At 63.9% G+C, this 461,373-nt stretch carries 398 protein-coding genes, 16 tRNA genes, 1 other RNA gene, 19 pseudogenes and 1 riboswitch (1 of these 435 running past the window's edge); of the genes and pseudogenes, 180 read left to right on the forward strand and 254 right to left on the reverse strand.

All coding sequences use genetic code 11. The features are described 5' to 3' along the window. The 3 genes and pseudogenes from betA to OKW27_RS22925 all read left to right on the forward strand — a co-directional run. A protein-coding gene (gene betA, locus OKW27_RS22915) for a choline dehydrogenase (protein ID WP_429334970.1) crosses the window boundary here: on the forward strand, positions 1-719 show its final stretch. The gene continues 973 nt to the left of window position 1, outside the view; only the last 719 of its 1,692 coding nucleotides appear in the window; the start codon falls outside the window, past its left edge; its stop codon occupies positions 717-719. Between the two features lie 831 nt (positions 720-1,550). Then, positions 1,551-2,384: a DUF932 domain-containing protein gene (locus tag OKW27_RS22920; protein WP_429334971.1), complete on the forward strand. Its 834-nt coding sequence runs from the start codon at positions 1,551-1,553 to the stop codon at positions 2,382-2,384. 134 nt (positions 2,385-2,518) lie between these two features. Then, positions 2,519-4,761, forward strand: a pseudogene (locus OKW27_RS22925) (ParB/RepB/Spo0J family partition protein). A 302-nt stretch (positions 4,762-5,063) separates the two neighbouring features. Here the strand turns inward: OKW27_RS22925 and OKW27_RS22930 are convergent. The 7 genes and pseudogenes from OKW27_RS22930 to OKW27_RS22960 all read right to left on the reverse strand — a co-directional run. Next, the gene (locus OKW27_RS22930; protein ID WP_429334972.1) at positions 5,064-5,771 is read right to left on the reverse strand and encodes a hypothetical protein; all 708 of its coding nucleotides are present in this window, start codon (positions 5,769-5,771) and stop codon (positions 5,064-5,066) included. Beyond that, positions 5,764-6,456, reverse strand: coding sequence for a protein mobD (locus OKW27_RS22935; RefSeq protein ID WP_429334973.1), 693 nt, complete (start codon positions 6,454-6,456; stop codon positions 5,764-5,766). The genes OKW27_RS22930 and OKW27_RS22935 overlap by 8 nt, the downstream gene beginning before the upstream one ends. A gap of 9 nt (positions 6,457-6,465) precedes the next feature. Next, the gene (locus OKW27_RS22940) at positions 6,466-6,930 is read right to left on the reverse strand and encodes a hypothetical protein (protein ID WP_429334974.1); all 465 of its coding nucleotides are present in this window, start codon (positions 6,928-6,930) and stop codon (positions 6,466-6,468) included. A 1,455-nt stretch (positions 6,931-8,385) separates the two neighbouring features. Then, positions 8,386-9,813, reverse strand: a pseudogene (locus OKW27_RS22945) (IS3 family transposase); the annotation flags it as partial. Then, positions 9,810-10,079: pseudogene (locus OKW27_RS22950) on the reverse strand (hypothetical protein); the annotation flags it as partial. The pseudogenes OKW27_RS22950 and OKW27_RS22945, both read right to left, overlap by 4 nt. Before the next feature lie 419 nt (positions 10,080-10,498). Further along, on the reverse strand, positions 10,499-11,653 hold the full coding sequence (locus tag OKW27_RS22955; protein WP_429334975.1) for an IS110 family transposase: 1,155 nt from the start codon (positions 11,651-11,653) through the stop codon (positions 10,499-10,501). 256 nt (positions 11,654-11,909) lie between these two features. Further along, a pseudogene (locus OKW27_RS22960) lies at positions 11,910-12,501 on the reverse strand (transposase); the annotation flags it as partial. A gap of 35 nt (positions 12,502-12,536) precedes the next feature. Between OKW27_RS22960 and OKW27_RS22965 the strand changes: the two are divergent. Then, positions 12,537-13,269: pseudogene (locus OKW27_RS22965) on the forward strand (IS6 family transposase). Between the two features lie 139 nt (positions 13,270-13,408). Here OKW27_RS22965 and OKW27_RS22970 read toward each other — a convergent pair. The 8 genes and pseudogenes from OKW27_RS22970 to OKW27_RS23005 all read right to left on the reverse strand — a co-directional run. Next, on the reverse strand, positions 13,409-14,572 hold the full coding sequence (locus OKW27_RS22970; protein ID WP_429336584.1) for a multidrug effflux MFS transporter: 1,164 nt from the start codon (positions 14,570-14,572) through the stop codon (positions 13,409-13,411). A gap of 157 nt (positions 14,573-14,729) precedes the next feature. Next, positions 14,730-15,032 (reverse strand): aldehyde dehydrogenase family protein, encoded by a 303-nt coding sequence (locus OKW27_RS22975; RefSeq protein ID WP_429334976.1) that lies wholly within the window; start codon positions 15,030-15,032, stop codon positions 14,730-14,732. Next, a pseudogene (locus OKW27_RS22980) lies at positions 14,995-15,129 on the reverse strand (aldehyde dehydrogenase family protein); the annotation flags it as partial. The gene OKW27_RS22975 and the pseudogene OKW27_RS22980, both read right to left, overlap by 38 nt. 292 nt (positions 15,130-15,421) lie before the next feature. Continuing rightward, entirely contained in the window at positions 15,422-16,669 is a 1,248-nt protein-coding gene (locus OKW27_RS22985; protein ID WP_429334977.1) for an SDR family oxidoreductase, read from the reverse strand. Positions 16,670-17,014: 345 nt separating this feature from the next. After that, on the reverse strand, positions 17,015-17,815 hold the full coding sequence (locus OKW27_RS22990) for a hydroxypyruvate isomerase family protein (RefSeq protein ID WP_429334978.1): 801 nt from the start codon (positions 17,813-17,815) through the stop codon (positions 17,015-17,017). Positions 17,816-18,074: 259 nt separating this feature from the next. Beyond that, positions 18,075-19,706, reverse strand: a complete 1,632-nt coding sequence (locus OKW27_RS22995) for a GMC family oxidoreductase (protein WP_429334979.1) — start codon at positions 19,704-19,706, stop codon at positions 18,075-18,077. A gap of 178 nt (positions 19,707-19,884) precedes the next feature. Further along, positions 19,885-21,210: an MFS transporter gene (locus OKW27_RS23000; RefSeq protein ID WP_429334980.1), complete on the reverse strand. Its 1,326-nt coding sequence runs from the start codon at positions 21,208-21,210 to the stop codon at positions 19,885-19,887. Positions 21,211-21,816: 606 nt separating this feature from the next. Continuing rightward, positions 21,817-22,665, reverse strand: a pseudogene (locus OKW27_RS23005) (IS4 family transposase); the annotation flags it as partial. 89 nt (positions 22,666-22,754) lie between these two features. On the opposite strand from OKW27_RS23005, the gene OKW27_RS23010 reads away from it, so the two are divergent. Next, a protein-coding gene (locus OKW27_RS23010; RefSeq protein WP_429334981.1) for an IS3 family transposase occupies positions 22,755-23,890 on the forward strand; the annotation gives its coding sequence in 2 pieces (ribosomal slippage) (positions 22,755-23,019 and positions 23,019-23,890; 1,137 coding nt in all). Positions 23,891-23,951: 61 nt separating this feature from the next. Here OKW27_RS23010 and OKW27_RS23015 read toward each other — a convergent pair. Next, a pseudogene (locus OKW27_RS23015) lies at positions 23,952-24,455 on the reverse strand (IS4 family transposase); the annotation flags it as partial. A gap of 364 nt (positions 24,456-24,819) precedes the next feature. Here OKW27_RS23015 and OKW27_RS23020 point away from each other — a divergent pair. Beyond that, positions 24,820-25,689, forward strand: a complete 870-nt coding sequence (locus OKW27_RS23020) for an IclR family transcriptional regulator (protein ID WP_429334982.1) — start codon at positions 24,820-24,822, stop codon at positions 25,687-25,689. A 134-nt stretch (positions 25,690-25,823) separates the two neighbouring features. On the opposite strand, the gene OKW27_RS23025 is transcribed toward OKW27_RS23020, so the two are convergent. The 6 genes from OKW27_RS23025 to OKW27_RS23050 form a co-directional block, all read right to left on the reverse strand. Next, positions 25,824-26,795, reverse strand: coding sequence for a quinone oxidoreductase family protein (locus OKW27_RS23025; protein WP_429334983.1), 972 nt, complete (start codon positions 26,793-26,795; stop codon positions 25,824-25,826). A gap of 150 nt (positions 26,796-26,945) precedes the next feature. After that, positions 26,946-27,734: an SDR family NAD(P)-dependent oxidoreductase gene (locus OKW27_RS23030; RefSeq protein WP_429334984.1), complete on the reverse strand. Its 789-nt coding sequence runs from the start codon at positions 27,732-27,734 to the stop codon at positions 26,946-26,948. Positions 27,735-28,111: 377 nt separating this feature from the next. Next, the gene (locus tag OKW27_RS23035; RefSeq protein ID WP_429334985.1) at positions 28,112-28,984 is read right to left on the reverse strand and encodes an SMP-30/gluconolactonase/LRE family protein; all 873 of its coding nucleotides are present in this window, start codon (positions 28,982-28,984) and stop codon (positions 28,112-28,114) included. A gap of 29 nt (positions 28,985-29,013) precedes the next feature. Then, positions 29,014-30,264, reverse strand: a complete 1,251-nt coding sequence (locus OKW27_RS23040) for an ABC transporter permease subunit (protein ID WP_429334986.1) — start codon at positions 30,262-30,264, stop codon at positions 29,014-29,016. Further along, positions 30,265-31,818: a sugar ABC transporter ATP-binding protein gene (locus tag OKW27_RS23045; RefSeq protein WP_429334987.1), complete on the reverse strand. Its 1,554-nt coding sequence runs from the start codon at positions 31,816-31,818 to the stop codon at positions 30,265-30,267. Positions 31,819-31,856: 38 nt separating this feature from the next. After that, positions 31,857-32,828 carry a sugar ABC transporter substrate-binding protein gene (locus OKW27_RS23050; RefSeq protein ID WP_429334988.1) on the reverse strand — a complete coding sequence of 324 codons (972 nt, stop codon included), beginning with the start codon at positions 32,826-32,828 and terminating at the stop codon, positions 31,857-31,859. A 576-nt stretch (positions 32,829-33,404) separates the two neighbouring features. On the opposite strand from OKW27_RS23050, the gene OKW27_RS23055 reads away from it, so the two are divergent. The 7 genes from OKW27_RS23055 to OKW27_RS23085 all read left to right on the forward strand — a co-directional run bounded on the left by OKW27_RS23055 (position 33,405) and on the right by OKW27_RS23085 (position 41,310). After that, positions 33,405-34,067: a hypothetical protein gene (locus tag OKW27_RS23055; protein WP_429334989.1), complete on the forward strand. Its 663-nt coding sequence runs from the start codon at positions 33,405-33,407 to the stop codon at positions 34,065-34,067. A gap of 23 nt (positions 34,068-34,090) precedes the next feature. Then, positions 34,091-35,128 (forward strand): WD40/YVTN/BNR-like repeat-containing protein, encoded by a 1,038-nt coding sequence (locus OKW27_RS23060; protein ID WP_429334990.1) that lies wholly within the window; start codon positions 34,091-34,093, stop codon positions 35,126-35,128. Next, complete coding sequence (locus OKW27_RS23065) at positions 35,121-35,966, forward strand: maleate cis-trans isomerase family protein (RefSeq protein ID WP_429334991.1); 846 nt, start codon at positions 35,121-35,123, stop codon at positions 35,964-35,966. The genes OKW27_RS23060 and OKW27_RS23065 overlap by 8 nt, the downstream gene beginning before the upstream one ends. 57 nt (positions 35,967-36,023) lie before the next feature. Further along, positions 36,024-36,824 (forward strand): SDR family NAD(P)-dependent oxidoreductase, encoded by an 801-nt coding sequence (locus OKW27_RS23070; RefSeq protein WP_429334992.1) that lies wholly within the window; start codon positions 36,024-36,026, stop codon positions 36,822-36,824. 271 nt (positions 36,825-37,095) lie between these two features. After that, positions 37,096-37,845: an alpha/beta fold hydrolase gene (locus OKW27_RS23075; protein ID WP_429334993.1), complete on the forward strand. Its 750-nt coding sequence runs from the start codon at positions 37,096-37,098 to the stop codon at positions 37,843-37,845. A gap of 164 nt (positions 37,846-38,009) precedes the next feature. Then, entirely contained in the window at positions 38,010-39,500 is a 1,491-nt protein-coding gene (locus tag OKW27_RS23080) for an aldehyde dehydrogenase family protein (protein WP_429334994.1), read from the forward strand. Positions 39,501-39,921: 421 nt separating this feature from the next. Next, on the forward strand, positions 39,922-41,310 hold the full coding sequence (locus OKW27_RS23085) for an MmgE/PrpD family protein (RefSeq protein ID WP_429334995.1): 1,389 nt from the start codon (positions 39,922-39,924) through the stop codon (positions 41,308-41,310). A 244-nt stretch (positions 41,311-41,554) separates the two neighbouring features. Here OKW27_RS23085 and OKW27_RS23090 read toward each other — a convergent pair. The 12 genes and pseudogenes from OKW27_RS23090 to OKW27_RS23145 form a co-directional block, all read right to left on the reverse strand. Beyond that, a pseudogene (locus OKW27_RS23090) lies at positions 41,555-42,493 on the reverse strand (NAD-dependent epimerase/dehydratase family protein); the annotation flags it as partial. A gap of 39 nt (positions 42,494-42,532) precedes the next feature. Beyond that, positions 42,533-43,124, reverse strand: a pseudogene (locus tag OKW27_RS23095) (plasmid pRiA4b ORF-3 family protein). Then, positions 43,121-44,662 (reverse strand): IS66 family transposase, encoded by a 1,542-nt coding sequence (gene tnpC / locus OKW27_RS23100; RefSeq protein ID WP_429334996.1) that lies wholly within the window; start codon positions 44,660-44,662, stop codon positions 43,121-43,123. The pseudogene OKW27_RS23095 and the gene tnpC overlap by 4 nt, the downstream one beginning before the upstream one ends. 41 nt (positions 44,663-44,703) lie before the next feature. Beyond that, positions 44,704-45,051 carry an IS66 family insertion sequence element accessory protein TnpB gene (gene tnpB / locus OKW27_RS23105; RefSeq protein ID WP_090801994.1) on the reverse strand — a complete coding sequence of 116 codons (348 nt, stop codon included), beginning with the start codon at positions 45,049-45,051 and terminating at the stop codon, positions 44,704-44,706. Next, a complete protein-coding gene (gene tnpA / locus OKW27_RS23110) occupies positions 45,048-45,461 on the reverse strand; it encodes an IS66-like element accessory protein TnpA (RefSeq protein WP_090801995.1) in 414 nt (137 codons plus the stop codon). The genes tnpB and tnpA overlap by 4 nt, the downstream gene beginning before the upstream one ends. A gap of 259 nt (positions 45,462-45,720) precedes the next feature. Further along, positions 45,721-46,314, reverse strand: coding sequence for a carboxymuconolactone decarboxylase family protein (locus OKW27_RS23115; RefSeq protein WP_429334997.1), 594 nt, complete (start codon positions 46,312-46,314; stop codon positions 45,721-45,723). 110 nt (positions 46,315-46,424) lie between these two features. Continuing rightward, positions 46,425-47,312 (reverse strand): carbon-nitrogen hydrolase family protein, encoded by an 888-nt coding sequence (locus OKW27_RS23120; RefSeq protein WP_429334998.1) that lies wholly within the window; start codon positions 47,310-47,312, stop codon positions 46,425-46,427. Then, the gene (locus OKW27_RS23125) at positions 47,309-48,217 is read right to left on the reverse strand and encodes a 3-keto-5-aminohexanoate cleavage protein (protein WP_429334999.1); all 909 of its coding nucleotides are present in this window, start codon (positions 48,215-48,217) and stop codon (positions 47,309-47,311) included. Before OKW27_RS23125 ends, OKW27_RS23120 begins: the two co-directional genes overlap by 4 nt. Before the next feature lie 853 nt (positions 48,218-49,070). Beyond that, on the reverse strand, positions 49,071-49,577 hold the full coding sequence (locus OKW27_RS23130) for a tyrosine-type recombinase/integrase (protein WP_090808695.1): 507 nt from the start codon (positions 49,575-49,577) through the stop codon (positions 49,071-49,073). Next, a complete protein-coding gene (locus OKW27_RS23135; protein WP_429334476.1) occupies positions 49,578-49,916 on the reverse strand; it encodes a hypothetical protein in 339 nt (112 codons plus the stop codon). Positions 49,917-49,950: 34 nt separating this feature from the next. Further along, a complete protein-coding gene (locus OKW27_RS23140; protein WP_429335000.1) occupies positions 49,951-50,352 on the reverse strand; it encodes a hypothetical protein in 402 nt (133 codons plus the stop codon). A gap of 680 nt (positions 50,353-51,032) precedes the next feature. Then, a complete protein-coding gene (locus OKW27_RS23145; protein ID WP_429335001.1) occupies positions 51,033-52,409 on the reverse strand; it encodes an IS4 family transposase in 1,377 nt (458 codons plus the stop codon). 440 nt (positions 52,410-52,849) lie between these two features. Between OKW27_RS23145 and OKW27_RS23150 the strand changes: the two genes are divergently transcribed. Then, the gene (locus OKW27_RS23150; protein ID WP_429335002.1) at positions 52,850-54,283 is read left to right on the forward strand and encodes an RICIN domain-containing protein; all 1,434 of its coding nucleotides are present in this window, start codon (positions 52,850-52,852) and stop codon (positions 54,281-54,283) included. Between the two features lie 373 nt (positions 54,284-54,656). On the opposite strand, the gene OKW27_RS23155 is transcribed toward OKW27_RS23150, so the two are convergent. Next, positions 54,657-54,785, reverse strand: coding sequence for a hypothetical protein (locus OKW27_RS23155; protein ID WP_429335003.1), 129 nt, complete (start codon positions 54,783-54,785; stop codon positions 54,657-54,659). Between the two features lie 32 nt (positions 54,786-54,817). On the opposite strand from OKW27_RS23155, the gene OKW27_RS23160 reads away from it, so the two are divergent. The 3 genes from OKW27_RS23160 to OKW27_RS23170 all read left to right on the forward strand — a co-directional run bounded on the left by OKW27_RS23160 (position 54,818) and on the right by OKW27_RS23170 (position 57,082). After that, positions 54,818-55,567, forward strand: coding sequence for an IS6 family transposase (locus OKW27_RS23160; protein WP_429335004.1), 750 nt, complete (start codon positions 54,818-54,820; stop codon positions 55,565-55,567). Between the two features lie 485 nt (positions 55,568-56,052). Then, positions 56,053-56,286, forward strand: a complete 234-nt coding sequence (locus OKW27_RS23165; protein ID WP_429335005.1) for a hypothetical protein — start codon at positions 56,053-56,055, stop codon at positions 56,284-56,286. A gap of 178 nt (positions 56,287-56,464) precedes the next feature. After that, the gene (locus OKW27_RS23170) at positions 56,465-57,082 is read left to right on the forward strand and encodes a hypothetical protein (protein WP_429335006.1); all 618 of its coding nucleotides are present in this window, start codon (positions 56,465-56,467) and stop codon (positions 57,080-57,082) included. Positions 57,083-57,859: 777 nt separating this feature from the next. Here the strand turns inward: OKW27_RS23170 and OKW27_RS23175 are convergent. The 15 genes from OKW27_RS23175 to OKW27_RS23245 all read right to left on the reverse strand — a co-directional run bounded on the left by OKW27_RS23175 (position 57,860) and on the right by OKW27_RS23245 (position 71,721). Next, positions 57,860-57,936: transfer RNA gene (locus tag OKW27_RS23175), tRNA-Pro, on the reverse strand. A 75-nt stretch (positions 57,937-58,011) separates the two neighbouring features. Then, on the reverse strand, positions 58,012-58,428 hold the full coding sequence (locus OKW27_RS23180; protein ID WP_429335007.1) for a MerR family transcriptional regulator: 417 nt from the start codon (positions 58,426-58,428) through the stop codon (positions 58,012-58,014). Positions 58,429-58,467: 39 nt separating this feature from the next. Then, positions 58,468-58,884: an integration host factor subunit alpha gene (locus OKW27_RS23185; RefSeq protein ID WP_090800976.1), complete on the reverse strand. Its 417-nt coding sequence runs from the start codon at positions 58,882-58,884 to the stop codon at positions 58,468-58,470. A 69-nt stretch (positions 58,885-58,953) separates the two neighbouring features. Beyond that, positions 58,954-61,389 (reverse strand): phenylalanine--tRNA ligase subunit beta, encoded by a 2,436-nt coding sequence (pheT, locus tag OKW27_RS23190; protein WP_429335008.1) that lies wholly within the window; start codon positions 61,387-61,389, stop codon positions 58,954-58,956. 160 nt (positions 61,390-61,549) lie between these two features. Beyond that, the gene (gene pheS, locus OKW27_RS23195) at positions 61,550-62,563 is read right to left on the reverse strand and encodes a phenylalanine--tRNA ligase subunit alpha (protein ID WP_008918800.1); all 1,014 of its coding nucleotides are present in this window, start codon (positions 62,561-62,563) and stop codon (positions 61,550-61,552) included. A 158-nt stretch (positions 62,564-62,721) separates the two neighbouring features. Beyond that, a complete protein-coding gene (gene rplT, locus OKW27_RS23200; protein WP_006052502.1) occupies positions 62,722-63,081 on the reverse strand; it encodes a 50S ribosomal protein L20 in 360 nt (119 codons plus the stop codon). A 29-nt stretch (positions 63,082-63,110) separates the two neighbouring features. Further along, a complete protein-coding gene (gene rpmI / locus OKW27_RS23205) occupies positions 63,111-63,308 on the reverse strand; it encodes a 50S ribosomal protein L35 (RefSeq protein WP_006052501.1) in 198 nt (65 codons plus the stop codon). A gap of 258 nt (positions 63,309-63,566) precedes the next feature. After that, on the reverse strand, positions 63,567-64,091 hold the full coding sequence (infC, locus tag OKW27_RS23210) for a translation initiation factor IF-3 (protein ID WP_075643713.1): 525 nt from the start codon (positions 64,089-64,091) through the stop codon (positions 63,567-63,569). 49 nt (positions 64,092-64,140) lie between these two features. Beyond that, the gene (gene thrS / locus OKW27_RS23215) at positions 64,141-66,048 is read right to left on the reverse strand and encodes a threonine--tRNA ligase (RefSeq protein WP_429335009.1); all 1,908 of its coding nucleotides are present in this window, start codon (positions 66,046-66,048) and stop codon (positions 64,141-64,143) included. Between the two features lie 254 nt (positions 66,049-66,302). After that, a tRNA-Val gene (locus OKW27_RS23220) sits at positions 66,303-66,379 on the reverse strand. A 105-nt stretch (positions 66,380-66,484) separates the two neighbouring features. After that, positions 66,485-68,728: a RelA/SpoT family protein gene (locus OKW27_RS23225; RefSeq protein WP_429335010.1), complete on the reverse strand. Its 2,244-nt coding sequence runs from the start codon at positions 68,726-68,728 to the stop codon at positions 66,485-66,487. Between the two features lie 69 nt (positions 68,729-68,797). Next, positions 68,798-69,151: a RidA family protein gene (locus tag OKW27_RS23230; protein ID WP_429335011.1), complete on the reverse strand. Its 354-nt coding sequence runs from the start codon at positions 69,149-69,151 to the stop codon at positions 68,798-68,800. A gap of 79 nt (positions 69,152-69,230) precedes the next feature. Further along, positions 69,231-70,145 (reverse strand): alpha/beta fold hydrolase, encoded by a 915-nt coding sequence (locus tag OKW27_RS23235; protein ID WP_429335012.1) that lies wholly within the window; start codon positions 70,143-70,145, stop codon positions 69,231-69,233. 227 nt (positions 70,146-70,372) lie between these two features. Continuing rightward, on the reverse strand, positions 70,373-71,014 hold the full coding sequence (locus tag OKW27_RS23240) for a CoA transferase subunit B (RefSeq protein WP_184021841.1): 642 nt from the start codon (positions 71,012-71,014) through the stop codon (positions 70,373-70,375). A gap of 2 nt (positions 71,015-71,016) precedes the next feature. Next, complete coding sequence (locus tag OKW27_RS23245) at positions 71,017-71,721, reverse strand: CoA transferase subunit A (protein WP_090800989.1); 705 nt, start codon at positions 71,719-71,721, stop codon at positions 71,017-71,019. Between the two features lie 219 nt (positions 71,722-71,940). Between OKW27_RS23245 and OKW27_RS23250 the strand changes: the two genes are divergently transcribed. Further along, positions 71,941-72,486, forward strand: a complete 546-nt coding sequence (locus OKW27_RS23250) for a LuxR C-terminal-related transcriptional regulator (RefSeq protein ID WP_018421157.1) — start codon at positions 71,941-71,943, stop codon at positions 72,484-72,486. 44 nt (positions 72,487-72,530) lie between these two features. On the opposite strand, the gene OKW27_RS23255 is transcribed toward OKW27_RS23250, so the two are convergent. Both OKW27_RS23255 and OKW27_RS23260 read right to left on the reverse strand, forming a co-directional pair. Then, positions 72,531-72,962 carry an acyl-CoA thioesterase gene (locus tag OKW27_RS23255; RefSeq protein WP_090800991.1) on the reverse strand — a complete coding sequence of 144 codons (432 nt, stop codon included), beginning with the start codon at positions 72,960-72,962 and terminating at the stop codon, positions 72,531-72,533. Positions 72,963-73,018: 56 nt separating this feature from the next. After that, positions 73,019-73,795 carry an SDR family oxidoreductase gene (locus OKW27_RS23260; protein ID WP_018421159.1) on the reverse strand — a complete coding sequence of 259 codons (777 nt, stop codon included), beginning with the start codon at positions 73,793-73,795 and terminating at the stop codon, positions 73,019-73,021. 186 nt (positions 73,796-73,981) lie between these two features. On the opposite strand from OKW27_RS23260, the gene OKW27_RS23265 reads away from it, so the two are divergent. After that, positions 73,982-75,655, forward strand: a complete 1,674-nt coding sequence (locus OKW27_RS23265) for an electron transfer flavoprotein-ubiquinone oxidoreductase (protein WP_090800993.1) — start codon at positions 73,982-73,984, stop codon at positions 75,653-75,655. 175 nt (positions 75,656-75,830) lie between these two features. On the opposite strand, the gene aroC is transcribed toward OKW27_RS23265, so the two are convergent. The 3 genes from aroC to OKW27_RS23280 form a co-directional block, all read right to left on the reverse strand. Continuing rightward, positions 75,831-76,931: a chorismate synthase gene (aroC, locus tag OKW27_RS23270; RefSeq protein ID WP_429335013.1), complete on the reverse strand. Its 1,101-nt coding sequence runs from the start codon at positions 76,929-76,931 to the stop codon at positions 75,831-75,833. 163 nt (positions 76,932-77,094) lie between these two features. After that, entirely contained in the window at positions 77,095-79,032 is a 1,938-nt protein-coding gene (locus OKW27_RS23275) for an MFS transporter (protein ID WP_429335014.1), read from the reverse strand. An 878-nt stretch (positions 79,033-79,910) separates the two neighbouring features. Further along, a complete protein-coding gene (locus OKW27_RS23280; RefSeq protein ID WP_018421164.1) occupies positions 79,911-80,378 on the reverse strand; it encodes a CBS domain-containing protein in 468 nt (155 codons plus the stop codon). Between the two features lie 272 nt (positions 80,379-80,650). Here OKW27_RS23280 and OKW27_RS23285 point away from each other — a divergent pair, with 272 nt between their 5' ends. The 3 genes from OKW27_RS23285 (at position 80,651) to OKW27_RS23295 (ending at position 83,438) form a co-directional block, all read left to right on the forward strand. Beyond that, complete coding sequence (locus OKW27_RS23285; RefSeq protein WP_429335015.1) at positions 80,651-82,045, forward strand: O-acetylhomoserine aminocarboxypropyltransferase; 1,395 nt, start codon at positions 80,651-80,653, stop codon at positions 82,043-82,045. Continuing rightward, positions 82,042-82,875 carry an alpha/beta fold hydrolase gene (locus OKW27_RS23290; protein ID WP_429335016.1) on the forward strand — a complete coding sequence of 278 codons (834 nt, stop codon included), beginning with the start codon at positions 82,042-82,044 and terminating at the stop codon, positions 82,873-82,875. The genes OKW27_RS23285 and OKW27_RS23290 overlap by 4 nt, the downstream gene beginning before the upstream one ends. 242 nt (positions 82,876-83,117) lie before the next feature. Further along, positions 83,118-83,438: a DUF962 domain-containing protein gene (locus OKW27_RS23295; RefSeq protein ID WP_090801002.1), complete on the forward strand. Its 321-nt coding sequence runs from the start codon at positions 83,118-83,120 to the stop codon at positions 83,436-83,438. Positions 83,439-83,472: 34 nt separating this feature from the next. On the opposite strand, the gene OKW27_RS23300 is transcribed toward OKW27_RS23295, so the two are convergent. After that, the gene (locus OKW27_RS23300) at positions 83,473-84,786 is read right to left on the reverse strand and encodes a YihY family inner membrane protein (protein ID WP_429335017.1); all 1,314 of its coding nucleotides are present in this window, start codon (positions 84,784-84,786) and stop codon (positions 83,473-83,475) included. 142 nt (positions 84,787-84,928) lie between these two features. On the opposite strand from OKW27_RS23300, the gene wrbA reads away from it, so the two are divergent. The 4 genes from wrbA to OKW27_RS23320 are packed head-to-tail and all read left to right on the forward strand — an operon-like array spanning position 84,929 to position 88,421. Continuing rightward, positions 84,929-85,531: an NAD(P)H:quinone oxidoreductase gene (gene wrbA, locus OKW27_RS23305; RefSeq protein ID WP_429335018.1), complete on the forward strand. Its 603-nt coding sequence runs from the start codon at positions 84,929-84,931 to the stop codon at positions 85,529-85,531. Between the two features lie 10 nt (positions 85,532-85,541). Further along, positions 85,542-86,111: a DUF2069 domain-containing protein gene (locus tag OKW27_RS23310; RefSeq protein WP_429335019.1), complete on the forward strand. Its 570-nt coding sequence runs from the start codon at positions 85,542-85,544 to the stop codon at positions 86,109-86,111. A gap of 32 nt (positions 86,112-86,143) precedes the next feature. Beyond that, complete coding sequence (locus OKW27_RS23315; RefSeq protein ID WP_187631430.1) at positions 86,144-87,562, forward strand: FAD-binding oxidoreductase; 1,419 nt, start codon at positions 86,144-86,146, stop codon at positions 87,560-87,562. Between the two features lie 52 nt (positions 87,563-87,614). Then, a complete protein-coding gene (locus OKW27_RS23320; protein ID WP_429335020.1) occupies positions 87,615-88,421 on the forward strand; it encodes a metallophosphoesterase in 807 nt (268 codons plus the stop codon). A 43-nt stretch (positions 88,422-88,464) separates the two neighbouring features. Here OKW27_RS23320 and OKW27_RS23325 read toward each other — a convergent pair whose 3' ends face one another. Further along, positions 88,465-88,617 (reverse strand): hypothetical protein, encoded by a 153-nt coding sequence (locus OKW27_RS23325; protein ID WP_167544144.1) that lies wholly within the window; start codon positions 88,615-88,617, stop codon positions 88,465-88,467. A gap of 237 nt (positions 88,618-88,854) precedes the next feature. Continuing rightward, complete coding sequence (locus OKW27_RS23330; protein WP_429335021.1) at positions 88,855-89,793, reverse strand: LysR family transcriptional regulator; 939 nt, start codon at positions 89,791-89,793, stop codon at positions 88,855-88,857. Between the two features lie 155 nt (positions 89,794-89,948). On the opposite strand from OKW27_RS23330, the gene OKW27_RS23335 reads away from it, so the two are divergent. Genes OKW27_RS23335 through OKW27_RS23350 form a run of 4 tightly spaced genes read left to right on the forward strand, consistent with a single transcriptional unit; the run spans position 89,949 to position 94,887 of the window. Then, positions 89,949-91,562 carry an efflux transporter outer membrane subunit gene (locus OKW27_RS23335; RefSeq protein WP_429335022.1) on the forward strand — a complete coding sequence of 538 codons (1,614 nt, stop codon included), beginning with the start codon at positions 89,949-89,951 and terminating at the stop codon, positions 91,560-91,562. An 8-nt stretch (positions 91,563-91,570) separates the two neighbouring features. Beyond that, positions 91,571-93,790 carry an FUSC family protein gene (locus OKW27_RS23340; RefSeq protein WP_429335023.1) on the forward strand — a complete coding sequence of 740 codons (2,220 nt, stop codon included), beginning with the start codon at positions 91,571-91,573 and terminating at the stop codon, positions 93,788-93,790. Continuing rightward, positions 93,780-93,980 carry a DUF1656 domain-containing protein gene (locus OKW27_RS23345; protein ID WP_018421177.1) on the forward strand — a complete coding sequence of 67 codons (201 nt, stop codon included), beginning with the start codon at positions 93,780-93,782 and terminating at the stop codon, positions 93,978-93,980. Before OKW27_RS23340 ends, OKW27_RS23345 begins: the two co-directional genes overlap by 11 nt. 13 nt (positions 93,981-93,993) lie before the next feature. Continuing rightward, complete coding sequence (locus OKW27_RS23350; RefSeq protein WP_184021775.1) at positions 93,994-94,887, forward strand: efflux RND transporter periplasmic adaptor subunit; 894 nt, start codon at positions 93,994-93,996, stop codon at positions 94,885-94,887. A gap of 15 nt (positions 94,888-94,902) precedes the next feature. On the opposite strand, the gene OKW27_RS23355 is transcribed toward OKW27_RS23350, so the two are convergent. Next, positions 94,903-96,504, reverse strand: coding sequence for a methyl-accepting chemotaxis protein (locus tag OKW27_RS23355; protein WP_429336585.1), 1,602 nt, complete (start codon positions 96,502-96,504; stop codon positions 94,903-94,905). Between the two features lie 481 nt (positions 96,505-96,985). Here OKW27_RS23355 and OKW27_RS23360 point away from each other — a divergent pair, with 481 nt between their 5' ends. Next, positions 96,986-98,251 carry an MFS transporter gene (locus OKW27_RS23360; RefSeq protein WP_429335024.1) on the forward strand — a complete coding sequence of 422 codons (1,266 nt, stop codon included), beginning with the start codon at positions 96,986-96,988 and terminating at the stop codon, positions 98,249-98,251. Positions 98,252-98,883: 632 nt separating this feature from the next. Here the strand turns inward: OKW27_RS23360 and OKW27_RS23365 are convergent. Continuing rightward, entirely contained in the window at positions 98,884-99,126 is a 243-nt protein-coding gene (locus OKW27_RS23365; RefSeq protein WP_429335025.1) for a hypothetical protein, read from the reverse strand. A 383-nt stretch (positions 99,127-99,509) separates the two neighbouring features. Between OKW27_RS23365 and OKW27_RS23370 the strand changes: the two genes are divergently transcribed. Then, positions 99,510-101,414, forward strand: coding sequence for a propionate--CoA ligase (locus tag OKW27_RS23370; protein WP_429335026.1), 1,905 nt, complete (start codon positions 99,510-99,512; stop codon positions 101,412-101,414). A 44-nt stretch (positions 101,415-101,458) separates the two neighbouring features. On the opposite strand, the gene OKW27_RS23375 is transcribed toward OKW27_RS23370, so the two are convergent. Beyond that, positions 101,459-102,253, reverse strand: coding sequence for a 5'-methylthioadenosine/adenosylhomocysteine nucleosidase (locus OKW27_RS23375; RefSeq protein WP_429335027.1), 795 nt, complete (start codon positions 102,251-102,253; stop codon positions 101,459-101,461). Next, entirely contained in the window at positions 102,250-104,613 is a 2,364-nt protein-coding gene (locus OKW27_RS23380; RefSeq protein ID WP_090801027.1) for a UvrD-helicase domain-containing protein, read from the reverse strand. Before OKW27_RS23380 ends, OKW27_RS23375 begins: the two co-directional genes overlap by 4 nt. An 800-nt stretch (positions 104,614-105,413) precedes the next feature. Between OKW27_RS23380 and OKW27_RS23385 the strand changes: the two genes are divergently transcribed. Together OKW27_RS23385 and galU are read left to right on the forward strand one after the other, a co-directional pair. Beyond that, positions 105,414-108,293 carry a valine--tRNA ligase gene (locus OKW27_RS23385; protein WP_429335028.1) on the forward strand — a complete coding sequence of 960 codons (2,880 nt, stop codon included), beginning with the start codon at positions 105,414-105,416 and terminating at the stop codon, positions 108,291-108,293. Between the two features lie 62 nt (positions 108,294-108,355). Continuing rightward, positions 108,356-109,237 carry a UTP--glucose-1-phosphate uridylyltransferase GalU gene (galU, locus tag OKW27_RS23390; RefSeq protein WP_090801031.1) on the forward strand — a complete coding sequence of 294 codons (882 nt, stop codon included), beginning with the start codon at positions 108,356-108,358 and terminating at the stop codon, positions 109,235-109,237. 100 nt (positions 109,238-109,337) lie between these two features. Here the strand turns inward: galU and OKW27_RS23395 are convergent, their stop codons facing one another. The 4 genes from OKW27_RS23395 to OKW27_RS23410 form a co-directional block, all read right to left on the reverse strand. Beyond that, entirely contained in the window at positions 109,338-109,565 is a 228-nt protein-coding gene (locus tag OKW27_RS23395; protein WP_026225937.1) for a sulfurtransferase TusA family protein, read from the reverse strand. Between the two features lie 134 nt (positions 109,566-109,699). Next, on the reverse strand, positions 109,700-110,746 hold the full coding sequence (locus OKW27_RS23400) for a Gfo/Idh/MocA family oxidoreductase (RefSeq protein WP_429335029.1): 1,047 nt from the start codon (positions 110,744-110,746) through the stop codon (positions 109,700-109,702). Further along, entirely contained in the window at positions 110,743-111,762 is a 1,020-nt protein-coding gene (gene iolG, locus OKW27_RS23405; RefSeq protein ID WP_429335030.1) for an inositol 2-dehydrogenase, read from the reverse strand. The genes OKW27_RS23400 and iolG overlap by 4 nt, the downstream gene beginning before the upstream one ends. Beyond that, entirely contained in the window at positions 111,755-112,639 is an 885-nt protein-coding gene (locus OKW27_RS23410; RefSeq protein WP_429335031.1) for a MurR/RpiR family transcriptional regulator, read from the reverse strand. The genes iolG and OKW27_RS23410 overlap by 8 nt, the downstream gene beginning before the upstream one ends. 276 nt (positions 112,640-112,915) lie before the next feature. On the opposite strand from OKW27_RS23410, the gene OKW27_RS23415 reads away from it, so the two are divergent. From OKW27_RS23415 to iolB, 7 genes are all read left to right on the forward strand, one after another. Next, on the forward strand, positions 112,916-113,962 hold the full coding sequence (locus tag OKW27_RS23415; RefSeq protein WP_429335032.1) for a sugar ABC transporter substrate-binding protein: 1,047 nt from the start codon (positions 112,916-112,918) through the stop codon (positions 113,960-113,962). 175 nt (positions 113,963-114,137) lie between these two features. Then, positions 114,138-115,328, forward strand: coding sequence for an ABC transporter permease (locus tag OKW27_RS23420; RefSeq protein ID WP_090801041.1), 1,191 nt, complete (start codon positions 114,138-114,140; stop codon positions 115,326-115,328). Positions 115,329-115,341: 13 nt separating this feature from the next. After that, complete coding sequence (locus OKW27_RS23425) at positions 115,342-116,148, forward strand: ATP-binding cassette domain-containing protein (protein WP_090801043.1); 807 nt, start codon at positions 115,342-115,344, stop codon at positions 116,146-116,148. Positions 116,149-116,234: 86 nt separating this feature from the next. Further along, a complete protein-coding gene (locus OKW27_RS23430) occupies positions 116,235-118,259 on the forward strand; it encodes a bifunctional 5-dehydro-2-deoxygluconokinase/5-dehydro-2-deoxyphosphogluconate aldolase (protein WP_429335033.1) in 2,025 nt (674 codons plus the stop codon). After that, positions 118,256-120,235, forward strand: a complete 1,980-nt coding sequence (iolD, locus tag OKW27_RS23435) for a 3D-(3,5/4)-trihydroxycyclohexane-1,2-dione acylhydrolase (decyclizing) (protein ID WP_429335034.1) — start codon at positions 118,256-118,258, stop codon at positions 120,233-120,235. The genes OKW27_RS23430 and iolD overlap by 4 nt, the downstream gene beginning before the upstream one ends. A gap of 19 nt (positions 120,236-120,254) precedes the next feature. Then, a complete protein-coding gene (iolE, locus tag OKW27_RS23440) occupies positions 120,255-121,163 on the forward strand; it encodes a myo-inosose-2 dehydratase (protein WP_429335035.1) in 909 nt (302 codons plus the stop codon). After that, entirely contained in the window at positions 121,160-121,960 is an 801-nt protein-coding gene (gene iolB / locus OKW27_RS23445; protein ID WP_429335036.1) for a 5-deoxy-glucuronate isomerase, read from the forward strand. The genes iolE and iolB overlap by 4 nt, the downstream gene beginning before the upstream one ends. Positions 121,961-121,982: 22 nt before the next feature. On the opposite strand, the gene OKW27_RS23450 is transcribed toward iolB, so the two are convergent. From OKW27_RS23450 to OKW27_RS23490, 9 genes are all read right to left on the reverse strand, one after another. Next, positions 121,983-122,708: an ABC transporter ATP-binding protein gene (locus tag OKW27_RS23450; RefSeq protein ID WP_429335037.1), complete on the reverse strand. Its 726-nt coding sequence runs from the start codon at positions 122,706-122,708 to the stop codon at positions 121,983-121,985. Further along, entirely contained in the window at positions 122,705-123,505 is an 801-nt protein-coding gene (locus OKW27_RS23455) for an ABC transporter ATP-binding protein (RefSeq protein ID WP_187610867.1), read from the reverse strand. The genes OKW27_RS23450 and OKW27_RS23455 overlap by 4 nt, the downstream gene beginning before the upstream one ends. Beyond that, the gene (locus OKW27_RS23460) at positions 123,502-124,863 is read right to left on the reverse strand and encodes a branched-chain amino acid ABC transporter permease (RefSeq protein WP_429335038.1); all 1,362 of its coding nucleotides are present in this window, start codon (positions 124,861-124,863) and stop codon (positions 123,502-123,504) included. The genes OKW27_RS23455 and OKW27_RS23460 overlap by 4 nt, the downstream gene beginning before the upstream one ends. Next, entirely contained in the window at positions 124,856-125,800 is a 945-nt protein-coding gene (locus tag OKW27_RS23465) for a branched-chain amino acid ABC transporter permease (protein ID WP_429335039.1), read from the reverse strand. Before OKW27_RS23465 ends, OKW27_RS23460 begins: the two co-directional genes overlap by 8 nt. 4 nt (positions 125,801-125,804) lie before the next feature. Further along, positions 125,805-126,254: an acyl-CoA thioesterase gene (locus OKW27_RS23470; RefSeq protein ID WP_187610865.1), complete on the reverse strand. Its 450-nt coding sequence runs from the start codon at positions 126,252-126,254 to the stop codon at positions 125,805-125,807. Between the two features lie 28 nt (positions 126,255-126,282). After that, positions 126,283-127,431 carry an iron-containing alcohol dehydrogenase gene (locus tag OKW27_RS23475; RefSeq protein WP_184061468.1) on the reverse strand — a complete coding sequence of 383 codons (1,149 nt, stop codon included), beginning with the start codon at positions 127,429-127,431 and terminating at the stop codon, positions 126,283-126,285. 184 nt (positions 127,432-127,615) lie between these two features. Further along, entirely contained in the window at positions 127,616-128,146 is a 531-nt protein-coding gene (locus OKW27_RS23480) for an NUDIX domain-containing protein (protein WP_090801064.1), read from the reverse strand. Between the two features lie 126 nt (positions 128,147-128,272). Beyond that, entirely contained in the window at positions 128,273-129,304 is a 1,032-nt protein-coding gene (locus OKW27_RS23485; RefSeq protein ID WP_429335040.1) for a threonine aldolase family protein, read from the reverse strand. A gap of 87 nt (positions 129,305-129,391) precedes the next feature. Continuing rightward, the gene (locus tag OKW27_RS23490; protein ID WP_429335041.1) at positions 129,392-130,705 is read right to left on the reverse strand and encodes a YbfB/YjiJ family MFS transporter; all 1,314 of its coding nucleotides are present in this window, start codon (positions 130,703-130,705) and stop codon (positions 129,392-129,394) included. Between the two features lie 101 nt (positions 130,706-130,806). Between OKW27_RS23490 and OKW27_RS23495 the strand changes: the two genes are divergently transcribed. Beyond that, positions 130,807-131,727 carry a LysR family transcriptional regulator gene (locus tag OKW27_RS23495; RefSeq protein ID WP_187610861.1) on the forward strand — a complete coding sequence of 307 codons (921 nt, stop codon included), beginning with the start codon at positions 130,807-130,809 and terminating at the stop codon, positions 131,725-131,727. A gap of 69 nt (positions 131,728-131,796) precedes the next feature. Here OKW27_RS23495 and alaS read toward each other — a convergent pair whose 3' ends face one another. Then, on the reverse strand, positions 131,797-134,433 hold the full coding sequence (gene alaS / locus OKW27_RS23500; RefSeq protein ID WP_429335042.1) for an alanine--tRNA ligase: 2,637 nt from the start codon (positions 134,431-134,433) through the stop codon (positions 131,797-131,799). A gap of 289 nt (positions 134,434-134,722) precedes the next feature. Here alaS and OKW27_RS23505 point away from each other — a divergent pair, with 289 nt between their 5' ends. After that, complete coding sequence (locus OKW27_RS23505; protein ID WP_429335043.1) at positions 134,723-135,943, forward strand: CaiB/BaiF CoA transferase family protein; 1,221 nt, start codon at positions 134,723-134,725, stop codon at positions 135,941-135,943. Positions 135,944-135,961: 18 nt separating this feature from the next. Here OKW27_RS23505 and OKW27_RS23510 read toward each other — a convergent pair whose 3' ends face one another. Both OKW27_RS23510 and ggt read right to left on the reverse strand, forming a co-directional pair. Next, positions 135,962-136,171 (reverse strand): RBBP9/YdeN family alpha/beta hydrolase, encoded by a 210-nt coding sequence (locus OKW27_RS23510; RefSeq protein ID WP_429335044.1) that lies wholly within the window; start codon positions 136,169-136,171, stop codon positions 135,962-135,964. Between the two features lie 55 nt (positions 136,172-136,226). Beyond that, positions 136,227-138,023 carry a gamma-glutamyltransferase gene (ggt, locus tag OKW27_RS23515; protein WP_429335045.1) on the reverse strand — a complete coding sequence of 599 codons (1,797 nt, stop codon included), beginning with the start codon at positions 138,021-138,023 and terminating at the stop codon, positions 136,227-136,229. Between the two features lie 350 nt (positions 138,024-138,373). Between ggt and OKW27_RS23520 the strand changes: the two genes are divergently transcribed. After that, positions 138,374-140,083: a glutamine--tRNA ligase/YqeY domain fusion protein gene (locus OKW27_RS23520; protein ID WP_429335046.1), complete on the forward strand. Its 1,710-nt coding sequence runs from the start codon at positions 138,374-138,376 to the stop codon at positions 140,081-140,083. 105 nt (positions 140,084-140,188) lie between these two features. Next, complete coding sequence (locus OKW27_RS23525; protein ID WP_429335047.1) at positions 140,189-141,178, forward strand: transporter substrate-binding domain-containing protein; 990 nt, start codon at positions 140,189-140,191, stop codon at positions 141,176-141,178. A gap of 16 nt (positions 141,179-141,194) precedes the next feature. Here OKW27_RS23525 and OKW27_RS23530 read toward each other — a convergent pair whose 3' ends face one another. The 5 genes from OKW27_RS23530 to OKW27_RS23550 all read right to left on the reverse strand — a co-directional run bounded on the left by OKW27_RS23530 (position 141,195) and on the right by OKW27_RS23550 (position 144,971). Then, positions 141,195-141,644 (reverse strand): NUDIX hydrolase, encoded by a 450-nt coding sequence (locus OKW27_RS23530; RefSeq protein ID WP_090801079.1) that lies wholly within the window; start codon positions 141,642-141,644, stop codon positions 141,195-141,197. A gap of 46 nt (positions 141,645-141,690) precedes the next feature. Then, positions 141,691-142,074 carry an RT0821/Lpp0805 family surface protein gene (locus OKW27_RS23535; RefSeq protein WP_090801080.1) on the reverse strand — a complete coding sequence of 128 codons (384 nt, stop codon included), beginning with the start codon at positions 142,072-142,074 and terminating at the stop codon, positions 141,691-141,693. A 114-nt stretch (positions 142,075-142,188) separates the two neighbouring features. Continuing rightward, entirely contained in the window at positions 142,189-143,754 is a 1,566-nt protein-coding gene (locus OKW27_RS23540; RefSeq protein WP_429335048.1) for a methyl-accepting chemotaxis protein, read from the reverse strand. Positions 143,755-143,944: 190 nt separating this feature from the next. Beyond that, positions 143,945-144,021: transfer RNA gene (locus tag OKW27_RS23545), tRNA-Arg, on the reverse strand. Positions 144,022-144,140: 119 nt separating this feature from the next. Next, positions 144,141-144,971, reverse strand: a complete 831-nt coding sequence (locus tag OKW27_RS23550; RefSeq protein ID WP_090801083.1) for an undecaprenyl-diphosphate phosphatase — start codon at positions 144,969-144,971, stop codon at positions 144,141-144,143. A gap of 586 nt (positions 144,972-145,557) precedes the next feature. Here OKW27_RS23550 and OKW27_RS23555 point away from each other — a divergent pair. From OKW27_RS23555 to OKW27_RS23575, 5 genes are all read left to right on the forward strand, one after another. Further along, positions 145,558-146,466 (forward strand): aldose epimerase, encoded by a 909-nt coding sequence (locus tag OKW27_RS23555; protein ID WP_429335049.1) that lies wholly within the window; start codon positions 145,558-145,560, stop codon positions 146,464-146,466. A gap of 153 nt (positions 146,467-146,619) precedes the next feature. Further along, positions 146,620-147,336 (forward strand): peptidoglycan DD-metalloendopeptidase family protein, encoded by a 717-nt coding sequence (locus tag OKW27_RS23560; RefSeq protein ID WP_429335050.1) that lies wholly within the window; start codon positions 146,620-146,622, stop codon positions 147,334-147,336. A gap of 94 nt (positions 147,337-147,430) precedes the next feature. Beyond that, positions 147,431-147,757, forward strand: coding sequence for a hypothetical protein (locus OKW27_RS23565; protein ID WP_090801089.1), 327 nt, complete (start codon positions 147,431-147,433; stop codon positions 147,755-147,757). Positions 147,758-148,753: 996 nt separating this feature from the next. After that, a complete protein-coding gene (locus OKW27_RS23570; RefSeq protein WP_429335051.1) occupies positions 148,754-149,062 on the forward strand; it encodes a DUF2288 domain-containing protein in 309 nt (102 codons plus the stop codon). A gap of 26 nt (positions 149,063-149,088) precedes the next feature. Then, entirely contained in the window at positions 149,089-150,471 is a 1,383-nt protein-coding gene (locus tag OKW27_RS23575; protein WP_429336586.1) for an MATE family efflux transporter, read from the forward strand. Positions 150,472-150,514: 43 nt separating this feature from the next. On the opposite strand, the gene OKW27_RS23580 is transcribed toward OKW27_RS23575, so the two are convergent. Next, complete coding sequence (locus tag OKW27_RS23580; RefSeq protein ID WP_167368601.1) at positions 150,515-150,682, reverse strand: hypothetical protein; 168 nt, start codon at positions 150,680-150,682, stop codon at positions 150,515-150,517. A gap of 178 nt (positions 150,683-150,860) precedes the next feature. Here OKW27_RS23580 and OKW27_RS23585 point away from each other — a divergent pair, with 178 nt between their 5' ends. The 5 genes from OKW27_RS23585 to OKW27_RS23605 all read left to right on the forward strand — a co-directional run bounded on the left by OKW27_RS23585 (position 150,861) and on the right by OKW27_RS23605 (position 153,411). After that, the gene (locus tag OKW27_RS23585; RefSeq protein ID WP_368595306.1) at positions 150,861-151,037 is read left to right on the forward strand and encodes a hypothetical protein; all 177 of its coding nucleotides are present in this window, start codon (positions 150,861-150,863) and stop codon (positions 151,035-151,037) included. Between the two features lie 398 nt (positions 151,038-151,435). Further along, positions 151,436-151,594: a DUF3309 family protein gene (locus tag OKW27_RS23590; protein ID WP_429335052.1), complete on the forward strand. Its 159-nt coding sequence runs from the start codon at positions 151,436-151,438 to the stop codon at positions 151,592-151,594. Between the two features lie 101 nt (positions 151,595-151,695). Next, positions 151,696-151,772: transfer RNA gene (locus OKW27_RS23595), tRNA-Pro, on the forward strand. 212 nt (positions 151,773-151,984) lie between these two features. Next, positions 151,985-152,443 (forward strand): SixA phosphatase family protein, encoded by a 459-nt coding sequence (locus tag OKW27_RS23600; RefSeq protein ID WP_018421227.1) that lies wholly within the window; start codon positions 151,985-151,987, stop codon positions 152,441-152,443. A gap of 155 nt (positions 152,444-152,598) precedes the next feature. Next, positions 152,599-153,411 (forward strand): GNAT family N-acetyltransferase, encoded by an 813-nt coding sequence (locus OKW27_RS23605; RefSeq protein WP_090801095.1) that lies wholly within the window; start codon positions 152,599-152,601, stop codon positions 153,409-153,411. A gap of 92 nt (positions 153,412-153,503) precedes the next feature. Here the strand turns inward: OKW27_RS23605 and ppx are convergent, their stop codons facing one another. After that, positions 153,504-155,156 (reverse strand): exopolyphosphatase, encoded by a 1,653-nt coding sequence (gene ppx / locus OKW27_RS23610; RefSeq protein WP_429335053.1) that lies wholly within the window; start codon positions 155,154-155,156, stop codon positions 153,504-153,506. Between the two features lie 204 nt (positions 155,157-155,360). Between ppx and ppk1 the strand changes: the two genes are divergently transcribed. Beyond that, on the forward strand, positions 155,361-157,424 hold the full coding sequence (ppk1, locus tag OKW27_RS23615) for a polyphosphate kinase 1 (protein WP_429293600.1): 2,064 nt from the start codon (positions 155,361-155,363) through the stop codon (positions 157,422-157,424). Between the two features lie 114 nt (positions 157,425-157,538). On the opposite strand, the gene phoR is transcribed toward ppk1, so the two are convergent. From phoR to OKW27_RS23670, 11 genes are all read right to left on the reverse strand, one after another. Beyond that, entirely contained in the window at positions 157,539-158,852 is a 1,314-nt protein-coding gene (gene phoR / locus OKW27_RS23620) for a phosphate regulon sensor histidine kinase PhoR (protein WP_187610851.1), read from the reverse strand. A gap of 85 nt (positions 158,853-158,937) precedes the next feature. Continuing rightward, positions 158,938-159,639 carry a phosphate regulon transcriptional regulator PhoB gene (phoB, locus tag OKW27_RS23625; protein ID WP_008922879.1) on the reverse strand — a complete coding sequence of 234 codons (702 nt, stop codon included), beginning with the start codon at positions 159,637-159,639 and terminating at the stop codon, positions 158,938-158,940. Between the two features lie 26 nt (positions 159,640-159,665). After that, the gene (gene phoU, locus OKW27_RS23630) at positions 159,666-160,370 is read right to left on the reverse strand and encodes a phosphate signaling complex protein PhoU (protein WP_429335054.1); all 705 of its coding nucleotides are present in this window, start codon (positions 160,368-160,370) and stop codon (positions 159,666-159,668) included. A gap of 28 nt (positions 160,371-160,398) precedes the next feature. Next, on the reverse strand, positions 160,399-161,247 hold the full coding sequence (gene pstB, locus OKW27_RS23635; protein ID WP_090801100.1) for a phosphate ABC transporter ATP-binding protein PstB: 849 nt from the start codon (positions 161,245-161,247) through the stop codon (positions 160,399-160,401). Between the two features lie 16 nt (positions 161,248-161,263). Next, positions 161,264-162,160, reverse strand: coding sequence for a phosphate ABC transporter permease PstA (gene pstA / locus OKW27_RS23640; RefSeq protein ID WP_187610850.1), 897 nt, complete (start codon positions 162,158-162,160; stop codon positions 161,264-161,266). After that, positions 162,157-163,158, reverse strand: coding sequence for a phosphate ABC transporter permease PstC (gene pstC / locus OKW27_RS23645; RefSeq protein WP_429335055.1), 1,002 nt, complete (start codon positions 163,156-163,158; stop codon positions 162,157-162,159). The genes pstA and pstC overlap by 4 nt, the downstream gene beginning before the upstream one ends. A 160-nt stretch (positions 163,159-163,318) precedes the next feature. After that, positions 163,319-164,350: a phosphate ABC transporter substrate-binding protein PstS gene (pstS, locus tag OKW27_RS23650; protein ID WP_090801106.1), complete on the reverse strand. Its 1,032-nt coding sequence runs from the start codon at positions 164,348-164,350 to the stop codon at positions 163,319-163,321. Positions 164,351-164,771: 421 nt separating this feature from the next. Next, positions 164,772-166,130: a phosphoglucosamine mutase gene (gene glmM, locus OKW27_RS23655; protein ID WP_187610849.1), complete on the reverse strand. Its 1,359-nt coding sequence runs from the start codon at positions 166,128-166,130 to the stop codon at positions 164,772-164,774. A gap of 29 nt (positions 166,131-166,159) precedes the next feature. Continuing rightward, entirely contained in the window at positions 166,160-166,972 is an 813-nt protein-coding gene (gene folP, locus OKW27_RS23660; protein ID WP_187610943.1) for a dihydropteroate synthase, read from the reverse strand. Between the two features lie 170 nt (positions 166,973-167,142). Further along, positions 167,143-169,032, reverse strand: a complete 1,890-nt coding sequence (gene ftsH / locus OKW27_RS23665) for an ATP-dependent zinc metalloprotease FtsH (protein WP_018421239.1) — start codon at positions 169,030-169,032, stop codon at positions 167,143-167,145. Positions 169,033-169,222: 190 nt separating this feature from the next. After that, positions 169,223-169,885, reverse strand: a complete 663-nt coding sequence (locus OKW27_RS23670; protein WP_184028328.1) for an RlmE family RNA methyltransferase — start codon at positions 169,883-169,885, stop codon at positions 169,223-169,225. 197 nt (positions 169,886-170,082) lie between these two features. Here OKW27_RS23670 and OKW27_RS23675 point away from each other — a divergent pair, with 197 nt between their 5' ends. Then, complete coding sequence (locus OKW27_RS23675; protein WP_090801113.1) at positions 170,083-170,610, forward strand: YhbY family RNA-binding protein; 528 nt, start codon at positions 170,083-170,085, stop codon at positions 170,608-170,610. A 201-nt stretch (positions 170,611-170,811) separates the two neighbouring features. Here OKW27_RS23675 and OKW27_RS23680 read toward each other — a convergent pair whose 3' ends face one another. The 7 genes from OKW27_RS23680 to gloB all read right to left on the reverse strand — a co-directional run bounded on the left by OKW27_RS23680 (position 170,812) and on the right by gloB (position 181,831). Next, complete coding sequence (locus tag OKW27_RS23680) at positions 170,812-171,321, reverse strand: DUF4149 domain-containing protein (RefSeq protein ID WP_026225946.1); 510 nt, start codon at positions 171,319-171,321, stop codon at positions 170,812-170,814. A 20-nt stretch (positions 171,322-171,341) separates the two neighbouring features. Then, positions 171,342-171,818, reverse strand: a complete 477-nt coding sequence (greA, locus tag OKW27_RS23685) for a transcription elongation factor GreA (protein WP_026225947.1) — start codon at positions 171,816-171,818, stop codon at positions 171,342-171,344. Positions 171,819-171,971: 153 nt separating this feature from the next. Further along, positions 171,972-175,226, reverse strand: coding sequence for a carbamoyl-phosphate synthase large subunit (carB, locus tag OKW27_RS23690; protein WP_429335056.1), 3,255 nt, complete (start codon positions 175,224-175,226; stop codon positions 171,972-171,974). 160 nt (positions 175,227-175,386) lie between these two features. Next, positions 175,387-176,541, reverse strand: a complete 1,155-nt coding sequence (gene carA, locus OKW27_RS23695; RefSeq protein ID WP_429335057.1) for a glutamine-hydrolyzing carbamoyl-phosphate synthase small subunit — start codon at positions 176,539-176,541, stop codon at positions 175,387-175,389. A gap of 462 nt (positions 176,542-177,003) precedes the next feature. Then, positions 177,004-178,245: an MFS transporter gene (locus OKW27_RS23700; protein WP_429335058.1), complete on the reverse strand. Its 1,242-nt coding sequence runs from the start codon at positions 178,243-178,245 to the stop codon at positions 177,004-177,006. Between the two features lie 948 nt (positions 178,246-179,193). Next, positions 179,194-180,882, reverse strand: coding sequence for a transglycosylase SLT domain-containing protein (locus OKW27_RS23705; protein WP_090805403.1), 1,689 nt, complete (start codon positions 180,880-180,882; stop codon positions 179,194-179,196). Between the two features lie 157 nt (positions 180,883-181,039). Next, positions 181,040-181,831, reverse strand: a complete 792-nt coding sequence (gloB, locus tag OKW27_RS23710; protein ID WP_090801121.1) for a hydroxyacylglutathione hydrolase — start codon at positions 181,829-181,831, stop codon at positions 181,040-181,042. Positions 181,832-181,849: 18 nt separating this feature from the next. On the opposite strand from gloB, the pseudogene OKW27_RS23715 reads away from it, so the two are divergent. The 5 genes and pseudogenes from OKW27_RS23715 (at position 181,850) to OKW27_RS23735 (ending at position 186,507) form a co-directional block, all read left to right on the forward strand. Next, positions 181,850-182,732, forward strand: a pseudogene (locus OKW27_RS23715) (class I SAM-dependent methyltransferase). Then, a complete protein-coding gene (gene rnhA, locus OKW27_RS23720) occupies positions 182,729-183,175 on the forward strand; it encodes a ribonuclease HI (protein WP_184028269.1) in 447 nt (148 codons plus the stop codon). Before OKW27_RS23715 ends, rnhA begins: the two are co-directional and overlap by 4 nt. Before the next feature lie 81 nt (positions 183,176-183,256). Continuing rightward, positions 183,257-183,991 carry a DNA polymerase III subunit epsilon gene (gene dnaQ / locus OKW27_RS23725; RefSeq protein WP_090801125.1) on the forward strand — a complete coding sequence of 245 codons (735 nt, stop codon included), beginning with the start codon at positions 183,257-183,259 and terminating at the stop codon, positions 183,989-183,991. 48 nt (positions 183,992-184,039) lie between these two features. Next, positions 184,040-184,114 (forward strand) — tRNA-Val (locus tag OKW27_RS23730). Positions 184,115-184,632: 518 nt separating this feature from the next. Beyond that, complete coding sequence (locus tag OKW27_RS23735) at positions 184,633-186,507, forward strand: ABC transporter ATP-binding protein (protein WP_429335059.1); 1,875 nt, start codon at positions 184,633-184,635, stop codon at positions 186,505-186,507. A gap of 84 nt (positions 186,508-186,591) precedes the next feature. Here the strand turns inward: OKW27_RS23735 and OKW27_RS23740 are convergent, their stop codons facing one another. The 3 genes from OKW27_RS23740 to OKW27_RS23750 all read right to left on the reverse strand — a co-directional run bounded on the left by OKW27_RS23740 (position 186,592) and on the right by OKW27_RS23750 (position 189,365). Further along, positions 186,592-187,056: a DUF2214 family protein gene (locus tag OKW27_RS23740; protein WP_090801129.1), complete on the reverse strand. Its 465-nt coding sequence runs from the start codon at positions 187,054-187,056 to the stop codon at positions 186,592-186,594. A gap of 150 nt (positions 187,057-187,206) precedes the next feature. Next, positions 187,207-188,055 carry a hypothetical protein gene (locus tag OKW27_RS23745; RefSeq protein ID WP_090801130.1) on the reverse strand — a complete coding sequence of 283 codons (849 nt, stop codon included), beginning with the start codon at positions 188,053-188,055 and terminating at the stop codon, positions 187,207-187,209. A 245-nt stretch (positions 188,056-188,300) separates the two neighbouring features. Then, positions 188,301-189,365, reverse strand: coding sequence for a glycosyltransferase family 4 protein (locus tag OKW27_RS23750; RefSeq protein ID WP_090801132.1), 1,065 nt, complete (start codon positions 189,363-189,365; stop codon positions 188,301-188,303). A gap of 695 nt (positions 189,366-190,060) precedes the next feature. Here OKW27_RS23750 and OKW27_RS23755 point away from each other — a divergent pair. Then, the gene (locus tag OKW27_RS23755) at positions 190,061-191,896 is read left to right on the forward strand and encodes an ABC transporter ATP-binding protein (protein WP_429335060.1); all 1,836 of its coding nucleotides are present in this window, start codon (positions 190,061-190,063) and stop codon (positions 191,894-191,896) included. Positions 191,897-191,986: 90 nt separating this feature from the next. On the opposite strand, the gene otsA is transcribed toward OKW27_RS23755, so the two are convergent. Together otsA and otsB are read right to left on the reverse strand one after the other, a co-directional pair. Further along, positions 191,987-193,465 carry an alpha,alpha-trehalose-phosphate synthase (UDP-forming) gene (gene otsA / locus OKW27_RS23760; protein ID WP_429335061.1) on the reverse strand — a complete coding sequence of 493 codons (1,479 nt, stop codon included), beginning with the start codon at positions 193,463-193,465 and terminating at the stop codon, positions 191,987-191,989. A 53-nt stretch (positions 193,466-193,518) separates the two neighbouring features. After that, positions 193,519-194,268, reverse strand: a complete 750-nt coding sequence (gene otsB / locus OKW27_RS23765; protein WP_090801136.1) for a trehalose-phosphatase — start codon at positions 194,266-194,268, stop codon at positions 193,519-193,521. A 486-nt stretch (positions 194,269-194,754) separates the two neighbouring features. Here otsB and OKW27_RS23770 point away from each other — a divergent pair, with 486 nt between their 5' ends. From OKW27_RS23770 to OKW27_RS23780, 3 genes are read left to right on the forward strand one after another with little or no spacing between them, the layout of a single operon-like run. Further along, positions 194,755-195,369, forward strand: coding sequence for an SCO family protein (locus tag OKW27_RS23770; protein ID WP_429335062.1), 615 nt, complete (start codon positions 194,755-194,757; stop codon positions 195,367-195,369). Positions 195,370-195,397: 28 nt separating this feature from the next. Next, positions 195,398-195,859, forward strand: coding sequence for a copper chaperone PCu(A)C (locus tag OKW27_RS23775; protein ID WP_429335063.1), 462 nt, complete (start codon positions 195,398-195,400; stop codon positions 195,857-195,859). 39 nt (positions 195,860-195,898) lie between these two features. After that, positions 195,899-196,783 (forward strand): cytochrome c oxidase assembly protein, encoded by an 885-nt coding sequence (locus OKW27_RS23780; RefSeq protein ID WP_090801140.1) that lies wholly within the window; start codon positions 195,899-195,901, stop codon positions 196,781-196,783. 11 nt (positions 196,784-196,794) lie between these two features. On the opposite strand, the gene OKW27_RS23785 is transcribed toward OKW27_RS23780, so the two are convergent. The 3 genes from OKW27_RS23785 to OKW27_RS23795 form a co-directional block, all read right to left on the reverse strand. Further along, on the reverse strand, positions 196,795-197,295 hold the full coding sequence (locus OKW27_RS23785) for a GNAT family N-acetyltransferase (RefSeq protein WP_429335064.1): 501 nt from the start codon (positions 197,293-197,295) through the stop codon (positions 196,795-196,797). A 139-nt stretch (positions 197,296-197,434) separates the two neighbouring features. Then, positions 197,435-198,184, reverse strand: a complete 750-nt coding sequence (locus OKW27_RS23790) for a TraB/GumN family protein (RefSeq protein ID WP_429335065.1) — start codon at positions 198,182-198,184, stop codon at positions 197,435-197,437. A 164-nt stretch (positions 198,185-198,348) separates the two neighbouring features. Further along, positions 198,349-199,053 (reverse strand): hypothetical protein, encoded by a 705-nt coding sequence (locus tag OKW27_RS23795; protein ID WP_429335066.1) that lies wholly within the window; start codon positions 199,051-199,053, stop codon positions 198,349-198,351. Positions 199,054-199,450: 397 nt separating this feature from the next. Here OKW27_RS23795 and OKW27_RS23800 point away from each other — a divergent pair, with 397 nt between their 5' ends. Then, the gene (locus OKW27_RS23800) at positions 199,451-199,726 is read left to right on the forward strand and encodes a hypothetical protein (RefSeq protein ID WP_429335067.1); all 276 of its coding nucleotides are present in this window, start codon (positions 199,451-199,453) and stop codon (positions 199,724-199,726) included. A 403-nt stretch (positions 199,727-200,129) separates the two neighbouring features. Here OKW27_RS23800 and OKW27_RS23805 read toward each other — a convergent pair. From OKW27_RS23805 to uvrC, 5 genes are all read right to left on the reverse strand, one after another. Continuing rightward, positions 200,130-200,203, reverse strand: a tRNA-Cys gene (locus OKW27_RS23805). 128 nt (positions 200,204-200,331) lie between these two features. Next, positions 200,332-200,407 (reverse strand) — tRNA-Gly (locus OKW27_RS23810). A gap of 61 nt (positions 200,408-200,468) precedes the next feature. Then, positions 200,469-200,544, reverse strand: a tRNA-Gly gene (locus OKW27_RS23815). Between the two features lie 196 nt (positions 200,545-200,740). Continuing rightward, on the reverse strand, positions 200,741-201,334 hold the full coding sequence (pgsA, locus tag OKW27_RS23820; RefSeq protein WP_062127799.1) for a CDP-diacylglycerol--glycerol-3-phosphate 3-phosphatidyltransferase: 594 nt from the start codon (positions 201,332-201,334) through the stop codon (positions 200,741-200,743). Between the two features lie 203 nt (positions 201,335-201,537). Then, positions 201,538-203,769, reverse strand: a complete 2,232-nt coding sequence (gene uvrC / locus OKW27_RS23825) for an excinuclease ABC subunit UvrC (RefSeq protein WP_429335068.1) — start codon at positions 203,767-203,769, stop codon at positions 201,538-201,540. Positions 203,770-204,067: 298 nt separating this feature from the next. Here uvrC and earP point away from each other — a divergent pair, with 298 nt between their 5' ends. The 4 genes from earP to OKW27_RS23845 all read left to right on the forward strand — a co-directional run bounded on the left by earP (position 204,068) and on the right by OKW27_RS23845 (position 208,264). Next, positions 204,068-205,261, forward strand: coding sequence for an elongation factor P maturation arginine rhamnosyltransferase EarP (earP, locus tag OKW27_RS23830; RefSeq protein ID WP_429335069.1), 1,194 nt, complete (start codon positions 204,068-204,070; stop codon positions 205,259-205,261). A 395-nt stretch (positions 205,262-205,656) separates the two neighbouring features. Next, the gene (efp, locus tag OKW27_RS23835; RefSeq protein ID WP_008919334.1) at positions 205,657-206,214 is read left to right on the forward strand and encodes an elongation factor P; all 558 of its coding nucleotides are present in this window, start codon (positions 205,657-205,659) and stop codon (positions 206,212-206,214) included. Between the two features lie 273 nt (positions 206,215-206,487). Beyond that, positions 206,488-206,694 (forward strand): CsbD family protein, encoded by a 207-nt coding sequence (locus OKW27_RS23840; RefSeq protein ID WP_090801149.1) that lies wholly within the window; start codon positions 206,488-206,490, stop codon positions 206,692-206,694. Between the two features lie 187 nt (positions 206,695-206,881). Continuing rightward, positions 206,882-208,264 (forward strand): sigma-54-dependent transcriptional regulator, encoded by a 1,383-nt coding sequence (locus OKW27_RS23845; protein ID WP_429335070.1) that lies wholly within the window; start codon positions 206,882-206,884, stop codon positions 208,262-208,264. A gap of 109 nt (positions 208,265-208,373) precedes the next feature. On the opposite strand, the gene nagZ is transcribed toward OKW27_RS23845, so the two are convergent. The 22 genes from nagZ to OKW27_RS23955 all read right to left on the reverse strand — a co-directional run bounded on the left by nagZ (position 208,374) and on the right by OKW27_RS23955 (position 228,757). Beyond that, a complete protein-coding gene (gene nagZ, locus OKW27_RS23850; protein WP_429335071.1) occupies positions 208,374-209,402 on the reverse strand; it encodes a beta-N-acetylhexosaminidase in 1,029 nt (342 codons plus the stop codon). Positions 209,403-209,466: 64 nt separating this feature from the next. After that, a complete protein-coding gene (gene acpS / locus OKW27_RS23855) occupies positions 209,467-209,934 on the reverse strand; it encodes a holo-ACP synthase (RefSeq protein WP_090801155.1) in 468 nt (155 codons plus the stop codon). Positions 209,935-209,958: 24 nt separating this feature from the next. Further along, positions 209,959-210,723 carry a pyridoxine 5'-phosphate synthase gene (gene pdxJ, locus OKW27_RS23860; RefSeq protein ID WP_429335072.1) on the reverse strand — a complete coding sequence of 255 codons (765 nt, stop codon included), beginning with the start codon at positions 210,721-210,723 and terminating at the stop codon, positions 209,959-209,961. Continuing rightward, positions 210,720-211,634, reverse strand: a complete 915-nt coding sequence (recO, locus tag OKW27_RS23865; protein ID WP_090805406.1) for a DNA repair protein RecO — start codon at positions 211,632-211,634, stop codon at positions 210,720-210,722. The genes pdxJ and recO overlap by 4 nt, the downstream gene beginning before the upstream one ends. After that, positions 211,621-212,520, reverse strand: a complete 900-nt coding sequence (gene era, locus OKW27_RS23870) for a GTPase Era (protein WP_026225953.1) — start codon at positions 212,518-212,520, stop codon at positions 211,621-211,623. The genes recO and era overlap by 14 nt, the downstream gene beginning before the upstream one ends. A gap of 54 nt (positions 212,521-212,574) precedes the next feature. Continuing rightward, positions 212,575-213,855 carry a ribonuclease III gene (rnc, locus tag OKW27_RS23875; RefSeq protein ID WP_429335073.1) on the reverse strand — a complete coding sequence of 427 codons (1,281 nt, stop codon included), beginning with the start codon at positions 213,853-213,855 and terminating at the stop codon, positions 212,575-212,577. Positions 213,856-214,040: 185 nt separating this feature from the next. Beyond that, on the reverse strand, positions 214,041-214,934 hold the full coding sequence (lepB, locus tag OKW27_RS23880) for a signal peptidase I (RefSeq protein ID WP_090801160.1): 894 nt from the start codon (positions 214,932-214,934) through the stop codon (positions 214,041-214,043). An 18-nt stretch (positions 214,935-214,952) separates the two neighbouring features. Then, positions 214,953-216,746, reverse strand: coding sequence for a translation elongation factor 4 (lepA, locus tag OKW27_RS23885; protein ID WP_090801163.1), 1,794 nt, complete (start codon positions 216,744-216,746; stop codon positions 214,953-214,955). 230 nt (positions 216,747-216,976) lie between these two features. After that, complete coding sequence (locus tag OKW27_RS23890; protein WP_187612373.1) at positions 216,977-217,249, reverse strand: glutaredoxin family protein; 273 nt, start codon at positions 217,247-217,249, stop codon at positions 216,977-216,979. Further along, positions 217,246-218,766, reverse strand: coding sequence for a DegQ family serine endoprotease (locus OKW27_RS23895; RefSeq protein WP_429335074.1), 1,521 nt, complete (start codon positions 218,764-218,766; stop codon positions 217,246-217,248). The genes OKW27_RS23890 and OKW27_RS23895 overlap by 4 nt, the downstream gene beginning before the upstream one ends. A 37-nt stretch (positions 218,767-218,803) precedes the next feature. Next, a complete protein-coding gene (locus OKW27_RS23900; protein ID WP_090805408.1) occupies positions 218,804-219,844 on the reverse strand; it encodes a MucB/RseB C-terminal domain-containing protein in 1,041 nt (346 codons plus the stop codon). A 4-nt stretch (positions 219,845-219,848) separates the two neighbouring features. Continuing rightward, positions 219,849-220,463 (reverse strand): sigma-E factor negative regulatory protein, encoded by a 615-nt coding sequence (locus OKW27_RS23905; protein WP_429335075.1) that lies wholly within the window; start codon positions 220,461-220,463, stop codon positions 219,849-219,851. Positions 220,464-220,556: 93 nt separating this feature from the next. Then, the gene (rpoE, locus tag OKW27_RS23910; RefSeq protein ID WP_006051939.1) at positions 220,557-221,156 is read right to left on the reverse strand and encodes an RNA polymerase sigma factor RpoE; all 600 of its coding nucleotides are present in this window, start codon (positions 221,154-221,156) and stop codon (positions 220,557-220,559) included. Between the two features lie 106 nt (positions 221,157-221,262). Further along, the gene (locus OKW27_RS23915; RefSeq protein WP_429335076.1) at positions 221,263-221,655 is read right to left on the reverse strand and encodes a hypothetical protein; all 393 of its coding nucleotides are present in this window, start codon (positions 221,653-221,655) and stop codon (positions 221,263-221,265) included. Positions 221,656-221,777: 122 nt separating this feature from the next. Continuing rightward, positions 221,778-223,034, reverse strand: coding sequence for a beta-ketoacyl-ACP synthase II (gene fabF / locus OKW27_RS23920; protein WP_090801172.1), 1,257 nt, complete (start codon positions 223,032-223,034; stop codon positions 221,778-221,780). Positions 223,035-223,290: 256 nt separating this feature from the next. Further along, the gene (gene acpP / locus OKW27_RS23925; protein WP_004197638.1) at positions 223,291-223,530 is read right to left on the reverse strand and encodes an acyl carrier protein; all 240 of its coding nucleotides are present in this window, start codon (positions 223,528-223,530) and stop codon (positions 223,291-223,293) included. 152 nt (positions 223,531-223,682) lie between these two features. Next, positions 223,683-224,432 (reverse strand): 3-oxoacyl-ACP reductase FabG, encoded by a 750-nt coding sequence (fabG, locus tag OKW27_RS23930; RefSeq protein WP_090801174.1) that lies wholly within the window; start codon positions 224,430-224,432, stop codon positions 223,683-223,685. A gap of 114 nt (positions 224,433-224,546) precedes the next feature. Next, positions 224,547-225,482, reverse strand: a complete 936-nt coding sequence (gene fabD / locus OKW27_RS23935; protein WP_429335077.1) for an ACP S-malonyltransferase — start codon at positions 225,480-225,482, stop codon at positions 224,547-224,549. Between the two features lie 117 nt (positions 225,483-225,599). After that, the gene (locus tag OKW27_RS23940) at positions 225,600-226,589 is read right to left on the reverse strand and encodes a beta-ketoacyl-ACP synthase III (RefSeq protein ID WP_184028002.1); all 990 of its coding nucleotides are present in this window, start codon (positions 226,587-226,589) and stop codon (positions 225,600-225,602) included. Continuing rightward, entirely contained in the window at positions 226,589-227,695 is a 1,107-nt protein-coding gene (plsX, locus tag OKW27_RS23945; protein WP_090801179.1) for a phosphate acyltransferase PlsX, read from the reverse strand. Before plsX ends, OKW27_RS23940 begins: the two co-directional genes overlap by 1 nt. Positions 227,696-227,818: 123 nt before the next feature. Further along, positions 227,819-227,998, reverse strand: a complete 180-nt coding sequence (gene rpmF / locus OKW27_RS23950) for a 50S ribosomal protein L32 (protein WP_027198353.1) — start codon at positions 227,996-227,998, stop codon at positions 227,819-227,821. A gap of 102 nt (positions 227,999-228,100) precedes the next feature. Further along, positions 228,101-228,757 (reverse strand): DUF177 domain-containing protein, encoded by a 657-nt coding sequence (locus OKW27_RS23955; RefSeq protein WP_429335078.1) that lies wholly within the window; start codon positions 228,755-228,757, stop codon positions 228,101-228,103. A gap of 317 nt (positions 228,758-229,074) precedes the next feature. Between OKW27_RS23955 and OKW27_RS23960 the strand changes: the two genes are divergently transcribed. Together OKW27_RS23960 and OKW27_RS23965 are read left to right on the forward strand one after the other, a co-directional pair. Continuing rightward, entirely contained in the window at positions 229,075-229,692 is a 618-nt protein-coding gene (locus OKW27_RS23960) for a Maf-like protein (protein ID WP_429335079.1), read from the forward strand. After that, complete coding sequence (locus OKW27_RS23965; protein WP_429335080.1) at positions 229,689-230,408, forward strand: SAM-dependent methyltransferase; 720 nt, start codon at positions 229,689-229,691, stop codon at positions 230,406-230,408. Before OKW27_RS23960 ends, OKW27_RS23965 begins: the two co-directional genes overlap by 4 nt. Before the next feature lie 110 nt (positions 230,409-230,518). Here the strand turns inward: OKW27_RS23965 and OKW27_RS23970 are convergent, their stop codons facing one another. From OKW27_RS23970 to OKW27_RS23985, 4 genes are read right to left on the reverse strand one after another with little or no spacing between them, the layout of a single operon-like run. Next, positions 230,519-231,520, reverse strand: coding sequence for a S49 family peptidase (locus tag OKW27_RS23970; protein WP_429335081.1), 1,002 nt, complete (start codon positions 231,518-231,520; stop codon positions 230,519-230,521). A gap of 28 nt (positions 231,521-231,548) precedes the next feature. Then, complete coding sequence (locus tag OKW27_RS23975; RefSeq protein ID WP_429335082.1) at positions 231,549-231,965, reverse strand: Rieske (2Fe-2S) protein; 417 nt, start codon at positions 231,963-231,965, stop codon at positions 231,549-231,551. Next, positions 231,962-232,621, reverse strand: a complete 660-nt coding sequence (locus OKW27_RS23980; protein WP_184027976.1) for an HAD-IA family hydrolase — start codon at positions 232,619-232,621, stop codon at positions 231,962-231,964. The genes OKW27_RS23975 and OKW27_RS23980 overlap by 4 nt, the downstream gene beginning before the upstream one ends. Further along, positions 232,614-233,663, reverse strand: a complete 1,050-nt coding sequence (locus tag OKW27_RS23985; protein WP_090801189.1) for an RluA family pseudouridine synthase — start codon at positions 233,661-233,663, stop codon at positions 232,614-232,616. Before OKW27_RS23985 ends, OKW27_RS23980 begins: the two co-directional genes overlap by 8 nt. A 727-nt stretch (positions 233,664-234,390) precedes the next feature. Here OKW27_RS23985 and OKW27_RS23990 point away from each other — a divergent pair. From OKW27_RS23990 to OKW27_RS24015, 6 genes and pseudogenes are all read left to right on the forward strand, one after another. Further along, a complete protein-coding gene (locus tag OKW27_RS23990; protein WP_429335083.1) occupies positions 234,391-237,618 on the forward strand; it encodes an Rne/Rng family ribonuclease in 3,228 nt (1,075 codons plus the stop codon). Between the two features lie 198 nt (positions 237,619-237,816). After that, positions 237,817-238,926: a GTP 3',8-cyclase MoaA gene (moaA, locus tag OKW27_RS23995; protein WP_429335084.1), complete on the forward strand. Its 1,110-nt coding sequence runs from the start codon at positions 237,817-237,819 to the stop codon at positions 238,924-238,926. Positions 238,927-238,937: 11 nt separating this feature from the next. Continuing rightward, positions 238,938-239,564: a molybdenum cofactor guanylyltransferase MobA gene (mobA, locus tag OKW27_RS24000; protein WP_429335085.1), complete on the forward strand. Its 627-nt coding sequence runs from the start codon at positions 238,938-238,940 to the stop codon at positions 239,562-239,564. 61 nt (positions 239,565-239,625) lie between these two features. Beyond that, positions 239,626-240,942 carry a molybdopterin molybdotransferase MoeA gene (gene moeA / locus OKW27_RS24005; protein ID WP_429335086.1) on the forward strand — a complete coding sequence of 439 codons (1,317 nt, stop codon included), beginning with the start codon at positions 239,626-239,628 and terminating at the stop codon, positions 240,940-240,942. A 100-nt stretch (positions 240,943-241,042) separates the two neighbouring features. Then, positions 241,043-241,318 carry a hypothetical protein gene (locus OKW27_RS24010; protein WP_008923126.1) on the forward strand — a complete coding sequence of 92 codons (276 nt, stop codon included), beginning with the start codon at positions 241,043-241,045 and terminating at the stop codon, positions 241,316-241,318. Positions 241,319-241,362: 44 nt separating this feature from the next. Beyond that, positions 241,363-241,473 (forward strand): annotated as a pseudogene (locus OKW27_RS24015) (GNAT family N-acetyltransferase); the annotation flags it as partial. Between the two features lie 18 nt (positions 241,474-241,491). Here the strand turns inward: OKW27_RS24015 and OKW27_RS24020 are convergent. The 5 genes and pseudogenes from OKW27_RS24020 to pncB all read right to left on the reverse strand — a co-directional run bounded on the left by OKW27_RS24020 (position 241,492) and on the right by pncB (position 247,553). Then, positions 241,492-242,940: a DNA recombination protein RmuC gene (locus tag OKW27_RS24020; protein WP_429335087.1), complete on the reverse strand. Its 1,449-nt coding sequence runs from the start codon at positions 242,938-242,940 to the stop codon at positions 241,492-241,494. Beyond that, positions 242,937-243,958 (reverse strand): annotated as a pseudogene (locus tag OKW27_RS24025) (2-hydroxyacid dehydrogenase). Before OKW27_RS24025 ends, OKW27_RS24020 begins: the two are co-directional and overlap by 4 nt. An 18-nt stretch (positions 243,959-243,976) precedes the next feature. Continuing rightward, positions 243,977-245,368, reverse strand: coding sequence for a sodium:proton antiporter (locus tag OKW27_RS24030; RefSeq protein ID WP_429336587.1), 1,392 nt, complete (start codon positions 245,366-245,368; stop codon positions 243,977-243,979). 139 nt (positions 245,369-245,507) lie between these two features. Next, entirely contained in the window at positions 245,508-246,170 is a 663-nt protein-coding gene (locus OKW27_RS24035) for a LutC/YkgG family protein (RefSeq protein WP_090801206.1), read from the reverse strand. A 186-nt stretch (positions 246,171-246,356) separates the two neighbouring features. Then, on the reverse strand, positions 246,357-247,553 hold the full coding sequence (gene pncB / locus OKW27_RS24040; RefSeq protein ID WP_090801208.1) for a nicotinate phosphoribosyltransferase: 1,197 nt from the start codon (positions 247,551-247,553) through the stop codon (positions 246,357-246,359). A 291-nt stretch (positions 247,554-247,844) separates the two neighbouring features. On the opposite strand from pncB, the gene fdxA reads away from it, so the two are divergent. The 8 genes from fdxA to OKW27_RS24080 all read left to right on the forward strand — a co-directional run bounded on the left by fdxA (position 247,845) and on the right by OKW27_RS24080 (position 252,464). After that, on the forward strand, positions 247,845-248,168 hold the full coding sequence (gene fdxA, locus OKW27_RS24045; protein ID WP_090801209.1) for a ferredoxin FdxA: 324 nt from the start codon (positions 247,845-247,847) through the stop codon (positions 248,166-248,168). A 119-nt stretch (positions 248,169-248,287) separates the two neighbouring features. Further along, positions 248,288-248,363: transfer RNA gene (locus OKW27_RS24050), tRNA-Asn, on the forward strand. 62 nt (positions 248,364-248,425) lie between these two features. Beyond that, positions 248,426-248,501, forward strand: a tRNA-Asn gene (locus tag OKW27_RS24055). Positions 248,502-248,660: 159 nt separating this feature from the next. Next, positions 248,661-249,137 (forward strand): CreA family protein, encoded by a 477-nt coding sequence (locus OKW27_RS24060; RefSeq protein WP_090805411.1) that lies wholly within the window; start codon positions 248,661-248,663, stop codon positions 249,135-249,137. 121 nt (positions 249,138-249,258) lie between these two features. Further along, complete coding sequence (locus OKW27_RS24065) at positions 249,259-250,101, forward strand: AraC family transcriptional regulator (protein ID WP_429335088.1); 843 nt, start codon at positions 249,259-249,261, stop codon at positions 250,099-250,101. 178 nt (positions 250,102-250,279) lie between these two features. Further along, the gene (locus OKW27_RS24070; RefSeq protein WP_429335089.1) at positions 250,280-251,041 is read left to right on the forward strand and encodes an AzlC family ABC transporter permease; all 762 of its coding nucleotides are present in this window, start codon (positions 250,280-250,282) and stop codon (positions 251,039-251,041) included. Further along, on the forward strand, positions 251,038-251,361 hold the full coding sequence (locus OKW27_RS24075; protein WP_090801215.1) for an AzlD domain-containing protein: 324 nt from the start codon (positions 251,038-251,040) through the stop codon (positions 251,359-251,361). The genes OKW27_RS24070 and OKW27_RS24075 overlap by 4 nt, the downstream gene beginning before the upstream one ends. 335 nt (positions 251,362-251,696) lie before the next feature. Then, a complete protein-coding gene (locus tag OKW27_RS24080) occupies positions 251,697-252,464 on the forward strand; it encodes a DUF4088 family protein (protein ID WP_429335090.1) in 768 nt (255 codons plus the stop codon). Positions 252,465-252,553: 89 nt separating this feature from the next. Here the strand turns inward: OKW27_RS24080 and OKW27_RS24085 are convergent, their stop codons facing one another. Next, a complete protein-coding gene (locus OKW27_RS24085; RefSeq protein ID WP_429335091.1) occupies positions 252,554-254,749 on the reverse strand; it encodes an ATP-dependent helicase in 2,196 nt (731 codons plus the stop codon). Positions 254,750-254,990: 241 nt separating this feature from the next. Beyond that, entirely contained in the window at positions 254,991-255,410 is a 420-nt protein-coding gene (locus OKW27_RS24090) for a hypothetical protein (protein ID WP_429335092.1), read from the reverse strand. A gap of 336 nt (positions 255,411-255,746) precedes the next feature. Between OKW27_RS24090 and OKW27_RS24095 the strand changes: the two genes are divergently transcribed. The 5 genes from OKW27_RS24095 (at position 255,747) to fumC (ending at position 262,241) form a co-directional block, all read left to right on the forward strand. Next, on the forward strand, positions 255,747-255,965 hold the full coding sequence (locus OKW27_RS24095; protein WP_013090085.1) for an RNA-binding S4 domain-containing protein: 219 nt from the start codon (positions 255,747-255,749) through the stop codon (positions 255,963-255,965). Positions 255,966-256,259: 294 nt separating this feature from the next. Beyond that, the gene (locus tag OKW27_RS24100; RefSeq protein ID WP_429335093.1) at positions 256,260-257,675 is read left to right on the forward strand and encodes an MATE family efflux transporter; all 1,416 of its coding nucleotides are present in this window, start codon (positions 256,260-256,262) and stop codon (positions 257,673-257,675) included. Positions 257,676-258,017: 342 nt separating this feature from the next. Beyond that, positions 258,018-258,977 carry a ketopantoate/pantoate/pantothenate transporter PanS gene (gene panS / locus OKW27_RS24105; RefSeq protein ID WP_429335094.1) on the forward strand — a complete coding sequence of 320 codons (960 nt, stop codon included), beginning with the start codon at positions 258,018-258,020 and terminating at the stop codon, positions 258,975-258,977. A 249-nt stretch (positions 258,978-259,226) separates the two neighbouring features. After that, entirely contained in the window at positions 259,227-260,828 is a 1,602-nt protein-coding gene (locus OKW27_RS24110) for a phospholipase D family protein (protein ID WP_429336588.1), read from the forward strand. 15 nt (positions 260,829-260,843) lie between these two features. Next, entirely contained in the window at positions 260,844-262,241 is a 1,398-nt protein-coding gene (gene fumC / locus OKW27_RS24115; RefSeq protein ID WP_429335095.1) for a class II fumarate hydratase, read from the forward strand. 10 nt (positions 262,242-262,251) lie between these two features. Here the strand turns inward: fumC and OKW27_RS24120 are convergent, their stop codons facing one another. After that, positions 262,252-262,758 (reverse strand): acyl-CoA thioesterase, encoded by a 507-nt coding sequence (locus OKW27_RS24120; RefSeq protein ID WP_090801232.1) that lies wholly within the window; start codon positions 262,756-262,758, stop codon positions 262,252-262,254. A 118-nt stretch (positions 262,759-262,876) separates the two neighbouring features. Continuing rightward, positions 262,877-263,017 (reverse strand): hypothetical protein, encoded by a 141-nt coding sequence (locus tag OKW27_RS24125; RefSeq protein ID WP_167368602.1) that lies wholly within the window; start codon positions 263,015-263,017, stop codon positions 262,877-262,879. A 210-nt stretch (positions 263,018-263,227) separates the two neighbouring features. On the opposite strand from OKW27_RS24125, the gene OKW27_RS24130 reads away from it, so the two are divergent. Then, complete coding sequence (locus tag OKW27_RS24130; RefSeq protein WP_184061380.1) at positions 263,228-263,941, forward strand: ArsR/SmtB family transcription factor; 714 nt, start codon at positions 263,228-263,230, stop codon at positions 263,939-263,941. 149 nt (positions 263,942-264,090) lie between these two features. Beyond that, a complete protein-coding gene (locus OKW27_RS24135) occupies positions 264,091-266,625 on the forward strand; it encodes a DUF6600 domain-containing protein (RefSeq protein ID WP_429335096.1) in 2,535 nt (844 codons plus the stop codon). Between the two features lie 112 nt (positions 266,626-266,737). On the opposite strand, the gene OKW27_RS24140 is transcribed toward OKW27_RS24135, so the two are convergent. Both OKW27_RS24140 and OKW27_RS24145 read right to left on the reverse strand, forming a co-directional pair. Continuing rightward, the gene (locus OKW27_RS24140; protein WP_429335097.1) at positions 266,738-267,709 is read right to left on the reverse strand and encodes a thymidylate synthase; all 972 of its coding nucleotides are present in this window, start codon (positions 267,707-267,709) and stop codon (positions 266,738-266,740) included. Positions 267,710-268,043: 334 nt separating this feature from the next. Further along, positions 268,044-269,438 carry a sigma-54 dependent transcriptional regulator gene (locus OKW27_RS24145; RefSeq protein WP_090801240.1) on the reverse strand — a complete coding sequence of 465 codons (1,395 nt, stop codon included), beginning with the start codon at positions 269,436-269,438 and terminating at the stop codon, positions 268,044-268,046. A 538-nt stretch (positions 269,439-269,976) separates the two neighbouring features. Between OKW27_RS24145 and OKW27_RS24150 the strand changes: the two genes are divergently transcribed. The 9 genes from OKW27_RS24150 (at position 269,977) to OKW27_RS24190 (ending at position 278,453) form a co-directional block, all read left to right on the forward strand. Beyond that, positions 269,977-270,453, forward strand: coding sequence for a hypothetical protein (locus tag OKW27_RS24150; RefSeq protein ID WP_429335098.1), 477 nt, complete (start codon positions 269,977-269,979; stop codon positions 270,451-270,453). Between the two features lie 119 nt (positions 270,454-270,572). Continuing rightward, positions 270,573-271,124: a hypothetical protein gene (locus OKW27_RS24155; RefSeq protein WP_429335099.1), complete on the forward strand. Its 552-nt coding sequence runs from the start codon at positions 270,573-270,575 to the stop codon at positions 271,122-271,124. After that, positions 271,121-271,789 carry a hypothetical protein gene (locus OKW27_RS24160; RefSeq protein WP_429335100.1) on the forward strand — a complete coding sequence of 223 codons (669 nt, stop codon included), beginning with the start codon at positions 271,121-271,123 and terminating at the stop codon, positions 271,787-271,789. The genes OKW27_RS24155 and OKW27_RS24160 overlap by 4 nt, the downstream gene beginning before the upstream one ends. A gap of 25 nt (positions 271,790-271,814) precedes the next feature. Continuing rightward, positions 271,815-273,206, forward strand: coding sequence for a hypothetical protein (locus tag OKW27_RS24165; RefSeq protein WP_429335101.1), 1,392 nt, complete (start codon positions 271,815-271,817; stop codon positions 273,204-273,206). Positions 273,207-273,311: 105 nt separating this feature from the next. Then, a complete protein-coding gene (locus tag OKW27_RS24170) occupies positions 273,312-274,025 on the forward strand; it encodes a C39 family peptidase (protein WP_090801251.1) in 714 nt (237 codons plus the stop codon). Between the two features lie 7 nt (positions 274,026-274,032). Next, the gene (locus tag OKW27_RS24175) at positions 274,033-274,842 is read left to right on the forward strand and encodes a peptidase C39 (protein ID WP_429335102.1); all 810 of its coding nucleotides are present in this window, start codon (positions 274,033-274,035) and stop codon (positions 274,840-274,842) included. A gap of 93 nt (positions 274,843-274,935) precedes the next feature. Then, positions 274,936-276,387 (forward strand): hypothetical protein, encoded by a 1,452-nt coding sequence (locus tag OKW27_RS24180; RefSeq protein ID WP_429335103.1) that lies wholly within the window; start codon positions 274,936-274,938, stop codon positions 276,385-276,387. Positions 276,388-276,411: 24 nt separating this feature from the next. Then, entirely contained in the window at positions 276,412-277,881 is a 1,470-nt protein-coding gene (locus tag OKW27_RS24185; protein WP_429335104.1) for a sigma 54-interacting transcriptional regulator, read from the forward strand. Positions 277,882-277,952: 71 nt separating this feature from the next. Beyond that, positions 277,953-278,453 carry a dihydrofolate reductase gene (locus OKW27_RS24190; RefSeq protein ID WP_429335105.1) on the forward strand — a complete coding sequence of 167 codons (501 nt, stop codon included), beginning with the start codon at positions 277,953-277,955 and terminating at the stop codon, positions 278,451-278,453. Between the two features lie 97 nt (positions 278,454-278,550). Here the strand turns inward: OKW27_RS24190 and pmbA are convergent, their stop codons facing one another. Beyond that, entirely contained in the window at positions 278,551-279,921 is a 1,371-nt protein-coding gene (gene pmbA / locus OKW27_RS24195; protein ID WP_090801260.1) for a metalloprotease PmbA, read from the reverse strand. A gap of 150 nt (positions 279,922-280,071) precedes the next feature. On the opposite strand from pmbA, the gene yjgA reads away from it, so the two are divergent. Together yjgA and mog are read left to right on the forward strand one after the other, a co-directional pair. After that, positions 280,072-280,689, forward strand: a complete 618-nt coding sequence (yjgA, locus tag OKW27_RS24200) for a ribosome biogenesis factor YjgA (RefSeq protein WP_429335106.1) — start codon at positions 280,072-280,074, stop codon at positions 280,687-280,689. Then, a complete protein-coding gene (gene mog, locus OKW27_RS24205; RefSeq protein WP_090801264.1) occupies positions 280,670-281,311 on the forward strand; it encodes a molybdopterin adenylyltransferase in 642 nt (213 codons plus the stop codon). The genes yjgA and mog overlap by 20 nt, the downstream gene beginning before the upstream one ends. Positions 281,312-281,349: 38 nt before the next feature. Here mog and orn read toward each other — a convergent pair whose 3' ends face one another. Then, a complete protein-coding gene (gene orn / locus OKW27_RS24210) occupies positions 281,350-281,961 on the reverse strand; it encodes an oligoribonuclease (RefSeq protein ID WP_090801266.1) in 612 nt (203 codons plus the stop codon). Between the two features lie 227 nt (positions 281,962-282,188). Here orn and OKW27_RS24215 point away from each other — a divergent pair, with 227 nt between their 5' ends. Genes OKW27_RS24215 through OKW27_RS24225 form a run of 3 tightly spaced genes read left to right on the forward strand, consistent with a single transcriptional unit; the run spans position 282,189 to position 284,765 of the window. Continuing rightward, positions 282,189-283,448, forward strand: coding sequence for a M48 family metallopeptidase (locus OKW27_RS24215; protein WP_429335107.1), 1,260 nt, complete (start codon positions 282,189-282,191; stop codon positions 283,446-283,448). Continuing rightward, on the forward strand, positions 283,445-284,443 hold the full coding sequence (rsgA, locus tag OKW27_RS24220; protein ID WP_429335108.1) for a ribosome small subunit-dependent GTPase A: 999 nt from the start codon (positions 283,445-283,447) through the stop codon (positions 284,441-284,443). Before OKW27_RS24215 ends, rsgA begins: the two co-directional genes overlap by 4 nt. Before the next feature lies 1 nt (position 284,444). Continuing rightward, complete coding sequence (locus OKW27_RS24225) at positions 284,445-284,765, forward strand: DUF2007 domain-containing protein (RefSeq protein WP_090801271.1); 321 nt, start codon at positions 284,445-284,447, stop codon at positions 284,763-284,765. Positions 284,766-284,837: 72 nt separating this feature from the next. Here the strand turns inward: OKW27_RS24225 and OKW27_RS24230 are convergent, their stop codons facing one another. From OKW27_RS24230 to rpsP, 6 genes are all read right to left on the reverse strand, one after another. Further along, a complete protein-coding gene (locus tag OKW27_RS24230; protein ID WP_429335109.1) occupies positions 284,838-285,776 on the reverse strand; it encodes a CobD/CbiB family protein in 939 nt (312 codons plus the stop codon). 151 nt (positions 285,777-285,927) lie between these two features. Continuing rightward, on the reverse strand, positions 285,928-286,686 hold the full coding sequence (locus OKW27_RS24235; RefSeq protein ID WP_090801275.1) for an NUDIX hydrolase: 759 nt from the start codon (positions 286,684-286,686) through the stop codon (positions 285,928-285,930). Positions 286,687-286,773: 87 nt separating this feature from the next. Further along, the gene (gene rplS, locus OKW27_RS24240; RefSeq protein WP_013090115.1) at positions 286,774-287,160 is read right to left on the reverse strand and encodes a 50S ribosomal protein L19; all 387 of its coding nucleotides are present in this window, start codon (positions 287,158-287,160) and stop codon (positions 286,774-286,776) included. A gap of 149 nt (positions 287,161-287,309) precedes the next feature. Further along, on the reverse strand, positions 287,310-288,077 hold the full coding sequence (gene trmD / locus OKW27_RS24245; RefSeq protein WP_184027806.1) for a tRNA (guanosine(37)-N1)-methyltransferase TrmD: 768 nt from the start codon (positions 288,075-288,077) through the stop codon (positions 287,310-287,312). A gap of 25 nt (positions 288,078-288,102) precedes the next feature. Next, positions 288,103-288,837 (reverse strand): ribosome maturation factor RimM, encoded by a 735-nt coding sequence (rimM, locus tag OKW27_RS24250; protein ID WP_429335110.1) that lies wholly within the window; start codon positions 288,835-288,837, stop codon positions 288,103-288,105. 134 nt (positions 288,838-288,971) lie between these two features. Next, a complete protein-coding gene (gene rpsP / locus OKW27_RS24255; protein ID WP_013090118.1) occupies positions 288,972-289,226 on the reverse strand; it encodes a 30S ribosomal protein S16 in 255 nt (84 codons plus the stop codon). A 261-nt stretch (positions 289,227-289,487) separates the two neighbouring features. Here rpsP and OKW27_RS24260 point away from each other — a divergent pair, with 261 nt between their 5' ends. Beyond that, positions 289,488-290,582 (forward strand): PQQ-dependent sugar dehydrogenase, encoded by a 1,095-nt coding sequence (locus OKW27_RS24260; protein ID WP_429336589.1) that lies wholly within the window; start codon positions 289,488-289,490, stop codon positions 290,580-290,582. Between the two features lie 198 nt (positions 290,583-290,780). Next, on the forward strand, positions 290,781-291,248 hold the full coding sequence (locus tag OKW27_RS24265; protein WP_090801282.1) for an NINE protein: 468 nt from the start codon (positions 290,781-290,783) through the stop codon (positions 291,246-291,248). 36 nt (positions 291,249-291,284) lie between these two features. Here OKW27_RS24265 and OKW27_RS24270 read toward each other — a convergent pair whose 3' ends face one another. Both OKW27_RS24270 and OKW27_RS24275 read right to left on the reverse strand, forming a co-directional pair. Next, the gene (locus tag OKW27_RS24270) at positions 291,285-292,436 is read right to left on the reverse strand and encodes a PA0069 family radical SAM protein (RefSeq protein ID WP_429335111.1); all 1,152 of its coding nucleotides are present in this window, start codon (positions 292,434-292,436) and stop codon (positions 291,285-291,287) included. Positions 292,437-292,581: 145 nt separating this feature from the next. Beyond that, positions 292,582-293,070, reverse strand: coding sequence for an Lrp/AsnC ligand binding domain-containing protein (locus tag OKW27_RS24275; protein ID WP_090801287.1), 489 nt, complete (start codon positions 293,068-293,070; stop codon positions 292,582-292,584). A gap of 47 nt (positions 293,071-293,117) precedes the next feature. Here OKW27_RS24275 and OKW27_RS24280 point away from each other — a divergent pair. After that, positions 293,118-294,536 (forward strand): annotated as a pseudogene (locus tag OKW27_RS24280) (D-amino acid dehydrogenase); the annotation flags it as partial. Between the two features lie 139 nt (positions 294,537-294,675). Here OKW27_RS24280 and OKW27_RS24285 read toward each other — a convergent pair. The 6 genes from OKW27_RS24285 to OKW27_RS24310 form a co-directional block, all read right to left on the reverse strand. Beyond that, positions 294,676-296,466, reverse strand: coding sequence for an acyl-CoA dehydrogenase (locus OKW27_RS24285; protein WP_429335112.1), 1,791 nt, complete (start codon positions 296,464-296,466; stop codon positions 294,676-294,678). Positions 296,467-296,564: 98 nt separating this feature from the next. Further along, positions 296,565-297,512, reverse strand: coding sequence for an electron transfer flavoprotein subunit alpha/FixB family protein (locus tag OKW27_RS24290; protein WP_429335113.1), 948 nt, complete (start codon positions 297,510-297,512; stop codon positions 296,565-296,567). Between the two features lie 22 nt (positions 297,513-297,534). After that, positions 297,535-298,284: an electron transfer flavoprotein subunit beta/FixA family protein gene (locus OKW27_RS24295; protein ID WP_429335114.1), complete on the reverse strand. Its 750-nt coding sequence runs from the start codon at positions 298,282-298,284 to the stop codon at positions 297,535-297,537. Between the two features lie 235 nt (positions 298,285-298,519). Next, positions 298,520-299,317: a MetQ/NlpA family ABC transporter substrate-binding protein gene (locus OKW27_RS24300; RefSeq protein WP_429335115.1), complete on the reverse strand. Its 798-nt coding sequence runs from the start codon at positions 299,315-299,317 to the stop codon at positions 298,520-298,522. A 48-nt stretch (positions 299,318-299,365) separates the two neighbouring features. Beyond that, on the reverse strand, positions 299,366-300,019 hold the full coding sequence (locus tag OKW27_RS24305; RefSeq protein ID WP_184061353.1) for a methionine ABC transporter permease: 654 nt from the start codon (positions 300,017-300,019) through the stop codon (positions 299,366-299,368). Next, positions 300,009-301,043: a methionine ABC transporter ATP-binding protein gene (locus OKW27_RS24310; protein WP_090801299.1), complete on the reverse strand. Its 1,035-nt coding sequence runs from the start codon at positions 301,041-301,043 to the stop codon at positions 300,009-300,011. Before OKW27_RS24310 ends, OKW27_RS24305 begins: the two co-directional genes overlap by 11 nt. Before the next feature lie 239 nt (positions 301,044-301,282). Between OKW27_RS24310 and OKW27_RS24315 the strand changes: the two genes are divergently transcribed. Then, complete coding sequence (locus tag OKW27_RS24315) at positions 301,283-302,188, forward strand: alpha/beta hydrolase (RefSeq protein ID WP_090801301.1); 906 nt, start codon at positions 301,283-301,285, stop codon at positions 302,186-302,188. 27 nt (positions 302,189-302,215) lie between these two features. On the opposite strand, the gene OKW27_RS24320 is transcribed toward OKW27_RS24315, so the two are convergent. Both OKW27_RS24320 and OKW27_RS24325 read right to left on the reverse strand, forming a co-directional pair. After that, positions 302,216-303,025 (reverse strand): enoyl-CoA hydratase, encoded by an 810-nt coding sequence (locus tag OKW27_RS24320; protein ID WP_429335116.1) that lies wholly within the window; start codon positions 303,023-303,025, stop codon positions 302,216-302,218. A gap of 79 nt (positions 303,026-303,104) precedes the next feature. Next, complete coding sequence (locus OKW27_RS24325) at positions 303,105-304,028, reverse strand: histone deacetylase family protein (RefSeq protein ID WP_429335117.1); 924 nt, start codon at positions 304,026-304,028, stop codon at positions 303,105-303,107. Between the two features lie 334 nt (positions 304,029-304,362). On the opposite strand from OKW27_RS24325, the gene mltB reads away from it, so the two are divergent. Next, positions 304,363-305,541 carry a lytic murein transglycosylase B gene (gene mltB / locus OKW27_RS24330; protein ID WP_184061350.1) on the forward strand — a complete coding sequence of 393 codons (1,179 nt, stop codon included), beginning with the start codon at positions 304,363-304,365 and terminating at the stop codon, positions 305,539-305,541. 112 nt (positions 305,542-305,653) lie between these two features. On the opposite strand, the gene cysM is transcribed toward mltB, so the two are convergent. From cysM to gyrA, 17 genes are all read right to left on the reverse strand, one after another. Next, on the reverse strand, positions 305,654-306,556 hold the full coding sequence (cysM, locus tag OKW27_RS24335; RefSeq protein WP_090801307.1) for a cysteine synthase CysM: 903 nt from the start codon (positions 306,554-306,556) through the stop codon (positions 305,654-305,656). Between the two features lie 236 nt (positions 306,557-306,792). Further along, the gene (locus tag OKW27_RS24340; protein WP_429336590.1) at positions 306,793-307,167 is read right to left on the reverse strand and encodes a ComEA family DNA-binding protein; all 375 of its coding nucleotides are present in this window, start codon (positions 307,165-307,167) and stop codon (positions 306,793-306,795) included. A gap of 78 nt (positions 307,168-307,245) precedes the next feature. After that, positions 307,246-308,238 carry an ADP-glyceromanno-heptose 6-epimerase gene (rfaD, locus tag OKW27_RS24345; protein ID WP_184011054.1) on the reverse strand — a complete coding sequence of 331 codons (993 nt, stop codon included), beginning with the start codon at positions 308,236-308,238 and terminating at the stop codon, positions 307,246-307,248. Between the two features lie 85 nt (positions 308,239-308,323). Continuing rightward, positions 308,324-309,331, reverse strand: a complete 1,008-nt coding sequence (rfaE1, locus tag OKW27_RS24350) for a D-glycero-beta-D-manno-heptose-7-phosphate kinase (RefSeq protein ID WP_429335118.1) — start codon at positions 309,329-309,331, stop codon at positions 308,324-308,326. Continuing rightward, entirely contained in the window at positions 309,297-310,700 is a 1,404-nt protein-coding gene (locus OKW27_RS24355; protein ID WP_429335119.1) for a UDP-glucose dehydrogenase family protein, read from the reverse strand. The genes rfaE1 and OKW27_RS24355 overlap by 35 nt, the downstream gene beginning before the upstream one ends. Before the next feature lie 126 nt (positions 310,701-310,826). Beyond that, entirely contained in the window at positions 310,827-312,002 is a 1,176-nt protein-coding gene (gene lapB / locus OKW27_RS24360; protein WP_429335120.1) for a lipopolysaccharide assembly protein LapB, read from the reverse strand. Between the two features lie 69 nt (positions 312,003-312,071). Continuing rightward, complete coding sequence (locus OKW27_RS24365) at positions 312,072-312,365, reverse strand: LapA family protein (RefSeq protein ID WP_090801318.1); 294 nt, start codon at positions 312,363-312,365, stop codon at positions 312,072-312,074. A gap of 299 nt (positions 312,366-312,664) precedes the next feature. After that, positions 312,665-312,988 (reverse strand): integration host factor subunit beta, encoded by a 324-nt coding sequence (locus OKW27_RS24370; RefSeq protein WP_006050255.1) that lies wholly within the window; start codon positions 312,986-312,988, stop codon positions 312,665-312,667. 21 nt (positions 312,989-313,009) lie between these two features. Beyond that, complete coding sequence (rpsA, locus tag OKW27_RS24375; RefSeq protein WP_008921410.1) at positions 313,010-314,743, reverse strand: 30S ribosomal protein S1; 1,734 nt, start codon at positions 314,741-314,743, stop codon at positions 313,010-313,012. Positions 314,744-314,907: 164 nt separating this feature from the next. Continuing rightward, positions 314,908-315,594 carry a (d)CMP kinase gene (gene cmk, locus OKW27_RS24380; RefSeq protein WP_090801320.1) on the reverse strand — a complete coding sequence of 229 codons (687 nt, stop codon included), beginning with the start codon at positions 315,592-315,594 and terminating at the stop codon, positions 314,908-314,910. Between the two features lie 47 nt (positions 315,595-315,641). Then, on the reverse strand, positions 315,642-316,946 hold the full coding sequence (gene aroA / locus OKW27_RS24385; protein ID WP_429335121.1) for a 3-phosphoshikimate 1-carboxyvinyltransferase: 1,305 nt from the start codon (positions 316,944-316,946) through the stop codon (positions 315,642-315,644). A gap of 18 nt (positions 316,947-316,964) precedes the next feature. Next, entirely contained in the window at positions 316,965-317,906 is a 942-nt protein-coding gene (locus OKW27_RS24390; RefSeq protein ID WP_429336591.1) for a prephenate dehydrogenase, read from the reverse strand. A gap of 61 nt (positions 317,907-317,967) precedes the next feature. Next, entirely contained in the window at positions 317,968-319,089 is a 1,122-nt protein-coding gene (gene hisC, locus OKW27_RS24395) for a histidinol-phosphate transaminase (RefSeq protein ID WP_429335122.1), read from the reverse strand. 81 nt (positions 319,090-319,170) lie between these two features. Continuing rightward, positions 319,171-320,250: a prephenate dehydratase gene (pheA, locus tag OKW27_RS24400; RefSeq protein WP_090801324.1), complete on the reverse strand. Its 1,080-nt coding sequence runs from the start codon at positions 320,248-320,250 to the stop codon at positions 319,171-319,173. A 63-nt stretch (positions 320,251-320,313) separates the two neighbouring features. Beyond that, positions 320,314-321,396 carry a 3-phosphoserine/phosphohydroxythreonine transaminase gene (serC, locus tag OKW27_RS24405; protein WP_184070725.1) on the reverse strand — a complete coding sequence of 361 codons (1,083 nt, stop codon included), beginning with the start codon at positions 321,394-321,396 and terminating at the stop codon, positions 320,314-320,316. 206 nt (positions 321,397-321,602) lie between these two features. Then, positions 321,603-322,208, reverse strand: coding sequence for a DUF2059 domain-containing protein (locus tag OKW27_RS24410; RefSeq protein ID WP_090801328.1), 606 nt, complete (start codon positions 322,206-322,208; stop codon positions 321,603-321,605). A 124-nt stretch (positions 322,209-322,332) separates the two neighbouring features. Then, positions 322,333-324,963: a DNA gyrase subunit A gene (gene gyrA, locus OKW27_RS24415; RefSeq protein ID WP_429335123.1), complete on the reverse strand. Its 2,631-nt coding sequence runs from the start codon at positions 324,961-324,963 to the stop codon at positions 322,333-322,335. 475 nt (positions 324,964-325,438) lie between these two features. On the opposite strand from gyrA, the gene ompA reads away from it, so the two are divergent. The 5 genes from ompA (at position 325,439) to OKW27_RS24440 (ending at position 328,790) form a co-directional block, all read left to right on the forward strand. Beyond that, on the forward strand, positions 325,439-326,086 hold the full coding sequence (ompA, locus tag OKW27_RS24420) for an outer membrane protein OmpA (protein WP_090801331.1): 648 nt from the start codon (positions 325,439-325,441) through the stop codon (positions 326,084-326,086). Positions 326,087-326,321: 235 nt separating this feature from the next. Then, the gene (ubiG, locus tag OKW27_RS24425; protein ID WP_090801333.1) at positions 326,322-327,020 is read left to right on the forward strand and encodes a bifunctional 2-polyprenyl-6-hydroxyphenol methylase/3-demethylubiquinol 3-O-methyltransferase UbiG; all 699 of its coding nucleotides are present in this window, start codon (positions 326,322-326,324) and stop codon (positions 327,018-327,020) included. Positions 327,021-327,061: 41 nt separating this feature from the next. Continuing rightward, entirely contained in the window at positions 327,062-327,775 is a 714-nt protein-coding gene (gene gph, locus OKW27_RS24430) for a phosphoglycolate phosphatase (RefSeq protein WP_429335124.1), read from the forward strand. A gap of 144 nt (positions 327,776-327,919) precedes the next feature. Then, positions 327,920-328,289: a transfer-messenger RNA gene (ssrA, locus tag OKW27_RS24435) on the forward strand. A 303-nt stretch (positions 328,290-328,592) separates the two neighbouring features. Continuing rightward, positions 328,593-328,790: a hypothetical protein gene (locus OKW27_RS24440; protein ID WP_429336592.1), complete on the forward strand. Its 198-nt coding sequence runs from the start codon at positions 328,593-328,595 to the stop codon at positions 328,788-328,790. 115 nt (positions 328,791-328,905) lie between these two features. Here OKW27_RS24440 and OKW27_RS24445 read toward each other — a convergent pair whose 3' ends face one another. Then, positions 328,906-329,172, reverse strand: a complete 267-nt coding sequence (locus OKW27_RS24445) for a hypothetical protein (protein WP_018421395.1) — start codon at positions 329,170-329,172, stop codon at positions 328,906-328,908. Positions 329,173-329,302: 130 nt separating this feature from the next. Beyond that, positions 329,303-330,382 carry a substrate-binding domain-containing protein gene (locus OKW27_RS24450; protein ID WP_429335125.1) on the reverse strand — a complete coding sequence of 360 codons (1,080 nt, stop codon included), beginning with the start codon at positions 330,380-330,382 and terminating at the stop codon, positions 329,303-329,305. A gap of 134 nt (positions 330,383-330,516) precedes the next feature. On the opposite strand from OKW27_RS24450, the gene OKW27_RS24455 reads away from it, so the two are divergent. Genes OKW27_RS24455 through OKW27_RS24470 form a run of 4 tightly spaced genes read left to right on the forward strand, consistent with a single transcriptional unit; the run spans position 330,517 to position 335,842 of the window. Then, positions 330,517-331,002 carry an NAD(P)H-dependent oxidoreductase subunit E gene (locus OKW27_RS24455; protein ID WP_090801339.1) on the forward strand — a complete coding sequence of 162 codons (486 nt, stop codon included), beginning with the start codon at positions 330,517-330,519 and terminating at the stop codon, positions 331,000-331,002. Beyond that, entirely contained in the window at positions 330,999-332,573 is a 1,575-nt protein-coding gene (locus tag OKW27_RS24460) for a formate dehydrogenase beta subunit (protein ID WP_429335126.1), read from the forward strand. Before OKW27_RS24455 ends, OKW27_RS24460 begins: the two co-directional genes overlap by 4 nt. 15 nt (positions 332,574-332,588) lie before the next feature. Further along, a complete protein-coding gene (fdhF, locus tag OKW27_RS24465) occupies positions 332,589-335,573 on the forward strand; it encodes a formate dehydrogenase subunit alpha (protein WP_429335127.1) in 2,985 nt (994 codons plus the stop codon). A gap of 8 nt (positions 335,574-335,581) precedes the next feature. Further along, complete coding sequence (locus tag OKW27_RS24470) at positions 335,582-335,842, forward strand: formate dehydrogenase subunit delta (protein ID WP_184027626.1); 261 nt, start codon at positions 335,582-335,584, stop codon at positions 335,840-335,842. Positions 335,843-335,928: 86 nt separating this feature from the next. Here OKW27_RS24470 and OKW27_RS24475 read toward each other — a convergent pair whose 3' ends face one another. After that, positions 335,929-337,653: an FAD-dependent monooxygenase gene (locus tag OKW27_RS24475; protein ID WP_429335128.1), complete on the reverse strand. Its 1,725-nt coding sequence runs from the start codon at positions 337,651-337,653 to the stop codon at positions 335,929-335,931. 231 nt (positions 337,654-337,884) lie between these two features. On the opposite strand from OKW27_RS24475, the gene OKW27_RS24480 reads away from it, so the two are divergent. Continuing rightward, a complete protein-coding gene (locus OKW27_RS24480; RefSeq protein WP_429335129.1) occupies positions 337,885-339,732 on the forward strand; it encodes a tetratricopeptide repeat protein in 1,848 nt (615 codons plus the stop codon). Between the two features lie 74 nt (positions 339,733-339,806). Here the strand turns inward: OKW27_RS24480 and OKW27_RS24485 are convergent, their stop codons facing one another. Further along, positions 339,807-341,108, reverse strand: coding sequence for an MFS transporter (locus tag OKW27_RS24485; RefSeq protein ID WP_429335130.1), 1,302 nt, complete (start codon positions 341,106-341,108; stop codon positions 339,807-339,809). A gap of 320 nt (positions 341,109-341,428) precedes the next feature. Between OKW27_RS24485 and OKW27_RS24490 the strand changes: the two genes are divergently transcribed. Both OKW27_RS24490 and OKW27_RS24495 read left to right on the forward strand, forming a co-directional pair. Further along, positions 341,429-341,953, forward strand: coding sequence for a GNAT family N-acetyltransferase (locus OKW27_RS24490; RefSeq protein ID WP_018421404.1), 525 nt, complete (start codon positions 341,429-341,431; stop codon positions 341,951-341,953). 200 nt (positions 341,954-342,153) lie between these two features. Further along, a complete protein-coding gene (locus OKW27_RS24495) occupies positions 342,154-343,179 on the forward strand; it encodes a hypothetical protein (RefSeq protein WP_429335131.1) in 1,026 nt (341 codons plus the stop codon). Between the two features lie 9 nt (positions 343,180-343,188). Here OKW27_RS24495 and OKW27_RS24500 read toward each other — a convergent pair whose 3' ends face one another. From OKW27_RS24500 to OKW27_RS24510, 3 genes are all read right to left on the reverse strand, one after another. Then, positions 343,189-343,902 carry a DUF2968 domain-containing protein gene (locus tag OKW27_RS24500; RefSeq protein ID WP_429335132.1) on the reverse strand — a complete coding sequence of 238 codons (714 nt, stop codon included), beginning with the start codon at positions 343,900-343,902 and terminating at the stop codon, positions 343,189-343,191. A gap of 346 nt (positions 343,903-344,248) precedes the next feature. Beyond that, positions 344,249-345,700, reverse strand: a complete 1,452-nt coding sequence (locus OKW27_RS24505) for a gamma-glutamyl-gamma-aminobutyrate hydrolase family protein (RefSeq protein WP_090801352.1) — start codon at positions 345,698-345,700, stop codon at positions 344,249-344,251. 127 nt (positions 345,701-345,827) lie between these two features. Beyond that, positions 345,828-347,585 (reverse strand): cation:proton antiporter, encoded by a 1,758-nt coding sequence (locus OKW27_RS24510; protein ID WP_429335133.1) that lies wholly within the window; start codon positions 347,583-347,585, stop codon positions 345,828-345,830. Between the two features lie 214 nt (positions 347,586-347,799). On the opposite strand from OKW27_RS24510, the gene OKW27_RS24515 reads away from it, so the two are divergent. The 7 genes from OKW27_RS24515 to guaD all read left to right on the forward strand — a co-directional run bounded on the left by OKW27_RS24515 (position 347,800) and on the right by guaD (position 357,858). Then, a complete protein-coding gene (locus OKW27_RS24515; protein WP_429335134.1) occupies positions 347,800-349,179 on the forward strand; it encodes an amidase in 1,380 nt (459 codons plus the stop codon). A 128-nt stretch (positions 349,180-349,307) separates the two neighbouring features. Continuing rightward, positions 349,308-349,817, forward strand: coding sequence for a disulfide bond formation protein B (locus OKW27_RS24520; RefSeq protein ID WP_090801357.1), 510 nt, complete (start codon positions 349,308-349,310; stop codon positions 349,815-349,817). A 386-nt stretch (positions 349,818-350,203) separates the two neighbouring features. After that, positions 350,204-351,742, forward strand: a complete 1,539-nt coding sequence (gene xdhA / locus OKW27_RS24525) for a xanthine dehydrogenase small subunit (RefSeq protein ID WP_429335135.1) — start codon at positions 350,204-350,206, stop codon at positions 351,740-351,742. Beyond that, the gene (gene xdhB, locus OKW27_RS24530) at positions 351,742-354,231 is read left to right on the forward strand and encodes a xanthine dehydrogenase molybdopterin binding subunit (protein ID WP_429335136.1); all 2,490 of its coding nucleotides are present in this window, start codon (positions 351,742-351,744) and stop codon (positions 354,229-354,231) included. Before xdhA ends, xdhB begins: the two co-directional genes overlap by 1 nt. Then, complete coding sequence (xdhC, locus tag OKW27_RS24535) at positions 354,212-355,228, forward strand: xanthine dehydrogenase accessory protein XdhC (RefSeq protein WP_090801362.1); 1,017 nt, start codon at positions 354,212-354,214, stop codon at positions 355,226-355,228. The genes xdhB and xdhC overlap by 20 nt, the downstream gene beginning before the upstream one ends. Positions 355,229-355,275: 47 nt before the next feature. After that, on the forward strand, positions 355,276-356,325 hold the full coding sequence (locus OKW27_RS24540; RefSeq protein WP_429335137.1) for an adenosine deaminase: 1,050 nt from the start codon (positions 355,276-355,278) through the stop codon (positions 356,323-356,325). Positions 356,326-356,490: 165 nt separating this feature from the next. After that, positions 356,491-357,858 (forward strand): guanine deaminase, encoded by a 1,368-nt coding sequence (gene guaD, locus OKW27_RS24545; protein WP_429335138.1) that lies wholly within the window; start codon positions 356,491-356,493, stop codon positions 357,856-357,858. 78 nt (positions 357,859-357,936) lie between these two features. Here the strand turns inward: guaD and OKW27_RS24550 are convergent, their stop codons facing one another. Then, positions 357,937-358,311: a hypothetical protein gene (locus OKW27_RS24550; RefSeq protein WP_429335139.1), complete on the reverse strand. Its 375-nt coding sequence runs from the start codon at positions 358,309-358,311 to the stop codon at positions 357,937-357,939. 857 nt (positions 358,312-359,168) lie between these two features. Between OKW27_RS24550 and OKW27_RS24555 the strand changes: the two genes are divergently transcribed. The 4 genes from OKW27_RS24555 to OKW27_RS24570 all read left to right on the forward strand — a co-directional run bounded on the left by OKW27_RS24555 (position 359,169) and on the right by OKW27_RS24570 (position 366,432). Continuing rightward, positions 359,169-359,483, forward strand: a complete 315-nt coding sequence (locus tag OKW27_RS24555) for a helix-turn-helix domain-containing protein (protein WP_429335140.1) — start codon at positions 359,169-359,171, stop codon at positions 359,481-359,483. A gap of 121 nt (positions 359,484-359,604) precedes the next feature. Next, positions 359,605-360,612 (forward strand): AAA family ATPase, encoded by a 1,008-nt coding sequence (locus OKW27_RS24560; RefSeq protein ID WP_429335141.1) that lies wholly within the window; start codon positions 359,605-359,607, stop codon positions 360,610-360,612. Between the two features lie 22 nt (positions 360,613-360,634). Continuing rightward, a complete protein-coding gene (locus tag OKW27_RS24565) occupies positions 360,635-363,316 on the forward strand; it encodes a S8 family peptidase (RefSeq protein WP_429335142.1) in 2,682 nt (893 codons plus the stop codon). A gap of 851 nt (positions 363,317-364,167) precedes the next feature. Next, the gene (locus tag OKW27_RS24570) at positions 364,168-366,432 is read left to right on the forward strand and encodes a hypothetical protein (RefSeq protein ID WP_429335143.1); all 2,265 of its coding nucleotides are present in this window, start codon (positions 364,168-364,170) and stop codon (positions 366,430-366,432) included. Positions 366,433-366,586: 154 nt separating this feature from the next. On the opposite strand, the gene OKW27_RS24575 is transcribed toward OKW27_RS24570, so the two are convergent. Next, positions 366,587-367,870: a hypothetical protein gene (locus OKW27_RS24575; protein WP_429335144.1), complete on the reverse strand. Its 1,284-nt coding sequence runs from the start codon at positions 367,868-367,870 to the stop codon at positions 366,587-366,589. A 959-nt stretch (positions 367,871-368,829) separates the two neighbouring features. Here OKW27_RS24575 and OKW27_RS24580 point away from each other — a divergent pair. Then, on the forward strand, positions 368,830-369,705 hold the full coding sequence (locus OKW27_RS24580; protein ID WP_429335145.1) for a lipid A biosynthesis lauroyl acyltransferase: 876 nt from the start codon (positions 368,830-368,832) through the stop codon (positions 369,703-369,705). A gap of 515 nt (positions 369,706-370,220) precedes the next feature. On the opposite strand, the gene OKW27_RS24585 is transcribed toward OKW27_RS24580, so the two are convergent. The 16 genes and pseudogenes from OKW27_RS24585 to OKW27_RS24660 all read right to left on the reverse strand — a co-directional run bounded on the left by OKW27_RS24585 (position 370,221) and on the right by OKW27_RS24660 (position 386,232). After that, positions 370,221-371,465, reverse strand: a complete 1,245-nt coding sequence (locus OKW27_RS24585; RefSeq protein ID WP_429335146.1) for an NAD(P)/FAD-dependent oxidoreductase — start codon at positions 371,463-371,465, stop codon at positions 370,221-370,223. Then, the gene (locus OKW27_RS24590) at positions 371,462-372,742 is read right to left on the reverse strand and encodes a beta-ketoacyl-[acyl-carrier-protein] synthase family protein (RefSeq protein ID WP_429335147.1); all 1,281 of its coding nucleotides are present in this window, start codon (positions 372,740-372,742) and stop codon (positions 371,462-371,464) included. The genes OKW27_RS24585 and OKW27_RS24590 overlap by 4 nt, the downstream gene beginning before the upstream one ends. Beyond that, on the reverse strand, positions 372,739-373,965 hold the full coding sequence (locus OKW27_RS24595; protein ID WP_429335148.1) for a beta-ketoacyl-ACP synthase: 1,227 nt from the start codon (positions 373,963-373,965) through the stop codon (positions 372,739-372,741). The genes OKW27_RS24590 and OKW27_RS24595 overlap by 4 nt, the downstream gene beginning before the upstream one ends. Next, positions 373,965-374,690 carry a 3-ketoacyl-ACP reductase FabG2 gene (locus OKW27_RS24600; RefSeq protein ID WP_090801376.1) on the reverse strand — a complete coding sequence of 242 codons (726 nt, stop codon included), beginning with the start codon at positions 374,688-374,690 and terminating at the stop codon, positions 373,965-373,967. The genes OKW27_RS24595 and OKW27_RS24600 overlap by 1 nt, the downstream gene beginning before the upstream one ends. After that, positions 374,687-375,175, reverse strand: a complete 489-nt coding sequence (locus tag OKW27_RS24605) for a hotdog family protein (protein WP_429335149.1) — start codon at positions 375,173-375,175, stop codon at positions 374,687-374,689. Before OKW27_RS24605 ends, OKW27_RS24600 begins: the two co-directional genes overlap by 4 nt. A gap of 5 nt (positions 375,176-375,180) precedes the next feature. Beyond that, a pseudogene (locus OKW27_RS24610) lies at positions 375,181-376,366 on the reverse strand (beta-ketoacyl-[acyl-carrier-protein] synthase family protein). Beyond that, positions 376,363-378,823 (reverse strand): annotated as a pseudogene (locus tag OKW27_RS24615) (MMPL family transporter). The pseudogenes OKW27_RS24610 and OKW27_RS24615 overlap by 4 nt, the downstream one beginning before the upstream one ends. After that, positions 378,823-379,551 (reverse strand): LolA family protein, encoded by a 729-nt coding sequence (locus tag OKW27_RS24620; protein WP_429335150.1) that lies wholly within the window; start codon positions 379,549-379,551, stop codon positions 378,823-378,825. Before OKW27_RS24620 ends, OKW27_RS24615 begins: the two are co-directional and overlap by 1 nt. After that, positions 379,539-379,979: an acyl-CoA thioesterase gene (locus OKW27_RS24625; RefSeq protein WP_184053046.1), complete on the reverse strand. Its 441-nt coding sequence runs from the start codon at positions 379,977-379,979 to the stop codon at positions 379,539-379,541. Before OKW27_RS24625 ends, OKW27_RS24620 begins: the two co-directional genes overlap by 13 nt. Before the next feature lie 90 nt (positions 379,980-380,069). Further along, on the reverse strand, positions 380,070-381,794 hold the full coding sequence (locus tag OKW27_RS24630; protein WP_429335151.1) for a glycosyltransferase family 2 protein: 1,725 nt from the start codon (positions 381,792-381,794) through the stop codon (positions 380,070-380,072). Next, positions 381,794-383,533: an AMP-binding protein gene (locus OKW27_RS24635; protein WP_429335152.1), complete on the reverse strand. Its 1,740-nt coding sequence runs from the start codon at positions 383,531-383,533 to the stop codon at positions 381,794-381,796. The genes OKW27_RS24630 and OKW27_RS24635 overlap by 1 nt, the downstream gene beginning before the upstream one ends. Then, complete coding sequence (locus OKW27_RS24640) at positions 383,533-384,201, reverse strand: hypothetical protein (RefSeq protein ID WP_429335153.1); 669 nt, start codon at positions 384,199-384,201, stop codon at positions 383,533-383,535. The genes OKW27_RS24635 and OKW27_RS24640 overlap by 1 nt, the downstream gene beginning before the upstream one ends. Beyond that, positions 384,201-384,452 (reverse strand): acyl carrier protein, encoded by a 252-nt coding sequence (locus tag OKW27_RS24645; protein ID WP_184053061.1) that lies wholly within the window; start codon positions 384,450-384,452, stop codon positions 384,201-384,203. Before OKW27_RS24645 ends, OKW27_RS24640 begins: the two co-directional genes overlap by 1 nt. 2 nt (positions 384,453-384,454) lie before the next feature. After that, a complete protein-coding gene (locus tag OKW27_RS24650) occupies positions 384,455-384,754 on the reverse strand; it encodes a phosphopantetheine-binding protein (protein WP_090801395.1) in 300 nt (99 codons plus the stop codon). Next, complete coding sequence (locus OKW27_RS24655; protein ID WP_429335154.1) at positions 384,729-385,523, reverse strand: lysophospholipid acyltransferase family protein; 795 nt, start codon at positions 385,521-385,523, stop codon at positions 384,729-384,731. The genes OKW27_RS24650 and OKW27_RS24655 overlap by 26 nt, the downstream gene beginning before the upstream one ends. After that, entirely contained in the window at positions 385,507-386,232 is a 726-nt protein-coding gene (locus OKW27_RS24660) for a beta-ketoacyl synthase chain length factor (RefSeq protein ID WP_184070800.1), read from the reverse strand. Before OKW27_RS24660 ends, OKW27_RS24655 begins: the two co-directional genes overlap by 17 nt. A 493-nt stretch (positions 386,233-386,725) precedes the next feature. After that, a riboswitch (yybP-ykoY riboswitch) is annotated at positions 386,726-386,939 on the forward strand. A 10-nt stretch (positions 386,940-386,949) separates the two neighbouring features. On the opposite strand from OKW27_RS24660, the gene OKW27_RS24665 reads away from it, so the two are divergent. After that, complete coding sequence (locus OKW27_RS24665) at positions 386,950-387,522, forward strand: TMEM165/GDT1 family protein (protein WP_429335155.1); 573 nt, start codon at positions 386,950-386,952, stop codon at positions 387,520-387,522. A 1-nt stretch (position 387,523) separates the two neighbouring features. Here the strand turns inward: OKW27_RS24665 and OKW27_RS24670 are convergent, their stop codons facing one another. After that, positions 387,524-388,219, reverse strand: a complete 696-nt coding sequence (locus OKW27_RS24670; RefSeq protein ID WP_187613225.1) for a DUF4136 domain-containing protein — start codon at positions 388,217-388,219, stop codon at positions 387,524-387,526. Between the two features lie 322 nt (positions 388,220-388,541). On the opposite strand from OKW27_RS24670, the gene pepN reads away from it, so the two are divergent. The 5 genes from pepN to OKW27_RS24695 all read left to right on the forward strand — a co-directional run bounded on the left by pepN (position 388,542) and on the right by OKW27_RS24695 (position 393,438). Beyond that, the gene (gene pepN / locus OKW27_RS24675; RefSeq protein WP_429335156.1) at positions 388,542-391,238 is read left to right on the forward strand and encodes an aminopeptidase N; all 2,697 of its coding nucleotides are present in this window, start codon (positions 388,542-388,544) and stop codon (positions 391,236-391,238) included. Positions 391,239-391,436: 198 nt separating this feature from the next. Then, the gene (locus tag OKW27_RS24680) at positions 391,437-391,718 is read left to right on the forward strand and encodes a type II toxin-antitoxin system RelE/ParE family toxin (RefSeq protein WP_090801404.1); all 282 of its coding nucleotides are present in this window, start codon (positions 391,437-391,439) and stop codon (positions 391,716-391,718) included. A gap of 16 nt (positions 391,719-391,734) precedes the next feature. Further along, complete coding sequence (locus OKW27_RS24685) at positions 391,735-392,187, forward strand: HigA family addiction module antitoxin (RefSeq protein WP_090801406.1); 453 nt, start codon at positions 391,735-391,737, stop codon at positions 392,185-392,187. 85 nt (positions 392,188-392,272) lie between these two features. After that, positions 392,273-393,289, forward strand: a complete 1,017-nt coding sequence (locus tag OKW27_RS24690) for a class 1 fructose-bisphosphatase (RefSeq protein WP_184053084.1) — start codon at positions 392,273-392,275, stop codon at positions 393,287-393,289. A 73-nt stretch (positions 393,290-393,362) separates the two neighbouring features. Beyond that, positions 393,363-393,438: transfer RNA gene (locus OKW27_RS24695), tRNA-Thr, on the forward strand. Between the two features lie 297 nt (positions 393,439-393,735). Here OKW27_RS24695 and OKW27_RS24700 read toward each other — a convergent pair. Next, complete coding sequence (locus tag OKW27_RS24700; protein ID WP_429335157.1) at positions 393,736-394,071, reverse strand: hypothetical protein; 336 nt, start codon at positions 394,069-394,071, stop codon at positions 393,736-393,738. A gap of 198 nt (positions 394,072-394,269) precedes the next feature. On the opposite strand from OKW27_RS24700, the pseudogene OKW27_RS24705 reads away from it, so the two are divergent. Together OKW27_RS24705 and OKW27_RS24710 are read left to right on the forward strand one after the other, a co-directional pair. After that, a pseudogene (locus OKW27_RS24705) lies at positions 394,270-394,614 on the forward strand (IS3 family transposase); the annotation flags it as partial. Beyond that, positions 394,611-396,725 carry an acyltransferase family protein gene (locus OKW27_RS24710; protein ID WP_429335158.1) on the forward strand — a complete coding sequence of 705 codons (2,115 nt, stop codon included), beginning with the start codon at positions 394,611-394,613 and terminating at the stop codon, positions 396,723-396,725. The pseudogene OKW27_RS24705 and the gene OKW27_RS24710, both read left to right, overlap by 4 nt. A 1,085-nt stretch (positions 396,726-397,810) precedes the next feature. Here OKW27_RS24710 and OKW27_RS24715 read toward each other — a convergent pair. From OKW27_RS24715 to OKW27_RS24745, 7 genes are all read right to left on the reverse strand, one after another. Continuing rightward, positions 397,811-398,074, reverse strand: coding sequence for a hypothetical protein (locus OKW27_RS24715; protein WP_429335159.1), 264 nt, complete (start codon positions 398,072-398,074; stop codon positions 397,811-397,813). 120 nt (positions 398,075-398,194) lie between these two features. Further along, entirely contained in the window at positions 398,195-399,166 is a 972-nt protein-coding gene (locus OKW27_RS24720; protein ID WP_429335160.1) for a Tim44 domain-containing protein, read from the reverse strand. A gap of 126 nt (positions 399,167-399,292) precedes the next feature. Beyond that, entirely contained in the window at positions 399,293-399,649 is a 357-nt protein-coding gene (locus OKW27_RS24725) for a hypothetical protein (protein ID WP_090801418.1), read from the reverse strand. A gap of 384 nt (positions 399,650-400,033) precedes the next feature. Beyond that, complete coding sequence (locus OKW27_RS24730) at positions 400,034-400,339, reverse strand: DUF4148 domain-containing protein (RefSeq protein WP_429335161.1); 306 nt, start codon at positions 400,337-400,339, stop codon at positions 400,034-400,036. Between the two features lie 491 nt (positions 400,340-400,830). Continuing rightward, positions 400,831-402,090 carry a putative Na+/H+ antiporter gene (locus tag OKW27_RS24735; RefSeq protein WP_429336593.1) on the reverse strand — a complete coding sequence of 420 codons (1,260 nt, stop codon included), beginning with the start codon at positions 402,088-402,090 and terminating at the stop codon, positions 400,831-400,833. A gap of 82 nt (positions 402,091-402,172) precedes the next feature. Next, positions 402,173-402,298, reverse strand: a complete 126-nt coding sequence (locus tag OKW27_RS24740) for a PliI family lysozyme inhibitor of I-type lysozyme (protein WP_143037115.1) — start codon at positions 402,296-402,298, stop codon at positions 402,173-402,175. 271 nt (positions 402,299-402,569) lie between these two features. After that, a complete protein-coding gene (locus OKW27_RS24745; protein WP_429335162.1) occupies positions 402,570-403,055 on the reverse strand; it encodes an SgcJ/EcaC family oxidoreductase in 486 nt (161 codons plus the stop codon). 675 nt (positions 403,056-403,730) lie between these two features. Between OKW27_RS24745 and OKW27_RS24750 the strand changes: the two genes are divergently transcribed. After that, a complete protein-coding gene (locus OKW27_RS24750; RefSeq protein WP_429335163.1) occupies positions 403,731-404,414 on the forward strand; it encodes an ureidoglycolate lyase in 684 nt (227 codons plus the stop codon). 195 nt (positions 404,415-404,609) lie between these two features. Here OKW27_RS24750 and OKW27_RS24755 read toward each other — a convergent pair whose 3' ends face one another. Further along, positions 404,610-404,999, reverse strand: coding sequence for an AI-2E family transporter (locus tag OKW27_RS24755; protein ID WP_429335164.1), 390 nt, complete (start codon positions 404,997-404,999; stop codon positions 404,610-404,612). On the opposite strand from OKW27_RS24755, the gene OKW27_RS24760 reads away from it, so the two are divergent. Continuing rightward, positions 404,998-405,258: a hypothetical protein gene (locus OKW27_RS24760; RefSeq protein WP_429335165.1), complete on the forward strand. Its 261-nt coding sequence runs from the start codon at positions 404,998-405,000 to the stop codon at positions 405,256-405,258. The genes OKW27_RS24755 and OKW27_RS24760 overlap by 2 nt on opposite strands. Positions 405,259-405,686: 428 nt before the next feature. Here the strand turns inward: OKW27_RS24760 and OKW27_RS24765 are convergent, their stop codons facing one another. Beyond that, on the reverse strand, positions 405,687-406,358 hold the full coding sequence (locus OKW27_RS24765) for a DedA family protein (RefSeq protein ID WP_429335166.1): 672 nt from the start codon (positions 406,356-406,358) through the stop codon (positions 405,687-405,689). A 212-nt stretch (positions 406,359-406,570) separates the two neighbouring features. On the opposite strand from OKW27_RS24765, the gene OKW27_RS24770 reads away from it, so the two are divergent. Together OKW27_RS24770 and OKW27_RS24775 are read left to right on the forward strand one after the other, a co-directional pair. Next, the gene (locus tag OKW27_RS24770; RefSeq protein WP_429335167.1) at positions 406,571-406,897 is read left to right on the forward strand and encodes a hypothetical protein; all 327 of its coding nucleotides are present in this window, start codon (positions 406,571-406,573) and stop codon (positions 406,895-406,897) included. A gap of 144 nt (positions 406,898-407,041) precedes the next feature. Further along, on the forward strand, positions 407,042-407,500 hold the full coding sequence (locus tag OKW27_RS24775) for a hypothetical protein (protein ID WP_167368584.1): 459 nt from the start codon (positions 407,042-407,044) through the stop codon (positions 407,498-407,500). Positions 407,501-408,274: 774 nt separating this feature from the next. Here the strand turns inward: OKW27_RS24775 and OKW27_RS24780 are convergent. Then, positions 408,275-408,607: a hypothetical protein gene (locus tag OKW27_RS24780; protein ID WP_429335168.1), complete on the reverse strand. Its 333-nt coding sequence runs from the start codon at positions 408,605-408,607 to the stop codon at positions 408,275-408,277. Positions 408,608-409,240: 633 nt separating this feature from the next. Further along, complete coding sequence (locus tag OKW27_RS24785) at positions 409,241-409,492, reverse strand: hypothetical protein (RefSeq protein ID WP_090801440.1); 252 nt, start codon at positions 409,490-409,492, stop codon at positions 409,241-409,243. Positions 409,493-410,156: 664 nt separating this feature from the next. Between OKW27_RS24785 and OKW27_RS24790 the strand changes: the two genes are divergently transcribed. Then, complete coding sequence (locus OKW27_RS24790) at positions 410,157-410,306, forward strand: hypothetical protein (RefSeq protein ID WP_018421453.1); 150 nt, start codon at positions 410,157-410,159, stop codon at positions 410,304-410,306. Positions 410,307-410,584: 278 nt separating this feature from the next. After that, a complete protein-coding gene (locus OKW27_RS24795) occupies positions 410,585-411,181 on the forward strand; it encodes a chorismate mutase (protein WP_184023301.1) in 597 nt (198 codons plus the stop codon). Between the two features lie 38 nt (positions 411,182-411,219). On the opposite strand, the gene OKW27_RS24800 is transcribed toward OKW27_RS24795, so the two are convergent. Both OKW27_RS24800 and OKW27_RS24805 read right to left on the reverse strand, forming a co-directional pair. Further along, the gene (locus OKW27_RS24800; RefSeq protein ID WP_429335169.1) at positions 411,220-412,368 is read right to left on the reverse strand and encodes an exonuclease domain-containing protein; all 1,149 of its coding nucleotides are present in this window, start codon (positions 412,366-412,368) and stop codon (positions 411,220-411,222) included. A 330-nt stretch (positions 412,369-412,698) separates the two neighbouring features. After that, positions 412,699-412,902 (reverse strand): cold-shock protein, encoded by a 204-nt coding sequence (locus OKW27_RS24805; RefSeq protein ID WP_090801445.1) that lies wholly within the window; start codon positions 412,900-412,902, stop codon positions 412,699-412,701. Positions 412,903-413,294: 392 nt separating this feature from the next. On the opposite strand from OKW27_RS24805, the gene OKW27_RS24810 reads away from it, so the two are divergent. Continuing rightward, positions 413,295-413,543, forward strand: a complete 249-nt coding sequence (locus OKW27_RS24810) for a hypothetical protein (RefSeq protein WP_090805424.1) — start codon at positions 413,295-413,297, stop codon at positions 413,541-413,543. Between the two features lie 525 nt (positions 413,544-414,068). Continuing rightward, positions 414,069-415,238 carry a porin gene (locus OKW27_RS24815; protein ID WP_090801447.1) on the forward strand — a complete coding sequence of 390 codons (1,170 nt, stop codon included), beginning with the start codon at positions 414,069-414,071 and terminating at the stop codon, positions 415,236-415,238. A gap of 134 nt (positions 415,239-415,372) precedes the next feature. Here the strand turns inward: OKW27_RS24815 and greB are convergent, their stop codons facing one another. Then, complete coding sequence (gene greB, locus OKW27_RS24820; protein ID WP_429335170.1) at positions 415,373-415,942, reverse strand: transcription elongation factor GreB; 570 nt, start codon at positions 415,940-415,942, stop codon at positions 415,373-415,375. Positions 415,943-416,065: 123 nt separating this feature from the next. Between greB and OKW27_RS24825 the strand changes: the two genes are divergently transcribed. Both OKW27_RS24825 and OKW27_RS24830 read left to right on the forward strand, forming a co-directional pair. After that, positions 416,066-416,142: transfer RNA gene (locus OKW27_RS24825), tRNA-Arg, on the forward strand. Between the two features lie 74 nt (positions 416,143-416,216). After that, a tRNA-Arg gene (locus OKW27_RS24830) sits at positions 416,217-416,293 on the forward strand. Between the two features lie 74 nt (positions 416,294-416,367). On the opposite strand, the gene OKW27_RS24835 is transcribed toward OKW27_RS24830, so the two are convergent. The 5 genes from OKW27_RS24835 to OKW27_RS24855 form a co-directional block, all read right to left on the reverse strand. Further along, a complete protein-coding gene (locus tag OKW27_RS24835) occupies positions 416,368-416,853 on the reverse strand; it encodes a phage protein NinX family protein (protein ID WP_090801449.1) in 486 nt (161 codons plus the stop codon). A gap of 123 nt (positions 416,854-416,976) precedes the next feature. Then, positions 416,977-419,337, reverse strand: a complete 2,361-nt coding sequence (locus OKW27_RS24840; protein WP_090801451.1) for a RelA/SpoT family protein — start codon at positions 419,335-419,337, stop codon at positions 416,977-416,979. A 98-nt stretch (positions 419,338-419,435) separates the two neighbouring features. Next, positions 419,436-419,639 (reverse strand): DNA-directed RNA polymerase subunit omega, encoded by a 204-nt coding sequence (gene rpoZ, locus OKW27_RS24845; protein ID WP_008921215.1) that lies wholly within the window; start codon positions 419,637-419,639, stop codon positions 419,436-419,438. Positions 419,640-419,699: 60 nt separating this feature from the next. Beyond that, positions 419,700-420,383, reverse strand: coding sequence for a guanylate kinase (gene gmk / locus OKW27_RS24850; protein WP_090801453.1), 684 nt, complete (start codon positions 420,381-420,383; stop codon positions 419,700-419,702). Between the two features lie 19 nt (positions 420,384-420,402). Continuing rightward, positions 420,403-421,326 (reverse strand): YicC/YloC family endoribonuclease, encoded by a 924-nt coding sequence (locus OKW27_RS24855; protein WP_090801455.1) that lies wholly within the window; start codon positions 421,324-421,326, stop codon positions 420,403-420,405. Between the two features lie 200 nt (positions 421,327-421,526). Here OKW27_RS24855 and rph point away from each other — a divergent pair, with 200 nt between their 5' ends. The 6 genes from rph (at position 421,527) to OKW27_RS24885 (ending at position 425,789) form a co-directional block, all read left to right on the forward strand. Next, positions 421,527-422,264 carry a ribonuclease PH gene (gene rph / locus OKW27_RS24860; RefSeq protein ID WP_090801456.1) on the forward strand — a complete coding sequence of 246 codons (738 nt, stop codon included), beginning with the start codon at positions 421,527-421,529 and terminating at the stop codon, positions 422,262-422,264. Beyond that, complete coding sequence (gene rdgB, locus OKW27_RS24865; RefSeq protein WP_409258975.1) at positions 422,261-422,923, forward strand: RdgB/HAM1 family non-canonical purine NTP pyrophosphatase; 663 nt, start codon at positions 422,261-422,263, stop codon at positions 422,921-422,923. The genes rph and rdgB overlap by 4 nt, the downstream gene beginning before the upstream one ends. Further along, complete coding sequence (hemW, locus tag OKW27_RS24870; protein ID WP_429335171.1) at positions 422,920-424,149, forward strand: radical SAM family heme chaperone HemW; 1,230 nt, start codon at positions 422,920-422,922, stop codon at positions 424,147-424,149. The genes rdgB and hemW overlap by 4 nt, the downstream gene beginning before the upstream one ends. A 55-nt stretch (positions 424,150-424,204) precedes the next feature. Beyond that, a tRNA-Ser gene (locus tag OKW27_RS24875) sits at positions 424,205-424,294 on the forward strand. A 287-nt stretch (positions 424,295-424,581) separates the two neighbouring features. Further along, a complete protein-coding gene (locus tag OKW27_RS24880; protein WP_090801461.1) occupies positions 424,582-425,358 on the forward strand; it encodes a hypothetical protein in 777 nt (258 codons plus the stop codon). Between the two features lie 11 nt (positions 425,359-425,369). Further along, entirely contained in the window at positions 425,370-425,789 is a 420-nt protein-coding gene (locus OKW27_RS24885) for a DUF4279 domain-containing protein (protein ID WP_090801462.1), read from the forward strand. Between the two features lie 181 nt (positions 425,790-425,970). On the opposite strand, the gene OKW27_RS24890 is transcribed toward OKW27_RS24885, so the two are convergent. Further along, positions 425,971-426,210, reverse strand: a complete 240-nt coding sequence (locus tag OKW27_RS24890) for a hypothetical protein (protein ID WP_222944933.1) — start codon at positions 426,208-426,210, stop codon at positions 425,971-425,973. Between the two features lie 50 nt (positions 426,211-426,260). On the opposite strand from OKW27_RS24890, the gene OKW27_RS24895 reads away from it, so the two are divergent. Beyond that, positions 426,261-426,698 (forward strand): DUF4279 domain-containing protein, encoded by a 438-nt coding sequence (locus tag OKW27_RS24895; protein ID WP_244144925.1) that lies wholly within the window; start codon positions 426,261-426,263, stop codon positions 426,696-426,698. A gap of 146 nt (positions 426,699-426,844) precedes the next feature. Here OKW27_RS24895 and OKW27_RS24900 read toward each other — a convergent pair whose 3' ends face one another. From OKW27_RS24900 to OKW27_RS24910, 3 genes are all read right to left on the reverse strand, one after another. Then, a complete protein-coding gene (locus OKW27_RS24900; protein WP_090801464.1) occupies positions 426,845-427,249 on the reverse strand; it encodes a RidA family protein in 405 nt (134 codons plus the stop codon). A gap of 82 nt (positions 427,250-427,331) precedes the next feature. Continuing rightward, positions 427,332-427,562: a hypothetical protein gene (locus OKW27_RS24905; protein ID WP_090805429.1), complete on the reverse strand. Its 231-nt coding sequence runs from the start codon at positions 427,560-427,562 to the stop codon at positions 427,332-427,334. Positions 427,563-427,776: 214 nt separating this feature from the next. Then, complete coding sequence (locus tag OKW27_RS24910) at positions 427,777-428,997, reverse strand: Bcr/CflA family multidrug efflux MFS transporter (protein ID WP_090801465.1); 1,221 nt, start codon at positions 428,995-428,997, stop codon at positions 427,777-427,779. 297 nt (positions 428,998-429,294) lie between these two features. Between OKW27_RS24910 and OKW27_RS24915 the strand changes: the two genes are divergently transcribed. From OKW27_RS24915 to OKW27_RS24930, 4 genes are all read left to right on the forward strand, one after another. Beyond that, a complete protein-coding gene (locus OKW27_RS24915; RefSeq protein ID WP_429335172.1) occupies positions 429,295-429,765 on the forward strand; it encodes a hypothetical protein in 471 nt (156 codons plus the stop codon). Positions 429,766-429,926: 161 nt separating this feature from the next. Then, positions 429,927-431,210 carry a glutamate-1-semialdehyde 2,1-aminomutase gene (gene hemL, locus OKW27_RS24920; protein ID WP_429335173.1) on the forward strand — a complete coding sequence of 428 codons (1,284 nt, stop codon included), beginning with the start codon at positions 429,927-429,929 and terminating at the stop codon, positions 431,208-431,210. Positions 431,211-431,273: 63 nt separating this feature from the next. Continuing rightward, a complete protein-coding gene (ribD, locus tag OKW27_RS24925; protein WP_090801471.1) occupies positions 431,274-432,425 on the forward strand; it encodes a bifunctional diaminohydroxyphosphoribosylaminopyrimidine deaminase/5-amino-6-(5-phosphoribosylamino)uracil reductase RibD in 1,152 nt (383 codons plus the stop codon). Between the two features lie 15 nt (positions 432,426-432,440). Next, on the forward strand, positions 432,441-433,076 hold the full coding sequence (locus OKW27_RS24930) for a riboflavin synthase (protein ID WP_429335174.1): 636 nt from the start codon (positions 432,441-432,443) through the stop codon (positions 433,074-433,076). 166 nt (positions 433,077-433,242) lie between these two features. On the opposite strand, the pseudogene OKW27_RS24935 reads toward OKW27_RS24930, so the two are convergent. The 8 genes and pseudogenes from OKW27_RS24935 to OKW27_RS24970 all read right to left on the reverse strand — a co-directional run. Beyond that, positions 433,243-433,490, reverse strand: a pseudogene (locus OKW27_RS24935) (hypothetical protein); the annotation flags it as partial. 94 nt (positions 433,491-433,584) lie between these two features. Beyond that, complete coding sequence (catA, locus tag OKW27_RS24940) at positions 433,585-434,520, reverse strand: catechol 1,2-dioxygenase (RefSeq protein WP_429335175.1); 936 nt, start codon at positions 434,518-434,520, stop codon at positions 433,585-433,587. 78 nt (positions 434,521-434,598) lie between these two features. Beyond that, complete coding sequence (gene catC, locus OKW27_RS24945; protein ID WP_429335176.1) at positions 434,599-434,889, reverse strand: muconolactone Delta-isomerase; 291 nt, start codon at positions 434,887-434,889, stop codon at positions 434,599-434,601. Between the two features lie 27 nt (positions 434,890-434,916). Further along, positions 434,917-436,053 (reverse strand): muconate/chloromuconate family cycloisomerase, encoded by a 1,137-nt coding sequence (locus tag OKW27_RS24950; protein ID WP_429335177.1) that lies wholly within the window; start codon positions 436,051-436,053, stop codon positions 434,917-434,919. A gap of 305 nt (positions 436,054-436,358) precedes the next feature. Further along, on the reverse strand, positions 436,359-438,002 hold the full coding sequence (locus OKW27_RS24955; RefSeq protein ID WP_187614101.1) for a GMC family oxidoreductase: 1,644 nt from the start codon (positions 438,000-438,002) through the stop codon (positions 436,359-436,361). Further along, the gene (locus OKW27_RS24960) at positions 437,992-438,657 is read right to left on the reverse strand and encodes a gluconate 2-dehydrogenase subunit 3 family protein (protein WP_187614102.1); all 666 of its coding nucleotides are present in this window, start codon (positions 438,655-438,657) and stop codon (positions 437,992-437,994) included. Before OKW27_RS24960 ends, OKW27_RS24955 begins: the two co-directional genes overlap by 11 nt. Further along, positions 438,654-439,691, reverse strand: a complete 1,038-nt coding sequence (locus tag OKW27_RS24965; RefSeq protein ID WP_090801483.1) for a hypothetical protein — start codon at positions 439,689-439,691, stop codon at positions 438,654-438,656. The genes OKW27_RS24960 and OKW27_RS24965 overlap by 4 nt, the downstream gene beginning before the upstream one ends. Before the next feature lie 29 nt (positions 439,692-439,720). After that, complete coding sequence (locus tag OKW27_RS24970) at positions 439,721-440,842, reverse strand: enolase C-terminal domain-like protein (protein WP_429335178.1); 1,122 nt, start codon at positions 440,840-440,842, stop codon at positions 439,721-439,723. A 328-nt stretch (positions 440,843-441,170) separates the two neighbouring features. On the opposite strand from OKW27_RS24970, the gene ribBA reads away from it, so the two are divergent. From ribBA to OKW27_RS24990, 4 genes are all read left to right on the forward strand, one after another. Next, positions 441,171-442,304 carry a bifunctional 3,4-dihydroxy-2-butanone-4-phosphate synthase/GTP cyclohydrolase II gene (ribBA, locus tag OKW27_RS24975; RefSeq protein ID WP_429335179.1) on the forward strand — a complete coding sequence of 378 codons (1,134 nt, stop codon included), beginning with the start codon at positions 441,171-441,173 and terminating at the stop codon, positions 442,302-442,304. A 48-nt stretch (positions 442,305-442,352) separates the two neighbouring features. After that, positions 442,353-442,862 (forward strand): 6,7-dimethyl-8-ribityllumazine synthase, encoded by a 510-nt coding sequence (gene ribH / locus OKW27_RS24980; protein WP_429335180.1) that lies wholly within the window; start codon positions 442,353-442,355, stop codon positions 442,860-442,862. Continuing rightward, positions 442,859-443,293 carry a transcription antitermination factor NusB gene (gene nusB / locus OKW27_RS24985; RefSeq protein ID WP_090801489.1) on the forward strand — a complete coding sequence of 145 codons (435 nt, stop codon included), beginning with the start codon at positions 442,859-442,861 and terminating at the stop codon, positions 443,291-443,293. Before ribH ends, nusB begins: the two co-directional genes overlap by 4 nt. 159 nt (positions 443,294-443,452) lie before the next feature. Further along, positions 443,453-444,649 (forward strand): pyridoxal phosphate-dependent aminotransferase, encoded by a 1,197-nt coding sequence (locus tag OKW27_RS24990; protein WP_429335181.1) that lies wholly within the window; start codon positions 443,453-443,455, stop codon positions 444,647-444,649. Between the two features lie 95 nt (positions 444,650-444,744). On the opposite strand, the gene OKW27_RS24995 is transcribed toward OKW27_RS24990, so the two are convergent. Further along, on the reverse strand, positions 444,745-445,959 hold the full coding sequence (locus tag OKW27_RS24995) for a transglycosylase SLT domain-containing protein (RefSeq protein ID WP_187614107.1): 1,215 nt from the start codon (positions 445,957-445,959) through the stop codon (positions 444,745-444,747). 615 nt (positions 445,960-446,574) lie between these two features. Here OKW27_RS24995 and OKW27_RS25000 point away from each other — a divergent pair. Both OKW27_RS25000 and OKW27_RS25005 read left to right on the forward strand, forming a co-directional pair. Then, positions 446,575-448,149: a UbiD family decarboxylase gene (locus OKW27_RS25000; RefSeq protein WP_429335182.1), complete on the forward strand. Its 1,575-nt coding sequence runs from the start codon at positions 446,575-446,577 to the stop codon at positions 448,147-448,149. Between the two features lie 46 nt (positions 448,150-448,195). Continuing rightward, positions 448,196-448,876: a LysE family translocator gene (locus tag OKW27_RS25005; protein WP_429335183.1), complete on the forward strand. Its 681-nt coding sequence runs from the start codon at positions 448,196-448,198 to the stop codon at positions 448,874-448,876. Positions 448,877-449,624: 748 nt separating this feature from the next. On the opposite strand, the gene OKW27_RS25010 is transcribed toward OKW27_RS25005, so the two are convergent. The 3 genes from OKW27_RS25010 to OKW27_RS25020 form a co-directional block, all read right to left on the reverse strand. Next, positions 449,625-450,590 carry a threo-3-hydroxy-L-aspartate ammonia-lyase gene (locus OKW27_RS25010; RefSeq protein WP_090801497.1) on the reverse strand — a complete coding sequence of 322 codons (966 nt, stop codon included), beginning with the start codon at positions 450,588-450,590 and terminating at the stop codon, positions 449,625-449,627. A gap of 206 nt (positions 450,591-450,796) precedes the next feature. Continuing rightward, positions 450,797-451,099 (reverse strand): hypothetical protein, encoded by a 303-nt coding sequence (locus OKW27_RS25015; protein ID WP_429335184.1) that lies wholly within the window; start codon positions 451,097-451,099, stop codon positions 450,797-450,799. A gap of 387 nt (positions 451,100-451,486) precedes the next feature. Continuing rightward, positions 451,487-451,648: a hypothetical protein gene (locus OKW27_RS25020; RefSeq protein WP_167368604.1), complete on the reverse strand. Its 162-nt coding sequence runs from the start codon at positions 451,646-451,648 to the stop codon at positions 451,487-451,489. A 273-nt stretch (positions 451,649-451,921) separates the two neighbouring features. Here OKW27_RS25020 and OKW27_RS25025 point away from each other — a divergent pair, with 273 nt between their 5' ends. The 3 genes from OKW27_RS25025 (at position 451,922) to OKW27_RS25035 (ending at position 453,984) form a co-directional block, all read left to right on the forward strand. Next, complete coding sequence (locus OKW27_RS25025; protein WP_429335185.1) at positions 451,922-452,857, forward strand: Rossmann-like and DUF2520 domain-containing protein; 936 nt, start codon at positions 451,922-451,924, stop codon at positions 452,855-452,857. A gap of 85 nt (positions 452,858-452,942) precedes the next feature. Next, positions 452,943-453,263, forward strand: coding sequence for an EthD family reductase (locus tag OKW27_RS25030; RefSeq protein ID WP_090801500.1), 321 nt, complete (start codon positions 452,943-452,945; stop codon positions 453,261-453,263). Between the two features lie 157 nt (positions 453,264-453,420). After that, positions 453,421-453,984: a YggT family protein gene (locus OKW27_RS25035; RefSeq protein ID WP_429335186.1), complete on the forward strand. Its 564-nt coding sequence runs from the start codon at positions 453,421-453,423 to the stop codon at positions 453,982-453,984. A gap of 58 nt (positions 453,985-454,042) precedes the next feature. Here the strand turns inward: OKW27_RS25035 and OKW27_RS25040 are convergent, their stop codons facing one another. Beyond that, positions 454,043-455,626 (reverse strand): methyl-accepting chemotaxis protein, encoded by a 1,584-nt coding sequence (locus OKW27_RS25040; RefSeq protein WP_429335187.1) that lies wholly within the window; start codon positions 455,624-455,626, stop codon positions 454,043-454,045. Positions 455,627-455,850: 224 nt separating this feature from the next. On the opposite strand from OKW27_RS25040, the gene OKW27_RS25045 reads away from it, so the two are divergent. Together OKW27_RS25045 and trmB are read left to right on the forward strand one after the other, a co-directional pair. After that, positions 455,851-455,924: transfer RNA gene (locus OKW27_RS25045), tRNA-Gly, on the forward strand. Between the two features lie 126 nt (positions 455,925-456,050). Further along, positions 456,051-456,857 (forward strand): tRNA (guanosine(46)-N7)-methyltransferase TrmB, encoded by an 807-nt coding sequence (gene trmB, locus OKW27_RS25050; protein ID WP_429335188.1) that lies wholly within the window; start codon positions 456,051-456,053, stop codon positions 456,855-456,857. Positions 456,858-456,928: 71 nt separating this feature from the next. Here trmB and OKW27_RS25055 read toward each other — a convergent pair whose 3' ends face one another. The 3 genes from OKW27_RS25055 to OKW27_RS25065 all read right to left on the reverse strand — a co-directional run bounded on the left by OKW27_RS25055 (position 456,929) and on the right by OKW27_RS25065 (position 458,836). After that, the gene (locus OKW27_RS25055; protein WP_090801505.1) at positions 456,929-457,765 is read right to left on the reverse strand and encodes an undecaprenyl-diphosphate phosphatase; all 837 of its coding nucleotides are present in this window, start codon (positions 457,763-457,765) and stop codon (positions 456,929-456,931) included. Positions 457,766-457,855: 90 nt separating this feature from the next. After that, a complete protein-coding gene (locus OKW27_RS25060; protein WP_090801507.1) occupies positions 457,856-458,449 on the reverse strand; it encodes a DUF1439 domain-containing protein in 594 nt (197 codons plus the stop codon). An 84-nt stretch (positions 458,450-458,533) separates the two neighbouring features. Beyond that, positions 458,534-458,836: a YkgJ family cysteine cluster protein gene (locus tag OKW27_RS25065; RefSeq protein WP_429335189.1), complete on the reverse strand. Its 303-nt coding sequence runs from the start codon at positions 458,834-458,836 to the stop codon at positions 458,534-458,536. A gap of 178 nt (positions 458,837-459,014) precedes the next feature. On the opposite strand from OKW27_RS25065, the gene hemN reads away from it, so the two are divergent. The 3 genes and pseudogenes from hemN to OKW27_RS25080 all read left to right on the forward strand — a co-directional run. Then, complete coding sequence (gene hemN / locus OKW27_RS25070; protein WP_429335190.1) at positions 459,015-460,400, forward strand: oxygen-independent coproporphyrinogen III oxidase; 1,386 nt, start codon at positions 459,015-459,017, stop codon at positions 460,398-460,400. Positions 460,401-460,524: 124 nt separating this feature from the next. Further along, positions 460,525-460,609, forward strand: a tRNA-Leu gene (locus OKW27_RS25075). Positions 460,610-460,791: 182 nt separating this feature from the next. Further along, positions 460,792-461,125: pseudogene (locus OKW27_RS25080) on the forward strand (Arm DNA-binding domain-containing protein); the annotation flags it as partial. Between the last annotated feature and the right edge of the window lie 248 nt (positions 461,126-461,373).

Here is a 461,373-nt window from a genome sequence, read left to right on the forward strand (position 1 = left end):
TGCGGTGGCTCTTGTTCAAGGATGGACTGGGGGCAAGCAACCATTTTGAGGCCGGTGGATTCATCCGCTCGGAAGCGGGTTTGCGCTGGCCTGACATTCAGTTTCATTTCTTGCCCGCCGCCATGCGCTACGACGGCGACAAGCCGTTCAAGGGACACGGGTTCATGATATTGACCGGACCGAACAAGCCGAAGAGCCGGGGCTACGTCAGGACGATGTCGGCAGATCCCTATACGCATCCGGAACTCCGCTTCAACTATCTGGATCGCGAAGAGGACCGCGAGGGCTTTCGACGCTGCGTCCGGTTGACGAGAGAAATCATCGGGCAGCCGGCGATGGACCGGTTCCGCGATGTCGAACTGGCTCCCGGCCCGCACGTGCAAACGGATGAGCAAATCGACGCCTTTGTCAGGGCGAACCTGGAAAGCACGATGCATCCGTGTGGTTCGTGCCGCATGGGGGAGGATGACATGGCTGTGGTCGATTCCGAGTTGCGGGTTCGTGGCATGGAGGGCTTACGAGTCATCGATTCATCCGTATTCCCGACCGAGCCCAATGGCAATCTGAACGCGCCGACGATCATGCTCGCCGAGCGCGCGTCCGATCTGCTTCGCGCGGTCCCGATGCTGCCCGCGTCCGATGCGGAAGTGGGCTTGGCCGAGGGGTGGGAGACACGGCAACGTACGCATGCGCCGACGCGAAATCTGTTTGTCGAGTAGGTTGAGATTGCCGGCGCGGAGAACGGGGGGCGTTTTCTGACTATCGAGTAGAGATGATGCAACCCCCATGACCGAAGCGTGTTAGCCAGGGCGCGGCGGGCGACCGTCGCATGCTATACGGACTTCGGTCATTCGTTTTGCCGGGCTGAAGGACGGCTGTGGGTCGCAAGTACTCGTTCACTTTCCGCGGGACGAGCCATTCGCGACCACCGACCTGTGAATGACAGGAAAGCGCCCCATACCCGCCTGACCGGCACCGATGCTCGAATGACGGCTCAGGCCGAGAAGCTGTATTCAGCCTCGCGTCGGTGAATGGCCGCTAGTCGTGGTTGAACAGCCGCAGATCCCGCGGCGCCCCTAACGACGGCAGATGGACTGCAGGGATGATTGAAGACAGCGAGCTGTCGCAGTATGAACCGGGCCGCGTGCCTCGTTCAATTTCGTCTCGGTCACCAAGCCGCGGCACAGCCATACCCCACTGTCTATTTCGGTGTCGCGATCAATCACATCGCCGCGGGTCCTGCGCCAAACCCAGCCCGGTCAACCCGAGGCACGGCATGCACCCGGTTCCCCGCTCCCCGCCCTTGACCCGCGACCGTAGCCGATAGCGGCCACGCATCAAGGGGCGAGGGACCGTGTTGCCCGCACCCCTCCCTCGCCTTTTTCCTTGACGCCTGCCCGCGATCGGCTCCTCGAGTCGCACGGGCGGGAGCCAGGGAGCCAGGCGGCAGCAAAGCCAACCCCAAGTTCCACCGGAAAGTGTCCAGCCGCAACGGCAAACCACATTCCATCGCCCGGTTCAGGTCCTCAACCTTGACTGTGGAGACTGCCATGCAACTCGCTTCCTCTTTCCATTACGGCTCCCCGATGCTGCGCGCTGACTCGCCGCTTTCAGACGATCAGATCCGGCGCGTCGCCCCGTCCATCTTCGCTGATGGCAAGCACGAAAGCCGTTCGGAACGTTATACCTATATTCCGACCATCGACGTCCTGCGCGGTCTTCGGACCGAAGGCTTCCAACCGTTCATGATCTGCCAGACCCGCGTGCGCGATCAGGGCAAGCGCGAATTCACGAAGCACATGCTGCGGCTTCGCCATGCTGATCAGATCACTGGCGAGGAAGCCGATGAGATCGTGCTGCTGAATTCTCATGACGGCACCAGCAGCTACCAGATGCTCGCAGGCACGTTCCGCTTTGTCTGTCGGAACGGCATGGTCGCGGGCGACAACATCGCCGATATTCGCGTACCACATAAAGGCAACGTCGTACAGAACGTGATTAACGGCGCGTTTGACGTTCTCGACGGCTTCGACCTGATCCGCGAGCAGAAGGAAGGTATGCGAGCCGTCGAACTGAACCTCGACGAACAGCATGCGTTCGCCCGCTCCGCCCTCGCCCTGCGCTACGACCCGACCGACGCCGAGGCAGCCGCCCCGGTCACCGAAAGTCAGCTACTGGTGCCGCGCCGTTTCGAAGATCGCCACGACGATCTCTGGACGGTCTTTAACCGGGTGCAGGAAAACCTCACCAAAGGCGGCCTGCACGGGCGCTCTCGCAGCGGGCGCGCCATGTCCACGCGCCCCATCACCGGCATCGACCAGAACGTGAAGCTCAACCGTGCGCTGTGGATGCTCGCTGACGCCATGCGCCAGATGAAGGAGTAAGCGCCGCAGGGGCGGGAGCGTTTTGCCTTCCTCGCTCCGTCACATTCCATCAGGACTCCTATCCGGGTCACGTCCTGGTGGAATCGGACAGCACCCGACCCGGAACCTTCCTTTTTATTTTTCTGGAGTCAGTCATGCAAGCTCAAGTCGAAACCGTCAAGGCGAACACCGACGAAGGCGTCTCGCCGCTCGAAACCAACTTCGGCGACGAACAGCCGCTCGTCACCGTGCCGTATTCCAGCCTGCGGTCCTCACCGCTCAACGCCCCGCACGAAACCGCTGTCGGGGATCCCGGCGCTCGCCGCCAACATCCGGGCGAGGGGCCTGCTGCAAAACCTCGTCGTCCACGACATGAAGCGATCGCGCGGCAAGCAGCGCCGGTATGGCGTCTGCGCGGGCCAGCGCCGAAAAGCCGCGCTCGACCTGCTGTTCGAACAGAAGCATATCTGTGGCCGACTATCCGGTGCCGGTGCGAATCGTCAGCGAAGGCAAAGCCCTCGCCATTTCGCTGATCGAGAACAGCGAACGCGAAGCACTCGACCCGTTCGACGTGCTGCGCGCATACCGGATGCTGGCCGAGGAAGGGCGTAGCGTCGATTACATCGCGGCGCTTTTCTCCGCCTCGCCGCTCACGGTCAAGCGGCGCATGAAGCTCGCCAACGTATCGCCCAAGCTGCTCGCCAAGCTGCGCGAGGACGCGATCACGCTCGAACAGCTTGCCGCACTCGCCCTCGCAGACGACCACGAAACGCAGGAACACATCTGGTCCGACGCGAACGGGTGGCAGCGCCAGCCGAACTACCTGCGACAGGCGATCACGCGCGCCGAAATCGATGCGAGCCGCAGCCGCCTCGTCCGATTCGTCGGCCTCGCCGCCTATGAAGCAGCGGGCGGCTACATTCGCCGCGATCTGTTCAGCGACGACGAAAACTCGGGCTACATCGCCGACGCCGAACTGCTGCAGAAGCTCGTCGCGCAGAAGCTCGACGCTGCTGCCGCCGAAGTGCGGGCCGAGGGATGGGGCTGGACGGAAACGCGCATCGAACGCGATTTTGTCGAACTGAACCGCCACGGCAGGTTGCGCCCGGTGCAGCGCCCATACACCGAGGACGAGCAGCGCGAAATGGACGCCCTCACCGCGCAGCAGGATGAACTCGCCGAAAAAATCGAAGCACTGGCGGAGGACGACGAAAGCGCCTATGAGGAAGCCGACCGGCTCAACGACGAAATTGAGCGGGTCAATGCGATGCTCATCGCACTCGAAAACCGAGCGCTCGCATGGGACACGCATCAGATGGCCGAGACGGGCGCATTCGTGATTGTCGGGCCGCAGGGTGAGTTCGTCATCGAGCGCGGCCTCGTGCGGCGCGAGAACAGCGCGGCACTGGACGCGGCAGGGGCAACCGTCACCGGCATCGCCGCAGCCGAAGGCCCGGACGCGCCGTCCACCAAGGCTCCGAAGATCAAACCCGTCCACAGCGCGAAGCTCTGCCAGCGGCTCACGGCGCACCGTACCGCTGCCGTCCACGCGGAACTGGTCGCCCAGCCCGCCATGGCGCTCGTCGCCCTGCTGCACTACCTGACCCCGAAGGCACTGCCCGAGCACTTCGGGCACACGTCTGCGCGCAGCTATCTCACACTGTCCGGCGAGAACAACCACGACAGTCTGCTGCGCGCGGCCGACGACCTGCCCGCCAGCCCCGCCTGGAACGCCATCGAGACGCAGCAAACGCGCTGGATCGATGAACTGCCTGCCAGACGAGCGGACCTGCTGCCGTGGCTGATCGAACAGGACCCCGTCACGACGCTGCTCGACCTGCTTGCATTCTGCACCGGCACCCTGCTCGACGGCATCGCGGGCGAGGAAAAACCGCATGCGATCAACACGCTTGCGGGTGCGCTGAACCTCGACATGACCCGGTACTGGACGCCGACGCGTGCGACGTATTTCGATCACGTGAGCAAGGCACGCATCGCGGACGTTGTCTCCGCTGCCGTGTCACCGAAAGCCGCCACCGACCTCAACAAGATGAAGAAGACCGACGCGGCAGCCGCCGCCGAGCTTCGGCTTGCAAAGGTGGCATGGCTCCCGGAAATACTCACCGATCGCGAAGCCCCGGCCACGCCGTCACGGGAAAACCGTGACGACGAGGATAAAGACGGCGCCGATGCGGGCGATACCGGCAACGGCGCGGACGACACGCCGGAAGACGAAGACGTCGATGCTGAGCCGGATGCCGGTAACGGCACGGAGCACGTCAACGATACGCCCGCCGACGCAGAAGCCGCCCCTGTCGCCAGTAGCCCGCTGACGTCGTGGCCGTACCCGACTTCGGACAGCATGGACAGCGCGCAATCCGGCTCCCTCGTAGCGTGATCCCACCTTTCGCCCCGCCAACGGGACGAGGCAGGCGGCAAGCCCGAATGCGCCGCCTGCCAGACCTGAACCGGTGGAACACATCATGACCAACCGCATCCGCATGGCCGTGCTCACCATCAATGCCGAAGGCTCGCCCGACCTCTCCCTGACTTTCGTTGAAGCCACCGATCTGCAATCCAACGAAGGCAAGCACTACGACATGGCCCTTGCCCGCGCCGAAGATGAAGGCTACCAGGCACCGATGATCGCCTTCGACCAGAACGACGCGGCTGCAGACGTGCTCCGCCACGCTGCTGAATTCATGGAGGGTGACACCGCACCGCCGAGGTATAACCCGTGCGGGCAGACGGCGACCCGTCTGCCCGCCCCCAATGGACGCCAGCCCACCATCCGGCCAGCCCGCCCGCGCCCGCGGCCAGCAGCATCACAATCAGTCCGCCGACGACCAGCCCATAGCACGCCCGCACGAGCCGCCGCAGGGCGACGCGCTCGAATGACGTGAGCGTCGTGTCGATCCGTTTCTGTTGGTCACGTACGGCGACAGCCGTCGCCCCCACGAGCCGGTTACCGGCAACGCGGGCAATGTGATTCGCCGCCCGCTGCGTGAGTGTAGCCAGCGCCTCATCGTTCAGCGCCGCAAGCGCGGCCCGGTTGCGCGCCTCATGTTCATCGATCATCTGCCCGGCCAGTTCAATCGTGGCCTTGCAGCGCGCGAGCGCGTCACGATGCTGCGTCATCAACGCATCCGTCGCTGCCCGCGCCTCCGTCCGCACGACATCCAGACTGCCCGCGCCTGCCTGCCGGATGCGCTCCGGCATGGCCTCGTAGAGTCGCCCGTAGTGCTCGAGCATGACCAGCACAGACCACAGCGCATCGTTGTCGCGGAGGTTGAGCGCACTCGATACCCGACGCATTCGCAGCACACTGGCATCGTCAGGCAATTCGCCCGTGACGTCGAGAAACAGACAGGCGAGCTCGTCCACCGGCCTGCCCTGCCTGCTATCCATCGACCGTTACCTTGGCGAACATGGCATCGCACAACGAACGCCAACGCAATAGCTCGACCCGTTCACCGATATGCATCGTCTCCGCTGCCTTGCGAATCGACATGCGCCGACTGCGAAGCTCGTCCGCGACCCGATCCGCAAGATCAGGAAAATCCAGTGAGTGACCGCGCGATTCGATGAAACGGCGAAGCTGCGACCCCTGATACAGCGTGAACTTGTCCGCCGGACCGAAGTAGCCATTGCGTACGACGTTTATCACCGCGTCCGGGAACGTCTCGTTGAAAGCGCTCAGCAATTCAAGGCTGTCGCGTTGCCGGTTGATCACCCACAGGACAACAAGCCGGCGCCGAAGCTCGCCAAGCGCGCCGGCCAGTGTCGCCCCGAACTGCTCAACACCCGTCTGGCTCCGCGCCGCCGTGTTGACAACGATCGCTGCGTCTCGTTGCTCGTCGCAGAAATTGACAAGGCCGATCCAGCCGTCTGCATCGTCCAGGCTATAGGCAATGCAGCGCATATCATCCTGGACTGCTTTCATCACGTCTGGGTTGGAGGTATCCGTTTCCACAAGCGCCGCATGAATATCCCGCCGTAGCAGATAATCGGCCAGCGCGAGCGCAACAAAACTCTTGCCTACGCCGCCCTTGCTGCCACCAACGAGATAGATGGGGTAAGTCGTCATGTCCATTTGAATCCTCTAAAGGTTCTCGGTGTCAGGCCTGATCTCGAATGAGAACGCGTCACGCATCACCATGCTTCCCGGCCTACTGACAATCTCTCCCGCATCCTGCTTTTGATTTTCTCTGACAGCCTCCGCGCGCGGTACATCGTCCTTGCTTACCTTCTTCGTACGAGGCGATGGCGCGGCATTGTCTCGTGCCGGTTCCTTTGCAGACTGTCGAGCTGGTTTGTCTTTCTTCGATGGGTATAACGCGTACTTGACAGAGCCAACGCTAAAATCAACGCCCTTCTTCCGTGCATGTTCAACGATTTCTTCCAGCGTATATCCCTTCTTCCTCACCGCACCGATTACCAGACGCATCTCTTTCATCGCATCGGTAATAGAGACACGCTGCTCGGCCTCTGGCTTGACCGGCAGTGATTCCAGAGTGCGGACAAGCTCATCCCATTGCGCCCGGGTATAGCTTTTCGCAACTGGCATGGTTCGCTCCGTCGTGCTCTCTTTATCCCATCTTGTTCACTCGGGAAGACCTCGTCAACACCTGTTTTTGGCCGGATTTTCGCTATCGGAACGTCATGGAATCAGACGGATCGCGTTGGAATTAAAGAAATATTTTGGACACGTCTGGCACGAGCAACGGACCGGGCCGATGTCCGGAAAGACGTAGCGAAGGGATTCCGGGCAAACTCCACGACGGCGCAGGCGCAGAACGATCACAGGCAACGGGCTGAATCGTGCTGGCCATCAGGATTCACACAACGGAACTGCGAGCCGATAGAGACACGATAGTCTCGCAGACTATATCCCTTACTCTACGAACTCCCGATAGCCCTGCCTGCATATCTTTGGGAAAGACCGGCGAGATTTTAGGAGATCAACAGCCGCCCGAAGCTGAATCGACGTTGCCGATTCAGCGCGTGCGATTACCGACTCCAGCCGCGGCCCTCGCAGACATCTGACATTCAGGTAGCGGCAGTGGACCGGATCACTACGCAGAAATCCGCCTGCCCAGTATGCAGACTCGTTCAATCGACATCCCGCACCATGAGATTCGGTGTGCGGTCGAGCAAAGGAAGAACAGCGGATTCATGGGGTGCATCCCGCGGACGCATCTGGCCACCTTACGGAAATTCCCGGCCAACCTCGCTGAAAGCGCTTAGCCGGAAGATAAAAACGGACATTGAAACGAGGTATGGCAGGATAGGCTTGCGCCGGTTTTGGGCACCCAGGGGGCCAACGCTTGAATTCCAAAGGGTCGTCCGCGCTGCCTCCGCATCGTCATCGTGGTCGTACGCGCCGTATTCATCGCCGACGCACTGAACTGGATGCCCAACACTGAGCCTATGCAGAACACGACAATAGGATATGGAATTAAGCTCTGACGATCAAAATTTTGCTCATTTCTTTTATGTCTACATGAACCCCCCGTTTGCGCCAGATGTTCGAGGTCTTGACGAATAGGATGGGCTGCAGCTCTACATCCGTACATGGACTCCCGCCTATGAGCAAGATCGGTTTGCATTTTGAGGGTCACGACTGCGTCCGTACATTCGGCTTCTGATGTGCTTGCTGCTGCACGAGCCATCATGGAAATTTGCGCGCTTGCTCCTCATCGGCCTTCTGGCTTCGTACTGCAGCCGCCGGATATATCAGGATCTGCAAGCGCCGGTCCGACCGGTTCGCCATGCTTGCTGCTTCTTGCGCAATCGCGAAAGAAATAAAGCCATACTCAATATCTGTTGCCTGTTACGCAACTCGGAAGCAGCCGTTACCTGTCAATATTGCCCATGCAATGCGCGCCGTCTTGTTCGCCAGGGCGATCGCAGCAATGCTCACGTGGCGGCGTTGCATCACAGCCTTGATCCAGCGACTGTGCCGATCGTCGCGACGGTTCACGAAGTGCATGACCGCGCGGGCGCCCTGTACAAGCAGGGTTCTCAGATACAGTGCGTGACGTGCCACGAGAAGCGCACGATCGTCACCGGCATGCCGCTGCGCAGGTGTCACGTAGCGGATGCCGCTATGACGATGCTCGAAGTTGTACCACTGCACGAAGCCGGCAGCCCAGTTGCGAGCAGCGTTCAGGTCCTCGAAGCCTGTGACCGGAAACTCCGGCCGGTACTTCGCGGTTCGGAACAGCGCCTCGGCGTAGGCGTTGTCGTCGCTGACCCGGGGGGCGCGAGTACGACGGCTTGACACCCAGCCAGTGCAGCATCGCCAGCACGGTGGTGGCCTTGAGCGTCGCACCGTTATCGCCGTGCAGCACCGGCCGGGTCTCAAGGACGGCAATGCCTTCGGAGAGCGCCGTACGACGCACGAGATGAGCAGCGTGTTCGGCCGCGTCGCTGTCGTGCACCTCCCAGCCGACAATCTTGCGGCTGTACAGGTCCAGGATCATGTACAGGTGGAACCATCGCCCTGTTACCGTTGCCGGCAGATAGGTCATGTCCCAGCACCACACCTGGCGCGGCGCCGTGGCGACGTGCGTGGTCGGCGGCCGGGCGCTCGAAGGCGTTCTGGCACGACCACGGCGCGTCATCTGCCCATGCTCGCGCAGCACGCGCGCAAAGGTCGATTCGCTGGCGATGTACACGCCTTCGTCGGCCAGCATCGGCACGATGCGCGCCGGTGGCATGTCGGCAAAGCGCGGCTCGCTGGCTACGCGCAGCACGTTCGCCCGCTCCTGCGGGCTCAGGGCGTGCGCGGGCAGCGGGCGCGTCGCGCCGGGCCTGGCGTCACCCTTGACGAGCCCCTCATGGGCCTTCCAGCGCTGCAGGGTACGCACGTCGATCCCGGCCACCTCGCAGGCCAGGCGCAACCGTGCGCCAGCCAGTCTTGCCGAATCGATTTCCCGGGCCAGGAACTGGCGATCTTCGAGGCCGATCATTCGTCCTCGCCCTTGTCCGTGTTGAAGATCGCCCCGAGTTTTTTTGAAAGAACCAGCAATGCGGCTGCCTCGGCCAGTGCTTTCTCCTTGCGCCGCAGTTCGCGTTCCAGTTCCTTGATGCGACGCTGGTCCTGCTTCGTTTGCTGTGGACTCGCACGGGCCTCTTCGGGCTCGGCCAGCGCCTGCGTGGCCGCTTGCCGCCACTGCGCCAGTTCCTGCGGATACACGCCATGCTCGCGGCACCACGCATTGCGGGCCGTCTCGTCCATCGCTGCCGTGCTCAACACCGCTTCGAAACGCGCGGCCGCTGTCCAGGCCCGCTCGCGAGCGGGCCTGGACAGCGCATCACTGCGCCAGCGCTCCAGCGTCTGCGCGCCCACACCGATCTCTCGCGCAACCTCTTCCACTGATGCGCTCTCCGGCGGCAACAACCGCGCCACCGCTCTGTCCTTGAATGTCTTTCCGTAACGCGTCAACTTGTTCTCTCTTTATCGCCCCCAGATTCCAATTTTATCCAGGCGACAACCATTGTGACGCGGGGGGGGGGGGGGGGGGGGGGGGGGGGGGGTGCCAGCACCGCCCAGATTATTCGGGCAAGCTTGTTAGCCATTGCGACGATGACGACATTCAATGGGCGTCGCTGTTTCATCTGTTCGACCCAGACACCTGGCTCTTTCGCGCGATAGATGATGCTCCGCGCGCCGTGAACCAGCAGAGTTCGGAGATACGTGTCACCTCGCTGATATGACTCCCGGTGTCAATCTGGATCGGTTTTGAAAATCCACACCATGGTTAAAGCAAATTTCCTGAGGCCGGCGTAGCTGTAAATCTCGACGGTGGATCACGCTTCTATGAGCAGACTTCTGTCAAGATCCCTTTTCCCGAAATTTCCATAACCTGTCTGACCTGTGTTTGGTCTGAAGCCGCCCTTGCGCTCGTGAGAAGAACCAGCATTCTCACCGCCTTCTATCCGCTGGCGTATCACCAGCCTTATCCCGCATGCGCGTTACGCCGGAATCATTCGCCCCGGGAACATGCCCCATCTGAAAGTATTCGGTTGCTTCAGCAACCCAGTGTGACCACGGGATGTTCACTTCAACCATGTTTGCCACGTCACTGCCTGGCCAAACCTTTATCTCCTTCCTGCCAAACTGTAGGGGCTTATGTGGACTTCAGCTGTGCGCCGTCAGGGATGACGCCGTCTTTCAGATAGCGCCACAGCGCAATGGCAAGACGTCGCGCGACCGCGACGATGGCGATGCGTCGCGCGCGTCGGTTCGGTCCCGTACCTTGTGTGCGGTGGTTAAACCATTTCGCCAATGCGCTGCCGGGCTGGTAGCGAAGCCAGGTCCAGGCCATCTCGATCAGCAGCGCGCGCACCCGCCGGTTTCCCTGTTTGCTGATCCCCTGGTCGACCTGGCTTTCGCCACTGTCGTAGGGCTGTGGCACGAGCCCGATGCACGCACCGACTTCGCGGCGGTTGTCGAACTCTCGCCAGAATAGCTCGAGGGCAAGGCGCGAGGCGCCTACTTCGCCAATCCCCTGCAGGCGCGCCAGCGCATCGCAACGCTGGCGCGCGGGTGCCGGTACGTTTGCCTGTCGCGTCTTCTCCAGCGCCGCAAGTTGTTGTTCGACGAGTGCGAGGCGTTCGCACTCGCGCATTAAACGCTCACGCAGCTCGTGCGGTAACGGCGCTCCGTCATGGCAGCGCACCTCCTCGCGTTCGAGCCGCTTGGCGAAGGTACGGTGATCGACCGCATCCCAGCAACCGAGCGTGACCAGGAGCTTGCGCATCCGGTCGCGGTGCTGCAGCACTTCCTTCTGCAGTTGGCCGCGCTCGCGCATCAGCTGGCGCGATGCCTCATCCTGCGGTGACGGCACGTGCACAACGTGCATGCGGTCGCGCTCGCCGCGCAGCCATGCGCGCAGATTGATCACCAGCTTGATTACATCGAGCCGGTCGGTCTTCGCGCGCCGTCTGTGACGTTCAACCGGGGTGCTGGCCGGATCGATGACGTAGCACTCGATGCCGTGCACCTGCAGCACGCGACAGATCCAGAACGCGTCCTGCCCGGCCTCGTAGTTCACGACCGTGCGTACGCCGGCCGGCAGCGACCACTTCTCCTTGTGTGCCTCGATCAGGTCCAGGACCGCCTGCAGACGCGCTGCGGCCTGTGGTTGTGCGAGGGTGTGCACGGCCGGCTTCTCGCGCCGGCCGTCGTGAAGCGCGACTTTCCATTTGGCCGCCGCCAGTTCCAGCGACACTGCCAGCACGAGTACGTCACCATGACCCGTGTATGCCTGATCGGTACGCATGATGTTCTCCTGTAAGCAAACCTCGGCAAGCTGATTTTAGACGTCAGCACGTCGAGGCCCTCGCTTCATAGGATCTGATATTCGCAGGTTGGTTGCCGCCTTACAGAGGTCCGTCTCATAAGCCTGTCGCTTCCTTACTACGCAAGTCGACTGATGCCGTTGCCAAACGCGGTCGCGGATTACTCGAATACCGGGCTGCGCCGCCTTCAGGAAACTTCAAATTTTTACTGCTCGTCGGTTTTTTCAGAAGCTCCGTTTATGCAGGTTGTACGCTGGGAGGCAGAGCGAGTGACATCCCCAGTCGGCCGACGTCCCGGATGAAGCCAGCCAACTCGCGTGCGACAGCGATGAGGGCGACGTGTGCGGTCTTGCCTCGGCTTACGAGTTTGCGGAATCGCCTGCACAGCCTCAGCTGCGCGTCCCAGGCACGATCGATTATCGGTTTGAGTAGACCTTCATGCCGGTGCTGAATGTCGATGCTTACGCGGGCGGGATGCCGGTAGCTCCAGGTGGATTCCACCAGCAGCTTACGTGCATAGCTGTTGCCGGTCTTGGTAATGCTACCTTGCCGTCGTTCCCGCCCGATGAATGTTCTGAAGGCGTCACACCAATCCATGCCATCAACTGCCGCGGATCTTCGAAGCGCGACAGGTCGCCCAGCTCAGAGACCAGTCCGATTGCCGACGTAAAGTTGATTCCACGCATGGCCTGCAGGGCAAGTACGACCGGATAAAACCGCCAGTTATAACGGCTTCGCGCAAAGCCAGTTCCAGCCGCTCGCATTGGGCGAGCCGGTCTTCAATCGTGCGCCGATGTTCGTTGAACGCCAATTGCTGCCAAGGGCACTGTCAGGTTAATGGGGAGGCGACGGTAGGATGAAGTGATGAAGAAGACAAAATCGCTTTATCACGGCCACCGTTTCCCTGCCGTGGTCATCAGCTGCGCGGTTCGCTGGTATTTCCGGTTCAGCCTGAGCCTGCGCGACATCGAGGAGCTGTTGCTCGAGCGTGGTGTCGTGGTCACGTACGAAACGATCCGTTGCTGATGCGACAAGTTCGGCGCTCGATTCGCACAGTGCGCAAAAGCGGCGCGACGCAAGCCGGCGAGCATATGGCATCTGGACGAGATGTTCGTGACGCTGCGCGGCGAGCCGTATCTATTGTGGCGAGCGGTCGACGAGCATGGTGCCGAACTCGACGTGCAGGTGCAAAAGCGGCGCGACAAGGCTGCGGCAAAGCGCTTCTTCAGGCGGGTGCTGCGTTCAAACCGGTGCCGCGCAAGATCGTTACCGACCAGCTGCGCAGCTATCCGGCGGCGAAGGCTGATATTCCTGAGCTCGCTCATGGAAGCACGTTTTCGTCAAGGCGGCTGCACGCGTGAACAACCGTGCCGAGAACAGCCATCAGCCGACCCGCAGGCGCGAACGCCAGATGTGCGGCTTTCGCGATGCGCGTCGCACGCAGGCATTCCTCTCATGCTTCGGACCGATACGGCAACACTTCGCGTTGCCCAGACATCAAATGGACGCGGCATGGTATCGTGCCGTACTCAAAGAACGCTTCGCCACATGGCATGGTTCGACTGTTATTGCCGCAGTCGAGGAAGTTATCCGATAAGGATAACTACGCTTTGGCTACGTAGGTACCTTACGCCCGCCAAGTTGACAGAGCCATGTCAACTGATTAAAGCCATCTGTGGAACGAGCGACGTCACCGTTACAGACGCCTAAGCGCTCAAAGCAGAGCAAAGTACTCGTCACGGTGATGGTCTCTTCCTTACGAGAGCCACTCCCGAAATAGCACTGCCGACGGCCATCAAGGCAATCACTACCCCCAAAGGCTTTGGCGTGCCATTCGCGAAAATCCCGACGAGGGCTGAACCGAAAATGCCTGTGCCGTATTGGACAGATCCAACAAGCGCCGAGACGGCTCCGGCGCGCGACACATAGGTATTAAGCGCTCCTGCGATCGAATTTGCCACAATGAAGCCGGCCATCGAAGCAAACACAAAAAGTGGGACGACCAGTCCCGCGAGACCGCCAATCTTGGTCCAAGCCGTCACGGCGAGTGAGACGCCCGATAGAGCAGCGACAACGGTTCCTAGTTGCATTAGCCTATCGCTCCCCACGAGCGGAATCAGGCGTGAATTCAACTGATTCGTGAGAACGATGCCTATAACACTCACCCCAAATAGCAGCCCAAAGGCTTGCGGAGACACGTGATAGTAGGTCATGTAGGCAAACGGCGCCCCAGCGATAAACGCGTAAAGTCCGCCATAAAAAAAGCCGCCTGCACCTGCGTATCCAAGCAGTCTTGAGTGCCGTAGAAGTTCACCGTACGCGGCAAACGCATACACGACCGGATCACGGTTTCGCCGTTCCTTAGGTAGCGTCTCTGGGAGCAACCGGAGAGACGCGAGAGTCATCACCCCGACGCCAGCTAGTATCCAGAATATCGCGCGCCATGATGAAAGGTGCAAAATAAAAATACCCAGGCTTGGCCCAAGGAGTGGTACAGCGGCCATCACGCTCATCAGCATCGACATCGCCTGCGCTGCGCGCGGTCCAGCGTAAAGATCCCGTACGATTGCACGCGCGAGCACGACGCCGGCACAAGCGCCAGCCCCTTGGACCAGGCGAAAGCCGATAATCATTCCAACATTCGTCGAGAGGGCACAACCGACCGAACCAATAACGAAGAGTACGAGGCCGACGGCTATCGGAGATCTGCGACCGTAGCGATCACCCGCCGGCCCCCACGCCAGTTGACCAACACTAAAGCCACCCAAAAATCCAGAAATCGTTAATTCGAGCGAGCCGGCGTTCGCATGCAAAGCTTGAGCCATCGTCGGCAAGGCAGGCAGGTACAAATTGGTCGAGATCGACGCGAAGGCCATGAGCACCGTGAGAATCGCGAGAATGCGAACGCTGTGCCCACCCTGAAAATGCTCGCTCTGCGCTTCGGTCTCGACGGCTTTTACGTTCTCCAAAGCCTCATTGGAAACGACCCTCACCGGAGCGTCGGCCGAATCCTTGATGTCCACGTGCAGAATTTGGGAACCGCTTGGTCTCATCGGCTTACCTGTTGATGTAGACACACTTGTTGTAGGGGTAAGTTTCCAGGTGCGCTCGCCCTCCCTCTGCGCCATATCCGCTGTGCTTTGTGCCTCCCAAACCAACCGGTGGATCAATCAATCCGTAGCAGTTGACCCACATCATTTCCGTGTAAATCCATTTCACGACGCGCAATGCCGTCGAAATAGTTTTGGTCCATACGGCGCCGCCTAACCCGTATTGGTCCGGTTGCCAAGCGCCATTGCCTCTTCTGCGGTATCGAAAGGAATCACTGAAAGAACGGACAAAAGATCTCCTCCCGCGCAATCCTTATCTCGTCGTGGACGTCGGCGAAAACTGTGGGGGTGACGAAGTAATCGGTCTTGAACGGAGCCTTAAGGCGTTCTCCACCGCAAACCAAACGGGCGCCTTCCTGCTACCCAAGCTCAATATAGGACATCACCCACTCCAGTTCACGCGCTGAAATCAATGGTCCCGTTGCACAACGACGTCAAAGCGGCGACCAACCCGAATTGACCGCGCAAACTCAGCGACTCGTGCGCAGAATTCCTTCGATTGGCCGCTGCACGAAAACCCGCGTACCGGCAAAACATATCTGCCCCGAGTTGGCGAAGACCCCATGGCCACCAAGAGAGGAATGAGATCACCGACGAGCCGACTGTCAGCGCGCGAGATCTGACAGTATCGTCGCTAACTTAAGGGATTATCCGCTGCGCCCGCAATTCGTCGAAAAAACGGATGAATTCTGCTTCTGTATCGACCACCCGGTGAAAGCCATGCAGTCGTATCTTTGTCATGTCTGCCATGACGTCCCAGCCGCGCGACCAGATATAGTCGGCATAAGTCCATAATGCAACGCGGTCATATGGCATGGGCGTCAGGCCAGCGCGTTGGACGATGGCGTCCCAGACCCGGCCCTTGTCGGCCATAACATCGGCCAGCGTGGTCGTGCGCACAGGGCCAAGTGGCATATCGAAGTAGCGCGCGAATACCGGCCACAGATTGGCCCAACGGATGTAGTCGCCATTGATCAGATTGAAAGCCTGATTGGCCGCAGTTGGTGCTTCGCACATCCACAGCAGTCCCTCCGACAGGTGGTCGGCGGAAGTACATTCATAAATCGCATGGTAGGCCTCCGTAGTGCCCGGAAACGACAACGGCTGTCCGAGTTCACGGCAGATCAGAGCATAGACCGCGATGACGCTGACAAGACTGCGCGGAATGCCCGGTACCGCGTGCAAAAGTGCGTCAGGACGGCTAACTGACCAGGTCCAGCGAGCACCGATCTGCTTCTCCGAGACGTAATCCTGTTGCAGATAATAGAAGTTGGGCACGGCACCGCGCGGATGGCTCTCCTTGGCTGGCGTCATAAATGGTCCAGTATGCGAACCGTAATACTTCATCCCCTGCACCATGTGAATATGGCGAAGCCCCGGCGCGGCGTCATCAAGGGTGTCCACCACATTGCGCACAATCGCCAAGTTCTCTTCCAATGGTTCGCGGCCTCCCTCCGCGAAGTTGTAGCGGGCCGCGCAAAACAGGTGCGTCGCCTCATTCAGCGAAGCGAGCTTTGCCTGGCAGTCTTGTGGATCAGTAAGGTCCACGCCTAACCAGCGCACGCCGGGTATGTCGACGCGGCTCCGAGCGAGCCCGACGACCTCCCAGCCCTTGCGCACTAGCGTGCGTGCGAGACTCGCGCCTACGACGCCACCTGCTCCCGCGATGACTGCCATTCGTCTAGCAGTGGACGGCGCGGTCACCTCAGGGTCACCTTGCGTCTCGTGAGTTCTCTGGGAGACGGCGCCCGACGTGGAGCGTTCCGGTAGATGCCCGGACTGGCCGGCCTCCAGTTCCTCCGCTGTCATTGTGAACACTTCTTGCATCGAGTCCGCTTTTAATCCAGCGCCGTAACTATGGCGCGACGAGTCGGAGGAAGCCGACATAGATGCTCCTTTGCAAATATCAATCTTACGGTTGACGACCATCGGAAAGTGTCCTCGCAAACCGCTGGCAAACCAAGCTCGCCAACACATTTTATCTCACAGCACAGGATTTGTTATAATCCTTTTGCGCGCTGCAGTTGGCTGACGACGAAAAACACAGAGGTGCAAGGAGCCTTCGCAAGCGAAACAGGTTCGGCCCAAGTCCATTGGCCCTGCCAAACAGAGCGGATATCCTGACGCTCAGCGCATAACACCGCCAGTTCGCCATAGCGAACGAGATCACATCCACGCTTGATGGCGATGTCGACTTTGCTTTGTAGCGCGCCCCAACGTACGCAGTGCGCCTCACGATGCACCAGATGCCACGGATAAGCCAAGCTCCGCCGCTAACGGCACGCCGTCGAAGATTGACCGTGTGGGGACATACTCTAAACCCACGGAGCCACCGTACTTCACGTCACGAAGTGTCTGAAAGACAAGATCGAAATCAACTTTGCCCGTGCCGGGCTCGTGGCGCCCGGGATAGTCGGCTAGCTGAATATGTGCGACGCTCTTTCCATGGTCCCGTAGAAAAGTAACCGGATCTTCACCATTGACGTGTGCATGGTAGACGTCAAGGATAATTTTGATCCCCGGCCGCTCTGCGCGGGCGATCGCTCTGAGGGCAAGATCCAGCCGATCCAGAAAGTAGCCCGAGAAATCGCTCGAATTCACTGGTTCAACGACCAGACCCAACCCTTCCGCTTCAAGGCGGTCGTGCGCCTCGGCGAGGTTCTGGCAATACGTCTCGAAGGCAAGCTCTTCCGAGACGTCCGGCGCCCGTGATCCTGCGAACACGTGAACGCGCGAACATCCGATGACCTTTGCATAGTCGATGACCGTACTGATCGACTGGTCGAACTGCGGCTTTAGCGTTGGAGTTAACGAATAGGCCGGCATGCCAGCTTTATAGTCCGCCGCAGGAGCGCCGATTGAGATCTGCGAAAGTCCGTGGTCAGCGAGCAACTGCGCGTAGTCTCTCGCGGGAACCGAATACGGGAATGGAAATTCAACGGCCTGAAAGCCCAGTTTTCTGGCGGCAGCGAACCTTTGTTCGAAAGGCAACGTTCCGAGGACGTAGGTCAGGTGAACCGAAGCGAGCATCATTCCTCCAAGGTGTTCAAGGGAACCGGTCTCACTATTTTTTCGAACTGTGAGAAACATTCTGCAACATGGCCTATGTCAAAACCGGTGAACGACGCCGACGCCAGCGGCGATTAAGCTGGGCGATGACGGCGGGGTCGGATTGAAGCCATCGCCGACGGTAGCTACATTCGATCGCGAGAAAGATTCCGTCGCCCTGGAAATCACAGCGTGCTGCTGCACCATGCAATGAAATTTGCCGCTTACCTGTAGCCACTTGCATTTATGCGGCTTTTGCTCGCAGCACACGACGCGGCACCGCGTCCTCGCAGATCATATCCGCCGCCTTTGTTCCAATCATGATCGTCGGGGCATTCGTATTACCTGATGTGAGGTGAGGCATGATGGAAGCGTCAACAACGCGCAGTCGCTCGACGCCTCTGACACGCAGACGCTCGTCAACGACCGCGAGACTGTCCCTGCCCATCTTGCAGGTTCCCGCCTGATGGTGCGCCGAGTTTCCAGTTTCTTCCATCCAGTTAAGAATCTGGTCATCGGTCTTAACGCCGGGTCCGGGGACTCGCTCCTGAATGACCCGAGATGCAACAGGTTGCGTTGCCATGATTTCGCGGATCTTTTTGACACCCGAGATCATCGCGCGGTTGTTATCTTCATTGCTCAGGAAGTTTGGCTGGAAAACGGCCGAGTCAACGGGATTCGCCGAACGCAAGGAAACCACGCCGGTAGCACGCGGTCGTAAGAGATAAACCGATACGCGCATGCCCGGCTTTTTATCGACAGTAATTTCGCCACTCGGATGCCACGTGAACGTCATGGGGTTGAAGCTGATTTGCAAGTCAGCATAGTCTTCGTCCGGTCGACTCTTTATAAAGGCCCCAACCTGCGAAGATCCAAGCGCCAGGTAGCCTTTATGAGTAAGCAGGTAACGCGCACCTTCCAAGTACTTCCTCAACCCGCCCAGTTCGTGGTTATACGAACTGTCAGGGGTCGTGTCGTAACTGCCGTGCACATAAAAATGATCTTGGAGATTGAGGCCAACCCCCTGAGATTCGACAAGCGTCGGTATCCCATGCCGTTGCAGCTCTTCCCCACGTCCGATGCCGGAGAGCATGAGTATCTGTGGCGAATTTAACGATCCCGCCGACAGAATCACTTCTTTTGCAGCCGCGAAATTTGTTCGCTCGCCGTCACAGATCACCTCGACGCCCGTGGCGACATGTTTCTCGAGCAGGATCCGTTGAACGAGGCAACCAGTCTTTATGGTCAGGTTTTTCCGGTGGCGAATTGGATCGACGAACGCTGTATAGGCCGAGTAACGCCGTCCCGACCGGATAGTGTGCTGCATGAAACCCACGCCGTCATGTACCGCACCATTCAAATCTTCCGTGCCAGGAATGCCCAGGCGCCGAGCCGATTCGATAAAGTCGAACGAGCTCTGCACTTTCGTCACCGGATCACTGACCCATAGCGGCCCCCCCGCCCCACGGTACTCGTCTCCGCCGCGTTCGTTGTGCTCCATCTTCTTGAAATATGGCAGCACATCGTCATATCCCCACCCGGGATTACCCAGCGCCTTCCAGCTATCGAAATCTTTCCGATGCCCGCGAATAAAAACCATCCCGTTGATGGAACTGGAACCGCCCAAGGTCTTGCCCCGCGGCCAGTACATCTTTCGATTGCGTAACGCAGGCATTGGCTCTGTGAAGTAATTCCAATTCAAGTCATTGTGGAAGTACAGCTTCGCCATACCGGCGGGGGTGTTAATCCAAAACTTGTCAGCTGGCGGCCCCGCCTCCAACAATAGAACCTTGTTGTCCGGGTTGTCGGTCAGCCCACGCGCCAGAGTGCAGCCGGCCGATCCAGCGCCTATGATGATGTAGTCGTACGTTTCCATCTGGATAGCTCTCATGCGAAACTTGTCTCGGCTCGGGTTGCAAACAGAAAAACAACGGCAGGTGCCGACGTGCTGTGATTCCGGGCGCGGTCGTGATATCGGAAATCAGTCGATCCTCCGAATTCGTCCTTGGAGACCTCAAAAGGCCCGCACTTCGTCATTACCGAGTCCAGTGCGGTTAGCGTGCTTTCTGTAGTGCAATCTGATCCGACTCATTTATCGACGGGTCAACCGACGTACGCAATCGGACGCCCCTGGTCTCGGGCACAAATTGCGTGGCGATTAGGCATGCTGCGGCAATGAAAGCGAGGTAGAGCCCCGGGGCGAAGGGCGTGCCCAAGAGACGGGAAAGTAACGCGGCCATGAAGGGGCTTGTTCCGCCGAGGACCGCCACGGTAACCTGGTAGGAGATTGCGTGCCCAGTCGCTCGGAACGAGGTAGGAAAGAATTCCACTGCGGCAACGTAGCTGGCGCCACCGTTTATTCCCAAGCCAATCCCTATCAGCACTTGCCCAAGCAGGGCTCCGGTGAAGGTCCCCGACGCCGCAAAATGAATGGCGGGGTACGCCGTAAGCATCAGCCACGCAGCGCCTAAGGACATGACACGCTTTCGACCGATGCGATCACTCAGCATGCCGGCAAACGGCATCACCGAGCAAAGGACGACGACCGAAATAGCATTGGAAATGAGCGCGGTGGTTGGATCGAGCTTCGCAATCCGTACCAGAAACGTATACATAAAGCCAAAGAGAATGTATGCACCTGCAAAGTAAACCGGCATGATCATCAGCAGACGTAGCATGGCTTTTATACCGCCAGCATGAATCGCTTCGCGCAGCGGGCTACGATCCTCTCTTGTTCTGGTCGCCTGCTTGAACTCCTCCGGCTCGTCAATGTTTCGCCTGATCCAGAAACCGACAATTCCGATTACTCCGCCAGCCAGAAATGGAATCCGCCATAAACCACTCTCGTAGGCCGCAGATCCTGCAACAGCCTGGACGGCAATCAGGAGGACAGCGACAATGGCGTTCGGCAGTTGGCCGAATAGCTGTGTGAAGCTCACCCACTGGCCGCGGCGGTCGTCCGGCGCTGATTCGACAATGTAGCTCTGACTGCCGGTAGTCTCCCCGCCCAAGGCCAGCCCCTGGAGTAGACGGCACCCGACTAGCATCATCGGCGCCGCAATTCCGATATCAGCATACGTTGGAAGCAGTCCAATAATTGCTGTGCCCAAGGCCATCAGACAAACGGTTATGGCCATCACCTTGACTCGTCCAATTCGGTCGGCCATTGAGCCAAAGATCAAACCACCGAGTGGACGGGCGACGAACGCAACCGCAAAAACAGCAAACGTGCTCAGAAGAGCAGTGGTTCGATTGTTTCCGGGAAAGAAGTGCGTCGAAAGGACAGGTACAGAAAATCCGAAGACGGCGAAGTCATATAGCTCAACGAAGTTTCCCACGGAGCCGGCCATCAGCTTTCGCCAAGGGGGCGTATTCATCATATGTTTCCTCTCGCTATGGCGATCGCTATTGACATATCTGTTACGGCGCCGGGAACGACAAAACGTGCAACAAATCATTTGAACCTTCAACGCCGCACGGCTCACGACTTCGACTCGGGCGCAACAGGCAACCGGCGTTTGTATAAATATGCCGCTATATGAGATTTATTTCAACACAGTGTTTGCCCTAGGAAGAACCGCGCGAGCGCATGGCGTGGAGGAGCGGCAACGCAGGCGGGGTATTTGCTGTCCACAGCAGTTGGCAGAACACGCAGGCTTCCCGCAAGACGCGCGGGACTGGTCTCGGGAAGCTTGCGCGCTCTCGAGTCACGGAGCGCCGGCCTGCCTCCGCGCGATTTCCCAACCCCAGGCGCAACCCGCATCTAATCTTATTAGATGGGATTGCCCCGATATAGTTTTGGAAGGGTAGACGACCTACCTCCCGCAGAGCAGATGAAAGCGACGATTTCCTCAATGTTCGTCGTCTAAACGCACCCCGTGGCCTCCTTTGGCCGGCCAGACCCTCGGGACGCGGGACGTGCAAGGTGTTTCCGCGGTCATGGGTCGCCCAGGTATCCGTCATGTACTAGAGCGAATGGCACTTACTTAAGCCCGTGGAGCGTGCCCATATTTTTGGACGCGCTCACGTGCGATGTGACGAGGCTCTTTCAGCCATGGGTAGGACTTCGGTCTTCGTTTGCGCATTCGTGGTTCGATGCGACCGGGGCGACTCCCAACGCAAGAGTGCGTGATCAGGTTGAACAGGAGACTCTGGTTGTGAGTTGCCGTCAGACCTCTGGCCAGCCATTCAGTCCATAACTGCACCGTGTGTTTGAAACTCAGTGTTCTCGGGTCAGTGGCATGGTGACTGGCGGCCTGAGCCATCAGCAGCCGAATCACGTTGTAGGCCAGCAGATGGACCCAGATCTCCTTTTCGTTCATGTGGGCAGTCTGGCAATGCAGCACATCCATGCCCATCGTCGTCTTGATGTTACGTAGATCCAGTTCCACGTTCCAGCGCCTGGCGTACAACTGCGAGAGGTCCTGTTTGCTGGTCTTGCGTGCATCAAGCATCGTGGTGACCAGCACCCGGTGATGCAGCCAGGACTCGCGCACCATCAGCTCATCGGGGAAGGCCTGGTACTGCTCATGCGTCATCCAGTCAGGACGCTGCCGGGGTTTGGGCCACGTCACAATGTGATCGCGCGTGCCCAGGGACCGGCCTCGCCGAAAGTCGGTGCGGCGTGCCCCATGCTGTTCCATCACGACGTCCACCCCGGCGGCGATCATTGAGGCCATCAGAAAGTAGTGGCAGTACAAGGCATCGGCGACGATCACGTCACCTTTGCGAAACGTGCCTTGCAGCATGCGAAACGCCGTCAGCTCCCCGCTGCCTTTGCCCGCGTAAGTTCCGACCGCCGACTCCAGTACTGCGCCGCTTGCCAGACAGATCACAGAGGTGGCGCCGAGAATTCGGACAGTTCGTTGAGTGGAAAAGCTGGGGCGTGAGTCGGTCATAATGGCCGGCGACAAGGAACCAGAAGATGACGAAACGAAACCGACGGACACACTCACCGGCGTTCAAGGCAAAGGTGGCACTCGCGGCGCTTAAGGGCGACAAGACGCTGGCAGAACTGGCCCAGCAGTTTGATGTCCATCCAAACCAGATCACGGACTGGAAGAAGCAACTGCAGGAGCGGGTTGCCGATGTGTTCGAAGCGGGCAACGCGGCGTCGGCGGCACCGCCCGTTGACGTGAAGGTGCTGCACGCGAAGATTGGGCAGTTGACGCTGGAGAACGATTTTTTAGAAAGCGCGCTCAGCAAGGCGGGACTGCTGGGCGTAAGGCGATGATCGATCGTGATCACGCCCTGCCGATGACACAGCAGGCCCGGCTGGTAGGCATCAGCCGGTCGAGCGTCTATTACCGATCGCGTGGCGTCAGCGAAGCGGATCTGAAATTGATGCGCCGGATTGACGAGCTTCACCTTGAGCATCCATTTGCAGGGGCGCGAATGCTGGCACGGCTGCTGCGTCGCGAAGGCATCAAGGTCGGACGCAGGCACGTCGGCACCCTGATGAAGCGCATGGGCATCGAGGCGTTGTATCGCAAGCCCAACACGAGCCGCAAGCATGCGGCCCACAGGATCTGGCCGTACCTGCTGCGCAACAGGAAGATCGATCGGGCCAATCAGGTCTGGGCACTCGATACGAGCTACATCCCGATGGCGCGCGGCTTCGTTTATCTGACAGCCGTAGTGGACCGGGCGAGCCGTCGGGTGCTGGCACACCGGGTGGCGATCACACTGGAGAGTTGCCATGCTGTCGAGGCGCTGGAGGAAGCGTTTGCGAAATACGGGCTGCCTGAGATCGTCAACACGGATCAAGGCAGCCAGTTCACCGCAACCGAATTCACCGACGCGGTACTCAGCCGGAACGTTCTTCTGTCCATGGATGGAAAGGGTGCCTGGCGTGACAATGTGTTCGTCGAACGGGTGTGGCGCAGCGTCAAATATGAAGAGGTTTATCTGAAAGCATATGACTCGGTCAGCCACGCCCGCCGCTCAATCGGCAATTACCTGAACTGGTATAACCAGAACCGGCCTCATTCGAAGCTCGCCGACCAGACACCGGATGAAGCATACTTCGCGACGCTGCCAGCGATAAAATCGGCAGCTTGACTGCCTCAGCGATTCCACTTAAAAACTCGCAGATCCTGTCTGAACGAACGAGGCCACCTCTCACCGCAACCAGATAGGCCAATGGAAAGCCCACTCCTTCGGCCTGAGCACTGGACTGCGGGAAACGGGCCTGGTTCGACGGCGTATCGGGCATCGAGATCCCGCCAGCTTGACCGGGCGCCCGCGCCACCTCCAGGCAGCCTCGGCCTGCTCATGCAGTTGGCGCCCCGTCTCGCGCGCCAACTCCCGCACCATCGCGAGCGCGGCAGTAGCCTCCCGTACGCACACTCATGGGCCGCAGCCCGTCGGCAGCTCGCTGCGCCGCCCACCCGTTGACTGCCTTCTGACAGGAGGCGTCCTCTTCCAGCGCCTGGCGCATGAACATCGACAGTGTCACCGTCGGCGGATACAGCCGTTCCCGATGTTCTGGCAAATACGCTTCCGTTATGCCCAACAGCCCCGGGCTCGTCAGTATGTTGAAGTAGTCTACCGCCTGGGCCCTGCACGCCCGGCTTTGAACCCTGCTTCGTGTTTGCCTGTGATGACTTCGTGCATTACGATCCATGGGGGCTGATCTTTGGAATGAGACGGTGTTTGCCTGGTAACAACCATCGTATCAATCCCTGGATCAGCCCCCTCCCTTTCTTACCCGCGTCTTCTCCTCCATGTAGGCTTAAGTAAGTGCCATTCGTACTAGAGCCTACTAGTACACTTGATGAACTGGCAGGCCGATTGCGTTTACGCAAAAGGGGCGCCCGCTCGTGGCGCCCGAAGCAACCGCTGTGGTGCAACGATCGGGTGACGCCACAGCCGTGCCGGCAAGCGCTGTGCTAAAATCCTAGCAGGTGAGAATTGCGAGAAAAGCGATTCCTTGTTCTGTCTAATGTCTGCGTTCCTTCGGCATTAAGCAACTGAGCGATCGGAATATCATGGCTACAGTCAAGCGGCTGAATAAAAAAGAAGATCCCGTACTTTCTGAAGAGGAAGATACGGCGGCAGATGGCGCCGATGCAGGGGCGTCGAACAGCCTGGCTCGGACGGTGGGATTGCTCAACCTGTTCACTCCCACCTCACCGATCTGGTCGACGGAAGCGCTGATCCAGTCACACGGTATGTCGCGATCATCTGGTTATCGCTACATTAAAGCGCTTGCGGATGTTGGCTTGATCGCAGCGGTTTCGAATGGCTACTACATACTCGGGCCGCGGATCGTTGAATTGGACCGACAGATCCGGCAATGCGATCCGCTTTATATCGCCGGCGGACCGGTCATGAAGGAACTGGTAGCAGAAACCGGCCATTCCGCTCTTTTATGCGCTTTGTTCAGTGGCTCGGTCCTCTGCGTGCGCGAAGAATTGACGGCCAACAGCCCTGCTAACATGTTCACCCGCGGGCAAACACGCCCATTGTTTCAGGGCGCCGCATCAAAAATTATTCTGCCGTATCTCCGTCCACATCAACTGCGAAGTCTGTTCAAGAAACACGGGCCCACGATAGCGGCATCGGGACTCGGATCGGACTGGTCCGCCTTTCGCACCAATCTGGCGAAGATGAAATCCGATGGTTACGTGATGACATTTGGCGAGTTCAATCCGGGAGTCATCGGCATTTCCGCGCCGGTCTTTAACCGGGATGGACACATTCTCGGAAGCATCGGTATCGCGGGCGCAGAGGACCGCTTCAACCGTGCTGAGAAGGCGCGTTGCGTAGCGGCGGTTGTCCGCGCTGGAGAACAGGTGAGCGAGCGCATCGAAGTCATCAGCTTCGGCGCCGATCGTCCCGCGCGAGCTGTCGGGTAGTCCACCGAGGCATACCGCGCTACGGGAAGACAACCCGCCGAGCAGCCGGCCACCTTCGTTGAGGTTGAGGTCGACGCCCTTCCGCTCCCGGGCGAACAGGGTTGATCGGTCGCTGTTGCGACCGCCTTGCTTTCTTACGGTAGCAGCACCGTCGCTCCGGTCGTCTGCCGCGCCTCGAGCCTGCGATGCGCCTCTGCCGCCTCGCCCAACGCCAATCGTGTGGGCGGGTGGATTTTCACAGCACCACTGGCAATAACATCGAAGAGCTCCTGGCTCATCGAAAGCACATCGGTGCGCCTGGAGAGATGCATCGTCAACCCAGGCCATGTGGCGAAGAGCGAACCTTTTTCCAGTAGAAGTCTCATGTCAAATGGCGGGATCGCTCCCGATGCAAAGCCGAAGCCCACGAAATAACCGAAGGGCCGGAGGCAATCAAGCGAACCGGGGAATGTCGCCTTGCCGACACCGTCGTAGACGACATGGCAGCCCTCACCTGCGGTTATCTCCCTGGCGCGCACGGCACAGTCTTCCTCGTGATAGTCGATCACGTGGTCACAGCCGTTTCGGCGGGCAATTTCCGCCTTTGCTGGCGAGCCGACCGTTCCGATGACATTCGCGCCCAGATGTTTGGCCCATTGCGTAAGGATGACGCCGACACCGCCGGCCGCAGCGTGCACGAGGATCGTCTGCCCTTCTTCGACCCGGAAGGTCCGGCGCAACAGATATTGCGCCGTCAGCCCCTTGAGCATCGAAGCCGCCGCGGTCTCGAAGCTGATGGCGTCAGGGAGGCGAACAAGGAAATGTGCGGGAACAATCGACTGCTCGGCGTAGGCGCCAAGCGTTTCAACAAAGGCCACGCGATCACCAGGAGCGAAGTCTGCTACGTCCTGACCGATTACGATGACTTCCCCCGCTGCTTCCTTGCCTGGTATAAAAGGCAGATTCGGTGCTGGAAACGCACCGCTTCTCAAATAGGTATCGACGAAATTCACACCGATTGCGCGGTTGCGTACGAGGACTTCTCCTGGGCCGGGCCGTCCAATCCCAATGTCTTCCAGAGTAAGCACATCCGGGGCGCCTTGACTGTGAACACGTATTGCTTTCATTGGCCAAACTCTTTTCCATTTTCTCTGCTGTTGTTTCCAAAGCAAGTCGCCCCGGATCTCCGGGCACAGCACGCGCTTTAGGTGCGGATCGCCGCGCAGTTCTGATTGCGTCGCTGCAACCAGAACCGCACAACTAACGAATCTTTTCGCCTACCAGGCGGTCCAGCCTCCGTCGACAGGGACTGCTGCGCCTGTCATGAAAGATGCGTCCGCGCTGAGCACAAACACAATCGCTTTCGCCAGTTCAACCGGGTCCGCATAGCGCTTTTGCAACTGTGCGCCCGCGAGTACCTCGAGCGCGGCCTCCCGGCTAGGAAAATGTTTAAAGTGCTCCGCTGCCATTGGCGTATCGACACCGCCAGGGCAGACAGCGTTTACGCGAATGTTCGGCGCAAACTCGACGGCCATTACGCGCGTAAGACCCAGCACCGCGGCTTTGGATGCGCAATAGACTCCGAGCTCAGGGAGTGCTACCAATGCACCAACCGAAGCAACATTAACAATCGAACCGCGATTGGCCTTGCGCATTTCCGGCACCACTCGCTTCGCGGTTACCAGATACGACCAGGTGTTTACATGCAGAATTCTGTCAAAATCCTCGATGGTATGGTCCAGGATCGGCTTGGGCATCACGATGCCCGCATTATTCACAAGACCATCGATGGATCCGAATGTGGATAGTACCTTTGTCGCGAGGTTGTCGATCGTCTGTGGGTCGACGATGTCACCGGGAGTAGCAATCACTTGTCCCCCCGCGGCTTTTATCATCTGCGCAGTCTCCTCCAGAAGGTCGACGTTCACATCTGTGATGCCAACCCGTGAACCCTCGGCAACCAACGTTAGTGCGGTTGCTCTACCGATGCCACCGCCCGCTCCGGTGACAATAGTTACTGCATCCTTTACCGATGTAAATCGATTGAGTGCCGAACTCGTATTCATATTAATTCCTTTCACATTGGGCAATTTGTCAGAAGTAGTCTGACGGACTGTTGTTGCTGATGAAAATGCGGACCTTGCCTCGTTTAAGTAGCCCGTGGCCACCGCGACGTTGAACTGGCACTGCGTGCTGGTCCCCGCAATACCCAGCGTACTGTCCTTGTTGGCAACCGCTGTCGTCAGGGGCGGCAACGCTACCGCAACGCCCGCAGTGCCAATTATTTGGACGCAACCTTCGGATGCGACACGGGCAACCGATGAACCATTGAGCGTTCCCGTAACTCGTGTCGCACAAAGCGTTTCATGAGCGCAAGGGCGTGCGCAGGGGTGAAGGCTCGGTTGGTCAGTGGTCAGTAGAGTGGCAGCGCCGGTGAGACCCCTCACGGACGAGCGAAGGCGACACCCGGTGCGTCAACGCTAATAGTAAAGATCGCCCCCAGTCGCTTGCCTGCCTCCAGGTCCTCATCGGTTCCGACATAGGCACAGCAAAACAGGGTCGTTCCGTCTGAACCGCCGAGTTGGCAGGCGCTCACGTGTCGGCCGCACGATGCGCGGTCAGTCACCTCACCGCCTTCCAGTACTCGCACGACTTCGCCGGTGTTGTAGCAAGCTACCCAGATGCCATCTGACGTGTCCGCACAGATCCCGTCTGGTTCCCGATTGCCGAGATTGGCGAAGAGGCGCGGATTCGACAGGCTGCCGTCAGGTGCGCGATCGAACGCGGTCAGCTTGCACGCCCAGGTCTCAGCGACCACTAGCGTGCGACCATCGTTGATAATTGCCATCCCATTTGGGAATTCGAGCCCACTTGCAGCAACGTGTATTGCGCCGTCGGGCTCGACCATATGCACGTTCGTTGACGCCTTGGGTGCGCCACCGTGGAAGTCATAGCCAAAGTTGCCCACATAGATCCGGCCTTCCTCGTCGACCAGCATATCGTTGAGGTCGCCGGTGGCAAGCTCACTGAGGTCGGCGTGCACCGATAGGTCCGCGCCGACCAATCTCATGATATTGCGATCCTGCATTGAGGCCACCACTACCGTCCCGTTGCGAAGAAAGCCGATGCCCGAAGGTCGATGCGGCACTTCGCACACAAGCGTTCGGCTCCCGTCCTGCTCAAGCGTGAATAGCTTTTTGTCGAACACGTCAGAAACCCAGAGGCGGTCGCCGTGCCAACGTGGCCCCTCCAGGAAAATGAAGTCCTCTGCCCAGAGCGTTGGCCGATGTTCTCTGGGCGTATTGATGGTCAGCATCTTTCTCTCCCGTTGATAGCGCTAGCCGCTTAGGCCTTGCGGCGCCGTGACCCGCCGACGGTATATATCGCGGCGGCAGCAACAACGACCGTTCCCTCGAGCACGCCCTGGTAATTGACGCCAAGGTTCAGGATGTTGAAGCCGTTGGTCAGCGTGAACAATAGCAACGCACCCGCCACGGTCTTGCACACGCTTCCCGCACCGCCGAACAGGGAAGTCCCACCAAGGATCGCCGAAGCAATGACGGTCAGCTCTGCGCCACTCAGCGCCGCCGCATTGACCGACCGAAGACGGCTCGCGAACAGGATGCCGGCAAAACCTGCCGCTGCACTGCAAAGGACAAACGCAGCCATCTTGTAGCGCAACACGTTGATACCCGACAGCCGCGCAGCTTCGGTATTACCGCCAACCGCGTACAGACGCCTTCCGGTAATCGTGAAGGTAAGGACAAACCAGACCACACCGGTAAACGCGAGCATGTAGATGGCGACCTTCGGAAGCGCCAGTTCGGGTCCGCCGAACCAGGCTAACGCCAACAGGCAGACAGCGCCCAGCGCCATACCCACGGACGCGGGCGGAAGACCTCGACCAGCGCGACGAGCCCGCATCGTCATATACACGCTTGCGATTGCCAGCAGCACGCCGATGACAACGAGTGCCGAGCCGATGGGCCAGCGCCCCGACTCAAGAGCGCGCATTGCATCGAGCGTCTGCGGGCTCTCCACGGAAAGCGATCTGCCATCGGTCACGAGAAGCACGACTCCTCGCAAAGCAGTCATCGTTCCCAGGGTGACGATGAACGCGTTGATTCCGAGCAGCTGGACAATGGCTCCATTCAGGAGACCAGCTGCGATTGCTACCAGCATCGCGACCAGACACGCCGGGACAAAACCCATTGAGTCGGCATGTCCAACCATGACCGCCGCCGAAAGCGCGGCCACGGAGGCCACCGAGAGATCGAAATTCCCGGAGATGAGGATGACGGTCATCGCGACCGCGATGATCGCTGTCAGCGAAGATTGCTGAAGGACATTCGCGAGGTTCTGGAAACTGAGGTAGTTGACGCTGCCGGTATATGCCGCGGCAACTGATATCAGCACAACAACCAGTGCAAGCGCGTAGTACACGCCCATTTCACGAAGTCCGACCACTCGGCGCCAGTCCGTCATATGCTTTCGAGGGCCGGACTGCAAACCGTCAGATAAAACGACCTTGGACATTTGACCTACCTCGGCTGGCGATTGAACTGAAGGATTACGGTATATCTTGGTCACGATCATTCACTCTCCATTCGGCTGCGGGCTGGTTGCCGCGGCGCTCGGGTTAATTGCGCTCTGGCCACCGGCAAGGAGAACCAGTTCGTGCTCAGTTGTTTCGTGAGCCGCGCGTTCCGCGATGCATTGCCCGTCGCGCATCACGATGATCCGATCGGCGACGGCCAGAAGTTCTTCGAACTCGGAAGAGACGACTACAATGACCATTCCCGTGGCTGCAAGATCGCGCACGAGTCGCAAGATGTCGGCCTTCGCACCAATGTCGATACCGGCAGTAGGCTCGTCGAGTAGGAAAACCTTGGCGTCGCTGAACAGCCATTTGCCGATCGTCACCTTTTGAGCGTTTCCGCCACTGAGCTCTGTGACCAGGATGTCCGGCGATTGGGCCTTGATCTTCAACCGCTGAATTGCTTCGGTTGCGCGTTCGATTTCGCGCTCGCGCAGCGGCAGGCAATTTCCCGCTGAGACACCGTTCAAAGCGGGCAGGGTTGTGTTGCGCCAGATTTCAAATGCGGGAATCAGGCCCTGGTCCACCCGGTCTTCCGGAACTAATGCGATTCCCGCCTTTACCGCCGCCGCAGTCGAGCGCGGAATTGCGCGACCGGTAACGAGCACCTCTCCGGTGGCATCCCGGTCCGCGCGGAAGATGGCATGCATCAATTCGCTTCGCCCCGAACCCAGCAGCCCAGCCACACCGAGCACCTCCCCAGCCTTCAGCTTGAACGAGAACGGTGCAAGCTTGCCCGGGGAAGCAAGGTTCCGAAGCTCCAGCACGACTGGCGCCGCATCTGGCAATCTTTTATGCTCGGCGCGCACCATCGCGACGATCTGCCGGCCGACGATGGCCTCGGCAATCCGTGCTTCATCAAGGTCCGCGGTTTCTGCGCGCATCACAGCCTGACCGTCTCGCAGAATGGTCACGCAATCGGTGAGTGCCATGACCTCGTCCAGAAAGTGCGAGACGAAAAGGATCGCTTTGTTCTCGACCTTCGCGAGTCGGCGTACCGTGCGATAGACCACCTCCCGTTCGTCCGTCGCGAGAGAGGCCGTTGGTTCGTCCATCACGATCAGCTCCGCGCCGCTTCCCACTGCCTGGAAGATGGCGACCATCTGCCGCTGCCCGATGGACAAATCATTGACCAGCGCATCTGGATCGAGCCAGTAGCCGACCCGGGTAAAAAGTTCGTCAAGTCTTCGTCGCGACGAGCCTGAGCGACGCCAGCCCCGATCCTCGTCGAGGAATACATTCTCCAGCACGGATAGTGTGGGAACGACAGGGATGTGCTGATGAATCGTCGCCACACCCATTGCCTTCACTTCTTTCGGAGTCGTCCATTGGACTGCTGCGTTCTTCCAGAAGATCTGACCGCCCGTGGCGGAGAAGGCGCCCGACAGAATCTTGATCAACGTAGACTTGCCTGCGCCGTTCGCCCCGAGCAAACCGTGAACCTTGCCCTGCTCGATGGCGAGATCTACACCGCGCAGCGCCACGGTGCCATTTGGAAAAACCTTGGCCACCTGCTCAAGCCGCATGAGCGTGGCGTCGTTTGTCATCGTCATCGCGTCTCCCAGGAGAACCTGTCGTGCCCGTTAGCGCTTCAGAACTGAGGCTGACATTCGGAGAGATTCGCCTTGGTCACGGCGATCTGCTTGTACATAATGAGTTGAGCCTTCGGCGTGTTCTTGTTCGTGATCGCGTCGTAGAGCGCCTTGGCGGAGAGGCGGCCGATCGTCTCAGGCTCTGAGCACACCGAGCCGGCCATGTCGCCGACCTTGATGGCCTCGATGCCGCGGCGGGAGCCGCCGTCGGCGGTGACAATCTGTGCATGAGAGCCAACCGAGCGAACTGCACGGCTGCACCCAAGGCCAATGTCGTCGTATTGTCCAAAGAAGAGGTCTACGTCTGGATGGGCGGTCAGGATATTCTGGCAGACCGCCTCGCCCTGCTCCGCCGTCCAGTCCGTTGGTTGCGACGCGACAATCTCGTACTTCGCACCCATCTTGGCAAGACCTTCCTTGAAGCCTTGGGTGCGCTGCTTGACCGCCGCCACCCCCGCTGTGCCCTCGACAATACCGATCTTCGCCGTGCGGCCCTTGGGCAGAAGCTTCGCTGCCAGCTCGCCAGCAAGCTCGCCGCTTTCGACATCGTCTCGCGTGACGAGTGCGGTGAGTTTCGGGTACACCTGTCTGAGCGGAACCTTGTCGGGGTCGCCCACCTGCACGCCAACAGAAACAAACGGAATATTGTTTTCGGCAGCGCGGTCGACCCAGGTCTTTGCCACTACAGAATCAAGCAGGATGGAGCCGATGCCGTCGACTTTCTGCGAAATCAGGTCATCGATTGCATTGCCCTGCGCTTCCACGCTGCCCTTCCCGTCGAGCACAACCGTTTTGGCGCCGAGCTTCTTTGCCTCCGCCTGAAAGCCCCTCACTGCAGCGGCGTTGAACGGGTATTGCATGTTGGCAGCCACGATGCCCAAGGTGATCTCCTTGGCCGCGGCTGTGGTGGCGACAAGGGCCATCGCTACCGCAATGCCCGCCACTCCAGTCTTTAAAAATGCGATTTTCACTGTTGTCTCCTGTTGATGTAATAAAGGCCAAGACTCTCTAGGAAGGTACGAACTGTTTGCCCTCGGCGGGTGCGACCCCAAGACTCCCAGCCTGGCTGGCGTAGCAACACCCTTTTGCCGATTTACATCGCTAAGCCGGTGCTCCCCACCTGTCAACGTGTAACTAATCTCGTATAGCGGGAGTTTATATAGCAATCGGCGCATTGCAAGTAGGGGTTGTTACGGGGGTCGCTGCACCGGAGCGTCCAGGCCCCGATCCGTCTCCTGGTCAGGATGGCTGGATCCGGCTGGCTCCCATCTCTGTCAGGCCGGCCGAGAACGGTATCTACTGGCGAGCCGTGAGCCGGCTGCTGCGGACCTTTAAAGCCAGAATCCAGAGCTTGGCGGCTGTTTCGAGAGGACACGCCGAGCTCCTGCCAAAAATCGCGAAGCGTTCCTTTCGTCATAGCTGGCCGGGGGCCGAGCGTCCTGAATCGCGCAGCCAGTAGCGCTTCATACCACGAAAATTCCGATTGCACCGGCTTTCATTCTGTGTAGAATGTCATTATTCGAGATTACTTTACGGCATAGACTACAATGTCACCTTCCAGCCAGGCACTGCTGCTGACGATGATGGACGCCCCCCGAGGCTGCGACGCCGAGTTCAATGACTGGGCGAACCTGGAGCACATTCCGGAGCGAAAGGGAATCGCCGGATTCGCGACTGCGCTGCGATTTGAAAACGAGCTGTCGTCGCCGCGCTATCTGGCGATCTACGACCTTGACGATATTTCGGTCCTTAAAAGCCCGGCGTACCTCGCAATCTCAGGAAGCAACCTCTCCGCGTGGTCGAAGCGGATTCTTGCGGGTGCGAGTGCGCATTGGCGGTTTGCCGGGTCGCGGATTGCGGCATTGCCCGACGATGGCCCGACCGGCGCGAAGGGGCCGCCCAGTGAGCTGCTGCTGATAGTCTGGCGCGGCGCATCTGAGCGATGCGACGACGCGATCGCTGCGATTTTGCAGACTCTGGTCGCGAGGTTGGCCGGAGTGGTTCAGGTGCGGGGATTCGTGGGCGAAAGCAACGGTGGCTTTGATTACGTTGCAATCGCCGAGTCAACGCAGGCGTTTTCTACCGACATCATCAGGCCCGAGCGCTATGCCGTGGCATCGTTGGCGTGCGACCTTGTGCGGGTCTTTTCTCCGGTGCCTGCGCACCGGGACATGAATGCGCTGCCTGATACAACAGTCAACGCTCAATAAACGCACCCTTCTCTCTGACGACCATGAACAATCCACTTCAAATCTATGCAGGCACCGCCGGACACTCCGTGTGGTTTAGCGACGACCTCGGGTTGAACTGGATTCATCCCAACAGTCAATCAGGGATGTATCTGGAAACCCGCGTATGGGCAATGAGCAGCCATTCCGCGCTTCCGGAATATTTGTTCGCGGGGACCGATGACGGCATCTATCGTTGGAACGAAGAGCCCGCGCGCTGGACAAAGCTGCAATCCCCGATGACTGACGTCTGGGCGATCACGCAGGATCCCGACGATCCTCAAGTGTTGTTAGCGGGCACTCGCCCGGCAGCGCTCTATCGCAGTCAGAACGGCGGCACGACATGGGAAGAACTCAGCGTTCCCGGCATCTCGAAGTTTTCTGAGGTGAACATGGGTCCCACCCGTGTCACGCAGATCCTCTTCGACCCGATTGACAGGAACACGGTATGGGCAACCATTGAAATCGGGGGCATCTATCGCAGCGACGACCGTGGGGCTTCCTGGACCATGGTAAGTGAGGGTCTTGTTTCAAACGATGTGCACGGAATCGCCGTGACCCGCGACAGGAATGGACGCAAGCGCCTGCTGGCATCGACGAACCGCGGACTACACACCAGCAACGATAATGGTCAAAGCTGGCATTTCCAGTCTCTCGACTCGCCGTGGCAGTACACGCGAGCGGTCGTTGTCCGACCGGATAATCTTTCCATTGTTTTCCTGGCTAACGGCAACGGACCTCCGGGCGACCAAGGCCGTCTATTGCGCAGCCCGGACGGCGGCGATACCTGGGCTGACGTTCAATTGCCCGGTTCTCTGAACAGCACGACCTGGTGTGTCGCAATGCATGAGTCCCACCCTTTGCTCGCGTTTGCTTGCACGAACCTCGGTCAGCTTTTCCGGAGCGAGGATGGCGGAGAAACCTGGGTTCGGATGCCGCATGAATTCGGAGAGATCCGCTCGCTGCATTGGCGCCCCCTTCCCGCCGGCACCCGTCGCGCCGAGCATTCCATCACTCGGCCCCCAACAAGGATTCATGTTTGACGCGGACGTATCTTTGGTTAATTCGGTCCCGCGCAGCGAGTTGCCGCGGAGCCAGGAGGAGATTGCAGTGAACATTGCACGGAAAGGCCTGCGCGTAGGCGTAATGATTCCGGAAAACAACACCACGGTTGAACGCGAATTGCCACGCTGGCTGCCGGCAGGAACAACGCTCAACCTGGTACGGATACCGCGCGGGAAGGGGCTGCTCACGACGGAAACGCTACCGGCCTACAAAGCAAACGCACTCGCATTGGCGCAGCAATTCGCCACGAATGATATTGATGTTGTCGCGTATGGATGTACGGCTGCGGGCTTTATCCTGGGACCGGCTGGTGACCGCGAGCTAACCGAAGATCTGAGAAGGATCACAGGTAAACCGGTTGCAACCATTGCGCAGTCAATGATTTCAGCGCTACTCGACCTCGGAGTCCAGCGGATCGCGCTCGTGACCCCCTATTCGAAGGCGGTCAACGAACAGCTCCAGGCATTCATCGTCAGTGCCGGCATCCAGGTTGGCGCATTCGATAGCTTTTATGCGCCCAACACCGAAGAGCTGGGTCGGATCGACGCCGAGGCTGTCGCGTCGCTCGCGCGCAAGACGATGAACGACAGTTGCGAAGCCATGTATATCGCCTGCGCGCAGCTACCAACCTTCTCAATACTTGAACAGCTGCGCCGGGAGTTGGGTCGGCCGGTGCTGTCGTCAATCCAGTCGTTAGCTGATGAGATCGCCTCTCTCGCCTCGGGCGGCTATCCAGACCCCGCGAAAGGGACTGATTCTGACGGAGATCGGGTCGGCGCCACAACTCGTACAGCCAGACAGGGCACCCCGCCTTGAGCGTGCCTGGAGAACTCCGGCCGGTGCAGGGTAATAGTTTGTCAAAGGAGACATCACATGCGTTTCAAAGATCAGATTGTCGTTGTCACAGGCGCTGCTAGCGGCATTGGCCTGGCCACAGCAAAGGCCTTTGCCCGGGAAGGTGCGCAGGTCGTCATTACCGACATCACGCCGGATGCCGTGTCGGCAACCGTGAAAGCCATCGAGTCGGAAGGCGGCCGCGTGATGGGATTGACGGGTGACGTGAGCGACCCGGCGACGGTCAACGAGCACGTTGACGCAGTTCTGCAGGCCTTTGGTCGTATCGACGTCCTCGTGAACAACGCCGGCATCGTCCGGCGAGGACCGACCGCTCAAGTGTCGGTCGAGGCGTGGCGACAGGTCATGTCGATCAACCTGGACGGCACTTTCTACTGGGCGCAGGCGGTGGCTTCGCGATCGATGATTCCCCGCCGCGCGGGCGCAATCATCAATATCGCATCGATTGGAGGGCTTGTCGGTTTCCCGAATGCGGCGTCGTATGTGGCGTCGAAACATGCTGTAGTGGGGCTGACCAAAGCACTCGCCGTAGACTGGGGCCAGTACAACATTCGGGTGAATGCCGTCTGTCCCGGCATGACATGGAGCAACCTTTCCAAGGCTGATTTTGCGAAGAATCCGCAGCACTATGCCGTGCGCGAACCGCGCATTCCGTTGGGCCATGCCGCACAGCCCGAAGAGCAAGCCAGTGCGGTCCTGTTTCTGGCATCCACGGACGCCAGCCATGTTCACGGGTTGATCATGAACATCGACGGTGGTCAGGTCGCGCTTTCCTCAGGTCACAGTGCTCCGCGCGATGATGCTGAAGTAGCGCGTTGACCGGTTGTGAAGCGCCGGGCCGCATCGGCTGAAGTGGCGAGAAACGACCTTCGGCGGCCGCCCGCGCCAGTAATGAGCTTAACGAGGTGCGCGGCGCACTGGCCATCAAGCGGCGCGAACCCACCGCGATGATTCGCTTCCGGGCATCGCACACGTGAATTACGATTACCAGGGCCGTCGCATTCCGTGCGCGGTACATAAAATGACGCCTACTGACTCACTCGGAACCCTTTCCACAAATCCTCGGTGGGTACGCCTCCCAAGCGCGTCCATGCGCTACACCTCAACCGGTGACCGCGGCCGCCCCTTGTTGCTGCTGCACGAGATGGGCGGTTCACTCGAAAGCTGGGACCCCGTGCTTGAACACATGCCGACGGACCAGCGGATCATCCGATGCGACGCGCGCGGTTCCGGGGGCTCCGAGAAGATCCGTGAACCGATTACGCTCGATACACTCGCCGACGACATTGTTCTCTTGCTGGATCATCTTGCGGTGACCGAGGCAGTGGATGTCGCTGGCGTTGCGATTGGCGGATGCCTTGCACTCACGCTTGCCGCACGCTTTCCGCAGCGCGTCCATCGCCTGGCTGCGATCAATCCGCCGACAGACGCCACCGGCCGCAGTGGAGAAGTGTTACGCGAGCGCGCCATGCTGGCCGACGCGAAGGGCATGCGTGGTGTCGTCGAGTCCGCCCTCGGGCGCTCATATCCGGACTTTCTTCGCACGGACAAGCAGGCCTATGAAGCCTACGTGGCGCGGTTTCTCTGTAACGACCCAACCAGCTACGCATACATTCTTCGCGCTCTGACGAACGTCAATTTCGAAGGCGTGCTGGAAACGATCAGCTGCCCCACCGTGTTCATTTCCGGCCGCGACGACCTGGTTCGACGGTCCGCAGACATCGAAGTGATTGCCCGGCGTGTGAACGGCGCGCACTTCCTGGAAATAGACGGCGGCCACATTCCTTCTGTGCAGGCGCCCAAGTCTCTCGCCAGTGCCCTCAGGACGTTTTTCGCTTGACGAACAAGCATTACTCTCGCCGCGAGACGATCATCGCCGCAATAGCGGCGCTGCGTTGATAGCAATGTATTTCCGCAGCGGCACGCGGATCCGCTCCGGCGATTGCAAATGCTGGTTCCGCTGGACAGGATTCACAACCTAATTAACGATATTCGAGGCAACTCATGGATGCGACGCAGAAGATTGATATTCCCCGCTCTGATTTTATCGGTGGATCCAAGCGCCTGTTGATCGGCGGCAAATGGCGGCCGTCGGCATCGGGCAAGGAATTCGATACTGTGAACCCGGCGACGGGGGAAGTCATTGCCCGCCTGGCCGAGGGCGACAAGACCGACATCGATGAAGCAGTCGCCGCGGCACGGCGCGCCTTCGAAGGCGAATGGAGCCGCTGGACCCCCTATGACCGACAGCGCCTGCTGCTCCGTGTGCACGATGTGATTGAAAAGAACTTCGACGAACTCGCACTGCTCGAGACCCTCGACATGGGCGCACCGCTGTCGCGCACGAAGGCGCTTAAGGCCTTCGTCTCGCAAGCGATACTGTTCTATGCGTCGCAGACCCGGGCGGCAACCACCGAATCTGCGCCCACCTCCTTTGCGGGCCAATTCACCGCGCTCAAGATTAAGGCTCCTGTCGGTGTTGTTGGCGGCATCATCCCCTGGAATGCGCCGCTCGTCAGCCAGTGGTGGATCCTGGGGCCAACGCTTGCCACAGGCTGCACCGCAGTCCTCAAGCCGGCTGAAGACGCGTCATTGACCGCCCTGCGCGTCGCGGAATTGCTGCTCGAAGCCGGCGTGCCGGACGGAGTCGTCAACGTCGTCACTGGCTTTGGAACGGGGGCTGGTGCGGCGCTGGCGGCCCACCCGGAGGTAGATCGCGTAGCGTTCACCGGTTCGACGGAAACAGGTCGAAAAATTGTCGAAGCGTCCGCTGGCAACATGAAACGCGTGCAACTCGAACTCGGAGGAAAATCGCCAGACATCGTGTTTGCCGATGCCGATCTCGATAGCGCCGTGCCCGGAGCGGCCATGGCGGTTTACGGCAACAGCGGACAGATCTGCACGGCGGGAACGCGTCTGCTCGTTCAACGCAGTATTCAGGACGAGTTCGTGTCGAAACTCCAGGAATTCAGTCAAACACTGCGGGTCGGCAACGGCCTCGACCCGCTTGTCAACCTCGGTCCCCTTGTGTCGCGCAAGCAACTCGACCGCGTGCTCGAATACATCGACATCGGCGCCAACGAAGGGGCATCACTCACCAGCGGCGGGAAGCGGCTTGCTGGAGACCTGGAAGCAGGCTATTTCGTTGAGCCCACCATCTTCGCAGGCGTGAACAACGATATGAGGATCGCCCGGGAAGAAATCTTCGGCCCGGTTGTCTCGGTGATTCCGTTCGACGATGCTGACGACGCAATCAGGATCGCGAACGACACGACTTACGGTCTGGCAGGCGGAATATGGACGCAAAGCCTGTCCACCGCCCACCAGATGTCGCAACGGATCAAGGCGGGAACGATCTGGGTGAACTGCTATGGCGCGCTGGACCCCGGCGTTGGATTCGGAGGTTACAAGATGAGTGGTTACGGCTGGAAAGGCGGTCCGGAGCATGTCGACGGATTCCTGTATGAAAAGGTCGTGTACATGAATATCGGATAGGTCGACGTCTGCATCAGGCCTTGATCCGGAAAAAGCAAATGGAGGGGGCAACGTGTCGCAAGCTCACGAAGTTATCCAGGGAGGCGCCCTCTCGGACGCCGACCGGCAGGTGCTTGAGGATGCGCTGGCAGCGCTCCTGCGTGAGAGGTCAAGCGCCCTGCGCATAGCGGCTAAAGTAGCTAGCGCGACCGGCGAACGTCTTCCGAACGTAGGCGATTTCGGGCTGCCTGACATTCTGCGACTAAGTCGCGCCCTGTCGCGCCGCGAGCTCTGATGTACGCTGCCATGCACCCAAGGGAAGCCGGACGCGTCCATCGCGCGCCCGATTTGCCCTGTCACGCTGCTGCTCCGGCTTATCGGCAAGAGCGCACGAACCACGGTTTCTTTCCGACGAAGCCGCTCAACGTTTTTGTACAACACAATGACCACACCCACTTTCCAAGACCTTGGTTTCGACCTCGCCAACTTCAGCGTCGACGCGCGATATGAAAGCATTCCCGCGGATGCGGTCGATGCCGCAAAGAAGAGTCTTCTCGACCTGATCGGTGTCACTTTGGCGGCGAGTGGCGTCGAGCCCGTCGCTCGCACCGTTATCGATGTTGTTCGGGAAAACGGCGGCCGGCCCGAGAGTTCGGTGCTGGGTTTTGCGGACCGCGTTCCCGCCGCGTGGGCCGCATTCGCAAACGGCGCAATGGCACACTGCCTGGATTTCGACGACCTCACCCCATGGGGCGCCCACGCAACGAGTTCGATTCTCCCCGCGGCTTTCGCCATTGCGGAGCGTCAAGGTGGTGTGTCGGGCCGAGAAATGATCACGGCGATCGCCGTGGGGCAGGACATCTTTGCACGCATGCGCCGCAATATCGACTGGCGTAAAGACTGGAACATCTCGACAGTGCTGGGCGTGTTCGCCGCTACCGCTGCCGCGGGACGGCTTCTCGGACTGTCCCGTACCCAGATGGCGAACGCGCTGAGCGTGGCGTCCATGCAATCGGCCGGGACCATGGACGTCGTTTATGGAATCGGCGGAGACCTGCGCTGCATCTACGCGGGATTTTCGGCGAAGGCTGCGGTGGTTGCCGCCCTGCTGGCTGAAAAGGGAGTCGTAGGTACCCAGACCGCGTTTGAAGGAGAGTATGGATTCTTCAAAACTTACTTTGGCGGCCGATACGATCGCGAGAATCTGTTGAAAGGGTTGGGCAGTGACTATACGGGCAACACCACGCTTTACAAACCGTGGCCGGCGGTCGGTCCTTCACATAGTCATATTTACGCGACGATCCAGCTGGTCACCGCCAACAACCTGCGGCCGGAAGACATTGAGGAAATTCGCGTCCACGTGGGCGATTATCACGAGATCATGTGCAGCCCGCTCGATTCCCGGCGAGCTCCTGCGACGCTAGTGGACGCCAAGTTCAGCCTGCCATTTCTCGTAGCGGTAGCGGCGGTGCGTCGCGACGTGACGATCGCGGATTTCACCGGTAACGCGTTGCAGAGCCCGGAGGTTCTTGCCGTCTCGAAGAAGGTCATCCCGATCGCCGACCCCGCCTTTGACTGGAAGATGGAACTTCCTCTTGGACAGGTCGAGATCATCGCACGTGACGGCCGGCGACTCAGTCAGATTGGCACCAAGGTGCCGGGAAGCCCTGAGGCGCCCATGTCCTGGGAGAACATCGTGCGGAAGTTCGCTAACTGTGCGGCTCTCGCCGCTACGCCGCCGTCGGCTGGCCAGATCGAGAAGGTGCAGCAGATGGTCCGTCAACTCGAATCGCTCGATGACGTCACCGAACTGCTTCGGTGCCTGGCGTAAGTGGATCCCGGCGCGGGAGGTCCTGATATGTGGCGGGATAGGGTCCGCGCCAATGCCAGCGAGGCAAACCGTATTTTTTGACCAGCTAGAGGGAGCGCCTCCCGCCCGGCCGTCGGCGCTCCAGTTGTTTCTACGCCAGTCTCGCGCCCGTGCCGCCAGCGAGGCTCCGGATTACGCCCAGCGCCTCATCGCAGAATGGACAACGAAGCCGGCAGCGACCGGCTTCACGAATGCCTCGTTAACGCTAGACCGCCCTGGATGAAGTTCGCTCCTTATCCAGCCACTCGACCAGCCGGTAGATCCCTTCCTCGATCGAAACGCCCGGCTCCCAGCCAAGCAGACGTGCCGCTGCTTCACGACTGAAAACCGGCCTTGTGGCGGGCGACCCCTTCTTCGTCGCGTCATCGCGGTATTCGGCCTTCAGGTCGGTCCGGCAGGACTTGATCATGAGATCAACGATTTCCCTCTGCGAAGTGTTCACACCCGTCGCAATGTTGATGCCTTCACCGCTTACATCGCTTTCCATGGCGAGCAAATTTGCCCGTGCCACGTCGCCGACGTACACGTAATCCTGCAACTGGTTTCCATCGCCCTGGATAACGGGAGGCTGGCCCGATCGAATTCGCTCATACGCCTCAACCATCCGAGTCGCATCAATGGCTCGCTTGTGTTGTCGCTCGCCGTAGATCGCCGAATAGCGCAGTGCCACGAAGTCAAGCCCATAACGCTGTTGATACAGGCGCGCGAGCCCTTCTCCCATTACCTTCGAAGTACAGTAAAGGACAAGAGCGGGAGGTAGGTCGCCCCAGCGAAGAGGCGAGCTTTCGTCGTTGGGTTCGTCACCCAGACCGCCGTAGACACCGGTCGACGAACTGAAAATCATCTTCTTGACGCCCTGCAAGCGGCACGCTTCAAGTACGTTCTGTGCGCCGCGAACGTTTACGTCAACGCCCATCCACGGATTCGCGGCGATCGGTGCCGTCAGGAATCCGGCCACATTGAAGGCGCCATCCGCAGAGGTGAAGGGGTCAAAGAGTTCGTTAAGACGCAAGATGTCGCCACGCACAAACGTGCAGCGCTCATCCGCCAGAAGCGACTGAATATTGTCGGGAGACCCGAGGGCCAGGTTATCCAGCAAGACGACTTCGCGAGCATCTGCCTCCAGCAGTAACTCACCGATGTGAGATCCGAGGTAAGCGACATTTGAAGGCCGCCTTGACGATCAGAATTTGATTTCGAAGAGGCGTTCGTTGACGCTCTGGAGGTCAAAGGCAACAGGATCGAAACTACCGCCGCACCAGTCGAGCAACCGCTGGTGTTCGTCATGAGCCGGATCGATGATCGCGTCGAGGAACTCGATGTAGCCGGGTACGCCGCCAACATCTTCCGGTGGACAGGCATTGCGGCCGTCCAGGCAGAGGGGCGAGCGCAGCTGAGGGTCAGACCTTCTCGACCTTCACACGATGCTGCCAGTTGTCACCGTAATCGTAGATGTAGGTGAATGACTTCAGTGCACCGAGCGCCTTGCCCAGGCTCACCCGCGCTTCGTTGAGCATCGGTGGGTCACTCGGGAAGTCCGGATCGGGCACCCCGTAGTTGATGTCGCCGAACACGAATTCGTGCAGGTGGCCGCCATCCCAGCCCATCGCCCACAGCAGCACGACGTGCAGCTTCGGCAGCCTGATCGAGGCAGGGACCAGTACCCGTCTCCAGACCGCCGGCTTCAGATACTTCAGCTCGATGCGCAGCTGGTAGACCGGTACCTGTGAATTGACCGCGCGTAACGCGGGTTTGCGAGTCGATGCCATCGTCATGCAGCCTGACGGACCGGCTGCTCCACCGGCATCAAATGCCACGGCAGCAACGCGTCGATCCGGTTGATGGGATGATCGGCGATGCGCTCGAACACCATACGCAGATACGCATACGGTTCGATGCCATTCAGGCGTGCCGTTCCGATCAGGCTGTAGATGACCGCCGCACTCTGTCCACCGCCATCAGAACCTGCGAACAGATAGTTGCGCCTGCCGAGAACCAGCGGCCTGATCGATCGCTCCGCGGTGTTGTTATCTATCTCGATGCGCCCGTCTTCACAGTAGCGCACCAGCGCGTGCCAGTTCCCCAGCGCATACCGGATGGCCTTGCCAAGGCCCGACTTCGCCGAGACCTGCGCGAACGTATGTTCCAGCCAGTCCTTCAGTGTGCCTGCGAGCGGCAATGCCCGCGCCATGCGCACGGACTGCCGGACCTCCGGCTTGCGGCCGCGCACCTCGCGCTCGATGGCATACAGGGCTGCGATGCGGCTGAGTGCCTCCTGCGCCACTGGCGAACGCTCCAGTTCGTACAGGTCGTAGAACTTGCGCCGCACATGCGCCCAGCATGCTGCCTCGATGATCGTGCCATCGCGGTACAGCGCATCGTAGCCACTAAAGGCATCTGCCTGCAGGATGCCCGACCAGCCCTGCAGATGCGTACGAGGTCGCTCTCCCTTGCGGTCGGGCGAGTACTGGTACCAGACTGCCGGGGGTGCCCGGCTGCCCGCCGGCCGGTCATCGCGTACATACGTCCACAAGCGTGCCGTACGTGTCTTGCCGCGTCCGGGTTCCAGCACCGGGACGGGCGTGTCATCCGTATGGATTTTCTGCGCCTCACGTACATACCGGCCAACGGCATCCGCCAGCGGCTGCAGCAGTGCGGCGCACTCGCGAACCCACGAGGCCAGCGTGGCACGATCGAGTTCAATGCCGGCACGGCGATAGATTCCTACCTGCCGGTATAACGGCATATGGTCAGCGTACTTGGCGACCATCACCTGTGCCAGCAGACCCGCACCGGCCATGCCACGTGCGATCGGGCGCGACGGCGCCGCTTCCTGGACGACCTTCGCACAACGGCTGCAGCTCAGCCGGGGGCGCACGTGGCGGATCACCCGGAAGTACCCCGGCACGTAGTCCAGCATCTCGGAGGCGTCTTCACCCAGCTTGCGCAGCCGGCCACCGCATTCGGGGCAGTCGCAGCCCTGTGGCCGGTGCTCCACCACCTCGCGTGGCAGGTGCGCAGGGAATTCGCGCGAGCGGCGGCGCAGTGGAACCACCGGCGCTGCCGTGTCTACGGGTTCATCCGACGCCGCTTCTGGCGCCGATGCGGGCACGGCACCTTGTTGCGGCAGTGTCCCGTCACCCAGTGCGAGCTGCAATTGTCCCGTCAGTTCTGCCATGCGTTCCGACGAGCGCCCGTACTGCCAGCGCTTCAGACGCGAGATCTCGGCGAGCAGGCGCGCGATGGTTTCTTCGCGCGAAACAAGCATGCGCTTGAGTGTGTCGATGTCGTCGGGGAGTCGGTTGACTGGCATGTCTGGGAGTTTACCAGGCACGTTCAGAAGTGGGGGCAAATTTACGCGGCGCATGTGGGCTTCCACGTCCGTTCGGGGCGTCGCCAGTCGATGCCTTCGAGCAGCATCGACAGTTGTGCCGCCGACAGATGGATGCATCCCGCGTCGGCCTGCGGCCAGATAAAACGGCCTCGCTCCAGGCGCTTGACGTACAGGTTCATTCCATCGCCACTCCACCACAGCAGTTTCACCAGATCGCCCCGGCGACCACGGAAGGCAAACACGTGGCCCGAGAACGGGTCTTGCTCAAGGGCCACCTGCGCCAGTGCAGCCAGACCATCCATGCCACGGCGCATGTCGGTGACGCCTGCGGCGAGCCAGATGCGGGTGCCGGTCGGCAGCGCGATCATGCCGGCCTCAGGCAATGCAGCACCAGTCGCAGCTGGGCTGGGTCTACCTTCCCGCTCACTCGCACGCGTGCGCCATTGAGCTCGATCTCGATACCTGAAGTCGCGGCTTCCTGTGCGCGCAATGGCAATTGCGCTGTCGGCACCGGTAGCGACGAAACCGCCATCGAATCATCCGGCGACATCGCCACCGGAACGAACACTGCCGTCTCGCTCACCGTCCTGTTGTCCAGCAGACCAGCACGGTACTGCCTGCGCCACTTGAACACCATGTTCGGATTCAGACCGTGCGACTGCGCGAGCTTTGCCACCGAGATGCCCGGCTCGCACGCTGCCATCGCAACTTCACGCCTGAATTGAGGCGCGTAATTCGGCCGCCCCTTGCGGCTCCCGGCACAGTCGATCTCTGTCATCAAAGTGGTCCCCACTACTCGAAGTGATGGGCATCACTTTGGACACTCTCAACGTCGACGTCGATACGGCCTTCAAATGACGCTTACGATCCGAGAAGGCTCGCTCCGCCTACTACTACAAACTTTCCTCCAGAAACCGCCGGCATCGTCGTCTCCTATGCTATTCGAGATGAATTCAAGGTTCGTATCGCCAAGCGCTCTTTCAATGGTTTTATCAAACGCTTCGCAGCAATCTCACACGTGGACTTTCCAGGCTCGGTCAACCGACCTGCGTCATCGGGCGTATCGATGCAGCTTTCTGCAGTTCGATGGGGTGCTCGGGCACCGGAACCTGTGCGGCATTGAGGACCATGGCAAGCATCGTGTAATACCCGACTATCGCGATGAGGTCCAGAACCGTGGGACGCCCGAAACGCTCCTCTGCTCTATCGAGAGCGGCTTCACCCGGTCGACCGTCCCATGCTGTTTCCACGCTAAACCGATGAACCAGCGCTTCGTCTGGACTCATTGAGCTCGGCATTTTTCCGACGGCAAGTTCGGAGATCATTTCTTCCTTGACCCCGGCTTCCCGCGCTATCCTGGCGTGAGCAAACCACTCATACTGACAGTTCCAACGGTGGGCAACGACGAGGATGGCCAGTTCAATCAACGTTTTTGGAATCGCCGTGCCGAACCGGAGATGTTCCCCCACCGTCTGCACACAACTCGCCAGTTCGGGATTGTGGATCAGGACAAGGAACGGTCCCTTAAGTGACCCTCGCGGTCCTGCAGCAATCTCGTCGGCCACCGCTTTCTGCCGCTCCGTCATGGCGCTGCGCTCCAAGGGTGGAAAACGCATTACGGATTCAGTCATATCAAAGTCTCGCTCTGTTAGACGTTCTCGGCGGCGTCAACGACTCGCCGCGAAGCATATTCGCCGCGGGTTCGCCGCCTGTCATCCAAACTGGCTTCCGCAAAGGCCATTCACGTACGACGGCTATCATTGAAGCCACTCACCACCACACCTTTGCCCAGGTTTCTGGATACGACATCGACCTGAAATGGCCGATCATGCGTGAGTGAAGGGATCAGCGCCCGCGCAACGTCAACTTGCGACAGGTCAATCTCTGCCTGGAAAACACCGGGCTCATCGCCTGCCTCCAGGACAATCGTCCCGAAGGGGTCAACAACCAACGAGTGACCGAATGTCGAATGATATTCCGGGTGAGTTCCGCACGTCGCCGGAGCGATGATGTAGCACGCGTTTTCGATGGCCCGCGCTCTGAGCAATGCGTGCCAATGCATCTGTCCGGTGGCGCGTGTGAAAGCTGACGGAACGGCGATTATTTTCGCCCCTGCTTGAGCCAGCGCCCGGTAGAGATGCGGAAATCGCAAGTCGTAGCAGATGGTCAGACCGAGAAGGCCCCATGGCGTCTCCGCTGCTACTGCACGCGACCCCGCCTCATACAACGCCCCTTCGTTTATCACGCGTCCAGTCGGCAACGTCGCATTGAACATGTGTAGCTTTTCATAACTGGCAGCGACCGACCCGTCATCGGCGAACAGGTACGACCGGTTGTAGATCTTGTCATTGCTAGCGCGCATCGTCAGCGATCCCACCAACACCCAGCACTGGCATTCGCGTGCCACTGCACTGAATGCGGCCAGTGCCTCGTCGTTCTCGTCTGAGCCGGCACCATCGCGCATGACTCGGCCTCTCGAGTGCAACTGTGCAGCATATTCTGGCAACGTAATCAGTGTTGCGCCGTTGGCTGCTGCACGACGCACTCCAGCAACAGCCTCTTCGATGTTTGAATGACGGTCACCGTTCGGAGATACCTGCACGCACGCGATCGAAAGACTGGAGGTCATTTCACAGGCTCCGGGGCGTCTGTTTTGGCCTGGCCGATTCCCAGAATCTGCCGGGCTTCGTCTGGAGTTGCCAAAGTTGCGCCAAGCATCTCGAGGATGGTCCGAGCCTTCTTTACCAGTGAGGCATTGTCAGGAGCGAGCACGCCTTTTTCTATGTAAAGGTTGTCCTCGAGGCCGACCCGAACATGGCCGCCCAGCAGGTAAGCCTGAGCAACCATCGGGAACTCGGAGCGACCAATCCCGAACGCTGCCCATGTGCTGTCATGTGGCAGAAGACTCTTCATGGCACTCAACGCTTCAGTGACGGCCGGGGCACCCCAAGGCACGCCCATAACAAGCTGGAAGATGGCGTTGCGGTCAATCACGCCACGTTTGATCATATCCAGAGAGAGCGCAAGGTGCCCGGTATCGAAAATTTCCAACTCGGGGAGCACGCCTGCGCGCCGGATCTCTGCCGCGATCGCCTCGATGTGGGCCGGCACATTGATGAGAGCACCCTTTCCGAAGTTCAGGCTACCCATGTCGAGACTGCAGATCTCGGGCTTGAGCGCAAGGATGTGGCGAACACGTTCTTCCGGGGTTCGAAGATTGGAGCCCGGAGCAGCTGTGTTGGCCTCGCTACTGCTCGGTATGAAGCGCGCTCCCGGGCCCGTGGTGAGGTTGATGATGATTGGGCTTCCACTCTCGCGAATGCGCTCGACCACCTCGCGATACAACTCCAGTCCCATGCTGGGCTTACCGGTCTCGGGGTCGCGCACATGAATATGCGCGATTGCCGCGCCCGCCTCGCAGGCCTGGATCGCCTCATCTGCAATCTGGTTTGGCTTGAACGGGACCGCCGAAAATTTCGGCACCGTGTCGTCTCCACCTGTTACCGCACAAGTCAAAATCACTTTCTGTTGCATAGCCGCCTCGACAATTAATTGTGAAATGTCATTATACGGGATATATTTACGCACGCACACTTGGAATTGTCAACCTGCAATCGGAAACGCCCGGTCGGCGTCGCGACTCGAGGCGCGTCGCCCCAACCAGCACGGGCGTTTACGACCGTGCGGCGCGGCCTATATCGTTAACCACGAGGTTGATTGGAGTGGCTACATTTGCCGGGAGCGGCGGACTGATGGGCATCAAGTCCAAGCTGGGAAAAGGCGCACACCCAGGCGAAGATCCAGATAAACTGCCAAATCGTTATAACTATGTCATGATTCGGGATATGTTTACCATTAGACTGACCGAATTCCTGGCAGCCGTTGTTGGCGCACGCCTAGGCACGTCTTTTCACTCGCGATTGGCCGCCATCCTTGCGTGCAAGAAAAAGGAGCGTTGTATGAATACAGGCGCGACGTCTTTGCGATCGTTGGTCGGAAAGTGGTTTGGAGTCTATTCCCCCTGCGGATTCAGGTTGTAGGGTTCGGCCGCACTATTCCAGGTCGGTGCCGCCCAGTGATGGCACGACGGTCAGCGGCGTGACCTTCGGCCCAGTCTAGCTGCAACGGCGGCTTTGAAGGGCAGCCATTCGCAACGGGCGCAACGTGTGCCAATCTCACCCTTCTGCGAATCCAACAAATTCGCGTCGCAAATCCGGCAAGTCCAATTTATTCGGTTCCGCGTCATCAAAGGTTTGACCGAATTCGTTCGCAAGTCTCTGAGCACTAGGCAGGCCGTTATGGGGCTGAGCGGCGAATCGCCTGAGCGCGAGACGAAGACTGCAAGCGTCCGCGCGTACGGCGCGCAGAACACCTTTCGCCGTAGGTTTTATGCGGCCACGGAGAGCGCGGCGTCCTGCCGGAGTGGCACGACGTTCGACGGGATATCCATCAGGAGTTCCAGGCGTGCGCCGAGCAGGCGCCATGCGTCCGCCTGTTCCTGCTGCCGGACCGCCCGTTGATAGGTGCGTTTGATCTTGTTCTGTTCGAGGTGGTTCAGGCACTTCTCGATCACGTGGCCATGAACGCCGAGCTCGCCCATCAGCGTCGTGCCCGTTCGGCGCAGATCGTGAGGGGTCCACCGTCCGCCTGGCAAGATGAGCGCGTCGATGTGCTGGCTGCGGTGCTGCAACGGCGTGCCGCTTGCCGCGCCTTGGCGGTCATAGATCTGCTTCGTAATGGACTTGGAACACACTGGCCCGTCGTGCCGGGCGGCCGGGAAGAGCCAGACTTCATCGCCGCCGAGTTCGAGCAGCGCCCGCATGTGGGTCTTGGCAAACTCGCTTAGGTAGATCGTGTGCTCCTTCGCGTTTTTCGAGTGGTCCGCCGGAATGATTCAGGTGCCCGCTGCCAGATCGATGTCGGCACGGCGCGCGCGGGTCAGTTCGCCGATCCGCGTGAGCGTCGCGAGCATGACCCATACAGCGTGCTGCGTCGACTTGAGCAGATTGGCGTCGGCGAGTCTGGCTGACAACGCGCGGATTTCGGCCTCCGACAGCACACGTTCGCGTTCCTCCTCCTGACCACCAACGTGTTTCTTTTCGATGCCGGTCGTCGGATCGGCCGCCACAATCTCGCGCACCAGTGCAAAGCCGAACATCTGCCTCAGTTCGGCGAGCAGCCGGTTGGCCAGACGCGCGGCACCGCGCGCCTTGACGGTATCCAGCACGGACATGATGTCGGCCCGTCGGATGCTGTCAGCGTGACAGTCACCCACCTTTCCCGGCCTTTGCGGCGTCTGTTGCACCGAGCGCCCGCAGCTCTTTGAACTGGATGCTGTCAGTGACGTTGGCGCGATCCTTTGCGCGGCGCCACATCGAATGAAGCCCGGTCTTCGAATACGCCCCGCCTTTCTGCGTGGGGAACAGGTATGGGCTGGTGATCAAGTACTTCTTCTTGATCGCCTTCGCGCGATCGATCACCGTGCGGATCTGCAGCGTGATCTCAACGTCCAGCACCTTGCCACTCGTGCCGGCCGTCTTTGACGGCTTGAATCGGATCGTGTTGTCGGTGATCTGCGTCTCGAGCAACATGCGAATGTCGATTGCCCGCTGGCGGAAAATGCCACACTGGACAACAGATCTGACAGGCCCAAACATCAAGATCGGCAACCACGTCGCCTTCAGACTTCGTGAGTGGCATGCTGTCTCCCGGCAACGTCGACACGGTCACCTGCGTATGACTGGCTCCCGGTACATCGCCGACTCGAACACTCACTTCCTGGATGCCATCGAGGTATCCAAACGTATGAATGCGCTATGCCAACGGAGGATTGCAGCGACCGTTCGTAGAATGGTTTTCTTTGGGTCGTCCATCTATCTTGATTCCATGGACCTGTATCCAGTGAGAGCCACGATGAGCATGAACGCAAGAGATTTACTCGAGCTGCACCGAGATGATCCAACGTCGTCAGAACTGCGGAAGATGGCCGCGAACATCATCGCCGTCGGCGTCGCAGATCAACACGAGGGCTGCTGACATGAACGCGCTCGAACAGTGGCGCTCCCGACCGCTGCAGGTCAGTGTCCTGGATCGCTGCGATGAATGCGGCGAGTTGAAGGAAGACGTTCAGAAGCGCGTGAACTATTGGCCGAATATTACTGCCGTCTGCTGTGGGAAGTGCTTCACTGCAATGACCGGCCAATACAGCGGATCTTCAGCCCTATCAGGGGTCAGCGAGGAATGGCGCGCAACGCAATGCTGTCGCGACCGAGCCAGATAAATCAGTGTTTCCTTAGTTCCTTTGGAATTGACGGTGAGGCCGGCTGGGCCTGGGGGGAATGGCACTTACTTAAGCCCGTGGAGCGTGCCCATATTTTTGGACGCGCTCACGTGCGATGTGACGAGGCTCTTTCAGCCATGGGTAGGACTTCGGTCTTCGTTTGCGCATTCGTGGTTCGATGCGACCGGGGCGACTCCCAACGCAAGAGTGCGTGATCAGGTTGAACAGGAGACTCTGGTTGTGAGTTGCCGTCAGACCTCTGGCCAGCCATTCAGTCCATAACTGCACCGTGTGTTTGAAACTCAGTGTTCTCGGGTCAGTGGCATGGTGACTGGCGGCCTGAGCCATCAGCAGCCGAATCACGTTGTAGGCCAGCAGATGGACCCCGATCTCCTTTTCGTTCATGTGGGCAGTCTGGCAATGCAGCACATCCATGCCCATCGTCGTCTTGATGTTACGTAGATCCAGTTCCACGTTCCAGCGCCTGGCATACAACTGCGAGAGGTCCTGTTTGCTGGTCTTGCGTGCATCAAGCATCGTGGTGACCAGCACCCGGTGATGCAGCCTGGACTCGCGCACCATCAGTTCATCGGGGAAGGCCTGGTACTGCTCATGCGTCATCCAGTCAGGACGCTGCCGGGGTTTGGGCCACGTCACAATGTGATCGCGCGTGCCCAGGGACCGGCCTCGCCGAAAGTCGGTGCGGCGTGCCCCATGCTGTTCCATCACGACGTCCACCCCGGCGGCGATCATTGAGGCCATCAGAAAGTAGTGGCAGTACAAGGCATCGGCGACGATCACGTCACCTTTGCGAAACGTGCCTTGCAGCATGCGAAACGCCGTCAGCTCCCCGCTGCCTTTGCCCGCGTAAGTTCCGACCGCCGACTCCAGTACTGCGCCGCTTGCCAGACAGATCACCGCAACCAGATAGGCCAATGGAAAGCCCACTCCTTCGGCCTGAGCACTGGACTGCGGGAAACGGGCCTGGTTCGACGGCGTATCGGGCATCGAGATCCCGGTGCCGTCAACCAGCTTGACCGGGCGCCCGCGCCACTTCCAGGCAGCCTCGGCCTGCTCATGCAGTTGGCGCCCCGTCTCGCGCGCCAACTCCCGCACCATCGTCAGCGGCAGTCTCTGGCGAGCGCGGCAGTAGCCTCCCGTACGCACACTCATGGGCCGCAGCCCGTCGGCAGCTCGCTGCGCCGCCCACCCGTTGACTGCCTTCTGACAGGAGGCGTCCTCTTCCAGCGCCTGGCGCATGAACATCGACAGTGTCACCGTCGGCGGATACAGCCGTTCCCGATGTTCTGGCAAATACGCTTCCGTTATGCCCAACAGCCCCGGGCTCGTCAGTATGTTGAAGTAGTCTACCGCCTGGGCCCTGCACGCCCGGCTTTGAACCCTGCTTCGTGTTTGCCTGTGATGACTTCGTGCATTACGATCCATGGGGGCTGATCTTTGGAATGAGACGGTGTTTGCCTGGTAACAACCATCGTATCAATCCCTGGATCAGCCCCCTCCCTTTCTCTTCAAGCACTTACCCGCGTCTTCTCCTCCATGTAGGCTTAAGTAAGTGCCATTCGGCCTAGGGGCCGTTTTGGGTTTGCGTGGCATACATGCTCCTTGAGCTACATGTTATGCCTTGAACACAAAATTTATGAAAGGCCCCTCAAGTCCGGCCCGCGGATGACGATAAACCGCTTGATCGCGACGACGCATCGAGCACGAAGCATGGCTCTTGACGGTCCCAATCGTGCTCCTTCTCCTGGCCTCTTCTGCCGCCACCCCACGGCGCCTCCATCTCAGTACGTCGATTTTTTTCAGAACTCTCCATGAAAAGTGAACGATGGTCAATTAGTCTAGTAACGTCTCTGGCTCTCTCTGCTTTGTTGCCGACGCAGGGCGCGCACGCGCTGGACGCCACCGTTCAGCCCGGGCAGAGCATTCAGAGCGCACTTCAATCGGTAGCGGCAGCGGGTGGCGGCACCGTTACGCTCGGCGCGGGCGTCTGGACCTTGAGCAGTTCGATCCAGATCCCGGGCAGCAACATCACGTTGACGGGCCAAGGTGCCGCAACGGTGATTCAAGGACCGTCGACGCCCTATGTATGGAACCTGATCCTTGTGAATGGCCAGAGGAGCCTGCACGACATTACCATCTCGAACCTTGTGCTTGACGGACAGGTTCCGAAGTCGGCGGCTTTTGATCCTAACAACGCCTACTCGGTGGCGGGCGGTGGCCTCAACGAAGCCGCGAAGGGTTTGGAGCTTGTCGACGCGAGCAACCTGAAGATTCTGAACGTCGAGGTGAGGAACACGGCGGAAGGAATGGCAACCGGGTCCATCAATGGACTGACCATCGATCGCTCCTACTTTCACGATAGCGGCATTATGGTGCACGGTAACGACGGCCTTGCCTGGCACAATGCGTATTTATGGGGCTCGACGAATGTGACGATTACCAACTCGCGCTTCTTGAACTCGTGGGCGGGCGATGGCTTGCATATCAACGGACCGGGGAGCAACGCGATCACTGTCGATAACTCGACATTCGTCGGCAACTATCGGCTGGGTATTCATGCCCAGCAAACTCCTGCCAATCTCACCGTCTCGAACAACGACCTGAGTTTCAACGGCTCGACCGCGCCTGGCACTGCAAACTACAACGGTCTGTCCATGAGCGGTCTCGACATGGAGTCCACGACTGGAACGATAGTCGGCAATACAGCCATTGGCAACACCAATGAAGGCATCATCACCCGCAGTGGAACCGGCACGCTCGCCGGCAATACGGCGCTCGCCAATAGCTGGTGGCAGATCGACAATTTCGGCTCCTACACGGTCGGTGCGAACTATTCAGTGCAGGGTCATGGTAGTGCACGAGGCGTCGGGCCGATTCCGGACGGGACATATCAGATCGTATCCCGATCGAGCGGGCTGGCGCTGGCACCGGCCGGCCAGGCAAACGGCAGCTTGCTGACGCAAACTCCTTATACGAGGTCGACAAGCCAACTGTGGAGCTTCGTCAATCTGGGCAATGGCGAATATGAGGTCGCCGCCGCCAGTAGCAGCCTGGCGATGGACGTGAGCGGAGCGGGTACCGGAGATGGGGCGCAGGTTCTGGTGTGGAATTACCACGGTGCCGCCAATCAGATCTGGCGTGTCATCTCGACCGGCTCGCAGTATTACCGTCTGTGTCCGGCCCACGCGCCCGGTTCGTGCCTCGATGTCAAGGGTGGCTCGACGGCTTCTGGTGCAAATGCAGACCTTTGGCAATACGAAGGTTTGCAAAGCCAGCAGTGGCAAGTTCTCGCCCCCTGATCGCAAGCTGCCAGGCAAATCTGAAGATGCGGGCGTTCCACGCGGGGCTTTATAGCTCCGCTGCCGGGTGAGTCGACACGGAAAGTTGTTGCAGCTTCCGTCTCCCCACCCGCATCCGATTCTGTCAGAACTCATATTCGGTAAGCGTCAGTGCATCCCGTCTTGAATATGGCAAGCCCGAGTGTGAATGTATTGCTTTCGTGAGGATGACAGTGCGCCAGCTCACGCTCATTGAACACGACCACCTCCGCGATGTAGGGCGCCCCCTGATACCAGTTCGGGTCGTCCTGACGTCGGGACCGCATTCGTTGAGAAGGTATTGTCAACTTGTAAGGGCGCGCAGGCGAAATCACTCAACATAAGGATCACTAATTTATGCGGCAATGCGATCCAGCATCGGATTGCCCGTTACCGTTTCCCACGCCTTGAACGCATGCTTGCGGGCCTGCCGTTTCTGTTGCGCGTTCGCGTTGTAGCGGCAGTGCATGAACGGTATTGTCAAGTTGGCGCGGGGGTCGACGAATATAATGGGGCATGAAGAAAGCTTCCGTTTCCGTTTTGCTGTCGGCCGAGGCGCCGATTTCGTTCAAGGGCTATCGATTTCCGCCGGACATCATCAGCTACGCGGTGTGGCTGTACTACCGGTTCCCGCTCAGCCTGCGCATGGTTGAGGAGATGCTCGCGGCACGGGGAATCGAGCTTACGTACGAAACGGTGCGGTGCTGGGCGACGAAGTTCGTTCTGGCGGTCGCGAAGCGTATCCGTTCGACAGCGCCGGGTCGCGGCGACAAGTGGCATCTGGATGAGGTGGTCGTGACGATCCACGGCAGGAAGCATTGGCTGTGGCGGGCTGTCGATCAGCACGGCGCAGTGCTCGATGTGCTGGTGCAGAGCCGCCGCGACAAGGCGGCGGCCGAACGGCTGATGCGCAAGCTGCTCAGGCGCCACGGCTGCCCACGCGTGATCGTCACGGACAAGCTGCGCAGCTACGCGGCGGCGAACAACGAACTGGGCCTGAAAGTCGAGCATCGGCAACACAAAGGACTGAACAACCGGGCGGAGAATTCCCACCAGCCCACACGCGTGCGCGAGAAGGTGATGCGCCGCTTCAAGTCGGCGCGCCATCTACAACGATTCACGTCGGTCCATGCTCAGGTAAGCAACCTCTTCATGCACTGCCGCTACAACGCGAACGCGCAACAGAAACGGCAGGCCCGCAAGCATGCGGTCAAGGCGTGGGAAACCGTAACGGGCAATCCGATGCTGGATCGCATTGCCGCATAAATTAGTAATCCTTATGTTGAGTGATTTCGCCAGCGCGCCCTTCAATAAGTTGACAATACCCTAGAACCTTTTTGTACTTGCCCTCGTTATGTTCGTTTTCCAACACAACGGAACAGGCTTTTTCCAAGGTGCATACTAAAAACATATGGCCCATCTATCATCTTCCTTGCACTATCAAAAAACGACAAGACCCTACGAGAGACCTACCATGAGCGAGTTCGCAAAACTGTTGACGTTGGTTGTGTCCGCAACGAAGCGCCCGGAACTGCCGGAAGACCATACGGGGAGTCAGGCTTCAATGGCCGCGCAGCGCGCCACGGGCCAGGCCGAAGCAGATATGCAGGACGCGTTGAAGGCCGCGGCAACGGAAAGGAATGGCGCGTGCGACCGGCTGCTGAAGTTCCTTGGCCGCGCCTTTGGTTCAAGAACTGACCCCGATGGCTACCCGACGCGCCCAACGGGTCGCAGTCAAGGCCGTGGCTTTCATGTCGAAGGACGAGGCGCTGTTCGCCACGATTGCCGACGCGGAAGCCAGAGCGTTCGACGCCCTCACCCGTACGTATGGCTCAGCGCTCGAATACCCGACAGACAAGCAGCTTGACGAACTGTACGGCCTGGCACTGCGCCATGGCAGTCCAACGGCTCGCACGGACGATGAATCGACAGCCGCATATGAGAAATCGAGCTGGCCAGATTCGCGAAGCTTTGTCGAGCAGTAGCCGCCACGCTCACCAGCCGGATTGACGCCTTGAACGGTCGAGTCGGCAAGCCGTTAAATGCAACCGTCGGCACAGTGGGCTCTGGTCGGAAAATGGAAGGCCGCGACCCCCAAAGACGATCACCCACCGCCTGCCAGGAGTCGGTCGGCGAGACCCTCAAAAGGAAGTGAGGCCCGTCATGAACATGCTAACCATCACCGCTCGCCAGCTCTTGTTGTATAGCCACACCCTCGCCTTCGCCTTCGCCATCGTGCGCGTGTTGCGGGAAGACGTGGCGCTGCTCACAGCTCGGCGCATTGATGCCGTCAGACTGGAAACCACCGGACGTACCATTGCAGGGTTGCTCGGCCTGCTCTGGATAACGGGCGTCGCTATGATCCTGCTTGGCACCGGCTTACACGTGGCTGTGCTGGTCTCCAAGCCGAAGCTGGCTGCAAAGCTGACAGTGGTATGCCTGCTGACGGCGAACGGCTTGCTGCTGCATCGAGTCGCGTTTCCGATGCTGACCACACCGCAGCGTCGCCCACGTCGGGCGGCGACGATATGCGTCTTGTTGGGGGCCATCAGTTCGGTGTCGTGGCTCTATGCGTCTTTTGTAGGCGTGGCGCGCCTTATCGCCCCGGCGATGTCCTATACGGGCTTCCTAGCCTTGTACGGGGTGGGGCTGGTGGGCGGGATCGGGACTGCGTTGGCGGTGGCGCGGCCGCGTGTGGAGCGGCTATTGGCTCGGTTGTCCGGCGGGGACGTGGTTGTCGGTTCGGCGCCAGCCGGACGATTGAGCTTGCCGCCTTTTTAGCGCAACCCCGAAATAGCGCCGCACGCAACGCCATCCGGTCGTTCAAGTCGAGCGCGGGCTTGGCGACCTACGTCTCAAGTTCCTGCCGGCGATCAACCAGACGCGCGGTGGGTATTGTCAACTTATTGAAGGGCGCGCTGGCGAAATCACCCCGTCGCCGATTGTATTCGCAGAGCATACTACGACAGTAGTCGGTGTCGTCGCGCAGCCATCCAGTCACGGCAACCAATCGCAGCATGCAACCGCATGAGCCGAGACGCCGTCAAAACGTACAGGGCCGGCAGGCACGTCCCTTCACGTGGAACCGGTCGTTCGCGATGGGCGCCACGCAGCAACACACGAATGACCGCACCGACGAGCCGGCAAACTATTGCATCCACCGGTTGAATCCGCCCCCATAAGCTGCAACCGCATCCGCTCATAGAGATTCCCTCGGGCAGGTATCGATATGCCGCGCCAGTATCCAACACGCATCCCTGGTTTTCCTAAGCGAACGAACTGCTGCTCCGCCGACCCACATTTGGACGGCTGGCAGCCCCCAAGCCGTCAGAAATGGGACTGCCTTACCGGTAAACAGGTTGTCGCTGGCACAGTTCGCGCATTGATATACGAGCCTCAAGCTCGTGAGCAACGAACGCGGCCGGCCCCTCAACGCTACCCGAAATTCCATTCCGTTCCCGCGAGAGCCGGTCGTCATGTGGGGGCAAACGTGGGGGCAAAATCGGCTCCAAACGAAAAAGGCTCTCAGAGCCGAAGCCATGAGAGCCTTATATCTATTGGTCGGGGCGAGAGGATTTGAACCTCCGACCACCTGCACCCCATGCAGGTACGCTACCAGGCTGCGCTACGCCCCGAACAGAAGAAAATTATAACAGACACTTCATTCGATTAGAACCGCTCGACACGAACAAAGCGAACAAGTCCATGAACTAGTGGCCCAGCAGATCGATTACGTTCTGCAGTTCCTTGCGTAAGTTCTCGACATCGACCGCAACCGTTGCCGCCGATGCCTGCACCTGACCCGCGACTCCGGCGGTAGCCTCACCCTCTTCGACCACCGAATCCGGCCCACCGCCGCCATGCGAATCGAGCCGGTTGCGCGCCCCGTTGATCGTAAAACCCTGCTCGTACAGCAACTCTCGAATCCGCCGGATCAGCAGCACCTCGTGATGCTGATAATACCGACGATTGCCGCGCCGCTTGACCGGCCTCAACTGGGTGAACTCCTGCTCCCAGTAACGCAGCACGTGAGGCTTTACCCCACAAAGTTCGCTGACCTCACCAATCGTGAAGTACCGCTTCGCCGGAATCGGAGGCAAGACGACTTTTTCGATCGTCGCTGTCATCGTCAGTTAGCCGTGATGGGTTGCCCGAAAGCGCGCCAGTCAATCAGCGCGCGAGAAGCTCGCTTCGGCGCCGTTTTCGACGAGCGCCTTCAGTTTTTGACTTGCATGAAACGTCACCACGCGACGTGCCGCAATCGGAATCGCCTCGCCCGTCTTCGGATTTCTGCCGGGACGCTGCGGCTTGTCGCGCAACTGGAAGTTGCCGAAGCCCGACAGCTTCACGCTGTCGCCGCTCTCGAGCGCATCGCGGATCACCTCGAAGAACGCCTCGACCATGTCCTTCGCTTCCCGCTTGTTGAGCCCGACATTGTCGAACAGCAACTCGGCAAGTTCCGCCTTGGTGAGTGTCGGCGTTTCATTGGAAACGACGGCGGATGATGTCGGAATATCTCGAATCATGGCGCTGCGTTGCGCCGTAAGAAGGGCTTCGAAATCACTCGAGTTCATTTCATTCATATCTATCAAATGGCGCGCCAAGCGTAAAACAATGGATGCGGAAACAGCCGTGCAATTGTTAAATGCGGGTTATCCGCGCAACCGTGCGCCATATACTCGAGCTAGACGTTCCACCAGAGTTTGAATAGCCAGATCGACCGTTTCATCCTGAAGGGTTCCGCCAGTATCTTGCAAGGTCACCCGGAACGCAAGGCTTTTCTCGTGCGCGGCCAGACCACCGGAAGTGTTTGATTTTGGACGAAATTCGTCGAAAAGTGCAACCTTCTGGACAGCCTTGCAGGCCGGTTCGGACTGGGCCTTCTGAAGCTCGTCGAGCAGCGCCTGAACCTCGATTTTCTGATCGACGACCACCGCGATATCACGTCGTACCGGCGGGAATTTTGAAACTTCCGACGGAATCGGCAATACCCGTTGCATTAATGCTTCCGCTTCGATTTCAAACAGAATCGGCGCATGCGGCAAATCATATTTTTGCATCCAGCGCGGATGCAATTCGCCAATCCAGCCCACTGCGCGACCATTCAATTCGATCCGCGCGCTGCGTCCCGGATGCAGCGCAGGATGCTCGGCCTGTACGAACCGCGCGACCGCCGGTGCGACCAGCGCTTCGAGGTCGCCCTTCACGTCGAAGAAGTCGACGGCACGCGTCGGTGCGCCCCACTGCTCGTCGAGCGCGGGCCCATAGGCGAGCGCGCCGATCATCTTCGGCTGCGCGAAACCTTCGACGGTCAGCTCGCCGGCCTTGATCGACGGATCGTGCAGGAATACGCGACCTGCTTCAAACACGCGCACGCGGTCCGCCGCGCGACGGTTCAGATTCGTGCGCAACACATGAATCAGGCTGCCGAACAACGTCGTGCGCATCACCGACAGTTGGCTCGCGATCGGGTTGATCAGACGCACGGGGTTGCTGTTGCCTGCGAAGTCCTGCTCCCACTCCGCGTCGACGAAGCTGAAGTTCACCGTTTCCGCGTAGTCGCGCGCGGCGAGCGCATGACGGATCGCGTGGATGGAGCGTTGCGTTTCGTTGGTCGCGCGCATTTCGCTGGTCGCGACCGGCGGGCGCGCCGGAATCTTTTCGAAGCCGTGGATACGCGCGACCTCTTCGATCAGGTCCTCTTCGATTTCGAGATCGAAGCGGTACGACGGCGGCATCACCGAGAACGTATCGCCGTCACGCTCGAACGAGAGGCCGAGGCGCGTGAAGATCTGCGCGATTTCATCGACACCGATCGCGACGCCGATGATGCGGTTCGCGCGCGAAACGCGCATCTTCACGGGCGCGCGCTTCGGCACGTTGACGATCTGATCGTCGACCGGACCCGCTTCGCCGCCGCAGATGTCGAGGATCAGCTGCGTGATGCGCTCGATATGATCGACGGTCGTCGCGTAGTCGACGCCGCGCTCGAAGCGATGGCCTGCATCGGTCGAAAAGTTGTACTTGCGCGAGCGGCCACGAATGCTGTCGGGCCACCAGAACGCGGCCTCGAGATAGATGTGGGTGGTGTCGAGCGTGACCGCGGTGCTGTCGCCGCCCATGATGCCCGCGAGGCTTTCGATATGCTGCTCGTCGGCGATCACGCCGACCGTTTCGTCGAGCTCGACCGTGTTCCCGTTCAGCAGCTTCAGCGTTTCGCCCTTGCGGCCCCAGCGTACGTCCATGCCGCCGTGGATCTTGTCGAGATCGAACACGTGCGACGGACGCCCCAGCTCGAGCATCACATAGTTCGAGATGTCGACGAGCGCGGAAATGCTGCGCTGGCCGGAGCGCTCGAGACGCTCGACCATCCATTGCGGCGACTTCGCGCGCGCATTGACGCCGCGGATCACGCGGCCCGAGAAACGGCCGCACAGATCGGGCGCGGAGATTTTCACGGGCAGCGTTTCGTTGAGCGCGACCGGAGCCGGCTTGATTTCGAGCGGACGCAGCGGCGCTCCGGTAATCGCCGACGTTTCTCGCGCGACGCCGAATACCGACAGACAGTCGGCCTTGTTCGGCGTCAGCTTGATTTCAAAAACGGTGTCGTCGAGATTGAGCGTGTCGCGGATGTCCTGGCCGATCGGCGTGTCTTCCGGCAGGATCATCAGACCGCTGTGATCTTCGGAGAGCTTCAGCTCGCGCGCCGAGCACAGCATGCCCTGGCTTTCCACGCCGCGCAGCTTCGACAGCTTGATCGCGAACGGTGCGCCGCCCTCTTCGGCCGGCGGCAGTTGCGCGCCGACCAGCGCGACCGGCACCTTGATGCCGGGCGCAACATTCGGCGCGCCGCACACGATGTTGAGCGTCGCGCCGGTGCCAGCGTCGACCTGACACACGTTGAGCTTGTCCGCATCCGGGTGCTTGACGACTTCCAGCACCTGGCCTACGACGATCTTCGAGGTCGGCGGCGCGGCCGTCCGCAGGTCTTCGACTTCGAGACCCGCCATCGTCAACGCGTGCGACAGCTCGTCGGTGGTCAGTTGCGGATCGACAAAAGTTCTGAGCCAGGATTCCGGAAATTGCATGGTTCTGTGTACGTTGTGATCAGGTTAGGTCCACGTCCGGCAGATGCTTCGTAAAGCCCGGTGGTCTTGCGCCGGTTCAGCGAGCTCTGCCGGGGACGCTCGCGGCGCGCACCAGGTGCGCTGCCGCGATTTATGCTTCGTCGCGCTCGCGCGCGCCGGGTCACGCGAATTGACGCAGGAATCGCAGGTCGTTTTCGAAAAACAGGCGCAGGTCCTGCACGCCGTAACGCAGCATCGTGAGACGCTCGAGGCCACTGCCGAAAGCGAAGCCGATGTAGCGCTCCGGGTCGAGACCCATGTTGCGGATCACAGTCGGATGCACCTGGCCGGAGCCCGAAATTTCGAGCCACTTGCCCGCGTTCTTGCCCGTTTCGAACTGCATGTCGATCTCGGCCGACGGTTCGGTGAACGGGAAATACGACGGACGGAAGCGCACGAGAATGTCGTCGCGCTCGAAGAATTTCTTCAGGAAGTCGGTATAGACGCCCTTCAGGTCCGCGAAGCTGATGTTCTCGTCAATCCACAGGCCTTCGACCTGGTTGAACATCGGCGAATGCGTCGCGTCGCTATCCACGCGATACGTGCGGCCCGGCACGATCACCTTGATCGGCGGCGTGTTGGTGCGCGCGTAGCGCACCTGCATCGGGCTCGTATGCGTGCGCAGCAGCAGCGGGCGGCCGTCGGCATCCTTGCCGTCGACGTAGAAGGTGTCCTGCATCGAACGCGCCGGATGGTTTTCCGGGCTGTTCAGCGAGGTGAAGTTGTACCAGTCGGTTTCGATCTCGGGGCCGTCGGCCACGTCGAACCCGATCGTACGGAAAATCTGTTCGACGCGCTCCCAGGTGCGCATCACCGGGTGCAGGCTACCTGCGTTGGCGCCGCGGCCCGGCAGCGTGACGTCGATCGCTTCAGCAGCGAGACGCTGGTTCAGAAGTGCGTCGGCGAGCGCCTGACGACGTGCTGTGAGCGCGGCCTCGACCTGTTGCTTGACGAGGTTGATCCGTGCGCCTTCGGTCTTGCGCGTTTCGGGATCGAGTTTGCCAAGGCCCTTCAACAGCTCGGTCAGCGCACCCGCCTTACCGAGAAAGCGCGCTTTCTCGTTCTCGAGGGTGGTGACGTCGGGGGCTTCTGCGAAGGCTTTTTGCGCGTCGGCGACAATCTGGTCCAGATCCATTGATCCCATCATTTCAACGTCAGTGTTCTATCGAAACAAAACTGGTTCTACCAACAAAAACGGGGCTCGGTGAGGAGCCCCGTTTTTGTTGCAGCGTCACCGAGACTACCGGATGTTCGCTGCAACGAACCACGCAGTTTTAATTGCCAGAAGCGCAATCAGGCTGCAACGGCGGCTTTCACCTGCTGAACGATCGCAGCAAAAGCAGCCTTGTCGAACACAGCCATGTCGGCCAGCACCTTACGGTCCAGTTCGATCGACGCCTTCTTCAGGCCGTTGATGAACACGCTGTACGTCATGTCGTGCTGACGCACCGCCGCGTTGATACGCGTGATCCACAGTGCGCGGAACACACGCTTCTTGTTGCGGCGGTCGCGGTAGGCGTATTGGCCTGCGCGCATGACCGCCTGCTTGGCGATGCGATAGACGTTATTGCGACGGCCGCGGTAACCCTTGGCCAGCTTGATGATCTTCTTGTGACGGGCCCGTGCGGTAACCCCACGTTTTACTCGAGGCATGTTTCGCTCCTATGAGTGTCGGTTAAGGGTTAAGCGAACGGCAGCATTGCGCGAACGGAGTTCAGATCGGAATCATGAACTGCCGTGGAGCCGCGCAGATGGCGTTTGTTCTTGGTGGTCTTCTTGGTAAGAATGTGACGCTTGAAGGCCTGACCGCGCTTGACGGTACCGCCCGGACGCACCACGAAGCGCTTTGCAGCGCTCTTCTTGGTCTTCATCTTCGGCATGACAACTCCATTATTAGATGGACATGGGTGTGCGGTCGGCCAGATGGCCATTTCCCGCCCTTCGAAACCCATTCCACTTGGTATGCAGACCGCCGATTCTGCCAGCGGCCGCTTTTCGGGAACAACTGCGCACTTGCATGCGCGACGTTCCGAAACCTTCCGACACCAAGCCGGACACCCAGCACAGCATCCAACAACCTTGCGCCGCCGGAGCGCGCGCCACATGGCACGCCGTCGCTCCGGCCAACTGTTTCGCGCTTACTTCTTTTTCTTCGGAGCGAGCACCATGATCATCTGGCGCCCTTCCATTTTCGGCATCTGCTCGACCTGACCGACTTCGTCGAGGTCGGTGCGCAGGCGTTCGAGCATGCGCATGCCGATTTCCTGGTGAGCCATTTCGCGGCCACGGAAACGCAACGTGATTTTCGTCTTGTCGCCGTCTTCGAGGAAGCGGACGAGGTTGCGCAGCTTGACGTTGTAATCACCGTCGTCGGTACCTGGGCGGAATTTGACTTCCTTGACCTGGATGACCTTCTGCTTGAGCTTGGCCTCGTGTTGCTTCTTCGCTTCCTGGTACTTGAACTTGCCGTAGTCCATCAAGCGGCAAACTGGCGGAACCGCTTGCGGAGCGATTTCGACCAGATCTACGTCCTGCTGTTCCGACATGCGGAACGCATCGGCGAGTTTCACGATGCCGAGCGGTTCGTTCTCGACGCCGACCAGTCGCACCTCGGGTGCTGTAATTTCACCGTTGATGCGGTGCGCAGACTTATCAGTAGCGATGTTACGTTTCCTCTAAAAATTAAAAAAAACGAGCCGGGTACCAAGTGGCTCAGTTGAACGACTGCACGTCCTGGCGCAGACGCTCAATGAAGGCGTCAACAGGCATTACGCCCATATCGACACCACCACGGGCACGCACGGCTACCGTTTGCGCTTCACGCTCCTTGTCGCCGACCACCAACAGGTAGGGGACCTTTTCCAGCGTGTGCTCGCGTATTTTATAGCTAATCTTCTCGTTGCGCAAATCGGCCTCGACTCTAACCCCTTGTTTTTGCAACGATTGGGCTAGCGCCTGCGCGTATTCGGCCTGACTTTCCGCAATATTCATCACAACGACCTGCATCGGCGCGAGCCAAGCGGGCATTGCACCGGCATGGTGCTCGATCAGAATCCCGAGGAAACGCTCCATCGATCCGACGATCGCCCGGTGCAGCATGATCGGGCGACGGCGACTGTTGTCTTCGGCAACGTATTCGGCACCCAGCCGCTCCGGCAACACCATGTCGAGCTGCAGCGTACCGCACTGCCACGAGCGGCCGAGCGCGTCCTTGATGTGATACTCGACCTTCGGGCCGTAGAATGCACCCTCGCCGGGCAACTCTTCCCACGTGACGCCGCAGGCCGTCAGCGCCTCGCGCAGTCCCTGCTCCGCGCGATCCCAAGTTTCGTCGGTGCCGGCGCGCGCATCCGGGCGCAGTGACAGCTTGATCTCGACGCTATCAAAGCCGAAGTCGCGGTAGACGCTCATTGCCAGCGTGTTGAACGCGATCGATTCGCTGATGAACTGATCTTCGGTACAGAAAATATGCGCGTCGTCCTGCACGAAGCCGCGCACACGCATCAGTCCATGCAGCGCGCCCGACGATTCGTTGCGATGGCACGAACCGAACTCCGCGTAACGCAGCGGCAGATCGCGATACGAGCGCAGACCGTGATTGAACACCTGCACGTGACCGGGGCAGTTCATCGGCTTGATCGCGTAGTCGCGCTTTTCCGATTCCGTCGTGAACATGTTTTCACGATAGTTCTGCCAGTGGCCCGACGCTTCCCACAGCGAGCGGTCCATGATCAACGGCGTCTTGATTTCTAGGTAGCCGGCGTCGTTCACGCGACGGCGCATGTACTGCTCGACTTGCTGCCACAGCGTCCAGCCGCGCGGATGCCAGAACACCATGCCCGGCGACTCGTCCTGCATGTGGAACAGGTCGAGCTGCTTACCAAGCTTGCGATGGTCGCGCTTCTCGGCTTCTTCGAGCATGTGGAGATACGCTTCCTGGTCTTCCTTCTTCGTCCAGGCCGTGCCGTAGATGCGTTGCAGTTGCTCGTTCTTCGAGTCGCCACGCCAGTACGCGCCCGCGACTTTCATCAGCTTGAAGACCTTCAGCTTGCCGGTGGACGGCACGTGGGGGCCGCGGCACAGGTCCGTGAAGCCGCCATGCGAGTACAGTTTGATTTCGTCGCTAGCGGGGATCGATTCGATGATCTCGGCCTTGTACTTTTCACCGATGCTCTTGAAGTACTCGACCGCTTCGTCGCGGGACACCACGCGACGCGACACCGGCTCGTCCCTCTTCGAGAGTTCCTGCATGCGCTTTTCGATCTTTTCGAGATCTTCCGGCGTGAAAGGACGGTTATAGGAGAAGTCGTAATAGAAACCGTTGTCGATGACCGGACCGATCGTGACCTGCGCTTCCGGGTACAGATCCTTCACCGCGTACGCGAGCAGGTGCGCCGTCGAGTGGCGGATGATATCGAGACCGTCTGCGTCCTTCTCCGTGACGATGGCGAGCGCCACGTCGTGATCGATCAGCATGGACGTATCGACCAGCTCCCCGTCGATCTTGCCGCCGAGCGCGGCTTTCGCGAGACCGGGGCCGATCGAGGCGGCCACTTCGGCGACGGTCACCGGATGCTCGTACTGTCGAACAGAACCGTCAGGCAAACGTATCGAAACCATTGCGTTCTCCGTGGTGCCGACCGGCGGCGGCACATACAACCAGGGTCAAAAAGATAAAAAAAATGCGGCCCCGCTTTCGAGGGGCCGCATTCACATTTTATGCAAACTTCACTGGCGAAAGTGGTCCTCGACTAGCGTCGTTCCGAAGTGGTTTCGGTCAACGTTCGCGGTGTCATAACCGTATTCGCCTTTTTGCGCTCAAAGCGCTTACTGCAGTTTGCGAAACCCCAGCGAGGCTGGAATTTCATTTTCGTTGGTAGGCTCGATTGGACTCGAACCAACGACCCCCACCATGTCAAGGTGGTGCTCTAACCAGCTGAGCTACGAGCCTGAAGAAACGAGAGTATATGGGGTATAGCGCAGCTTGGCAAGTACTTTTATGCAGCGACTTTAATCCGTCGCGCCACTAGCGGGGCTTTTTCCAACCGCCCGCGCCTCAGTTCTTGCGCGTCGCGCGCACGACACCCGTGATCTCGCCCAGCAGCGTGCACGCGCGCTGAATCTGCTCGGAGCTCGACACCTCGACGGTAAATTGCATGAACGCGGCATTGCGGCGCGATTGCGTCTTTACGCCGATCACGTTCATCTTTTCCCGCGCGAATACTTCGGAGATATCGCGCAGCAGACCTTGCCGGTCCGTCGCCTCGATGCTGAGGTCGACCGGGTAGACGGAATGGCCGCGGCCGCTCATCACGTCCGCCGACCACGCCGTCTGAAGCACGCGCTCCGGCGCGCGCTCCGCCATCCGGCGGAACGTCGCGCAGTCGCTGCGATGAACCGACATGCCCTTGCCTCGCGTAACGAATCCGCAGATGTCGTCGGGCGGCGCCGGCCGGCAGCAGCGCGCGAGCTGGGTGAGCAACGCATCGACGCCGACCACCAGCACCCCCGTGGATGCGCCGCGCGCGACGCTCGCGCCGCTGCTGCGTTTCTCGAACTTCTCCGGCGCATCGACCTCGGGCTCGGGCGGCGGCGCATCCTGCAACGCCTGCTCGACGAGCCTCAGACTGAACTCCTCCTTGCCGACCACGGAGAACAGGTCGTCGGTGGTCTTGAAACCGAGCCGCGCGGCCAGTTGATCGAGATTGACCGAGGTCTTGCCTTCGCGCTGCAGGGTTTTTTCAACCATCGCGCGACCGTTCGCGATGTGCTCCTGTAACTCCACCGCGTTGAACCACGCGCGCACCTTCTGCCGCGCGCGCGGGCTTTGCAGATAGCCAAGTTGCGGATTAAGCCAGTCGCGCGACGGACCGCCCTCCTTCACCGCCACGATCTCGACCGTCTGGCCGTTCTGCAGCGGCGTGTTGAGCGGCACCATCGCGCCGTCGACGCGCGCGCCGCGGCAACGATGCCCAAGCTCGCTGTGCAGGTGAAACGCGAAGTCGATCGGCGTCGCGCCGTGCGGCAGCGGAATCACGCGCGCCTGCGGCGTCAGCACGTAGATGTGATCGTCGTCGAGCGTGGCCTGGCGCAACTGCTCCCACGGCTGTGCCGAGCCCGCTTCGCCATGCTCGCCCTCGGAGACTTCGTCCTTCCACGCGAGCAGCTGTCGCAGCCAGGCGATCTTCTCGTCGTATTTCTCGCTCGCGGTGAACGTGCCGCCATAGCCGCGCGCACCCGCTTCCTTGTAGCGCCAGTGCGCGGCCACGCCGTATTCGGCGAAGCGATGCATTTCCTGCGTGCGGATCTGCACTTCGAACGCGCGGCCGTCGTCGCCGATCACGACGGTGTGCAGCGACTTGTAGCCGTTCGGCTTCGGCCGGGAGATGTAATCGTCGAACTCCTTCGGCACCGGCTGCCACAGATTGTGCACGATGCCGAGCACGGTGTAGCAGTCCTTGATGTCCGGCACGATCACGCGAAACGCGCGCACGTCGTACAGCTCGGCGAAGTCCAGCTCCTTGCCGCGCATCTTGCGCCAGATGCTGTAGATATGCTTCGGCCGACCGCTCACTTCCGCGCGGATATGCGCGGCGGCCAGCTCCTGCTGCAGGCGTTCGATCGCCTGCGCGACATAGCTCTCGCGCTCGACGCGCTTCTCGTCGAGCAGTTTCGCGATGCGCTTGTAGGTGTCCGGCTCCTCGAAACGGAACGCGAGGTCCTCGAGCTCCCACTTCAATTGCCAGATACCGAGGCGGTTCGCGAGCGGCGCGTAGATATCGAGCGTTTCGCGTGCGACGTCGGGCGACGGCGTGAGCTTCGCGGCCGCGTAATAACGCAGCGTTTGCAGCCGCGACGCGAGGCGGATCAGCACGACGCGAATGTCCTGCGCGAACGCGAGCAGCATTTTGCGCAGCGCCTCGACCTGCACGCGGCGCGCAGCCTGCGCGTCACGCCCGGCCTCGGGCATCGCGTTTTGCGCCGCGCGCAAACTGACCGTGCCGAGCCGCAGCAGCTTGCGTACGTCGCCGACCAGTTGGGCGACTTCTTCGCCGAAGTCGTCGGCGATCACGCGCTCAGGATCGCGCAGATGCGGTGTCAGCGCAAACAGCGCAGCGGCCAGCACCGCCGGCGGATCGACGTTGAGCTTGCGCATGATCGACGCGGTGCCCGCCGCGTGATCCGCGAGCAATTCGCCCGACGACAGCCGCACCTCGCCCGCATGTTCGCGCACGAACGCCATCGCTTCGTCGAAGGAACGATGGGGATGAGGCGCGCTCGGAACGGTATCGGTGTTCATGGTGCGACGGCCCGCCGGGCCAGACGATTCAACGGAAAATCAACCACGGTGCTGCCGGACGGCCGCGACTCAGTTGCGCTGCGCCGCGATCACGACGATTTCGACGAGGCACTTCGGATTCGCAAGCTTTGCCTCGACGGTCGCGCGCGGCGGCGTGTCGCCCTGCGCGACCCACTCGTCCCACACGGCGTTCATGCCGGCGAAATGCGCCATGTCCGAGATATAGATCTGCACCGACAGCAACAGCGACTTGTCGCTGTTCGCTTCGGCGAGCAGACGGTCGATGTGGCCGAGCACTTCGCGCGTCTGGCCGGCGATGTCCTGATCGTCGTCTTCGGCGATCTGACCCGCGAGGTACACGGTGCCGTTGTGCGCGGCCATTTCCGAGAGACGCTTGCCGACGTGATAACGAATGACTGCCATGAAAAGTCCTGAGCTGAGGGGTTAATCGAACTACGTCCCACACGACACTGCCGATGAAATCGTCATGCGGAACTCAATATTATGACGCGTTCGCGGCCTGACCGATGAAGAACTCCCTCGCGAGCGCGATCTGGTCCGCCGCCAGGAACGCCGGCGCATGCCCGACGCCGGCGATCTCCACGCTCGATGCGGCACGCGCGGTCGACACCATCTTCGCGACCGTTTCACGCGACAGCAAATCCGACTGCTCGCCGCGCACCACCAGCACCGGCCCCTGGAACGACGCGAGCGAATGCCACAGCGCCGCCTCGCCGAGCTTCGCCGCTTCCTCGGTGACCGCCGCGAACGGCTGCGCGATGCGCGGGTCATAGCGCAGCACCCATGCGCCGTCCTCTTCGCGCAGCAACGGCGTATTGATTTCGCGCCATTCGTCCGGAGTCAGCGGTCCGAAGCTCTGCGCGAGCTGCGCGGCATAGTCAACGCCCTGCTGCAGCGTTTCGAAGCGTGCGGGCTTGCCAAGGTAATCGCCGATGCGCTTGACCGCGACCGGCTCCAGATGCGGCCCGACGTCGTTCAGCAGCAGCTTGCGGATCGGCGTGTCCGGCAGGCCGGCGAGCCCCATGCCGATCAGGCCGCCCATCGAGGTGCCGAACCAGTCGACGGTGTCGACGTCGAGCCGAGCGATCAGTGTGACCATGTCGGCGACGTACTGCGGCACCGCGTATAAGTTGGGGTTCGCGAGCCACGACGACAAGCCCCGGCCAACCACGTCCGGGCACACCACGCGATAGGTGTCCGCGAAGTTGGCGGCGAGGCGGTCGAAATCGCGCCCCGATCGCGTGAGTCCGTGCACGCACAGCAACACGCGCGGATTGTCCGGGTCGCCCCACTCGGTATAGGCGACGCGATGCAGGCCGGCAGGGCTCGCGCACCGCACGTAACGTTGACGCGGCGCGGGCCGCCCGGTGGTGGAAGCGGAAGTCGTTGCGGTCATCTGGTGTCCTTGCAAAGACGCTGCGGATTGGGCTGCGAACGATTGTAAACCGCTTCGTCGCGCGGCAAGCATCGGCCAGAAGGCTTAGGAAGGTCGATCCAACCGTCCGGCGCATCCGCCGCCGCGCGCCAAAAACAGAACGGGCGAGACTCACGTCTCGCCCGTCCGGAACACACCGTTGCCGCCGCGCGGTCGCGCCGACGCGCGCAACGGCGTTTCAACCCGCGTCAGCTCACCGCGCTCACATCGAGCGGCGCGCCGGTTTTCGCCTTGATTTCGTCGACGCTCACACCCGGCGCGAGTTCGGTCACTTTCAAGCCGTTTTCGGTCACTTCGATCACGCCCAGATCGGTGATGATCTCGTCGACCACACCCACGCCCGTCAGCGGCAGCGTGCATTCTTCGAGGATCTTGTGCTGATCGCCCTTCGCGACGTGCTCCATCAGCACGACCACGCGCTTGACGCCCGCGACCAGGTCCATCGCGCCGCCCATGCCCTTGATCATCTTGCCCGGGATCATCCAGTTCGCGAGATCGCCCTTCCTGCTGATCTGCATCGCACCGAGAATCGCGAGATTGATGTGGCCGCCGCGAATCATCGCGAACGAATCCGCCGAAGAGAAAATCGACGAACCGGGCAGTGTCGTCACCGTTTGCTTGCCGGCGTTGATCAGGTCGGCGTCGACTTCGTCTTCGGTCGGCGACGGGCCGATACCGAGCAGACCGTTCTCCGACTGCAGCCACACTTCGACGCCCGCCGGCACGTGGTTCGCGACCAGCGTCGGCAAGCCGATGCCGAGGTTCACGTAAAAGCCGTCCTGCAGTTCCTTCGCCGCGCGCGCGGCCATTTCGTCACGAGTCCATGCCATGATCAGTCTCCTTTCGCGCGGACGACGCGTTGTTCGATGCGTTTTTCCGGATGCGCATTCAGCACGATGCGCTGCACGAAGATGCCAGGCGTATGGATCGCGTCCGGATCGAGCTCGCCCACTTCGACGATCTCTTCGACTTCCGCGACGGTGATGCGGCCCGCCATCGCGCACATCGGATTGAAGTTGCGCGCGGTGCGGCGATAGATCAGGTTGCCGGCCTTGTCGGCCTTCCATGCCTTGACGAGCGCGACATCGGCGGTCAGCGAATGTTCGAGCACGTAGTGGTTCTCGCCGAACTGGCGGGTTTCCTTGCCCTCGGCGATCTGCGTGCCGTAGCCGGTGTTCGTGAAAAACGCCGGAATGCCCGAGCCGCCCGCGCGCAGCTTCTCGGCGAGCGTGCCTTGCGGCGTGAATTCGAGCTCGAGTTCGCCGGCCAGGTACTGGCGCTCGAACTCCTTGTTTTCGCCGACGTACGACGAGATCATTTTCTTGATCTGACGCGTCTCGAGCAGCAGGCCGAGGCCGAAACCGTCGACGCCCGCGTTGTTGCTGATGCACGTGATGCCCTGCACCTTCGAATCGCGCAGCGCAGCGATCAGCGCCTCAGGAATGCCGCACAGCCCGAAGCCGCCGACGGCGAACGTCTGCCCGTCCTTGACGATGTCCTTCAGCGCCTCGGCGGCGCCTGGATAGACCTTGTTCATCTGTATGTCCCTTCCTTTATGGAAACCCGAAACGTGTACGCAGGCCGCCGGATCATTGCGGCTGATATCGCAACGGGTAAACTTCACGTCGCCTCACGATACCGCTACGTCATTCTAGTCATCCGCAGCTTGAGCCGCGTTGTCATCTGCGCGAAAGAGTACGCTGGGCCCGCCATGCGGCACAATACGCAAAAATACATAAGTACTTGCCTCCCGCCCATGCCCGCCCTGGATTACCGCACTGCGTTTCACCTCGCGCCGATCGGACTCGTGCTGTCCCGCGAGCGGACCATCGAAGACTGCAACGACGAGCTAGCGTCGATATTCGGCTACGCGCGCGACGCGCTGATCGGTCAGTCGTTCCAGGTGTTGTATCCATCGGCGGACGAGTTCGAGCGGATCGGCGCGCGCATTCCGCCGATCATGACAGCGCAAGGCAGCTACGCGGACGACCGGATCATGAAGCGCGCGAACGGCGAGCTGTTCTGGTGTCACGTGACGGGCCGCGCGCAGCAGCGCACCGACCCGCACGCGGCGGGTGTCTGGACCTTCGAGGATTTGAGCGCAACCCGGCGGGTCGCGGTGGAGCTGACGCCACGCGAGCGCGAAATCGCCGCGCAACTGGTGACGGGCAAGACCAGCAAGCAGATCGGCCGCGTGCTCGACATCAGCCCGCGCACGGTCGACGTCTACCGCGCGCGGCTCATGCGCAAATACGATACGGGCAATGCGACCGAGCTGTTGCAGCGGCTGCTCGGGGATTGAGAGAGGGCGTTTGAAGCGCGCGACAGCGCTGTCAAGCCGCGCGCTCAGGCCGCCTTGACGAGCGCCGCGCTCTCGATGGCCGCGCGCAGTACGTCAGGCACCGGCACCGACTTGCCCGCCGCGTAGTCGATCCACACGCATCGCGCGGCGCCTCGCGCATAGAGCGTATCCGGCTCATCGGCGCGCAGGAGCTCGAAAGCCGTATCGAAGCTGCTGCGCCCCGGTGTCGCCACCGACATCCGGCCGATCACGTCGCCCGGATAGTGCAGTTGCTTCAGAAACTCCATCGACGCATTGACGATCACCGGCCCCTGCCCGTGCGCGCGCTGGCCGACAAAGTCCATGTGCTCGAACCAGGAAATCCGCACCTGCTCCATGTAGCGGAAATAAACCGTGTTGTTGACGTGACCGAAGGCGTCCATGTCGCCCCAGCGGATCGGCATCGTCATTTCGAAAACTGCGTGAAAATCGCTCATTCTGTACTTCCGTTCTTCCTTTTTCTGCCTGGCTTTTGAAACTTTGGACGACCCGCTCACGCGAGTCCGAAGCCGTCGTCGGCGACGATCACCGAGCCGTTGATGAACTGCGATTCATCCGCCGCGAGCAGCAGGAGCAGCCCATCGAGATCCTCCGGCTTGCCGACCCGATGACGCGGCAGCATCGCCACGAGTTTCTGGCCCTGATCGGTCGACCAGTGGTGATGGTTGATCTCGGTGTCGATATACCCGGGGCAGATCGCGTTCACATTGATGCCATGCTTGCCCCACTCGAGCGCCATCGCCTTCGTCATGTGGACGACCGCGGCCTTGCTCATCGAATACAGGCCGATTTGCGGCAGCACGCGCAAGCCCGCCATCGACGCGATGTTGATGATCCGGTACGACGGCTTCTGCGCGTTGTTGCCGCGCATGATCATGCGCTTGGCGACTTCCTGCGCCACGAAAAACGCGCCGCGCGTATTCGTGTCGAACACGTATTCGAAGTCCGCCGGCGTGACCTCGGACAGCTTCTGCGTGGTCGACACGCCCGAGTTGTTGACGAGGATATCGATGGTGCCGGCCTCGGTCTCCGCATGCGCGACCGCCGACTTGATGCTCTGATAGTCGGTCACGTCGAGCGACACGACGTGCGCGGCGCCGCCGGACGCCTCGATTTCCGCGCGCAGCTCCTTGAGCCGCTCGGTACGTCGGCTCGCCAGCACGACCTTCGCGCCCGCCTGCGACAGCACCTGCGCGAAGCGCTTGCCCAGCCCGCTCGAGGCGCCCGTAATCAGCGCGACCTTGCCTTCCAGATTGATCGAACGGCCCATTGTCTTTCCTTGTTCGGTTGTGGTGACAACTGCGGTTGACGGGTTCGGTAGGACCCGACTAAGGGTCTATACCGTATCATGAAATAGTACGGTCGTGCTAATCTGCGGATTTCGGGTTGCGGCGCGGGAATCGATCGCCCACAATACGAACCCGAAAAAAGCATTCTAACGGTAAGAGGAGCATCAATGACCCCCGCAAGTCTCATTGAGCAGTACGGCCCGCGCGAGTCGATGGAGTATGACGTCGTCATCGTCGGCGGCGGCCCTGCGGGCCTGTCGGCGGCCATTCGCCTGAAGCAGCGCGCCGCCGAACGAGGCGCTGACATTGGCGTGTGCGTACTCGAAAAAGGCTCAGAGATCGGGGCCCATATTCTGTCGGGCGCGGTGATGGACCCGCGCGCGCTGACCGAGCTGATCCCGGACTGGAAGGAAAAAGGCGCGCCGCTGACGGTCGACGTGACCGAAGACCGCTTCCTGTTCCTGACGGAAACCGGTTCGAAGAGCGTGCCGACCTGGGCGCTGCCGGACAATTTCAAGAACCACGGCAACTACGTGATCAGCCTCGCGAACGTGACGCGCTGGCTGGGTCAGCAGGCCGAAGCGCTCGGCGTCGAGATATTCCCGGGCTTTCCGGCGGCCGAAGTGCTCTACAACGACGACGGCTCGGTCAAGGGCGTCGCGACCGGCAATCTGGGCATCGGCAAGGACGGCGAACCGACCGAAAACTTCCAGCTCGGCATGGAGCTGCACGCGAAGTACACGCTGTTCTGCGAAGGCGCGCGCGGCCACCTCGGCCGCCAGCTGAACGAGAAGTTCAAGCTGCGCGACGGCGTCGATCCGCAGGTGTACGGCCTCGGCATCAAGGAGTTGTGGGAAATCGATCCCGCGAAGCACAAGCCGGGTCTGGTGATGCACACGGCCGGCTGGCCGCTCGAAAACGACACCTACGGCGGCTCGTTCCTCTACCACATGGACAACAACCAGGTCGTGGTCGGCTTCGTGGTCGGCCTCGGCTATTCGAATCCGTATCTGTCGCCGTTCGAGGAATTCCAGCGCTACAAGACGCATCCGGCGATCCGCGCGATTCTCGAAGGCGGCAAGCGCGTGTCCTACGGCGCGCGCGCGATCACCGCGGGCGGCCTGATGTCGTTGCCGAAGCTGGTGTTCCCGGGCGGTGCCCTGGTCGGCGACGACGCGGGCTTCCTGAACGCGTCGCGCATCAAGGGTTCGCACGCCGCGATCAAGACCGGCATGCTCGCCGCCGATGCCGCGTTCGACGCCGTCCAGGCCGGCCGTCAGTCGGACGAACTGAGCGCCTACCCGGAAGCGTTCAAGACGTCGTGGCTCTACACCGAGCTGTATCGCGCGCGTAACTTCAAGCAGTGGATGAGCAAGGGTCTCTATCTTGGCACGCTGATGGTCGGTCTCGAGCAGAAGCTGCTCGGCGGCAACGTGCCGTGGACGCTGCATCATCAGCATTCCGATCACGAGATGCTGAAGCCGGCTTCGCAGTGCAAGCCGATCACGTATCCGAAGCCGGACGGCAAGCTGACGTTCGATCGGCTGTCCTCGGTGTTCATCTCGAACACGAATCACGAGGAAAATCAGCCGGCGCACCTGACGCTGAAGGATCCGACCGTGCCGGTCAACGTGAACTGGCAGACCTACGCGGGACCGGAGGCGCGTTATTGCCCCGCTGCAGTGTACGAGTTCGTGAAGAACGACGATGGCAGCGAGCGGCTCGTCATCAATGCGCAGAACTGCGTGCACTGCAAGACCTGCGATATCAAGGACCCGACGCAGAATATCGTGTGGGTCACGCCGGAAGGCGGTGGCGGTCCGAACTATCCGAATATGTGATGGATGTGCCGTCTGCCTTTGCGGCGCTGCGCGATAACCGGCAGCGTCGCGCAGGCAAATTCCGATAGCGCGCTCGCGCTTTCGTCTGCGCGCATTCTTGCGCGCTTCGTTGGTCCCCTTCCCTATTCTTTTTTATGGCGGCTCGTTCGCCGCCAATCGCGGGACCGCGTCAGGGTTACGGCGCGCTCGCCGCGATCTTCGGCGTGCTCACGGCCACATCGCCGCATTGCGCGCGATGGCGCAGCGCGTGATCGATCAGCACGAGCGCAAGCATCGACTCGGCGATCGGCGTCGCACGAATGCCGACGCAGGGGTCGTGCCGCCCGAAGGTCTCGACGATCGCGGGGTTCCCCGCCTTGTCGACCGAACGGCGCGGCGTGCGAATGCTCGACGTCGGCTTGATCGCGATCGACACCGTGATGTCCTGCCCCGTCGAAATACCGCCGAGCACACCGCCCGCGTGATTGCCGACGAAACCTTCCGGCGTCAGCTCGTCGCCATGCACCGAGCCGCGTTGCGCGACGCTCGCGAAGCCCGCGCCGATCTCGACGCCCTTCACCGCGTTGATGCCCATCATCGCGTGCGCGATGTCGGCGTCGAGGCGGTCGAACAGCGGCTCGCCGAGGCCGACCGGCACACCGGAGGCAACCACGTTGATGCGCGCGCCGATCGAATCACCGTCCTTGCGCAGCGCGTCCATATACGCCTCGAGTTGCGGAACGATCTCCGCATTCGGCACGAAAAACGGGTTTTCGCGCACCTGCGCCCAATCGACGAACGGCACGTCGATCTCGCCGAGCGCGGCCATATAGCCGCGAATTTCGGTGCCGAACTTCTCGCGCAGCCACTTCTTCGCGACCGCGCCCGCCGCGACCGCCGGCGCCGTCAGCCGTGCCGACGAGCGGCCGCCACCGCGGTAATCGCGAATGCCGTACTTTTGCCAGTACGTGTAGTCGGCGTGGCCGGGGCGGAACGTTTCCGCGATGTTGCCGTAGTCCTTGCTGCGCTGGTCGGTATTGCGGATCAGCAGCGCAATTGGCGCGCCGGTGGTTTGACCTTCGAACACGCCCGACAGGATCTCGACCTTGTCTTCTTCCTGGCGCTGCGTCACGTGGCGCGACGTGCCCGGCTTGCGGCGATCGAGTTCGAACTGGATGTCGGCTTCGTTGAGCGCCATGCCCGGCGGGCAGCCATCGATCACGCAGCCGATAGCGGGGCCGTGCGATTCGCCGAAGGTCGTGACAGTGAAAAGCGTACCGAGCGTGTTGCCGGACATGAGCGTCGTCCAAAGAAATACGGGGAGAACGCTATTATGCCAGCCCGCCCGCCTCGAAGCCGGGCCTGGCGACGGCGATGGCCGATCGGCCAGGGCGCACTCGGCCGAACGCGGGTGATGGTGGGCGAGCCCGCCATCTCGGCGTCCGCGCACCGGCCCACGGCTACTTGCGGGCGCCGCGCAGCTCGGTCACGATCCGCTGCAGCGTCTCCGGCGTCGCGAGCGCCGGGTCGATTGGCTCGCCGACGGCGAGGCTCAGCCGGCTCATCACACCTTTGCTGATCGGCCGCGGCCAGGTTGCGTCCACCGCGCGCGAAAACACGCTGCCCCACAGCCCGCGCAGCGCCATCGGAATGACGGGCGCCGGCGTCCGCCTGACGATCTCGGCGACGCCGTGGCGAAACGGATTCAGCTCGCCGGTACGCGTCAGCTTCCCTTCGGGAAAGATGCAGACGAGTTCGCCGTCCGCAAGCGCCTGCGCGCACAGGTCGTACGCACGCGCGAGCAGCGCCGCGTCCTGATGTGCGGACGCGATCGGAATCGCCTTCGCGTGCCGGAACAGCCAGCCGACGAACGGCGAGCGGAAGATCCGGTGGTCCATCACGAAGCGGATCGGCCGCGGGCTTTCGGCCATGATGACGATCGCATCGACGAAACTGACGTGGTTGCACACGAGCACCGCCGCGCCCTGCTCCGGAATCCGCTCCGCGTGCACGAGCCGGATCCGGTAGAACGTATGCACGAGCAGCCACGCGATGAAGCGCAGCAGGAACTCCGGCGCGAGCGAATAGATGTAGCCCGCGACGACCACATTCAGAAGCGCGGTGACGAGGAAGATCGCCGGAATACTGAAGCCCGCGGCGGTCAGGCCCACCGCCATGAGCGCCGACACGATCATGAACAGCGAATTGAGGATGTTGTTCGCGGCGATGATGCGCGCGCGATGGCTCGGCTGACTACGACTCTGGATCAGCGCATACAGCGGCACGCTGTAAAAGCCGCCGAACATCGCGAGCAGGAACAGATCGGCGAGCACGCGCCAATGCGCTAGCCGCGCGAGAAATTCGCCAACGCTGAGCAGATGCCCCGGCGGCGGCAGCGCGTGGCTCGCGAAAAAAAGATCGATCGCGAACACGCTCATGCCGATCGAGCCGAGCGGCACGAGGCCGACTTCGATCCGCCGCTTCGAGAGCCGCTCGCACAACAGCGAGCCGATGCCGATGCCGATCGAGAACGTGGCGAGCAGCACGGTCACGACGTCGGGATCGGCGGACAGCACGTCCTTCGCGAAGTTGAAGAACGACGCGAGGAACGTCGCGCCGACGAACCACAGCCACGAAATGCCGAGCAGACCAAGAAACACCGTGCGGTTTTCGCGCGCGAGCTTCAGATTGCGCCACGTTTCGCTGACCGGGTTCCAGTTGATGCGCAACCCGGGCTGCGGCGCGGGCGTAGCCGGCACGAAGCCCGACACGGCGCGCCCGATCAGCGCGATCGCGATACACGCGCAAGCGAGCACCACCGCGCCATGCTCGGCGAACCCCGCGCCCGCGCCGCCGACGATCGTGCCGATCAGGATCGCGACGAAGGTGCCCATCTCGACCATGCCATTGCCGCCGACCAGCTCGGCCTGCGACAGATGCTGCGGCAGATACGAGTACTTGACCGGCCCGAATACCGTCGAATGCACGCCCATCAGGAACGTGCACAGGTACAGCAACGGCGCGGCATGCAGCCAGAACCCCACGCCGCCGACCAGCATCACCGCGATCTCGAAAGTCTTGACGAGGCGCGTGAGCAACGCTTTGTCGTACTTGTCCGCGATCTGGCCGGAAGTGGCCGAAAACAGCACGAACGGCAGAATGAAAATCGCGGAGATCAGGAACGCCGCGGTTTTCGGGTCGACGCCCGAAAACCGCGCCGCCTGATACGTGACGAGCGACGTGAAGCCGATCTTGAACACGTTGTCGTTCATCGCGCCGAGAAACTGTGTCCAGAAGAACGGCGCGAAGCCGCGCTGGCCGAGCAGGCGGAACTGGGATTCGTGCGCTTCGTGCGCGCGAGCGGCGCGGCGGGCAGCGGGCAACGGACGATCGTTCATGAAGTCAGGAGAACGGCGCGGAAAAATGGCGATGACGCGGGCGGCACGGCCGGCAAGCGGATCGCCGCGACTCGCGCACGCGGCTCCCGCAGTCCGTCCGCACCAGCTCCAGACAATCGGGTAGGAGGCGGGGTTGCCCCCGCCGTCCTCCCACAACACCGGACGTACGGATCACGTATCCGGCGTTTCCTGACGACTGGATTGCTCCAGCGAGCTTCGTTTCGTTCGTCGTGTCGCCTGTCGTTCAATGGACACCCCAACCTCTCTCAGGCTTCCGGCCGTCAAGTTTGATCGCAGGCTCCCGGCTGTGCCGAGACTTGTGCCCAAACGCTCAGAGAGCACGCGTGACTATCCACTCTCGTCAGGTTCGGCCCTTCACTGCTCCGGTTCCGAGCCGCTACTATGGCCTCTGCTGACTCCCGCCAGCCCATCCCGGCACCTTGCGATGCCAGTAGCACAAGGCAGACTGACGGGGCTCCCAGGGTAATGCGCGCGACCTTCCTGCTTATGCCTGTCGGATCTACGTCGTGGCGTTCCGTGCAAGTATTGGGCTTTACAGATCTTGGACTGCTCACCCCGCCACACCGCCTGATATCCGCTTCCTGTTCGTCAGGCCAGCATTTTGCCTGCGGCTTCCTTCAGATTCCGCCTTACGACGGACACCCTTGCCGTTCAGCTAGCACTTCCCCTTGCCGGGTGTGCAGAGGACTTTCACCCCCAAGTCATCCGGCTCGCCACCACAGCGGGTCGGACAGCGCCAGTCACGGCGCTACGCGCCATGCCTGGCGCACCAAAAAAAGCGCCCGCTTGCGCGCGCGCCCTGTCGGCGGATTCGCGCTCGCGGCGACGGCCGGAGCGCGACCTTCGAGCCACGCGCATCAACGCGCCGGCTGCTGGTCCTGTCCTTCCTGCTCTTCCGGCCAGTCGCGGATATAGGCCTTCAGCATGCGGTTCTCGAACCCCTGCTCCTCGACCACCGCCTTCGCGACGTCGTAAAACGAGATGACGCCCATCAGCGTGCGGCTTTCCATGACGGGCAGATAGCGCACGTGATGCTCGAGCATCATGCGGCGCACTTCGTTGACGTCGGTTTCGGGCGTGCAGGTGAGCGGATGGTCGTCCATCACCTTGCGGATCGTCGAGGTGCCGACGCTGCCGCCGTTCTCGCTCAAGGTCAAAATGATTTCGCGAAACGTCAGCATGCCGACGAGGTCGCCGTACTCCATCACGACGAGCGAGCCGATGTCGTGCTCGGCCATGGTATTGACGGCGTCATGCAGCGTGGTATCCGGCGTGACCGTAAAAAGGGTATTGCCCTTGACTTTAAGAATGTCGCTGACTCGCATGATCTATCTCCTGATACCGCCAATCTTGCAGTGCATGAAATGTTTTTTCGATCCTATCGGAAAGGCCCATAAAAGGAAAGCGGCCCGCCAGCCAAGGCGCGGCGGGCTTCGGAGACTCCAATTCGTCTGACTTCCAGATTGCGAGCATGCCCCGCTCCCGGCACGAGCCGCAGGAACCCGCGGGAAAACCGCGCTTGAAGCGGCGCGCGCCAATGGTAGGATGGCCGCCCACCCCGATCTTTCGCGAGGCCGCTCGCGGCCCGCCGCCCACGATGTCCGCCAACCGTTTCGATACGCTTGCGCTGCACGCCGGCGCAGCCCCCGACCCTGCCACCGGCGCGCGCGCGACGCCGATCTACCAGACCACGTCGTTTTCGTTCCGCGACTCGGATCATGCCGCCGCGCTGTTCAACATGGAGCGCGCCGGCCACGTCTACTCGCGCATCTCGAATCCGACCGTCGCCGTGTTCGAGGAGCGCGTCGCCGCGCTCGAAAACGGCGCCGGCGCGATCGGCACCGCGAGCGGCCAGGCCGCGCTGCATCTGGCGATCGCGACGCTGATGGGCGCGGGTTCGCACATCGTCGCGTCGAGCGCGCTGTACGGCGGCTCGCACAATCTGCTGCATTACACGCTGCGACGCTTCGGTATCGAGACGACCTTCGTCAAGCCCGGCGACCTCGACGCATGGCGCGCCGCGCTGCGCCCCAACACGCGCCTGCTATTCGGCGAAACGCTCGGCAATCCGGGCCTCGACGTGCTCGACATCGCCGCGCTCGCACAGATCGCGCACGCGCACCGCCTGCCGTTGCTGGTCGACTCGACCTTCACGACGCCCTACCTGCTGCGCCCCTTCGAGCACGGCGCCGACCTCGTCTACCACTCGGCGACCAAGTTTCTCGGCGGCCACGGCACGACGATCGGCGGAGTGCTGGTCGACGGCGGCACGTTCGACTTCGAGGCTTCCGGCCGCTTTCCCGAATTTACCGAGCCGTACGACGGTTTCCACGGCATGGTATTCGCCGAGGAAAGCACCGTCGCGCCGTTCCTGCTGCGCGCGCGTCGGGAAGGCTTGCGCGACTTCGGCGCGTGCCTGCATCCGCAGGCCGCGTGGCAGCTGCTGCAAGGCATCGAGACACTGCCGTTGCGCATGGAGCGTCACGTCGTCAACACACGGCGCGTGGTCGAGTTTCTCGCCGGTCATGCGGCGGTCGAATCGGTCGCCTATCCCGAGTTGCCGACGCATCCCGACCACGCGCTCGCCAGGCGGCTGCTACCGCGCGGCGCGGGCGCCGTGTTCAGCTTCAACCTGCGCGGCGACCGCGCGGCCGGGCGCGCCTTCATCGAAGCGCTCACGCTCTTCTCGCACCTCGCGAACGTCGGCGACGCGCGCTCGCTGGTGATTCAACCGGCATCGACGACGCACTTCCGCATGGATGCCGCCGCGCTCGCCGCGGCCGGTATCACCGAAGGCACGATCCGTCTGTCGATCGGGCTCGAAGATCCGGATGACCTGATCGACGATCTCAAGCGCGCGCTGAAAGCCGCGCAAAAAACCGCGCAACCGGCGAGCGGCGGTCGTACCGCAACGCCGAGCAGCGCCTCGCAACAGACCGCCACTGCCGCGCCCGCCGCCACGAGCACCCCCGCCCGCCCGGAGTCCGCATGATCGTCATCGTTCAAGGCAAACCGGCCTACGCCTACACCGGCGGCAAACCCTTCGACGCGAGCCTGCCAACCGCCGTGTTCATCCACGGTGCCGAGCACGATCACAGCGTGTGGGCGCTGCAAAGCCGCTACTTCGCGCATCACGGCTTCGGCGTGCTCGCGGTCGATCTGCCGGGCCACCGACGCAGCGCCGGCCCCGCGCTCGTCAGCATCGCCGCGCTGGCCGACTGGCTCGCTGCGCTGCTCGACGCCGTGGGCGTCACGCGTGCGTTCGTCGCCGGTCACAGCATGGGCTCGCTGATCGCGCTCGACTTCGCCGGCCGCTATCCGCAGCGCGCAACGCATCTTGCGCTGCTCGCCACCGCGCTGCCGATGACGGTCTCCGACGCGCTGCTCGACGCCGCGCTCAATCGCGAGCCCGAGGCAATCGGCATGGTCAACCAGTGGTCGCATTCGACGCTCGCCGCGAAGCCCTCGTGCCCCGGCCCCGGTTTCTGGCTGCACGGCATGAACCAGCGGCTGATGGAGCACGTGTCCGCCAGCGGCGAGCCGCATCTGTTCCACACCGACTTCACCGCCTGCCATACCTATGCGGACGGCCACGCTCGTGCGGCGCAGGTGCGTTGCGCCACGCGCCTGATCGTTGGCCGGCGCGATGCGATGACGCCGCCGCGCGCGGCGAAAGCACTTGCCGATGCGCTCGCGCAGGCGGGCACGCCAGTCGACACCGTCACGCTCGATGCGGGCCACGCGTTGATGACCGAGCAACCCGACGCGACGCTCGATGCGCTGTACGGCTTCGCTTCGCGGCCGCCGCACGAAGCGCGCTGATGGGGCGCGCGATGGCCGCTCGCCGCGCGCCTCGGTGCTCCGCGGGCGGCCGTCGGGAATGCCGTTGCGAATCGCCACCGAATCACTACCGAATCACTACCGAATCACTACCGAATCACTACCGAACGACCACGATACCCACGCCGAACCCGCCGCGCCATCTGCCGAATGGCCAGGTTGCGCCAGGCAGGCGATCGCCGGAGAATGATTGAAGCTGTCTTTCTCAGCCTCCGGAGGCCGTCATGGCTCATACAGCACATACCGATCACTTCACGAACTTCGCGGAGTTTTATCCGTACTACCTGAGCGAGCATCGCAATCTCGTGTCGCGGCGGCTGCATTTCGTCGGCTCGCTCGGCGTCATTGGCTGCCTCGCGATGGCGCTCGCCACCGGCAACTGGCTATGGTTGCCGGCGGCCGTGGTGTGCGGCTACGGCTTCGCGTGGGTCGGCCATTTCTTCTTCGAAAAGAACCGGCCTGCCACCTTCCGTCATCCGTTTTACAGCCTGATGGGCGACTGGGTGATGTTCAAGGACATCTGCGTGGGGAAGATCTCGTTGTAGTTTTATCGGGGCGGCTCGAAGTCTGGCCGCCCTATCACGCTGCCTGGTGCGGCATCGAAGCCGCCGCGCGCTCGCCATCGCCGGGTCGCGCCGCCCGTGCCGCCGCGCGCGAGGCGAGCAACGCGGCGAGCGTCACCTTCAGCTGGTCGTTGTCGAGCGCGGCGAGCAGCATGCCGCCGTCCACGCGTGTGGAGTCGAGTTCGAGCTGATACGTAAGCTCCGCGCGGTCGATCACGAACAGGTCGTACAGCCGCTGCACGGTCACCTGCACCGGGTTCGCGAGGAGCACGAAGTGCGGGCCGGTATGGTCCTCCTCCAACCGCGCGATCCACTCGATCTCCTCGAGACGCTGCAACAGCATCAGCGTCGTATCCTTGTCGCGGCGAAGCATCCGGGCAAGCTCGGGCATCGTGTAGCCGCGTCTGCCGCCCTCACGCGCCTCGCACAGCCGCGCGAGCAATTCGAGCGAATCGAACAGATTGCTGCCATAGAACACAGGGCGGTGAAACTGACCGATGCGAATCGCCGGCAACGCCGATGCGATCATCGCGCCGGTCAGCGTGATGAACCAGCACAGGTACATCCACACCAGGAACAGCGGCACCGCGGCGAACGCGCCGTACACCGCCGTATAGGTCGGAATACGGCGCACGTAGTAGCCGAAGCCGCGCTTGGCGAGCTCGAACGCGACCGCGGCGATCACGCCGCCGACCACCGCGTCGCGCCATTCGACACGGCAGTTCGGCAGATAAACGTAAAGGATCGTGAACGCGAGCATCGTGAACGGCAGCGAGGCGCTCGCGAGCGCCCATTCGATCAGCGGTGTGATGCGCTGCGCGGCGCTAAACGACATCGATTGCGTGAACACATACGACGAGATGGACAGGCTCACGCCGATCAGGATCGGACCGAGCGTGATGATCGCCCAGTACACGAGAATGCGCTGCGCGACGGGCCGCGCCTTGCGCACGCGCCAGATCACATTGAACGCGGACTCGACGGTCATCATCGTCATCACCGCGGTGACGAACAGGATGATCATGCCGATCGTGGTCAGCCCTTTGGCCTTCGATGCGAACTGGTTCAGATACTTGAAGATCTGATCGTTCAGTTGCGCGGGCATCAGGTGGTCGGCAAGAAAAAACTGCAGCGACGCCTGGAACGAGCTGAAGATCGGAAACGCGGTGAACAGCGCAAACGCGACGGTGGCGAGCGGCACGAGCGCCAGCATCGTCGTGAACGTCAGGCTGCCCGCGACCTGCGGAATCCGGTCCTCGCCGATGCGTTGCGCCGCGAATTGCGCGAGCCGTTTGAGCGTGTCGAGATCGAAACGCATCCTAACCAACAAAACTGCCTCCTTGCTTGCTGAACCGTCAGACCGGGACTGCGGGAACTCCGCGCGGCGTTTGGCCGAAGCTCCTGGCCGAACGGCTATGAGCGGCCTGTGCAACTGACCGAACCCCTATAATACCCGTTCAATGATGAGGCCTATGAAAGACATTCTCGTGCTTTATTACAGCCGTCACGGCGCCACCCGCGAGCTCGCGCTGGCAATCGCGCACGGCGTCGACAGCGTCCCCGGCATGCAGGCGCGCGTGCGCACCGTGCCGGCGGTTTCCACGGTTTGCGAGGCGAGCGAGCCGGACATTCCCACCGAAGGACCACCGTACGTCGAGCTGCGCGACCTCGAAGAATGCGCGGGCCTCGCGCTCGGTTCGCCGACCCGCTTCGGCAACATGGCGGCCGCGCTCAAATACTTTCTCGACGGCACCACGCCGCAGTGGCTATCCGGTGCACTGTCGGGCAAGCCGGCCTGCGTGTTCACGTCGACCGGCAGCCTGCACGGCGGCCAGGAATCCACGCTGCTGTCGATGATGCTGCCGCTGCTCCATCACGGCATGCTGATCGTCGGCATTCCATACACGGAGAGCGCGCTGTCCACCACGCAGACCGGCGGCACGCCGTACGGCGCCTCGCATTACGCGCGCGCGGGCACGACCGGCCATGGCATCTCCGCCGACGAACGGACGCTGGCGATTGCGCTTGGTGCACGCGTTGGGCGCACGGTGGCGTCGATGTCCGAAAGGCCGTGAGCGTAAAGCCGTGAACGAACCGGATCCGCAACCCACCGAGCGCGACGACGCCCGTCGTGACGCGGGTGGCGCTGAACTCGCGGCCACGAATTCCGGGGGCCACGCGAACGCGGCGCCCGCAAGCCTCGCGGCCAACGCGTCGGCATCTACAACCGTCGCGCCCGTGCAACCCAAAGCTGCCGCCGCGCTCGTCGCCGCTTTCACACTGGTCTCGATGATCGTGCTTGCCGTCGCATGGGAATGGTGGCTCGCGCCGTTGCGCTCTGGCGGCTCGCTGCTCGTGCTGAAAGCGTTGCCGCTACTCTGCGCGTTGCCGGGCGTGTGGCGACGTCGGCTTTACACGATGCAATGGGCGTCGATGCTGATCCTGCTGTATTTCGCCGAAGGCGTCGTGCGTGGCTGGAGCGATCATGGCTTGAGCGCGCGGCTCGGCTGGCTTCAAGCGGCGCTCGCCATGATCTTCTTCACCTGCGCACTCGCGTATGTCGGACCGTTCAAGCGCGCGGCGAAACGAGCCGCGAAGCAGGCTGCAAAGCAGGCTGCAAAGCAAGCCGCCAGCGAACCGATCCCGCCCGCCTGAGGCCCAAGCCCCAACACCTTCAACCGATCCACATGACCCACACCGCTTTTCTCGCCGCCTGCCGCGACGCCATCGGCGCGACTTACGTACTGACCGATCCGCACGACACCGCTCCCTTTCTGACCGACTGGCGCCGCCGCTACACCGGCGCGGCCTGCGCGGTGCTGTGCCCGGCCACGTCCGCGGAAGCCGCCGCGCTCGTCAGGCTCGCGGTCGAACATTGCGTCGCGCTGGTGCCGCAGGGCGGCAACACCGGCCTCGCGGGCGGCGCGACACCCGACGCGAGCGGCGCGCAGGCGGTCATCAGCCTGCGCCGCCTGAATCGCGTGCGCGACATCGATCCGCACAACAACACGATCACGGTCGAAGCCGGCGTGATCCTCGCCGACGTGCAGAAGCACGCCGAAGCGGCCGGGCGTCTGTTTGCGCTGAGCCTCGCCGCCGAAGGCAGCTGCACGATCGGCGGCAATCTGTCGACCAATGCGGGCGGCACCGGCGTGCTGCGCTATGGCAACACGCGCGAGCTATGCCTCGGCCTCGAAGTGGTGACGCCGCAAGGCGAACTGTGGGACGGCCTGCGCGGGCTGCGCAAGGACAACACCGGCTACGATCTGCGCGACCTGTTCATCGGCGCGGAAGGCACGCTGGGCCTGATCACCGCGGCGGTGCTCAAGCTGCATCCGCAGCCGGCCGCGCGCGTCACCGCGCTCGCCGCGCTCGCGTCGCCGCATGCGGCGCTCGATTTTCTCGCGCTCACGCAACGCGTCGCCGGGCCGCTCCTGACCGGCTTCGAACTGATGTCGGATTTCTGCCTGCGCCTCGTCGGCCGGCATTTCGAGCAGATGCGTTATCCGTTCGCCGAACCACATGCGCAGGTCGTGCTGCTCGAACTGTCGGACAGCGAAAGCGAAGTGCACGCGCGCACGCTGTTCGAGGGGCTGATGGAAACCGCGCTCGAACAAGGTCTCGTGGAAGACGCCGTGGTGGCGGAAAACCTCGCGCAGTCTCGCGCGTTCTGGAATCTGCGCGAGCACATTCCGCTCGCCCAGGCCGAGGAGGGCCTGAACATCAAGCACGACATCGCGGTGCCGATTTCACGCATCGGCCACTTCATCGAAGCGACCGATGCGGCAATCGCGCAAGCCGCGCCGGGCGCGCGCATGGTCACGTTCGGCCATCTCGGCGACGGCAATCTGCACTACAACGTGCAGGCGCCCGAGGGCGTCGATGCGAAGGCGTTTCTGCGGCAGTACCAGAGCCCGATCAACCGGATCGTCTACGACAGCGTCGATGCGCATCGCGGCAGCATCAGCGCGGAACACGGACTCGGCCAGTTGAAGATCGACGAAGCCGCCCGCTACAAGCAGGACGTCGAGGTGCGGATGATGCGCGCGATCAAGCAGGCGCTCGATCCGCTGAACCTGATGAATCCGGGCAAGGTGCTACGCTAATATCTGAAGCCTGCGCGATCCGGCGCGCAGGCGTTTTGCAGGAGTCGCGTCCGTGAAGATTCGCGTGCTGTCCGATCTGCATCTGGAAAACGACGAGCCTGAACTGATCCCGCATGCGCAGGCGGATCTCGTGGTGCTGGCGGGCGACATCCACAATCATGCGGCTGGCCCGCGCTGGGCCGCGCAGGCGTTCGACGACACGGTGCCGGTCGTCTACGTGCCGGGCAATCACGAGTACTACGACGGTGAATTCGGCGCGCTGGAGAGCGCGATGCTCGACGCGGCCGCGCAGGTCGACAACGTGCATATGCTGAACAACGCCGCGCTGGTCGACAGCCAGGGCCGCTGGCGCGTGCTCGGCACGACGTTGTGGACCGACTTCGCGCTGTACGGCGCGACGCCGGATGCAATCGAGGAATCGATCGTCGCCGCGCGCCGGGTCATGCTCGACTATCGCGGGCTGATCCAGATGAACTGGCCGCACGACCCGCGCGACGCCGCGCGCGACTTCACGCCCGCCGATTCGCTCGCGCTGCACCAGCATGCGCGCGCGTGGCTCGAAAGCGAGCTTGCCAAACCGTTCGCCGGCCAAACGATCGTGGTCACGCATCACGCGCCGCATCGGCTGAGCCTGGCCGGGCGTTTTGCCGAAGACCGCGTGTCGGCGGGCTTCGTCAACCATCTGCCCGAGCTCGTGCGCGCGCCTGTCGCATTGTGGATTCATGGCCACACGCATACGTCGTTCGACTACGTGGCGGACGGCACGCGCGTCGTGTGCAATCCGCGCGGCTATTTCGACCGGCGCACGCGCCAGTGGGAAAATCCGCTGTTTGCGTGGGACAAGGTCGTCGAGATCTAGCGGGTGCTAGCGGGCCTCTTGCGTCAGATCAACCCGCCGCCGCTCACCGCTCGCGCCGCGGCGCATCCTGTGACTCGACCTCGACCGGCACGAGCTGCGGCTGCTGTTCGCGCATGCGGCGCAGCAGATCGCGCGACGCGGCGACGCCGATCAGTCCAAACATGACGGCCAAGCCGATCATCAGGTGCGTATCCATGAGTGTGTCGTCCTTCAGTGGTTGCGAGGCGCCGAACGGCGCCGAATCCAGCGCGTCCGGCCGGAGCGGCGGCGCGTGAACGACACGTTAACAAATCGACTGCGCGTGAGAAGTAAAGAAATGTTGCGGCGCGGCGCGTGTGTAACAGGCTGTCACGCCGCGTGCCCACGCCGCGTGCCCACTCCGCGTGCCCACTCCGCGTGCCGCTCGAACGTCAATGCATGACGAGCAGACCGTTCAGGTCCGCGCGAACTGCCGCAACTCCTCCTGATCCGCCGCCAGCGTCGAAGGCAACTCGTCGCGCAGGAATTCGACCCACGTGCGGATCTTCGCATCGAGATACTGCCGCGACGGATACAGCGCATACAGATTCATCTGCTGCGACGTGTACCCGGGCATCAGCCACAGCAGTTCGCCGCTGCGCAAACGGCTGATCGCCGAGTAGATCGGAATCAGCGCTACGCCCATGCCCTGGGCGACGGCCACGACCATCGCCTCGGCCACGTTCACCTGAAACGTCGCCGCGCCGAGCGAGACCACTTCCTCGCCGTTCGGGCCGTCGAAGGTCCATTTGTCCGGCGGATTCACCGGCGTCACCATCTGCAGGCAGGCGTGCTGCGCGAGGTCCGCAGGCGTTTGCGGCACGCCGCGCCGTTCGAGGTACGCCGGCGACGCGCACACAATGCTGAACGCGCTGCCAAGGCGCTGCGACACGAGCCCCGAATCCGGCAGGCCGGTCGCGAGCGTCAGCGACACGTCGAAGCCTTCGTCGAGCAGATCGGGCATGCGCTGCGCGAGCGTCAGTTCGATATGCACGTCCGGGTAGCGCTGCTGGTAACGGCCCACGGCCGGCACCACGTAGTGCTGGCCGAAGCTCGTCATCGCGTGAACCTTCAGCTTGCCGGACGGACGCGCGTGCGCATCGCTCGCCTCGGCCTCCGCCTGATCCACGTACGCGAGAATCTGCTCGCAGCGCTGCAGATAGCGCTCGCCAGCTTCGGTCAGCGCGATGCGGCGCGTGGTCCGGTTCAAAAGCCGCGTGCGCAGATGCGCTTCCAGATCGGAAACCGCGCGCGACGCGTAGGCCGTCGTCGTATTCAGATGCTGCGCGGCGCCCGTGAAGCTGCCCGCTTCGACGACGCGGACGAAAACGCGCATGTTTTGAAGCGTGTCCATACCTATCCTCAGAAATCGGCAGCGATTGTTACACGATCAGCAATGGCGATTGTCTCATGTCTGGTAAAAATGCCTTGCATCCTTACCGGTTATTCCGCAATCGATCAAAAAATATAATTGCGCACAAGCTTCTATAGTCAAATTTGGAGGAAATCGTGCAGTCTCCGGTACCCAAAGGGATCGCCGCAGCCGCGGTTCTTACGATCCTATTAACAATCGCCGGATGCGCAAGTACCGGAGGCGTCGCGCCGCAAACGCACACGATCAATCCTGCGTCGCTCGACGCGGGCAACGCAATCCGCGCCGCCAACGCCGACGCGCAGTGGCCCGCCGCCGACTGGTGGCGCGCCTATGACGATCCGCAGCTGGACCGGTGGATCGGGGACGCGCAAGCCGGCAATCCCAGTCTCGCGGTCGCCCAGGCGCGCGTGCGTGAGGCGGCGTCGATGGCCGGCGTCGCGCGCGCGGCGCTCGCGCCGCAAGTCAACGGTAGTCTGTCGATCCAGCGCCAGCAGTGGGCCGACAACGTGTACTACGGTCCGGGGCCGCTCGCCGGCGAGCAGTCGTGGAACAACACCGGCACGCTCGGCCTCGCCTATCACCTCGATTTCTGGGGCAAGGACAAGAACGCCGCCGAGCGCGCGCTCGACCTCGCGCACGCCAGCGCCGCCGACGCGCGCGCCGCGCAGCTCGAACTGCAGGCGAACGTCGTGCGCACCTATATCGAGATGTCGCTGAACTACGCGTTGCTCGACATCGCGAAGGCCACGCTGCAGCAACAGCAGCAGATCGTCGACCTCGCGAACCGGCGCCTGAAGGGCGGCATCGGCACGCAGCTCGAAGTGAGCCAGGCCGAGACGCCGATGCCCGAGTACGAGCGCCAGATCGACGCGATCGAGGAGAAGATCGCGCTCGGCCGCAATCAGTTGGCCGCGCTCGCGGGCAAGGGTCCGGGCGCCGGCGACGCGATCCAGCGCCCGGCGCTGTCGCTCGCCGCGCCCGCTGGTCTGCCGGCCGCGCTGCCCGTGGATCTGATCGGCCACCGGCCGGACGTGGTCGCGGCACGCTGGACGGTCGCCGCGCAGGCGCGCGGCATCGACGTCGCCAAGGCCGGGTTCTATCCGGACATCAACCTGCTCGCGTCGATCGGCGGCTATGCGGCGATGGGGCCGCTGTTCCAGTTCCTGAAGAGTCCGTCGCATAGCTGGAGCGTGGGTCCCGCGCTGACGCTGCCGATCTTCGACGGCGGCCGGCTGCGCTCGCAGCTCGGCGCGGCGTCGGCGGGCTACGACGAGGCCATCGAGCGCTACAACCAGTCGATCGTGGGCGCGCTGAAGGACATCTCGGACCAGGTGATCCGCATCCGTTCGCTGACCACCCAGGCCGACGACGCCGACCGCTCGGTCGCCGCCGCGCGCAGGAACTACGAGCTGTCGCGCGAAGGCTACCGGCGCGGCTTGACCGACTACCTGAACGTGCTGGTCGCGCAAAACCAGTTGCTGCGCGCGCAGGAAGGTGTCGCCAAAGTGCAGGCCGAGCGGCTCGGCGCGCATGCGTCGTTGATGACGGCGCTCGGCGGCGGTCTCGACGATCCGGCCAACGGTCCGCGGGATAACGAAACGTTGCCGGCGCATGGCAAGGGCAGCGGCGAGAGCAAGAGCGACGCGGCGAGTAGCGACACGGCAACAGCAGATGCCAACGCCAGGACCAACGCAGCCATCACCGCCACCACCGCCTCGCGCGCCTTGAACGCGCCCGCGTCCGAGTAAGGAAGGCCATGTCCTCCTCGCCCTCCCCGTCGAGCGCGCGCCCCGCCTCGTTCGCCGCGCTCTACGAAGCCGCCGCCCACTGGGCGCGCACCGACGGCCTCGTATGGATCTATCTGTTCAAGGCGCTCGCCGCGTGCTTCCTCGCGCTCGGCATCGCGATGAAGCTCGATCTGCCGCAGCCGCGCACCGCGATGACCACCGTGTTCATCGTGATGCAGCCGCAAAGCGGCGCGGTGTTCGCGAAAAGCTTCTATCGGATCTGCGGCACGCTGGTCGGTCTCGTCGTGATGCTCGCGCTGATCGGACTGTTCGCGCAGCAGCCGGAGCTGTTCCTCGTCACGACCGCGATCTGGGTCGGCATCTGCACCGCCGGCGCCGCGCGCAATCGCAACTTCCGTTCGTACGGCTTCGTGCTGGCGGGCTACACGGCCGCGCTGATCGGCATCCCCGCTTCGCAGCATCCGGACGGCGCGTTCCTGAGCGCGCTCACGCGGGTCGCGGAAGTGGTGATCGGGATCATCTGCGCGGGCGCGGTCAGCGGCCTCGTGTTTCCGCAGTTCGCCGGCCTGCAGATGCGCAGCACCGTGCGTGCGCGCTTCTCCGCGTTCGTCGAGTACGTGTCGGCGTCGCTTGCCGGGCGCAACGACCGCGCCCAGATCGAGGCGACCAATGCGCGCTTCGTCGCCGACATCGTCGGCTTCGAGGCCGCGCGCAGCATCGCCGTGTTCGAAGGCCCCGATTCGCGGATGCGCGGCGGGCGCCTCGCGCGTCTGAACAGCGAGTTCATGACCGCGTCGACGCGCTTTCACGCGCTGCATCAGCTGATGAACCGTCTGCGCGACAGCGGCACGCACGGCGCGGCGATCGCGATCGCCGCGCTCGAACCGTACTTCAAGGAGATCGCGCCGTTGCTCGCGAAGTCGGGCGAGCCGGTGCTGAGCGCGGCCGACGCCGCGCACGCCGCGGCCCAGCTCGACACCTACAGAAGCGAGTTGCCCAAACGCGTGCGCGCGACGCGCGACGAGCTCGAAACGCACCCCGACGCACCGTTGCTCGATTTCGACACGGGCGCCGAGCTGCTGTACCGCTTCATCGACGACCTGCATGCGTACGCGGCGACCTACGCGTCGCTCGCGGTCGACAAGCACGCGCGCGAACGCTGGATCGAGCGCTACGAGCCGAAAACCAACGCGATCGCGGCCTGCGTCGCGGGCCTGCGCGCGGCCATCGTGATGATGGTGCTCGGGGCGTTCTGGATCGCCACCGCGTGGCCGAGCGGCTCGACGTTGACGCTGGTCGCAGCGGCCGTGTGCGCGCTCGCGTCGGCGTCGCCGGATCCGAAGCGCACCGCGTTCAAGATGGCCGGCGGCACGGTGCTCGCGACGCTGATGGGCATGATCGCGGTGTTCGGCGTGTATCCGCACATCGACGGCTTCGTGATGCTGTGCGTCGCGCTCACGCCGTTCCTGCTGCTCGGCGTGTTGATGACCACGCGTGCGACGCTCGCGGGCTACGGCGTCGGCTACTGCATCTTCTTCTGCTTCCTCGCCGGCCCCGACAACGTGATTCACTACGACCCGAGCGCGTTCATGAACGACGCGCTCGCGCTGGTGCTGTCGATGCTGGTGTCGTCGATCGCGTTCGCGGTGCTGCTGCCGCCGTCGACGCCGTGGCTGCGCAACCGCCTGCTCGTCGACCTGCGCCGCCAGGTGGTGCTGGCTGGCCGCGCGGGTCTGGCACGCGTGCGCTCGCGCTTCGAAAGCGGCGCGCGCGATCTGATGTTCCAGATCAACGCGCTGTCGCAGAACGAGCCCGAAACGAAGCGCGACACGCTGCGCTGGCTGTTTTCGGTGTTGGAGGTCGGCACCGCGGTGATCGACCTGCGCCGCGAAATCGCGACGCTGCCCAACGAGCCGCGCTACCACAAAGCGGCACCGTGGCGCGTCGCGCTGCGCGCGCTGCGCGACGCGCTCGCGGCGCTGTTCGAGCGGCCGCGGCAGCAGCACTTCGCGCGCGCGCTCGCGGCGACCGCCGATGCGATCGCGCAAGTGCAGCAACTGATGGCCGGCTTCACGCCGTCGCGTGAAGAACGCCATCAGCTGCTGCGCATCCTCAGTCAACTGCATTTCATCCGTACCGCGCTGCTCGATCCGCAGTCGCCGCTTGCCTCGGCGATCGGCGCGCGCGCGGACGCATCAGAAGAAAAAGGAGTTCCTCATGCCGCGTGATATCGCCGTGCTCGATGCCTATGTGCCGGCCATTGTGCTGCTGTTCATCGCGGGCGCCGCGCTGACCTGGCTCGTCGATCGCGTGATCGCCTATACGGGCCTGTATCGCGTGGTGTGGCACCCCTCCCTGTTCCGGGCCAGCTTGCTCGTGTCCGTGTGCGGCCTTCTCGGCCTCGCCGTTTATCGTTGATCAGAGTCGAAACATGACCATCCGAAATCTTGTGGGCTTCATCGCGACAGCCGTCATTTTCATCGTCGCGATCGTGATTGGCCGCGTGCTGTGGGTCCATTACATGGACGAACCGTGGACCCGCGACGGCCGCGTGCGCGCCGAGATCGTCAACGTCGCGCCGGACGTGTCGGGCGCGATCGTCGATCTGCCGGTCAAGGACAACCAGCTCGTGAAGAAGGGCGACCTGCTGATGCAGATCGACCCGTCGCATTACCAGATCGCGGTCGAGCAGGCGCAGGCCGCCGTTGCCGCGCGCAAGGCCGAGTTGCAGATGAAGCGCGACGACGCGCAACGGCGTGCCGACATGGATTCGCAGGTGGTGTCGAAGGAAAGCCGCGAAAACGCGACGCATACCGCGTCCGCCGCCGACGCCGCCTATCAGCAGGCACTCGCCGCGCTCGACGCCGCGAAGCTGAACCTCGAACGCACGCGCGTGGTGTCGCCGGTCGACGGCTACGTGACGAACCTGTCCGTGTTCCGCGGCGACTATGCGAGCGCCGGCGCGGCGAAGCTCGCGATCGTCGATAGTCACTCGTTCTGGGTGTATGGCTACTTCGAGGAAACCAAGCTGCCGCACGTGCGCGTCGGCGATCAGGCCGAAGTGCGGCTGATGAGCGGCGGCACGCTGCAAGGCCACGTGGAGAGCATCTCGCGCGGCATCTACGACCGCGACAATCCGCAGAGCCACGAACTGCTCGCGGACGTGAATCCGACCTTCAACTGGGTGCGCCTCGCGCAGCGCGTGCCGGTGCGCGTGCGGATCGACTCGGTGCCGCCCGACGTGATGCTGGCGGCGGGCACGACCTGCACGGTGGTGGTGCGGCCGGGGACGGGCTCCGGCTCCTCGTCGGCCAACGCGAGCTGACGCCCGCGCCGCCTTTTATAGCCTGAACTGCCCCACCATCGCCTTCAGCCCGCGCGCCTGATCGTCGAGCGAGCGGGCCGCGGCGGTGGCCTCCTCCACCAGCGCGGCGTTCTGCTGCGTGCCCGAGTCCATCTGCGTGACCGCGAGACTGATCGCCTCGATACCGGCGCTCTGCTCGGACGACGCCGCCGAAATCTCGCCCATGATGTCGGTCACGCGCTTCACGGCCTTGACGACTTCGTCCATCGTCTGACCGGCGTCAGCGGCGAGCGTCGAGCCGTTGCCGACGCGCTCGACCGAAGTCTGGATCAAGCCCTTGATCTCCTTCGCGGCCGCCGCGCTGCGCTGCGCGAGATTGCGCACTTCCGCCGCGACGACCGAAAAGCCGCGCCCCTCCTCGCCCGCGCGCGCCGCCTCGACGGCCGCGTTCAACGCGAGGATGTTGGTCTGGAACGCGATCCCCTCGATCACGCCGATGATGTCGCCGATGCTGCGCGCGCTGTCGTTGATGTCGTTCATCGTCGCCACCACGCGGCTCACGACCGCGCCGCCCTGCTCGGCGATGGCCGACGCGTTGTTCGCGAGCGTGCTCGCCTGCTTTGCGTTGTCGGCGTTCTGACGCACCGTCGAGGTCAGTTGCTCCATGCTGCTCGCGGTGCGCTCGAGCGCGAGCGCCTGCTGTTCGGTACGCTGCGACAGATCGAGATTGCCCATCGAAATCTGCGCGGACGCGGTCGCGATCGCATCGGCGCTCGACGCGATGTCGGCAACCGTCGTCGCGAGTCCGCTTTGCATGTCGGACAGCGCGAACAGCATGCTCGCACGGTCCTTGCCGCCGAGCGCGATGCGATTCGACAGATCGCCCGCGGCGATGCGGCGCGCGATCTCCTTCGCGTACGCGGGCTCGCCGCCGAGTTGCGCGGTGAGGCGCCGCACGACCCACGCGGCGATGCCGACCGCGAGCACGATCAGTGCGAGCGTCATCGCCGCGATCATCACGAACGACGAGTGATAGATGAAGCCGGACGCGTCGATCGTCGCCTTCGCGGCGGTGCCGCGCTGCGCGACGAGTTCGTCGACGAGCTTTTCGAGCTTGCCGGTTTCGACGAGCAGCGACACGTCCTGCGTACCGACCTGCCAGTTCATCTGCGACAGATCGAGCGGCTGCGCTTTCACGAGCGTGACGAAGTCGCGTAGGTGACCGCTCCATGCCGCGACCGCCGCGGTGAACGCCTTCTGCGCGCCGACCGCCTTCACGTCCGACTTATCGACGTACTGCTGGAGCGTACGCAGTTGCTCGTTGAGACCCGCGAGGCCGCTCTCGATGTCGGCCCCGAGTTCGTCGCGCTCCTTCGCCGTGGTCGCGGTGAGCAGCATCTTTTGCGCGCGGCTCGCGCGTAGCATGTGGCCGCGCGCTTCCTCGGCGGCGCGGCTCGCGACGTGGCCCTGGTCGTAGATCGATTGCGCGGACGCGTTCAGCCGGCCGATCTGCAGCAGCGAAAACACGCCGATCAGCAGCGTGCCGGCGAGCAGAATCGCAAACGCGATCCGCAGCGTCGCCTTGACCGACAGGCCGTTGAACTTCGTTGCCGCTGCGCTGTGTGCCACTGCTTTCATCATCCCCGTCTCCACATGTCGACGCGCCGGACGGTCGGTTCCGGCATCACCACTTATCTCTCCGGGTCTACGGCAGCCCGCCCCGCGATCTTGAATTTCGCTTGCGCAGGCCGCGGCGGGTCGTGCGCCGCTTGCCGTTCCCGGTTCCATGTTCGACGCGCCGCTTCGTGAGCCGCGCAATCGCGAGCGCTTTATACCGTGGCCAAAAACTCGCCAAAAAAAGTTTCTTCAGGCAAAGAGCTGACGATTCGTCCTTTCACCGCCGAATGAAAAGTCATCCGCCCCCTTGTCCGATTCGCGACAAAACTTGTCCTTACAATTCGCTTCGGCCACATTAAACTTCGGCTAGATATTCAAAACGCCGGTTGCCACGACGAAACGCCGCAGTGCTTCGCGGAACGCGCCTACGAGGCGTGCTGCCCGCACCGGTTTTCGGTGCCGATCTTTCATTCCACCGTTTTCCCGATCTTTTTTCTAGCGTATGGAAACGAGCCTCGATAAAAGCGCCCTTGCCGGCGCATCCGCCACGGGGGCGAGCACGTCCCCGGCCGCCGCTGCGCCGGCGGCCGCCAAGGTCCAGCGCACGGTGTATTCCGTGCTCGGTGCGATCAGCTTTTCGCACCTGCTCAACGACATGATCCAGTCGCTGATCCTCGCCATCTACCCGATGTTCAAGGACAACTTCTCGTTGTCGTTCGGGCAGATCGGTCTGATCACGCTGACCTACCAGATCACCGCGTCGCTGCTGCAGCCGCTCGTCGGCAGCTATACCGACAAACATCCGAAGCCGTACTCGCTGCCGGTCGGCATGGGCTTCACGCTGACCGGGCTGCTGCTGATGTCGGTCGCGCCGAACTTCGGCGTGCTGCTGGTCGCCGCGGCGCTGGTCGGCTGCGGGTCGTCGGTGTTCCATCCGGAGTCGTCGCGAGTCGCGCGGATGGCCTCGGGTGGCCGTCATGGGCTCGCGCAGTCGTTGTTCCAGGTCGGCGGCAATGCGGGTTCGTCGCTCGGGCCGCTGCTCGCCGCGCTGATCGTGATTCCGCACGGGCAACGCAGCATCGCGTGGTTCTCGGCGGCGGCGCTCGTCGCGATCGTCGTGCTCACGCAGATCGGCCGCTGGTACAAGCGTCATCCGTCGGTCAGGAAGGCGCGCGGCCAGGGCGCGCATGTGACGCTGCCGCGTAACAAGATCATCCTGGCGATGAGCGTGCTGGTGTTGCTGGTGTTCTCCAAGTACTTCTATCTCGCCAGCATCAATAGCTATTTCACGTTCTACCTGATCGACAGGTTCCATCTGTCGGTGCAGGCCGCGCAGATCCATCTGTTCGTGTTCCTCGCGGCGGTCGCGGCGGGTACGGTGATCGGCGGGCCGATCGGCGACAGGATCGGGCGCAAGTACGTGATCTGGGTGTCGATTCTTGGCGTCGCGCCTTTTACGCTGCTGTTGCCGTATGCGAATCTGTTCTGGACTGGTGTGCTGACGGTTGTTATTGGGGTGGTGCTCGCCTCGGCGTTCTCGGCGATTCTTGTTTATGCGCAGGAGTTGATTCCTGGGAAGGTTGGGATGGTGGCTGGGTTGTTCTTTGGTTTTGCCTTTGGGCTTGGCGGCGTGGGCGCCGCGGTGCTTGGGGAACTCGCTGACGCTACCAGTATTGTGTTTGTTTATAAGGTTTGTTCGTTTTTGCCGTTGATTGGGGTGCTCACTGTTTTGTTGCCGGATGTTGAGGGGAAGCGGGTTAAAGGGTGAGCGCGTGCCGCGGGGTTGGGGCTTTTTCCTTATCGTGTGGTGTTGGCCTTTCCTTGTTGTCTTGTCGGTCTATTAGCGTTGCCCCTGTGCGGGGCGGCACCTACTTTCTTTGCTGCTGCAAAGAAAGTAGGCAAAGAAGACAGCTCAAACCGCAAACTCTTAAGCGGGTCCCCTGGCTCGGAAGGGGTAGTGGTGCATCTGGAATCCGTGCCCCCGCACATTCCCCGTTCGTGACAAAGCCATCATCCCTCCCACTCCGCACTACGTGCGTCGCGGACGGGTCTGCCTGGGAAACCAATGGTTTGGCCCGCGCAGCGGGGGCCGTCGGCTGCGCCTCGGCGATGCGCCGAAACAACCGGTGGTTTTTGAGCGGGGTTTCGGCGCGCGTAGCGCCGCCGGAAGAATGACGGCCTTGTCACTGGCGCCGAATGTGCGGGAGCACGGATTCCAGATGCACCACTACCTCATGCGGACCTAGGGACCCACTTGAGAGTTTGCGGTTTTAGCTGTCTTCTTTGCCTACTTTCTTTGCAGCAGCAAAGAAAGTAGGTGCCGCCCCGCACAGGGGCAACGCTAATAGACCGATAAGTCAGCAAGGAAAGGCCAACACCGCAAAGAACACTACCCTCGCCTTAGCCCCGCATCCGCCTCCACAGCAAAAAACCCACCGCAATGACGATAACCACAACACCGTCGACAACAGCCAGCACCGGCAAAGGATCGCTCCACTTGTCCATGTTCGTCGTGCGCGAATAATAGGGCTCGCCGCTTCCATACGCTTCGTCCAGGTTAATCACGTTAAACGCAGCAACCGCAACGTCAAGGGCAAGCAGAACTACGCCAGCGAGAAAACGGGCGATGCTGGACTTCCGCATGTCAGTACCTAACCGTCAATGGAATGTAGCAATCTGGCGACGGCGTAGCCGCCTCCTTCAGGTCGCGCAGGCAGGAACGCCCGATCTACCACGCTCGGAAGCGTGTCGATTGAACATGCAAGCCTCACCATCCTGGGGGAAAACGACCTGTCACGTTGATCGCCTCTACCCTACCTGGCGGAGCAGAAACAACAAATGGGCGACGGATGAAAATGACGAACAACGACTTTCTTCTGTTGCCCTTCGCCCTTACGGCGAACCCGCTTGCCCCCCCTCCCGCCCGTGGCTATGCTTGTGCGCATAACAAGCGCCGCACCGGCGCGCAATTTGCGATTCCGTTTCATCCAACCCCGTCCACTCCCGCCGCACGAGGATCGCCGCCGATGACCCGCTACCGCGATTTCCACCGCCGCTCGATCGACCATCCCGAAGCCTTCTGGCGCGAAGAAGCCCAGCGCATTCACTGGCACACGCCATTCGGCACCGTGCTCGACCGCTCGAAGCCGCCGTTCGCGCGCTGGTTCGTCGGCGGTCGCACGAACCTCTGCCATAACGCGGTCGATCGGCATCTGGCCGAACGCGCGCAGCAGAACGCGCTCGTCTACGTATCGACCGAAACCGGCATCGAGCGGCACTACACGTATGCCGATCTGTACGCCGAAATCAACCGGATGGCCGCCGTCATGCGCTCGCTCGGCGTGAAGCGCGGCGACGTCGTGCTGATCTATCTGCCGATGATCCCCGAGGCGCTGTTCGCGATGCTCGCCTGCGCGCGGCTCGGCGCGATCCACTCGGTCGTGTTCGGCGGCTTCGCCGCGCCGAACCTCGCCACGCGTATCGACGACGCGAAGCCCGTGCTGATCGTCACGGCCGACGCCGGCGCGCGCGGCGGCAAGGTGGTCGACTACACGCCGCTCGTCGACGAAGCGCTCGCGCGCGCCATGCACAAGACACCGCATGTGCTGCTGATCGACCGGCAGCTCGCGCCCGCGCGACTGAACGCACCCTACCTCGTCGCCTACGAGCCGCTGCGCGAACAGTTCTTCGACGCCCACGTCCCGTGCGAGTGGCTCGAATCGAACGAGGCGTCGTACGTGCTGTACACGTCGGGCACGACCGGCAAACCGAAGGGCGTGCAGCGCGATGTCGGCGGCTATGCGGTCGCGCTCGCGGCATCGATGGAATACATCTTCGAGGGCAAGCCCGGCGACACCATGTTCACCGCGTCCGACGTCGGCTGGGTGGTCGGCCACAGCTACATCGTGTACGCGCCGCTGATCGCGGGGCTGACCACCTTGATGTACGAAGGCACGCCGATTCGTCCGGACGGCGGCATCTGGTGGCGGCTCGTCGAACAGCACAAGATCAACCTGATGTTCACCGCGCCGACCGCGATACGCGTGCTGAAGAAGCAGGACCCGGCGCTGATGAAGGCAGCCGATCTGTCGAGCCTGCGCACGCTGTTTCTCGCCGGCGAACCACTCGACGAACCGACCGCCGAATGGATCTCCAACGCGTTGAACAAGCCGGTGATCGACAACTACTGGCAGACCGAAACCGGCTGGCCGATGCTCGCGATTCCGCGCGGCATCGAGGCACTGCCGACCAAGCTCGGTTCGCCGGGCGTGCCCTCGATCGGCTATAGCCTGACCGTGCGCGACGAGCTGACCGGCGAGCCCTGCGCGCCCGGCGAGAAAGGCGTGCTGGCGCTCGACTATCCGCTGCCGCCGGGCTGCATGTCGACGGTATGGGGCGACGACAAGCGCTTCGTCGGCACCTACTGGTCGAGCGTGCCGAACCAACAGGTGTATTCGACGTTCGACTGGGGCGTGCAGGACGAGGACGGCTACGTGACGATCCTCGGCCGCACCGACGACGTCATCAACGTCGCGGGCCATCGTCTCGGCACGCGCGAGATCGAGGAGGCGCTGTCGAGCCATGCGGCTGTCGCGGAAGTCGCGGTGGTCGGTGTGACCGATCCGGTCAAGGGTCAGGCGGCGATGGCCTTCGTCGTGCTGCGCGGCGCGCAGGGAGAAGGCGACCCGAGCGAGCGCGCGCGGCTCGAAGCCGAGCTGGCGATGACGGTGGACCGCCATCTCGGCTCGATTGCGCGGCCCGCGCGCGTGGTGATGGTATCGATGCTGCCGAAGACGCGCTCCGGCAAGCTATTGCGCCGCGCTATCGCGGCGCTCGCCGAAGGGCGCGAGCCGGGCGATTTGCCGACGATCGAAGATCCGGCCGCGCTGCAGCAGGTGCGCGACGCGCTCGGCGACGGCAGGAAGAAATAAGCGGGCCGATCAGCGGGCGACCAGGCGGACGAACAGGCGCGCGCTCAGCCCGCGGTGTCTCGCGTGCCGAGAAAGCGCGCGAGAATCGCGTTCGAATACGTGCCCGCGATCCCGGTCAGGAACGACATGAACGATCCGGGCGCGTGGTCGTCGGCGGTATCGGAGATCGTGCGCACGACCGCGCACGGCACGCCGTACTCGTAGCAGACCTGCGCGATCGCCGCGCCTTCCATCTCGACCGCGAGCGCATCGGGCAGCGCGTCGCGCAACGCCGCGACGGCCGCCGCGCTCGCGACGAACTGATCGCCGCTGACGATCAAGCCGCGATGCACGCGCGGCGCGCGCGTGCCGAAGCGCACCGCGCAGGCCGCGCCTTCCTCGGCGACGAACTGCTCGCATGCGGCCATCAGACGGTCGGCGAGCGCCGCATCGGTGGTGAAGCGCGACATGCCGAGCAGCGGCACCTCGAAGCGCGGAAAAAGCGGCGACGCGTCGACATCGTGCTGCATCAGCGCGCTCGCAACGACGATATCGCCGACATGCACGTCGCCGCCGACACCGCCCGCGACACCGGTGAACACGATCGCCTCGACATCGAACGCGTGGATCAGCGCACTGACCGTCGCGGCCGCCGCGACCTTGCCGATGCGCGCGAGCGTGACGACGCACGGCGTGCCGTGCACGGTGCCGACGTGGTAGTCACGCTGGCCGTGCGTGACCGTGCGCACGCCGGACTCGGCGCGCATCGCTTCGATCAGGTCGCCGAGTTCCTGCGGTAACGCGGCCAGAACGCCGAGCGGCCGCCGCGCATCGTGGCTGAGATTCAAGGGCGTGCTCATTCGACCGCCTGCAATTTAGCCACCGCCAGCGCCAGCCACTTTTCGCCGTGCCGCTTGAAGCGGACCTGCGCTTTCGCGTCGGTGCCGTTGCCTTCGAGTGCGGTGATCGTGCCTTCGCCGAACTTGGTATGGAACACCTGCTGGCCGACGCGGAAGCCCGTGTCGGCCGCGCGTTGCTCGTTCGCGAACGCGGGCGCCGGCGCGGAGGTCACCGCCGCCGTCGACGCCGAACCGCCGCCGTACCCCGGCCGCGCGAACCAGTCGCGCCCGTAGCCGGCGTTGTCCGAGCGGCCGCCCCAGCGCGAGCCCGCCTCGACCTTCGGCGTCAGCCACTTCAGCGTTTCGTGCGGCAATTCGTCGAAGAAACGCGAGCGGATGTTGTAGCGGGTCTGGCCGTGCAGCATCCGGCTCTGCGCGAAAGACAGGTACAGCCGCTCCTTCGCGCGCGTGATCGCGACGTACATCAGACGCCGCTCCTCTTCGAGGCCGTCGGCCTCCATCGCGCTGTTCTCGTGCGGGAACAGCCCCTCTTCGAGGCCGGTGATGAACACCGCGGTGAATTCGAGCCCCTTTGCCGCGTGCACCGTCATCAGCTGCACCGCTTCCTGGCCGGCCTGCGCCTGGTTGTCGCCCGCTTCGAGCGATGCGTGCGACAGAAAGCCCGCGAGCGGCGTCATCGTGTCGGGGTTTTGCGCCGGATCGGCGACGCCCGGTGCGTCGAGGACCACCGTGGTCGGATCGTCGGTCGCGACCGCGAGTTCGGGCGCGGCGCTGGCTCCTGGGCGCAGCGGAATCGAGCGCGCGGGCGTATCGAGCCCGTAGCCTTCCTCGCTGACGAACGCGGCGGCCGCGTTGACGAGTTCCTGCAGGTTCTCGAGCCGCTCCTGGCCTTCGCGCTCGTTCTGATAGAAGTCGGCGAGACCGCTCGCGCGGACCACGTACTCGACGGTCTCCGGCAGGCTCATCTGCTGCGTGTCGGCGCGCATCTTGCCGACGAGGTTCGCGAACGCGGCGAGGCTCGAGCCGGCCTTGCCGGCGACGTACGGAATCGCCGCGGCCATCGAGCAGTTGTACAGACGCGCCGCGTCGGCGAGCTGTTCGATCGAACGCGCGCCGATGCCGCGAGTCGGGAAATTGACGACGCGGCCGAACGCGGTGTCGTCGTTCGGGTTGTCGATCAGGCGCAGGTATGCGAGCGCGTGCTTGACTTCCTGACGTTCGAAAAAGCGCAGGCCGCCATACACGCGATACGCGATGCCCGCGTTGACGAGCGTGTGCTCGATCGTGCGCGACTGCGCGTTGCTGCGGTAGAGCACCGCGATTTCGCTGCGCGACAGGCCGGTGTTGATCAGCGCGCGGATCTCTTCGACGATCCAGCCGGCCTCCTGCGAATCGGTCGCCGATTCGTAGACGCGCACCGGTTCGCCGTGACCCGCGTCGGTACGCAGATTCTTGCCGAGGCGTCGCGAGTTGTTCGCGATCAGCTGGTTGGCGGCATCGAGAATATGGCCGTGCGAACGATAGTTCTGCTCGAGCTTGATCAGATTGCGCACGTTGAACTCGTGCTCGAAGTCGCGCATGTTGCCGACGTTCGCGCCGCGGAACGCGTAGATCGACTGGTCGTCGTCGCCGACCGCGAAGATTGCGTTGTGCTGGCCCGCGAGCAGCTTCAGCCACGCGTATTGCAGCTTGTTGGTGTCCTGAAACTCGTCGACGAGGATGTGCCTGAAGCGCGCCTGGTAATGCGCGCGCAGCGGCGGATTGTGCGCGAGCAGTTCGTAGCAGCGCAGCAGCAGCTCGGGGAAGTCGACGACGCCTTCGCGCTGGCATTGCTGATCGTAGGCTTCGTAGAGTTCGACGAACTTGCGGTTGAAGTTGTCGGTGGCGTCGACGTCTTTGGGGCGCAGGCCCTGCTCTTTCGCGTTGTTGATGAAGTACTGGAGATTTTTCGCGGGGTACTTTTCGTCGTCGATGTTGAGGCCCTTCATCAGGCGCTTGATCGCTGACAGCTGGTCCGCGGTATCGAGAATCTGGAACGTGGCGGGCAGCCCGGCGTCGCGGTGATGCGCGCGCAGCATACGGTTGCACAGGCCGTGGAACGTGCCGATCCACATGCCGCGCGTGTCGATCGGCAATAGCGCCGAGAGGCGCGCCATCATTTCGCGGGCGGCTTTGTTCGTGAAGGTCACCGCGAGGACGGTCGCGGGGGACGCGAGGCCTTGCTGAATCAGCCACGCGATGCGGGTGATCAGGACGCGGGTTTTGCCGCTGCCGGCGCCCGCCAGGATCAGGGCGGGCTCATTCGGGAGCGTTACGGCGGCGTGTTGTTCGGGGTTTAGATTCGAGAGGAGGTCGGGCATTTTTTTGCTTAGGCGCAGTTCGGGGGACATTATATGCCCCGGCGGGGGCGGCGCTTTTTTTGGTTTTTTTGTTCTTCTGGATATGGGTTGGGGTTTTTTCGTTGTTCTGGGTTGGTTGGCCTTTCCTTGCTTTGTTATCGGTCTATTAGCGTTGCCCCTGTGCGGGGCGGCACCTACTTTCTTTGCTGCTGCAAAGAAAGTAGGCAAAGAAGACAGCTAAAACCGCCAACTCTTAAGCGGGTCCCCTGGCTTGGAAGGGGTAGTGGTGCATCTGGAATCCGTGCCCCCGCACATTCCCCGTTCGTGACAAAGCCATCATCCCTCCCACTCCGCACTACGTGCGTCGCGGACGGGTCTACCAGGGAAACCAATGGTTTGGCCCGCGCAGCGGGGGCCGTCGGCTGCGCCTCGGCGACGCGCCGAAACAACCAGTGGTTTTTGAGCGGGGTTTCGGCGCGCGCAGCGCCGCCGGAAGAATGACAGCCGTGTCGCAAGCGCGGAATGTGCGAGAGCACGGATTCCAGATGCACCACTACCTTATGCGGACCGAGGGACCCGCTTAAGAGTTTGCGGTTTGAGCTGTCTTCTTTGCCTACTTTCTTTGCTGCTGCAAAGAAAGTAGGTGCCGCCCCGCACAGGGGCAACGCTAATAGACCGATAAGTCAGCAAGGAAAGGCCAACCAAGCCAGAACAACGAAAAAAGCATAACCCCTGTCCACACCGGCCGCCGGCCGGCAAAAAACCTCGTCCAGCTATAATCAACCCTTCCCCGCCTCCAAAATCCTGCCTTTAACAGAAACATGAGCGACACCCCGAGCGACCCGACCTCGACGCTTGCAAAAAGCTTCGAACCCCACACCATCGAAGCCCACTGGGGCCCTGAATGGGAAAAGCGCACCTACGCCGCGCCCTCCTTCGACGCGAACCGCAAGGATTTCTCGATCCAGCTGCCGCCGCCGAACGTCACGGGCACGCTGCACATGGGCCACGCGTTCAACCAGACCATCATGGACGGCCTGACCCGCTATCACCGCATGCTCGGCGAGAACACGCTGTGGGTGCCGGGCACCGACCACGCGGGCATCGCCACGCAGATCGTCGTCGAACGCCAGCTCGACGCGCAGGGCGTGTCGCGCCACGACCTCGGCCGCGAGAAGTTCGTCGAGCGCGTGTGGGAGTGGAAGCAGCAATCCGGCTCCACGATCACGAATCAGGTGCGTCGTCTCGGTGCATCGATCGACTGGTCGCGCGAATACTTCACGATGGACGACAAGACGTCGGCCACCGTGCGCGACGTGTTCGTGCGTCTGTATGAACAGGGCCTGATCTATCGCGGCAAGCGCCTCGTGAACTGGGACCCGGTGCTGCTCACCGCCGTATCCGACCTCGAAGTGGTCAGCGAAGAAGAAAACGGCCACCTGTGGCACATCCACTATCCGTTGACCGACGGCTCGGGCCATCTGACCGTCGCCACCACCCGTCCGGAAACCATGCTCGGCGACACCGCCGTGATGGTCCACCCGGAAGACGAGCGCTACGCCCACCTGATCGGCAAGACCATCACGCTGCCGCTGTCGAACCGCGAAGTGCCGATCATCGCCGACGATTACGTCGACCGCGAATTCGGCACAGGCGTCGTCAAGGTCACGCCCGCGCATGATTTCAACGATTATCAGGTCGGCCTGCGCCACCAGCTGCCGCAAATCGAAATCCTCACGCTCGACGCGAAGATCAACGACAACGCGCCCGAAAAATACCGCGGCCTCGACCGTTTCGAAGCCCGCAAGCTGGTGGTCGCCGATCTCGAGGCGCTCGGTGCGCTCGAATCGGTCAAGCCGCACAAGCTGATGGTGCCGCGCGGCGACCGCACCGGCGTCGTGATCGAGCCGATGCTGACCGACCAGTGGTTCGTCGCGATGAGCAAGCCGGCGCCCGAAGGCACGTTCAATCCGGGCAAGTCGATCACCGAAACCGCGCTCGACGTCGTGCGCAACGGCCAGATCAGATTCGTGCCGGAAAACTGGACCACCACGTACTACCAGTGGCTCGAAAACATCCAGGACTGGTGCATCTCGCGTCAGCTGTGGTGGGGTCACCAGATTCCGGCGTGGTACGGCGAGAACGGCGAAGTGTTCGTCGCCAAGACCGAAGAGGACGCGCGCGCAAAGGCCGTCGCGGCCGGCTACACGGGGGCGTTGAAGCGCGATGAAGACGTGCTCGACACGTGGTTCTCGTCCGCTCTGGTGCCGTTCTCGTCGCTCGGCTGGCCGAACGAAACCGAAGAACTCAAGCACTTCATGCCGTCGTCGGTGCTCGTCACCGGCTTCGACATCATCTTCTTCTGGGTCGCGCGCATGGTCATGATGACCACGCACTTCACGGGCAAGGTGCCGTTCGAAACGGTCTATATGCACGGTCTCGTGCGCGACGCCGAAGGCCAGAAGATGTCGAAGAGCAAGGGCAACACGCTCGACCCGATCGACATCGTCGATGGCATCGACCTCGACGCGCTCGTCGCGAAGCGCACCACCGGCTTGATGAATCCGAAGCTGGCCGCGTCGATAGAGAAGAAGACCCGCAAGGAGTTTCCGGACGGCATTGCGGCGTTCGGCACCGACGCGCTGCGCTTCACGATGGCGTCGATGGCCACGCTCGGCCGCAACGTCAATTTCGACCTCGCGCGCTGCGAAGGCTATCGCAACTTCTGCAACAAGCTGTGGAACGCCACGCGCTTCGTGCTGATGAACTGCGAAGGCCACGACTGCGGTTTCGGCCAGCCGGCGCAATGTGGCGAATGCGGGCCAGAAGGCAATCTGCATTTCTCGCAGGCCGACCGCTGGATCGTGTCGCAACTGCAGCGCGTGGAAGCGGAAGTCGTCAAGGGTTTTTCCGACTATCGTTTTGACAATGTGGCCAACGCCATATACAAGTTCGTATGGGACGAATATTGTGACTGGTACGTTGAACTCGCCAAAGTGCAGATCCAGACGGGGCAGCCGAACCAGCAGCGTGCCACGCGGCGGACGCTTTTGCGTGTGCTCGAAACGGTGCTGCGCCTCGCGCATCCGGTGATCCCGTTCATCACCGAAGCGCTGTGGCAGAAAGTGGCGCCGCTCGCGGGACGCTACCCGGAAGGCAAGGCCGAGGGCGAGGCGTCCATCATGGTGCAGCAGTATCCCGTCGCGGAGCCGTCGAAGCTCGATGAAGACGCCGAGCGGTGGGCGACCGACCTCAAAGCGGTGATCGATGCATGCCGTAATCTGCGCGGAGAAATGAACCTGTCGCCGGCGGTGAAGGTGCCGTTGCTCGCCACCGGCAATGCGGAGCGTCTTCGTACTTTCGCGCCTTACGCTCAGGCACTTGCGCGTCTATCGGAGGTGCAGATCATCGCCGACGAGGCCGCGCTCGACGCCCAGGCGGATGGCGCGCCGATTGCTATCGTAGGAACGGACAAGCTCGTGTTGAAGGTCGAAATCGACGCAGCGGTCGAACGCGAACGCCTGTCGAAAGAGATCACGCGGTTGAGCGCCGAAATCGTCAAGTGCAACGGTAAGCTACAGAATCAGGCCTTCGTTGCGAAGGCGCCGGCGGCGGTCGTGGAACAGGAGCAGAAGCGGCTGGCCGATTTCGAAGCCACCGTCGGCAAGCTGAAAGCCCAACTGGCCCGCTTGCCGGCCTGACCGACGCGCCCGCCCCCTCAACGGCGGGCAAGGATTTAAACCAGAGGACTCAGGGTATTCACATGCTAAAAGTTACGAAGGCGGTCTTTCCGGTAGCCGGTCTTGGCACCCGCTTCCTCCCCGCCACGAAGGCTAGCCCGAAGGAGATGCTGCCGATCGTCGACAAGCCGCTGATTCAGTACGCGGTGGAAGAGGCGATGGCGGCCGGCATCACCGAAATGATCTTCGTCACGGGCCGCAGCAAGCGCGCGATCGAAGACCATTTCGACAAGTCCTATGAGATCGAGGCCGAACTCGAGGCGCGCGGCAAGGACAAGCTGCTCGAACTCGTGCGCAGCATCAAGCCGAGCCACGTCGACTGCTTCTACGTGCGCCAGGCCGAGGCGCTGGGCCTCGGCCACGCCGTGCTGTGCGCCGAGAAGCTGGTAGGCGACAACCCTTTCGCCGTGATTCTCGCGGACGACCTGTTGTACGGCACGCCGCCCGTGATGACGCAGATGATCGAGGTGTTCGATCACTATCACAGCTCGGTGATCGGCGTCGAAGAGATCCCGCCGCAAGATACGAAATCGTACGGCATCGTCGACGGCAAGGAATGGGAAGACTCGATCATCAAGATGTCGGGCATCGTCGAAAAGCCGGAACCGGGCGTGGCGCCGTCGAACCTCGGCGTGGTGGGCCGTTATGTGCTGAAGCCGCGCATCTTCGATCACCTGCGCTCCATCAAGCCGGGCGCGGGCGGTGAATTGCAACTGACGGACGCGATCCAGTCGCTGCTCGCCGACGAACAGGTGCTCGCGTACAAGTATCACGGCACACGTTTCGACTGCGGCAGCAAGCTGGGCTACCTGAAGGCGACCGTCGAGTTCGCCCTGCGTCACCCGGAAGTCGCCGCCGATTTCGAAGAATATCTGCGTACCCGCTCGCCGGTTCTCGAAGGCTGACGTCGAAAGTCCGGCTGAAACGAAGAAGGCGCTGTACCCCGAATAATGGGGACAGCGCCTTCTTTTTTTACATCGGACCGACAGTTTTACCCAATGCAGCTCAACGACGCCGCATCAGAAACGTAAACACCTTGTCATGCGCCGAGCTTTCGACGATCTCGTTGCCGGTCTGCTTCGCGAACGCGGCGAAATCGCGCTGCGAGCCGGGATCGGTGGCGAGCACCTTGAGAATCTGGCCGCTTTCCATGTCGGCGAGCGCCTTTTTGGCGCGCAGGATGGGCAGCGGGCACATGAGCCCGCGCGCATCGACTTCCTTGTGAATCTGAATTTGCATCGACGATGACCTTCGGGACGGGGCGTCGCTGACGACGCCGGACAGAGGGTCAAATTTTACAGCAGGCGGAGCGGCGGCGCCGGACATCGCCACGACGCCCATTTCCACGCGAGCCGTGCCGCGCGCCGTTACAGCGTCACCGCCTCGCCGCTTTGCAGCGACTCGCGCAGCGCCACGCCGATACGCGTCGCTTCGAGCGCATCGGCGAGCGTCGCGCCACGCTGTGCCGCATCGCCCTTCCCCGGCCCTTTTCGCACCAATGCGACGAACGCGCGTGCCTCGTGCAGAAACGCGTCCTCGAACCGGTCGAAAAAGTTCGGCGTGCACTCGTTGCGAATGCCGGTCGCGTCGTAGATCTCGACGCGGTTCGCGCGCGGATTGCGGCCGATCGTCAGCGCGCCCGCCGTGCCGATCACTTCGCTGTGCGTATCGTTGCCGTGCGCCTGGGTGCGCGACGCGTAGAACATCGCGAGCTTACCGCCCTCGAATTCGCAGATCGCGACACCGTTGTCGACGTCGCCGAATTCGCGCAGACCCTCGTGCAGCGCGACCGTGCCCGCCGCGAACACGCGCGTCGCGCGCGGCTTGCCGAGCAGCCAGCGGGCGACGTCGATGTCGTGCACCGTGCAGTCGAGAAAGATGCCGCCCGAGGTCGCCGCGAAGCGCACGAAGAAACCGTCGTCGTCGTTTTTATCGGTGGTTTGCGAGCGCACGAGGAACGGCCGGCCGATCTGGCCGGCGGCGATTTTATCGAACGCGTCGCGGTAGCTCGGATCGAAGCGGCGCATGAAGCCGATCGTCGCCTGCAGGTGCGGATAGCGCGCCGCTTCGGCCAGCACGCGCTCGCATTCGGCGACATCGAGCGACAGCGGCTTTTCGCAGAACACATGCTTGCCGGCGCGCAATGCGTCGACGATCTGCTGCGCGTGCAGCGATGACGGCGTGACGAGCCATACCGCGTCGACGCGCGGATCGGCGAGCAGGTCCGCGTAATCGGTGTAGAGACGCGGTTCGGGTAGTGCATCACGCGCCCATGCCAGTTCATCTTCGAGCGGACTGCACGCGGCCGTGAGCGTCGCGCCCGGCACGCGATACGCGAGGTTCTCCGCATGCCGCTTGCCAAGCCGCCCAAGGCCGACCACGCCGATCCGCAAGCGCTCCGTGGCGGGCTTCATTGCGCTGCCTCGCCGAGTTTGACCGCGCGGCCCTCGCGCCACGACCGCGTCGCGGCTTCCGCGAGTTCGAGCGCTTTCAGGCCATCCGCGACGGTCGTGCGCACCGGCTTGCCATGCGTGACCGCGTCGAAGAAATGCGCGATTTCGAGCGCGTATGCCGCGCGATAGCGTTCGAGAAAAAACGCCTCGGGCACGTCGGTCGATACTTCCGTCTTCGAGTACGCGGTGACTTCGGTGGGCCGCACGTTGCCTGCCTGCAGCATGCCGGTGCTGCCGAGCACTTCGAAACGCTGGTCGTAGCCGTAGGCAGCGCGCCGCGCGGTGTTGATCTGGCACAGCCGCCCGCGCTTCGTGCGGATCGTCACCGCGGTCGAATCGATGTCGCCCGCGTCGGCGATCGCGGGGTCGGTGAGGCAACTGCCGGTGGCGTGCAGCGTGTCGGCTTCGTCGTCGAGAATCCAGCGACAGATGTCGAAGTCGTGAATCAGCATGTCCTTGAAGATGCCGCCCGAGTGCCGGATGTACTCGACCGGCGGCGCGCCCGGATCGCGGCTCGTGACGACGAGCATTTCCGCCGTGCCGATCTCGCCCGCGTCGAGACGCGCTTTCAACGCGGAAAACGTCGGATCGAAGCGCCGTTGAAAACCGATCATGCACACGACACCGGCGCGCTCCACCGCTTCTGCGCACATCCGCGCGCGCTCCAACGTGAGATCGACCGGCTTCTCGCAGAACACGTGCTTGTTCTGCGCGGCCGATTTGACGATCAGGTCCGCATGCGTGTCGGTGCTCGAACAGATCACGGTCGCGCCGATCGATGCATCGCCGATCGCGCCGTCGCTATCCGCAACCTGCGCGCCATGCTGCGCGGCGAGCGCGGCGGCCGCCTCGCGATTCACGTCGACCACGTATTTGAGCCGCACGCCGGGCTGCCGCGCGAGATTCGCCGCATGGATCTTGCCGATGCGCCCCGCGCCGAATACGGCGACGTCGATCGTGTTTACCGCGTCAGTCATCGTAGCCTCCAGTGTCGTTGGATTCTTCAACGTTCAGTTCGAGCTTGTACGCGAGCGCGATGAAGAGCGCCTGGCACAGGCAGATCGTGCTGGTCAGCGAGCGGAACGCGAACGCGCTGCCCTCTTTCACGTACAGCTGCGTGCTGGCGTAGCGTGCGAGCGGCGATAGTTGGCTATCCGTAATGACGAGCGTCTTCGCCTGATGATGATGCGCGACGCGCAGACAGTACTGCGTCTCCTTGCCGTACGGCGCGAAGCTGATCGCAATCACCACGTCGCCCTTCCTGACGCTGCGGATCTGATCGCGATACATGCCGCCGAAGCCAGACACCAGATGCACGCGCTTATGCGTGTGCTGCAACGCATAGACGATGTAGCTCGCGACCGGAAACGAGCGCCGCACGCCGATCACGTAGATGTTGTCGGCCTGCTGCAGCATCTTCACGGCGGCGTCGAACTGCTTGTCGTCGAGGCCCGCTTCGAGTTCTTCGAGGCCGCCGCGCGACGCGGCGATGAACTCGCGCGCGACCGCGCCGCCCGACAAGGTGCCGGGCTTCTCGTCGATCAGCTTGCGGATGCGCTGCTGATAGCTCGACGACGACACGCCCTGCCCCGTATACGCCTGACGAAACACCGCCTGCAGATCCGAAAACCCGGAAAAGCCGAAACGCTGCGCAAAGCGCACGACCGCCGACGGATGCACGCCGCAGCTCGCGGCGATATCGCTCGTGCGGTCCATCATCACGCTTGCGCGATGCTGCTCGATGTACGTCGCGACGCTTTTCAACTGCCGCGGCAGCGACTCGTAGGTATCCGCGATGCGCTGCATCAATTCGTCGACGCTCGGCACCGTTTCTTCGGTGATCTGTTCCGCCATGACTGCCTCTCGGGGTTTCCTGCAATGCGGCAGACGCGCCCACGGCCCGCCGCAGCATGCATCCGACGTTGCCGAGTATAGGCGGCCGCCCCGTCAAATGGAACGTATTTTCCATTTTTATTTGTCATGAAATTTTCTTTGCAAGGCTTCGGAAGATGACCTACTCTTGGTCGTGAGCGATGGCGCTTCGGCCTCGTTGTGTGGGTCATCGGAATGGAAAGCCGCCCGCCAGTCGCTCCCTCAATAACGAACGACAGACCGAGAAAGGTGGAGACAATGAGACTTTGCAGAGGCAAGGCAACGCTCAGGATTCTGGTGACGGCGTTGACGTTGGCGACGGGATTCGGCGCGGCCTCGGCCGCCCGCGCGGCGGAGGCCCACTTCGTGCTGATCAGCCACGCGCCGGATTCGGACTCGTGGTGGAACACGATCAAGAACGCGATCAAGCAGGCCGACGAGGACTTCAACGTTCAGACCGACTACCGCAACCCGCCGAACGGCGACATCGCCGACATGGCGCGTCTCGTCGAACAGGCGGCCGCGCGCAACTACGACGGCGTGATCGTGTCGATCGCCGACTTCGACGTGCTGAAGAGTTCGATCGCGAAGGTCACCGAAAAGCACATTCCGCTCGTCACGATCAATTCGGGCACCGAGGAGCAAAGCGCGAAGCTCGGCGCGATCATGCACGTCGGCCAGCCCGAGTTCGCGGCCGGCAAAGCCGCCGGAGAAAAGGCCAAGGCCGCCGGCATCAAGTCGTTCCTGTGCGTGAACCACTACGCGACGAACCCGGCTTCGTTCGAACGCTGCCGCGGTTTCGCCGAAGCGATCGGCGCCAACTTCAAAACCTCGACGCTCGACACGGGCCAGGACCCGACCGGCGTGCAGTCGAAGGTCAGCGCGTTCCTGCGCAATCATCCGGATACCCAGGCGGTGCTGACGCTCGGTCCGCTGTCGGCCGATCCGACGCTGAAGGCGCTGCAGCAGATGGGCCTCGCCGGCAAGATCTGGTTCGCGACGTTCGACTTCGACAGCGACATCGCGAAGGGCATCCAGGACGGCACGATCCAGTTCGCGATCGACCAGCAACCGTACCTGCAGGGCTATATCCCGGTTGCCGTGCTCGCGATCGTGAAGAAGGACCACACCACCGATCCGGCCAAAATCCGCGAGATCCTGCAGGCGAATCCGAAGTTCAAGGAGCGTCTTGCCACTTATGGGCTCACGCCGTCCTACGGGCCGCGCAATATCGGTTCGGGCCCGGGCTTCATCACGAAGGCCAACGTCGACAAGGTGCTGAAGTACGCGGGTCAGTACCGCTGAACGCACGGCAACGCATCGCATCGCGCGCCTGAGCCGCCGCGCCGGCGGCCAGGTTAAAAGGCAGTGACCGGCGGGACGCATGGCGTCTTGCCGGCGCCCGCCCGCTCAGCGGATTCGCAAACGCCCACGGCATTGCGCCGACCCGCCGGTCGCGGGCGTATCAAGGAGAGCTTCAATGGGTGTCGCCGACCTGTTTCATCCCCATCACCGCAAGCAACCGCCGCCTGATCCGCAGGACCCGGCGAAGTCTGCTGCGACGACCGCCTCGCAATCCGCTGCCGTCGACGAACGCGTGCGCGAGGAATCCTGGTTCCGCCATCTGCTCGGCCGACCGGAATTCGCGGCGCTCGCCGGCACCGTGATGGTGTTCATCGTGTTCGGCGTGGCGGCCGGCAACTCGGGGATGTTCAACCTCGACGGCGTGATGAACTGGGCGCAGGTCGCCGCCTATCTCGGTCTGATCTCGGTCGGCGCGTGCCTGCTGATGATTGCCGGCGAGTTCGATCTGTCGATCGGTTCGATGATCGGCTTTGCCGGCATGATGGTCGCGCTGCCGACCATGTACTTCCACTGGCCGATCTGGCTGGCGATCCTGTTCGCGTTCGTCGGCTCGATGCTGCTCGGCGCGCTCAACGGCTATCTGGTGATACGCACGCGCCTGCCGTCGTTCATCGTCACGCTCGCGTTCCTGTTCATACTGCGCGGTCTCACGCTCGCGCTATCGGTGATGTTCGCCGATCGCACCATCATCTCCGGCGTCGGCGACGTCGCACGTCAGGACTGGTTCGCGCACACGTTCTTCCAGGGCGTCGCGTTCAAAGGTCTGTTCGTGTGGCTCGGCCACCTCGGCCTCGTGAAGCTGCTCGACAACGGCACGCCGCTCGTGCCGGGCATTCCGAAGGTGCTGCTGTGGTGGCTCGTGCTCGCCGTGGTCTGCGCGTTCACGCTCGCCAGGACGCGCTTCGGCAACTGGATTTTCGCGGTCGGCGGCGATGCCAACGCGGCCAAGAACGTCGGCGTGCCGGTACGTCGCGTGAAGATTTCGCTGTTCGTGCTGACCGCGTTCTGCTCGGCCCTGTATGCAGTACTTCAGGTGTGCGACATCGGTTCGGCCGCGGCCGACCGCGGTTTGCAGGCGGAGTTCGAGGCGATCATCGCCGCGGTGATCGGCGGCACGCTGCTGACAGGCGGCTACGGCTCGGTGATCGGCGCATGCTTCGGTGCGCTGATCTTCGGCGTCGTGCAGATCGGCATCACGTACACCAACGTCGATTCCGACTGGTTCCGCGTGTTCCTCGGCGTGATGCTGCTGTTCGCCGTGCTGTTCAACCACTACGTGCGCGGCCGCGTCGCGGCATCGCGCTAGACGGAGGTTCACGATGAGCACCCCGGAACAGAACACCGACGACATCATTTTGTCGCTGGAAAACGTCAGCCGTTATTTCGGCAACATTATCGCGCTGAACGACATCACGCTGCGCCTCATACGCGGCGAAGTGCATTGCCTGCTCGGCGACAACGGCGCCGGCAAGTCGACGCTGATCAAGACGCTCGCGGGCGTGTATCAGCCGAGCAAAGGCACCTACCGGGTGGACGGCAAACCGGTGCATTTCACGTCGCCGAAAGACGCGCTCGATCTCGGTATCGCAACCGTCTACCAGGATCTCGCGCTGGTGCCGCTGCTATCGGTCGCGCGCAATTTTTTCATGGGCCGCGAGCCGCAGAAAAAGCTGTTCGGCCTTCTGAACGTGATGGACCTCGAAACCTGCGCAACCACCGCGCGCGACAAGCTCGCCGAAATGGGCATCAACGTGCGCGACCCGCATCAGCCGATCGGCACGATGTCGGGCGGCGAGCGTCAATGTCTGGCGATTGCGCGTGCGATCCACTTCGGCGCACGCGTGCTGATTCTCGACGAACCGACCGCCGCGCTCGGCGTCAAGCAGAGCTTCAACGTGCTGAAGCTGATCCACAAGGCGCGCGCCAAAGGCATCTCGGTGATCTTCATCACGCACAACGTGCACCACGCGTATCCGATCGGCGATTCGTTCACGCTGCTCAATCGCGGCCGCTCGCTCGGCACGTTCACCAAACAGACGATCAGCAAGAATGAAGTGCTCGACATGATGGCCGGCGGCGCCGAGATGCAGAAGATGATCGGCGAACTCGAAGGCGCGACGATCTGACCGATTCGCGCGGCACGTCCAGCCTCGGCGCGTTTCGCCCGGCTGGCCGACGCGCACCTACCGCGCACTGTTACTCAGGACTATTCATGGCTCACTCCAGCACCTCCAGCGGTAACGCAGCGGGCAGCCGGTTCGCGCCGGGGCGCGCCCGCGACATCGTGTGCCTCGGCCGGCTGGCCGTCGATCTGTACGCGCAGCAGGTCGGCGCACGGCTCGAAGACGTGTCGAGCTTCGCGAAGTATCTCGGCGGCTCGTCGGCGAACATCGCGTTCGGCTGCGCCCGGCTCGGGCTTGCCGCGGCCATGCTGGCGCGCGTCGGCAACGATCACATGGGGCGCTTCCTGACGGAGACGCTCACGAAGGAAGGCTGCGACGTGAGTCGCGTGCGCATCGATCACGATCGGCTGACCGCGCTCGTGCTGCTCGGCCTGAAGGACCGTGACACCTTTCCGCTGATCTTCTACCGCGAGAACTGCGCGGACATGGCGGTCGACGAGGCCGACTTCGACGAGGCGTTCATCGCGTCGTCGAAAGCGCTGCTGATCACCGGCACGCATTTCTCGACCGAGCAGGTCAATCGCACGAGCCGTCGCGCGCTCGACTACGCGCGCCGCAACGACGTGCGCACCGTGCTCGACATCGACTACCGCCCGGTGCTGTGGGGACTCACGGGCAAGGCCGACGGCGAGACGCGTTTCGTCGCGAGCGAAGGCGTCAGCGCGCATTTGCAGCGGATTCTGCCGCTGTTCGATCTGGTGATCGGCACCGAGGAAGAGTTTCGCATCGCCGGCGGCAAGACCGACCTCGCCGACGCGCTCGCGATGGTGCGCGCGGTGACGCCGGCCACGCTCGTGCTGAAACGCGGGCCGCTCGGCTGTCAGATCATCGACGGCGAGGTGCCTGCATCGCTCGACGATGCGCCGATTCATGGCGGCGTCGAAGTCGAAGTGCTGAACGTGCTCGGCGCGGGCGACGCGTTCGCTTCCGGCTTCCTGTCCGGCTGGCTGCGCGATCAGCCGCTCGACGCCTGCGCGCGCGCCGCGAATGCGAGCGGCGCGCTGGTCGTGTCTCGGCACGGCTGCTCCCCGGCGATGCCGACACCGGCCGAACTCGACTACTTCCTGCGCGAAGCGCAGGCCGATCCGCAACGCATGCGCCGCCCCGATCGCGATGCGAAGCTCGCAAGACTGCATCGCGTGTCGCCGGCGCGCAAAGCGTGGCACGAGGTGCTCGGCTTCGCTTTCGACCATCGCAACCCGTTCTTCGAACTCGCGCAGCAGACCGGTGCCGACGAAGCGCGCATTGCCCGGTTGAAGGGCTTGTTCGTCGAAGCGGTCGCGCAAACCGAACGTGCATTGAACTTGCAGGGACGCATCGGCGTACTGATCGACGACCGCTATGGTCAGGACGCGCTGAATGCCGCGACCGGTCGCGGCTGGTGGATCGGCCGCCCGGTCGAACTGCCCGGCTCCGTGCCGCTCATGTTCGATCATGGTCGTTCGATCGGCACCACGTTGATCGCGTGGCCGCAGGAACACGTCGTCAAATGCCTCGTGCAGTTTCATCCCGACGAGCCGATCGAGCAGCGGCTCGAACAGGAGGCGCAACTGCGCGCGCTGTACGACGCGACCCAGGCAAGCGGCCACGAACTGCTGCTCGAAGTGATTCCTCCGAAGCAGGCGTCGCTGCCGCAGGGACCGGACATCGTGTATCGCGCGTTAAAGCGCATCTACAACCTCGGCATCTACCCCGAGTGGTGGAAGCTCGAACCGATGGACGCCGCGCAATGGCAGGCCATCGACGCGCTGATCGCCGAGCGCGATCCGTATTGCCGTGGCGTCGTGCTGCTCGGTTTATCGGCGGCGGTCGAGCAATTGAGCGAGGGCTTTCGCGCGGCCGCGCAAGCGGCGACGTGCCGCGGCTTCACGGTCGGCCGCACGATCTTTCACGAACCGAGTCATGCGTGGCTCGCCGGTGAAATTGGCGACGACGAACTGATCGCGCGCGTGCGCCTCACGTTCGAAACGCTGATCGCCGCATGGCGCGGTGCGCGCGGCGAACCGGCGGCGCATGGCACACCTCATCACGCTCATCAGGAGCAGGCCGCATGAACGAGCGCATCATGGATGACGACACCCCATCCGCCAGCGGCGCGACGCAAGCGCACGCGCCTGCGCGCACCGGCGGCACGATTCGCCTGACGATGGCGCAGGCGCTCGTGCGCTATCTGGCCGCGCAACGCGTCGCCAGCGAAGACGGCACCAACGTCGAACCGCTGTTCGGCGGCGTGTTCGCGATTTTCGGTCACGGCAACGTCGCGGGCATCGGCGAGGCGCTGTATCAGCATCGCGACGCGCTGCCGACCTTGCGCGCGCACAACGAGCAGGCGATGGCGCACAGTGCGATCGCCTACGCGAAGGCGCACTTTCGCCGCCGCATGATGGCCGTGACGACGTCGATCGGCCCAGGTGCCACCAATCTGCTGACCGCGGCCGCGCTCGCGCACGTGAACCGTTTGCCGGTGCTGCTGTTGCCCGGCGACATCTTCGTGTCGCGCGCGCCCGATCCGGTCTTGCAGCAGGTCGAGGATTTCAACGATGGCGGCGTGTCCGCGAATGACGCGTTCAAGCCGCTGTCGCGCTACTTCGACCGCATCGTGCATCCTGCGCAATTGCTGAGCGCGCTGCCGCGCGCGATCCGCGTGCTCACCGACGCCGCGTTGTGCGGCCCCGTCACGCTGGCGCTGCCGCAGGACGTGCAGGCGCAGGCGTGGGACTTCCCGGAGGACTTTTTCACGCCGCGTGTCGTGCGCTTTCATGCACCCGCGCCGCGTAGCGACGATATCGACGCCGCGTGCGCGCGCTTGCGGCACGCGAAGCGTCCGTTGATCGTCGCGGGCGGCGGCGTGCTGTACAGCCGCGCGGCCGATGCGCTGCACCGTTTCGCGAGCGCGCATGGCGTGCCGATCGCGGAAACGCAGGCCGGCAAAAGCTCGCTCGCGTGGAATGATCCGCTGAATGCCGGCGCGCTCGGGGTGACCGGCTCAGCGGCTGCCAACGCGCTTGCGCATGACGCCGACTGCGTGCTCGCGCTCGGCACGCGGCTGCAGGACTTCACGACCGGCTCGAACACGCTGTTCACGCAAGCCGACGTGATCGCGATCAACGCGAACGGATTCGACGCGCTCAAGCATCGCGGCTTCGTCGTCGAAGCCGATGTGAAACTCGCGCTCGATGCGCTAACGGGGCCGCTGCATGGCTGGCACGCCGAGCGCAGTTGGACCGCGCGCGCACACAAGCTCGCGGCGAGCTGGCGCGACACCGTGCACACGCTCACCCATGCGCCGCAACGCGACGCGGTACTGCCCTACGAGGGCGACGTGATCGGCGCGGTGCAGCGTTCGAGCGCGCACTCGCCGACCGACGACATCGTCGTCTGCGCGGCCGGCACGCTGCCCGCCGATCTGCACAAGCTATGGCGCGCGGGCCGGCCCGGCGCGTATCACGTCGAATACGGCTATTCGTGCATGGGCTACGAGATCGCGGGCGGCCTCGGCGTCAAGCTCGCGCGGCCCGAGCGCGAGGTGATCGTGATTCTCGGCGACGGCAGCTATCTGATGATGAACAGCGAGATCGCGAGCTCGGTGATGCTCGGCGCGAAGCTGATCGTCGTCGTGCTCGACAATCGCGGCTTCGGCTGCATCAATCGACTGCAACAGGCTTGCGGTGGCGCACCGTTCAACAATCTGCTCGACGATTGCGTACACGCACCGGAAGGCGCGCCGCGCATCGACTTCGCCGCGCATGCGCGCGCGCTCGGCGCGCAAGCCGAGCATGCGCGCAATCTCGCCGAGCTCGAAGCGGCACTGCAACGCGCGCGCGCGGCGCGAGGCACGTACGTGATCAGCATCGACACCGACCCGGCTCGCACCACCGAAGACGGTGGCTGGTGGTGGGAAGTCGCGGTGCCCGAAGTATCGACGCGCACCGAGGTACGCGAGGCCCGCGCGAAGTACGACGCGCAGCTCGCCGCGCGCGCGGCGCCGCCCGCGACGCCTGCGCCGTCACAGGGCGCCGATCACGACTGAGAACCATGAGGACTCCGGCATGACTGCTTTCGACGTACGCATCGGCATCAACCCGCTGTCGTGGATGAACGACGACCTGCCGTCGATCGGCGGCGAGACGCCGCTCGAAGTCGCGCTGACCGAGGGTCGCCAGATCGGCTATCAGGGCTTCGAACTCGGCAACAAGTTTCCTCGCGAGCCGCAAGCGCTGAAAACGCTGCTCGCGCAATACGACCTCGCGCTCGTGTCCGGCTGGTACTCGGGACAACTGGCCAGGCGCAGCGTCGCCGAAGAAATCGACGCGGTCGGCCCGCATCTGGAGTTGCTCGCGCAGAACGGCGCGACCGTGATGGTGTATGGTGAAGTCGCCGATTCGATCCAGGGCGCGCCGCGCCCGCTGTATCAACGGCCGCGCTTTTTCGGCGATGCGCAATGGGCCGGCTACGCGGCACGCGTCGATGAATTCGCGCGTTATACGCTGAGTCGCGGCGTGCGGCTCGCCTATCATCATCATATGGGCGCGTACGTCGAAACGCCTGCCGACGTCGATCAGTTGATGGCGCGCACAGGCGACGCGGTCGGCCTGCTGTTCGACGCCGGGCACATCACGTTGGCGGGCGGCGATCCGTTGGCCGTGCTCGACCAACACATCGCGCGCGTTTGCCACGTGCACTGCAAGGACGTGCGCCCCGCCGTGATGAAGCTCGCACGCAATCGCAACTGGAGTTTTCTCGATGCGGTGATCGCCGGTGCGTTCACGGTGCCCGGCGACGGCGCGGTCGATTTTCCGGCGCTGATCGACCGGTTGAAGCGGCACGGTTATTGCGGCTGGCTCGTCGTCGAGGCGGAGCAGGACCCGGTGGTCGCGCCGCCGTTCGACTATGCGCAGAAGGGATATGGAACTTTGCGGGCGCTCGTCGATGCGCCGCTCGGCAAGGAGGCAGAATGAGCTTATTGGTGAAGGCAGAGCGCGAAGGCCAGACGATCGCGCGCGTGACGCCGCAGTCGGCCTGCTGGCGCTATGTGGGATTCGCCGCGTACCGGCTCGGCGCGAACGAACTCGTCTACGTGTTCGAGCCGGCGCGTGAAGCGTGCATCGTCGTGCTGAGCGGCGCGGTCGATATCGAAACGCCGGGCACGACGTGGAGCTCGCTCGGCTCACGCGACAGCGTGTTCGAAGACGCGGCGCCGTACGCGGTGTATGTGCCGCCGAATGTGCGCGCGACGGTGCGCGCATGCCGCGATGCGGAGATCGGTGTCGCGAGCGCGCCGGCCAAGGGCGAGTATCCGGCGCGGCTGATCGAGCCGGCGTCGATGAAGCGCTCGCCGCGCGGTAAGTCGCTGAATACGCGTTACGTGTGCGACATTCTTCCGCACACCGAGCCGGCGGAATCGCTGCTGGTGGTCGAAGTGAGAACGCCGGGCGGTCACGCGTCGAGCTACCCGCCGCACAAGCACGACACCGACAATATCCCGCTCGAAAGCTCGCTCGAAGAAACCTATTACCACCGGCTCGATCCGCCGCAAGGCTTCGCATTCCAACGCGTGTACACCGACTCACGCGATATCGACGAATCGATGGCCGTCGAGGATCACGACGTCGTGATGGTGCCGCGCGGCTATCACCCGGTCGTCGTGCCGTACGGCTACGACTCGTATTATCTGAACGTGATGGCGGGCAGCCAGCGGGTCTGGCATTTCCATAACGATCCGGCGCACGAATGGATCATCAACAAGGATGCTTGACTAATTTGATCGTAGTCGCGCGTCAGCCCACCCCGAGCCATTCGCGCATCACGTCGTCGCGCGACATAAACGACGCCAGCGCGCCGTCGAACACGATCTCGCCGTGCCCCATCACCGCGACGCGGCGCGCGATGTCCCGCGCGATCACGAGCCTCTGCTCGATCAGCAACATCGCGACGCCACGCTCGCGCAGCGCGTGCAGACAGGCGGCGACCTGCTGCATCACGAGACTCGCGAGCCCTTCGCCGGGCTCGTCGATCAACAGCAGATCGGGATCTCCGAGCAGCGCCCGCGCGAGCGCGAGCATCTGTTGCTCGCCGCCGGACAGCGCGCCGGCGCGCGTGCGCTTGCGCCCGGCGAGCACGGGAAAAAGCGCGTACGCGTCGTCGAGCGTGAAGCGCGGCGCGCGGCCGCGCGCACGCGATGCGGCAGCCGGCGCAATGCCGAGCAGCAGGTTTTCATGCACGCTCAGCGCGGCGAACACGTCGCGATGCTCGGCCACATAGCCGAGCCCGAGCCGCGCGATCTCGAACGTGCGCCGACCGGCGAGCGAACGCCCCGCGAAACGCAGTTCGCCCTCGCAGCGCACGAGGCCCATGATCGCGCGTGCGAGCGTCGAGCGGCCCGAGCCGTTGCGGCCGACCAGCGCGACCACTTCGCCGGGCTCGATGCTCAGCGTGACGCCGTGCAACGCCTGGCTCGCGCCGTACCACGCATTCAGGTCGCAAATGTCGAGCAGTGCGCTCATCGGCCTGCTCCGTGGTCCGGTTCATCACCCGCCCGCGCGCCTGAGCCGACGTCGAAGCGTTCACCCAGATACGCGGCCCGTACCGCCGCGTCGGCGCGAATCGCGGCCGGCGATCCACTTGCGATGATGCGCCCTTGCACCAGCACCGAAATGCGATCGGCGATCGCGAACACCGCATCCATATCGTGCTCGACCATCAGCAGCGTGCGGCCGGCGGTGGTGTCGCGGATCAGCTCGATCGCGCGTGCCGCTTCCGCGCGGTTCATGCCCGCCGTCGGTTCGTCGAGCAGCAGCGTGTGCGCGCCGCCCGCGAGCGCGATGCCGAGGTCGAGCGCGCGCTGCTCCGCGTAGCTGAGCGTGCCGGCCGCGACGTCGCGGCGCGCGCCGAGGCCGACCGCGTCGAGCACGTCGGCCGCGCGCGCATCGACCGCGGCCGTGCCGGTCAGACGCTGCCACCAGCGCGTGCGATCGCGCTCGGCAAGCTGCGCCGCGCAGCGCAGGTTGTCGAACACGGACAGCCGCGCGAACACGCTGGTGCTCTGAAAGCTGCGCGCGAGGCCACGGCGCGCGATCGCGGCCGGCGCGAGCCGCGTGATGTCCGCGCCGAACAGGTGGATACGCCCCGCGCTCGGCCGCGCGCCGCCCCCGATCAGGTTGAACAGCGTGGACTTGCCCGCGCCGTTCGGGCCGATCAGCGCGTGCCGCTCGCCTGGCTCGATCGCGAGATCGACGCCGCGCAGAATTTGCGTCGAGCCGAAACGCTTTTCGATGCCGTGGAGCGCGAGTGCGGGGATCATCGTGCGGCTCCGGGGAATCGTGCCGCGCGTGCATGGGCCGTGAGGCGCGCATGCGCGCGCAGCGCATGGCGCGTGGTCAGCGCGGCCAGAGCGGCGAGCGCAACGAGCGCCAGCGCAAGAGGAAGCGGCGAGGCGGCAAGCGCCGACAGCGGCGGCGCGACGGTGACATCGGTACCCGCGCCAGCGCCCGCACCTGCACCGGCGCCGAACCATGCGCCGAACAACCCACCTGAAACCGCACCTTCGTCCGCGCCGAACTGCGCCGCATAGGCCCACTGCACCGCGAACACGATGGCCGCGAGCCACAGCAACCCCGCCGCCGCGCTCCACCAATACGCGGCACGGCAACGTCGCCAGCCGTTGGCGGCAATCCGCGCCGTCTGCCGCGAGGCAAAGCCGGCGAGCCCATCCGGCGCGGCCAGCACGACGACGACGAAGAACAGTCCGAGATAGAACAGCCACGCCCGCGTGACACTGGCGACCACCACGCTGAAAAACGTCAGCACGATCGCCCCCGCGACCGGCCCGAAGAACGCCGCCGTGCCGCCGATCACGGTCGCGATCAGCACCGCGCCCGAGCGCATCATGCCGACGCTCTCAGTCGATACGAGCTCGATATTGATCAGCCCGAGCGTGCCCGCGACGCCCGCGAAAAACGCCGACAGCACGATCACGCCATAGCGAATCCGCCGCGGATAGCAGCCGATCGCCGCCGCGCGCGCCGGGTTGTCGCGCACGGCATTCGCGAGCCGCATGAACGGTGTGCGCGACAGCGCGAACATCGCGACACTGGCCACGACGCTCCACAGCGCGATCAGCGCATAGGCCTCGCGCGCCGGACCGAAGCTCCAGCCGCCGAACAGTGGCCCGCTCGCGCGATCGATCGCGACGCCCGCCTCGCCGCCGAACCAGCCCGGCAGCGTCCACGCGGCCGCGACGACGAGCTCGCCGAGACCGAGCGTGATCATCGCGAATGCGGTGCCGGCACGGCGCGTCGCGATGAAGCCGAACAGCACGCCGCACAGCGCGCCGCCGATGCCGCCGAGCAACGGCAGCAGCACGAGCGGCACGCCGCCCGCGTTGAACACCCGCGCGGCGATCAACGCGCCGAGCCCCGCATAAGCGGCGTGCCCGAACGACAGCAGCCCGGTCCCGCCGAGCAGCAGGTTGTACGACAGCGCGAACACGATCATCGTCGCGCTTTGCGCGAGATAGCCGAGCAGCCAGCTGTGCGGCCAGATGAAAGGCGGTACGGCCAGAAAGGCGACGAGCGCGAGCCACGGCGCGAGCGCACGGCCGCCCCCGCGAGGCGGCACCTCGCTTTCCAGCGCGTTTGACGACCCGCTCCGCTTACGCATGATCGTCACGCCGTCCGAACAGCCCGCGCGGCCTCGTCGCCAGCACCGCGACGAGCAGCAGGTACGGCAGCAGCGGCGCCAGTTGCGCGAGCGTCAGCGCGTCCCATGCGGGCGGCAGCACCGCGCCGGCGAGCGACACCACGTCGCCCAACGACAGATCGCTCGCGACCGCCAGCGTTTGCAGGCACCCCACCAGCAGCGACGCGACGAGCGCCCCGCTCAGCGACCCGAGCCCGCCGATCACGACCACGACGAACACGATCGAGCCGAGCGACTCCGCCATCGCCGGCTCGATGACGAACAGCGGCGCGCCGATCACGCCGGCCAGTGCGGCGAGCGCGGTGCCGGCCGCGAACACGCCGGTGAACACGCGCGGCACGTCGTGCCCGAGCGCTTCGACGGCCTGCGCATGCGTGAGCGCGGCGCGCACGATCAAGCCAATCTTCGACACGCGCAGCATCGCGACGAGCGCCGCGAGCATCGCGAGCGACACCGCCATCATGAACGCGCGGTAGCGCGTGAAGACCGCGCCGTACAGCGAGAACAGCGGACCGTCGAGCACCGCCGGAATCCTCGCCGACAGCGGACCGAGCCCCCAGCCGAGCTTGACGAATTCGCCGAGCAGATAGGCGGCGCCGAACGTCAGCAGCAGTTCGGGCAGATGCCCGTGCCCGCGCCCGCGCACGCGCCGCAGCAGCCAGCGTTCGAGCGCCGCGCCGAGCAGCCCGACGAGGAGCGGCGCAACCACCAGCGCGCTCCAGAAGCCGGCGCGCGACGCCACCGAAAAGCCGACGTACGCGCCGAGCATATAGAAGCTCGCATGCGCGAAGTTGAGCACGCCGAGCATGCTGAAGATCAGCGTCAGCCCGGCCGACAGCATGAATAGCAACAGCCCGTAGCTCAGGCCGTTGAGCAGAGTGATGATGAACGACTGCACGCGTCTAGTCCGCCGGCCCGACGACGCACAACGGTTCGAGCGCCGCGCGCAGCTCGGCGGGCAGGTTCACGGGACGGCGCGTCGCGCGATCCACGTAGACGTGCACGAAGTGCCCTTGCGCGGCGGGCTCGGCGTCGCCGTCGCGAAATAGCCCCACCTCGTAGCGCACGCTCGACGTGCCGAGCCGCGCGACGCGCAAGCCCGCCTCGATGCGATCGGGAAACACGAGCGGCGCGAAGTAGTTGCACTGCGTCTCGACGACCAGCCCGATCGTCGTGCCGTGTTCGAAATCGAGTACGCGCGCGCGGACCAGATACTCGTTCACGACGGTGTCGAAATAGCTGTAGTAGACGACGTTGTTCACGTGGCCGTAGACGTCGTTGTCCATCCAGCGCGTGGTGATCGGCAGGAAATGCGGATACGCGGCGCGGCCGGCGGGGGCGGGTTTGTTCATCGGAGGTGGCGGTGGGTGGATGCGAGGATCACAGCGACTCGGTCAGCATGCGGCGATAGTCGTCGGCGCTCGCCTCGCGCGGATTCGTGCGATGACAATGGTCGACCAGCGCGCCCTGCACGACCTTGTCGAACATGCTTTCGTCGACGCCCATTTGCCTGAGGCCGGTCGGCAGTCCAAGCCGCGCCGTCATGTCGAACAGCGCCTGCGCGAGATCCGCATGCTCGGGCACCCCCATCACGCGACGCATGCGCGCATAGCGACGCTCGGCCACCACGCTCGGCGCGCGCTCGTTGAAGCGCAGCACCGCGGGCAGCACGACCGCGTTCAGCGTGCCGTGATGCAGCGACGTGCGGCCGTTCACCTTCAGGCCGCCCAGCGGATGCGACAGCGAGTGCACACAGCCGAGGCCCTTCTGGAACGCCATCCCGCCCTGCATCGACGCGCTCATCATGTTCAGGCGCGCCTCGCGATCGCGGCCGTCCGCGCACGCGCGCTCGATGCTGTGCCACGCGCGTTCGAGGCCGTCGAGCGCGATACCGTCGGCGGGCGGATTGAAGGCCGGCGCGAGGAAGGTCTCGATGCAATGCGCGATCGCGTCCATGCCGGTCGCGGCGGTCAGCCCCGGCGGCAAGCCGAGCGTGAGACCGGGATCGCACAGCGCCGATTTCGGCAGCAGATTCCACGAGTGAAAGCCGAGCTTGCGGCCGTCGTTCAGAATCACGATCGCGCCGCGCGCGACTTCGCTGCCAGTGCCGGCGGTGGTCGGAATCGCGATCAGCGGCGCGACGGCGTCGGTGATCTTCGCGCTGCCGCCTTCGATCGTCGCGTACTGCGTGAGCGGCCCCGGATGCGTGGCCGCGATCGCGACGCCCTTCGCGAGATCGATCGACGAACCGCCGCCCACCGCGATCAGCCCGTCGCAGCGCTCGTCGCGATACACCTGGGCGGCCGCGAGCACCATTTCCTCGGTCGGGTTCGACGGCGTGTCGTCGAACAGCGGCACGTCGCCGAGCTTCAGCGCGTCGAGTGCCTGCCGCGCGATGCCGGCCGCGACGACGCCCTTGTCGCTGATCACCAGAGGCCGCTCGATGCCGATGCGCGTGCACTCGGACGACAGTTGCGACAGGGCGTCGTAGCCCAGATGAATATGGGTCAGGTAGTAGATGTAGGCCATGCCGTTTTCTCCCTGAGCGTGCGCTCATTGACCGCCGGTTGACGTGGATGATCGGTTCGGTGATGCGTCGATGGATGTGCCGAGTCGTGTGGTGTCGCGTGCGTTGTGGGCTGTCTCCATGTTGGCTGTGATTTCTGCGTCGTCTGTGTGCTGGCTAATGTTGCGGCTCGATGGGCCGAACGCCTCACTGCCCCGGCCGCTCGACGAATTCGAACGGCAACCCGCGTCGCCGCATCCATTCGCCGAGCGCCTGGCCGGTGCCCGCGCGCCACGGCCGCAGCTTCGCGGGCTCGACGAGCCGGTATTCGAGCAGCTCGGGCGACAGCGCGATCGTCCCATGCGCCTTTACGTGATACGCGATGATCAGCTCGTTCTTGCGGATGAATTCGTACACGCCGATCAGCTCGACCGACCCGGCGTGCAGCGACGTCTCCTCCATCACTTCGCGCGCGATGCCCTGCTCCGGCGTCTCGCCGTTTTCGAGGAAGCCGGTGATCAGCGCGAACATGCCCTCGGGCCACGCCGCATTGCGCGCGAGCAGGATCTTGCCCTCGTACTCGACGATCGCCGCGACGACCGGCAGCGGGTTATTCCAATGGACGTAGCCGCACTCGGTATCGGGACAGCTCTGACGGACGCGGCCGCCCTCGTGGTCGGGGTCGGCGCGTTCGGTCAGGGGCTTCGCGCAGCGGGGACAGAATCGGTACTCGGTCATGGCGGGGGACGTCTCTTTGTTTCGTGTTTTCTGGCGGGGCGTAGTTGGGTGGCTTTGCGCGTGTGCCGAGTGGTGCATCGAGGCGCCGGTGGTAACTCGGGTTCCAGCAACCTCACGCGTCTTCCATCACGCGACGCACAGCTCACGCACGTCGGCGGCGAAACGCTCGACCGTGTCGGACTGCGTGTCCCACGCGCACATCAGCCGGCAACCGCCCGCGCCGATGAACTCGTAGAACTTCCAGCCGCGCGCGCGCATCGCCTTCGCGGCATGCGGCGGCAACTGCGCGAACACCGCGTTCGATTCGCTCGCAAACATGATGCTCACGCCGGGGATTTCCTGCAACCGCGTCTCCAGCAGACGCGCCATCGCGTTCGCGTGACGCGCATTGCGCAACCACACGTCGTTGTCGAGCAGGCCGAGCCACGGCGCGGAGATGAAGCGCATCTTCGATGCGAGCTGTCCCGCCTGCTTCAACCGATAGGCGAAATCGTCGGCGAGCGCGCGGTCGAAGAACACCACCGCCTCGCCGACCGGCAAGCCGTTCTTGGTGCCGCCGAAACACAGCACGTCGACGCCCGCGCGCCACGTAATCTCCGACGGATGCACGTCGAGCGCGGCGACCGCGTTCGCGAAGCGCGCGCCGTCCATGTGCACCTTCAGATGACGACGCTTCGCGATCGCCGCGATGGCGCGCACTTCCTCGACGCTGTAGACGGTGCCGACCTCGGTCGACTGCGTCAGCGTGACGACCTTGGGCTTCGGATAGTGGATATCGGCGCGCCGCGTGACGATGGACTCGATCGCATCGGGCGTGAGCTTGCCGGCGATGCCCGGCGCCGTCAGCAGTTTCGAGCCACCTGAAAAGAACTCGGGACCGCCGCATTCGTCGGTCTCGATGTGCGCGAGTTCGTGGCAAATCACCGAGTGGTACGACTGGCACAGCGACGCGAGCGCGAGCGAATTGGCCGCCGTGCCGTTGAACACGAAGAACACTTCGCAATCGGTCTGAAACAGGTCGCGCAGACGGTCGCAGACCTGGTTGGTCCAGGAGTCGTCGCCGTAGGACGGCTCGTGGCCGCTGTTGTTGGCGGCGATCAGCGCGTCGAGCGCTTCGGGACAGATGCCGGCGTAGTTGTCGGACGCGAAATGTTGCATGGTCGAGCGACGCGCCCGGCGACAGGCGCGAGGGAATGACGGAAAGCGGTCATTTTAGTGCGCTCGTGCGAGATTTGTTTTCGCGTCTTAGCTGCAACCGCAATCCGGCATGCGGCCACGGCGCGGGCCACGCGGCACGCGCGTCACTGCGATCAGGCCCGCCGCCCCCGCCAGCAGCGCGCCCGCGGCGAGCCACAGCGCCAGCGAAAACGACCCCGTGTGCGCGGCAATCGGCGCGGCCACCAACGGACCCGCGATCTGACCGATGCCATAGGCCGCCGTCGCATAACCCATCAGCCCGGCCGCGTCGTCGCCGCGCAGACGCCGCGCCTCGCGCATCGCGAATAGCGTGATCGCGGTGAACGGCAGGCCGATCAGGATGCTGCCGAGCGAGAATCCGCCCGTCGTCGGCCACACGATGCCCAGCGCGATGCCGAGCGCCTGCAGCACATACGAGCCCGCGAGCAGCGCGCGGTTGTCCCAATGCACGGGCAAACGCGCGGCGAGCAACGCGCCGACGATCAGCGCCGCACCGAACATCGGCCAGAACAGGTCCGGCCAAGCCGAGCCCGGCAACGCGTGGCGCGCGATGACCGGCAAAAAGGTCGCGGTGATGATGTAGCCGAAGCCCGGGATACCGTAGAGCAGGACCAGCCACAACGCGTCGGCGCGGTGGACGGCATGGCTCGTCTGAATGCCGGCCGTACGAGGCGGCTGGTTTGCGCTGGCGCGCGATCCGGTGGCGGGCTTTGCGGTTGCGGAGCTTGCAGCGGCAGGCTTCGCCGTTCCCGCACGCCGCGCTTCGCCAAACACCGGCCACACCAGCACCGACAGCACCGCGCCGATCACCGCAAAGCCGATCCATCCGACCACCGCGCCATAGCCGCCCGCGACGCTGACCAGCAAGCCGGTGCCGACGATGCCCACGCCCGGCCCCGTATAGATGACGCCGCTCCACGCCTGCGCGCCGAGTTCGGCGAGCCGCCGCAAGCCCCACTGCGACGCGAACACGAAGGTCCATGCGCTGACCGCGCCGGCAACGAAGCGCACCAGCGCCCACACCCAGAACTGGCCGGTGACGCCCATCGCGAGCGTCAGCAGCACGGTCGCGGCGAGTCCGACGCGCACCATGCGCGCGGGCTCGACCCGCAGCGCCGCGCACGTCATCGCGCCGGCGAAATAGCCGGCGTAATTGAACGACGCGAGCCAGCCGCCATGCTGGATATCGATCTGCGGCTGGCCGAGCGCGGCGCCGTGCAGCATCAGCGGCAGCAGCGGCGTGAATGCGAAGCGCCCGATACCGAGCGCGACGGCCAACGTGACCATGCAGGCGAGCGCCGCGCGCCGGGCGGCGTGCGGCTCGTGGAAGCGCGGGTACGCGTGGGAAGCGAGATCGTTCATGATCGGACGGTCAAACGGCGATGGTATGAATTCATACTAGCTTGACCTTTGAATCACGAAAAATGAATAATTATGATGTTATCCATCGCCCGGAGAGAATCATGGATCTGGCCGCTCTGACCATCTTTCGCGCGGTTGTGCGCGAAAACGGCGTGACGCGCGCCGCGGCGAAGCTCAATCGCGTGCAATCGAACGTAACCACGCGCATCAAGCAGCTCGAGGAACAGCTCGGCACCGAGCTATTCATCCGCGACGGCCGCCGCCTCGTGCTGACGCCGGCCGGCGAGACGCTGCTGCCCTACGCGGAACGGCTGCTCGCGCTCGCCGACGAGGCGCGGCACGCGGTGCGCGAGGATCGTCCGAGCGGGCGTCTGCGTCTCGGCACGATGGAAAGCGTCGCGGCGACGCGTCTACCGGGCCTGCTCGCGCAATATCACCAGCAATGGCCGGCCGTCGAACTGGAACTCGAGACCGGCACGACCGGCAGGCTGATCGAGCGGGTGCGCGAGTTCGAGGTCGATGCGGCGCTGGTCGCGACGCCGCTCGATCCGGCCACGCTCGGCGATCTGTTCGAGACCGTGCCGATCTTCCGCGAGGAACTCGTGATGCTGACGCCGCGCGGTCATCGGCCGATCCGCGAAGTGCGCGACATCGCGCTATCGACGCTGATCGCGTTCGAGCGGGGCTGCGCGTATCGCGCGTATATCGAGAAGTGGTATCTGGAGCACGGCACGCGGCCGCAACGGGTGCTGGAGCTCGGCTCGTATCACGCGATCGTCGCGTGCGTGGCGGCCGGCGCGGGCGTCGCGGTCGCACCGCGCTCGGTGCTCGATCTGCAGACCGACACGAGCAATATCGCGGTGCACGAATTGCCCGATATCGGCATGATCGACACGCTGCTGGTGTGGCGACGCGGGCATTTTTCGTCGGCGCTCAATGCGCTGCGACGCACGCTGGTGGCGTCACAGGAAGGGACGGCCGAGGTGGATGCGGTGGCGTCCGCGGATGCGAACGTGGTCTGATCGTTGAATCCGCCCCGCCGACCAGGTTCGACGCAACCCGGTCGGCTTCAGCAAAAGCGACCATCAGAATCAAAGCTGCCCTTCGACCCAGCCCTTGACACCCGCGAGCGCCGCCGGCAGGTTGGCCGGCTCGGTACCGCCGGCCTGCGCCATGTCCGGACGGCCGCCGCCCTTGCCGCCCACCTGCTGGGCCACGAAGTTGACCAGTTCGCCCGCCTTGACCTTCTTGCTGGCGTCGGCGGTCACACCCGCGATCAGGCTGACCTTGCCGCCTTCCACCGACGCGAGCACGATCGCCGCGCTCTTCAGCTTGTCCTTGAGCTTGTCGACCGTTTCGCGCAGCGTCTTCACGTCCGCGCCTTCGAGCGTCGCCGCGAGCACATGCACGCCGCCGACTTCGATCGCCTGGCCCGCGAGTTCGTCGCCCTGGCTCGACGCCATCTTCGACTTCAGCGCGCCCAGTTCCTTCTCGAGCGCCTTCACCTGGTCTTGCACCTGGCCGATGCGCTGCGTGAGTTCCGCCGGTTGTGCCTTCAGCACGGCCGCGGCCGCGTTGACGCGCGCTTCGAGCTCCTGCACGTAGCGCACCGCGTTGTCGCCGGTGATCGCTTCGACGCGACGGATACCGGCCGCGACGCCGCCTTCCATCACGATCTTGAAGAAACCGATGTCGCCCGAGCGATTCACGTGCGTACCGCCGCACAGCTCGCGCGAGAAGCCGAGGTCGAGCACGCGCACTTCGTCGCCGTACTTTTCGCCGAACAGCGCCATTGCGCCGCCCTTCACCGCCTCGTCGTACGACATCACACGCACGATGCCGGGCGCGTTCGCCAGCACTTCGGCGTTGACGATTTCCTCGACGCGGCGGATCTGCTCGTCCGTCATCGGCGCGTTGTGGGCGAAGTCGAAGCGGGTCTTGTCGGCGTCGACGAGCGAGCCCTTCTGCTGCACGTGCGAACCGAGCACTTCGCGCAACGCCTTGTGCATCAGGTGCGTGGCCGAGTGGTTGCGCGCCGTGCGGGCGCGGCGCACCGCGTCGATTTCGGCCTTGACGATGTCGCCGAGCTTCAGCGTGCCCTGCTCGAGCGTGCCGTGGTGGCCGACCACGTCGGCCTGAACCTTCAGCGTATCGACGACCGCAAAGCGCGTGCTGGCGTTCGCGAGCACCCCCTGGTCGCCGACCTGGCCGCCCGACTCCGCGTAGAACGGCGTGTGATCGAGCACGACGACCGCCTGCTGGCCGGCCTGCGCCTGCTGCACCGACGCGCCGTCCACGTACAGCGCGACGACCTTCGCGTCGTCGAAGACGATTTCTTCGTAGCCGTGGAAGGTGGTCTTCGCACCCGAGTATTCGAGGCCCTGCGCCATCTTGAACTTGCCCGCCGCGCGAGCCTGCTCGCGCTGACGCGCCATCGCGTCGTCGAACGCGGATTCGTCGACCGTCACTTCGCGCTCGCGGCAGACGTCCGCGGTCAGGTCGAGCGGGAAGCCGTAGGTGTCGTGCAGCTTGAACGCGAGTTCGCCGTCGAGCGTCTTGCCGCTGGTTTTGCCGCCTGCGGCGTCGAGATCGGCCAATGCGGCCTCGAGAATCGACATGCCGTGTTCGATCGTCTCGAAGAAGCGCTCTTCTTCCTGACGCAGCACGTCGGTCACGCGCTGCTCGGCCTGCTTCAGTTCAGGGTAAGCGTCGCCCATCTGCGCGACGAGGTCGGCGACGAGGCGATGGAAGAACGAACCCTTCTTGCCGAGCTTGTAGCCGTGGCGGATCGCGCGGCGCACGATACGGCGCAGCACGTAGCCGCGGCCTTCGTTGCCCGGAATCACGCCGTCGACGATCAGGAACGAGCACGCGCGGATGTGATCGGCGATCACCTTCAGCGAGTTGTTACCCAGATCGGTCACGCCGGTTTCGCGGCCAGCGGCTTGAATGAGCGCCTGGAACAGGTCGATCTCGTAGTTGCTGTGCACGTGCTGCAGCACCGCGGCGATGCGCTCGAGGCCCATGCCGGTGTCCACGCATTGCTTCGGCAGCGGCGTCATGTTGCCCTGCGCGTCGCGGTTGAACTGCATGAACACGAGGTTCCAGATTTCGATGTAGCGATCGCCGTCTTCCTCGGGCGATCCCGGCGGCCCGCCCCACACGTCCGGGCCGTGGTCGAAGAAGATTTCCGAGCACGGGCCGCACGGGCCGGTGTCGGCCATCTGCCAGAAGTTGTCCGATGCGTAGCGCGCGCCCTTGTTATCGCCGATGCGGACGATGCGCTCGACCGGCACGCCCACTTCCTTCGCCCAGATGTCGTGCGCTTCGTCGTCTTCCTGGTAGACGGTGACCCAGAGCTTGTCTTTGGGCAGCTGGTAGACGCCGGTCAGCAGTTCCCACGCGTAGTGGATCGCGTCGCGCTTGAAGTAGTCGCCGAACGAAAAGTTGCCGAGCATCTCGAAGAACGTGTGGTGACGCGCGGTGTAGCCGACGTTCTCGAGGTCGTTGTGCTTGCCGCCGGCGCGCACGCTGCGCTGCGCGGTCGTGGCCCGCGAATACGGACGCGATTCCGCGCCGAGGAACACATCTTTGAACTGCACCATCCCCGAATTGGTGAAGAGCAGTGTCGGGTCGTTGCCGGGCACGAGGCTCGACGAACGGACGATCGTATGGCCCTTCGATTCGAAGAACTTGAGGAATTTCTCGCGGATTTCAGCGGCTTTCATAGCGGGCGGGGGGCGGTCCTGACGGTTCCTGACGGAGACTGGCGGTCGGTGGGATGCGCCAACTGTCGGTTTCTTTAAACGACTGATTATACGGGATCGGCTAGCGCGCGCGGCACTGCGCGCCGCCTGGTTGGCGCTCGCGTGTCCGCTCGTCCGATCCGCGCCATGACGTTCGGCTGACTGCGCCCGCGAGCGCGAATCGCTTAAGATGACTTCCACGAAACTTCGCGCGAAATAACGCATGGCAGCTCGCCGCGCGGCCTGCAACCATCAGGAGACATTCAGGAACATGGGCGCTCTCAGTCACATCCGCGTGCTGGATCTCACCCGCGTGCTCGCCGGTCCGTGGTGCGCGCAGACGCTCGCCGATTTCGGCGCCGACGTCATCAAGATCGAACGCCCCGAGGTCGGCGACGACACGCGCCACTGGGGGCCTCCCTATCTGAAAACGCCGGACGGCGCGGACACGCGCGAGGCCGCCTACTATCTCGCGGCGAACCGCAACAAGCGCTCGGTCACGCTCGACATCGCGTCGCCCGAGGGTCAGCGGATCGTGCGCGAACTGGCCGCGCAAAGCGACGTCGTGCTCGAGAACTACAAGGTCGGCCAGTTGAAGAAGTACGGCCTCGACTATGACTCGCTCAAAGAGGTCAAGCCCGACCTGATCTACTGCTCGGTCACGGGCTTCGGGCAGACCGGCCCGTATGCGCAGCGCGCCGGTTACGACTTCATCGTGCAGGGGATCGGCGGCTTCATGAGCATCACCGGCGAGCGTGACGGTCAGCCGGGCGGCGGCCCGCAGAAGGCCGGCGTCGCGATCGCCGACCTGATGACCGGCATGTACTCGACGATCGCGGTGCTGACCGCGCTCACGCACCGCGACCGCACGGGCGTTGGCCAATACATCGACATGGCGCTGCTCGACGTGCAGGTCGCGATGCTCGCCAACATGAACTCGAACTACCTCGCGAGCGGCCAGCCGCCGGCGCGCTGGGGCAATGCGCATCCGAACATCGTGCCCTACCAGACCTTCCAGACCAGCGACGGCTGGATCATCGTCGCGGTCGGCAACGACGGACAGTTCCGCAAGTTCGTCGAAGTGGGCGGCCGCCCGGAACTCGCCGACGACGAGCGTTTCGCAACCAACCCCGCGCGCGTGCGCAACCGCGAACTGCTCGTGCCGATGCTCGCGGACATGGTCCGCCTGCAGGGCAAGCAGCATTGGATCGCGGCGCTCGAAGCGGCCGGCGTGCCGTGCGGGCCGATCAACAACCTCGACGAAGTGTTCGACAACGAGCAGGTGGTCGCGCGCGGTCTGCAGGTCGATCTGCCGCATCCGTCGGGCGGCACGGTCAAGCTCGTGCGCAACCCGATCACCATGACCGGCACGCCGCCGCAGGCGCTGAGCCATCCGCCGCTGCTCGGCGAGCATACCGAGCGGGTGCTGAGCGACGTGCTCGGATACGACGCGCAGACGATTGCCGAATTGAAGCGCAAAGCGGTGATCTGATCGAGCAGGCGGCGAGACTCAGCGCATCGCCGTTAGCGAAGCCAGCCAGCCGCGCCCCTCGTCCCAATCGTCGAGACCGCTGTCGGCGTTGATGTGGCCGCGCGCGCCGATCCCGATCCAGCGGCTGCCCCACGCGTTCGCGCAGGTTTGTGAAAACGGCACGCCGCCATAAGGATCGTCGCTGCTCGCCACCACGATCGTCGCAAACGGCGGTTGGTGTTCGCTCATCGTGCTTCCCCGTGTTCGGCTTATCGCCCGCTCGCGGGATAGCGCGGCGGGCCGTCTACCGTATCACGCGTGCCACGCCGCCACCACGGGGATCGCTCGCGGGCTCGGGGGTCGTGCCGTCCACGCGGATCATCTGCACGTCGCCGTTGAACGACTGCTGCTCGACCGTAAAGCCGAGCGCCTTCAATTGCGTGGCGAGCTCATCCGGCGCGGGACGGTACGGCTCGAAGTAGATCGTCTTTGGCGGCAGCAGTTGATGATGGAAACGCATCGCGGCGAGCGCGTCCGTCGGTGACATGTCGAAGTCGTACAGATTCGTCATCACCTGGAAGATCGTCGTCAGGATGCGAGAGCCGCCGGGCGTGCCGATCGCTAGCGCGATCTTGCCGTTCTTCAGCAGCAGCGTGGGCGTCATCGACGAAATCGGGCGGCGGCCCGGCGCGATCGCATCCGGCTCGGCATCGGCGGCGCCGGGTGTCGACGCCGCGCCGGTCGCGCCAGCGACGGCTGGCTTGATCACGAAATCGTCCATCGCATCGTTCAGCAGGAACCCGCCGCCGTCCACCACGACGCCCGAGCCGAAATCGCCGTTCAGCGTGTAGGTGTTCGACACCGCGTTGCCCCATTTGTCGACCACCGAGAAATGCGTGGTTTGCGCCTTCTCCGTCGCCGCGCCGCCGTCGACACCGGGTTTCACCGTCGCGGCGGCCGGCGCTTCGTCGGCTTTGACTTCGGCCGCGCGCTGCGCGAGGTAGGCGTCGTCGATCAGCTTCGCGACCGGCACCGGCGATGCGTCCGGGTCGCCGATATGGCGCTGCCGGTCCGCGAACACGCGATCCTCGATCTGCGCGATCAGATGGATGTACGGCGCTGAATTCAACGCAAGGCCGTCGAACGCCGGCTGCAGATCGGCCCGCATCTTCAGCATCTGGATCAGCCCGAGGCCGCCCGAGCTCGGCGGCGGCGCGGTGATCACGCGGTAGCCGTGCCAGTCGGCCGCGAGCGGCTCGCGCCACAGAGCCTTGTACTGGCTCAGATCCTGGCTCGTGATCAGGCCGTGGCCGTACATCTGCGCGGCGATCATTTGAGCGGTGCGGCCCTCGTAAAACTCGCGGCCGCCGTCGCTCGCGATCCGCCCCAGCGTCTGCGCGAGTTCCGGTTGGCGCAGCATCGCGCCCGCCTTCAGGTTCGCGAAGTAGGCGTCGAAATTGGTTTTGCCGGCGAAACTCTTCGCGGCCGCGTCGCGTCGCTGCTGCAGCCGTGGGTCGACCTGGAAGCCGTCGGTCGCGTAATGGATCGCGGGCGCGAGCACCTGCTTCCATTTGAGCTTGCCGAAGCGCCGCTGCGCTTCCCACATGCCATCGACAGTGCCCGGCACGGCCACCGCGCGATGCCCGACCGTGCTCATGCCCGGCGCCACGTTGCCCTTGTCGTCGAGGTACATCTCGCGGGTCGCCTGCTGCGGCGCGCGCTCGCGATAGTCGAGAAAATACGGCTTGCCGTCGACCAGCAGCGTCATGAAACCGCCGCCGCCGAGGTTGCCCGCATCGGGCCGCGTGACGGCGAGCGTGAAGGCCATCGCAACCGCGGCATCGACCGCGTTGCCGCCTGCGGCGAAGATCTGCTGCGCGGTGTCAGCGCTGTAGCTATCCGGCGCGGCGACGGCCGACGCATCGAGCGCCGGCTTCGGCGCCGGTGTTTTCGCGGCGGCGGACAGCGGCGCGGCCACGTTCACGGCAAGCGCGGCAAACCAGGCCGAAGCGAGCACACGACGGTTACGGCAAGAAAATCGGGCGCTAGCCAAAGCGCGGGCAAAAGGCGCGCGAAACGCGCCGTGCGTCGGGACAGACATCCGAGAAAACTCCGGCAACGAGGCGAGCATGGCGCACGAGCAGCGGAGCCTCGTGCAGGAAGATGAAGGACAGCGTGGACGGCTCGGGCAAGCCCGCCCCGCGCGAAGGCCCAGCACAGGCGCGCGGGCCGCGCGCAGCAGCGCATCCTAAGTCGGCGCGGCGCGCGTCGCCAACCCGTTTTACCTCCTGTTACAGCCCCGCGCGCCGGCTTCCCTGACTCCGGCAGCCGCGCCAAACCCACTGCGCCGTTGGCTGCGCGCCGCAACCACCTGCCGCGAACGGGCTCGTCAGGTAGAATTGACGGCTACACGGGCGCATTGCGCGCCCCCACGGACTCTCATCTTCTCGCATGAATACCGAACGCAACGACGCGCCCGCGACATCCAATTTCATCCGCAACATCATCGACGACGACAACCGCACCGGCAAATGGAGCCAGCGCGTCGAAACGCGCTTCCCGCCGGAGCCGAACGGCTATCTGCACATCGGTCACGCAAAGAGCATCTGCCTGAACTTCGGCGTCGCGCGCAGCTACGGCGGCGTGTGCCATCTGCGCTTCGACGACACCAATCCGGAGAAGGAAAGCGTCGAGTACGTCGAGTCGATCATCGACTCGGTGCGCTGGCTCGGCTTCGAATGGGAAAAGGACCGCACCGAGCATCTGTACTTCGCGAGCGACTACTACGACAAGCTGTACGAGTTCGCGGAGCTGCTGATCCAGCGCGGCAAGGCATACGTGGATAGCCAGTCGGCCGAGGAAATCCGCGCGAACCGCGGCTCGGCCACCGAAGTCGGCACGCCGTCGCGCTTCCGCGAGCGTTCGGTCGCGGAAAACCTCGACCTGTTCCGCCGCATGAAGGCGGGCGAGTTCAAGGAAGGCGAGCACGTGCTGCGCGCGAAGATCGACATGTCGTCGCCGAACTTCAACATGCGCGACCCGGTCATCTACCGCATCCGTTTCGCGCATCACTACCGTACCGGCGACACCTGGTGCGTGTACCCGATGTACGACTACACGCACTGCATCTCGGACGCGCTCGAAAACATCACGCATTCGCTGTGCACGCTCGAATTCGAAGACCATCGGCCGCTGTACGACTGGATCCTGAACGAACTCGCCGAGGCCGGTGTCTTCGGGCGTCCGCTGCCGCAGCAAATCGAGTTTTCGCGCCTGAACCTGACCTATGCGATCACCAGCAAGCGCAAGCTGCTGCAACTCGTCAACGAAGGCCATGTGGAAGGCTGGGACGACCCACGCATGCCGACCATCGTCGGCGTGCGCCGGCGTGGCTTCACGCCCGAGTCGATCCAGCTGTTCTGCGAGCGCATCGGCGTGACCAAGGTCGACTCGTGGATCGACATGAGCGTGTTCGAAGGCGCGCTGCGCGACGATCTCGACGAGAAGGCGCCGCGCATCGCCGCCGTGCTCGATCCGGTCAAGCTGATCATCGACAACTTCCCCGAACGCCTTACCGAGCCGTGCCACGCACCGGTGCATCCGCATCATCCGGAACAGGGCATGCGCGAGTTTCCGATTTCGCGCGAGCTGTGGATCGAGCGCGAGGACTTCACGCAGACGCCGCCGAAGGGCTACTTCCGCCTGTTCCCGGGCAACAAGGTGCGGCTGCGCTACGGCTACGTGATCGAATGCACGCACGCGGACAAGGACGAGAACGGCAATATCGTCGCGGTGCACTGCAACTACTTCCCGGACAGCAAATCGGGCACCGAAGGCGCGAACAATTACAAGGTCAAGGGCAACATCCACTGGGTCAGCGCGGCGGCCGCGTGCCCGGCCGAAGTGCGCATCTACGACCGGCTGTTCAAGGAACCGCAACCGGACGCCGGCGGCCGCGACTTCCTCGAAGCGCTGAATCCGGACTCGAAACGCGTGGTCCAGGCCTACCTCGAAACCGGCGCGCGCCATGCGCTGCCGGAGCAGCGCTACCAGTTCGAGCGCCACGGCTACTTCGTCGCCGACCGCGTCGATTCGAAGCCGGGTAAGCCCGTATTCAACCGCATCGTCAGTCTGCGCGACAGTTGGGGCAAGCCGGCCTGAGCCCGCGCCAGCGAGGGCCCGGCGTTGCGGGCCCATCCGGGTTGCCGGATGTTTCGATCGACACTCACTGCGCGCTCGCCTGAGCGCGCCGGTCCGGGAGGTCCGATGAAGGTTGCAGACCGCCACGGGGAAGGGTCTGAAGGTAGGGTTCGCGTCGCACGGAGCGCGTGCGGCTCACGCTTCCCGCGTCTGCTGCGCGGCATGCACAGCGTGCTGCTTACGCTGGCCGCCTGCGGCGCGCTCGCGTTCGCCGGCCCCGCCCGCGCGGATGAACTGAGCGGCACGCTGAGAAAGATCCACGACGACGGCGTCGTCGTGCTCGGCGTGCGAGAGGCGTCGATCCCGTTCTCGTACTTCGACGGCAAGCGCACGGTCGGCTACTCGCAGGCGATCGCGATGCAGATCGTCGATGAAATCAGGAAAACGCTCGGCATGGCGCAGCTGCGCGTTCACGAAGTCACGGTCACGTCGTCGAACCGCATGCCGATGCTGCTGAACAACCAGATCGATCTCGAATGCGGCTCGACCACGCACACGGCCGAGCGCGAAAACGTCGCTGCGTTTTCAGACAGCTTTTTCCAGTACGCGGTGCGCATGATCACGCGCAGGAACAGCGGCATCACCGATTTCCCCGATCTGGCCGGCAAGCCGGTCGTGACGACCGCCGGCACGTCCGACGAGCGCCTGCTGCGCAGCCTCAACACCGACAAGCAGCTGAACATGCGCATCATGAGCGTGCGCGACCATCAGGACGCTTTCAACAAGATGAAGGACGGTCACGCGGTGGCGTTCGTGATGGACGAGCCGATCGTCTACGGTTTCAAGGCGACCGACCCGCATCCCGACGATTTCATCGTGACGGGCACGCCGCTTGGCTACGAGGTTTATGCGTGCATGTTCCGCAAGGGCGACGAGCCGTTCCGCGCGCTCGTGAATCGCGTGATCGTGCGCTCGCAGACGTCCGGCGACGCCGAGCGTCTGTATCGGCAGTGGTTCACGCAGCCGATCCCGCCGCACGGCATCAACGTCAATTTCCCGCTGTCGGAGCAGAACCGCGCGTTGTTCGCGCATCCGAACGACCGCGCGCTCGATTGAAGGCGGCGTGCGCCGGCTATAGCGACCGGTGCAACTCCGTGAGCGACAGCGTCGTCTCGAAGAGCCGCGTCAGACTACGGCTCGCATAGCGCGGCACCTCTTCGATCGACGCCCAGCGGTAGTCGTCCATTTCGGGGATCAGCGTGCCGTCCGAGCGGCGCGGAAACAGCGACGTGCAGGTGCACGTGCTCAGATCGAGCTCGCCGGCACCCGCGCGCGCCGCGAACAGATGCAGGTCCTTGTCGCGCCGGTAGACGAACAGGCCGAGATCCTTCAGCCGATCGGCCTCGAGCGCGATGCCGGTTTCCTCGACCAGCTCGCGCAGCGCCGTCACGTGCGGCGCCTCGCCGTCCTCGCCCTGGCCTTTCGGGATGTCCCAGTGCGTCGTTTCGGTGGCGTGCGCGAGCAGCACGCGTCCGTCGGGATCGAGCAGCACGATCCCGCACGAGACGATTCGCGGGCTCATCGCGCAGCCTCACTGCATGCACCTCTCGCGCCGCGCTCACGCATGCTCAACGCTTCTGCAGCTGCCAGGCGCCACCTTCCTTGCAGAAGTTCGGACGCAGATTCATCGATTGCCCTTTCGCATTGAGTACGACCCCGAGGGTGCGGCAGGTGCGTCCGCCGTCGGTCGAGGTGCTGTCCATCGAGATGGTCGCGTCGATCTTCACGCTATTGCCGGTGCCGTCGTTGACCCACGTGAAGCTCTCGCCGTCCTTCCTGTCATTGAGCGCGCTCATGACCGCATGCTTGATCGAGGCGTTGTCACGCTGTCTCATATAGGTGATCGGCGTGTCGCTCAGAAAGCCGAGGTTCGCCGCTTGCGCGCCGATCGCCGCGCCGAGCAGGAGGCTCGCGGCACTCAGGTGGAACAGCACACGGGTTCGCGTCGACATGTAGAACTCTCCTCGAAGTGTGCACGGCGCGCACAGGCGCACGGCGGCTTTTGATCCTGACCTCAAAAGCATAGCATGCACACTTCGGCAGGCAGCGCGCCATCGACGCGGCCATCAACGCGCGGCGGCCGTCCCCTGCAGACGGAACGTGTTGACGACGTCGCGCAGCATCTGCGCCTGCTCCTGCATCGACTGCGCGGCGGCCGCCGCCTGTTCGACCATCGCCGCGTTCTGCTGCGTGGTCTCGTCCATCTGCGCGATCGCGAGATTGACCTGCTCGATGCCGCGGCTCTGCTCGTCGGACGCGGCGGAAATCTCGCTGATGATGTCGGTCACGCGCTTCACCGCATCGACGAGCGACTCCATCGTGCCGCCCGCCTTCTCGACGAGCGTCTTGCCGCTGCCGACGCGCGCGACCGAATCCTCGATCAACGTCTTGATCTCCTTGGCCGCGTCGGCGCTGCGGCGCGCGAGGTTGCGCACCTCGCCCGCGACGACCGCGAAGCCGCGGCCCTCCTCGCCGGCGCGCGCGGCTTCGACGGCCGCGTTCAGCGCGAGGATGTTGGTTTGAAACGCGATGCTTTCGATCACGCCGATGATATCGACCACCCGCGCCGAGCTCGCCGCGATGCTCTGCATGTTCGCGACGACGTGCTGCACGGCCTCGCCGCCCTCGCCCGCGAGCTGCGACGCCGAGCGCGCCATGCGGTTGGCCTGCAGCGCGTTGTCGGCGTTCTGCTTGACGGTCGCCGTCAGCTGCTCCATGCTCGCGGCCGTTTCGCCGAGCGACGACGCCTGCTGTTCCGTTCGCGCCGACAGATCGAGATTGCCCGCGGCGATCTCTTCGGCCGCGACCGTGATCGTTTCGGTGCCGCCGCGAATGCGCCGGATCGCGTCGGCGAGGCGGCTTTGCATGCGCTGCATCGCGTACAGCATGCTTTCCTGATCGTCGCCGGCCAGTGTGACCGGGCACGACAGATCGCCGTCGGCGATCGTCTCCGCGACGCTCGCCGCATAGGCGGGCTCACCGCCGAGACTGCGCTTCACGTTGCGGATGATCAGCACGAGCGCGAGGGTGCTGAAGCTGCCGATCACGAGGATCGTCAGCAGATAGCGCAGCAGGTCGGCGCGGAACGCCGCGTCGATGTCGTTGACGTAGACACCCGAAATCAGATACCAGTCCCACGCGGCAAAGCGCTTGACGAAGCTGATCTTCGGCACGCGCTCGTTGTTGCCGGCGAGGCGGCCCATGTAATCGACGAAGCCCTGCCCGTGCGCCTGCGCGACCTTGACCATTTCGACGAACAGCAGCTTGCCGTCGCTGTCCGCGTAGTGCGACACGTCCTTGTTGCGCAGATCGGCGAGCATCGGATGCATGATCACGACCGGCGTGGCAGTCGACACGATCATGTAGCCGCTGCCGGGGTAGCGCATCGCGGAGAGCCGCGCCAGCGCCTGCTGCCGCGCCTGTTCGGGCGTCAGTTCGTGCTGGTCGGCGCGCTGCGCGTAGTCGGCGACGATGCCGTAGGCGCTTTCCACGACGTTCTGCACCGCCGACTTGCGCTCGGCCAGCATCGTCGCGCGCGACTGCCATGCGGCCCAGCCGCCGAGGCCGAGCAGGCCGAGCCACGTAATCAGCAGCGCGAGCCAGAGTTTGGTGTTGAGGCTAAGTCGGTTCACGCTGATTCCTCCATCGCGGCGCGTCACACGGTTCTGTTGGATTAACGGCGCCGCGCGCGATTTCCTGAGTCGGGAAACACCCGAAGCGAGCCGTACGAACACGCGACAGCCTGGCAGCCACCGGGCGCGCAACATGGCACAAAAACAAAAAAGGGTTACAGGCGCGAAACCTGTAACCCTTCGATGATTCTGGTACGGCAGGAGGGGCTCGAACCCCCGACCCTCGGCTTAGAAGGCCGATGCTCTATCCAGCTGAGCTACTGCCGTATGGATCGATATCTGCATGAAACCGGCACTCGCGGCGAGCCGCCCGATTTCCCACAAACTAAAATTCTAACTGACCTGCAACCAACCGGGCCCGGATTATAACCGATCGCCCGGCGCGCTCAGACCGGCTGCGGATGCAGCATGAACCAGCCGAGGAACAGGATCCCCGCGACCGCGCAGTACGCGCCGAACGACGCGAGACGTCCGCGGCCTTCGAAATAGCGCATCAGGAAACGTACGCTCAGGTACGCTGCGATCGCGGTCAGCACGCCGCCGAGCACCGCGTCGGCAAGCTGGCTCGGCGCGTGAAGCAGCTTCGGCAGTTCGAGTACGCCAGCCGCGAAAATGATCGGCGTGCCGAGCAAGAACGAAAACTCGGCGGCTTTCTCGGTGGTGAGGCCGGCCGCATTGCCGGCGATCATCGTCAGGCCACTGCGCGAGAAGCCCGGAATCAGCGCGCCGATCTGCGCGAGGCCGACGAAGAACGCCTGGCGCAACGTCAGCTTTTCCGGCGGTTGATGCGCGCGCGCGCGTTGCAGACGATCGCCGAACCACAGCAGCACGCCATTCACGATCAACGCAATCGCGACGATCCGCAGATCATGAAAAAGCGCCTCGAGGCGCTTTTCCAGCACGAGACCGACGAGGCCCGCCGGAATCGTACCGATGATCAGCGCCCACATCATGTGACCGTCGTCGTTGCGGCGGCCGCCGAGCGACGCTAAGAAACCGCGCACCAGCGCGTACCAGCGCGCGCGGAAGTACCACAGCAGCGCGAACGCGGTGCCGAGATGCAGGGCGACGAGGAACGGCAGCAGTTGCGGCGCATGCTTGTCGATATGCATGTCGAACAGGGCTGGCACGAGCAGCGTGTGGCCAAGGCTGCTCACCGGAAACAGTTCGGTAACGCCTTGCAGCACGCTCAGAAAAATGAGAAACGACAGGTTCACGCGGCGGTCCTTGTAAGCAAAGTGTCGAGAACTGCGCGCCGCACAAAAGGGGGAGCCGGCGCGTCAAAGGCGCACCGATTATGCCTGGCTACACACCCAGCGCCAAGCGGTTAGGCCACATTCGGAGAGATATTGACGCGCCGCGTCACAACTCGACACCGTTGTTACGCGAGAGCAAGAAAGCGGGCGGCGGATTCGTCGCGGGCGTGCTGCGAAAGCAGGGAATGAAACCAGCGGATCAGCGCTTGAGAGAGTGGAAGAAGTAGTACGTGCTGGCGGTGAATATACCGAATAAGGCCACCGCCATTGCCGTTGCGAGATCCATGATGCCTCCTGAGCCGATTCGCCCGGGAGTCGGATGGACCGGACGCTCCGACGGATTATCAATAGGATTCTCCCTTTTCCGACACCCGCAATTTCCCGGGAAGGGTTTCCCCGTAGCGCAAAGCAGCGCAAAATCGCGGTTTCGCCGCGCGAGACGCTGTCGCCGCGAATGGCGCAAAACGCCGCTTCCATGCAGATGCAACGGCCGACCCACGCGGCCGCTTTGCGCGACCCTCAACCTCTATCTGGCTAGCTATTGACCATGCCCCTCTCCCCGGAACAGGACATTCTCGAGATCGCCCAGGACGCCTCGGTGCTCCGTTTTTCGCCGCAAGCCGGCGGCCGTCTGCTGTCGTGGACGATCGACGGCGAAGAGGTGATTCACTGGCCCGAGCACGCCGACTGGAGCGTGCCCGCGCGGATTCGCGGCGGCAATCCGCTGCTGTTTCCATTTCTCGGCCGTCATCGCGTCGACGGCAAGATCGGCTATTGGCGTGACGCCCGGGGCACCGTGCGCGAGTTGCCGATGCACGGCTTCGCGCGCGACCTGCCGTTCGAGCCTCACGCCGACGTGCATGGCGCCGGCCTGCGGATGGTTCTGACCGACAGTGAAGCGACCCGCGGCTCCTATCCGTTCGGCTTCCGCTTCGAGGCCGCCTACGAGCTCATCGATCCGCGCACGCTCGACGTGACGCTGACCACCACCAATACCGGCGACGCGCGCCTGCCCTACTACGCCGGCCATCACTTCTACTTCACGCTGCCGCACACGCAGCGCGCGCAAACGACGCTCGAACTGCCGCGCACCGAGCGGTGCCGTCAGCTCGAGGACGGCTCGATCAGCCCCGCCGAGCCGGGCGAAGCGAGCTACACGCTCGACGAAGACCGCATCTACGACCGCTTCCATTGCCTGACCGGCACGCCCGATCGACCGGTGAGGGTCGAGGCGCCGGGCATCGATCGCGTGATCACGATCGATCTGCAGCGGCCCGGCTCGGTGCCCTGGTACGCGGTGACGACGTGGACTGAAACGCCGCAGTCGGACTTTTACTGCGTGGAGCCGTGGCTCGGGTTGCCCGATGCGATCCACAACGGCCGAGGTTTGCGCTGGCTCGAGCCGGGACAAACCGAAACGGCGGCACTGCGCATTGCCGTCGAGAAGACCGGCTGATACGCCGGCGCCGGCGGCGAGCCGCTCGAAGCGGGCGCCCGCCACTTCGCTCCCCTCGCCGGGGGGCGCAACACAAAACCGTTAGAATCGAACGCTTTGTCAGTCTGTGCCGCGTGATCGGGATCAGCGCGCGGCAGTGCTTTGCGAGGTCCAATGCTGGAAACGACAAGAATCAAACGACTCGGCTGCGCGGCATTGCTCGCGCTGCTCGCCGCGTGCGGGTCGGCGCCGGTGGGGCCGGGCTACTACCGGGTCGAACGGGGCGACACGCTGTCGAAAATCGCGCGCGGCAACCGGCAATCGGTGCAGAACATCGCACGCTGGAACAACCTGACCAATCCCGACAGCATCGAGGTCGGCCAGGTGCTGCGCGTCGCGCCGCCAGGCGGCGCGGCGTCGACGAGCGGCGCGATCCGCAGCGGCGGTGGCGGTAGCAGCAGTGGCAGCGCGAGCGCGGCGGTCGCGCCGCGTCCTGCGCCCGCGGACACTGCGCCGGCGACCACGCCGATCTCGCTGGTATGGCCGGCCGACGGCACGGTGTTCCGCCGTTTCGACGGCGGCAACTCGAAGGGTATCGATATTGCCGCGGCGGCCGGCACGCCCATCGTCGCGGCGGCGCCTGGCACCGTCGTCTATGCGGGCAACGGTCTGCGCGGCTACGGCAATCTGCTGATCCTCAAGCACAACGCCGACTATCTGACCGCTTACGCGCATAACCGCGCGCTGTTGGTGAAGGAAGGCGAATCGGTCAAGCGCGGCCAGAAAATCGCCGAAATGGGCGACACCGATACCGATCGCGTAATGCTGCATTTCGAACTGCGCTACCAGGGCCGTTCGATCGATCCGTCGAAACAACTGCCACCGCGCTAGGCGGCGGGCGCGGGAACCCGCCGTGCTATAAACGCTCAATTCGAAGCGGCGTGGCTGCGCGCCACGCCCTTCCGTTATTTGCAAGGAATCTGAAATGAAAAGCCCATTGGCGCGCGTCGCGGCGGCTGCGACGATCAGTCTTGGCCTCCTGACGCTCGGCGGCCTCGGCGGCTGCTCGACCACGACCACGATGACCTATCTGCCGAGCGGCGACACCGGCTTCGCGATCAACTGCAGCGGCAGCGATGCCAGCACGAGCTGGGCCGAGTGCTACAAGCGCGCGGGCGAAACCTGCGGCAACTACGGCTACGACGTGGTTTCGAAAGACGTCGACAACGGCGCGACGTCGGGCGGCACGATCGGTGGGATTTTCGGCGCGAATGTGAAAAACCGTTCGATGGTCATCCGCTGCAAGCAGTAAAAGGCAGCGCGCCGTGCGGCCCGCGCGGCCGCCGAGCGGCAGAGCGTCACCGCTTAGCGGCGTCGCCAGCGCCCGGAGCGCGGATCGATGCGCGCGGCGAAGCGCACCAGCAACGCGAGCGCGATTAGCCACACGCCGACAAAAATGATCACCCCGGTCATGAGTCTCGCGCCGAAACAAATAATCCGCCATCATCGGCCGCACATGTGAATTCGCGGTGAAGATCGCTGCGGCAGGTTAAACATCCGCGTAAATCCATTAAAAAAAAGCCCGGCACGAGGCCGGGCTAACGGGGGTTCGGCGCATATCGGCAAAGGACCGGTTCACCATGCGCCAGAACGAAATCTAACAATCCGCATTTCCAAGCGCAATGGATTAATTTTGCGGCCAATGTTACACGGCGTACGGATTCCGCAATCCGTGAATCGGAAATGTCGGAATCAGACCGGCTTAATGCGCCGCAGCTGGGATACTCCACACGCCAAATCATTCAAACCAGGAATGTCGGAGTATCGCACCGGCTAATGCTCCTGGGCTATCGGCGGAAAGTCCCGCCGAACCAGCAGAGGAAAGACGTCTGGCCGAATAACACTAACTCATTCGGCAATAACGCCGCTTTGGCTTGCGAATATTAACTTGGTGCGCAAACGCACGTAACGCATCGATTAGTCGCGGCAACTCTTCCGAATAAGCGCCGATACGTTTTCACAACAAATTCGCGAATAGTGAAATCTTTCACATTGACAATTCCGCCGACAATACTGAAACCGCATTCAAACTCGTTTCAGTTTTGAATATTCGGACGATTAATAGCCGGTGCTGATGGGCGGCACGCCTCGTGTGCCGCCGTCGTTGAATCCGCCGGCATCCAGGTTCAGAATCCGATTCAGTCCGCGCTGCATAAAAGGCCGCCCGGCGCGTTGCGCAAGGCCGCCACGCGGCCCGCCGGTCCTTGCCAATAGTTTATAGTGACGGCCCCGTCCGACCCTGTCCACGATGACTTCCAACGACGCCTCCCCAAGCCCCCTTTATGCGAAGCTGCTCGGCGAAACCGCCAAGATCGGCTGGAGCGAACTCGAACGTTTTTTTGCGCGCGGCATACTGCTGCACGTCGCGCGCGACCTCGATCTCGTGAGCGTCGCCGAGGCAATCGCCAACGACGACACCACCCGGGTCGCCCAATGGTTGTCCTCCGGCCTCGTCGTGCGCGTTCAGTCGGAGACGGCCGCCGATTTCGCCGCGCGCGACCCCGAGCTGTGGGCCGTCGTCGTCTCTCCTTGGGTGTGCGTGCAGGAGCGCTCTTGAACGACGCGAGGACGCCCGATGCCGGTATGTCCGATGCCGGTATGCCCCCCGCCGCGCGATCCGAAACCGCCTCACACCCAGCCAGCGCGCCCGCGCTGCCGGTGCGCTGGCATCGCCGGGTGCTCGCGCTCGCGTTGCCGATCGTCCTCGCGAATCTGACGCAACCGATCCTCGGCGCGGTCGACACCGCCGTCGCTGGTCATCTGGACAGCGCCTCTTACCTCGGCGGCGTCGCGCTCGGCGGGCTCTTCTTCAACTTCGTGTTCTGGGGCTTCGGCTTTCTGCGCATGGGCACGACCGGCCTCGTCGCGCAGGCGCACGGCGCGGGCCGCAGCGACGAGTTGCGCAACACCGTCGTGCGCGCACTGCTGATGGCGGCCGCGATCGGCGCACTGGTGCTGCTCGTGCAGCAACCGCTGATCGACTATGCGCTGCGGGCGATCGGCGGCAGCGACGCCGTGCAGCGGCACGCGCAGGTTTATTGCCACGCGCGCATCTGGGCCGCGCCGCTCGCGCTCGGCAACTACGTGATACTCGGCTGGCTGCTCGGCACGCAGCAGGTGCGGCTCGCATTGCTGTCGCAGGTCTTCATCAACAGCGTGAACATCGCCGCGGTGCTGCTGTACGTGTACGCGTTTCATTGGGGCGTGGCCGGCATCGGCGCGGCTACCGCGACCGCCGACGCGCTCGGCTTCGTGCTCGGGCTCGCCCTGCTATGGCATGGCAGGCCGCGCGGCCTGCCCGCGCTGAATCGCGCCGCCTTGTTCGACGCCGCCGCGCTGAAGCGGCTCGTCGTGCTCAATCGCGACATCTTCGTGCGCACGCTGTGCCTGCTGTCGTCGTTCGGCTGGTTCGCGCATCTCGGCGCGCGGCAAGGCGACGCGACGCTCGCCGCGAATGCGTTGCTACTCAATTTCCAGACCTTCATGGCGTACGGGCTCGACGGTTTCGCGCACGCGGCCGAGGCGCTGGTCGGCGCGGCGATCGGTGCGCGCGATCGTCACGCGTTCGCGCAGGCGGTCAAGGTCACCGCGCTGTGGTCGGCGCTCGGCGCGATCGGCTTCTCGTGCGTGTACTGGGGCGCGGGCGCGTGGATCATCGAGCGGCTGACCGATCAGGCCGCCGTGCGTGCCGCGGCCGAAACCTATCTGCCGTGGGCGGCGCTGTCGCCGGTCATTTCGGTGTGGGGCTTCCTGCTCGACGGCGTGTTCATCGGCGCGACGCGAACGCGCGAGCTGATGATGTCGATGGCGGTGTCGCTTGCGGTGTTCGTGGCGGCGTCGTCGGCATTGCTCGCGTGGCACGGCAATCACGGGCTGTGGATCGCGCTGCTGATCTTCATGGCCACGCGTGGCGCAACGCTCGCGCGTTACCTGCCGGGCGTGTCGCATGGGATTGCGGCTGCCTAGCGCGGTGCGCTGCGCACCCGCTCGTTTTCACTTCAACGAGCGCTCACTGCGCGACGGGCGCGGGCACCATCGCGGGCGGCCGATCGTCGGTGGGCACGCCGTGGTAGTCGGCGGGATCATGTGGTGGGCTGCCGCGATGCGCGGACGGATTGTCCGCACAGCCGGCGACGCCGGCGCACAACAGCAAGGCAAGAGTCAGAACGCGGGTCATTTTGCAATCGTCTCCGGGACAAAGCGATGGCGGACGTCCGCCATCGCGCCGAGAGTCTAACCGCAAAGCGCGTTCGGCGACGCCATCACACACCTCGTGCGTCGCCCGTTCCAGTTCGTGAGATTTCGCCGGACCTGCGCTACTATGGGTTCATGGCTGAACCTACCGGGAGACTGCCATGGACGGTGAATCGATCGCGGGCCTGATCGGGCTCGCAATAGGCCTGATCGTGCTGGCGGCGTTGTCGATCTTCGAATCGCGGGCCTACCGGCGTGAACACGATGGCGAGGGCATGCTGCACCACTGGACGCATCAGCATCTACATATGCCGCATTGGAGGCGTCCAAGGCATTGATGCGGGTGCATTGATGCGGGTGATCTTCGACTCTGACCGAATGGCCTCTGCCCGCGGCACCGGCATGTCACGGTGCGTCAGTCGCGCGTCCGCTCGATGACGCATTGACCGGCGTTGCGGCGCCTGCGCGCATCGAGGTCCGCTGGACGTGCGCAACGCCTTTCCGGTTCTTTGGGCATACCTACATCGAACGACGACGCTTCCTGCGTCGCTCTCTCCTTCTGCGCTTTCGTCCAAGGCCTCACTGCATCGAGCTTAACGGGTGATAGGCACATGCCTTGCTGGTTCCGATCCAGCAACAGACGCGCGACACGCGCGTCGATTGTTGCGGCGCGCGCGCCAAACCAGCGTGAAGATGCGGCCAGCGATTTCGCGGCCCCCTCAACAAGGAGAACGCCATGACCGTCGGAACCATCCTGCTAATCGTGCTCATCGTGCTGCTGATCGGCGCGTTGCCAAGCTGGCCGTATAGCAGCGGCTGGGGCTATCGGCCGACTGGACTCGTCGGCGTCGTGCTGATCATCGTGATCGTTCTGCTGTTGATGGGGCGTATATAGCCCACCGCGAGCCCGCTATGGTGAACGTCGTTGCCCGTGCGGTTTTGGTGCCGCCAAGGGATTGACGCTCCTGCCCGCACCCCCTATACTCTCGGATTCGTCGGAGCGTAGCGCAGCCTGGTAGCGCATCTGATTTGGGATCAGAGGGTCGTAGGTTCGAATCCTATCGCTCCGACCACGAAAAGCAGCTCGAAACCCGCGAAGCCTCCGGCTTCGCGGGTTTTTGCTTTTTTGGCTCGCGTTCACGTGGACGCCGACAGCCGACCCGTCAGGCACTCGCCTTGCAAATCATCACCTGCGCATGCGACAGTGCTTGAGGCAGGTACCTCGCCGCGAAGACGCGCAAGCCCGCCGCAACGCCATCCCAAGCCGCTCAAAAAGGAGACTCCCATGGACCTGATCCTCTGGCGTCACGCCGAAGCAGAAGATGTCGCCGCGAGCGATCTCTCCCGCGCGCTCACCACGCGCGGCCGCAAGCAGGCGCAGAACGCCGCGAAATGGCTGCGCGCCCGTTTGCCCGACGACGCGGTCATACTCGCGAGCCCCGCCGTGCGCACCATCCAGACCGCCGAGACGTTGAGCGACCAGTACCGCGTCGTGCGCGAACTGGCGCCGAACGCGAGCGCGAACGACGTCCTGGAAGCGGCCGGCTGGCCCGGCGGCATCGCGCAAACCGTCGTGATCGTCGGCCATCAACCGACGCTCGGCCACGTCGCCGCGCAACTGCTCGGCGACAGCCGCGCGAGCTGGCCACTGAAAAAAGCCGGCATCTGGTGGATCGAGAGCCGCGAGCGCAACGGCGAAGATGAGGCGGTGTTGCGCGCCGCCATCAGCCCCGATCTGATCTGAGCGCGCGTGTCGCGCCACGCCTCCGACATTACAGGCACCCACGCGAGGGCTTACGGGCAGTCATCCAATCGTCACGGCTTTGCCATGCGAGCGTCACCGCGCGTTACTACATTGGCGAAAAAAGAAATCCTCACTCTTTTCGACCAGGACAGCCAATGCGAGAACTGCCGACGCCCACCCTGCCCTTCACCTCGCTTTTCGAACCGCGCCGTCTGCCGCGCGCCGAGGAAACGGTCACCGCGCAGCATCGCCTGCAAGTGTCGTGGGCGCGTACCGACGAAGAGCTGCGTGAAGCGCAGCGTCTACGCTATCGCGTCTTCGCCGACGAAATGGGCGCACGCCTCAGCGGCCCCGCGGGCCTCGACGTCGATGCCTTCGATTCGTACTGCGACCATTTGCTGGTACGCGATCTCGACACGTTGAAAGTAGTCGGCACGTATCGCGCTCTGCCGCCGCATCAGGCCGCGCGCATCGGCCGTCTATATGCGGAAAGCGAGTTCGACGTGTCGCGTCTCACGCATCTGCGCGCGAAGATGGTCGAGGTCGGCCGCTCGTGCGTGCATCCGGACTATCGCAGCGGCTCGGTGATCATGTCGCTATGGGCTGGGCTCGCCGCGTACATGAAGCACAACGGCTACGAGACGATGCTCGGCTGCGCGAGCGTCGCGATGGCCGACGGCGGCCACTATGCGGCGAACCTGTATTGCTCGCTGCGCGACAACGCGCTGACCGCGCCCGAATATCGCGCGTTCCCGCATACGCCGCTGCCGGTCGACGAACTGCAGACGGGTGCCGCCGTCGCGCCGCCCCCGCTCGTGAAGGGCTACTTGCGTCTCGGCGCGAAGATTTGCGGCGCACCGGCGTGGGACCCCGACTTCAATACCGCGGATTTCCTGACGCTGTTCCGTCTGTCCGATATCAACGCGCGCTATGCGCGGCACTTCCTCGGCGATGCGTTGCCGCGATAAGCTGCGCCGAGATACGAAAAAGCCCTGCATTTGCAGGGCTTTTTTGTTCGTGCACACGCCGCGGATCGACGCGTGCGTCGATCCGCATCGCGTCAATCGTCCGTATAAACGACACGGTACGGAATCCCGACTTTCTCCCACTCCGCCGCCTCCTGGATCAGGCTGTAATCCGTCAACGGATTGTTGGCGACCCACTCGTTCGGCAAACGCACCTCGTAGCCGCTGTTCGCCTGAGCAACCGTGATGCCCGGCAGGCCGACGTCCGCGCGTCGACGGCACAGCAACGCCGCGAGCCGCAGACAGAACAGCAGCGGCCATTCGACGTCGCGCGTCTGCGACAGCTTGCCGAGCTTGCCCGCGTGGCCGAGCACGAGCGCGGCGAGGCGCGCCTGGTCGGTACGCGAAAAGCCCGGCATATCGGCATTGCTCGCGATATAAGCCGAGTGTTTGTGATACGCGCTATGCGAGATCGACAGCCCGATTTCGTGCAGCGACGCCGCCCAGCCGATGAACATGCGGTTTTCCGCGCGGCGTTCCTCGTCCGGTTCGACGAACTGGTCGTAGAAGCTCGTCGACAGATCGCGGATGCGCCCCGCCTGCGGGCGATCGACGCCATAGCGGCGCATGAAGCCCTCGACCGTCACCGTACGCATGTCCTCGTGCTGCGAACGGCCGAGCAGGTCGTACATGACGCCGAGGCGCAGCGCGCCGTCGGTGGTGTCGACATAGTCGACGCCCAGTTCGTCGAACACCGCGATCATGATCGACAGCCCGCCCGCGAGCACCGGCACGCGGTCGCTCTTCAGCGCAATCAGTTTCAGCCGGTTGACGTTTTCGGCCTTGATCAGCGCGCGCTTGAGCCGCTCGAGGCCGCCGCGCGAAATGCCGTGGGTGACGCCCGCATCGTTGAAATTGTTCGCCTCGACCAGTTCGGCGAGCGCGCGCGCGGTGCCCGACGAGCCGATCGCCTGCTCCCAGCCGGTCTTCTTGTATTCGGCGGAAATGATCTGGATTTCGCGGCGCGCGGCGAGCTCGGCCTGGCGCATCGTGTACTCGTCGACGTTGCCGGCCGGGAAAAACGCGCGGCTATGGCTCACGCAGCCGATATACAAGCTCTCCATCATGATCGGCGTGTAGTGCGAGCCGATGATGAATTCCGTCGAGCCACCGCCGATATCGACGACGAGCCGCTTGCCCGCGCTCGCCGGCACCGAGTGCGCGGCGCCCGCATAAATCAGGCGCGCTTCCTCGCGCCCGGCGATCACTTCGATCGGAAAACCGAGCGCGGCCTGCGCTTCGCCGAGAAATTCGCCCGCATTCTTCGCGATGCGCAGCGTATTGGTCGCGACCGCGCGCACGTGGTCCGGATGAAAATCGCGCAACCGCTCGCCGAAGCGCTTCAGCGCGTCCCAGCCACGCACCTGCGATGCGCGATCGAGCATCTTGTCGCTCGATAGCCCGGCCGCGAGCCGCACCGGCTCGCGCAAGGCGTCGACCTGATAGATCTGGCTGCCCGCGTCGGTTTCCTCGACCCGGCCCACGATGAGCCGGAAGCTGTTCGAACCGAGATCGACGGCGGCGAGGAGATGAGGAATATTGACCATCGGGTAAGCGTACTCCATGCGCGCGAGCGCCGCGGCTGCGGCCGAGGGCGTGGCGGCGGACTCCGGCAGCGCCACGCGCCTGCCCGGCGCCTTCGGCGCATGGTGCGCGTCGCGTCCAGCCGCACTGTTCAAAGACGCCATTCTAAGCGTAGCAGCCTTCACGGTGTCACCTCGCGGCGCAGGGAGTTCGGTATCGTCGCATAGGTAGCGCGTCATATTGACGACAGACGACGATTGCGGCATAAAATGTTAAAAACATCGCCGATGTCATCAGGACGTCATCAAACCGTGAGAATTTCCGAGCGTCTTTCCGTCTCCATTTCAGACATTCCAATCTCGCCGCCGATGTCCGTCCGCTATCCCCTATTGAATCGCGAGCTGGGCATTCTGGGTTTCAACGAGCGTGTGTTGGCGCAAGCCGCCGATCCCGCCGTCCCCTTGCTCGAACGTCTCCGCTTTATCTGCATCACCAGTAGCAACCTCGACGAATTCTTCGAAGTCCGCATGGCCGGGCTTCAGGAACAGATGGGCGACAACCCCGGCGCATTGTCGCCCGACGGCATGTCGCTGCTTCACATGTACGACCTCGTGGTCGAACGTGCGCAGAAGCTCGTGCATCGCCAGTACACGATGCTGCACGACACGGTGCTCACCGCGCTCGAACAGGAAGGCATCTATTTCCACGGCAACGAAGCCTGGAGCGACGCGCAGACCGAATGGGCGCGCAACTACTTCTTCAACGAACTGCTGCCGGTGCTCACGCCGATCGGTCTCGACCCCGCGCATCCGTTTCCGCGCGTGCTGAACAAGAGCCTGAACTTCGTCGTCGAGCTCGAGGGCAAGGACGCGTTCGGCCGTCAGGCGATGATGGGCATCGTGCAGGCGCCGCGCGCGCTGCCGCGACTCGTGCGCATGCCGCAGGAGCTGTCGGGTTATCCGCATGGCTTCGTGCTGCTGAGCTCGCTGCTCCAACACTTTGTCGGCGAGCTGTTTCCGAATCTCTTCGTGCGCAGCTGCAATCAGTTTCGCATCACGCGCAACAGCGAGCTGTTCGTCGACGAAGACGAAATCACCAATCTGCGCGTCGCGTTGCAGGGCGAACTGCCGGCGCGGCATCTGGGCAATGCGGTGCGGCTCGAAGTGTCGGCGGAAACGCCCACGCATGTGGTGCGGCGCCTGCTCGACGAAAGCGGTCTGTCGAACAAGGACTGCTACTACGTGAACGGCCCCGTCAATCTGGTGCGTCTGATGCAGCTGCCCGAGATGGTCGACCGGCCGGATCTGAAGTTCGTGCCGCACATTCCGTCGACGCCGAGGCAGATCGCCAACAGCGCGAGCATGTTCGACGTGATCGATCAGGGCGACGTGCTGCTGCATCATCCGTACGAGAGCTTCCAGCCGGTGCTCGAGCTGCTGTTGCAGGCGGCCAAGGACCCGAACGTGGTCGCGATCAAGCAGACCATCTATCGGACCGGCACCGACTCGCCGCTGATGGATGCGTTGATGCAGGCCGCGCGCAACGGCAAGGAAGTCACGGTGGTCGTCGAGCTGCTCGCGCGCTTCGACGAGGAAACCAACATCAACTGGGCCTCGCAGCTCGAAGCGGTCGGCGCGCACGTGGTCTACGGCGTAGTCGGCCACAAGTGCCACGCGAAGATGATGCTGATCGTGCGACGCGTGTCGGCGGGCGGCAAGTCGAGCCTGAAGCGCTACGTGCACCTCGGCACGGGCAACTATCACCCGCGCACCGCGCGCCTCTATACCGATTTCGGTCTGATGACCGCCGATCAGAAGATCTGCGAGGACGTGCACCATGTGTTCCAGCAGCTCACCGGCATCGGCGGCGAGCTGAAGCTGCACGAGCTGTGGCAGTCGCCGTTCACGCTGCATCCGAAGCTCGTCGACGCGATCCGCAAGGAAGCCGAGCATGCGCGCGCGGGCAAGAAGGCGCGCATCGTCGCGAAGATGAACGCGCTGCTCGAGCCGACGGTGATCGCCGAGCTTTACGAAGCATCGCAGGCCGGCGTGAAGATCGATCTGATCGTGCGCGGCGTGTGCTCGCTGCAGCCGGGCGTGCAAGGGCTCTCCGAGAACATCACGGTGCGCTCGATCGTCGGGCGCTTTCTCGAACACCATCGCATCTACTACTTCTACGACGGCGGCAAGGAACAGGTCTATCTGTCGAGCGCCGACTGGATGGATCGCAATCTGTTCCGGCGCGTCGAAGTCGCATTCCCGGTCAACAACCGGCGACTGAAGCGGCGCGTGATCGCGGAAGGGCTGTCGGCGTTTCTCGGCGACAACCAGTCGGCCTGGTTGATGCAGAGCGACGGTCACTACCGCCGGCGCCGGCCGGGCAAGGCGTCGCGCAATGCTCAGATGAGTCTGCTCGGCAAGTTCTGTTCGTAGTCGCCCGCGTTTCGGGTGCTCGCCGCGATGGCGGGCACCCGAAACGCGCGCATAAAAAAACCGCCTTTTTCAGGCGGTTTTTTTATGCGTCGACCAGTCGTACGACTGCCGCGTTCAAACCTGTGCGGTTTGACAGCGCGCCGTCCGATACACCGGAAAGCGCACCGTGAACGTGCTGCCGCGCCCTTCTTCGCTCTTCACGTCGAGTTGCGCATCGTGCCGTTGCAGTACGTGCTTGACGATCGCGAGACCGAGCCCGGTGCCGCCCGTGTCGCGCGAACGGCTGCGATCGACGCGATAGAAGCGCTCGGTGAGCCGCGGGATATCGGCGGCCGGAATGCCGAAGCCGCTATCGGTGACCGAGAACACCGCATGGCCACCCTGCGCACGCCAGTTGACCTTGATCGAGCCGCCGTCCGGCGTGTAGCGGATCGCGTTCGTCACCAGATTGCCGAATGCGCTGAAAATCTCGGTTTCGACGCCGGTGACGGTCAGCGCTTCGTCGGCATCGAAGACGATCTTGTGATGATCGCTGGACAGGCTCTGCGCGTCGTCATGCAGATGCCGCAACACCGCGCGCATGTCGATCATCTGATCGCTCGGCGGCTTGTTGTCGCCTTCGAGCGTCGCGAGCACGAGCAGATCGCTGACGATATGACGCATGCGCGACGCCTGCTGCTCCATCAGCTCGAGATAACGCGCGCGCTCGGCTTCGCCCAACGGCAGCTCGCGCATCGTCTCGAGAAAGCCGGACAACACCGTGAGCGGCGTTTTCAATTCGTGCGACACGTTGGCGACGAAGTCACGCCGCATCGCATCGGTGCGCTCGAGCTCGGTGATGTCCTGCGACAGCACGAGCTTGCGATTGTCGCCGTAAGGAAACACCTGCACCGACAGCACGTTCTGGCGCTTGTCGCCCATGCCGCGCATGATCAGCATTTCCTCGTACCGATGCGAATTCAGATAGCGCACGAAATCCGGATGACGCACCAGATGCGTGATGTGCTGACGCAGATCGCGCTTCGCATCGAGCCCAAAGTGGCTTTCGGAAATCGCGTTGCACCACTCGATCTGATCATGATCGTCGAGCATCGCGACACCGTTAGGCGACGCCTGGATCGCCTGGATGAAACGCGAATGCTGCTGCTCGACCTGGCGCACCTGGGCATGCCAGCGCTTCGCGAGCTTGTGCAGACGGTAGTAGATTTCGCCCCAGATGCCGGGGGCGCTCGGCACTTCGCCGTACACCGGCGCGTCGAGCAGACGCCACAGACGCTGTTTGTGGAAGGTACTGAAGACACTCTGTACGAGCAGCAGGACGATGGCGAGAGCGAGCCCTGCCTTGACGTTCAGCAGTGCGCCGACCACCGCGCACAGAACAGCAAGCAGCACGACCGACACGATGGAGCGCGCCCAGATGATGTTCATGGTCTAGCGATCGAAGAGAAAATACAGCGCAGGAGGAGGGTACGGCGGCACAGCGCAGTGCAATGCAGCGCGCCGCCGACGGCTATCAGGCGCTCTTCGCCAGCCGGTAACCGCTGCCGCGTACCGTTTCAATCATAGCATCGCACCCGGCCGGCTTGAGTGCCGCGCGCAGACGCTTGATATGCACGTCGACGGTCCGCTCTTCGACGAACACGTGATCGCCCCACACCTGATCGAGCAGTTGCGTGCGGCTGTGCACGCGCTCCGGGTGAGTCATGAAGAAGTGCAGCAGACGGAATTCGGTCGGGCCGAGATCGAGCTTGATCTCGCTGCCTTCCGCATGCGCGGCGACGCGGTGCGTGGCCGGATCGAGCTTCAGGCCGTTGATTGCGACCACGTCTTCGGTCAGCTGCGGCGCGCGGCGGCGCAGCACCGCCTTGATGCGCGCCATCAGTTCCTTCGGCGAGAACGGCTTCGTCACGTAGTCGTCGGCGCCGATCTCGAGGCCGAGCACCTTGTCCTGCTCGTCGCCTCGCGCGGTCAGCATGATGATCGGGATATGCTTCGTACGCTCGTTGTTGCGCAGATCGCGCGCAAACGAAATACCCGATTTACCCGGCAACATCCAGTCGAGCAGCACGAGATCGGGCAGTACGTCGCTGATCAGGTTGTGCGCCTGCTCCGCGTTGTACGCGCGAATCGGGCAGTGCCCGGCGTGTTGAAGATTGACCGAAATCAGTTCGGAAATGGCGGGCTCATCTTCAATGACGAGAATGCTGCTGGGCATCGGCACCTCTGTTCCTTATCTCTGGATTAGCTGAGCGCTTCGCGTTCGAGCGCGTCGCGCGACTGGTGCCGCACGTCGGTACCCTTGACGACGTAGATGATGAATTCCGCGATGTTCTTCGCGTGGTCGCCGATCCGCTCGATTGCCTTGGCGATGAACAGGAAGTCGAGGCCTACCGAGATCGAACGCGGATCTTCGGTCATATACGAAATCAGCTTGCGCACGAACGCGCGGAATTCCTCGTCGATCGCCTTGTCGTCGCGCACGATCTGCGCGGCGGCGACCGTGTCCAGACGCGCGAACGCGTCCAGCGCACGGCGCAGGATCGACACGGCCATTTCGCCCGACAGCTTGATCTCGGCGATGTTGATGGTGCGCGATGCGCCGTCTTCCATCAGACGCTTGGTGCGCTTCGCGATCTTTTCGGCTTCGTCGCCGGCGCGCTCGAGGTTCGTGATGGTCTTCGAGATCGCGATCAGCAAGCGCAGATCGCGCGCGGCCGGCTGACGGCGCGCGATGATGTTGCTGCACTCTTCGTCGATCTCGACTTCCATCTTGTTCAGACGGTCTTCGGCGACGATCACCTGCTCGGCGATGTCGAGGTCGAATTCGTTGAGCGCCTGCATCGCGTTGACGATCTGCGATTCGACGAGGCCGCCCATTTCGAGCACCTTCGACGAAACGAGGTTCAGGTCTGCGTCGAACTGGCTGGACAGATGTTTATCGGACATGTCGTACTCCGTTGTATTGCCCGGCGGATTAGCCGAAGCGGCCAGTGATGTAGTCCTCGGTTTCCTTGCGGACCGGCTTGATGAAGATCTTTTCGGTGTCGCCGAATTCGATCAGTTCGCCGAGGTACATATAGGCAGTGTAGTCCGAACAGCGGGCCGCCTGCTGCATGTTGTGCGTGACGATCACCACCGTGTAGTCGCTCTTGAGTTCAGCGATCAGCTCTTCGATACGGCCCGTCGAAATCGGGTCGAGCGCCGAGCAGGGCTCGTCGAGCAGCAGCACTTCGGGGCGAATTGCAATACCGCGCGCGATGCACAGACGCTGCTGCTGGCCGCCCGACAAACCGTAGCCGCTCTGGCCGAGCTTGTCCTTCACTTCGTTCCACAGCGCCGCCTTGGTCAGCGCCCATTCGACGCGGTCGTCCATTTCCGAGCGTGACAGCTTCTCGAACATCTTCACGCCGAAAGCGATGTTGTCGTAGATCGACATCGGGAACGGCGTCGGCTTCTGGAACACCATGCCGATGCGCGCGCGCAGCAGCGAAATGTCCTGGCGCATGGTCAGCAGGTTTTCGCCGTCCATCACGATCTCGCCTTCCGCGCGCTGCTCCGGATAGAGCGCGTACATCTTGTTGAAGGTACGCAGCAGCGTGGACTTGCCGCAGCCCGACGGGCCGATGAACGCGGTCACCTTGCCTTCGGGAATCTGCAGATTGACGTTCTTCAGCGCGTGATACTTGCCGTAGAAGAAGTTGAGGTCCTTGACCTCGATCTTCGGACGCGACGGCGTTTGCGCGTGAGCGCTGTGTTCGGGGTCGGAGCCCGCGGGCGCGGCTGCGTGCCCGATCGGATTGAGTTGGGTTTCTGCTACGTTCATCGGATTCACTCCGCCCTTACTTGTTCGAGAAGATCGTGCGCGCGAGGACGTTCAGTCCCAGCACCGCGAGCGTGATCAGAAAGACGCCGGCCCACGCGAGCGATTGCCACTGCGCGAACGGGCTCATCGCAAACTTGTAGATCGTGACCGGCAGGTTCGCGACCGGCTGACCCATATCGACCGAGAAGAACTGGTTCGACAAAGCGGTGAAGAGCAGCGGTGCGGTTTCGCCGGCAATTCGCGCGACACCGAGCAGCACACCGGTGACGATGCCCGCGATCGACGCCTTCAGCGTGATCGACAGCACCATCTTCCACTTCGGCGTGCCGAGCGCGAACGCGGCTTCACGCATCGCATTCGGCACGAGCTTCAGCATGTTTTCGGTCGTGCGAATCACGATCGGAATCTGCAGCAGCGCCAGTGAGAGCACGCCGGCCCAGCCGCTGAAGTGGCCCATCTTCACGACGACGAGCGCGTAGACGAACAGACCGATGACGATCGACGGCGCCGACAGCAGGATGTCGTTGATGAAGCGCGTGAGGTTCGCGAGCCAGCCTTTCTGGCCGTATTCGGCGAGATAGACGCCCGCCATGATGCCGATCGGCGTGCCGACGAAGGTCGCGAGCCCGACCAGCAACAGGCTGCCGACGATCGCGTTGGCGAGACCGCCGCCATCGGTGTTCGGCGGCGGCGTCGACTGCGTGAACAGTTCGATCGACAGACCACCGATACCGAGACGCAGCGTCGTATAGAGAATCCACACGAGCCACAGCAGGCCGAACGCCATCGCCGCGAGCGACAGCGTCAGCGCAAGCGCGTTGGTCATGCGACGGCGCCCTTGCAGACGCACGCGCATCGTTTCGAGCGTCGCGGCGTCCTTCAGACCCGGCATGTTCAGGGACGGCCCGCTCATTTCGCGCCCTCCCCTTTCTCGAGACGTAGCAGCATGATTTTCGAAATCGCCAGCACGATGAATGTAATCACGAACAGGATCAGGCCGAGCTCCATCAGCGCCGACGTATGCAGGCCCGGCTCCGCTTCCGCGAACTCGTTGGCGAGCGCCGACGTGATGCTGTTGCCCGGCGAAAACAGCGAAATATTGTCGAGCAGGTTGGTGTTGCCGATTACGAACGTGACCGCCATCGTCTCACCCAGCGCGCGGCCGAGGCCGAGCATGATGCCGCCGATCACACCGCTCTTGGTGAACGGCAGCACGATCTTCCACATCACTTCCCACGTCGTGCAGCCGATACCGTACGCCGATTCCTTCAGCAGCACCGGCGTCACTTCGAACACGTCGCGCATCACCGCCGCGATGTACGGGATGATCATGATCGCAAGGATCACGCCCGCGCACAGAATGCCGATGCCGATCGGCGGACCGGCGAACAGCGCGCCGACGATCGGAATGCCGCCGAGCACCGCGCCTAGCGGCTTCTGGAACCACACCGCGAAGATCGGCGCGAACACGAGCAGACCCCACATGCCGTACACGATAGACGGAATCGCGGCGAGCAGCTCGATCGCGATGCCGAGCGGCCGGCGCAGCCACGCGGGCGACAGTTCGGTGAGAAATAGCGCGATACCGAAGCTGACGGGCACCGCGATGAGCAGAGCGATGATCGACGTCGCGAGGGTGCCGTAGATCGGCACGAGCGCGCCAAATTGCTTGCTGGGTGGATCCCACACCGCCGTCCACAGGAACGCGAGACCGAACTCCCGAATCGACGGCATCGAGGCGACGATCAGCGACACGATGATGCCGCCGAGCAGCAGCAGCGTGACGATGGCGGAAAGGCGTGCGAGGCCGCCGAAGATCACATCGCCCGAGCGGCCAGGCGCTTTCTGCTGCGACGCGCTGCCAGGCGGAGTGGCCCGGCCCGTGCCGGACCCTAAATGAATATCGGACATGAGAGCCTGAGGGACCTGTTTCCAGTTGCCGGACGACACATGTCGGGCGGTCGGTGATGCATGCGGCGCATGCCGCGTGAATGTCACAGGCCGTCCTCGCACGAGGACGGCCGGGGTGCTACAGGGCGCGGCCCAGATCGACCGCGCCAGCTTACGCCTGTTACTCGTCGAGCGTCTTGCCTGCCGAATCCTTGATCTTCTGCTTCCACTGCGTGCGGATTTCCGAGACGACCGACTGCGGCAGCGAGATGTAGTCCAAATCGTTCGCAGCCTGGCCGCCGTTCTTGAACGCCCAGTCGAAGAACTTCAGCGTTTCCGCGCCTTGCGGTGCCTTGTCCTGCGTCGTGTGCAGCAGCACGAACGTCGCGCCGACGATCGGCCATGCGTTCTTGCCCGGCTCGTTCGTCAGGATCTGATAGAACGACTTCGACCAGTCGGCGCCGGCCGCCGCTGCCTTGAACGTGTCGGTCTCCGGCTGAACCACCGCGCCGGATTCGTTCTTCATCGCGACGTAGTTCATGTGGTTCTGCTTGGCGTACGCCCATTCGACGTAACCGATCGCGCCCGGCAGACGCTGCACGAAAGCCGCGACGCCGTCGTTGCCCTTGCCGCCCGTGCCGGTCGGCCAGTTGACCGTCGCACCTTCACCGACCTTCGTCTTCCATTCCGGGTTGACCTTCGACAGGTAGTTCGTCCAGATGAAGCTGGTGCCCGAACCGTCGGCGCGACGCACCACGGCGATGTCCAGATCCGGCAGCTTGACCTTCGGGTTCAGCGCGACGATTGCCGGGTCGTTCCACTTCTTGATCTTGCCCAGGTAGATGTCGCCGAGCACTTCACCCGACAGCACCAGTTCGCCCGGCTTGACGCCCGGCACGTTGACTGCCGGCACCACGCCGCCGACCACCGTCGGGAACTGGAAGAGGCCTGCCTTCGCGAGTTCGTCGTCCTTCAGCGGAGCGTCCGAGCCTGCGAAATCGACGGTCTTCGCCTCGATCTGCTTGATGCCGCCCGACGAACCGATGCCTTGGTAGTTAACCTTGCCGCCGCCGGTCTTCTGATAAGCGTCGGCCCACTTCGTGTAAATCGGTGCCGCGAACGTGCTGCCCGCGCCGGTGATGTCTGCGGCTTGCGCTGCGATTGCGAAGAGCGCGCCAGCGACGCCAGCGAACACGGTTTGCATCAATTTCATGAGACCTCCAAGGGGGTGTGAGCGTGTGGTGTGAGCGTGAAACTCGAACACCGCGAAGCTTAGGGTCTCTTTATGACAAAAACGTGACTGATAATGAATCAAATGTGACAGTAATATTACCCCGTGAAAGGTGCCGAAGCCGCCGAATTGCCGCTGTGCCGATGCCCGTTGCATCGCATTTTTCGAGGTAGACAAAAAAAATGGGGCGCGAACGTTTGCGCTGCGCGCGGAGGTCGTTTTTGTGCGGGATGTGCCGTCCTTTTGGCGGCTGCGGAGTGGGGATTCGATGGGGTGAGGAATGAGCCTTCGTTGGGTATGAAAGCCCGGCCGCGCAGTTTACGGAGCCCGCTGAATCTTCTGCTTGCGACGCTCAGGCAGGCGGCAAGCGGTCGCCACCGCCCGCCGTCGACTCGGGAATCGATCAGGCCGTCGCTACCCGCACGGCTTCGGCAATCGCTTCAGAATGCTCGAGCGCGTCCGCGACGTTCTGCGCCTCCACCATCACGCGCAGTACCGGCTCGGTGCCCGACGCGCGGATCAGCACGCGGCCGCGGCCGTCGAGCGCGCCTTCGGCCACCTTGATCGCACTGCGGATCGTCTCGCTGCCCTTCCAGTCCGAGCCGGGCTTCATGCGCACGTTGATCAGCTTCTGCGGAAACAGGGTGACACCGTCGAGCAGATCCGTGAGCGATTTGGCGCTGCGCTGCATCGCCGCCAGCACGAGCAGAGCGGACACGATGCCGTCACCGGTCGAATGGCGATCGAGTGACAGAATGTGGCCCGAACCTTCGGCGCCGAGCTGCCAGCCGTGCTCGCGAAGCTGTTCGAGCACATAGCGGTCGCCGACCGCGGCGCGCACGAACTTGACGCCGGCATTCTGCAGCGCGACCTCCACGGCCATGTTGGTCATCAGCGTGCCGACCGCTCCTTCCACGTGGCCAGCGGTCGCGATACGGTCCTTGACCAGCACGTACAACAGCTCGTCGCCGTTGAAAAGGCGGCCGGACTCGTCGACGACCTGCAGACGGTCGGCGTCGCCATCGAGCGCGATACCGAGGTCCGCGTGGTTTGCGCGCACCGCGCGAACCAGCGCATCCGGCGCGGTCGCGCCGACGCCGTCGTTGATATTGAAGCCGTTCGGCGAGACGCCGATCGGGATCACTTCCGCGCCGAGCTCATGGAACACGTGCGGCGCGACGTCGTACGCGGCGCCATGCGCGCAATCGACGACGAGCTTCATGCCGCGCAGGTCGTACGCGGCCGGGAACGTGCTCTTGCAGAACTCGATGTAGCGGCCACCTGCGTCATCGAGACGGCGCGCTTTGCCCAGTTGCTCGGAGGCCGCGCACGCGAGCGGCAGTTCGAGCTGCTCCTCGATCTGCGCCTCGACGTCGTCCGGCAGCTTGTTGCCGTCGGCCGAGAAGAACTTGATGCCGTTGTCGTAGTACGGGTTGTGCGATGCGCTGATCACGACACCCGCGGCAAGCCGCAGTGCGCGCGTCAGATAGGCGATGCCGGGTGTCGGCATCGGGCCGGCCAGCATCACGTCGACGCCGGCGGCCGAGAAGCCCGATTCGAGCGCGGCTTCGAGCATGTAGCCCGACACCCGCGTGTCCTTGCCGATCAGCACGGTCGGACGGGTGCCTGTTTTCGCCCATTGATCGGCGCCCGCGAGCACCTTGCCGGCCGCATAGCCGAGCCGCAACACGAATTCCGGCGTGATCGGGCCTTCGCCGACCTTGCCCCGAATGCCGTCCGTTCCGAAGTAACGACGTGCCATGTTTGTTCTCCCTGTCTGTGGCTGCGGGTTCAACCGTGCGCGCGGCTCTGCTTGTCCGCGTCGCGCAGGGTTGCCCATACTTTCAATGCATCGACTGTTTGCGCGACGTCGTGTACGCGCAGAATCGCGGCGCCTCGTTCGGCCGCGCACACCGCCGCGGCGATGCTGCCGGCCACGCGCTCCGGCGCCGGCCGCCCCGTCACCGCGCCAACCATCGACTTGCGCGACATGCCCGCAAGAATCGGATACGGCGAAGCGGCGCGCGGGGCCGTGTCGCGCAGATGCGCGAGCAGCGCGTAGTTATGCTCGACGACGACCTTGCCGAAGCCGAAACCCGGATCGACGCTGATACGCTCGCGCGCAATCCCCGCCTGCTGCAACGTCGCGACACGCTCCTCGAGGAAGTGGCGCACTTCGCCGACGACGTCGTCATAGTGCGGCTCGCCCACCTGCATGGTCTGCGGCTCACCTAGCATATGCATGACACAAAGGCCGCAGTCGCTGTCGCGCACCGCGTCGATCGCGCCGGGCATGCGGAAGCCCCAGATGTCGTTGATCAGGTCGGCGCCCGCGTTCAACGCATGACGCATCACTTCCGGCTTGTACGTATCAACCGACAATGGCACGTTCGCGCCACGCAGTTGCTCGACGAGCGGCAACACGCGCTCCAGCTCTTCGTCGAGCGGCACCGGCGGCGCGCCAGGACGCGTCGATTCCCCGCCGATATCGATGATGTCCGCGCCCTCCAGCATCATGCGCTCGGCCTGGCGCAGCGCATCGCCGCGCGTCGCGAACTTGCCGCCATCGGAAAAGGAATCGGGAGTGACGTTCAGGATGCCCATGACCAACGGGCGTTCGAACGTCAGCTTGAAGCGGCCACACTGCAGCGGCTCTGGAAGGGGTGCGGAAGAGGAATCGACTTTCGACACGTAGCAATGCTTCACTTGGAACGGACAAATGCAAAACGGGCCGGTGTGTAGCACACCGGCCCGCCCTTTCTACTGGCTGCCGATCAGGCCGGCGCGGTTGCGCTGCCCGGCTTGACTTCGGTGCCCGGGCTGCCGCCCGACGAGGCGTCGCTCGCCGACGGCGGCGAGCTCTTCGGCGAACGCGGCGGACGGCCTGCCATGATGTCGTTGATCTGATCGGCGTCGATCGTCTCCCACTCCATCAGTGCGGCGGTCATCGCTTCGACCTTGTCGCGGTTCTCTTCGAGCAGGCGCCGTGCGAGATTGTACTGCTCGTCCAGCACATGACGGATCTCCGCGTCGACCTTCTGCTGCGTCGCTTCCGAAATGGTCCGCGTGAAGCCTCGGCCGAACGGCGAAGCGTCGTTCTCGTCGTCGACATAGACCATCGGTCCGAGCGCATCCGTCATGCCGAAGCGGGCAACCATTGCGCGAGCCGTCTGCGTCGCCTTGTTGAAGTCGTCCGACGCACCGGTGCTGATCAGGTTCAGGAACAGCTCTTCCGCGACGCGGCCACCGAACAGGATGGCAAGACGGTCGAGCAGATATTCCTTCGAGTACGTTTCGTTGTCATGCTCCGGCAACTGCCATGTGACGCCCAGCGCGCGACCGCGCGGAATGATCGTGACCTTGTGCACCGGATCGGCCTTCGGCAACAGCTTCGCGATCACCGCATGACCCGATTCGTGATACGCGGTAGCACGCTTCGATTCTTCGCGGATCACAGCCGACTTGCGCTCTGGACCCATGAAGATCTTGTCCTTCGCGTCCTCGAAGTCCGTCATTTCGACGATGCGCTTGCCGCGGCGCGCCGCGAACAGTGCTGCTTCGTTGACGAGGTTTGCGAGATCTGCGCCCGAGAAACCCGGCGTGCCGCGCGCGATCACTGCCGCATCGACGTCGTTCGAGATCGGCACCTTGCGCAGGTGCACCTTCATGATGTGCTCGCGGCCGCGAATATCGGGCAGACCCACGTACACCTGACGGTCGAAACGGCCCGGACGCAACAGCGCCTTGTCGAGCACATCCGAACGGTTCGTCGCGGCGATCACGATGACGCCCGAGTTCGCCTCGAAGCCGTCCATTTCGACGAGCATCTGGTTCAGCGTCTGTTCGCGCTCGTCGTTACCGCCGCCCATGCCGGCGCCTCGATGACGGCCGACCGCGTCGATTTCGTCGATGAACACGATACACGGCGCGTGCTTCTTGGCCTGCTCGAACATGTCGCGCACGCGAGCCGCGCCGACGCCGACGAACATTTCCACGAAATCTGAACCTGAAATGCTGAAGAACGGCACCTTCGCCTCGCCGGCGATGGCGCGCGCGAGCAGCGTCTTACCGGTTCCCGGCGGGCCAACGAGCAGCACGCCGCGCGGAATACGACCACCGAGCTTCTGGAATTTCTGCGGATCGCGCAGGAAGTCGACGAGTTCCGACACTTCTTCCTTGGCTTCGTCGCAACCGGCGACGTCGGTGAAATTGATTGCGTTGTTGTTCTCGTCGATCAGCCGCGCGCGCGACTTGCCAAACGAGAACGCTCCGCCTTTGCCGCCCCCCTGCATCTGTCGCATCATGTAAAACCAGAAACCGATGATCAGGATCGTCGGCCCGAGGTAATACAGCACGGACATCAGTGCATTGGGTTCGTCGTCAGCCTTGCCGCTCACCTGTACGCCATACTTCATCAGATCGCCGACCATCCAGATGTCGCCGGGCGACACGATCTGGTACTTCTGGCCGTCTGCTGGAGTGACCGTGAGGTTCCGCCCCTGGACAATGACGTTCTTGACTTTGCCGTTCTTCGCGTCGTCCATGAACTGCGAATAGGAAACGCCTTCCTGGACACGGGGCTTGTCGAACTGCTTGAACACCGTAAACAGCACCAGTGCGATCACCAGCCACACTGCTGCTTTCGAAAACATATTGTTGTTCAAAGCACCACTCCTTCACTTAGACGGGCGCCTACATTTGCCTTGCGGCACCACGAAAGCATTCTAATCCAGTCCGCAGACCCCTGCCATAAGGTTTCACTACCACGGAAATAGGGTAGCGGGCCGGCTTGACGCCCGTCTCCGGACGCATCGGGCTCATTATTGGCAGAGATGGAACCGGCTCGCCGCATCCCTATGCGGGACGCTTCAGATGCTTACCCAAAATAAATGTTTCTGACGATTTATCCCGCGACGCCTTCGGCTTGCGGGCCGCCACCACCTTGAATTGGCGTTTGAACTTTTCGACAATCTGACTATATCCGCTGCCGTGAAAGCATTTGACTAAAAGGGCACCATCCGGCTTCAGGTGATTTTGCGCGAATTCGAGCGCGAGATCGCATAAATGCTCGATCCGCGCCGCATCCGCGATCGCCACGCCCGACAGGTTGGGCGCCATATCCGAAATTACAAGGTCTACCTGGCGCGCACCGACCAATTCTTCGAGCTGGACCAGCACCGAGTCTTCGCGGAAATCGCCCTGGATGAAGTGCACGTCGGCCACCGGCTCCATTGGCAGAATGTCCAAAGCGATGATCGTGCCATCGATGCCACCTTCGCGCTCCGCGTTGCGCTGCGAGCCGCCCGCGAGCTTGTTGCGCACGTACTGGCTCCAGCTGCCCGGCGAGGAACCGAGATCGACGATCACCTGCCCGGGACGGATCAGCTTGTCCTGCTCGTCGATTTCCTTGAGTTTGTAGGCCGCGCGGGCGCGATAACCTTCCCGCTGCGCCATTTTGACGTACGGATCGTTGATGTGGTCGTGCAGCCACGCGGTATTGAACTTGTTTTTTGCCATTAAAGATTTAACTATTGCTGCGTCGGGTCGCGCTTTAGGGGATAATACGCGGTTAATTCGCGCGGCCCCCGCCAGACTGGCGGCGATCCGCGATTCTGTTGTTCTGACGCGCGCCCTGCTGAATCGAGTCGCCCGAATCGCTCGGCGATCGGACGAAAACGCAGGAGCCGCCATTTTAGTCGAGTCTTCCACTTTCCATGCCAGCCCTCAAAGTCTCTTCCGACCAACGCGCCGAGTTGCGCTCCCAGGCACATGCGCTCAAACCGGTCGTGCTCGTCGGCGCCGAAGGCTTGACCGACGCTGTGCTCGCCGAAATCAAGGTGCACCTCGCCGCGCATCAACTGATCAAAATTCGCGTGTTCGGCGATGAGCGCGAGGAGCGCATCGCTATCTACGAAGAAATCTGCGACGCGCTGAACGCTGCACCGATCCAGCATATCGGCAAGCTGCTCGTGATCTGGAAGCCAGAATCGGCACAGCCGGCGGCAAAAGCGAAGCGCGGCGCGTTGCCGAGCGCCCGCGAAGCGGCAGCCGAAGAAACCCGGCCGGTCAAGGGACGCGCACCCCGCATCGTCAAGGTCGCCAAGCCGACCGACGTGCCGATGCGCAAGCCGCGAGCGAAAGCGGTGCTGGTGCGCGGCAATGAACGCGTGACGCAGGGCGGCAACATCAAGCGCGCGAAGAAGCGTCAAACCAGCGCGAAGCGTTCGCATCAGTCGAAGTAAGAGAACACGCGCCCAAGGTGCGGACCGACTCCGCACTGCGCATTGGCGGCCTTGAGCGCGAGGCCCGAAGCAGCGCGAATGAACCGTAGTTGGACACCGGAATCGCGACGATTCGTCGCAATGTGAGGTTCATCGCGGGCATCGGCATCGACCCGGCGGCCATGGCACGCGCACCGTCACACCATCAGCCACCCGCGAGCTTCAGCCCGCCACCTTGCCCGTGACGCCGCGCGCACCCTCTTCCTCGGCCGCGGCACCAACAGGCGCCGGCAGCAGCCAAACGAGCGCAACCCCTAGCAGGCTCTCGATCAGGTAGAACAGACTGGACACGCCATGCAGGATGCCGAAGCGCGTCGCATAAACGGAATGCCCGATGTCGCTGCCCGCCTCGAGCGCCGCCACGCGCATCGCGTTCATGAACGGCTGCAACGCGAAATAGCCAACCAGCACGCATACGAGCATACCGGCGAGCAGCCAGCGCAAGCGGCGATATGCGCCACTCCCGCGCCGCACGAGCAAATTGGCGAGACCGAGCAGCAAAATGCCGCACACGACGCCAATCACGCCCTGAATACGAAACAGCTGCGCGGCGACGGCGCCCGCCGTCATCCGGTCGAGCGTCGTGAACAGCACGGGCGCAACCGCATAGCCGATAGTCAACAGACTACCGACCCACACCACCGTCAACAGGCGGAAAAAACGATGCGGCATCAAAGACACCGGCGCCACCCTCAGATGTAGCTGACCGCGATGATTTCGTATTCGCGCACGCCGCCCGGCGCTTGCACCGACGCGACGTCGCCTTCCGATTTGCCGATCAGCGCACGCGCGATCGGCGAGCTGATCGAGATCAGGCCGTGGTCGATGTCCGCTTCGTCGTCGCCGACGATCTGGTATTTGACCGACGCACCCGACTCGAGGTCTTCGAGCTCGAGCGTCGCGCCGAACACCACGCGGCCGTCCGCTTCCACTTGCGACGGATCGATCACCTGCGCGCCCGCGAGCTTCGACTCGATTTCGGCGATACGGCCTTCGATGAAGCCCTGCTTTTCCTTCGCAGCGTCGTATTCCGCGTTTTCCGACAGATCGCCCTGGGCGCGCGCTTCCGCGATCGAGTTGATCACGGCCGGACGTTCAACCGATTTCAGGCGCTGCAATTCATCGCGCAGCATGTCTGCGCCGCGCTTCGTCAATGGAATAGTGCTCATAAACAACTCTGGAGGCAAAAAACGGCCATAAAAAAAATCACCGCGGTTAAGTGCATTCCGCGAAAGCCGCCGCCCGTGGACAAACCCGGGCCGCAGCACCTGCGGAACGCCGCTTAACCGCGGCACTTACATCTTGGACAGCTAGTCGAAGCCTTAGTTTAGGCGAGCATGGAGTCCTTGTAAATCATAGACTTCCAGGTTCTTCAGATAACGAAGACCCTCCACCGCCGCGCGTGCGCCCGACATCGTCGTGTAGTAGGTGACCTTGTTCGCCTGCGCGCTCATGCGGATCGAACGCGAATCGGCGATCGCCGCGCGCGTTTCGTCGACGGTCGTGAAGACGAGCGCGATCTCGCCGTTCTTGATCATGTCGACGATGTGCGGACGGCCGTCCTTCACCTTGTTGACGACCTTGACTGGCACGCCGGCCGCTTCGATCGCGGCAGCCGTGCCCTTGGTCGCGACGATCGGGTAGCCGAGCTCGTGCAGCATGCGCGCGACTTCGACTGCCTTCGGTTTGTCGGCGTCCATCACGGTCAGCAGCACCGTGCCCGATTCGGGCAGACGCGAACCCGCCGCGAGCTGCGACTTGAACAGAGCCTCGCCGAACGTCTGGCCGACGCCCATCACTTCGCCGGTCGAACGCATTTCAGGTCCGAGCACCGGGTCGACCGCCGGGAACTTGACGAACGGGAACACCGCTTCCTTCACGCTGAAGTACGGCGGCTCGACTTCCTTCGTCACGCCTTGCGCGGCGAGCTTCTGGCCGACCATCGCGCGCGCTGCGATCTTCGCGAGCGGCAGGCTGGTCGCCTTCGACACGTACGGCACCGTGCGCGACGCGCGCGGGTTCACTTCGAGCACGTAGATGATGTCGTCCTTCGAGCCGTCAGCCTGCGGTACCTGCTGAATCGCGAACTGCACGTTCATCAGGCCGACCACGTTCAGCGCCTTCGCCATCGCAGCGGTCTGGCGCTTCAGTTCGGCGATGGTCGCCTTCGATAGCGAATACGGCGGCAGCGAGCAGGCCGAGTCGCCCGAGTGCACGCCCGCCTGTTCGATGTGCTCCATCACGCCGCCGATGAACACGGCATCGCCATCGGAAATGCAATCCACGTCGCATTCGATCGCGTCGTTCAGGAAGCGGTCGAGCAGCACCGGCGAGTCGTTCGACACCTTCACCGCCTCGCGCATATAGCGCTCGAGATCTCGCGGCTCGTGGACGATTTCCATCGCGCGGCCGCCCAGCACGTACGACGGACGCACGACGAGCGGATAGCCGATTTCGTCGGCGAGCTTCAGTGCTTCGTCTTCGGCGCGCGCGGTGCGGTTCGGCGGCTGGCGCAGACCGAGGTCCTGCAGCAGCTTCTGGAAGCGCTCGCGGTCTTCGGCCGCGTCGATCATGTCCGGCGACGTACCGATGATCGGCACACCGTTCGCCTCGAGGTCGAGCGCGAGCTTCAGCGGCGTCTGGCCGCCGTACTGCACGATCACGCCGACGGGCTTTTCCTTGTCGACGATTTCGAGCACGTCTTCGAGCGTCAGCGATTCGAAGTACAGACGGTCGGAGGTGTCGTAGTCGGTCGACACGGTTTCGGGGTTGCAGTTGACCATGATCGTTTCATAGCCGTCCTCGCGCATCGCGAGCGCGGCATGCACGCAGCAATAGTCGAACTCGATACCCTGGCCGATCCGGTTCGGGCCGCCGCCCAGCACCATGATCTTCCTGTTGCTGGTCGGATTCGCTTCGCACTCTTCCTCGTACGTCGAGTACATGTACGCGGTCCTGGTTGCGAACTCGGCCGCGCAGGTGTCGACGCGCTTATACACCGGACGCACGTTCAACTCGATACGACGCGCGCGCACGTCCGCCGGCTTCGCGCCGAGCAGCTTGGCCAGACGACGATCCGAGAAGCCGCTCTGTTTCAGATACTTCAGCTCCTCCTTCGTCAGGCTCGCCAGCGCGCGGCCTGCCAGCGCCTTCTCCTTCAGCACGATCTGTTCGATCTGCGCGAGGAACCACGGGTCGATCGCGGTTTCCTCGAAGATCTCTTGCGCGCTCATGCCCACACGGAACGCGTCGCCAACATACCAGATGCGATCCGGACCAGCTTCGCCGATCTCGCGGATGATCTCATCGCGATTGGCGGTCTTTTCATCGAGACCGTCGACGCCGACTTCGAGGCCGCGCAGCGCCTTCTGGAACGACTCCTGGAACGTGCGGCCAATCGCCATCACTTCGCCGACCGACTTCATCTGCGTGGTCAGGCGCGAATCGGCTTCGCGGAATTTCTCGAACGCGAAACGCGGGATCTTCGTGACGACGTAGTCGATCGTCGGTTCGAACGACGCCGGGGTCTGGCCGCCGGTAATTTCGTTCTTGAGTTCATCCAGCGTGTAGCCGACCGCCAGCTTCGCCGCGACCTTTGCGATCGGGAAGCCGGTTGCCTTCGACGCCAGCGCCGACGAACGCGACACGCGCGGGTTCATTTCGATCACGATCATGCGGCCGTCTTGCGGATTGATCGAGAACTGCACGTTCGAGCCGCCGGTGTCGACGCCGATCTCGCGCAGCACCGCGAGCGACGCGTTACGCAGGATCTGGTATTCCTTGTCGGTAAGGGTCTGCGCCGGCGCGACGGTGATCGAGTCGCCGGTGTGGATGCCCATCGGGTCGAGGTTTTCGATCGAGCAGACGATGATGCAGTTATCCGCCTTGTCGCGGACCACTTCCATCTCGTACTCTTTCCAGCCGAGCAGCGACTCTTCGATCAGCAGTTCGCGCGTCGGCGACAGGTCGAGCCCACGCTTGCAGATCTCTTCGAACTCGTCGCGGTTGTACGCGATGCCGCCGCCCGAGCCGCCCAGCGTGAACGACGGACGGATCACGACCGGATAGCCGCCGCTGCCAGTTTCGGCGGCGATCTTCGCCTGCACCTGCAGCGCTTCTTCCATCGAATGCGCGGTGCCCGACTTGGCCGAACCGAGGCCGATCTTGGTCATCGCGTCCTTGAACTTCTGGCGGTCTTCCGCTTTGTCGATCGCTTCCGGCGATGCGCCGATCAGCTCGACCTCGTACTTCGCCAGCACGCCGTGCGCGTGCAGGTCGAGCGCGCAGTTCAGCGCTGTCTGGCCGCCCATCGTCGGCAGGATCGCGTCCGGGCGCTCCTTCGCGATGATGCGCTCGACCACTTCCCACGTGATCGGCTCGATATAGGTCACGTCGGCCGTGTTCGGGTCGGTCATGATCGTCGCCGGATTGCTGTTGACGAGAATGACCTTGTAGCCTTCCTCACGCAGCGCCTTGCATGCCTGCGCGCCCGAATAATCGAACTCGCACGCCTGACCGATGATGATGGGACCCGCGCCGATGATGAGGATGCTCTTGATGTCTGTCCGCTTGGGCATAACGCTCTCGCTAATGTATTCCTGAATTCTTTCCGTCGACGCGCGCCGTTTTCACGTTGCGCGCGCTGTATCGCGCGGCATGCCCGCCGCGTAGCGCCGCGGGCTGCGGCGGCCGCCGCGAGCCGTTTCCGGCTGGCCCCTGCGGCCGGCCTGTACTACTTCAAGCCGCTGTGCTCTTGCCGTTCTTGTGCGCGTCCATCAACGCGGTGAAACGGTCGAACAGGTACGCGATGTCGTTCGGACCGGGCGATGCTTCCGGGTGGCCCTGGAAGCAGAACGCCGGCTTGTCGGTCAGCGCGAAGCCCTGCAGCGTGCCGTCGAACAGCGACACGTGGGTCACGCGCGCGTTGGCGGGCAGCGTGTCGGCATCGACCGCGAAACCATGGTTCTGCGACGTGATCACCACGCGGCCGTCTTCGAGATCCTTGACCGGATGGTTCGCGCCGTGATGGCCGGTCTTCATCTTCATCGTCTTCGCGCCGACCGCGAGGCCCATGATCTGGTGGCCCAGGCAAATGCCGAAAATCGGAATGCCGCGCTCGATGAACTCCCTGGTCGCCGCGATCGCGTAGTCGCACGGCTCAGGGTCGCCCGGGCCGTTCGACAGGAATACGCCGTCGGGGTTGAGCTCGAGCGCGTCAGCGGCGCTCGCTTGCGCCGGCAGCACGGTGACATGGCAGCCGCGCTCGGCCAGCATGCGCAGGATGTTCTGCTTGACGCCATAGTCGAATGCGACCACGCGGTACGTCGGCGCTTTCTGCTCGCCGTAGCCCGTGCCCAGACGCCATTCGGTTTTGGTCCACTCATAGGTTTCCTGGGTCGACACGACCTTCGCGAGGTCCATGCCGGCGAGGCCCGGGAACGAGCGCGCGAGTTCGATGGCCTTCGCTTCGTCGTCGGAACCAGCGAGGATCGCGCCGTTTTGCGCGCCCTTGTCGCGCAGGAGGCGGGTCAGCTTGCGAGTGTCGATGCCGGCGATGGCGACCACGCCTTCGTCCTGCAGATATTGCGGGAGCGTGCCCTCCATGCGGAAGTTCGACGCGAGAACCGGCAGATCACGGATGATCAGGCCGGCGGCATGGACTTTCGTCGCTTCGACGTCTTCGGCGTTCACGCCGACGTTGCCGATATGCGGGTACGTGAGGGTCACGATCTGGCGCGCGTAGCTCGGGTCAGTCAGGATTTCCTGATAGCCGGTGATGGCAGTGTTGAACACGACCTCACCGAGGGTATGCCCTGGGGCGCCGATCGAATAACCACGAAAGACCGTGCCGTCGGCGAGCGCGAGTAGAGCGGGAGAAAATGACGGCAACACGGGAGACTCCTTGGGGGAACACCCTGTTGCCACCTGTCTATCCGATTGCAAGCCGCAGCGAAACACATCGTGGATGCGCGCGCAGACTCGCTCGCGAGTTGCCGGTGACGCTGCAAGAGGCGCGATGGGTCCATTGTGTGGACGACTCGGCTGGGTGTGGAGCCCTTCTTGCTACGCCGTTGGCGCGCGGCGGATGAACGGTATGGGGGAGGTAGGCGCTAGGGTGCGGGTGGATAAGCTCAAACCTTCAAATTATAGACTGAATCCACTGTTCCCTCCAAATGGGAGATAGGACGAGGCGTTGAGGCGATGTGCCTGGGCGGACCTTCAAAGCCTTGCCGGGCCGCGTCGCCAGGTACTTGCCACGCCTGTCTATGCGGTTCTGTCGAGACACCACTATTGACGGGGACCGAACCGCCGTGGCGGCCCCTCCGGGTCCGACGCAAGGCCTGGCGCGGCGGTTCAGGCCTCCTGCTCCGCACGCATCTCGCCCGAACGGGCAAGCTGCCGACCCGGCAACACGTACCAGATCGCACTCAGCACCTGCAGCGCGACGAGGATTTTCCACGCGCTCAGATGCGCGAGCGCCGGGTAATGCCCACCGCTCGCCGGCCAGTGCGACAGCACCGCGCCAACGCCGATCTGGAAACCGAAGATCAGCAGAAAAATAATGAGCGTCAGCGTCGTGTTGACGCGGCCGATCATCTGCGGCGGGAAATGCCGCGCCATCACCGCGTAGCTCAGAATCCCGGTGCCGCCGAAGATGCCGTAGGCGGCCCACAACAGGCTCGCCGGCAACGGCGCGTTAAACATGATGAGCATCTGCGTCAGCACATACAGCGCCATGCCGATGCCGCAGAACGCGTACAGCGAGAGGCCGCGCCGCTCGAGACTACGCGCCGCCGCGCCGAAACCGACGCAGCCGGCCATCATCGCGAAGCCGAGAATCGACACGAGCGCCGCCGCCTGGTGCGGCTCGAAGCCTTGTACGTCGCGCAGCCATGCTCCGACCCACAACGACTGCATCGCGTAGAAGACGCCTTGCGTAACGACCGAGAACGACGCGATTTTCCAGAATGCCGCGCTGCGCAGGATGTGCCACGTACCCTTGAACTGCGCGACGATGCTCGCCTGGCGATGCGTTTCGCGCGCGTCCGGAGCGAGCGTCCATTGCGCGAGCGCAACCGCTACCGTCAGCACACCGAGTCCGACGCAAACCGGGCGCCAGCTGGAAAAACCGAGCACCCACGTGAGCGGCGAACCCACCATCACGCCGCCGAAACCGCCGATCGCCATGACAAGCCCGTTCATCAATGGCAAACGCGCCACCGGAAAATGCTGCGCGAGCGCCTTGAACGCGGCGCCGAGGCACACCGACACGCCAACGCCGATCAGCAGCCGCCCGACCATCATCATGCCGAGACTGTGCGCGGCGCCGAATACCCAGATGCCGAGCGCGGCAAAAAGCAACGTGACGGAGGTCACGCGACGCGCGCCGAAGCGATCGAGCAGCACGCCAGCGGGGATCTGCGCGCCCGCGAAACCGAGGAAATACAGACTCGTCAGCACACCCAGATCGGCGGCTGACAGACCGAGATCGCGCGTGATGAACGGCGCGAAACCAAGATTGACGCCGCGAAACACGTAAGAGACGAAGTAGCCGGCGGAAAAAAGCAGGAAGACGCGCAGTTGGGTCGACGACATAAATCAGGAAGTAAACCTGGAAATGACCTCAAGAACCTCTCCCGAGGTTCGGACGGATCAGGACGGACCGGCACCCCGCGGCCAACGCGGCCAACGCGGCCGAAGCACGAACAATAAAGTAAATACCGCAAACGCGCAGGAATCGTCCGCGATCGGGTAGGAGGCGGGGTTGCCCCCGCCGTCCTCCCACAACACCGGACGTACGGATCACGTATCCGGCGTTTCCTGACGACTGGATTGCTCCAGCGAGCTTCGTTTCGTTCGTCGTGTCGCCTGTCGTTCAATGGACACCCCAACCTCTCTCAGGCTTCCGGCCGTCAAGTTTGATCGCAGGCTCCCGGCTGTGCCGAGACTTGTGCCCAAACGCTCAGAGAGCACGCGTGACTATCCACTCTCGTCAGGTTCGGCCCTTCACTGCTCCGGTTCCGAGCCGCTACTATGGCCTCTGCTGACTCCCGCCAGCCCATCCCGGCACCTTGCGATGCCAGTAGCACAAGGCAGACTGACGGGGCTCCCAGGGTAATGCGCGCGACCTTCCTGCTTATGCCTGTCGGATCTACGTCGTGGCGTTCCGTGCAAGTATTGGGCTTTACAGATCTTGGACTGCTCACCCCGCCACACCGCCTGATATCCGCTTCCTGTTCGTCAGGCCAGCATTTTGCCTGCGGCTTCCTTCAGATTCCGCCTTACGACGGACACCCTTGCCGTTCAGCTAGCACTTCCCCTTGCCGGGTGTGCAGAGGACTTTCACCCCCAAGTCATCCGGCTCGCCACCACAGCGGGTCGGACAGCGCCAGTCACGGCGCTACGCGCCATGCCTGGCGCACCAATGAAAAACGCCGTCACCCTGAGGTGACGGCGTTGGATGAACACGGTACGTGATCGGAGCGCAATCCATGCGCTGCCCCCGCAACGCATGTGGCCACTACCGTGAGAGCCGCTATTGGTCTATTTACCCTTCTTCTTCGCGTTGGCCACGGTCTTCGGGCGGCTCTCAGCCGCGGCCTTCGACGCCTTGCCGGGCTCCGAGGCCGAGACCTTCTCGACCTTGCCCTTGCTGGCAACGGGCGCCGCCGGCTTGTTACCCTTGCCGCCCGGCTCGGAGACCTTGACGATGGCGGAGTGGCCGCGCCCTTTCTTCTTATCGTAGCGCGATTCACCGTGTGTGTCTGCGACGTGGACGCCAATCTTCTGCACACTGCCGCCTTGCACGTCGGCGGCAATCTTTTCCGGACCCGGCTCGCTGGGTACCGGCTTGCCGACCGGCACGTGCAGCACGATCACCTGGCCGCGCGAAACCTGATCGCGATGCGTCCTGTTCCACGCCTTCAGCTGACCGACCGACACGCCGTAGCGCACCGCGATGGCCGCCATCGACTGATTGCGACGCACGCGGATCAGCATCTTGCGCGTGTCGGGTACGTCGGGTTCCATCGCGAGCACCGCGCTTTCAGCGACGTCGGCGCTGATGTCCTCGTCGTCGTCCGAGCCGCGCGGCACGACGATCGTCGAGCCCGGCTTCAGGCGCATACCGACCGGAATCTTGTTCACTTCCATCAGCGTGTCGGGGTCGACGCCGATCTTCTGTGCGATCGCCGCGGGCGTCGCGCGTGCGTCGACCGTGTAGGTGGTCCAGGACGACAGCGAGCCCGAGTACGTTTTCAGATTGCGCTCGAACGCGGACGCGTTGTCGAAAGGCAACAGAATCTGCGGCTGCGTCGCGCCGAGAATCACCGGCTTCCTGAACGACGGGTTCAGCGAACGGAACTCGTCCGTCGACATGTTGGCGAGCCGCGCGGCGACGTCGACGTCGATGTCGTGCGAGGTCGTGACCGTCACGAAGTACGGGTGGTTCGGAATAGACGGCAGGGTGAGCCCGTACATCTGCGGGTTCATCACGAGGTTCTTGACCGCTTGCAGCTTCGGCACGTAGTTGCGCGTTTCGTTCGGCAGACGCAGGCTCATGTAGTCGGTCGGCAGACCCGCCGCCTCGTTGCGCGCGATCGCGCGCTGCACGTTGCCCTCGCCCCAGTTATACGCAGCGAGCGCGAGTTGCCAGTCGCCGAACATGTCGTGCAGGTTCGACAGGTAGTCGAGCGCGGCACTGGTCGACGCAAGCACGTCGCGGCGCTCGTCCTGCCACATGTTCTGCTTCAGGTTGTAGGTCCGGCCCGTGCCCGGCATGAACTGCCACATACCCGCAGCCTTGGCGACCGACAAAGCCTGCGGGCTATATGCAGACTCGATGAACGGCAAGAGCGCGAGCTCGGTCGGCATATGGCGCGACTCAAGTTCCTCGACGATGTGATACAGGTATTTCTGCGAGCGCTCGGTCATGCGCTGCACGTAATCGGGACGCTGCAGATACCAGTTCAGCTGCATGTCGACGAGGTCGCTCTGCAGGTCCGGCATCTGGAAGCCACGGCGAATGCGGCCCCACAGATCGGCGTCCTGGCTCGTCAACTGATTGACGGAGCTCTGGTCGACGTTGATGGTTTCTTTAGCGGTGGCGTTCTTGCGAAGGGCGTCGGCTACGGCCTGCTGGCTGGCGGGGTTAGTGGCGGTATTCGTCGTCGGTCCCTGACTCGCGCACGCGGCGAGTGTCAGGACCAATAACGCACTTAAGATAAATCGCATGAACGTCTCGGTTTCCACAAGGGCTGGAATTTGCAGCCGATAGTACGAAACGTCAACGTTTCCGTCAATTGGAAAATCAAGAAAAAAATCAACCAAATCTGGGGCTTGGCGAATTTTTCCGATTCATCGCGTGAAGAACCGCCGAATGCGCTCCGGATCAGCGGAAGCGGTTCTTCCATTCGCGCATCAATGTGAAGGCCTTCAGCCGGTCAGACACCGTTTCGTGCAATCGTGCTTCGAGGTTCGACTGGATCGCCGGCTCGCCTGCGCGCAGGAACGGATTGACCGCGAGCTCGTGCGCGATCGTGGTCGGCAGCGTCGGCTGGTGGCGGGCGCGCAATTCGTTCGCCTTGTCGCGCCACGCCTGCAGTTCGGCATTGTGCGGCTCGCAAGCGAGCGCGAAGCGAATGTTCGACAGCGTGTATTCGTGTGCGCAATGCACTTCGGTTGCGCCGGGCAGCGCGGCGAGCGCATCGAGCGAGTTCAGCATCTGCTGCGGCGTGCCTTCGAAAAGGCGCCCGCAACCGCACGCGAACAGTGTGTCGCCGCAAAACACGTGCGGCGTGCCGCGCGTATCGGCCGCCTGGAAATAGGCAATGTGTCCACTCGTGTGACCGGGCACGTCGAGCACGCTGAATTCAAGTGCGGGAGCAGCGATCGTCACGTGATCGCCACTTTTGAGACGATGTGTCAGGTGCGCGATCGCTTCGCCGGCGGGGCCGTAGACCGGCACGTCCTGGCCGTTCAGCAGATCGGCCACCCCGCCGACGTGGTCTTGATGATGGTGCGTGAGTAAAATAGCGCTCAGCCGCCAGCCTCGTTGGGCCAGACAGGCGCGCACAGGGGCGGCTTCGCCCGGATCGACGACGACCGCGTGGTGTCCGTCGGCAATGACCCAGATGTAATTGTCTTCAAACGCCGGGACCGGTACGTACTCGAGCGCATTCATAGGCGACGCATTTTTAATATGACTGACCGAGCGATTATAGACTGGCCCGCCTGGACCGATTCGCCGCCAGGCCGCTACGTGCTCGACTGGGAGCAAACCCAGCTCGATCGCGTGGTGTCGGACGTGTTCGGCTATCATGCGCTGCAACTCGGCCTGCCGCAGCTCGACGCGCTGCGCGAGAACCGCATGCCGTGCCGCGGCCTCGTGCTCGACGCGGCGAGCGGCGCGAGCGCGCCGTACACGTATCCGCGCTGGGCACGTCGTGGCAGCGTGAGCGGCATCAGCAGCGCGGGCAACGCTGGCGACGACAACCCCGCGAACGCCGCGCGAGGCGCCCCTGGTCTGCACGCGCCGGCCGGGCGCAGCGCGGTCTGGTGCGACCTGCTCGATCTGCCGTTCGAAGCGCAAAGCGTCGACCTGCTCGTGATGCCGCATACGCTCGAATTCACCAGCGACCCGCACCGGCTGCTGCGCGAAGCCGAACGCGTGCTGGTGCCTGAAGGCCAACTGATCATCCTCGGCTTCAACTCGTTGTCGCTGTGGGGCGTACGGCAGTCGATCGGCAAGATGACAGGCCGCCCGTTCGTGCCCTCCGCCGTCGATCTGATCGCGTTCACGCGCCTGAAGGACTGGATCAAGCTGCTCGGCTTCGACCTTGAACGCGGGCGCTTCGGCTGCTATCGTCCGCCGCTCGCGAGCGATCAATGGCTCGCGCGTTACGGCTTCATGGAAGCCGCCGGCGACCGCTGGTGGCCGATTTTCGGCGCCACCTACATGATCAAGGCGATCAAGCGCGTGCGCGGCATGCGTCTCGTCGGGGCCGCTCAAAGTGAAAAAGCCCGTGCTCGCGGCAGGCCTCGCGCCCGCCGCCACCCCGAACACACGAAACCACACCGAATGACTCCAGATCACATCGACATCTATACCGACGGCGCCTGCAAGGGCAATCCCGGCCCTGGCGGCTGGGGCGCGTTGCTGCGCTTCGGCAGCCAGGAAAAAGAACTGTTCGGCGGCGAGGCCAACACGACCAACAATCGCATGGAGCTGATGGGCGTGATTTCCGCGCTCGAGGCGTTGAAGCGCCCGTGCAAGGCGATCGTGCACACCGACTCGCAGTACGTACAGAAAGGCATCAGCGAGTGGATTCACGGCTGGAAGAAGAAAGGCTGGGTCACCGCGGCGAAACAGCCGGTCAAGAACGCCGATCTGTGGAAGCGGCTCGATGCGCTCGTCGCGCAACACGAGATTGAATGGCGCTGGGTGCGCGGCCACAATGGCCACCCGGAAAACGAGCGCGCCGATCAGTTGGCCAATCGCGGCGTGGCATCGCTCGCCGAGATGTAAAGAGCGTGCGCGCATCGGCAACGCCGCGCGCCGCCCTCCCCGCTTTTTTTCCGCAATTTTTTCGAAGCAGGCTAATCCGACATGCGTCAACTGATCCTCGATACCGAAACTACCGGCCTGAACGCCCGCGGCGGCGACCGGATTCTCGAACTCGGTTGCGTCGAGCTCGTGAACCGCCGGCTGACCGGCAACAACCTGCACTTCTATATCAACCCCGAGCGCGACAGCGATCCGGGCGCGCTCGCGGTGCACGGCCTCACCACGGAATTTTTGAGCGATAAGCCGAAGTTCGCGGAGGTCATCGACCAGTTCCGCGATTTCATCCAGGACGCGGACCTGATCATCCACAACGCGCCATTCGACATCGGCTTTCTCGACGCCGAGTTCGCGCTGCTCGGTCTGCCGCCAGTGAGCATGCACTGCGGCGAGATCATCGACACGCTCGCGCAAGCCAAGCAGATGTTCCCCGGCAAGCGCAATTCGCTCGATGCGCTGTGCGACCGCTTCGGCATCAGCAATGCGCACCGTACGCTGCACGGCGCGCTGCTCGACTCGGAACTGCTCGCCGAGGTCTATCTGGCGATGACGCGCGGTCAGGAAAGCCTCGTCATCGACATGCTCGGCGAAGCGCAGGCCGGCGGCGATACACATGCGCCGCGTGTCGCGCTCGACTCGCTGGAGCTGGTCGTGATCGCTGCGAGCGACGACGAAAGCACCGCGCACGAAGCCGTACTCGACGATCTCGACAAGGCGCTCAAAGGCGCGAGCGTATGGCGTCTTGAACCCGCGCCGGCAACTGATGAGCAAACTGCTTAAAAAAGACTAGACGAACCCTAAATTCCCTGACATAATTTCGATCTCTTCGGGTGGTTAGCTCAGCGGTAGAGCACTGCCTTCACACGGCAGGGGTCACTGGTTCGATCCCAGTACTACCCACCAGATTCTTGGTGTGTCGATCACCGAAGACAAAAGGGCTTACGCAGCAATGCGTAAGCCCTTTTTCTATTTGCCGGCAAAAACGTCGCGTGCGCCATACGAGATATCGTGGGCTATAGAACCACGTCGTTCCGTAGGTTGGCGAGCGCCCCGCACTATTGCTATATTCGGCAAACGGGCATTCGCCCGGTCCGGCTCCGTCCGGTTTCTCCATCTTGAACCATCTCAGGGAGGCGCCACATGTTTGCAGTGCATCGCGCGCTCCCCCGCATGGTTCCACGACCGCCGGCCCGTCCGCCACGACCGATGCGACCTTGAAGCCGCAGCGTCGTCGCTGATGCGCCGCCGCCTCGGCAGGCGCACCGCGTTCATTCCAGACAGTCCGTTGTTCCGTTGCCGTTGTTTGCCGTCGTATCTTTTCGCGCGTTCCCGCGCGGGTTCCGGCATCCGCTGGCTGTCTACCCCTTTTTCGCTTCTGACTGGAAACTCGGCGCGCTCGTGCTTCGCCGGGCCCAAAGCAAATGGCCAACAGAAAACTCGACTTTCGCGGACAAGCCTTCAAGGATGTCCTCGGCTTCACCTTCCGTCATTGGGCGCAACAGCCGGGGCGCATCGTCGTGATCGCGGCGCTCGCGCTGTTTACGGCGGGCGCGGACATCCTGACGCCGGTCTTCGCCGGACGTCTCGTCGACGCGATCGCGGCCGGTCCGGCGTCGTCGGCGCCCATCTGGCATCACGCGCTCGCGGCCTTCGGCGCGCTCGCCGCGCTCGGCCTCACCGCGACGCTGCTGCGCCAGGGCGTGTACTTCAACATCATCCGCTTCACGCTGAAGATGATGAGCGAGATCGCCGCGCGCGCGTTTCATCGCGTGCAGCGCTTTTCGACCGACTGGCACGCGAACAGCTTCGCCGGCTCGACCGTGCGCAAGATCACGCGCGGCATGTGGGCGCTCGACCTGCTGAATGACACGCTGCTGATCGCGCTGCTGCCATCGCTGGTGATGCTGATCGGCGCGACCCTGCTGCTCGGCTCGCGCTGGCCCATGATGGGCAACGTCGTCGGCATCGGCTCGCTGCTGTACATCGGCGTGACCGTGACGGTATCGCTGGGCTTCGTCGCGCCGTCCGCGCGTCTCGCGAACGCGTGGGACACACGCATGGGCGGCGCGCTCGCCGATGCGGTCAGCTGCAACGGCGTCGTCAAGGCATTCGGCGCGGAAGCGCGCGAGGAAGCGCGCCTCGCGCACGTGATCGGCAAATGGCGGCAACGCACACGCCGCACGTGGGTGCGCGGCACGCTCAACGGCGGCCTCCAGGGGGGCATGCTGGCCGCGATCCAGGCGGCGATTCTCGGCGTGGCGCTACTGCTGTGGGCACGCGGCGAAGCGAGCGTCGGCGACATCACGTTCGCGCTGACGATGTTCTTCATGCTGCAAGGCTATCTGCGTGACATCGGCATGCACATCCGTAACCTGCAGCGCTCGGTCAACGACATGGAGGAACTGGTGTCGCTCGAGAGTCAGTCGCTCGGCGTCGAGGATCGTCCCGGCGCCGGCGCCATCGCGATCCGCGACGGCGAGATCCGCTTCGAGCAGGTGTCGTTTCACTATGGCGCGCACAGCCGGCCGCTCTACGACGACTTTTCCATCCGCATCGCGGCGGGCGAGCGCGTCGGGCTGGTCGGTCATTCCGGCTCGGGCAAGACGACCTTCATCAAGCTGATCCAGCGCCTTCACGACATTTCGGGCGGCCGGATCACGATCGACGGCCAGGACATCGCGCAGGTCCAGCAAGCGTCGCTGCGCAGCCAGATCGCGATCGTCCAGCAGGAGCCGCTACTGTTTCACCGCTCGCTTGCCGAGAACATCGCGTATGGACGGCCCGGCGCGAGCCGCGCCGACATCGAGCGGGCCGCGCGGCTCGCGAGCGCGCACGACTTCATCGCCGCGCTGCCGAACGGCTACGACACGCTGGTCGGCGAACGCGGCATCAAGCTATCGGGCGGCGAGCGTCAACGCGTCGCGATCGCGCGGGCTTTTCTCGCCGACGCGCCGATCCTGATTCTCGACGAAGCCACGTCGAGCCTCGACAGCGAAAGCGAAGTGCTGATCCAGCGCGCGATGGAACGGCTGATGCAGGGGCGCACGACGCTGGTGGTCGCGCATCGGCTGTCGACGGTGCGTGCGCTCGACCGGCTCCTCGTGCTCGACAAGGGCAAGGTGATCGAGGAAGGCAGCCACGACGCGCTGATCAAACGCGACAACGGCTTGTACCGTCGCTTGTTCGAGCGTCAGGCGCTGGAGCTGATCGAGGGTCTCGGCGAGCCGGAGCTCGTGCGCGAGTCGGCAAAGGTCAAAGCCGACCGGGTCGACGATTCTGGCTTGTTGGTCGGCTAGCGCGACGCAGGCATGCACCAGGCTTCGCGGCAAACGACGCCACGCCTGGCGCCACCAGCCCTTGGCAATAGAAGGCCCGCCGCGCTACACCGCGCCGGCGGGCAACCCGATGCCGCGCGCCATTCCGGTCGCGGCAAACACCATCAGAACCAGCAGCACGGTCTGGATCACGCTGAAATGCGCGTAAGATCGCGCCTTCTTCAGATTCGGCGCCGCGCCGCTGCGGATCGACGCGCGCCAGCGCATCAGGCCGAGCATCGTGGGCACTTCGAGGATCAGGATCAGCGCGAGCAACGTCATCTTCACGTGAAAGAGCGGCTGGTGCAGGTAGTAGTCGGCGCCCTTCTCATAGCTACCGAACATGCGCATCAGGCCGGTCACGATCAGCACCAGCGCGGCGATGCCCCAGCGTGAATCGGCGCGGAACACCGAACGCAACGCGGCGGGCACCGACGCGCGGCGCAGCGACCACGTGCGTCTGAGAATCGACGCGAGCGCAAAACCATAAGCGAGCAGATGAAGGGCGGCAAGCAACCAGCGAACCAGCATGGCGACTCCTGCGAAAGACGCAATATGATCGATGAGTGTCCCACTCGCCCGCCTGCAGGCCGGGCGCCTTGATTGCATTATCGACGAAGCTTCGCTTCGTGATGCGTGCAGCGGCCACGCGATGTGACCGATAGCACAAAACATGCAGCGTCAGACCTGGCGCAGCGTCGTGTCGAGCGCGCGAGCGGCGACGCGATCGCCTTCGGTCGTCAGCGCGGCGCGGAAAACGGTCTGCCGGTTATGACCCGCGGCGGCCGGCGAATCCCACAGCAACTCGACCTTCGGACGTACGCCGAACGCGCTGCGCGCAAGCGAGGGCGCCGCGACCGCCCCTATCGGCGCCGCTGACGCGCCGGCCTTGCCCGGCGCGCCGAACGCGACCGCGGGCGCCGGCGTCGCGCGCGCATTGGAACCGCTCGCCCAGCGCACCGACAATTCGCGCGCATCGTATTGCCCCACCTTGCGCCGCTCGGCCCACACGACGACGGTGCGGGTCAGCGGATCGAGCGACACCGCATAGCGGCCGATCGCGAAGCGCCGCGCCGCCACATTGGTGCGCCACAACGGCAGCGGCCGGCAGATCCACAAGACGATCGCATACAGCACCGGCGCCGCGACGAGCCAACCGTTGCTGGCCGCGACCGCCTGCATCGCGCGACGCCAGCCTGCGCTCGCGACGAACGCGCCGACCGACCACAGCGCAAACAAAAACCCGAGGAACGCGAACAGGCGCAGCGCCTGACGCAGCCATTGCGGCAACGGATGGAACGGACGCTCCGCGACGGCGCGCGCGCCCGGCAGGAAGATCAGCAGGAACAGAAAAACGAGGTTGATACATGCCCACGGTGAAGACGCCATCGCGGTCAGCGCGGTGGTCAGCTTCATCTCGGACATCGAGAAAAACCAGCGGGCAGCGAGCACGAGACCGATGGCGCGCAACGTAAAAATCGTTCCGGCGCCGGGCGCGGCGTTCGCGCGCGTCTCTTTCGTTCTCGCCAAGGCATCCTCCTGTCGTCGGCGGCACCGCAGCCCAATTTGCGGCACGGCAATTATAGGGATATTACCGAGACTGGCTCGTTCGCGCCGCGCGGAAACCCGTATTTTCAGTTGTGCACCGACGAAAAACGCAGCGCGCATGCAACAACGCCCCGCCGGCGACGTGCTGGCGGGGCGTTCAGAGCAGCAGGGAAGCGTGCAACGGGTTCCTGCCGACAGCGTTTTATCTACCGCGAAACAATCGCCAATCAGCCCGCGTTGACTTCGCGCAGCACCGTGCGATGTTTGCGGCGCAGCAGCTCTTCATAGGTGGCGACGTAGTTCTGCGCCATCACCTTCGACGAGAAGCGCGCCTCGAACGCCTTGCGCACGCCAGCGCGGGGCAGCGTGTGCAGACGTTTGACGGCGGCGACCGCGCTGATTTCGTCCTCGACGACGAAACCCGACACGCCGTTTTCGATCACTTCCGGCACCGAACCGCGATTGAACGCGATCACCGGCGTGCCGCAAGCCATCGCCTCGATCATCACGAGACCGAAGGGCTCCGGCCAGTCGATCGGGAACACCAGTGCGTGCGCATTGCCGAGAAACTCGCGCTTTTCAGCTTCGCCGATTTCGCCGATGTACTCGACGTGCGACAACGACATCAGCGGCTTGATGACTTCTTCGTAGTAGGCACGGTCGGCCTTGTCGATCTTGGCGGCGACCTTGAGCTTCATGCCTGCCTGCCCGGCGATGCGAATCGCCCTGTCAAGCCCCTTCTCCGGCGAGACGCGGCCCAGGAATGCGAGGTAGCCGGGCTCGACGTTGGGAATCGGCTTGAGCACGTCTTCCGGCAAACCGTGATAGACGGTTTGCAGCCAGTGCGCCTGCGGCAGCGGAATGCGCTGGTTGTCCGAGATCGACACGACCGGCACGTCATTGAACGTGTTGAAGATCGGCTGCAGCTCAGGCAGATCGAGACGGCCGTGCAGCGTCGTGACGAACGGCACAGGCTGACGCGCGAACAGCGAGAACGGGTAGTAGTCGATGTGGAAATGCAGCACGTCGAATTCGTCCGCGCGGCGGCGCACCTCTTCGAGCAGCAGCATGTGCGGCGCCATCACGTCGCGGATCGTCGGGTCGAGGCGCAGCGCCTGCGGCCAGAAAGCTTCGAGCTTCGCCGAGGTTTGCGAATCACCGCTTGCAAACAGCGTGACGTCGTGGCCCTGCTCGACCAGCGCCTCGGTCAGATAGGACACCACGCGTTCCGTACCACCGTACAGCTTGGGAGGAACCGCCTCGTGCAGCGGAGCGATTTGAGCGATTCGCATATTGACGAACTCCTAGTAAAAAATCAGGCAAAAGTACTGCATTTGGAAAAAGCGACTCGCTTGCTCGCCAGGGCAGTCTGGCCGGAAATGCCGGCGCGGGCCTGATTCTTTTGAGAAATCCTGCGATGGATCGCTTGGTAACGAGCCCGGACAAGTGGATCAGCGACTGGGCATGTGCGAGTAAACGCGCCCGCTGCACCGACGTTGACAAACTGTCAGAAAAATTGCCGGGCTAACGAGCACGCATTATCGATGCCTGGATTGTTGCAGCACCGCAGCATTTCAAAGTCTTTACGTTGTTACAAATGCGAAACACTTTGCAAACCCTTGTTTTCAAAGACAGTTCTACAGTATGCACGAGGTTTCGGGAGGCGCGGCGGTACCGTGTCTGTGAGCTCTCGCCCATCAACGTTGCCGGTAGGAATTGCAAAATTGCCGCAGCGCGGTCGAATGCAATCTGTAATCATATCTCGAAATTTTCCGCAATCTGCCTGAATGACCCGTCGGCTGGTGTGTCGGGACGACGCAGATCGCGGAGGTCCATCGCGAAATCAATCGCGTCAAAGCCCGGATACACAGGGCGCAATCGCCTTTGCATGTTTACAATGCGAAGCATCGGCTTCACGCAGAGCCATGCTTGTCCGTGTGGTCCGCGCATTGCATGCACAACCCGCAACACATCGATCTCAGCTCAATTGGAACACTTGACCATCGCCCAGCGTAACGCCCAGAACGCCAAGCTCGCGAGCTATGCGCACCGGCCACTTGCGTTTCTCTTCCGCTTTATCCGCCGCCATCCGCTCGCGCATGCGATCGTGTTGTGCAGCGTGTTTGCGGCCGTGGGCTGTGCACTCGCTTCGCAGTACGCGATCAAACATCTGATCGACGTGCTCGGCGGCGGCAGGCATCATCCGGGACCGCTGTGGGGCGCGTTCGCGATCCTCGTCGGCCTGATCGCTGCCGACAACCTGTTGTGGCGGATCGGCGGCTGGTTCGCCGCGCACACGTTCGTCGCCGTGACAGGCGATTTGCGGCGCGACCTGTTTCAGTACCTGAGCGGCCACTCGCCGACCTACTACGCCGAAAAGCAGCCCGGCATGCTGGCGAGCCGGATCACCGCGACCTCGAACGCCGTTTACACCGCCGAAAACACCACCGCGTGGAACGTGCTGCCGCCGTGCATCGCGGTGCTCGGCGCGATCGTGATGATCATCGCGGTGAACCCGCTGATGGCCGCCGGCCTGATGCTGTGCTCGGCGATCCTGTCGGTCGTGCTGTACAAGCTCGCGGGCCGCGGTTCCGCGCGTCACCATAATTTCGCGACCAAGGCGGCATCGGTCGACGGCGAGCTTGTCGACGTGATCAGCAATATGGGGCTCGTGCGCGCGTTCGGCATGACGTTCCGCGAACAGCACCGCTTTGCTTCGACGGTCAAGTCGGAAATGGACGCGCGCCAGCAAAGCCTGCTGTACCTGGAAAAGCTGCGTCTCCTGCACGCCGTGGTCACCGCGCTGCTGTCGGCCGGCCTGCTAGGCTGGGCGCTATGGCTGTGGGACCAGGGCCGCGCGACCTCGGGCGACATCGTGCTCGTCAGCTCGCTCGGCTTCACGATCCTGCACGGCACGCGCGATCTCGCCGTCGCGCTCGTCGACGTCACGCAGCACGTCGCGCGACTCGCAGAGGCCGTGCGCACGCTGCTCGAACCGCACGGCATGCCCGATCGCGACGACGCGACCGAACTTGTGCCGCAGGGCGGCCGCGTCACGTTCGACAGCGTCACGTTCGCCTATCCGCGCCGCCGGCCGATTCTCGATCACTTCGACCTCGATATCGAACCGGGTCAGCGCGTCGGGCTGATCGGCAAGTCGGGCGCCGGCAAATCGACCGTGCTCGCGCTGTTGCAGCGCTTCTACGAGACTCAGGGTGGCGCGATCAAGATCGACGGCCAGGACATCGCGTCGATTACCCAGGACAGCCTGCGCCACGCGATCGCGCTGGTGCCCCAGGACATCTCGCTGTTCCATCGCACGGTGTACGAGAACATCGCGTACGGCCGCCCGGACGCGAGCCGCGAGGAAGTGCTCGCCGCCGCGCGCGAGGCGCGTTGCGTGGACTTTATCGAAGCGATGCCGGAAGGCTACGACACGATCGTGGGCGACCGCGGCGTGAAGCTGTCGGGCGGTCAGCGCCAGCGCATCGCAATCGCGCGCGCGATTCTGAAAAACGCGCCGATCCTGCTGCTCGACGAAGCCACGTCCGCGCTCGACAGCGCGTCCGAGGAAGCGATCCAGAAGGCGCTCGACCGCCTGATGGTCGGCCGCACCGTGATCGCGATCGCGCACCGTCTGTCGACGCTGAACAACTTCGACCGGATCATCGTGATGAGCGCCGGCAAGGTCATCGACGACGGCACGCCGGAAGAACTGCGCCAGCGTCCGGGCCTCTATCGCGACCTGCTCTCGAAGCAGTATGGCAAGGGCCAGACGCTGCATATCGGCGGCAAGAAGGTCGACGAACAGCACGTAGCCTGACGCACGCCTGGTCCACGCGCTGCCCATCGCTCGAAAAAAAGCCGCTCCCTGGAGCGGCTTTTGGCTGTCTGGCTCGCGGCCCGGCTTGGCTTAGCCGGTCACGCTCTCGCGCGCCGCCCTCTTGCGCGCGGCGCCCGCCGCACCCGTGGCCGCGTGCGCTTTGCCGCTTCCGGCGCGCTTCGCGCCCTCGACGCTCTGCAGATCGCGCATGAAGTTATCGCGCCACACCGACACGTTGTTCTCGCGCAGCTGCGCCATCATGTCGCGATAGCGCCCCTGGCGCTCGGCGAGCGGCATGTCGAGCGCCCGCGCGAGCGCTTCGGCCATGCCGTCGATATCGACCGGATTGACGATCAGCGCGCCGTCGAGCTCCTGCGCCGCGCCCGCGAAGCGCGACAGCACCAGCACGCCGGGATTCTCCGGATCCTGCGCCGACACGTATTCCTTCGCAACGAGGTTCATGCCGTCGCGCAACGGCGTCACATAGCCGACGTGCGCGGTACGGAACAGCGCCGCCAGCACCGAGCGCTCGTACTGCTTGTGGATGTATAGGATCGGCGTCCAGTCCAGCTCGGCGAAACGTCCGTTGATCCGTCCCGACTCGCCTTCGAGCTGTAACCGGATGTCTTGATACGCGTGCAGGTCGGCGCGCGTCGGCGGGGCGATCTGCAGGAACGACACCTTGTTGCGCTGCGCGGCCGTATGCTCGAGCAGGCGCTCGAACGCGCGGAATCGCTCGACCAGCCCCTTCGAATAATCGAGCCGGTCGACGCTCATGATCAGCTTGCGCGAATGCAGCGTTGCCTTCATCGTGCGCACCGGCTTGCCGCGTTCGCCCGCCTTCGCGAGCTCGGCGATCTCGTCCGGATAGACGCCGATCGGATACGCAGAGGCGCGCAACGTGCGGCCGAACGCATGCACACTCAGCGGTCCTTTCGCCGACGCGTCGATCGAGCCGCCCGCCTCGTTGATCACGTAGTCGCAGAACGCGCGCAGATCGGGACCGGTCTGGAAGCCGAGCAGGTCGAACGAACACAGCGCCTCGACGAGCTCGCGATGCGGCGGCACCGTCAGCAGCACCTGCGCGGCCGGAAACGGAATGTGCAGAAAAAAACCGATGCGGTTCTTCACGCCTGCCGAGCGCAGCGCCTGAGCGAACGGAATCAGGTGATAGTCGTGCACCCAGATCACGTCGTCCTCGCGCAGGAGCGGCACGAGTTGCTGCGCGAGCCACGCGTTGACGCGGCAGTAGCCTTCGAAGTCGTGCCGGTCGTAATGCAGCAGGTCGGATCGATAGTGGAACGCGGGCCACAGCGTCGCGTTCGAGAAACCACGGTAGTACTGGTCGTAATCGCGCCGCATCAGCGGGACGGTCGCGAAGGTCACCGGACCGCGCTCCTCGAGCTTGATCTGCGGCTGGCCGGAGCTCAGCACGTCGCCGCTCCAGCCGAACCACATGCCGCCGGTCTCCTTCAGCGCGTCGTACACGCCGACCGCCAGACCGCCCGCCGCCGGACCGCCCTCCGAAATAGGCGCCACCCGGTTCGAAACAATGATCAGTCGGCTCATGAAGCGCGATTCCCGATGCAATATGTTGTTTTCGTTGAACGGGGCCACCGGCGTCATGCGCCGCGCGCCGCCGCGACGATGGTTTCGAGCCAGTCGAGCAGCGACGACACCGATTCGACGCGCGTGTGCGCCATCGTTTCGCCCGCGCCGACCTTGATCGACAGACCGCCGCGCTCGTTGACGACCGCGAAGCCCTTCTCGTCGGTCAGATCGTCGCCGGCGAATATCGGCGTGCGGCCGGTGAACGGCAGCTCGTCGAGGAACGCGCGCGTCGCGCGGCCCTTGTCGACGTCCTTCGGCTTGATCTCGTAGACCATCTTGCCGGGCTGCAGCACGTAAGAAGCGGGGTAATCGGCGACGAGCCGCTCGGTCGCCTCGCGCGCGACCGGCTCGCGGTCCGGCGCGTTGCGGTAGTGCAGCGCGAGCGCCGCGCCCTTGATCTCGAGCAGCATGCCCGGATGTTCGTTGACGACCTGCGCGAGCACCTGCTCCATGCGCAACAGGCGCTCGTCGTGAAAGCCGATGCGCTGCGTGTCGCCATTCGCATCGCGCCGCTCGGCGCCGTGCAGACCCGCGACCGGCAGATCGGGCATGCCGAGAAAACTGTCGATGCTGTCGATGCCGCGCCCCGACACCACCGCGACCGCGCCATTCGTCAGACTGCGCAGTTCACGCAGCAGGTCGATCACGCGCGGCTGCACCAGCACGCCGTCCGGTGTGGGGGCGAGTTCGACGAGCGTGCCATCGAAGTCGAAGAAAAATGCCGTCTCGCTCGGAGACAGAACAGCCGGAAGTGCTTGCATCGCCTGGGTTCGCCTTTCAGCCATCTATGGCCGGAAAAGTGTGCGCATCTTACCGCGCATCCGTCAATTTTTCGAGAAAGTAAGCTGGGACTCAAGCCCGACGGGCGATCTATCCATCCGCTTCTGTCGATTGCGTTCAAAAGCGCAACGATCGGGCTTCAACCGGCTTTCAGCAAGCTGCGTCAAATTGACACGCAAATCGTGCGCCCGACGCGCCGCGCGACGCTGGCGCCAATTTTGCGCTACAGTCGCTGCCACGCGGACCGTCGGCGTGATGGACATCGTTGCACGCTCTCGCTCAATCGCGTGGCGCGCGCGAATCTTGCGCGGCATGATCGGGCGACGGTGCGGCCCCCTGCTCCATCGATTCGTGTTGCCTGCTCTTCAATCGAGTCATTGAACCCTGCTTTGTTCCCGATCCTGCCACCCCAGCGCCCGCGGCCGAACCTGTCCCGCTCACGACCCAAGCGACTCACGCACCGCTTGATGCACGGGTTGGCACGCCGGCTTGCGGCGGCAACTGCGCTGGGCACGCTGGTCGCGCTCGCCGCGCTGACCGGTTGCACAGAGCGCGCCGAGCCGTGGCAGTTGACCAACGTGACCGGCCACCTGCCGGATCTGGACTTCACCTTGACCGACGACACCGGCCGTCCCGTCAACGCCGCGTCGTTCAGGGGCCGCACGTCGCTGGTTTACTTCGGCTACACGCATTGCCCGGACGTCTGTCCCGAAACGATGGGCCGTCTGATGCAGGTGCTCGGCAAGCTCGGTCCCGATGCGCAGAAAGTGCGCATTCTGTTCATCACCGTCGATCCCGCGCGCGACACGCCGCGGGCCTTGCACGACTATGTCGGCGCGTTCGACGCACAGCACGCCGAAGGGCTGACCGGCACCGACTGGCAGATCGAGTCGCTGGCCAAGCGCTATCGTGTCGCTTATCAGATGGAAAAGCGCGACTCGAACGGCAACTACGAGGTCACGCACAGCTCCGCCGTCTATGTGTTCGACAGCCGGGGACGCGCGCGCCTGCTCGCCACCGATCACGACACGCCCGATGCGATCGCGCAGGACCTGCGCCGCATCATCGATGACCAATCCTGATTCTTCTTTGATCCCACTCCATTCCATCATGACGATCAAGCTCAAACCAATCGCTTCCCTCGCCTGCGCGCTCGCGCTGTCACTCGGCGCCGCGTCGGCCGCGCAAGCGGCCGATGCTCACGCGATCAGCATCAAGGACGCGTGGGTGCGCTGGCTGCCGAACAACCTGCCCGCGGCCGGCTATGCGACGCTCGTCAACGCGAGCGACAAGCCGATCGATCTCGTCGATGTATCGAGTGACGACTACGGCGATGCGATGCTGCATCAAACGGTATCGAACGGTTCGACGCAGAAGATGGTGATGGTCGACAAGCTGACGGTGCCCGCGCAGGGCCAGGTCGCGATCGCGCCGGGCGGCTATCACGTGATGCTCGAGGACGCGAAGCACAAGGTCGCGCCGGGCGACACCGTGCGTCTGACGCTGAAGTTCTCCGACGGCGAAACAGTGAGCGCGCCGTTCGCGGTCAAGTCGCCGGGCCAGACCAAGTAAGCGGCACGACGGGCCGCCGCCACCGCACGCGCCATCGCCATGAACCTGCTCTACTGGCTCGATCCCTGGGAATTTTCGCCGACCGTCGTGATCGCGTTGCTGATCCCCGCGATCCTGTTCGTGCGCGGCGCACGCAAGGCGCGGCTGTCGTTCGCGCGGCGTCTGTCATTCTGGTTCGGGCTGGTCGCGCTGTATGTCGTGCTGCATACGCGGCTCGATTATTTCTTCGAGCATGAATTCTTCATGCATCGCTTGCAGCATCTGGTGCTGCACCATCTCGGGCCGTTCTTCATTGCGCTGTCGTATCCGGGCGCGGCGTTGCGCGCGGGAATTCCGTTGCGCTGGCGACAGCGCTTCGTGCGGCCCGCGCTGCAAACACCGCTCGTGCGCACGGCGCTCGACGTCGTCATGCACCCGGTCGTCGCGGTCACGCTATTCGTCGGGCTGATCTATTTCTGGCTGCTGTCGCCGGTCCATTTCGTCGCGATGCTCGACTGGCGGCTCTATCGCGTCATGAACTGGAGCATGGCGATCGACGGCCTGCTGTTCTGGTGGCTCGTACTCGATCCGCGTCCGGCGCCGCCCGCGCGTCTGTCTCCGGGCAAGCGCGTGCTCGTCGTGATCGCGGCGATTCCGCCGCAGATCGTTCTCGGCGCATTCATCTTTTTTACGACGCACGAGCTGTATCCGATCTACTCGATCTGCGGCCGCGCGTTCACGTGGCTGAGCCCGATGCGCGATCAGCAGATCGGCGGGCTCCTGCTATGGATTCCGGGTTCGATGATGAGCGTGGTCGGCGCGCTGATCGCGCTGCGTCACTGGATGCGGCTGTCGTCTCGCGGACGCCTGCGCGCCGAGCGGCATGCAAAAGCGGCGCGCGGGCTCACGCATGCGGCGTCGACGACCACGAACGTGCCCCGCTGACCCGTTCGCGTTCACAGCGCGCGCATCCACACATGCGGGATGCCGTCTTCGTCGTGAATCTCCGAGACCGGCTCGAAGCCGAACGCACCGTAAAAGCCTTGCAGATGCGCCTGCGCGTGCAGACGGATCGGCGTATCGGGCCACTGCGCACGGATTTGCGCGAGCGAGCGTTCGAGCATCGCATTGCCGAGACCGATGCCGCGAAACGGCGCGGTCGTCAACACCCGGCCGATGCGCACATCGGCATCCGCCGCATCGGGCAACAACACGCGCAGATAGCCGGCCAACGGCGGCAACGCCGCACCGTCGCCGGTGCCATACGCAAGCAGATGCCAGGCTTCGACGTCGAGCCCATCGATATCGCCATACACGCAGTTCTGTTCGACGACGAACACCGCGCTGCGGGCGGCCAGCATCTCATAGACTTCGACGCTCGTGAGGTTCCCGAACGGCTTCCAGCGCCATTCGATCTGGGCGAGCCGCGCGGCGGCGGTGTGTTGCGGTTCAGTCATCGGTAGCTTTCAGGGTCAATGCGCGACAGCACGGGCAACGATCCGCAATTATGCCGCGCGCCTCGTCATCGAGCATGCGCAGGCCTGGCATCCGGGCGGTCGACACGGCTGTCTTCAGTCGCGAAAGCCGCGCACGCGTTCAGAACACCGCTTGCACGGGTCGCGCGAGACAGTCGGGGAGATTGCCGGGGCCGCATAGATGCAGCGCGCCGACGACCACCAGCGTGCGCTCGCGAACGTCCAGCAACTCGCTCAGCCGCGCGGCCCACGCGCGATTGCGCACGTCGAGAATCGCCTGACGGATGCCGGCCAGATTGAACATCGACGCTTCGACGGCGATTTGCTGTATCGCGTGCAGATCGCCCTCCAGCCACGCCGCGTGCATCCGTTCGAGCGTGCGCTGCGGTTCGCCGCGGTCGGCCATCAGCATGTCGAGCGCCGCGGCAATGGCTTCGAGCGGAATCGATTCGAGCGCGACTGCGACGTCCCGCGCGGACTCGAGATAGCGATACGGCTTCGCCTGCGCGAGCGCCGAGCGCAACATGCGCGGCTCGACACCCTCGACGACCTGCTGCAGCAGCGTCGGCGCGACGATCAGCGCGGCCCACGGACGCAGTGTTTCAAGCGGCGCGAGCAGGCCATCGGTCGGCCACAGCGCCCGCAGTTGCGTCCAGGCTTCGTCGCGCATCAGGGGCCGCAGTTGCGCGGCGTCGGGGTGTGCGTCGGCTTTGAGAAACGGCAGGATCGTTGCTGGGTCGGACTCGAATACGAGCGCGTCGGCCCAGTCATAGGCTTCGGCGACCCATGGCGGCGTTCGACGGCTCGTCGCGGGAAACAGATGCATCGAGCCGAGCAGGCGGACCTGAGTGCCGGTGAGTTGGAAATACATGCGGCTTCAATGAAAACGGGCGATGACGATGGTGCCATTCTATCGCCCGGCCTGGATGAGGCGCGCCGGCGTGCGTTGCCCTTCCCGTGCGCGCGCCGGACACGCCGTTGAGCGGAATGCGCTGCCCCAATGAATGCGGGAACGCATCAAACGCCTGAACCCGATTATTGCCCGCTCTTTTTAAACGACTCGAGTTCGGTCGTATAGCGCTCGTTTCTCACGCCATTGCTGCCGTAATACTCTTCCACCGATTTCACCGAACGGCCGACTTTCGACACATACCCAAACGCTTTATACGTGCGTCCCGTCGCCTGAACAGGACCGAGTTTCTGCACGTGCGTGATCATCGCGGTGTCGCCCTGCTCGACCTGACTGGCTTGCGTGACCGTCTGCCGCGGCTCGAGTTGCGCGTCCCAGTCGCCTTCGGCTTCGATCTTGATCGCCTGGAATTTGCCGGCGGGCACTTCGACGGTTTCCGTTCCGACCACCCGATACTGCGAGTTCCACTTCTGCGAAGCGAATACCCGGTTCGGATGCTGCCCGGCGTATTCGACCGTCCAGCTCTTACCCGGCGACAACGGAAACGCGAACGGCCGGTTCACGACTGTATCGGTGCCGTTCACGCTGCGCTCGCGGCTCCAGTCCGCTCCGGCGATCACTTCGCGTGGCGCCTGCGTCGAACCCGAGATCTTCGATTCGAAATAGATGTGCGATGGCGTCGCCCGCAGCACCGTCACCTGCTCGTGCGTCTGGTTCCAGCCCGACGGCCCTCTCTCGCTCGTCGATGTATATGTCCAGGTGTCCCCGGGTTTGACGTTGGGCGCCGGCGCCGATTGCGCAAGCGCCGACAACGGCCAAGCGAGGCTCAATAGCAGCGCGGCGGTTCTTATTTTTTCATAGGTCGAATATAGGTTTTATGTGCAACGAATAAGCAGCCGCGAAAATCCGGGCGAATACTCGACGATGCACTTTAAAAAGCAAAGAGCCGGTGAGCACTTCCCGAATTGCTGGACGAACGACGGCCAGCACATCGAGTTTGAGCGATGCGCAGAAGAACTATGAGAGCTCTGCACTGACGTCTAACGGTGGACTGCATTATGTCGATGGCAGCCTTTCGCTCAGTGCGAATTAGGCGGGCGGGCTATCGGTCGGCTCGAGTAGCACGTTTTTCACCATCGACTCCAGCATCGCTCAAAGCCCCTCCACGGGCACTGAGTCGCTGATCGCCGGGACGGCTTCGCTCTCGTCGGCGCTCAAGCCCCCAAGTTGACCAATGGACGCCAGATCGTCAATGGCGCTGTGTATGTCGGCGCAGTTCCCGCGCAGGCGCGGGTCAGCTACGTGGGACCCAACGTGCAGGAAGACTATCTGGCGGCGGACGGTAGTACCGTGATCCGCACCTTGCTCGGCACCAGCTACACCGTCGTTTCGCTGAGCGGTCTGATATCCGCGACGCCGTCCGAACTCTTCACGAATAGCGCGTTGCTCGGCAACGGTATCGACGCTGGAAAGTTTCTTTCCCTACGCCAGCACGACGGATGACAAGATCTATCAGCTTTCCGATGGCCAGATCGTCACGTTGCAGGGCGTTCGCGCATGGGTGGCCAACAGCGTGCTCGGGGGTAGCACGACCGACTACCGCGTGTATTACCAGAACAACGGCCGCATCTACGCGAGTTACATGATCAGGAGCGGCACAACGATGCAGATAGCACACCGCTCGGAGGCGGTACGCCGCAAGAGCACTACTGCTTCCTGAACACCGCTGCCGTGCAGTCAATCAAATCCGCGCTCAATTTCTGATCGATTCGGAGGAACGTCTGCGGCACGCAGTCGGATCGACCGCTCCGCTCACCTTGATGACGACGATCGACAAGGCTGGCGAAGAGAGGAACAGAAAAACAAAAGCCCCGACAAGTCGGGGCTTTCGCTTTACATCAAAGACTGGAGGCGCGAGCCGGAGTCGAACCGGCCTAAACGGCTTTGCAGGCCGCTGCATAACCGCTTTGCTATCGCGCCACAAGCGGACTGGAACCTGGACACGGGTTCGCAGATTTATCTGGTGATAACCAGAAGAACCGAAGCTCTGGAAGTTCAGAACGAGCGGCCTTCCAAACAAAAAGGGAAGCGCTGCTTCCCCTGATGTATGGAGCGGGAGACGAGGCTCGAACTCGCGACCTCAACCTTGGCAAGGTTGCGCTCTACCAACTGAGCTACTCCCGCATTGAACTGCTTCACCGCGCTGCCTTTTTTACTTCGCCAAACAACGCGATGCTTCGAATACTGGAGCGGGAAACGAGGCTCGAACTCGCGACCTCAACCTTGGCAAGGTTGCGCTCTACCAACTGAGCTATTCCCGCGTTGTGCTGCATTTACTGCTACTGCTTTACTGCGTCTCCGGTGTTTCGCGTTGCGTGCATCGGAGAAACGAGATTATGGATAATCGACTGAAACGTGTCAACCCCTTTGCCCGTCTGTGTTAAAGAAAATATTTCTCTCGTAGTAGTGCGGGGTTCGAACACACTTTTGCGCCCCCGTGCTCTTCTATTCACACCGTCACGCAATGCCGCCGCGCTCGCGAATCTGCGGCCACGCGAGCTTCATGTAGTACAGCATCGACCAGATCGTCAGGAACGCAGCCAGATAGATCAGCCACAGGCCCCACACGCGCGTGTCGACCGTCACGCCGCCACCGAGCGGCAGCGGGCCATAGAACAGCAGCATCGGAATCGCGACCATCTGGCAAGCGGTCTTGAACTTGCCGAGCGAGTTCACCGCGACGCTCTTCGACGCACCGATCTGCGCCATCCATTCGCGCAGGGCCGAGATCGCGATTTCACGTCCGACGATCACGAGCGCGATCGCGGAATCGATCCGCGTGAGTTGCACGAGCACGAGCAGCGCCGCGGTCACCATCAGCTTGTCGGCGACCGGATCGAGAAACGCGCCGAATGCCGAGGTCTGATTCCATTTGCGGGCCAGAAAGCCGTCGAACCAGTCGGTGAGCGCCGCCAGGATGAAGATCGTCGCGGCCGCGAGATTGCGGTGCGCAGGGCTCATCATCATGTCGGGCAAATAGAACACACCGACGACGAGCGGAATCAGCACGATCCGCAGCCAGGTCAGGAATATCGGGAAATTAAACGGCATGGGGCAGGCGCAGCGTCTGACGAGTGAGTTGCAATTGTGCCGTGTCACAGGGCCTGCCACAAGCAAGCGCGCCCAGGCATGGCCGCGCGGGGGCGGCAAGCGAGCCGCCCCCGGCGCGTGGTTCGCAGCCAGCGCATCCGCAGCGCGACGCCGCGGGTCCGACGAACCGTCGTTCCGATCACGGCGCGGCGTGGCCCGCCAATTCAATGCAGTTGCCGGTAGATCTGCTCGGCGAGCGCCTGCGAAATGCCTTCGACGCTCGCGAGATCCTCGACGCTCGCGGCCACCACGCCGCGCAAGCCGCCAAAGCGCGCCAGCAGGCGCTGACGCCGCTTCGCCCCTACGCCTTCGAGTTCTTCGAGCCGCGAGGTCTGGCGCGTCTTGCCGCGTTTAGCGCGCATGCCAGTGATCGCGAAACGATGCGCTTCGTCGCGGATCTGCGCGACCAGCATCAGCGCGGCGCTTTCCTTGCCGAGTTCGAGCGGCGTGCGGCCGTCCGCGAAAATCAGCGTCTCGAGACCGACCTTGCGCCCCTCGCCCTTTGCGACGCCGACGAGCATGCCAGTATCGAGCCCCAACTCCGTGAACACCTGCCGCGCGATCTCCACCTGCCCCTTGCCGCCGTCGATCAGCACGATGGTCGGCAGCACGCCGCCGGCCGCGGCCGGCTCGGCGGCATCGGCGGCGAGCGCGGGATCGGCGGCCGCGTCACTTTGCGATTCGGCGGCTTCGTCGCTCGCATTCGCGGCGGCCTGCGCGACCATCTTTTCGTAGCGGCGCGTGAGCACCTGGCGCATCGCCGCGTAATCGTCACCGGGCGTGATGCCGGCGATGTTGTAGCGGCGATACTCGGACGACTGCATCTTGTGGTGGTGAAAGACGACGCAGGACGCCTGCGTCGCCTCGCCCATCGTGTGACTGATGTCGAAGCATTCGATGCGCAGATGCGCGAGGTCGTCGCACTCCATGCCGAGCGTGTCGGTCAACGCGCGCGTGCGCGCCTGCTGCGAGCCCTGCTCGGAGAGCAGGCGCGCGAGCGCGAGCCGCGCGTTCTGCTCGGCCATCGCGAGCCACGCGCGCCGCTGTCCTTGCGGTTGACGCAGTACGGTCACCTTGTGGCCCGCCTGCTCGATCAGCACGTCGACGAGTTCGCGCGCCGGCGCGTGGCTGACCACCAGCACCGGCGGCACGCGATTGCCGAGGTAATGCTGCGCGATGAACGCTTCGAGCACTTCGGATTCGATGCCGCCTGGCGCGCGGCCGTTGCGGCGCTTCGCCGCGGGGCCGGACCCTGCGTTCCCGTCGGTGCCTTCGTCCGCGCCTTCGTCGCTGACGGCGTCCGGAGTCGCTTCGGCAGCCTCGTCGATCGCGTCTTCTTCACTACCATCGACGTCCTCGTCTTCCGACGGCATGTCCTGAGCGATCGCGAGCGCATCGGCCGAGGCGCTCGCCGCCGCGGCCGATGGCGCGACCGCTCGTGCATCCGCCGATGCATCGTCCTGATCGCCGTCTTCTTCGAGCCCGCCTTCCGCCGCCGTCAACGCGCTCTCCACGTGCGCGGGAAAGTACGCCTTGTCGCCGAGATGTCGTCCGCCGCGCACCATCGCGAGATTCACGCACACGCGGCCGCCCAGCGCGACTACCGCGAGAATGTCGACGTCGCTGTCGCTGCCGACTTCGATTGCCTGCTGATGCAGCACCGTCGACAGCGAACTCATCTGGTTGCGCACCGCCGCGGCCTGCTCGAACTTCAACTCGCTCGCGAACGCATGCATCTTCTGCTCGAGCTCCTTCATCACCTCGCCCTGACGGCCGAGCAGAAAGCGCGACGCGTTGGCGACGTCGCGCGCGTAATCCTCCTCGCTGATGTTCGCGACGCACGGCGCCGTGCAACGGCCGATCTGATGCAGCAGACACGGCCGCGTGCGGTTGTTGAACACCGAGTCTTCGCAGGTGCGCAGCTGGAACACGCGCTGCAGGATCTGGATGCTCTCGCGCACCGCCCACGCGCTCGGGAACGGGCCGAAGTACTGGTTCTTGCGATCGACCGAGCCGCGGTAATAGGCCATGCGCGGAAACTTGTGGCCGGTCAGCTTCAGATAGGGATACGACTTGTCGTCGCGAAACAGGATGTTGTAACGCGGCGTGAGCGCCTTGATCAGATTGTTTTCGAGCAGCAGCGCCTCGGCCTCGGAACGCGTGACCGTGGTCTCGATGCGCGCGATGCGCGTGACCATCATCGCGATACGCGGCGACAGCTGTGTCTTCGTGAAGTAGCTCGATACGCGCTTCTTCAGATCGCGCGCCTTGCCGACGTAGAGCACCGCGCCACTCGTGTCGTAATAGCGGTAGACGCCGGGCAGATGCGGCAGTTGGGCGAGCACTGTTTTCGGCTCGAAGGTGTCGGGGGCGTCGCTGGCTTCGGGTTCGGTCATGCGGGATCGATTGGGGTGGGACTGTCTCGCGCTGCCTCGCCGCTTGCACCGGTTGCACTGATTGCACTGATTGCACTGATTGCACTGATTGCACCGATTGCACCGATTGCACCGATTGCACCGCCGGGTGCCCGGCATCGTGCGCCGGGGGTCATGTCGCGTGTCGCCGATGCGGCCCGCATGGCGGACAAAGGGCGCGCGCGATCGCGAGCGAGGCTTTAGAATCGCCAGTTTAGAACATTACGCGTTCGTTCGAACCCGCTCCGTTCGCCGGAGTCACCGAGCCAGCCGAGCCGCCATGTCCTCCGTCGCGCCCGATTCCGGATCACCCGCCGCCCCTGCCAACCCGATCGCCTGCGATATCTTCTGCGCGGTGATCGACAACTTCGGCGACATCGGCGTGTGCTGGCGCCTTGCGCGCCAACTCGCGCGCGAGCACGGCTGGCAGGTGCGCGTGTTCGTCGACGATCTGCATGCGTTCAGGAGGCTGTGCCCGTCGCTCGAGCTGGAGCGTGCGCGGCAGACGCTCGACGGCATCGTCGTCGAGCATTGGCACGAGCCGTCCCACGCTGGCGATACGCTCGAAGTCGCCGACGTCGTGATCGAGGCGTTCGCCTGCGAACTGCCGCCCGTCTATATCGCGGCGATGGCAGAGCGAGCGTGCGTGCCGCTCTGGTTCAACCTCGAATATCTGAGCGCCGAGGACTGGATCGCCGATTTTCATCTGCGGCCATCACCGCATCCGCGCTACGCACTCAGCAAGACCTTCTTTTTCCCCGGACTCGGCCCCGGCACCGGTGGCGTCCTGAAGGAGCGCGATCTCGACGCGGCGCGCGCCGCGTTCGAAGCGTCGCCCGCCGCGCGCTCCGACTGGTGGCGCAACGTCACGGGCCACGCGCCGCCGCCCGCCGACGCGACGGTCGTGTCGCTGTTCGCCTACGAAAACCCCGCCGTCGACAGCCTGCTCGAACAATGGCGCGACAACGCAAGCCCGATCGTGCTGCTGGTGCCCGAAGGACGCATTTCCGGCGCGCTGGCGCGCTTTTTCGGCCTACCGTCGTTTGCAGCGGGCACCCATGCGACGCTCGGCAACCTCAGCGCGCACGCGCTCGCGTTCACCGAACAGCCTGGCTACGACGCACTGCTATGGGCAAGCGACGTCAATTTCGTACGCGGCGAGGACTCGTTCGTGCGCGCGCAGTGGGCCGCCAAGCCGTTCGTCTGGCACATCTACCCGCAGGCCGACGACGCCCATCTGCCAAAGCTCGACGCCGCACTTGCGCACTACACCCGCACGCTCCCAACTGACGCGCGCGCCGCGCTCGAGCGCTTCTGGCACGCGTGGAACGGCGCTGGTCAGCCGGACTGGGCGGAATTCCAGCGCCACTATCCGGCCCTGAAACGGCGCGCCGCGGGCTGGGCGGTCGAACTCGCGCAAGTCGGCGATCTCGCCGGAAATCTGACCTCGTTCGCAAAAACTCAGTTAAAATAAGCGGTTATCCAACGGCCGACGACGCAAGCGCGGCCCGATTAGACCAACTACCCCATGGTCAGCCCGTCTGACCGGTCCCCTCGAAAAACACAGCACGCGTCCCAATCTTCCGGTCGGGCACGCGAATGTCAAAAAAGGGACGTATGTTTGGGCGTGTTGCAGATCGGCGCCACTCGTGTACACGCCCGAACAGGGTAAAAATCAGGTAACGGACAGGTGGAACGCCGAGGCATCACGCCCCCGGGTTTTCGCCGCGAGCCGATCCCGTTTCACGCATGCGGGCTGCGCGGCCGCTTCACGCGGCGCGCGGCAGGCGGTGGGCGAAACGCCGAAGCCGCTTGCGCCGTATGCCGTTGAGCAACAGTTAAGCTATTTATCTCGTACAGGACAGTTTTATGAAGACCGCACAGGAACTCCGCACCGGCAACGTCGTGATGATCGGCGCAGACGCAATGGTCGTGCAAAAGGCCGAATACAACAAATCGGGCCGTAACTCCGCCGTCGTCAAGATGAAGTTCAAGAACCTGCTGACCGGCGCAGGCATGGAAACCGTGTACAAGGCGGACGACAAGTTCGACGTCGTCGTGCTCGAGCGCAAGGAAGTGACGTACTCGTACTTCGCCGACCCGATGTACGTGTTCATGGACGCCGACTACAACCAGTACGAAGTCGAAGCCGAAATGATGGGCGACGCGATGCACTACCTCGAAGACGGCATGGCTTGCGAAGTCGTGTTCTACAACGAGAAGGCGATCTCGGTCGAACTGCCGACCACGCTGGTTCGCGAAATCATCTACACGGAACCGGCCGTCAAGGGCGATACGTCGTCGGGCAAGGTGCTGAAGAACGCCAAGCTGAACACCGGCTTCGAACTGCAAGTGCCGCTCTTCTGCAACATCGGCGACAAGATCGAAATCGACACCCGTACGCACGAATACCGCAGCCGCGCCTAAGCGCCCGCCCGCGTCACCCCGCCAGCGCCGGCGCCCTGCCGGCCTGCACAAAAAGCGCTCAATTTTTTGGGCGCTTTTTCTTTTCTGTCGCGCCGTGTATGGTTTAGGAAAACTTTACCGGCAAATTTCTCAAAATTACCATCGCGACATCCGGATTTCGCGTTGCGCGCGCGGCAAGGCCTTGATCGATTTCATCCACACCCTTTGGCACGATCTCTGCTAGGTGGAGAGAGTTACGCGAGTACGCTCATTTTCCACTCCTGGAGAGGCACCATGAACAACGACATCGCTGAAGGTAAATGGAGACAGATGATCGGCAAGGCGAAGACCGCATGGGGCGAACTGACGGACGACGAGTTGACCAAGGCCGAAGGCCGGGCCGACAAGCTCGCCGGTCTGATTCAGGAACGCTATGGCAAAACCCGTGAACAGGCGGAACTCGAAGTGCGCCGGTTTTTCGATAGCAACCGGGATTTCTGACAGGACCAGTGAAGGAACTACAGGCGCCGGCCCGCGCGACTCAAGGCGCAGTGCCGGCGGCTGTCGTTTTTTCACCGCCCCAGGACCGTTGGTTTAGCCCTGTCATCGAGCCCTCAGAGCCCGGAGTGCGCGCCATCAGCGTTGACGGCGCGCCGGGCATTCGACCCATTCATAAATTGCGCTCGCCATGCCACACGCCCTGATTGTTGAAGACGATCCCAATAGCTTGTCCGGTCTGTCGGCAATCCTCGCCGCCGACGGCTTTTCAGTCGACACCGCGACCACGCTCGCCGAGGCCCGCGGCGCATTGACGCGCTTCATCCCCGACGTCGTGCTCGTCGATCTGAATCTGCCGGACGGCAGCGGCCTCGATCTGTTGCAGCATCTGCCCGCGCATCCGCCGGGCGGCGCGCTTCCGGTGATCGTGATGACCGGCAATGCGACCGTCGAGAGTGCGATCGAGGGCTTGCGGCACGGTATCTGGGACTATCTGCTGAAGCCGGTCAACATTCCGCGCCTGCGCAGCCTGCTCGCGCGCATTCCGCGGCCTTATGAGCTGACCGAGGAGGTCCAGGCGCTGCGCGCGGCGCTGCGTCAGCTTGGGCGCTTCGGCGCGATGCTCGGTCGCAGCGGCGCCATTCAGCACGTGTACGACACGATCGAGCGTCTCGCGCCGACAGAAGCCGCGGTGCTGATCTCCGGCGAGGCTGGCACCGGCAAGCAGATCGCCGCGCGCACGCTGCACGACATGAGCCGCCGCCGCAAAGGCCCGTTCGTCACGTTCGATTGCCGCGGCGCGACCGCGGGCGGGCTCAATCGCTCGCTCGACAGCATGCTGCTCGGTCACGAACGCGGAGCGTTCGGCGGCGCCGAGCAGCGCGAGCCGGGCCTCTTCGAACAGGCGAGCGGCGGCACGTTGTTCATCAACGAAATCACCGAGCTGCCGCGCACGCAGCAGGAAGCGCTGTTGCGCGCGCTCGATTCGCAGACCTTCATGCGCGTGGGCGGTACCAGCCAGATCGTGACCGACTTCCGGCTCATCGCGTCGACGCGCAAGCCGCCGCGCGCGGCGGTCGCGGACGGCTCGCTGCATCAGGACCTCTCGCTGCGCCTCGAAGCCGCCGCGGTCATGCTGCCACCGCTGCGCGAGCGTGGTGAAGATCCGCTGCTGATTGCGCAGGCAGCCGTCGACGAACTGAATGTGGAAGCGACCGCGCGCGGTACGGCCGAGGTCGCGAAGCAGGCGGCGCCGAATTTCCTGCGCGAATGCCTCGCGTATGACTGGCCGGGCAACGTGCGCGAACTGCAGGAGCGCGTGCGGCGCGCTTATCAGGCATCGGGCGACGTGATCGAGTCGTTGCGCGCCGACGAAGCCAGCACGGCGAACGGCCGCGATCTGAACGGCAGTCGCGTGCAGGTGACCGTCGGTACGCCCCTCGCGGACGTCGAAGAAATGCTGATCCGCGCGACGCTCGACGCGGTCGGCGGCACGCGGCATCGAGCGGCGTCGTTACTCGGAATCAGCCCGAAGACGCTGTACAACAAGTTGCAGCGCATGCGCTTGAACTGAGCGATCGGATCGCGCGTGCTGCGGTTGTCAAGCAAGCTTGACGGCGGCTCGCACCGTTCGAAGCTGATAAAAAATGGCGCCTTGAATTGCTTCAAGGCGCCATTTCCGTTTATGCAAACGTACTGCGCAGCAGCCTCTGCGCTTCGGCGTACCGTGGCTCGGCCATCAGCTTGCTCCACCTGAGCGCTTTACCGCGCGGCCGCATGCGCTTCAGCCGCCGCTGCGATTCCCTCGCCGGCGTGACGCGCAGCGCGTCGAGCACCTTCCCCGCTTCGTCCGGCTGGTTGCAGATCAGCACCATGTCGCAGCCGGCCTCCAGGGCCGCTTGCGCACCTTCGGTCAGCGTGCCGCCCTGGCGCGCGGCTTCCATCGACAGATCGTCGCTGAAGATCGCGCCTTCGAAGCCAAGCTTGCCGCGCAGGATGTCCTGCAACCAGATGCGCGAGAAGCCGGCCGGCTTCGCATCGACGCGCGGATAGACGACGTGCGCGGGCAGCACCGCGCCAAGCGACAGACCGAGCCAGTCGTACGGCGCGACGTCGTTGCCGAGGATTTCCTCGATCGGGCGTTCGTCGACGGGCATCGCGACGTGCGAATCTGCCTGCGCGAATCCGTGCCCTGGAAAATGCTTGCCGCAATTGCTCATGCCGGCGAGCGCGAGGCCGTGGTTCAAACTCTTCGCGAGCAGCGCGACCACGCGCGCATCGCGATGGAATGCGCGATCGCCGATCACCTGCGAGTGTCCATAGTCGAGGTCGAGCACCGGCGTGAAGCTCATGTCGATACCGCACGCGCGCAGTTCCGCGGCGAGGATATAGCCGACCGCGGTCGTCACCTTGGTCGCGTGCAGCACGTCCTGGTCCCACAGCGCGCCGAGCTTACCCATCGACGGCAGCACCGTGAAGCCGTCGGTGCGAAAGCGCTGCACGCGGCCGCCTTCGTGATCGACGGCGATCAGCAGATCCGGGCGAATCGCGCGAATGGCATCGGTCAGCCCGACCAGTTGCGCGCGGCTCTCGTAGTGGCGCGCGAACAGGATCACGCCGCCGGTCATCGGGTGAGCGAGACGCCTTTTGTCATCGCGGTTCAGCGTTTTGCCGACCACGTCGAGCATCACCGGTCCGGGTGTGGTTTTCATCGAATTCCGCGGGAAAACTGTGAGACAACACAAACGCGACCGCCAGTGGCCGCGCTCAACCTTTTCATTCTGTGGCGGAACGGGCGGACGAAGCCCGCGACGCCGACGCCGCCAACGAACCTTCCGTATCGCCCGGCCGCTGCGTCTCCGCGATCACGAACGACACCGCGTAGTCGCGCTCGTCGGTGATCGTCACGCGCGCCGTGATGCCGCGCGCGTCGAGCCAGTCGGCCAGCTCGCCAGAGGCGACCACCATCGGCTCGCCGCTCGGCCGGTTCAGCGTTTGCAGCGCGCGCCAGCTCATCGGCCAGTGCATGCCGAGGCCGATTGCCTTCGAGAACGCCTCTTTCGCCGAGAAGCGCGTCGCGAGAAACGCGAGACCGCGCGCCGCCGAACGGGCGTGGCGCGCGTGGTACACGCGTAGTTCGTCGGGACCGAGCACCTTCTCCGCGAAACGGCCATTGGTGCGAGTCATCACCGCTGCTACGCGGCTGACCTGAACGATGTCGGTGCCGATTCCGTAGATTGCCATGCGTGCGTCCGTCGCCAGGTTGCGTTACGCGCGCGCGCCGAGACGCGCGGCGACCATGATCGCCTTCATCTCGCGCACCGCGTTGTCCCAGCCCGCGAAGATCGCATGCGCGACGATCGCATGGCCGATGTTGAGTTCGACGATGCCGTCGATCGCCGCGATCTGCTGCACGTTCGTGTAGTGCAGGCCGTGGCCCGCGTTCACTTTGAGGCCGAGCGTCGCGCCGAATTCGACTGCTCGCACGATGCGCTCGTATTCGCGCTGCTGTTCCGCGGGATCATGAGCTTCCGCGTAACGGCCTGTGTGCAGCTCGATCACCGGCGCGCCGGCTTCGTGCGCGGCGCGAATCTGCGTCTCCTCGGGGTCGATGAAGAGCGACACGCGCGAGTTCGCGTCCGCCAGTTGCTTGCATGCGGCGCGCACCGCCTCGAACTGTCCGGCGACGTCGAGACCGCCTTCGGTCGTCAGCTCCTCGCGCTTTTCCGGCACGAGGCAGACGTCGTGCGGTTGCACTTCGCACGCGATGTCGAGCATTTCCGGCGTGACCGCGCATTCGAGATTCATGCGCGTTTTCAGCAGCGGACGCAGCTTGTGTACGTCGGCGTCGACGATATGCCGGCGGTCTTCGCGTAGATGCAGCGTGATCGCGTCGGCGCCGGCTTCTTCGGCCATCAGCGCGGCGCGGATCGGATCGGGATAGGACGTGCCACGCGCGTTGCGCAGCGTGGCGACATGGTCGATGTTCACGCCGAGGTCGATCGCGGTCGGCGAAGTCAGGAAGAAGCTCATAGGTTCTGCAGGTCGATCAGGATCTGGCGGGTAGCAAGCGGCGCGCCGCCAAGATAGGTGTTGAGCAGGAAGCGCATCAGCGTTTTGCTTTGCGCGACGGTCTGCGCTCGATGGTAATCGTCCTTTTCCATATCGAGCAAGGTTTGTCCCGACACTACCGGCCACTGCGCGGGCCATTCGTCCGATGCCTCGCGTACCCCACGCTCGGGATCGAACACGTAGCGGCCGTCGGCGAGCACCGCTTTGCGTGCGACCGTGCGGTCGAGCGCCATCGCGTAACCGGTCTCGCGTAGCAGCACGCGTTCGAACGAGCGCAGCACCTGCACCGGCGGCTCATCGTGCGCGAGCCGCGTCAGCGTGACGACGTAGTGATGGAACAACTGAGGATGCGGGTCCTCGCGCGCGCAGAAGCGCACCAGCAGTTCGTTGACGTAGAAACCGCACAGCAACGCGTCGCCGGTCAGCGGCAGCATGCCGCCGACCCATTCGGCGCCGGTCAGCGTGCGCATTTCGGACTTGCCCGACCACGCGAGCGACAGCGGCTGGAACGTTTGCAGCACGCCGCGCAGCGCGGAGTGCGGGCGCTTCGCGCCCTTTGCGACCAGCGCGAGACGGCCGTGATCGCGCGACAGCACGTCGATGATCAGGCTGGTCTCGCGATACGGATAGCTATGCAGCACGAACGCGGGCTGCTCGGTGATCCGATATTCGGATGTGGAGGTCCGCGGCGCGCGGCGCGCCGGCGTTTTGCGTGGCTCGCCATCGTCGGCGGGTGCGCTTTTCGCGCTTTTTGGGCTTTTTGCGTCGGCCGACGATTTCCTCGAGCTACGCGCGGGCCGAGACGGTTCGTGCTCCGGCTGATCCGAAGCCTCGTCTGAATTGAGCGTCATCCACGCGTCATTCGTACCCATACGCACGAAGCCCGGCTTCATTGTCGGCCCAGCCGCTCTTCACCTTGACGAAGGTTTCGAGGTACACCGGCCCGTCGAACAGCTTTGCCATGTCGAGGCGAGCCTCGGTGCTGATCTGCTTCAGCTTCGCGCCCTTCTGGCCGATGATCATCGCCTTGTGCATGTCGCGATCGACGAGGATCGTCGCGAAGATACGGCGCAGCCGCCCTTCGGTTTCGAACTTCTCGATCAGCACGGTGCTCGTGTACGGCAGCTCGTCGCCGGTCCAGCGGAAGACTTTCTCGCGCAGGATTTCGGCGGCAAGGAAGCGCTCGCTGCGATCGGTCAGATCGTCCTCACCGTAGATCGGCTCGCCTTCCGGCAGGAACGGCTTGACGGTGGCCATCAGACGTTTGATGTCGTCGGAATTTTTCGCCGACAGCGGCACGATCTCGTTGAACTCGCGCAGCGTGCTCATCTGCTGCATGAACGGGAACAGCGAGTCTTTATCCGACACGCGATCGAGCTTGTTCGCGATCAGCAGCGTCGGGACCTTCGCCGGGATCAGATCGAGTACCTTCTGGTCGTCAGGGCCGAAGCGGCCTGCTTCGATGACGAACAGGATCGCGTCGACCGAGGTCAGCGTCGACGTAACGGCGCGGTTCAGCGAGCGGTTCAGGGCGCCGCTGTGTTTGGTCTGAAAACCGGGCGTGTCGACGAAGATGTACTGGGCGTCTTCGAGCGTATTGATGCCGGTAATGCGATGGCGCGTGGTCTGCGCCTTGCGCGACGTGATGCTGACTTTCTGGCCGACCAGCGCGTTCATCAGCGTGGACTTGCCGACATTCGGGCGGCCGACGATCGCGACCATGCCGCAGCGAAAACCAGTGGGAGTGGGAGCGTTCATATTCGGACTACGGCAGGTTCAGTTCGGCGCGCGCGACGCGCACGCCGATGGCAATCAATGGCCCGCATCGGCGACGCGCGTTTGCACCGCGTCGGCGACGCCGGGTTCGTGTTCGGCAGGTGCCGGGGGCACCGAGACAACCGACGCGGGCGCGGCGGTCACGCTGGACGCAGCAGTCCCCGGCGCGGCTTCGCGGCTGCGCAGACGGTCTGTGCCGCGAGCGTGTGACGGCGTGTCGGCTTTGAGGTCGGGGGTTTTGTCCGCTGCGGGTTTTTCGGCCGGCTTGTCGACAGGTTTCTCGCCCGCGTGGATCGAAACCTTGTCGGCCCTCTCCGTCTTTTCGGACTTTTCGGCGCGCTCCGGCTTGTCCTGTCCGCTGTACTCCACATGCGCGGCACGAATTACAGCCAACGGCGCACCGGCGGGACCCGGCGCGGCACGCTCGGCCGCCGGTCTTTCAGCGGCTGATTTTTCCACGGAAGGTTTGTCGGCGTGCGCTTCCAGCGCGACAGGCGCGCGCCCTTCACCGCGCGCGCTCTTGCGATCCGGTGTGCGCAAATCCAGTGCGGCCTGTACGCCGGTCACGCCCGGCACGATTTCCTGCTCGGCATTTTTCGCGGCGCGCGCGCCCTTCGAGCGCTTCGGCTTCGCGACCACGGCAGGCGCCGCGGCCATCACTTCGTCGAGCGCCTTCTTTGCGGCCGCCTGCTCCGCCGCGCGACGGCTCGCGCCGGAGCCAGACACCTTGACGTCCAGCTTCGGCACCGTACATTCCACTTCGAACTGCTGATTGTGCGCCGCACCATGCGTGGCGACGACCGTATAAGTAGGCAACGCAATCTTGTGGCCTTGCAGATACTCCTGCAGCAGCGTCTTCGCGTCCTTGCCAAGCGTGCGCGGGTCGATATGGTCGAGAATCGCTACGTAAAGGCGCTTGATGACCGTCTGCGCAGCCTCGAATCCGCCGTCCAGAAATATCGCACCGAGCACCGCCTCGAGTGTATCCGCGAGGATCGACGGGCGGCGGAAGCCGCCGCTGCGCAACTCGCCCTCGCCGAGGCGCAGGCCCTCCGAAATATTGAGTGCCTGAGCAATCTCGTAGAGGGACTGCTGTTTGACCAGATTGGCGCGCACGCGAGACAGGTCGCCTTCGTCGAGTTTGCCGAAACGTTGGAACAAAAGCGCAGCCACCGCGCAATTCAGAACGGAGTCGCCGAGAAATTCGAGCCGTTCGTTATGCGTGGAGCTATGACTGCGGTGTGTTAGAGCCTGGCGCAGCAATTCCGCATTGCGAAATTCGTAGCGCAAACGGCTTTCCAACGGAGATAGGGGCATGGGCAGAGTATAACGCGGGCGCCTGACCCGGCGGAAACACGGGGCGCCAGCGGAAAAAGCGTGGTGAACCGACGTTACCGCGAGTTCTTAAAGTAGCATGACAACACGCCGCGACCGAGATAACCGGGTGCCGGTTATTCGCGCGGCGTGTGAGAAGCGCTCATGAAGCGATCGATGCATGCGACTCACTGGAAAGGGCCGATGCGCCGCAGATCGCTGAAGTTCATCCAGATGAAAAATGCGCGGCCGACGATATTGCGTTCAGGCGCAAAACCCCAGTACCGGCTATCCGCGCTGTTGTCGCGGTTATCGCCCATCATGAACAAATTGCCCGGCGGCACTTTGCAGATCACGCCACGCGCGTTGTACTGGCAGTTGTCGCGATACGGATAATCTTCCGCACCGACGATGAACGGCGGCACCGCCGGATTATTCAGAATCGCGTTCTTGCGGCCGTCGATATCTTCCTCGAACTGCTTCGCATAACCGAGACGCTCTTCGTCGAGATAATCGGGCAACGGCGTTTCAGGCACCGGCTTGCCGTTGATCGTGAGTTTCTTGTCCTGATACTCGATCACGTCGCCGGGCAGACCAATGACGCGCTTGATGTAGTCGACCGATTCGTCTTTAGGATAACGGAACACCACCACGTCGCCGCGATGGACCGGACTGCCCTGCGTGATCCTCGTGTTGGTAATCGGCAAACGTAGACCATATTCGAATTTATTGACGAGGATGAAGTCGCCCACCAGCAGCGTCGGCACCATGGAGCCCGATGGGATCTTGAACGGCTCGATCACGAACGAGCGCACGGCGAACACCACCAGAATCACCGGAAAAAAGCTCGCCGTATATTCGAGCCACCACGGCTGACGCAGCTTGTCGTCGCGCAGACGCGCGCGCGTTTGCGCGGCGTTTTCATCGGCGAAGCGCTCGCCGATGCGTGCCTGCTGACGATCGAATTCGGCGACTGCGGCTTCCGCCTCGCGGCGCCGTTTCGGCAGGAAAACCAGTTTGTCCGCGACCCATGCGACACCCGTCAAAACGACGAGCACAAAAAGAATCAGCGCAAAATTCATAGGGTTCCGTTATTCAACTTATTTGTCTTCGACACGCAGAATAGCGAGGAAAGCCTCTTGCGGGATTTCAACCGAGCCCACCTGCTTCATTCGCTTCTTGCCTGCCTTCTGCTTTTCAAGCAGCTTCTTCTTACGCGTGATATCACCGCCGTAGCATTTTGCCAGCACGTTCTTACGCAACGCTTTAATGTTTTCGCGCGCAATAATGTTCGAACCGATCGTGGCTTGAACCGCTACGTCGTACATCTGACGCGGAATCAGCTCGCGCATTTTCGCCGCCACTTCGCGGCCGCGGTACTGGCTTTGCGACCGGTGCACGATAACCGACAGCGCATCGACCTTGTCGCCGTTGATCAGCATGTCGACCTTCACGACGTCCGACGCGCGGTATTCCTTGAACTCGTAATCCATCGACGCATAACCGCGCGAAATCGACTTCAAACGGTCGAAGAAATCGAGCACGACTTCACCCATCGGAATTTCGTACGTAAGCTGAACCTGACGACCGTGATACTGCATGTTGATCTGGTTGCCGCGCTTCTGCGTACATAACGTGATCACCGCGCCGACGTAGTCTTGCGGCATGTACAGGTTCACGGTGACGATCGGCTCGCGCACTTCCTCGATCTTCGACGGCTCCGGCATCTTGGCCGGATTCTCGACCATCAGGGTCGTGCCGTCGCGCTGCAGGACTTCGTAGACCACGGTCGGCGCCGTCGTGATCAGGTCCATGTCGAACTCACGTTCGAGACGTTCCTGCACGATTTCCATGTGCAACAAACCAAGGAAGCCGCAGCGGAAACCGAAACCGAGCGCCTGCGACACTTCCGGTTCGTACTGCAGCGACGCGTCGTTCAGCTTCAGCTTTTCGAGCGAATCGCGCAGCGCGTCGTACTGATTCGCTTCGACCGGATACAGACCCGCGAACACCTGCGGCTTCACTTCCTTGAAACCCGGCAGCGGCACGGCCGCCGGCTGGTTCACGAGCGTAACCGTGTCGCCGACCTTCGCCGCCGCGAGTTCCTTGATGCCGGCGATGATGAAGCCCACCTGCCCCGCCGACAGTGATTCGAGATCTTTCGACTTCGGCGTGAACACGCCGATATGTTCAACCGGATACTGCGCGCCGGTTGCCATCAGCCGGATCTTGTCCTTCGGACGCAGCGTGCCGTTGACGATGCGCACCAGCATCACGACGCCGACGTAGTTGTCGAACCACGAGTCGATGATGAGAGCCTGCAGCGGCGCTTGCGGATCGCCCTTCGGCGGCGGCACTTTCGCGATCAGCGCTTCGAGCACGTCTTCGACGCCGAGGCCCGTTTTCGCGCTGCAATGCGTCGCGTCGGTCGCGTCGATGCCGATCACGTCCTCGATCTCGGCGATCGCGTTTTCGGGGTTCGCCGCCGGCAGATCGATCTTGTTCAACACCGGCACCACTTCGACGCCGAGTTCGATGGCCGTGTAGCAATTGGCGACGGTTTGCGCCTCCACACCCTGGCTCGCGTCGACGACGAGCAGCGCGCCTTCGCACGCGGACAGCGAGCGGCTGACTTCGTACGAGAAGTCGACGTGCCCCGGGGTGTCGATCATGTTCAGGTTGTAGAGCTGCCCATCGCGCGCGCGATACGACAACGCGGCGGTTTGCGCCTTGATGGTAATGCCGCGCTCGCGCTCGAGATCCATCGAGTCGAGCACCTGAGCTTCCATCTCGCGGTCGGACAAACCGCCGCAAATCTGGATGATGCGATCGGCGAGCGTCGACTTGCCATGGTCGATGTGCGCGATGATCGAGAAGTTACGAATATGATCCATTCAGTGCCGATCAAGCGAAAAGGCGCGCCCCGGACAATAGCGGAGCACGCCTTGTAAGTAGGTGAAAATCTTATCTATTTTAGCCGAAAAGCCCATCGGCCGGCGCATCTTGCGAAGCGCGGGCCTCAAGACGGCGTAGAGGATGCGAGAAAATTACCGCGCGCATCGCAGTGAGCCGAGGCAAAAAAGGCGCATGGATCGCGCGAAACTAGATGCCGCGCGGGTGCGTATCAGGATGCCGCCGCGACACGCGACGCATGTGCAGCCAATGCTGCCCGCACGGCCGCTTCGTCGAGGTGATAGTGGCACAGTTCGACGCCATCGCAAACCAGCACCGGCACCAACTCGTTGTAACGCGCTTCGAGCAACGGATCGCTGTCGACGTCGATCACCGCCAGCTGCGCTCCGAACTCGGCCAGCATTGGCTCGAGCGCAGCGCGCATGTCCTCGCACAGATGGCACCACGCGCGCCCATAGAGCGTGAGCGATGCCGTCTTCGTCATTTCTGCGCGCTGCGCGGACGAATCGGCACGAACTGCGTGTTGTCGCCGCGACGAACCAGCAACGCGACCATCTTCTGCGAATCGAGGTGTGAGGTCAGCTCGTCGAACTGTTTCGTGCTCGTCACATCCGTATCGCCAATCCGCAGGATGATGTCGCCCTTTTGGAGCCCGACACGCGCGGCCGGACCGTCGACCGCGTCGATCTGCACGCCGTTCTGAATCTTCAGCGCTTTCTGCTGATCGGCGGGAATGTCGCTGACCGCGATGCCGAGCGCGTTGGTCGCGCGCTGCTGCGGCGCTTGCGGCTTCTTCTGATCCGCCTTCGCGACCTTGTCCGGCTGCATTTCTGCGATCGTGACCGGCAGTTCGCGCGTTTGACCCTTGCGCCAGATCGTGATCGACGTCTTCGTGCCCGGCTTCGTATCGCCGACCATGCGCGGCAGGTCCGTCGCCGTGTCAACCGAATGACCGTTGAACTTCAGGATGATGTCGCCCGGCTGCACGCCGGCCTTATCGGCGGGTCCGCCCGGCTCCACGTTGCTCACAAGCGCGCCCTGCGCCTTCGGCAAACCGAGCGACTCGGCGACGTCCTTCGTCACTTCACCAATCGCCACCGCTATGCGGCCGCGCACCACCTTGCCCGAACTCTTCAGCTGATCGGCCACGCGCATCGCCTCGTCGATCGGAATCGCGAACGAAATGCCCATGAACCCGCCGGTGCGGCTATAGATCTGCGAATTGATGCCGATCACCTCGCCCTGCATGTTGATCAGCGGACCGCCCGAATTGCCCGGATTGACGGCCACATCAGTCTGGATGAACGGCAGGTAGTCGCCGGTGTCGCGTCCCTTCGCGCTGACGATACCGGCAGTCACCGTGTTTTCGAGACCGAACGGCGAACCGATCGCGACGACCCATTCGCCGACGCGCACCTTGTTCGAGTCGCCGATCGTGATGGTCGGCAGGTTCGACGCGTTGATCTTCACGACCGCGACGTCGGTACGGTCGTCGACGCCGATCAGCTTCGCCTTGAATTCGCGCTTGTCGGTCAGCGTCACGTAGATCGTGTCCGCGTCGTCGATGACGTGCGCGTTGGTCATCACGTAGCCGTCCGCCGACAGGATGAAGCCCGAGCCTACCCCGCTGTTCTGTTCGGCGTCCGAGTTGTCCGGTGAATCCGGGCTGCCGCCACTACCGCCGCCGCCGCCGCCGCCGCCGCCGTTATCACCCCCGTGCGGCGATTGCGGTGACTGCGGCAACGGAATCCCGAAGAAGCGCCGGAAGAACTCCGACATGTCGCCGTCGTCCATACCCGGCGGCAGGCCGCCGCGGGAACTACCGTTCGACACGCGCGTTGTCGTGCGAATGTTGACGACCGCCGGGCCAACCTTGTCGACGAGGTCGGTGAAGTCGGGCAGGTTGGCAGCGGGAGCCGCCGATGCCATATGCGGCACAAGCGGCAAACACGCCGCCACCACTACGGCCGCGAGGAATTTGCGCACCGAGAAAGTCGTCATATCGTAGCAAGCCGAGGGATTTCAGGATTCGGAAGGGTTACTTCGGAGCTTTGTATTCTATGGCAGACGCGAACTGCTGCAATGTGGTTTGGGGCACTTCACCGAGCAGGGTAATCCAGAAGTCGCCCTGACGCTTGACCAGTACGTGCGTCGCGCCGCTATCGCCCGTGCCTTCCTTACGCGTATTTTTCTCGACGGGCTCGACGAACACCGAAATCGCTGCGAGGCCGTCGGAAAACACGGCCTGGTCGACCGGGATCGGAGGCTGCCCCGCCTCGCGCGACGCCATCGGACGACGCAACTGGCGGATCATATGGAAGCCCGGTACCGGCGGCATGATTTGCCAACCCTGCGCGGCCATGTCGACCGGCTCGACTGGCGGACGCACCACCGTCCAGCCCGTGAGATTGCGGATGCCGTTGACGATGCCCGTCTTGTCGACCGGCACGCCGATGCGGACCTGCGAAAACGACAACTGCTCGAGCACCTGACCGCTCGGGTCGAGCGTCTGCGCGCGCAACAGCAGACCGGTCTTTTTGTCTGCCCACAGCTTGTACGCGAAGCGGTACGCGTCTTTCGGATCAAGTTCCATCACGAGGCTGTCGACGCCCGCGACGCGGTCGTCGTCAAGCATCTTCGGCTCGTAGACGGACAGCACCTGCTCGCCGTTCACCGACAGCAGCGCAGGGAATGAGTCCTTGTTCTGCCGTTTTTCGAAGACCACGATACGCCGCTCCGGCAAGAACGTGTACATGTCGTCGTTGTGACGCAGCATTTTGCGCGGCTTGCCGTCGAGGCTTTCGAGCTGCTCGAACTCGCCGTCCGTACGCGTGGAGTAATGTGCGATGCGCGACGTCTGCACGAAACTGCCGCGCTGATAGACGAACGCGCCCTCGTAGTTCTGCTGCTGGGCGGCCTGATGGATGCGATCGAGCAGTTCCGCGGCCGCGCGACGGGCGACGGCAGGATCGTCTTGTGCGAAGACCCGCGGTGTAGCGGACAACAACACGGCTGCGCAGAACAGAAATGCTGGCAACCGCCCCCAGATAGTCGTTTTATTGAACCGCGGAGTCTGCATCAAACTATTGGCCCTGCGTGGAGACTGAGGCAGCGCGAATCAGCGGCATCGAGCCCGCCATCGCCGGTTGTTGCGCGAATTGCTGATGAGCTTCGAGGTACTGATCGAGGCTCGCGTCGCGAATGATGTTGGAGTCTTGCGCGGGCACCGAGGCCATGGCGACACGCTGCACCGCGTCGCCGTGCGATTGGAGCGAAGCGAGCTGGGCACCCGGACCACCCGGCACGCCCTGCAGCTGCGGCACGACGATCCAGGTCAGCGTAGCGGCCGCGGCAGCGACGGCAAGAGCCGGCACGACTCTGCGGCGCAGCCCGAGCAGGCGGCGCGCGACCGATGCAGACGCGGCGGCGGGCGCCAGCACATGCGGCTCGCTTTCCAGACGCGCGGCAAACCCGCTCAGAAAGGCACTGCTCCGTGCGGGGCTGACCGCCAGATCGTCGGAACGTAGCGCGTCGCCGATCAGGTGGTAGCTCGACCAGGCAGCGCGATCATCGCCGCCCAGCTCCGCAAGAAACTTGTCCAGATTCAGATGCTCTTCGCCGAACAACTCACCGTCGACGAAAGCGGACAGACGCTCGCCGTGCGAGCCTGCTTGCGATTGCATCGAGACCGACCCCATGATGCTCCCCATCTTCCAAATACCCCGTAGTGACACCACTAATCCAGATATTGCACCGCTGCCCCGCCAAGCCAGCCGGACGTTCGGAAACGTCTACCAACGCTTGCCTTCGGGGGTGTCAAGCAACGGTCGCAATTTTGCCGCAATGGCTTCGCGAGCGCGGAAAATTCGTGATCTGACTGTGCCAATCGGGCAACCCATCATCTCGGCGATTTCCTCGTAGCTCAAACCCTCAATTTCTCGGAGAGTAATGGCGGTGCGCAATTCTTCCGGTAAAACCGCCATCGCAGCATTGACCGTCTCAGCGATCTGCTTGCTCATCAACATCGACTCAGGCGTGTTGATATCCCTTAGTTGGTCGGCATCGGAGAAAGTTTCAGCTTCTTCAGCATCCGCTTCGGTTGAGGTCGGCGCGCGCCGGCCCTGGGTTGCAAGGTAGTTCTTCGCGGTATTGACCGCAATCCGGTACAACCACGTATAAAACGCCGACTCGCCGCGAAACTGCGGCAACGCGCGATACGCCTTGATAAAAGCGTCTTGCGCGACGTCTTCGACTTCGGCGGGGTCCCGCACGAGACGCGAGATCAGCCGGAGAATCTTGCGGTGGTATTTGGAGACCAGAAGCTCGAACGCGGCCTTGTCGCCCTTCTGGACGCGCTCGACCAGCACCTGATCAATTTCTTTTTCGCTCACCTGATAAATCCGTTAACTTAACTATAGGGCGCACGGCGGGGGACCATTGTAGCGTCCCCCTGGTGAGGGCACGTTACTACGGTAACAGCGGTTACAGTCGTTACAGTCAGGCGCCGGCCGCACGCCGGCCCAGCACGGAAAGTTCGCGGAAAACAGTGGACGGCAGCGCGTCCGCAGCGAGCAGCAGGGAGCGCCTGCGACCCGACGGTGCGCGCATGAGGCCGCGCCTGCGACCACCCTCGGGCTCGAGCTCAAGCACCAGCAAACGGCCGCTCCACTGCGCGCAACCGACCATGCGGCCCCGCGCGAGCAACTCACCCGCGTGGTTCCAGGCGGAAATCTCGCCCATCGCGACATGCAGCGCGATGGCCTGCGCCGCGTCATGCCTCGCCGCGCAGAGCATGAGCAGTGCTGCGACGGCGAGCGTCAACGGAGCGGCCTGCCAAGCGCCCACTCGCGGCGCGAGACAGGTATAAACGGCTAACGTCGCAATCAGCACGAACGCTCCCACCGCGGCACGCATTGCGATAGAGCGACGCAGCGCGATCCGCTGCGCTGCCCTACCCAACGTTGCCGGTGCGGGGGAAAGCGCCGGCGAAGCCGGCGTCGTGAACCGACGCGTCACCCGAGATCAGGCGATCCGGCGCGCTTGAACACCAGCGTGCCGTTCGTGCCGCCGAACCCGAACGAGTTCTTCAGCGCGACGTCGATCTTCATTTCCCGCGCGGTGTTCGCGCAGTAATCGAGATCACAGGCCGGGTCCTGGTTGAAAATATTGATGGTCGGAGGCGACACCTGGTGATGCACGGCGAGCACCGTGAACACCGACTCCAGACCGCCAGCGCCGCCCAGCAGGTGACCCGTCATCGACTTGGTCGAGTTGACGACCATGTTCTTCGCGTGGTCGCCGAACGCCCGCTTGATGCCGGTCGTTTCCGCCAGATCGCCGAGTGGCGTGGACGTGCCGTGCGCGTTCAGGTAGCTCACCTGATCGCCGTTGATGCCCGCGTTCTTCAGCGCTGCGAGCATGCAGCGGCGTGCGCCGTCACCGTCTTCGAGCGGCGCCGTCATGTGATACGCATCGCCGCTCATGCCGTAGCCGCCGATTTCCGCGTAGATCTTCGCGCCACGCGCCTTCGCGTGCTCGTATTCTTCGAGCACCATTACGCCGGCGCCTTCGCCCAGCACGAAGCCGTCGCGGTCCATGTCCCACGGACGGCTCGCGGTAGCCGGATCGTCATTGCGTTGCGACAGCGCGCGCGCCGCCGCAAAGCCGCCGATACCGAGCGGCGACACGGTCGATTCCGCGCCGCCCGCGATCATCACGTCGGCGTCGCCATATTCGATCAGGCGCGAAGCCTCGCCGATGCAGTGCAGACCGGTCGTACACGCGGTAACGATCGACAGATTCGGACCCTTGATGCCGAACTTGATCGACAGGTGGCCGGAGATCATGTTGATGATCGAAGCCGGCACGAAGAATGGCGAAATGCGACGCGGGCCGCGATTGAGCAATTCGGTTTGGGTGATTTCGATCATCGGCAGACCGCCGATGCCCGAACCGACCACCACGCCAATGCGCTCCGAATTCTCCTCGGTGACTTCGAGGCCGCTGTCCCGCATCGCCTGGATGCCCGCAGCCACGCCGTAATGGATGAACGTATCCATGTGGCGCGCTTCCTTACCGGGGATGTAGTCCTCGATATTGAAGCCCTTCACCTCGCCGGCGAAACGAGTCGAGAAGTTCGACGCATCGAACTTCGTGATATTGGCAATCCCAGACTTGCCGGCGACCAGATTGGCCCAGCCATCGGCAACATTATTGCCAACAGGCGAAATCAGCCCCAGGCCTGTAACAACAACACGACGGCGGCTCACGGTAACCCCTTTTTCATAGATGACAAAAAGCAAAAGCCACAGCGGCCACAGGAATCGCCCTGTGTGCCCTGTGGCTGTTTAAGTCGGCAATCGCGCGGAAAGTTGCGCTGTCAACATCGCTGGCTCCTGCGTGGCAAGCGGCGCGACGTATGGTGTGCCAATGGACACGCCCGATAGCGTCGACCCTGCTGGCGCCGGCAAGCGGCACGGCAGGGCGTCATGCGCGGCCCGTGCAGAAACGCAGGCGCGAATGACCTTAGGCCTTGACGTTTGCGCGAGCGTAGTCGATCGCTTGCTGAACGGTGGTGATCTTCTCGGCTTCTTCATCTGGAATTTCCATGCCGAATTCGTCTTCGAGGGCCATCACGAGTTCAACGGTGTCGAGCGAGTCGGCGCCGAGATCGTTCACGAACGACGCTTCGTTCTTGATTTCCGCTTCCGCAACGCCCAGTTGTTCCGCGACGATCTTCTTGACGCGCTGTTCGATATTGTCCATTACCCCTCCAAGGGAAAAGAAGTTCAAAAATACAGGTGCGCGCATTTTATCAGGTTTGACCCGGCAAAAAAGCGGCGCATCGGGTTCCTGTCAACGCATGCGCCTCGTGCTTTCCGCAAACGCATCAAGGCGCGGATAGTAACCGAAATTGGTTACTGCATATACATGCCGCCGTTCACGTGCAGCGTCGTGCCGGTGATGTAGCCCGCTTGCGGCGACGCGAGGAACGCGACCGCGTGCGCGATGTCTTCCGGGCTGCCTAGACGGCCGAGCGGAATCTGCGTTTTCAGCGCGGTCTGCTGCTCTTCGGGCAGCGCCTTCGTCATGTCGGTATCGATGAAACCAGGTGCCACGCAATTGACCGTGATGCCGCGGCTGCCGATCTCGCGCGCGAGTGCGCGCGTCATGCCCGCGACGCCCGCCTTCGCGGCCGCGTAGTTGATCTGCCCCGGGTTGCCGGCCGAGCCGACCACCGACGTGATATTGATGATCCGACCGCCCTTCGCTTTCATCATCGGGCGCAGCACCGCACGCGACAGACGGAACACCGACTTCAGGTTGGTGTCGACCACGGCGTCCCAGTCGTCGTCCTTCATGCGCATCGCCAGTTGATCCTGCGTGATGCCGGCGTTGTTCACCAGCACGTTCAGCGCGCCGAATTCCTTGACGGTGCCGTCGATCAGCGCTTCGGCCGCGGCCGCGTCGTTGACGTCGAGCACCGCGCCGCGGCCGTTCACGCCCGCCGCCTTGAACGCTTCGGTGATCGCTGTCGCGCCGCTTTCGCTCGTCGCGGTGCCGATCACCGTCGCGCCCTGACGCGCGAGTTCCATCGCGATCGCACGGCCGATGCCGCGCGATGCGCCCGTCACGATTGCGATCTGCTTGTCGAGAGTCTTTTCCATCTGTCAGTCCGGATGCCCTTCAAATAGGGCTCATTGATTCTTGTTGATTCGTCTGTCGAGCAATGCCGCGCCAGCGCGGCATTGCTCTGTCGATACCCGTTCGCGAATGCGCGCTCAGTCTGCCGTCACGAGCTTCAGCGTTTCTTCGAGCGACGCCGGATCGAACACCGACGCGCCAACGAGATCGCCGTCGATGCGCCTCGTCAAACCCGCAAGGACCTTGCCCGGGCCGCATTCGATCACGTGCGTGACGCCCTGCGCTGCCATTGCCTGTACGCATTCGACCCAGCGCACCGCACCAGCCGCCTGGCGCACGAGCGCGTCCTTGATTTTGGCCGGCTCGTTGACCACGGCGACGTCGACGTTGTTGATGACGGGAATCGACGGCACCTGCACGTCGATGCTCGCGAGGTATTCGCGCAATTGATCCGACGCCGGCTTGAGCAGCGACGAGTGGAACGGCGCCGACACCGGCAGCGGTAGCGCGCGCTTCGCGCCCTTCGCCTTCGCGACTTCGCAGGCTTTCTCGACCGCGGCTTTGTGGCCCGCGATCACGACTTGCGCCGGCGCATTGAAATTGACCGCTTCGACGACGCCCGCCGCCGACGCTTCCGCGCAGACCGCGCGCACCGTGTCGTCGTCGAGGCCGAGAATCGCGGCCATGCCGCCTTCGCCCACCGGTACCGCGGTTTGCATCGCCTGCGCACGGAAACGCACGAGCGGCACCGCGTCGCGGAACGCAAGCGCGCCGGCCGCGACGAGCGCCGTGTATTCGCCAAGGCTATGGCCGGCGACGAGCGCCGGCGCGGGGCCGCCCGCCTGCTGCCACGCGCGATAGATAGCGTAGGCCGCGGTCAGCATGACCGGCTGGGTATTGGTGGTGAGATTGAGATCTTCGGCGGGGCCTTCGGCGATCAGCTTGCCGAGGTCCTGGTTGAGTGCGTCGGAGGCTTCCTGAACCGTCTCACGCACGATCGCGTAATCGGCGAATGCGTTGAGCATGCCGACCGCCTGCGAACCCTGCCCAGGAAAAACGAACGCGAATTTCATATCGTCCCCAAAATCTGTTTAATCGGATGTGGCGGCCGGCCACGGCTGCCAGATGGCGCGCGGTGTTTTCCGGCCGCACGGGCGCCGCCAGCGACGCCCCGGAATGCGTCGTCCCGCTCAGTAGCGGATGACCGACGCGCCCCACGTGAAGCCGCCGCCGACGCCTTCGATCAGCACGTTATGGCCGCGCTTGATGCGGCCGTCGCGCACCGCGACGTCGAGTGCAAGCGGAATGGACGCCGCCGACGTATTGCCGTGCTCGCCCACCGTGACGACCATGCGCTCCTGCGGCAGGCCGAGCTTGCGGCAGGTGCTTTGCATGATGCGGATGTTGGCCTGATGCGGAATCAGCCAGTCGATCTGCTCGGGCTTCAGATCGGCTTTTTCCAATGCTTCGATCGCGACCTTCTCGAGCACGTTGACGGCAAGCTTGAACACCGCCTGACCGTCCATGTGCAGGAAGGCGCTGCCGGCGACCACGCCGCCATTCACGTTGCCCGGCGTGCACAGAATGTTCGAATGGCTGCCGTCCGCGTGCAGCGCGCTCGAAAGCACGCCCGGTGCGTCGGACGCCTGCAGGATCACTGCGCCGGCGCCGTCGCCGAACAGCACGCAGGTGGTGCGGTCGTTGAAATCGAGAATGCGCGAGAAAGTTTCCGCGCCGACCACGAGCGCCGTGCGATGCTGGCCGCTGCGAATCAGGGCGTCCACCGTCGCCACCGCATAGGCGAAGCCGGAGCAGACCGCCTGTATGTCGAACGCGGCACCGTGATTCTTGATCCTGAGCTTGTTCTGCAGCAGGCAGGCGGTGCTCGGGAACACGAAGTCCGGCGTGGAGGTGGCGACGACGATCAGGTCGATGGACTGCGGATCGATGTCCGCCGCTTCGATCGCTCGCTGCGAGGCGATCAACGCGAGGTCGCTGGTCGTGACGTCCGGCTCGGCGAAGTGACGCGCATGGATGCCCGTGCGCGCGACGATCCATTCGTCGCTCGTTTCAACGCCTTGCCTGGCGAGACGCTCAGCCAGATCCTGATTGGTGACGCGGTTGGGCGGCAGACAGCTGCCGGTGCCCAGCACGCGGGAGTAGATTGTGGATTGAGCCATTATGCCTTCGAGGATTGCGCAGCGTAGGGCTCGGCCGGCTGGCCTGCGATCGGGCTTGCGTGACCCGCACCGCTTGCGTCGCGCGCCGCCTGTTCGAGAGAACTCGCGTTCTCTTCCATCGCTCGCGCAAGGCGCTCCAGCACGCCGTTTTTGACGGCATCATACCCGCGTTTGATAGCCCACTCAAACGCGTAGGCATCGGCTGAACCGTGGCTTTTGATCACGAGACCGCGCAAGCCGAGCAGCGCGGCGCCGTTATATTGCCGATGATCGACGCGTTTCTTGAAGCGCATCAATACCGGCAGCGCGAGCACCGCCATCACCTTGGTCAGCCACGAACGGCCGAACTCTTCCTTGATGATGTTGGACAGCATCTGCGCGAGACCTTCCGACGTCTTCAGCGCGACATTGCCGACAAAGCCATCGCAGACGATCACGTCGACGGTGCCCTTGTAGATGTCGTCGCCTTCGACATTGCCATGAAAGTTGAGTGTACTCGCACGCAGCAGTTCGCCGGCGCGCTTGATGATGTCGTTGCCCTTGATGACTTCTTCGCCGATGTTGAGCAGGCCGATGGTGGGCCGCTCCTTTCCTTCGAGCGCGGACACGAGCGCGTGCCCCATCTCGGCGAACTGCAGCAGATGCTGCGGCTCGCAGTCGACGTTGGCGCCCAGGTCGAGCATCATCGTATAGCCGGTGGGATTAGGCAGTGCAAACGCGATGGCCGGGCGTTCGATGCCCGACAGCGTTTTCAGCACATAGCGCGAGACCGCCATCAACGCGCCGGTATTGCCGGCGGAAATGCAGGCTTGCGCCTCGCCTTCCTTGACGCGGTTCAGCGCCACGCGCATCGACGAATCTTTTTTCTTGCGCAGCGCGACCTCGACCGGGTCGTCCATCGCGACGACCTCGGTAGCAGGTACGACGGTCAGCGCCGGCAGATCCTGAGCCTTGAGCTTCTTCAGCTGCGCACGAATCGCACTTTCAATGCCGACGAGCAGCAATTGCGCGTCGGGATGCGAACGAACGAAGTTGACGGCAGCGGGAACGGTCACGGACGGGCCGTGGTCGCCTCCCATGCAATCTATCGTGAGCTTTACTGTCATGGAGTGCGACGAATTTCAGACACAAAAAAGCGGCAGTTGAATGCCGCCTTTTTGCCGAACCGGGAAAATGTCAAGCGAGCCGATCGCTACGCGAAACGCCACAGGGCGCATCGCAGTCAACGATTAGTCGTTCTTCGTCTTGACGACTTTCTTGCCGCGATAGTAGCCGTTCGGGCTAATGTGGTGACGTAGATGCACTTCGCCCGTGCTCGGCTCGACGGCCATCGGCGCTGCCGTCAGGAAATCGTGCGAACGGTGCATGCCGCGCTTCGACGGCGACTTCTTGTTTTGTTGAACTGCCATGACTAAAACTCCAAAAAATTTTTCGAATTCTAACACAGCCCGACACGGACTTAACCACTGGCCGAATGGCCAATGCGCCCGCATCGCGCCCCCTGCAACTGTTTAGCGCTTCTTGCCGCCCGGTTCGTCGCGTTTCAGACTTTCGAGCGCCGCGAACGGATTGCGCCGCTCGCTGGACTGGTCCGGCTTGCTGGCATCGCCAGCTTCTGCCTGCGCGGCTTCGTCGCCCTCGCCTTCGCTACCGTCCGTGCCCGAGACAAGGCTCTCGTGCACTTCGGGACAGACCTCGTGTTTGGGCACGAGCGGCAAGGAAAGCAGCAACTCTTCTTCGATCAAGTCGATGAGATCGAACTGGCGCGAGCCGACGACCACCTCGACTTCATCCTCGTCCAGCGGAAACTCTTCGGCTTCCGCCTCCGTATTGACGATCCGGTAAGTTGCATCGACGTTGAACGCCTGCGAATACGGCGTCAAGCACCGCTGGCATTCGAGCCACGCGGCACCGTGAATCGCCAGCCGCAGATAAGGCTGGGAACCTTCGGTGCCATCGTCCTGCAACTCCGGCTGCATCGTCCCTTCGGCCTGCCATGTGAACGCGGTGTCGCGATCTGGCGCTTCCGCCGGGACTTCGTTTAACATGCGCGGCAGTTGCGAGACGCGCACGACACCCGCGGCCTGACGCCCGCTCCGCGCAAATTCGAACAGATCGAGTTCATGCGGGTCGGACAGACCTGCAGGTTTGCCAGGATGTTGAGTCATGTGCGCTCCTGCGTCGGCAAGCATGTTGCCGGGGTGATTCGCGAAGGATGATCAGATCCGCCGCGACGATAATCCGGTGTGCGGGGCAGCCAGTGGGGCCCGCGGCCGTTGCGTTCACCCTGCCGGGCTTTCTTCAACCTTCCGACTGCCGAAAGTGCCGAAAGCCGCTGAACGCGCCGAGACCCTTCAAGTGCAAGCATACCGTGAAAAGCCCGAAATCATATCCGTTTTGTCTTTTCGAGTCAAACACTTAAGCCCGTACGTACGGGAGCCTCGCGCGACCCCGTACGACCCGCCGCTCCCGTTGCCCGCAAACTATGCCTGAATCCTCCAAACGCCCGCCACGCCTGATTCTGGCGTCGAGTTCGCGGTATCGCCGCGAGTTGCTCGAACGCCTGCGCGTGCCGTTCGACGTCGTCGTGCCTGCGATCGACGAAACCCCGCTCGCCGCCGAAACGCCCGAAGCCACTGCGCTGCGCCTCGCCGAAGCCAAAGCGCGTGCGGTCGCCCAAGGCCTCGCCGCCGACGAACACGCGTTCGTGATCGGCTCCGACCAGGTCGCCACCTACGACGGCCTGCAGATCGGCAAACCCGGCACGCACGACAGGGCGCTCGCGCAATTGCAGGCGATGCGCGGCCGCGACGTGTTGTTCCACAGCGCGCTGTGTCTGTTCGACAGCGCGACGGACAGCGCGCAAACGATCGACGTGATCACCCGCGTGCGCTTTCGCGATCTGCCGGACGCGGCGCTCGACGCCTACCTGCACGCTGAAACACCGTACGACGTGGCCGGCAGCGCCAAATCCGAAGGGCTTGGCATCGCGCTGCTGGAGGCCATCCATTCCGACGACCCGACCGCGCTCGTCGGCCTGCCGCTTATCGCGCTGTCGCACATGCTGCTCGCGGCCAACTACCCGCTTTTGGGGGCCCGATGACCGGTACGCTCTATCTCATTCCCAACACGCTCGGCGAAGGCGACGCAAGCGCGCTCGATCTGGTACTGCCCGCGCCCGTACGCGCCCGCGCGGCGTTGCTGCACTATTACATTGGCGAAAACGCCAAAACCACGCGCGCGTTCCTGAAGAAAGTCGGCCCCGATCGGCCGATTCAAGAAATCGAGATTCGCGAACTGAACGTCAATACGCCGGCCGGCGAAATCGACAAGCTGCTCGCGCCGCTGCTGTCGGGCACCGATGCGGGCCTCGTCTCGGAGGCTGGCTGCCCGGCAGTCGCGGACCCGGGCGCGCTGCTGGTGCGACGCGCGCACGAGCGCGGCGTAAAGGTCGTGCCGCTGGTCGGGCCGAGTTCGATTCTGCTCGCGCTGATGGCATCGGGGCTGAACGGCCAAAGCTTCGCGTTTCACGGCTACCTGCCCGTCGACGCCACCGAGCGCGCCAAACGTCTGCGCGATCTCGAGCAGCAGTCGCGCAAGAGCAAGCAAACGCAGATCTTCATTGAAACGCCGTACCGGAATCGCGCGCTGCTCGATACCTTGCTCGCGACCTGCGCGCCGTCGACGCTGGTCTGCGTGGCGGTCGATCTGACGCTGCCGAGCGAACTGATCGCAAGCCGGAGCGTCGCCGACTGGAAAAAGAAGGCGGAGATCGACCTGCATAAGCGGCCGGCGATTTTTCTGATTCTGGCGGCCTGAACGTAGACACCGGCCAGGCAACCGAGGGCGACCAGGCCCGAAACTCACAACGCAAAGTCCGCGCGATCGGCCAAAACCGACCGCGCGGGCGTCTTTTTAAAACTGTGGATTCAACGCAGATTCATTTTCGCGCCGAGCGCCATCGCCCGAACCGCGCCGGCGCCGATGGCCGCGCCGAATTTGCGGGCAACGCGATCCGCAATGCTCTCTTTCACCGTGTAATCGACGATATCCGGCGCCTTGAAGATCTCACGCGCGACGTAATCTGCATCGCCAAAACCGTCCGCGAGTCCAAGTTCGACGCTCTTCTGCCCCGTCCAGAATAGACCCGAGAACATGTCCGATGTCTCATGCAGACGCTTGCCGCGCCCTTGACGCACCGCGTCGATGAACTGCGCGTGGATCTGATCGAGCATAACCTGCGCATGTTCGTCCATCTTCGGCGTTTCGGGCGAAAACGGATCAAAAAAGCCTTTGTTCTCACCCGATGTGTGCAGTCGGCGCTGAATCCCCAACTTGTCCATCAGGCCGGTGAAACCAAAGCCGTCCATCAGCACGCCGATCGAACCGACGATACTCGCCTTGTCGACATAGATCTTCTCCGCCGCCGCGGCCGCGTAGTAGCCGCCGGACGCGCACATGTCGCCGACCACGACATACAGCGGAATAGACGGATATTTGCCGCGCAATCGCCGAATTTCGCTGTTGATAATGCCCGCTTGCACTGGACTGCCGCCCGGGCTGTTGCAATAAAGAATCACGCCGGCTGTATCGGAATCCTCAAACGCGGAATCGAGTGCAGTGTTGATATCTTGGGCGTTCGCACTCGTATCGGTCGCGATCTCGCCATCAAGCGAAACCATTGCCGTATGACGGCCAGTCGTGGCGACCCGCTCGCCCGAGAAGTTCAGCGCACCCCATACCGCCAGTGCGAGCACTACGAGGAACAGGAAGCGGAAGAAAATCCGCCAACGTCGCGAGGCGCGTTGCTCGTTGATCGCGGCCAGCGCGATGCGCTCGAGCGCGGCCCTTTCCCAGCCGGGCTGGTCGGCGGGTGCACGGGAGCCGCCTCCCGAGGCAGGGTCTTTTTCGGGGGTCAAGTTGTCGGACATGCGGACAGTGGAAAATTGGAAGAGGAAATCAGCGCGTAACCGGCAGCAAATCGCCGTCAGGCAGCCAGAATACCGCACGGCCCTCGAGCGTGTCGCGTTCCTCGACCTGCACGGGACGCAATCTGCCCCCGCGACACGGACCACCGACGCATTTGCCCGTATCCGGCGCGTAAATCGCGCCATGTGTCGCGCACATCAAGTATAAGCCGGACGATTCGAAGAACTGCCCTTCCTGCCAGTCGAGCTCCATCGGCACATGAGCGCAACGGTTCAAATAGCCGTAGGCGCAGCCATCATAGCGGACGAAAAACACCACGGCATCCTGCCCGCCGAGCCGCGCGTCGCGCCGGATGCCGTCGCCACCGTCGACCAGCTCGTCGGCCGCGCAAATGCGCACTGCCTGCGCAGCCGCGGCAGTAGTAGTATCCACGCCGTCGGCGCTCATGCGTTCTCCCGCAGCCAACCGGACAGATCGCTGATGCTCGACGCCACGAACTTCGGTGACATCGCATTCAGCGAATTCGCCGGATGCGCGCCATAAGTCACGCCAATGCCCGCCACGCCGGCGTTGAGCGCCATCTGCAGATCGTGTGTCGTATCGCCGATCATGACCGTGCGCGCCGTATCCTGCCCCAATTCGCGGGTGAGCTCGTGCAGCATGGCCGGATGCGGTTTCGAGAAGGTTTCGTCAGCGCAGCGCGTGCCGTCGAACAGGCTCGTCAGGCGCGCCTGGTCAAGCGCGCGATTGAGCCCGACGCGGCTCTTGCCGGTCGCGACCGCGAGCAGATAGCCGACGTCGCGCAACTCCTGGAGCATCTCGCGCACGCCGGGGAACAGCTCCGTAGTCTGGTCTTTTACAAGAAAATGAAAGCGGTAACGCTCAGAAAGCCGCGGGTAGTCGGCCGGATCGAGCGTCGGCGCGGCAATCTGCAGCGCGTCGCGCAGGCCGAGGCCGATGACGTAGCTCGCGGCTTCGTCCGCGGGAACCGGCAGGCGGAGATCGCGGCACGCCGCCTGGATGCTGCGCGTGATATGCGCGGTGGAATCCATCAGCGTGCCATCCCAGTCAAACACGATCAGATCGAATTGCTCTCTAGCCATGCAAGGTCGTCTCCGGGTTGAACCCAGTGCGTAGTTCGTTGAGTTGTTCTATAAAGCCGCGGCAGTCGGCAGGCAGCGGTGCCTCCAACTGCAGCGGCGCGCCCGTCGCCGGATGCGTGAGCTTGAGCCGGTAAGCGTGCAGAAACATCCGCTTGATGCCGGGCTTCGCGTTGGCGCGCGCAAGCGCCTTGTTCAGCGCGAAATCGCCATATTTGGCGTCACCGACGATCGGTAGTGCCAGATGCTGCAGATGCACGCGAATCTGGTGCGTACGCCCCGTCTTCAGTTCCGCCTCCAGCAGCGCATATTCCGGCCAGCGCTCGACCAGATTGAAGATCGTGTGTGAAGCGAGGCCATCGGCCTGCACGCGCACGCGGCGCTCGCCGTCGGCGGTCAGGTACTTGTGAAGTGGCTCCTTTACCGCGCGGCGGCGACCCCAGTCGCTCGCCCATTCGCCGTGCACGCACGCGTAGTAGCGCTTGTCCATCCGGTTATCGCGAATCTGCTCGTGCAGATTGACGAGCGCCGCGCGCTTCTTCGCGAGCATCAGGATGCCCGAGGTCTCTCGATCCAGTCGATGCACGAGTTCCAGGAATTTCGCCTGCGGCCGCGCCTCGCGCATCTGCTCGATCACACCGAACGCGACACCGCTGCCCCCGTGGACCGCAACGCCGGCCGGCTTGTCGATCACGAGCAGATGCTCGTCTTCGAACAGGATGTGAAAGCGCGGCGCGGGCACGGGCACGCGGGCTGCGGCCTGATTCGGCTGCGCGACGCGGATCGGCGGCACACGCACCAGATCGCCCAGTTCGAGCCGGTACTGCGCGTCGATCCGGCCCTTGTTCACGCGCACTTCACCGCTGCGCAGGATGCGATAAATATGGCTTTTCGGCACGCCCTTGCAGACGCGCAGCAGGAAATTGTCGATGCGCTGACCAGCCGAGCGGTCGTCGATTTCGATCAGCGAAACCTGGTCGCTTGAAACCGAGTCTTCGACCGCGCCTGCAACCGATCTCTGGGATGTTTTGCCTAACTCTTTCATTCTGAATATAATTTGCCCAGCAGTCCGCGACGGCCGGCGCAGTGTCCGGAATGCGGCGGATTGCGCGAGCGCAAGCGATAAACCGTTATTTTACTTGCGCCGGGGTCTGGTTGCTCGCCCTGAAAATGAGATGCAACAAGTTGCACGCACGAAGTCAGCTCCCGGCAGGGACGGCGCCCGCAGGCGCGTTCGGTCAAGGTCGGCTTCGACGGTAACGGAATTTTGGTAAAAAAGAATTTAGCTTTCAGCTTCGTGATCCGGGTGGTATGACGCCCAGCTGGACGAAGCTGCAAGTCGCGAAAATACGGCGTGCGCCCAAGGCGTCTTGTAGAAAGTACAAGACATGGCGACGTCAAAAGAAGGCGAGACACCCCCAGCAGGAAAAGACGCGCCGCCTGCGCGAACTTCCCGTTGCGGCATGACCGCGGACTTCGGCCCTTTGCTCGCGCGCCCATTTGGCGCGCCGGCTTCAGAGGGCGAAGACTTATGAAGGTCTGCTGGCTAAACGCGGCGTGTCAGGCCATGATTTGAAGCCGTGTTCGCATGTGCCCTGCGGCACCGTGCCCTTTTTTTTAATCGGGCTGGGCCCTCTCAGGCAATTCTCCCGCCATCTTTCCCGCTCCAGCGTGTTTGTGAAAACACAATAAGACGCGGCACGCCTACTCTCCCCGCTCTCGCGACTGACAACCGCGCAGCTGGGCTGGCGAGGCCGCTCTGGAGCCGTTCAATGAAACGAATGTTGTTCAACGCGACGCAGCAGGAAGAGCTGCGCGTCGCCATCGTCGATGGGCAAAAACTCATCGACATCGATATCGAAACCGCCGGTCGCGAACAGCGCAAAGGCAATATTTACAAGGGCATCATCACGCGCATCGAGCCGTCGCTCGAGGCCTGCTTCGTCAACTACGGCGAAGACCGTCACGGCTTCCTGCCGTTCAAGGAAGTCGCCCGCCAGTACTTCCGCGACGGCGTCGACATGCGTTCCGCACGCATTCAGGACGCATTGAAGGAAGGTCAGGAACTGATCGTCCAGGTCGAAAAGGAAGAACGCGGCAACAAGGGCGCAGCCTTGACCACGTTCATCTCGCTCGCCGGCCGCTATCTGGTGCTGATGCCGAACAACCCGCGCGGCGGCGGCGTGTCGCGCCGGATCGAAGGTGACGACCGTCAGGAACTGCGCGAAACCATGGCGCAGCTGCAACTGCCGGAAGGCATGAGCATCATCGCGCGCACGGCCGGCATCGGCCGCAGCGCCGAAGAGCTGCAGTGGGACCTGAACTACCTGATGCAGCTGTGGCGCGCAATCGAAGCCGCGTCGCAAAGTGGCACGGCCGGCCAGCCGATGCTGATCTATCTCGAATCGAGCCTCGTGATCCGCGCGATTCGCGACTACTTCCAGCCCGATATCGGCGAAATCCTGATCGACACGACCGAAATCCATGACCAGGCCCGCGCCTTCATGGACATCGTGATGCCGGACAACGTCGGCAAGGTAAAGCGCTACCACGACGACGTGCCGCTCTTCTCGCGCTTCCAGATCGAGCACCAGATCGAAACCGCGTACTCACGCACCGTGCCGCTGCCGTCGGGCGGCGCGATCGTCATCGATCACACCGAAGCGCTCGTCGCGATCGACGTGAACTCGGCGCGCGCCACCAAAGGCGCGGACATCGAGGAAACGGCCGCGCGCACGAACCTCGAAGCCGCCGACGAAGTCGCTCGCCAGCTGCGTCTGCGCGACCTGGGCGGCCTGATCGTGATCGACTTCATCGACATGGAATCGGCCAAGAGCCAGCGCGAAGTCGAACAGCGCCTGAAAGACGCGCTGAAGCACGACCGCGCCCGCGTCCAGATGGGCAAGATCTCGCGCTTCGGCCTCATGGAGCTGTCGCGTCAGCGTCTGCGTCCGGCGCTGTCGGAAGGCAGCCACGTCACGTGTCCGCGCTGTAACGGCACGGGCCACATCCGCGATACCGAATCGTCCGCGCTGCAAGTGCTGCGGATCATTCAGGAAGAAGCGATGAAGGAAAACACCGCGGCGATCCACTGCCAGGTGCCGGTCGAAGTGACCGCCTTCCTGTTGAACGAGAAGCGCGCCGAAATCAACAAGATCGAGTCGCGTTTCAAGGTCAACGTCGTGCTGATCCCGAATAAGCACCTCGACACGCCGCACTACAAGCTCGAGCGTCTGCGTCACGACGACGCGCGCCTCGACGAGCCGCGCGCATCGTGGAAGATGGCCGAAGAAGCGGCCCGCGAACTCGAATCGGAAACCGGCTACAGCAAGCGCGCTGAGGAAGTGAAGCCGAAGCAGGAAGCGGCGGTCAAGGGCATCACGCCCGAGAAGCCGGCTCCGAGCGCGCCGGCCCGCCCGGCGGCCATCCCCGCTCCGGTCGCGGTGACGCCGGCCAGTGGCGGCTTCATCGGCTGGCTGAAGAATCTGTTCGGCATGCAGCCGGCTGTTCCGGCACCTGCGGCGCCGGCCACCACCGACAAGCAGGCCCGTCCGCAACGCGGTGAACGCACCGAGCGCGGTGAGCGCACGGGCGAGCGCGGCGGCGATCGAAACCGCAATCGCCGTGGCGGCGCCGGCGGTCGCGACGCGGCAGCGCGTGGCGAAGGCGTGACCGGCGGCCGTCAGGCGCAAGGTCAGCAGCCGTCGCCGCGTCGCGAGGAACGCGAAGGCCGCGAGGCACGCGAGGGCCGCGAACCGCGCGCGCCGCGTGAGCAACGCGAACCGCGTGAAGGCCGTGAACCGCGTGAGGCTCGCGAGCCGCGTGAAGCGCGTGAACCGCGCGAGGCTCGCGAACGCGACACCCGCGGCGCCGAGCGCGCGGAAGCCGTCGAAGGCACGGCACGCGGTGAGCGTCGCGAGCGTGGCGAGCGCGCTGAACGCGTCGAGCGTGGCGAGCGTCGCAAGCCGCAGGCGGAAGTCGCCTCGGCGCTGACGCAAACCGACACGCAAGCTGCCGACGAACTGGCGCGCAACCGCGCCGCAGCGGGTGAAAACGGCGTGCCGGTCGATCAGGAAACAGTCGCACGTGACGGCGAAGAGCGTCGTCGTCGCCGCCGTGGCCGTCGTGGTGGTCGTCGCGAGCGTGAAGAGGACGTGAATGGCAATCTCGCGGCGGATGTCGCGGAAGCAGAAGGCGACAACGTTGCCGCCAGCGACGAAGCGCCGGTGCGCACCCAGCAGCCGGTCGAGCACACGCCTGCAGCCAGCGAAGCGAAGGAAGTGACCCCGGTCGAAGTGGTGGTCGCCGCTGTCGCAACGGAAAGCGCCGTCGTGGCCGAACTGCATGCGGCAGCCGAAACGCCGGCTCTCGCCGCGGAAAATGCCGCGAAGACCGAAAAGGTCGTGCCGGTCGAAGAGGCCCCGGCGGCGTCGATCGAACCCGTGGCGGCGGAGCCGGCTATCGAAGCGCCAGCGCAGGCAGAGCAAGCCGTGTCGGCCGCGAGCGAACCGGTTACGCCGGCCGCTTCGGTCGAATCCGCCGCGCGTGCCGAATCCCCGGCAGTCGAGCCGGCCCTGGAAGTGCAGCCGACCGTCCCGACCGAACCGCGAGCCGTCCCGGCTGCGCTCGACACCGCGGCTCCGGCCACGATCGTCGAGGCGCCGGCAGCCGTGCCGGCACCGCAGGCCGAAATCGTCGAGCCGCAACCGGTCGTCGCATCGGAACCGGCCGCGGTCGAACCGGCGCCCGTCGCCGCGGCCCCGCAGCCGGCCCCCGTCCGCAGCGCAGCCCCCGCCGCCGCGTCGGCCGACGCCTTGCAGCCGGTCCTCGAGCAGGCTGGCCTGGTCTGGGTGAACACTGACGCCGACAAGCTGCGTGCCGCGCAGGAAGCGGCGGCGCAGACGGTCAAGCCGCCGCGCGTGATCCGTGAGCGCAAGGCGCTGCCGCCAGACGACCACGCGCCGATGCAACAGGTCGAAACGATCAAGCATCCGCAGTAAGCCGCGTCGTTGTTCGTGAAAAAGCCCGCCCTTTCCGGCGGGCTTTTTCTTTAGGCGGTCGTTTGTCGCCGCGCGCCGCGCCGCGAGCCGCGCCGCTCCCCGTATACCCCCACAACGTCCGTCGCGCATCTGCCGCCACCGGCATTTCCGATAGAATCAAATCATCCCCGTCCGTTAAAGCACCTGACGAACCATTTCATGTCACGACGCATCATCCCTGTTGCCGATCTCAGCGCGGCGCCGGTCATCACCGGCCCAGTGCAGACACCTAGCGGCGTGCTGCACGATGCGCTCGCGCGTCCGCTGCACGATCTGCGCATCTCGGTGACGGACCGCTGCAACTTCCGCTGCGTGTATTGCATGCCGCGCGCCGTGTTCGACAAGGACTATGCTTTCCTGCCGCACAGCGCGTTGTTGAGTTTCGAGGAGATCGAGCGGCTCGCGCAGTTGTTCGTCGCGCATGGCGTCGAGAAAATTCGCCTGACCGGCGGCGAGCCGCTACTGCGCAAAAACCTCGAATTCCTGGTCGACCGGCTCGCCCGGTTGACCACGCCTGCGGGCCGTCCGCTCGATCTCACGCTGACCACCAACGGCTCGCTGCTCGCGCGCAAGGCGCGCAGCCTGAAGGACGCCGGCCTCACGCGCGTGACCGTCAGCCTCGACGCGCTCGACGACGCGCTGTTCCGCCGCATGAACGACGCCGACTTCGCGGTCGCCGACGTGCTCGATGGCATCGCCGCCGCGCACGCGGTCGGACTCGCGCCGGTCAAAGTCAACATGGTCGTCAAACGCGGTACCAACGACGGCGAAATCGTCCCCATGGCGCGTCATTTCAAAGGCACGGGCGCGGTACTGCGCTTCATCGAGTACATGGACGTCGGCACCTCGAACGGCTGGAACATGACCGAAGTGCTGCCTTCCGCCGACGTCGTCACGCGCATCGCCGAGCATTTCCCGCTGGTGCCGCTCGAAGCGCACAGCGCCGCCGAAACTGCGCAACGCTGGGGTTATGTCGACGGCGGCGGCGAGATCGGCGTCATTTCGAGCGTCACCCGCGCGTTCTGCGGCAATTGCACGCGCGCGCGTTTGTCGACCGAGGGCAAGCTATACCTGTGCCTGTTCGCATCGACCGGACATGACCTGCGCGCGCTGTTGCGCGGCGGTGCGAGCGATGCCGGGATAGCCACCGCCATCGCCGAAATCTGGCAGGGCCGCGGCGACCGCTACTCGCAGCTGCGCGGCAGCCAGCCGGCCGATCAGGGCGAGCCGGCCAAGCGTCGCGTGGAAATGTCCTACATCGGCGGCTGAGCGACCGACGCATGTCCATCCCCCGTGAACAGATCACTGGCCTCGTGCTCGCGGGCGGGCGCGGCACGCGCATGGGCGGCGTCGACAAGGGGTTGCAGCCGCTGCACGGCGAACCGCTCGCCGCTCACGTGCTGCGGCGCCTCGCGCCGCAGACCGGCCCGCTGATGATCAGCGCGAACCGCCATCCCGACACCTATGCGGCGCTCGGCGCGCCATATCGCGCAACGCTCGTCGCCGACACCCTCCCCGACTTTCCCGGCCCGCTCGCCGGCATGCTCGCCGGACTGCGCGCCGGCGGCACGGCGTACCTGCTGAGCGCGCCCTGCGATTCGCCGTGGCTACCGGCCGACCTCGCCGCGCGCCTCGCGGATGCGCTCGACGCGAACCACGCCGACATCGCAACGGTCACCACCGTCGACACCGGTGGAGAAACCTCCCTGCACCCGGTATTCGCGCTGATGCGCACCGCCGTCGCGGACGACCTGGCCGCGTTTCTGGCCTCCGGCGAGCGCAAGGTCCGCGCGTGGTACGCGCGCCACAAGACGGTCGAAGTCGTCTTTGCCGACGAGCGCGCGTTCTACAATGCCAACTCGTTACAAGAACTCGCCGACCTCGAACGCAATCGGGGCCCCGGCTGACATCCGCTCCGGCCGCACGGCAACAGCCGCGCCCGTCACCGGTCGCGACGCCCAGCCATTCATGACCACGCTCAACGACTTTTCCCGCTGCGTCGCGCAGTACGATCCTCATGCGCTACCCGTCCCGGCCGCTCAGGCGATCGTCCGGCAGTGGGCGACGCCGGTCGCGGCCGTCGAGCGCCTGGCGTTGCGCGATGCACTCGACCGCGTGCTAGCCGCCGACATCGTGTCGCCGATCGACGTGCCCGCGCACGACAACTCCGCGATGGACGGCTATGCGTTCAATCACGCGGCGCTCGCGGCCGCTATGCGAGGCGGCGCGGACAGCGTCGAGCTGACGGTTGCCGGCAAGGCGCTCGCCGGTCATCCGTTCGCGGGCCGCGTCGCGGCGAACCAGTGCGTGCGCGTGATGACGGGCGCCTGCATGCCTGCCGGTTGCGACACCGTCGTGCCGCAGGAACAGGTGGAGCGCGACGGTGCGGATTCCACGTCGATCCGCTTCGCCGCCAGCGCGGCGGCGGCGGGTGCGAACCGCCGCCGCGCCGGCGAAGATCTCGCGCGCGGCCACGTCGCGCTGCATGCCGGCCGCATCGTGCGCGCGTCGGACCTCGGCCTGCTCGCGTCGCTCGGCATTGGCGAAGTCAGCGTGCGGCGGCGTTTGCGCGTCGCGTTCTTTTCGACCGGCGACGAACTGCGCTCGCTCGGCGAGCCGCTCGACGCGGGCTCGGTCTACGACAGCAACCGCTACACGCTGTTTGCGATGCTGCGGCACCTGAACGTCGACGCGCTCGATCTCGGCGTCGTGCGTGACGAGCCGGCCGCGCTCGAAGCCGCGCTGCGCAGTGCCGCGGCCAACGCCGACGTGGTGCTGACTTCGGGCGGCGTGTCGGTGGGCGAAGCGGACTTCACGAAGCAGCTGCTACAGAACTTCGGCGACGTCGCCTTCTGGAGTCTCGCGATGCGCCCCGGCCGGCCGCTCGCGTTCGGCCGCCTGTGGTCCGGCGAAAAGCCCGGGCTCGGCAAACCTGCGCTATTCTTCGGCCTGCCCGGCAACCCGGTCGCCGTGATGGTGACGTTCTATCAGATCGTGCGCGAAGCGCTGCTGCTGATGGCCGGCGCGACGCCGCGGCCGCTGCCGGTGATTCACGCGACGAGCCGCGTGGCGGTGGGCAAGCGCGCGGGCCGCACCGAATTCCAGCGCGGCATCGCCGAACAGGACGCGCACGGACACTGGCATGTGAGCCCGACCGGGTCGCAAAGCTCAGGCGTGCTGAGCTCGATGAGCGAAGCGAACTGCTTCATCGTGCTCGGCCACGACGAGGGCGACATCGACGTCGGCGATCGCGTGTCGATCATGCTGTTCGACGGTCTCATCTGACGTTCCAGGCGGCGCATCGATCGCACGACATCGGCACCACAGCAGCACTTCATCGACACGCCACCCACTATCACTACTACGACACACGGGTTTGACTTACATGAAAAAACAGATCTCGTTCATCGCACCGGGACAGACGGCCAAAGCGCTGATTCTCGTGTATCTGACGTTCTCGGTGCCGATCGTGCTGCTCGGCGTGGTGGTCGCGTTCGTGCGCTATGGCTCGGTCGAGCTGAGCACGGTGTTCAGCGCGCTGCTGCTGAACGCGATCCTCGGCTTCGTGCTGTTGTGGATCGCGTGCCACGCCTACAACTGGGTCGCGTCGCGCTTCGGTGGTATCGAAATCCATCTGGCCGACGCACCGGAAGAAGCGTAATGCCCGCGACGATCCGCGCCGCCAAGCCCGCGGATACCGGCGCGAATCAGCCGGCGATCAGCTTCTATCAGAAGATGGGGGCGACGGTGTTGCCGGACTGGCGCGTCGTGCGCGTGACGGGCGATGCGCTGGCGCGGCTGGCTGCAAGGGCGTGAATTCCAGTGCCTCGCCCCTCATTGCTCATCAGGCTCCACATTCGACAGCGCATCGCCGAGCAACCCGCTCGCCTCGTCGCCCGGTAACGCCTCGACGTCGCGCAGCTTGCGGTTCATCATGCGCGTGCGCGTTTCCGCGGCCTCGATCGAACGCGTGACGGTTTCGAGCTGCGCCTTGGTCTTCGCGAGCACGTCGCCGAATTTGCCGAACTCCGTCTTCACCGCGCCGAGTACCTGCCACACCTCGCTCGAACGCTTTTCGATCGCGAGCGTGCGGAAACCCATCTGCAGACTATTGAGCAACGCGGTCAGCGTGGTCGGCCCCGCAATCGTCACGCGATAGTCCCGCTGCAGCAGATCCGTGAGTCCCGGTCGGCGCAGCACTTCCGCGTACAGGCCTTCGGTCGGCAGGAACAGCAGCGCGAAGTCGGTCGTATGCGGCGGCGCCACGTACTTCTCCGCGATCGTGCGCGCCTCCGCGCGAATTCGCACTTCGAGCGCGCGCGATGCTTCCTCGACCGCGACCGGATCGGCGCGCTCCTGCGCTTCGATCAGCCGCTCGTAGTCCTCGCGCGGGAATTTGGCGTCGATCGGCAGCCATACCGGCGTATTCGCGCCGCCGGGCTCCGGCCGCCCCGGCAGACGAATCGCGAACTCCACGCGATCGGCGCTCTTCGGCACCGTCGCGACGTTCTTCGCGTATTGATCGACGGTCAGCACTTGTTCGAGCAAGGCTTCGAGCTGCACTTCGCCCCACGTGCCGCGCGTCTTCACGTTGGTCAGCACGCGCTTCAGATCGCCGACGCCGGCCGCCAGCGTCTGCATTTCACCGAGGCCGCGATGCACCTGTTCGAGCCGGTCGGACACGAGCTTGAACGACTCGCCGAGACGCTGCTCAAGCGTTGCGTGCAGTTTTTCGTCCACGGTGCGGCGCATTTCCTCGAGCCGCGTCGCGTTGTTCGCCTCGATGTCCTTCAGACGCTGCTCGATCGTCGCGCGCACTTCGGCGAAGCGCCGGTCGTTCGCCTCGGTTAGTTGCCCGAGTTGCAGGCTCAGCGTGTCGCCGAACTGCTTCAGCGAGCGGCCCTGCTCGTCGCGCGCCTGCTGCGCCTGTGCCTGCAGGCTGTGACGCACGGCGTCGAGCTGTTGCGCGAAGCCGTCGATCTTGCCGCCCTGCACCGTCGTCATGCTGCTGAACTGCGCGGCGAGCGTCTGCTGAAAATGCGCGAAGCCGCTGCTTTGCTCGGTGCGCGACACGCGCGCGGTCTCGGCGATGTCGTTGCGCAGTTGCCGCTCGAGCCGCTCGGCGGCATGCGCCTGCGCGTCGACGACGGCATCGACGCGTTCGTTCAGCATCTCGAACTGTTCGCGCTGCTCCGGGCGGTCGTGACCGCGTAGCAGCAAGGCGAGTGCGATCACGAGGGCAACCGCCAGCACCGCGACGGCCGCCACCAGAATCATTGTCATGAACGCGCCTTGCCGATCACGTCGGGGTTGATCGGATTCGGCGGCTGACCGGCGCGCGGTCCTGCGCCGAGGCCGGCGATCAGGTTGTCCGCGGCGAGATTCGCCATGGCGCGGCGCGTGGTTTCGGTCGCGCTCGCGATGTGCGGCGTCAGCACGACGTTCGGCACGTTCAGCAGCGCCGGGTGCAGCTGCGGCTCGCCTTCGAACACGTCCAGACCGGCCGCCGCGATGCGCCTGTCACGCAGCGCGTCGGCCAACGCCGCATCGTCGACGATGCCGCCGCGCGCGATGTTGGTGAGCGTCGCGCTCGGCTTCATCAGCGCCAGTTCGGCCGCGCCGATCGTATGGTGGTTGCCTTTGTTGTACGGCAGCACCAGCACGACGTGGTCGGCGCGCCGCAGCAGATCCTCTTTCGACACGTACTCCGCGTTCAGCTCGGCCTCGATTTGCGGCGCGACGCGCGAGCGATTGTGATAGATGACCCGCATGTTGAAGCCCTGCGCGCGCCGCGCGAGCGCCTGGCCGATGCGGCCCATGCCGATCACGCCGAGCGTCGAACCGTATAGGTCGCTGCCGAGAAAGCCATCGTAGCTCCACTTCTGCCAATGTCCGGCGCGCAGCCAGTGCTCCGATTCGGCGATGCGGCGCGCGGCGGCCATCATCAGCGCCCAGCCGAAATCGGCGGTCGATTCGTTCAGCACGTCCGGCGGGTGTTGGTGCCGAGTACGTTCGCCGCGTTGAACGCGGCCATGTCGAAGTTGTTGTAGCCGACCGCCATGTTCGACACGACGCGCAGACGCGGCGCCGCGGCGAGCACGCCCGCGTCGATCATCTCGCCGGCCGTCAGCGCGCCGTCCTTGTCCGCGAGACGGCGCTTCAGTTCGTCGGCGGGCAACACGTCGCCCTCGTTCCAGTCGACGTCGAAGTACTGCTTGAGCCGGTCGATCACGTCGGGAAAGATCGAACGGGCAACGAGGATTTTCTGCAATGCAAGTCTCCGTATCGCACGTCGAGGGATTGTCTCGGCGTTGCAGAGTCAGCGTTCAAAAAAGAGCCAGCCGGTCAGCGCGAACAACGGCAGCAGCACCGCGCCGGACCAGCCCAGATACGCAAAAAAGCTCGGCATGCGAACGCCGCGCGATTGCGCGATCGCCTTCACCATGAAGTTCGGCGCGTTGCCGATGTAGGTGTTCGCGCCCATGAACACGGCGCCGGCCGAAATCGCCGCGAGCGTGGTCGCGCCGGTGGTCATCAAGGTCTGCGCATCGCCGCCGGCCAGGTTGAAGAACACGAGGTAGGTCGGCGCGTTGTCGAGAAACGAAGATAGCAGGCCGGTCGCCCAGAAGTACATGATGTCGCGCGGCTCGCCTGACGAATCATTGACCAGATGGACGATGCCCGCGAACGCGCCGGCTTCTCCCGCGCGCAGGATCATGATGACCGGCACGATCGTCACGAAGATGCCGGCGAACAGTTTGGCGACTTCCTCGATCGGCGCCCAATTGAAGTCGTTGCCCGCGCGGGCCGCGCGCGGTGTCCACGCGAGCGATAGCAGCGTGACGACGATCAGCGCGGCGTCGCGCACGATGTTTTGCAACGCGACGTGCGTGCCGAGCACGTCGAATGTGATTTGCGGGCGCCACAGTCCGCTCATCAGCACGAACGCGATCAGCGCGGCGAGCAGCACGAAATTGATCTTGCCGTCGATGCCGAGCGGCGCGCCGTCGGGCGTCGGATCGAGGAAAGCTGAACGCACCTCCTCGCGCTTGTGAAAGTAGTACGAGTCGAGCGCATAGAACGCGGCGAGCAGCATGCCGCTCACGAACAGCATCGGCCGCGCGAGATGCGTGGTGGTCCAGAAAAAGCTCACGCCTTCGAGAAAACCGAGGAACAGCGGCGGGTCGCCGAGCGGCGACAGCGCGCCACCGACGTTCGCGACGAGGAAGATGAAGAACACGACCACGTGGGTCACGTGGCGGCGATTGTCGTTTGCGCGCAGCAACGGGCGGATCAGCAGCATCGCCGCGCCGGTCGTACCCATCACGCTCGCGAGCAAGGTGCCGAGCGCGAGAATCGCGGTGTTCAGACGCGGTGTGCCATGCAGGTTGCCGCGCACGCAGATGCCGCCCGCGACGGTATAGAGCGCGGTCAGCAGGATGATGAACGGGATGTACTCGTCGAGCATGGCATGCGCGAGCGCGCCGAGCGCCGCGCTCGCGCCGAAGCTCACGGCAAGCGGCACGATGAACGCGAGCGCCCACGCCGCGGCGATCTTGCCGAAGTGGTGATGCCAGAGGGCTGGCGCGATCAGCGGAAGGATCGCGATCGACAGCAGCACACCCGCGAAGGGCAAGCCCCACAACGCCGACAAGCGCGCGCCGTCGAGGAGCGTCTCAGCCTGCACGGACGGCGAGCACAGCGCAAGCATCGACGCAACGGCGAGCCACCGGCCCGCGCGGCCGGCCTGCGAGTTCATGCCGATACAGGCCGCGCGACGGCTTGCAACCGCACGCACGACAGATAACGCGTGTGTCGCGTATGCGCTGGCACGCCGCCGCGCGACGCGTTCAAGCATCCTGCACGACGATCGCATGCACCCGGTAGGGGCCGTGCGCGCCCAGCACGATGGTCTGCTCGATGTCGCCGGTGCGCGATGGTCCCGACACGAAATTGACCGCGCGCGGCAGCTCGCCGCGTTCCTTGCGGATCAGGTCGAACGCCTCTTCATGACCCGCGACGATCCGCGAGCCCGGCACGATCGCGATGTGCGTCTCCGGCAGCAGCCCGGCCGACGCATACGTCTCGGGACCGGACAGCAACACGAGCGTGCCGGTCTCCGCAGTCGCGCAGAAACAGCCGGTGAGACCGACCACGTCATTGTCTTGCGGTTTGCGATATTCGACGGCGAGGCCGGCTGCGGCCCACGGCAGATCGCGCAGCGTTTGCCACGCGATGGCCTGCAACGGCAAACCGTGTTGCGTCAGATAGCGATGCGCGGCGGCGGGTACATCGGCGAAGGTTTGAACGGTGTCGACAGTACTCGCCATTTTCTGCGCTTCCTCGATGAAGCGCGCGCGCAGATCGGTGGGCATGTCCGGACGCGGGCCGGCCGGATGACGCGCGAGATAGTCCGCCGCGGCTTCGCGCTCGGCGGCGCTCGGTTCGGGCTCGCGCTCTTGCGCGGCGCGGATGCGCGCCAGGATGTTGCGGCGGGCAATCGATGTGTCCATGGGCGAAATCCTCGTGTCGACGGCCGTGCGATATGGCGAGGATTATACCGGCCGCGCTCCGCGCGAACACCCTGGCCGAACGGCATATTGCCGCCAGTCGGTAGCGCGGCGACACTGTTCGCCGTGCCCCCGAACGCGAGCAGATCATGGTCAGGCGATGAACCGAAAAGCAGTCCGCAAAGCGCGCTACCTGGCCGCCTCTTCTTCCGGCTGCGCGATGCCGAACACCTGGCGCAGATACGCGAGATACGCCTTGTCCTCGCACATGTTCTTGCCCGGCGAGTCCGACAATTTCGCGACCGGCTGACCGTTGCAACGAACCATCTTGATCACGATCTGCAGCGGGTTGTAGCCGAGGTCGTTGGTCAGATTGGTGCCCACGCCGAACGCGAGCTTGCAGCGGCCGCGGAAGCGCTCGTATAGCTGCAGCACCTTCGGGATGTCGAGCGCGTCGGAGAACACGAGGACCTTGGTGCGCGGGTCGCAACGATTCGCCTCGTAGTGTTTGAGCAGGCGCTCGCCCCAGTCGAATGGGTCGCCGGAATCGTGGCGAGCGCCGTCGAACAGCTTGCAGAAGTACATGTCGAAGTCGCGCAGGAACGCCTGCATGCCGTACACGTCGGAGAGCGCGATCCCGAGGTCGCCGCGATATTCCTTCGCCCACATCTCGAAGCCGAAGATCTGCGAGTCGCGCAGCCGCGGACCGAGCGCCTGGCAAGCCTGCAGGTACTCGTGCGCCATCGTGCCGAGCGGTGTCAGGCTGTGCTTCATCGCGTAGAAGACGTTGCTCGTGCCGGCGAACTGCTCGCCGAGACCGTCCTTGAGCGTGAGGATCACTTCCTCGTGCCACTGCTTCGAGAAGCGGCGGCGCGTGCCGTAATCGGCGATCTTGCAGTCGGCGAACTCCGGACGAGCGCCGAGCAGTTGAATCTTGTCGAGCAGACGGCCACGGCCTACGTGATAGTCGGGCGTTTGCTGGGTGTTGCGGAAATAGACTTCGTTGACGATCGCGAGCACCGGAATTTCGAAGAGGATCGTATGCAGCCACGGCCCCTTGATGTCGATGTCGATTTCGCCATTGCCCTTCGGCGACGGCGTGATCGAAATGTACTTCTCGTTCAGATGGAACAACGCGAGGAACTCGATGAAGTCGCCCTTGATGAAGCGCATGCGGCGCAGGTAGTCGAGTTCGTCGTCGGTGAAACGCAGTTCGCAGAGCTTGCGCATTTCGTCGCGAATCTCGTCGATGTACGGCACCAGATCGACGTTCGGCGTGCGGCAGCGGAAGCGGTACTCCACGTTGGCGGCGGGGAAGTGATGCAACACCACCTGCATCATCGTGAACTTGTACAGATCGGTATCGAGCAGCGAAGTAATAATCATGATGGTACGAACTGGACCGCTGAAAAAACGAAAAGGGCTCACTGCACCCTTGCAACGGACGCGCTGAGCCGAGCGGCGCGCCAACCTGATGCATGTTACCCGAATGCGTCCGCATCCAGCGTGCCACCGGGCCTTCGCCGCCATTGCGCGGCCGCTCGCGGCACCCCATAAACTAATCACAAAAACATATAAGACGCACGGCCCGATGCTTTATGCGCCTGTTGACGTTACGTTACAATAGTGCTTTTGGCGTCCGCGCCCTCCCCGATTCCGCATGCAGGAGCTGCCTGAATGACTCACGTTGTGACCGAAAGCTGCATCAAGTGCCGCTATACCGACTGCGTCGATGTGTGCCCGGTGGACTGCTTTCGCGAAGGTCCCAACTTCCTCGCGATCGACCCCGACGAATGCATCGACTGCGCCGTGTGCGTGGCCGAGTGCCCGGTGAACGCCATCTATGCCGAAGAAGACGTGCCGGGCGACCAGCAGGACTTCATCGCGCTGAACGCCGACCTGGCGAAAGCGTGGCCGAGCATCACGAAGACCAAGGCACCGCTGCCGGAAGCCGAGGAATTCAAGGATGTGAAGGAAAAGCTCGCGCTGCTCGCGCGCTGAGCGCGAGCAGCCTGTCACCTGCCTTGGCCGTTCAGGTTCAGTATCAGGATGAACGCCGAGGTATTGACAGACGTTTCAGCTGCCTCTAAAATTTCGTTTCTCTGCTGTTGTTGTTCTGTTCCTCGATAGCTCAGTCGGTAGAGCGCCGGACTGTTAATCCGTAGGTCCCTGGTTCGAGCCCAGGTCGAGGAGCCAAGAATTGCAAAAGCCCGTTAATCAAGACGGGTTTTTTTATGTAGATCAAGTTGTACTGCTGTTCCTCGATAGCTCAGTCGGTAGAGCGCCGGACTGTTAATCCGTAGGTCCCTGGTTCGAGCCCAGGTCGAGGAGCCAAAAAATTTGAAAGGCCCGCATCCATGCGGGCCTTTTTGTTTTTGTGCCACGATGGACAGCCTCACGCGCGCCGCGCGCCGTTATACGATGGCGCCTTCACGGCGCACGTTTCGCCCCGCTCTGGCGCCGGCCCACTCCAGACACTCAACCGGCACGCTCATGAAATCCACCTCGCTACGCATCGCGCTCGCGGCCGCCGGCGCCCTGCTGCTTTCTTCGGCGCGCGGCGAAGAAATCGCCAGCGTCAATACGAATTTTCACGTTACCGGCTCCGACCGCGTGGTCGTGGAGGCCTATGACGATCCCATCGTGCAAGGCGTCACCTGCTACGTGTCGCGGGCGCGGACGGGCGGCGTCAAAGGCACGCTCGGCATCGCCGAAGATCCGACCGAGGCTTCGATCGCGTGCCGCCAGCTCGGGGAGTTGCATTTCACCGGCCCCGTCAAGCAGAAGGACGACGTGTTCTCGGTCAGCATGTCGCTGATCTTCAAGTCGCTGCACGTGGTGCGCGTGGTCGACACGAAGCGCAACGCCCTGGTCTATCTGACCTACAGCGACCGCGTCGTCAGCGGCAGCGCGAAAAACAGCGTGAGCGCCGTACCGATGCCCACTGGCACGACGATTCCGGTCAAGTAAGGGCAAGTCAGGACAAGTACCGGCAATCGACGGCACCAGCGGCACACGGCGCGGCGCTGCACACCCGCCGCCGTCCCCGACAACGACGCGTTAAACTGACCGGTCCAGCTAGTCTTTCGTCATGACCGCCACCCCTCGTTTCCGCGATTCCGCCCGCTACTGGCGCACGCCGCTACTGCCCGGCGCGGATCTGCTCACCGCCGAATATCACGATCACGAGTTCGCGCCGCATTGGCACGACGCCTACACGATCGCGGTGATCGTCGCGGGTGCGGAATGCTATCGGTATAGCGGCGAGCACCATGTCGCCGAAGCGGGCAGCGTGCCGGTCATCAACCCGGGCGAGTTGCATACGGGGTCGAAGGCGGTCGAGGCGGGCTGGCGGTATCGCGTGATGTATGCGCCGGTCGGGTTCCTCTGCGCGCTGGCCGACGAAGTCGCCGGCAAGCCGCAGGCCTTACCGTGGTTCGCGCCCGGCGTGATCCGCGATTCCGATCTCGCGACGCGGCTCGCGCACGCCCACCGTCTGCTCGAAGCCGGCGACGACGCGCTCGCCGCCGAAACCGCGATGCTCGACGCGCTGTCCACGTTGCTGGTCCGCTATGCGCGGACGCGCCCCGCCGCCGCGCGCGTCGCCACCGACGACACTCGCGTCGCACTGATGCAGGAGCGTCTGACCGGCGACCTCGTCGAACCGGTGACGCTCGCCGAGGTCGCGAAGGCAGCGGGTCTGTCGCCGTTCCACGCGGCGCGGCTATTCACCCAATCGACCGGCCTGCCGCCCCACGCGTGGCGCAATCAGGTGCGCCTGCAGCGCGCGCTCGCGCCGTTGCGCGCCGGCGTCCCGGTGACCGACGTCGCCGCCGCGAGCGGCTTCACCGATCAGAGCCATTTCACGCGGCATTTCCGGCGCATGTTCGGCGTGCCGCCGGGCCAATGGCAAGGAACGCAGCGCGGTTCGTAACCCGATGCGGCACCGCCGGCGCCTGCGCCGCGCGCCGTGAGCGTGCCGCCGCAATCCGTCAGCCCGTCATCAGCCATCCCCCCGCTACACCGTAGCACCCCATCCGCAACCCGCCGCAAGAACGTACAAGTCCGAACGCCGGTCAGCCGCTATGCTTCCGACATCAAGGAGGCTTAGATTGACCGATTCCACCCAAGGCCAGCCCACCCGGGGCGCCCATCTCAAAGAGTTCGCCGCCGGCGCGCGCGACATCATCCCGATGATGGTCGGCGCCGCGCCGTTCGGCGTCATTTTCGGCACGCTCGTGACCTCCAGCCCGCTGCATCTGTGGCACGGCCAGTTGATGTCGCTCGTCGTTTTCGCGGGCTCCGCGCAGTTCATCGCGCTCGGGCTGATCGCCGGACATGCGAGCTTCGCCGTGATCTGGGCGACCACGCTCGTCGTCAATCTGCGTCACGTGCTGTATAGCGCGACGCTCGCACCGCACGTCGCGCATCTGCCGAAGCGCTGGCGTTGGGCGCTCGGCGCGCTGCTCACCGACGAAGTCTTCGCGGTCGCGTGGGAGCATTACCGGCATCGCGAGCCGGGCACGGTCGGCCCGTACTACTTCTTCGGCGCCGGCGTCGCGATGTATCTGAACTGGCAGCTATGGACCGTCGCCGGCCTGCTGTTCGGCGCGGCCTTCCCCGGCCTGCAGTCGCTCGGTCTCGACTTTGCGATGGTGGCGACGTTCATTGCGATCGTCGTGCCGCAACTGGTCGCGCTGCGCTATATCGCGGCGGCCGTCACCGCCGGCACGCTGGCGTTTTTCTGGCAGGCGTGGCCGTACAAGCTCGGCCTGCTCGGCGCAGTGTTCGCGGGAGTCGCGGTCGGCGTACTGCTGTCGATGTCGCGTCTGAACCTGCGTGGCGCGCGCCGTCCCTTGGAGGCCACGCGATGAGCTACGTCGTTCTGATCGTCGGCATGGCCGCGATTACGTGGTTGATCCGCGCGGCCGTGTTCGTGCTCGGCGACCGGCTCGTGTTCCCGCCGCTTCTGCGCGCCGCGCTTAGCTTCGTGCCGGTCACCGTGCTGACCGCGATCATCGTCCCGATGGCCGTGTCGCCGCACGGCAACAACGCCGAGCTGAGCTGGCGCAATCCGCAGCTGGTCGGCGCGCTCGCCGCGATCGTCGTTAGCGCGCTGACGCGCCGGCCGCTGCTGACGATCGCAGTCGGTCTAGGCGTGTTCTTCGTCTGGCAGTGCGTGGTGCTGAAGTAAGCGCGTCCTGTCTCTACGCTCATCGACTCATCAGCGGTCCCGTCGACACCTCGCCGCGTCGCGAGCCGCGCACTCCCCTTCAAGCGGCTCCCAAGCGGGCCATTGCCCGAAGCTTCCCTCCAAAGCGCCCGCGCGTCGCCGGGCCGCCCTCAAGTTTCCCGCCACCCCGCCGATATGCAGTCGAGGTCCGCTCATCGGGAGTCGTCCCGCTGGTTACGCGGCAACAGGCTGGAATCAAGCGCGTCGGCAACCGGCGTCGCATCGCCTCGGTCCGCGAGCGGCCGGGCGATCTTGCGACGGCGCGCCGCGCGCGGCCGCATTAAACGGGATAACACATGGGTCAAATCACCCTGAAGCTCAAGGACGAGACCGTCACGTCGCTGCGCAAGGACTTCGAGGCTTTTTTACGGGTCTCGCTGAAGCTCGATCCGCAGTTCGCGACGCCGTCGTTCGAGGATTTCTTACGCGCCAAGCTGCTCGACAACATGGTGCCGCTCACCGAGCACGCGGTACAGCGGATGCTGCAAGGCGGCCAGTACGCGTGGGCCAAACGCACGCTCGACAAGGAATTCCCGGACGTCGTGTCGATCCTGATGCGGCAGGCGGGCGAGTTCGGCTTCGGTTTCGCGGCGCGCTCGGAATGGACGCCCGAGGAGCTCACCAAGCAATGCCGCGACTGGGCCGCCGCAATCGTCAAGGAGGCGGAAGGCGACGCGAAGCTGGTCGACCCCCTCGCCTCGCAGATCAAGAGCACGGTGCAGGACATTCAGGCGCTCGAGGAAGTGATGCAGACGCCGGCATGGCGGCTCGTCGAATCGCTGCGTCAGCGCGTCTACGAGGCGAAGGTCGCGTGCGAGACAAGCGTGGGCAGCACCGCGCGCGAGAAGCTCGGCGAACTGCGTGGGCTGTTGCGGCTAGGCATTTCGCACGGCACGTTCCAGAAGCAGGAAGCGCAGCAGATCATGGAGTATCTGCGGCTCTTGAAGCCGGAGATTTTCGTCGAGGAGCCGTACGACGTGTTCTCGCGGCTCGCGGCATGGCTGCGCAATTTCTTCGTGCCGCCGCCTCCGGTCGCGCAGCAACAGCAGCGGCAGTCGCGCTGAGCTTCCACTGACCCGCGCGGCGCGCGTCCCTTCGTCGGATCGACGCGCCCCCTGCCCGCGCGTCGATCCCAACGCGCGGTGCTAGCGGCTCAATCCCACATCTTCCTGAGCTTCGCCGCGATCTCGATCTTCGCCTGCGCGGCCGCGGCGAACCCCGCCGCGCTCGGCGCGCTCGCCACCGCAATGCGCGGCCATGCATAGGCGTCGAACAGCGGCAGCATCGGCGTGGCGATGAAGCGCGTGCGCGACGCCCACACATGGCGGTCGCCCAGATGCGTCTGGTTGTGCACGTAAAAGCGCTGCGGCACGACGATGTGCAGGTCTTCCTTCGCGCGCGTCATCGCCACGTAGAGCAGGCGCCGCTCCTCGTCGATTTCCTCGTCGCTGCCGGTGCCGAGATCGGAAGGAATGCAGCCGTCGACGCCGTTCAGCACGAACACGTTGCGCCACTCCTGACCCTTCGCCGAATGGATCGTCGACAGGATCAGGTAGTCCTCGTCGATCAGCGGCACGCCGGATTCGTCGCTGGTCGCGTCGGGCGGATCGAGCGTCAATTCGGTCAGGAAGCGTTCACGCGACGGATACGTACCCGCGATGCTTTCCATCTGCAGCAGGTCCGCGTGACGGATCGCGGCGTCCTCGTGGTTGCGCTCCAGATGCGGCTCGTACCAGCGCCGCACCATCTCGAACTCGGCGGGCCACGGCGTTTGCCGGCCGTACACGCTCGACATCAGCTTGACGAACGGATGCCAGTCTTCCTGCGTGCGCGCGGGCGCCGCAAACGCGGCCAGCACACCGCCCGCGGTCGCGACCGGATCGCCGCCGTCCGCGCGCGCGACGATGTCGTCGAGCACCTTCGCCGCGGTGGCCGGGCCGACGCCCGGCAGCAGCTGCACGACGCGAAAGCCGGCGACGCGATCGCGCGGATTCTCGGCCCAGCGCAGCACCGCGAGCACGTCCTTCACATGCACCGAGTCGAGAAATTTGAGCCCGCCGAACTTGACGAATGGAATGTTGCGGCGCGTGAGCTCGATCTCGAGCGCGGCGCTGTGATGCGCGGCGCGAAACAATACCGCCTGCGACTTCAGCTTCACGCCCTGCTCGCGCGCCTCGAGCACCTGCTCGACGACGTAGCGAGCTTGCGCGGCATCGTCGGCGACCGTGACGAGGCGCGGGCGCTGCGCCGACGCCTTGTCGGTCCACAGATTCTTGGTGTAGCGCTCGCTCGCGAGTTCGATCACCGCGTTCGACGCGGCGAGAATCGGCTCGGTCGAGCGATAGTTGCGCTCGAGCGTGACCTGCCTGGCGGGCGGCTCGAACTGCGTGGGAAAGTCGAGGATATTGCGCACCGTCGCGCCGCGAAACGAATAGATCGACTGCGCGTCGTCGCCGACCACGGTCAGGCCACGGCCGTCCGGCTTCATTGCGAGCAGGATCGACGCCTGCAGGCGGTTGGTGTCCTGGTATTCGTCGACCAGAACATGATCGAAACGCGCCGACAGATCGGCCGCGATGCTGGGCTCGGCGGCCATGTGCGACCAGTAGAGCAGCAGATCGTCGTAGTCGAGCACGCTCTGCTTCTGTTTGGCGTCGACGTATGCGGCGAACAGCCGGCGCAGATCGTCCTCCCAATCGCGACACCACGGAAACGCGCGGTGCAATACCTGGCCGAGCGATGCGCCGGTGTTGACGACACGCGAGTAGATCGCGAAGCAGGTGCCCTTCGCCGGAAACCGCCTCTCCTTCGCGGACAGTCCAAGCTCGTGGCGCACGAGGTTCATCAGGTCGGCGGAGTCTTCGCGGTCGTTGATCGTGAACGCGGGCGCGAGGCCGATCAGATCCGCGTATTCGCGCAACAGCCGCGCGCCGACGCTATGGAAGGTACCCGCCCACGTGAGCCCTTGCGCGAGCGCGGCGCGTGGACCGACGGTAGCGGCCGCGGCGCCCGCGATGCGGGTCACGCGGCGGATCATTTCGAGCGCCGCGCGGCGCGAGAAGGTCAACAGCAGGATGCGCTGCGGATCGGCACCCTTCACCACCAGATTGGCGACGCGGTGCGCGAGCGTGTTGGTCTTGCCGGAGCCGGCGCCCGCGATCACGAGCAGCGCGCCGGGCAGCGCGTCCGGCGTGTCGGTCCCGTATTCGACGGCTTCGCGTTGGGCGTCGTTGAGCTTCGCTAGCCAGGCGGCGGTATCGAACGACGGAGCGGATTCGGCGACGGTGGACACTGATCGGTTTCGCGGGTTGGATGGATTTTCAGGATGCGACGCACACTGTATATCCATACAACCTCATGCGACAAGCGCCCCTTTTTTCGGGCGCCGATCCGCCGGTCTACGCCGCGCACTACTGTTTCTTCGCGTCCTTCAGGTTGGCAGCAGCGCTGGCCTTGTCGGCGTCGGCCTGCGCGTCGGCTGTGGTCTTGTCCGCTTTCGCCTGGGCGAGCGCGGCTTTCTTGTCGGCCTTCGCCTGACGCCCGCGGCGCGCGAGCCTCGCAGACCCGCGCGCCGCGGCATCCAGCAGGGCTTAGTGCTTGACGTCCGCGCCGTCGCCCTGCGCGGCAGCCTGCCCTTCCATGTTCATCTTCATTTCGTTATTGGCGGTCTGTTTGTCCGCCTTCTGGTTCAGCTTCGCGCCGCGCACCTGCTCCTTGTACTGGTCCTTCGCGGCCTTCTGCTCCGCCTTCAATTCCGCTTTCGAGGACTTCCTGGCCGCGCGATACTCGGCGTTGGCCTTCGCGTCGGCGTCGCGCTTCTGCACGAGCGGGTCGGTGGAGCCCGAAGCCGTCAAACGGGCCGGCGGCGGCGCCATGTCGGCGGCGCCCTGGCTCTGGATCTGCGGCTGAGCGCCGATGCCTGCTGCCGGCTGCGCGGTCTGCGCAACGGCCGCCGTCGCGGCAAAAGCAGTGAGGGCGGTACCGAACAGGAGCGAACGAATCTGGGTCATGGTTATCCTCTCTGGAGTTGTTGTGACACGGGCGGACTCTCTGGCGTCGTGATGACGGGACGTCGCGCGCGCCTCGTCCGGTCTGTGCGTCGCTGGATGGGCGGCCGGGGAGCGATCCCGGAAGCCAGCGGGCTTTGCTGCTGAAACTGCACTCTAAGAGTGAAATCCGTCCGGTGCGACCAGCGTTACGGAACGTTTCACTTTCCGACAACTGAATAACATCTACTTTCATTTGCTTGCGCGAAGGGCTCGCCGGATGGCCGCGCCGCCGTTCCGGGTGCGCTTGCTTTATGATGCGAACCCCAACGCGACCCCGTGCCCAAAGGTGCAAACGCCATGCCCAACCTCAATTTCACGCTGACCGGCGAATACGTCGAACTCCACAATCTGCTGAAGATCACGGGCCTCGCGGATAGTGGCGGCTCCGCGAAAATGATGGTTGCCGACGGCGCCGTGATGGTCGATGGCCGGGTCGAGACGCGTAAGACCTGCAAGATCCGCGCGGGCCAGGTCGTACTGCTCGGCGATACGCGGATCGCGGTCCACGAAGGCTGACGGCAGTCCGGAAAATCGCAGGACGGCACGCACCAGAATTGTGCGTCGTCCATCGACAGCGGCCGGGGGAGGCAATAAGCTGTCGGTTTCGACAGGTAAACGACGGACCGCGCCACGGGCGAGGAGTCGGCTGACCGGCTCGGCGCCGCGTCGCGGTTTTTTCCCGCCGGCTGCCCGGCCGCTCCAACGCCCGTCGGAGCGCGCGGCGAGATGCAATGCGGCGCCGCTCGCGCCCGCCTTTCGCTGACGCCACCGCTGTTGCCACCGCTGCCACTTTTCGCCGTCAGGCATTCGATGACTCAACCCAGCTTCGCCCGCGCGGCCAGCCGGCCGCCGACCCTATCCCGCCACGCGGCCGACACCGCGCGGCTCGCCGCGCCGCTCGCGATCGCGCAACTGTCGCAAATGGCGATGAGCGTCACCGACACGATCCTGCTCGGCTCGCTCGGCCCCGATGCGCTCGCCGCCGGCGGCCTCGGCGCGAACCTCTTTTTCGTCGTCGTCACGCTGCTGCAGGGCGTGCTGACCTCGGTCAGCGTCAGCGTCGCGCACGCGCGCGGCGCGCGGGACGACGGCCGGGTGCCGCATATTTACTGGACCGGTTTCGTGCTGTCGGTGCTGCTGTCGGTGCCGGCGTTCATCCTGCTGTCGTTCGCGTCGAGGATCCTGCTCGCGGTCGGCGAGCCGGGCCTGCTCGCGCACAACGTCGGCCGATACGCGGCGGTGTTGCGCTGGGGCGCACCCGCGAGCCTGATCGGCGTCGGCCTGATGCGCTCGTTTCTGCCGGCGATCGGCGCGGCACGGCGCCTGTTGTGGGTGTCGATCGCGAGCGTCGGCGTGAACGGCTTCCTGAACTACGGGCTCATCCACGGCGCGTACGGGCTGCCGCGGCTGGGTTTTCTCGGCTCGGCAGCCGCGACCACGATCACCGTGTGGCTGACCGCGCTCGTGCTGATGGCGCTGCTGCATCTGCGGCCGCGCTTCCGCCATTTCGTCGTCGCGACGCGGCCCAAGCTGCCGTTGATGGGCGAATTGTTCGGCATCGGCTGGCCGGTCGCGATCACCTACGGCGTCGAGTCGACGCTGTTCCTCGCCACTGGCCTGATGGTCGGCCTGCTCGGCGAATCGCAACTGGCCGCGCATCAGATCGCGCTGAACGTCGCGTCGGTCGCGTTCATGGTGCCGCTGTCGATCGGCCAGGCGGCCAACGTGCGGGTCGGCTACTGGGCCGGCGCCGGTCAGCCGCTCGCCGCGCGCCACGCGGGCTTCGTCGCGCTCGCCCTCGGCGTCGGCTTCATGTCGATGTCGGGCCTCGTGCTGATCACCGCGCCGCACTGGATCGTCGGTCTGTATCTGCATCTGGACGACCCGGCCAACGCGCCGACCATCGCGCTCGCCAGTTCGCTGCTCGGCGTGGCGGCGATTTTCCAGATCGTCGACGGGATGCAGGCGGTGAGCTCCGGTTGTCTGCGCGGCCTGAAGGACACGCGCGTGCCGATGATCGCCGCCGCGTTCGGCTACTGGGTGATCGGTTTTCCGACCGGCTATCTGCTCGCGTTTCACGCCGGCCTCGGCGCGCGCGGCTTGTGGTGGGGGCTCGCCGCAGGTCTCGCGAGCGTCGCGCTGCTGATGACGCTGCGTTTTCACAGGCTGAGCCGACGGCAGGCGCCGACGGCGGCATCGGCCACGCCGCCCGCGCGCTCGGTTTGAGCGAAGTAGCCGTACGCTCCACTCCTGAAGCACTCCCTGTAAAAGGTAAAATGGCCGCCGCGGCACGCGAGCGCTAACCCGCGCTCACGCGCCACGAACCGCACGACGGCGCGCCTCACGAAGGCAGGCGCCGGACTGGCGCCGCTCGCGCGCTCACCATTGCCCGCTTCGCGTGCGGCTTCAATTGGCCGGCCGTTTTTGCCGCGCTTTCGCCACGGCGCTTGCCGCAGCCGCTTCACCCGCTTTGGCGCGGCAAACGCCGCAACGCCAGCCGCCAGCCGACACCCGGCCGCGCCGCAGCCCCAATTTCCCGCGATACAACATAACCAAGGACCACCCGCCATGCTTGCCCGCGTCACCCGCCTGTTCCCGCTCTGGGCCGTGCTCGTCTCGGTCGCCGCGTACTTCTCGCCGGCCTCGTTTTCCGGCGTTGCGCCGCACGTCACCACGCTCCTCACGATCATCATGCTGGCGATGGGCGTCACGCTGTCGGCCGGCGATTTCCTGCGCGTGTTTTCGCGGCCCGCGCCGGTGATCGCCGGCATCGTGCTGCACTACCTCGTGATGCCGCTCGCCGCGTGGGTCATCGCCCGGGCGCTGCGCATGCCGCCCGAGCTGACCGCCGGCATGGTGCTGGTCGGCAGCGTCGCCAGCGGCACAGCGTCGAACGTGATGATTTATCTCGCGCGCGGCGACGTCGCGCTGTCGGTGACGATCAGCGCGCTGTCGACGCTCGTCGGCGTGTTCGCGACCCCGCTGCTCACGCGCCTTTACGTCGACGCGTCGATCGTCGTCGACGTGCACGGCATGCTGATGAGCATCCTGCAGATAGTCGCGCTGCCGATCGTCGTCGGTCTCGTCGTCAATCATCTGTTCGGCAAGCTCGTGCGCAAGATCGAACCGATCCTGCCGCTCGTGTCGATGGTCGCGATCGTGCTGATCATCGGCGCGGTGGTGGGTGGCACGCAGAAGAGCATCGCGTCGGTGGGCCTCGTCGTGATGGTCGGCGTCATCCTGCACAACGGCATCGGCCTGCTCGGCGGCTACTGGGGCGGCCGTCTGCTCGGTTTCGACGAAGCCGTCTGCCGTACGCTCGCGATCGAAGTGGGCATGCAGAACTCCGGTCTCGCCGCGACGCTCGGCAAGCTCTACTTCACGCCCCTCGCCGCGCTGCCGGGCGCGCTGTTCTCGGTCTGGCACAACCTGTCGGGCTCGCTGCTCGCGGGAGTGTGGGCGGGTCGCCCGGCGAAAGGCTCGACCCATCCCGACGGCGAGCGCGCGCTGCGCGCCGGGCGCGTCTGATAGAGCGTCCGCGCACCGCGGTTCGCATCAGTTGATGGATCACCGAATCGCGGCGCCCCCCGACCGACGCGCGGCACTCTGCTGCGTTTGCAGACGAACGACGAACACGCGCCCCAATTCCCTTAGAATGGTTTTCTCGACAGCGTGCGCAGGCCTTCGCTGTCGCCACGCGAAAAGCTTGCAAAACAAGGGGAAAACAGCGTGCAGGGCCAATTCGAACAACATCGGCGGGCCGCGCGCCGCCACTCGATAGTCAGCACGACGAGGCAATTTTTCCTGCTCTGTTGCGCGGCGGCATTGGTGACCGCCTGCGCGACGAAGCCGCCCGCCACCGCGTTCAACCGCCAGCTCACGCACGCACTCCCCGCCACCGCGGATACGCCGCTGCGCGAAGCGCTCGCGCCGTTCGAGGCGAAGCATCCGGAGCAGTCGGGCTTTCGCGTGCTGGCGAACGGCACCGACGCGTTGCAGATGCGCATCGCGCTCGCGCGCGCGGCGACCAAAACCCTCGACATGCAGTACTACATTGCCAACGAGGACACCACCGGCAAGCTGCTGCTCGGCGCCGCGCTGTATGCGGCCGATCACGGCGTGCGCGTGCGCATGCTGGTCGACGATCTGAACTTCAAGGACATCGACCGCATCATGGCGGGGCTGAACTCGCACGACAACATCGAGATCCGCGTCTTCAATCCGTTCGGCAGCGCCCAGCAAGGCATGTTCGAGCGCACCACGAACGTATTCACGCAGATCGGCCACTTCACGCGCCGCATGCACAACAAGGCGATGATCGCGGACAACCAGCTCGCGATCGTCGGCGGGCGCAATCTTGGCGACGAGTACTTCAGCGCCAGCGAAACGCTGCAGTTCCGCGACATGGACGTGCTCGCGGCGGGCCCGATCGTCGCCGACGTCTCAGCGAGTTTCGACGACTACTGGAACAGCGACCTCGCCTATCCGCTGCGTGCGCTGAACAAGCAGAAATTCGACCAGAAAGAACTCGACCAGACGCGCGACGACCTGCGCCACCACTGGCGCACCAATGCCGATCCGTACAACGCGAAACCGCTGAACGCGACGCCGCTCGCCGCGCAGATTACGAGCGAGCAGCTCGGCCTCACGTGGGCAAGTGCGGAATTCTGGGCGGACCTGCCGGAGAAGATCGCGCATCCGTCGCCGGACTACGTGAGCCCGCCGCTCGCGCGGCTGCGCGAACTGATGCGCGACGCGCAGCACGACTTCCTGATCGTGTCGCCCTACTTCGTGCCGCACGCGTCGGGCGTGCAGGCGGCCGGCGAGCTCACGCGCCGCGGCATCCGCATCGCAGTGCTGACCAACTCGCTCGCGGCTACCGACGCGGTCGCCGTGCAGGCCGGCTACAGCCCGTTCCGGGTGCCGCTGCTAAAGGCAGGCGTCGAACTGTACGAATTCAGGTCATTCCAGGACACGCCGAACGTGGGGCTGGTCGGCTCGCGTTCGCGCGCGAGTTTGCATGCGAAGACTTATGTGATCGACCACCAGATTCTCGTCATCGGCTCGATGAACCTCGACCCGCGCTCGGCCAATCTGAACACCGAGCTAGCACTCGTGATCCACAGCCCCGAACTCGCGAATCAGGTCGCCGGCATCATCGAGCGCGCCATCCAGCCCGATCACAGCTACCACGTGACGCTCGCCGACGCGGCCCAGCTCGCCTATCTGCGCTCGATCGGCGCGCCCCTGTCGCCGCTCGTCTGGACCGACGTCGAGAACGGCCAGACGCGCACCTACATTTTCGATCCGCAGGCCGGTTTTTACCGGAATGCGCTAACGGGTCTATTCTCGTTATTGCCTGTCAACTCGGAACTTTGAGAAGCGGAGTCAACCATGAGTGAAGACGTACGGATGGAGCGCGACACGTTCGGCGAAATCGCGGTGCCGAACGCCCGCCTGTGGGGCGCGCAGACGCAGCGCTCGCTGCAGAACTTCAAGATTTCGACGGAAAAGCAGTCGCCCGAGCTGATCACCGCGCTCGCGGTGATCAAGCGCGCGGCCGCCGAGGTCAACCTCGGCCTCGGTGTGCTCGACGAGCAGAAGGCCCGCGCGATCATGCAGGCGGCCGACGAGATCATCGACGGCAAGCATCCGGACGAATTTCCGCTGGCGGTCTGGCAGACCGGCTCGGGCACGCAGACCAACATGAACCTGAACGAGGTGATCGCCAACCGCGCGAGCGAGCTGCTCGGCGGCGAGCGCGGCGAAGCGCGCAAGGTGCATCCGAACGATGACGTGAATCGCGGGCAGTCGTCGAACGACGTGTTTCCGACCGCGATGCACGTGGCTGCCGCGGATGCCATCGTCAAGCATCTGCTGCCCGCGCTGAAGACGTTGCGCGACACACTCGACGGCAAGGCGAAAGCGTTCACCGACGTCGTCAAGATCGGCCGCACGCACCTGCAGGACGCGACGCCGCTCACGCTCGGCCAGGAATTCTCGGGCTATGTCGCGCAGCTCGAGCACGGCATCCGGCACGTCGAGTCGGTGTTGCCGCATCTGTACGAGCTTGCGCAGGGCGGCACCGCGGTCGGCACGGGACTGAACGCGCACCCGAAGTTCGCCGACGGCGTCGCCGCCGCGATCGGCAAGCTGACCGGTCTGCCGTTCGTGTCGGCGCCGAACAAGTTCGAGGTGATGGCAGCCGCCGACGCGCTGGTATTCGCGCACGGCGCGCTCAAAACGGTGGCCGCGAGCCTGAACAAGATCGCCAACGACATCCGCTGGCTCGCGAGCGGCCCACGCTGCGGTCTCGGCGAGCTGTCGATCCCCGAAAACGAGCCGGGCAGCTCGATCATGCCGGGCAAGGTCAATCCAACCCAGTCCGAAGCGTTGACGATGCTATGCGCGCAGGTGTTCGGCAACGACGTCGCCGTGAACATCGGCGGCGCGAGCGGCAACTTCGAGCTCAATGTGTTCCGTCCGATGATCGCGCACAACGTGCTGCAGTCGGTGCGCCTGCTCGCCGACGGCGCGCACAGCTTCAACGACAACTGCGCGGCCGGCATCGAGCCGAATCACGAGCGCATCGATACCTTGCTCAACGAATCGCTGATGCTGGTGACGGCGCTCAATCCGCACATTGGCTACGACAAGGCCGCGCAGATCGCGAAGAAGGCGCACAAGGAAGGCACGACGCTGAAGGTGTCGGCGCTGGCGCTCGGCTATGTCACCGAGCAGCAGTTCGACGAGTGGGTGCGACCGAAGGATATGGTCGGACGCACCGCATGATGATGCGCGCCTAGATCTTTCCCTGCGCGACTTCTTCCGGCTTCAGCTCGACGATCGCGTCGAGCGCTTCCTTCACGTCCATCGCGTACCTGGCGAGGCGTTTCTGTTCGTCGGTCTCTGGCAGGAAGGCGGGCACCGGCACCGGATGGCCGTTCTCGTTGACGGCGACCATGACGACGAGACAGTCGGTGGTCTGCAGCAGTTCGCCGCCCTTCGGATCGCCCGCGTGCACCGACACGTGGATGTGCATGCTGGTGCGGCCCGTCGCGACGACGCGCGCGCGCAGCTCGACCAGATTGCCGACGAGGATCGGCCGACGGAAACGGATATTGCCGACGCTAACCGTCACGCAATAGCGCCCAGACCATACCGCGGCGCATGCGTAGGCGGTTTCGTCGATCCACTTCATCAGCGCGCCGCCATGCACCTTGCCGCCGAAGTTGACCGAGGTCGGCTCGGCGAGAAAGCGGAAGGTGGTTTCCGAACGGTCCAGTGGTGCGGTGGGAACAGTGCTCATCTTGACTCCGGTCAATCGGATGCATTGAAAGGAGGCGATTATACGAGCGCAATATTGCGCGCGGCGCGGCGTCGATCGGGGACGCGGCGCGAAGCGCGCCGATGGGCCGAGGGTGGGCCTAGTTGTGGACGCTGATCCCTGTGTCGACGGTGCCGTACATGTTGATGCTGCCGCTGCCGGCCGACCCCGAGCCGGCTCCGCCCCCCGCGCAGGCGCTGGACAGCAGAACCGCCGCGGCGACGGCGAGAAGAGTTTTCATCACATCGATTTCCTGCAAGGACAGGCTTCGATTCTAGCCTGGCGGCTCGCGACGACGCGCAAACGCGGACCGAGCCGGACACGTCCGTCGCATCGATTGTTCACGCGAAGCTGAAACATCGAATACCCGATGCGCGTAGAGTAGGAATCGTGGCGGCGGGCTTTGCGATTGGACCGCGCTGCCCTGTGCCGCCCATTCAGGAGACGCGCCATGACCGCCCCCCTCTTAGACGACCAGAACCACTTCCCCGGCCTGAGCCGCATCGGCGCGCTACTCGCCGATCCCGGCCGCGCCGCGATGCTGTGGGCGCTAATGGACGGCAGCGCCCGCCCAGCCGGCGAACTGACGATGATCGCGGGGCTGTCGCCATCGGCGGCGAGCGCCCATCTCGGACGGCTCACCGACGGCGGGCTGCTCGCGCTCGAAGTGCGCGGCCGGCATCGCTATTTCCGTATCGCGTCGGCGGACATCGCCGCATCGATCGAAGCACTCGCCAACGTCGCGCAGGTCAGCGCGCCACAGCGCTCCGTGCCGCGTCCGGCACGCACCGTGCCGCTAGAAATGCGCTACGCGCGCACCTGTTACGACCACATGGCAGGCGAGCTGTCGGTGCGCATGTTCGAGCGGATGCTCGAGCGCGGACTGCTGACGCAAGACGGCGCATCGCTCGAAGCGACCGCGCAGGGCGTCGCCCGCTTCGCCGACTGGGGCATCGATATGGCCGCGCAGAAGACCCGACGGCGGCGCTTCGCTTGCACCTGCCTCGACTGGAGCATGCGCCGACCGCATCTGGGCGGCGCGCTCGGCGCGGCGTTGCTCGATGCGTGGTCGGCGCATGGCTGGGTCGAGCGGACCGAGCGGCCGCGCGTGCTGCGCGTCACGCCGGCCGGCCATCAACAATTCGATGCGTTTCTGGCCGGATAGACCGTTCACCTGCCGGCGGCCCGACGCCGCGAGACCTTTTGTTACACGCCAGTGAGTCCACCTTACAAATGAGCGACTCTTGAAACATAGGCGGCAAGTACAGTGACTGAACGGACCCGGCCCATTGCCGCGTCCGTCGGAGATCAGTCATGACACACGCCAAGCAGCCCGTGCAGCATGCCGGGATCCGACGCCGGATGAGCGGCTATACGCTGATCGCGGCCGCCGTCGCGCTCGCGGCGCAGAGCGCCCTGGCGCAGCAAGCGACACCCACGCCACAAGCCGCGGCGGCCGTCGGGCCGGGCGGCGATCCGTCGGGCGGCGCTCCGTCGGGGGGCGATCCGCCGGGGCGCGTCGCGCGGCTGAACTACACGGCCGGCGCCGTGACCACCGAGCCCGCCGGCGCGACCGACTGGTCGTACGCGCAGATCAACCGGCCGCTGACGACCGGCGACCAGCTATGGAACGACCAGAACGCACGCTCCGAGCTGCACATCGGCTCGACCGCGGTGCGCCTCGGCCAGAACACGAGCCTCGACGTGCTCAATCTCGACGACACGACCGCGCAACTGAAAGTCGCGCAAGGCACGCTATCGACGCGCGTGCGCGAGCTCGCGCCGGGCTCGTCGTATGAAATCGACACGCCGAACCTTGCGCTCGGCGTAAATGGTCCCGGCGACTACCGTGTCGACGTCGCGCCGGACGGCAGCAGTACGACCGTCACCGTGCGCAGCGGCAGCGCGATCGCATACGGCGACGGCGGCCAAGTGCCGGTCGCGGCGGGTCGGCAGATCCGCTTTGCCGGCACCAGCCTGCAGCAGCTCGCCGACAACCGCGCCCCTGCTCTCGACGAACTCGACCAGTGGGCCGCCAGCCGCGACGCCACCGAAGACCGCTCGCTGTCGGCGCGCTACGTGTCGCGCGACATCCCCGGCTACGAGGACCTCGATGCCAACGGCACATGGCGCGAGACGCCGCAGTACGGCGAAGTGTGGGTGCCGAATGCGACGCCGGCCGGCTGGGCGCCGTATCACGACGGCCACTGGGTCTGGCAGGCGCCGTGGGGCTGGACCTGGGTCGACGACCAACCTTGGGGCTTCGCGCCGTACCACTACGGCCGCTGGGCCGAGGTCGACGGCACGTGGGCCTGGGTGCCAGGTCCGCTCGAAGCGGACGCGGCGCCGGTCTATGCGCCGGCGCTGGTCGCATTCGTCGGCGACGACGACGGCGGTGTCGACTGGGGTGTGAACCTGGCGGTCGGCGGGGTCATCGCGACGGGCGTCGCGTGGTTTCCGCTCGGGCCGGGCGAGCGGTGGCATCCGCATTGGGGCGGTCACGACCGCTGGAGCGCTGGGTACTACGACCGCGTGAACCGCACGACGATCGTCAACGACTACCGCCGCAACGTGAACATCCACAACACATACGTGAACTATCGCGTGCCGGGCGGTGTGACAGCCGTGCCGGCGACAGCGTTCGTGCACGGTCAGCCAGTCCGACGCTTTTCGCAGAAGGTCGATCCGGCGCAGTGGCGCAACGCGCGGATCAACCCGGGCGCACCGGGGATCGCGCCGGTGCGCGAAAGCTTCGGGTCGGATCTGCGGCGCGCGAACTACCGGCCACCGGCGAGCGTCGTCGGCCGGCCGGTCGTCGCGACTCGCAATCCCGTCATGCCGGCCGCTTATCACGACGAGCTCGCGCAGCGCTTCGCGCAAAGCGGCGGTCGGGTGCCCGGCGGCGGCCAGCCGGTCGTGCGCACCGCGGTGCCGGCGCATATGACCGGCGCACCGAACGCGCTGCCGATGGCGAACGTGCGGGTCGTGCAATCGCATGTGCCGGGACGTCCGCCGGGGATGGCCGCGGGTGCGCCTGGCGCGCCTGGCGCAATGGGCGGTAACGGCCCGCATGGCGTCGAGCAGGCTGGCCAGCGGCCCGGCGAAGCCAGCGTCGTGGGGCCGCATGGCGAAGCGCCGCAAGCGCGTCAGGGCATGCCGCCGCAGATGGTCGGCAAGCCGCGTCCGCCGCAGCCTGCCGAGAGCGGGCTCGCGGGCAATATGGGCCATCCGTCGAATGGTGTGCCGCGGCCGCCGCAAGCAGCCGGTGGGAATTCAGCCAACGCGGCGGCGTACGCACGGCAGCGCGGCGCGCCGCAGGAATGGGGCGCGGTCGGTAGGTCTCAGCCGGCATGGACGCAGCCGCATACCCCGATGGCGCAGCAGGCACCGCGCATGGCGCAACCGGGCGGCCCGCAACAGCCGAGCTTCGCGCAACAGGCCGGTGTGCCCCATCCGCCGGACAACCCGGCCGCGCAGCAACAGGCGCGTGTGCCAAACTCGCATCCGCCTGTGACGCAACAGGCGCCGCACGCCGTCCCACCGCAGCAACCGCGTCCCGAACCACAAATGCAGCAGGCGCAACAGCGGCGTGTCGAACCGCGTCCGCAGCCGATGCCGCAAGCCCCTCGGCCCGAACCGCAGTTCCAGCAGGCGCGGCAGCCGCATTTCGAACCGCGTTCACAGCCGATGCCGCAAGCCCGGCCCGAGCCGCGTCCGCAGATGCAGCAGCCACGCCCCGAACCGCGGCCCCAGCAGGTGCAGCAGCCACGTCCGCAACCCCAGCCGCAACCGCAACATGCCGAGCAGCACCAGGGCGGCGGCAATCGTGACGAGCATCACAAGAGCTAAGCAGGACGCCTGCCGTCCCGGCAACAATAAAGCCCCGCGATGCAAACCATCGCGGGGCTTCTGTTATTCGACGACGACGAGGGCGAGCGCTACCGCCCCGCTCCCACCGACATCAGATCGCCATCGGCGCCGTCAGCGGCTCGTGATGCCGATAGCCGACCAGAGAGAAATCCGCAGGCTCGATCGTCTCGAGCCATTCCGGCTCGTACACGCCGGTCTTCGCGTAGTCGGGCACGCGATCGGAAATCGCGAGCCGCGGACTCCCGTACGGCTCGCGCTCGAGCTGCTGGTGCAGCATATCGAGCTGATTTTCGTAGATATGCGCATCGCCGATGAAATAGCTGAACCAGCGCGGCGTATAGCCCGTCAGCCGTCCGACCAGATGCAGCAGCGCCGCGCCCTCGGTCAGATTGAAGGGCGTGCCAAGCCCGACGTCGTTGCTGCGGATATACAGGCACAGCGAAATTTCGCGGCGCGTAACGTTCGGCAGAAACTGGTACAGCAGATGGCACGCCGGTAGAGCGATCTGGTCGAGCACGGCTGGGTTCCAGGCATGGAACAGAATGCGTCGATCGGCGGGGTTCTGCATGATCGTGTCGAGACACTGGCGCAGCTGGTCGATCGCCTTGTAAAGCAGCACCTTCGAGCGGCCTTCTTCGTCGAACTGTGTGATAACGCGAAAACCGCGCGCCTGCGCGTCAGCGAGTTGTGCACTTGCGCTGGCGTCGAGCACCTTGTAGGCCGGCCACTTGCGCCATTGCACGCCGTAGACGTCACCGAGATCATCCGGACCCTCGCGATACGGATTGGCGAGCCACTGCGCATTCTGATTCGCGTTCCCGTCCCACACCTTGCAGCCGAGCTCGCGGAAATCCGCGGCGCTGCGCGAAGCACGCAGAAACCCGACCAGCTCGCCGATCGCCGACTTGAACGCGAGCTTCTTCGTCGTGACCGCTGGAAAGCCTTGTTGCAGATCGAAGCGCAGCATCGCGCCGGGCATGCTGATGGTGCGGATGCCGGTGCGGTTTTCCTGCCACGTGCCGGTGTCGAGAATCGTACGGACGAGGTCCAGGTATTGTTTCATGCAGTTTCCTTCGGCGCGGCGCGAACCCGATCAGGCGCGCACACGGAATTGAGCAAAACCCGATTCTAACAAGCGCGACCGCACGCCGCCGGGGCATGGCGCGCCGCATGGGGAATATCGAGGGATATATCAGACGGAAAGGAAAACACCGCGGGACGCGATATACGGGCGGCAAATACGTGCATGCAAAAGTGCTTCGACGCGACGCTTGCCGGCTGGCGTCGCTGCGCCCGGAAGGCACAGTCAATCCGTCCGAACCGGCACAGCCCGAGACCCCCGGCGACGCGCCAGACCTTCACATGCCACGTCGCCCGTCTCGCCGCTCGCCCGCCGCCTACAGATGTTGCACGGACGCCGGCAAATCGCCGTGCGGCGGCGCCATCGGCTCACCTTCCATATGACGCATGCCGTGCGAGCACAGCAGCCGGTACAGCGTTACGCGCGAGATGCCAAGTTCCTGCGCCGCGTCTCCGAGCCGCCCGCGATGCCGCAGCAACGCAAGCTCGATCGCCTGACGCTCGGCCGCTTCGCGCGCCTGCGCGAGCGACACCGGCACGATCTCGACGTATTCGGCAAGTTCGAGGTCGCGCGCGGTGATCGCGCGTCCCTCCGACATCACGATCGCGCGCCGCACCCGATTGATCAGTTCGCGCACGTTGCCGGGCCAGCCGTAGTTATGCAGCGCGGCGATCGCGTCGGGCGCGAAGCCACGCAGGCGGCGGCTCGCATCCTTCTTGAAACGTTCGAGCATATGCCGCGCGAGCAGTTCGATGTCCTTGCCGCGCGCGCGCAGCGGCGGCTCGTCGATCTGCAGCACGCAGAGGCGGTGATAGAGGTCGGAACGGAAGCGCCCTTCGATCATCGCCGCGGTCATGTCCACGTGCGTGGCCGAAATGATGCGCACGTCGACGTCGATCGCGCTATGGCCGCCGAGCCGCTCGACCTTGCGCTCCTGCAGGAAGCGCAACAGGCTCGCCTGGCTTTCGAGCGGCAGATCACCGATTTCGTCGAGAAACAGCGTGCCGCCGTTGGCCGCCTCGACCCGGCCGATCTTGCGCTGGTTCGCGCCGGTGAACGCACCGCGCTCATAGCCGAACAGCTCCGATTGCAGAAGATGCGGCGGGATCGCACCGCAATTGATCGGCACGAACGGCGCGTTGCGCCGCGCCGAGCGTTCATGAATGGCGACTGCCGTCAGCTCCTTGCCGGTACCCGATTCACCGGAGATGAACACCGGCGCGTCGGTCATCGCGACCTTGCGGATCGAGCGGAACAGCGCGAGCATCGCGTCGCACGAGCCGACCATCTCGCCCTCGGCGCCTTGCGAGCCGTCGTGCGACGCCGTTTCGCTCAGCGAGATCATGCCGTACGCATGACCGACCGAGTCGACAATACGGTCGCCAGAAGACGGCACCGTCACGTAATCGAAACAGTAGTCGCGCACGAGCCGGCGCAACGCGGCGTCCTGGAGTTGGCCAGGCGTAGTGGCAGCGACCCAGCCGACGTTCGGCATGGTCAAACAGGATTCAAAAGCGGCGATTTCGTGCGGCTGGAAATCACTGGACAGATCGAGCAGGCCGCCAGCAGCCGAGCCGGTGCGCACTGCCCGGCGCGCATCGCGCGCCGATCCCACGACTTCGACATGCCAGCCACGCTGCATAAAACGCGTATTCAGTTCCGCGCTCGGGTCACGCGAAACGTAAATCAGTTGCCGCGTTGCGGGTTCCATTATTCAGATCCTCTCGCCAACGAACGTTAAGGACGACGCATGCATCTGAAATTGCGGTTCAGACACGCTGACTCGTCCAGGATTCGCGAATCGCAAAACCCGAACGGCCATTCCATTCCGTGCGGACAGCTGATCCCCAAGAAAGCGGCGTGTGTGTTCGAGACGGCCCGATATGGGCCTTTTTTAAATCTGAAGCTGTTTTCGAGAGCTTACTATACGCGCGCAGCTTCGAAAACAATTATGCGAATTTAATCGATTGATCCGTTGCCCATCAAGGCTTTGCGGCCGATCGCGATTTATTCAGCCGACAAATCAAACATTAGTGGAAGCGCTTTTCGTGGCGTTCTCGCGACAGTATTTCGTACCTTGCGGCTTAACGAATTATAGGTATTTTCTGCTGATCCGTTTCAGGGCTGCAACGTTTTTTCCCGATTTGGAACGCATTAGTCGTGTTTGCGCTGGTTGGCGCCAGACGTATCAATGGATTGCGAGCGATGGCACACGTTTCGCTAATTGGCGTGCACCAGGGAGACACATCATGCGACTCGCATTCCGCATCGATCTGATAAGCCGCCGCGCACCATACTTCGCGATCTGCGCAGCTCTCGCGTTCAGCGCCCTACCGGCGAGTGCCGGCACGCCGACAGCGCAAGCCGCCCCGGCGCGATTCGCCACGCTGACGGATTCCGGCGATGCCGCCGACCCCGCCTCCGCCAGCCTGCAAGCCACCACGCCGGTTGCCGCGGAGGACGACAGCCAGATTGGCGCCAACCCGTCGACCCCGGCTGCCGATGCTGCATCCATGAACGATATTTCGCTCGACGACCAGATGCTGTCGCGGCAACGCGGCGGCGCGGTCGGCATGTTGATGGTCGCCGCGACGCCCCGGTTGATGCAAAGCGGCGGCAACCAGGTGACGTTGTGGGACGAGATCGCGCCACCCTCGCCGCTGCCGGTGCCCGTCGATGCCGCGCGCGCCGCCCAGGGCAACGTCGCGACATACCAGCGCAAGTAAGCAGGACGAAGCCACGAACAGACGGCAAATAACCAGGCAATGCAGGACCGGTGGCCGCGCGAGCAGTGACGCGCCCCACGACGGCGGGACACAGGCAACAAGAGAGAAGGGACCGGGACATGAGTACGAACCAACAGACGCCGCACGCCCTCGGGCTGCCGGCGGCGTCGTTCAGCAACGCTCCCGTCTTGCCGCGCGCCGCTTCGGCCGCCACCGCCCTTCTCGCCAGCGTCCTCGTCACCGTCTGCTTCACGAGCCATGCCTATGCCGAGCAGGTTGCCAATCCGGGCGACCTCGTCGTCGAGCGCAGCGTCACGCCGCGCGACGCGTTCGTCCCCGTGCCGCGCGACCAGGACCCGGTCGCCGTGCGCGCCACCACGTTCCCGGCCAACTCGTTCGATCCGACGATCGCGACGCTCGTCGGCGACACCGATCTGACGAACGCGCACGGCTCGAACGGCGTCGCCGCCGGCGGCGTACTCGGCGGCACCGGCATGCAGGCCGTCACGCAGATCCTCTCCGGCAAGACGACCGGCAACACGATCCCGCTGAACTCGGGCGGCATCGGCGGACCGGCGACGGGCGTCGGCGGCACGATCAGCTCGTCGGTGACGGGCGCGCTCGCGCCGCTATCGAACGTGCTCGGCGGCGCGCTCGGAGGTCTGAAATGAGCACACGCCTGCGCCCCTCGCTGCGCTCGCGGCAAATCGCTGCGGCACGCCCGGCCCTGCGCGTCTGCACGTGCCTGTGCATGGGCGTCGCTGCGTTCGTCGCCGGCGCGGCTCACGCGCAGGCGCAAGCGGTGCCCATCGTCGGCGCCATCGCGACGATCGGCCCCGGCGCGGGCATGGGCGCGACGGGCGCGCTCGCGGTCAACGAAACGGCTGGCCTCGACAACGCGCAGGCCAACCAGATCACGGTAACGAACGGCGCCGCGGTCGGCAACGCGAACCCGAGCGTGCAAAGCGCGTCGGTGGCCGCGAACGTGCCGCGCGCGCAGGCGTCGATCGAAGCCAATGCGTTTTCGAACACATCCGGCGCGGTGCTGGTGAACCAGTCGGCCGGAGCAGGGAATCTGCAGCGCAACAGCACCCAGATCGGGACTGCGGCGCTCGGAGTCGAGACCGTCTCGGATGGGGAGCTATCCGCGACGGCCCCGAAAAACGGCAGTCCGGGGCCGTCGAACGCGATTCACGGCGTGCGCGAGGCAAGCATTTCCAGCGATGCCTTGCGCAACGCGAACGGAATCGTGCAGATCAACCAGGCAGCCGGCGCCGGTAATGCCACGGCAAACAGTTTTGTGCTCCGTCCCCCGGCGGGCACTTTTTTTAACTGACCACACTTAAGTATCGGAGCGAATCATGAAGCGCACTCTCATTGCCACGGCCGTCCTCGTTGCCGCGTCCGGCAGCGTGCTTGCCGCGCCGCAGAAGGCCTACCTGTTCAATACGACGGTCGTCGGCGAGATGGTCGGCGTCGAAGGTCTGGTCGGACTGTTTGGCTGCGTGCATGTCTCCAGCACGGCTAACGCGGTGATCAACAACAATCAGACCGTCAACGTGAATGCGACGCTCGATCCGCAGGCCCAGACCTACACCAGCGGCAACGTGACCACGACCCTGAACAACAGCACAACGTCGGTCAGGGGCGGCGGCTCGGCATTCGCGTTCACGACGCAAAACCATACGTCGTCGAGCTCGGGCTCGCAGGGCTTCGAAGCCTCCGGCGGCTATGCGTACGGCAGCCAGAGCGCGAGCGTGACGAGCAGCGGCTATGAAACCAGCCAGCAGGCAGCCGGCATTGCGGGCAGCTTCTCGCACACAAGTCAGAACTCGGGCGGCCAGCTGTCGGCCGGCGGCTCGATCGGCGGCAGCTACAGCTATCAGGACCACAACACGTTCTCGCACGGCAGCGGCTCGTTCAGCGCCCGCAGCGGCCTGCAGGCCGGTTATCGCGAATCGAGCTACGCGAACTCGTCGGGCGTCGCCGGCGGCTTCGAAGCGAGCGAAGCGTCCGGGCAAAGCCGTTCATGGGGCTTCAGGGCGAGCGAAGGCTCCGGCTATGCGATGGTCGGCGAGCAATCGTCGGGCTACTCGCGCAGCCGCTCGTCGTCGAGCGACTCGTATGGCGCCGCCTGGGGCATCGACGCAGGCATGTCGACGACCGACGTGACGACGCGCGGCTCGATCACGCAGCACATCAACAACGAAGCGGCCGCCACGCTGAATGCAACCACCGGCACCAACGCAGCCAGCAACGTGTCGGGCAACCTCGGCATCAACATCGCGGAAGGCATCGACAACGCGCAGAGCAACGACGTGTCGCTCGCCTCGGTCGACGTCGGCAACGTGTTCGGCAACGCGCAGGCCTTCAACGTGCAGTCCTCGGGCGGCAGCGCGACGATCCACAACTTCAATCTGAACGCGTCGGTCGGCAACGGGTCGCTGTCGGGTGTGACGGGCAACGTCGGTGTGAACATCGCTTCCGGTATCGGCAACGCGCAGGACAACGCGCTTGCCGGCGCCGTGACGACGACCTCGCCGGGCAAGGCGCTGACCACCGCGATGGATGCGACGGACGACAACTCGCAATCCGCGACGATGACCGTCCACGGGCAATTCCAGGGCACCGCGAGTCTGGGTGCCGATACGCTGAAAGGCGCCTCCGGAAACATCGGCGTGAACATCGCCGGCGGCGCGGGCAACTTGCAGCACAACGGCCTCGCCATCGCGGCGCTGAACAGCGGCAAGTAAGCCGACGACGCAGCGAGCGCGGGCAAGCAGAAGAAGCACAAAGCAGTCGGAGGGGCGCGCCGGCAGCCATCGAAGCTGCCGGCTCGGATCGGGCAGGAGACCAGCATGACCGGGTTCAAGGGGTTCCCGGCGCTACCGTTCGCCGTAGCGCTGGCAGGGTGCGTGCTGTGCGCGGATCACGCCGCCGCACAGTCGAGCATCGACACGTCCACGTTCGTCGGCGTGCCGTTGACGAAGACGGTCCGTTCGATGAAGGACCTGCGCTACAACCACATCGTCAATCAGCAATTCGATTACAGCTGCGGCGCCGCGGCGCTCGCCACCCTCCTAAAGTACGGCTACGGCATCGATATTCCGGAAACCGAACTGATTCGCCGGATGATGGTCTTTTCAACCCCCGAAGTCGTCGTCAAGAACGGCTTCTCGATGCTCGACATGAAGCACTTCGTCGAGACCATCGGACTGCGCGGCCGCGGCTTTCGCGTCAACGTCGAAGCGCTCCACCATCTTCAGATCCCCGTGATGGTCCTGATGAACATCGACGGCTACGAGCATTTCGTGATCGTCAAACATGCGCAGGACGGCCGCGTGTTCATCGCGGACCCGGCGCTCGGCAATCGCATCGTGCTCGAAGAGGACTTCGCGAAGACCTGGAACGGTCTCGTGTTCGCGGTCCTCGGCAAACCCTTCAGGGAGGATTCACCACTGTTGCAGGACAACGAGTCGCTCGCGCTGAAGCTGCGCGCCGCTGCGCTGGCAGCCGGCACCGCCGCGACGCCCTTTTTCGAGTACGGCTTGAACAAGGCAGACATGTTCTGATCCCGCCATGAAGTCACACTTCACACAGCTTGGGTTCGTGCTCTGCGCCGTCGCCTGCGGCGCAGGCGGCCTTGCCCACGCTTCGGAGGGCGCCGCCTCGCCACCGGCTCCCGAACTTTCGATACCGCCCGAGCCAGGCGCCGCGCCCCTGCGGGTGCAACTCGTCGGCGACGACGTGCTCGCGACCCAGACCGGCAAATACGCCGGCGCAACGATGATCTCCGGCTTCGTGCTGAACGTCATTTCGCAATGGCAGTTGCCCAACGGCGCGAGCGCGCTCGCCCAGGGATCGCTGAGCGCGGTGCAGAACGGCGGCGGCCAGCTCACGAGCTCCGTCAGCACGTTCGCCAGCGTGAGCGGCGGCGCGCACGGCCAACCAGGCGATTCGGGCGCCAACCCGAATGCCCAGGCGCGCGGCGGCCAGAGCGTCGGCGTCAATGGCGTGTCGCAGGTCACCCAGGTCGCGGGCGATCGAAACAGCGGCACCAACACCGCGCTAATCGACTTCAACAACAGCGCCGTGACGCTGACGGGCTCCGCCAACGCGCCGTCGGCATCGGCCAGCGATTCGACCGGCTCCGTGAAAGCCGGCATTTCGTTCGGCAGCAACGGCGTGAACGTGGCGCTGCGGACACCCGCTGGGCTCGCCACCCAGACCATCGCGCCGAGCAACGGGCAGATCGCCCAGTTGCTGCAGATTGCAGGCAATAACCAGCAAGTCGCCAACGCCCTGCAACTGCATCTGCAAACCCAGCAGATGTCGGCTTCGATGCTTCGTCAGTTAGGCGTACTGCAGGCACTGCAAAACAGGAGATGACGAAGCGGGCCGCCACCCGCCAGTTGCAGCAAAAGCAGTAAAGAAACGGCCGCGCAGTCGGCACCGCGCGGCCGGACCACCGGGGGAGCAAAAATGAAAAAAGTGTCATCGACCAGGGCACCGGGCATGGCTCTCGCGGCCATTCCGGCCGCCGTGATGCTGTGGGCTCTTTCTCAGTCGGCGAGCGCGCAGGCGCTCGCCGGTCAATCCGTGGAGGACCGTCTGAACACGCTGATGCGCGTCGTCGACGAGCAGCAGCGGCAGATCCATTCGCTCGAACGGCAGGTCACCGAACTCGAGATGGCGCAGCGCGGACGCGGCGTGCCGGGCGCCGACGCCCCCGCGGGCAGCGACACGGTGGCCGAGCAGCCGGGCGCCGACGGCCTGCCGGTGGCGCTGCCGCCGCTCGCGCAGATCGCGCCCGGCGCGCCCGCGCCGGCGGGCACCACCGGCACCGCGACCGGCGTGCCGGTCAATCCGCCGACGCCGGACGGCAGCAATGCAGGCAACGCCAGCGCCGGCGGCCTGCCCGCCGCCACCGACGGCAGCGGCGCGGTCGGCCGGACCCAGCGCGCGAACGAACCGGTGCGCACGCAGGCCGAGCAGGCGGTCGTGCAACGCGAGCATGCGCCGCTCTTCGACCACAAGCTGACGATGGACTTCGGCATCAGCGACACCTACTACGACCGTCGCCAGTTGCAGTTGTCGGGCTTCCTCGCGCTCGACGCGATTTTCCTCGGCAACATCAACCTCGGCCAGACCAAGTCGCACCAGGTAATGGCGGACCTCGACACGCGCTACGGCGTGTCCGACCGCATCAATGTCGACGTCGACGTGCCGTACCTGTATCGGCGCAGCACCTTCATCGTCGGCGGCGCGGGCGGCGCGGCGAGCACGCTGTCGGACGCGACGGTGTCGAGTCACGACATCGGCGACGTGAACTTCGGCATCTACTACCAGTTCGTCAGGGAAACCAATGCCTTGCCGGACGTGGTCGGCAGTCTGCGCGTGAAGGCGCCGACCGGCAGCTCGCCGTTCGGCGAAAAAGTCGTGCAGGTCGACGCGGACAACACCAACCTCGTCGCGCCGACCAGACTGCCGACCGGCACCGGCTTCTGGAACATCACGGCGGGTCTGTCGGTGCTGAAGACCTACGACCCGGTCGTGCTGTTCGGCAGCGTTTCCTATACCTACAACCTTGCGCGTTCGTTCGCGGACATCTCGTCGGTGCAGGGACAAACCGAACCGGCGACGGTCAAGCTCGGCGACATCGTGCAGTTCGGTGGAGGCGTCGCGCTCGCGTTCTCCGACAAGGATTCGGCCAGCGTGTCGTTCACGATGGCGCTCGAACCCGCGTCGCAGACCAAGTCGCCGGGCGGCAGCTATCAGAAGGTGCCGGGCAGCGAAACCACGGCCGCGGCGATGAATTTTGGCCTGAACCACGTCGTGAACAAGCATCTGACCATCAACGGCTCGGTATCGATCGGACTCACACCCGACGCGCCGAACTTCGTGGTCGGCATGCGCTTTCCGTACACCTTCTGACGTGCCAACGATACGAGGTCGAACGTGCGTGAATCACCTCATCTGACCAGTGTGGCTTCCGTCGCGGCAGCGGGATCGCATCTGTCGCTCGCGGTGCCGAAGCAGCGCGCCGCCGTCGCGCGACAGTTGCTGTACGTCGCGCGCACGCCCGACGAAACGCTGATCGCGCATCTGAAAAGCCGCGGCTGGCAGGTCGCGGCGGCGCGCTCGGCGCACGAACTCGCGCGGCTCGCGAAACCTGACATCGCATGCGCGGGAGTCGTCGATCTGGCGAGCTTCGCGCCGCGCGACATCGGCGGGCTCGAGGCGAGCCTGCGTCAGCAGCAGATCGGCTGGATCGCGCTGGCGACCAACGAGCGGCTCGACGATCCGCTCGTGCGACGCCTCGTGCGCCACTACTGCTTCGACTTCGTGAAGCTGCCCGTCGCGCACGCCACGATCGACTATCTGGCCGGCCACGCGTTCGGCATGGTCGCGCTGTGCGACCCGGAACTTCCGCCGCCCGTCAGCGAAGCGGGCGACGAGGAAATGGTCGGCACCTGCGAGGCGATGCAACAGCTTTTTCGCACGATCCGCAAGGTCGCGAACACCGACGCGAGCGTGTTCATCGCGGGCGAATCGGGCACTGGCAAGGAGCTGACCGCGCTCGCGATCCACGAGCGCTCGCCGCGCCGCAAGGCGCCTTTCACGCCGATCAACTGCGGCGCGATCCCGCCTCATCTGCTTCAATCCGAACTGTTCGGCTACGAGCGCGGTGCCTTTACCGGCGCGAATCAGCGCAAGATCGGCCGCGTCGAGGCGGCAGACGGCGGCACGCTGTTTCTCGACGAGATCGGCGATCTGCCGCTCGAAAGCCAGGCGAGCCTGCTGCGCTTTCTGCAGGAAGGCAAGATCGAGCGGCTCGGCGGACGCGAATCGATTCCGGTCGACGTGCGCATCATCTCGGCGACCCACGTCGATCTCGACGGCGCGATGCGCGAGGGCCAGTTCCGTGCGGATCTGTTTCATCGCCTGTGCGTGCTGCGCGTCGATGAGCCGCCGCTGCGCGCGCGGGGGCGGGACATCGAGATTCTCGCGTACCACATGCTGCACAAGTTCAAGACCGACAACGCGCGCAAGATTCGGGGCTTCACGCCGTCGGCGATCGAGGCGCTCTACAACTACAACTGGCCCGGCAACGTGCGCGAGCTGATCAACCGCGTACGCCGCGCGATCGTGATGGCCGAGAACAAGCTGATCTCGGCCGACGACCTCGACCTCGCGGGCTACACGGAGCAGGAAAGCATGACGCTCACGCAGGCGCGCGAGGCTGCCGAGAAGCGCGCGATCGAGGCCGCGCTGCTGCGCCATCGGCATCGGTTGAACGAGGCGGCGGTGGATCTGAACATTTCCCGCGTGACGCTGTATCGGCTGATGGGCGTGCACGGCTTGCGCGAACCGGGCGGCGCCGACGACAAGGGAGCGCTCCCCGCGGACGGGCCGGCGCGGGCGTGAGCGGCGGGTACGCGTCGGTGTGGATCGACGGCTCGGGTAGAATCGCCCGGTTACCCTCCTCTTTCCATTCGATGACGACGCTCACCCTGATCGTCGCTCGCGCCAGCAACGGCGTGATCGGCCGCGACAACCAGTTACCCTGGCGACTGCCCGAAGACCTCAAATTCTTCAAGCGCACGACGATGGGCGCGCCCATCATCATGGGCCGCAAAACGCATGAATCGATCGGCCGGCCACTGCCGGGACGCCGCAACATAGTCGTCACGCGCGATGCCTCGCGACGCTTTCAGGGCTGCGACACCGCGACCAATCTCGACGAAGCGCTCGTGCTCGCCGCGCAGGACCAGGCGCCGCAGGCGTTTCTGATCGGCGGCGCAGAGCTCTACGACGAAGGGCTGCGCCATGCGGACAAGCTGATCGTCACCGAAATCGCCGCCGACTTCGACGGCGACGCGACCTTCCCCGCAATCGACCCGCAGGTGTGGGAAGAAATCGCGCGCGAAGCGCATCACTCGAATGCGCCCAACGACTTAGATTACGCATTCGTCACGTATCAGCGCAAGGACGTCTGACGGCGCGCGCCGCGCAAGCGATAAAAAACGCCACGCAACGTTCAGTTGCGTGGCGTTTTCGTTTGATGCGGGGCTGCGTTGGAACGCGCCGTGCGGCTTACTGCCCCGCGATCGTCATCCGCTCGATCAACACCGAGCCGGTCTGCTTGGTGCCGCGCGTGATCGTATCCGCGCCGACCGCGACGATATGGCGGAACATCTCCTGCAGCGTGCTCGCGACCGTGATTTCCTCGACCGGATACTGGATCTTGCCGTTCTCGACCCAGAAACCCGACGCGCCGCGCGAGTAGTCGCCGGTCACGTAATTGACGCCCTGCCCCATCAGCTCGGTCAGCAGCAGACCCGTGCCGAGCTTCTTCAGCATCGCCTCGAAGTCGTCCTCGGGGCGCGTGTTCGAACTGAGCAGCGACAGGTTGTGCGAGCCGCCCGCGTTGCCGGTGGTCTTCATGCCGAGCTTGCGCGCCGAGTAGGTGGACAGGAAGTAGCCCTCGACGACGCCGTCCTTCACGACCGAGCGCTGGCGCGTGCGCACGCCTTCCTCGTCGAACGGCGCGCTGCCCATCGCGCGCGCGACGTGCGGGTCTTCGACCACCTGCACGTGCGGCGCGAACACCGGCTTGCCGAGGCTGTCGACCAGAAACGAAGTCTTGCGATACAGCGCGCCGCCGCTCGTCGCCTGCACGAATGCGCCGAGCAGGCCCGCCGCGAGCGGCGCCTCGAACAGCACCGGCACCTTGCGCGTGTCGAGGCCGCGCGCGCCGATGCGCGCGAGCGCGCGCTGCGCCGCGTAACGACCGACCGCTTCGGGATCGGCGAGTTCGTCGGCGCTGCGCGTCGACGTGTACCAGTCGTCGCGCTGCATGTTGCGGCCGCTGCCGGCGATCGGCGCGCACGCGACGTAGTGGCGCGAATACGGATAGCCGGCGAGGAAGCCGCGCGAGGTCGCCAGCACGAACTGCGAGTGCTGTGCCGACACGCTCGCGCCTTCCGAGTTCTTGATCTGCGGATCGGTCGCGAACGCGGCGTCTTCGGCGCGGCGCGCGATTTCGACCGCTTCGTCGGCGGACAGATTCCACGGGTGGTACAGATCGAGGTCGCGCGGCGCGGTTTCGAGCAGCTCCGCTTCGGCGAGGCCCGCGCAATTGTCTTCGGCGGTGAAGCGCGCGATGTTGTAGGCGGCCGCGACCGTGTCCTTCAATGCCTGCCGCGAGAAGTCCGAGGTGCTCGCGTTACCGCGTTTGTTGCCGATAAACACCGTCACGCCGACCATCTTGTCGCGGTTGTGCTCAATCGTCTCGACTTCGCCGCGCCGTACCGAGACGGACAGGCCGTCGCCTTCGGAGATTTCGGTCGCGGCGTCGGTGCCGCCGAGCGCCTTCGCGTGACGAAGGATGTCCGAGGCGATTTCCTTCAGCTCATCCTGGGTATGCGGAAAAAAGCGCTGCTTGACGTCCATGTCTGCTGCCATTGTGGTTGCCGTCCTGTTGGGGCCGCGCGGCCCTGGGTATGCACACCGTATTCGGGGCAGGCGCGCGGGTGCGGGATAAATGCATCCCGCGATCATAGCAAGGTACGCGCCGCCGCGGGTCGGGCCGGCGCGGCAAGTTACAATACCGGCATGACACGCAAAACCCGCATTCAACCGATCGAATCCGTCGTCACGGAAGTCGACGAAAACGGCTACGATCGTCCGAGCAAGTCCCAGGTCAAACGCGAAATGCAGGCGTTGCAGGATCTGGGCTTGGAACTCGTCGCGCTGCCGAAAGACGCGCTCAAGCGCATGCCGATGCCCGAAAAGCTCGACGAAGCCGTGCGCGAAGCGCGCCGCATCACCGACCACGAAGGCAAGCGCCGCCAGATCCAGTACGTCGGCCGCGTGATGCGCTCGCTGCTCGACACCGAAACCGCCGCGCTGCGCACCGCGCTCGACACCTACAAGGGCATCAACAAGTCGGAGACGGCGAAGCTCCATTGGATCGAGCGCACCCGCGAAAAGCTGCTGGCCGACGACGCCGCGCTGACCGAGTTCATCCGCCAGCACCCGAGCGTCGACCCGCAGCAGGGCCGCACGCTGATCCGCAACGCGCGCAAGGAAGCGGAGCAGAGCAAGCCGCCGCGCTACTTCCGCGAGTTGTTCCAGTGGATCAAGAGCGCGGCCGGCACCGACGACGAAGCGGAAGACGCGCACGACCCCAACCTCGCCGCGGAAGACGACGATGACGACCGCGACGCCTGATCGACGTAAGCAACGTCAGCACCCCGACGAAATCGTGATCGGCCTCGTGTCGATCAGCGACCGCGCGTCGACGGGCGTGTACGAGGACAAGGGCATTCCGGCGCTGCAGGAGTGGCTCGGCGCGGCCTTGAGCTCGCCATGGCAGGTGGTCACGCGGCTGATCGCCGACGACGCGCCGACCATCTCGGCGACGCTGATCGAGCTGGTCGACGAAGTGGGCTGCGATCTGGTGCTGACGACCGGGGGCACCGGACCGTCGCGCCGCGACGTGACGCCCGAGGCGACGCTCGCTGTCGCGACCAGGGAGATGCCCGGCTTCGGCGAGCAGATGCGGCAGATCAGCCTGAATTTCGTGCCGACCGCGATCCTGTCGCGCCAGGTCGCGGTGATCCGCGAAACCGAACGACACGCCGCGCTGATCATCAACCTGCCCGGCCAGCCGAAATCGATCAGGGAAACGCTGGAAGGCCTGCGCGATGACGGCATGGTCAAGGTGCCAGGGATTTTCGCGGCGGTGCCGTACTGCATCGACCTGATCGGCGGCCCTTACGTAGAAACGAACGTCGACGTGGTCAAGGCGTTCCGGCCGAAAAGTGCGCAACGCGCGCCGCGGCAAGACTGAGGTTCGAGGTTCGGGGCCTGCCCGTGCAAGCCCGCGCTTTACTGAGCGCTCGCGGCGGCGTCCGGCGCCGACGGCACGAGGAAATGCTCGCGGTAGTACTTCAGCTCGTCGATCGACTCGTGGATATCGGCCAGCGCCGTGTGCATCGCGCGCTTCTGGAAGCCCTTGTAGATGACCGGCTGCCAGCGCCGGCACAGCTCCTTCAGCGTACTCACGTCGAGGTTGCGGTAGTGGAAGAAGCTCTCCAGATCTGGCATCCAGCGCGCCATGAAGCGGCGGTCCTGGCAGATCGAGTTGCCGCACATCGGCGACTTGCCCGGCGGCACGTACTGGCCGAGGAACTCGCGGATCTGCGCGGTCGCATCGGCCTCGCTGACAGTCGACGCCTTCACGCGATCGATCAGCCCCGAGCGGCCATGCGTGTTCTGGTTCCACGCGTCCATCTTCGCGAGCGTTTCATCGCTCTGATGAATCGCGAGCACCGGACCTTCGACCATCCTGTCGAGCGTCGAGTTCGTCACCACCACCGCGATTTCGATGATGCGGTCGGTGTCGGGCTCGAGCCCGGTCATTTCCATGTCCAGCCAGACGAGGTTCATGTCGCTGCGCACGAGCGGCGGCTGTTCGGTGGATGCGAGGATGTCAGTCATGAAGGCAACCCTGAGGGCCGCGCGGCGGGCTTCGCTGGAAACCCGCGCGGCGCGGCATGTGTTCGTTTGAAATCGATTCGCGCGGTTCGAGCCGGGCCGGCCGCGCCAAAGCGCCGCCCTGAACTGCAACCCGGAGCTCTTGCGTTGAACCGTCGCTTTAAACCGTATCTCCGCCGCGAGGCGGGAAGAAACATATAATTCTCGCATAGATACCACGGAATCCCCGGATGCCTACCTTGTACTTCACCGCCCTGTTCGTCGTCGCCGTCGTCGCGATGGTCGGCACCAAACTCTGGCTCGCGTCGCGGCAGATCCGCTTCGTCGTCGCGCATCGCGAACAGGTGCCGAGCCAGTTCGCGAACACCATCGCGCTCACCGCGCATCAGCGCGCGGCCGACTACACGGTCGAGCGCACGCGGCTCGCGATGGTCGAGATCGTCGTCGGCGCGGCCGTGCTGATCTGGCTCACGCTGCTTGGCGGCGTGCAGATGCTCGATCTCGCGATCTCCGACTGGCTCGGCCGCGGCTACGTCGGTCAGATCGCGCTGGTTGCCGCTGTGATCGCGATCACGAGCGCGATCGACCTGCCGTTCGATTACTACCGGCAGTTCGTCGTCGAGCAACGCTTCGGCTTCAATCGCATGAGCAAAAGCCTGTTCTTTTTCGACCGTCTGAAGGGCGCGCTGCTCGGCATCGCGTTCGGCCTGCCGTTGTTGTTCGTCGTGCTGTGGCTGATGAACCGCGCGGGCAACCTGTGGTGGCTGTGGGCATGGGTCGTGTGGGTCGCGTTCCAGATGTTCGGCCTGCTGATTTTCCCGACCTTCATCGCGCCGCTCTTCAACAAGTTCGAGCCGCTGAAGGATGAAGCGCTCGTGACCCGCATCGAGGCGCTGATGAAGCGCTGCGGCTTCGCCGCGAAGGGCCTGTTCGTGATGGACGGCAGCCGCCGTTCGGCGCACGGCAACGCGTACTTCACCGGCTTCGGCGCGAGCAAGCGCATCGTGTTTTTCGACACGCTGCTCGCGCGCCTGTCGGGCCGCGAGATCGAAGCGGTGCTCGCGCACGAGCTCGGCCACTTCAAGCGTCGTCACGTGATGAAGCGCATGCTGGTCACGTTCGCGATCAGCCTCGCGATGCTCGCGCTGCTCGGCTGGCTGACGCAATGCGTGTGGTTCTACGAAGGGCTCGGCGTGCGGCCGTCGCTCGTCGGCGGCAATGGCGGACTCGCGCTCGTGCTGTTCTTCCTCGCGCTGCCCGTGTTCATGTTCTTCGTCACGCCGCTTGGCAGCCTCAGCTCGCGCAAGCACGAGTTCGAAGCCGACGCGTTCGCGGCGACGCAAACCGACGCGCACGATCTCGTCAACGCGCTCGTCAAGCTGTACGAGGACAACGCGTCGACGCTGACGCCCGATCCGATCTACACCGCGTTCTACTACTCGCATCCGCCGGCCTCGCAGCGGATCGACCGACTGCTGCAGCACGCATGAGCGGCCGCGCTCCGAAGAAGGCGTCGCGCGGCGCGTCGGCCACCGCATCCGGCATGCACGGCGCGCGCACGGGCGGCCTCGTGGTGGCCGCGCACGGCCGCCACTATCTGGTCGCTCCTGAAGACGGCGGCGCGTTGCTGCAATGTTTCCCACGCGGCAAGCGCAGCGAGGTCGCGGTCGGCGATCGCGTGATCTATGAGCCGACCTCGGCGGATCAAGGCGTGATCGTCGAGATCGGCGAGCGGCGCAATCTGCTGTATCGCTCGGATCAGTACAAGTCGAAGCTGTTCGCCGCGAACCTCGACCAGTTGCTGATCGTGCTCGCCACCGAGCCGCATTTCAGCGAGGATCTGCTCGGCCGCGCGCTCGTCGCCGCCGAGGCGAACGAATTGAAGCCGCTGATCGTGCTGAACAAGATCGACGTCACCGATGCTCTGGACGGCGCGCGCAAGCGGCTCGAGCCGTATCGCGCGCTCGGCTATCCGGTGCTCGAAGCGTCGATCCGGATGCAGCCCGAGGCGGCACGCGCCACGCTGACCGAACATCTGCATGGTCACGCGACGCTGCTGCTCGGCCAGTCCGGCATGGGCAAATCGACACTCGTGAACCTGCTGATTCCCGATGCCGAAGTCGCGACGCGCGAGATCTCGACTGCGTTGAACAGCGGGCGCCATACCACGACGTTCACGCGTCTTTATCCGCTGCCGCGGTCGGAGGGCACGACCGGCGTGAATGGCGTCAACGGCGCGGCCGGCGCGCTGATCGACTCGCCGGGCTTTCAGGAATTCGGCCTGCATCACCTGAGCGAAGGCCGGCTCGAACGCGCGTTCCCCGAGTTCCGGCCGCTGCTGCCAAACTGCCGTTTCTATAACTGCCATCATTTGCACGAGCCTGGCTGCGCGATCCTCGAAGCCGTCGCCGACGGGCGCATCCGCCGCGAACGGCATGCGCTTTATGCGCAGCTCGTGCACGAGGCGAGCCAGATTGTCCGCTGACATGAAACTGATGCGCGCGCCGAACCTGATCATCGGACAGCATTGGGTCAACGTGCTGGAGACCGCGGGCATCGCTTGCGAGCTGCACAACCGCTATCTGAACGGGGCGCTCGGCGAGATTCCGGCCGACCAGTGCGCGCCGGAGCTGTGGCTCGTCGATGAACGCGATGAGGCGATCGCGCGGCGGCTGATCGAAGCGGCCTCGCGAGGACCGGCACCGGGCGCGCCTCCATGGCAATGTCAGCAGTGCGGCGAGCTGCTCGAGGCGCAGTTCACCGTGTGCTGGCAATGCGGGACTGTGCGCGATCCGTTGAAGGGGTGAAGCGGAGTCGGGAATTGAAGAAGCCGGGCATTGCCCGGCTTCTTCTTGTGCTGCGCGCGTGGCCTGGCCGCTTCAGGCGAGCCACACCGCGATGGTCAGCATCAACAGCAGGATCATCCACAGTACGACTGCACGCCACACCAGCCCCACTGCCGATTGCAGCGTGCGCGGCGTGCAGTCGTCGCCGACCTGCACCGGACCGCCGTCGCCGGTGGCGAGCGCGTCGAGGCTCGACGGCTCCGCGAGTGGCCCGGCCAGGCGCGCGCCGAGCGCCCCGCTGCCCGCGGCGAGCAACACGCCGTCGTTCGTATCGGGCCACTGCCGCGCATGATTGCGCCACGCGTAAATCGCATCCTCGAAATTGCCGACGATCGCAAAGCCCAGCGACGTCAGCCGCGCCGGCACCCAGTCGATCCCGAAGAACGCGCGCTGCGCGAAGCTCGAAAACGCGACGGTGCGGTCGTCGGCCGGCCGCGCCCATGCGCGCGCGAGATATTCCGCGCAACGGTACAGCACCGCGCCAGCGGGACCGACCGGAATCAGGAACCAGAAGAACACGCCGAACACATGACGATGCGACGCGACCACCGCGTGGATCAGCGTGTGACGCACGATCTCGCTGACCGGCATGTCGACGGTCTCGAGCCCGGTCCATTCGTTGAGAATTTCGCGCGCGCGTGGCACGTCGTCGTTGTTCAACGCGAGATGGATGTCGGTGAAGTAATGGCTGAACTGCCGGAAGCCGAGCGTGAAGTACAGCACCACGACATTCCACAGGAACGCGAGCATGAAGTGAATGTGATACAGCACGTAGTAGACGAGCGCGACCGCGAGCGTCCAGGGCACCACCACGACGAGCCACGCGAGCAGACCGTGACGTTGCTTGCCAGCATCGAATCCGTGCGCCGCCGACTCCGCATGGTATTGAAGCAACGCGGACAACGGATTGTTCGGCGACAGCGCGCGTACCTGTTCAATGATCAGAGCCAGCAATACGGAGAAAAAAGTCATGCGATGCGCCGTGCTTTTTAAGTTTTTTACGATTGTTTTATAACGATAGCACAGGGTCGGATGAGTCTGAACGCGGATGCTGACAAAGCGCCGACAAGTGCGTCGTTCGCGCAACTGTGCATCGTCGACGCGGCGATGCGAGTCACGTAATTTATGCGGCGAGGAACCGATACAGGTTGCGCAGCATCGCCGCCGTCGCGCCCCAGATGAAATGATGGCCGCCTTGCACCGCTGCTGGCGTGACCGTCTGCGCTTGGTGCGCGCCGCGCTGCTCGGCGGCCTCCGGAGCCACCGTCAATTCGCCGCGCGGATACGGCATCGCGAAGAAGCGGCGCTCTCCGCCCTCGTAGCGGAACAGGCGCTCTTCGTGGTTGGACGGGTCCATCAGGAACGCGAGCGGCACTTCGAAGACCTCGGCCACTTCGAGCGTATCGATCTCCAGCGAGAACGGCGGGTGCACAAGAGCGACGACCGGCGACACGCGAAAGCCGGTGCCAGTGAGATAGTCGGGCAACGCGCCGAGAACTTCGACGCGCGACGCGTCGAGGCCCACCTCTTCGTGCGCTTCGCGCAGAGCCGTTGCGGTCGCATCAGCGTCGAACGGTTCCTGGCGGCCGCCGGGAAAACTCACCTGACCGGCGTGATCGTTCAGATGGTCCGCGCGCTGCGTGAGCAACACGGTAAGACCGCGCGCGCGCACGACGAGCGGCACCAGCACCGCGGCCACGCGCGGATCGAGGTCGGTATTGCGCCACGGCGCATCGGCAATTTTCTCGGGTGTCCAGGCAAGCTGCCGATCAAAGCGCGCCCGCAGTGCATCGGGCGTCAGACGCTCGCGCGCGACCGGTGGCAGATCGGCGCCTGTCGCGATGACAGGCAGAGTTTCGGGCTCAAAGACGGGGCGGATCAACGGGTCTCTCTGATGAGCGTGGACATGCCGCTATTTTGACCTGGCCAACAAAAAAGCACCCGCGAGGGGTGCTTTTTCTTACAGCATTTACGCTTGGGAAGCAGCGCGGTCTTTCGAGACCAGCTTTTCCTTGATTCGAGCCGACTTGCCCGAACGCTCGCGCAGATAGTACAGCTTCGCACGACGCACATCGCCGCGACGCTTGACGACGATGCTAGCCAGCAGCGGCGAATACGTCTGGAACGTACGCTCGACGCCTTCGCCCGACGAAATCTTACGGACGATGAACGACGAATTCAGACCACGGTTACGCTTGGCGATCACGACGCCTTCGTAAGCCTGCACACGCTTACGCGTGCCTTCAACCACGTTCACGCTGACGATGACCGTATCGCCCGGACCAAAATCCGGAATGGTCTTTTCGCCGAGAACGCGCGCGATTTCTTCCTGCTCGAGTTTTGCAATCAGATTCATCACTGACTCCTAGATCCATCTTGTCGGCGTTCGTACCTGCCTCACGCGCTTACTGCGTTGGGCTACGGCCCCGATAGAGGATGGGTTCACATCTGGCACCGCACACGCATGCACGGCACCGCCTTGTGTCCGCTCGAAAGACTGGGGCCTCAGGCCTTCGGCTCTTCCTTCGCGAGACTCGCGAGCCACGCCTCGTCGGCACGGCTCAGCATTCTGTTCTTTCGGGCCTTCACGATCAGATCGGGCCGCTTGTTCAACGTGTTGCGCAATGCTTCGCGCCGCCGCCACGCTTCGATTTCCGCATGATGGCCGCCGAGCAACACATCAGGCACCCGCACGCCCTCGTATTCCTCAGGACGCGTGTAGTGCGGACAATCGAGCAGCACATCGACGAAGCTATCCTGCACCGCCGACTGTGAGTCGTTCAGCACGCCAGGCAACTGACGCACGACCGCATCCATCAACGCCATCGCGGGCAACTCGCCGCCCGACAGCACGAAATCGCCAAGGCTTACTTCTTCGTCGACTACACGGTCCAGCAGACGCTGGTCGATCGCTTCGTAGCGCCCGCACAACAGGATCAGACCGGGTTCGGCCGCGAACTTCATCACGCGCTCGTGATTCAGTGTGGCGCCTTGCGGCGACATCATCACGACGCGCGCCGCGCCGATGCCCTGCTCCGACTGCGCCGCTTTCGCGGCACTGATCGCGTCTTCGAGCGGCCGGGCCAGCATAACCATGCCGGGGCCGCCGCCGTATGGGCGATCGTCGATCGTGCGGTAGTTGTCGGTCGTGAAATCGCGCGGATTCCACGTACGCAACCCATAGCGCTGCTGCTTCGCGGCCCGGCTGGTGATACCCCAGTCTGTCAGCGCGCGGAACATTTCTGGAAAGAGCGTCACGACATCGAACTGCATCGCTCTCCCCGCTCAACGATAGATTTCAATAGTCAGCTTCCCAGTCGACGACGATATGCTTTGCCGCCTGGTCCACTGTTTTGACAAAGACGCCGACGAACGGGATCAAACGCTCGCCTGCGACCGGCTTGCCGTTTTTGTCGGTAGCCGGATATTCGATGCGCAGCACCGACTGCGCGCCGTTGTCGATCATGCTGGCGACTTTGCCGAGGTTGAGCCCGGCGAGATTCACCACGTCCAGGCCGATCAGATCGACCCAGTAGAATTCGTCGGCTTCGAGCGCCGGAAATTCGCTACGGCCGATGTATACGCGAGAACCGCGCAAAGCCAACGCCGTATCGCGGTCAGCGACGCCACCCAGACGGGCGACCACGCTGTCGCTATGTGTTTTGGCCTGCAAGGACGGCGCCGATTTGCGCTCCTGGCCTTTCAGCAGCCACCAGCGCTTCGCGCTCAGCAAGACGTCGCCGCCTTGCCCGGCATCCGCATGCGCGGCTACCTTGACCCAGCCTTTGAGACCATAGGCGTCGACGATTGCGCCGACTTCGACCGCATCGGCCGGCCAGCTTGCCGCCGTTTCGATGCGCATTTCTGCAGCTTCGAAATCGGCGTTCGCGGCATCGGCTTGCGCCTCTTTCGCCTTGCCGTCGGTTCGTTCGACCGGCTTGCGGACGAATGCACCGAACGACGCCTCACCAGACGCCTTTGCGCGCGAAGCTGCCTTGACGCTACCAGAACTGCCGGAATCACGCTCAGACATCGAATAACCTCGACAACAACTTCGCAGCCTGCTTTGGCGTCTGCTTCAGTAAAACAAATTGCGCATCGGACTGCTCACGCGAGTTGCGCGAGCCGCCGGCCGAACCGACGACGATACGCCTGCGGGCCGCCATATCAAGCAGCCGGCTGCGCCTTTTGCGCTTCCTTCACGAGACGTTCGACGGTCGGCGACAGTTGCGCGCCAACACCTTGCCAGTACGTCAGGCGATCCTGAGCGATACGCAGGGACTCGCCCTTCGTAGCGACCGGGTTGTAGAAACCGACGCGCTCGATGAAACGGCCGTCACGACGGCTGCGCGAGTCGGTGGCGACGATGTTGTAGAACGGGCGCTTCTTGGAGCCGCCACGAGCCAAGCGGATGATGACCATACTAGAATCCTTGAAAACCGGGGTTCGGAACGACTGAAACAGGCGATTATAGCGGGAAAGCGACGCCATAACAAACACTTACCGGGATAAACTGCGGAAACGGGATGCACCCACCTTCTACAAGAGGTGCGAGAACCCGCTCAAACGCCCGAATTACCTGAAGGAGCGCCCGTGCAACGCCAGCCGAAACTCCCGTTTCCGTTCGCCTTTCGTGCCTTTTTCGTACGCTTTGTCGGACTTTCGCGCACCTCGTGCAGCCGGATTCTACGTGCGGTAGCGGCCGCGGTTATCGCCGCGCAGGCGTTGACGGCAATCGCCGCGCTGCCCATCGAGAAAATCAAGCTGCCGCCGGGCTTTCACATCGAAGTGTTGTCGGACGAGGTGCCGAGCGCGCGCGCGATGACGTTGTCGCCCAAGGGCATTCTCTACGTGGGCAGCGACGATGGCCATGTGTATGCGCTCGAGCTGCGGAACGGCCGCGTGACGGGTCACCACGTGATCGCGTCCGGGCTGCAGATGCCCGCCGGCGTCGCGTGGCGCGACGGCGCGCTGTATGTGTCGGCCGTGTCGAAAATCGTGCGCTTCGATGCGATCGACTCGCACCTGAACGATCCGCCGAAACCGGTCGTTGTCACCGACAAGCTGCCGAAGGACACGCATCACGGCTGGAAATTCATCGCGTTCGGCCCGGATGGCAAGCTGTACGTGCCGCAAGGCGCGCCGTGCAACGTTTGCCAGAGAGATCCGGACCGCTTTGCGATGATTGGCCGCATGAACCCGGACGGCAGCCACTACGAGGTCGTCGCGCGCGGCATCCGCAATTCGGTCGGCTTCGCGTGGCATCCGGTCACCCACGAACTGTGGTTCACCGACAACGGTCGCGACCTGCTCGGCGACGATATTCCGAGCGACAAGCTCAACCGCGCGCCGCATGTCGGCATGAACTTCGGCTTTCCGTACTGTCACGGCGGCGACACGCCCGACCCCGAGTTCGGCAAGGATCATCCGTGCAGCGAATTCACGCCGCCAGTGGTCAAGCTTGGCGCTCACGTGGCGGCGCTTGGCATGCGCTTCTACGACGGCCCGATGTTTCCAGCCGACTACCGCAACAATATCTTCATCGCCGAGCACGGCTCGTGGAACCGCAGCAAGAAGGTCGGCTACCGCGTCGTGCGCGTGATCACCGACCCTGACGGCAGCCACGCACGCCAGCAGGTCTTTGCCGAAGGCTGGCTGCAACCCGGCGAATCGGTCTGGGGCCGCCCCGCCGACGTGTTGCCGCTGCCAGACGGTTCGCTACTGATCAGCGACGATACCGCCGGCGCAATCTATCGCATCACGTATTCAGCGCCGTAACACGCGGATGCACGCATGTCCGGCTGAACGGCTGCACTCACCCTGAGCCAGGTCCGGCGCATCTCGCCACCCCGCTTTCAGCCTGGGCGATCGTCCTCCACGTGACCACCCGCGCGCCGCAGGCGTAGAATGCGCGTCGGTCCGCGCCCCCGCGGCGCGCCGCTCCTTTCGACCGCCCGTCACTCTGCCCACGCGTTCATGCCCACCGCTGCCTCGACTTCCCCGCGCTTCAGATCCAAGACGCTCACCGCCGCGTTGGCGTTCCTGTTCGGCAGCCTCGGCGCCCACCGCTTCTATCTGTACGGCACCCGAGACATCTACGGCTGGGCGCATCTACTCGGCACGCTGATCGGCATTCCCGGCGTGATGCTGCTGGTCGCGACCGAGCGCGCGTCGATCCTGGGCTGGGTCCTCGCGCCGATCGGCGCGGTTTCGCTGTTTGCCGCGTTTCTGGCGGCGCTCGTCTACGGGCTGCGTCCTGATCAGAAATGGGATGCGCAATTCAACACCCACACGCAACGCAAAAGCCGCTCCGGCTGGACGGTCATTTTCGTCGTGATCTTTTCGCTGCTGATCGGTGCGTTTCTGCTGATGACCGGTCTCGCGCTCGCGTTCCAGACCTACTTCGAAAGTCAGGTCGAAGCGGCCAAAGCGATTTCGCAGTAATGCCCCCGTGGCGGGACCCGCAGACGTTCCTGCGCGCTAGAAAAGCCTCAGTTGCGGATTGTCGCGCGCCGGTGCGCTCACCTGCTCGGCGCGCGGCGGCTCGATCCGGCGGAAATGCGACATGTCGAGAATGCCGCGGTCGCGCCCGTTCAACCCTAACCGGCGCACGGCCTTGTGAAAGCGCTGCCTGAGCAGATCCGCCCATAAGCCCTCTCCCTTCATGCGGGTCGAGAACGAAGAATCGTAATCCTTGCCGCCTCGCATGTCGCGCACACGGCTCATCACGCGCTCGGCCCGATCCGGGAAATGTGCGCCCAGCCAATCCTTGAACAGCGGCGCGACCTCCCACGGCAGCCGCAGCGCGATATAGCTCGCATTGCTGGCGCCCGCTTCGGCGCATGCTTCGAGCACGCGCTCCATATCCGGTTCGGTGACGAACGGGATCACCGGCGCGATGCTGACGCCGACCGGAATGCCCGCCTCGCTGAGCGTACGGATCGTGCGCAGCCGGCGCGACGGCGTGGCCGCGCGCGGTTCGAGCGTGCGCGCGATGTCGGCGTCCAGCGTGGTGATGGTGATCGCGGCCATGAATTGCCCGCGCCCGGCCATCGGCGCAAGCAGGTCGATGTCGCGCTCGATCAGCGATGATTTGGTGATCGCCCCGAACGGGTGGTTGCGCTCGCTGAGCACCTCGATCACACGACGCGTAAGACGCAAGTCACGTTCGGCCGGCTGCCATGCATCGGTGGCGACGCCGAGCGCGATCGGCTCGGGTACATAGGATTTCTTCGACAGTTCCCGCTCGAGCAGCTCGGGCGCGTTGATCTTCGCGTAGATGCGGCTTTCGAAATCGAGCCCGGGCGACAAACCCAGGTAGCTGTGCGTGGGCCGCGCGAAGCAATAGATGCAGCCGTGTTCGCAGCCCCGGTAAGGATTCAGCGACACATTGAACGGAATGTCCGGCGACGCATTGCGTGTGAGGATGGTTTTTGCGCGCTCCTCGAACACCTGCGTGCGCAGGACCTTCGGCTCCCCGTCTTCGTCGGCCGTCTGCCAGCCGTCGTGGACGGCTTCGCGCTGGTCGACTTCGTAGCGGCCTTGCAGGTTCGTGACCGCGCCGCGCCCCTTGCGAGGCGCCGGCGGCGCGATCGGAAATTCGGGAATGTCAGGGGTGTCGGGGTCATCCACGGCGGGCCACGCAAAGCAAACACAAACGGGAAGCGTCAAAGGAAAGCGGCGCAAAACACCTGTATAAATATACAGTATTTACGCCGTTTGTCGAGCACTTCGTTGGTCGCTTGATGCGCGTCCCACCCCGTCAGCGAACCGGCACCTACTCGCCCACCGCGATCGTCAGCGTCTCCTTGATTTCCTCCATCACCACATAGCTCTTCGACTGCACCGCGCCCGGCAGCTGCAGCAAGATATCGCCGAGCAACTTGCGGTAATCGGCCATTTCGCCGATGCGCGCCTTGATCAGATAGTCGAAATCGCCCGACACGAGGTGGCACTCGAGCACCTCGGGGATCTTCTGCACCTCGCGCCGGAACAGATCGAACATGTTGCCACTCTTGTGATCGAGCGTGATCTCGACGAACACGAGCAGCGCCGCGCCCAGCTCGGCCGGGTTCACGCGGGCGTAGTAGCCGGTGATCACGCCGTCGCGCTCCATCCGCTTGACGCGCTCGATGCACGGCGTCACCGACAGACCGACCTGCTCCGCCAGGTCCTTCATCGCCATACGGCCGTCCTGCTGCAGGAGCCGCAGGATCTTGTGATCGAGCTTGTCGAGAGCCCGCACGGGCTGGCGCTGGGTACGCATGGTGTTTTTTCTAAAAATGATGAAAATACAATAACAAAACCTGTCTCACTGCCAATAGTATAGCGGTTAACACTGGGCAAACGGCATTTCACCTCACATTGCAGCTCGCCGAATCGAATCAGATCGAAGCTCCGACGAGCGCCTTGCCCTCACTCAATTTTTGGATATCTGGAGCAGCTATGCGAGTCGTCGTTTTGGGCAGTGGCGTCGTCGGCGTGACGAGTGCGTATTACCTCGCGCGCGCCGGTCACGAAGTGACCGTTATCGATCGCGAAGCCGGCCCGGCGCTCGAAACCAGTTTCGCCAACGCGGGCCAGATCTCGCCGGGCTACGCTTCGCCGTGGGCCGCCCCGGGCGTGCCGCTGAAGGCCGTCAAGTGGATGTTCCAGAAGCACGCGCCGCTGGCGATTCGCGTCGACGGCACCGCGTTCCAACTGCAATGGATGTGGCAGATGCTGCAGAACTGCACGGCGCCGCGCTATGCGGTGAACAAGGGCCGTATGGTGCGGCTGGCCGAATACAGCCGCGACTGCCTGCAGGCGTTGCGCGCCGACACCGGCATCGAGTACGAAGGCCGCACCGGCGGCACGCTACAGGTATTTCGCACGCAACAGCAGTTCGACGGCGCCGCGAAAGACATCGCCGTGCTGCAGGATGCCAACGTGCCATACGAGCTGCTGACGGCCGACGAACTCGCCAAGGCCGAACCAGCCCTCGCCGCGGTGTCGCACAAGCTCACCGGCGGCCTGCGCCTGCCCGGCGACGAAACCGGCGACTGCCAGATGTTCACGACGCGCCTCGCGGCGCTCGCCGAGGAACTGGGCGTCAAGTTCCGCTACAACACGTCGATCGACGCGCTCGCGATGGCGGGCGGCCGCATCGCCGGCGTGCAGTGCGGCAGCGAACTCGTGCGCGCGGATTCGTTCGTGGTCGCGCTCGGCTCGTATTCGACGCGCTTCCTCGATGGCATAGTGAAGATTCCGGTCTATCCGCTGAAGGGCTATTCGATCACCGCGCCGATCGTCGACGCGGCTGCCGCGCCGGTGTCGACCGTGCTCGATGAGACCTACAAGATCGCGATCACGCGCTTCGACGACCGGATCCGCGTCGGCGGGATGGCCGAGATCGTCGGCTTCGACAAATCGCTGCGCGAGGCGCGCCGCGAGACGCTCGAGCTTTCTGTGAATGACCTGTTCCCGGGCGGCGGCGACACGTCGAAGGCGACGCTCTGGACCGGTCTGCGGCCGATGACGCCGGACGGCACGCCGATCGTCGGCCGCACGCCGGTGCCGAACCTGTTCCTGAACACCGGCCACGGCACGCTTGGCTGGACGATGTCGTGCGGCTCGGGCCAACTGCTCGCCGACTTGATGTCGGGCAAGCAGCCCGCGATTCGCGCGGACGATCTGTCGGTGCATCGCTATCTCGGCGAGACCGCGGGCGAGCATCGGCCGGCGTATGCGTGAGTTTGAGTGCGTGCGCTGACGCGGCCCTGGCCGCGACGCAGGCCGCAACAAACAGCAGCCGTACAAACAAACGGCGCCTCGCGGGGCGCCGTTTGCATTTCAATGTGCTGCCGCGATCGCGGCCGGCATCGAGGCATGCTCAGAACTGGTCTTCCGACAAAGCCAGCACGCCCTCTCCCCCCTTCGCGCTGACGATCGCCACTTCGAGCGCCGCCGCCTGTGGCAACACGTGCTCGGCGTAGAACCGCGCGGTCGCGATCTTCGCGTCATGAAACGCTGGGTCCTCGTCGCGCTTCGTCGCCGCGGCAAGCTGCGCACGCGCCATCTGCCAGCCGCCCAGCACGATGCCCGCGAGCTTCAGATAGGGCACGCTGCCCGCGAACACCGCATTCGGATCGCCCTTCGCATTGGCGACGACGAAATCGACGACCGCGCCAAGCGCGCGCTGGCCCTGCGCGAGCTGCGTGCGCATCGACGCGAACGCCGCGCCCTGCTGCGCGCCAAGCGCTTCAACCGTTTCGGCGACGCCAGCGAGCAGTTCCTTCGCGACCTTGCCGCCGTCGCGCAGCGTCTTGCGACCGATCAGGTCGTTGGCCTGGATCGCGGTCGTGCCTTCGTAAATCGGTAGAATGCGCGCGTCGCGGTAGTACTGGGCAGCGCCGGTTTCCTCGATGAAGCCCATGCCGCCATGCACCTGCACGCCGAGGCTCGTCACGTCGATCGACAGCTCCGTGCTCCAGCCCTTCACGATCGGCACGAGGTATTCGTAGATCGCCTGATGCTTCGCGCGCGTCGCATCGTCCGGATGACGATGCGCGATATCGCAGTGCGAGGCCGCGAGGTAGGCGAGCGCGCGCGACGCCTCGGTGAGGCTGCGCATCGTCGACAGCATGCGGCGCACGTCCGGGTGCTGGATGATCGCGACCGACTGCTTCGCGGAGCCGTCCACGGGACGGCTCTGCACGCGCTCTTTCGCATACGCGACCGCCTTCTGATATGCGCGATCCGAGATCGCGACACCTTGCATGCCGACCGCGAAACGAGCGGCGTTCATCATGATGAACATGTATTCGAGGCCGCGATTCTCTTCGCCGATCAGCTGACCGAGCGCGCCGCCGTGATCGCCGAACTGCAGCACGGCGGTCGGGCTCGCCTTGATGCCGAGCTTGTGCTCGATCGACACGCAATGCACGTCGTTGCGCTCACCGAGCGAACCGTCTTCGTTGACGAGAAACTTCGGCACAAGGAACAGCGAAATGCCTTTCACGCCATCGGGCGCGTTCGGCGTGCGTGCGAGCACCAGATGCACGATGTTCTTCGCCATGTCGTGCTCGCCCCACGTGATGAAAATCTTCGTGCCGAACAGCTTGAACGAACCGTCGGCCTGCGGCTCGGCGCGCGTGCGTACGAGCGCGAGATCGGAGCCGGCCTGCGGCTCGGTCAGGTTCATCGTGCCGGTCCATTCGCCTGAAATCAGCTTGGGCACGTAGGTCTGTTTTTGCGCTTCGCTGCCAGCGGTTAACAGCGCTTCGATGGCGCCGTCGGTCAGCAACGGACACAGCGCAAAAGAGAGGTTCGACGCGTTGAGCATTTCGATGCAAGGCGTCGCGATCAGCTTCGGCAGGCCCTGGCCTTCGTAGTCGAGCGGATGTTGCACGCCCTGCCAACCGCCTTCGGCAAACTGGCGGAAGGCTTCCCTGAAACCCGGCGTCGCAGTGACCACGCCATCCTTCCAGCTGCTCGGATTACGATCGCCGTCGACGTTCAGCGGCGCGAGCACTTCGCCGCATAGTTTCGCCGACTCGTCGAGCACGGCCTTCGCGGTGTCGAGGTTCGCGTCCTCGAAGCCGGGCAGCTTCGCGATGTCTTCCAGTCCGGCCAGTTCTTTCATCACGAACAGCATGTCCTTGATGGGTGCCGTATAGCTCATTTCGGTACTCCTCCCTTGATATGAAAAAAGGGCGCGGGACTTGGTGGGTCCTGCGCCCTTCGCTTGCTTTCGGCGGCCTCTTTCAGGCGCCGCGGCGCTTAGCCTAGTTCGCTCACGAGTTCCGGCACGAGGGTGAACAGATCGCCAACCAAACCGTAATCGGCCACGCTGAAAATCGGCGCTTCTTCGTCCTTGTTGATCGCGACGATGACTTTCGAGTCCTTCATGCCGGCCAGATGCTGGATCGCACCCGAGATGCCGACTGCGACGTACAGTTGCGGCGCGACGATCTTGCCGGTCTGGCCGACCTGATAGTCGTTCGGCACGAAGCCCGCGTCGACCGCCGCGCGCGATGCGCCCAGTGCCGCGCCGAGCTTGTCGGCCAGCGGCTCGAGCACCTTCATGTAGTTCTCGCCATTGCCCAGACCACGGCCACCCGACACGATGATCTTCGCGCTCGTCAGTTCCGGACGATCGAGCTTCGTCACTTCGCGGCTCACGAACTGCGCGAGGCCTGCGTCGGCTGCCGCTTCGATCCTCTCGACCGCTGCGCTGCCGCCTTCGGCCGCGACGGCATCAAAACCGGTCGAGCGCACGGTGATGACCTTGATCGGATCAGCCGATTGCACGATCGCGATTGCGTTGCCCGCGTAGATGGGACGCTCGAACGTGTCGGCGCTATCCACTGCCGTGATGTCGCTGATCTGCGCGACGTCGAGCTTCGCGGCGATACGCGGCGCGACATTCTTGCCGTAGGCGGTAGCCGGCGCGAGGATGTGCGTGTAGTGCTTCGCCGCATCTTGCACAAGCGTCAGGACCGTCGCTTCGACGTTTTCCGCGAGGCCTGCGGCCAGTTGCGGCGCATCGGCGAGCAGCACCTTGCTGACACCAGCGATCTTCGCGGCGGCATCGGCCGCGCCCTGCGCGTTATGCCCCGCGACCAGCACGTGAATATCACCGCCGATCTTCTGTGCCGCTGCGATCGTGTTCAGCGTCGCGGCCTTGATCGACGCATTGTCGTGTTCTGCAATTACCAGGTTCGTCATTTGCTCTGTCTCCGCGTTCTACTTAAAGCACCTTCGCTTCGGTCTTCAGCTTCTCGACCAGCGTCTTCACGTCCGGCACCTTCACACCGGCGGAGCGCTTCGGCGGCTCGGCGACTTTCAGCGTCTTCAGACGCGGCGTGACATCGACGCCGAGGTCTTCGGGCTTGACCGTTTCCAGCGGCTTTTTCTTCGCCTTCATGATGTTCGGCAGCGTCACGTAGCGCGGCTCGTTCAGGCGCAGATCGGTCGTCACCACGGCGGGCAGCGTCAGCGACAGCGTTTCCGCGCCGCCGTCCACTTCACGCGACACCGTCGCCTTGCCGTCCGCCACGACAAGCTTCGACGCGAACGTCGCCTGCGGCAGATTCGCGAGCGCGGCGAGCATCTGGCCGGTCTGATTGGAGTCGTCGTCGATGGCCTGTTTGCCGAGGATCACCAGTTGCGGCTGCTCCTTGTCGACGAGCGCCTTGAGCAGCTTCGCGACGGCGAGCGGCTGCAGCTCTTCGTTCGATTCGATCAGGATCGCGCGATCCGCGCCGATGGCGAGCGCGGTGCGCAGCGTTTCCTGTGCCTGCGCAACACCGGCCGACACGGCGATCACTTCGGTCGCCACGCCCGCTTCCTTCAGACGCACCGCTTCTTCAACCGCGATTTCGTCGAACGGGTTCATCGACATTTTCACGTTCGCGATATCGACGCCCGTACCGTCCGATTTCACGCGGACCTTCACGTTGTAGTCGACCACTCTTTTCACTGGCACCAGAATTTTCATGCACACGCTCCAAAGTTACGAATACGTCAACCCGATGAACATTATAGCGACTGCCCTCATGACAGCCGTGTCGCGGGCGCTTTGCGGGAGGATATCGCTCCTCAGCGGCGTGACGGCAATACCGAACGATCGTTCTATTTTAATCTCCAAAAAACCCGGGAGACAACCCCGGGTTCCGACTCAGACCTCTAATTTCGCATTGCCGTCGTGTTCTGCGAGGTCCGCGGGCGTTGCATCACCAGGAGGTGATCACCGAGCCGCCGAATTTGCTGTCGACGAACTGCTTCACTTCCGGCGAGTGGTACGCCGCGACGAGCTTCGCGACCCACGGCTTGTTCTTGTCCGCTTCGCGAATCGCGATCACGTTCACGTAGGGACCTTTCCGGTCCTCGATCGCGATAGCGTCCTGCGTTGGCTTGAGGCCCGCTTCCATCGCGAAGTTGGTGTTGATCGCGGCGGCATCGACATCGCCCAGCGAACGCGGAATCTGCGCCGCGTCAAGCTCGACGATCTTCAGTTTCTTCGGATTGTCGACGATGTCGAGCGGCGTCGCCTTCAGGCCCGCCTCGGCGCGCAGCTTCAGCAAGCCCTGCTTCTGCAGCAACAGCAGCGCGCGGCCGCCGTTGGTCGGGTCGTTCGGCACGGCGATCTTCGCGCCCGGCTGCAGTTCGGCGAGCGACTTCACCTTCTTCGAGTAGATCCCCATCGGGTACGTGACCGTATCGGCGATACGGATCAGCTTGTAGCCGCGATCCTTCACCTGCGCCTGCAAGTACGGGTCGTGCTGGTAGCTGTTCGCGTCCAGATCGCCGCCCGCGAGCGCCGCGTTCGGCTGCACGTAGTCGGAGAATTCGACGATCCTGATGTTCAGGCCGTTCTTCGCGGCGACCGTCTTCACGACGTCCATGATCTGCGCGTGCGGGCCGCCGGTGACACCAACCTTGATCGTGTCTTCGGCATGCGCCGCGGAGGTGGCGAAGAGCGTTGCCGCGCCGAATGCGGCGGCCAGCTTGAGAATGAAGCGACGTTGCATGATGGACCTTTTCCGAATCTTTATTAGCGGGCTTCCGAACGCCCTTGTTTATTTGTGGCTCAGACGACGCACGAGCCAATCCCCAAACGACTGCACCAGTTGCACGAACACGATCAGTATCAGCACGACCGCGAGCATCACTTCTGGCAGGAAGCGCTGATAGCCGTAGCGGATGCCGAGGTCGCCAAGACCGCCGCCGCCGATCGCGCCGGCCATCGCCGAATAGCCGACCAGCGACACGAACGTGATCGTCAACCCGGCGACCACCCCCGGCAGCGATTCCGGCAACAGCACCTTGAAGACGATCTGGCTGGTGGTCGCGCCCATCGCCTGGGCCGCCTCGATGAGCCCGCGATCGACCTCGCGCAGCGCCGTTTCGACCAGGCGCGCGATGAACGGCGCCGCGGCAATCGTCAGCGGCACGATCGCGGCCGCGGTGCCGATTGACGAACCGACGACAAGTCGCGTAAACGGAATCACCGCGACCAGCAGGATGATGAACGGCGTCGAGCGCACGGCGTTGACGATCACGCCCATCACGCGATTCAACGCGACGTTTTCGAGCACGCCCTGGCGGTTGGTCAAATACAGCAGCACGCCGAGCGGCACGCCGACCACAGCGCCAATCAGTCCGGAGATGCCCACCATGATGAGCGTCTCCCAGAACGACTGGACGAACATATCGAACATTTCACTCAACATGCGAGAGCTCCTCCACGACGACACCCTGCTCGCGCAGAAACGTGATCGCCTGCGCGACCTTGGCCGGATCGCCGCCCGCGAGTACCGCGAGCGAGCCGAACGCCTGCCCCTGGATTTCGTCGATCTGGCCGTGCAGGATGTTGAAGTCGAGCTCGTAGCGGCGAATCGTCTCCGACAGGATCGGCTGATCGACGCCCGAACCGGTGAACGCGAGGCGCAGCAGATGGCCGCTGCCGGTCTTCAACCGCTGCGCGACGCGCGCCTTCATGGCGGGCGGCAGCTCCTGCGCGATCACGTCGCCGATCAGCGCGCGCGTGACTTCGTGGTGCGGCTGCAGGAACACGTCGATCACCTTGCCCTCTTCGACGACGCGGCCCGCGTCGAGCACCGCGACGCGATCGCAGACCTGCTTGATCACGTCCATCTGGTGAGTGATCAGCACGATCGTCAGGTTCAGTTCGCGGTTGATGCGCTTGAGCAGATCGAGGATCGCGCGGGTGGTTTCGGGGTCGAGCGCAGAGGTCGCCTCGTCCGACAGCAGCACCTTCGGCTTGCTCGCGAGCGCACGCGCGATGCCCACGCGCTGCTTCTGCCCGCCGCTGATCTGCGCCGGATAGCGGTCCTTCTGCGCCGACAGACCGACGAGCTCGAGCAGCGGCAGCACGTTCGCCTCGATCTCGTCGCGCTTCAGGCCGGCCAGTTCGAGCGGCAGCGCGACGTTCTCGTACACGGTGCGCGACGACAACAGATTGAAGTGCTGGAAGATCATGCCGATCTCGCGACGCGCGTCGCGCAGTTGCGCGGCGGGCAGCGTCGTCAGATCGCGGCCGTTGACGAGGATGTTGCCCTCGGATGGGCGCGTCAGCAGGTTGATCGTGCGCACGAGCGTGCTCTTGCCCGCGCCGCTGCGGCCGATGATGCCGAACACCTCGCCCGCCGGAATCGTCAGATTGACGTTGTGCAGCGCCTCGACCCACCCCCGGGGCCCGGCAAACCGCTGGGAAACATTGCGTATTTCGATCATGGACAAACGAAAACGGCGGAGGCTGCCGGCGAGCATCGTGCTCCCGACAAGCGGCCGCCGTTTCTTTTATTGGGATTTGAGGTCGTCATTCTACCGCAGCGACGACATGCCCTTTAATAATCAATTTCGATCTTTTCATAACCTGAGGGCATTAGAGCCGCGCCTTATGCACGAAGCTCACGCGCTTCGCGCCGCTACGACTATGATCGGGGCACCCCTCTTCAGCACAGGCCGCCGCCATGCAGACTTCTCCGAGCCACACCGTGCGCGCGAGCGCCGGCAGTCTCAATAAAGATGCGCCGCAGCGCGGGTCGGTGACGACTGGCGATGGCATCGAATTGCCGCTGTATCGCTGGCGGCCGAACGGGCCCATACGCGCGACGGTCGCGCTGCTGCACGGCCTCGCCGAACACGCCGGCCGTTACGCCGCCGTTGCGGGCCGGCTCAACGCGGCGGGCATCGAACTCGTCGCGATCGATCTGCGCGGCCACGGCCACGCGCCCGGCAAGCGCGCCTATGTGAAACGCTTCGACGACTACCTGCTCGATGCGCAGGCGCTGCTCGACGCCGCCGCGCAAAGCTGTGCGCCGTTATTCCTGATGGGCCACAGCATGGGTGGCGCGGTGGCGGCGCTGTATGCGATAGAGCGCCTCGACGCGAGCGGGCGGCGCCTCGCCGGCCTGATCCTGTCGAGCCCCGCGCTCGCGCCGGGCCGCGACGTGCCGAAGTGGATGCTCGCGCTAAGCCAGGTGATCAGCCGCGTCTACCCAACCTTCCCGGCGATGAAGATCGACCCTGCGCTGCTCTCGCGCCTTCAGCCGGTGGTCAAAGCCAACCTCAACGATCCGCTCGTGCATCACGACGCGATTCCGGCGCGCACGGGCGCCGAGCTGCTGCTCGCGATGGCGCGCATCGAACGCGGACGCGCGAGGCTGCGCATGCCGCTGCTCGTGTTTCATGGCACCGACGACAAAGTGACCGAGCCCGACGGCAGCCGCGCGTTCGGCGAGCACGCGGGCTCGCCGGACAAGACGCTCACGCTGCACGAGGGTAGCTACCACGAGACGATGAACGACCTCGATCGCGATCGGGTGATCGAGGCGTTGGTCGAGTGGATCGAAAGGCGGGCGGTGGGACCGAGTTGACAAGACGCGGCGCTTGCTGGCCGTCGACTAGCGCTTCCACTTCGGCGCGCGTTTGTCGATGAAAGCCTGCACGCCTTCGAGCGCCGAGTCGTCCATCATGTTGCAGGCCATCGTTTGTCCCGCGAGCTGGTACGCGGCTTCGATACCCATTTCGAGCTGCCGGTAGAACAGGCCCTTGCCCGCGCTGACAGCTTCGACCGGCTTCGCGCAGATGCTCGCGGCGAGCCGCGCGACTTCGTCGTCGAGCGCATCGGCTGGGGCGACGCGGTTCACGAGCCCCTGCTGGCGCGCTTCGGCGGCGTCGATGAAATCGCCGGTCAGCAGCATTTCGAGCGCGGCCTTGCGCGACAGGTTACGCGACAGCGGCACCGACGGTGTCGCGCAGAACAATCCGAGGTTCACGCCCGATACGGCGAAGCGCGCGGTATCGGCGGCGACCGCGAGATCGCACATTGCGACCAGCTGGCAGCCGGCGGCGGTCGCGATGCCATGCACGCGCGCGATCACCGGCTGCGGCATGCGCTGGATCGTCAGCATCAGCTTCGTGCAGCGCGCGAACAGCTGCTGGTAATAAGCAAGCGATGGCGCCGCGCGCATTTCCTTCAGGTCGTGCCCCGCGCAGAACGCGCGGCCAGCGCCGGCGATCACGACCACACGGGCATCGGTCTTCGCGATCCCGGTCAGCGTCTGCTGCAGTCCGTCGAGCAACGCTTCGGACAGCGCGTTGAACGCATCGGGCCGATTCATCGTCACGCGCACGACTCCCGCTACGCGATATGCGTCGTGTTCGATCGTGACCAGCGACGCGTCGCCGGTGCTGGCGGGACTGGCGTTCATGGCTCGCTCCTCGGTACGTGAATGTCGATTTTCGCTCGCTGGCTTTCGAGCCACTGTCGCCGCGTGCAGTCGGGCAACCTCAGATCTCCGCCAGCGACCGCACGTGCGCGACCACGCTGCGTCCGAGCGCCGACAGGTTGTAGCCGCCCTCGAGACAACTGACGATGCGCCCACGCGCATAACGCCGCGCGATCTCGCGCATCTGGTCGGTGATCCACGCGTAATCGTTTTCGACGAGGCCCATGTTGCCGAGGTCGTCCTCGCGATGCGCGTCGAAGCCGGCCGAGATGAACAGCATCTCCGGCCTGAATTCGTGCAGGCGCGGCAACCACAGCATATCGACCGCTTCGCGCACGGCCATGCCGTTCGAACGCGCCGGCATCGGCACGTTGCACATGTTGGCCGCCTGGTTGTCGGCGCCCGTGAACGGATAGAACGGGTGCTGGAAGATGCTGCACATCAGCACGCGCGGGTCGCCCGAGAACGCGGCCTCGGTGCCGTTGCCGTGGTGCACGTCGAAGTCGATGATGGCGACGCGCGCGAGACCATGCACGTCGAGCGCGTGGCGCGCGGCGATCGCGATGTTGTTGAAAAAGCAGAAGCCCATCGCACGCGCCGGTTCCGCGTGATGGCCCGGCGGCCGCACGCTGCAGAACGCGTTGTCGTAGCGGCCTTCGATCACCGCGTCGGTGGCGGCGACCGCCGCGCCCGCCGCGCGCAGCGCGGCCTGCCACGTGTGCGGATTCATCGTCGTGTCGGGATCGATCTCGGCGACGCCCTCGACGGGCGAGCGACCGCGGATGTAGTCGACATGCGCCTGCGTGTGCACTCGCAGCAGCGCGGCCTCGTCGACGAGCGGCGGCGATTCGCGCTCGATCAGCGCGTCGATGCGGCTTGCGATCAGTTGATCCTCGATCGCCTGCAGGCGCGCGGGACACTCGGGGTGCCACTGCCCCATGTCGTGCAGCAGACAGTCGGGGTGGGAATAGAAGCCTGTTGCCATAGTTCGTGTTGTGCGTCTCTTCTACGGCGCGACGCATGAACTGCGCGCGCGGCGTGTCTCCGTCGAGCGGCGCGCGCCCCCGCGCGCCTCCATTCGTCAAGTTACCACACGACGCCGCTGTCGCCGATTCAGCACGGTTTTGCGGGAGTCGTCGGATATACTTCCCCGACCCGTTATTCGCCGTTTCGTTCCTGCAGCTTTCCGACTGCTTCCAGCCTTTCACGCATCGCGCTCACTGCTCACCATGACCGTCAAGCTTGCTCTGTCCGCAGGATCCCCACGCAACCGTCTTCGCCTCGGCACCCACGCCGCCTCACTGATCGTCGCATCGTGCATGTTCATCGCAGCAAGTCCCGCGAGCGCGCAAAGCGCCACGAGGAAAGCACCGGTGCAACTCGCGCAGAGCCAGCCGCAGCAGCCGGTACCGCAAGGACAGACGTTCGAGGAAGAGATCATTCCGCAGCGCTATGCGCACAACGCGAACGTCGATGCGTTCATCAACGAGATGGTCGCGCGCTACGATTTCGACGAAGCGTCGCTGCACGCGCTGTTCACCGGCGTCAGCTACTCGGCGACCGCAGTGAAGCTGGTCACCCCGTCACCGACGCCGTCGGTCAAGAACTGGCGCTCGTATCAGGCGCGCTTCCTCGACCCGGTGCGCGTCAATGCCGGCGTGCAGTTCTGGCGCGAGAACCGGGCCACGCTGCAGCGCGCGTATCAGGAGTTCGGCGTGCCGCCGGAGATGATCGTCGGCATCATCGGCGTCGAGACGATCTACGGTCGCTACATGGGTAATTTCCGCGTGCTCGATGCGCTGACCACGCTGAGCTTCGATTATCCGAACACCGCGAATCGCGCGGACCGCCAGGCGACCTTCCGCAAGAATCTCGAAGACTACCTGGTGTGGACGCGCGACGCGCAGATCGACCCGAACACGGTGCTCGGCTCGTACACCGGCGCGATCGGCATTCCGCAGTTCCTGCCGAGCAGCATCGTCCAATACGCGGTCGACTACGAAGGCAACAAGCGCATCGATCTGCGCACGAGCGATGCGGATGCGATCGGCAGCGTCGCGAATTATCTGCGCCAGAACGGCTGGGAAAGCGGGCGGCCGGTGGTATGGCGAATCGGCTCGGACGCGGGCAGCCTCGGTGTCGCGCAGGCCGCGGCCAATGGGCAGCCGGAGCCGCACTGGCCGCTCGACCAGTTGCTGCGTGCCGGCCTCGTGCTGAACGAGCCGAACGTCGACATTGCTTCCGAAGCGGGCACCCCGGTCACGGTGGTCGATCTGCCGACGCCGGGACGCGGCACCGAGTTCGTGCTCGGCCTGAAGAATTTCTACGTGCTCACGCGCTACAACCGCAGCTTCTTCTATGCGCTCGCGGTGTATCAGCTGGGTCAGAAGGTCAAGGCGCAGATGCAAGCGATCGACGCGGCGAATGCCGCAAAAGCGGCCAACAACGGCAGCGCGTCGCAAGGCCAGGCGGATCAGTCGAACTCTGATTCGCAGTGAGTCACGCCGCGAGTCGCCGCGGGTGCCTCGCGTTGAAGGACGTAAAAAAAGCGCCGGCTCGACCGGCGCTTTTCATTAGCTCGTGTGCCCGCGAAGGCGCCCAGCGACCCGCTTACGCGGGAAATACCCCCGTGGACAGGTAACGGTCGCCGCGATCGCAGACGATGAACACGATCGTCGCGTTCTCGACCTGACGCGCGATGCGCAGCGCGACTTCGCACGCGCCACCCGACGAAATGCCCGCGAAGATGCCTTCGACCGACGCCAGGCGGCGCGCCATCGCCTCGGCCGCGGATTGGCTGACGTTCTCCACGCGGTCGACGCGGCTGCGGTCGAAGATTTTCGGCAGATACGCTTCCGGCCATTTGCGAATACCCGGAATACGCGAGCCCTCTTCCGGCTGCGCGCCGATGATTTCGATCTGCTGGTTCTGCGTTTTCAGATACGTCGACACGCCCATGATCGTGCCGGTCGTGCCCATCGACGACACGAAGTGCGTGATGCGCCCTTCCGTGTCGCGCCAGATTTCCGGGCCCGTGCCTTCGATGTGCGAGGCCGGATTGTCCGGGTTCGCGAACTGATCGAGGATGATGCCCTTGCCTTCGCGCTGCATCTGCTCGGCGAGATCGCGCGCGTACTCCATGCCGCCTTTGACAGGCGTCAGGATGATTTCCGCGCCGTAAGCGGCCATGCTCTGGCGGCGCTCGACCGACAGATCTTCCGGCATGATCAGCACCATCTTGTAGCCGCGGACTGCGGCGGCCATCGCGAGCGCGATGCCGGTGTTGCCGCTCGTCGATTCGATCAGCGTGTCGCCCGGCTTGATGCGTCCGCGCGCTTCGGCCTTCTTGATCATCGACAACGCCGGCCGGTCTTTCACCGACCCCGCAGGATTGTTGCCCTCGAGCTTCGCGAGGATCACATTGTTGCGGCTACGGATCTCGTCGTCGGGAAGCCGGACGAGTTGTACGAGCGGCGTATTGCCGACCGTGTCTTCAATCGTTTGGTATGCCATATGGGGTCTAGCGATCGATGCGCGAAAGAGTGTCTTCAATCCATCGATTCTAAACCACGATCTCTGGCGCTGCCCTGCAGCCCTTCTGCCCGCATGGATGCATGGTGTTGCCACGCAAAAGCCCGCGGCTGCGAGCCGCGGGAAAACGTGTGTACCAATCGATGCAATGGAACGTTCGCGAACCCTGCGCGCCGCAAGCCGCTCGTCAGCATGGCACGCGCAAGGCTCGCAGCCGCTTACTTCTTCACCGCCACTGCGGCGGCGCCCTTCTGCGTGGCGGCGGACGCGGCCGTAGCGGCCGGCTCCTTGCCCGCCGCAACTGCCGCAACCTGCGTGCTAGCAGCCGCACCAGCCGGTCCGACAGCGAGACCCTCCGCCTGCAGGCGCTCGATGGTGTGCCCGCCCATGCCCTTGACGCGCTTGCCGAAATCCGCCGCGTCCTTGAACGGGCCGTGCGCATTACGTTCCTCGACAATCGCTTTGGCTTTTGCCGGACCGATGCCCTTGATGCCGCGCAGCGCGTCTTCGTTAGCCGTGTTGACGTCGACCGCCGCATATGCGTGGCCGAAAGCGGCGAGCATCGCCGCGGTAACCAGTACTTTTCGAAACATATTGGAATCTCCCTGTTGCCACTGGCCGGCGACCATCACCGGCCAGGAGATTCCAGTTTAAAGAGGATGACGTACGAATCACACCTGGCCGAACAGCCAACGCACGTAACGATCGACACCTTCCTGCACGCTCAGAAACGGCGCATCGTAGCCGGCCGTGCGCAGTTTCGACTGATCGGCCTGCGTGAAGCACTGATACTTGCCGCGCAGCGCGTCGGGGAACGGAATGTATTCGATCAGCCCGCGTTGCACCTGATCCGCGAGCGACAGCGCCGGCTCGTTGTTCAGCGCGCGCAGCGTGTTGACCACGGTGCTCGCGATATCGTTGAACGGCTGCGCGCGGCCGGTGCCGAGATTGAAAATGCCTGACTTCTCCGGATGATCGAAGAAGAACAGGTTGACCTTGACGACGTCTTCGACCGAGATGAAATCGCGCGTCTGCTCGCCGGCCGCATAGCCGTTGTACTCGCCGAACAGCTTGACCTTGCCCTCGGCGCGGAACTGGTTGAAGTTGTGAAACGCGACCGACGCCATGCGCGCCTTGTGCGTTTCGCGCGGACCGTAGACGTTGAAATAACGGAAGCCCACGATCTGGCTCTTCGCGGTGGGCAGCACGCGGCGAATCACCTGATCGAACAGGAACTTCGAATAGCCGTACACGTTCAGCGGCTGCTCGACCTCGCGCTCCTCGACGAAGCGGCTCGAGCCTCCATATGTAGCCGCCGACGACGCGTACAGGAACTGAACGTTCTGCGCGAGGCAGATGTCCAGCACGTCGCGGCTATAGCGGTAGTTGTTGTCCATCATGTAGCGGCCGTCGGTTTCCATCGTGTCCGAGCAGGCGCCTTCGTGGAATATCGCGCGCACCTTGCCGAAGTCGCCGCGCCTGAAGCGCTCGACGAATTCGGTTTTGTCGAGATAGTCGTCGATTTCGCAGTCGACCAGATTCCTGAACTTGTCCGCACGCGTGAGGTTATCGACGGCGATGATGCGCTGTTCGCCGCGCTCGTTGAGCGCCTTCACGAGATTGCTGCCGATAAAACCGGCCGCGCCGGTGACGATGACGGTCATGGTGATCCTGCGGTAGTGAGCTTCGTTCAGTCAACGCCGCGCGGGGTCCGCTGGTCCGTCGGACGACGGCGCCCCGCGGGCTGCATCAGGAAAAGAGTTCGTCGTAGTCGACGGTGGCGGTGCCCAGTTTGCCGACCACGATGCCGGCCGCGCGATTCGCGAGTCCGACCGCGTCAACGAGCGAAAGACCCGCGCCGAGCATCGCGGCGAGTGTCGCGATCACGGTGTCGCCCGCGCCCGACACATCATACACTTCGCGCGCAACGGCCGACGCGTGCAGGATGCCATCGTTGGAGAACAGCGTCATGCCCTCCTCCGAGCGCGTCAGCAGCAGCGCCTTGAACTGGAGCTCGGCGCGCAGCTTCGTGACGCGCGCGATCAGATCTTCCTCGGACTTCCACTGTCCGACGACCTCGCGCAATTCCGCGCGATTCGGCGTGATCAGCGTCGCGCCGCGATAGCGCTCCCAGTCGTCGCCCTTCGGATCGACGAGCACCGGTTTGCCGGCCGCGTGCGCCTTCGCGATCATTTGCGTGACGTGCGTGAGGCCGCCCTTCGCGTAGTCGGACATCAGGATCACGTCGTACGATGGCAGCAGCTCGTCGAAACGCGCGAGGCCCGCGAGCAGCACCTCGTGCGCCGGCGAGTTTTCGAAATCGACGCGCAGCAACTGTTGCTGACGCGACAGCACGCGCAGCTTGATCGTCGTCAGCAAGGCCGGATCGCGTTCCAGATGCGGCGTGACGCCGCTTTCGCCGAGCAGCTGCACGATGCGCTCGCCGGGCTCGTCATGACCGACCACGCACAAAAGACCCGCCTGCGCGCTGAGCGCGACCGCGTTGCGCGCGACGTTCGCCGCGCCGCCCAGCCGATCTTCCTGGCGCTGCACGTGCACGACCGGCACGGGCGCCTCGGGAGAAATGCGGTTGACGTCGCCGAACCAGTATCGGTCGAGCATCACGTCGCCGACCACCAGCACGCGCGCCGCGTTGAGCTGCGCGCGCGGCACGACCGTGAGCTTCTGCGCCGTCGTGGACGCGGGCGCCGCGGGCATGGCCTCAGGCATCGACCGGAAGTTCAGAGGGTTGGGCATAGGGGCGTCCAATGGCGTGGTAGTCGATACCGAGCTCGGTCATCGCGTCCGGTTCGTACAGGTTGCGGCCGTCGAAAATCAGCGGTGTCTTCAGCACCGATTTCAGATGCACGAAATCAGGACTCTTGAACTCCTTCCATTCGGTCACGATCACGAGCGCGTCGGCGCCGATCAGCGTTTCGTCCTGAGTGCTCGTGAACGTGAGACGCGCCAGCTGCTCCGGCGCAGCGTGCAGATCCATCGCGAATACGCGACGCGCCTCGGTCACGGCGACCGGATCGTACGCACGCACGTTCGCGCCGCGCGCAAGCAACTCGCCGATCACGCGACGGCTCGGCGCCTCGCGCATGTCGTCGGTATTCGGCTTGAACGCGAGACCCCACACCGCGAACGCGCGGCCGCTCAAATCCTCGCCGAGCTTCGCGGTGATCTTGTTCACGAGCACGTCCTTCTGCTGGTAGTTCACTTCCTCGACCGCCTCGAGAATCCGCAGGTTGTGGCCGCTCTCGCTCGCGGTGCGAATCAACGCCTGCACGTCCTTCGGGAAGCACGAGCCGCCATAGCCGCAGCCCGCATACAGGAAGTGATAGCCGATGCGCGGATCGGAACCGATGCCGCGGCGCACCGCTTCGATGTCGGCGCCGACCTTGTCCGCGAGATTCGACATCTCGTTCATGAACGAGATGCGCGTCGCGAGCATCGCGTTGGCCGCGTACTTGGTGAACTCGGCCGAGCGAACGTCCATGTACAGCGTGCGTTCGTGATTGCGGTTGAACGGCGCGTACAGACGCTTCATCATTTCGCGCGCCCGCACGCCCGGTTCGTCTTCGTCGATACCGATCACGATACGGTCGGGGCGCATGAAGTCGTCGACGGCCGCACCTTCCTTCAGGAACTCCGGATTCGACACGACCGAGAAGCGATACTGCGCGCTGCCGGCGAGCCCGCGTTTCGCGAGCTCTTCATTGATCACCGCGCGCACGCGCTGCGCGGTGCCGACCGGCACCGTCGATTTGTCGACGATCACCTTGAAACCATTCATCGTGCGGCCGATGTTGCGCGCGGCCTCGAGCACATATTGCAGATCGGCGGAGCCGTCTTCGTCGGGCGGCGTGCCGACCGCGATGAACTGCACGTCGCCGTGCGCGACGCTCGCGGCGACATCGGTCGAGAACGTGATGCGGCCAGCCGCGCGCGTGCGGGCGATCATCTCCTGCAAGCCCGGCTCGTGAATCGGCACGCCGCCTTTGTTGAGGATGTCGATCTTGCGCTGATCGACGTCGAGACAGAAGACGTCATTGCCGATCTCGGCGAGACACGCGCCGGTGACAAGGCCCACATAGCCGGTGCCGATAATGGTGATTTTCATACGCTTTCCGGTGGAAGGTTCCGGTAATGAATGCCGCTCATGAGGCCGGCGATAAACTCGTTGCGAAATTCGCGGAGCGGTCGCGTCGCAATGAACGCCGACGCGGCCAAAGCCGCCCGTGCGGCGTCAACTCGGCGCGGTAATCGGCTCGACGCGGCGCGGTGCATAGGTTTCCCAACCGCTGCATCCGGGGCACTGCCAGTAGAAAAGCCGCGCCCGGAAACCACAATTCTGGCACGTATAGCGTGGCAGATTCTTGGTGCGCTGGCGGATCAGTGTGTGCATCAGTTCGAGCTCGCTGCGCCGCGGCTCTTCGGCGACGGCCTGCTGCGCTTCGAGCAGACGCGTCATGCCGGCCAGATTCGGCGACTTCTGCATCTGCGTGCGCGCGAGCGCATGCGCGGCATCGACGCCGCGCAGCGACGCGACGTGCTGATACGCGACGTCGAGCAGATCGTTGCTCGGATGACGGTCGACCCACGTGGTCAGCAGATCGGCGCCCTCCTGCGCGCGACCGAGCGCTTCATACGCCTTCATGATTTTCTCTGCGACGAGCGGCAGATACGCGGGGTTCTGCTCCTCGACGCCGCGCCATTGACCGATCGCCGCTTCGGACGCACCGCCGGCCGCGTCGACGTCGCCGAACAGGATGGTCGCCCGCACGTTGGTCGGGTTCGCCTTCAGCGCGAGACCGAGCTGATGACGCGCTTCGTCCGGTTTCTTCTGCTGCAGCGCTTCCTGAGCAAGTTCGCAATGGAACTGCGCGATTTCCTTCTCGAGCGACGGTGCGCCCATCGTTTCGAGGTGACGCGCGGTATCGATCGACTTGACCCAGTCCTTCTCGATCTCGTAGATCGTCAACAGCGCGCGTTGAGCGCCGAGTGCGTAATCGCCCGCCTGCAGCGAGCGGAAGGTTTCCTCGGCACGGTCGAGCAGACCCGCTTTCAGGAAGTCCTGGCCGAGTTCGTACAGCGCGTGATCGCGCTCACTGACAGGCAGGTCCGCGCGGCTCAGCAGATTTTGATGCACGCGGATCGCTCGATCCGTTTCGCCGCGCCGGCGGAACAGATTGCCGAGCGCGAAATGCAATTCGACCGTTTCAGGGTCGAGCTTGACGACCTCGATGAATGCGTCGATCGCCTGGTCGGGCTGCTCGTTGAGCAGGAAGTTCAGACCGCGAAAATAGGACCGCGGCAGGTTCGCGCTCTCGGACAGCAGCGTCTTGAGGTCGTAGCGCGCCGCCATCCAGCCGAACGCGAATGCGACGGGTATGACCAGCAGCCACCAGAAGTCTAGATCCATGCGATTAATGCAAATGTGCGGGAAAGCGAAAACGAAAAGCCGCGCTCAGAGCGCGCGGCGCAACGGAGTTCAGATCAGCGGCGGCAGCGGCGGCTGCTCGACGACGGCTGGCGTTTCGCGCGCCACGCGCAACTCGCGCCTGAGCCGGCCATTCTCCATGCGCAGACGTACGACGGCCGGCACCGCCGACACGAGCCCCGCGAGCAAGCCGATCACGAAAAACGCGAGACCGATCAGAATCAGAGGCGCCGACCAGACGTAGCCGGCGAGGAAATTCAGCGTAGCGGGTTGCGTGTTGGAGAGCGCCAGCACCAGCAGCAGCACGAACACCAGCACACGGATCAGCCAGACGATAAATTTCATGAATAGATCTCTTGACGGCAGTTGCGGGGTGACGCCGGCTCGATGACGCGTCGCGCCACGGTGTTGCCCGCGCCGAAGTGACCCGTATTGTAATGGATGACCTCGGGGCCGGGCAGCAAGTGGCGGGATGGCGCACTTACGGGTGATTCGCGAAATGCAAAGGACCGCACCGGGAGGCGCCCTCTTCTCAAAGGATGGACGAAAAAAAAGCGCCCGAAGGCGCTTTTCCTGGTCTTTTGCCGACTGGCTTTGGCCGCTGACGCTAGCTATGCCACGCTGCAAGACGCACAGCGGAGTCATTAAAGGTCGTCATCCGGCTCTTCGGCCTTCAGCGGCTCGCCCGCGCGACGGTCCACCCGCTCGCGCAATTCCTTGCCCGGCTTGAAGTGCGGTACGTACTTCTCAGGTACCAGCACCTTCTCGCCCGACTTCGGATTGCGTCCAACGCGGGAGGGACGGCGGTTGAGCCCGAAGCTGCCGAAACCTCGAATTTCGATGCGATGACCTTTGGCAAGTGCCTCCGACATCGCATCGAGCATCGTCTTCACCGCGAAATCCGCATCCTTGAGAACAAGTTGCGGAAACCGCGTAGCCAGCTGGGCGACCAATTCCGATTTGGTCATACTGCAGCAGACCTCTCAGGCTTACTGGTTCTGGCCGTCGAGCTTGGCCTTCAGCAGCGCGCCGAGGTTCGTCGTGCCGGTAGCGGCCGCGCTCGAATCCGAAGCAGCGAGACCGCGGATGGCTTCCTGCTGCTCAGCCGAATCCTTCGCCTTGATCGACAGGTTGATGCCACGCGACTTGCGATCGATGTTGATGATCATCGCGTTGACCTTGTCGCCTTCCTTCAGCACGTTGCGAGCGTCTTCCACGCGGTCCTGGGCGATTTCCGAAGCACGCAGGTAGCCTTCGACTTCACCCGACAGCTGGACCACAGCACCCTTCGCGTCCACCGACTTGACAGTACCGTCAACGACCGAACCCTTGTCGTTCATTGCAACGTAGTTGCTGAACGGGTCGCCTTCGAGCTGCTTGATACCCAGCGAAATACGTTCCTTCTCGACGTCGATGCCGAGAACGATCGCTTCCACTTCGTCGCCCTTCTTGTACTTGCGAACGGCTTCCTCGCCGGTTTCGCTCCACGACAGATCCGACAGGTGAACCAGACCGTCGATGCCGCCCGGCAGACCGATGAACACGCCGAAGTCGGTGATCGACTTGATGGCGCCGCTGATCTTGTCGCCCTTCTTGAAGTTGCGGCTGAAGTCGTCCCACGGGTTCGGCTTGCACTGCTTCATGCCGAGGCTGATACGACGGCGGTCTTCGTCGATTTCGAGAACCATGACTTCGACTTCGTCGCCCAATTGGACAACCTTCGACGGAGCAACGTTCTTGTTGGTCCAGTCCATTTCCGACACGTGGACGAGGCCTTCGATGCCCGATTCCACTTCGACGAATGCGCCGTAGTCGGTGATGTTGGTGACCTTACCGAACAGACGCGTGCCCGACGGATAACGGCGCGAGATGCCTTCCCACGGATCGTCGCCCAATTGCTTGATACCGAGCGAAACGCGGTTCTTTTCCTGGTCGAACTTGAGGATCTTCGCGGTGACTTCCTGGCCAACCGACAGAACTTCGCTCGGGTGACGCACACGACGCCATGCGATGTCCGTGATGTGCAGCAGGCCGTCGATACCGCCGAGGTCCACGAACGCGCCGTAGTCGGTGATGTTCTTGACCACGCCTTCGACGATCGCGCCTTCCTTCAGCGTTTCGAGCAGCTTCGCGCGCTCTTCGCCTTGCGTTGCCTCGATGACAGCGCGGCGCGACAGCACGACGTTGTTACGCTTGCGGTCGAGCTTGATGACGCGGAATTCGAGCGTCTTGCCTTCGTACGGGGTGGTGTCCTTGACCGGACGCGTATCAACCAGCGAACCCGGCAGGAACGCGCGGATGCCGTTGACCATCACGGTCATACCGCCCTTGACCTTGCCCGTGATCGTGCCGGTTACGAGTTCGTTGTTGTCCAGCGCCTTTTCCAGCGACAGCCACGAAGCCAGACGCTTCGCCTTGTCACGCGACAGGATGGTGTCGCCATAGCCGTTTTCCAGCGCGTCGATCGCGACGGAAACGAAGTCGCCCGCCTGCACTTCTACCTCGCCCGCGTCGTTCAGGAATTCTTCGAGCGGGATGTAGGCTTCGGACTTCAGACCAGCGTTCACGACCACGAAGTTGTGGTCGACACGCACGACTTCCGCGGAGATCACTTCGCCAGCGCGCATGTCCTGCTTGGTCAGCGACTCTTCGAACAGAGCCGCAAAAGATTCGGTATTCGGGGTAGAGGTTTGCAGGTCGGACATAAAAATCAGAGTTTGCATGGTCTTCGCAACGCCTGGCTCACCGGACTGGTCAGCAACTGCGGCAAATACGCGAACGCCACGCGGGGTTAAAGGGTTAAAAAAACAACGCTTCGCGACCATCGCGAAGCACCTACCAACAACAGGACTGCCGCTGTCTGGCCACTACCGCATGACCGTTTCAGTTACGCATGCGGGACCAGCGCTTCATACCATTGCACCACCTGCTCGACCGCCTGGTCGACCGACAATGCGGAGGTATCAAGCAGTTTTGCATCCGCCGCGGGCTTGAGCGGCGCGGCCGCGCGCTGACTGTCACGCTCGTCGCGCTCACGCAAATCCCGGAGCAAGTCATCTATATTAGCAGAAAATCCTTTTTGGATCAATTGCTTATGCCGGCGCGTCGCGCGGGCCTCGACGCTCGCCGTCATGAACACCTTCAGCACGGCATCCTGAAAGATCACGGTGCCCATGTCGCGCCCGTCGGCGACGAGCCCCGGCTGCTTGCGAAACGCCCGCTGACGCGCCACCAGCGCGGTTCGCACCGGCGCGTGAACGGCGATCGCCGAGGCGCGGCTGCCCACTTCCTCGGCACGAATTTCGGTCGATACATCGACGCCGTCGAGTTGCGCGAGCCCCTCGCGAAACGTGATATGCAGGTCGTCGATCAGTTTGACAAGTGCGTCGACGTCGTCCGCCGCGATGCCGTAGCGCAGGCTCGCGAGTGCCGCGAGCCGGTAGAGCGCGCCGCTGTCGAGCAGGTGAAAGCCGAGGTTGGCGGCCACCATCGCGGCCACAGTGCCTTTGCCGGAGGCGCTGGGGCCGTCGATCGTAATGACGGGCGTCTGGTGAAAGGGACGGATCGGTTTCATCTAAAAATGTCGCACATCGGGCGATTCGCACGCGAATCTGGATTGCATCAGGGTTGCGCGAGCGCCGTGAAGCGCTCGAAATAATCGGGGAACGTCTTGCCGACGCACCTCGGGTCGTTGATGCGGATCGGCACACCGCCCAAGCTCACGAGCGAGAAGCACATCGCCATACGGTGGTCGTCGTAGGTGTCGATCGCGGCATTCGGGATGAGCTTTTCGGGCGGCGTGACGACGAGGAAATCCTCGCCCTCCTGCACCTTCGCGCCGACCTTGCGCAGCTCGGTCGCCATCGCGGCGATGCGGTCGGTTTCCTTGACGCGCCAGCTTGCGATGTTGCGCAGCGTGGTGGTGCCGTCCGCGAACAGCGCAGCGACCGCGATCGTCATCGCCGCGTCGGGGATCAGGTTGAAGTCCATGTCGATCGGATCGAGCTTGCCATGGTCGTTGCCGACGCCGCGCACTTCGATCCAGTCCTCGCCCATCTGCAGGTTCGCGCCCATCTTGATCAGCGCATCGGCAAAGCCGACGTCGCCCTGGATGCTCGAGCGGCCCACCCCTTCCACTCTCAGCGGGCCGCCGCCGAGCGCTCCCGCGGCGAGGAAATACGACGCCGACGACGCATCCCCCTCCACCATGATCGCGCCTGGCGACTGATAACGCTGCCCGGCTGGCACCACGAACTGGTGCCAGCCGTGACGCTCGACGTTGATGCCGAAGCGCGCCATCAGCTTGATCGTGATCTCGATGTACGGCTTCGAGATCAGCTCGCCGTCGACCTGCACGGTGGTGACGCCGCTCGCGGTGCGCAAGAGCGGCAGCGTCATCAGCAGCGAGGTCAGAAACTGGCTCGACACGTCGCCGCGCACGCGGATCGGCGCGTCGGCCGTGGTCTGGGCGGGACGGATGCGTAGCGGCGGATAGCCTTCGTTCTGTTCGTAGTCGATCTTCGCGCCGATCTGGCGCAGGCCGTCGACGAGATCGCCGATCGGCCGCTCGTGCATGCGCGGCACGCCGTGGATCCGGTAGTCGCCGCCGTTCACGGAGAGGGCCGCGGTCAGCGGACGCACCGCCGTACCCGCGTTGCCGAGGAACAGGTCGGCCGTTCGCGCGGTGAACGCGCCGCGCGTGCCGGTCACGACGCAGGTGTCACCGTCGCGCTTCAGACGTACGCCAAGCTCTTCGAGCGCGGCGAGCATCACGCGGGTGTCATCGGAATTGAGCAGGTTCGTGATCGTCGTCTCGCCTTCGGCGAGCGCGGCGAGCAGCAGCACGCGGTTCGAGATGCTCTTCGAGCCGGGCAGACGAATCGTGCCGGACGCACGGGAAAAAGGTCCGAGATCGAGGAATTCCATGATGTGTCCAGTTTCCGGTTATTTGGACGCGTCGCTGGCGGCCACGCCACCCGCGCGCTGCTCCTGCCACTGACTGCGCGCGACGCGCGAGCGCGCGAACACCGCTTCGAGCGCGGCGCCGTCGCCGGCCTCGATCGCCGTGCGCAGGCGCGCGAGCACCGCGGTATACGCGTCGAGTTCGTCGAGCAGCGCCGCGCGATTGGCGACGCAGACGTCGCGCCACATCTCCGGACTCGACGCGGCGATGCGCGTGAAGTCGCGGAATCCGCCCGCCGCGAACGAGAACTTCAAAGCGGCGTCGGGCGAACTGAGGATTTGTTCGACGAGCGCGAACGACAGCACGTGCGGTAGATGACTGACCGACGCGAACACGCGGTCGTGCTGCTGCGGCGTCATGTCCCGCACCAAGGCGCCGGTGGCGCGCCACATCGCCGCGACGCGCTCGACCGCTTCCGGCGCGTTCTCCGGCAGCGGGCACAGCACGACGTTGCGGTTCACATACAGATCGGGCAGCGCGGCGTCGACGCCGCTCGACTCGCGGCCGGCGATCGGATGGCCCGGCACGAACTGGCCGATCCGTGCACCGAGCGCCGCGCGCGCGGCGGCAACCACGTCGGACTTGGTGCTGCCCGCATCGGTGACGATCGTGTTGGCGTCGAGATGCAGCGCGATGCGTTCGAGTAGCGGCTGTGTCTGCGCGACCGGCGCCGCGAGCAGCACGAAGTCCGCGCCCGCTAGCGCGTCGCGCAGCGCGGCGTCGTCGGTGAGCGCCGCAGCGCCGTCGATCACCCCGAGCGCCAACGCGCGCTCGCTCGACGCGGACGTCCGTCCCACCCCAACCACCGTGCGTGCCCCGCCGGCCTCGCCGCGTTCGCGCAACGCGCGCGCGAGCGATCCGCCGATCAGGCCGACACCGAAAATCACCAGCTTGTTAAAAGAAAACGCGGCCACGTCGCTCACACAATACGGACAATAAGCGCGCCGCTCCTGCCGGCCGACGCGCGGGATCAAGGAGCAATGCTTACGCAGCGGCAGGCTCGGCAAGCGTCTTTTCGAGCGCCGCGAGGAACGCTCCGTTTTCCTCCGGCAGGCCGATCGTGATGCGTAGCCATTGCGGCAAACCGTAGTTGCCGACCGGTCGCACGATCACAGCCTGTTTCAGCAGCGCGAGATTCACCCGGGCGCCGGCTTCGTCGTCACCGCCGACGCGCACGAGCACGAAGTTACCTTCGGACGGCACGTATTCGAGACCGAGCTTGTCGAACGCCTCGGTCAGAAGCTTATAGCCCTGCGCGTTCAGCGCTGCGCTCTGTTCCAGAAATGCGCTGTCGTTCAGTGCCGCAATCGCCGCGGCCTGCGCGAGCGTATTGACGTTAAACGGCTGACGCAGTCGATTCAGCAGATCGGTCAAGCCGGGCTGCGCGATCGCGAAGCCGATACGCAGGCCCGCCAGGCCGAACGCCTTCGAGAAAGTGCGCGACACTAGCAGGTTCGGATAGCGGCGCACCCAGTCGATCGAGTTATAGCGCTTGTCCGCCGACAGATACTCGGTGTACGCCTCGTCGAGCACGACGACCACATGGCGCGGCACTTTGCCGAGAAACGCCTCGAGCGTCGGACCGTCGACGAACGTACCGGTCGGATTGTTCGGATTGGCGACGAACACGAGACGCGTGTCGTCGTCGATCGCGGCAAGCATCGCGTCGAGGTCGTGACCATAGTGCACGGCCGGCACGACGATCGCGCGCGCGCCGACGCCTTGCGTTGCGAGCGCATAGACCGCGAACGAATACTCCGAGAACACTACCGCCTGGCCCTTCTCGACGAACGCGTGCGCGGCGAGTTCGAGGATGTCATTGCTGCCGTTGCCGAGCGTGATCCACTCGGCCGGCACGCCGTAGCGCGCGGCGAGCGCCGCCTTCAGTTCGAAACCGTTCGAGTCCGGATAGCGGCCGAGGTCGGCGATCGCCTGCGCCATCGCGCGCTGCGCGGATTCCGGCATGCCGAGCGGATTCTCGTTCGATGCCAGCTTCACGATGCTCGCCTCGTCGAGACCAAACTCGCGGGCCACTTCCGAAATCGGCTTGCCGGCGATGTACGGCGCGATCGCACGCACATAGGAAGGGCCGAAAGACGCTGTCATGAAAATCTCCGAACGACGATGGATAGTGAAATATGCGTTCGGGCAGTGCACTTGGCGCCGCCCGGACGGCGCTGCCAGCCCTTACCGGGCGCGCGGATACGAGCCGAGTATTTTCAGGAACGCGGCCTTCTCGCCGAGCCCGGCGAGCGCGGCGGCCACGGCCGGGTCGTCGCGATGGCCTTCGACATCGATATAGAAGTAGTACTCCCACGTGCCGACGCGCGCCGGGCGCGATTCGAAACGCGTCATCGACACGCCGTGGCGCGCCAACGGCTCGAGCAGCTTGACCATCGCACCCGGTTCGTTCACGACCGACACAATCAGCGAGGTCTGGTCGTAGCCGCTCGGACCGGTCGGCTGCTTGCCGATCATCACGAAGCGTGTGCGGTTGTGCGGATCGTCCTGGATCAGCGCGTTGGTGACCTGCAGGCCGTAGTGGATCGCGGCGCGGTCGCCGGCGATGGCCGCGACGGTCGGATCTTCGGCTGCCATCCGTGCAGCTTCCGCGTTGCTCGACACCGCCTGGCGCTCGAGATGCGGCGCGTTGGTCGACAGCCAGCGCTGGCACTGCGCGAGCGCCTGGGCGTGCGCGCACACGCGCGTAACGCCGGCGAGCCCGTTTTGCGTGAGCAGGTTGTGATGAATCGGCAATGCGAGTTCGCCGCCGATGGTCAGCTGCGTTTGCAGCAGCAGATCCAGCGTGCGCGACACCGCGCCTTCGGTCGAATTCTCGACCGGCACGACGCCGTAGTCGGCGGCGCCCGCCTCGACCGAGCGGAACACTTCATCGATCGACGGGCACGGCAGCCCTTCGATCGACTGACCGAAGTACTCATGCATCGCCTGTTCGCTATAGGTGCCGACGGGCCCGAGGTACGCGGCCTTGATGGTCTTTTCGAGCGCGCGGCTTGCGGCCATGATCTCGCGCCAGATCGCGCCGATGTGTTCGTCCGCAAGCGGCCCCGCGCTCATCTCCTGCAGGCGCGCGATCACCTGCATCTCGCGCTCGGGTCGGAACACCGGTGCGTTGAAATGCTTCTTGACCTCCCCGACTTCGAGCGCGACCGACGCGCGCTGGTTCAGGAGCGCGATCAACTGCGCGTCGAGCGCGTCGATGCGATCGCGCAGAGGTTTGAGTCGTGTATTGAGTTCGTCGTCCATGCGTAAAACGGCTTTGCCGGGTAACTGCTGGAAAAGATGCGCACGCCTGCCGGTCAGTGTGACTCAGGCACTGCGCTGTTCGAATTCCTTCATGTATTCGACAAGCGCTTTGACGCCTTCGAGCGGGACGGCGTTATAAATCGACGCCCGCATGCCGCCGACGGACTTGTGGCCCTTTAGCTGCACCAATCCCCGCGCTTTCGCGCCGGACAGGAAATCTTCGTTGCGCGACTCGTCGGCGAGGAAGAACGGTACGTTCATCCGGGAGCGCGAGCCACGCTCGACCTTGTTCAGATAGAAGCTGCTCGAGTCGATCGTGTCGTACAGCAGCTTCGATTTTTCGAGGTTGCGTGCCTCCATCGCCAGGAGGCCGCCCTGCTTCTTCAACCACTTGAACACGAGCCCGGCAATATAGATCGCGTAGGTGGGCGGAGTGTTGTACATCGAATTGTTCTCGGCGACGGTCTTCCATTCGAACGCCGACGGGCAGATCGGCATCGCGCGATCGAGCATGTCCTCACGCACGATCACGACCGTCACGCCGGCCATGCCGATGTTCTTCTGCGCACCGCCGAATAGCACGCCGTATTTGGCGATGTCCATCGGGCGCGACAGGATATGCGACGACGCATCCGCGACGAGCGGAGTATCGCCGAGGTCGGGAATCTCGAAGGTTTCGACGCCGTGAATGGTCTCGTTGGTGCACAAGTGCACGTAAGCCGGATCGTCCGACAGCTGCCATTCCGAGCGCGCCGGCGCGCGGGTGAAGCCCTCGGCTGTCTTGCCGGTCGCGGCGAGATGCACGCTGCCGTATTTCTGCGCTTCCTTGAACGATTTCTCCGACCACGAGCCGGTGATGACGAAATCCGCGCGCGGTTTCGAGCCGAGCAGGTTCATCGGCACGATCGCGTTTTCGCCGAGTCCGCCGCCCTGCAGAAACAGGATGCGGTGGCTTGCCGGCACCTGCAGCAACTCGCGCAAATCGGTCAGCGCTTCCTCGTGGATCAACATGAATTCCTTGCCGCGATGGCTCATTTCCATCACGCTCATACCACTGCCTTGCCAATTCAGCATCTCGTCGGCTGCCTGGCGCAGCACTTCTTCGGGCATGGCCGCTGGGCCGGCGGAGAAATTAAAGACGCGCATGTGAGGTCCTGGAAGCGGGCGCGAAATAACGAAGTCGCGCGGGAATCGGCGAAAAGAACTGCGAAATGGCTCGCCGAAAAAGAAAATGGTCGTCTGCGCCAGTGCGCAAACGACCATTATCGCATTGTCGCCGCCAACCCGCCACGCCGGGTGGCCCAGTGGGCGCGACGACAGGCCGGCTGATCAGCGCAGCCTGCGAGCGGAATTTACTTGGCAGCCGGCTTGACCGATGCGACTTCCTTGTCGGCCTGCTCACGCGTTGCCTTGATCGATTCCGGCATGTACTTCTGCATCAGACCGTTCACGACGTCGCGGCCAACCTGGTCTTGCACCTGGATGAACTTGCGACCGGTCGGGCTCTTGTAGAACGTGGTCAGATCCTTGATTTCCGACGTGCTGTAGTACTTTGCGTACGCGTCGTACTGAGATTGCATCGCGTCCTGACGGAAAGAGTCGGTCGCGAACACCTGGCCCGCGCTGTCCACCAGCTTCGGCACCGCGTTCTTTTGCAGCGTCGGCACGGCGGCCTGCTTCTGCTTGTCCGTCATCGTCTTGTTCTCGGTCAGCGCGTCCGACAGGATTGCCGGAACGAGCTGCTTGGCCTGCATCTGCGCGCTGTTGCCGATTGCGCCAACCAGCTTCTGCGCATCGATGGCGTCGAGCAGCTCCTTGATGGCAGCTTGCTTGGCCGGATCAACCGGTGCTGCTGCGGCAGCCGGAGCCGCAGGCGCCTGGTTCTGCAGCGCTTGAGCCATGGCGAAGGTCGGCACGATGGCAGCCAGCAACATCAGTTGTTTGAATCGTTTTTGCATCACTACTCCCTAAGAGAAATTAACTTGAACTGCACGCCACACGGGAAAGCGTACCGGCCCGATACGCGGTGACCCGCAGCGTAGCTTCAACGTATTAACTGAGACTGAAAGCCGCTGGCACGGATCAAGCCGCGCCGCCGCCCTCACCGCCGTTATCACCTTCAGCGGAGCCGTCGGAATCGCTTTCCGACTCGCCCTCGGCCTCCGCTACCTGTTGCAGACCGGACAGCTTGGTCCCTTCGTCAAGGCTGATGAGTGTAACACCTTGCGTTGCGCGTCCCATTTCGCGAATTTCCGACACGCGCGTGCGAATCAGCACGCCCGTCGTGGTAATCAGCATGATCTGCGCTTCCGGGTCCACCAGCGTCGCGGCAACGACCTTGCCGTTACGCTCCGACGTCTGGATTGCGATCATGCCCTTCGTGCCGCGGCCGTGACGCGTGTACTCGGTGATTGGGGTGCGCTTGCCGTAGCCGTTCTCGGTTGCGGTGAGCACCGACTGCTGCTCGTCGTCGGCCACCAGCAACGCGATCACGTTCTGGCCGTCCTCGAGTTGCATGCCGCGCACGCCGCGCGCCTCGCGGCCCATTGGACGCACGTCGTTTTCGTCGAAGCGCACCGCCTTGCCCGAATCCGAGAACAGCATCACGTCGTGCTGGCCGTCGGTGATCGCGGCGCCGATCAGGTAATCGCCCTCATCGAGACCGACCGCAATAATACCCTTGCGCAACGGCCGGCTAAATGCTTCCAGCGGCGTCTTTTTTACCGTTCCCAACGCGGTCGCCATGAACACGAACTTGTCGGCCGAGAACTCCTTGACCGGCAGCACGACCGTGATCTTTTCGCCTTCTTGCAGCGGGAACATATTGACGATCGGCCGGCCGCGCGAATTGCGCGAACCCTGCGGCACTTCGTAGACCTTGACCCAGTACACCCGGCCGCGGTTCGAGAAGCACAGGATGTGGTCGTGCGTATTGGCAATGAACAGCGTGTCGATCCAGTCGTCTTCCTTCATGGAAGTGGCCTGCTTGCCACGACCACCGCGCTTCTGGGCTCGATATTCGGACAACGGTTGCGATTTCACGTAGCCCGCGTGCGACATCGTCACGACCATTTCCTGCGGCGTGATCAGGTCTTCGGTGTTCAGCTCGGTCGCGTTCAACTCGATCTTCGAGCGACGCGCATCGCCGAATTCGGCCTTGATGGACGTGAGTTCGTCGACGATGATCGCCGAAATGCGTTCCGGGCGAGCCAGAATGTCCAGCAGGTCAGCGATCTGCGCCATCACGTCGCGGTATTCGCCGATGATCTTGTCTTGCTCGAGACCGGTCAGTCGCTGCAGGCGCATCTGCAGGATTTCCTGCGCCTGCGTATCGGACAGACGGTAAAGGCCGTCGGTCTGCATGCCGAACGACGGGTTCAGTCCCTCCGGACGATAAGCTTCGCGACCGCCCGCCGACGCGTTTTCCGACTCGGCGCGTGACAGCATTTCGCGCACGAGCGACGAATCCCACGCGCGCGACATCAGCTCCTGCTTGGCGATCGGCGGTGTCGGCGCGGCCTTGATGAGCGCGATGAATTCGTCGATGTTCGCGAGCGCAACCGCGAGACCTTCGAGCACGTGACCACGTTCGCGCGCCTTGCGCAGTTCGTAGACGGTGCGCCGCGTCAGCACTTCCCGGCGATGCGACAGGAAGCACGTCAGCATTTCCTTCACATTCAGGAGCTTCGGCTGGCCGTCGACGAGCGCGACCATGTTCATACCGAACGTGTCCTGAAGCTGGGTCGCCTTGTACAGATTGTTCAGCACAACCTCGGGCACTTCGCCGCGCTTCAGCTCGATCACGACGCGCATCCCGCTCTTGTCGGATTCGTCGCGGATGTCGGAAATGCCTTCGAGCTTCTTCTCGTTGACGAGCTCGGCGATGCGCTCGAGCAGCGAGCGCTTGTTCACCTGATAGGGCAGCTCGTCGACAATGATCGCCATGCGCTGGCCACGGTCGATTTCCTCGAAGTGCGTCAGCGCGCGCATCACGACGCGGCCGCGGCCGGTGCGATAGCCGTCGCGCACGCCGGCCACGCCGTAGATGATGCCGGCGGTCGGGAAGTCGGGCGCGGGGATGATCTCGATCAGCTCGTCGATCGTCGCTTCCGGGTTCTTCAGCAGATGCTGACACGCGTCGACGACTTCATTGAGGTTGTGCGGCGGGATATTGGTCGCCATGCCGACCGCGATGCCGGACGAACCATTGATCAGCAGATTAGGGATGCGCGCGGGCAGGATGGCCGGCTCGTTCTCGCTGCCGTCGTAGTTCGGCACGAAGTCGACCGTTTCCTTGTCGATGTCGGCCAGCAGTTCGTGGCCGATCTTCGCCATGCGGATTTCGGTGTAACGCATCGCCGCGGCATTGTCGCCGTCGACGGAACCGAAGTTCCCCTGGCCGTCGACGAGCATGTAGCGCAGCGAGAAGTCCTGCGCCATCCGTACGATCGTGTCGTAGACAGCAGTGTCGCCGTGCGGATGGTATTTACCGATGACGTCGCCGACGATACGCGCCGACTTCTTGTAGGCGCGGTTCCAGTCGTTGTTCAGCTCGTGCATCGCGAACAGCACGCGCCGGTGCACCGGCTTCAGGCCATCGCGGACATCGGGAAGCGCTCGCCCTACGATCACGCTCATCGCGTAATCGAGATACGAACGGCGCATTTCCTCCTCAAGGGAGATTGGCAGAGTCTCTTTGGCGAATTGATCCATTATCCGTATCTTTTACGTGCGAAGGCGGGGTTTCGCCGCTTCTTCGCGTAAGCATTGCAGGCGCAACGCATCACGCGATTCTAACATGCCACGAATCCACGCCCGACGAAGGTACGTATACATATTAGAGGGCCACCCGCCAACACCTCGCCGATCGCACAATTTCAGTCTCGTCAGGCTCGATTCCTGCATGGGACCAATTCGCCGCTCAGCCAGAGCCGGCGGACCGCTCAGACGAAAACATTTGTTGCGCATGCACCACAATTGGAGGGGGATTTGATCGGGGGCGGATTTTTTTTTCGTCGGAAGGGAACGATATGGCAAAATGCCAACGCACAAAGAGTCAGACACTGCTCGAAGTCTACACAAACGGTTTTTGTTCCGCACCAATGTTATACTTCGAGCAATGTATGACTGGTCTTCGTCAACAGGCTCGCAGTAAACCTGCGGTAATCTCAATTTCGAGAGGAGAAATATGAATAAACTTTCAAAGCTCGCGTTCATTGCAGCTACCGCAGTTATGGCTGCATCCGCCATGGCGCAGTCGGTGCCGGCGTCGCGACAAGCTACCAACGACAACTGGGTGAATGGTACTGGCGAATACGTGTGGATGAACGGCACGAACGAGCTTTGCTGGCGCGATGCATTCTGGACGCCCGCAACGGCTAACGCCAAGTGCGACGGCGCTCTGGTTGCTCAGGCTCCGACCCCGCCGGCACCGGTCCCTCCGCCTCCGGCTATCTCCAGCGAAAAGATTACGTATCAAGCTGATGCGCTGTTCGACTTCGACAAGGCAATCCTGAAGCCGGCCGGCAAGGAACGTCTGAGCGAACTGGCATCGAAGATCCAGGGCATCAACCTCGAAGTCGTCGTCGCTACGGGCCACACCGACCGTATCGGTTCCGTCGCCTACAACGACCGTCTGTCGCTGCGTCGTGCTCAAGCTGTGAAGGCCTTCCTGGTCAGCAAGGGCGTCGAAGCCAACCGTATCTACACGGAAGGCAAGGGTCCGCGCAACCCGGTTACCACCGGTTGCAACCAGAAGAACCGCAAGCAACTCATCGCCTGCCTCGCACCGGACCGCCGCGTGGAAGTCGAAGTTGTCGGTACGCCGAAGCAGTAAGCTGGAAAATTACCGCAGTATCGAAAGCCCCGCTTCGGCGGGGCTTTTTTTATGCGCGGGTACCGCGGCCTGGCGTGATGCGCGACGCAGGAGGGTCCCGCTCAGCTACCAGCGGCTCGCAGCTTGCATCAGCGCCCGCTACCCGACGCGCTTTTGCCGCTCTTTCTCTCGCCCTATATACTCAGGGTTTATCCTCGAGCGTCCGCTCACCGCTTTCATCGAGGCAGCCTTCACCATGACCAACGCCGATCCTCACGAACTACAGAAATTCAGCGACCTCGCGCATCGTTGGTGGGACCCGAACGCCGAATTCAAGCCGCTGCACGAACTGAATCCGATTCGTCTAAGCTGGATCGACGCCCACGCCCATCTCGCCGGCAAAAATGTGCTCGATATCGGCTGCGGCGGCGGCATCCTGTCGGAATCGATGGCAGGTTTGGGCGCTCATGTGAAGGGCATCGATCTGTCGACGCAGGCACTCGGTGTCGCCGATCTTCACAGTCTTGAAAGCGGTGTAACCGTCGATTACGAAGAAATCGCGGCTGAGGCGCTGGCCGCACGCGAACCGGGCACCTATGACGTGGTCACCTGCATGGAAATGCTCGAGCACGTGCCCAGGCCGGCCGCGATCGTCGAGGCCTGCAAGAATCTTGTGAAGCCGGGCGGCTGGGTGTTTTTCTCCACGCTGAACCGCAATGTCAAGTCGTATCTGTTCGCGGTGATCGGCGCCGAATACATCGCGCGAATGCTGCCGATGGGCACGCACGACTACGCGCGCTTCATCCGCCCGTCGGAGCTCGCCGGCTTCGTGCGCGCCGCCGAACTGCGCACGGCGGACATCAAGGGCATCGTGTACAACCCGCTCAGCAAGCTTTTCGCGCTGTCGTCCGACACGAGCGTCAACTATATGCTCGCCTGTCGCCGCGACGCCTGAATTACCCGAACCGCCCCGATCCGCCGTATCCAAAACGAACAATGAGCGACCCGACTCCCCTGCCGCAACGCGAAGACAACGACGACACGCTCGGCTTTTGCCTCGCCGTGCTTTTCGACCTCGACGGCACGCTTGCCGACACGGCGCCCGACCTCGCGGCCGCCGTCAACAAGATGCGCCACGACCGGGGGCTCAAGATGGTGCCGCTCGAGAAGCTGCGCCCGCTGGCTTCAGCCGGAGCGCGCGGACTAATCTGCGGGGCGTTCGGCATCGGGCCCGATCATCACGAATTCGCATCGATGCGCGAGGAGTTTCTCGCGAACTACGAAGCAGATCTGTGCATCGAGACGACGCTCTTTCCGGGTATCGCGGAAGTGCTCGACGAACTCGACGCGCGCGGCGTGCGCTGGGGCATCGTCACGAACAAGGTCGCGCGGCTCACCGAGCCGCTCGTCGCGCAACTCGGGCTCGAGGAGCGCGCCGGCTGCGTGGTGAGCGGCGACACGACCCCGCATTCGAAGCCGCACCCCGCGCCGTTGCTGCACGCGGCGCGTGAGCTGGACATCGCGCCGGAGCGCGTCGTCTATATCGGCGACGATCTGCGCGACGTGCAGGCCGGTTTTGCCGCCGGCATGAAGACCGTCGCCGCGGCGTACGGCTATTGCGGCAACGACATTCCGCCGACCCGGTGGCACGCGCAACACGTCGTAGAATCGACGGCCGAGTTGCAAACCCTGCTGCGCGAGATCGGCTGACAAAGTCAGACAGATCGGCTGAAGGGCCCGTCCCGCACTCCTGTTAGCCATGTTGCACCATTCAGCAGCCACCAAAGACGCACGACGCGGCCCTCGATCTATTGTAAAATCTCCTTTGGCTCACATATGTGAGCAACGAACCGCGGGGGCGACCTGGTTTCGACAGGGGTTGCGAAGCGGCTAGGGCATGTCGAGGACCCGTCACCTCGTTAATCAATGGGAAAAACGTAACTGCAAACGACGATACGTTCGCACTGGCAGCCTAAGGGCCGCCGTCCTCTGCCTAGTTCACTGACGGGCTAGTGTCGCAAGACCGGTAGCAATACCGACAGAGGTCATATACGTCAGTTAAGCCTTGGCGGCGTCACGACGTCCGGGTCGAAAATTTAGTGAATCGCCGTAGCGCAGCGTGTTCGTCCGCGTCGCTGCGGTTAAATCAAAAGACAGAACTAAACATGTAGAACTGGTCGTAGAGGACTTCTGGACGCGGGTTCGATTCCCGCCGCCTCCACCAAATACCTGGAACGTTCGCGATGAACGGCCCCAAAAAACCCCGGTAGCGTAACGCTGCCGGGGTTTTTTATTTTCGGCACCGTCCGCGACGCTTTGCGGGCCGGCCACACGTCTCCCCTTCACTCAGCGGGGACGCACAACACGCCCCGGTAAATCCGCGGCCGCTGCCTATACTCGTAGCTCGAAGCGAGTCGTCACTCGTCAACCACGCCGCCAAAACAGGAGCCTGCGTCATGCGCAAGACCATCGCTCTGCTGGCCCCGCTCGCACTCGCCGTGCTACACGCCGGTGCCTTCCGCCCAAACTGTCCGACGACCGCTTCGTCACCGCTGACGGCATGACGCTCTACACGTTCGACAAGGACGCCACGCCCGGCGTCAGCGCCTGCACCGGCGGCTGCATGAGCAACTGGCCGGCAGCGACGGCGGCGCCGACCGACAAGCCGTCGGGCGATGCAAAGGGGGACGGCTTCAAGGAAATCTGGCACATCGCCAGGCCATAAGAATCCACTCCGGCCGGCAACTGGGCCGCCATCGCCCCCGCCACAAAGCACAACGCCGACCCAAGGGCCGGCGTTGCGTCAAACCTCGAAGCTCGAGCGAAGCCCGAGCCAATTCTTATTCGTCTTTCGGGCACTGCAGATTGCAGCCATTCGGATCGCCCATATCGCCGCGCTTGCGCGCCTGCGAACGTCGGCCGTGCTGATACTTGTCCGACGGGGCGGACGCGGCGAACGGCATCTGCGGATGCTCGTTAATGCGGAATTCGTCGGTCAGGATGCCACCCGGCACGCCAGGCGAATTTTGCGCGTAAGCGACGGAGACGGTGGCACAGAGCACACCAGCCGCGGCAGCGGCGGCACATGCATGGAGAAGAGCTTTCATGTCGGTTCAGCGCGGCTTGGCGCGCGGTAAAGGCGGATACGAAGCCAAGAGAGTAGCCGAAACCGGCGCGCTGCGCAGCCGCGCACGCCGAGCGCCACCGCTTTTCTGGTTACAGGCTCTTACTCCGCCGTTACGCGAGCGCGCCGCCGAGCCCTTCGTCCAGATCGACGAGCCTGCCGCAGTCGCACGGATCGTAGCCGGCGAGCTGCTCGACGCGTTGATGAAACGCGCTGCCGCGCAACAGGTTGATCACCGTCGCGAGCGGCGCGCGACAGAGGTGCGCGCGATCGCACGCGAAGTAATAGTCCTCGTCGACGATCGGAATGAAGTCGAGCCCGAAATGATGCGCGGCCGGTTCGACGCCGAAGCCTATGTCCGCCATGCCGCTCGCGACGAACGCCGCGATCGCCGAGTGCGTCAGCTCGGTCGACGCATAGCCGTTGACGCGGTCCGGGTCCACACCGACCTGTCGCAGCGCGAGATCGAGCACCATCCGCGTACCCGAGCCCGGCTGGCGGTTGACGAAACGGATGTCGTCGCGCGCCAGATCGCCGAGCCCGCCGATCCGCTTCGGATTGCCCTTGCCGATGAACAGACCCTGCTTACGTCGGGTCAGATGCACGAGCACATGGCGTTGCGGATCGAGCCAGCGCCGGTAGGTATCGGCGCACACCGCGCGGAACTCGCCGAGCGGCAGATGAAAGCCCGCCAGATCGCACTCGCCGCGCGCGAGCGCACTAACCGCCTCGGCGCTGTCGCGGTACTTGATCTCGACCGGCAGATCGTTGGCGACCAGCGCCGTGACAAGCGCGGCCACCGCGTAACCGTGCGACGCGTGGATGCGCACGTCATCGGCGGGGGGCGCAAGCCAGCGGTTCAGATCGCTCGCCACTTCGCTCGCGAGCGCCTGCAAATTGCCGTCGAGCCGCTCGCCGCAGAGCCGCTGCCCGCGCAGCACCGCGTGACCGAGGTCGGACAACACCGAGCCGCGCCCACGCTCTTTCGCGATCAGAGGACCACCAAACCGCTCCTCAATGCTGCGCAGCAAGCCCCATGCGTGCCGATAGGACAAACCCTTAAGCGCCGCGGCCTGCGCAATGCTGCCAGATTCATCGACGAGCGCGAGCAGCGGCACCACGTCAGACAGGCTGGCCTCGCGGCCATCCGCGCCCTTCACCACCAGCTCGACCTGACATTCGATCCTGACCATATATGCTTGACCGTTTCCTATTGCGCGCGCCGGTCGGCCCGCCTATCTTTCGGCTATACCATATCGAATAAGCGAAGCATACGTGCATGCATTATGAATAACAAGTGCATATATCGCTTCGGAGGAGCCCCCCTTTGGACGATTCTCTCGCCACGGCGCCGGATCAGCTCGTGCAACGTCACGCGCAGCCGGGCCGCACACTCATCACGATCCTGCACGCGATCCAGGACGAACTCGGCTTTGTGCCACCCGCGGCGGTCGGACCGCTCGCCCGCGCGCTGAACCTGTCGCGAGCGGAAGTGCACGGCGTCATCACTTACTACCATCACTTTCGCACCTCGCCTGCAGCGCCCGTCACGGTGCAGCTGTGCCGCGCCGAAGCGTGCCGCAGCATGGGCACCGAGGCGCTTGCCCAGCACATCGAGGCGCACACCGGATGCCGCTTCGACGCCGGTCACGATGACGGCGCAACGGTGGAACTCGAATCGGTGTACTGCCTCGGCCAATGCGCGCTGTCGCCGGCGATGATGCTCAACGGCACGCTGCACGCGCGCGTGTCGCCGCAAAAATTCGACGCGCTGTTCGCCGCTGCCCGCAAATGCGTGGAGGTGCCGGCATGACGCGCATCTATGTTCCGCGAGATTCGTCGGCGCTCGCGCTCGGCGCCGATGCGCTGGCCGAAGCCATCGCCAGCGAAGCCGCGCGCCGCGGCATTGCGATCGAACTGATCCGCAACGGTTCGCGCGGGTTGCTGTGGCTCGAACCGCTCGTCGAAGTTGCGACGCCCGAAGGCCGCATCGGCTATGCGAATGTCGACGTGGAAGACGTCGCCGCGTTGTTCGACGCGGGCTTTGTCGAGGGCGGCGAGCATGCGCGGCGCGTCGGCGTGGTCGACGAGATTCCGTATCTGAAGAAGCAGCAGCGCCTGACCTTCGCGCGGATCGGCATCACCGACCCGCTGTCCATCGACGATTACGTCGCGCACGGCGGCCTCGAAGGCCTACGCAACGCCCTGCAAACCGACGGCGATGCCGCCTGCGAAGCGCTGATCGAATCCGGTCTGCGCGGCCGCGGCGGCGCGGCCTTCCCGGCCGGCATCAAGTGGCGCACGGTGCGCGGCGCGAAAGCCGCGCAGAAGTACGTCGTCTGCAATGCCGACGAAGGCGATTCCGGCACCTTCTCCGATCGTCTCGTGATGGAAAGCGATCCGTACGTGCTCATCGAAGGCATGATCATCGCCGGCGTCGTGACCGGCGCGACCGTCGGCTACATCTATGTGCGCAGCGAATACCCGCACTCGATCGCGACGCTCGAAGCTGCCATCGCCCGTGCGCGCACAGCCGGCTGGCTCGGCGACAGCGTGCTCTCGAGCGGGCAGCGTTTCGAGCTGTTCGTCGCGAAAGGCGCGGGCTCGTATGTGTGCGGCGAGGAAACCGCGATGCTGGAATCGCTCGAAGGCAAGCGCGGCATCGTCCGCGCAAAGCCGCCGGTGCCCGCACTCGTGGGTCTCTATGGCCAGCCCACCGTGATCAACAACGCGATCACGCTCGCCACCGTGCCGATCATCTTCGCGCGCGGCGCCGCGTTCTATAAAGACTTCGGCATGGGCCGCTCGCGTGGCACGCTGCCGTTCCAACTGGCCGGCAACATCAAGCGAGGCGGCCTCGTCGAACTCGCGTTCGGCGTGACCTTGCGCCAACTGCTCGACGACTTCGGCGGCGGCACCGCGAGCGGCCGGCCGGCGCGCGCGGTGCAGGTCGGCGGTCCGCTTGGCACCTATCTGCCGCCAAGCCAGTGGGACATTCCGATGGACTACGAGGCGTATGCGGCAGTCGGCGCGGTGATCGGCCACGGCGGTCTCGTCGTGCATGACGACACCTCGAATCTTGCCGAGCTCGCGCAATACGCGATGCACTTCTGCGCGCTCGAATCGTGCGGCAAATGCACACCGTGCCGGATCGGCTCGACGCGCGGCGTCGAGGTGATCACGCGGATTCGCAACGGCGACACGTCGACGCGTCAGGTGCAATTGCTGCGCGATCTGTGCGACACGATGGTAGCCGGCTCGCTGTGCGCGATGGGCGGCATGACGCCGTATCCGGTGCTGTCCGCGCTCGATCATTTCCCTGAAGACTTCGGTCTCGCCGCCGATCCCACTGCCGACCACGCCACCAAAGCGGCCGCGGCCTGACTCCAGGAGTTCACCATGTCCGACCAGTTCAACTCCCCTGCCGGCGCCCCGAAGGAAGCCCCCCTGGGGGGCGGCTGCGGCTCAGGCAACTGCGCCTGCAAGTCGCAAGCCCTGGCACGCGCCGCCAACGCGTTCGCCGACGACACCGACTACGGCACCCCCGCCCGCCACTCGGACGTCGACGTGACGCTCGACATCGACGGCCAGGCGGTGACCGTACCGGCGGGCACGTCGGTGATGCGCGCGGCGGCTGAAGCTGGTGTCAACGTGCCGAAGCTGTGCGCGACCGATTCGCTCGAGCCGTTCGGCTCATGCCGCCTGTGTCTCGTCGAAATCGAAGGACGGCGCGGCTATCCGGCCTCGTGCACGACACCGGTCGAAGCCGGCATGAAGGTGCGCACGCAGACCGACCGTCTGCAGTCGCTGCGTCGCAACGTGATGGAGCTGTACATCTCCGACCACCCGCTCGATTGCCTGACCTGCCCCGCCAACGGCGACTGCGAACTGCAGGAGATGGCGGGCGTGACCGGCCTGCGCGAAGTGCGCTACGGCTTCGACGGCGCGAATCATCTGAAGGACCAGAAGGACGAATCGAATCCGTACTTCACGTACGACCCGGCGAAGTGCATCGTCTGCAATCGCTGCGTGCGCGCGTGCGAGGAAACCCAGGGCACGTTCGCGCTGACGATCACCGGACGCGGCTTCGAATCTCGCGTCGCGGCCAGCGAGAACCAGCCGTTCATGGAATCGGAGTGCGTGTCGTGCGGCGCCTGCGTGGCCGCGTGCCCGACCGCGACCTTGCAGGAAAAGACCGTCGTGATGCTCGGCCAGCCCGAGCACTCGGTCGTCACCACCTGTGCGTATTGCGGCGTCGGCTGCTCGTTCAAGGCAGAGATGAAGGGCAACCAGGTCGTGCGGATGGTGCCGCACAAGAACGGCCAGGCCAACGAAGGTCATGCATGCGTGAAGGGCCGCTTCGCGTGGGGCTACGCGACGCACAAGGACCGCATCAAAAAGCCGATGATCCGCGCGAAGATCACCGACCCGTGGCGCGAAGTCAGCTGGGACGAAGCGATCTCGTATGCGGCGTCCGAATTCCGCCGCATCCAGGCGAAGCATGGGCGCGATTCGATCGGCGGCATCACGTCGTCGCGCTGTACGAACGAGGAAACCTACCTCGTGCAGAAGCTCGTGCGCGCCGCGTTCGGTAACAACAACGTCGACACCTGCGCGCGCGTCTGCCACTCGCCGACCGGCTATGGTCTGAAGACGACGCTCGGCGAATCGGCCGGCACGCAGACGTTCGCCTCCGTCGACAAAGCCGACGTGATCATGGTAATCGGCGCGAATCCGACCGATGGCCACCCGGTGTTCGCCTCGCGTCTGAAGCGGCGCGTGCGCGAGGGTGCGAAGCTGATCGTCGTCGATCCGCGCCGGATCGATATCGTCGATACGCCGCACGTGAAGGCGTCGCATCACCTGCAATTGCGGCCCGGCACCAACGTCGCGATCGTCAACGCGCTCGCGCACGTGATCGTCACCGAAGGCCTGCTCGACGAAGCGTTCGTCGCCGAGCGCTGCGAGATGCGCGCGTTCGAACAGTGGCGCGATTTCGTCGCGCTGCCGGAGAACTCGCCGGAAGCGACCGAAGTGGCGACCGGCGTGCCCGCGCAACAGGTACGCGAAGCCGCGCGCATCTACGCGAGCGCCGGCAACGCCGCGATCTACTACGGCCTGGGCGTCACCGAACACGCGCAAGGCTCGACGATGGTGATCGGCATCGCGAACCTGGCGATGGCGACCGGCAACATCGGCCGCGAAGGTGTCGGCGTGAATCCGCTGCGCGGCCAGAACAACGTGCAAGGCTCGTGCGACATGGGCTCGTTCCCGCACGAGCTGCCGGGCTATCGCCACATCAGCGATCCGCTCGTTCGCACTCAGTTCGAAAACGCCTGGAACGTCACGCTGCAACCGGAACCGGGCCTGCGCATTCCCAACATGTTCGACGCCGCGCTGGACGGCAGCTTCATGGGCCTCTACTGCCAGGGCGAGGACATCGTGCAGTCGGACCCGAACACGCATCATGTGGCGGCGGCGCTGTCGTCGATGGAATGCATCGTCGTGCAGGACATCTTCCTGAACGAGACCGCCAAATACGCGCACGTGCTGCTGCCCGGCTCGTCGTTCCTCGAAAAGGACGGCACGTTCACCAATGCCGAGCGCCGCATCTCGCGCGTGCGCAAGGTGATGCCGCCGCTCGGCGGCTACGCGGACTGGGAAGTCACGCTGCTGCTGTCGCGCGCGCTCGGCTACGAGATGGACTACACGCATCCGTCCGAGATCATGGACGAAATCGCGCGGCTCACACCGACCTTCCACGGCGTGTCGTACCAGAAGATCGACGAAATGGGCAGCATCCAGTGGCCATGCAACGAGGACGCGCCCGACGGCACGCCGACGATGCACGTCGACACCTTCGTGCGAGGCAAGGGCAGGTTCGTGATCACGAAGTTCATCGCATCGCCGGAGAAAGTCACGCGCAAGTATCCGTTGCTGCTGACGACCGGGCGCATTCTGTCGCAGTACAACGTCGGCGCGCAGACGCGCCGCACCGAGAATTCGCGCTGGCATGACGAAGACCGGCTCGAACTGCATCCGCACGATGCCGAGGAACGCGGCATCAAAACCGGCGACTGGGTCGGCATCGAATCGCGCGCGGGGCAGACCGTGTTGCGCGCGAAGGTGACGGAGCGGATGCAGCCGGGCGTCGTCTATACGACGTTCCACTTCCCCGAATCGGGCGCGAACGTGATCACGACCGACAGCTCCGACTGGGCGACCAACTGCCCCGAATACAAGGTGACCGCGGTGCAGGTGATGCCGGTCGAGCAGCCGTCGCAATGGCAGAAGGACTATTCACGCTTCAATAGCGAACAGCTCGAACTGCTGAAGCAGCGCGAGCTGGCCAATGCGGCCGCGGCCGTCACCGCGGGCAAGTGAGGCGAGCCATGGACAATCGGAATCTGATCGACATGGCGAACCGGATCGGCGACTTCTTCGAGTCGATGCCCGACCACGAGGAAGCGCTGACCGGCGTCGCCGAACACATCCGCCGCTTCTGGGAGCCGCGCATGCGTCGCGCGCTGCTCGCGACGCTCGACGAAGCGCCGGACACGTATGACATCGCGCTATCGGACTTCACGCGCGAGGCGATCGTCAGGTATCGCGAGAAGTTGACGCCGGCGCCGGCCCAGGCGCCGGCGGCTTAGGCTCGGGCGGTTTCCCCAATCAACCAGGCGCGGCGGCGCGATCCGCTGCCGCGTGCGTGCCCATGCCACGCAACCGGCGGCGCCGATCACAACGTCGCCTGTTCCGATATCTCTCCCCCAACCGTAAACCACGCTTCGCAGTGCCGTACGAGACCGTGCAGGTCCGAGCCGGTGCGTCCGCGCGCGCTGATGTAGCCGTCGGGCCGCACCAGATAAAACGACGGCCGCGTGCGCCCATACGATTCGGACAACGCCGGGCCGCCGTCGCCGCTCGTATCGGTGACGCGCCAGATTCGCACCGCGTTCGGCAGCAGCCGCTCGACCTCGGCGGCGAGCTTTTCTACTTCGGGGTCCGGCGGCGGTGCATGTTTCGCGGCGGGATCGAGCGGCGTGCCATCGACGGGCAGCGGCGGCAACAGCAGAAACAACGAGAAGAACGCCGGATCGTGCAGATCGAAAATGCAGCCGACGCCCGGCGCGCGCCCGAGCGGACCGTCGACGACGTGCACGAGCGCATCGGGTGCGCGCTCGCCCGCGCGCGGGCCGCCGTCGAGCACGCGTTCGAGCGTCAGCGGACTGCGCCGGTACTGGATCGACAGCTCGCTGATCGTCGCGCGTGCGGCATCGCGCAGCGGACCGAACGTGGCCAGCACCGGCATCACGCGCTCGCGCAGCAGCTTCATCGGTCCGTGATCGGCCTCGGCCATCTGCGTGATGAAACCGGTCTGCCGCAGCACCTCGCGCTCGATCGGATGTCGCTCGGCGTGATACGTGTCGAGCAGACGATCCGGCGCCGCGCCGCCGATCACGCGCGCGAGCTTCCAGCCGAGATTGAGCGCTTCCTGGATGCCGGTGTTCATGCCTTGCGCGGCCGCGGGGCTGTGTACGTGCGCGGCATCGCCGGCGAGGAAGATGCGGCCCACGCGCAGCCGATCGACCATCCGGCTGTTCACGTGGAAGTACGCCGACCACGCCAGATCCGACACGTCGACGCGCTCGCGCACGCGTCGCGCGATCAGCGCCTTGCATTGTTCGAGCGACGGCGCCGGCGCCCGCTCCAGCGGCGGCTCGCCGAGCACCGCGGGGGCCGGCGGCGCGGCGCTGTCCGACGGCTCGACCGCATGATCGGCGATCAGACGATGGCGGCCGTGGCCCATCGGAAACAGCGCGACGAGACCGTCGCCCGACGCGAAGATATGGAACTCGTCGTCGGGCCAGTCGGTTTCGGCATGCAGGTCGGCGAGCAGAAAGGTCTGGTCGAAGGTCTTGCCCTCGAAGTTCAGGTCGAGGCGATGGCGAATCGAACTGTGCGCGCCATCGGCCGCAATCAGATATGACGGGCGCATGGCTTCCGTGCGGCCGTCCGCGCGGCGCAAGGTCGCCTGAACGCTCGCGGAGCCTTGCATGAACGCCACGAGCTCGACGCCGCGCTCGACCTTCACGCCGAGCGTCGCCAGATGCTCGGTCAGGAGCCGCTCGGTCACCGACTGGTCGAGAAACAGCAGATAGGGATAGCGCGTGTGCAACGGGTCGAAATCGAGCTGCGCGAGCCGCATGCCGTTCGAAAACAGATTCGCCACGCGCGCGCGATGGCCGAGCTCGAGAAACGGTTCGACCAGCCGATGCTGCTCGAGCAGTTCGAGCGTACGTGCCTGAATGCCGATCGCGCGCGAGTAAGGGTTCGGCTGCGGCGCCTTGTCGATCAGGCGCACGGGGACGTGGGCGCGCGCGAGACTCATCGCTGCGGCAAGTCCGGTAGGACCGGCCCCGACGATCAGCACCGGCGACGCGTCGTAGGCGGCAGCGTCCATGCGGAACTCCGGAGGCAACGCACGTGCGTTCCATATGTAAACAGACCCTAGTGTACGCCGCCACTCTTGCGCACACGGGTGCGCTGCATCAATCGCGCGTCGGCAAGACGGGTCGCGCGGGGGTTCCATCCGTCGTTGCCCATGAACTCACCCTCCGCGCAAATCCGGGCCGCTTGCGCAAGTATGGGAAAATGCGCCCTCAGTCTGATTGATCCAAATGCCCTCCCCGTCATGCAACCTGTATTTGACCGCGCGTTCGCGGCGCATCGTGACGGCCGCCTCGACGACGCCGAACGCGGCTACCGCGCCACGCTCGACCACGACCCCAGCCACGTCGACGCGCTGCATCTGCTCGGCGTGCTGCGCCACCAGCAGGGCCAGCACGCCGAAGCCGCGGCGCTGGTGCGGCGCGCGGTCGATCTGCGCCCCGAAGACGCGGCGCTGCAGCTGAACCTCGGCAATGCGCTGAAGGCGCTCGGCCAGATCGACGCCGCGATCGAGCAGTTCCGCAACGCGCTGACGCTCGCGCCGACCTTCCCGATGGCGCACTACAACCTCGGCAACGCGTACGCGTCGCAAGGCCGTCACGAAGACGCCGCCGATGCGTTCGAACGTTCGCTGCGCCTGCAGCCGAACGACGCGTCGTCGCACAACAATCTCGGCAACGCGCTGCACGCGCTCGGCCGTCACGCGGACGCGATCGCGTCGTTCCGGCGCGCGCTCGAGCTGCGCCCCGGTCACGCGGGCGCGCTGAACAACATGGGCATGTCGCTGAACGCGCTCGATCGACCGAACGAGGCAGTGCCCTGCTTCGAGGCCGCGCTCGCCGCCGAGCCGCGCTTCGTCGCCGCGCACTTCAATCTCGCGAATACGTTCGATGCGACCGGCCGCCATGCGCGGGCAGTCGCGTCATTTGAAGCGGCGCTGCGTCTGCAGCCGAACCTGCCGCCGGCGATCTATGGCATGGGCAACGCGCTCGCGTCGCTCGGCCGTGCCGAACAGGCGCTGCCGTATCTGGAGCGCGCGGTCGGGCTCGATCCGCAATTCGCGCTCGCGTGGCTTGCGCTCGGCACCGCGCACCAGGCGCTCGGCGCGCACGCGGCCGCGGTGCGCGCGCTCGATCAGGCGTTGCGGCTGCGCCCGGATCTCGCGTCCGCGCATATGAACCGTGCGCTCGCGTGGCTCGCGATGCGCGACTTCGAGCGCGGGCTGCCCGAATACGAATGGCGCTTGCAAACCGTCGCGCAACCGGTGATCCAGACGTTGCCGCGCTGGCACGGCGAGTCGATCGAAAAACACACGCTGCTGATCCATGCCGAACAGGGTTTCGGCGACACGCTGCAGTTCGTGCGCTTCGTACCGCGCGCAGCGCTTCGCGCCGCGCGCGTCGTGCTGGAAGTGCAGCCGCAGTTGGTGCCGCTCTTCGCGCCCGTCGCGCAGGCATGGCGCGTCTCGCTGATCGCGCAGGGCCAGCCGCGCCCCGCCGCCGATCTGCAGATTCCGCTCTTGAGCCTGCCGCTGGCGCTCGGCACGCGCTACGACACGATTGACGCGCGCACGCCCTATCTGAGCGTGCCGCCGGCCTATGGCCGCAAATGGCGCGGCTCGCTCGGCGGTCAGGCGAAGCGCAAGATCGGGCTCGCATGGTCGGGGCGCATCCAGCGCAACGAAACCCGCACGATGCCGCTCGCCGCGCTGGAGCCGCTGTTCGCACTGGATGGCATCGACTGGATCGTGTTGCAGCCCGATCTGTCCGAGGACGACCGCGCGGCGCTCGACGCGCATCCGCGCGCGGCCGCGATCCATCGCTTCGACCACCGCATCGGCGACTTCGCGGATACCGCGGCGATCGTCGAGCGGCTCGACGCGGTGGTGTCGATCGACACGTCGATCGCGCACCTCGCGGGCGCGCTGCGCAAGCCGCTGTGGCTGATGCTGCCGTTCGCCGCCGACTGGCGCTGGTTCGACGGCGACACGCGCAGCCCGTGGTATCCCGGCGCGACGCTCGTACGTCAGCCGCGGCCGGGCTCGTGGGATGAAGTCGTCGAGGTGGTCGCTGACGAATTGCGGCACGGCTAGCCACAGACCACGCGCCGCAAACAAAAGACCCCGCTAGCGCGGGGTCTTTTGTTTTCAGAGCACGAAGTGAACCGTCAGGCCGCCCGATACTGATTGCGCGCCTCCGGCGTGCGATACAGGAACAGCGTCGCGAGCAGACCGCAGATTGCCGCCACGCCGAGGACCAGGCCCGGCGCCGCCTTGTTGCTGGTCACGTGGATCAGCAGCGTGGCGATGGCCGGCGTGAAGCCGCCGATCGTCGTCGCGAGACTGTACGCGAGCGAGAAGCCAGCGGTTCGCACTTCGACCGGCATCACTTCGGTCAGCGCGACGACCATCGCGCCGTTGTAGCAGCCGTACAGGAACGACAACCACAGCTGCACGGCGAGCAGACGCGCGAACGACGGTTCGGCGACGAGCCATTGCAGCGCCGGATACGCGGTGAGGATCGTCAGGATCGTGAACGCGAGCAGCACCGGACGGCGGCCGACGCGGTCCGACAACGCGCCGGACAACGGCAGCCAGATCAGATTCGAGATACCGACGCAGACGGTGACGACGAGCGCGTCGATCGCCGACAGCTTCAGCACTTCCTTGCCGAAGGTCGGCGTGTAAGCGGTGATCATGTAGAACGACACGGTCGTCATGACGACCATGCCCATGCCGCCCAGCACGATCGGATAGTTCGCGAGCATCGACTTCAGGATCTCGCCCACGCTCGGACGATGCTTGCGCGCCGTGAACTCCTCGGTTTCCTGCAGCGAGCGGCGGATGATGAACAGGAACGGCACGATCAGACAGCCGATCAGGAACGGCACGCGCCAGCCCCACGCGAACATCTGCTCGGCGGGCAGAATCTTGTTGAGCCCCACGCCGATCAGCGCGGCGAATACCACCGCGACCTGCTGGCTGCCCGATTGCCACGAGCAATAGAAGCCCTTGTTGCCCTTCGTCGCGATCTCCGACAGATACACCGACACGCCGCCGAGCTCAGCGCCGGCGGAGAAGCCTTGCAGCAGCCGGCCGAGCAGCACCAGCACGGGCGCTACGAGCCCGATGGTCGCGTAGCCCGGTATCGTCGCGACCGTCAGCGTGCCGAGCGCCATCAGGCTCAGTGTGAGGATCAGGCCTTTGCGACGACCGTGATGGTCGATGTAGGCGCCGAGCACGATCGCGCCGAGCGGACGCATCAGGAAGCCCGCGCCGAACACGGACAGCGACAGCATCAGCGACGCGAAATCGCTGCCGCCAGGAAAGTAGGTCTTGGCGATCGCGGAAGCGTAGTAGCCATAGACCATGAAGTCGTACATTTCAAGAAAGTTGCCGCTGACAACGCGGAACACTGTCTTGACCTTGGATTCTTCGGTGGTGGAAGCGGCGTGGGTCGCTGTAGACATGACACTCTCGGATAGGCCCGCCGCCCTGTCGGACGGATCGACGCGGACGGTGACGAGCGGGCAGTTGAAACGATCCACTGCTTGGCAAGCGGATGCTGCAGGCGAACGCACAGGTATAAGCAAGTGCGCCCGGGGGCGCCGCATTTTGCTGCTCACGGCGCTCATTCGATATGAGGGTAAACGCTGAGCTCGATGTCGGGCCGATGCCACGTAATGTTACTGCTGAGAGGGTCGACGCGAAACGCATACAGTTTGCTTACGCGCGACACCCGCGGGCAGCGGTAGACTGTCCGCGCGAGGCCATTCAGTCGATTACGCCGATGCGAACCACCCCTGCTCTTTCCCTGCGCCCCGCCACGCTCGAGGACGCCGCGCTGATTGCGTCGATCCACAGCGCCAGTTGGCAGGCGACCTATCGCGGTCTGTTGCCCGACGCGTTCCTCGACGGCGAAGTCACGCGCGAACGCGCCGCCTATTGGGAAGCACGTCTCGGCGCGCCGGGCGGCGAGCGCCGCATCGTGCTGATCGCCGAGCTGGCCGGCGAGCCGGCCGGCTTCGTGTGCGTCGAGCGCCAGCCCGAGTCCGCGTGGGGCGTGCTGCTCGACAACCTGCATGCGCTGCCCGGTTATCAGGGCATCGGCGTCGGCAAAACACTGATGCACGCAGCCGTAGACTGGACGCGCGCGCAAGGCGAGGCACAGCTGTACCTATACGTGCTCGAGGGCAATACGGCGGCGATCGGCTTTTACGAGCGACACGGCTGGCAGTTGGTCGGCGCGGAGCCCGATCAGATGGGCGGCGTGGATATCACCGCGTTGCGCTACGTGTACCGGTTGAAGGCTTGAACGCCGTGGTTGAGTGTGCGTGATGCGCGTGGCGTCGCGGGGACGGCGCGCGCCGGCGGTAGTCCTGTTTTCGGAGTCATCTGAACGGTGGACGACGTAGTTTCGAGGCATGATTTTCTGTTGCCGATGGCTTCATCGGCCCCCTACAGATTCCGTCACTGCCACACCGGTGAGCCTGTCCGAGACACCGGAAGAAACCGATGACCAGCACGCCACTCATCCTGATCGAAGGCGCATTCGCGCTTCCCCCTTTCCGTACGCTCGACCACCTGCCCGAACCGTTCGGCCGCGACTGGGCGTTGCTGTCCTGGCGAACCGGGCTCGATTCGCTGTATGCCGCGCTGCTGCGCACCGTGTGCGTCAGAGATCAGCAGTTGCTGTCGTATGGGCAGTGGGTGTCGATCGACGGCGTGCTGACCGGCGTGCTAACTGACATGAAGCGGCCGGCAGAGACGCCCGTTGCGAACGCCACGCAGCCTGCCGGGGAACCGTCGAATACCGCGACGGCGGCGCATCCCGCTATGCAACGGAAGGTGCCTCAGGGTCCAATGCGAATCGCGCTCAAGGCCCGCTCGCCGCGAATCGCGCAGCGGCGCACTGTACGGCATCGGCGAACGGTCGCGGCGAGTGCCGGCGTAATCGGCTGCGTCGCAGTGCTGGCGTGGTGGATCGTCGATCAGCCTCTGGCGCCGCGGCATATGGCCTCCGACATGCTGAAATCGGCGCAAGCTCTGAAGCCCCGTCGTGATGCGCCGGCGCCGGTAGAAAAGCGTCGTGCGCAGCATCTGGTTGCGAGTCCCGAGGCACCGGTGATTGCGGAGGCCGTCACACCGGCTCCTGTGCTTCCGCCATTACCTGCCGACGTGGCCGCCGCCGCACCCGCGCGCATCGCGGCTTTGCCTCAGCGCACCGCCACGCGACATGCGCCCACGCCGCGTGACGCGATTCGCTCATCGCCTCCGCGTCGTGCGCTTCGCGTGCAAACGCATCCGCTTCCGGTAAATCGGCATGCCGCGAATGACCCATCGCATGAAGCGCGCGTTCGTACCCGGTTCGGCGAAGACGGATACGCTGATGTAACGACGTTCGCCATGATGTCTTTGCGCGACGTCGCGCCGCTGCCGCGCTCCACCGTGTCGAACAATCTGCCGGCAAATAGCACCGAGTGGATGAACCACATATCGCAGCGTCGCGTCACCGAAATCCCGGAACAATTCGCGCAATGAGCGCTGCCGTTACTTCGACGCAGGCAAACCCGCTTCCGTCTGCTGCTGCAAGCGCGTGATCGCGCCCTGAAGCTGACGCAATTGCGCCTGCGCGTTGTCGCGCTCCGCGCGCAGCGCGAGCGCCTCGTCGCGCGTCTGCCGCTGCCGGTCGTCGACCTTCGCCTGCTGCGTGCGGGCGACGTCGAGATCGGTCTGCAGCCGTTGCGCCTGCTGCTGCGATATCGCGATGCTGCCCTGCAGATATGCATTCTGCGCCTGCAACCGCGTGCGATGAATCTCGGCGTCCGCGAGTTGCTGCGTCTGCTGCGCGAAACCGGCGTAGATCGCTTCCGCGCGCTCTGCCGAATCGCTCCTGATCACGCGCCAGAAATGCTTGTTCTGAAACAACGCGACGTAGTACGTCATCCGCGGCGGATGGAAGAACAGGCTCGCACCGTAGCTGCCGTTGTAGGTCGTGCGCAGTTCGCTGAGGTTCGCGTCGTGGATCAACTGGATCAAACCGGCGACGTCGCCGCGCGCGGCGGCGGGCGTATTCGCGGACACCTCGGGCTCAGCGACGGACTGGGGGCCAGCCTCTCGCGGCGCCAACTCCCCTGGAGCCGGCCGCGTGCCCGCCAGCGGCGCGCTCACGCTGTCCTGCTGTGCCACCGCAACACCCGTATGCCACAACGCATAGACACCGGCGAGCAACATAGCGCGCCGGATAACCAAGGAGTACTTCATATGCCTGCTCCACGCCGATCGAGAATGACGTTGGATTATCGCGCGGATTTATCGCGACGCGAAGCTCGTGGGCACTGAATGGACACGCTCGAAATCGAGATAGACGGTTGGTGCAGCGAATCACTCCATCCCGAAATCACAGTCGCAAAATAAAGACGCCACCCAGCTCGCACTCCTGACTATTTCGAGAGAAGAAAACGCACTGCCACATAACGTGACAGCGCGTCAGATGGATGGAATGGCTCCGTCGGGCTGCGGAAAACAGCGAAAGCGCGGGACCGATGCGCAACCACGCCGCGGACTCAACCTCGACCGCGCACGCCGCGCCAACGCAAACCCGCCTTGCTTAAAACCGCGTCTCCCGCGCGACCCGCAGGAACGTATCGAGCAACGGCGTGCAATCGAGCAGCTCCGGGCCGCCCGCGCGATGAAACTCCGGGTGCCACTGCACGCCCATCACGAACGGCGCGCGCCGGTAGCGCACGGCCTCGATGATGCCGTCCGACGCCGACACCGCCTCGATATTGAGATCGCGGCCCAGCGTCTTTACCGCCTGATGGTGGATCGAGTTGACGATCGCGTCGTGCCGTCCGGGGAACATGTTCAGCAGCGTCGAGCCATCCGGAAAATGCACGCCGTGCCGGTGCTGATCGTAGTTTTCGTTGACGTGGGCGTTCGCGGTGGGCACTTCGGTCGCGATGTCCTGATATAGCGTGCCGCCGAACGCGACATTGATCAGCTGACAGCCGCGACACACGCCGAGCACCGGCTTGCCCGATTCGACGAACTCGTGCAGCAGTTCGAGCTCGTACATGTCGCGCACGCGGTCACCGGGCCATTCGTGGCTGGCCGCCGATTCCGCATACGTCTGCGGCGACACGTCGGCGCCGCCTTGCAGCAGCAGGCCATCGAGATGCTTCGCATAGTCGCGCAGACGGATGTTGCTCGGGTGCAGCATGCCCTGATGACCAACGGTCGGGATCATGAACACCAGCACGTCGCGCGACATCACCCAGTGCGCGACCGACTCCTCCAGATACTGCAGCGTCTTGCCGCGCAAGCCCTTCGCGCCCGGTTCCGGGTGGAAGATGCGCGCCGACACGCCGATGCGCAGCGTGCGCTGCGTGATCCGCTGCCCCGCGCGATCGAACAGCTGCCGCGCGCGCGCCGCGATGATGCGGCCGAACACGCTCCACGCGGAGTCGCTCTGCTTCAGATAGCGCGGTGGCGACGGCGGCAGCGCGTTGGGTGGCGGCGGGTTCGTGGCGCTGAAATCGGGTGCCGCGCCGAAACCGGGCGGCGGCGAGCCGGGCGCGCGCGCCGCGGGTGCGGCGGCTGCCTCGGTGGCGATTTCGTCTTCGGTGGCGAGGTCCGCCGCGCTGCCGCCAGCCGCGCGCGGCTCGCCGGCGGCCACCGTCGGTTTCGCGAGCGGCTCGGGTTTCACCATGGTCGCGCCGCCGGCGTACGTACCAGCGCGCCGCACTTCGCGCTCGTGCACCTTGGCTTCCTGCCGCGCGGTCGATTCGGCGGCGGCGCTGCGCGCCTCGGCCGCGTCGCGCAGCCGCGCCGTGCGCGGATCTTCGGGCGTGACCGACGATGCGCTGAGCGGATCGTCGGTCGACGACCTCGCGGTCGCCTCCTCGGCCGTCGGGCTCGTGTCTTTGGCGGCCGACCGGATGGCATCTTCATGCGAGGGAGGAAGCGAGGCGGCCGGTTCGGCCGGCGCACTGCTCGGCGCGGGGGAGGCCGGCTGCGGACTGCCGGTCGTGCCGGCGTTTTCGGGTTTGTTTTCGCTCATGACTGTCGGACGGGCGCCTTACACGCGAACGAATGAATATGCCCTGATTATCCGTCAGTGCTGCAGGCCCCGCAAACCCGCACACAATTGCTCACATTGTTGCGAAGCGTTACACGACCCCGATGACTCAAGGATCCGGCCGCTCTTCGAAGGTTTCCCGCAACGCGATCTGCATCGACGCATGAATTTTCACGCACCAGCGCCACACGAGCGCGAGCAGCAGCGCGGCGCACACGAGCACCGCGACGAGCAGGCCAGTCGGCGGCAGGATGCTGCCCGACAGCGCCGCCACCAGCAGAAACACGCCGATCATCGACACGATCGGCACGAGATCGGCGATCGCGTGACGCAGCGCGCTCGTGAAGCGTCCCGCGGTGGTCGGCTGCACGCCGACTTCGGCAAGCAGCAGCGCGAGCGACTTGGTCTTGCGATACACGGCCACGAGAAACGGCAGCGAAACGACGAGCGCGACGCTCCACTGCACGACGCGTTGCAGCGGCTCGTCGTCGAGCCAGTGCGCGAGCAGCCGGCCGCTATGCGGCGCGCTATACGACACGGCGAGGAAAATGGCCACGACGAGCGCGAGATTCACCGCGATCTGCAATACGATCCGCCGCGTCATGCCGATGAGCGTCGGCTCGCCGCGCGCCGTGATCAAACTGCGCAGCCATTGCCCGTACATGCCGAACACGTTGGACAACGTGGCGGGCATCGCCTGCCCGATGCGGCGCGTGAGCGGATCGGCGACGCGGATCAGATATGGCGTCGTCAGCGTCGTCAATGCCGACACGGCGACCGCGATCGGATACAGAAACCCGCTCGTCACCTTCAACGTCAGACCGAGCGTCGCGATGATGAACGAGAACTCGCCGATCTGCGACACGGTCATGCCGACGCGCATCGAGGTGCGCGCGTCCTGCCCCGACAGAAACGTGCCGAGCCCGCACGACACGATCTTGCCGACGATCACCGCGAGCGTGATCACGGCGATCGGCCACGCGTAGTCGAGCATCACGGCTGGGTTCAGCATCAGTCCGATCGTCACGAAGAAGATCGCGGAAAACGCGTCGCGCAGCGGCGCGATCAGATGCTCGATCCGATGCAGATGGCGCGACTCGGCCATGATCGCGCCGATCAGGAACGCGCCGAGCGCGATGCTGTAATCGAGCTTGACGACCAGCAGACAGAAGCCGAAGCAGAAGCCGAGCACGGACACGAGCATCATCTCGTCGCTGCCCGTGCGCGCGACGTAGTTCAGCGCGCGCGGCACGAACAGCACGCCGACCAGCAGCGACACCGTCATGAACAGCAGCAGCTTGCCGAGCGTGACGGCCGCGAGCCCGGCCGACAGTTGCCCGGTCTGCGCGATGCCGGTCAGCAGCACGAGCATCGCGATACCGAGAATGTCCTCGACGATCAGAATGCCGAACACGAGCTGCGCGAAGCTTTCACGTTTGAGTCCGAGATCGGACAGCGCCTTCACGATGATCGTCGTGGACGAGATCGCGAGGATCGCGCCGAGGAACAGCGAGTCCATCGGAGTCCAGCCGAACGCGCTGCCGATCTCGTAGCCGATCCACAGCATCAGCACGATTTCGGACAGCGCGGCGACGATCGCCGTCGCGCCGACCTCGAACAGCTTGCGCAGGCTGAATTCGAGGCCCAGCGAAAACATCAGGAACACGACGCCCAGCTCGCCGAGCGTCTGGATCGTCTGTTCGTCGTGGATCAATTGGAACGGCGGCGTGTACGGTCCGATGATCACGCCGGCCGCGATATAGCCGAGCACCACCGGCTGCTTCAGCCGATGGAACAGCACGGTGACGACGCCGGCCAGCGCCATCACGACGGCCAGATCCTGGATGAAGCCGATACCATGGTGCATGAGCGCTTTCCTTACAAACAGTAATCTCGGAAAGCGCAGTGTAGCAAACGAACCGGCCAGCTTTTTGGCGAATTCGCGCGCCGCGCCGCGCCGCCAGTAGCAGGCCGCGCGGCCGCAAAACCTTGCTCTACAATGCGGACGGACCTTTCCCTTTGGCTCCGCACTGCCTCGCTCATGCGCCCGCGCTGCGCTCAACCGGATTTCTACCGACATCATGGCCACTGAATTCGCCCCTTTCCCGCCGCTTGCCCAGCTTGCCGCCGATCTCGCCGCCGGCCGCACGACGAGCCGCGCGCTCGTCGAAACCGCGCTGGACCGGATCGCCGATCCGGCTGGCCAGGGCGCCGCCGTCTTCATGCACGTCGACACCGACGCCGCGCGCGCCGCCGCCGACGCGCACGACCGCCTGCGCGCGGCCGGCACCGTGCTCTCGCCGCTCGCCGGGATTCCCGTGTCGGTCAAGGACCTGTTCGACATCGAAGGCCAGCCGACCCGCGCGGGCTCCGTCGTGCTCGCCGACGCGCCCGCCGCGAAGGCCGACGCGGTCGCGGTCGCGCGTCTGAAGCGGGCCGGCGCCGTGATCGTCGGGCGGACCAACATGAGCGAGTTCGCGTTTTCCGGACTCGGCCTGAATCCGCACTACGGCCATCCGCTGTCGCCGTACCGGCGCGGCGTGAAGGGCGACGAGCGGATTTCGGGCGGCTCGTCGTCGGGCGCGGCCGCATCGGTCGCCGACGGCATGGCCGCGGTCGCGCTCGGCACCGACACCGGCGGCTCGATCCGCATCCCGGCCGCCTTGTGCGGGCTGACCGGCTTCAAGCCGACCGCCGCGCGCATCCCGAAGCAGGGCGGCGTGCCGCTGTCGTCGACGCTCGATTCGTTCGGGCCGATCGGCGTGTCGGTCGCATGCTGCGCGCTGGTCGACCGGATGCTCGCCGGGCTCGAGCCGCGCATCCCGGCCGCGCGGCCGCTCGAAGGCGTGCGCCTCGGCGTGCTGACCAATTTCGTGACCGACGGCGTCGAGCCCGAAGTCGCGCGCGCGATCGATACCGCGCTCAAGCATCTGGAGGCGGCCGGCGCGATCGTCAGCGAGGTGCGCTTCGCGCCGCTCGACCGGCTGCCGGAGATCAACCGCTTCGGCTTTTCGTCGATCGAGGCGTATGCGTGGCATCGTCCGCTGCTCGACAAGCATCGCGAGCAGTACGATCCGCGCGTGCTCGTGCGCATCATGAAGGGGCAGCCGGCCAGCGCGGTCGATTATCTGGACCTCGTCGCCGAGCGCGACGCGATGCTCGACGAAGCCGCGCGCACGCTGTGGCAGCGTTTCGACGCGGTCGTCGCGCCGACCGTGCCGGTCGTGCCGCCGCGCCTCGCCGACCTGCTCGACGACGACGACGCGTTCGGCCGCACCAATGCGCTGATCCTGCGCAATCCGAGCGCGTTCAACTTCCTCGATAGCTGCGCGCTGTCGCTGCCGTGCCATCTGCGCGGCGACGCGCCGGTCGGCCTGATGCTGGCGGGCGCACCGCACGCCGACGACGCGCTGCTCGCGATCGGCCGCGCGGCCGAGGCAGTGCTGAAAGCGATCCGGTAAAGAGGGCCGGGGTTGGCTGCCCGGCGCGGTCGCCGCCGCGCCAATGTTCAGGCAATAAGTGGCGCGGCCGGGGTTCGCGCTAGAATCGCGGGCACCCGCCCTTTCGTCTCCAGACCAATCGATGATCCATGACTAACGACTCCGCAATGCTGCGCCGCGAGCGCACCCTGCTGGTTCTGCTCGGCCTGATCTGCCTCGCCCTCGTGGGCGGTGCGTTGTATCTGCAGTTCGGCCTGCGCGAAGACCCGTGCCCGCTGTGCATCATCCAGCGCTATTTCTTCCTGCTGATCGCGATCTTCGCGTTCCTCGGCGCGAGCTTCAGGCGCTGGCGCGGCGTGCGCCTGCTCGAAGTGATGGCGGCGCTGTCGGCGCTCGCCGGCATCGCGACCGCGGCGCGCCATGTGTACATCCAGGCGAATCCTGGCTTCAGCTGCGGCTTCGACGCACTGCAACCGGTGGTCGACAGCCTGCCCCCCGCGCACTGGCTGCCGAGCGTGTTCAAGGTCGCGGGCCTGTGCGAAACCGCCTATCCGCCGATTCTCGGGCTGACGCTGCCGATGTGGTCGGGCGTCGCGTTTATCGTCGCGTTCGTCGCGCTGGTGCTGAGCCTCGTGCGCAATCGCCGTCGGGTGGCCTGACGGCGGTGAAACCTGGTCGAGCGAGCTTCGAACGCCGTCTGAAGCGCCGAACTCGCCGCCAGGGCGCTTACCGATTCGCATCGCCAATGACGCCGGACTTCGTGTTGCCCATGCCGGGCACCGAAGTCCGGCGTTTTTTCTGCGCGACGTTCCGCGATCGCGCGCCGTTCCTGTCGGTCCCCGCTGCGCGCACGCAACTTCCCGCCTCGGCGCGAATCGTACCCGGATCATGACCGCCGCCGCATGAGCTTCATGCGACACGGGAAATGTTTTCGGGCCGGGGTAGTGCTATCTTCGGGTATGGATGGCGATCTACGTGCGCGAGGCCGGCTTTTTGCGACCCCATGCGTAACGCGCGCCCGGTCCGCACTGTCTTCCGATTCGCCATGACAACGCAAACCATCCGCTTCTACCACCAGGGGTCTGTCCGCGAGGTCGCGGGCGTGCCGGCGACGCGCACCGTGCTGCAGCACCTGCGCGAGGACTTACGCTGCACCGGCACCAAGGAAGGCTGCGCGGAAGGCGACTGCGGCGCATGCACGGTCGTGATCGGCGAACTCGATGCGCGCGGCGACCTCACGTTGAAGGCGGTCAACGCCTGCATCCAGTTCCTGCCGACACTCGACGGCCGCGCCCTCTTCACCGTCGAAGACCTGCGCGCCGCGAACGGCGCGCTGCATCCGGTGCAGCAGGCGCTGGTCGACTGCCACGGTTCGCAATGCGGCTTCTGCACACCCGGCTTCGTCATGTCGATGTGGGCGCTCTACGAGAACCAGCCCGTCAGCGCCGGCCTGCCGACCCGCGATGAAATCGACGCCGCGCTGTCCGGCAATCTGTGCCGCTGCACGGGCTACCGGCCGATCATCGACGCCGCGCAGAAGATGTTCGACTACGCGCAGCATCCGCGCGTCGCGCTCGACCGCGAGGCCATCGCGACCACGCTGCGCACACTGCAACGCGAAGACACGTTCGAATACAGCGCGCCCGGCATCCGCGGCGCCGCCTTCGGCTCGCCCACCTTCCACGCCCCGCTCACGCTCGACGCGTTCGCGACGCTGCGCGCGCAGCACCCGGACGCGCGCATCGTCGCGGGCAGCACCGACGTCGGCTTGTGGGTCACCAAGCAGTTCCGCGATCTCGGCGACTTGCTGTACACCGGCAACGTCGCGGAACTGAAGACGATCGCGCGCGACGCGCAAACGCTGACCATCGGTGCGGCGGTCACGCTCGAAGACGCGTACGCGGCGCTCACCGCCGACTACCCCGAACTCGCCGAACTATGGACGCGTTTCGCATCGCTGCCGATCCGCAATGCGGGCACGCTCGGCGGCAACGTCGCGAACGGCTCGCCGATCGGCGATTCGATGCCGGCGCTGCTCGCGCTCGGCGCCGACGTCGAGTTGCGCCGCGATCACACGACCCGCAACGTGCCGCTCGACGCGTTCTACCTCGGCTATCAGAAGACCACGCTCGCGGAAGGCGAATTCGTCAGCGCGCTGCGCGTGCCTCGCCCGGCTGACGCGCTGCGGTTTCGCACCTACAAGGTGGCGAAGCGTTACGACCAGGACATCTCGGCGGTGTGCGCGGCGTTTGCGCTGCACGTCGCGGAAGATGGCACGATCCGCGCGGCGCGGGTCGCGTTCGGCGGCATGGCGGCGACGCCGAAGCGGGCCGCGCATACCGAAGCCGCGCTCAACGGCGCGGCGTGGAACGAACCGACGGCCCGTCGCGCGATGGACGCGCTCGCCGCCGACTACCAGCCGCTCACCGACATGCGCGCGTCGAGCGCGTATCGGCTGAGGGTCGCGCGCAATCTGCTGTGGCGCTTCTACCTCGAAACGCGCGACGACGCGCCGCTCGCGCTCTGCGACGTGAACGCGTTCGCGTTCGAGGCCAACGCAGCCGTCGTGAAGGAGTCGCCGTGATGAACCGGACCGATGCCTTTATCGAACCCGCGGGCGCGCGTGCCGATCAACGCGAGGACGCGTCGATCGGCGTACCGCTGCCGCACGAATCCGCCGCGCTGCACGTGAGCGGCGAAGCGACCTACACGGACGACATCGCCGAGCTGCACGGCACGCTGCACGCGGCGCTCGGCCTGTCGCGCCATGCGCATGCGCGCATCGTGTCGATGGATCTCGACGCCGTGAGAAACGCGCCCGGCGTGATCGCGGTGCTGAGCGCCGACGATATCCCCGGCGAAAACAATTGCGGCCCGGTGCTGCACGACGATCCGATCCTCGCCGACGGCGAAGTGCTCTATCTCGGCCAGCCGGTCTTCGCGGTGATCGCCGAGAGCCACGAACTCGCACGTCGCGCCGCCGCGCTCGCGAAAAGCGACGACGTGATCCGCTACGAGCCGCTCGACGCGATCCTCACCGTCGCCGATGCGAAAGCCGCAAAGCAGTTCGTGCTGCCGCCACTGCATCTGCGGCGCGGCGACCCCGACGCGAAGATCGCCGCCGCGCCGCATCGACTGGCCGGCAGGTTCGAGGTCGGCGGTCAGGAGCAGTTCTATCTCGAAGGCCAGATCGCCTATGCGGTGCCGAAGGAAATGGACGGCATGCTCGTCTACAGCTCGACGCAGCATCCGAGCGAGATGCAGCAGGTCGTCGCGCACATGCTCGACTGGCCCGCGCATAACGTCGTCTGCGAATGCCGGCGCATGGGCGGCGGCTTCGGCGGCAAGGAATCGCAATCGGCGCTGTTCGCGTGCGTGGCCGCGCTTGCGGCGCAACGCCTGCGTCGCCCGGTCAAGCTGCGCGCCGATCGCGACGACGACTTTCTGATCACCGGCAAGCGCCACGATGCAGTCTACGAGTACGAAGCGGGCTTTGACGAGCAAGGCCGCCTGCTTGGCGTGCGCGTCGAAATCGCATTGCGCGCCGGCTATTCCGCGGATCTGTCCGGCGCGGTCGCGACGCGCGCGGTGTGCCACGTCGACAACGCGTACTACCTGTCCGACGTCGATATCGTCGCGCTGTGCTGCAAGACCAATACGCAGTCGAACACCGCGTTTCGCGGCTTCGGCGGACCGCAAGGCGCGCTCGTGATGGAGGTGCTGCTCGACGGCATCGCGCGCGAGCTGCGGCTCGATCCGCTCGACGTGCGGCTCGCGAATTACTACGGCGTCGGCGAACGCGATACGACGCCGTACGGACAACGCGTCGAAGACAACATCATCGCGCCGCTGACCGACGCGCTGCTAGATTCGAGTGACTACCGCGCGCGTCGCGCGGCACTCGCCGAATTCAATGCGAAGAGTCCCGTGCTCAAACGCGGCCTCGCGTTTTCGCCGGTCAAGTTCGGCATCTCGTTCAACGTGCCGTTCCTGAATCAGGCCGGCGCGCTCGTGCACGTGTACAAGGACGGCTCCGTGCTCGTCAATCACGGCGGCACCGAGATGGGCCAGGGGCTCAACACGAAAGTCGCGCAGGTGGTCGCGAATCAGTTCGGCTTGCCGTTATCGCGCGTCCGGGTGACCGCGACCGATACCTCGAAGATCGCCAACACGTCGGCGACTGCGGCCTCGACCGGCAGCGACCTGAACGGCATGGCCGCCGAAGCCGCCGCGCGGACGATCCGCGCGCGGCTCGCCGAACTCGCGGCGCGCCAGCTCGGTGGCGACGCGAACGACGTGCAGTTCGCGCGCGGCAGCGTGTCGGTGAACGGCGGCGCGCTGCCGTTCGAACAGATCGTCAACGCCGCGTATCTCGCGCGCGTGCAGTTGTGGTCGGACGGTTTCTACGCGACGCCGAAAGTGCATTGGGATGCGAAGTCGCTGACCGGTCATCCGTTCTATTACTTCGCGTATGGTGCGGCGGTGTCGGAGGTCGTCGTCGATACGCTGACCGGCGAGTGGAAGCTCCTGCGCGCGGACTTGCTGCACGACGCGGGCCAGTCGATCAATCCGGCGATCGATCTCGGCCAGATCGAAGGCGGCTTCATTCAGGGCATGGGCTGGCTCACCACTGAAGAGCTATGGTGGAGCCGCGACGGCCGCCTGATGACGCACGCGCCGTCGACGTACAAGATTCCCGCGGTCAGCGACACGCCCGCCGCGTTCCACGTTCGGCTCTACGACAACAGCAACGCCGAGCCGACCGTGTTCCGCTCGAAGGCGGTCGGCGAGCCGCCGTTGCTGCTGCCGTTTTCGGTGTTTCTCGCGATTCGCGACGCGATCGCGGCCGCAGTGCCGGGCGCGCGACATGCTCCGCCGTTGCGCGCGCCGGCGACGCCCGAGGCGATACTTGATGCGCTGGACACGTTGAGTGCGATGAACGCGTCGCAGAACGCAGATCAGACCGAAGCCGCCGCGCACCCCGATAGCACCGACACAAACACGCAACCCGCCGCGCAAACGCCCCACGCGGCCCCCCACGGAGAATCGCCGGATGCAAGCCTGGCTCACTGACCTGCAACATCTGCTCGCGCATGGCGACGCCGCCGTGCTGGTGACGGTCGCGCGCGTCGAAGGTTCGGCGCCGCGCGAAGCCGGCACGAAGATGATCGTCACGCGCGAGGCGGCCAAGCATACGATTGGCGGCGGCCACCTCGAATGGAAGGCGATCGAGACCGCGCGCCAGGTGCTGCGCGACGGCATGCGCGCGCCCCACATGCGGCGGCTCGAACGCTTCGCGCTGGGGCCGAGCCTCGGCCAGTGCTGCGGCGGCGCCGTGATCCTCGCGTTCGAGCGGCTCGACGTCGGCGATCTCGGCTGGCTCACGTCGCTCGCCAAGCGCCTCGCGGCGGGGCAATCGACGGTGCGCAGCGTATCATTCGGCCCCGCGCCGGATGCGGTGATGCTGTCCGAGCCCGAGCCCGGCATCGACGGCGCCGACTGTCTGCTGTGGGACGGCGCCGGTTTCGACGACAGCAGCGCGCTCCTGACCGAAACCATCGCGCCGGGCGAATTCGCCGTCGTGCTGTTCGGCGCCGGTCACGTCGGCGCGGCGCTCGTGCGCGTGCTGGCGACACTGCCTTGCACGGTGCGCTGGGTCGACGAGCGCGACGCGCAGTTTCCGTCGCTCGATGCGCTGCACGCGCCGAACGTGAGGATCGACGCGAACGACGCGCCCGACGAGGCGATCGATCAGGCCGCGCCGAACACGTACTTCGTCGTGATGACGCACAACCACGCGCGCGATCTCGAACTGGCCGAACGCATCCTGCGGCGCGGCGACTTCGCGTTCTTCGGCATGATCGGCTCGCATACCAAGCGCAAGCAGTTCGAGCATCGGCTCGCGGCTCGCGGCATCGATCCGGCGCGGATCGCGCGGATGAAATGTCCGCTCGGCGTCGACGGCATCGTCGACAAGTCGCCCGAGGTCATCGCGATCTCGGCGGCCGCGCAGGTGTTGCAGGCCGTCGAGGCGAACGCGGGTGCGCGCCACCCGACGCAGGCGGTTTGATACGCGGCCGGCGCCACTCGTTACCCAACACACAATTCCAAACCACGATGAACCCGACAACCGCTACCCCTGTTTCCCCCGTTACGCTCGCCGACAAAACCGCGCGCGCACCGAAGGCCGAGCTGCATATCCACATCGAAGGCTCGCTCGAACCCGAGCTGATTTTCGCGCTCGCGCAACGCAACGGCGTGAAGCTCGCCTACGACTCGGTGGAAGCCTTGCGCGCCGCCTATGCGTTCACCGACCTGCAATCGTTCCTCGACATCTACTACGCGGGCGCGAGCGTGCTGCTGCACGAGCAGGACTTTTACGACATGACGATGGCCTACGTCGAGCGCTGTCTCGCCGACAACGTCGTGCATAGCGAAATCTTCTTCGACCCGCAGACGCATACCGAGCGCGGCGTGCGGATCGCGACCGTCGTGGCCGGCATCGAACGCGCGCTCGCCGACGCGGAGAAGCGCGGCATGTCGAGCAAGCTGATCCTGTGTTTCCTGCGCCATCTGTCCGAGGACGATGCGCTCGCCACCTTCGACGAAGCGCTGCCGCTGTTCGAGCAGTACGAGCATCGGCTGATCGGCGTGGGGCTCGATTCGTCGGAACGCGGCCATCCGCCGTCGAAGTTCGAGCGCGTGTTCGCGAAGGCGCGCGCGCTCGGTCTGAAGCTCGTCGCGCATGCGGGCGAGGAAGGCCCGCCGTCCTACATCTACGAGGCGCTCGACGTGCTGAAGGTCGACCGCGTCGATCACGGCGTGCGCAGCATCGAGGACCCCGCGCTCGTCACGCGTCTCGCCGATACGCGCGTCGCGCTGACCGTGTGCCCGCTGTCGAACCTGAAGCTGTGCGTGTTCGACGACCTGACCAGGCACACGCTGAAAGACCTGCTCGATCGCGGCGTCGCGGTGACCGTCAATTCCGACGATCCGGCCTATTTCGGCGGCTACGTGAACGCAAACTATCTGGCGACGATCGACGCGCTGAAGCTCGACGACGCCGAGGTCTACACGATCATCCGCAACGGCTTCGAGGCGTCGTTCGTGACGCCCGAGGAACGCGCCATGCTGATCGCTAAGCTCGACGCGTATTGGCGGCACTGAGTGGCGGCACTGAGCCGCGCGCCGACGGATTTCAACTGACGGGCCTCGACCGACGCCGGCGGCCGGCGGCTTCGCTTCGTTCGGGCAAACGGCAACGACCCGAACCGGGAAGCCGCTGCCGCTGCCTGCGCCGCCCAGCTTTCAACATTCGGAGACAGCTTTTCCATGACTGAATCGGCTCATACCGCGCAAGCGGCGGCGCAAGCGGCATTCCGCGCCCCTCTGCTGACCTTCAACGGCGATCCGGCGCACGCGCCGAACGCCGTGGTGTTTCACGAGGACGGTCTCCTGATCGTGGAAGACGGCCGCGTCGTCGCGGCGGACGCGTATGCGGCGCTCGCGTCGCGGCTCGCGCCCGGCACGCAGGTCGTGGAGCGGCGCGACAAGCTGATCGTGCCGGGCTTCATCGATACCCACATCCACTATCCGCAGACCGACATGATCGCGTCGCCGGCGCCGGGTCTGCTGCCGTGGCTCGACACGTACACGTTCCCAACCGAGCGCCGCTTCGCCGACATCGCGCACGCCCGCGACACGGCGAGCTTTTTCCTCGACGAACTGCTCGCCTGCGGCACGACGACCGCGCTCGTGTACTGCACGGTGCACAAGGAATCCGCCGACGCCCTCTTCGCCGCGAGCGAAGCGCGCAATCTGCGCATGGTCGCGGGCAAGGTGCTGATGGACCGCCACTGCCCCGCGTTCCTGCGCGACACCGCGCAATCGGGATACGACGACAGCGCCGAGCTGATCGGCCGCTGGCACGATCGCGGCCGCCAGATGTACGCGCTGACGCCGCGCTTCGCGCCGACCTCGACCGAGGCGCAGCTCGAAGCATGCGGCGCGCTCGCGCGGCTGCATCCGGACGTGTTCGTTCAGAGCCACGTCGCCGAGAACACCGACGAGGTGAAATGGGTCGCCGAGCTATTCCCCGGCCACCGCAGCTATCTCGACATCTACGATCACTATGGGCTCTTGCGCCGTCGCGCGGTGTACGGCCATTGCATCTACCTCGACGACGAGGACCGCAAGCGCATGGCGCAAACCGGCGCGCTCGCCTCGCACTGTCCGACCTCGAACCTGTTCCTCGGCAGCGGCCTGTTCGACTTCGACAAGGCCGACTCGGCCGGCATGCCGATCGCGCTCGCGACCGATGTCGGCGGCGGCACGTCGTTCTCGATGCTGCAGACGATGAACGAAGCGCACAAGGTTGCGCGCCTCGGCGGCCATCATCTGACGGCGACGCGCATGTTCTATCTCGCGACCGCCGGCGCGGCCGAAGCGCTCGATCTCGGCGACAAGATCGGCACGCTGAGGGACGGCTCGGAAGCAGACTTCGTCGTGCTCGATCCGCAGGCGACGCCGCTGCTCGCGCGCCGCACCGCGCGGCGCGAATCGCTCGAGGAGCTGCTGTTCGCATTCGCGCTGCTCGGTGACGATCGCGCCGTGTATGAAACGTATGCGGCCGGCAAGTGCGTGCATCGCCGCGACGACGCGCGCCGGCGCGTGCCGGGGCGCGCGAAGATCGCGGCTTGACACCAGCTTCGGTTGAGACGCCCCAGTTGCAGAAGAAACGCTAGTGCGCGTCCTGGTCCGCGAGTGCTCACAAATTGGCTATTCAGTGTCAATTTCGAGCGTCTCAAATTCGACGGCAATCTCAGCGCCAACTGTTGAGAAAACGTATGCGATATGGTCGGCACGGCGCTTTCCAAAATGCGCGGATTTCTTGAGTACCTCGATTGCCGCGGCGTATGCCTCATCACCGGGTTTCAACACCTCAATCGAATTGACGATGTTCAACAATCCACCATCAATGATGCTTGCTCGCGTCACTCCAAGAAAGGTAACGGTCGCGCGCCGGCTCTCATCGTACAACCCAAGTGTTAGTACGTTTGGTGTATCGGCGCCACCTTCCTTGCTGGTCGCAATCGCATCCAGGTACCAGTCATGAAAACCGCCGAACTGTTCTAGTGCATCTGTGATGGTCATGGTGGCTTGTCCTATGGAAGTATGCTCTACCCACAAAGTGCAAGCGTATCCTTTGCAACAGAGCCGGCGTCCAGTCGGCTTTGTTGCATCTGGACGCTACTTTTGAAGGTCCCTGTTCGACCCGCTCCGGTCAGATAACTTCCTCGAAACCGGTCAGTCAACCAAATTCAGGTTTTGCTAACTGGAATGCCAATAAGCGGCCGTTGACGACCTCACCCAATCGGCCAATACCTGCCACTGAACCATCCCATAGGACGGTCATTCGAACGGCTGTTCAATCATGAAAGCAGACAAGCGAACTCCCGTGTACGCTGTTGATGGCTGCGCTCACGCATGCCAGATCAAGGTCGCTTGATCGTTGTCTCAGCGGCGAGCCTGAAGCCAAGTTGCTCGTAGAAACGACGAGCACCATTTCCTTGAAGAACGCTCCAGGAAACTGTCCCCCACGCCTCGTTTCTGTCGACATCTCAAGCGTAATCGCTTCGCCGATTTCTCCTGATGCCCCGGCAATATCTGGATTTGACGAAGCTATGATCTAGCGCTCGCGTGGCTCGCCTATGGCGTCAGTGTCAATGCCGATGACTTTCGCCGGCGCGCTAGCTGGAGCCCCCATTTCGACGTCGCACGACGCCTGCCGGTGCCCGAGAGCCACTCTCGTAGCAAACGGCTGAAGCCAACGCCTGTCCGCCATGCTGAGGTAGATGACCAAAGGACTGACGAAACTCGACGCGACGGACATCTGGCATCGCGTGGTCATGGGAAACTGAGTTTTCGGTCCAGTAGCACTGAGTGCTATACTTATAAAGTACGGAGTGTTATTTGGCTGCGTACCGATAAGGGGATAAAGCGAGGTCTCAATGCACAAGACAAGGTCACCCGTTATCGAAGCTGCGCGTGAAACGGCCAAAGGCCTGCACAAGGCAAATGGACTAGATCAGATCACGCTACGCGAATTCGATCCGCTCTGGCTACCACCAGTAGAGCCCTTGGAGCCTGCCGAGATCAAACGCATCCGTGAAGGCGCGCATGTCAGCCAGGCGGTTTTCGCGCGCCTACTCAACACAAGTCTATCGACAGTTCAGAAGTGGGAGATCGGTCAGAAGAAGCCAGCAGGCACGGCACTCAAGTTGCTGCACCTGGTTCAAAAGCGCGGCCTAGAGGTCATCGCGTGACTGCGGGGCTCCCACAACGCCGGGTCAGGGCGCAAACGTACAATCCGGCCTGTAGCCATCGAGTGCAGCCTGTTGGTGTGTTAGCACTTATCCGACGGCTGGCCAGAAAGGGTGAAATCGCATGAATGCCGATATTCTGAAGAGAGTGGTACGAGCCATCGCCGATGGTTCGCAAACGGACCTAGACCGGCTGGCCGGCAAGATCGTCGAAGCGGAACGCAAAACCGGGCACGTCCGGCTTGCCGAACAGCTTGAGGCTATCCTGAAGCAGCCCAAGCCCAAGCGGCCTGCCGCGCCGCTGTCGACGCCCGACGTTGATCGCACGCTTAAAGAGCTTCCGTTAAGCCGGCGCCATGGCGAGAGTCTGGCCACCCTGATACCGCACGATCAGCTTGAACATCACATGGTGCTGCCTGAAGTGGTCGAGCAACGCTTCGCGCGCATCGAAGCGGAGTACGCTGCTCGCGATCGGCTTCGCACCTTCGGGCTCAGGCCTCGCAAGACTGTATTGCTTTACGGCCCTCCGGGCTGCGGCAAATCCCTAGGGGCTAAGCGGCTCGCTTGGAACACGGGCTTGCCGCTGATGAAGGTGCGCTTCGACGTTCTGATCTCTTCGTTCTTCGGAGAGTCGGCTCAGAACCTGCGATCGATCTTCAGCAGTGCCCGAGAGAAGCCATGCGTGCTGCTGCTCGACGAATGCGACTTCATCGCACGATCGCGCACGGCCTCCAAAGACATCGGCGAGGTTTCACGCATCGTCAACTCGCTGCTGCAATTGATGGAGGAGTACGACGCACCCGGCTTGCTTGTGGCGACAACGAACTTGGAGTCAGCTTTGGACCCTGCGCTTTTTAGGCGCTTCGACGATGTCTTCTCCATCCCGTTGCCAGGCGCAGCCGAGGTTGAAAAGCTCCTGAAACTGACGTTATCCAGTGTGTGGCTGGACAGGTCCATCGCTTGGGAGCCGTTGATAGCCAAGCTCGAAGGTGCATCGGCAGCGATGGTCGTGAAGGCGGCCCAGGACGCCGCGAAGGCCGCCGTGCTGGCCGGCCGTAAATCCTTGTCGCAAGACAAGCTCCTGAAGGCCGTCGAAGAACTGCAACGGCACGACGCAGCGCAGAGGGCGTAATCCATGCCGGGAGCGCACAACTTTGAACACCTTCCCCCTACTCCTTCGCTATCAAGGCAGGGCGCGCCTGCGCGGGGGCGGCGACCCTTCGCCGCAAACGCTAGCCAACAAAGGTGTGCAGCGCCAAGCGCACAGCGCCGCGCTCGACGCGGCGGCCCAAGCGCTCAGCGCGAATTGGCAGGCACGCAAGGCACAACGCCAGGCCGTCGGGCAGACCTTGCCGGACATCCCAGCAGGCATTCCCATCCTACTGCAGATTGACACCGGCCTCGACCTCGACGCCCTCCGGGCCAAGTTTGAGTTTGAGATCGTAGCGGAGCAGGAAGAAGGCTATGTGATCGTGGCGTCTGAAGACATTCAGCTCGCCGCGTTCCGGACCATGGTCCAAGGCTTTGCCGTCACAGTGCACGGCTCGGCGACCATCGCCGAAGTCCACATGCTGTTCGACGACCCCAACCAAACAGACCGGCTGGGCCGCATCCTTTCCGAACATCTCATGGCGTCATGGGGCAATATCGACGACGATCAGCTCTACATCGTCGATATCGGCATCGCCTGCGCCGGCACCCAGGAGATTCCTCCTCGCCCTACCCGCGGCAAGCGTGCGACGGACGCGCAATGGGCGGCGAAAGAGTTCGAGTGGTCGGAAAAGCGTACCAGCGCCTATAACGAGTGGGACGACATCAAGATCGAACGCGAGACTTCCATTCAGAGGTTCACCGAGTTCTACCAAGCAGAAATTCTGCATCTTACCGACAGCGCTGATTTCGATGCAGGCGTTCTCCCTGACAGCTTCACGGTCAGGCTGAAGATCTCGGGGAGCGGGCTCAAGGATTTCGTCCTCAACTACCCCTACATCTTCGAGGTCGTAGAGCCGGAAGACATCGCTCTTCCCCAGCACCAAGGCCAGCAGGGCGTACAAGCGGAGCCGGCAGTGACGCCGGTCGCCCCCGACGCGGACGCGCCCACCGTCTGTGTCATCGACAGCGGCATTCAAGAAGCCCATGTCCTGCTTCAGCCCGGCATTGACCAAGCCACTTCCCATTGCTTTCTGCCGGGCGAAGCCCCAACGGCCATCGCGGATGAAGTCGCGCCGGGCGGACATGGCACACGCATCGCAGGCGCGGTGCTGTACGGCGAGGACGTGCCAGCCGAAGGTGCACCTCAGTTACCGTTTTGGATTCAAAACGCCCGCGTGCTGGACGCACAGAACGCGATGCCCGTCGAGTTGTTCCCTCCAGAGGCGCTTCGCAAGGCCGTAGAGCGCTTCAACGATGGCCCTCGCCAGACTCGCATCTTTAACCACTCGATCAATGCGCGTGGCTACTGCCGCACGCGCTACATGTCCTCTTGGGCCGGAGAGATTGACCAGTTGTGCAACGAGCGGGACATTCTCGTCGTGCAAAGCGCCGGCAATCTGCCGCTGCAGGGCACGTCCCCCTTTCTCGGCATCGCCGACCACCTGAGTGCCGGCCGGGACTATCCTGCGTATCTCGAAGAAAACGCGGCTCGCATTGCCAATCCCGGCCAGAGCCTGCAGGCGCTGACCGTCGGATCAATCGCTTACGATACCGCCGAATTGGGCGCATGGCGGACTTTCGCCACACAGCCCGCAGGCCCCTCGGCGTTTTCGCGGTCTGGTCCAGGCATCTGGAACGTCATCAAGCCCGAGGTCGTCGAGTATGGCGGTGACGCCGTTCGGACGAACAACGCGCCGCCCGACATCCAGGCCGGCGGCCGCATCCCCACGGCTTGTCCCAACCTCGTCCGGTCAACGCTGCATGGGCCCGGGCCTGCAGCGGATCGCGATGCCGCCGGCACGTCCTACGCGACGCCCAAGGTGGCGCGCATTGCGGCCCAGATCCAGCGCGTATTGCCCGCGGAACCTGCGCTGCTGTATCGCGCCCTCGTTGTGCAATCGGCACAATGGCCGACTTGGGCTGACGACATCTTGTCGCGTCTGCGTAATCCACCGCAGAACATGCCCCAAGCGGAAAAGCAGGCCTTGTTCGCCGCAGCGTCAAGCGCCTTCCGATGCCTGGGCTTTGGCATACCGGACGAAGCGCGGGCCACCACGAACACGGATCACCGAACGACGCTCATCACGAGCAGAGACACTGAGATTCACGCTGGCGAATGCCACATTTATCAGGTGCCGATTCCGGCCGAGTTGCGCGGGCAGGCCGATGAATTCGACATCCGCGTCGATGTGACGCTCTCCTACGTCGCGCAGCCGCGGCGCACGAGACGCAATCTGCGTCGCTATCTTTCGACATGGGTCGATTGGAAGGCCAGCAAGCTGGGCGAAGGGCTGCACGACTTCCGGGTGCGTGCCATGAAGGACGCGACGAACGGCGAGGCACCGTTGCCTGGCTCGACGCTGCCTTGGGTGCTGCACGACAAGCCGCAGGACGGTCTAATTAGGGACTTCAAGCGCAACAGCGGGACAGTGCAAAAGGACTGGGCCGTCGTTCGCTCGAATAGCTTGCCCGACCACTTCTGCATCGCTGTGGTCGGCCATCAAGGCTGGAGCTATGACCCGGACTCGACTGCGCGCTACGTGCTCGCGGTGACCTTCGAGATCTTGGGAGGCGAAATCACGATTTACGAACCGCTGCGTGCGGCGATCGCTGAACTTCAAGCTCAAACCGAGGCCGAGATTGAGGCCGACGAAGTGGAAGTGGAAATCGAAGCGACCGAATGATGCACGGGCACAGCACCGAATCGGGAGGCAGAGCTGGTTGACGTCAAGAGAAGTGTCTGTCTAGCAAAAGGCTGAGCGCCCCGACCGCTTGGGCAAGCTCTATGACACCTTGGACCGCGCGCACGACACCGTCGAACAAGGACGATTACGAGCCAAGTCAAGTACATGACCAAATGACGCATGTGCTCTGCAAGCGGTCATTCTATTGGCGTTGACTCAAACGGCTGCTCCGGGTCGGGCCGCGTCAGTCCGCTCTTCGAACTCATCGCTGGAAAGCGGCCAGTGGAATTCCGCTGCTTGAAAGCGGCCAGTCGGCAGGGCGTACTCCCGACCCTTAGCTGCCTCTCGACCCGGGGCGACCTCAGCGACCGCTTCCCTGGGCGGATTCAAGCTGTCACTGCGGGGCCAATGTGGATGGGCAAGCCTATGGACGGCTGGGTGTCGATCGAATAGGCGATACCTAGACACTATGGCAGGCTGTGCCCAGTACCCGTCGATCATTTCCGGCCCCGGGACATAGGCGCGCAAGATCAGTTCGAACCTGCGCTTACGGGGCCCCGCGCGCAGAAGGGTCGTAGGTTCTCTCGTCTCTTGAGGGCAGGAAAAGTATTTGTCGCTTGGGGCACGAAACGCAGTTAACAGGCCTTACAACGCGGGTCCCGCACGAAGAGGAAGAAAAGTAACACGCTGCGATCCGCACGCGGCGCGGCGCGGTCGGTGACGACTGCTTCCAAGCCCCTTATGTGTTTGGCGCACCGTTGTTCCACCGTTGTTCCGAAATTGATTGACAACCCGCGGTGGCGCTCCTAAGATCCATGCCGCGGAACAACAACGGAACAACGAGGTGCGGCATGGAGAAGCGATTTGTGGCGACCCTGAGCCGGTCGCAGGGCCGGAATGCATGGGCGGTGATTTTTCGCCACCCGATTCGGATTGACCCGAATACTGGCAAGGCGGGCTTGCGGGTCCGCCAGGGGCTCGGGACATCCGACGAGGCCGAGGCTAACGATCTGAAGAATCACCTCAACGAGCTGCTGTCAGATGAGAGCTTCTGGAGCTTGCCGGCGAGGGCAGTGGCCGAAAAGAGACTTCCCCCGCGAGTCGTGGAGATCTTCTATCACGGCATGGAGCCGGACCACAACGACTTCGGCGCAATCCGCGAGTCGATCATCCCTCTACCCACGTCCAAGGATTCCGACTATCGACGGGCGCTGCTTCTTGGAACTACTGGCGCCGGCAAGACGACGTTGCTACGTCAGTTGATCGGCACGAACCCGGAGACCGAGCGCTTTCCGTCGACATCGACGGCAAAGACCACGGTACACGAGACCGAGGTTGTGCTTGCGCCGGGTCCGTACAAGGCGGTGGTCACCTTCTTCCCCATCGACGAAGTCCGCGAGCATTTGAACGAGTGCATCTCGGAAGCTGTCCTCTCTGCCTACCGGGGCAACGGCGACGGTGACGTGCTACGCAAGCTGTTGATGCATGTGAACCAGCGGTTCCGCTTCAACTACGTGCTCGGCAACGGGCCTCAGGCCACCGACACCGACGACGAGGACGACGAGGACGTCGCCGCTGAGCAGATCGAGGAGACCGCTGCCGACTGCGCGATCGATCTAGACACCACCTATGCGCTGCTGACAAAGACGTTGCTAGCGTCGCGTGCAATTGCGGCCCGCCACGGCGATCAACTGAAGACCGAGCTGGGCGCAACCGACGAGAAAGATCAGCGGGTCGTCGACGAGCTGTTCGAAGAGGAGCTTGATCGCCGACTTCGTGAGGACGACGAGTTCCATCGCATCAGTGACGAGCTCATGGACGAGATCGAGCTTCGCTTCTCGCTACTAACCGATGGCACAGTACGCCGCAACAAGCAAGGCTGGCCGCAGTCGTGGTCATGGGAGACGGACGACCGTCAGACCTTCATCAAGACGGTTACGCGCTTCTCCAGCAATCACGCCCCACGCTTCGGACGCCTGCTAACGCCGCTGGTGAATGGAATTCGCGTGTCAGGTGCGTTCCTGCCAGCATGGAACGATGCGCAGCAGCCCAAGCTCGTGCTTCTCGATGGTGAAGGCCTGGGGCATACACCCAAGTCGGTCGCTGCCATCTCGACTTCCCTGACACGGCGTATCGAGTCGACGGATGCCATCGTGCTCGTCGATAACGCCGTGCAGCCGATGCAGGCCGCGCCGGTTGCGGCCATGAAAGAGATGATCACCTCGGGCAATTCGAGCAAGCTGTTGCTCGTGTTCACGCACTTCGACGAGGTCAAGGGCGATAATCTGCGCAACGCGGCAGATCGTGAGCAGCACGTCCTAGCTTCCGCCGAGAACGTGCTCGCCTCGATTGGAGAGGAGCTTGGCCCGTTCGCGGAACGTGCCCTTCGCGGCCGCCTGCAGGATGCCTGCTTCTTTGTCGGCGGGATCGACGACGACCTGAATGCCACGAAGAAAGCCCACAAGCGGACCATTAGTCAAATGCAGGCCCTGCTAGCCGCGATTGATGCCATCGTCGAGAAGCCTGAGCCCGTGCTCGCAAAGCCGGTATACGACCGCATGAATCTTGTCCTGGCCGTCAAGAACGCTGCCGAAAGCTTCCATGATGCGTGGTGGCCGCGCCTGGGGCTCGCCTACAAGCCCGGCGTGGGCAAGGAGCACTGGAAGCGCATATGGGCGTTGAGCCGGCGCCTCGGCACGCCAAGCCTCGGGGATGAGTACGACAATCTCAAACCGGTCGCGGATCTCCGTAAGCAACTTCAGGACCGGCTGTATGTACTGCTGCAGAACCCGCTCCGGTGGGACCCTGCAGAGCCGACTGACGACGAGCACAAACAGCAGGTTTTCGACGGCCTAGCCAACGCTCTGTCTGCCAAGACGCTGGACCTCGCCACCCGCCGCGTTCGGGTAGAGCGGATGCCGGAATGGCAGTCGGCGTTCAATCAGTCGGGACGTGGCTCCAGCTACGCACGCGCCTCGATCATCGGCGAACGTATCTACGAACGCGCGGCGCCGATTCCGGACGTGACTCCCTCGCCGGACCGGAATTCCTTCCTGCACGAAGTGGCGGTAATTGTGGAAACTATCTGCGACGAGGTCGGCGCCAAGCTCATGTAGTGGACGGTCGCAGGCATGCGATGAGGGGCTTGACCCGAAGCGAGGCTAGGTTGCCAGACGTCTCGCTCTGGGGCCATCTGGCCAATCAACGCGCGGAGCTTGGTGACTGTGTCCGACGCGTGATGCGGCAGTGAGGTGAGGCAGACACTGTTTGCTACTCGGCAGCTTCCTCGTAAGCCTCGATCAACTCGTCGGACATATGTGTCAGATGCTTCAAATTGCCAATTTCCTTTGCATTGTCGTACGACAGGTACGTACACATTTCACTGAGCGCACGACCTTCGAGAAGAGAGAAGACCGGGCGCTGGATCTCCTGAAGCACCTTCTCCCGTTTTTCGGCTGGCGCGACGATATGAAGCTTGATATGGATATTTGGCTGCAGGGCAACGAGGTCCGCCATTCGCAGCAGACCGGAATAGACGGAAGTCGTGTGCTCGACTTCGAATGCACGCACGATGGATCGCCTGCGGAGCCAGAGCACATCGATCTGCTCGATAGTCTTCATCGTGGTGGGGTCATAGCTCAACGGCAGTTCGTCAATCAGGACGCCCGGACCAGGCTGCCAGACTTTGAGCACGCGACTACGGTCCGCTTTCGGTAACCAGATGCTAAAGCCCATTGACGCTCCAATGCGAGCAATGAGTCCCTGTATTTGCATCGACTCGCGCACGGACTCGATATCGAGCGCTTCTTCTTCCTCTTCATCCGGGACGGTCGGCACCATTACGCTGATGTTCTTGTTGTCAACGCGCTTTACTGTATCCTCACCTTTCCAGAGTGCCTTAACCGAGGGGTAATAGAAGAAGCACGCTATTGTTCGCGCGGTGCCTTCGAGGCCCAAGCTTCGCATGCCGTCGAGGATCGCCCGATTGGTGTCAACTATGCGCTTGCCGATTGACGTTGTGTCCCAGTCAACGTCATGTGAAAGGCCAAAATACTCTATGACCGCCCGCCTGTCGTTCAACGAAATGATCGACAGATTGTTGACGGGATCGAAGGCCGCGAGATACGCGCATACAGTATTTCCGCTCGGTCCGGTAAGGTTGTTTTTCTGGCCTACATTCTTCGCATACAGTTCGTTGATCAACTCGGCTTTACGCAAGTCATCGGTCTCAATCAGCACCGCGTAGACCAGTTCACCCAGTGACCGGTTGTTGCGGAATTCGTTGAGCATTCGCCGCCATGCACCTTGGGGCACCATGACCTTGGCAACGGCTTCGTCGTCTCGTGTGTTTCCCTTTCCGTTCCGGTCCAGTATGCGAATTACTTCGTCGCACTCTTCGTCGGAAAGCGAGTCTGCTGTATCCGACAGAATGCGGGCGGTCCAAAAGCTGCGAATCCTTTGGCTTAACTGTTGCCAGATCTGATCCTTTTCCGGGGCGTCGTAAGCGGACAGGAATGTTTGCACCAATGGTGCGATGCTGCTCGTATCGGTCATGGGATCGCCCTGGGCGTTCAAGGATACATGTTTCTGTTTCAACAACTGCCACCTTCGAAACGACGAATGATTGTCGCTGATGTACGCATCGGTGAACAAGGGGGTCCAATCATGATGTTAGCGCCCCCGCAGTGCAGGACGACGATTCGACTCGCGCGACATCGGATTGCGGCGCCTTGCAGACTGCTTCGCCGTCGAGTCGGGGGCCTAACCGAAGGGCCGAAGCGGCCGAACTGCTGCGATGCATGGCGTCAGGCCACTGACGAGCCTCGGCCATTCCTGCATTGCCTACGTGAGCTACCGCTATTTCCCCGTGGCACGTTGGCACTAGTGTTCACCTCAGCCGATTTGCTCGAATGGGCTGTTTAGAAGGCAGGTTTCAACGTGAAGCAGTCATCTGAATGGCCGGAGCGCGGAGGCGGCGACCGTCAGCTCCTGGCCGGGTTGAGGCAGTGCCACCGGTAATTCACTCGCCGGAGACCGGCCATTGAGGAAGGGCGAACGAGCCCTTGGTTATTCAGATTGGAGGCGACCTCGACCGGCGGCTTGTGGCCGACCTGAGCCTGATGCGGTAGGCATAGACCGGTCCGAAGCCGCCGCGCACTGTTTTGCAGAACGGAGGTCCCCCTTCTGCGTGGAAGTGCCGTTCGCATAACCGCCGCCAGCAGGATCCCCTTTGAGTCGTGGAACAGCGTCGTCGATGCAAGCGACGATTACTCACGACCAGAATCGTTGGGGTAAGTCGCACCTAAGCCGCCTGTTACGCCCGGTAAGTTCGCGAGTCGTCACCGGTAACCCGGTGATCGCGCTTGGACTGTATAGTGCACGGCTGACATCGAGATAGTGCACGGCTGACATCGAGAGCGAAAACATTCCCATGAAGCAGTGATGAGCAGAAAGGTCGCCTGCTTGGCGTCTGACTTCGCTTTCCAAACTTCACCACCCATAGGGGACAGTCTTTGAAATGCCTCGGTCTTGCGCTCATCGTGGCGTTGCTACGCACGCTTTCCGTACTTCCTTACAAATTCGTCGCAAGGCTCGGGATGGTTGTCGGCACTGCGTTGTATGCGCTTCCGAGCCGCCGCAAGCATATCGTCCTGGTGAACTTGTGTCTTTGCTTTCCCGAGAAGACTAGCCGCGAACATCAGAAGCTCGCAAGAGCTCACTTCCGCCACGTTGTTCGCAGCTATCTCGAGCGAGGCATCCAGTGGTTTGGCAGTGCGCAGTCGATCCGGGATCTCGTCCAGATTGAAAGCAAAATTGATCTCGATGACGATGCAGCCCCGCCCACCATCTTCATGGGTTTTCACTTTGTGGCCATTGAGGTCGGCTGCATGCTCTACTCGACACACTTCCCCGTCGCCTCACTGTATACGCGTATGTCAAGCACAGCCCTATGCGACCTGGCCAAGCGGCAACGCGGCAGATTCGGAGCAGAGATGATCGAGCGCGCGACAAGTGCCAGAAAGATAGTGGGATTGTTGCGTTCCGGCAAACCAGTCATGCTCGCGGCGGATATGGACCAGGGCGTTCACAACTCTGTTTTTGTCCCATTCTTCGGCGTTCCCGCCTGCACGCTCACAGCCGTTTCGCGGCTCGCGAGACTGGGTCGCGCGCGGGTTGTTCCCTTCGTGACTGAGGTACTCCCGAATTATCAAGGGTATAAGTTGACGATTTTCGAGCCGCTCGCGGACTTCCCATCGGAGAGTGATGTGGACGACGCGCGCCGCATGAATGCGTTCCTTGAGGAACAGGTCGTCAAATTTCCCGAGCAGTATTACTGGGTGCACCGACGTTTCAAGCTCCGACCGCCGGATATGGCATCGGTATATTGACCGGTTCGCTTAGTCATTGAGCCTGCAGGCAGCGCTTGCCGGCATCAACGCGTTGTGTGTTTTCAAAGTTTGCATAGCCAGGCTTTTTCCTGCTCGCCAATGGAATGGCGGTTTTTGCGGGATGCAGCGCTACGCCAAAGCACCTACGAGGAGGTTCTCAGGTGCAAAGACATGCTTACGTGCCCCTGCAAAGATACGGTTTAAGTTTCATGAGAAATTCCTGGGTCTCCGCCTTGGCCTTCTAAAGGTCTGCGGCCCTTCCGAGGCACGCCTTGTAGTGCCGCTCATCGCAGATGACATAACAGGCACCAAGGGGCCTTTGACAGCGCAGCTCCACGGAGTGCATTTCAAATACGGACAAGGACATAGGCGTGTCGACGATCTATTTGAAGTTGCTGCCTAGATTGGCTAGCATCCAGATAGATACCGTGCTCGGGGTTGTCCGTATATGGGCGACAGCCCAAAACCTCAACTGCCCTCGATCCCCTGGGACACGCCCAAAGCGGCGCCCCGCCTCAGCCCGCCTTGCACACCTCGTGCAACGCGTTGAGGCGCCGCACCGGATCCGCGACATACGGATTCGACTCGTCCCACGCGTAACCGGCGAGCACCGCGCAGATCATGCGGCGGATCGGCGTCACCTGTTCCGGGTAGTAGATGATGTCCTGCAGCTCGCCCGTGTACCAGCGCTCGACGAATGCGCGGAACGTATCGATGCCCTTGCGCAACGGCACGTCGTAATCGGGTGACCAGTCGACCGGCGCGCCGTCGAGCTGCCGGTTCAGCGCGCGCGCCGCCAGATGCGCGGAGCGCAGCGCGATCGTCACGCCCGAGGAAAACACCGGATCGAGAAACTCGCCCGCATTGCCGAGCAGCGCATAGCCCGGCCCATGCAGACTCGCGACATTCGCTGCGTAGCCGCCGATCTGCCGTACCGGCATCAGGAACGGCGCCTGCCCGATCAGCCGGTTCAGCGTCGGCTCCTGCTGGATCAGCGCGCGCAGCGTCGCCTCGCGCTGCGTTTCGGGCACCTCGAGAAAACTCGCCTCGGCGACACATCCCACCGAACAACGGCCGCCCGCGAGCGGAATCATCCAGAACCACACGTCGCGACGCTCGGGATGCGTCGCGATGCAGATCTTGTTGCGATCGATGTCGTCGAGCGCGAGCCCGTCGCGCACGTGCGTGAACAATGCGGCACGCGTCGGCATGCGCGTCGGCGCCTCCAGCTTCAGCAGGCGCGGCAGCACGCGCCCGAAGCCGCTCGCATCGAGCACGAAACGCGCTTCGACCCGATACGCGCCGGCACTTTCATCGACGACGTCGAGCACCGGTGCCGCGCCCGTGCGCACCGCGCTCACCGTGTGGCCGAACCGCACGTCGGCACCCTGCGCGGCCGCGCAGCGAATCAGCACGTCGTCGAACAGCGCGCGCTCGACCTGGTACGTGGTGCCCCAGCCCGGCGAATGCTTGTCGCGAAAGTCGAACGACGAGCTCTGGTCGCGATATACGAAGTGCGCGCCGTTCTTGTACTGGAAGCCCGCCTCGACGACGGCCTGCAGCATGCCGGCCTCTTCGAGGTACGCCATGCTTTGCGGCAACAGGCTCTCGCCGATCGAGAAGCGCGGAAAGTGCTGACGCTCCAGCACCAGCACCGAGCGGCCCGCCTTACGCAGCAGCGCGGCGGCCACCGCGCCGGCGGGACCCGCGCCGATGATCGCGACGTCGACCACGGTCCGCTTTGAAGAATCGCTGTTCAAATCACTCCTCCAACGGTTTGCGTACGTTGCCGCGCCGTATGTGAGCCTCGCCACGCGTCGAACATCAGGCTCGCGCAACTCCCGCCGAACCCGAAAGAAACCGACATCGCCGTGTCGATGCGCGCGTCGCGCGTCACGCGCACGAGCGGCATGTCCCGCACTTGCGGCTCCGGCGTATCCACCAGCGCGGTCGCCGCGATGAAGCCGTCGCGCATCATCAACAGCGTATAGATCGCTTCGTGCGCGCCGCACGCGCCGAGCGAATGCCCGGTCATGCCCTTGGTCGACGAAAACGCGGGCAACCCTTGCGCCGATGCACCGAACACGTCGCGCAACGCGTGCAGCTCTTCGAGATCGCCGAGCGGTGTGGACGGCGCATGCGTGTTCACGTAGTCGGGACGCCGGCCCGCCTGCTCGAGCGCGCCGCGCATCGCGCGCGCGATGCCGGCCGCACGCGGCGCGACCATGCCCGCGCGATCGGTGCAATCGCCGAAGCCGCTCAGCTCCGCGTAGATGCGCGCGCCGCGCGCGAGCGCATGGTCGAGCGCTTCGAGCACGAGCACGCCGCCGCCCGACGCGATCACGAAGCCATCGCGCTGCGTGTCGTACGGTCGCGACGCGCTCCGGGGCGTGTCGTTGAAGCGGCGCGACAGCGCGCCCATCGCGTCGAACATCAGCGTCGTGTTGTCGTGCAGCGCTTCGCTGCCGCCCGCGAGCACGATCTGCTGGCGGCCGGTCTGGATCAGCTGCATCGCCTGCCCGATCGCGAGTGCCGACGTCGTGCATGCCGATGACGGCGAATAGCCGACGCCTTCGATCCCGAACATCTGCGCGACGTTCGCCGACGCGGTGCTGCTCATCGTATGCGGCACCGTGAACGGCGGCACCTTGTCGACGCCGCGCGTGTGCGCGATCGCGAGCGCCGCGTCGTAGCTCGCCATCGTGCCGACGCCCGAGCCGATCACGACACCCGCGCGCGGCGACTGCAATGAAGCGAGGTCGAGCCTTGCATCGTCGATCGCGCGTCGCGCCGCGTGGCACGCAAAGCGCGCGGTGTCGCCCATGAAGCGTTCGAGCTTGCGCTCGAACGGCACCTCGTGCGCGACCGACGCCACGCCCGCGACTTGCGATGCAAATCCGCGCTCGCGCCACGCATCGATACGCTCGATTCGCGAGTGCCCCGCGCGCAACGCCGCGCAGACCTGGTCGAGCGTATTGCCGAGACACGACACGATGCCCATGCCGGTCACGACCACGCGTTGCAGGCCTGTGCTCATCGAACGCGCCGGAAAATCAGCGACGTGTTGATGCCGCCGAACGCGAAGTTGTTGCTCATCACGTACTCGGCGTCGATCTCGCGCGCGTCGCCGACGATGTAATCCAGCGGCGCGCAAGCCGGATCGAGGTGGTCGAGATTCAGGGTGGGCACGTACCAGTTGCGCTTCATCATCTCGATCGTCCACCACGCCTCGATCGCGCCGCACGCGCCTAGCGTATGGCCCACATAGCTTTTTAGCGAGCTGACCGGCATGCGCGCGCCGAAGGTCTGCGCGGTCGCGTGGCTTTCGGCGATGTCGCCGCGATCGGTCGAGGTACCGTGCGCGTTCACGTAGGCAATCGCCTCGGGCGGCAATTGCGCGTCGCGCAGCGCGAGTTGCATCGCGAGCGCCATCGTGTCGGCGGTGGGCTGCGTCATGTGCGCGCCGTCCGAATTGCAGCCGAAGCCGACCACTTCCGCGTGAATCCGCGCGCCGCGCGCCAGCGCATGCTCGTATTCTTCGAGGACGAGCGTCGCCGCGCCCTCGCCGACCACGAGGCCGTCGCGCGCGGCATCGAACGGACGCGGCGTCAGATGCGGCTCGTCGTTGCGCGTGCTGGTCGCGTACAGCGTGTCGAACACGGCGACCGCGGGACCCGACAGCTCTTCCGCGCCGCCCGCGAGCATCAGCGTCTGTTTGCCGGACTGGATCGCCTCGTACGCATAGCCGATCGCCTGGCTGCCCGACGCGCACGCGCACGAGGTCGGGATGATGCGGCCTTTGAGGTCCCAGAACAGGCTCACGTTGACGGCCGTCGTGTGCGGCATCATCTGCACGTAGCTGTTCGACGTGACGTTGCTCATCAAACCGGTTTCGAGCATCGTGCCGAACGCGCGGATCGGCTGCACCGAGCCCGACGACGAACCGTACGCGACGCCCATGCGGCCATCCGCGATGCTCGTGTCGTCGGCGAGGCCCGCGTCGGCGAGCGCGAGTTCGCTCGCGCGCACCGAGTACAGCGACACCGGGCCCATCGAACGCACTCTCTTGCGCGGGTAATGCGCGGGGATCGTGAACCCGGGCAGCGGACACGCGAGCCGCGTATGCAGCGACTCGAAGTAATCCCACTCGGACATGCGCCGCACCGCGTTCTCGCCGCGCTTCAGGCGCGCTTGAACCGCGTCCCAGCTATCGCCGAACGCGGTCACGCCGCCCATGCCGGTGATGACGACGCGCTTCATCAGACCATCCCGCCGTTCACGCCGATCACCTGGCGCGTCACATACGACGCGCCATCCGACATCAGAAAGCTCACCACCGACGCGACCTCCGCCGGCTGGCCGACGCGGTTCATCGGCACGGTCTTCAGCGCATGATCGAGCGTCACCTGTTCGAGCATGCCGGTTTCGATCAACCCCGGCGCGACGCAATTGACGGTGATGTTGCGCGACGCGAGTTCGACCGCGAGCGCCTTGGTCGCGCCGATCAGTCCCGCTTTCGCGGCGCTGTAATTGACCTGGCCGCGATTGCCCATCACGCCCGACACCGACGCGATCGTGACGATACGGCCGCCCTGGCGCGCGCGCACCATCGGCATCGTCAGCGGATGCACGACGTTGTAGAAGGCATCGAGGCCGGTTTCGATCACGACGTCCCAGTCTTCTCCGGTGAGCGCCGGAAACGCCGCGTCGCGCGTGACACCCGCGCTGCACACGATGCCGTAGTAAGGACCGTGCGCGGCGACGTCGGCTTCGAGCGCCTCGCGGCACACGGCGCGCTCGCGCACGTCGAATTGCAGCACGCGCGCCGTGCCGCCCTGCGCGGCGATGCCCGTCGCGACTGCGTCGGCTTCGCTGCGTCCGGTGCGGCAATGCACGGTCACGGCGAAACCGTCGGCGGCCAACTTGTACGCAATCGCGCGGCCGATGCCGCGGCTTGCGCCGGTAACGAGAACTCGCCGGCTCATGAACTCATACTCCCTTCGATGAATGACTGGAAATCGGGCGGTTGAAACACCTTGATCACCGCTTCGGCACAGCGCGCGTCGCCGTCGTCGATCGTGCATTCGTAGGCACTGTGGCCTGCGTCGCTGCGCAGCAGCTCGCTCACGTGAACGCGCAAACGCGCGCCGCTTTGGAACACCGGCTGCAACGCCTGATAGCTGCGCGAGCCGAGCAGCACGCCGGGACGCGCATGGCCCGCGCCGCGCATCGCGACGAGCGCGATGTGCGCGGCGATCGCCTGCGCCATCAGCTCGATGCCGATCCACGCGGGCATCGCGCCGGCGGCGTCGGCATACCATGCGTGCGGGTCGACCTTGGCGAATGCGCTCAGCGTGGTGTCGGCGAACGTGTCGATCGCCTCGAGCAGCAGCATGCTGCCGCGATGCGGGATGATCGCTTCGATCGGCTGACGCACGAGTTGCTCGACAGTGAGTGGCGGAGTCGTCATGCGCTTTACCGGGCGAGAATCAGGCTGACATTGCTGCCGCCGAACGCGAACGAATTGCTCATCGCGTACTGCGTGCCCGTGCCGCGCGGCAGATGGCGCGCGCCCGCGACGAGATCGAGCGCGGGCAGCGCGGGATCGGCCTCGCCGTCCCATAGATGCGGCGGCAGCGTCGCGTTCTCGCGCGCGAGCGTGAGCCACGCGAAGCCGAGTTCGGTCGCGCCGGCCGCGCCGAGCTGGTGGCCGGTCAACGGCTTGGTGCCGCTCGCGGCGACGCCGCCGGGGAACACGCGCGCCATCAGACGCGCTTCCATTTCGTCGTTCTTCTGCGTGGCGGTCGCGTGCAGATTCACCTAGCCGACCGCCGAGGCCGCGATGCCCGCGTCCGCGAGCGCTTCGCGAAGCGCGAGTTCGCCACCGACGCCCTGCGGGTCCGGCGCCGAAATATGATGCGCGTCGCTCGATTCGCCGAGGGCCCGCGAGCCGCACCGCCGCTTCGTCGCGGCTCATCAGGAACACGGCCGCGCCCTCGCCGACGTTGATGCCGCGGCGATTGCGGCTCATCGGATTGGTGCGCGCGCTGCTGGTCGATTCGAGCGACGCAAAGCCCTGCACCGTCAATTCGCATAGCGAATCGACACCACCGACGACCACCGCATCGCATAGCTGCAATTGCAGCAGCCGACGCGCCGACGCGAACGCCTTCGCGCTCGACGTACACGCGGTCGAAATCGTAAACGCCGGCCCGTGCACGCCGAGCGCGGCGGCAGCGAACGGCGCGGCGGTGCCGATTTCCATTTGCCGATAGTTGAAGTTGGCCGGCAACGCGCCGGCTCGTGCGTGATAGACGAACGCGGTTTCGGCCGCCTCGATGCCCGACGTGCTGGTGCCGAGCACGACGCCGATGCGCTGCGGGCCGTAGCGCTCGCGCGCGGCTTCGAGCGCCGGCGCGATCTGCGCGAGCGCCGCGAGCAGCAGCCGGTTGTTGCGGCAGTCGTAGCGCGCGAGGTCGGCGCGCGGCGCGAGATCGAGCGGCGCGAGCACGCTGCCGACGAACGCGTCGCCGATGCCGGTATGCACATTGCCCATGCCGGGCGAGCGCGCGGCGGCGAGCGCCGGCACGATCTCGTCGACGTCGCCGCCGAGCGCGTTGATCATGCCTAGCGCGTGCAAATAAACTGTTGGCGCTTTCATGCCGCCCCCCGTGGTTCCGATGACTTGCCCGAGCGCGCTGCCGATGGCATGCCGAGAGGCGCGAGCAGCACCGCCACCGCGATGCCGAGCGCGAGCGTGGTGCCGAAGCTTTTGAGCGCGGGCATCGCGCTCATGCCGAGCATGCCGAACGACAACAACGTGGTCGCCGCCGACAGCAGCACGCCGGTCCACACCGCGCCGAGATCCGCCTCTGCGCGCGCGCAGCCTTCGCGCAGGAACACCGCATAGTTTGCGCCGACGCCAAGCACCAGCATCAGCGCGAGCCAGTTGAACAGATTGAGCGGCACGCCCGCGTAGCCGAATACCGCCAGCGCGACGCCGACCGCGAACAGCACGGGCAAGGTCGTGGCGATACCCCCGCGCGCCCCGTAGCGCAGCATCAGCAGCACGCACACGAGCACGAGCGCGCCGCCGAGCCACCAGCCGCTATCCACGCGATACGCGCCGAACAGCCTCGACACGCTCGCGGCCTTATCGACGAACACGACGCCGGGCAGGCCGCGCGCGAGCGCGATCAGCGCGGGCTCGTTGCGCGGCGTCACGCCTTGCGGGATCACGACGGCCGCGTAGCCAGGTTGACGGGCCCGATTCTTGTCGTTCGATCCCACCGCGCCGAGCCACAGATGCCGATACGGCTGCGACCACGGCGCCGCGAGCCAGCGCTCGACGGTCAGCGGCGCGGGCGGCTTGGCGAACCCGGCGAGCCACGCATCGGCGACTTCGTCCTTGAAGCCTGCTTGCAGCAGCGTCGCACGCAACGCGGCGAAGTCGCCGAACACATGCTGCGCGAGCAGCGCGCGATCTTCGCTCTGACGTTGCGCGGACGGCACGAACTGCGCGACCGACTGGTAGCCGCCGACGCTATCGGCGCTGCCGTTCAGCGCATCGAGCTTCGCACCGAGCGCTTCGGCGCGTTGCAGCACCGCTTCCTGGGTCGCGCCGCGCACGACGAAAAACTGCGCGCTGTTATCGACGCCGACCGCCTCGCGCACCGTGTCTTCCTGCGCGGCCAGCGACGCATCGCGCTGGATCAGCAGATGGATGTCGTCGTCGCTGCTCAGACGCAGCCAACCGGGCACCGACGCGATCAGCAGCAGCGCGGCGACCAGCCAGGCGCGCTTGCCGCCGAGCGCATGCTGCCAGCGCGCGAGCAGCCGCGCCGCGCCCGCGAACAGGCGCCGAGGGCTGTGCTTCGGCGCGCGCGTGAGCAGCGCGGGCAGCAGCCACAGCACCGACGCGAACGCGGTCGTAATGCCCACCATCGCGAAGCACGCGATCTGCTTCAACGCGGGGAACGGCACCCACATCAGGATCGCGTAGCCGAGCAGGCTCGTCGCCAGCGCAACGCCCAGCGCGGGCCGTACCCTCCGCGCGCCGAGCCGCGCATCCCAGTCGCGGCCCGCGCCGAGATAGACGACGAAATACTGGATCGAGTAATCGACGGCCTCGCCGATCAGGCTCGCGCCGAACACGAGCGTCAACAGATGCAGCTTGCCGAAGACCAGCAGCGTCGCGGCGAGCGCGCAGACGATGCCGAGCGCGGTCGATACGAAGCCGAACAGCAACAGACGCGGCGAGCGGAACACCCACATCATCAGCAGCGCGATGCCGGCGAGCGACGCGATGCCGATCACGTGCACCTCGCGTTCGGAAGCGCTGCGCGCGGCCTCGGCGTAGAACACGGCGCCCGTGCGTGCAACCGATACGTCGGGGAACGTCTGACGCAACCCGCTTTCCGCATTGGCGAGCGCGGCGTGTACCGCGCGCTGCGTCTTCGTTTCGTAGGCGGAGCCCGGCAGGGTCGCGATGACCAGCACGCTGGTCATGTCGCCATGCGCGTCGTGACGATGCGACACCAGCAGGTTGTCCTCGACTTCGAGATTCGACGTCGCGAGCGGCAGATTGCCGAGCCAGCGTTCGAGCCAGCCGAACGGATCGTCGGCGAGTTGCGTACTGAGGCCGCCTTGCAGCGGGCTGTAGATGCGCTGCGCGAGCATGTCGTGCAGCGTCGTCGCGCGCGCGGTCGCGAGCGCGGTGCGATCGGCCGGCGCGAGCAGGCCGAAGCGGTAAGGCAGATACAGCGCCGAGATCTGCGACAGGTCGAACGGCGGCAGTTCGGCCGTCATCGAGGCGAATGCGCCGCTCTTTTGCAGCGACGCGCCCAGCTGCTTCGCGGCCGCTTTCGCGTGCGCATCGTCGCGGCTCGTGACGAGCAGCACGGTGCGATCGCCGAGCGCACTCGCGAGCGTGTCGACCGCTTTTCTCGGCGACCGGGTCCGCTTCGGTCGCGGGCAGCAGCGCGAGCAGATTGGTTTCGAGCGGCGACGCTCCGGCGAAGCGCCAGCCGCAATACAGCGCCGCCAGCCGCGCGAGCACGAGCCATGCGGCGCGCACGCCCCACGCAGGTTTCGCGGTTCGCTGCTGCGGCATGTCCATCACGGCGCTCCGAACAGGCTGCGCTCGTCCGGCGTCGGCTCGGCAACGGCCGTGCTGTTCGCGAACTCGAGCTTTGTCACGTCGCCGTTCGCGAGCGTGATGCGCAGGTTTTGCAGATAATCGCCGCCGCTCATGTCGAGGCCCTTGATCGATTGCGCGAGCTGCGGTTGATTCGGCGTGAGTCGCATGCGCCATTGCGCGGCGCTGCCTTCGGCGCTCACGTCGAACTGCGAGTACAGCGCCGACAGATCGCCGCCGAGCATCGCTCGCATCATCTTCGACACTTGCGCGACGCCGCGGCTGCCCTGCGCGCTATGCGTGCTCACGCGGCGGCCGCTGGCGTCGAGCTGCGCGACGCCTGCGTCGGTGATCACGTAGGTGGCCTTGTACGGCGTGTCGATCCGCCAGATCACGCCGCGCTCGCGGAAGAACAGCAAGGTGCCGTTGCTGACGAGCGGCTGCTTCATCGCGGCAAGCGTCTGCGTCTGCGTGAATTGCGCGCGCACGCCCTTGGGCTGCGCGAGATGCGCGGCGATCTGCGAGACGAGCGCGGTGTTGGCGTTGCTGGCGGCGTTGGCGGCGTTGGCGGCGTTGGCGGCTGGAGCCGTATTGCTGGCGGTGGCCGCATCGGCCGACGCCGCTGCCAATGCAAGCGCCCCTATTGCGACGATCGCCCCCGCCAGCCGCGACACGAGCGCTCCCAGCGCGCACCGGTTCACCGTCCCCATACGCGCTCCAGCTTTTCGAATACGACCGGCGGCGACACGAACTGCAATTCCTCGGTGGCGGCATCGACGGCGACCTGGATCGTATAGCCCTTCGTGAGCCGCGCGCCCGATGCGCAATCGACGATTTCATAGCCTATTTTCAGGCGGTTTTCGTATTCGAGCAGTTGCGCGCGCACCTCGATCTTCTGTCCGTACACGGCGGCCCGCACGTACCTCAGATGCGCCTCGACGATCGGCCACAGGTAGCCGGACGCCCGCATCTCGCGATAGTCGTAGTCGAACGCGCGCAACAGCGCCGCGCGGCCCAACTCGAAGTACTTCAGATAATTGCCGTGCCAGCACACGTTCATCGCGTCGACGTCGTGAAACGGCACTTCGACGGTCGCGCTCGCGGCGAGCACGTGCTGCGTTTTCGCGGGCTCGCTCATGCGTTGACTCCTTGGCGATCGGCAGCGGCACCGGCATCCACATGCGCCGCGGCACTCGTAACAGCGCGTAGGTGCCGTACATCGTTCAGGTCATGGTCGGCCATTTGCGCCTCGCTCGGGGCTGGCCCAGAAATCGAAGAAATTGAACCATTGGTAAGGGGCCTTGCGGCAATAGTGTTCGAGGCGCAGCGCGTAGCGTTGCGCCCACGCTGCCAGATGCTGCGCGCGTTCGCGGCGCGGCAGCTCGATGCGCTCGGCGAACGGCTCGAAATACATGCGGTAACCGTCGCGTTCCTTCAGGCAGAAGAACAGGTAGACCGGACAGCCGAGCGCATGCGCGAGCACGTAGGGTCCTTGCGCGAACGGCGCGCTCGCGCCAAGAAATTGCGCGTCGGTGGTGCGTCCCGCCTCGCGCGCCGGCACCCGATCGCCGACGATCACCAGCAGTTCGCCCGCATCGATGCGCTGCTGCATCAGCACCGCCGTCTCGGGACCGAAGTCGCCGACTTCGAGCAGATGCCGCGCGAAGTCGCGATTCGACGACGCCAGCACCTCATTGAAGCGGCGCGCGTGCCCGGTGTAGACGACCGCCGTGACCTTCGCGTGTTTGCCGCGGATGGCGAGCGCGCGCATCATCTCCAGATTGCCGAGGTGCGCGCCGATCACGAGCGCGCCCTTGCCGCTCGCGATCAGTGCTTCGAACGCCGCAGGATCGTCGAACGTGACGTCGGTGTCGTCGACGCGGCCGGTCCATGCGGCGAGCTTGTCGAAGCCCGATTGCGCGAACGCGAGCATATGGCGATACGCGGACAGCCAGCCCGGGCGCGGCGTATCCGCCGACGGCGCGACCGCGCTCAGATGCGCGAAGTAGTTGTCTGAAGCGGCGCGCGCCGCGCGGCCCGTCAGCAGAAAATACGCGACGACCGGATGCAGCCACAGCGCGGTGAAGCGGCGGCCGAACAGCTTGCAGCTCAGCGCGAGCAGGCTCATGCCGAGGCGACTGCCGCGTTCGGCGATGCGCCACCATGCTTCGGGCCGGGCTTCATCGGCGGCGTCGGCCAGCGCGCCGCGGCGCGGCATCAGCTTGTGCGCGAGCAGCATCGGCAGACGCCACAGCATCCCGAACACGAGCCGCGTATGGCTGCGGCTGATTCGCACGTTGTCCCACAGCACGTCGAAATGCGACACGCCGTCGGCCGCGTAGGTCACGCGCGTCGGGACCGAGCGGAACGCGGCGCGGCGCCAGTAGAGACGCACGAGGATCTCGATGTCGAAGTCCATGCGCGTGGGCAGTCGCACGCTGTCGATCAGCTCGCACGCGAGCGCGAGCGGATACAGACGAAAGCCGCACATCGAATCGCGAATCGTCAGCGACAGCGTCTCGATCCACACCCACACGTGGGTCAGATAGCGGCCGTACAGACGTGCCTTCGGCACGCTGTCGTCGTAGACCGGACGGCCGAGAATCACCGCGCCGGGTTCGGCGCACGCGGCATCGATGAAGCGCGGCACGTCGGTCGCATCGTGCTGGCCGTCGGCGTCGATCTGCAGCGCGTGCGTATAGCCCGCGGCGCGCGCCGCGCGCAGGCCCGCCATTACTGCCGCGCCCTTGCCGCCGTTTGCGGGCAGACGCAGCAGCGTCATCTGCTGCGCGTATTGCAGGGCGAGCGCGGCGAGTACCCGCTGGGTCGGCGCGTCGCTGCCGTCGTCGACGACGAAGATCGGCAGGCCGTGCACCGCGAGATGCGCGACGCTCGCTCCGATCGCGTCCTTGTGGTTGTAGATCGGAATGACGATGCAGGGCGCGAACGTCATCACGCGTCCTCCCGATGCACGAGCAAGCCCGACGCGCATTCGCGTCCGTCGAGCCGGTACGCGAACTGCACGCGCCGGCGCGCGGCATCATAGGCGAGCGTGAGCTCGAGCACCGCACCGGGCGACACCGGCGCCATGAACTTCAGGCGGTCGACCGATGCCACCTCTCGCACGCGCGGCCAATGCCCGGCCGCGAGCCGCGCTGCCCAGTCGACCTGCACGACGCCCGGCAGAATCGGCAGACCCGGAAAGTGGCCGGCGAAATGCTGGAGTGACTGCGGCACGCGCAGCACGTAGTGCAGCGTGTCGCCGACGCGCATGTCGCCGACGCGCATGTCGCCGACGCGCATGTCGCCGACGCGCGTTTCGGCGAGCACTTCCATGCCCTCGGCGAGCGGCGCGAACGCGGCCGCAACCGCGCTCGCGGGCAGCTTGCCGCGCGCGTCGAATGGCAGGCTCACGCGAAAACGCCAATGACGCGGCAGCACGACCGCATCGAAGTAATCGGCCAGATGCCGGCGCAGCGTTTTCGCCAGCGCGACGCGGCCTTCGTCGCACAACGCAGCGCCGCCCGCTTCGGTCAGCGCGACCACCGCGCCGACGCGTTCGCGCGACGCGCCTATGAGCGGCACCAGCGCCGCCTGCGCGACATACGGATGCAGCGCGAGACGCGCCTCGAGTTCGGGCAGCGAGACGCGCTTGCCGCCGAGCTTCAGCACGCGGTCGAGGCGCCCTTGCAAGCGAAAGCGCCCGTCGGCATCGAACGCGATGCGATCGCCGGTGCGATGCCAGCCGTCGTGGTCGAGATGCGGCGAACGCACGCACAGCGCGCCGTCGTCGTCGCGGCGCACCTGGGCGCCGGCGACCGGCTGCCACGCGTCGCCCTGATCCTGACGCCGCCACGCGATCCCCCCGGTTTCCGTGCTGCCGTAGATTTCGAGCGGCGCCGCGCCGTAGCTCGCCGCATAGGCCAGCGCGGCGTCGGCCGCGAGCGGGCCACCCGACGAAAAGAACGCGCGCGGCGCGGGCGTAAGCGCGGCGAAGCCCGGCAACGCGGGCCAACGCGACAGCTGCGCGGGCGTCGACACCACCGCCGTCGCGCCGCATTGCGCGATGCGCGCCTGCAGTTGCAGCGGCTCGACGCCGATCGCGCGATCGAAGGCGCGGCCGGCCGCGAGCGGCCACAACACGCGAAACAGCAAACCGTAGATGTGGTGATGCGGCACGCTCGCGAGCATCGTCGCGTCGCCGAGCAATGCGCCCCATTGCCGTTCGAGCGTGTGGACTTCGGCGTTGAATTGCGCGAGCGTCTTGCGGATCGGCTTCGGCGTGCCGCTGCTGCCGGATGTGTAGAGCGTCATCGGCGCATGGGCGTCGATCGGGCGGGCGGTGTGAGCCGCGCGATGCGTCGCTGCGACGAACGGCGGCAGATCCGCATCCGTCAGCAGGAAGTCGTAGGCGTGCGCGAGATCGGCGAGATAGCCCGGCGTTGCATTGGCCGGAATCACCGGCTCCTTGCCGCACGCGAGCAGCGCGAACAATGCGCAGGCGAACTCGAACGGATCGTCGATGCAGAGCGCGCAGCGCCGCGCGTCGGGCGTTCGCACGAGCTCGATCAAGCCCTCGACGCGCGCGCGAAACGCCGCGCGATCGAGCAGCACGGCGCCATCGCGGCACACCGGTGCGGCGCACGTCGCAAGCGCGGCATCGGCCGACAACAGATCATGCAGCGCGAGCATCAGGCGGCCTCCGAATCCGCTCGCGCGGCGCGCGGCAGCACGAACAGACGTCGCCATACGTATTCGCCCGCCAGCAGCGCGCCGATCAGTGCATAGGCGATCGCGCCGTTGTACAGCGACCAGGCCGCGCGGCTCCAATAGAGCGCGGTGTAGACGGAAAACGCGCCGTTCAGCACGAAGAAAACGCACCAGACCTGGGTCACGCGCCGCGTATAGCGCACCGCACCCGGCGGCAGATCGGGACTGCCGAGGCGCGCAAATTTTTCGATCATCGACGGCCCGCGCACGAGCGTCGCGCCGAACGCGATCAGCAAACCGAGATTGACGAGCGACGGATAGAAGCGCAGCAGCAGCTCGCTATCGGTGACGACGATCGTCGCCGATGCGCAGCTCAGCATCGCCACCACGGTCCAGTCGAGCGTGGAAAGCTGCCGCAGCGACATCGCAACCGGACCGCCACCGGCCCAGCGCTGCAGCCATAAAGTCACCAGCAGCATGCCGCCGACGAGACGCGGCGCGTCCCAGCGCCATGCGCACAAGATCAGCGCGGGGTAAGCGAGTTTCAGCAGCACCTGCAGGACGGTCCTGCTCCAGTGAGGCCGCGCGCCGGATTCGCTTGCGGCGGGACGTGGCTGCGACATCTGCGTGCGCGGGTGCGCGACCGGCATCAGCCTTGCGCCGCGAGCAGCGATTCGACCGCGCCGATCACGTCGCCGACCGTGCGCACGGATTTGAAGTTCTCCGGCTTGATGCGGCGGCCGGTCATCTCCTGCAGCTTGATCGCGAGATCGACCGCGTCGATGCTGTCGAGATCGAGGTCTTCGAACAGGTGAGCGTCGGGCGTCACGCGCTGCGGCTCGATCGCGAAGTTTTCCTGAAAGATCGCGCGGATGCGCTCAAGAATCTCAGTCTCGGACACGATTAAACCCCCTTCCTTGCGGTTTCGTTCGCAGCGTGCGCCGCTTCGCGCTGACTCTCGACCAACGCGGCAAGCGTGTTGATCGAGCGAAAGTGCTCGCGCGTGCGTTCGTCGTTCGCCACGATGGTCAATTGGTATTGTTTGCGCAGCACGATGCCGATTTCGAGCGCGTCGATCGAATCGAGACCGATGCCGTCGGAACCGAACAACGGGGCGTCGTCGTCGATATCGGCGGGGCTCAGGTCTTCGAGATCGAGGGCTTCGATCAGAAGCTTTTTAATTTCCAGTTTTAAAGAATCCATAGTCGAACAGGTGCTGGGTAATGTGGGCTTCTACGGCATTCGTCACGCTGCGCGCCGCAATGGCCGCGGTGGTGTCGTGCGCGGCCAGCTCGTCGACGCCAAGCGGCGCGAGCACGTTCACGCGCATCCGGAAAGCGCGCGCCGGCACGTCGTACCAGCGCATCTGCCGCGTGAACGCGGGCGGATCGCAATCCATCAATACCGGCACGATCGGCGCGCCGGCCTTCAGCGCCATGTGCGCGAATCCGCGCGAGAACGCGTGCAGCCGGTTCGGCGCCGGGCTGCGCGTGCCTTCCGGAAAAATGATCATCGTATAGCCGGCCGCGAGCTGCTTCGCGCCGGCCTCGACGAGCGCGATCGCGTCCGCGTTGCTCACGTATTCGGCCGCGCGCACGATGCCCCAGAAACACGGGTTGTGCCAGTGCGCGTGCTTCACGACGCAGCACGCGCGCGGCGTCAACGACAGCAGAACCATCACGTCGAGGTAAGTCGGGTGATTCGCGACGACGACCGCCGGCCCGCCCGCGCACAACGCCTCGGCGCCGGACACTTCGAGTTCCATCACGCCGAGACCGCGCAGCACCGCGACGAGCGCGCGGAAAAACCGGTGAATCACGACGGTCACCGCGCGCTGCCGCGACGCGCGATGCGGCCACAGCCACGCGAGCGGAAACACGAGTACCGAAAACAGCACGCCGCACACGCCGAACGCGACGAAAGCGAGGCCAGTCGCGCAAAAACGCCACGCGTAATCAAGCCGCGCGCTCATCCCACCTCCAGTGCCACAGCGCGCCGGCGCGCTGCCAGCGCGCGGGCTGGCCGGTTTCGAGGCAGTGCAGCAGCGCCTGGCTCTGGGTTGGAAAGCTCGGGGCGTCGCTCAACGCGGATCGCGGGTCGCCGCGTTGCTCGGCCACCTCCTCGTCAGCGCGGGTCAAAGAGCAAACAACGTGCCCAGCCGACGCATCTTTGTCGAGCAACACCGCGATCGCACCGCCATGCACTTCGTCTTCGATCGTGCCGTACGCGAGATCGGCCGGTTCGTCGGCATACACGAGCAGCACCGGCGCATCCGGTTGCGTTGCGTATTGCGCGTACGCTTCGAGCAGCGCATAGCCGAGCGTCTGCGCTCCAGCCGATACCGCGCTCGCGGCCGAGCGGTCGCCGCGCGCAATCCCGAACACGCCGGTCATCGCGTTCAACACCGACAGGCTGAAGGCGGTCGGCGACACCGGCTCGCCGGCGCTGATGCTGCGCAGGATGTCGGTGGTACGGCGCAACTCCCCGTGCCGCGAAGCGAACACCACGCGCGCGGGTTCCTGCGCGACGCAGTCGTGCGCGACCTTGAGCGCCAGCTTGGACAGCGTGCTGAGACGCCGCCGCACGATCGGCTCGATGAAGCCGATATCGGGTGCGGCAGACGAGGTAGCCGGCCAGCTAGACCAGCGACCGACCGGAATGGTCCAGTGCAGATCGGGCATATTGATGTTCGCGCGTGGAAACGGGGAAGGGGCTCAAGCGCCTGACGGAATACACAGCCGTCACGGCGAGCGCCGCCGCGCGGATCGGGAAGTTCCAACCCAGGACCGACCAGTCTGCCAGTCAGGGAATGCAGCACCGGCGATCGGGCCGATTTGTCAGGCGCCCCTGACAATCGGTGTAGTGGATAGCGGCTCAGGCTCCTTTTGTGGCCGAATAGTACCGGGTATTTTGAATCAGATCGGCGAGGAAAGACGTATCCATCTGTATCCGCGCCTGTCACGCAACACATTGTTAGACGATTTGACAAGACCGGCCGCGCCGACGCACCGGAAGGCGATCTCGTGCGTCGGCGCTGGCGCGACAACGCCGCCGGAACCGACGAAAAACCTTTCATTCGTCTTTCTTCGAATGCGCCGCAGAGCGAAAACACCGACGCCGCGTCGTGCGTGCAAACAACATTCGTGGCAATGATGCGCCCGCGCCTGCTATACTCCGGCCCTCATTGGGGAGTAGCCGCCCCGCGGCACGTCCGCACCGCTTCGCCGGTGCGTCGCACGTGTGGTTCGCGGGGGCGCCTGTCAACAGACTTGGCCTGCACGGCCATGGCAGTCGCAGCCTCTGGCCTGGCGAGACCGATGATCCACACGCGCCGCAACAGGGCCCGGCGTGTCGTGGGTCGTCGCTCGTTCATCTTCGGCCCGAGGAATCCGTTCAACGTGAATCAAGCTTTTCTGATTTCGACCGGAGCGGTCGCGCTCGCCGAGATCGGCGACAAGACGCAACTGCTATCGCTCGTGCTGGCCGCGCGCTATCGCAAGCCCGTGCCGATCATTCTCGGCGTGCTCACGGCGACGCTGATCAATCACGCAGGAGCCGGCGCGCTCGGCGCGTGGCTCGGCTCGATGCTGACGCCGACCATCATGCGCTGGGCGCTGGCGGCGTCGTTTATCGGCATGGGGCTGTGGATTCTCGTGCCCGACAAGCTCGACGAAGAGGAAGCCAACACGAACCGCACGCACTTCGGGGTGTTCGGCGCGACGGTCGTCACGTTCTTCCTCGCGGAAATGGGCGACAAGACGCAGATTGCGACGGTCGCCCTCGCCGCGCGCTTTCACGATTTCTTCGGCGTGGTGGCCGGCACGACGCTCGGCATGATGATCGCGAACGTGCCGGCGATCCTGCTCGGCGACCGCTTCGCGCATCGTCTGCCGACCAGGCTCGTGCACGGCATCGCCGCGGTGATGTTCGTCGTGCTGGGCGCGATGGCGTTGTTCGGGGTCGGGGTCTGAGCTATTGCGCGGCCTTCGGCGCCGACGCCGCGCCCGCGGGGGGCGTGGCCGCCGGCAGCGACACTTCGTTGGCGTCCGCGCCGCCACCGCCGCCGAGCGGAATCTTCACGGTGCGCACCGCGCCGTTGGCCAGCGGGAAATCAGCCAGCGCGCTACGCGCCAGATATGGCATTGCCCGCACCAGCGACGACTCCTCGCCGACATTGCGCGCCGTGACGTTGTAGACCTCCCGGCCGCTCGCGCGCTCGGTGATCCGGATGCCGAGCAGATGCGTGAACACCGGATAGCTCTGGTTCACGTACGTCGCCGGGAAAGGCCCCCACGGTCCCCACATATCGAACGGCCGGCCCCAGTAAGGACCGGGCCACGGGTTGTAGTAGACCGGCTGCGCGACGGTCACGATGTCCGAGCGGATGCCATAGGCGAGCTCGACCAGATAGCGCGCGTCGTCGTGCGAGACTTCGCGGAACGCGTGCAAGGCGAGCTCGTTCGCGACGATCCGCTCGTACGCGCTCAGTTCGAGATTGTTCTTCTGATCCTCGTGCCGCGTGAACGCATAGGTGCGCGTCGCGTCGCTTCCGCTCCAGTCCGAGAACGCCGTGACCTGCGTGGTCACGTAGGTCGTGCAGCCGGACAGCAGCGCCGTCAGCGCGACGAACAGCAGCGCGACGCGGCGGGTCCATCGATCGATGTTCATGGTCTGCCTCGTGATGCCTCTGATTGCATCTATTCTGCTTCAGTTAAAACTCTGCTTCAGTCGAGATTATTCCGTCGCGCGATCCGCTGCCCGGCGAACGATGCCGGCGCTCCGCCACGCGCGGCGCCCGATAATACGCTGACCTCGCCAGCCGGTAAATGGTTCTTCCCTGTCCGTCGAAAGCGGCAGCGCTACCCGGCGCCGAGACTCGGCCCCCTTCCCTTCCGCACGATTGCCCGAGGCTTTGTACAATGAGTCGACCAAGCCCGGCTCGCGCGCCGTTTGCGCGCCCGACCGCTCGAGTACACCACCACAGAACGCCATGGCCGATACCGCAACGCCCAATCTGATCCGCCGCGCCGATTACGCGCCGCCCGCCTTCCTGATCGACACCGTCGCGCTGGAGTTCGATCTGGTCCCCGAACGCACGGTCGTCAGGAACACGATGCGTGTTCGCCGCAACCCGGATGCGTCGCGCGCCGCGCATCTCGAACTGATGGGCGAGCAACTGGAGTTCCTCAGCGCCGCGATCGACGGCAAGCCATTCCCGAACGCGCACCCCCACGAGCACGGCCTGCTGCTCGACGAGGTGCCGGACAGCTTCGAGCTGACCCTCACCAGCATCTGCAATCCCGCGGAAAACACCACGCTGTCGGGGCTGTACGTGTCGAGCGGCAACTTCTTCACGCAGTGCGAGGCCGAGGGCTTTCGCCGCATCACCTATTTCCTCGACCGCCCCGACGTGATGGCGAGCTTCACGGTCACGCTGCGCGCGAGCAAGGCCGACTATCCGGTGCTGCTGTCGAACGGCAATCTTCTCGAACAAGGCGAGTTGCCCGACGGCCGCCATTTCGCGCGCTGGGAAGACCCGTTCAGGAAGCCGAGCTATCTGTTCGCGCTCGTCGCGGGCAAGCTCGTCGCGCTCGAAGAACGCGTGAAGACCGGCTCAGGCAAGGAAAAGCTGCTGCAGGTGTGGGTCGAGCCGCACGATCTCGACAAGACCCGTCACGCGATGGATTCGCTGATCCACTCGATCCGCTGGGACGAACAGCGCTTCGGGCTCGAGCTCGATCTGGACCGCTTCATGATCGTCGCGGTCAGCGACTTCAACATGGGCGCGATGGAGAACAAGGGGCTCAACATCTTCAACACGAAGTACGTGCTCGCGAACCCCGAAACGGCCACCGACACCGACTTCTCGAACATCGAGGCGGTGGTCGGACACGAGTACTTCCACAACTGGACCGGCAATCGCGTGACCTGCCGCGACTGGTTCCAGCTGAGCCTGAAGGAAGGCCTGACGGTGTTCCGCGACCAGGAGTTCTCGGCCGACATGGCGGGCGGCGCCACCGACGAAGCCGCGCGCGCGACCAAGCGCATCGAGGACGTGCGGGTGCTGCGCCAGATGCAGTTCGCCGAGGACGCGGGCCCGATGGCGCATCCGGTGCGCCCGGAAAGCTACGTCGAGATCAACAACTTCTACACGATGACCGTCTACGAAAAAGGCTCGGAAGTCGTGCGGATGTATCAGACGCTGTTCGGCCGCGACGGCTTTCGCAACGGCATGGACCTGTACTTCAAGCGTCACGACGGCCAGGCCGTGACCTGCGACGACTTCCGTCACGCGCTCGCCGACGCGAACGGCCGCGACCTCGCGCAGTTCGAGCGCTGGTATAGCCAGGCCGGCACGCCGCGCGTGTCGGTGCGCACGCGCTACGACGCCGCGCAGCAGCGCTACAGCGTGACACTGCGCCAGGGCTACGGCGATGCCGTGCCGGCCGCGCGCGAAACGCAGAAGGGGCCGCTGCTGATTCCGTTCGCGATCGGTCTGATCGGCAAGGACGGCCGCGATCTGCCGCTGCAGCTCGACGGCGAGGCGAAGGCGTCGGAGTCGACCACGCGCGTGCTCGAATTCACGCAGACCGAGCAGACCTTCACGTTCGTCAACGTCGGACAGGAACCGCTGCCGTCGCTGCTACGCAATTTCTCGGCGCCGGTGATCGTCGAATACGACTACACGGGCGAACAGCTCGCGTTCCTGCTCGCGCACGACAGCGATCCGTTCAACCGCTGGGAAGCCGGCCAGCGGCTTGCCACGCGCGAGTTGCTCGCGCTGGCCGCGCGCGCGGCCACGGGCGCGGCGCTGCAGTTCGACGACTCGGTGGTCGCCGCGTTCGCGCGCGTTTTGACCGACGAGACGCTGTCGCCGGCGTTCCGCGAGCTCGCACTGATGCTGCCGTCCGAAGCGTATCTCGCCGAGCAGATGGCCGAATCGAATCCGGCCGCGGTGCACGCGGCACGGCAGTTCGTGCGCAAGCGCCTCGCGAATGCGCTGCGTGACAACTGGCTGAAGGTCTACGAGCAGCATCGCACGCCGGGCGCCTATGAAACGACGCCCGAGGCCGCCGGTCATCGCGCGCTGAAGAATCTGGCGCTGTCGTATCTGACCGAACTCGACGACTCCGCGGACGCCGTGCGTCTCGCGGCCGCGCAATATGAAACCGCGAACAACATGACCGACCGCGCGGCCGCGCTGTCGGCACTGCTCAACGCGGCCGCGCCGCGAGGCGGCAGCCCCGAGGCGCAGCACGCGCTCGACGACTTCTACCGACGCTTCGAGAAGGAGCCGCTCGTCATCGACAAATGGTTCGCGTTGCAGGCCACCCAGCGCGGCGGCGCACGACATCCGGTGATCGATACGGTGCGCAAGCTGATGACGCATCCGGCCTTCAACCTGAAGAACCCGAACCGGGCGCGTTCGCTGATTTTCAGCTTCTGCGCGGCCAACCCCGCGCAGTTCCACGCGGCAGATGGCTCCGGCTACGCATTCTGGGCCGAGCAGGTGATCGCGCTCGACGCGCTCAATCCGCAGGTGGCCGCGCGCCTCGCGCGCTCGCTCGAACTGTGGCGACGCTTCACGCCGGCGCTGCGCGACAGCATGCGCGCGGCGCTCGAGAAAGTGGCCGCACAGGTCAAGTCGCGCGACGTGCGCGAGATCGTCGAGAAGGCGTTGGCGTGATGCCTCTCTGAGTTCCCGAGTCACATCGGAAAGCCGGCACGCGTTGCCGGCTTTTTTTTTCGCGTTGTTTTCAGCTGCGTTCACGCGCTCGTGTCGCGCCGTTAGCCGTTTGGCCGACTGTTCATCGGAGCTCGCCGGGCAGAAAGTATACGTACAGGTTTGATGGTTTACATTTAACGCGGTACGTTATACGATTCGATGATCACGACATTCGCAGACAAGGCCACCGCAAGAATTTTCCAGGGCAGGTTCGTGCATTCGTTGCCACGCTCGATCCAGGCGCTAGCGCATCGCAAGTTGCTGATGATCGACGCCGCGAGCTCCGTCTCGAATTTGCACGCGCCGCCCGGAAACCGGCTCGAAGCCTTGCAAGGCCAGCGCAGCGGGCAATGGAGCATCCGCATCAATGCGCAGTGGCGCATCTGTTTTCACTTCGTCGGCGAGGACGCGCTGAATGTCGAGATCATCGACTATCACTGACTACTGGGAGACCGACATGGTCATCAAACGCTCCGCGCTCAACAGCATCGATTTCTCCGACATCGATACGGGCGCGGCCATTGCCGAGATCCATCCGGGCGAAATTCTGCGCAGCGAGTTCCTCGAGCCGCTCGGCATGTCCGTCAACGCGCTCGCGCTCGCGCTGCGGGTGCCGGCGCCGCGCATCAACGACGTCGTGCGCGGCCGCCGCGCAATCTCCGCCGATACCGCTCTGCGGCTCGAGCGCTACTTCGGCGCCAGCGCGCAGTTCTGGCTCAATCTGCAAATCGCCTACGACCTGCGCGTCGCCACCGCCGCCGCCGGCGAGCAGATCGAACGGGAAATCGAACCGATGCCGCGCGCCGAGCGCCCGAAACTGCCCCGCGTGCCGGCCGGACACGCCCGGGCCGCGGCCCTCGCGGCCAGCGTCAGCGGCACCGTCTCGGCCAAGGCGCGCCGCAAGACCTGAAGCCGGCCGTGCGACCAAAAGCACGAAGCCGACACAAACGAGCGGTTAAAATCCCATCATTCTTCTAGCCTTCCGGAGTACAGCAATGTCTTTGCAACGTCGTACCACTCTCACGAAGTATCTGATCGAGCAGCAGCGCGAAACCAACAACCTGCCCGCCGACCTGCGCCTGCTGATCGAAGTCGTCGCGCGCGCGTGCAAGGCGATCAGCTACCACGTCAGCAAGGGCGCGCTCGGCGATGCGCTCGGCTCGGCGGGCAGCGAAAACGTCCAGGGCGAAGTGCAGAAGAAGCTCGACATCCTCTCGAACGAAATTCTGCTCGAGGCGAACGAATGGGGCGGCAACCTCGCGGGCATGGCCTCCGAGGAGATGGAACAATTCTTCCCGATTCCGGCCAACTATCCGAAGGGCGAATATCTGCTTGTGTTCGATCCGCTCGACGGCTCGTCGAACATCGACGTGAACGTGTCGATCGGTACGATCTTCTCGGTGCTGCGCTGCCCGGACGGCCATCAGGCCACCGAGCAATCATTCCTGCAGCCGGGCACGCAGCAGGTCGCCGCGGGCTATGCTGTGTACGGCCCGCAAACGGTGCTCGTGCTGACCACCGGTAACGGCGTGAACTGCTTCACGCTCGATCGCGAGCTCGGCTCGTGGGTGCTCACGCAAAGCGACATGCGCATTCCCGTCGAAACGCGCGAGTACGCGATCAACGCGTCGAACGAACGCCACTGGTATCCGCCGGTTCAGCAATACATCGGCGAGCTGAAGGCGGGCAAGGACGGCTCGCGTCAGGCCGACTTCAACATGCGCTGGATCGCGTCGATGGTCTCCGACGTGCATCGCATCCTGAATCGTGGCGGCATCTTCATGTACCCGGCCGACAAGCGTACGCCGGACAAGCCGGGCAAGCTGCGTCTGATGTACGAAGCGAATCCGATGGCGTTCATCGTCGAGCAGGCGGGCGGCGCCGCAACCAACGGCGAGAAGCGCATTCTCGACGTCCAGCCGAAGAGCCTGCACGAGCGCGTCGCGGTGTTCCTCGGCTCGAAGAACGAGGTCGATCGCGTGACCCGCTATCACCTCGAAGCGAAGAAGTGATCTCGAAAGAAAAAAATGCCTCAAGGGCTTGCCAAGGCACTAAAGTAGTCCCTATAATTTCGTTTCTCCTGATGCCGGAATAGCTCAGACGGTAGAGCAGCGCATTCGTAATGCGAAGGTCGGGGGTTCGATTCCTCTTTCCGGCACCAACAGATTCAAGCACTTAGCCCAGTCATTGCGACTGGGCTTTTTGCTTTTCGGGCTCCATGTAGGCATGGTGTAGGCATTTCCCGTCAGCGCGACGACACCAACCCTCTGTCCAAAGGACGCGATGGCGCAGCTGGACAAACTGGCGAGCCACGCCGGTGGGGCGACGTTCGTGCGCGAAGGGACCTTCCGCTTGCGCTTCGTTTCGACGCTCGGTGTCATGCTTGCATTCGCCGTCGGAGTCTGGGTCGGTATTGATCGGGCCGATGCGTATTTCACGCTGGCAGTCAGCGCTGTCCTCATCGTCGAGCCTGCGACACGGCCGTGTAGAGATCGTGGAACTTGTGGCCGATGGCGGCGTGCAGCCGGTTCCACGCCTGCCAGAACGTGACGGAGGTGTCCGGCTTGCGGTGCAGCAGACAAGTCGCCCGCACGAGGTGGTCCGAAACGCCGCTCGCGCGGTCCATGGCGCCGAGCTTCTGGTCCAGCACGCCAGCGAAGGCAAGCAGATTGTTACGCTGGTTCCGCAGGGCAACGCGCGTCGCACCGATGCGCGATGGATCCTCCGGTTCGCGCCGATGAAGTTCCTCGACGATGAAGTCGACATTTCTTATCGCTTCTGTGGGGGAGCGCACGAAATACATCGCGGGCCTATACATTTCCCTAAACTTTTTACGTCACAATCGTCCGTAAAAGCAAACGAGAGAAAGGGCAACGGCACCTTGGCTTTTTCTGGTTATTTATCGAGATGAAATATGCAATGATCGCCGCGGAATCAGCGGAGCAGGTCTGAACCCCGCGCGAGCAGACGTTCCGGCAACCCTGCGGCGGGCGGCAGCCAATATTGCGCGCATGCTTACCAGAATCTTGTCAGCCAGTTCGGCATGCAAGCCTCAATGAGCAGACGAGGAAACTGCTTTGACAACGCATCGATCGAATCATTTTGGGGAACGCTGAAGAGCGAGTTGGCCTATCGTCGGCGGTTCGCCAGTCGGCAGCGGGCGCAGCAAGAGATCACGGAATACATCGAGATCCCTTATAACCGGCAGCGGACACAAGCGCAGCTTGACTATCTGTCTCCCGCGGTTTTCACGCAGCGTTTCTACTTGAACAAGATCGCTGCTAAACCCGTTGGCGTCCACGGATTCCGACCGGCCTCATTAACTCTCATGCCATGAATCCACGCCATAACGCTACTACTGCGCCGCAACTCGCCCGTCCTGTGCACGCGGCATACATCGACGGTTTGCGTGCGGTCGCAGTGTTGTCGGTCATCGTTTATCACCTGTACGCGCAGTGGTTACCCGGCGGGCTTGCAGGGGTCGATATCTTTTTCGTGGTTTCCGGGTTTGTTGTCAGCGCATCCGTTGGAAACCTCGAATCGATGCAGTTGTCGCGCTTCGTGTTCTATTTCTATTCGCGTCGAGTGCAGCGGATCGTGCCAGCGCTCGTGGTGTGCCTGCTGGTGACCGGCTTGTTTTCAGCACTATTCATTCCAAACGCGTGGCTGAGCGATACCAACAAATACACCGGCTTCTTTGCTTTCTTTGGGTTGAGCAATGTGGTGCTCGCGTTCATCGGTGATGACTATTTTTCGCCACGCGCCGAATTCAACCCGTACCTGCATACCTGGTCGCTTGGGGTAGAAGAGCAGTTTTATCTGATCTTTCCATTGCTTTTCTTCATGTGGGTGAGCAAACGTCCGAGAAAGACGCTTTGCGTTGTTCTGTTCGCCGGCGGGCTCGCTCTGTCCGTGTTGAGCGCATGGTGGCTTTCGAGGCGAAATGAGGGGCTAAACTTTTACCTGATTCCAGGGCGTTTCTGGGAATTGGCATCCGGTATCCTGCTATACCAGTTCCTCGCGCTCGCGAAGCGCCCGCTCGGCGTGATCGACCGCAATGGGACGCTGGGTTCGATGGCGTTGCTCGTTGGTTCGCTGGTGCTGCTTGCGGCTGGTTTCAAGGTCTTGCGCCCGGAGCAGCTTCCTTTTCCGGGAGCGCTGCTGCCGGTTGCCGGCACGCTTGGCGTACTGTACGCGCTGCACGGAAGAGCGCCGCGGGATTGGCTGCACAGGCTGCTCATTTCACCAGCGGTGACTTTCGTCGGCAAGATCTCATATTCGCTTTATCTCTGGCACTGGCCTGTGATCGTGCTGCTGCGGTGGACGACGGGGATCGATGCGCCTGTCTGGCGCGTGCTTGCGGCCGTACTGAGCTTCGCGCTGGCGACGGCGTCCTGGTACTACGTCGAGAATCCTGTGCGGCGCTCGGCGGTCCTGAAAGGCATGCGGCGTCCCGCTCTCGTAGGTGCGGGCTTAGCTACGTTGACGTGCGCAGCGCTGTTGTGGGTCGGCATTCAGGCAGCCCAACTGAAACTGAATCTGTCGCTGAGCGTGGTGTCACAACGTGCCGACGACTGGTATCCGAGCCGCCCCCTTGAGCCCAGCAATGACGGATGTCTGGACACGTGGAACAGGACGAAGCTCAACGGGGGGCCCGTATGGACATATTCGCGTGCGGGATGTTCGCTTCCGGCGACCTATCGCGGGCGCCTGTACGTGATCGGCGATTCGCACGCGATGGCCTACAACAGGATGTTGCGCGAATTCGCCCGTGATACTGGCGTGAAGGTCTTCGCGTACAACAATGGAGGCTGTCCGTTCATTGCTTTGCTGCCGCGCAAACAAGATGAGGTGGCGAGCTGTGCGCCGGGGACGGATGCGGCAATCGCTCAAATCGAGGCGCAGGTCAGGCCCGGTGACGTGGTCTTCCTGCCTTCGCTGCGGCTGCCACGTTTCTCCGACGAGTGGGCCCGCTTCGACGACTCGAGCGCCTGGGGCTACATGTTTGGTCCAGAGGCCGTGCAAAGCCGGGTAGACGGCGTGCGAGAGGCCATTCCAATCTTGCAGAAACTGGCAGCCAAAGGGGCGAAGGTCATCCTGGAGGGGCCGACACCCGAGTTTCGGAGCCAGCCGTTCCGATGTTCGGACTGGTTCAATCGCGACAATCCCATCTGTTCCGGCGGCGACCGCATCGCCCGTGCGGATCTGGAAGCCTTGCGGGCGCCGGTGCTCGAATCCTATGCGCACATCGTGCAGGCGGTCCCCGAAGTTAGCGTATGGGACCCGTTGCCACCACTGTGCCCAGATTCGGTCTGCTCAACGCACACCGCCGACGGCCGGCCGCTCGTCTTCGATGGCGATCACCTCAGCGGCTATGCGAACAGGCTTCTGTTGCCAAGCTTTAAGCAGCTCGTCAGCAAGCTTATGGAAGCGGGGGCCGCGAGCTGATGCGGGGAAGAGTTCCGGCGATGGCTGGCGAAGTAGTTAGTCCGAAGATCGAGTACCGGCTGTGCGAGCTTGGGTATCCACCGCAACGAGGGGCGCAGGGTTATCCACCGCGGCACCCGCGGCCCTTCTCTGGCCCGGGCGGGTGTCGCGGTGGATAACCTGTGAGAAGGCCCTCCCGGTTCATCCGTTCATCGGTAACATTCCCCAGGTCGTCAGGGACACGATTCGGCATCCAGCGGCGAGACAGGCTGCGCACCGATAAACGGCCTTGCTGGGCGGTGTCGTTGCATGCCCGGGCCCGGATAATAACCGCGCAGCAGGACTCCATTCAGGACTCGGTGTACGTTGTCACGTCACCAGGTTGTAGCTCGAGTTCGCCCGCTGCCGGTCTGACCTTGTCGCTACCCTTGCCGTTGTGTCCTTGGTGTGGTCCCCACGTGCGTGGGGATGAGCCGTACGGCATTAGCGCGGCCTCGTATGCGAACGACGTGGTCTCCACGTGCGTGCGTGGGGATGAACCGATGACAAAATAGTCGTGGACGGCGCCAATCAAGTTGGCCGACCGGCCGTGCTGCTTGTCGCTTATATGAACGCCGCCCGATCAGGCGCGCGAGTGGTCCCAACGCGTTTCCTCCAACGAAGCGTCGGAATCGGCGCAACATTCGCGTGCCATGTGTTCGACTAGCGCCAACTCATCAAGCCACGATTCGCAGCCCGCGTTGGGCAGTGATTTATACCAGCAACGGCCTTGGCAAGGGGAGCCGAGGCTGCGGCGAACCGGTTCAACCTCACCGGTTGCAAGGTATTTCTGGAAAGCGAAAATCCGGCCAGCGTGAGCGTCCGTTTCGGATCAAGATAACAGGCCGTTGTGGGTCGCTATGTAAACCTCTGCATAGCGACCCTGCCCTGCCGTTTGCTTGTCCGTCGGCCGAATGGCCGCCTTGAGATGGGATGCGACACAGCCTCCTGCCGGCATAATCAGGAAATCTGCCAGTGCCGACAAGTGGGGCCAAGCCGATTCCCTCGAGCATGCACGCTGCTCGCCCGAGGCCATTGTTGACGCGCCCGCGCATTGAAGTCATTGATCAATCGGCTGAACCAGTCGTGCAGTAGTGAGCAAACTGTTCTGCCGAGAGCGCGAAACCCTTCTGCTTGGCGAGTTCCCAAGGACGTTCGCATTGGTGCGTGGATTCACACCAGGAATACCCAGCCGAACCAATACAACCATGTGCATCGCGATCTGCACCGACAACGGGTGACGGGCTGCTGGGCGGCGAGGCCGCGCAAGCGCTTAGCAAGCATGTCATCGTGACAGTGGCCAGGTAAAGAGAAAAGTAGTCTCGGCGCATAAAATGAGTCCCGGATTTGTGTGACGTCGGATTTTGGTCTTTTTGCCGTTTGCGAGTCGCGCAATAGCGCTTGTGGGCTAACCGGCAGCGAGCCGCTGCCGGTTCCGACCGCGCTCGATGCTAACGGCCAATCTGCTGTATCCCCGCCAGTCGCCAGGCGGGGTCGCCATGCTCGTGGCCCACGATGTTCCAAACCTCCTCAAACGGTTGCGCCGTCTGCGCGTCCTCGTCTTCCCGCATCTGGCCGTGAAAGCGAAGGCTAACCAGTGTTTCGCTGCCATTGTGTTCCGTGCTCAACAATTCCACGTCCAGCTGCGTGATTTCCGTATGGCTCGGCTGGTTGCCCCGATCTTCCAGGTCCCGCTTGATCACCGCGAACATTTCCGGGGTTGTCAGCTCGAAAAGGTCGCCTTGTTCGTTCTGGTCCCAGGCGCGTTGCAGACGCAGGAACAAGGTCTTGGCCGATGCCAGCAAGACCGCCTGATCGAGCCCGACAGGCAGCCCCGGCACTGTCGTTGTTTGTGCCGCTGCGGCGGAATTCATCGCTGTGCGCGGCCAGGCACCGAAATTCGTCTCAGGCGCCGCCTGCCCGCTCTGATTCATGAGCAAGGAGCCGTTCATGCGCTGCCCGTTCGCCGCGTCGTGCCCATAAGCGAGATCCGGACGGCGCCGGTTGGCAAGGAAGCGGAACAGCATCATGCCGGCGACAATCACGAGGCCGATCACCACTACGCTCGACAGCATCTGGGCCAGCCCTTCACCCAGCCCCAACGACGACATCAGCGCGGCAATGCCGAGTCCAGCGGCCAGGCCGGCGAGCGGGCCCATCCAGCGGTTGGCTGGCTTCGCGGCAGCGGCCGCCGGTGCGGCCTGCTGCGCCGGTTGAGCTTGCTGGCTCCGTTGGCCTTGCCCGGACGGCGACGCCGTCTGCGACTGGCGGCCGACACTACTACCACCGCCAATACGCTTCGCTTCGGCATGGTTGGATGCGACAGTGCCCGCGACGAGCACTAGCGCCATGGCCAGGACAGCTGCACCACGCGTCACGACACTCGCAAGGCGTCGCAACTGATTGATTGTGTGCGAATACATAAGAATCTCTTTCGTGTAGGACAGAAACTCGCGAAGGTCGCCCGAACGCGTCTTTCCATCGCGGACCGCAAATAGCGAGCAATACCGCTCGTACGATGCCACCGTAGCCGTGCAAGCATGGCTTGCTTAGACGGCATCAGGCTCAGCGCTCCAGGTGCACTCGCGTTGACTCGCGCGGCGCCTCGCGACGCGCGCCTGGCGCCTGCGGACGATCGAAGAAACGGCGCGGGCAAGCGCGAGATCGAGGGCGCCGCGCCAGTCTTTCGCAATCGACGTCACCACGACCGGATTCGCACCGGGCACCTGCACCTGCACCTGGCAACGCTTATCGAGTCCGCGGCGCGGGCCGTTGACGTCGGAGAGATTGACGGTGGCCCGGGAAACCAGCCAGGCCATCCGGCGGAACACAAACTGGGTGCGTTGGCGCGCAAAGCTGCGCAAGCGTGCAGCTTCAATGTCGCAGGACTTGAACAGGACTTGCATGAGACCTCCATCAGAAACAGAAAGAAAAGACGGGTTAGCGAAACAACGACCGCCGGGGCGGAAGCCTGAGTGCTTAGTCGTTGAAGCCAGTTTATCGGTTTAACGCGCCATTACAATCACCTTTCACCCAATAAATACTTGTCGCGTCTGCAACGTCACCCCAGTGGGCGCAAAGCAATTACAAACGACGAAACGCCGGAGCGAATGACGAATTCGCGCCGGCGCAAAAATGCAATGAAACGCTAATACTGGAAGGGGATGGAATGCCGGTCTGCGCGGCTGAATGCAGGCCCGGTTGCAGACGATGAAGCGGCGACGATGCCGCTCGCCGGAGATCACCGGGCCGGGCAGTTGAAAGCGCCCGGCCATCCGGCTGATAGCCCATTAACTTCCTTTGTAGATCGAATGATCCGAGGCCACCTGGGTCGGTGCGCCGGAAGCGGCCGAGCCCGATTTCACGCCACCGTGGCCACTGAGTGCCGGCTGAGCCGCCACGCTTTTCAGCGCGGCCTGGAGGTGCGTGGGGTAGTGCGCGTCACCGTGGTTGCCGTCGTAGCCCGCTTGCCGCAGCTGGGCCAGCTCCGCGCGCACTTGCTCACGGGTGAGGGGGCCGTTGCTGTTAGCGGATGCCATCGTCGGCAGAGCGAGGACCGAAACGAGTGCGATAACCGGAATGAATGTTTTAGCCATGGTTAATTCTCCAATTTAATTTCAGAAACAGAAAATACTGGGTTAGCGAAACAACGACCGCTGGGGCGGAAACCTGTGTGCTTAGTCGTTGAAGCCAGTTTATCGGTTTACCGCACCATTACAATCACCTTTCACCCAACAGATACTTTCCGCATCTGCAACGTCATCGGGGTACCTCGCGGCGCAAAGCAATTACAAACGACGAAACGCCGGAGCGAAACGAATTCGCCCCGGCGCAAGAATGCAATGAAACTGTCGCTAATACTGGAAGGGGGATGGAATGCCGGTCTGCGCGGCTAAGTACAGGCTGCCGTCACGCGCGTTCGTCAGGCCGCTGGCCGCGACCTGCGCAGTCGGGGTGGTCTCGTGCAAAATCCAGGCCGGTGTTGGTTATCGCCGCAAGACGTTATTCATCGTGGCCCGGCGTCCTGCGACTGCGCGCCATCGAATCGCACCCAGTTGGGCGCACTGCCGGACAGCGGTGCGCCAGCCTACAGCAAAAGCAGCGTTGCCGAGACGACGCACGTCGGCACGACGGCAGCGAGCAACAGGCCGAGCAGGCTGACTGACTCATCGTGGAATCCCTTGTGCACGATGGCGAGTCCTGCGGGATTCGGCGCGTTGGCGATCACCGTGAGACCGCCTCCAGCGACTGCGCCGGCCAGCAGCATGTACTTCGCCTGGTCCGGAAGGCCCGCGATCAGCGAGCCGAGATAGGTAATCGCCGCGTTGTCCATGATCGCCGTCAGGCCAAGCGCGCCGGCGTAAAGTGCGTAAGCATCGAGCGATGCGACGACCGGCTGCAGCCACCATCGCTGCAACCCCCCGAGCACGACCAGGCCGCCGAGAAAGAACGCTACCAGCAGGCTCTCGCGCAACATCAGCGGCGACTGGTACTGCTCGTATGCCTGCGTGAAGCCCAAAAAGAAAAGCAGGAGGCCGATGAAGATAACCGGGTGATGGGCCGACAGCACCACCGCGACGAGAAAGCCGGTGTGTATCAGCGTGACGCCCGTCGGAACGGGAACCGCGGCGGCGGGCGCGTCGTTGCGCTCTGCGTGCTTCGGGAGCTTGCGGTGCATGAATAGCAGCAGGCCTGTTGCGTTGACCAGCACGGCAATGGCCGCCTTCCAGCCAAACTGCGCCGCCATAAACGCGCTGTCCCATCCCCAGGCGGCGGCAACCATCAGCACCGGAGGCGCGGCATAGGCGGTCAGCAAGCCGCCGACCGACACGTTGACAAACAGCACCGCGAGCGTCAGATATTTCCAGTGTTCGGCGATCGGCGACCTGAAAAGCCGGTCTCGCAGGATCAGCGCTGCCAGCGTCATTGCGGCCGGCTCCGTGATGAACGAGCCGAGCAACGGAACGAGGGTCAGGGAAAGCCAGATGACGCCTGTTTCCGTCTTGACGGGAAGGACCCGCGCGATGTGCGACACGAGCGTCGTGACCGCGTCGAGAATGGGCCGGCTCGCGGCGATCACCATGATCACGAAGACAAACAGGGCTTCGGTGAAGGAGCGCGATTCAGCATAGGCCACGGCCTGCGCAGAACCGGCCAGCGCGACGATAGCCAGACACAGGATCAGGGCCCAGAGGCCGAAGACGACTTCCACTTCGCCGAGAAAGTGAAACAGGCCCGCGTGGTGCGGGTGCCGGTGGGCCAGAACCTCGAAGCGTTTCGCAAGGAGCGTATGGAGCAGGGCCAGTCCGAAGATGACTGTGCCGGCGATTTCAACTGAATGTGGCATGTGTTCGCTTTGAATGGCGATGGAACGGACTCTGGAACGCACGCGGTTGGTGTTGCCGCCGGCCGGATCGCTGGCCTCGCTTTTAGGCAGCTCTCAGCGTAGCCACGACATCGTGCCGCGTATCGGTATCGACGCGGGCAAGCAGCCTGACCGTGTGGAGGCCGATCCTGAGCGCGTCGACTTCGAGAAAGTTTCCGGAGGCCGCCATGAGGTTTGTAGTGCAAATTAATTGTGTCAATCCAGAATTCTGGCGACAGGGCCGAGCGGCGCCTGGAATTCGTTGAACTTAAATTCTTATCGAGGGGCTAGCCGGACTCAATGGCCAGTTGACAGTTTCATTTGATCTATGAGGGTTGGCGGCCGAAATTCCCCTCGATTCTGCGCGTGAAGCATGCGCGGCAGCAATTGGCGTGAGGCGTCTAACGCGCTCAGCCATTCACATCTGATCGCCTGGCACGGACCCTTTGTTCAATGGAGTGTTACTCCGGCATCGCCGACGAATGGTGATTGAGGATCTTCCACTCCCCATCAACCTTCTTGTACACGAATGTATAGCGCGCATGCACCTTCTGATGCTTGCCGTTCTTCACCGTGTCGAACGTATAGACGCCCGTGTCCAGCGCCGAATCGTCGCTCAGCAAACGGATCTCGCGGAGGTTGATCGTACCGTGCGGTTTCAGCTTCAGAAACTTCACGAAATAGTCCTTGATGCTGGCGGGAGTCGTGCGGACTTCATTGGAAACCGTTGGCTCCAGTACGGCATCGGGTGCGTACAGCCTGGCAACGGAGTCGGCGTCGCCCGTTGCGAGCGCCTCATTCCACCGATCGAACAGCGACGCGATTTCAGCTTCGCGCTGATTCGTCGGCGCCACGGCGATTTCGCGATAGACCTGCGGTACGAGGGCTTCGCCTGCAAACACGCTAGTGCTGAAAACAACTGCGGCGGCGATCAAAATCTTCTTCATTTTTGCGTTCAATCCATTTAAACGAGAGCCAACGAGGAGTCGGGAAACTACAGCCACCAGGCGCCTTAGGCTACAAGGGAACCTTTCAGGTATCGCCGGCTGCCAACGGCCAGCCAGCTATGTCGTCAGTCGACCTGTCTGGGACGTATTGTGATATTACACCCAATATTGATGTATTCGTCAACTATGACGTCATAGGAAAGTTTTAGCCTCGTTGTTCGCAAACGCTTCGCGCGAACAGACGCCTGATGACGTTGCAAGCGCGGAAACTCACGCGTCGACGCGCACGACGCAACGCTACGACCCACATTCGAGCGCGATCCAGTTTGAAGAGGTTGAGCGGATAATCAAGCAATTCGCGCCGTCGAAAATTCTTTTCACATTCGACGGCATGCACGATTTGGACAGAGTAATAGATCGCCTCGCTAATGCGTTCCAGAACGCATTGTTGACAATCCAGCCCGCTGTGTCGAACGGCCGAAAGGGCCGGGCCCGGACGGTCGACCTGTGTTGCTGCGGTTGCGCCGCAGCATCGCCGCCAACTTCCGTAGCCGACCCACGTCCGACGTCAGGTCCGACGTTGTGCCAGTGGCCGTTTCCACGTGGACAAGCGGCGGTCAAACTCTTTGTTCGACCATCGGCGGTCGGTACGTTCTACTCCTGTAGACTGCCGCAATGACCCAAGAAATCGATTACCTCAATCCCAGCCTTCCTTCTGGCCTTCGGCGCGTGTCAATGCCCGTGGTGGATGCGACCCCCACAACGCTTGATGGATTCGGCAGGCTTGTAGCAGACCCGAGCGAGTGTTCGATCGAGATTGTGCAGTGGCCGGCAGTGGGTGCAAGGCCCGTTGATCCTGGAACCGGTGATGAGGCAGGCACGACCGAAGGCACATTTGTGAGCGAATGGCGCGGGGACATTCTGTACGGTCGAAACGAGGCTGTGGGCGGCAACTACATCCTTGCGTACGCAGTGGAGCCTGAAGCAGCCCGTGACGACAACGCCAATGTACCGGAGCGCATGTTGCTTTGGCACGCGAACTACCACCCAGACGGTGGACAACTGTTCTTTCCTCTCGACCATCGCCCGTTCTACGTTCCCTTGGCCTTGCCCGGGGACGACATAGCGCCAGAGAAGTTCGTGTGCTTTCGCTTTGATGGACAGCAGGGCCTCTACATCCATCCAAACATCTGGCATGAAGGTGTGTTCACTCTCGAAGGAACCCAGCGGTTCTTTGACAAGCAGGGCGCCGTCCACGCGCGCGTCTCTGTCGACTTTGCCCGCGAGTTTGGTTGTCTCCTCGAGGCACCGATTGCCCGCGACGCCCAACCCCTTCGAGGCGGCGGCCTACAGCTGTAGCGCGAAGGGAACACCCGCTCCCGACCCGAAGCGGTTGGCCATCGCATAACGGGCGCCAGCGTCCCCATCTAAAGGTCCAGCGGACATACGTCCTCGGTTCGCCGGTATCGCATCCCTTTATGAGAGTGATGAGGCGCGCGCCACGCGCACGAAGTATCCCTGAAATCAACGGACGTCACCGACAGGCGAACAACATTAGTCATCGTTCGTCAGGAAAACTGCGAAACGACGTGTCGATTCGAACGTGGAAAACGCAATGACCAGGCCGACGGTGATCGGCACTGCGAGGGAGGCGCCCGCGATGCCCCGGATCGACGACCACACCGCCCCACTGATCAGGATCACCTCGGGGCTCAGGTTCAGTGAGCCGCCCATCAGCCACGGGTCGAGGAGATGGCCGACCACGAAGTTCGCGAGCGTGAGCGAGATGAACAGCACGATCGCCGCGTTCCACTGACCGAACTGCAGCGCGGCGAGCAGCGTCGGCACCGCGACCGAGATCCACGAGCCCGCATACGGGATGAAGTTCAGTAGGCCGGCCAGCACCGCCCAAAGCTCCGCGAATTCGAGTCCGACGAGCCGCATGCAGGTCCAGCTCGCGATGAAGGATCGCGCCGAGCAGGGTCTTCATCGCGAGATAGACGCCGATCTTCGAGTTGATCTCGTCAATTACCGACACGATCCGCGTCGAGTCGCCCGCGAAGTTCACGAGCTTGCGGCGGTATTTCGCGTGCTCGATGAGAAAGAACGTCGCATAAAGCAGCACGACGATGATCGCCGCGAGCAGCGACGACACCGACGACAGCGTGGCGGTTATGATCGCCTGCACGTTGACGCTCGCTAACAGGTCGCGGCGGATCGCAGCCCAGTTGGCCTCCGTTTCGATGTGCAGCAGCGCGGCGAACTTCGTAAACAGTACGAGCAGCGTCGCCTCGTACTTCGGCGCGACGGCCATCGGCCGGTCCCTCTCGGACAGCAGCAGGTCGACCGACAGGTAGACCGTGAAGAGCATCAGCGTCGCAGCGATCGCGTGGCGCAGGCCGTCCCGCAGGCGTGCACCGAGGTAGGGAACGCGGCGCAGCAGGTTGGCGAGACCGAAGACCACGTACGTCGCGATGATGCCGAACGCAATTGGCACCAGCACGGGGCGGCCGACATACAGCCCCCACCCGGGCAGTGTGGCGAGCACGGCCGCACATGTGCATTTCAGCAGGCCCGGGTTCATGCGTTTCCTCGCGAGCAGCGCTGCCTGGCGGGTTGCGGGCCGCCGCGTCAGTCGCAGCGGGACTTTTCGTCGGGTAGCGTCGGGTCGGTGGTGCGGCGCTTGCGCCGTCCTCGCCACAGCAGGCTGACGACGAGCGCGACGACACCCGCGCCGATCACGATCGCCATCGCAGCCGGCAGGTGCGAGCGGACCCACGGCACGTTGCCGAAAAAATACCCGGGACCCGCAAGTGAGCATATCCAGATCACCGCGCCGCCGGTCGCGAAGCGCACGAAGCGGCGAAACGGCATCTTCGTCGCGCCGGCGAGCGCGGGCGCGACCGCCCGGACGATTGCGATGAACGGAGAGTACAGCAGCAGCGCGGCGCCGTGACGTACGTAGAGCGCGCGCGTTCGCGCAGTCACCTTGTCGATCCAGCCGCTGCGCTTCGGCTTCCATACCGACGCGACGGCACGTGCCAGCGCATAGTTGAACACTTTTCCTGCAACCGCGGCCGCGACCAGCAACGGCGCGAGCCACACAGGCTGCAGCACGCCGACGGCAGCGAGCGCGCCGGACAGGAACAGGAGCATGTCCGCGGGCAGAATGACGAGCGGCAGTACGCCGACACTGCAGAAGACGATCGCCCCGAGGATTGCGTAGGCCAACGGCCCATGCCGGACCAGCAGCGCTTCGAGGTCCTGGTCCAGTTGCAAGACGAATTGCACGAACGTGGCCATGTGTGCCGGCTACGTGTCCGTTGGTGGAGGGGGAAGTATAGCGGCAAGCGCGCGGCAGTCCCGCGCTTCGGCGAAGCGCTCTACAACTCGCTGGCCGAACCGAGACAGCTGATGGTGGTGAGGCGGCTGAACATAACGACCGGATGGGCCGCGTCGACGAAACCTGGTGGCGGGAGGCCATCGGCTTCCTGCTCACGCCTTCGCATTGAAATATGAAAGCACGCTCCGTCCCGTCGAGCTGGAAACGCTTCTATGTCCTCGATGCGAAGAGCAGGCCTGTCGAGGTGTTCGACCGCGGCGAGTGGTCGCGCTGGATGACTGAGAACGAACTGCTGCTGGACGAATCCGGCGTGACGGTCACGACCCGCTTCCGCGGTGTGTCCGAACCGAAAACCGGGGAGGTTTCGCTGTTCGTGACGCGCATCGCCGGAATGGAAGCGCGAGACAACACGAGCTACGGAGCACGTACGCTCGATGAGGCGCTGGAGCAGCATGAGCGCATCGTGCAGAAAATCCTCCGGATGCTGACCGCGCGGTGATCGCCACAGCGCGACGATTCTCCGCGAAACGCAAATGCCACAGAAGGCGCAAGGGCGTGTAGATTAGGATCTTGTTGCGACCCACCACTGTGTCTTCGAATCGGTCGCCATCCGAACCAGTCCTGAAGTTGCACAGGAGCCGGCATGAACACGAAGCACAGCAAGAAAGGGCATCTCGAAGCCGCGGCGTCACACCACGAGCAGGCCGCGCGACATCACCGCGAGGCGTCGCGGCATTTCGATGACGGTCAAGACTTTGCCCACGCCGCACATCAGGCGATGATGGCCCATGGCCACACGTTGCATGCGATCGATCAGGCACACGACGCTGGCGCGCACAGCGCCAATACGCCATCAATAACGCCTCCATCGACCGGCTCAGGCGCAAGTGCCGCGGACGTGGCAAAACATCATGCGGCGGCCGTGGAGCTTCACATGCAGGCGGCGCAGCATATGCGCCACGCCGTCAAGCTCTTCGATCAGGATCGTAGCGCGGCATCCCACGACGCACAGCTAGCGCTCTCCCTTGCACTGCGCGCTTTGTCCCATGGCAACGAAGCAGCCAGACTATTTGTCAAGCTCGCTGCCAGTGGTGCATCGTGAGTTAAGGCCGGTTGAATTCAAGCCAGTCACATCTTATTTGGTGGAGTATTCGGAGTGGTGCGGTATCCGCTTATACCGATTCTTGAGCGCACCGAAAGGCCTGCCGCAAAGATCCGCGCATTGATAGGTATGGCGCGATCCAGCGCGCCACTCGCGACCAGGCCTTTCGCTCCACTCAGGTGAAGCCGGTAAGGAAAGGTGCTCAACCGGCGTAGCGCTGAAACTGGCTCGTTCAACTACACTTCGTCGCCTGAGCGGACGGGCAAGGAGGAACGCGCTGGTCATCTGGGAACGAGCTGTAGATGCGGTGCTGTACGCGCTTAAACCGCGACCGCTAAAAGAGCCGCTGATGGATGTTGGATTCGCTCGTTGACAATGAGATCAGGACTCAACTCTCGTTTGTTGAACGACCCAAACTGGGCCGAAACCAGAAGTTCCTCTCCCTGCTCGCGCGAGGCCACGCAAGTACTAGTGCATGGTATGCGTGACGTGGAAATAGATTTCAGGCGCCTCATCGCGCCCCATCCTGCGCTTCGCGGTCCGACGCATCAATGCACGCATATGCGACCCACGTACGAGATTTGCCGAAACCGCCGCATTTGCATCGCGGAGCGCAGTGGCCAGTTCGTGCGCAAATATGCGTTGAAACACCGCCAGCGCTCCTTCATTTCCTCTACCACCCGTTGCGAATAGCCAGCGGGCGAGTCACGACAACCATTTGCGGTATCGCGCTCGAAAAACTCATCCGGTATCCGCTGCGCCGCCGTTTGCCAGTTATCCCCGATTCGCCGGTTCACCAGCCTCGGTGGGTAGTTTCGCATCGCACACTGGGAGCGCCATTTCGTCGGGCAAGTCATCCCAGATGTCCCGCCACGCCTGCAACACGATCCGTAGCACACCGAACGTGGTCAGCCCGACATCGCCGTCGTTATAGAGGAAGCAGTACACGCCCAACGTCAGCCAGCACACCAGCACGATCACACCGAAAGTCACGCGCGACAGCCGGCTCAGCACTCTCGCGCACAGCGAAAACAGAAACAGAACGGCAAACCATTCGGCGCTGATCGACCACGACACGAAGTTCCAGCTCGCTTCACGACGAAACATCGGCCGACGAACACCAGAAACGTCACCAGATACAGCGGATACACGCGCGCAAACCGCTTGACGATAAACGATCGACAGTCGACCCAGCCGAACGCGGTCGCTCGCGAATGAAGATACGTATAGGCAAGGATGAAGCCGCGCAGCATGAAAAAGATGTCAACGCCCCAGACCCAGTTATCGATGAGTTGCACAATGCCCAGTGGCAGCCCCCTTCGTTGTCGGCAAAGTGATGAACGACGGCGAGCAACGCCGCGAACGCACGCGGTCCAGTCAGGCCGTAGATCTTTCCCATTGAATTGCCCGGCGATCACGCAAGTGAGCACGACGCAGCGCCAGGTAAAAGAGGTGCGGCCACGCGATGCGCGGCTCCCAGCGGCAAATAGTGTTGATGCAACGATGTTGCGAGACAGGCCTACCCTCCTCGCGCAGCCGGCCTTCGGTATCGGCTGTTTGCAGACTGATGCGGGTGTGGTTGCCGGTTCACCCGACAACGGGTGAGAGGCCGACGGCAGCCCGGCAATTGCATCGTATAAGTTCGCCGCAACGCGGTGTGTGCGCTAACACCCCACTTGATCGGTAAGGTCTCGAGGGTGCGCCGACGAGTCGCTTCGGGCCTGATACAGCCGTTTGCGGTCAGCGTTGCGCCGCGTCCGGCGCGATGTCGTGGCGCAACGCATGGCCAGCCTGGTCGGGAACGTGGAGCGGGTCGTACGACCGTGGCATCGCGAGGTTGCGCGCAACGACGGTATCGGCCTGTGCGCTCGGCTGCTGGCGTGGCGCGCCGTATGCGGCTATCGCTTGCGCGGGTGCCGACGCGAACCACAAGATCCTGCCGGTGCATTCCAGGCCAACCTGACGTCCGTTCCAGTAGACAGCGTTTTCCATCGCGACCTCTCCCGAACATGAAGAACGTCATCATCCGCGCTGCGCCTCGCGTGTCCGTCTGCCAGCGCACGTCGAGCCATCAGTAGTCGCTTCAATCATAGGTGGCCCGGTGCGCTGCGCATGACTTGTCACCAAATGAGGTCCTTTTGTCACAGCAATGCGGGAATGTGTTTGCCAACCCCTGTCAGTCAGTTGATTAATGACCAAATCTTTAAATAGTGTTTTGCGCGGTCAACGCGATGGGGAATGGGTCGTTTACAAAGAATTAGACTGCAGGTTATGCAATCGGCAAATTGCGTACGTTCAGTTCAGGAAAAGCGAAAAACCTGTCGATGCGGCAATGCACAAGTTTGTCACGTTTTAGTCATGCAACAACGTTAGATGCAGCGCGGCGAAAATATCGATCGGTCGTGCTGAAACATAGGCTGGCAAGGCTCGAGAGGGACTGGCAGAAGGAGCGGGAAAGAAATGATTTCGCGCTGGCAATTAAGCGGATCAAACAGACCGCGAAACGCAGGCAATAGTCAGACGATAAATTTTATTCAATCCCTCCGCTGGTGTGTCGGCTTGTGCCGTTAAAGCAACAGAGTGTGTATGACTCGCATCGGACACTGGTGCGATGCAGGGAACGAGGCCGATAATCGATTCGCAAAGGAGAAAGATCATGGATGCCAAACCACCGAAGATTCCGACCCCGGACAAAGTTCTTTACCCGGATCCGGAACCTGTGGCCGTCGAGTTTTTGGGAGCCGAGCTGCCCGAGCATGTTCGCGCTTTCTTTGACGAACAACGCAAGTCGTGCGATCCGAAGTAACGGTTCCTTGGCGCGGCGCAGCATTCGCTCTCGTCGATTTCACGCGCAGCGAATACTCGCGTCCTCATTACGCGTCCGACATCTCCGTCATGACGTTGGATCAGCTCGCCTGAGCACAGCAGTTGCACTGGGCCACGCGGCTGGAGCGTGTACGCGCGTCCTTCTCTCGCCCACTTCGCCCCGACGATCCGTGTGAATCGACCCGGTGCTCGCAGGTTGCGGCGCATCATTTATTCTTCTGGTTTTTCCGTCAACGGCCGCCCGGCCACGTCCACCTCATGAACCATTTGCATCGCTTCGGCGCGTCATGCGCACTCGTCATCGCCGCCGCCTTCGCCTTCTCGCCCGCCCCCGCCCTCGCCGACGGTGACGACACCGCGCTCACGAGCCTGATCGCGCTGGTTTCGCAGCGCCTTGCACTCGCGGAACCGGTCGCACGCTGGAAGTGGGCGAACCACCAGCCGATCACCGATACGCCGCGTGAAAACGCGCTGCTCGCCGAGGTGGAAAAGCGCGCCGCGGCGGCAAACGTCGACCCGGCGTTCGCCCGCGCGTTCTTCCAGGATCAGATCGATGCGAGCAAAGACGTGCAGAACGCGCTCTTCGCGAACTGGCGTCGCACCCAGCCACCGCAAGGTCCCGCACCCGATCTCGCAACCAGCACCCGACCGCAGCTCGACAAGCTGACACAGTCGTTGATGGCGAGTCTGGCGCGCGTGCAGCCGCTGCGCGCGGCGGACGATTGTCCGTCGCGGGTCGCGCAATCGCTGGCTAACTGGAAGGCGCTGACGCGCTATGACTCTGCGCATTCGAGCGCGTTGACGCACGCACTAGGTCACGTGTGCGAGACGGGCGGAGTCGGCGCCACCGGCTGATTCCGGTAACGCCACGGCGCGCGCACGTCGCATAAGCGTCACGCGACGATGCTCGACTCAGGGCTGTCACGCGACACGCTCAACGGCATCACGCGCAGGCCTCGCGCCAGATGGCTTTGCAGGATACGGTACGTCGAGAGTTCGAACGACCCAGCCAGCGTCGACGCATGCAGCTGCGCCGCCGCGACGAGCGAGGACGCGTGTCCGAGGTAGCGCCAGCGATCGACCACGTGGAAGATACCCTGCGCGTCCTCACGCTCCTCGAACACGATGGGCCCCTCGAACGGCCACGGCGCGTTCGCGGGATCGCTCTTCGTCACGCGCGGCAAGCGGTTGTGGCCCGGCCGCAGCGTTGCGATCCACTGCGCCTCCGCGAGCATCGCGCCGAGTTCTCCGCCGGTCGCGTGCCATTCGACGCGTCGCACGAGCTGCGCTAGCCGCATATCCTTCGACGAACGCCGCTCGCCAGTCAGATGCGAGCGCAGCCGCTGACGCACGCGCACGCTGCGACCGACATACAGCGGCGCATCGTCTTCGCCATAAAACGCATACACGCCACAGCCAGCCGGCGCGGTGTCGAGCAAATCTTCGGTGATGTCGCCGGCGAGCCGGTAGCGACGCGTCGTGCGCTCGATCTGCGCGCGCAGCGCTTCCAGCGGCACGAGCGTCGGCAGACGCTGCCAGAACTGCCAGATCAGATCGGCGTCGGCGAGCGCGCGGTGGCGGTCGGACGGCACCAGCGCATGGCGTTCGACCAGCGCATCGAGACCGTGGCGCTTTTCGCCGGGAAACAGCGCGCGCGACAGCCGCACCGTGCACAGCACGTCCGGATCGAACGCGATTCCCGCGCGACGAAATTCGCTGCGTAAAAATCCGCGATCGAAACTCGCGTTGTGCGCGACGAACAGCTTGCCGTTCAAACGCTCGAACAACGCGGGCGCGATCGACTCGAACGTCGGTGCGCCGCGCACCATGTCGTTCGTGATGCCGGTCAGCTGTTGGATGAACGACGGAATCGGCTGCTGCGGGTCGATCAGGCTGCTCCAGCGCGAGACGCCGGCCAGCCCGACTTCGACGACGCCAACCTCAGTAATGCGGTGCTCGCTCGTGGAGCCGCCGGTCGTTTCGAGATCTACGAAAACGATGGGTGAGTCGAGTGCCGGTTTCGGCGAAAGCAGTTCAGACATGGGACAAGGGATTCCGGCGCATGAATTTGCGGGAAGTATGCACCAGTTGGACGTTGCGCATCCAGACCGCGCCGCGTGCGCAGCTGGAAGCTACGTCGGCATGGGCCGTCGATTTTGCGCTGAAATCCCGCAGACGCTTAAACCAGACCATTAATCCAGACGTAGTCAATTCGCTTCGATGGATTATCTTCCGACAAAAACGCGTATTGTTGAACCACGCAGTTACCGAAGATCCGACCTGGAGACATCTAGATAAAAATAAAAACCCTCGCGCGACGGCGAGGGTTTTTCGCTCCCGACTGCGCGGGCGGCGCGCCCAGCCCAGCGCATTTACAGCGGCTGAATGTTGGCCGCCTGCTTGCCCTTCGGGCTGGTCTTGACTTCAAAAGACACGCGCTGATTTTCCTTCAACGACTTGAAGCCCTCGCTGCGGATCTCCGAAAAGTGCGCGAACAGATCCTCGCCACCCACGTCCGACGTGATGAAGCCAAAACCCTTAGCATCGTTGAACCATTTGACGATACCAGTTTCCATTTGCTGTTTTCCCTCTGTGATTTATCCAAAAGCGGGCGTTGCCCTTGAATCGATCCAACCCCGATTCAATTGCCTATATCTGGTCAAGGCAGAAACAGCCAATCAAATTCGGCTTTGCCGTTATACGGGGAACAGAGAATGACCGTCAAGTAAACTTTTCATATGCGTTTAGCGTATAAAAAGGTAAGGCTTCAAACTACAGGGATATAGGTCGGCGCGTCAAATTTACCTGAACGAAAATAATCCGAGTCCGCAAACGGGAAAATTTGCGAAAATATGCAATACAAATGTAACAAAGTCTATCTTTGCGTAAGTGTTTGTCCGACTTGTTGCGGCGCCGCCTCACTCGCATGATGGAAGTCAGTTGTAGCGATGCGCTTCAGGAGGTTGCCATGCTGTCCAAGGAAATTCACCGTCTCTTCACCTGGCTCACTCATTCGCACGCAAAGGTCATATCAGACCAGCCCGCACAGATCGGGGATTCATGCACCGTTTTCGACTTCGATCCGATGTGGCACGGAGACCACTGGCAGAACCTGCTCTCCTCGCCAATGGATGCGCGCCGTTATGTGATGGAAGACTGGAGCGTGCCCGCGCAGGCGGACTGGGACGACGCGGAAGGTACTGCGCCCGCTCATTAGAGACATTCGCGAAACTCGTCCGCCATAAAAAAAGCGCGACTGGAAGGTCGCGCTGACAAAGGTTTGGAGATCTTTTTCGTCAACGAAAAAGTCTGCTTCGGAAAGCAGAAATAACAGTATAGCGGTCATATGCAAGTTCGATTATTCACATAATTAACAATCGTCTATTGCGGCCACAACAACAATCGTTTTCCCGCATTTCTTCCCGTTGTTTTTCCGCATCGTTCGGTGTCGCGAATCAGCAACGCGCTTTAGGAAAATTCAGACGCCAAATCCGCCCAGTCGACGCAAAGCCTTTATCCATAAGGCTTGAATGGCGATTAGCGATCGTTTCTCCTCGCGTAATACTTTATTGCGCGAATCGGAACGCCAACTCCCGGAAGTGTCTCTCTAAACTCTGCCTAATCGGAAACCGGCGCGGATATGGTCAACGCGCTTCTCACGCGGATTCCGCTTCTCGCAGCGCTCGCGTGAAGGTCTCCTAAGCCAGGGTTTTATACCTCTCTCGCTCTTGGAGTTATATCAATGAAGAAGACACTCATGGTCGCTGCCCTGTCGGGCGTTTTCGTAACGGCAGCGCACGCGCAAAGTAGCGTCACCCTGTATGGCCTGATCGACGCCGGAATCACTTATACGAACAACCAGCATCCGAATCCGAGTAGTAACCAGCACGGCGCCAACGTGGCGATGACGAGCGGCTCGGTGAACGGCAGCCGTTTCGGCCTGCGTGGCGCTGAAGATCTGGGCGGCGGTCTGAAGGCCATCTTCACGTTGGAGAACGGCTTCGGCATCAATGACGGCACGCTCAAGCAGAACAGCCGTCTGTTCGGCCGTCAGGCCTTCGTCGGTCTGTCGAGCGACCAGTTCGGTGCCGTGACCCTCGGCCGTCAATACGACAGCATGGTCGACTACGTCGGCCCGCTGGCACTGACCGGCACGCAGTACGGCGGCACGCAGTTCGCGCACCCGTTCGACAACGACAACTTGAACAACTCGTTCCGTATCAACAATTCGGCCAAATTCCAGAGCGCGAACTACGGCGGCTTCAAGTTTGGCGGCTTGTACGGCTTCTCGAACCAGGCTGCCGGCTTCGCCAACAACCGCGCTTACAGTGCGGGCGCGTCGTATAACTGGGGCGGCCTGAACGTTGCCGCTGCGTACATGCAACTGAACAGCAATGGCGCGAACAGCGCAGCCGCTGCGTTCAACTCGGGTGGCGCGGTGTCGGGCGACAACACGTTCTTCGCTCAGCGTCAGCAAACGTGGGGCGCAGGCGCCAACTACGCGTTCGGCCCGGCAACGGTCGGCCTCGTGTACTCGCAGACGAACCTGCATGGCTTGGCAGGTATCAGCGCGGCCGCATCGGGCATAACGAGCGGCATCGGCTTCCCGACCAACAGCGCTCAGTTCCAGAACTTTGAAGCCAACGCCCGTTACGCGCTGACGCCGGCAATCAGCATCGCTGGCGCGTACACGTACACCCGCGCCAACCTGTCGAGCTCGCACGTGCACTGGAACCAGGTCAACCTGCAAACCGCGTACGCATTGTCCAAGCGTACCGACGTGTATCTGCAAGGCGTGTATCAGGCAGCAAACGAAGACTCGATCGTTAACGCCTACATCAATGGCGTGGGCGGTGCTTCGGGCAACAACAAGCAAGTCGCTGTGACCGCAGGTCTGCGTCACCGCTTCTAAGCACTGCGCAAGGACTGGCAGTAGAGAAGGCGCCGTTCGCGGCGCCTTTTTTTATGTCCGTGCCGACGTGGGTTTTTGCCGCTTTGTGCGCAGGCCTGCGTGCGTGCACGTGAGCCCACGTCCTCGCCAGAGGCCTAGCGGCCGCTATCAGGCAGCGGATACTTGACGTCGAGAATGTCGATCGACTGCGGACCGGCCGGCGTGAACAGCGTGACCGTATCGCCGACTTTAGCCTTTAGCAGCGCACGCGCAATGGGCGAAATCCAGCTTACGTGCCCGATGTCCAGGTCGACCTCGTCGACACCGACGATCGTCACCTGATGCTCTTCGCCGTCCTCGGTCGCATAGTCGACCCTCGCGCCGAAAAACACCTGGTCGACGTTTTCCTGCCGGCTGCTATCGACGACCTCGGCTAGATCGAGCCGCTTGGTCAGAAAACGGATGCGCCGGTCGATTTCCCGCAGACGGCGTTTGCCGTAGATGTAGTCGCCATTCTCCGAGCGGTCGCCGTTCGACGCCGCCCACGACACGAGCTTGACAACCTCGGGCCTCTCGACATCGATCAGATGCAGCAATTCATCACGCATACGCCGATGACCGGCGGGAGTCATGTAATTTTTGGTGCCTGCGGGCACGTCGGGCTGGGCGATGTCGAGATCGTCATCGTTGTCTTCGCTCGACTCTTTGACAAAGGCCTTGTTCATAATCATCCATTAACAGCAACTAGCAACAATCTCATAAAAGGTTACACGATCGGGCCGGGGACACAAATCGCCGTGATGGGCTTCCGTTTTTCAGATCTGTTGGCTATAATCTCGTTTCTGTGTGCGGCTGTAGCTCAGTTGGATAGAGTACTTGGCTACGAACCAAGGGGTCGTGGGTTCGAATCCTGCCAGCCGCGCCACCTTATTCGAGAGCGCCCTTACAGGGAGCTCTCAGGTTTCATCAGTTTTTATAGTAAGCATCACCGTTTTGCGTGCGGCTGTAGCTCAGTTGGATAGAGTACTTGGCTACGAACCAAGGGGTCGTGGGTTCGAATCCTGCCAGCCGCACCACCTGTGAAGGGCCTTCCAACCGGAAGGCCCTTTGTTTTTTCTGGCGCACCATGCCGTGCCCGTGCGCCAGCAACTCATCGCGGCGGCGACTGGATATCCCCAATTTGCCCATCCGGGTGCGGCAAGTCCTCGACGACCCCGCCCACCGTTTGCTCGCTGATCGTGTCGGTCCGCATGCCGGTCAGTGCCTGGCGCTCGCGCAGCACGTCGTCGACGGTATCGCCGAAACGGCTCACGACAAACGCCCGCAGCAAAGCAATGCGCAGCGAGTCGCCCATTCCCTCCGAGGCTCGCTGCCCGCCCTTGAACTCAGCGACGCATACCGCCCCTTTATCGCTCTGCTCGCGCACGTCGAGCCGCATCGCGCGCTCGAGCACAACGGCAGCCGCCTCCCATGATGCGGAAGGCGTGAAACGCCCGTCCCACGGACGACCACGATCGTTGCCGCGGATCGCAACAGTCTCGCCACTATCGGTAAAGTAGATTTCGCGCACGAAGTCGTGCAGGCTGCGCGCCACCCAGTAATCGAGCGCCACGTCAGCGAGGTCGGACACGTTCATCTGCGTTCCCCCTGGAGTTCAGGTGAGACCAGCCTTGAGTTGTATCCTGAGCCGCCGCACGAAAGATGCCTGACTGGCGTGAAGCGCCAGTCCAAGCCGCGCCGACGCCCAGCCGGAAGCCGTTCAGTAATCCGCGCGCTCGCGGTCGATGCGCATGCCGCCGTCGTGGCGGTGATGCCCCTCTTCGCTCGGCCGCTCACGCGTGATGCGCATCACATCGGGATTCGTGCGCACGCGCCGCATCACATTGGCCAGATGCACCCGGTCGCTGACCTGGATCACGAAGCGCAGAATCGTGGATTCCTGCGACAGATCTTCGTCCATCGCGATATGGACGATGTTCGCGTCCGCCGATGTGATGTCGGCCGCTACGCGGGCGAACACGCCCTTGGTGTTCTTGACCAGTACCTTGACCGCGACATCGAACAGCCGCCCCGGCTGCGGCGCCCACGCGACGTCGATCCAGCGGCCCGGATCGCGCCGGTGGATACGCTGCGCGACGCGGCAGTCGGTGGTATGAATCGCCATGCCGAGACCGATGCCGATATAGCCCATGATGTCGTCGCCCGGAATCGGACGGCAACACGCGGACAGCTGCACCGACATGCCCTCGGTACCGGTGATGACGACCGGCGGCGCGTGCGGCGTCGAACCGGACTCGGAGCGCGAGCCGTCGTCGTCGGCGTCGCGCCCGCTCATCAACACTTCGATGCGCTTGGCCATCACCGCGGCGACCCGCCGGCCGAGACCGATGTCCGCGAAAATTTCCTGACGGTTCTTGTTGCCCGTCCACTGCACGAGCTTTTCCCACGCCTCCGGCGTCACGTCCGATAGCGCAAGGCCATAGCCCTTCAACGCCTGATCGACGAGACGCTCGCCGAGCTGCACCGACTCGTTCAGACGCATCGTCTTCAGATAATGACGGATCGCCGAGCGCGCCTTGCCGCTGCGCACGAAGCCGAGCCATGCGGGGTTCGGCTTCGAATACGGCGCCGTGATGACTTCGACGATGTCGCCGCTCTTCAGCTCGGTACGCAACGGCAACAGCTCGTTGTTGATCTTCACCGCGACGCACTGGTTGCCGAGGTCGCTGTGGATCGAGTACGCGAAGTCGAGCGCGGTGGCGCCGCGCGGCAGCGCCATGATCTTCGACTTCGGCGTGAACACGTAGACCGCATCCGGGAACAGGTCGATCTTCACGTGCTCGAGGAATTCGCTCGAATCGCCCGCTTCGCTCTGAATGTCGAGCAGCGACTTCAGCCACTGGTGCGCACGCTTCTGCACGTCGTTCAGATCCGCGCTGCCGTTCTTGTACAGCCAGTGCGCGGCAACGCCCGCCTCGGCGATCTCGTGCATCTTGCGTGTGCGCACCTGAAACTCGATCGGTGCGCCGAACGGGCCGACGAGCGTGGTGTGCAGCGACTGATAGCCGTTCACCTTCGGGATCGCGATGTAATCCTTGAACTTGCCCGGAACAGGCTTGAAAAGCGCATGCAACGCGCCGATGCAGGTATAACACTCGAGCGCGCTCTCGACGACCACGCGAAAACCATACACGTCGAGCACCTGCGAAAACGACAGCTGCTTGTCGCGCATCTTCTTGTAAATGCTGAAGATGGTTTTCTCGCGACCGGTGACTTCGGCGTCGAGCTTCGCGTCCGCAATCGCGCGCTGCACCGATTCGAGAATCTTGCCGACCACCTCGCGACGATTGCCGCGCGCCGCCTTCACGGCTTTTTCGAGTGTCGCGTAACGGTGCGGGTTGAAGTTCGCGAAACTCAGGTCCTGCAGCTCGCGATAGGTATTATTCAGGCCGAGCCGGTGAGCGATCGGCGCGTAAATGTCTAGCGTTTCGCGCGCGACACGGCGACGTTTCTCCGACGGCACCGCGCCGAGCGTGCGCATGTTGTGCAGCCGGTCGGCGAGCTTCACGAGGATTACGCGCACGTCGCGCGCCATCGCGAGCAGCATCTTGCGGAAATTCTCCGCTTGCGCTTCCTCGCGATTGCGAAACTCCATCTTGTCCAGCTTGGACAACCCGTCGACCAGTTCCGCGACCTTCGCGCCGAAGCGCTCGGCGAGCTCTGCCTTGGTCACGCCCTGGTCTTCCATCACGTCGTGCAGCAGCGCCGCCATGATCGCCTGGGCGTCGAGATTCCAGCCCGCGCAGATTTCCGCGACGGCGACCGGATGCGTGATGTAGGGCTCGCCGCTCTGGCGATACTGGCCGAGGTGGGCTTCGTCGCTGAAGTGGAACGCCGCCTTGATGTCCTTGATCTCTTCCGGCTGCAGATAGCCGGACAGCGCAGACGTCAGATTGGCGATGGAGACGACATCATGCCGGCGCGGCTGCTCCGGCGTGGCGGTCGGCCCGAACAGATGGCGAAACGATTGCTCGAGGACCGCGTCGATGTACTTGCGTGCAGAGGACGGCGAGTCGGTGTCGTGCTCCGCTTCCGTGGCGGTGGGCGGGGTAGCACTCATGGTCGCCTCCGGTAGCGGTCAGGGTTGGACGCAGTTCTGCACGTTGAGCAATCCGGTGTGGCGAATACCGGCAAGTCGAAAACGAAAATCCTTGCGCCTTAGACCGGCACCTTCTTCAGCATTTCGACGCCGACCTGACCCGATGCGATTTCACGCAGCGCGAGGACGGTGGGCTTGTCGCGGCTTTCGATTTTCGGCGTGTGGCCTTGAGCGAGCTGACGCGCGCGATAGGTTGCGGCAAGCGCGAGTTCGAAACGGTTCGGGATCTGTTTGAGGCAGTCTTCGACGGTAATGCGGGCCATGTTGGGTTCCTTCTCAGTATGTTGCTTATTCTACCTTATGTGCTTGACACCACGCCGCGCTCACGCGTGCGGCAGGTGGATGCCGAGCTGCATGAAAAGCTGCGTGTGACGCGCGTACTGCGACGCGAAGCGCGAGCGCGTCGCGCCGACGAGGCACTGCAACTCCGCCAGCGCGCGATCGAAGTTCTCGTTGATCACGACGTACTCCGCTTCGGCCGCGTGCGCGATCTCGCCGCCCGCCGCGAGCAAGCGTCGCGTGATTACGTTCGGCTCGTCCTGGCCGCGCTTTTTCAGACGCTCTTCGAGCGCTTCGAGCGACGGCGGCAGAATGAAAATCTCCACCGCGTTGTTGAATTGCTTCTTCACCTGCTGCGCACCCTGCCAGTCGATTTCGAGCAGCACGTCATGGCCGTTTTTCATCTGCTCCTCGATCCACACGCGCGACGTGCCGTAATAGTTGCCGTGCACTTCCGCGCTTTCGAGAAACTCGCCCGCGTCGTGACGCTGCATGAAATCTTCGACGCTCGTGAAGTGATAGTGCTCGCCGTCCTGCTCCTTCGGACGCGGCGGGCGCGTCGTGTAGGAGATCGACAGACGGATCGCGTCGTCGCTCGCGAGCAGCGCGTTCACGAGCGTCGACTTGCCCGCGCCCGACGGCGCGACGACCATGAACAGGTTGCCGGGATACGCGCCGGCGTACGAATGGCGCGCCGCGCCGGTTTCGCGTGGATGGTGGTCGGTCATGATGTGTGGTGCTCCAGCCTTATTCGAGATTCTGTACCTGCTCGCGCATCTGTTCGATCAAGAGCTTCAGCGTCATCGACGAATCCGCGAGTTCCTTCGCCGCCGCCTTCGAACCGAGCGTGTTCGCTTCGCGGTTCAGCTCCTGCATCATGAAGTCGAGCCGCTTGCCGACCTTGCCGCCCTTCTCGATCACGTGACGCGTTTCGTTCAGGTGCGCGGTGAGGCGCGACAGCTCTTCGGCGATGTCGATGCGAATGCCGTACATCGTCACTTCCTGGCGAATCCGCTCGTTGATCTCTTCGCGCGATACGATCGTCACGGCCGCATCCGGCGCGGCGATGCCGAGCGCTTCCTGCAGCCGCTCGACGATTTTCTGCTGATGTCGCGCAATCAGCTCGGGCACGAGCGGGGTGATCTTCACGACGATCGTCTCCATTTCGGTGACGTTGGCAAGCAGCATCGTCGCGAGTTGCGCGCCTTCACGCGCGCGCACGTCGATCAGGTCCGCGATCGCCTGCTTGCCGCATCCGAGCACCGCTTCGCGCAGCGTCTCGGGCGCGATGCCGCTTTCGGCGAGCACGCCCGGCCAGCGCAGAATTTCGCCGGTGCGCAGACGGCCCGCTTCAGGAAACGTGCCGAGCACCGTGCGTTCCAGCTGCGCGAGTTGCGCGAGCGCGTCGCGGTTGATCGCGCCCGCGTTCGCCGACTGCTCGCTGCGCTGCAGATTCACGCGAATGTCGACTTTGCCGCGCGACAGCTTGTTCATCAGCATCTCGCGCAGCGTCGGTTCGACGACGCGCACGTCTTCCGGCATGCGGAAGTTCAGATCGAGAAAGCGCGAGTTCACCGTGCGCAATTCGACCGACACGCTGACGCCACCCGTGCCCGAGGCTGCCACGAGTTCGCGCGTGGCGCTCGCATAGCCAGTCATGCTGTAGATCATCGTATTTCTCGCGATTGGGGCCATGCGGTAGACGATGGCCTGAGAAGCGGATCGCCCGGCGTGTACGAGACGCGGGGCGGGGAATCGGCATTATCCCATTTTTGTCGCAGCCATCCGTATGGGCAACCGCCCTATCCGATCGGCGGTAAAATTAGGGTTTTTCCTCCGCCCTCCTCCAGCCCATCCCGACCCATTCCGACATGAGCAACGACACCCAACGCCCCAGCGGCCGCCAGCCCCACCAGTTGCGCGACGTGCGCATCACGCGTCACTACACGAAGCATGCGGAGGGCTCGGTGCTGGTCGAATTCGGCGACACCAAGGTGATCTGCACCGCGAGCGTCAGCGAGAGCGTACCGCCGTTTCTGCGCGATCGCGGCCAGGGCTGGCTCACCGCCGAATACGGCATGCTGCCGCGCGCCACCCATACCCGCAGCGACCGTGAAGCCGCGCGCGGCAAACAAACCGGCCGCACGCAAGAAATCCAGCGGCTGATCGGCCGCGCGCTGCGCTCGGTGTTCGATCTCGAGAAGCTCGGCGCGCGCACGCTCAATCTCGACTGCGACGTGATCCAGGCCGATGGCGGCACACGCACCGCGAGCATCACCGGCGCGTTCGTCGCCGCGCATGATGCGGTCGCCAGATTGCTTGCCACGGGCCGCATCGAAAGCTCGCCGATCCTGGATTACGTCGCCGCGATTTCGGTCGGCGTGTACGACGGCGTGCCGGTGCTCGACCTCGACTACGACGAAGACTCGCAGTGCGACACCGACATGAACGTCGTAATGACGGGGGCGGGCGGCTTCGTCGAAATTCAGGGCACCGCGGAAGGCGTGCCATTCTCGCGCGAAGAAATGAATGCGCTGCTCGATCTCGCGAGCGACGGCATCAGCACGCTGATCGCGAAGCAGAAAGAGGCGCTGGGAGTGCAGCAGTGAATGAGGTTCGTCAGGACGGTGGCGGGAACAATGCTCACGGCGTAACGTCGGGAATGCCGCTGAAAAAGGTCGTGCTCGCGTCGAACAACGCGGGCAAGCTGCGCGAATTTGCGGCGCTGCTCGGCGCGGCCGGCATCGAGTTGATCGCGCAAGGCGAACTCAACGTGCCGGAAGCGGAAGAACCGCATCCCACCTTCGTTGAAAACGCGCTGACGAAGGCCCGTCACGCTGCGCGGCTCACCGGCCTGCCCGCGCTCGCCGACGACTCGGGCCTTTGCGTGCGCGCGCTGCGCGGCGCGCCGGGCGTCTACTCGGCCCGCTTCGCGCAACTCGCCGGCGGCGAGAAAAGCGACGCGGCGAACAACGCGCGCCTCGTCGACGAACTGCGGGACGTGAGCGACCGCCGCGGCTATTACTACTGCGTGCTCGCACTCGTGCGTCACGCGGACGATCCCGAGCCGCTGATCGCCGAAGGCCGCTGGCATGGCGAAATCCTGGACGCGCCGCGCGGCGAGCATGGCTTCGGTTACGACCCGTACTTCTATCTGCCGTCGCTGAACGCGAGCGCCGCCGAACTTGAGCCGGCGGTCAAGAACGCGAGCAGCCATCGCGCGATCGCGCTGCGGCAACTGCTCGCGCGTCTGTCGGAGGAAGCGTGATTCCGATCCGATCGACGCCGGCGGACATCGGCAAGGGTGTCGTCAGTGCGTTCACGTCGCCGGGCAGCATCCGTTTGACGTCGCTGCCGCCACTTGCGCTGTACGTGCATTTCCCGTGGTGCGTGCGCAAGTGCCCCTACTGCGACTTCAATTCGCACGAGTGGAAAGGCGAGACGTTCCCGGAGAACGACTACCTCGACGCGTTGCGCGCCGACCTGGAAATGGCCTTGCCACTGATCTGGGGCCGCCAGGTGCATACGGTGTTCATCGGCGGCGGCACGCCTAGTTTGCTGTCGGCGGCGGGGCTCGATCGCATGCTGTCGGATATTCGCGCGCTGCTGCCGCTCGACGCCGACGCGGAAATCACGCTCGAAGCGAACCCCGGCACGTTCGAAGCCGACAAGTTCGCGCAGTTTCGCGCGAGCGGCGTGAACCGGCTGTCGGTGGGCATCCAGAGTTTCAACGAAACGCATCTGAAGGCGCTCGGCCGCATTCACGACGCGGCGCAGGCACGCCACGCGGTCGAAGTCGCCGCGACCACGTTCGACAACTTCAACCTCGACCTGATGTTCGCGCTGCCCAGGCAAACGCTCGCCGAATGTCAGGCCGACGTGGAAACGGCGTTGTCGTTTGCCCCGCCGCATCTGTCGCTGTATCACCTGACGCTCGAACCGAACACGCTATTCGCCAAGTTTCCGCCCGCGTTGCCCGACGACGACGCGTCCGCAGACATGCAGGACTGGATTCATCAACGCACCGCCGAGGCCGGCTACGGGCGCTACGAGGTGTCCGCGTATGCGCAGCCGCATCGGCAGAGCAAACACAATCTGAACTACTGGCGCTTCGGCGACTATCTCGGCATCGGCGCGGGCGCGCATACGAAGCTGTCGTTTCCTAATCGCATCGTGCGCCAAGCGCGCTACAAACATCCGACCACGTTCATCGAGCAGGCCAGGGCTGGTGCAAGCGTGCAGGAAGAGCATGAGGTCGGGCCGCGCGATCTGCCGTTCGAGTTCATGCTGAACGCGCTGCGCCTGGTAGAAGGATTTCCGGTGCATCGGTTCATCGAGCGCACGGGCCTGTCGATCACGACGATCGAGCCGGCGTTGCAGGAAGCGGAACAGCGCAAGCTGATCACACGCGACCACGAACGGATCGCGCCGACGCCGCTTGGGCAGGCGTTCCTGAACGACTTGCAGGCGCTGTTTCTGAAAGATCCGCAGTGATGGCGGGTCACCTAGACTCGGCAGCGAAGTCTTTTCAGGTTACAATTTGCGGCTTGGAGGTGTGGCCGAGTGGTTTAAGGCACCGGTCTTGAAAACCGGCGAAGGAGCAATCCTTCCGTGAGTTCGAATCTCACCGCCTCCGCCAGGCTTTCAAGAAAAACCCCGTAAGTTCAGTGACTTACGGGGTTTTTGTTTTTCTGGCCCGAGGTGGAGCAGTTCTCCGCTCTGATAGACCAGCGGTACGGTCGCTGCCCGCGAGCATCCGCGCTACGGGCGCGAAAAGCCGCAATGTTCGTGCGGGCGCTTTTTTCCGTTTCGTCGAGAGCCGTCGAGATTTTGGGCGGTCGCCCATGTACGGACTGCCTGTCGCACAGTAATTATCTGACTGCTGTCAACTCCGGCAGCGACTTCAGATAGACCATCGACACACCCATGTCCCTGTCCGTATTTGAAATGCACTCCGTGGAGCTGTTCTGCCAGCGGCCACCGGGTGCCTGTTATGTCATCTGCGACGAATGGCACTATAAGGCGTGCCTCGGCAAGGCCGCAGACCTTCAGAGGGCTAGGGCGGAGACCCGGGAATTTCTTGCTATCGCCGCACTGAATCGCAGGAAGTGGGAGGAGGACCGGAAACTGATTAGGAATCTCATTGGCAGTCACTGGCTGTTTTTTCATGATGTACGGGACCGCAACCCTGATACCGATGGCTGGTGGGTGATCGTTGCTCTTCTCGAAGAGATTCGCCGGGGCAAACTGCTTGCCGTTAAAGGTCCGCGTAATGGCCTGTTTCCGTCACCGTACAGCAGCACGCCGTTAATGAATCCCATAGCGAGGACAGGCAGTCACCCGGACGGCGAACCCATTTTGTCCGTCCAGTATGATCCGGCCACCTGGCAAACCCGGTTGAACGCTGCGCGGGCAGCCAGGGCTGGCGATAGAGGCTCATCAACGCTGCTCGGCGACGCGCAGCCGTTTGAGTATGTGCCTGATGCGTTGAGCGGCGATGTGGTTGAACTCGCCGAGAGCACGAACAACCCAAACTACGCGGCGAAGATGCTGGGGTATGACCGCAAGACCTTCGGCAGGATGATCCATATGATGAAAGAAGACAATCGAATGCGCGGGGACGACAACGTTATTTGGCACGACGATGGGAATGTCGAGTTCAGAGGCGCGATCATCGACAACATGCATAGCTGGGCACCCTGAGAGAAACAGAGATGGCACCCGAACACAAACTCGCCCACGCAGCGTTCACGATCTATCAGGACACCGAGCCGCCCGAATTCTGGACGAACTATTTTGGCGTATCACCATCTCGCGCGGGAGCCAAAGGGCAGCCCAGGTTAATGCCGTCCGGCATGATGAGCAGCATTCCTTGGCGGCAAGGCACATGGATCGTTTCGAGCGCGGAGGCAATAATGAGCGACGATCTGACGCCTCATCTTCGCTATCTGGTGGGCCACCTCGGGCTACCCCGTGCCGATTTGCGAGAACTCATCGAGCGCACTTGCGCGCAGATGCGCTTCTTCTGCTATTGGGACAACGAGAGCGGCGACCGCGTGCCTGACGTGCCCGACGATATTCGCACCATGATGGAAGCCATGGGCGGCACGGTCGAGATCGATGAATATCGATAGAGCCTCGCTCGAATGCACAAGCCGATGCTCGGGAATTGGCTTTTTTTGCAACCCTGCAAGGCACAGCGCGAGTGTTATGGGCCGCACTTCTGAATTAATCCTCTATGCTGCAAACAGGCACGGCCCACACTTCCATCATCGGCCGGCGCTGTTCCATCAAATCGGTGCGGTGATAAGCCGCCTAAATCTTGTTCGACACGGTATGGGCAAGCGCCCGCTCGGCAAGGTCGCGCGCATAGCCCTGTTCGCTGGCCCAATCGCGGGAGCTTGAACGGAAGCCGTGCAATGTCGCCGTGCGCCCCGGCGTGTTGCTGTTCGCCTTCACAGGCTGCGCAATTGTCGATTTTGGTCTCTTCGAGGATGCGCTCGCGGATTGCGGGCGCTGCGCGCGCAGCCAGGGCTGGCAATAGAGGCGCGTCAACGCTGCTCGGCGACGAATCTAGAAAAACATCATCGGCAATATGCAGGACTATGCAAACTGATCTTCATACGATGAACGCACATCAACTCGCACATGCATCATTTTCGATAGCCGGGGATGATTTAGATCCCGAAGTCTGGACCCGATATTTCAGCGTTACACCGGATACGGCGATAGTCAAAGGGGAGCGGTTTATGACTCCGTCGGGGCGACTGAGCAGCGTTCCGGGGCGTACCGGCGTATGGGGGGTGAGAAGCAAAGCCGCCGTTCGTAGCGACTCCCTGGAACCGCATCTCCGCTATCTTATTGATCGCCTGAACTTGCCGCGAGATGACTTGCGCCAGCTACTCGCAGACAAGGGCGCACAGATGCGTTTCTTCTGTTATTGGGACAACGAGAGCGGCGACCGCGTGCCTGATGTGCCCGACGATATTCGCACCATGATGGAAACCATGGGCGGCACCGCTGAGATCGATGAATATCGATAGAGCCTCGCTCGAATTCACAAGCCGATCCTCGCGAGTCGGCTTTTTTGTGCGACCTTGTAAGGCACAGCGCGAGTGTTATGGGCCGCACTTCTGAATTAATCCTCTATGTCGCAAACATGCACGGCCCCCGTACCCACCATCACGACCTAAACCACCGCCACCGCCTCAACCTCGATCTTGAACCCATAGTGCAACTGCGGCACCGGCACGACCGCGCGCGCCGGCCTTGCCTCGCCGGCCCAGCCCGCATAGATCTGATTGAAGCTCGCCCAATGTTCGACATCGACGACATACACGCGTACCTGCACCAGTTGCGCGACGCTGCTGCCGACGCTTTCGAGCGCCGCCTTCACATTGGCCAGAACCTGTTCGGCCTGCGCGTCGAACGACGCATCGGCGAGCTTTTCGCCTTGCGCGTTGATCGGCAACTGCCCGGACACGAAGACAAAGCCATTCGCGACCGCGACATGACTGTAGTGGCCGCCGGGTTTCGCCAGCGCGGCCGGATTGTCGGTGTGGGGCAAACGTGAGGCGTGCGTGCTATCGGTCATCGACCACTCCAGAAGTGAAAATCTCGGAGCGATTCATCGCCGTGCTTCATTCAGCACGAACCCGCGCACGACGCATCACGCATCACGCGTCCGCCATCTCGAGCTTTTCGCGCGCATCCGCGCAACGACGATTCAGATCGCGATGCATCAACTGGCTATCGAGCAGAGCCGATACATCCGTCAAACCGTGATCAAAGCGCAAGACGTATTCGATGTCGGTGTAATCGTAATAAGCGCCGCTGTCGGCCAGCCGTTGCGCTTCGGCGAATGCGGCAAATTGCCGTTCGCCGTTCATCAGGTCTTTGATCGCCATGAGTGCCGCTCCGAGGAACAGTGACTTCATCATAGCAATGCAAACCGCGACGCACGGTGGTGCGCGCGCAACACCAGGTGTTTTCCGGAGACGCGTCCGATGAACTCACGCGTCGGCCGATGCCCACAGCCGCAATAGCACGATCGCCATCCGGTTTTCACGCCGTTTTCACAGCGCTCGCGCAGCGCTCACCCTCGATATCCGAACAACACGCTCACACAGCCGCAACCGGCGACTTCGTCCCGTGCCAACGCATCACGAGCATGCGTCCGACAAAGCACAGACAGCCCGCCACGCCGACCACGATACCCATGCCCTTCGGCGTGCCGTCCTGCCACAGTCCGACCGCGAGGCTCGACAGTGCGCCGAGCGCGAGCTGCACCGCGCCGAACACGGCCGCCGCGGCGCCCGCGTTGGCGGGATAGCGATGCATCAGATCGGTCGTGCAGTTGGCGGACAACACGCCCACCACGCTGACGACAAAGAACAGCCCGAACACGATCGACCATAAGCCGCCCCACCCCGTCAGCGACACGACGGACACGAACAGCGACGCGACGAAGCTCACGGTCGCCGCGAACGAGATGATCGGCACCGGCCCGAGCCGGCCGACGAGCCGCGTGTTCAGGTAATTGCCGAACATGATGCCGACGATGTTCAGCGCGAACAGGAATCCATAGTGCTGCGCGGACACGTGGAAATACTCGATGTATACGAACGGCGTCGCCGTGATGTACGCGAACATCGACGCGAACGCCATGCCGCCGCACAACATGTGTCCCCACGCAACCGGATCGCGCAGCAGCGTGCCATACGCGCCGAACGACTTCAGCAGCGCCGACTGCGCGCGCATCTCGCGCGGCCACGTCTCCGGCACCTTCAGGAATGCGGTCACCGCGCACACGGAACCGAACAGCGTCAGCGCGACGAACACGGCGCGCCAGCCGCCCAGCAGCAGCAACTGTCCGCCGATCAGCGGCGCGAGCAGTGGACCGATCGCCGTGACGATCGCGATCATCGACAGGACGCGCGCCGCGTCGCCCGGCTCGTGCGCGTCGCGCGCGATCGCGCGAGCCAGCACCGACGCCGCGCCCGCGCCCAACGCCTGCACGAAGCGGAAACCCACCAGCGAGCCGATCGAGACCGACAGCGAGCAGGCGATGCTCGCGAGCGCATACATGATGATGCCGCCAAGCAGGATCGGCCGACGGCCATACGTATCGGACAGCGGACCGTACAGCAGCATGCCGATCGAAAAGCCGAACATGAAGCTCGTCAGCGTCGATTGCGCGGCGCCCGTGCCGACCGCGAAGGCCTGCGCGATGGTCGGCAGGCTCGGCAGATACATGTCGATGGAAATCGGCCCGCACGCGGCCAGCGCGCCGAGCAACAGGATCAGCCGGCCATCGGGCCGGCGTCTGACGACGTGAGACATGGGAAATCCGGATGGAACGCCGCGCCGGCATCGGCAGCGGAACGGGTGAAGCGGGAACGGCCATCAGTTGACCGGCTCGATTGTACGCGACGGTTAATCCGCTGACGGCGCTCGTGGCCCGCTGCGTGGACGTTGCGCGACAGCACCGCGCGGCGCGGCGCGGCGCGGCGCAATCAGCCTCGATCGGTTAAGCTGCCGCCAGCATGCCCAACGCGCTTCCGTATGCGCAGCTTGACGGCCCGACATAAAAGCTCGACGTCGCGCAACACCCTTCCCTTGATCCCGTTCGAACCCGCGATGACCGCCTTCCTGCTCATCTGGAGCCCCAAAAAATGGCCGTGGCCCGAGTTGCCCGACATCGCGAAACGCGTGGCGGCCGGCGACGCGGTGGCCGACGTGTGGGGCTGCGGCTTTGCGCGCGGCATCCTGCCCGGCGATCGCGTGTTCCTGCATCGCGTCGCGCAGGAGCCGAAGGGCATCTTCGGTTCGGGCTACGTGACGCGCGCGCCCTACGAAGTCCCCGACGCGGCGACCAAACGCGGCTACCGGCTGTGCATCGATTTCGTCTACGACTGGCTCGTCGATGCGCATCACGCGCCGGTCATCACGCGCGATCAGCTGCGTGTGCATCCGTTCTCGGTGCAGACGTGGGATGCGCAAAGCTCGGGCACGATCATCAAGCCGATCGCCGAAGGCGCGCTGGAGAAGCGCTGGGCCGAATTGACCGGCAGGCGCAAGCCGCCGACGATACCCGCACCGGGCAGCTAGGCGAAACACGCGCCGCCGCGACCGCCCGCCCGCACAGCCCGCCGGCGCCGACTCCGGTACAATTTCTCGATCCACCCCAGCATCGCGCGAAGGGTCCGCGGGAATCGTCCGAGGCCCTTTGCGCCGCTGCGCAACCCCTGTTCCCTATTCCACCCATCGCCATGTCCAGAAACGAAACCCTCTTCGAACGCGCGCAACGCACGATCCCCGGCGGCGTGAATTCGCCGGTGCGCGCTTTCCGTTCCGTCGGCGGCACACCGCGTTTCATCGAGCGCGCGCAAGGCCCGTACTTCTGGGACGCGGACGGCCAGCGCTATACCGACTACATCGGCTCGTGGGGCCCCATGATCCTCGGCCACGTTCATCCCGAAGTGCTGGAAGCCGTGCAGCGCGCGCTCGTGAATGGCTTTTCGTTCGGCGCGCCGACCGAGTCGGAAGTCGAGATCGCCGAGGAAATCTGCAAGCTGGTGCCGTCGATGGAACAGGTGCGCATGGTGTCGAGCGGCACCGAGGCGACGATGAGCGCGCTGCGTCTCGCGCGCGGCTTCACGAACCGCAGCCGCATCGTCAAGTTCGAAGGCTGCTATCACGGCCACGCGGACAGCCTGCTCGTGAAGGCCGGCTCGGGCCTGCTGACCTTCGGCAATCCGACCTCGGCGGGCGTGCCGGTCGATATCGCGAAGCACACCACCGTGCTCGAATACAACAACGTCGCCGAGCTCGAAGAAGCGTTCAAGGCGTTCGGCAACGAGATCGCCTCGGTGATCGTCGAGCCGGTCGCTGGCAACATGAACCTCGTGCGCGCGACCCCTGAATTCCTGCAGGCGCTGCGGCGCCTGTGCACCGAGTACGGCGCGGTGCTGATTTTCGACGAAGTGATGTGCGGCTTCCGCGTCGCGCTCGGCGGCGCGCAGCAACGCTACGGCATCACGCCGGACCTCACCTGCCTCGGCAAGGTAATCGGCGGCGGCATGCCGGCGGCGGCGTTCGGCGGCCGGCGCGACATCATGGCTCACCTCGCGCCGCTCGGCGGCGTCTATCAGGCGGGCACGCTGTCGGGCAATCCGATCGCGGTCGCGGCCGGCCTGAAGACGCTGCAGCTGATCCAGGCGCCCGGCTTCTACGACACGCTCGCCGCGCGCACCACGCGTCTCGCGCAAGGGCTCGCGCGGGCGGCACGCGAAGCGGACGTGCCGTTCGCGGCCGATGCGCTCGGCGGCATGTTCGGCATCTACTTTCGCGAATCGATCCCGACGAGCTTCGCCGACGTCACGAAGAGCGATGTGCCGCGCTTCAACGCGTTCTTCCACAAGATGCTCGACGCGGGCGTGTACTTCGCGCCGTCCGCGTATGAGGCCGGCTTCGTGTCGAGCGCGCACGACGACGCGGTGATCGACGCGACGATCGACGCCGCGCGCGGCGCGTTCGCAGCGTTGAAAGGCTGAAGCCGGGCCCGAAGCAAAGGCCGCAACTCGCACGACCCAGACACCGCACCACTACGGACACCGATGTTCTCGCAAACCGATTTCGTCCACATGGAACGCGCGCTCGCGCTCGCGAAGCGCGGCATGTACACGGCCGACCCGAATCCGCGGGTCGGTTGCGTGCTCGTCAGAAACGGCGAGGTGATCGGCGAAGGCTTCACGCAGCCGGCCGGCCAGGATCACGCCGAAATTCGCGCGCTGAAGGACGCGCGCTCGCGCGGCCACGACCTGCGCGGCGCGACCGCCTACGTGACGCTCGAACCGTGCAGCCATTTCGGCCGCACGCCGCCGTGCGCGAACGCGCTGATCGAAGCGCAGATCGGCCGCGTGATCGCGGCGATGGAAGATCCCAACCCGCAGGTCTCCGGCCGCGGTCTCGCGATGCTGCGCGAAGCCGGTATCGAAGTACGCTGCGGGCTGCTCGCGAACGAAGCGCGGGAGCTGAACATCGGCTTCGTATCGCGCATGACGCGCGGCCGTCCGTGGGTGCGCATGAAAGTGGCGGCGTCGCTCGATGGCCGCACCGGCTTGCCGTCGGGTGAGAGCCAGTGGATCACGAGCGCGGCCGCGCGGGCCGACGGTCATGCGTGGCGTGCGCGCGCGTCGGCGATCCTGACCGGCATCGGCACTGTGCGCGAGGACAATCCGCGCATGACCGTGCGCGCGGTCGATACACCGCGCCAACCGCACCGCGTGCTGATCGACAGCCAGCTCGACGTGCCGCTCGACGCGCTGATCCTGGCCGGCGCGCCGACGCTGATCTTCTGCGGCGAGCTCGACGCGCGTCTCGAAGAACGCGCGAGCGCGCTGCGCGAGCGCGGCGCCGAGATCGTGCCGCTGCCGAACGCGTTCGGCAAGGTGGATCTCCCGCGCATGCTGAGCGTGCTTGGCGAGCGTCACGTCAACGAGCTGCACGTCGAAGCCGGCTACAAGCTGAACGGTTCGCTGCTGCGCGAAGGCTGCGTCGATGAACTGCTGGTCTATCTCGCGCCGAGCCTGCTCGGCGTGGACTCGATGAGCATGTTCAATCTGGACGCGCCCGACCAGCTCGAAGACCGCGTGAAGCTGAATTTCCACACGGTCGAGCGGATCGGCGACGATCTGCGGATCCTCGCGCGTTTCGCGCCGACAGCCTTACCCGGGACCGACACCGTGTCTCCCACCGTTTCGAAATGATCAAGGACTAGCACGATGTTTACAGGAATCGTCGCGGCAGTGGGCCGCATCGAATCAGTCAAGCCGCTCGGCACGGGCGGCGACGCGGGCGTGCGCCTGAACGTCGAGGCGGGCGGGCTCGACCTCGCCGATGTGCAGCTCGGCGACAGCATCACGATCCAGGGCGCCTGCATGACGGTGGTCGCGAAGACCGCTCATTCGTTCGAGGTCGACGTGTCGCGCGAGAGCCTGAACCGCACGGCCGGTCTCGGCGAAACCAACGAGGTCAATCTCGAGAAAGCGCTGCGCGCACATGACCGGCTCGGTGGACATATCGTGTCCGGACACGTCGACGGACTCGGTATCGTCACGCGTTTCGCCCCGGTCGGCGAATCGCACGAGCTGCGCATTCTCGCGCCGCGCGACATCGGTCGTTATCTCGCGTACAAGGGATCGATTACGGTCAATGGCGTGAGCCTGACCGTGAACTCCGTCGTTGATCGCGACGACGGCTGCGAGTTCTCGATCAATCTGATTCCGCATACCGTGCAGGTGACGGCGCTCAAGCATCTGCACGACGGGGTAAAAGTGAATCTGGAGATCGATCTGATTGCGCGCTATGTGGAGCGGATGCTCAATGCGCCGCGCGATGGCGATCCATCCTCGACGTAACCTGGCCACTTCCCTCGATACCGTTACGCGATACCTGGAGCGCATGCTCGGTGCGTATCGGGACAGCGATCGATCTGCGCAGCAAGCCGGTTTGGGCGAGGCGAATCCGGGGCCGTGACCCAGCGCGCGTGCACGATCCGAAGCTGACAAACACAAGTGCGGTGATGTGCTCCTGCAGCGCGCGGCGCGGCGCGCTCTTGTTGCCAGACACTTGACGAGTTCGCCGTCGACTTCGTCTTCCTCGTACTCGTCGCTACGCGTGACGACCGGCAGCAAAGGCTTGTTCCGGTGCAATTCGCGGCCGAGCTCGTCGAGCTCCTGCACCTGGCCGGGCGACGTGGAGCTGGTGAGCCACAACACACCATCGGCGCTATCGGTGAAGCGCTGCGTCAACGCGGCGTTGTCCGGCGTCACAACTCCTCGACGCTTCAGGGATTCGGCCGGCAAGACCGCCGGCCGTTGGCAACGAAAGGCGGCGGCCGTGTCGCCCCGGCGCCGCCTCGTGCGATTACGCTTCGGCCGAAGCGCGCGGACGATGGACGAGCTGGTTGTCCTTACCCTGGACCAGCGGCGTGATCGTGAAGTTGAACTCGATCTCCTTGTACGTATCGGCCTTCAGGCCCAGCGCCGCGCCACCGCTTTTCTCGACGACCGGCGGAATCAGCTCTTCGCGCGTTGCATACGCGAAGTCATCCCAGATCAGCGGATCGCCTTCGATGTTGAACTGCGTGGTCAGCTTGCGATGGCCGTCGCTGCTGACGAAGAAGTGCACGTGCGCCGGACGGTTGCCGTGACGGCCCAGCACGTTCAGCAACTGCTGCGTCGAGCCGTGCGGCGGGCAGCCGTAGCCTACCGGCATCAGCGTGCGGACCTCGTACTTGCCGTCGGCGCCGGTCTTCACCGCGCCGCGCAGGTTGAAGTCGCTCTGCGCGCCGGTCGGATCGAAGTGCGAGTAGAAGCCCTTCGAGTTCGCGTGCCAGCACTCGACGACCGCGCCGGCGACCGGCTTGCCGTCCAGATCCTTGACCGTGCCGCGGATCACGAGCGGGCCCGCGTCTTCGTCCGGGTTGATGTCGATCTTCGAGACGCCCTCGCGCACCGTCGCGCCGGCGACGTACAGCGGGCCTTCGATCGTACGCGGCGTGCCGCCTTCGAGACCGATCTTCTTGTCCTCGGCGTCCATGCGGATGTCGAGATACTTCTCGAGACCGAGGCCGGCCGCGAGCAGCGCCGCTTCGCCGTCCTGACCGAGCTTGTTCAGATAGTTGACGCCGGCCCAGACTTCGTCGGGCGTGATGTCGAGGTCATCGATTGCCTTGAACAGGTCGCCCAGCAGCCGGAAAACGATCTGCTGGAAACGCGCGTTGCCATTCCCGGCATCGACGTTGGAAGCGGCTTTCAGCAGATCCTGCACTTCTTTGGTTTCAAATACTTTGACGCTCACGATGACTGTCTCCAGTTGGTATAGGGGGAAAAGATGGCTTTGGATGCGCTCGCCGTCAAAAGCGCCTGGCCCCTGGGCTCAGATGTCGTCGTCCCGAATCGACGACGGGTGACGACACAGAGGCGTCACCGAAATCTTCATGTACGGGAACAGAGGCAAGCCGGACAGAACGTCGTGAAGTTCGGCATTGCTCTCTACATCGAAGATGCTGTAATTCGCGTACTCGCCAACGAGGCGCCAGATATGACGCCACTTGCCGCTACGCTGGAGCTCCTGCGAGTAAGCCTTCTCGCGGGTCTTGATTTCGTTCGCCACTTCGGCCGGCATGTCGACCGGCAGGTGCACGTCCATTCGCACATGGAAAAGCATCGTTGAATCCTCTTGATCTAAATCCGTTTAGCGGGTGACCTTCATCAGCCCGTCTCGCGTGAATCGTTCGACCTTCGCCTCGTCGAGTTCGATGCCGAGACCCGGGCCGTTCGGCACGGTCAGTTCGAAGTCGCTGTAGTCGAGCGGCGTGGTCAGAATTTCTTCGGTGATCAGCAACGGCCCGAACAGCTCGGTGCCCCATTGCAGATTCGCGAAGCTCGCGAACAGATGCGCCGACGCCACCGTGCTGAACGCGCCTTCGAGCATCGTGCCGCCGTACAGCTCGATGCCGGCGGCATCTGCGATCGCGGCCACGCGCTGCGCGGCGAACAGGCCACCGCTCTGCTCGATCTTGATCGCGAATACATCGGCGCCGCCGTTCTTCGCGATCTCGAACGCGCTGTCCGGGCCTTGCAAGACTTCGTCGGCCATCAGCGCGACCGGGAAGCGGCGCATCAGTCGCGCGAGCGCCGCGGCGGACGCGACCGGCTGCTCGACCAGATCGCAGCCCGCGTCGGCCAGCGCGGGAATCGCCCAGGCGGCCTGGGTCTCGCTCCACGCCATGTTCACGTCGACGCGCACCGCGGCGCGCTCGCCGACCGCTTTCTTGATCTCGGCGACGTGCTTGATGTCGGTCTTCAGTTCCTTCGCGCCGATCTTCAGCTTGAAGACCTTGTGGCGGCGCACGTCGAGCATGTGCTCGGCTTCGGCGATGTCCTTCGCGGTATCGCCCGACGCGAGCGTCCACGCAACCGGCAGGCGCTCACGGCGACGGCCGCCGAGCAGTTCGCTCACCGGCACGCCGAGACGTTTGCCTTGCGCGTCGAGCAGCGCGGTTTCGAGCGCGCTCTTCGAGAAATGATTGACCTTGACCAGCTTGCCGAGGTGCGCCATCAGCGCCTGGATCTGCGTCGCGTCCTTGCCGATCATCGCCGGGGCGAAGTAGGCGTCGATCGCGAGCTTCATTGCTTCGGGGCTTTCCGGGCCGTAGGCCATGCCGGCGATCGTGGTGCCTTCGCCAATCCCGACGATGCCGTCGCTGCAGTAGACCTTGACCAGCATCAGCGTCTGCCCGTACATCGTGGCGACCGACAGCTTGTGAGGGCGGATCGTCGGCAGATCGACGAGGCGCGTTTCGATACGTTCGATGGTCGCTTGGGTCATGGCGGCTGCGGCGGGAAGTGAGTTCATTGGATGTTTTTATACCCTTCGTCCGTTTGGCCCGTCCAATACTTTTCCTGTCCTTTTTCATACCTGCAGGGTATGGTGAGGCCAGCAAGCCCGGCCTTTCTATGGATTTTGCATTGCACCATGCAGGTGGGGCATCGAAAAAGAGGCCGTTCTTGCGCCTCAAACATGACGTGAGTCAATGTTCGATGCATGGAGAGCATGTTGTGTAACCATCCAGATCGCGCAGTGAGTACTCCGTCGTTTCGGACTGCGGTTCATGCGCGCGGGCAACACTGCCCCTACAACTCGCCGCGCGCGGCTAGCGCGGCGATGCGCTCGGCGGTGCGACACGCGATCGCCTGAATCGTCAGCGACGGATTCACGCCGCCCACGGTCGGAAACACCGAGCCGTCGCACACCCACAGGTTGCGGATGTCCCAACTGCGGCAGTCCGCGTCGACGACGCTCGTCGACGGATCGTCACCCATGCGCGCGGTGCCGTTCAGGTGGCAGGTGTCGTCGGTCTCGCGCCAGATCTCCTTGCCGCCGGCGGCCGCGAGCGCCTGCTCCATGAAGTCGAGCGAATGCGCGATGAGCCGCTTGTCGTTGTCGCACCATGAATAGGTGACGCGCGCGATCGGCAGCCCGTACTGGTCCTTCTCGTCGGCAAGCGTCACGCGGTTGCGCTGCTGCGGCAGCATCTCGCCGACGATCTTCAGCCCCGCCTGGTGGTTGTACTTGAGCATCTCCGCGCCGAGCGCGTCGCCCCACAAGCCGCGGCCATTCTGCACCGCGACCCATCCGTTCGGCAGCGGCCCCTGGCTCATGTAGCAGTAGCCGCCGAAAAAATCTTTGCCCTTGTCTTCGTAGTTCCAGTGCTCGGTGAGCGCGAGCGACGGCGGCCCCTTGTACCAGCGGATGTCTTCATCGAAGGTGCCGTAGACGCCCTGATTCGACTGCGCCATCAGGTTTTTGCCTACGAGTCCCGAACTGTTCGCGAGTCCGTCGGGAAAGCGGCTGTTGGCCGACATCAGCAACAGGCGCGGCGTTTCGATCGCGTAGCCGGCCACCACCACGTGCTTCGCGCGCTGGAATCGCCAGCGTCCTTCGCGCAGATATTCGACGCCGGTGGCGAGCCCCGCGTCGTTGGTGACGACGCGGCCGACCATCGCCAGATCGCGCACCTCGGCGCCGGCTCGCAGCGCACGCGGGATCCACGTCACGAGCGCGCTTTGCTTCGCGTTGGTCGCGCAGCCGGACACGCAAAAGCCGCGGTACACGCACGGATGCGCGCGGCCGCGCGGCGCGGAGAGGGTCGCGAGCGGCGTCGGGCTCCAGCCGATGCCGAGCGCCTCGGCGCCGCGCGCGAGCACCAGCGCCGCCGCGTTCAGCTCATGCGCGCGATACGGATAGCGCGGCCGCCTCGGCCCCCACGGATAGTTCACCGGTCCGGAGATTTTCAGCGCGTCCTCGACCTCGCCGTAGTAGTGCCACATCTCGCGCCAGTCGAGCGGCCAGTCGGCGCCATAGCCGAGCACGCTGCGCGACTTGAACCACTCGGGCCGAAAGCGCAGCGACACCATCGCGAAATGGACCGTGCTGCCGCCCACCGCCTTGCCGCTGTTGTTGTTGCCGAGCTTCAACGGATTGTCGCCGTCGCAGATGCGCTCGTCGGTCCAGAACAGTTTTTCCTGATGCGCTTCGTCAGACGCGAACTCTTCGAGCGGACGCCACCACGCGCCGGCATCGAACGCGACGACCTTGAAGCCTTTTTCCGCAAGCCGGCACGCAAGCGTGCCACCGCCGGCGCCGGTGCCGACGATCGCGAAATCGACCTCCTCGCCGTCAGGGTACGTGCGCATCGGCACCCAGCCGCCGCGCTGGAACACGTCGGGTGCGCGGCCGTCCTTGCCGCGCGGCCGTTGCTGCGCGTCATCGGACACGGCGGTTCTCCTTCGCGGCCTGCTCATGGGTGTCGGGCGTCGCTTCGACCGCCTCCCACGGATCGCGCCGGTTCAGGTACATGCGCACGTAGCCGCGCGGATTCGCCGGGCCGCCGAAGCCGATCTCGCTCCACGCGTGCGGGTGCGAGTAGTAGAGCCCGCAGATGTCGTGCAGCACGCGCTCGCCGAAGAACAGCTTCGACGGCATGCCGCGCCACGCGGGGTTCGTCAGTTCGCCGCGCTGCATCTCGCCGAGCAGCGCGATCTGCGTGTCCGCCGCGAGGCTCGCGAACGGCAGGCCGCCCCGTTCGCGGCACTCGGCATCGAGCGCGGCGAGCCCGATGCGCCAGGCGTCGCGCATCGGCGGCAAACGGGCGTCGCGGTAGCCGTCGTTGCCGTTGCCGGCGAGCCTCGCGTCGAGCAGGGCGGCAAGCGGCACCACCGGTTGCGCATTCGCTTGCGGCACGATGCGGGCGCACAGCGACGTGACCGCGAGCCATTCGACCGCGTTGAAAAAGCGCGGCTCGAGCGGTGTCGCGAGGCGTTCGGCGATCACCGCGCGGGTGTGCGCGTCCCACGACGGCGTCGTGCGTTTGTCGAGCACGTCGTAGCCGGGATAGCGGGTGGCTCGGGTCGAGCGTGGTCGGTTGGTCATTTTTCAGTCTCCCGCAGACGCAGTGCGGCGAGCCCGGCGAGCGCCAGCGCGGAAAAGCTCGGCGGCGCGGGCAGCGGCGGCCCGTCGAACAGATTCTGGCTCCAGTTGCGCCAGCCGCCCTGACGACGCGCGATCCCGCGCGCGTGAAAACCCGCGCCGACAAAGCCGAGCACGGTCGTGACGCGTAACCAGAGCCGCGTGTACCAGCGCTCGCGCGGAGCGGACAGCGCGGCATGCGCGAGCAGCGCGGCGGTGATGGGCGCAATGCTGACCGGCGCGTACATCGCGCGATGCTGAAACGCGCCACGAAAATGCAGCAGCGCGGCCTCCCCCACCGTGCCGACGAGACCCGCCGCGACCAGCAGACCGAGCGCCTGACCGGCCGGCATGCCGAGCAGTTGCGGGTCGTCTGCGGGCTCGTCGCGCAAGCGTTCGGCGACGGCACCGAGCGCGCCTGACAGCAGCAACGCGCTCGGCGCGCCGAGCGGTGCCGCGTGAAACAGGTTGTTCCAGCTCCAGCCGCCCGGCCGCTTCATCACGTTGTAGAAATGGAAGCCCGTGCCGGCGATGCCCGAAGCCGCCGCGGCCAGATAGATCGCATGGCGCGCGCGATGCGTCTGGCCGCGACGATCCGCGCCACCATGCAGGCCCGCGGCGAGCGACAGAGTCGCGCTGACGAGTGGCGTGAACATCGCGGGGTTGTCGAACGAGCCGCGGTAGTGCTCCATCGCGCTGTCGGCGAGCACCGACAGCGCGAGCAGCGCGGAGCTGTGGTTGAAGGTGCGGGCCGCTTCGACGTGTGCCTCCACCTCGGCGGTGGGTTCGCTCGCGTGCACGCGCGCCGGCGCGCGCTGATGGCTGCGGGCGGCACACGTCGGGAACGTCACGGATGCCCGACGCTCGTGGTGTTGCGGGCCGCTCTCACGCCGTTCGCGATGCGACTCAGGTCTTCCCGCGCCGCGCGCGGCCAAGGCCGCGACGGCCGTCACCGCCGCCGCCGTGTACAGCAATCCGGGTACGCGTGAAGAGCCCATCGATATCCCTTCCTTGTCGTGGCCTTGCTTTATTTGATGAGGTAGCGCTCGGCGTCACCATGCTTGAACTCGAGCCCGCAACCGGGCCGCGACAGATCCGGCTCCATCTGGCCGTCGCGCAACCGCGGCGCACCGTCGAACAGCATGGCTTCGATCCGGACGTGGTCATGGAACCACTCCTGATGGCGCAAGCGCGGCGCCGCGCACGCGACGTGCAGATGCAGCGCCGGTGCGCAATGCGCGGACAGCGGCACGTGATACGCGTCGCACAGCGCGGCGGCCTGCAGAAAACCGGTGATGCCGCCGCAACGGCTCGCGTCGGCCTGCAGCACATCGACGGCCCCCGCCGCGAGCAGGTGGCGGAAGTCGTCGAGCGTGTAGCCGTATTCGCCGGCGGCGATCTCCATGCCGGCCGGCACGCGCTCGCGTACGCCGCGCAGGCCCGCTTCGTCGTCCGAAGACACGGGCTCCTCGAACCAGCTCACCTGGTGCTCGGCGAAACGTTGCGCGTAGTACAGCGCCCGTTGCGGCGTGAACGCGCCGTTCGCGTCGACGAACAGGCCCGCGCCGCCGATCGCCGCGCGCGCCGCCGCGACGCGCGCCGGGTCCTTGTCCGGCTCGCTGCCGATTTTCATCTTTACCCACCGGCAGCCGTCCTGCGCGACCCAGCCGGCGAACTGCTGCTGCAAGCGCTGGTTCGTATACGTGGTGAAGCCGCCGCTGCCGTAAGCCGGCACGGCCGGGCGCAACGCGCCGAGCAGCCCGACGAGCGGCACGCCGAGCAGCTTCGCCTTCAGGTCCCACAGCGCGCAGTCGATTGCCGAAATGGCTGTCGCGGCCAGTCCCGCGCGGCCGAGATTGCGCACCTGGCGTTGCAACCGTTGCCAATGCGCGCCGACGTCCAAGCCGTCGTGATTCAGCACGCAGGCGGCGAGCGCGCCCTGGATCAGCGCGACGATGCAGGCATCGCTGTACGTGTAGCCGATGCCGGTGTCGCCGCCCGCGTCGACCTCGACGACGACCAGCGTGGTCGCGTCCCACGCGAACGTGCCGTCGGCCTCCGGCGCGTCGGTCGGAATGCGGTACGCGCTCGCGCGCAGCGCGCTCACGGGCGCTTGCGACGAGCCCCCGCTCGTGGCGCCGCGCTTCATCGACGCGCTCCTTGCGCGCGCGCGTGACGCCCTTCATTGATGCAACAGCCGACGGTCCCCGACATTCCGGTCTCCAGGTGGTAGTGAGACGAAGCTGCCTGCTGCGTCGCAAGTACCGTTCCGCACTATTGCAATCCGTAAAGCGGGCCGCGCTGGAGCACACTTCGCGTTGCCGCCAACGCCACTCGCGCGCGCGCCCACCGTTTCGACGAGCATGGCAACCCCGCCCGGCTCGTCACGGTCGGCCGAACGGCCTATGTCGTCTGGCGGAGGCGACTTGGGCTCGCGCGTGGCGTAAAATACGCGCTTTCCCGAAAAACTCGCCAACATGACGCTCGCCTCCACCCAAGAGATCATTGCCGAACTGAAAGCCGGTCGGATGGTGATCCTCGTCGACGAAGAAGACCGCGAGAACGAGGGCGACCTCGTGATCGCCGCCGAGTTTGTCACTCCGGAAGCGATCAATTTCATGGCTCGCTACGGCCGCGGCCTGATCTGCCTGACGCTGACCCAGGATCGCTGCCAGCAGCTGAACCTGCCGCTGATGACCTACCGCAACGGCACGCAGTACGGCACCGCGTTCACGGTCAGCATCGAAGCGGCCGAAGGCGTGACGACCGGCATCTCGGCGGCCGACCGGGCCCGCACGATCGCGGCCGCGGTCGCGCCGGACGCGAAAGCCGAGCACATCGTGCAGCCGGGCCATATCTTCCCGATCATGGCGCAGCCGGGCGGCGTGCTGGTGCGTGCCGGCCATACCGAGGCCGGCTGCGACTTCACGAGGCTCGCGGGCCTCACGCCTGCCGCGGTGATCTGCGAAGTGATCAAGGACGACGGTACGATGGCGCGTCTGCCGGACCTGCTCGAGTTCGGCAAGGAGCACGGCCTGAAGACCGGCACGATCGCCGATCTGATTCACTATCGCAGCCGCACCGAGTCGATCGTCGAGCGTGTCTGCGAACGTACGATGCAAACCGCGCACGGCGCGTTCCGCGCGGTCATGTATCTCGATCAGCCGAGCGGCCAGCCGCACATCGCGCTGGTGCGCGGCACGCCGATGCCCGATCGCGACACGCCGGTGCGCGTGCACGAGCCGCTGTCGGTGCTGGATCTGCTCGAAGTCGGCGAATCCACCCATTCGTGGACGCTGGACGCGGCCATCCAGGAAATCGCAGAACGCGATCTCGGCGTGGTCGTACTGCTGAACTGCGGCGACTCGAAAGACCATCTGATCGACGTCTTCAAGGCGTTCGACTCGAAGGAAAAAGCGGACGCGCTGAAGCGCCGGCCGGTCGACTTCAAGACCTACGGCATCGGCGCGCAGATTCTGCGCGATCTCGGCGTCGGCAAGATGCAGGTGCTGTCGAATCCACGCAAGCTCGGCAGCATGTCGGGTTATGGTCTCGAAGTCACGGGCTTCATTCCGATGCCCGGCAGCAAAACGCAAGCCCCGCAACTCTGATCCGGCCACTCACGCGCCTCGCGCCCACTCAAACACTACGGAATTCATATGGAAATCGGACAATACCAACCGAATCTCGACGGCGACGGACTGCGCATCGGCATCGTCCAGGCGCGCTTTAACGAACCCGTCTGCAACGGCCTCGCCGACTCCTGCATCGAAGAACTCGAACGCCTCGGCGTGACCGGCGAAGACGTGCTGCTCGTCACGGTGCCGGGCGCGCTGGAAATCCCGCTCGCGCTGCAAAAGCTCGCGGAAAGTGCGCAATTCGACGCGCTGATCGCGCTCGGCGCGGTGATCCGCGGCGAGACCTACCACTTCGAGCTGGTTTCGAACGAAAGCGGCGCGGGCATCGCGCGCATCGGCCTCGACTTCGGCATTCCGGTCGCGAACGCGGTGCTGACCACCGAGAACGACGAGCAAGCCGTCGCGCGCATGACCGAGAAGGGTCGCGACGCCGCGCGCGTGGCTGTCGAAATGGCGAACCTCGCGGTCGCGCTCGAGCAACTCGGCGGCGATGACGAAGATGAAGACGAAGACGACGAGGAAGAGGCATGAAGAGCGCACGCCGACGCTCCCGCGAACTGGCCACGCAGGGGCTTTACCAGTGGCTGCTGTCGGGCTCGCCCGGCGGTGAGATCGACGCGCAACTACGCGGCGCGCAAGGTTACGACAAGGCCGATCACGAGCACCTGGACGCGATCCTGCATGGCGTGATGCGCGATTCCGAAGCACTTTCCGCCGCGATCGCGCCGTGCCTCGACCGTCCGATCGATCAACTGTCGCCGGTCGAACGCGCGGTGCTGCTGGTCGCCGCGTTCGAACTGAAGAATCACGTCGACATTCCGTATCGCGTGGTCATCAACGAAGCGGTCGAGCTGACCAAGACGTTCGGCGGCTCGGACGGCTACAAGTACGTGAACGGCGTGCTCGACAAGCTCTCGGCGCAACTGCGCGCCACCGAGACGCAGGCGGCTCGCAAGAGCTGAGCGCGGCGCCGGTGGGGCCATGCCGCGCATCGGCTCCCTGCCACGTCGCACTGCACAGGGCGAAGCACCTCGATCGCCCGCAAGGACGGCGCTGCGCGCATCGATGAACGCATCATTTGATGGGTAGGCGCCGTCCTGCTTCTGAACTGGACTGACCGTATGAACTCCGTGACCGAACCTCTCGTGCGGCTTGCCGCGCGCGTCGATGCCATCCAGCCTTTCTACGTGATGGAACTGGCCAAGGAGGCCGTGCTGCTCGAACGCGCGGGGCGCGACATCATTCACATGGGCATCGGCGAGCCGGATTTCACGGCGCCCGAGCCGGTCATCGAGGCGGCCGCGAGCGCGCTGCGCCGCGGCGTCACGCAGTACACCAGCGCGCTCGGCGTGCACGCGCTGCGCGATGCGATTTCCGCGCATTACGCCGAGTTCTACGGCATCGACGTCGATCCGGCGCGGATCGTGGTGACCGCGGGCGCATCGGCCGCGCTCTTGCTGGCGTGCGCGGCGCTCGTCGATCGCGACGACGAAGTATTGATGCCCGACCCGTGCTATCCGTGCAACCGCCATTTCGTAATCGCCGCCGAAGGCAAGCCGGTGATGGTGCCGAGCGGGCCGGCCGAGCGCTTCCAGCTGACCGCCGCCGACGTCGAACGCCTGTGGGGCGAGCGCACCCGCGGCGTGCTGCTCGCGTCGCCGTCGAATCCGACCGGCACGTCGATCGAGCCGGCCGAACTCGAGCGCATCGTCAAGGCCGTGCGCGCGCGCGGCGGCTTCTCGATCGTCGACGAGATCTACCAGGGCCTCAGCTACGACGCCAAGCCGGTGTCGGCGCTGTCGTTCGGCGACGACGTGGTCACCGTCAACAGCTTCTCGAAGTACTTCAACATGACCGGCTGGCGGCTCGGCTGGCTCGTCGTGCCGCCCGCGATGGTCAGCGCGTTCGAAAAGCTCGCGCAGAACCTGTTCATCTGCGCGTCGGCGCTCGCGCAGCACGCGGCGCTCGCCTGTTTCGAGCCGGAGACGATCGCGATCTACGAAGCGCGGCGCCTCGAATTCAAGCGACGCCGCGACTTCATCGCGCCGGCGCTCGAATCGCTCGGCTTCTCCGTGCCGGTGATGCCGGACGGCGCGTTCTACGTGTACGCGGACTGCCGAGGCGTCGCGCATCCGGCGGCCGGCGACAGCGCGGCGCTCACGAAGGCGATGCTGCACGATGCCGGGGTCGTGCTGGTGCCGGGCATGGACTTCGGCACGCACGCGCCGAAGGACTACATCCGGCTGTCATATGCGACCGCGTATCCAAAGCTCGAAGAGGCGGTCGAGCGGCTGGCAATGCTGTTCGGGCGGCATTGACGCATCGGGATTGATTCGGCAGCAACCGTGCCAGACGCAAAAAAGGACACCCGAGGGTGTCCTTGTTGTTTTCATGCGGCACGGCAACGTCTAACTCAAGCCCCCAGCTCCGACGCCGACGCCACGTGGCGCGTCGTCGAATTGGCGCTCGCGTCGTCCTGATCGGCCGGCTGCGTGTGCACCGCCGACGTCGCCTGGCTCAGCGCGTGACCGCCTTGCAGCGTCACCTGAACGCGCTTGCCGTTGCCACCACTCGTCGCCGCGGCTGGCGCCGGCGTGGCCGACGCGGTCAGCACCGGAGCTTGCGGCGCATTGATCGGCACCTTACGGCCGCGCGCGACGTCGCGCAGACGACCGCGCTCGGCCATCACCTTCGCGCCGTACCCGCCGTCATCCGGCGTGGTGGAGCCGACGTACAGACGCAGGCCGCCCGGCAGCGAGCCGCCACGCGCGATGCAATCCTTCAGCACGAGCGCGCCGACCTTGATGTTCGCGAGCGGTTGGAGCGCCGCGCTTTGGCCGCCGAAATACTGGAATTTGTCCGAATGCACCTTCGACATCACCTGCATCAGGCCCTGCGCGCCGACGCCGCTCTCGGCGTACGGATTGAAGCCCGATTCGATCGCCATCACTGACAGCAGCAGCAGCGGATCGAGGCCGACTTCGCGGCCGGTGTCGAACGCGGCTTTTACGAGCTCGCCGACGGGCTCCTGAGCGACGCGATAACGCCGCGCGAGGTACGACGCGACCAGGTCCTGCTCGTGGCTCGACACGAGCACGCGGTCATCGCGTGCATCGGCGGACACGCGCTGCTGCGGAATCAGACGTGCGAGCGCGCTGACGCCCTGCATCGTGCGCGGATCGAGGCCGTTGAGCGCGGCGGCGCTCGTGCCCGACGTGCCGGCGCCGTCGAACGCGCCGTCGAAGCCGGTGGTGGCCGCGGTGAGGGTCATGCTGCCGTCGTTCGAGCCATCGGTGGGACTCGGCGTGGTCAGCATGTTCGGCGAATTGGCCGACAGCGATTCGTCGGAGGATGCGTCGGCGTTTCTGGTCGGTCCGATGGCGGGCAGCGGATTGCCTTGCAGCAGGCGGGCGGGGCCCGCTTGCACGGCGGCGGAAATGACCGGCATCAGACGCGCGGCGAGCGCGCCGCGCCAGGTCGGCATCAGCCACAGTGCGAGAGCCAGCACCACGGCGATCCCGCCGACAATGCTGAATAGGTGATGACTCAGTCGCGTCCCGCTGCGCAGCGCACCGCGCACAATCTGCGCAATACGCTCATCGGGACGCCACGATAACCAGGCGTTCATTCAGATCTCCCATCTTGCATGATCCGCGAACTTCGCCGGGACAAATCAGGCGGTACGGCGCGCTCGCAGAGTCAGGACATCGCGTGCTCTCTGGTTGGGCAGCAGCGACGTCGGGAAAACGGCAACAAATACCGTTTGGGGAGCCATCTCAAAAACAGCCCACACATACTCGATGTGTATCGGGCTTGGCTCCCACGCGAAAAACCAGCGTTGGTGGACGCTGGTGAGGGACTTCAATAATGCCGTTCTACCCTGCAGGGAAGCAAAACGGTGACGCGTTGCGTCTGAGGACCGGGGGCGACGGTAAAAAGGTTAACGCCCTGCAACCAATGTGGACGGATTCTATGCACGGTTTTATAGATCGTCAACACTATAGAATTCAAGAATGATAACTTTTCGTAATTATGAACAGTGTTCAGTCACCCGAGAACCGCGCTCAATGCGCGTTTCGGGCGATCCGACCCTGGCTGTTTGGACTAGACCATTTGGTCGATCTACGTGCGGCGGCTAACGCAGGTAAAATCGACAATCGTTTTTTGCGTCAGATAGGTACCAACGCCGTTCCTCCTGCCTCCCCGTCCTATGCGCCGTGCATGCGGCCCTGAACCGTCACAGATGAAATACAAAGACTTACGCGATTTCATCGGCCGCCTCGAGGCGATCGGTGAATTGCGCCGAATTTCGCAAAAAGTGTCGCCGAATCTCGAAATGACCGAACTTTGCGACCGTGTGCTCCACGCGGGCGGCCCGGCTCTGTTGTTCGCGAACACCGAGCGGCACGCGTTCCCGGTGCTCGGCAATCTGTTCGGTACGCCGCGCCGCGTCGCGCTTGGCATGGGCATCGATGCCGAAGCAGGCGCGGGCGACCAGGCGGCGCTCGAATCGCTGCGCGATGTCGGTCGGCTACTCTCCGCGTTGAAGGAACCCGAGCCGCCGAAAGGGCTCAAGGACGCCGGCAAGCTGCTGTCGCTAGCGAAGGCCGTGTGGGACATGGCGCCGAAGACGGTCAACGCACCGCCCTGCCAGGAAATCGTCTGGGAAGGCAATGACGTCGACCTTGCCAAGTTGCCCATTCAGACCTGCTGGCCCGGCGATGCCGGGCCGTTGATCACCTGGGGTCTGACTGTCACGAAAGGGCCGAACAAGAGTCGACAAAACCTGGGTATCTATCGCCAGCAACTGATCGGGCGTAACAAGCTGATCATGCGCTGGCTGGCGCATCGCGGCGGCGCGCTCGATTTTCGTGAGTTCGCGCTTAAAAATCCCGGCAAGCCGTATCCGGTGGCCGTCGTGCTCGGAGCGGACCCGGCGACGATTCTCGGCGCGGTCACGCCGGTACCCGACACGCTGTCCGAATACCAGTTCGCCGGCCTGCTGCGCGGCGGGCGCACCGAGCTCGCGAAATGCGTCACACCGGGCGTCGACGGTCTGCAGGTCCCCGCGCGCGCCGAGATCGTGCTCGAGGGCTTCATCTATCCGCAGGAAGGCGCGCCCTCGCCCGCCCCGGCCGGCGCACCGCCGCGTCCGTCGAAGGGTGCGTCGGCCACGTACGAACACGCGCTCGAAGGCCCGTATGGCGATCACACCGGCTACTACAACGAACAGGAGTGGTTCCCGGTCTTCACGGTCGAGCGCATCACGATGCGCCGCGACGCGATCTATCACTCCACCTACACCGGCAGACCGCCCGACGAGCCGGCGGTGCTCGGCGTCGCGCTGAACGAAGTGTTCGTACCGCTGCTGCAGAAGCAGTTCACCGAGATCACGGACTTCTATCTGCCGCCCGAAGGCTGCAGTTACCGCATGGCGATCGTGCAAATGAAGAAGAGCTACCCCGGCCACGCGAAACGCGTGATGTTCGGCGTGTGGAGCTTCCTGCGGCAGTTCATGTATACGAAGTTCATCGTCGTCGTCGATGAGGACGTCAATATCCGGGACTGGAAGGAGGTGATCTGGGCGATCACCACGCGAGTGGACCCGACGCGCGACACGGTGCTCGTCGACCGCACGCCGATCGACTATCTCGATTTCGCGTCGCCGGTAGCCGGCCTCGGCTCGAAGATGGGGCTCGACGCAACCAACAAGTGGCCGGGCGAAACCGACCGTGAATGGGGCCGCCCGATCGTGATGGACGACGCGGTCAAACAGCGCATCGATAGCTTGTGGAACGAGTTGGGCCTCAGCCTGTAGCGCGCGCGGGACAACACAATCAATAACGGATGGAGCGCTCGCGCGGATGCACGCTTTTTCAATGATGTCGGACGGCTTTTTTCTGTCCTTGTCGCTGTGCCTCGATATCGGTCTCGTCAACGTCGCGATCATTTCGCTGACGCTGTCGCACGGCTTTCGGCCGGGCTTCTGGCTCGGCCTCGGCTCGTGCGTCGGCGATCTCATTTACGCGACGCTCGCGCTCGCGGGCATGGCCGCGCTGCTGCAGTTCGAATCGGTGCGCTGGGTCGTATGGATCGGCGGCGCGGCGATCCTCCTGTTTCTCACCTGGAAGATGGCGCGTGAAGCGATGTTCCCGGCCGCGGCGCAAGCTGTTGCCGGCGAAGGCGACGCGGCTGCGCCGCATCAGTCGGCATGGCGCGGGTTTCTGAGCGGCGTGCTGCTCGCGGTGTCGTCGCCGTCGGCGATCCTGTGGTTCGCAGCGGTCGGCGGCGCGCTGATCGCGAAGGCCGGCGCAACGAGCCCGACAACCGCGCTGATCTTCCTCGGCGGATTCTTTCTGGGCGGCCTGTGCTGGACGCTTTTCATCTGCGGGCTCGGCAGCCACGGACGCAAGCGCGCGGGCGCCGGTCTGCTGCGCGCGTGTCACGTTCTGTCGGCGCTGCTGTTCGCCTATTTCTCGTACAGCGTGATCGTCAACGGGTATCGCGACCTGATCGTGCAGAGCACCGCGCAAGTGGCAAGCTGAAGCGGCTCGCGAAATCGGGTAGGAGGCGGGGTTGCCCCCGCCGTCCTCCCACAACACCGGACGTACGGATCACGTATCCGGCGTTTCCTGACGACTGGATTGCTCCAGCGAGCTTCGTTTCGTTCGTCGTGTCGCCTGTCGTTCAATGGACACCCCAACCTCTCTCAGGCTTCCGGCCGTCAAGTTTGATCGCAGGCTCCCGGCTGTGCCGAGACTTGTGCCCAAACGCTCAGAGAGCACGCGTGACTATCCACTCTCGTCAGGTTCGGCCCTTCACTGCTCCGGTTCCGAGCCGCTACTATGGCCTCTGCTGACTCCCGCCAGCCCATCCCGGCACCTTGCGATGCCAGTAGCACAAGGCAGACTGACGGGGCTCCCAGGGTAATGCGCGCGACCTTCCTGCTTATGCCTGTCGGATCTACGTCGTGGCGTTCCGTGCAAGTATTGGGCTTTACAGATCTTGGACTGCTCACCCCGCCACACCGCCTGATATCCGCTTCCTGTTCGTCAGGCCAGCATTTTGCCTGCGGCTTCCTTCAGATTCCGCCTTACGACGGACACCCTTGCCGTTCAGCTAGCACTTCCCCTTGCCGGGTGTGCAGAGGACTTTCACCCCCAAGTCATCCGGCTCGCCACCACAGCGGGTCGGACAGCGCCAGTCACGGCGCTACGCGCCATGCCTGGCGCACCAAAAAAAACGGCTCGCATCGGCGAGCCGTTTTTCTTCATGCGACTCGACGTGAGCCGCTCATGCGAGGTACTGCGCGAGCTTCGGCAGATCGACATTGCCACCGCTCACCACCACGCCGACGCGCTTGCCCTTCACCGGCACGACGCCGTTCAGCACCGCCGCCGCCGCGAGACAACCAGTCGGTTCGACGACGATCTTCATGCGCTGCGCGAAAAAGCGCATCGTCTCGATCAGTTGCGCATCGCTGACCGTTTCGATTCGCGCGACCAACTGGCGGATGACCGCGAACGTGTAGTGGCCCAGATGCGTCGAAGCGGCGCCATCGGCAATCGTGCGCGGCGCGTCGATATGAACGATCTCGCCGCGTGCGAGCGACTGCTGGCCGTCGTTGCCCGCCTCGGGCTCGATGCCGATCACCGTGCAGGCCGGGCTCAGCGCGGCCGCCGACAATGCGCTGCCGCTGATCAACCCGCCACCGCCGAGGCATACGAACAACATGTCGAGCGGGCCGGTTTCGTCGATCAGTTCTTTGACCGCGGTGCCCTGGCCGGCGATCACGTGCGGATGATCGTACGGCGGGATCAGCGTCATGCCGCGCTCTTCGGCGAGCCGGCGGCCGATTTCCTCGCGATTTTCCTTGTAGCGGTCGTAGCTGATCACTTCGCCGCCGTAGCCTTTGGTCGCGGCGACCTTGGCCTCGGGTGCGTCGTGCGGCATTACGATCGTCGCGTGAATGCCGGCGAGGCGCGCCGACAGCGCGATCGCCTGCGCGTGATTGCCCGACGAATAGGTCAGCACGCCCGCCTTGCGCTGCTCCGCGTCGAAATGCGAAATCGCGTTGTACGCGCCGCGGAACTTGAACGCGCCCATGCGCTGGAAGTTTTCGCACTTGAAGAACACCGACGCGCCAGTGCGCTCGTCGAACGTGCTCGACGTCAGAACGGGGGTGCGGTGCGCGACGCCTTCGAGACGCGCGGCGGCGTCGAGGACGTCATCGAAGGTGGGAGCGGGAAGCGCTTGCATCGGCGAAACTCTCCTGGGGCGGTGGCGAAGCAGCCATTCTCCCAGCTTCCTCGATGCTTTGGAACGGCGCTCGCGCGAGCGCGCGACATCAGCCAGGAACGCTGCGGAAAGCAAAAAACAGCGACACAAAAAGAAACGACGTAACCCGGCACAAGCCGGCGTTACGCCGTCGACGTTCCCACGCGCGTCAGGCGCGCCCGCCCTTCTTAATGACGATAGTACGAGTGCCCGTAGCCGCGATAGTAGCCGTGGTAGTAGCCACGATAGTAAGGGCGGCCATAGCCGTAATAGCCTCCGACCACCACCGGAGCCGGTGCGAACACAACCGGCGGCGCGTACACCGGCGCAGGCGGCGGGGCGTAATAGACAGGCGGCGGCGGCGCATAGACCGGATAGGCCGGCGCGATCGGCACCCCAAGGCCGATACCGACGGAAACACCTGCCTCAGCGGTCCCGGCAAGTCCCAAGCCGAGTGCGGCTGCAACGACAAACGGAACGATCTTTTTCACTTCTATTCTCCTAGCGCGGCCTGCCAAGGTCGCCGATTGCGCATGCCTCGCATGCTGCGAAATCAATGTATCTAAAAAGCCCCAGCCGAAATGTTCGCATTTGTTGCAAATTGCAAGGGCGAGCCGAAGCGTTTTGCCGAGCGCGGCGCGAGCGCGCCTACGCGCCGCCGCGACCTGAGCGAAATCAGCCGGGAATCAAGGGGTTGCACGCGGGCGACGGGCCGCGCGTCACAGGTCTGATCGAGCGCGGGGGTTTGAGTTCGCGCATCGGTAATCTTTAATTACAAATTCGCTTCAATCCTGACAGCCGGAAGAAAATTCCCAACAAAAAATGCCCGGCTCAATTGCTCGAGGCCGGGCATTTTGTCACCTGCGAAAACCGCGCGACTAGCCGACCTTCACGTACACGAATTCGCGGGACACGTTGGGCGGCACGTATGCGCCGCTGATCCGCACGCGCGGCGTAAGGCGCTTTTTCTGATCCCACCAGCGACGGCGCTGGGCGCGCGTCAGGAACCGCAAGTGCTTTCGGTAAGAAAAAATACTCATCTCGACCCTCCCGAATTTCTTACTGCGAACGAAGTACGGAAAATACGACCGCCAAAACCGGCTCGTCGACCACTGTTCCTGTCACGATTGTGAACAGTTTTCACAACCGTGGGCGTCACGCCACCCGATGACCGAACGTTGGCGCCATATCGCCCGCAAACTTATCCGACGACCGCTGTCGAACCGTGCAAGGGGCCGGATCGCGGCCGCGCTTCGCCGGATGCGAGATACTGCTGCTTTCCCGTTCACACGATCCGTCTGGAGCAGGTGACCATGTCCCAGTCTTCCTTGCCGCGCGTCGGCTTCATCGGCGCGGGGCGGCTCGCGCGTTGTCTCGCGCTCGCGTTTGCGCGCGCCGGCTATCCGGTCACCGCGGTGGCGAGTCGCTCGGCCGATTCCGCGCGCCGGCTCGCCGCCCAGATCGCACACTGCGCGGCCACTGACGACCCGCAACAGGCCGTCGACGCCGCCGATATCGTTTTTTTAGCCGTTCCTGACGACAGCATCGGTACGACAGCGCACACACTCCGCTTTGGAGGCAATGCGGCCAGCCGCCCCGGCAAAGCGCTCGTGCACTGCAGCGGCGCCTCGCCGGTCGAACTGCTCGCGCCAGCGCGCGATCAGGGCGCGGCGATCGGCGGCTTTCATCCGTTGTATCTATTTAGCGGCGAGCTCGCCGATCTCGAGCGTATCGTCGGCTGCTCGGTGACGATCGAAGCCGACGGCGAACTGAAGGAGACGCTGACCGCGCTCGCGCTCGCGCTGCGCTGCCATCCGCTGTCGATTCCGCCGGGCGGCCGCATGCTGTATCACGCCGCCGCGCATTACGCGGCGAGCTTCGCGCTCTGCAGCCTCGCCGAATGCGTGGCGTTGTGGCGCACGCTCGGCTTCGCCGAAGACGACGCGCTGCGCGCGCTGCTGCCGATGCTCGCGGGCACGATCGAAACCGCGCGCGACAAAGGCCTGCCGAACGCGCTCGCGGGGCCGGTATCGCGCGGCGACACGGGTGTCGTCGAGAAGCAGCTCGCGCTGCTCGAAGGCTTCGGCGGCGACCATGCCGCGCTGTATGGTCTGCTGACGCGCCGCGCGGTCAACCTCGCCCGACGTCGCGCAACGCCGGCCGCGACGATTGAAGCGATCTCCGAAGCTGTGGAAGAATCGCTAGGCCGCTCGCTGAATCAGGCCGCGGCAGGTGCAAGCGTCAAGTAAGCCGTGATAATGTGACGTCCGGCACGCCGGGCGAACCACGCGACGACCCGCGCCGCGCTTCGGGACCAACAGACGAGAACGCACAATGATCAAGGTCAGCATCCTCTACCCGTACCGGGAAAACGGCCGTTTCGACATGGACTACTACTGCGCGACCCATATGCCGCTCGCGGCGAAGCTGTTCGGGCCGGCGCTGAAAGGCTGGTCGGTCGACGCGGGCCTGAACGCCGGGCCGCCCGGCACGCCACCGCCTTACGTGGCCGCGGGACACTTCCTGTTCGATAGCGCGGACGACTTCTATAAAGTGTTCAAGCCCGCGTCCGAGCAACTATTAGCGGATATCCCGAACTACACCGACGGCGGCAACGGCACAATCCTGATCAGCGAGGTCCGGATTTCCGTGTGATGCCGGACAGACAGCCATCGGGAGGCGGCGCGCAATGACGTCGAACCTCCGGTTGGCTAACCGGGTAAATCCAGAAAACCGCCGGCACGCACCGATCGGGCGACGCCGGCAGCCCGCGGCCCGTCGGCGGCCGTCATCAGAAGCATAAGGACACGAGATGTTTGGCGATATCGCCCGTTTTCTGCTCAATACCGTTTTCACGCTGTTTGGCGCCGCGCTGCTGTTGCGCGCGTGGCTGCAGGTTGTGCGCCTGCCGCCGTACAACCCGGTCTCGAACGCCGTGCTGCAGGCGACCAACTGGATCGTGCTGCCGCTGCGGCACATCCTGCCGAGCACGCGCAACATCGACTGGGCGAGCGTGGTCGCAACGCTGATCGCCGCGATCATCTACGTCGTCCTGATGATCGTGCTGACGGGCGCGGATCCGCTGACGCTCGTGCCGACGCTTCTGATCGTCGCGGTGCTCACCGCGATCAAGTGGGCGCTCAATCTGATCATCTGGATGACGATCCTGATGGCGCTGCTGTCGTGGCTCAATCCGCGTTCGCCCGCGATGCCGATTCTGTATCAGTTGACCGCGCCGTTTCTGAATCCGTTGCGTCGCGTGCTGCCGAAATTCGGCGGTATCGATCTGTCGCCGATCCTGCTGTTCGTGATCGTGCAGGTGCTGCAGATGGTCGTCACGCGCGCGGCGGTTCAGCTGACTTATATCGTGATCTGAGCTGATTGCGCGGGAAAGTTGGGCTGACGCGCGGCGGCCACTTGAGTCGGCGCGGCTTCTACACGGCTGCCGCGAAACCGCGGCTCTCCCCCGTCCGGAACACCGACACCGTCTGCTTCATCTTGCGCGCCTGCGTCTCGAGCGATTGCGCGGCCGCCGCGGCCTGTTCGACGAGCGCCGCGTTCCGCTGCGTGGTCTCGTCCATCTGCGTGACGGCCTGGCCGACCTGGTGAATGCTGCGGTTCTGCTCTTCGGAGGCCGTTGCGATCTCGCTGACGATATCCGACACGCGATGAATCGCGGCCTTGATATCCGCCATCGTCGTGCTGACTTCGGCTGCCTGCTGCGTGCCGCCTTCGATGATCGCGACCGACGTCGTGATCATCTCCTTGATCTCCTTGGCCGCGCTCGCCGAGCGCTGCGCGAGGTTGCGCACCTCGCTCGCGACCACCGCGAAACCGCGCCCCTGCTCGCCCGCGCGCGCGGCCTCGACCGCCGCGTTCAACGCGAGAATATTGGTTTGGAATGCAATGCCCTCGATCACGCCGGTGATCTCCGAGATTTTCGTCGAACTGCCGCTGATATCACCGATGGTGCGCACCATGCCCTCGACGGCAGTGTTGCCGGTGTTGGCGACCTGTGCCGCCTCAGTCGCGAGCGCGCTCGCGTTGCGCGCGTTGTCGCTGTTGCGGGTGACGGTCTGCGTCAATTCCGACATGCTCGCCGCGGTCTGTTCGAGCGAAGCGGCCTGCTCTTCGGTGCGAGCGGACAGATCGATGTTGCCGCTCGCGATCTGCTGCGAAGCGATGCTGACCGACTCGGCGCTTTCGCGAATCGAACCGATCGTCGCCGCGAGACGCTCCTGCATGTGCGCGACCGCGCGCAAGATGCTGCCGTCGTCGGCGGCGCCGGTGTGCAGTCGCTGGCTCAAGTCGCCGCCCGCGATCTGCTCGACGACCTTCGCGACTTCGGCCGGTTCGCCGCCGATCTGCCGCACGACCGCGCGCGTCACCAGCAGCCCTAGGCCGATCGCAACCGCGACGCCGACGACCGCGCAGCTCGCGATCCACCACGTCACCGAGCGAACCATCTCGACGCCGTTCGCGACACGCTGCCTGGCCAACTCGTCCCGCACGTCGGACAGCTTGATCATCAGCGTGCGCAGCTTGACGTGCAGCGGGTCGGTGGTCGATTTGAGCTCGGCGAGCGCGCCGGTCTGATCGCCCTGATCGGCCAGCGCCATCACCTTCGCGACCGAACCCATATAGGCCGGATAGGCGGCGTCGAAGTCGCTCAGCAATTGCTTCTGCGCGTCGGTGGTCGCGTGCTTGCGCTCGTAGTCGAATGCCGACAGGATCGCCGCTTCACCGCCGTGATTCAGGCGCACCGTATCGGCGCGGCCTGCCGGCTCCGGATTCAGGATGTACGAATAGAGGCGCCGGAAGTGCGAAGCCGCCTGCCACGCGGCGGTGCCGTCGTCGCGCACAGGCACGAATTCGCGGTCGTACATTTCGGTTTGCATCGTCGCGACTTCGCGCACCTTCAGCACACCGACCGTGCCGACGATGGCCGTTACGAACGCGCACAGCATCAAGGAGCCGACAAGCTTCTGGCTCAGTTTCAGATTGGAAAGCCACTGCATCTTGGGAAGATCTCTTGATCGGGATGGGAAGCGCCGGGTTTGTGCCGGCTTGCGGGAGCGCAAGCGCACGGTGTTGGGCAGTATTCGGATTAACGGCAGGCGCAGACAAAGTCTGAAGGCTCGCGCCGTTCGAACCGCAGAAGCGAAAAGACGGGTCGGCTGCTCGTGCGCGCGAGCCATACCCCTGCCCAAACGGCCCAAAAGCCTGTAAAATCGCGAGTTCTGCGGGCGTCGTATAATGGTAATACCCTAGCTTCCCAAGCTAGAGCCGTGGGTTCGATTCCCATCGCCCGCTCCACTTTCCCGCTGAGTGTTCAGCGGAATCCAGCAAGAGCCGCCTCCCTGAAGGCGGCTTTTTTGTAGTAGCAACGGCCCGGCACAGCGCGCAAGCCGCGCAGCCCCCACCCTTGCAGCAGCATCGACGATGATCCACGATCCAAACGACTCCGGTCTCCCGGACGACGCCCCGACCCCCACGAGCGCAGCCGACCAGCCCGCCGGCAACGAGACGAACGACGTCGACGGCACGCCGGGTGCAACGCCGGCAGATACGCTTCATCACCGCCGCATCCGCAGCTTCGTCACGCGCGCGGGTCGCGTGTCGACCGGCCAGCGCCGCGCGCTCGATGAGTTCGGCCCGCGCTTCGTCGTGCCCTATGCACCACAACAACCCGACTGGACCGGCGTGTTCGGCCGCGAAGCGCCGCGCGTGCTCGAGATCGGCTTCGGCATGGGCGCCACCACCGCGGAGATCGCCGCGCACCGTCCCTCCGACGACTTCCTGGGCGTCGAAGTCCACGAGCCCGGCGTCGGCGCGTTGCTGAAGCTGATCGGCGAGCAGTCGCTGACGAACATCCGCATCATCCAGCACGACGCGGTCGAAGTGCTCGAGCACATGATCGCGCCCGACAGCCTCGACGGCGTGCACATCTTTTTCCCCGACCCGTGGCACAAGGCGCGCCATCACAAGCGCCGGCTGATCCAGCCGAAGTTCGTCGCCCTGCTCGTGTCGCGTCTGAAGCCGGATGCGTATCTGCATTGCGCGACCGACTGGCAGAACTACGCCGAACAGATGCTCGAAGTGCTCGGCGCCGATCCGCGGCTCGAAAACACCGCCGACACCTACGCGCCGCGGCCCGACTATCGTCCGGTGACGAAGTTCGAACGGCGCGGCCTGCGGCTCGGCCACGGCGTGTGGGACCTCGTGTTCCGCAAGCGCGGCGCCGCGTAACGCGACGAGACGGCAAGCCAACGAAAAAAGGTCCGCACATACGCGGACCTTTTTTCATCGCACGGCAAATCTCAATCGGCCCAGCTCAACCCGCCGCTATAACCGATCAGCAGGATCAGCAGGCCAAAGCCGATCCGATACCACGCGAACACCGTGAAGTCGTGCGACGCGACATAGCGCAGCAGCCAGCGGATGCAGACGAACGCACTGACGAACGCGGCCGCGAAGCCGAGCGCGAAGCTGCCGAGCGCATCGGTGGTGAGCAGGTGCCAGTCCTTGTACAGCTCGTAGGCCGTCGCGCCGAAGATGATCGGAATCGCGAGAAAGAATGAAAACTCGGTCGCGGCGCGGCGCTCGATGCCGAACAGCATGCCGCCGATGATCGTCGAGCCCGAGCGCGAGGTCCCCGGAATCAGCGCGAAGCACTGTGCGAGGCCGACTCTCAACGCATCGAGCGGGCTCAGATCGTCGATGCTGCGCACCCGCACCGCCGCGTCGCCGCGCGCGCGCTGGCGCGCCTCCGCCCACAGGATCACGACGCCACCCGCGACCAGCGCAAACGCGACCGGCACCGGTGAAAACAGCGCCTCCTTGATCGACTTCTCGAACAGCAGGCCGAGCACGACTGCCGGAATCGTCGCAATGATCACGTTCAGCGCGAAGCGGCGCGCCTCGGGCCGGCTCGGCAGCCCCACGATCACGTTGCCGATGCGGCGGCGAAACTCCCAGCACACGGCGAGAATCGCGCCGAGCTGGATCACGACATCGAAGGTCTTCGCGTGCTCGTCGGAGAAATCCAGCAGACTGCCGACGACAATCAAATGCCCGGTGCTCGACACCGGCAAGAACTCCGTCAAACCCTCGACCACGCCGAGAATCAGCGCCTTGCAAGCCAGTAACCAATCCATCCGTGCCCCTTATCGCGGTAGGTTGTCACAACGAAATGGGCCCGCACGGTCATGACTGGCATGCGCGGCCCACGTGGCCGCTCGTGCCAGTCATCTTTCGACGATCTGCACGCGTATGCCGTTTGTAAGGATCGTGATTGTACCGGGTTCGTAGTTGACGCCGGCAAATTGCAGTTGCTCGGGCTTGAACGTGTAGATCGGATAGTTGGTCAGCAATTGGGTCGCGAGCAGCGCCGCGGCCGCGTTGATCTGCTGCGTGTACATCTGCGCCTCGCCGCTCACGCTGACGTTGTCGACACTCGGCGACTTGAGGATCACCGAACGGCTCGCCGCGTCGTATGCAAGTTCACTCGACAGCGTGAACACGCCATCGACCGGTTGCCGCAGGAACGGACTCGCGAAACGCGCGTCGAGCTTCACCTGCACGCGGTTCGCATCGGGCAGCATGCCCACCACCGGATTGCTCAGCGCGACATCGAACACCTGCGACACCGTGCGCTGATACGGGAACTTGCGCTGCACGGCCTCCTGCACCTGCTTCTGCGAGAACGTGTAGTGCGACGGCATGAACGGAAACGTCGGGCTCGCGCAAGCCGCGAGCGACACAGTGATGCCAAGCACGCTGCAGCCGGTCAGCGCAGCGCGCAGAAAGCGGCGCCGGGCCGGCGCTGCGGGTCGAGTCATGCGAAATCTCCTGTGGAAGCCCTTGCGGACATCGGCTTGCGTTGACGGGTGTGGTCAGCGACGGCGTTTACCACATGCCGTGCGTCATGGATGGGATGCCGGTTGTGTTTGCGCCTCGAGTTGCGTGAGCCACCCGAGCGCTTCGCCGCGATTCGCGCCGCACATCTCGAGTTGCGGCTGCAGACCCGAGCAGCATGCGGGCCGCTCCGGCCGGCCGAAGATCGCGCAGCGCAGATCGTCGCCGAGTTGCACGCAGCGCACGCCCGCCGGCTTGCCGTTCGGCATGCCTGGAATCGGGCTCGAAATCGACGGCGCGATACAGCACGCGCCGCAATCGGGACGGCACGCGTGAGCGTCCACCCATGCACTGTTCAACCTTTGATCCACGTCATCTTTCCTGAACTCAAACCTTGGCAACGTATTGCCAGACCCGCATTGTGCCACTGCCTGTCCGTGTGACCTTTTTACACAATCGGGTGCCGCGGGCACGCACGTAAACTCGAAGCTGCTGACTGACCATGACACGCGGCACGCTGCGAGAGCCGCCCACCGTCCGACACCGCTCATGTCCCAAACCGACGCCCTGTTCCGCCCCGACCTGCTCGCGCGCTACAGCGCGAACGGTCCCCGGTATACGTCCTATCCGACCGCGCCGCAGTTCCGCGAATCGTTCGACACCACCGACTATCACCGCGCCGCCGCCGACCCGGGTGCCGCGTCGACCGATCTGTCTCTGTACTTCCACATTCCGTTTTGCGACACCGTGTGCTTCTACTGCGGCTGCAACAAGGTCGTGACCAGAAATCGCGCGCATGCGCGCCCGTACCTTGAGCGGCTCAAACGCGAAATCGGTTTGCAGGCCGCGTGTTTCGATACGCAGCGGCCCGTCTCGCAATTGCATTGGGGCGGCGGCACGCCGACGTTTTTGTCGCATGACGAGATGGCCGAGCTGATGGCCGCGACGCGCGAGCACTTCAAACTTCTGTCCGACGATCGAGCCGAATATTCGATCGAGGTCGATCCGCGCGAGGCGTCGCCCGACACGGTCGCGTTTCTGCGCCGCCTCGGCTTCAACCGGCTGAGCCTGGGCGTGCAGGACTTCGATCCGCGCGTGCAGCAGGCGATCAATCGCATCCAGCCGTTCGAGATGACCGCATCGGTGATGCAGGCGGCGCGCGCGTACGGTTTTCATTCGATCGGCGTCGATCTGATTTACGGGCTGCCGCATCAAACCGTCGCGAGCTTCAGCCGCACGCTCGACACGATGCTCGAACTGGCGCCGGACCGGCTGTCGGTGTTCGCGTATGCGCACATGCCGCGGCTCTTCAAGATGCAGCGCCAGATGGATCCCGCGACGCTGCCGTCGAGCGAGGAGCGGCTGGCTCTGCTGCAACGGGTCGTCGAACGGCTGACTGAAGCGGGCTATGTGTACATCGGCATGGATCACTTCGCGCTGCCCACCGACGAGCTCGCTCGCGCGCAGGCGCAGCGCACGCTGCATCGCAATTTCCAGGGCTATAGCACGCGGGCCGAGTGCGATCTGATCGGTTTTGGCGCCTCGTCGATCGGCAAGGTCGGCGACGTGTACGCGCAGAACGCGCGAGAGCTGCCCGCTTACACCGACTCGATCGATGCGGGCCGGCTCGCGATCGCGCGCGGCATCCGCCTGTCCGCCGACGACCGTCTGCGGCGCGACGTGATCACGCAGCTGATGTGCAACCTCGAACTGCGCTTCGACGAATTCGAAGCGGCGTACGGCATCCACTTCGCCGACACGTTCGCGCCGGAACTCGCGCGTCTGCGTTCATTCGAGGACGACGGGCTGATCTCGCTCGGCGCACGCAAGCTCGAAGTGCGAATGGCCGGCCGCATGCTCGTGCGCAATCTCGCGATGGTATTTGACCGCTATCTGGGCGAGCAGACGCTCACACGATTCTCGCGCACGGTCTGAGCACCGCTCGCCGCGAACGCGCTGTGGCGGGTGAAGGCAATCGACTTGCCCGTCTACCGATTTTCGGCCATAATCTGCGTCTTCCTCGCGCGCTGAACTCCCGATGCAGCGCGCTGCAGTATCTGCCCAGGTGGTGAAATTGGTAGACGCAGGGGACTCAAAATCCCCCGCCGCAAGGCGTGCCGGTTCGATTCCGGCCCTGGGCACCAAACACTCTTCAACCGGTTTCAACGGTTCATCACGAAGCCCCGACAGCTATCGCTGAGCGGGGCTTTTGTTTGCTGTAGTCTCCAAACCCCCACCAGAGGGTCATTTCGGGGGTTGCCACGATTCAAGCGCCCGTCGGATGGAAAACGCCCCCAGCAGCGGCGCGACAACCGGAGACGCAAACATGGCGCTGACCGATGTCACGATCCGTAACACGAAGCCGGGTGAAAAACAGCAGAAGCTGTACGACGGTGGCGGCCTGCTGCTTGTCACGCCAACGGGCAGCAAGCAATGGATTTTCAAGTACCGTTTTGCCGGAAAGGAAAAGAGCCTCGCACTTGGCGTCTATCCAGACGTGCCCCTTGCCGATGCCCGCAAGCGTCGGGACGACGCCCGCGAAAAACTGGCAGCAAAACATTGATCCGGGGGAAGCCAAAAAGGCCGGGAAACGCGCCGCCCGCCTTGCTGCTGCCAATTCATTCGAAGCCGTTGCGCTCGCCTGGATGGAAGAGCGCGGTCAGTCCGTTGAAAGCGAGTCGATATCGCTGGGCCGATTACCTTGACCGGATCAAGGCCGGCGCCGAAGTCATTCCGATCAAAGGCGGGACGGTCGCCTGACTACCTCAGCGTGACAACCATTTGGAACAGCGCCGCCCGATGATGGAAGCGTGGGCCGTGCATGTTTGCGCATAGAGGATTAATTCAGAAGTGCGGCCCATAACACTCGCGCTGTGCCTTACAAGCTCGCACAAAAAAGCCGACTCGC

The organism is Paraburkholderia sp. 35.1 (assembly GCF_050436525.1).
Lineage (GTDB): Bacteria > Pseudomonadota > Gammaproteobacteria > Burkholderiales > Burkholderiaceae > Paraburkholderia > Paraburkholderia tuberum.

Excerpts from the sequence above, each read along its gene's own strand:
- rpmI (WP_006052501.1), bottom strand. The coding sequence starts at position 63,308 with ATGCCGAAGATGAAGACCAAGAAGAGCGCTGCAAAGCGCTTCGTGGTG.
- pstC (WP_429335055.1), bottom strand. The coding sequence starts at position 163,158 with ATGTCCGATATTCATTTAGGGTCCGGCACGGGCCGGGCCACTCCGCCT.
- OKW27_RS23230 (WP_429335011.1), bottom strand. The coding sequence starts at position 69,151 with ATGGCAGTCATTCGTTATCACGTCGGCAAGCGTCTCTCGGAAATGGCC.
- OKW27_RS24265 (WP_090801282.1), top strand. The coding sequence starts at position 290,781 with ATGCCCACCGCTGCCTCGACTTCCCCGCGCTTCAGATCCAAGACGCTC.
- OKW27_RS25040 (WP_429335187.1), bottom strand. The coding sequence starts at position 455,626 with ATGCAGTGGCTTTCCAATCTGAAACTGAGCCAGAAGCTTGTCGGCTCC.
- OKW27_RS24165 (WP_429335101.1), top strand. The coding sequence starts at position 271,815 with ATGAAGCGCACTCTCATTGCCACGGCCGTCCTCGTTGCCGCGTCCGGC.
- OKW27_RS24085 (WP_429335091.1), bottom strand. The coding sequence starts at position 254,749 with ATGGATATACAGTGTGCGTCGCATCCTGAAAATCCATCCAACCCGCGA.
- OKW27_RS24170 (WP_090801251.1), top strand. The coding sequence starts at position 273,312 with ATGACCGGGTTCAAGGGGTTCCCGGCGCTACCGTTCGCCGTAGCGCTG.
- OKW27_RS24215 (WP_429335107.1), top strand. The coding sequence starts at position 282,189 with ATGCCTACCTTGTACTTCACCGCCCTGTTCGTCGTCGCCGTCGTCGCG.
- OKW27_RS24460 (WP_429335126.1), top strand. The coding sequence starts at position 330,999 with ATGACGCGCATCTATGTTCCGCGAGATTCGTCGGCGCTCGCGCTCGGC.
- ribD (WP_090801471.1), top strand. The coding sequence starts at position 431,274 with ATGTTCTCGCAAACCGATTTCGTCCACATGGAACGCGCGCTCGCGCTC.
- uvrC (WP_429335068.1), bottom strand. The coding sequence starts at position 203,769 with ATGACCGAACCCGAAGCCAGCGACGCCCCCGACACCTTCGAGCCGAAA.
- OKW27_RS24315 (WP_090801301.1), top strand. The coding sequence starts at position 301,283 with ATGCAGACTTCTCCGAGCCACACCGTGCGCGCGAGCGCCGGCAGTCTC.
- OKW27_RS24075 (WP_090801215.1), top strand. The coding sequence starts at position 251,038 with ATGAGCTACGTCGTTCTGATCGTCGGCATGGCCGCGATTACGTGGTTG.
- OKW27_RS22990 (WP_429334978.1), bottom strand. The coding sequence starts at position 17,815 with ATGATGCTCGCTTCGGTTCACCTGACCTACGTCCTCGGAACGTTGCCT.
- OKW27_RS22995 (WP_429334979.1), bottom strand. The coding sequence starts at position 19,706 with ATGGAAACGTACGACTACATCATCATAGGCGCTGGATCGGCCGGCTGC.
- hemN (WP_429335190.1), top strand. The coding sequence starts at position 459,015 with ATGTCCCAAACCGACGCCCTGTTCCGCCCCGACCTGCTCGCGCGCTAC.
- OKW27_RS24305 (WP_184061353.1), bottom strand. The coding sequence starts at position 300,019 with ATGTTGAGTGAAATGTTCGATATGTTCGTCCAGTCGTTCTGGGAGACG.
- OKW27_RS23410 (WP_429335031.1), bottom strand. The coding sequence starts at position 112,639 with ATGGCGGAACAGATCACCGAAGAAACGGTGCCGAGCGTCGACGAATTG.
- OKW27_RS23060 (WP_429334990.1), top strand. The coding sequence starts at position 34,091 with ATGAACAATCCACTTCAAATCTATGCAGGCACCGCCGGACACTCCGTG.
- OKW27_RS24910 (WP_090801465.1), bottom strand. The coding sequence starts at position 428,997 with ATGTCTCACGTCGTCAGACGCCGGCCCGATGGCCGGCTGATCCTGTTG.
- hemL (WP_429335173.1), top strand. The coding sequence starts at position 429,927 with ATGTCCAGAAACGAAACCCTCTTCGAACGCGCGCAACGCACGATCCCC.
- OKW27_RS25035 (WP_429335186.1), top strand. The coding sequence starts at position 453,421 with ATGTTTGGCGATATCGCCCGTTTTCTGCTCAATACCGTTTTCACGCTG.
- OKW27_RS23125 (WP_429334999.1), bottom strand. The coding sequence starts at position 48,217 with ATGCAACAGAAAGTGATTTTGACTTGTGCGGTAACAGGTGGAGACGAC.
- OKW27_RS24190 (WP_429335105.1), top strand. The coding sequence starts at position 277,953 with ATGACGACGCTCACCCTGATCGTCGCTCGCGCCAGCAACGGCGTGATC.
- OKW27_RS25025 (WP_429335185.1), top strand. The coding sequence starts at position 451,922 with ATGTCCCAGTCTTCCTTGCCGCGCGTCGGCTTCATCGGCGCGGGGCGG.
- tnpB (WP_090801994.1), bottom strand. The coding sequence starts at position 45,051 with ATGATCGCGCTGCCGACCGGCACCCGCATCTGGCTCGCCGCAGGCGTC.
- OKW27_RS24995 (WP_187614107.1), bottom strand. The coding sequence starts at position 445,959 with ATGAACGCCTGGTTATCGTGGCGTCCCGATGAGCGTATTGCGCAGATT.
- OKW27_RS23890 (WP_187612373.1), bottom strand. The coding sequence starts at position 217,249 with ATGACGAAGACGGCATCGCTCACGCTCTATGGGCGCGCGTGGTGCCAT.
- OKW27_RS24575 (WP_429335144.1), bottom strand. The coding sequence starts at position 367,870 with ATGACCGATACGAGCAGCATCGCACCATTGGTGCAAACATTCCTGTCC.
- folP (WP_187610943.1), bottom strand. The coding sequence starts at position 166,972 with ATGGGCATCCTGAACGTCACTCCCGATTCCTTTTCCGATGGCGGCAAG.
- greB (WP_429335170.1), bottom strand. The coding sequence starts at position 415,942 with ATGAACAAGGCCTTTGTCAAAGAGTCGAGCGAAGACAACGATGACGAT.
- yjgA (WP_429335106.1), top strand. The coding sequence starts at position 280,072 with ATGACACGCAAAACCCGCATTCAACCGATCGAATCCGTCGTCACGGAA.
- OKW27_RS24805 (WP_090801445.1), bottom strand. The coding sequence starts at position 412,902 with ATGGAAACTGGTATCGTCAAATGGTTCAACGATGCTAAGGGTTTTGGC.
- OKW27_RS24630 (WP_429335151.1), bottom strand. The coding sequence starts at position 381,794 with ATGACGTTCGCGCCCTGCATCGTCATTCCGATCTACAACCACAAGGAC.
- OKW27_RS24445 (WP_018421395.1), bottom strand. The coding sequence starts at position 329,172 with ATGAAAGCTCTTCTCCATGCATGTGCCGCCGCTGCCGCGGCTGGTGTG.
- otsB (WP_090801136.1), bottom strand. The coding sequence starts at position 194,268 with ATGCAAGCACTTCCGGCTGTTCTGTCTCCGAGCGAGACGGCATTTTTC.
- OKW27_RS24600 (WP_090801376.1), bottom strand. The coding sequence starts at position 374,690 with ATGAGCCGGCGAGTTCTCGTTACCGGCGCAAGCCGCGGCATCGGCCGC.
- OKW27_RS23350 (WP_184021775.1), top strand. The coding sequence starts at position 93,994 with ATGACCATCCGAAATCTTGTGGGCTTCATCGCGACAGCCGTCATTTTC.
- cysM (WP_090801307.1), bottom strand. The coding sequence starts at position 306,556 with ATGGCATACCAAACGATTGAAGACACGGTCGGCAATACGCCGCTCGTA.
- OKW27_RS24515 (WP_429335134.1), top strand. The coding sequence starts at position 347,800 with ATGGCCACTGAATTCGCCCCTTTCCCGCCGCTTGCCCAGCTTGCCGCC.
- greA (WP_026225947.1), bottom strand. The coding sequence starts at position 171,818 with ATGAGCACTATTCCATTGACGAAGCGCGGCGCAGACATGCTGCGCGAT.
- OKW27_RS24300 (WP_429335115.1), bottom strand. The coding sequence starts at position 299,317 with ATGCAACGTCGCTTCATTCTCAAGCTGGCCGCCGCATTCGGCGCGGCA.
- OKW27_RS23360 (WP_429335024.1), top strand. The coding sequence starts at position 96,986 with ATGGAAACGAGCCTCGATAAAAGCGCCCTTGCCGGCGCATCCGCCACG.
- OKW27_RS24595 (WP_429335148.1), bottom strand. The coding sequence starts at position 373,965 with ATGAAGCGCGTCGTCATCACCGGCATGGGCGGCGTGACCGCGTTCGGC.
- OKW27_RS24480 (WP_429335129.1), top strand. The coding sequence starts at position 337,885 with ATGCAACCTGTATTTGACCGCGCGTTCGCGGCGCATCGTGACGGCCGC.
- OKW27_RS22985 (WP_429334977.1), bottom strand. The coding sequence starts at position 16,669 with ATGTCGGCTTCCTCCGACTCGTCGCGCCATAGTTACGGCGCTGGATTA.
- OKW27_RS24710 (WP_429335158.1), top strand. The coding sequence starts at position 394,611 with ATGAATCCACGCCATAACGCTACTACTGCGCCGCAACTCGCCCGTCCT.
- OKW27_RS23565 (WP_090801089.1), top strand. The coding sequence starts at position 147,431 with ATGAAAAGCCCATTGGCGCGCGTCGCGGCGGCTGCGACGATCAGTCTT.
- gyrA (WP_429335123.1), bottom strand. The coding sequence starts at position 324,963 with ATGGATCAATTCGCCAAAGAGACTCTGCCAATCTCCCTTGAGGAGGAA.
- iolD (WP_429335034.1), top strand. The coding sequence starts at position 118,256 with ATGAACGAGCGCATCATGGATGACGACACCCCATCCGCCAGCGGCGCG.
- OKW27_RS24720 (WP_429335160.1), bottom strand. The coding sequence starts at position 399,166 with ATGTATTCGCACACAATCAATCAGTTGCGACGCCTTGCGAGTGTCGTG.
- hisC (WP_429335122.1), bottom strand. The coding sequence starts at position 319,089 with ATGACAGCGTCTTTCGGCCCTTCCTATGTGCGTGCGATCGCGCCGTAC.
- OKW27_RS24285 (WP_429335112.1), bottom strand. The coding sequence starts at position 296,466 with ATGAGCTATACGGCACCCATCAAGGACATGCTGTTCGTGATGAAAGAA.
- OKW27_RS24815 (WP_090801447.1), top strand. The coding sequence starts at position 414,069 with ATGAAGAAGACACTCATGGTCGCTGCCCTGTCGGGCGTTTTCGTAACG.
- OKW27_RS24930 (WP_429335174.1), top strand. The coding sequence starts at position 432,441 with ATGTTTACAGGAATCGTCGCGGCAGTGGGCCGCATCGAATCAGTCAAG.
- OKW27_RS23475 (WP_184061468.1), bottom strand. The coding sequence starts at position 127,431 with ATGGCCTACATCTACTACCTGACCCATATTCATCTGGGCTACGACGCC.
- OKW27_RS23520 (WP_429335046.1), top strand. The coding sequence starts at position 138,374 with ATGAATACCGAACGCAACGACGCGCCCGCGACATCCAATTTCATCCGC.
- OKW27_RS23670 (WP_184028328.1), bottom strand. The coding sequence starts at position 169,885 with ATGGCAAAAAACAAGTTCAATACCGCGTGGCTGCACGACCACATCAAC.
- rsgA (WP_429335108.1), top strand. The coding sequence starts at position 283,445 with ATGAGCGGCCGCGCTCCGAAGAAGGCGTCGCGCGGCGCGTCGGCCACC.
- OKW27_RS24410 (WP_090801328.1), bottom strand. The coding sequence starts at position 322,208 with ATGCAAAAACGATTCAAACAACTGATGTTGCTGGCTGCCATCGTGCCG.
- OKW27_RS24775 (WP_167368584.1), top strand. The coding sequence starts at position 407,042 with ATGAACACGAAGCACAGCAAGAAAGGGCATCTCGAAGCCGCGGCGTCA.
- OKW27_RS23330 (WP_429335021.1), bottom strand. The coding sequence starts at position 89,793 with ATGGACACGCTTCAAAACATGCGCGTTTTCGTCCGCGTCGTCGAAGCG.
- OKW27_RS23275 (WP_429335014.1), bottom strand. The coding sequence starts at position 79,032 with ATGAACGATCGTCCGTTGCCCGCTGCCCGCCGCGCCGCTCGCGCGCAC.
- OKW27_RS24065 (WP_429335088.1), top strand. The coding sequence starts at position 249,259 with ATGACCGCCACCCCTCGTTTCCGCGATTCCGCCCGCTACTGGCGCACG.
- orn (WP_090801266.1), bottom strand. The coding sequence starts at position 281,961 with ATGACTGACATCCTCGCATCCACCGAACAGCCGCCGCTCGTGCGCAGC.
- rnc (WP_429335073.1), bottom strand. The coding sequence starts at position 213,855 with ATGCCCCTATCTCCGTTGGAAAGCCGTTTGCGCTACGAATTTCGCAAT.
- nagZ (WP_429335071.1), bottom strand. The coding sequence starts at position 209,402 with ATGAAAACCACACCCGGACCGGTGATGCTCGACGTGGTCGGCAAAACG.
- OKW27_RS24770 (WP_429335167.1), top strand. The coding sequence starts at position 406,571 with ATGAAAGCACGCTCCGTCCCGTCGAGCTGGAAACGCTTCTATGTCCTC.
- OKW27_RS23400 (WP_429335029.1), bottom strand. The coding sequence starts at position 110,746 with ATGAAGCCCGCCACGGAGCGCTTGCGGATCGGCGTGGTCGGCCTTGGG.
- pepN (WP_429335156.1), top strand. The coding sequence starts at position 388,542 with ATGGCCGATACCGCAACGCCCAATCTGATCCGCCGCGCCGATTACGCG.
- OKW27_RS24140 (WP_429335097.1), bottom strand. The coding sequence starts at position 267,709 with ATGAAACAATACCTGGACCTCGTCCGTACGATTCTCGACACCGGCACG.
- ompA (WP_090801331.1), top strand. The coding sequence starts at position 325,439 with ATGAATAAACTTTCAAAGCTCGCGTTCATTGCAGCTACCGCAGTTATG.
- OKW27_RS23055 (WP_429334989.1), top strand. The coding sequence starts at position 33,405 with ATGTCACCTTCCAGCCAGGCACTGCTGCTGACGATGATGGACGCCCCC.
- OKW27_RS23525 (WP_429335047.1), top strand. The coding sequence starts at position 140,189 with ATGAAGGTTGCAGACCGCCACGGGGAAGGGTCTGAAGGTAGGGTTCGC.
- OKW27_RS24275 (WP_090801287.1), bottom strand. The coding sequence starts at position 293,070 with ATGCGTACCCAGCGCCAGCCCGTGCGGGCTCTCGACAAGCTCGATCAC.
- fdhF (WP_429335127.1), top strand. The coding sequence starts at position 332,589 with ATGTCCGACCAGTTCAACTCCCCTGCCGGCGCCCCGAAGGAAGCCCCC.
- OKW27_RS23280 (WP_018421164.1), bottom strand. The coding sequence starts at position 80,378 with ATGCGAGTCAGCGACATTCTTAAAGTCAAGGGCAATACCCTTTTTACG.
- guaD (WP_429335138.1), top strand. The coding sequence starts at position 356,491 with ATGACTGAATCGGCTCATACCGCGCAAGCGGCGGCGCAAGCGGCATTC.
- OKW27_RS23375 (WP_429335027.1), bottom strand. The coding sequence starts at position 102,253 with ATGAGCACGCCCTTGAATCTCAGCCACGATGCGCGGCGGCCGCTCGGC.
- OKW27_RS23450 (WP_429335037.1), bottom strand. The coding sequence starts at position 122,708 with ATGAGCGCACTGCTCGACATTTGCGACCTGAATGCGTGGTACGGCGCG.
- OKW27_RS24680 (WP_090801404.1), top strand. The coding sequence starts at position 391,437 with ATGATCACGACATTCGCAGACAAGGCCACCGCAAGAATTTTCCAGGGC.
- OKW27_RS23530 (WP_090801079.1), bottom strand. The coding sequence starts at position 141,644 with ATGAGCCCGCGAATCGTCTCGTGCGGGATCGTGCTGCTCGATCCCGAC.
- OKW27_RS24175 (WP_429335102.1), top strand. The coding sequence starts at position 274,033 with ATGAAGTCACACTTCACACAGCTTGGGTTCGTGCTCTGCGCCGTCGCC.
- moaA (WP_429335084.1), top strand. The coding sequence starts at position 237,817 with ATGTCACGACGCATCATCCCTGTTGCCGATCTCAGCGCGGCGCCGGTC.
- OKW27_RS25005 (WP_429335183.1), top strand. The coding sequence starts at position 448,196 with ATGCACGCTTTTTCAATGATGTCGGACGGCTTTTTTCTGTCCTTGTCG.
- OKW27_RS23955 (WP_429335078.1), bottom strand. The coding sequence starts at position 228,757 with ATGACTCAACATCCTGGCAAACCTGCAGGTCTGTCCGACCCGCATGAA.
- OKW27_RS23600 (WP_018421227.1), top strand. The coding sequence starts at position 151,985 with ATGGACCTGATCCTCTGGCGTCACGCCGAAGCAGAAGATGTCGCCGCG.
- OKW27_RS25055 (WP_090801505.1), bottom strand. The coding sequence starts at position 457,765 with ATGGATTGGTTACTGGCTTGCAAGGCGCTGATTCTCGGCGTGGTCGAG.
- OKW27_RS23345 (WP_018421177.1), top strand. The coding sequence starts at position 93,780 with ATGCCGCGTGATATCGCCGTGCTCGATGCCTATGTGCCGGCCATTGTG.
- OKW27_RS24660 (WP_184070800.1), bottom strand. The coding sequence starts at position 386,232 with ATGCCCGATCTGCACTGGACCATTCCGGTCGGTCGCTGGTCTAGCTGG.
- rpmF (WP_027198353.1), bottom strand. The coding sequence starts at position 227,998 with ATGGCAGTTCAACAAAACAAGAAGTCGCCGTCGAAGCGCGGCATGCAC.
- OKW27_RS24150 (WP_429335098.1), top strand. The coding sequence starts at position 269,977 with ATGCGACTCGCATTCCGCATCGATCTGATAAGCCGCCGCGCACCATAC.
- pstS (WP_090801106.1), bottom strand. The coding sequence starts at position 164,350 with ATGAAATTGATGCAAACCGTGTTCGCTGGCGTCGCTGGCGCGCTCTTC.
- rpsA (WP_008921410.1), bottom strand. The coding sequence starts at position 314,743 with ATGCAAACTCTGATTTTTATGTCCGACCTGCAAACCTCTACCCCGAAT.
- OKW27_RS23985 (WP_090801189.1), bottom strand. The coding sequence starts at position 233,663 with ATGAAAGAGTTAGGCAAAACATCCCAGAGATCGGTTGCAGGCGCGGTC.
- OKW27_RS23180 (WP_429335007.1), bottom strand. The coding sequence starts at position 58,428 with ATGACAGCGACGATCGAAAAAGTCGTCTTGCCTCCGATTCCGGCGAAG.
- OKW27_RS25010 (WP_090801497.1), bottom strand. The coding sequence starts at position 450,590 with ATGCAAGCGCTTCCCGCTCCCACCTTCGATGACGTCCTCGACGCCGCC.
- ppk1 (WP_429293600.1), top strand. The coding sequence starts at position 155,361 with ATGTCCGTCCGCTATCCCCTATTGAATCGCGAGCTGGGCATTCTGGGT.
- OKW27_RS23165 (WP_429335005.1), top strand. The coding sequence starts at position 56,053 with ATGTCGAAGGACGAGGCGCTGTTCGCCACGATTGCCGACGCGGAAGCC.
- acpP (WP_004197638.1), bottom strand. The coding sequence starts at position 223,530 with ATGGACAATATCGAACAGCGCGTCAAGAAGATCGTCGCGGAACAACTG.
- OKW27_RS23420 (WP_090801041.1), top strand. The coding sequence starts at position 114,138 with ATGGGTGTCGCCGACCTGTTTCATCCCCATCACCGCAAGCAACCGCCG.
- OKW27_RS24230 (WP_429335109.1), bottom strand. The coding sequence starts at position 285,776 with ATGACTTTTTTCTCCGTATTGCTGGCTCTGATCATTGAACAGGTACGC.
- OKW27_RS23740 (WP_090801129.1), bottom strand. The coding sequence starts at position 187,056 with ATGCTGGTTCGCTGGTTGCTTGCCGCCCTTCATCTGCTCGCTTATGGT.
- pmbA (WP_090801260.1), bottom strand. The coding sequence starts at position 279,921 with ATGGCAGCAGACATGGACGTCAAGCAGCGCTTTTTTCCGCATACCCAG.
- OKW27_RS24965 (WP_090801483.1), bottom strand. The coding sequence starts at position 439,691 with ATGGGCTCTTCACGCGTACCCGGATTGCTGTACACGGCGGCGGCGGTG.
- OKW27_RS23605 (WP_090801095.1), top strand. The coding sequence starts at position 152,599 with ATGCGAGAACTGCCGACGCCCACCCTGCCCTTCACCTCGCTTTTCGAA.
- OKW27_RS24685 (WP_090801406.1), top strand. The coding sequence starts at position 391,735 with ATGGTCATCAAACGCTCCGCGCTCAACAGCATCGATTTCTCCGACATC.
- pncB (WP_090801208.1), bottom strand. The coding sequence starts at position 247,553 with ATGATTATTACTTCGCTGCTCGATACCGATCTGTACAAGTTCACGATG.
- gloB (WP_090801121.1), bottom strand. The coding sequence starts at position 181,831 with ATGAATGCGCTCGAGTACGTACCGGTCCCGGCGTTTGAAGACAATTAC.
- OKW27_RS23075 (WP_429334993.1), top strand. The coding sequence starts at position 37,096 with ATGCGCTACACCTCAACCGGTGACCGCGGCCGCCCCTTGTTGCTGCTG.
- OKW27_RS24485 (WP_429335130.1), bottom strand. The coding sequence starts at position 341,108 with ATGTCTACAGCGACCCACGCCGCTTCCACCACCGAAGAATCCAAGGTC.
- OKW27_RS23065 (WP_429334991.1), top strand. The coding sequence starts at position 35,121 with ATGTTTGACGCGGACGTATCTTTGGTTAATTCGGTCCCGCGCAGCGAG.
- OKW27_RS23905 (WP_429335075.1), bottom strand. The coding sequence starts at position 220,463 with ATGGGGTCGGTCTCGATGCAATCGCAAGCAGGCTCGCACGGCGAGCGT.
- OKW27_RS23770 (WP_429335062.1), top strand. The coding sequence starts at position 194,755 with ATGCACGGGTTGGCACGCCGGCTTGCGGCGGCAACTGCGCTGGGCACG.
- OKW27_RS24160 (WP_429335100.1), top strand. The coding sequence starts at position 271,121 with ATGAGCACACGCCTGCGCCCCTCGCTGCGCTCGCGGCAAATCGCTGCG.
- pstB (WP_090801100.1), bottom strand. The coding sequence starts at position 161,247 with ATGAACGTAGCAGAAACCCAACTCAATCCGATCGGGCACGCAGCCGCG.
- OKW27_RS23780 (WP_090801140.1), top strand. The coding sequence starts at position 195,899 with ATGAACCTGCTCTACTGGCTCGATCCCTGGGAATTTTCGCCGACCGTC.
- OKW27_RS23965 (WP_429335080.1), top strand. The coding sequence starts at position 229,689 with ATGACCGGTACGCTCTATCTCATTCCCAACACGCTCGGCGAAGGCGAC.
- OKW27_RS23255 (WP_090800991.1), bottom strand. The coding sequence starts at position 72,962 with ATGAGCGATTTTCACGCAGTTTTCGAAATGACGATGCCGATCCGCTGG.
- OKW27_RS24120 (WP_090801232.1), bottom strand. The coding sequence starts at position 262,758 with ATGAGCACTGTTCCCACCGCACCACTGGACCGTTCGGAAACCACCTTC.
- OKW27_RS23365 (WP_429335025.1), bottom strand. The coding sequence starts at position 99,126 with ATGCGGAAGTCCAGCATCGCCCGTTTTCTCGCTGGCGTAGTTCTGCTT.
- OKW27_RS23840 (WP_090801149.1), top strand. The coding sequence starts at position 206,488 with ATGAACAACGACATCGCTGAAGGTAAATGGAGACAGATGATCGGCAAG.
- dnaQ (WP_090801125.1), top strand. The coding sequence starts at position 183,257 with ATGCGTCAACTGATCCTCGATACCGAAACTACCGGCCTGAACGCCCGC.
- OKW27_RS23030 (WP_429334984.1), bottom strand. The coding sequence starts at position 27,734 with ATGAATACGAGTTCGGCACTCAATCGATTTACATCGGTAAAGGATGCA.
- OKW27_RS24765 (WP_429335166.1), bottom strand. The coding sequence starts at position 406,358 with ATGGCCACGTTCGTGCAATTCGTCTTGCAACTGGACCAGGACCTCGAA.
- OKW27_RS23485 (WP_429335040.1), bottom strand. The coding sequence starts at position 129,304 with ATGCAACATTTCGCGTCCGACAACTACGCCGGCATCTGTCCCGAAGCG.
- ppx (WP_429335053.1), bottom strand. The coding sequence starts at position 155,156 with ATGGCGTCTTTGAACAGTGCGGCTGGACGCGACGCGCACCATGCGCCG.
- OKW27_RS24450 (WP_429335125.1), bottom strand. The coding sequence starts at position 330,382 with ATGGTCAGGATCGAATGTCAGGTCGAGCTGGTGGTGAAGGGCGCGGAT.
- OKW27_RS23560 (WP_429335050.1), top strand. The coding sequence starts at position 146,620 with ATGCTGGAAACGACAAGAATCAAACGACTCGGCTGCGCGGCATTGCTC.
- OKW27_RS23340 (WP_429335023.1), top strand. The coding sequence starts at position 91,571 with ATGTCCTCCTCGCCCTCCCCGTCGAGCGCGCGCCCCGCCTCGTTCGCC.
- OKW27_RS23250 (WP_018421157.1), top strand. The coding sequence starts at position 71,941 with ATGCCCGCCCTGGATTACCGCACTGCGTTTCACCTCGCGCCGATCGGA.
- OKW27_RS23970 (WP_429335081.1), bottom strand. The coding sequence starts at position 231,520 with ATGTCCGACAACTTGACCCCCGAAAAAGACCCTGCCTCGGGAGGCGGC.
- OKW27_RS23470 (WP_187610865.1), bottom strand. The coding sequence starts at position 126,254 with ATGAACAAACCCGCCCCCGCCGGCCGCGCCGCGTATCCGCATTTCCTG.
- OKW27_RS24125 (WP_167368602.1), bottom strand. The coding sequence starts at position 263,017 with ATGAAAACTCTTCTCGCCGTCGCCGCGGCGGTTCTGCTGTCCAGCGCC.
- catC (WP_429335176.1), bottom strand. The coding sequence starts at position 434,889 with ATGCTTTTCCATGTGCGAATGGACGTGCACCTGCCGGTCGACATGCCG.
- OKW27_RS24290 (WP_429335113.1), bottom strand. The coding sequence starts at position 297,512 with ATGACGAACCTGGTAATTGCAGAACACGACAATGCGTCGATCAAGGCC.
- OKW27_RS24080 (WP_429335090.1), top strand. The coding sequence starts at position 251,697 with ATGGGTCAAATCACCCTGAAGCTCAAGGACGAGACCGTCACGTCGCTG.
- OKW27_RS24725 (WP_090801418.1), bottom strand. The coding sequence starts at position 399,649 with ATGCAAGTCCTGTTCAAGTCCTGCGACATTGAAGCTGCACGCTTGCGC.
- OKW27_RS23900 (WP_090805408.1), bottom strand. The coding sequence starts at position 219,844 with ATGCAGACTCCGCGGTTCAATAAAACGACTATCTGGGGGCGGTTGCCA.
- OKW27_RS24855 (WP_090801455.1), bottom strand. The coding sequence starts at position 421,326 with ATGATCTACAGCATGACTGGCTATGCGAGCGCCACGCGCGAACTCGTG.
- era (WP_026225953.1), bottom strand. The coding sequence starts at position 212,520 with ATGAACGCTCCCACTCCCACTGGTTTTCGCTGCGGCATGGTCGCGATC.
- OKW27_RS23980 (WP_184027976.1), bottom strand. The coding sequence starts at position 232,621 with ATGGCTAGAGAGCAATTCGATCTGATCGTGTTTGACTGGGATGGCACG.
- aroC (WP_429335013.1), bottom strand. The coding sequence starts at position 76,931 with ATGTCCGGCAACACGCTCGGTACGCTTTTCACTGTCACGACCTTCGGC.
- fabD (WP_429335077.1), bottom strand. The coding sequence starts at position 225,482 with ATGAAATTCGCGTTCGTTTTTCCTGGGCAGGGTTCGCAGGCGGTCGGC.
- ribH (WP_429335180.1), top strand. The coding sequence starts at position 442,353 with ATGGAAATCGGACAATACCAACCGAATCTCGACGGCGACGGACTGCGC.
- OKW27_RS23895 (WP_429335074.1), bottom strand. The coding sequence starts at position 218,766 with ATGACGACTTTCTCGGTGCGCAAATTCCTCGCGGCCGTAGTGGTGGCG.
- OKW27_RS23325 (WP_167544144.1), bottom strand. The coding sequence starts at position 88,617 with ATGGATACGCACCTGATGATCGGCTTGGCCGTCATGTTTGGACTGATC.
- OKW27_RS24690 (WP_184053084.1), top strand. The coding sequence starts at position 392,273 with ATGTCTTTGCAACGTCGTACCACTCTCACGAAGTATCTGATCGAGCAG.
- OKW27_RS24355 (WP_429335119.1), bottom strand. The coding sequence starts at position 310,700 with ATGAAAATCACCATTATCGGCACCGGCTATGTGGGCCTTGTCACCGGC.
- OKW27_RS23775 (WP_429335063.1), top strand. The coding sequence starts at position 195,398 with ATGACGATCAAGCTCAAACCAATCGCTTCCCTCGCCTGCGCGCTCGCG.
- OKW27_RS22955 (WP_429334975.1), bottom strand. The coding sequence starts at position 11,653 with ATGCGTACCGATCAGGCATACACGGGTCATGGTGACGTACTCGTGCTG.
- OKW27_RS24740 (WP_143037115.1), bottom strand. The coding sequence starts at position 402,298 with ATGGCGGCCTCCGGAAACTTTCTCGAAGTCGACGCGCTCAGGATCGGC.
- OKW27_RS24340 (WP_429336590.1), bottom strand. The coding sequence starts at position 307,167 with ATGTTTCGAAAAGTACTGGTTACCGCGGCGATGCTCGCCGCTTTCGGC.
- OKW27_RS24785 (WP_090801440.1), bottom strand. The coding sequence starts at position 409,492 with ATGGAAAACGCTGTCTACTGGAACGGACGTCAGGTTGGCCTGGAATGC.
- OKW27_RS23510 (WP_429335044.1), bottom strand. The coding sequence starts at position 136,171 with ATGAGCGAACACCAACCGCCGTTTGCGACGATCGTGGTGGCGAGCAGC.
- OKW27_RS24490 (WP_018421404.1), top strand. The coding sequence starts at position 341,429 with ATGCGAACCACCCCTGCTCTTTCCCTGCGCCCCGCCACGCTCGAGGAC.
- glmM (WP_187610849.1), bottom strand. The coding sequence starts at position 166,130 with ATGGCACGTCGTTACTTCGGAACGGACGGCATTCGGGGCAAGGTCGGC.
- OKW27_RS24655 (WP_429335154.1), bottom strand. The coding sequence starts at position 385,523 with ATGAGCGCGCGGCTTGATTACGCGTGGCGTTTTTGCGCGACTGGCCTC.
- OKW27_RS23845 (WP_429335070.1), top strand. The coding sequence starts at position 206,882 with ATGCCACACGCCCTGATTGTTGAAGACGATCCCAATAGCTTGTCCGGT.
- OKW27_RS24225 (WP_090801271.1), top strand. The coding sequence starts at position 284,445 with ATGAAACTGATGCGCGCGCCGAACCTGATCATCGGACAGCATTGGGTC.
- cmk (WP_090801320.1), bottom strand. The coding sequence starts at position 315,594 with ATGAAACCGATCCGTCCCTTTCACCAGACGCCCGTCATTACGATCGAC.
- OKW27_RS23285 (WP_429335015.1), top strand. The coding sequence starts at position 80,651 with ATGTCCGCCAACCGTTTCGATACGCTTGCGCTGCACGCCGGCGCAGCC.
- rimM (WP_429335110.1), bottom strand. The coding sequence starts at position 288,837 with ATGTCTGAGCGTGATTCCGGCAGTTCTGGTAGCGTCAAGGCAGCTTCG.
- phoR (WP_187610851.1), bottom strand. The coding sequence starts at position 158,852 with ATGAACATCATCTGGGCGCGCTCCATCGTGTCGGTCGTGCTGCTTGCT.
- fabG (WP_090801174.1), bottom strand. The coding sequence starts at position 224,432 with ATGGAAAAGACTCTCGACAAGCAGATCGCAATCGTGACGGGCGCATCG.
- OKW27_RS24035 (WP_090801206.1), bottom strand. The coding sequence starts at position 246,170 with ATGGACACATCGATTGCCCGCCGCAACATCCTGGCGCGCATCCGCGCC.
- OKW27_RS24155 (WP_429335099.1), top strand. The coding sequence starts at position 270,573 with ATGAGTACGAACCAACAGACGCCGCACGCCCTCGGGCTGCCGGCGGCG.
- OKW27_RS25060 (WP_090801507.1), bottom strand. The coding sequence starts at position 458,449 with ATGACTCGACCCGCAGCGCCGGCCCGGCGCCGCTTTCTGCGCGCTGCG.
- fumC (WP_429335095.1), top strand. The coding sequence starts at position 260,844 with ATGAGTGAAGACGTACGGATGGAGCGCGACACGTTCGGCGAAATCGCG.
- earP (WP_429335069.1), top strand. The coding sequence starts at position 204,068 with ATGTCCTCCGTCGCGCCCGATTCCGGATCACCCGCCGCCCCTGCCAAC.
- OKW27_RS24950 (WP_429335177.1), bottom strand. The coding sequence starts at position 436,053 with ATGACCCAAGCGACCATCGAACGTATCGAAACGCGCCTCGTCGATCTG.
- rplT (WP_006052502.1), bottom strand. The coding sequence starts at position 63,081 with ATGCCTCGAGTAAAACGTGGGGTTACCGCACGGGCCCGTCACAAGAAG.
- OKW27_RS24960 (WP_187614102.1), bottom strand. The coding sequence starts at position 438,657 with ATGACCAACCGACCACGCTCGACCCGAGCCACCCGCTATCCCGGCTAC.
- lepB (WP_090801160.1), bottom strand. The coding sequence starts at position 214,934 with ATGAATTTTGCGCTGATTCTTTTTGTGCTCGTCGTTTTGACGGGTGTC.
- OKW27_RS24840 (WP_090801451.1), bottom strand. The coding sequence starts at position 419,337 with ATGAGTGCTACCCCGCCCACCGCCACGGAAGCGGAGCACGACACCGAC.
- OKW27_RS24540 (WP_429335137.1), top strand. The coding sequence starts at position 355,276 with ATGAACCCGACAACCGCTACCCCTGTTTCCCCCGTTACGCTCGCCGAC.
- OKW27_RS24970 (WP_429335178.1), bottom strand. The coding sequence starts at position 440,842 with ATGAAGCGCGGCGCCACGAGCGGGGGCTCGTCGCAAGCGCCCGTGAGC.
- acpS (WP_090801155.1), bottom strand. The coding sequence starts at position 209,934 with ATGGCAATCTACGGAATCGGCACCGACATCGTTCAGGTCAGCCGCGTA.
- OKW27_RS23315 (WP_187631430.1), top strand. The coding sequence starts at position 86,144 with ATGACCCACACCGCTTTTCTCGCCGCCTGCCGCGACGCCATCGGCGCG.
- OKW27_RS24760 (WP_429335165.1), top strand. The coding sequence starts at position 404,998 with ATGCAGGTCCAGCTCGCGATGAAGGATCGCGCCGAGCAGGGTCTTCAT.
- panS (WP_429335094.1), top strand. The coding sequence starts at position 258,018 with ATGCTTGCCCGCGTCACCCGCCTGTTCCCGCTCTGGGCCGTGCTCGTC.
- tnpC (WP_429334996.1), bottom strand. The coding sequence starts at position 44,662 with ATGCCAGTCAACCGACTCCCCGACGACATCGACACACTCAAGCGCATG.
- xdhB (WP_429335136.1), top strand. The coding sequence starts at position 351,742 with ATGAACCGGACCGATGCCTTTATCGAACCCGCGGGCGCGCGTGCCGAT.
- pheA (WP_090801324.1), bottom strand. The coding sequence starts at position 320,250 with ATGGACGACGAACTCAATACACGACTCAAACCTCTGCGCGATCGCATC.
- pdxJ (WP_429335072.1), bottom strand. The coding sequence starts at position 210,723 with ATGAGCTTCTTCCTGACTTCGCCGACCGCGATCGACCTCGGCGTGAAC.
- OKW27_RS24130 (WP_184061380.1), top strand. The coding sequence starts at position 263,228 with ATGACCGCCCCCCTCTTAGACGACCAGAACCACTTCCCCGGCCTGAGC.
- OKW27_RS23025 (WP_429334983.1), bottom strand. The coding sequence starts at position 26,795 with ATGAAAGCAATACGTGTTCACAGTCAAGGCGCCCCGGATGTGCTTACT.
- otsA (WP_429335061.1), bottom strand. The coding sequence starts at position 193,465 with ATGAGCCGACTGATCATTGTTTCGAACCGGGTGGCGCCTATTTCGGAG.
- pheS (WP_008918800.1), bottom strand. The coding sequence starts at position 62,563 with ATGGATCTGGACCAGATTGTCGCCGACGCGCAAAAAGCCTTCGCAGAA.
- gph (WP_429335124.1), top strand. The coding sequence starts at position 327,062 with ATGAGCGACCCGACTCCCCTGCCGCAACGCGAAGACAACGACGACACG.
- OKW27_RS23040 (WP_429334986.1), bottom strand. The coding sequence starts at position 30,264 with ATGATCGTGACCAAGATATACCGTAATCCTTCAGTTCAATCGCCAGCC.
- OKW27_RS23785 (WP_429335064.1), bottom strand. The coding sequence starts at position 197,295 with ATGACTGAACCGCAACACACCGCCGCCGCGCGGCTCGCCCAGATCGAA.
- iolB (WP_429335036.1), top strand. The coding sequence starts at position 121,160 with ATGAGCTTATTGGTGAAGGCAGAGCGCGAAGGCCAGACGATCGCGCGC.
- OKW27_RS24370 (WP_006050255.1), bottom strand. The coding sequence starts at position 312,988 with ATGACCAAATCGGAATTGGTCGCCCAGCTGGCTACGCGGTTTCCGCAA.
- OKW27_RS23240 (WP_184021841.1), bottom strand. The coding sequence starts at position 71,014 with ATGGCATGGACTCGTGACGAAATGGCCGCGCGCGCGGCGAAGGAACTG.
- OKW27_RS23120 (WP_429334998.1), bottom strand. The coding sequence starts at position 47,312 with ATGACCTCCAGTCTTTCGATCGCGTGCGTGCAGGTATCTCCGAACGGT.
- OKW27_RS23020 (WP_429334982.1), top strand. The coding sequence starts at position 24,820 with ATGGCTACAGTCAAGCGGCTGAATAAAAAAGAAGATCCCGTACTTTCT.
- thrS (WP_429335009.1), bottom strand. The coding sequence starts at position 66,048 with ATGGTTTCGATACGTTTGCCTGACGGTTCTGTTCGACAGTACGAGCAT.
- OKW27_RS22940 (WP_429334974.1), bottom strand. The coding sequence starts at position 6,930 with ATGCCAGTTGCGAAAAGCTATACCCGGGCGCAATGGGATGAGCTTGTC.
- OKW27_RS23265 (WP_090800993.1), top strand. The coding sequence starts at position 73,982 with ATGACCCCCGCAAGTCTCATTGAGCAGTACGGCCCGCGCGAGTCGATG.
- efp (WP_008919334.1), top strand. The coding sequence starts at position 205,657 with ATGAAGACCGCACAGGAACTCCGCACCGGCAACGTCGTGATGATCGGC.
- OKW27_RS24180 (WP_429335103.1), top strand. The coding sequence starts at position 274,936 with ATGAAAAAAGTGTCATCGACCAGGGCACCGGGCATGGCTCTCGCGGCC.
- OKW27_RS24780 (WP_429335168.1), bottom strand. The coding sequence starts at position 408,607 with ATGTTTCGTCGTGAAGCGAGCTGGAACTTCGTGTCGTGGTCGATCAGC.
- phoB (WP_008922879.1), bottom strand. The coding sequence starts at position 159,639 with ATGCCCAGCAGCATTCTCGTCATTGAAGATGAGCCCGCCATTTCCGAA.
- OKW27_RS24790 (WP_018421453.1), top strand. The coding sequence starts at position 410,157 with ATGGATGCCAAACCACCGAAGATTCCGACCCCGGACAAAGTTCTTTAC.
- lapB (WP_429335120.1), bottom strand. The coding sequence starts at position 312,002 with ATGGATCTAGACTTCTGGTGGCTGCTGGTCATACCCGTCGCATTCGCG.
- alaS (WP_429335042.1), bottom strand. The coding sequence starts at position 134,433 with ATGAAAGCCGCTGAAATCCGCGAGAAATTCCTCAAGTTCTTCGAATCG.
- OKW27_RS24010 (WP_008923126.1), top strand. The coding sequence starts at position 241,043 with ATGAAAAAACAGATCTCGTTCATCGCACCGGGACAGACGGCCAAAGCG.
- OKW27_RS23570 (WP_429335051.1), top strand. The coding sequence starts at position 148,754 with ATGACTTCCAACGACGCCTCCCCAAGCCCCCTTTATGCGAAGCTGCTC.
- OKW27_RS24135 (WP_429335096.1), top strand. The coding sequence starts at position 264,091 with ATGACACACGCCAAGCAGCCCGTGCAGCATGCCGGGATCCGACGCCGG.
- OKW27_RS24715 (WP_429335159.1), bottom strand. The coding sequence starts at position 398,074 with ATGCGCCGAGACTACTTTTCTCTTTACCTGGCCACTGTCACGATGACA.
- OKW27_RS24670 (WP_187613225.1), bottom strand. The coding sequence starts at position 388,219 with ATGAACATCGATCGATGGACCCGCCGCGTCGCGCTGCTGTTCGTCGCG.
- OKW27_RS23675 (WP_090801113.1), top strand. The coding sequence starts at position 170,083 with ATGCCAGCCCTCAAAGTCTCTTCCGACCAACGCGCCGAGTTGCGCTCC.
- OKW27_RS23370 (WP_429335026.1), top strand. The coding sequence starts at position 99,510 with ATGACCCGCTACCGCGATTTCCACCGCCGCTCGATCGACCATCCCGAA.
- OKW27_RS24750 (WP_429335163.1), top strand. The coding sequence starts at position 403,731 with ATGACCCAAGAAATCGATTACCTCAATCCCAGCCTTCCTTCTGGCCTT.
- OKW27_RS23260 (WP_018421159.1), bottom strand. The coding sequence starts at position 73,795 with ATGGGCCGTTCGATCAATCTGGAAGGCAAGGTCGCGCTGATTACGGGC.
- OKW27_RS23185 (WP_090800976.1), bottom strand. The coding sequence starts at position 58,884 with ATGAATGAAATGAACTCGAGTGATTTCGAAGCCCTTCTTACGGCGCAA.
- carB (WP_429335056.1), bottom strand. The coding sequence starts at position 175,226 with ATGCCCAAGCGGACAGACATCAAGAGCATCCTCATCATCGGCGCGGGT.
- OKW27_RS24880 (WP_090801461.1), top strand. The coding sequence starts at position 424,582 with ATGTCCCTGTCCGTATTTGAAATGCACTCCGTGGAGCTGTTCTGCCAG.
- OKW27_RS24905 (WP_090805429.1), bottom strand. The coding sequence starts at position 427,562 with ATGGCGATCAAAGACCTGATGAACGGCGAACGGCAATTTGCCGCATTC.
- xdhA (WP_429335135.1), top strand. The coding sequence starts at position 350,204 with ATGACAACGCAAACCATCCGCTTCTACCACCAGGGGTCTGTCCGCGAG.
- OKW27_RS23425 (WP_090801043.1), top strand. The coding sequence starts at position 115,342 with ATGAGCACCCCGGAACAGAACACCGACGACATCATTTTGTCGCTGGAA.
- OKW27_RS24095 (WP_013090085.1), top strand. The coding sequence starts at position 255,747 with ATGCCCAACCTCAATTTCACGCTGACCGGCGAATACGTCGAACTCCAC.
- OKW27_RS24520 (WP_090801357.1), top strand. The coding sequence starts at position 349,308 with ATGACTAACGACTCCGCAATGCTGCGCCGCGAGCGCACCCTGCTGGTT.
- OKW27_RS23415 (WP_429335032.1), top strand. The coding sequence starts at position 112,916 with ATGAGACTTTGCAGAGGCAAGGCAACGCTCAGGATTCTGGTGACGGCG.
- OKW27_RS23590 (WP_429335052.1), top strand. The coding sequence starts at position 151,436 with ATGACCGTCGGAACCATCCTGCTAATCGTGCTCATCGTGCTGCTGATC.
- OKW27_RS23975 (WP_429335082.1), bottom strand. The coding sequence starts at position 231,965 with ATGAGCGCCGACGGCGTGGATACTACTACTGCCGCGGCTGCGCAGGCA.
- OKW27_RS24030 (WP_429336587.1), bottom strand. The coding sequence starts at position 245,368 with ATGCTTGCGCTGTGCTCGCCGTCCGTGCAGGCTGAGACGCTCCTCGAC.
- mobA (WP_429335085.1), top strand. The coding sequence starts at position 238,938 with ATGTCCATCCCCCGTGAACAGATCACTGGCCTCGTGCTCGCGGGCGGG.
- OKW27_RS24470 (WP_184027626.1), top strand. The coding sequence starts at position 335,582 with ATGGACAATCGGAATCTGATCGACATGGCGAACCGGATCGGCGACTTC.
- OKW27_RS24310 (WP_090801299.1), bottom strand. The coding sequence starts at position 301,043 with ATGATCGAAATACGCAATGTTTCCCAGCGGTTTGCCGGGCCCCGGGGG.
- OKW27_RS23170 (WP_429335006.1), top strand. The coding sequence starts at position 56,465 with ATGAACATGCTAACCATCACCGCTCGCCAGCTCTTGTTGTATAGCCAC.
- OKW27_RS23735 (WP_429335059.1), top strand. The coding sequence starts at position 184,633 with ATGGCCAACAGAAAACTCGACTTTCGCGGACAAGCCTTCAAGGATGTC.
- trmB (WP_429335188.1), top strand. The coding sequence starts at position 456,051 with ATGATCCACGATCCAAACGACTCCGGTCTCCCGGACGACGCCCCGACC.
- OKW27_RS23455 (WP_187610867.1), bottom strand. The coding sequence starts at position 123,505 with ATGATCCCCGCACTCGCGCTCCACGGCATCGAAAAGCGTTTCGGCTCG.
- OKW27_RS24800 (WP_429335169.1), bottom strand. The coding sequence starts at position 412,368 with ATGTCTGAACTGCTTTCGCCGAAACCGGCACTCGACTCACCCATCGTT.
- OKW27_RS23225 (WP_429335010.1), bottom strand. The coding sequence starts at position 68,728 with ATGAACACCGATACCGTTCCGAGCGCGCCTCATCCCCATCGTTCCTTC.
- OKW27_RS24475 (WP_429335128.1), bottom strand. The coding sequence starts at position 337,653 with ATGGACGCTGCCGCCTACGACGCGTCGCCGGTGCTGATCGTCGGGGCC.
- OKW27_RS24325 (WP_429335117.1), bottom strand. The coding sequence starts at position 304,028 with ATGGCAACAGGCTTCTATTCCCACCCCGACTGTCTGCTGCACGACATG.
- aroA (WP_429335121.1), bottom strand. The coding sequence starts at position 316,946 with ATGGAATTCCTCGATCTCGGACCTTTTTCCCGTGCGTCCGGCACGATT.
- OKW27_RS22920 (WP_429334971.1), top strand. The coding sequence starts at position 1,551 with ATGCAACTCGCTTCCTCTTTCCATTACGGCTCCCCGATGCTGCGCGCT.
- rpoZ (WP_008921215.1), bottom strand. The coding sequence starts at position 419,639 with ATGGCCCGCATTACCGTCGAAGACTGCCTCAAACAGATCCCGAACCGT.
- OKW27_RS24755 (WP_429335164.1), bottom strand. The coding sequence starts at position 404,999 with ATGCGGCTCGTCGGACTCGAATTCGCGGAGCTTTGGGCGGTGCTGGCC.
- OKW27_RS23460 (WP_429335038.1), bottom strand. The coding sequence starts at position 124,863 with ATGCGTAAGCGGAGCGGGTCGTCAAACGCGCTGGAAAGCGAGGTGCCG.
- OKW27_RS24145 (WP_090801240.1), bottom strand. The coding sequence starts at position 269,438 with ATGGAACCCGCAACGCGGCAACTGATTTACGTTTCGCGTGACCCGAGC.
- OKW27_RS25000 (WP_429335182.1), top strand. The coding sequence starts at position 446,575 with ATGAAATACAAAGACTTACGCGATTTCATCGGCCGCCTCGAGGCGATC.
- OKW27_RS23505 (WP_429335043.1), top strand. The coding sequence starts at position 134,723 with ATGGGCGCTCTCAGTCACATCCGCGTGCTGGATCTCACCCGCGTGCTC.
- OKW27_RS22930 (WP_429334972.1), bottom strand. The coding sequence starts at position 5,771 with ATGGATAGCAGGCAGGGCAGGCCGGTGGACGAGCTCGCCTGTCTGTTT.
- OKW27_RS25020 (WP_167368604.1), bottom strand. The coding sequence starts at position 451,648 with ATGAGTATTTTTTCTTACCGAAAGCACTTGCGGTTCCTGACGCGCGCC.
- OKW27_RS24060 (WP_090805411.1), top strand. The coding sequence starts at position 248,661 with ATGAAATCCACCTCGCTACGCATCGCGCTCGCGGCCGCCGGCGCCCTG.
- nusB (WP_090801489.1), top strand. The coding sequence starts at position 442,859 with ATGAAGAGCGCACGCCGACGCTCCCGCGAACTGGCCACGCAGGGGCTT.
- OKW27_RS23790 (WP_429335065.1), bottom strand. The coding sequence starts at position 198,184 with ATGTATTTCCAACTCACCGGCACTCAGGTCCGCCTGCTCGGCTCGATG.
- rfaD (WP_184011054.1), bottom strand. The coding sequence starts at position 308,238 with ATGACCGTCATCGTCACCGGCGCGGCCGGTTTTATCGGCAGCAATCTC.
- ribBA (WP_429335179.1), top strand. The coding sequence starts at position 441,171 with ATGACGCTCGCCTCCACCCAAGAGATCATTGCCGAACTGAAAGCCGGT.
- OKW27_RS23160 (WP_429335004.1), top strand. The coding sequence starts at position 54,818 with ATGAAGAAAGCTTCCGTTTCCGTTTTGCTGTCGGCCGAGGCGCCGATT.
- OKW27_RS23000 (WP_429334980.1), bottom strand. The coding sequence starts at position 21,210 with ATGATGAATACGCCCCCTTGGCGAAAGCTGATGGCCGGCTCCGTGGGA.
- OKW27_RS23960 (WP_429335079.1), top strand. The coding sequence starts at position 229,075 with ATGCCTGAATCCTCCAAACGCCCGCCACGCCTGATTCTGGCGTCGAGT.
- OKW27_RS23135 (WP_429334476.1), bottom strand. The coding sequence starts at position 49,916 with ATGTCCGTGCTGGATACCGTCAAGGCGCGCGGTGCCGCGCGTCTGGCC.
- OKW27_RS23555 (WP_429335049.1), top strand. The coding sequence starts at position 145,558 with ATGCCCCTCTCCCCGGAACAGGACATTCTCGAGATCGCCCAGGACGCC.
- OKW27_RS24625 (WP_184053046.1), bottom strand. The coding sequence starts at position 379,979 with ATGAGCGAGCCCGCGAAAACGCAGCACGTGCTCGCCGCGAGCGCGACC.
- rplS (WP_013090115.1), bottom strand. The coding sequence starts at position 287,160 with ATGAATCTGATTGCAAAACTCGAGCAGGAAGAAATCGCGCGCGTTCTC.
- OKW27_RS23480 (WP_090801064.1), bottom strand. The coding sequence starts at position 128,146 with ATGACCGAGTACCGATTCTGTCCCCGCTGCGCGAAGCCCCTGACCGAA.
- OKW27_RS24795 (WP_184023301.1), top strand. The coding sequence starts at position 410,585 with ATGAACCATTTGCATCGCTTCGGCGCGTCATGCGCACTCGTCATCGCC.
- rpsP (WP_013090118.1), bottom strand. The coding sequence starts at position 289,226 with ATGGTCATCATCCGCTTGGCTCGTGGCGGCTCCAAGAAGCGCCCGTTC.
- xdhC (WP_090801362.1), top strand. The coding sequence starts at position 354,212 with ATGCAAGCCTGGCTCACTGACCTGCAACATCTGCTCGCGCATGGCGAC.
- OKW27_RS23045 (WP_429334987.1), bottom strand. The coding sequence starts at position 31,818 with ATGACGATGACAAACGACGCCACGCTCATGCGGCTTGAGCAGGTGGCC.
- phoU (WP_429335054.1), bottom strand. The coding sequence starts at position 160,370 with ATGTCCGATAAACATCTGTCCAGCCAGTTCGACGCAGACCTGAACCTC.
- OKW27_RS24550 (WP_429335139.1), bottom strand. The coding sequence starts at position 358,311 with ATGACCATCACAGATGCACTAGAACAGTTCGGCGGTTTTCATGACTGG.
- OKW27_RS24635 (WP_429335152.1), bottom strand. The coding sequence starts at position 383,533 with ATGCTCGCGCTGCATGATCTGTTGTCGGCCGATGCCGCGCTTGCGACG.
- tnpA (WP_090801995.1), bottom strand. The coding sequence starts at position 45,461 with ATGACAGAGATCGACTGTGCCGGGAGCCGCAAGGGGCGGCCGAATTAC.
- OKW27_RS23750 (WP_090801132.1), bottom strand. The coding sequence starts at position 189,365 with ATGCGAATCGCTCAAATCGCTCCGCTGCACGAGGCGGTTCCTCCCAAG.
- trmD (WP_184027806.1), bottom strand. The coding sequence starts at position 288,077 with ATGCAGTTCGATGTCGTGACGCTCTTTCCAGAAATGTTCCGCGCGCTG.
- OKW27_RS23575 (WP_429336586.1), top strand. The coding sequence starts at position 149,089 with ATGTCCGATGCCGGTATGCCCCCCGCCGCGCGATCCGAAACCGCCTCA.
- OKW27_RS25030 (WP_090801500.1), top strand. The coding sequence starts at position 452,943 with ATGATCAAGGTCAGCATCCTCTACCCGTACCGGGAAAACGGCCGTTTC.
- OKW27_RS24505 (WP_090801352.1), bottom strand. The coding sequence starts at position 345,700 with ATGAGCGAAAACAAACCCGAAAACGCCGGCACGACCGGCAGTCCGCAG.
- OKW27_RS23380 (WP_090801027.1), bottom strand. The coding sequence starts at position 104,613 with ATGCCCGACCTCCTCTCGAATCTAAACCCCGAACAACACGCCGCCGTA.
- OKW27_RS24605 (WP_429335149.1), bottom strand. The coding sequence starts at position 375,175 with ATGACGACTCCGCCACTCACTGTCGAGCAACTCGTGCGTCAGCCGATC.
- OKW27_RS24510 (WP_429335133.1), bottom strand. The coding sequence starts at position 347,585 with ATGCACCATGGTATCGGCTTCATCCAGGATCTGGCCGTCGTGATGGCG.
- OKW27_RS24900 (WP_090801464.1), bottom strand. The coding sequence starts at position 427,249 with ATGACCGATAGCACGCACGCCTCACGTTTGCCCCACACCGACAATCCG.
- mog (WP_090801264.1), top strand. The coding sequence starts at position 280,670 with ATGACGACCGCGACGCCTGATCGACGTAAGCAACGTCAGCACCCCGAC.
- OKW27_RS24560 (WP_429335141.1), top strand. The coding sequence starts at position 359,605 with ATGAATGCCGATATTCTGAAGAGAGTGGTACGAGCCATCGCCGATGGT.
- OKW27_RS24555 (WP_429335140.1), top strand. The coding sequence starts at position 359,169 with ATGCACAAGACAAGGTCACCCGTTATCGAAGCTGCGCGTGAAACGGCC.
- OKW27_RS23290 (WP_429335016.1), top strand. The coding sequence starts at position 82,042 with ATGATCGTCATCGTTCAAGGCAAACCGGCCTACGCCTACACCGGCGGC.
- OKW27_RS24320 (WP_429335116.1), bottom strand. The coding sequence starts at position 303,025 with ATGAACGCCAGTCCCGCCAGCACCGGCGACGCGTCGCTGGTCACGATC.
- gmk (WP_090801453.1), bottom strand. The coding sequence starts at position 420,383 with ATGACCGACCACCATCCACGCGAAACCGGCGCGGCGCGCCATTCGTAC.
- OKW27_RS23490 (WP_429335041.1), bottom strand. The coding sequence starts at position 130,705 with ATGAACGATCTCGCTTCCCACGCGTACCCGCGCTTCCACGAGCCGCAC.
- OKW27_RS23235 (WP_429335012.1), bottom strand. The coding sequence starts at position 70,145 with ATGACCGCAACGACTTCCGCTTCCACCACCGGGCGGCCCGCGCCGCGT.
- OKW27_RS24915 (WP_429335172.1), top strand. The coding sequence starts at position 429,295 with ATGACCGCCTTCCTGCTCATCTGGAGCCCCAAAAAATGGCCGTGGCCC.
- OKW27_RS23705 (WP_090805403.1), bottom strand. The coding sequence starts at position 180,882 with ATGCGATTTATCTTAAGTGCGTTATTGGTCCTGACACTCGCCGCGTGC.
- OKW27_RS24495 (WP_429335131.1), top strand. The coding sequence starts at position 342,154 with ATGACCAGCACGCCACTCATCCTGATCGAAGGCGCATTCGCGCTTCCC.
- rfaE1 (WP_429335118.1), bottom strand. The coding sequence starts at position 309,331 with ATGCCCAACCCTCTGAACTTCCGGTCGATGCCTGAGGCCATGCCCGCG.
- pstA (WP_187610850.1), bottom strand. The coding sequence starts at position 162,160 with ATGAGCGGGCCGTCCCTGAACATGCCGGGTCTGAAGGACGCCGCGACG.
- fdxA (WP_090801209.1), top strand. The coding sequence starts at position 247,845 with ATGACTCACGTTGTGACCGAAAGCTGCATCAAGTGCCGCTATACCGAC.
- OKW27_RS23145 (WP_429335001.1), bottom strand. The coding sequence starts at position 52,409 with ATGGATCGTAATGCACGAAGTCATCACAGGCAAACACGAAGCAGGGTT.
- OKW27_RS23355 (WP_429336585.1), bottom strand. The coding sequence starts at position 96,504 with ATGAAAGCAGTGGCACACAGCGCAGCGGCAACGAAGTTCAACGGCCTG.
- ubiG (WP_090801333.1), top strand. The coding sequence starts at position 326,322 with ATGACCAACGCCGATCCTCACGAACTACAGAAATTCAGCGACCTCGCG.
- OKW27_RS23700 (WP_429335058.1), bottom strand. The coding sequence starts at position 178,245 with ATGTCGTCGACCCAACTGCGCGTCTTCCTGCTTTTTTCCGCCGGCTAC.
- OKW27_RS24570 (WP_429335143.1), top strand. The coding sequence starts at position 364,168 with ATGGAGAAGCGATTTGTGGCGACCCTGAGCCGGTCGCAGGGCCGGAAT.
- serC (WP_184070725.1), bottom strand. The coding sequence starts at position 321,396 with ATGCGCGTCTTTAATTTCTCCGCCGGCCCAGCGGCCATGCCCGAAGAA.
- plsX (WP_090801179.1), bottom strand. The coding sequence starts at position 227,695 with ATGACAGTAAAGCTCACGATAGATTGCATGGGAGGCGACCACGGCCCG.
- OKW27_RS24640 (WP_429335153.1), bottom strand. The coding sequence starts at position 384,201 with ATGCCGGTCGCGCACCCGCGCACGCAGATGTCGCAGCCACGTCCCGCC.
- OKW27_RS23580 (WP_167368601.1), bottom strand. The coding sequence starts at position 150,682 with ATGACCCGCGTTCTGACTCTTGCCTTGCTGTTGTGCGCCGGCGTCGCC.
- OKW27_RS24500 (WP_429335132.1), bottom strand. The coding sequence starts at position 343,902 with ATGAAGTACTCCTTGGTTATCCGGCGCGCTATGTTGCTCGCCGGTGTC.
- OKW27_RS23940 (WP_184028002.1), bottom strand. The coding sequence starts at position 226,589 with ATGGCTCAATCCACAATCTACTCCCGCGTGCTGGGCACCGGCAGCTGT.
- OKW27_RS24745 (WP_429335162.1), bottom strand. The coding sequence starts at position 403,055 with ATGAAGAAGATTTTGATCGCCGCCGCAGTTGTTTTCAGCACTAGCGTG.
- OKW27_RS23990 (WP_429335083.1), top strand. The coding sequence starts at position 234,391 with ATGAAACGAATGTTGTTCAACGCGACGCAGCAGGAAGAGCTGCGCGTC.
- OKW27_RS24295 (WP_429335114.1), bottom strand. The coding sequence starts at position 298,284 with ATGAAAATTCTGGTGCCAGTGAAAAGAGTGGTCGACTACAACGTGAAG.
- recO (WP_090805406.1), bottom strand. The coding sequence starts at position 211,634 with ATGGGTACGAATGACGCGTGGATGACGCTCAATTCAGACGAGGCTTCG.
- OKW27_RS24365 (WP_090801318.1), bottom strand. The coding sequence starts at position 312,365 with ATGAAATTTATCGTCTGGCTGATCCGTGTGCTGGTGTTCGTGCTGCTG.
- OKW27_RS22935 (WP_429334973.1), bottom strand. The coding sequence starts at position 6,456 with ATGGACATGACGACTTACCCCATCTATCTCGTTGGTGGCAGCAAGGGC.
- OKW27_RS23430 (WP_429335033.1), top strand. The coding sequence starts at position 116,235 with ATGGCTCACTCCAGCACCTCCAGCGGTAACGCAGCGGGCAGCCGGTTC.
- pgsA (WP_062127799.1), bottom strand. The coding sequence starts at position 201,334 with ATGCCGTTTAATTTCCCGATATTCCTGACCTGGCTGCGGATCGTGCTG.
- OKW27_RS23080 (WP_429334994.1), top strand. The coding sequence starts at position 38,010 with ATGGATGCGACGCAGAAGATTGATATTCCCCGCTCTGATTTTATCGGT.
- rph (WP_090801456.1), top strand. The coding sequence starts at position 421,527 with ATGAGCAACGACACCCAACGCCCCAGCGGCCGCCAGCCCCACCAGTTG.
- OKW27_RS23585 (WP_368595306.1), top strand. The coding sequence starts at position 150,861 with ATGGACGGTGAATCGATCGCGGGCCTGATCGGGCTCGCAATAGGCCTG.
- OKW27_RS23680 (WP_026225946.1), bottom strand. The coding sequence starts at position 171,321 with ATGCCGCATCGTTTTTTCCGCCTGTTGACGGTGGTGTGGGTCGGTAGT.
- OKW27_RS23535 (WP_090801080.1), bottom strand. The coding sequence starts at position 142,074 with ATGTCGACGCGAACCCGTGTGCTGTTCCACCTGAGTGCCGCGAGCCTC.
- OKW27_RS24990 (WP_429335181.1), top strand. The coding sequence starts at position 443,453 with ATGAACTCCGTGACCGAACCTCTCGTGCGGCTTGCCGCGCGCGTCGAT.
- iolE (WP_429335035.1), top strand. The coding sequence starts at position 120,255 with ATGACTGCTTTCGACGTACGCATCGGCATCAACCCGCTGTCGTGGATG.
- OKW27_RS23115 (WP_429334997.1), bottom strand. The coding sequence starts at position 46,314 with ATGACTGAATCCGTAATGCGTTTTCCACCCTTGGAGCGCAGCGCCATG.
- moeA (WP_429335086.1), top strand. The coding sequence starts at position 239,626 with ATGACCACGCTCAACGACTTTTCCCGCTGCGTCGCGCAGTACGATCCT.
- OKW27_RS23070 (WP_429334992.1), top strand. The coding sequence starts at position 36,024 with ATGCGTTTCAAAGATCAGATTGTCGTTGTCACAGGCGCTGCTAGCGGC.
- OKW27_RS24810 (WP_090805424.1), top strand. The coding sequence starts at position 413,295 with ATGCTGTCCAAGGAAATTCACCGTCTCTTCACCTGGCTCACTCATTCG.
- ggt (WP_429335045.1), bottom strand. The coding sequence starts at position 138,023 with ATGTCTGTCCCGACGCACGGCGCGTTTCGCGCGCCTTTTGCCCGCGCT.
- OKW27_RS23035 (WP_429334985.1), bottom strand. The coding sequence starts at position 28,984 with ATGCTGACCATCAATACGCCCAGAGAACATCGGCCAACGCTCTGGGCA.
- OKW27_RS23245 (WP_090800989.1), bottom strand. The coding sequence starts at position 71,721 with ATGAACAAGGTCTATCCAGGCGCCGCCGAGGCGCTGAAGGACATCGTC.
- OKW27_RS24100 (WP_429335093.1), top strand. The coding sequence starts at position 256,260 with ATGACTCAACCCAGCTTCGCCCGCGCGGCCAGCCGGCCGCCGACCCTA.
- iolG (WP_429335030.1), bottom strand. The coding sequence starts at position 111,762 with ATGACTGACGCGGTAAACACGATCGACGTCGCCGTATTCGGCGCGGGG.
- OKW27_RS24020 (WP_429335087.1), bottom strand. The coding sequence starts at position 242,940 with ATGACAATGATTCTGGTGGCGGCCGTCGCGGTGCTGGCGGTTGCCCTC.
- OKW27_RS24620 (WP_429335150.1), bottom strand. The coding sequence starts at position 379,551 with ATGGGGACGGTGAACCGGTGCGCGCTGGGAGCGCTCGTGTCGCGGCTG.
- mltB (WP_184061350.1), top strand. The coding sequence starts at position 304,363 with ATGTTCATCGCAGCAAGTCCCGCGAGCGCGCAAAGCGCCACGAGGAAA.
- OKW27_RS23085 (WP_429334995.1), top strand. The coding sequence starts at position 39,922 with ATGACCACACCCACTTTCCAAGACCTTGGTTTCGACCTCGCCAACTTC.
- OKW27_RS24650 (WP_090801395.1), bottom strand. The coding sequence starts at position 384,754 with ATGGATTCTTTAAAACTGGAAATTAAAAAGCTTCTGATCGAAGCCCTC.
- OKW27_RS24590 (WP_429335147.1), bottom strand. The coding sequence starts at position 372,742 with ATGAGCACAGGCCTGCAACGCGTGGTCGTGACCGGCATGGGCATCGTG.
- OKW27_RS24835 (WP_090801449.1), bottom strand. The coding sequence starts at position 416,853 with ATGAACGTGTCCGACCTCGCTGACGTGGCGCTCGATTACTGGGTGGCG.
- OKW27_RS23295 (WP_090801002.1), top strand. The coding sequence starts at position 83,118 with ATGGCTCATACAGCACATACCGATCACTTCACGAACTTCGCGGAGTTT.
- OKW27_RS23385 (WP_429335028.1), top strand. The coding sequence starts at position 105,414 with ATGAGCGACACCCCGAGCGACCCGACCTCGACGCTTGCAAAAAGCTTC.
- wrbA (WP_429335018.1), top strand. The coding sequence starts at position 84,929 with ATGAAAGACATTCTCGTGCTTTATTACAGCCGTCACGGCGCCACCCGC.
- OKW27_RS24090 (WP_429335092.1), bottom strand. The coding sequence starts at position 255,410 with ATGACCCAGATTCGTTCGCTCCTGTTCGGTACCGCCCTCACTGCTTTT.
- lepA (WP_090801163.1), bottom strand. The coding sequence starts at position 216,746 with ATGGATCATATTCGTAACTTCTCGATCATCGCGCACATCGACCATGGC.
- pheT (WP_429335008.1), bottom strand. The coding sequence starts at position 61,389 with ATGCAATTTCCGGAATCCTGGCTCAGAACTTTTGTCGATCCGCAACTG.
- galU (WP_090801031.1), top strand. The coding sequence starts at position 108,356 with ATGCTAAAAGTTACGAAGGCGGTCTTTCCGGTAGCCGGTCTTGGCACC.
- OKW27_RS24730 (WP_429335161.1), bottom strand. The coding sequence starts at position 400,339 with ATGGCTAAAACATTCATTCCGGTTATCGCACTCGTTTCGGTCCTCGCT.
- rnhA (WP_184028269.1), top strand. The coding sequence starts at position 182,729 with ATGACTCCAGATCACATCGACATCTATACCGACGGCGCCTGCAAGGGC.
- OKW27_RS24895 (WP_244144925.1), top strand. The coding sequence starts at position 426,261 with ATGCAAACTGATCTTCATACGATGAACGCACATCAACTCGCACATGCA.
- OKW27_RS24735 (WP_429336593.1), bottom strand. The coding sequence starts at position 402,090 with ATGCCACATTCAGTTGAAATCGCCGGCACAGTCATCTTCGGACTGGCC.
- OKW27_RS23495 (WP_187610861.1), top strand. The coding sequence starts at position 130,807 with ATGGATCTGGCCGCTCTGACCATCTTTCGCGCGGTTGTGCGCGAAAAC.
- OKW27_RS24885 (WP_090801462.1), top strand. The coding sequence starts at position 425,370 with ATGGCACCCGAACACAAACTCGCCCACGCAGCGTTCACGATCTATCAG.